General features: G+C 52.7%; 397 protein-coding genes, 4 tRNA genes, 4 pseudogenes and 1 riboswitch (2 of these 406 only partly in view). Of the genes and pseudogenes, 247 read left to right on the forward strand and 158 right to left on the reverse strand.

Features of this window, described 5'->3' with window-relative positions; all coding sequences use genetic code 11:
- Positions 1-392, forward strand: partial view of a DMT family transporter gene (locus tag IMCC3135_RS06620; RefSeq protein WP_088916889.1) — the 3' portion only. 49 nt of this gene lie to the left of the window's left edge; 392 of the gene's 441 nt are visible here — the last part of the coding sequence; the start codon falls outside the window, past its left edge; its stop codon occupies positions 390-392.
- On the opposite strand, the gene IMCC3135_RS06625 is transcribed toward IMCC3135_RS06620, so the two are convergent.
- Complete coding sequence (locus IMCC3135_RS06625; protein WP_088916890.1) at positions 389-898, reverse strand: acyl-CoA thioesterase; 510 nt, start codon at positions 896-898, stop codon at positions 389-391. The two genes, IMCC3135_RS06620 and IMCC3135_RS06625, sit on opposite strands and share 4 nt — an antisense overlap.
- Before the next feature lie 33 nt (positions 899-931).
- Positions 932-1,873 (reverse strand): oxygen-dependent coproporphyrinogen oxidase, encoded by a 942-nt coding sequence (gene hemF, locus IMCC3135_RS06630; RefSeq protein WP_088916891.1) that lies wholly within the window; start codon positions 1,871-1,873, stop codon positions 932-934.
- 196 nt (positions 1,874-2,069) lie between these two features.
- Between hemF and IMCC3135_RS06635 the strand changes: the two genes are divergently transcribed.
- Complete coding sequence (locus tag IMCC3135_RS06635) at positions 2,070-3,095, forward strand: Gfo/Idh/MocA family protein (protein ID WP_205737938.1); 1,026 nt, start codon at positions 2,070-2,072, stop codon at positions 3,093-3,095.
- Between the two features lie 83 nt (positions 3,096-3,178).
- Here the strand turns inward: IMCC3135_RS06635 and IMCC3135_RS06640 are convergent, their stop codons facing one another.
- The 9 genes from IMCC3135_RS06640 to IMCC3135_RS06680 all read right to left on the reverse strand — a co-directional run bounded on the left by IMCC3135_RS06640 (position 3,179) and on the right by IMCC3135_RS06680 (position 14,524).
- Entirely contained in the window at positions 3,179-3,652 is a 474-nt protein-coding gene (locus IMCC3135_RS06640; protein WP_157735805.1) for a group I truncated hemoglobin, read from the reverse strand.
- 12 nt (positions 3,653-3,664) lie between these two features.
- Complete coding sequence (locus IMCC3135_RS06645) at positions 3,665-4,522, reverse strand: DUF3034 family protein (RefSeq protein WP_236994754.1); 858 nt, start codon at positions 4,520-4,522, stop codon at positions 3,665-3,667.
- A gap of 54 nt (positions 4,523-4,576) precedes the next feature.
- The gene (locus IMCC3135_RS06650; protein WP_088916894.1) at positions 4,577-6,922 is read right to left on the reverse strand and encodes a putative bifunctional diguanylate cyclase/phosphodiesterase; all 2,346 of its coding nucleotides are present in this window, start codon (positions 6,920-6,922) and stop codon (positions 4,577-4,579) included.
- Positions 6,923-6,930: 8 nt separating this feature from the next.
- Positions 6,931-7,575 carry a methylamine utilization protein gene (locus tag IMCC3135_RS06655; RefSeq protein WP_157735806.1) on the reverse strand — a complete coding sequence of 215 codons (645 nt, stop codon included), beginning with the start codon at positions 7,573-7,575 and terminating at the stop codon, positions 6,931-6,933.
- A gap of 187 nt (positions 7,576-7,762) precedes the next feature.
- On the reverse strand, positions 7,763-8,599 hold the full coding sequence (locus IMCC3135_RS06660; protein WP_088916896.1) for a transglutaminase-like domain-containing protein: 837 nt from the start codon (positions 8,597-8,599) through the stop codon (positions 7,763-7,765).
- 180 nt (positions 8,600-8,779) lie between these two features.
- Positions 8,780-9,325 carry an L-threonylcarbamoyladenylate synthase type 1 TsaC gene (gene tsaC, locus IMCC3135_RS06665; protein ID WP_088916897.1) on the reverse strand — a complete coding sequence of 182 codons (546 nt, stop codon included), beginning with the start codon at positions 9,323-9,325 and terminating at the stop codon, positions 8,780-8,782.
- A 2-nt stretch (positions 9,326-9,327) separates the two neighbouring features.
- A complete protein-coding gene (locus IMCC3135_RS06670; RefSeq protein ID WP_088916898.1) occupies positions 9,328-11,817 on the reverse strand; it encodes a DNA topoisomerase I in 2,490 nt (829 codons plus the stop codon).
- A gap of 210 nt (positions 11,818-12,027) precedes the next feature.
- Positions 12,028-13,260 (reverse strand): DNA-processing protein DprA, encoded by a 1,233-nt coding sequence (gene dprA / locus IMCC3135_RS06675; RefSeq protein WP_088916899.1) that lies wholly within the window; start codon positions 13,258-13,260, stop codon positions 12,028-12,030.
- Between the two features lie 52 nt (positions 13,261-13,312).
- Positions 13,313-14,524, reverse strand: a complete 1,212-nt coding sequence (locus IMCC3135_RS06680) for a LysM peptidoglycan-binding domain-containing protein (RefSeq protein WP_205737939.1) — start codon at positions 14,522-14,524, stop codon at positions 13,313-13,315.
- Positions 14,525-14,660: 136 nt separating this feature from the next.
- On the opposite strand from IMCC3135_RS06680, the gene def reads away from it, so the two are divergent.
- The 10 genes from def to IMCC3135_RS06730 are packed head-to-tail and all read left to right on the forward strand — an operon-like array spanning position 14,661 to position 25,540.
- Positions 14,661-15,191 (forward strand): peptide deformylase, encoded by a 531-nt coding sequence (gene def / locus IMCC3135_RS06685; RefSeq protein ID WP_088916901.1) that lies wholly within the window; start codon positions 14,661-14,663, stop codon positions 15,189-15,191.
- Complete coding sequence (fmt, locus tag IMCC3135_RS06690) at positions 15,188-16,189, forward strand: methionyl-tRNA formyltransferase (RefSeq protein WP_088916902.1); 1,002 nt, start codon at positions 15,188-15,190, stop codon at positions 16,187-16,189. Before def ends, fmt begins: the two co-directional genes overlap by 4 nt.
- Complete coding sequence (rsmB, locus tag IMCC3135_RS06695) at positions 16,186-17,490, forward strand: 16S rRNA (cytosine(967)-C(5))-methyltransferase RsmB (RefSeq protein WP_205737940.1); 1,305 nt, start codon at positions 16,186-16,188, stop codon at positions 17,488-17,490. The genes fmt and rsmB overlap by 4 nt, the downstream gene beginning before the upstream one ends.
- Positions 17,441-18,142 carry a DUF4390 domain-containing protein gene (locus tag IMCC3135_RS06700; protein ID WP_157735808.1) on the forward strand — a complete coding sequence of 234 codons (702 nt, stop codon included), beginning with the start codon at positions 17,441-17,443 and terminating at the stop codon, positions 18,140-18,142. The genes rsmB and IMCC3135_RS06700 overlap by 50 nt, the downstream gene beginning before the upstream one ends.
- Complete coding sequence (locus IMCC3135_RS06705; RefSeq protein ID WP_088916904.1) at positions 18,127-20,346, forward strand: sensor histidine kinase; 2,220 nt, start codon at positions 18,127-18,129, stop codon at positions 20,344-20,346. Before IMCC3135_RS06700 ends, IMCC3135_RS06705 begins: the two co-directional genes overlap by 16 nt.
- Complete coding sequence (locus tag IMCC3135_RS06710) at positions 20,343-21,707, forward strand: sigma-54-dependent transcriptional regulator (protein WP_088916905.1); 1,365 nt, start codon at positions 20,343-20,345, stop codon at positions 21,705-21,707. Before IMCC3135_RS06705 ends, IMCC3135_RS06710 begins: the two co-directional genes overlap by 4 nt.
- A gap of 21 nt (positions 21,708-21,728) precedes the next feature.
- Entirely contained in the window at positions 21,729-23,102 is a 1,374-nt protein-coding gene (gene trkA / locus IMCC3135_RS06715) for a Trk system potassium transporter TrkA (protein ID WP_088916906.1), read from the forward strand.
- 27 nt (positions 23,103-23,129) lie between these two features.
- Positions 23,130-24,581 carry a potassium transporter TrkG gene (locus IMCC3135_RS06720; protein ID WP_088921712.1) on the forward strand — a complete coding sequence of 484 codons (1,452 nt, stop codon included), beginning with the start codon at positions 23,130-23,132 and terminating at the stop codon, positions 24,579-24,581.
- Positions 24,582-24,596: 15 nt separating this feature from the next.
- The gene (locus IMCC3135_RS06725; protein WP_088916907.1) at positions 24,597-25,157 is read left to right on the forward strand and encodes a class I SAM-dependent methyltransferase; all 561 of its coding nucleotides are present in this window, start codon (positions 24,597-24,599) and stop codon (positions 25,155-25,157) included.
- Between the two features lie 59 nt (positions 25,158-25,216).
- Positions 25,217-25,540 (forward strand): tetratricopeptide repeat protein, encoded by a 324-nt coding sequence (locus tag IMCC3135_RS06730; protein WP_088916908.1) that lies wholly within the window; start codon positions 25,217-25,219, stop codon positions 25,538-25,540.
- Positions 25,541-25,615: 75 nt separating this feature from the next.
- Here the strand turns inward: IMCC3135_RS06730 and IMCC3135_RS06735 are convergent, their stop codons facing one another.
- Entirely contained in the window at positions 25,616-25,975 is a 360-nt protein-coding gene (locus IMCC3135_RS06735) for a DUF1127 domain-containing protein (protein WP_088916909.1), read from the reverse strand.
- A 242-nt stretch (positions 25,976-26,217) separates the two neighbouring features.
- On the opposite strand from IMCC3135_RS06735, the gene gcvA reads away from it, so the two are divergent.
- Both gcvA and IMCC3135_RS06745 read left to right on the forward strand, forming a co-directional pair.
- Positions 26,218-27,162, forward strand: a complete 945-nt coding sequence (gene gcvA, locus IMCC3135_RS06740; protein ID WP_088916910.1) for a transcriptional regulator GcvA — start codon at positions 26,218-26,220, stop codon at positions 27,160-27,162.
- Between the two features lie 43 nt (positions 27,163-27,205).
- Positions 27,206-28,318, forward strand: a complete 1,113-nt coding sequence (locus tag IMCC3135_RS06745; protein WP_088916911.1) for an NAD(P)/FAD-dependent oxidoreductase — start codon at positions 27,206-27,208, stop codon at positions 28,316-28,318.
- Between the two features lie 4 nt (positions 28,319-28,322).
- Here IMCC3135_RS06745 and IMCC3135_RS06750 read toward each other — a convergent pair whose 3' ends face one another.
- Positions 28,323-29,384, reverse strand: coding sequence for an ABC transporter ATP-binding protein (locus tag IMCC3135_RS06750; RefSeq protein WP_088916912.1), 1,062 nt, complete (start codon positions 29,382-29,384; stop codon positions 28,323-28,325).
- A gap of 111 nt (positions 29,385-29,495) precedes the next feature.
- Between IMCC3135_RS06750 and glnE the strand changes: the two genes are divergently transcribed.
- The 3 genes from glnE to IMCC3135_RS06765 all read left to right on the forward strand — a co-directional run bounded on the left by glnE (position 29,496) and on the right by IMCC3135_RS06765 (position 33,652).
- A complete protein-coding gene (gene glnE, locus IMCC3135_RS06755) occupies positions 29,496-32,531 on the forward strand; it encodes a bifunctional [glutamate--ammonia ligase]-adenylyl-L-tyrosine phosphorylase/[glutamate--ammonia-ligase] adenylyltransferase (RefSeq protein ID WP_088916913.1) in 3,036 nt (1,011 codons plus the stop codon).
- Between the two features lie 87 nt (positions 32,532-32,618).
- Positions 32,619-32,849 carry a zinc-finger domain-containing protein gene (locus IMCC3135_RS06760; RefSeq protein ID WP_088916914.1) on the forward strand — a complete coding sequence of 77 codons (231 nt, stop codon included), beginning with the start codon at positions 32,619-32,621 and terminating at the stop codon, positions 32,847-32,849.
- Positions 32,850-32,884: 35 nt separating this feature from the next.
- On the forward strand, positions 32,885-33,652 hold the full coding sequence (locus tag IMCC3135_RS06765) for a 3-deoxy-D-manno-octulosonic acid kinase (protein WP_088916915.1): 768 nt from the start codon (positions 32,885-32,887) through the stop codon (positions 33,650-33,652).
- A gap of 56 nt (positions 33,653-33,708) precedes the next feature.
- Here the strand turns inward: IMCC3135_RS06765 and IMCC3135_RS06770 are convergent, their stop codons facing one another.
- The 6 genes from IMCC3135_RS06770 to IMCC3135_RS06795 all read right to left on the reverse strand — a co-directional run bounded on the left by IMCC3135_RS06770 (position 33,709) and on the right by IMCC3135_RS06795 (position 40,095).
- Positions 33,709-34,953, reverse strand: coding sequence for a 3-deoxy-D-manno-octulosonic acid transferase (locus tag IMCC3135_RS06770; RefSeq protein ID WP_088916916.1), 1,245 nt, complete (start codon positions 34,951-34,953; stop codon positions 33,709-33,711).
- Positions 34,950-35,858, reverse strand: a complete 909-nt coding sequence (locus IMCC3135_RS06775; RefSeq protein ID WP_157735809.1) for a lysophospholipid acyltransferase family protein — start codon at positions 35,856-35,858, stop codon at positions 34,950-34,952. Before IMCC3135_RS06775 ends, IMCC3135_RS06770 begins: the two co-directional genes overlap by 4 nt.
- Before the next feature lie 10 nt (positions 35,859-35,868).
- The gene (locus tag IMCC3135_RS06780) at positions 35,869-37,221 is read right to left on the reverse strand and encodes a TolC family outer membrane protein (RefSeq protein WP_088916918.1); all 1,353 of its coding nucleotides are present in this window, start codon (positions 37,219-37,221) and stop codon (positions 35,869-35,871) included.
- Positions 37,221-37,883: a protein-L-isoaspartate O-methyltransferase family protein gene (locus IMCC3135_RS06785; protein WP_088916919.1), complete on the reverse strand. Its 663-nt coding sequence runs from the start codon at positions 37,881-37,883 to the stop codon at positions 37,221-37,223. The genes IMCC3135_RS06780 and IMCC3135_RS06785 overlap by 1 nt, the downstream gene beginning before the upstream one ends.
- A gap of 267 nt (positions 37,884-38,150) precedes the next feature.
- Positions 38,151-38,354, reverse strand: coding sequence for a cold-shock protein (locus IMCC3135_RS06790; RefSeq protein ID WP_088916920.1), 204 nt, complete (start codon positions 38,352-38,354; stop codon positions 38,151-38,153).
- Positions 38,355-38,379: 25 nt separating this feature from the next.
- Positions 38,380-40,095 (reverse strand): DEAD/DEAH box helicase, encoded by a 1,716-nt coding sequence (locus tag IMCC3135_RS06795; RefSeq protein WP_088916921.1) that lies wholly within the window; start codon positions 40,093-40,095, stop codon positions 38,380-38,382.
- A gap of 228 nt (positions 40,096-40,323) precedes the next feature.
- Between IMCC3135_RS06795 and trxA the strand changes: the two genes are divergently transcribed.
- A complete protein-coding gene (trxA, locus tag IMCC3135_RS06800; RefSeq protein WP_088916922.1) occupies positions 40,324-40,650 on the forward strand; it encodes a thioredoxin TrxA in 327 nt (108 codons plus the stop codon).
- A 422-nt stretch (positions 40,651-41,072) separates the two neighbouring features.
- Positions 41,073-42,329, forward strand: coding sequence for a transcription termination factor Rho (gene rho, locus IMCC3135_RS06805; RefSeq protein ID WP_088916923.1), 1,257 nt, complete (start codon positions 41,073-41,075; stop codon positions 42,327-42,329).
- 122 nt (positions 42,330-42,451) lie between these two features.
- On the opposite strand, the gene purD is transcribed toward rho, so the two are convergent.
- Positions 42,452-43,723 (reverse strand): phosphoribosylamine--glycine ligase, encoded by a 1,272-nt coding sequence (gene purD, locus IMCC3135_RS06810; RefSeq protein WP_088916924.1) that lies wholly within the window; start codon positions 43,721-43,723, stop codon positions 42,452-42,454.
- 145 nt (positions 43,724-43,868) lie between these two features.
- On the opposite strand from purD, the gene IMCC3135_RS06815 reads away from it, so the two are divergent.
- From IMCC3135_RS06815 to IMCC3135_RS06825, 3 genes are read left to right on the forward strand one after another with little or no spacing between them, the layout of a single operon-like run.
- On the forward strand, positions 43,869-45,095 hold the full coding sequence (locus IMCC3135_RS06815; protein WP_088921713.1) for a benzoate/H(+) symporter BenE family transporter: 1,227 nt from the start codon (positions 43,869-43,871) through the stop codon (positions 45,093-45,095).
- Positions 45,092-45,970 (forward strand): HpcH/HpaI aldolase/citrate lyase family protein, encoded by an 879-nt coding sequence (locus tag IMCC3135_RS06820; RefSeq protein WP_088916925.1) that lies wholly within the window; start codon positions 45,092-45,094, stop codon positions 45,968-45,970. The genes IMCC3135_RS06815 and IMCC3135_RS06820 overlap by 4 nt, the downstream gene beginning before the upstream one ends.
- Positions 45,942-47,189 (forward strand): multidrug effflux MFS transporter, encoded by a 1,248-nt coding sequence (locus tag IMCC3135_RS06825; protein WP_088916926.1) that lies wholly within the window; start codon positions 45,942-45,944, stop codon positions 47,187-47,189. The genes IMCC3135_RS06820 and IMCC3135_RS06825 overlap by 29 nt, the downstream gene beginning before the upstream one ends.
- Here IMCC3135_RS06825 and IMCC3135_RS06830 read toward each other — a convergent pair.
- From IMCC3135_RS06830 to IMCC3135_RS06850, 5 genes are all read right to left on the reverse strand, one after another.
- On the reverse strand, positions 47,170-47,922 hold the full coding sequence (locus tag IMCC3135_RS06830; RefSeq protein ID WP_088916927.1) for an SDR family NAD(P)-dependent oxidoreductase: 753 nt from the start codon (positions 47,920-47,922) through the stop codon (positions 47,170-47,172). The two genes, IMCC3135_RS06825 and IMCC3135_RS06830, sit on opposite strands and share 20 nt — an antisense overlap.
- 2 nt (positions 47,923-47,924) lie before the next feature.
- Positions 47,925-48,431, reverse strand: a complete 507-nt coding sequence (locus IMCC3135_RS06835) for a LysM peptidoglycan-binding domain-containing protein (RefSeq protein ID WP_088916928.1) — start codon at positions 48,429-48,431, stop codon at positions 47,925-47,927.
- 175 nt (positions 48,432-48,606) lie between these two features.
- A complete protein-coding gene (locus IMCC3135_RS06840; RefSeq protein WP_088916929.1) occupies positions 48,607-49,911 on the reverse strand; it encodes an NAD(P)/FAD-dependent oxidoreductase in 1,305 nt (434 codons plus the stop codon).
- A 21-nt stretch (positions 49,912-49,932) separates the two neighbouring features.
- Positions 49,933-51,303, reverse strand: coding sequence for a glutamine synthetase family protein (locus IMCC3135_RS06845; RefSeq protein WP_088916930.1), 1,371 nt, complete (start codon positions 51,301-51,303; stop codon positions 49,933-49,935).
- Between the two features lie 68 nt (positions 51,304-51,371).
- On the reverse strand, positions 51,372-52,130 hold the full coding sequence (locus IMCC3135_RS06850; protein ID WP_088921714.1) for a type 1 glutamine amidotransferase: 759 nt from the start codon (positions 52,128-52,130) through the stop codon (positions 51,372-51,374).
- Positions 52,131-52,426: 296 nt separating this feature from the next.
- Here IMCC3135_RS06850 and IMCC3135_RS06855 point away from each other — a divergent pair, with 296 nt between their 5' ends.
- The 11 genes from IMCC3135_RS06855 (at position 52,427) to IMCC3135_RS06905 (ending at position 66,033) form a co-directional block, all read left to right on the forward strand.
- Positions 52,427-54,592 carry an HAD family hydrolase gene (locus IMCC3135_RS06855; protein WP_088916931.1) on the forward strand — a complete coding sequence of 722 codons (2,166 nt, stop codon included), beginning with the start codon at positions 52,427-52,429 and terminating at the stop codon, positions 54,590-54,592.
- On the forward strand, positions 54,592-55,506 hold the full coding sequence (locus IMCC3135_RS06860; protein ID WP_088916932.1) for an HAD-IIB family hydrolase: 915 nt from the start codon (positions 54,592-54,594) through the stop codon (positions 55,504-55,506). Before IMCC3135_RS06855 ends, IMCC3135_RS06860 begins: the two co-directional genes overlap by 1 nt.
- 40 nt (positions 55,507-55,546) lie before the next feature.
- On the forward strand, positions 55,547-56,890 hold the full coding sequence (gene hisD, locus IMCC3135_RS06865) for a histidinol dehydrogenase (protein WP_088921715.1): 1,344 nt from the start codon (positions 55,547-55,549) through the stop codon (positions 56,888-56,890).
- Between the two features lie 74 nt (positions 56,891-56,964).
- On the forward strand, positions 56,965-57,324 hold the full coding sequence (locus IMCC3135_RS06870) for a sirohydrochlorin chelatase (protein WP_088916933.1): 360 nt from the start codon (positions 56,965-56,967) through the stop codon (positions 57,322-57,324).
- A gap of 106 nt (positions 57,325-57,430) precedes the next feature.
- Positions 57,431-57,757, forward strand: a complete 327-nt coding sequence (locus IMCC3135_RS06875) for a TusE/DsrC/DsvC family sulfur relay protein (RefSeq protein ID WP_088916934.1) — start codon at positions 57,431-57,433, stop codon at positions 57,755-57,757.
- Positions 57,750-58,430 carry a respiratory nitrate reductase subunit gamma gene (locus tag IMCC3135_RS06880; protein ID WP_157735810.1) on the forward strand — a complete coding sequence of 227 codons (681 nt, stop codon included), beginning with the start codon at positions 57,750-57,752 and terminating at the stop codon, positions 58,428-58,430. Before IMCC3135_RS06875 ends, IMCC3135_RS06880 begins: the two co-directional genes overlap by 8 nt.
- On the forward strand, positions 58,427-59,929 hold the full coding sequence (gene dsrK / locus IMCC3135_RS06885) for a sulfate reduction electron transfer complex DsrMKJOP subunit DsrK (protein WP_088916936.1): 1,503 nt from the start codon (positions 58,427-58,429) through the stop codon (positions 59,927-59,929). Before IMCC3135_RS06880 ends, dsrK begins: the two co-directional genes overlap by 4 nt.
- The gene (locus tag IMCC3135_RS06890; RefSeq protein ID WP_088916937.1) at positions 59,926-62,154 is read left to right on the forward strand and encodes a S9 family peptidase; all 2,229 of its coding nucleotides are present in this window, start codon (positions 59,926-59,928) and stop codon (positions 62,152-62,154) included. The genes dsrK and IMCC3135_RS06890 overlap by 4 nt, the downstream gene beginning before the upstream one ends.
- Positions 62,155-62,166: 12 nt before the next feature.
- Positions 62,167-62,580, forward strand: coding sequence for a VOC family protein (locus IMCC3135_RS06895; protein WP_088916938.1), 414 nt, complete (start codon positions 62,167-62,169; stop codon positions 62,578-62,580).
- A 259-nt stretch (positions 62,581-62,839) separates the two neighbouring features.
- Positions 62,840-65,260, forward strand: coding sequence for a Tle-like phospholipase domain-containing protein (locus tag IMCC3135_RS06900; protein WP_157735811.1), 2,421 nt, complete (start codon positions 62,840-62,842; stop codon positions 65,258-65,260).
- A gap of 17 nt (positions 65,261-65,277) precedes the next feature.
- Positions 65,278-66,033: an ankyrin repeat domain-containing protein gene (locus IMCC3135_RS06905; RefSeq protein WP_157735812.1), complete on the forward strand. Its 756-nt coding sequence runs from the start codon at positions 65,278-65,280 to the stop codon at positions 66,031-66,033.
- A gap of 15 nt (positions 66,034-66,048) precedes the next feature.
- Here IMCC3135_RS06905 and IMCC3135_RS06910 read toward each other — a convergent pair whose 3' ends face one another.
- From IMCC3135_RS06910 to IMCC3135_RS06925, 4 genes are all read right to left on the reverse strand, one after another.
- Entirely contained in the window at positions 66,049-66,969 is a 921-nt protein-coding gene (locus tag IMCC3135_RS06910; protein ID WP_088916941.1) for an alpha/beta fold hydrolase, read from the reverse strand.
- A complete protein-coding gene (locus IMCC3135_RS06915) occupies positions 66,970-69,675 on the reverse strand; it encodes an amino acid adenylation domain-containing protein (protein ID WP_088916942.1) in 2,706 nt (901 codons plus the stop codon).
- A gap of 143 nt (positions 69,676-69,818) precedes the next feature.
- Complete coding sequence (locus IMCC3135_RS06920) at positions 69,819-70,997, reverse strand: DegT/DnrJ/EryC1/StrS family aminotransferase (RefSeq protein ID WP_088916943.1); 1,179 nt, start codon at positions 70,995-70,997, stop codon at positions 69,819-69,821.
- A gap of 211 nt (positions 70,998-71,208) precedes the next feature.
- On the reverse strand, positions 71,209-72,951 hold the full coding sequence (locus IMCC3135_RS06925) for a hypothetical protein (protein WP_088916944.1): 1,743 nt from the start codon (positions 72,949-72,951) through the stop codon (positions 71,209-71,211).
- Between the two features lie 484 nt (positions 72,952-73,435).
- Between IMCC3135_RS06925 and IMCC3135_RS06935 the strand changes: the two genes are divergently transcribed.
- Both IMCC3135_RS06935 and IMCC3135_RS06940 read left to right on the forward strand, forming a co-directional pair.
- Positions 73,436-73,828 carry a peptidoglycan-binding domain-containing protein gene (locus IMCC3135_RS06935; protein WP_088916946.1) on the forward strand — a complete coding sequence of 131 codons (393 nt, stop codon included), beginning with the start codon at positions 73,436-73,438 and terminating at the stop codon, positions 73,826-73,828.
- A 14-nt stretch (positions 73,829-73,842) separates the two neighbouring features.
- A complete protein-coding gene (locus IMCC3135_RS06940) occupies positions 73,843-75,771 on the forward strand; it encodes an AsmA family protein (RefSeq protein ID WP_088916947.1) in 1,929 nt (642 codons plus the stop codon).
- 3 nt (positions 75,772-75,774) lie between these two features.
- On the opposite strand, the gene IMCC3135_RS06945 is transcribed toward IMCC3135_RS06940, so the two are convergent.
- Positions 75,775-76,728 carry an AEC family transporter gene (locus IMCC3135_RS06945; RefSeq protein WP_088916948.1) on the reverse strand — a complete coding sequence of 318 codons (954 nt, stop codon included), beginning with the start codon at positions 76,726-76,728 and terminating at the stop codon, positions 75,775-75,777.
- A gap of 273 nt (positions 76,729-77,001) precedes the next feature.
- On the opposite strand from IMCC3135_RS06945, the gene IMCC3135_RS06950 reads away from it, so the two are divergent.
- The 4 genes from IMCC3135_RS06950 (at position 77,002) to IMCC3135_RS06965 (ending at position 81,653) form a co-directional block, all read left to right on the forward strand.
- Positions 77,002-78,282, forward strand: a complete 1,281-nt coding sequence (locus tag IMCC3135_RS06950) for a putative DNA modification/repair radical SAM protein (RefSeq protein WP_205737941.1) — start codon at positions 77,002-77,004, stop codon at positions 78,280-78,282.
- Positions 78,283-78,289: 7 nt separating this feature from the next.
- On the forward strand, positions 78,290-79,786 hold the full coding sequence (locus IMCC3135_RS06955; protein ID WP_169727421.1) for a UdgX family uracil-DNA binding protein: 1,497 nt from the start codon (positions 78,290-78,292) through the stop codon (positions 79,784-79,786).
- A gap of 197 nt (positions 79,787-79,983) precedes the next feature.
- Positions 79,984-81,156 (forward strand): RICIN domain-containing protein, encoded by a 1,173-nt coding sequence (locus tag IMCC3135_RS06960; protein ID WP_157735813.1) that lies wholly within the window; start codon positions 79,984-79,986, stop codon positions 81,154-81,156.
- 119 nt (positions 81,157-81,275) lie between these two features.
- Positions 81,276-81,653 (forward strand): hypothetical protein, encoded by a 378-nt coding sequence (locus tag IMCC3135_RS06965; protein ID WP_088916951.1) that lies wholly within the window; start codon positions 81,276-81,278, stop codon positions 81,651-81,653.
- 28 nt (positions 81,654-81,681) lie between these two features.
- Here IMCC3135_RS06965 and IMCC3135_RS06970 read toward each other — a convergent pair whose 3' ends face one another.
- Complete coding sequence (locus IMCC3135_RS06970; protein ID WP_088916952.1) at positions 81,682-82,011, reverse strand: non-heme iron oxygenase ferredoxin subunit; 330 nt, start codon at positions 82,009-82,011, stop codon at positions 81,682-81,684.
- 29 nt (positions 82,012-82,040) lie between these two features.
- Positions 82,041-83,456 (reverse strand): siroheme synthase CysG, encoded by a 1,416-nt coding sequence (gene cysG / locus IMCC3135_RS06975; RefSeq protein ID WP_257790403.1) that lies wholly within the window; start codon positions 83,454-83,456, stop codon positions 82,041-82,043.
- A 126-nt stretch (positions 83,457-83,582) separates the two neighbouring features.
- On the opposite strand from cysG, the gene IMCC3135_RS06980 reads away from it, so the two are divergent.
- On the forward strand, positions 83,583-84,692 hold the full coding sequence (locus IMCC3135_RS06980; RefSeq protein ID WP_088921717.1) for an anthranilate phosphoribosyltransferase: 1,110 nt from the start codon (positions 83,583-83,585) through the stop codon (positions 84,690-84,692).
- Between the two features lie 77 nt (positions 84,693-84,769).
- Here IMCC3135_RS06980 and IMCC3135_RS06985 read toward each other — a convergent pair whose 3' ends face one another.
- Together IMCC3135_RS06985 and IMCC3135_RS06990 are read right to left on the reverse strand one after the other, a co-directional pair.
- On the reverse strand, positions 84,770-85,687 hold the full coding sequence (locus tag IMCC3135_RS06985) for a pseudouridine-5'-phosphate glycosidase (RefSeq protein WP_088916954.1): 918 nt from the start codon (positions 85,685-85,687) through the stop codon (positions 84,770-84,772).
- Positions 85,688-85,850: 163 nt separating this feature from the next.
- Entirely contained in the window at positions 85,851-86,786 is a 936-nt protein-coding gene (locus IMCC3135_RS06990) for a PfkB family carbohydrate kinase (protein WP_088916955.1), read from the reverse strand.
- Between the two features lie 88 nt (positions 86,787-86,874).
- Between IMCC3135_RS06990 and IMCC3135_RS06995 the strand changes: the two genes are divergently transcribed.
- From IMCC3135_RS06995 to IMCC3135_RS07010, 4 genes are all read left to right on the forward strand, one after another.
- Positions 86,875-87,312, forward strand: coding sequence for an Lrp/AsnC family transcriptional regulator (locus IMCC3135_RS06995; RefSeq protein ID WP_088916956.1), 438 nt, complete (start codon positions 86,875-86,877; stop codon positions 87,310-87,312).
- Between the two features lie 87 nt (positions 87,313-87,399).
- Positions 87,400-88,263, forward strand: coding sequence for a mechanosensitive ion channel family protein (locus IMCC3135_RS07000; RefSeq protein WP_236994755.1), 864 nt, complete (start codon positions 87,400-87,402; stop codon positions 88,261-88,263).
- A 128-nt stretch (positions 88,264-88,391) separates the two neighbouring features.
- Entirely contained in the window at positions 88,392-90,686 is a 2,295-nt protein-coding gene (locus tag IMCC3135_RS07005; protein ID WP_088916958.1) for a 3-hydroxyacyl-CoA dehydrogenase/enoyl-CoA hydratase family protein, read from the forward strand.
- 11 nt (positions 90,687-90,697) lie between these two features.
- Positions 90,698-92,293 (forward strand): NAD(P)H-hydrate dehydratase, encoded by a 1,596-nt coding sequence (locus IMCC3135_RS07010; protein ID WP_088916959.1) that lies wholly within the window; start codon positions 90,698-90,700, stop codon positions 92,291-92,293.
- Positions 92,294-92,319: 26 nt separating this feature from the next.
- Here IMCC3135_RS07010 and IMCC3135_RS07015 read toward each other — a convergent pair whose 3' ends face one another.
- The 4 genes from IMCC3135_RS07015 to IMCC3135_RS07025 form a co-directional block, all read right to left on the reverse strand.
- Positions 92,320-93,021, reverse strand: coding sequence for a hypothetical protein (locus IMCC3135_RS07015; protein ID WP_088916960.1), 702 nt, complete (start codon positions 93,019-93,021; stop codon positions 92,320-92,322).
- A gap of 380 nt (positions 93,022-93,401) precedes the next feature.
- Entirely contained in the window at positions 93,402-93,800 is a 399-nt protein-coding gene (locus tag IMCC3135_RS07020) for an HIT family protein (protein ID WP_157735814.1), read from the reverse strand.
- Positions 93,801-93,838: 38 nt separating this feature from the next.
- Positions 93,839-94,261 carry a DUF3592 domain-containing protein gene (locus IMCC3135_RS33940; RefSeq protein WP_157735815.1) on the reverse strand — a complete coding sequence of 141 codons (423 nt, stop codon included), beginning with the start codon at positions 94,259-94,261 and terminating at the stop codon, positions 93,839-93,841.
- 2 nt (positions 94,262-94,263) lie between these two features.
- Positions 94,264-94,938, reverse strand: coding sequence for a DUF2461 domain-containing protein (locus IMCC3135_RS07025; protein WP_088916962.1), 675 nt, complete (start codon positions 94,936-94,938; stop codon positions 94,264-94,266).
- A 207-nt stretch (positions 94,939-95,145) separates the two neighbouring features.
- Between IMCC3135_RS07025 and IMCC3135_RS07030 the strand changes: the two genes are divergently transcribed.
- Entirely contained in the window at positions 95,146-96,333 is a 1,188-nt protein-coding gene (locus tag IMCC3135_RS07030) for an MFS transporter (protein WP_088916963.1), read from the forward strand.
- A gap of 18 nt (positions 96,334-96,351) precedes the next feature.
- Positions 96,352-97,239: a DMT family transporter gene (locus tag IMCC3135_RS07035; protein ID WP_257790404.1), complete on the forward strand. Its 888-nt coding sequence runs from the start codon at positions 96,352-96,354 to the stop codon at positions 97,237-97,239.
- Positions 97,240-97,385: 146 nt separating this feature from the next.
- On the opposite strand, the gene sucD is transcribed toward IMCC3135_RS07035, so the two are convergent.
- From sucD to IMCC3135_RS07115, 16 genes are all read right to left on the reverse strand, one after another.
- Positions 97,386-98,297: a succinate--CoA ligase subunit alpha gene (sucD, locus tag IMCC3135_RS07040; protein ID WP_088916965.1), complete on the reverse strand. Its 912-nt coding sequence runs from the start codon at positions 98,295-98,297 to the stop codon at positions 97,386-97,388.
- A 6-nt stretch (positions 98,298-98,303) separates the two neighbouring features.
- Positions 98,304-99,497 (reverse strand): ADP-forming succinate--CoA ligase subunit beta, encoded by a 1,194-nt coding sequence (gene sucC, locus IMCC3135_RS07045; protein WP_088916966.1) that lies wholly within the window; start codon positions 99,495-99,497, stop codon positions 98,304-98,306.
- Between the two features lie 361 nt (positions 99,498-99,858).
- Positions 99,859-100,689: an SDR family NAD(P)-dependent oxidoreductase gene (locus tag IMCC3135_RS07050; RefSeq protein ID WP_088916967.1), complete on the reverse strand. Its 831-nt coding sequence runs from the start codon at positions 100,687-100,689 to the stop codon at positions 99,859-99,861.
- A 9-nt stretch (positions 100,690-100,698) separates the two neighbouring features.
- Positions 100,699-101,979, reverse strand: a complete 1,281-nt coding sequence (locus IMCC3135_RS07055; RefSeq protein ID WP_088916968.1) for a TRAP transporter large permease — start codon at positions 101,977-101,979, stop codon at positions 100,699-100,701.
- Entirely contained in the window at positions 101,976-102,503 is a 528-nt protein-coding gene (locus IMCC3135_RS07060; RefSeq protein WP_088916969.1) for a TRAP transporter small permease, read from the reverse strand. The genes IMCC3135_RS07055 and IMCC3135_RS07060 overlap by 4 nt, the downstream gene beginning before the upstream one ends.
- Positions 102,504-102,535: 32 nt before the next feature.
- Complete coding sequence (locus IMCC3135_RS07065; RefSeq protein WP_205737942.1) at positions 102,536-103,561, reverse strand: TRAP transporter substrate-binding protein; 1,026 nt, start codon at positions 103,559-103,561, stop codon at positions 102,536-102,538.
- A 104-nt stretch (positions 103,562-103,665) separates the two neighbouring features.
- Positions 103,666-106,839 carry an efflux RND transporter permease subunit gene (locus tag IMCC3135_RS07070; protein WP_088916971.1) on the reverse strand — a complete coding sequence of 1,058 codons (3,174 nt, stop codon included), beginning with the start codon at positions 106,837-106,839 and terminating at the stop codon, positions 103,666-103,668.
- Positions 106,836-108,011: an efflux RND transporter periplasmic adaptor subunit gene (locus tag IMCC3135_RS07075; protein WP_088916972.1), complete on the reverse strand. Its 1,176-nt coding sequence runs from the start codon at positions 108,009-108,011 to the stop codon at positions 106,836-106,838. Before IMCC3135_RS07075 ends, IMCC3135_RS07070 begins: the two co-directional genes overlap by 4 nt.
- Before the next feature lie 565 nt (positions 108,012-108,576).
- Positions 108,577-109,353: an MBL fold metallo-hydrolase gene (locus IMCC3135_RS07080; RefSeq protein WP_088916973.1), complete on the reverse strand. Its 777-nt coding sequence runs from the start codon at positions 109,351-109,353 to the stop codon at positions 108,577-108,579.
- A gap of 127 nt (positions 109,354-109,480) precedes the next feature.
- Positions 109,481-110,647, reverse strand: a complete 1,167-nt coding sequence (gene doeA / locus IMCC3135_RS07085; protein WP_088916974.1) for an ectoine hydrolase DoeA — start codon at positions 110,645-110,647, stop codon at positions 109,481-109,483.
- Positions 110,648-110,717: 70 nt separating this feature from the next.
- Complete coding sequence (locus tag IMCC3135_RS07090; protein WP_088916975.1) at positions 110,718-111,575, reverse strand: ABC transporter permease; 858 nt, start codon at positions 111,573-111,575, stop codon at positions 110,718-110,720.
- A 6-nt stretch (positions 111,576-111,581) separates the two neighbouring features.
- The gene (locus IMCC3135_RS07095) at positions 111,582-113,198 is read right to left on the reverse strand and encodes an ABC transporter permease (RefSeq protein WP_205737943.1); all 1,617 of its coding nucleotides are present in this window, start codon (positions 113,196-113,198) and stop codon (positions 111,582-111,584) included.
- Positions 113,199-113,350: 152 nt separating this feature from the next.
- Positions 113,351-114,481 carry an extracellular solute-binding protein gene (locus tag IMCC3135_RS07100; protein WP_205737944.1) on the reverse strand — a complete coding sequence of 377 codons (1,131 nt, stop codon included), beginning with the start codon at positions 114,479-114,481 and terminating at the stop codon, positions 113,351-113,353.
- Between the two features lie 199 nt (positions 114,482-114,680).
- On the reverse strand, positions 114,681-115,802 hold the full coding sequence (locus IMCC3135_RS07105; protein WP_088916976.1) for an ABC transporter ATP-binding protein: 1,122 nt from the start codon (positions 115,800-115,802) through the stop codon (positions 114,681-114,683).
- Positions 115,803-116,338: 536 nt separating this feature from the next.
- On the reverse strand, positions 116,339-116,584 hold the full coding sequence (locus IMCC3135_RS07110) for a hypothetical protein (RefSeq protein ID WP_157735816.1): 246 nt from the start codon (positions 116,582-116,584) through the stop codon (positions 116,339-116,341).
- Positions 116,585-116,784: 200 nt separating this feature from the next.
- On the reverse strand, positions 116,785-118,638 hold the full coding sequence (locus IMCC3135_RS07115) for an SLC13 family permease (RefSeq protein ID WP_088916978.1): 1,854 nt from the start codon (positions 118,636-118,638) through the stop codon (positions 116,785-116,787).
- A gap of 420 nt (positions 118,639-119,058) precedes the next feature.
- Here IMCC3135_RS07115 and IMCC3135_RS07120 point away from each other — a divergent pair, with 420 nt between their 5' ends.
- On the forward strand, positions 119,059-119,613 hold the full coding sequence (locus tag IMCC3135_RS07120; RefSeq protein WP_088916979.1) for an AbrB/MazE/SpoVT family DNA-binding domain-containing protein: 555 nt from the start codon (positions 119,059-119,061) through the stop codon (positions 119,611-119,613).
- A gap of 49 nt (positions 119,614-119,662) precedes the next feature.
- Here the strand turns inward: IMCC3135_RS07120 and IMCC3135_RS07125 are convergent, their stop codons facing one another.
- Entirely contained in the window at positions 119,663-120,007 is a 345-nt protein-coding gene (locus IMCC3135_RS07125) for a RidA family protein (protein WP_088916980.1), read from the reverse strand.
- A gap of 126 nt (positions 120,008-120,133) precedes the next feature.
- Positions 120,134-121,021 (reverse strand): DnaJ domain-containing protein, encoded by an 888-nt coding sequence (locus IMCC3135_RS07130; RefSeq protein ID WP_257790419.1) that lies wholly within the window; start codon positions 121,019-121,021, stop codon positions 120,134-120,136.
- Positions 121,022-121,145: 124 nt separating this feature from the next.
- Between IMCC3135_RS07130 and IMCC3135_RS07135 the strand changes: the two genes are divergently transcribed.
- From IMCC3135_RS07135 to IMCC3135_RS07150, 4 genes are all read left to right on the forward strand, one after another.
- Positions 121,146-121,934 (forward strand): SDR family NAD(P)-dependent oxidoreductase, encoded by a 789-nt coding sequence (locus IMCC3135_RS07135; protein ID WP_088916982.1) that lies wholly within the window; start codon positions 121,146-121,148, stop codon positions 121,932-121,934.
- 182 nt (positions 121,935-122,116) lie between these two features.
- Positions 122,117-123,988, forward strand: a complete 1,872-nt coding sequence (locus IMCC3135_RS07140) for a dihydroxy-acid dehydratase domain-containing protein (protein WP_088916983.1) — start codon at positions 122,117-122,119, stop codon at positions 123,986-123,988.
- Positions 123,989-124,175: 187 nt separating this feature from the next.
- Positions 124,176-125,180, forward strand: a complete 1,005-nt coding sequence (locus IMCC3135_RS07145; protein ID WP_088916984.1) for a porin — start codon at positions 124,176-124,178, stop codon at positions 125,178-125,180.
- A gap of 129 nt (positions 125,181-125,309) precedes the next feature.
- Positions 125,310-126,272: a 2-hydroxyacid dehydrogenase gene (locus IMCC3135_RS07150; RefSeq protein WP_088916985.1), complete on the forward strand. Its 963-nt coding sequence runs from the start codon at positions 125,310-125,312 to the stop codon at positions 126,270-126,272.
- A 25-nt stretch (positions 126,273-126,297) separates the two neighbouring features.
- Here the strand turns inward: IMCC3135_RS07150 and IMCC3135_RS07155 are convergent, their stop codons facing one another.
- Positions 126,298-126,969 carry a pyridoxamine 5'-phosphate oxidase family protein gene (locus tag IMCC3135_RS07155; RefSeq protein WP_088916986.1) on the reverse strand — a complete coding sequence of 224 codons (672 nt, stop codon included), beginning with the start codon at positions 126,967-126,969 and terminating at the stop codon, positions 126,298-126,300.
- 108 nt (positions 126,970-127,077) lie between these two features.
- Here IMCC3135_RS07155 and pdxR point away from each other — a divergent pair, with 108 nt between their 5' ends.
- The gene (gene pdxR, locus IMCC3135_RS07160; RefSeq protein ID WP_088916987.1) at positions 127,078-128,565 is read left to right on the forward strand and encodes a MocR-like pyridoxine biosynthesis transcription factor PdxR; all 1,488 of its coding nucleotides are present in this window, start codon (positions 127,078-127,080) and stop codon (positions 128,563-128,565) included.
- 42 nt (positions 128,566-128,607) lie between these two features.
- Here pdxR and IMCC3135_RS07165 read toward each other — a convergent pair whose 3' ends face one another.
- Entirely contained in the window at positions 128,608-129,810 is a 1,203-nt protein-coding gene (locus tag IMCC3135_RS07165; RefSeq protein ID WP_088916988.1) for an AGE family epimerase/isomerase, read from the reverse strand.
- Between the two features lie 172 nt (positions 129,811-129,982).
- Between IMCC3135_RS07165 and IMCC3135_RS07170 the strand changes: the two genes are divergently transcribed.
- From IMCC3135_RS07170 to IMCC3135_RS07200, 7 genes are all read left to right on the forward strand, one after another.
- Positions 129,983-130,786, forward strand: coding sequence for a helix-turn-helix domain-containing protein (locus tag IMCC3135_RS07170; protein WP_088916989.1), 804 nt, complete (start codon positions 129,983-129,985; stop codon positions 130,784-130,786).
- Positions 130,787-130,811: 25 nt separating this feature from the next.
- Positions 130,812-132,080, forward strand: coding sequence for an ABC transporter substrate-binding protein (locus tag IMCC3135_RS07175; RefSeq protein ID WP_088916990.1), 1,269 nt, complete (start codon positions 130,812-130,814; stop codon positions 132,078-132,080).
- Positions 132,081-132,217: 137 nt separating this feature from the next.
- A complete protein-coding gene (locus IMCC3135_RS07180) occupies positions 132,218-133,108 on the forward strand; it encodes a carbohydrate ABC transporter permease (RefSeq protein WP_205737945.1) in 891 nt (296 codons plus the stop codon).
- Positions 133,109-133,111: 3 nt separating this feature from the next.
- Positions 133,112-133,936 carry a carbohydrate ABC transporter permease gene (locus tag IMCC3135_RS07185; RefSeq protein WP_088916991.1) on the forward strand — a complete coding sequence of 275 codons (825 nt, stop codon included), beginning with the start codon at positions 133,112-133,114 and terminating at the stop codon, positions 133,934-133,936.
- Between the two features lie 11 nt (positions 133,937-133,947).
- A complete protein-coding gene (locus IMCC3135_RS07190; RefSeq protein ID WP_088916992.1) occupies positions 133,948-135,054 on the forward strand; it encodes an ABC transporter ATP-binding protein in 1,107 nt (368 codons plus the stop codon).
- Positions 135,051-136,577: a sulfatase family protein gene (locus IMCC3135_RS07195; RefSeq protein ID WP_088916993.1), complete on the forward strand. Its 1,527-nt coding sequence runs from the start codon at positions 135,051-135,053 to the stop codon at positions 136,575-136,577. The genes IMCC3135_RS07190 and IMCC3135_RS07195 overlap by 4 nt, the downstream gene beginning before the upstream one ends.
- 42 nt (positions 136,578-136,619) lie before the next feature.
- Entirely contained in the window at positions 136,620-137,405 is a 786-nt protein-coding gene (locus IMCC3135_RS07200) for an NAD(P)H-dependent oxidoreductase (RefSeq protein WP_088916994.1), read from the forward strand.
- 65 nt (positions 137,406-137,470) lie between these two features.
- On the opposite strand, the gene IMCC3135_RS07205 is transcribed toward IMCC3135_RS07200, so the two are convergent.
- Entirely contained in the window at positions 137,471-138,718 is a 1,248-nt protein-coding gene (locus tag IMCC3135_RS07205) for an aminodeoxychorismate synthase component I (RefSeq protein WP_088916995.1), read from the reverse strand.
- On the opposite strand from IMCC3135_RS07205, the gene IMCC3135_RS07210 reads away from it, so the two are divergent.
- Positions 138,717-140,342, forward strand: coding sequence for an aldehyde dehydrogenase family protein (locus tag IMCC3135_RS07210; RefSeq protein ID WP_205737947.1), 1,626 nt, complete (start codon positions 138,717-138,719; stop codon positions 140,340-140,342). The two genes, IMCC3135_RS07205 and IMCC3135_RS07210, sit on opposite strands and share 2 nt — an antisense overlap.
- Here IMCC3135_RS07210 and IMCC3135_RS07215 read toward each other — a convergent pair.
- On the reverse strand, positions 140,339-142,045 hold the full coding sequence (locus IMCC3135_RS07215) for a putative bifunctional diguanylate cyclase/phosphodiesterase (protein ID WP_088916996.1): 1,707 nt from the start codon (positions 142,043-142,045) through the stop codon (positions 140,339-140,341). The two genes, IMCC3135_RS07210 and IMCC3135_RS07215, sit on opposite strands and share 4 nt — an antisense overlap.
- A gap of 337 nt (positions 142,046-142,382) precedes the next feature.
- On the opposite strand from IMCC3135_RS07215, the gene IMCC3135_RS07220 reads away from it, so the two are divergent.
- From IMCC3135_RS07220 to IMCC3135_RS07230, 3 genes are all read left to right on the forward strand, one after another.
- Positions 142,383-143,411, forward strand: coding sequence for a LacI family DNA-binding transcriptional regulator (locus IMCC3135_RS07220; RefSeq protein WP_088916997.1), 1,029 nt, complete (start codon positions 142,383-142,385; stop codon positions 143,409-143,411).
- Between the two features lie 63 nt (positions 143,412-143,474).
- Positions 143,475-145,256 carry an IlvD/Edd family dehydratase gene (locus tag IMCC3135_RS07225; RefSeq protein WP_088916998.1) on the forward strand — a complete coding sequence of 594 codons (1,782 nt, stop codon included), beginning with the start codon at positions 143,475-143,477 and terminating at the stop codon, positions 145,254-145,256.
- 65 nt (positions 145,257-145,321) lie between these two features.
- Positions 145,322-146,161 carry a fumarylacetoacetate hydrolase family protein gene (locus IMCC3135_RS07230; RefSeq protein WP_088916999.1) on the forward strand — a complete coding sequence of 280 codons (840 nt, stop codon included), beginning with the start codon at positions 145,322-145,324 and terminating at the stop codon, positions 146,159-146,161.
- A gap of 133 nt (positions 146,162-146,294) precedes the next feature.
- Here IMCC3135_RS07230 and ovoA read toward each other — a convergent pair whose 3' ends face one another.
- Positions 146,295-148,442 (reverse strand): 5-histidylcysteine sulfoxide synthase, encoded by a 2,148-nt coding sequence (ovoA, locus tag IMCC3135_RS07235; RefSeq protein ID WP_236994756.1) that lies wholly within the window; start codon positions 148,440-148,442, stop codon positions 146,295-146,297.
- Positions 148,443-148,842: 400 nt separating this feature from the next.
- Here ovoA and IMCC3135_RS07240 point away from each other — a divergent pair, with 400 nt between their 5' ends.
- Complete coding sequence (locus IMCC3135_RS07240; protein WP_088917000.1) at positions 148,843-153,879, forward strand: diguanylate cyclase domain-containing protein; 5,037 nt, start codon at positions 148,843-148,845, stop codon at positions 153,877-153,879.
- Between the two features lie 107 nt (positions 153,880-153,986).
- Entirely contained in the window at positions 153,987-155,402 is a 1,416-nt protein-coding gene (locus tag IMCC3135_RS07245; protein WP_088917001.1) for a mechanosensitive ion channel domain-containing protein, read from the forward strand.
- A 90-nt stretch (positions 155,403-155,492) separates the two neighbouring features.
- Here IMCC3135_RS07245 and IMCC3135_RS07250 read toward each other — a convergent pair whose 3' ends face one another.
- From IMCC3135_RS07250 to IMCC3135_RS07295, 10 genes are all read right to left on the reverse strand, one after another.
- Entirely contained in the window at positions 155,493-155,729 is a 237-nt protein-coding gene (locus IMCC3135_RS07250; RefSeq protein ID WP_088917002.1) for an RNA recognition motif domain-containing protein, read from the reverse strand.
- A 127-nt stretch (positions 155,730-155,856) separates the two neighbouring features.
- Complete coding sequence (locus IMCC3135_RS07255) at positions 155,857-156,762, reverse strand: DMT family transporter (protein WP_205737948.1); 906 nt, start codon at positions 156,760-156,762, stop codon at positions 155,857-155,859.
- 116 nt (positions 156,763-156,878) lie between these two features.
- Positions 156,879-157,343 (reverse strand): 2OG-Fe(II) oxygenase, encoded by a 465-nt coding sequence (locus IMCC3135_RS07260; protein WP_205737949.1) that lies wholly within the window; start codon positions 157,341-157,343, stop codon positions 156,879-156,881.
- Positions 157,344-157,724: 381 nt separating this feature from the next.
- On the reverse strand, positions 157,725-159,620 hold the full coding sequence (locus IMCC3135_RS07265; RefSeq protein ID WP_169727422.1) for an ATP-binding protein: 1,896 nt from the start codon (positions 159,618-159,620) through the stop codon (positions 157,725-157,727).
- On the reverse strand, positions 159,617-160,174 hold the full coding sequence (locus IMCC3135_RS07270; protein ID WP_088917005.1) for a putative pterin-binding protein: 558 nt from the start codon (positions 160,172-160,174) through the stop codon (positions 159,617-159,619). The genes IMCC3135_RS07265 and IMCC3135_RS07270 overlap by 4 nt, the downstream gene beginning before the upstream one ends.
- A 135-nt stretch (positions 160,175-160,309) precedes the next feature.
- On the reverse strand, positions 160,310-160,810 hold the full coding sequence (locus IMCC3135_RS07275; RefSeq protein ID WP_088917006.1) for a globin family protein: 501 nt from the start codon (positions 160,808-160,810) through the stop codon (positions 160,310-160,312).
- Positions 160,811-161,050: 240 nt separating this feature from the next.
- The gene (locus IMCC3135_RS07280) at positions 161,051-161,803 is read right to left on the reverse strand and encodes an iron ABC transporter ATP-binding protein (RefSeq protein WP_088917007.1); all 753 of its coding nucleotides are present in this window, start codon (positions 161,801-161,803) and stop codon (positions 161,051-161,053) included.
- Positions 161,800-162,777, reverse strand: coding sequence for an iron chelate uptake ABC transporter family permease subunit (locus IMCC3135_RS07285; RefSeq protein WP_205737950.1), 978 nt, complete (start codon positions 162,775-162,777; stop codon positions 161,800-161,802). Before IMCC3135_RS07285 ends, IMCC3135_RS07280 begins: the two co-directional genes overlap by 4 nt.
- Positions 162,774-163,760 (reverse strand): ABC transporter permease, encoded by a 987-nt coding sequence (locus IMCC3135_RS07290; RefSeq protein ID WP_088917008.1) that lies wholly within the window; start codon positions 163,758-163,760, stop codon positions 162,774-162,776. Before IMCC3135_RS07290 ends, IMCC3135_RS07285 begins: the two co-directional genes overlap by 4 nt.
- A gap of 48 nt (positions 163,761-163,808) precedes the next feature.
- A complete protein-coding gene (locus IMCC3135_RS07295; RefSeq protein WP_205737951.1) occupies positions 163,809-164,723 on the reverse strand; it encodes a siderophore ABC transporter substrate-binding protein in 915 nt (304 codons plus the stop codon).
- Between the two features lie 196 nt (positions 164,724-164,919).
- On the opposite strand from IMCC3135_RS07295, the gene IMCC3135_RS07300 reads away from it, so the two are divergent.
- On the forward strand, positions 164,920-167,052 hold the full coding sequence (locus IMCC3135_RS07300) for a TonB-dependent receptor domain-containing protein (protein WP_088921726.1): 2,133 nt from the start codon (positions 164,920-164,922) through the stop codon (positions 167,050-167,052).
- 268 nt (positions 167,053-167,320) lie between these two features.
- Positions 167,321-168,823, forward strand: a complete 1,503-nt coding sequence (locus tag IMCC3135_RS07305) for an FG-GAP repeat domain-containing protein (protein ID WP_088917009.1) — start codon at positions 167,321-167,323, stop codon at positions 168,821-168,823.
- A gap of 49 nt (positions 168,824-168,872) precedes the next feature.
- On the opposite strand, the gene IMCC3135_RS07310 is transcribed toward IMCC3135_RS07305, so the two are convergent.
- The 5 genes from IMCC3135_RS07310 to IMCC3135_RS07330 all read right to left on the reverse strand — a co-directional run bounded on the left by IMCC3135_RS07310 (position 168,873) and on the right by IMCC3135_RS07330 (position 175,785).
- Positions 168,873-170,201, reverse strand: a complete 1,329-nt coding sequence (locus IMCC3135_RS07310) for an MFS transporter (protein ID WP_335589290.1) — start codon at positions 170,199-170,201, stop codon at positions 168,873-168,875.
- Positions 170,202-170,304: 103 nt separating this feature from the next.
- Positions 170,305-173,505, reverse strand: coding sequence for a PQQ-dependent sugar dehydrogenase (locus IMCC3135_RS07315; protein ID WP_088917011.1), 3,201 nt, complete (start codon positions 173,503-173,505; stop codon positions 170,305-170,307).
- Positions 173,506-173,676: 171 nt separating this feature from the next.
- The gene (locus tag IMCC3135_RS07320) at positions 173,677-174,765 is read right to left on the reverse strand and encodes a DapH/DapD/GlmU-related protein (protein ID WP_088917012.1); all 1,089 of its coding nucleotides are present in this window, start codon (positions 174,763-174,765) and stop codon (positions 173,677-173,679) included.
- A 151-nt stretch (positions 174,766-174,916) separates the two neighbouring features.
- Positions 174,917-175,450 (reverse strand): phosphorylase family protein, encoded by a 534-nt coding sequence (locus IMCC3135_RS07325; protein WP_088917013.1) that lies wholly within the window; start codon positions 175,448-175,450, stop codon positions 174,917-174,919.
- Positions 175,447-175,785: a hypothetical protein gene (locus tag IMCC3135_RS07330; protein WP_088917014.1), complete on the reverse strand. Its 339-nt coding sequence runs from the start codon at positions 175,783-175,785 to the stop codon at positions 175,447-175,449. Before IMCC3135_RS07330 ends, IMCC3135_RS07325 begins: the two co-directional genes overlap by 4 nt.
- A gap of 330 nt (positions 175,786-176,115) precedes the next feature.
- Here IMCC3135_RS07330 and IMCC3135_RS07335 point away from each other — a divergent pair, with 330 nt between their 5' ends.
- Both IMCC3135_RS07335 and IMCC3135_RS07340 read left to right on the forward strand, forming a co-directional pair.
- Positions 176,116-178,152 (forward strand): putative bifunctional diguanylate cyclase/phosphodiesterase, encoded by a 2,037-nt coding sequence (locus IMCC3135_RS07335; protein ID WP_088917015.1) that lies wholly within the window; start codon positions 176,116-176,118, stop codon positions 178,150-178,152.
- Positions 178,153-178,432: 280 nt separating this feature from the next.
- Positions 178,433-179,644 (forward strand): ATP-binding protein, encoded by a 1,212-nt coding sequence (locus tag IMCC3135_RS07340; RefSeq protein ID WP_088917016.1) that lies wholly within the window; start codon positions 178,433-178,435, stop codon positions 179,642-179,644.
- A 119-nt stretch (positions 179,645-179,763) separates the two neighbouring features.
- Here the strand turns inward: IMCC3135_RS07340 and IMCC3135_RS07345 are convergent, their stop codons facing one another.
- Positions 179,764-180,411, reverse strand: a complete 648-nt coding sequence (locus IMCC3135_RS07345; protein ID WP_088917017.1) for a DUF6515 family protein — start codon at positions 180,409-180,411, stop codon at positions 179,764-179,766.
- Between the two features lie 795 nt (positions 180,412-181,206).
- Positions 181,207-183,021 carry an RNA polymerase sigma factor RpoD gene (rpoD, locus tag IMCC3135_RS07350; protein ID WP_418251419.1) on the reverse strand — a complete coding sequence of 605 codons (1,815 nt, stop codon included), beginning with the start codon at positions 183,019-183,021 and terminating at the stop codon, positions 181,207-181,209.
- Between the two features lie 269 nt (positions 183,022-183,290).
- Between rpoD and tkt the strand changes: the two genes are divergently transcribed.
- The 4 genes from tkt to IMCC3135_RS07370 all read left to right on the forward strand — a co-directional run bounded on the left by tkt (position 183,291) and on the right by IMCC3135_RS07370 (position 188,736).
- The gene (gene tkt / locus IMCC3135_RS07355; RefSeq protein WP_088917018.1) at positions 183,291-185,297 is read left to right on the forward strand and encodes a transketolase; all 2,007 of its coding nucleotides are present in this window, start codon (positions 183,291-183,293) and stop codon (positions 185,295-185,297) included.
- 148 nt (positions 185,298-185,445) lie between these two features.
- The gene (gene gap, locus IMCC3135_RS07360) at positions 185,446-186,450 is read left to right on the forward strand and encodes a type I glyceraldehyde-3-phosphate dehydrogenase (protein ID WP_088917019.1); all 1,005 of its coding nucleotides are present in this window, start codon (positions 185,446-185,448) and stop codon (positions 186,448-186,450) included.
- Between the two features lie 2 nt (positions 186,451-186,452).
- Entirely contained in the window at positions 186,453-187,625 is a 1,173-nt protein-coding gene (locus IMCC3135_RS07365) for a phosphoglycerate kinase (RefSeq protein WP_088921728.1), read from the forward strand.
- A 61-nt stretch (positions 187,626-187,686) separates the two neighbouring features.
- The gene (locus IMCC3135_RS07370; protein ID WP_088917020.1) at positions 187,687-188,736 is read left to right on the forward strand and encodes a class I fructose-bisphosphate aldolase; all 1,050 of its coding nucleotides are present in this window, start codon (positions 187,687-187,689) and stop codon (positions 188,734-188,736) included.
- A gap of 121 nt (positions 188,737-188,857) precedes the next feature.
- Here IMCC3135_RS07370 and IMCC3135_RS07375 read toward each other — a convergent pair whose 3' ends face one another.
- Positions 188,858-189,757: a phosphoribosylaminoimidazolesuccinocarboxamide synthase gene (locus IMCC3135_RS07375; protein WP_088921729.1), complete on the reverse strand. Its 900-nt coding sequence runs from the start codon at positions 189,755-189,757 to the stop codon at positions 188,858-188,860.
- 78 nt (positions 189,758-189,835) lie between these two features.
- On the opposite strand from IMCC3135_RS07375, the gene purE reads away from it, so the two are divergent.
- The 4 genes from purE to IMCC3135_RS07395 all read left to right on the forward strand — a co-directional run bounded on the left by purE (position 189,836) and on the right by IMCC3135_RS07395 (position 193,283).
- Positions 189,836-190,333 carry a 5-(carboxyamino)imidazole ribonucleotide mutase gene (gene purE / locus IMCC3135_RS07380; protein WP_088917021.1) on the forward strand — a complete coding sequence of 166 codons (498 nt, stop codon included), beginning with the start codon at positions 189,836-189,838 and terminating at the stop codon, positions 190,331-190,333.
- Positions 190,333-191,499, forward strand: coding sequence for a 5-(carboxyamino)imidazole ribonucleotide synthase (locus IMCC3135_RS07385; RefSeq protein WP_088917022.1), 1,167 nt, complete (start codon positions 190,333-190,335; stop codon positions 191,497-191,499). Before purE ends, IMCC3135_RS07385 begins: the two co-directional genes overlap by 1 nt.
- Before the next feature lie 206 nt (positions 191,500-191,705).
- The gene (locus IMCC3135_RS07390; protein WP_088917023.1) at positions 191,706-192,710 is read left to right on the forward strand and encodes a KpsF/GutQ family sugar-phosphate isomerase; all 1,005 of its coding nucleotides are present in this window, start codon (positions 191,706-191,708) and stop codon (positions 192,708-192,710) included.
- A 3-nt stretch (positions 192,711-192,713) separates the two neighbouring features.
- The gene (locus tag IMCC3135_RS07395; RefSeq protein WP_088917024.1) at positions 192,714-193,283 is read left to right on the forward strand and encodes a LysM peptidoglycan-binding domain-containing protein; all 570 of its coding nucleotides are present in this window, start codon (positions 192,714-192,716) and stop codon (positions 193,281-193,283) included.
- 216 nt (positions 193,284-193,499) lie between these two features.
- Here IMCC3135_RS07395 and IMCC3135_RS33945 read toward each other — a convergent pair whose 3' ends face one another.
- A complete protein-coding gene (locus IMCC3135_RS33945; protein ID WP_157735820.1) occupies positions 193,500-193,823 on the reverse strand; it encodes a hypothetical protein in 324 nt (107 codons plus the stop codon).
- Between the two features lie 18 nt (positions 193,824-193,841).
- Here IMCC3135_RS33945 and IMCC3135_RS07400 point away from each other — a divergent pair, with 18 nt between their 5' ends.
- The 6 genes from IMCC3135_RS07400 to IMCC3135_RS07425 all read left to right on the forward strand — a co-directional run bounded on the left by IMCC3135_RS07400 (position 193,842) and on the right by IMCC3135_RS07425 (position 199,670).
- Complete coding sequence (locus IMCC3135_RS07400; protein WP_157735821.1) at positions 193,842-194,144, forward strand: hypothetical protein; 303 nt, start codon at positions 193,842-193,844, stop codon at positions 194,142-194,144.
- Positions 194,145-194,403: 259 nt separating this feature from the next.
- Complete coding sequence (locus tag IMCC3135_RS07405; RefSeq protein WP_088917026.1) at positions 194,404-195,243, forward strand: ABC transporter permease; 840 nt, start codon at positions 194,404-194,406, stop codon at positions 195,241-195,243.
- 65 nt (positions 195,244-195,308) lie between these two features.
- The gene (locus IMCC3135_RS07410) at positions 195,309-195,902 is read left to right on the forward strand and encodes an ABC transporter ATP-binding protein (protein WP_205737952.1); all 594 of its coding nucleotides are present in this window, start codon (positions 195,309-195,311) and stop codon (positions 195,900-195,902) included.
- Between the two features lie 3 nt (positions 195,903-195,905).
- Positions 195,906-196,991: a KpsE/RkpR family capsule polysaccharide export protein gene (locus IMCC3135_RS07415; protein WP_157735822.1), complete on the forward strand. Its 1,086-nt coding sequence runs from the start codon at positions 195,906-195,908 to the stop codon at positions 196,989-196,991.
- A 266-nt stretch (positions 196,992-197,257) separates the two neighbouring features.
- Entirely contained in the window at positions 197,258-198,979 is a 1,722-nt protein-coding gene (locus IMCC3135_RS07420) for a polysaccharide biosynthesis/export family protein (protein WP_236994757.1), read from the forward strand.
- Positions 198,980-199,007: 28 nt separating this feature from the next.
- Positions 199,008-199,670: a glycosyltransferase family 32 protein gene (locus IMCC3135_RS07425; protein WP_088917029.1), complete on the forward strand. Its 663-nt coding sequence runs from the start codon at positions 199,008-199,010 to the stop codon at positions 199,668-199,670.
- Positions 199,671-200,563: 893 nt separating this feature from the next.
- Here the strand turns inward: IMCC3135_RS07425 and IMCC3135_RS07430 are convergent.
- Positions 200,564-202,111, reverse strand: coding sequence for a hypothetical protein (locus IMCC3135_RS07430; RefSeq protein WP_088917030.1), 1,548 nt, complete (start codon positions 202,109-202,111; stop codon positions 200,564-200,566).
- Between the two features lie 319 nt (positions 202,112-202,430).
- Between IMCC3135_RS07430 and IMCC3135_RS07435 the strand changes: the two genes are divergently transcribed.
- From IMCC3135_RS07435 to IMCC3135_RS07465, 7 genes are all read left to right on the forward strand, one after another.
- Positions 202,431-203,882 carry a glycosyltransferase family 61 protein gene (locus IMCC3135_RS07435; protein WP_157735823.1) on the forward strand — a complete coding sequence of 484 codons (1,452 nt, stop codon included), beginning with the start codon at positions 202,431-202,433 and terminating at the stop codon, positions 203,880-203,882.
- Positions 203,883-204,086: 204 nt separating this feature from the next.
- Positions 204,087-204,692, forward strand: a complete 606-nt coding sequence (locus tag IMCC3135_RS07440) for a hypothetical protein (RefSeq protein ID WP_088917032.1) — start codon at positions 204,087-204,089, stop codon at positions 204,690-204,692.
- A 55-nt stretch (positions 204,693-204,747) separates the two neighbouring features.
- A complete protein-coding gene (locus IMCC3135_RS07445; protein ID WP_088917033.1) occupies positions 204,748-207,504 on the forward strand; it encodes a glycosyltransferase family 4 protein in 2,757 nt (918 codons plus the stop codon).
- 36 nt (positions 207,505-207,540) lie between these two features.
- Entirely contained in the window at positions 207,541-210,396 is a 2,856-nt protein-coding gene (locus tag IMCC3135_RS07450; protein ID WP_157735824.1) for a glycosyltransferase, read from the forward strand.
- A complete protein-coding gene (locus tag IMCC3135_RS07455) occupies positions 210,396-211,226 on the forward strand; it encodes a sulfotransferase family 2 domain-containing protein (RefSeq protein WP_088917035.1) in 831 nt (276 codons plus the stop codon). The genes IMCC3135_RS07450 and IMCC3135_RS07455 overlap by 1 nt, the downstream gene beginning before the upstream one ends.
- A 54-nt stretch (positions 211,227-211,280) precedes the next feature.
- The gene (locus IMCC3135_RS07460) at positions 211,281-211,979 is read left to right on the forward strand and encodes a hypothetical protein (RefSeq protein ID WP_088917036.1); all 699 of its coding nucleotides are present in this window, start codon (positions 211,281-211,283) and stop codon (positions 211,977-211,979) included.
- 27 nt (positions 211,980-212,006) lie between these two features.
- Entirely contained in the window at positions 212,007-213,392 is a 1,386-nt protein-coding gene (locus IMCC3135_RS07465; protein WP_088917037.1) for a glycosyltransferase family 61 protein, read from the forward strand.
- 28 nt (positions 213,393-213,420) lie between these two features.
- Here the strand turns inward: IMCC3135_RS07465 and IMCC3135_RS07470 are convergent, their stop codons facing one another.
- The 5 genes from IMCC3135_RS07470 to tnpC form a co-directional block, all read right to left on the reverse strand.
- On the reverse strand, positions 213,421-214,422 hold the full coding sequence (locus tag IMCC3135_RS07470) for a hypothetical protein (RefSeq protein WP_088917038.1): 1,002 nt from the start codon (positions 214,420-214,422) through the stop codon (positions 213,421-213,423).
- 39 nt (positions 214,423-214,461) lie between these two features.
- Complete coding sequence (locus tag IMCC3135_RS07475) at positions 214,462-215,739, reverse strand: glycosyltransferase (RefSeq protein ID WP_169727423.1); 1,278 nt, start codon at positions 215,737-215,739, stop codon at positions 214,462-214,464.
- A gap of 79 nt (positions 215,740-215,818) precedes the next feature.
- On the reverse strand, positions 215,819-216,892 hold the full coding sequence (locus IMCC3135_RS07480) for a glycosyltransferase family 2 protein (protein WP_169727424.1): 1,074 nt from the start codon (positions 216,890-216,892) through the stop codon (positions 215,819-215,821).
- Between the two features lie 432 nt (positions 216,893-217,324).
- Positions 217,325-218,182, reverse strand: coding sequence for a sulfotransferase (locus IMCC3135_RS07485; RefSeq protein WP_157735827.1), 858 nt, complete (start codon positions 218,180-218,182; stop codon positions 217,325-217,327).
- A 1,008-nt stretch (positions 218,183-219,190) separates the two neighbouring features.
- On the reverse strand, positions 219,191-220,666 hold the full coding sequence (gene tnpC / locus IMCC3135_RS07490) for an IS66 family transposase (RefSeq protein WP_088917042.1): 1,476 nt from the start codon (positions 220,664-220,666) through the stop codon (positions 219,191-219,193).
- A gap of 432 nt (positions 220,667-221,098) precedes the next feature.
- Between tnpC and IMCC3135_RS07495 the strand changes: the two genes are divergently transcribed.
- From IMCC3135_RS07495 to IMCC3135_RS07530, 7 genes and pseudogenes are all read left to right on the forward strand, one after another.
- Entirely contained in the window at positions 221,099-222,097 is a 999-nt protein-coding gene (locus tag IMCC3135_RS07495; RefSeq protein WP_088917043.1) for a UDP-glucuronic acid decarboxylase family protein, read from the forward strand.
- 113 nt (positions 222,098-222,210) lie between these two features.
- Positions 222,211-224,433, forward strand: a complete 2,223-nt coding sequence (locus IMCC3135_RS07500; RefSeq protein ID WP_157735828.1) for a glycosyltransferase family 2 protein — start codon at positions 222,211-222,213, stop codon at positions 224,431-224,433.
- 478 nt (positions 224,434-224,911) lie between these two features.
- Positions 224,912-225,253 carry a site-specific integrase gene (locus IMCC3135_RS35410; protein ID WP_157735829.1) on the forward strand — a complete coding sequence of 114 codons (342 nt, stop codon included), beginning with the start codon at positions 224,912-224,914 and terminating at the stop codon, positions 225,251-225,253.
- A 157-nt stretch (positions 225,254-225,410) separates the two neighbouring features.
- Complete coding sequence (locus IMCC3135_RS07515; RefSeq protein ID WP_157735830.1) at positions 225,411-227,477, forward strand: glycosyltransferase; 2,067 nt, start codon at positions 225,411-225,413, stop codon at positions 227,475-227,477.
- Positions 227,477-228,100, forward strand: coding sequence for a hypothetical protein (locus tag IMCC3135_RS07520; RefSeq protein WP_088917048.1), 624 nt, complete (start codon positions 227,477-227,479; stop codon positions 228,098-228,100). The genes IMCC3135_RS07515 and IMCC3135_RS07520 overlap by 1 nt, the downstream gene beginning before the upstream one ends.
- 203 nt (positions 228,101-228,303) lie before the next feature.
- Positions 228,304-228,654, forward strand: a complete 351-nt coding sequence (locus IMCC3135_RS34505) for a hypothetical protein (RefSeq protein ID WP_169727425.1) — start codon at positions 228,304-228,306, stop codon at positions 228,652-228,654.
- 370 nt (positions 228,655-229,024) lie between these two features.
- Positions 229,025-229,458 (forward strand): annotated as a pseudogene (locus tag IMCC3135_RS07530) (IS5 family transposase); the annotation flags it as partial.
- Between the two features lie 59 nt (positions 229,459-229,517).
- On the opposite strand, the gene IMCC3135_RS07535 reads toward IMCC3135_RS07530, so the two are convergent.
- The 4 genes from IMCC3135_RS07535 to IMCC3135_RS33950 form a co-directional block, all read right to left on the reverse strand.
- Positions 229,518-229,742, reverse strand: a complete 225-nt coding sequence (locus IMCC3135_RS07535) for a hypothetical protein (protein WP_088917051.1) — start codon at positions 229,740-229,742, stop codon at positions 229,518-229,520.
- Positions 229,739-230,548: an IS21-like element helper ATPase IstB gene (gene istB / locus IMCC3135_RS07540; protein WP_088917052.1), complete on the reverse strand. Its 810-nt coding sequence runs from the start codon at positions 230,546-230,548 to the stop codon at positions 229,739-229,741. Before istB (IMCC3135_RS07540) ends, IMCC3135_RS07535 begins: the two co-directional genes overlap by 4 nt.
- Positions 230,535-231,566: a Mu transposase domain-containing protein gene (locus IMCC3135_RS07545; RefSeq protein ID WP_236994613.1), complete on the reverse strand. Its 1,032-nt coding sequence runs from the start codon at positions 231,564-231,566 to the stop codon at positions 230,535-230,537. The genes istB (IMCC3135_RS07540) and IMCC3135_RS07545 overlap by 14 nt, the downstream gene beginning before the upstream one ends.
- Positions 231,567-231,876: 310 nt before the next feature.
- Positions 231,877-232,062 carry a hypothetical protein gene (locus tag IMCC3135_RS33950; RefSeq protein WP_157735832.1) on the reverse strand — a complete coding sequence of 62 codons (186 nt, stop codon included), beginning with the start codon at positions 232,060-232,062 and terminating at the stop codon, positions 231,877-231,879.
- A 102-nt stretch (positions 232,063-232,164) separates the two neighbouring features.
- On the opposite strand from IMCC3135_RS33950, the gene IMCC3135_RS07550 reads away from it, so the two are divergent.
- From IMCC3135_RS07550 to IMCC3135_RS07560, 3 genes are read left to right on the forward strand one after another with little or no spacing between them, the layout of a single operon-like run.
- On the forward strand, positions 232,165-233,043 hold the full coding sequence (locus IMCC3135_RS07550) for a site-specific integrase (protein WP_157735833.1): 879 nt from the start codon (positions 232,165-232,167) through the stop codon (positions 233,041-233,043).
- Positions 233,040-233,966, forward strand: a complete 927-nt coding sequence (locus IMCC3135_RS07555) for a tyrosine-type recombinase/integrase (RefSeq protein WP_088917054.1) — start codon at positions 233,040-233,042, stop codon at positions 233,964-233,966. The genes IMCC3135_RS07550 and IMCC3135_RS07555 overlap by 4 nt, the downstream gene beginning before the upstream one ends.
- Positions 233,963-234,961, forward strand: coding sequence for a tyrosine-type recombinase/integrase (locus IMCC3135_RS07560; protein ID WP_088917055.1), 999 nt, complete (start codon positions 233,963-233,965; stop codon positions 234,959-234,961). The genes IMCC3135_RS07555 and IMCC3135_RS07560 overlap by 4 nt, the downstream gene beginning before the upstream one ends.
- 58 nt (positions 234,962-235,019) lie before the next feature.
- On the opposite strand, the gene IMCC3135_RS07565 is transcribed toward IMCC3135_RS07560, so the two are convergent.
- On the reverse strand, positions 235,020-235,457 hold the full coding sequence (locus tag IMCC3135_RS07565; protein ID WP_088917056.1) for a hypothetical protein: 438 nt from the start codon (positions 235,455-235,457) through the stop codon (positions 235,020-235,022).
- 31 nt (positions 235,458-235,488) lie between these two features.
- Here IMCC3135_RS07565 and IMCC3135_RS35200 point away from each other — a divergent pair, with 31 nt between their 5' ends.
- From IMCC3135_RS35200 to IMCC3135_RS07595, 7 genes and pseudogenes are all read left to right on the forward strand, one after another.
- A complete protein-coding gene (locus IMCC3135_RS35200) occupies positions 235,489-235,620 on the forward strand; it encodes a hypothetical protein (RefSeq protein WP_257790406.1) in 132 nt (43 codons plus the stop codon).
- Positions 235,621-236,209: 589 nt separating this feature from the next.
- Positions 236,210-236,527 (forward strand): annotated as a pseudogene (locus IMCC3135_RS07570) (transposase); the annotation flags it as partial.
- A gap of 101 nt (positions 236,528-236,628) precedes the next feature.
- A complete protein-coding gene (locus IMCC3135_RS07575; protein ID WP_088917058.1) occupies positions 236,629-237,969 on the forward strand; it encodes an IS1380 family transposase in 1,341 nt (446 codons plus the stop codon).
- Between the two features lie 511 nt (positions 237,970-238,480).
- On the forward strand, positions 238,481-240,328 hold the full coding sequence (locus IMCC3135_RS07580) for a hypothetical protein (RefSeq protein ID WP_088917059.1): 1,848 nt from the start codon (positions 238,481-238,483) through the stop codon (positions 240,326-240,328).
- 76 nt (positions 240,329-240,404) lie between these two features.
- Positions 240,405-240,791 carry an HAD family hydrolase gene (locus IMCC3135_RS07585; RefSeq protein ID WP_088917060.1) on the forward strand — a complete coding sequence of 129 codons (387 nt, stop codon included), beginning with the start codon at positions 240,405-240,407 and terminating at the stop codon, positions 240,789-240,791.
- The gene (locus IMCC3135_RS07590) at positions 240,788-242,362 is read left to right on the forward strand and encodes a phosphotransferase (protein ID WP_088917061.1); all 1,575 of its coding nucleotides are present in this window, start codon (positions 240,788-240,790) and stop codon (positions 242,360-242,362) included. Before IMCC3135_RS07585 ends, IMCC3135_RS07590 begins: the two co-directional genes overlap by 4 nt.
- A complete protein-coding gene (locus tag IMCC3135_RS07595; protein WP_088917062.1) occupies positions 242,359-243,084 on the forward strand; it encodes a glycosyltransferase family protein in 726 nt (241 codons plus the stop codon). Before IMCC3135_RS07590 ends, IMCC3135_RS07595 begins: the two co-directional genes overlap by 4 nt.
- Positions 243,085-243,354: 270 nt before the next feature.
- Here the strand turns inward: IMCC3135_RS07595 and istB (IMCC3135_RS07600) are convergent, their stop codons facing one another.
- The 3 genes from istB (IMCC3135_RS07600) to IMCC3135_RS07610 form a co-directional block, all read right to left on the reverse strand.
- Positions 243,355-244,113, reverse strand: a complete 759-nt coding sequence (istB, locus tag IMCC3135_RS07600) for an IS21-like element helper ATPase IstB (RefSeq protein WP_205737953.1) — start codon at positions 244,111-244,113, stop codon at positions 243,355-243,357.
- A gap of 81 nt (positions 244,114-244,194) precedes the next feature.
- Complete coding sequence (locus tag IMCC3135_RS07605; protein ID WP_088917063.1) at positions 244,195-244,941, reverse strand: Mu transposase domain-containing protein; 747 nt, start codon at positions 244,939-244,941, stop codon at positions 244,195-244,197.
- A gap of 46 nt (positions 244,942-244,987) precedes the next feature.
- Positions 244,988-245,167 (reverse strand): hypothetical protein, encoded by a 180-nt coding sequence (locus IMCC3135_RS07610; RefSeq protein ID WP_088917064.1) that lies wholly within the window; start codon positions 245,165-245,167, stop codon positions 244,988-244,990.
- Between the two features lie 11 nt (positions 245,168-245,178).
- Between IMCC3135_RS07610 and IMCC3135_RS07615 the strand changes: the two genes are divergently transcribed.
- Entirely contained in the window at positions 245,179-246,099 is a 921-nt protein-coding gene (locus tag IMCC3135_RS07615) for a tyrosine-type recombinase/integrase (protein ID WP_088917065.1), read from the forward strand.
- On the opposite strand, the gene IMCC3135_RS07620 is transcribed toward IMCC3135_RS07615, so the two are convergent.
- Both IMCC3135_RS07620 and IMCC3135_RS07625 read right to left on the reverse strand, forming a co-directional pair.
- Positions 246,096-246,770 (reverse strand): IS630 family transposase, encoded by a 675-nt coding sequence (locus tag IMCC3135_RS07620; protein WP_088916798.1) that lies wholly within the window; start codon positions 246,768-246,770, stop codon positions 246,096-246,098. The genes IMCC3135_RS07615 and IMCC3135_RS07620 overlap by 4 nt on opposite strands.
- Positions 246,751-247,233 carry a helix-turn-helix domain-containing protein gene (locus tag IMCC3135_RS07625; protein ID WP_088916797.1) on the reverse strand — a complete coding sequence of 161 codons (483 nt, stop codon included), beginning with the start codon at positions 247,231-247,233 and terminating at the stop codon, positions 246,751-246,753. The genes IMCC3135_RS07620 and IMCC3135_RS07625 overlap by 20 nt, the downstream gene beginning before the upstream one ends.
- A 131-nt stretch (positions 247,234-247,364) precedes the next feature.
- Between IMCC3135_RS07625 and IMCC3135_RS07630 the strand changes: the two genes are divergently transcribed.
- The 7 genes from IMCC3135_RS07630 to IMCC3135_RS35425 all read left to right on the forward strand — a co-directional run bounded on the left by IMCC3135_RS07630 (position 247,365) and on the right by IMCC3135_RS35425 (position 253,713).
- On the forward strand, positions 247,365-247,691 hold the full coding sequence (locus IMCC3135_RS07630) for a tyrosine-type recombinase/integrase (RefSeq protein WP_088917066.1): 327 nt from the start codon (positions 247,365-247,367) through the stop codon (positions 247,689-247,691).
- Positions 247,691-248,602: a tyrosine-type recombinase/integrase gene (locus tag IMCC3135_RS35415; RefSeq protein ID WP_418251434.1), complete on the forward strand. Its 912-nt coding sequence runs from the start codon at positions 247,691-247,693 to the stop codon at positions 248,600-248,602. The genes IMCC3135_RS07630 and IMCC3135_RS35415 overlap by 1 nt, the downstream gene beginning before the upstream one ends.
- Entirely contained in the window at positions 248,599-248,985 is a 387-nt protein-coding gene (locus tag IMCC3135_RS35420) for a site-specific integrase (RefSeq protein ID WP_088917068.1), read from the forward strand. Before IMCC3135_RS35415 ends, IMCC3135_RS35420 begins: the two co-directional genes overlap by 4 nt.
- A 53-nt stretch (positions 248,986-249,038) precedes the next feature.
- The gene (istA, locus tag IMCC3135_RS07645; protein WP_088917069.1) at positions 249,039-250,553 is read left to right on the forward strand and encodes an IS21 family transposase; all 1,515 of its coding nucleotides are present in this window, start codon (positions 249,039-249,041) and stop codon (positions 250,551-250,553) included.
- The gene (istB, locus tag IMCC3135_RS07650) at positions 250,546-251,319 is read left to right on the forward strand and encodes an IS21-like element helper ATPase IstB (RefSeq protein ID WP_088917070.1); all 774 of its coding nucleotides are present in this window, start codon (positions 250,546-250,548) and stop codon (positions 251,317-251,319) included. The genes istA (IMCC3135_RS07645) and istB (IMCC3135_RS07650) overlap by 8 nt, the downstream gene beginning before the upstream one ends.
- Before the next feature lie 758 nt (positions 251,320-252,077).
- The gene (ltrA, locus tag IMCC3135_RS07655; protein WP_088917071.1) at positions 252,078-253,340 is read left to right on the forward strand and encodes a group II intron reverse transcriptase/maturase; all 1,263 of its coding nucleotides are present in this window, start codon (positions 252,078-252,080) and stop codon (positions 253,338-253,340) included.
- A 94-nt stretch (positions 253,341-253,434) separates the two neighbouring features.
- On the forward strand, positions 253,435-253,713 hold the full coding sequence (locus IMCC3135_RS35425) for a tyrosine-type recombinase/integrase (RefSeq protein ID WP_418251420.1): 279 nt from the start codon (positions 253,435-253,437) through the stop codon (positions 253,711-253,713).
- A gap of 54 nt (positions 253,714-253,767) precedes the next feature.
- Here IMCC3135_RS35425 and IMCC3135_RS07665 read toward each other — a convergent pair whose 3' ends face one another.
- Genes IMCC3135_RS07665 through istA (IMCC3135_RS07675) form a run of 3 tightly spaced genes read right to left on the reverse strand, consistent with a single transcriptional unit; the run spans position 253,768 to position 256,587 of the window.
- A complete protein-coding gene (locus IMCC3135_RS07665) occupies positions 253,768-254,277 on the reverse strand; it encodes a hypothetical protein (protein ID WP_088917073.1) in 510 nt (169 codons plus the stop codon).
- On the reverse strand, positions 254,274-255,065 hold the full coding sequence (istB, locus tag IMCC3135_RS07670) for an IS21-like element helper ATPase IstB (RefSeq protein ID WP_088917074.1): 792 nt from the start codon (positions 255,063-255,065) through the stop codon (positions 254,274-254,276). Before istB (IMCC3135_RS07670) ends, IMCC3135_RS07665 begins: the two co-directional genes overlap by 4 nt.
- A complete protein-coding gene (gene istA, locus IMCC3135_RS07675; RefSeq protein WP_088917075.1) occupies positions 255,046-256,587 on the reverse strand; it encodes an IS21 family transposase in 1,542 nt (513 codons plus the stop codon). Before istA (IMCC3135_RS07675) ends, istB (IMCC3135_RS07670) begins: the two co-directional genes overlap by 20 nt.
- 826 nt (positions 256,588-257,413) lie before the next feature.
- Between istA (IMCC3135_RS07675) and IMCC3135_RS35430 the strand changes: the two are divergent.
- A pseudogene (locus tag IMCC3135_RS35430) lies at positions 257,414-257,791 on the forward strand (tyrosine-type recombinase/integrase); the annotation flags it as partial.
- Here the strand turns inward: IMCC3135_RS35430 and istA (IMCC3135_RS07685) are convergent.
- From istA (IMCC3135_RS07685) to IMCC3135_RS07700, 3 genes are all read right to left on the reverse strand, one after another.
- Positions 257,748-258,611 (reverse strand): IS21 family transposase, encoded by an 864-nt coding sequence (gene istA / locus IMCC3135_RS07685; protein WP_088917076.1) that lies wholly within the window; start codon positions 258,609-258,611, stop codon positions 257,748-257,750. The pseudogene IMCC3135_RS35430 and the gene istA (IMCC3135_RS07685) sit on opposite strands and share 44 nt — an antisense overlap.
- Positions 258,612-258,912: 301 nt before the next feature.
- Positions 258,913-260,175 (reverse strand): group II intron reverse transcriptase/maturase, encoded by a 1,263-nt coding sequence (ltrA, locus tag IMCC3135_RS07690; protein ID WP_088917077.1) that lies wholly within the window; start codon positions 260,173-260,175, stop codon positions 258,913-258,915.
- 922 nt (positions 260,176-261,097) lie between these two features.
- The gene (locus IMCC3135_RS07700) at positions 261,098-261,877 is read right to left on the reverse strand and encodes a glycosyltransferase family 61 protein (RefSeq protein WP_157735834.1); all 780 of its coding nucleotides are present in this window, start codon (positions 261,875-261,877) and stop codon (positions 261,098-261,100) included.
- Positions 261,878-262,211: 334 nt separating this feature from the next.
- Here IMCC3135_RS07700 and IMCC3135_RS07705 point away from each other — a divergent pair, with 334 nt between their 5' ends.
- The 5 genes from IMCC3135_RS07705 (at position 262,212) to rfbA (ending at position 268,425) form a co-directional block, all read left to right on the forward strand.
- The gene (locus tag IMCC3135_RS07705) at positions 262,212-263,141 is read left to right on the forward strand and encodes a glycosyltransferase family 61 protein (protein ID WP_157735835.1); all 930 of its coding nucleotides are present in this window, start codon (positions 262,212-262,214) and stop codon (positions 263,139-263,141) included.
- Positions 263,135-263,413 (forward strand): glycosyltransferase family 61 protein, encoded by a 279-nt coding sequence (locus IMCC3135_RS07710; protein ID WP_157735836.1) that lies wholly within the window; start codon positions 263,135-263,137, stop codon positions 263,411-263,413. The genes IMCC3135_RS07705 and IMCC3135_RS07710 overlap by 7 nt, the downstream gene beginning before the upstream one ends.
- Positions 263,414-263,690: 277 nt before the next feature.
- Entirely contained in the window at positions 263,691-265,982 is a 2,292-nt protein-coding gene (locus IMCC3135_RS07715) for an IS4 family transposase (protein WP_088916227.1), read from the forward strand.
- A gap of 529 nt (positions 265,983-266,511) precedes the next feature.
- Positions 266,512-267,504, forward strand: coding sequence for a UDP-glucuronic acid decarboxylase family protein (locus tag IMCC3135_RS07720; protein WP_088917082.1), 993 nt, complete (start codon positions 266,512-266,514; stop codon positions 267,502-267,504).
- A 21-nt stretch (positions 267,505-267,525) separates the two neighbouring features.
- Positions 267,526-268,425, forward strand: coding sequence for a glucose-1-phosphate thymidylyltransferase RfbA (rfbA, locus tag IMCC3135_RS07725; protein WP_088917083.1), 900 nt, complete (start codon positions 267,526-267,528; stop codon positions 268,423-268,425).
- A 12-nt stretch (positions 268,426-268,437) separates the two neighbouring features.
- Here rfbA and IMCC3135_RS07730 read toward each other — a convergent pair whose 3' ends face one another.
- The 5 genes from IMCC3135_RS07730 to IMCC3135_RS07750 are packed head-to-tail and all read right to left on the reverse strand — an operon-like array spanning position 268,438 to position 273,791.
- Entirely contained in the window at positions 268,438-269,496 is a 1,059-nt protein-coding gene (locus IMCC3135_RS07730; protein WP_088917084.1) for a glycosyltransferase family 29 protein, read from the reverse strand.
- Positions 269,493-270,692 carry a hypothetical protein gene (locus IMCC3135_RS07735; protein ID WP_157735837.1) on the reverse strand — a complete coding sequence of 400 codons (1,200 nt, stop codon included), beginning with the start codon at positions 270,690-270,692 and terminating at the stop codon, positions 269,493-269,495. Before IMCC3135_RS07735 ends, IMCC3135_RS07730 begins: the two co-directional genes overlap by 4 nt.
- A gap of 7 nt (positions 270,693-270,699) precedes the next feature.
- Positions 270,700-271,776: a glycosyltransferase family protein gene (locus IMCC3135_RS07740; RefSeq protein WP_088917086.1), complete on the reverse strand. Its 1,077-nt coding sequence runs from the start codon at positions 271,774-271,776 to the stop codon at positions 270,700-270,702.
- A 58-nt stretch (positions 271,777-271,834) separates the two neighbouring features.
- A complete protein-coding gene (locus IMCC3135_RS07745; protein ID WP_088917087.1) occupies positions 271,835-272,104 on the reverse strand; it encodes a glycosyltransferase family 2 protein in 270 nt (89 codons plus the stop codon).
- A 13-nt stretch (positions 272,105-272,117) separates the two neighbouring features.
- Positions 272,118-273,791: a glycosyltransferase gene (locus IMCC3135_RS07750; RefSeq protein ID WP_157735838.1), complete on the reverse strand. Its 1,674-nt coding sequence runs from the start codon at positions 273,789-273,791 to the stop codon at positions 272,118-272,120.
- Positions 273,792-274,316: 525 nt separating this feature from the next.
- On the opposite strand from IMCC3135_RS07750, the gene IMCC3135_RS07755 reads away from it, so the two are divergent.
- The 3 genes from IMCC3135_RS07755 (at position 274,317) to IMCC3135_RS07765 (ending at position 279,043) form a co-directional block, all read left to right on the forward strand.
- Positions 274,317-275,264: a beta-1,6-N-acetylglucosaminyltransferase gene (locus IMCC3135_RS07755; protein ID WP_088917089.1), complete on the forward strand. Its 948-nt coding sequence runs from the start codon at positions 274,317-274,319 to the stop codon at positions 275,262-275,264.
- Positions 275,248-277,365: a capsular polysaccharide biosynthesis protein gene (locus IMCC3135_RS07760; protein ID WP_088917090.1), complete on the forward strand. Its 2,118-nt coding sequence runs from the start codon at positions 275,248-275,250 to the stop codon at positions 277,363-277,365. The genes IMCC3135_RS07755 and IMCC3135_RS07760 overlap by 17 nt, the downstream gene beginning before the upstream one ends.
- A 331-nt stretch (positions 277,366-277,696) precedes the next feature.
- Positions 277,697-279,043, forward strand: coding sequence for a capsule biosynthesis protein (locus IMCC3135_RS07765; protein WP_157735839.1), 1,347 nt, complete (start codon positions 277,697-277,699; stop codon positions 279,041-279,043).
- Positions 279,044-279,357: 314 nt separating this feature from the next.
- Here IMCC3135_RS07765 and IMCC3135_RS07770 read toward each other — a convergent pair whose 3' ends face one another.
- The 3 genes from IMCC3135_RS07770 to IMCC3135_RS07780 form a co-directional block, all read right to left on the reverse strand.
- On the reverse strand, positions 279,358-280,641 hold the full coding sequence (locus tag IMCC3135_RS07770; protein ID WP_088917092.1) for an ATPase, T2SS/T4P/T4SS family: 1,284 nt from the start codon (positions 280,639-280,641) through the stop codon (positions 279,358-279,360).
- A gap of 128 nt (positions 280,642-280,769) precedes the next feature.
- Positions 280,770-281,114, reverse strand: a complete 345-nt coding sequence (locus tag IMCC3135_RS07775; RefSeq protein WP_157735841.1) for a hypothetical protein — start codon at positions 281,112-281,114, stop codon at positions 280,770-280,772.
- Positions 281,111-282,643 carry a fumarate hydratase gene (locus IMCC3135_RS07780; protein WP_088917094.1) on the reverse strand — a complete coding sequence of 511 codons (1,533 nt, stop codon included), beginning with the start codon at positions 282,641-282,643 and terminating at the stop codon, positions 281,111-281,113. The genes IMCC3135_RS07775 and IMCC3135_RS07780 overlap by 4 nt, the downstream gene beginning before the upstream one ends.
- A 294-nt stretch (positions 282,644-282,937) precedes the next feature.
- Here IMCC3135_RS07780 and trpE point away from each other — a divergent pair, with 294 nt between their 5' ends.
- From trpE to trpC, 4 genes are read left to right on the forward strand one after another with little or no spacing between them, the layout of a single operon-like run.
- Positions 282,938-284,461: an anthranilate synthase component I gene (gene trpE / locus IMCC3135_RS07785; RefSeq protein WP_088917095.1), complete on the forward strand. Its 1,524-nt coding sequence runs from the start codon at positions 282,938-282,940 to the stop codon at positions 284,459-284,461.
- Between the two features lie 2 nt (positions 284,462-284,463).
- Entirely contained in the window at positions 284,464-285,066 is a 603-nt protein-coding gene (locus tag IMCC3135_RS07790; protein ID WP_088921732.1) for an anthranilate synthase component II, read from the forward strand.
- A 9-nt stretch (positions 285,067-285,075) separates the two neighbouring features.
- Positions 285,076-286,101, forward strand: coding sequence for an anthranilate phosphoribosyltransferase (trpD, locus tag IMCC3135_RS07795; protein WP_088917096.1), 1,026 nt, complete (start codon positions 285,076-285,078; stop codon positions 286,099-286,101).
- A 20-nt stretch (positions 286,102-286,121) separates the two neighbouring features.
- Positions 286,122-286,931 carry an indole-3-glycerol phosphate synthase TrpC gene (trpC, locus tag IMCC3135_RS07800; RefSeq protein ID WP_088921733.1) on the forward strand — a complete coding sequence of 270 codons (810 nt, stop codon included), beginning with the start codon at positions 286,122-286,124 and terminating at the stop codon, positions 286,929-286,931.
- A gap of 206 nt (positions 286,932-287,137) precedes the next feature.
- On the opposite strand, the gene crp is transcribed toward trpC, so the two are convergent.
- Positions 287,138-287,779: a cAMP-activated global transcriptional regulator CRP gene (crp, locus tag IMCC3135_RS07805; RefSeq protein WP_088917097.1), complete on the reverse strand. Its 642-nt coding sequence runs from the start codon at positions 287,777-287,779 to the stop codon at positions 287,138-287,140.
- 166 nt (positions 287,780-287,945) lie between these two features.
- Here crp and IMCC3135_RS07810 point away from each other — a divergent pair, with 166 nt between their 5' ends.
- From IMCC3135_RS07810 to IMCC3135_RS07825, 4 genes are all read left to right on the forward strand, one after another.
- Complete coding sequence (locus IMCC3135_RS07810) at positions 287,946-288,362, forward strand: OsmC family protein (protein WP_088917098.1); 417 nt, start codon at positions 287,946-287,948, stop codon at positions 288,360-288,362.
- Between the two features lie 536 nt (positions 288,363-288,898).
- Positions 288,899-289,336, forward strand: coding sequence for a 50S ribosomal protein L13 (gene rplM, locus IMCC3135_RS07815; protein ID WP_088921734.1), 438 nt, complete (start codon positions 288,899-288,901; stop codon positions 289,334-289,336).
- A gap of 2 nt (positions 289,337-289,338) precedes the next feature.
- On the forward strand, positions 289,339-289,731 hold the full coding sequence (gene rpsI / locus IMCC3135_RS07820) for a 30S ribosomal protein S9 (RefSeq protein WP_088917099.1): 393 nt from the start codon (positions 289,339-289,341) through the stop codon (positions 289,729-289,731).
- 174 nt (positions 289,732-289,905) lie between these two features.
- Positions 289,906-293,799: a DUF3683 domain-containing protein gene (locus tag IMCC3135_RS07825; RefSeq protein WP_088917100.1), complete on the forward strand. Its 3,894-nt coding sequence runs from the start codon at positions 289,906-289,908 to the stop codon at positions 293,797-293,799.
- Between the two features lie 115 nt (positions 293,800-293,914).
- Here the strand turns inward: IMCC3135_RS07825 and IMCC3135_RS07830 are convergent, their stop codons facing one another.
- Positions 293,915-295,225 (reverse strand): anti-phage deoxyguanosine triphosphatase, encoded by a 1,311-nt coding sequence (locus IMCC3135_RS07830; protein WP_088917101.1) that lies wholly within the window; start codon positions 295,223-295,225, stop codon positions 293,915-293,917.
- Positions 295,226-295,592: 367 nt separating this feature from the next.
- Here IMCC3135_RS07830 and IMCC3135_RS07835 point away from each other — a divergent pair, with 367 nt between their 5' ends.
- The 6 genes from IMCC3135_RS07835 to rfbB all read left to right on the forward strand — a co-directional run bounded on the left by IMCC3135_RS07835 (position 295,593) and on the right by rfbB (position 302,327).
- Entirely contained in the window at positions 295,593-296,540 is a 948-nt protein-coding gene (locus IMCC3135_RS07835) for a transposase (RefSeq protein WP_088917102.1), read from the forward strand.
- Between the two features lie 35 nt (positions 296,541-296,575).
- Positions 296,576-297,079 (forward strand): NUDIX hydrolase, encoded by a 504-nt coding sequence (locus tag IMCC3135_RS07840; RefSeq protein ID WP_088917103.1) that lies wholly within the window; start codon positions 296,576-296,578, stop codon positions 297,077-297,079.
- Between the two features lie 116 nt (positions 297,080-297,195).
- A complete protein-coding gene (locus tag IMCC3135_RS07845) occupies positions 297,196-299,652 on the forward strand; it encodes a GcvT family protein (RefSeq protein WP_088917104.1) in 2,457 nt (818 codons plus the stop codon).
- 146 nt (positions 299,653-299,798) lie between these two features.
- A complete protein-coding gene (gene rfbC, locus IMCC3135_RS07850; protein ID WP_088917105.1) occupies positions 299,799-300,371 on the forward strand; it encodes a dTDP-4-dehydrorhamnose 3,5-epimerase in 573 nt (190 codons plus the stop codon).
- Positions 300,343-301,248: a dTDP-4-dehydrorhamnose reductase gene (gene rfbD / locus IMCC3135_RS07855; protein WP_205737954.1), complete on the forward strand. Its 906-nt coding sequence runs from the start codon at positions 300,343-300,345 to the stop codon at positions 301,246-301,248. The genes rfbC and rfbD overlap by 29 nt, the downstream gene beginning before the upstream one ends.
- Positions 301,245-302,327 (forward strand): dTDP-glucose 4,6-dehydratase, encoded by a 1,083-nt coding sequence (gene rfbB, locus IMCC3135_RS07860; protein ID WP_088917106.1) that lies wholly within the window; start codon positions 301,245-301,247, stop codon positions 302,325-302,327. Before rfbD ends, rfbB begins: the two co-directional genes overlap by 4 nt.
- Positions 302,328-302,430: 103 nt before the next feature.
- Here the strand turns inward: rfbB and IMCC3135_RS07865 are convergent, their stop codons facing one another.
- Both IMCC3135_RS07865 and IMCC3135_RS07870 read right to left on the reverse strand, forming a co-directional pair.
- Positions 302,431-303,096 (reverse strand): ChrR family anti-sigma-E factor, encoded by a 666-nt coding sequence (locus IMCC3135_RS07865; protein WP_088917107.1) that lies wholly within the window; start codon positions 303,094-303,096, stop codon positions 302,431-302,433.
- A 94-nt stretch (positions 303,097-303,190) separates the two neighbouring features.
- Positions 303,191-303,745 (reverse strand): sigma-70 family RNA polymerase sigma factor, encoded by a 555-nt coding sequence (locus IMCC3135_RS07870; protein ID WP_157735842.1) that lies wholly within the window; start codon positions 303,743-303,745, stop codon positions 303,191-303,193.
- A 136-nt stretch (positions 303,746-303,881) separates the two neighbouring features.
- On the opposite strand from IMCC3135_RS07870, the gene IMCC3135_RS07875 reads away from it, so the two are divergent.
- Genes IMCC3135_RS07875 through IMCC3135_RS07885 form a run of 3 tightly spaced genes read left to right on the forward strand, consistent with a single transcriptional unit; the run spans position 303,882 to position 307,277 of the window.
- Entirely contained in the window at positions 303,882-305,237 is a 1,356-nt protein-coding gene (locus tag IMCC3135_RS07875) for an NAD(P)/FAD-dependent oxidoreductase (RefSeq protein ID WP_088917109.1), read from the forward strand.
- Complete coding sequence (locus IMCC3135_RS07880) at positions 305,234-306,016, forward strand: DUF1365 domain-containing protein (RefSeq protein WP_088917110.1); 783 nt, start codon at positions 305,234-305,236, stop codon at positions 306,014-306,016. Before IMCC3135_RS07875 ends, IMCC3135_RS07880 begins: the two co-directional genes overlap by 4 nt.
- A 7-nt stretch (positions 306,017-306,023) precedes the next feature.
- Positions 306,024-307,277, forward strand: coding sequence for an SAM-dependent methyltransferase (locus IMCC3135_RS07885; RefSeq protein WP_157735843.1), 1,254 nt, complete (start codon positions 306,024-306,026; stop codon positions 307,275-307,277).
- 36 nt (positions 307,278-307,313) lie between these two features.
- Here the strand turns inward: IMCC3135_RS07885 and IMCC3135_RS07890 are convergent, their stop codons facing one another.
- Positions 307,314-309,299 carry a tRNA(Met) cytidine acetyltransferase TmcA domain-containing protein gene (locus IMCC3135_RS07890; RefSeq protein WP_088917111.1) on the reverse strand — a complete coding sequence of 662 codons (1,986 nt, stop codon included), beginning with the start codon at positions 309,297-309,299 and terminating at the stop codon, positions 307,314-307,316.
- Between the two features lie 799 nt (positions 309,300-310,098).
- Between IMCC3135_RS07890 and IMCC3135_RS07895 the strand changes: the two genes are divergently transcribed.
- Together IMCC3135_RS07895 and IMCC3135_RS07900 are read left to right on the forward strand one after the other, a co-directional pair.
- Positions 310,099-311,229, forward strand: coding sequence for a fasciclin domain-containing protein (locus tag IMCC3135_RS07895; protein ID WP_088917112.1), 1,131 nt, complete (start codon positions 310,099-310,101; stop codon positions 311,227-311,229).
- A gap of 231 nt (positions 311,230-311,460) precedes the next feature.
- The gene (locus tag IMCC3135_RS07900) at positions 311,461-312,627 is read left to right on the forward strand and encodes a M14 family metallopeptidase (protein WP_088917113.1); all 1,167 of its coding nucleotides are present in this window, start codon (positions 311,461-311,463) and stop codon (positions 312,625-312,627) included.
- Between the two features lie 142 nt (positions 312,628-312,769).
- Here IMCC3135_RS07900 and IMCC3135_RS07905 read toward each other — a convergent pair whose 3' ends face one another.
- The 5 genes from IMCC3135_RS07905 to IMCC3135_RS07925 all read right to left on the reverse strand — a co-directional run bounded on the left by IMCC3135_RS07905 (position 312,770) and on the right by IMCC3135_RS07925 (position 318,224).
- Complete coding sequence (locus tag IMCC3135_RS07905) at positions 312,770-314,248, reverse strand: AMP nucleosidase (RefSeq protein ID WP_088917114.1); 1,479 nt, start codon at positions 314,246-314,248, stop codon at positions 312,770-312,772.
- Between the two features lie 44 nt (positions 314,249-314,292).
- The gene (locus IMCC3135_RS07910) at positions 314,293-315,537 is read right to left on the reverse strand and encodes a hypothetical protein (RefSeq protein ID WP_088917115.1); all 1,245 of its coding nucleotides are present in this window, start codon (positions 315,535-315,537) and stop codon (positions 314,293-314,295) included.
- Between the two features lie 73 nt (positions 315,538-315,610).
- The gene (locus IMCC3135_RS07915) at positions 315,611-316,519 is read right to left on the reverse strand and encodes a cyanophycin synthetase (RefSeq protein ID WP_088917116.1); all 909 of its coding nucleotides are present in this window, start codon (positions 316,517-316,519) and stop codon (positions 315,611-315,613) included.
- A complete protein-coding gene (locus IMCC3135_RS07920; RefSeq protein WP_088917117.1) occupies positions 316,516-317,388 on the reverse strand; it encodes an ATP-grasp domain-containing protein in 873 nt (290 codons plus the stop codon). The genes IMCC3135_RS07915 and IMCC3135_RS07920 overlap by 4 nt, the downstream gene beginning before the upstream one ends.
- Before the next feature lie 302 nt (positions 317,389-317,690).
- Positions 317,691-318,224 (reverse strand): retropepsin-like aspartic protease family protein, encoded by a 534-nt coding sequence (locus IMCC3135_RS07925; RefSeq protein ID WP_157735844.1) that lies wholly within the window; start codon positions 318,222-318,224, stop codon positions 317,691-317,693.
- Between the two features lie 228 nt (positions 318,225-318,452).
- Here IMCC3135_RS07925 and fusA (IMCC3135_RS07930) point away from each other — a divergent pair, with 228 nt between their 5' ends.
- Positions 318,453-320,537 (forward strand): elongation factor G, encoded by a 2,085-nt coding sequence (gene fusA / locus IMCC3135_RS07930; RefSeq protein ID WP_088921737.1) that lies wholly within the window; start codon positions 318,453-318,455, stop codon positions 320,535-320,537.
- A 119-nt stretch (positions 320,538-320,656) separates the two neighbouring features.
- On the opposite strand, the gene IMCC3135_RS07935 is transcribed toward fusA (IMCC3135_RS07930), so the two are convergent.
- Complete coding sequence (locus IMCC3135_RS07935) at positions 320,657-321,712, reverse strand: substrate-binding domain-containing protein (RefSeq protein WP_088917119.1); 1,056 nt, start codon at positions 321,710-321,712, stop codon at positions 320,657-320,659.
- Positions 321,713-321,875: 163 nt separating this feature from the next.
- Between IMCC3135_RS07935 and cobS the strand changes: the two genes are divergently transcribed.
- Positions 321,876-322,859 carry a cobaltochelatase subunit CobS gene (gene cobS, locus IMCC3135_RS07940; RefSeq protein WP_088917120.1) on the forward strand — a complete coding sequence of 328 codons (984 nt, stop codon included), beginning with the start codon at positions 321,876-321,878 and terminating at the stop codon, positions 322,857-322,859.
- Positions 322,849-324,831, forward strand: a complete 1,983-nt coding sequence (locus IMCC3135_RS07945; protein WP_205737955.1) for a cobaltochelatase CobT-related protein — start codon at positions 322,849-322,851, stop codon at positions 324,829-324,831. The genes cobS and IMCC3135_RS07945 overlap by 11 nt, the downstream gene beginning before the upstream one ends.
- Here the strand turns inward: IMCC3135_RS07945 and IMCC3135_RS07950 are convergent.
- Complete coding sequence (locus tag IMCC3135_RS07950) at positions 324,773-325,462, reverse strand: HD domain-containing protein (protein WP_205737956.1); 690 nt, start codon at positions 325,460-325,462, stop codon at positions 324,773-324,775. The two genes, IMCC3135_RS07945 and IMCC3135_RS07950, sit on opposite strands and share 59 nt — an antisense overlap.
- A 153-nt stretch (positions 325,463-325,615) precedes the next feature.
- On the opposite strand from IMCC3135_RS07950, the gene IMCC3135_RS07955 reads away from it, so the two are divergent.
- Both IMCC3135_RS07955 and preA read left to right on the forward strand, forming a co-directional pair.
- A complete protein-coding gene (locus IMCC3135_RS07955; RefSeq protein ID WP_088921740.1) occupies positions 325,616-326,932 on the forward strand; it encodes an NAD(P)-dependent oxidoreductase in 1,317 nt (438 codons plus the stop codon).
- 4 nt (positions 326,933-326,936) lie between these two features.
- Entirely contained in the window at positions 326,937-328,235 is a 1,299-nt protein-coding gene (gene preA, locus IMCC3135_RS07960; protein ID WP_088917121.1) for an NAD-dependent dihydropyrimidine dehydrogenase subunit PreA, read from the forward strand.
- On the opposite strand, the gene IMCC3135_RS07965 is transcribed toward preA, so the two are convergent.
- Both IMCC3135_RS07965 and IMCC3135_RS07970 read right to left on the reverse strand, forming a co-directional pair.
- Entirely contained in the window at positions 328,205-328,753 is a 549-nt protein-coding gene (locus IMCC3135_RS07965; RefSeq protein ID WP_205737957.1) for a DNA-deoxyinosine glycosylase, read from the reverse strand. The two genes, preA and IMCC3135_RS07965, sit on opposite strands and share 31 nt — an antisense overlap.
- 42 nt (positions 328,754-328,795) lie before the next feature.
- The gene (locus tag IMCC3135_RS07970) at positions 328,796-329,455 is read right to left on the reverse strand and encodes a TetR family transcriptional regulator C-terminal domain-containing protein (protein WP_205737958.1); all 660 of its coding nucleotides are present in this window, start codon (positions 329,453-329,455) and stop codon (positions 328,796-328,798) included.
- 89 nt (positions 329,456-329,544) lie between these two features.
- On the opposite strand from IMCC3135_RS07970, the gene IMCC3135_RS07975 reads away from it, so the two are divergent.
- The 8 genes from IMCC3135_RS07975 to IMCC3135_RS08010 all read left to right on the forward strand — a co-directional run bounded on the left by IMCC3135_RS07975 (position 329,545) and on the right by IMCC3135_RS08010 (position 339,407).
- A complete protein-coding gene (locus tag IMCC3135_RS07975) occupies positions 329,545-331,029 on the forward strand; it encodes a CoA-acylating methylmalonate-semialdehyde dehydrogenase (RefSeq protein WP_088917122.1) in 1,485 nt (494 codons plus the stop codon).
- A 69-nt stretch (positions 331,030-331,098) separates the two neighbouring features.
- Positions 331,099-332,346 carry a Zn-dependent hydrolase gene (locus tag IMCC3135_RS07980; RefSeq protein ID WP_088917123.1) on the forward strand — a complete coding sequence of 416 codons (1,248 nt, stop codon included), beginning with the start codon at positions 331,099-331,101 and terminating at the stop codon, positions 332,344-332,346.
- 66 nt (positions 332,347-332,412) lie between these two features.
- Positions 332,413-333,867 carry a dihydropyrimidinase gene (hydA, locus tag IMCC3135_RS07985; RefSeq protein WP_088917124.1) on the forward strand — a complete coding sequence of 485 codons (1,455 nt, stop codon included), beginning with the start codon at positions 332,413-332,415 and terminating at the stop codon, positions 333,865-333,867.
- Between the two features lie 45 nt (positions 333,868-333,912).
- Positions 333,913-334,707 carry an ABC transporter ATP-binding protein gene (locus tag IMCC3135_RS07990; protein ID WP_088921743.1) on the forward strand — a complete coding sequence of 265 codons (795 nt, stop codon included), beginning with the start codon at positions 333,913-333,915 and terminating at the stop codon, positions 334,705-334,707.
- Positions 334,708-335,589: an ABC transporter permease gene (locus IMCC3135_RS07995; RefSeq protein ID WP_088917125.1), complete on the forward strand. Its 882-nt coding sequence runs from the start codon at positions 334,708-334,710 to the stop codon at positions 335,587-335,589. It begins immediately after the preceding gene.
- Positions 335,590-335,602: 13 nt separating this feature from the next.
- On the forward strand, positions 335,603-336,727 hold the full coding sequence (locus IMCC3135_RS08000) for an ABC transporter permease (protein ID WP_088921744.1): 1,125 nt from the start codon (positions 335,603-335,605) through the stop codon (positions 336,725-336,727).
- A 92-nt stretch (positions 336,728-336,819) separates the two neighbouring features.
- Entirely contained in the window at positions 336,820-337,824 is a 1,005-nt protein-coding gene (locus IMCC3135_RS08005) for an ABC transporter substrate-binding protein (RefSeq protein ID WP_088917126.1), read from the forward strand.
- 347 nt (positions 337,825-338,171) lie between these two features.
- Positions 338,172-339,407, forward strand: coding sequence for a multidrug effflux MFS transporter (locus IMCC3135_RS08010; protein WP_088917127.1), 1,236 nt, complete (start codon positions 338,172-338,174; stop codon positions 339,405-339,407).
- A 40-nt stretch (positions 339,408-339,447) separates the two neighbouring features.
- On the opposite strand, the gene IMCC3135_RS08015 is transcribed toward IMCC3135_RS08010, so the two are convergent.
- Both IMCC3135_RS08015 and IMCC3135_RS08020 read right to left on the reverse strand, forming a co-directional pair.
- Entirely contained in the window at positions 339,448-340,359 is a 912-nt protein-coding gene (locus tag IMCC3135_RS08015; protein ID WP_205737959.1) for a DUF368 domain-containing protein, read from the reverse strand.
- Positions 340,360-340,364: 5 nt separating this feature from the next.
- Complete coding sequence (locus IMCC3135_RS08020; protein WP_088917129.1) at positions 340,365-341,024, reverse strand: phosphoribosyltransferase; 660 nt, start codon at positions 341,022-341,024, stop codon at positions 340,365-340,367.
- Between the two features lie 51 nt (positions 341,025-341,075).
- On the opposite strand from IMCC3135_RS08020, the gene IMCC3135_RS08025 reads away from it, so the two are divergent.
- Positions 341,076-341,639 carry a phosphoribosyltransferase gene (locus tag IMCC3135_RS08025; RefSeq protein WP_088917130.1) on the forward strand — a complete coding sequence of 188 codons (564 nt, stop codon included), beginning with the start codon at positions 341,076-341,078 and terminating at the stop codon, positions 341,637-341,639.
- 254 nt (positions 341,640-341,893) lie between these two features.
- Entirely contained in the window at positions 341,894-342,337 is a 444-nt protein-coding gene (locus IMCC3135_RS08030; protein ID WP_157735845.1) for a hypothetical protein, read from the forward strand.
- A 34-nt stretch (positions 342,338-342,371) separates the two neighbouring features.
- Here the strand turns inward: IMCC3135_RS08030 and IMCC3135_RS08035 are convergent, their stop codons facing one another.
- The 6 genes from IMCC3135_RS08035 to uvrA form a co-directional block, all read right to left on the reverse strand.
- On the reverse strand, positions 342,372-343,196 hold the full coding sequence (locus IMCC3135_RS08035; RefSeq protein ID WP_088917132.1) for an amino acid ABC transporter permease: 825 nt from the start codon (positions 343,194-343,196) through the stop codon (positions 342,372-342,374).
- A gap of 59 nt (positions 343,197-343,255) precedes the next feature.
- Positions 343,256-344,158, reverse strand: a complete 903-nt coding sequence (locus tag IMCC3135_RS08040; RefSeq protein WP_169727576.1) for a transporter substrate-binding domain-containing protein — start codon at positions 344,156-344,158, stop codon at positions 343,256-343,258.
- Positions 344,159-344,278: 120 nt separating this feature from the next.
- Complete coding sequence (locus IMCC3135_RS08045; protein ID WP_088917133.1) at positions 344,279-344,497, reverse strand: hypothetical protein; 219 nt, start codon at positions 344,495-344,497, stop codon at positions 344,279-344,281.
- Positions 344,494-345,048, reverse strand: coding sequence for an MSMEG_1061 family FMN-dependent PPOX-type flavoprotein (locus IMCC3135_RS08050; protein WP_157735846.1), 555 nt, complete (start codon positions 345,046-345,048; stop codon positions 344,494-344,496). Before IMCC3135_RS08050 ends, IMCC3135_RS08045 begins: the two co-directional genes overlap by 4 nt.
- A gap of 278 nt (positions 345,049-345,326) precedes the next feature.
- Positions 345,327-346,118, reverse strand: coding sequence for a thioesterase family protein (locus IMCC3135_RS08055; RefSeq protein ID WP_088917135.1), 792 nt, complete (start codon positions 346,116-346,118; stop codon positions 345,327-345,329).
- Positions 346,119-346,147: 29 nt separating this feature from the next.
- Complete coding sequence (uvrA, locus tag IMCC3135_RS08060) at positions 346,148-351,670, reverse strand: excinuclease ABC subunit UvrA (RefSeq protein ID WP_088917136.1); 5,523 nt, start codon at positions 351,668-351,670, stop codon at positions 346,148-346,150.
- 233 nt (positions 351,671-351,903) lie between these two features.
- Here uvrA and IMCC3135_RS08065 point away from each other — a divergent pair, with 233 nt between their 5' ends.
- The 4 genes from IMCC3135_RS08065 to IMCC3135_RS08080 all read left to right on the forward strand — a co-directional run bounded on the left by IMCC3135_RS08065 (position 351,904) and on the right by IMCC3135_RS08080 (position 357,129).
- On the forward strand, positions 351,904-352,665 hold the full coding sequence (locus tag IMCC3135_RS08065) for a phytanoyl-CoA dioxygenase family protein (RefSeq protein WP_205737960.1): 762 nt from the start codon (positions 351,904-351,906) through the stop codon (positions 352,663-352,665).
- Positions 352,662-353,360 carry a 4'-phosphopantetheinyl transferase family protein gene (locus IMCC3135_RS08070; protein ID WP_088917138.1) on the forward strand — a complete coding sequence of 233 codons (699 nt, stop codon included), beginning with the start codon at positions 352,662-352,664 and terminating at the stop codon, positions 353,358-353,360. Before IMCC3135_RS08065 ends, IMCC3135_RS08070 begins: the two co-directional genes overlap by 4 nt.
- A gap of 121 nt (positions 353,361-353,481) precedes the next feature.
- Complete coding sequence (gene leuS, locus IMCC3135_RS08075) at positions 353,482-356,109, forward strand: leucine--tRNA ligase (protein ID WP_088917139.1); 2,628 nt, start codon at positions 353,482-353,484, stop codon at positions 356,107-356,109.
- Positions 356,110-356,208: 99 nt separating this feature from the next.
- Positions 356,209-357,129 carry a DMT family transporter gene (locus tag IMCC3135_RS08080; RefSeq protein ID WP_088917140.1) on the forward strand — a complete coding sequence of 307 codons (921 nt, stop codon included), beginning with the start codon at positions 356,209-356,211 and terminating at the stop codon, positions 357,127-357,129.
- A 153-nt stretch (positions 357,130-357,282) separates the two neighbouring features.
- On the opposite strand, the gene zwf is transcribed toward IMCC3135_RS08080, so the two are convergent.
- From zwf to IMCC3135_RS08095, 3 genes are all read right to left on the reverse strand, one after another.
- A complete protein-coding gene (zwf, locus tag IMCC3135_RS08085; protein ID WP_088917141.1) occupies positions 357,283-358,728 on the reverse strand; it encodes a glucose-6-phosphate dehydrogenase in 1,446 nt (481 codons plus the stop codon).
- A gap of 75 nt (positions 358,729-358,803) precedes the next feature.
- Positions 358,804-360,387, reverse strand: coding sequence for a ribonuclease catalytic domain-containing protein (locus IMCC3135_RS08090; protein WP_157735847.1), 1,584 nt, complete (start codon positions 360,385-360,387; stop codon positions 358,804-358,806).
- Between the two features lie 19 nt (positions 360,388-360,406).
- Positions 360,407-360,940 carry a phospholipase D-like domain-containing protein gene (locus IMCC3135_RS08095; protein ID WP_088917143.1) on the reverse strand — a complete coding sequence of 178 codons (534 nt, stop codon included), beginning with the start codon at positions 360,938-360,940 and terminating at the stop codon, positions 360,407-360,409.
- 86 nt (positions 360,941-361,026) lie between these two features.
- Between IMCC3135_RS08095 and IMCC3135_RS08100 the strand changes: the two genes are divergently transcribed.
- Positions 361,027-361,476, forward strand: coding sequence for a DUF302 domain-containing protein (locus IMCC3135_RS08100; RefSeq protein WP_088917144.1), 450 nt, complete (start codon positions 361,027-361,029; stop codon positions 361,474-361,476).
- The gene (locus IMCC3135_RS08105; protein ID WP_088917145.1) at positions 361,473-362,036 is read left to right on the forward strand and encodes an LPS-assembly lipoprotein LptE; all 564 of its coding nucleotides are present in this window, start codon (positions 361,473-361,475) and stop codon (positions 362,034-362,036) included. Before IMCC3135_RS08100 ends, IMCC3135_RS08105 begins: the two co-directional genes overlap by 4 nt.
- On the opposite strand, the gene IMCC3135_RS08110 is transcribed toward IMCC3135_RS08105, so the two are convergent.
- From IMCC3135_RS08110 to IMCC3135_RS08125, 4 genes are all read right to left on the reverse strand, one after another.
- Positions 361,998-362,939, reverse strand: a complete 942-nt coding sequence (locus tag IMCC3135_RS08110; RefSeq protein WP_088917146.1) for a 2-hydroxyacid dehydrogenase — start codon at positions 362,937-362,939, stop codon at positions 361,998-362,000. The genes IMCC3135_RS08105 and IMCC3135_RS08110 overlap by 39 nt on opposite strands.
- Positions 362,940-362,965: 26 nt before the next feature.
- Positions 362,966-363,463, reverse strand: coding sequence for a flavin reductase family protein (locus tag IMCC3135_RS08115; RefSeq protein WP_088917147.1), 498 nt, complete (start codon positions 363,461-363,463; stop codon positions 362,966-362,968).
- Positions 363,464-363,470: 7 nt separating this feature from the next.
- Entirely contained in the window at positions 363,471-364,757 is a 1,287-nt protein-coding gene (locus IMCC3135_RS08120; protein ID WP_088917148.1) for a citrate synthase, read from the reverse strand.
- Between the two features lie 246 nt (positions 364,758-365,003).
- A complete protein-coding gene (locus IMCC3135_RS08125) occupies positions 365,004-365,891 on the reverse strand; it encodes a DMT family transporter (protein WP_088917149.1) in 888 nt (295 codons plus the stop codon).
- A gap of 204 nt (positions 365,892-366,095) precedes the next feature.
- Here IMCC3135_RS08125 and IMCC3135_RS08130 point away from each other — a divergent pair, with 204 nt between their 5' ends.
- The 38 genes and pseudogenes from IMCC3135_RS08130 (at position 366,096) to IMCC3135_RS08315 (ending at position 405,255) form a co-directional block, all read left to right on the forward strand.
- On the forward strand, positions 366,096-367,118 hold the full coding sequence (locus tag IMCC3135_RS08130; RefSeq protein WP_088917150.1) for an amino acid ABC transporter substrate-binding protein: 1,023 nt from the start codon (positions 366,096-366,098) through the stop codon (positions 367,116-367,118).
- Positions 367,119-367,216: 98 nt separating this feature from the next.
- Positions 367,217-368,422 (forward strand): amino acid ABC transporter permease, encoded by a 1,206-nt coding sequence (locus tag IMCC3135_RS08135; protein WP_088917151.1) that lies wholly within the window; start codon positions 367,217-367,219, stop codon positions 368,420-368,422.
- Positions 368,423-368,425: 3 nt separating this feature from the next.
- Entirely contained in the window at positions 368,426-369,568 is a 1,143-nt protein-coding gene (locus IMCC3135_RS08140; RefSeq protein ID WP_088917152.1) for an amino acid ABC transporter permease, read from the forward strand.
- Positions 369,568-370,356, forward strand: a complete 789-nt coding sequence (locus tag IMCC3135_RS08145) for an amino acid ABC transporter ATP-binding protein (RefSeq protein WP_088917153.1) — start codon at positions 369,568-369,570, stop codon at positions 370,354-370,356. The genes IMCC3135_RS08140 and IMCC3135_RS08145 overlap by 1 nt, the downstream gene beginning before the upstream one ends.
- 147 nt (positions 370,357-370,503) lie before the next feature.
- Positions 370,504-370,588, forward strand: a tRNA-Tyr gene (locus tag IMCC3135_RS08150).
- Between the two features lie 87 nt (positions 370,589-370,675).
- Positions 370,676-370,749: transfer RNA gene (locus IMCC3135_RS08155), tRNA-Gly, on the forward strand.
- A gap of 113 nt (positions 370,750-370,862) precedes the next feature.
- Positions 370,863-370,938, forward strand: a tRNA-Thr gene (locus IMCC3135_RS08160).
- 146 nt (positions 370,939-371,084) lie between these two features.
- On the forward strand, positions 371,085-372,275 hold the full coding sequence (tuf, locus tag IMCC3135_RS08165; protein ID WP_088917154.1) for an elongation factor Tu: 1,191 nt from the start codon (positions 371,085-371,087) through the stop codon (positions 372,273-372,275).
- Between the two features lie 161 nt (positions 372,276-372,436).
- Positions 372,437-372,512 (forward strand) — tRNA-Trp (locus IMCC3135_RS08170).
- 58 nt (positions 372,513-372,570) lie between these two features.
- The gene (gene secE / locus IMCC3135_RS08175) at positions 372,571-372,942 is read left to right on the forward strand and encodes a preprotein translocase subunit SecE (protein WP_088917155.1); all 372 of its coding nucleotides are present in this window, start codon (positions 372,571-372,573) and stop codon (positions 372,940-372,942) included.
- Between the two features lie 9 nt (positions 372,943-372,951).
- Positions 372,952-373,485, forward strand: coding sequence for a transcription termination/antitermination protein NusG (gene nusG / locus IMCC3135_RS08180; protein WP_088917156.1), 534 nt, complete (start codon positions 372,952-372,954; stop codon positions 373,483-373,485).
- Between the two features lie 116 nt (positions 373,486-373,601).
- Positions 373,602-374,033, forward strand: coding sequence for a 50S ribosomal protein L11 (gene rplK, locus IMCC3135_RS08185; RefSeq protein WP_088917157.1), 432 nt, complete (start codon positions 373,602-373,604; stop codon positions 374,031-374,033).
- Position 374,034: 1 nt separating this feature from the next.
- Entirely contained in the window at positions 374,035-374,727 is a 693-nt protein-coding gene (gene rplA, locus IMCC3135_RS08190) for a 50S ribosomal protein L1 (protein ID WP_088917158.1), read from the forward strand.
- A 323-nt stretch (positions 374,728-375,050) separates the two neighbouring features.
- On the forward strand, positions 375,051-375,575 hold the full coding sequence (rplJ, locus tag IMCC3135_RS08195; protein WP_088917159.1) for a 50S ribosomal protein L10: 525 nt from the start codon (positions 375,051-375,053) through the stop codon (positions 375,573-375,575).
- 79 nt (positions 375,576-375,654) lie between these two features.
- Positions 375,655-376,032, forward strand: coding sequence for a 50S ribosomal protein L7/L12 (gene rplL, locus IMCC3135_RS08200; protein WP_088917160.1), 378 nt, complete (start codon positions 375,655-375,657; stop codon positions 376,030-376,032).
- A 160-nt stretch (positions 376,033-376,192) separates the two neighbouring features.
- Positions 376,193-380,278 (forward strand): DNA-directed RNA polymerase subunit beta, encoded by a 4,086-nt coding sequence (rpoB, locus tag IMCC3135_RS08205; RefSeq protein ID WP_088917161.1) that lies wholly within the window; start codon positions 376,193-376,195, stop codon positions 380,276-380,278.
- An 81-nt stretch (positions 380,279-380,359) separates the two neighbouring features.
- Positions 380,360-384,487: pseudogene (rpoC, locus tag IMCC3135_RS08210) on the forward strand (DNA-directed RNA polymerase subunit beta'); the annotation flags it as partial.
- A 762-nt stretch (positions 384,488-385,249) separates the two neighbouring features.
- Complete coding sequence (fliE, locus tag IMCC3135_RS08215; protein ID WP_088917163.1) at positions 385,250-385,588, forward strand: flagellar hook-basal body complex protein FliE; 339 nt, start codon at positions 385,250-385,252, stop codon at positions 385,586-385,588.
- A gap of 81 nt (positions 385,589-385,669) precedes the next feature.
- Complete coding sequence (gene fliF / locus IMCC3135_RS08220) at positions 385,670-387,337, forward strand: flagellar basal-body MS-ring/collar protein FliF (protein WP_088917164.1); 1,668 nt, start codon at positions 385,670-385,672, stop codon at positions 387,335-387,337.
- A complete protein-coding gene (fliG, locus tag IMCC3135_RS08225; protein WP_088917165.1) occupies positions 387,337-388,386 on the forward strand; it encodes a flagellar motor switch protein FliG in 1,050 nt (349 codons plus the stop codon). Before fliF ends, fliG begins: the two co-directional genes overlap by 1 nt.
- Positions 388,379-389,143, forward strand: a complete 765-nt coding sequence (locus IMCC3135_RS08230; protein WP_157735848.1) for a FliH/SctL family protein — start codon at positions 388,379-388,381, stop codon at positions 389,141-389,143. The genes fliG and IMCC3135_RS08230 overlap by 8 nt, the downstream gene beginning before the upstream one ends.
- A gap of 4 nt (positions 389,144-389,147) precedes the next feature.
- Complete coding sequence (locus IMCC3135_RS08235) at positions 389,148-390,497, forward strand: FliI/YscN family ATPase (RefSeq protein WP_088917167.1); 1,350 nt, start codon at positions 389,148-389,150, stop codon at positions 390,495-390,497.
- A 137-nt stretch (positions 390,498-390,634) separates the two neighbouring features.
- Positions 390,635-391,090: a hypothetical protein gene (locus IMCC3135_RS08240; RefSeq protein WP_088917168.1), complete on the forward strand. Its 456-nt coding sequence runs from the start codon at positions 390,635-390,637 to the stop codon at positions 391,088-391,090.
- Positions 391,083-393,332, forward strand: a complete 2,250-nt coding sequence (locus IMCC3135_RS08245; protein ID WP_088917169.1) for a flagellar hook-length control protein FliK — start codon at positions 391,083-391,085, stop codon at positions 393,330-393,332. The genes IMCC3135_RS08240 and IMCC3135_RS08245 overlap by 8 nt, the downstream gene beginning before the upstream one ends.
- Positions 393,333-393,344: 12 nt before the next feature.
- A complete protein-coding gene (locus IMCC3135_RS08250; protein WP_088917170.1) occupies positions 393,345-393,809 on the forward strand; it encodes a flagellar basal body-associated FliL family protein in 465 nt (154 codons plus the stop codon).
- Positions 393,810-393,863: 54 nt separating this feature from the next.
- Complete coding sequence (locus IMCC3135_RS08255; protein ID WP_088917171.1) at positions 393,864-394,757, forward strand: FliM/FliN family flagellar motor switch protein; 894 nt, start codon at positions 393,864-393,866, stop codon at positions 394,755-394,757.
- Between the two features lie 3 nt (positions 394,758-394,760).
- A complete protein-coding gene (fliN, locus tag IMCC3135_RS08260) occupies positions 394,761-395,252 on the forward strand; it encodes a flagellar motor switch protein FliN (RefSeq protein WP_205737961.1) in 492 nt (163 codons plus the stop codon).
- A gap of 116 nt (positions 395,253-395,368) precedes the next feature.
- Entirely contained in the window at positions 395,369-395,791 is a 423-nt protein-coding gene (gene fliO, locus IMCC3135_RS08265; RefSeq protein ID WP_088917172.1) for a flagellar biosynthetic protein FliO, read from the forward strand.
- Positions 395,791-396,597, forward strand: coding sequence for a flagellar type III secretion system pore protein FliP (gene fliP, locus IMCC3135_RS08270; protein WP_088917173.1), 807 nt, complete (start codon positions 395,791-395,793; stop codon positions 396,595-396,597). The genes fliO and fliP overlap by 1 nt, the downstream gene beginning before the upstream one ends.
- A complete protein-coding gene (gene fliQ / locus IMCC3135_RS08275) occupies positions 396,594-396,869 on the forward strand; it encodes a flagellar biosynthesis protein FliQ (protein ID WP_088917174.1) in 276 nt (91 codons plus the stop codon). Before fliP ends, fliQ begins: the two co-directional genes overlap by 4 nt.
- A complete protein-coding gene (fliR, locus tag IMCC3135_RS08280; RefSeq protein WP_088917175.1) occupies positions 396,869-397,648 on the forward strand; it encodes a flagellar biosynthetic protein FliR in 780 nt (259 codons plus the stop codon). Before fliQ ends, fliR begins: the two co-directional genes overlap by 1 nt.
- 4 nt (positions 397,649-397,652) lie before the next feature.
- Positions 397,653-398,792: a flagellar biosynthesis protein FlhB gene (gene flhB / locus IMCC3135_RS08285; RefSeq protein ID WP_088917176.1), complete on the forward strand. Its 1,140-nt coding sequence runs from the start codon at positions 397,653-397,655 to the stop codon at positions 398,790-398,792.
- Positions 398,793-398,960: 168 nt separating this feature from the next.
- Positions 398,961-401,036 (forward strand): flagellar biosynthesis protein FlhA, encoded by a 2,076-nt coding sequence (gene flhA, locus IMCC3135_RS08290; protein WP_088917177.1) that lies wholly within the window; start codon positions 398,961-398,963, stop codon positions 401,034-401,036.
- 46 nt (positions 401,037-401,082) lie between these two features.
- Positions 401,083-402,654, forward strand: coding sequence for a flagellar biosynthesis protein FlhF (locus tag IMCC3135_RS08295; protein ID WP_088917178.1), 1,572 nt, complete (start codon positions 401,083-401,085; stop codon positions 402,652-402,654).
- On the forward strand, positions 402,651-403,067 hold the full coding sequence (locus tag IMCC3135_RS08300) for a hypothetical protein (protein ID WP_157735849.1): 417 nt from the start codon (positions 402,651-402,653) through the stop codon (positions 403,065-403,067). Before IMCC3135_RS08295 ends, IMCC3135_RS08300 begins: the two co-directional genes overlap by 4 nt.
- Positions 403,068-403,070: 3 nt before the next feature.
- A complete protein-coding gene (gene pomA / locus IMCC3135_RS08305) occupies positions 403,071-403,832 on the forward strand; it encodes a flagellar motor protein PomA (protein WP_088917180.1) in 762 nt (253 codons plus the stop codon).
- A 26-nt stretch (positions 403,833-403,858) separates the two neighbouring features.
- Positions 403,859-404,659, forward strand: a complete 801-nt coding sequence (locus IMCC3135_RS08310) for a flagellar motor protein MotB (RefSeq protein ID WP_088917181.1) — start codon at positions 403,859-403,861, stop codon at positions 404,657-404,659.
- Positions 404,659-405,255, forward strand: a complete 597-nt coding sequence (locus tag IMCC3135_RS08315) for a PilZ domain-containing protein (RefSeq protein ID WP_088917182.1) — start codon at positions 404,659-404,661, stop codon at positions 405,253-405,255. Before IMCC3135_RS08310 ends, IMCC3135_RS08315 begins: the two co-directional genes overlap by 1 nt.
- A 278-nt stretch (positions 405,256-405,533) precedes the next feature.
- Here IMCC3135_RS08315 and IMCC3135_RS08320 read toward each other — a convergent pair whose 3' ends face one another.
- The 5 genes from IMCC3135_RS08320 to IMCC3135_RS08340 all read right to left on the reverse strand — a co-directional run bounded on the left by IMCC3135_RS08320 (position 405,534) and on the right by IMCC3135_RS08340 (position 408,961).
- Entirely contained in the window at positions 405,534-405,839 is a 306-nt protein-coding gene (locus tag IMCC3135_RS08320) for a hypothetical protein (protein WP_088917183.1), read from the reverse strand.
- Between the two features lie 63 nt (positions 405,840-405,902).
- On the reverse strand, positions 405,903-406,391 hold the full coding sequence (locus IMCC3135_RS08325) for a hypothetical protein (RefSeq protein ID WP_157735850.1): 489 nt from the start codon (positions 406,389-406,391) through the stop codon (positions 405,903-405,905).
- Complete coding sequence (gene fliS, locus IMCC3135_RS08330) at positions 406,388-406,771, reverse strand: flagellar export chaperone FliS (RefSeq protein ID WP_088917185.1); 384 nt, start codon at positions 406,769-406,771, stop codon at positions 406,388-406,390. The genes IMCC3135_RS08325 and fliS overlap by 4 nt, the downstream gene beginning before the upstream one ends.
- A 5-nt stretch (positions 406,772-406,776) precedes the next feature.
- Positions 406,777-408,072, reverse strand: a complete 1,296-nt coding sequence (fliD, locus tag IMCC3135_RS08335; protein ID WP_088917186.1) for a flagellar filament capping protein FliD — start codon at positions 408,070-408,072, stop codon at positions 406,777-406,779.
- Positions 408,073-408,148: 76 nt separating this feature from the next.
- Positions 408,149-408,961 carry a flagellin N-terminal helical domain-containing protein gene (locus IMCC3135_RS08340; protein WP_088917187.1) on the reverse strand — a complete coding sequence of 271 codons (813 nt, stop codon included), beginning with the start codon at positions 408,959-408,961 and terminating at the stop codon, positions 408,149-408,151.
- A 625-nt stretch (positions 408,962-409,586) separates the two neighbouring features.
- Here IMCC3135_RS08340 and IMCC3135_RS08345 point away from each other — a divergent pair.
- Positions 409,587-410,399 (forward strand): flagellin N-terminal helical domain-containing protein, encoded by an 813-nt coding sequence (locus IMCC3135_RS08345; RefSeq protein WP_088917188.1) that lies wholly within the window; start codon positions 409,587-409,589, stop codon positions 410,397-410,399.
- A 917-nt stretch (positions 410,400-411,316) separates the two neighbouring features.
- Positions 411,317-412,126: a flagellin N-terminal helical domain-containing protein gene (locus IMCC3135_RS08350; RefSeq protein WP_088917189.1), complete on the forward strand. Its 810-nt coding sequence runs from the start codon at positions 411,317-411,319 to the stop codon at positions 412,124-412,126.
- 420 nt (positions 412,127-412,546) lie between these two features.
- Here the strand turns inward: IMCC3135_RS08350 and flgL are convergent, their stop codons facing one another.
- The 12 genes from flgL to IMCC3135_RS08410 form a co-directional block, all read right to left on the reverse strand.
- Positions 412,547-413,497 carry a flagellar hook-associated protein FlgL gene (gene flgL / locus IMCC3135_RS08355; protein WP_088917190.1) on the reverse strand — a complete coding sequence of 317 codons (951 nt, stop codon included), beginning with the start codon at positions 413,495-413,497 and terminating at the stop codon, positions 412,547-412,549.
- On the reverse strand, positions 413,494-415,383 hold the full coding sequence (gene flgK, locus IMCC3135_RS08360; RefSeq protein ID WP_088917191.1) for a flagellar hook-associated protein FlgK: 1,890 nt from the start codon (positions 415,381-415,383) through the stop codon (positions 413,494-413,496). The genes flgL and flgK overlap by 4 nt, the downstream gene beginning before the upstream one ends.
- Entirely contained in the window at positions 415,380-416,402 is a 1,023-nt protein-coding gene (gene flgJ / locus IMCC3135_RS08365; protein WP_088917192.1) for a flagellar assembly peptidoglycan hydrolase FlgJ, read from the reverse strand. The genes flgK and flgJ overlap by 4 nt, the downstream gene beginning before the upstream one ends.
- Positions 416,402-417,541: a flagellar basal body P-ring protein FlgI gene (locus IMCC3135_RS08370; RefSeq protein ID WP_088921747.1), complete on the reverse strand. Its 1,140-nt coding sequence runs from the start codon at positions 417,539-417,541 to the stop codon at positions 416,402-416,404. The genes flgJ and IMCC3135_RS08370 overlap by 1 nt, the downstream gene beginning before the upstream one ends.
- 94 nt (positions 417,542-417,635) lie before the next feature.
- The gene (locus tag IMCC3135_RS08375; protein ID WP_088917193.1) at positions 417,636-418,322 is read right to left on the reverse strand and encodes a flagellar basal body L-ring protein FlgH; all 687 of its coding nucleotides are present in this window, start codon (positions 418,320-418,322) and stop codon (positions 417,636-417,638) included.
- A 9-nt stretch (positions 418,323-418,331) separates the two neighbouring features.
- The gene (gene flgG, locus IMCC3135_RS08380) at positions 418,332-419,117 is read right to left on the reverse strand and encodes a flagellar basal-body rod protein FlgG (protein ID WP_088917194.1); all 786 of its coding nucleotides are present in this window, start codon (positions 419,115-419,117) and stop codon (positions 418,332-418,334) included.
- 43 nt (positions 419,118-419,160) lie between these two features.
- Complete coding sequence (gene flgF, locus IMCC3135_RS08385) at positions 419,161-419,898, reverse strand: flagellar basal-body rod protein FlgF (RefSeq protein WP_088917195.1); 738 nt, start codon at positions 419,896-419,898, stop codon at positions 419,161-419,163.
- Positions 419,899-419,912: 14 nt separating this feature from the next.
- The gene (gene flgE, locus IMCC3135_RS08390) at positions 419,913-421,226 is read right to left on the reverse strand and encodes a flagellar hook protein FlgE (RefSeq protein WP_088917196.1); all 1,314 of its coding nucleotides are present in this window, start codon (positions 421,224-421,226) and stop codon (positions 419,913-419,915) included.
- A gap of 16 nt (positions 421,227-421,242) precedes the next feature.
- Entirely contained in the window at positions 421,243-421,944 is a 702-nt protein-coding gene (locus IMCC3135_RS08395) for a flagellar hook assembly protein FlgD (RefSeq protein WP_088917197.1), read from the reverse strand.
- Positions 421,944-422,342, reverse strand: coding sequence for a flagellar basal body rod protein FlgC (gene flgC, locus IMCC3135_RS08400; protein ID WP_418251421.1), 399 nt, complete (start codon positions 422,340-422,342; stop codon positions 421,944-421,946). Before flgC ends, IMCC3135_RS08395 begins: the two co-directional genes overlap by 1 nt.
- A 2-nt stretch (positions 422,343-422,344) precedes the next feature.
- A complete protein-coding gene (flgB, locus tag IMCC3135_RS08405; protein ID WP_088917199.1) occupies positions 422,345-422,779 on the reverse strand; it encodes a flagellar basal body rod protein FlgB in 435 nt (144 codons plus the stop codon).
- Between the two features lie 109 nt (positions 422,780-422,888).
- Positions 422,889-424,127 carry a hypothetical protein gene (locus IMCC3135_RS08410; protein WP_088917200.1) on the reverse strand — a complete coding sequence of 413 codons (1,239 nt, stop codon included), beginning with the start codon at positions 424,125-424,127 and terminating at the stop codon, positions 422,889-422,891.
- A gap of 142 nt (positions 424,128-424,269) precedes the next feature.
- On the opposite strand from IMCC3135_RS08410, the gene flgA reads away from it, so the two are divergent.
- The 3 genes from flgA to IMCC3135_RS08425 all read left to right on the forward strand — a co-directional run bounded on the left by flgA (position 424,270) and on the right by IMCC3135_RS08425 (position 426,108).
- The gene (gene flgA / locus IMCC3135_RS08415; RefSeq protein WP_157735851.1) at positions 424,270-425,010 is read left to right on the forward strand and encodes a flagellar basal body P-ring formation chaperone FlgA; all 741 of its coding nucleotides are present in this window, start codon (positions 424,270-424,272) and stop codon (positions 425,008-425,010) included.
- A gap of 37 nt (positions 425,011-425,047) precedes the next feature.
- Positions 425,048-425,500, forward strand: a complete 453-nt coding sequence (locus IMCC3135_RS08420) for a hypothetical protein (RefSeq protein ID WP_088917202.1) — start codon at positions 425,048-425,050, stop codon at positions 425,498-425,500.
- A gap of 431 nt (positions 425,501-425,931) precedes the next feature.
- On the forward strand, positions 425,932-426,108 hold the full coding sequence (locus IMCC3135_RS08425; RefSeq protein ID WP_157735852.1) for a hypothetical protein: 177 nt from the start codon (positions 425,932-425,934) through the stop codon (positions 426,106-426,108).
- 14 nt (positions 426,109-426,122) lie between these two features.
- Here the strand turns inward: IMCC3135_RS08425 and IMCC3135_RS08430 are convergent, their stop codons facing one another.
- Positions 426,123-426,698, reverse strand: coding sequence for a hypothetical protein (locus IMCC3135_RS08430; protein WP_088917204.1), 576 nt, complete (start codon positions 426,696-426,698; stop codon positions 426,123-426,125).
- A 435-nt stretch (positions 426,699-427,133) separates the two neighbouring features.
- Here IMCC3135_RS08430 and csrA point away from each other — a divergent pair, with 435 nt between their 5' ends.
- From csrA to IMCC3135_RS08550, 24 genes are all read left to right on the forward strand, one after another.
- Positions 427,134-427,349, forward strand: a complete 216-nt coding sequence (gene csrA / locus IMCC3135_RS08435) for a carbon storage regulator CsrA (RefSeq protein ID WP_088917205.1) — start codon at positions 427,134-427,136, stop codon at positions 427,347-427,349.
- A 326-nt stretch (positions 427,350-427,675) separates the two neighbouring features.
- Positions 427,676-428,050 carry a 30S ribosomal protein S12 gene (gene rpsL / locus IMCC3135_RS08440; RefSeq protein WP_088917206.1) on the forward strand — a complete coding sequence of 125 codons (375 nt, stop codon included), beginning with the start codon at positions 427,676-427,678 and terminating at the stop codon, positions 428,048-428,050.
- 6 nt (positions 428,051-428,056) lie between these two features.
- Positions 428,057-428,527, forward strand: a complete 471-nt coding sequence (rpsG, locus tag IMCC3135_RS08445; RefSeq protein WP_088917207.1) for a 30S ribosomal protein S7 — start codon at positions 428,057-428,059, stop codon at positions 428,525-428,527.
- A gap of 50 nt (positions 428,528-428,577) precedes the next feature.
- Positions 428,578-430,665 carry an elongation factor G gene (gene fusA, locus IMCC3135_RS08450; RefSeq protein WP_088917208.1) on the forward strand — a complete coding sequence of 696 codons (2,088 nt, stop codon included), beginning with the start codon at positions 428,578-428,580 and terminating at the stop codon, positions 430,663-430,665.
- A gap of 123 nt (positions 430,666-430,788) precedes the next feature.
- A complete protein-coding gene (gene tuf / locus IMCC3135_RS08455) occupies positions 430,789-431,979 on the forward strand; it encodes an elongation factor Tu (RefSeq protein WP_088917154.1) in 1,191 nt (396 codons plus the stop codon).
- 6 nt (positions 431,980-431,985) lie between these two features.
- Positions 431,986-432,300 carry a 30S ribosomal protein S10 gene (gene rpsJ, locus IMCC3135_RS08460; protein WP_088917209.1) on the forward strand — a complete coding sequence of 105 codons (315 nt, stop codon included), beginning with the start codon at positions 431,986-431,988 and terminating at the stop codon, positions 432,298-432,300.
- 104 nt (positions 432,301-432,404) lie between these two features.
- Positions 432,405-433,343 carry an adenosylcobinamide-phosphate synthase CbiB gene (cbiB, locus tag IMCC3135_RS08465; RefSeq protein WP_088917210.1) on the forward strand — a complete coding sequence of 313 codons (939 nt, stop codon included), beginning with the start codon at positions 432,405-432,407 and terminating at the stop codon, positions 433,341-433,343.
- Positions 433,344-433,465: 122 nt separating this feature from the next.
- Positions 433,466-433,699, forward strand: a riboswitch (cobalamin riboswitch).
- 164 nt (positions 433,700-433,863) lie between these two features.
- Positions 433,864-434,475 carry a cob(I)yrinic acid a,c-diamide adenosyltransferase gene (cobO, locus tag IMCC3135_RS08470; RefSeq protein WP_088917211.1) on the forward strand — a complete coding sequence of 204 codons (612 nt, stop codon included), beginning with the start codon at positions 433,864-433,866 and terminating at the stop codon, positions 434,473-434,475.
- A gap of 12 nt (positions 434,476-434,487) precedes the next feature.
- Complete coding sequence (locus tag IMCC3135_RS08475; protein ID WP_088917212.1) at positions 434,488-435,522, forward strand: ABC transporter substrate-binding protein; 1,035 nt, start codon at positions 434,488-434,490, stop codon at positions 435,520-435,522.
- Positions 435,519-436,562: a FecCD family ABC transporter permease gene (locus tag IMCC3135_RS08480; protein WP_088917213.1), complete on the forward strand. Its 1,044-nt coding sequence runs from the start codon at positions 435,519-435,521 to the stop codon at positions 436,560-436,562. Before IMCC3135_RS08475 ends, IMCC3135_RS08480 begins: the two co-directional genes overlap by 4 nt.
- Positions 436,559-437,431 carry an ABC transporter ATP-binding protein gene (locus IMCC3135_RS08485; RefSeq protein WP_088917214.1) on the forward strand — a complete coding sequence of 291 codons (873 nt, stop codon included), beginning with the start codon at positions 436,559-436,561 and terminating at the stop codon, positions 437,429-437,431. Before IMCC3135_RS08480 ends, IMCC3135_RS08485 begins: the two co-directional genes overlap by 4 nt.
- Positions 437,428-437,835, forward strand: coding sequence for a DUF1636 family protein (locus tag IMCC3135_RS08490; protein ID WP_088917215.1), 408 nt, complete (start codon positions 437,428-437,430; stop codon positions 437,833-437,835). The genes IMCC3135_RS08485 and IMCC3135_RS08490 overlap by 4 nt, the downstream gene beginning before the upstream one ends.
- The gene (cobW, locus tag IMCC3135_RS08495; protein ID WP_088917216.1) at positions 437,832-438,989 is read left to right on the forward strand and encodes a cobalamin biosynthesis protein CobW; all 1,158 of its coding nucleotides are present in this window, start codon (positions 437,832-437,834) and stop codon (positions 438,987-438,989) included. Before IMCC3135_RS08490 ends, cobW begins: the two co-directional genes overlap by 4 nt.
- Positions 438,989-442,867: a cobaltochelatase subunit CobN gene (gene cobN / locus IMCC3135_RS08500; protein ID WP_088917217.1), complete on the forward strand. Its 3,879-nt coding sequence runs from the start codon at positions 438,989-438,991 to the stop codon at positions 442,865-442,867. Before cobW ends, cobN begins: the two co-directional genes overlap by 1 nt.
- Positions 442,864-444,099: a magnesium chelatase ATPase subunit I gene (locus tag IMCC3135_RS08505; protein WP_236994759.1), complete on the forward strand. Its 1,236-nt coding sequence runs from the start codon at positions 442,864-442,866 to the stop codon at positions 444,097-444,099. The genes cobN and IMCC3135_RS08505 overlap by 4 nt, the downstream gene beginning before the upstream one ends.
- Complete coding sequence (locus tag IMCC3135_RS08510; RefSeq protein ID WP_205737962.1) at positions 444,099-444,797, forward strand: vWA domain-containing protein; 699 nt, start codon at positions 444,099-444,101, stop codon at positions 444,795-444,797. Before IMCC3135_RS08505 ends, IMCC3135_RS08510 begins: the two co-directional genes overlap by 1 nt.
- Before the next feature lie 20 nt (positions 444,798-444,817).
- The gene (locus tag IMCC3135_RS08515; RefSeq protein WP_088917218.1) at positions 444,818-445,501 is read left to right on the forward strand and encodes an energy-coupling factor ABC transporter permease; all 684 of its coding nucleotides are present in this window, start codon (positions 444,818-444,820) and stop codon (positions 445,499-445,501) included.
- A 30-nt stretch (positions 445,502-445,531) separates the two neighbouring features.
- Positions 445,532-446,518, forward strand: a complete 987-nt coding sequence (locus IMCC3135_RS08520; RefSeq protein ID WP_088917219.1) for a phosphotransferase enzyme family protein — start codon at positions 445,532-445,534, stop codon at positions 446,516-446,518.
- A 71-nt stretch (positions 446,519-446,589) separates the two neighbouring features.
- Positions 446,590-447,669, forward strand: a complete 1,080-nt coding sequence (locus IMCC3135_RS08525) for a dipeptidase (RefSeq protein ID WP_088917220.1) — start codon at positions 446,590-446,592, stop codon at positions 447,667-447,669.
- A 52-nt stretch (positions 447,670-447,721) separates the two neighbouring features.
- The gene (locus tag IMCC3135_RS08530; RefSeq protein ID WP_205737963.1) at positions 447,722-449,347 is read left to right on the forward strand and encodes an ABC transporter substrate-binding protein; all 1,626 of its coding nucleotides are present in this window, start codon (positions 447,722-447,724) and stop codon (positions 449,345-449,347) included.
- 118 nt (positions 449,348-449,465) lie between these two features.
- Positions 449,466-450,551 (forward strand): ABC transporter permease, encoded by a 1,086-nt coding sequence (locus tag IMCC3135_RS08535; protein ID WP_088917221.1) that lies wholly within the window; start codon positions 449,466-449,468, stop codon positions 450,549-450,551.
- Positions 450,548-451,453: an ABC transporter permease gene (locus IMCC3135_RS08540; protein WP_088917222.1), complete on the forward strand. Its 906-nt coding sequence runs from the start codon at positions 450,548-450,550 to the stop codon at positions 451,451-451,453. The genes IMCC3135_RS08535 and IMCC3135_RS08540 overlap by 4 nt, the downstream gene beginning before the upstream one ends.
- Positions 451,450-452,286: an ABC transporter ATP-binding protein gene (locus IMCC3135_RS08545; RefSeq protein WP_088917223.1), complete on the forward strand. Its 837-nt coding sequence runs from the start codon at positions 451,450-451,452 to the stop codon at positions 452,284-452,286. Before IMCC3135_RS08540 ends, IMCC3135_RS08545 begins: the two co-directional genes overlap by 4 nt.
- 79 nt (positions 452,287-452,365) lie before the next feature.
- On the forward strand, positions 452,366-453,130 hold the full coding sequence (locus tag IMCC3135_RS08550; RefSeq protein WP_088917224.1) for an ABC transporter ATP-binding protein: 765 nt from the start codon (positions 452,366-452,368) through the stop codon (positions 453,128-453,130).
- Here IMCC3135_RS08550 and IMCC3135_RS08555 read toward each other — a convergent pair.
- A complete protein-coding gene (locus tag IMCC3135_RS08555; protein WP_205737964.1) occupies positions 453,119-453,871 on the reverse strand; it encodes a DNA-3-methyladenine glycosylase I in 753 nt (250 codons plus the stop codon). The two genes, IMCC3135_RS08550 and IMCC3135_RS08555, sit on opposite strands and share 12 nt — an antisense overlap.
- A gap of 377 nt (positions 453,872-454,248) precedes the next feature.
- On the opposite strand from IMCC3135_RS08555, the gene rplC reads away from it, so the two are divergent.
- The 16 genes from rplC to rplF all read left to right on the forward strand — a co-directional run.
- Positions 454,249-454,902: a 50S ribosomal protein L3 gene (gene rplC, locus IMCC3135_RS08560; protein ID WP_088921752.1), complete on the forward strand. Its 654-nt coding sequence runs from the start codon at positions 454,249-454,251 to the stop codon at positions 454,900-454,902.
- Positions 454,903-454,906: 4 nt separating this feature from the next.
- Positions 454,907-455,509 carry a 50S ribosomal protein L4 gene (rplD, locus tag IMCC3135_RS08565; RefSeq protein ID WP_088917225.1) on the forward strand — a complete coding sequence of 201 codons (603 nt, stop codon included), beginning with the start codon at positions 454,907-454,909 and terminating at the stop codon, positions 455,507-455,509.
- Complete coding sequence (gene rplW, locus IMCC3135_RS08570) at positions 455,506-455,805, forward strand: 50S ribosomal protein L23 (protein ID WP_088917226.1); 300 nt, start codon at positions 455,506-455,508, stop codon at positions 455,803-455,805. Before rplD ends, rplW begins: the two co-directional genes overlap by 4 nt.
- Before the next feature lie 3 nt (positions 455,806-455,808).
- Positions 455,809-456,636 (forward strand): 50S ribosomal protein L2, encoded by an 828-nt coding sequence (gene rplB, locus IMCC3135_RS08575; RefSeq protein ID WP_088917227.1) that lies wholly within the window; start codon positions 455,809-455,811, stop codon positions 456,634-456,636.
- A 13-nt stretch (positions 456,637-456,649) separates the two neighbouring features.
- Positions 456,650-456,922: a 30S ribosomal protein S19 gene (rpsS, locus tag IMCC3135_RS08580; RefSeq protein WP_088917228.1), complete on the forward strand. Its 273-nt coding sequence runs from the start codon at positions 456,650-456,652 to the stop codon at positions 456,920-456,922.
- Positions 456,919-457,263: a 50S ribosomal protein L22 gene (gene rplV / locus IMCC3135_RS08585; RefSeq protein WP_418251435.1), complete on the forward strand. Its 345-nt coding sequence runs from the start codon at positions 456,919-456,921 to the stop codon at positions 457,261-457,263. The genes rpsS and rplV overlap by 4 nt, the downstream gene beginning before the upstream one ends.
- Before the next feature lie 3 nt (positions 457,264-457,266).
- Complete coding sequence (gene rpsC, locus IMCC3135_RS08590) at positions 457,267-457,950, forward strand: 30S ribosomal protein S3 (protein WP_088917230.1); 684 nt, start codon at positions 457,267-457,269, stop codon at positions 457,948-457,950.
- 99 nt (positions 457,951-458,049) lie between these two features.
- Positions 458,050-458,463: a 50S ribosomal protein L16 gene (rplP, locus tag IMCC3135_RS08595; RefSeq protein WP_088917231.1), complete on the forward strand. Its 414-nt coding sequence runs from the start codon at positions 458,050-458,052 to the stop codon at positions 458,461-458,463.
- Positions 458,463-458,669, forward strand: coding sequence for a 50S ribosomal protein L29 (rpmC, locus tag IMCC3135_RS08600; protein WP_088917232.1), 207 nt, complete (start codon positions 458,463-458,465; stop codon positions 458,667-458,669). The genes rplP and rpmC overlap by 1 nt, the downstream gene beginning before the upstream one ends.
- A gap of 2 nt (positions 458,670-458,671) precedes the next feature.
- Positions 458,672-458,953: a 30S ribosomal protein S17 gene (gene rpsQ / locus IMCC3135_RS08605; protein ID WP_088917233.1), complete on the forward strand. Its 282-nt coding sequence runs from the start codon at positions 458,672-458,674 to the stop codon at positions 458,951-458,953.
- Positions 458,954-459,008: 55 nt separating this feature from the next.
- The gene (gene rplN, locus IMCC3135_RS08610; protein WP_088917234.1) at positions 459,009-459,377 is read left to right on the forward strand and encodes a 50S ribosomal protein L14; all 369 of its coding nucleotides are present in this window, start codon (positions 459,009-459,011) and stop codon (positions 459,375-459,377) included.
- Between the two features lie 45 nt (positions 459,378-459,422).
- Complete coding sequence (gene rplX, locus IMCC3135_RS08615; protein ID WP_088917235.1) at positions 459,423-459,737, forward strand: 50S ribosomal protein L24; 315 nt, start codon at positions 459,423-459,425, stop codon at positions 459,735-459,737.
- A 5-nt stretch (positions 459,738-459,742) separates the two neighbouring features.
- The gene (gene rplE, locus IMCC3135_RS08620; protein ID WP_088917236.1) at positions 459,743-460,282 is read left to right on the forward strand and encodes a 50S ribosomal protein L5; all 540 of its coding nucleotides are present in this window, start codon (positions 459,743-459,745) and stop codon (positions 460,280-460,282) included.
- A 13-nt stretch (positions 460,283-460,295) separates the two neighbouring features.
- Positions 460,296-460,601: a 30S ribosomal protein S14 gene (gene rpsN / locus IMCC3135_RS08625; RefSeq protein ID WP_088917237.1), complete on the forward strand. Its 306-nt coding sequence runs from the start codon at positions 460,296-460,298 to the stop codon at positions 460,599-460,601.
- Between the two features lie 12 nt (positions 460,602-460,613).
- The gene (gene rpsH, locus IMCC3135_RS08630; RefSeq protein ID WP_088917238.1) at positions 460,614-461,009 is read left to right on the forward strand and encodes a 30S ribosomal protein S8; all 396 of its coding nucleotides are present in this window, start codon (positions 460,614-460,616) and stop codon (positions 461,007-461,009) included.
- Between the two features lie 23 nt (positions 461,010-461,032).
- Positions 461,033-461,373: the 5' portion of a 50S ribosomal protein L6 gene (gene rplF / locus IMCC3135_RS08635; RefSeq protein ID WP_088917239.1), read on the forward strand. The gene runs 193 nt beyond the window's last position; only the first 341 of its 534 coding nucleotides appear in the window; the start codon lies at positions 461,033-461,035; the stop codon falls past the right edge of the window.

Raw genomic sequence — 461,373 nt, forward strand, 5'->3', positions numbered from 1 at the left:
CCCAACAGCCGATTATCAACGCTGCGGTGTCACGGGTCGTAGGTTCGCCGGTGGCGGCTGCCATTTGCTCGGTATTCATAACCCTGTGCTGTCTGCTGGTCATGTTGCCTTTCACCAGTGGCACATTGCGTCCAACTGTTCTGGCAACACTGCCGTGGTGGACGGTTCTGGGTGGTTTCATCGGGATCGGTATCGTTGCCGGAGCGGCGGCACTGGCGCCCATGACAGGCGCTGCTCTGTTTTTCATCTGCCTGGTGGGTGGGCAGTTGATGGGCGCTGCCATGGCGGATCATTTTGGTGCATTTGGCTTGCCGGTCAAAGAGCTGTCCATGACTCGGGTGGCAGGCCTTTTATTGGTGTTACTGGGAGCTCTGCTGGCCAGCCGAGGTTAGCGTCGAGCTGCAATCCAGCGCTGGATTGGTTCTGGCAAGCTCGGAGATGGTTGATCGAGGCCCAGACAGTCCAGTAGTTCCTGAATGGTGACTTTGCCGCCTGCCTTTGCCAGAAAGCGTCCCTCGATGTAGATGACCGCCACCCGCGTGTCACCATGGGTAAAGGTCTGCTCCAGATACAAGGCACGCTCATCCCAGCCGACTACCTGCGTGTGGATAAAGAAGCGCTGGCCCAGTGTCAGAGATTTCCTGAACTGGATATTGGCCACTGCGACAACCGGGTACCAGCCGCGCTCGCGCACCATCTGGAAAATACCGGATCGCAACATGAGATCGGTGCGACCCAGATCAGCATAGGTCAGGTACACGCCGTTGTTGACGTGCATGAAAATATCGAGATCGTTCGGCAATACCCGAAGTGGCGTACTGACCGAGTCCATGATACCGACGCGGCTGCGTCTGGATTGCGTCAGCAATATCCAGATCAAACGGAAGAACAGTTTCATGTCAGTTTCGGGGTTGGTAAGAGGTGTGAGAGCTCACGCCAGCCAGTTCTGTGGCTGAAGATAGCGGCTGGTCAGTTCAGCTTCGGGCGAGCCGGCCTCTGGTTGGTAGTTGTAAACCCAGCTGACGTGTGGTGGCAGTGACATGAGGATAGATTCGGTGCGTCCACCCGATTGCAAGCCGAAGAGTGTTCCACGATCGTGTACCAGATTGAATTCCACGTAGCGGCCACGTCGGAGCAGCTGGAAATCGCGCTCTCGTTTCGCATAGGGGATATCGCGTCGACGTTGTGCAATAGGGGCAAATGCTTCGTAGAAATGCTTGCCAACCGATTGCATGAGACCAAAGGCATGATCGAATCCGCCTTCTGAAAAATCATCGAAGAACAGGCCACCAATACCGCGTGCCTCGCCACGATGCCCCAGATAGAAATAATCATCACACCAGTTCTTGAGCTTGTCGTGCAGATGCTCGCCGTAGGGTTGTACGGCATTGAGCGCCGTCTGATGCCAATGCACGCAGTCTTCCTCAAAGCCGTAGTAGGGCGTCAGATCGAAGCCACCACCAAACCACCAGACCGGTTGTTCACCTTCCTTGTTTGCCCGGAAGAAACGGATATTGGCGTGGGTGGTCGGTACATAGGGATTAAGTGGATGGAGCACCAGCGATACGCCCATCGCCTCCCAGTTTCTTCCAGCCAGCTCTGGCCTGTGCGCAGATGCTGAAGGTGGCAGAGTCGAGCCATTGACCCGAGAGAAGGCCACACCCGCCTTTTCGAACAAAGCACCGTCGGTCAGGGTTCGGGTCAGTCCACCACCTCCTTCAGGCCGTGTCCAGGCATCATCAACAAAACTTGCCTCTCCATCCAGGGCTTCCAGCTGTTGACACAGGGTGTCGTGGAAGCGGGTCAGAAAGGTCTGTACCGCATCACTGTCAACAGTATCGGTAGAGGCGTTATTACTAGTGGTTTGAGTCATGGCGTATATCAGCGACGGCCGGTCAGTCAGAGTCGGAGGGCATTGTCATCCCGATGCCAATTCTACCTCAGCTCTGTCATTGACAGCCCGACGGGGCAGGTGAGCCAATGTTGATGCTGTCGTTGCTGTTGGACATATGCTGCATCAGACCGTAAAGTGCCTTTTCGATTTTCAAAGATTCGAAAGAGAGGCTCCCTTGACAGTTACACGCGTGGCATTGGTTGGTCTGGGTATGGCGTCGAAGCCACATCTGGAAGCACTCAAACAGCTAGAAGGAAAGGTTGAAATTGCGGGGGTCTACAACCGGAGCCCGGGCCCTGCATTGAAGGTAGCAGAGCAATATGGTGTGCCGGTATTCGACTCCATCGATGCCATTACGGCAGATGAATCGGTGACGGCAGTCATTCTGGTGACTCCTCCTGATCAGCGAGAGGCCCTGGTCAGGACGTTTGCTGCTGCAGGCAAGCACATCCTTACCGAGAAACCTATCGAGCGCAGCAGCGAGCAGGCGAGTGCACTGGTCGAGATCTGCGAGGCGGCATCGGTCAACTTTGGTGTGGTGTTCCAGCATCGCTTTCGAGCAGGTGCCTTGCGCCTGACTGAGATCATGAATAATGGACTGCTGGGTGAGATTGCCAGTGTGCGTGTTCAGGTGCCCTGGTGGCGTGAGCAGTCCTACTATGATGTGCCCGGTCGCGGTAGCTACGCACGAGATGGCGGGGGAGTGCTGATCAGTCAGGCGATTCACGTACTCGACTTGATGTTGAGTCTGACGGGGCCTGCGCAATCGGTACAGGCATTGTGTGCCACCACACCGATACATCAGCTGGAAGCTGAGGATTTTGCTGCCGGCTGTGTACGCTTTGCCAGTGGAGCTGTTGGTTCAATTGTGGCGACGACAGTCGCCTTTCCAGGTGGTGCCGAGACCTTGTGTATCGACGGAACACTGGGAAGTGCGATCCTTGAAGCGGGTAAATTAAGCGTTCACTGGCGTGATGGCAGTAGCGAGGAACTGGGAGAGACTACGGGCACGGGCGGTGGGGCGGATCCCATGGCATTTCCCTGTGACTGGCACCGGGATTTGATCGAGGATTTTGTCGACAGCATTCAGGCTGGTGTGCAACCACGCATTAGCGGTCGGGAAGGCCTACGTGTACATAATCTGATTGATGCCCTGGTCGCCTCGTCGCGACAGGGGCAGCAGGTTGATGTGAAGTCTTGAGCGTTGTGTTGTGAGCTAAACGGGTCAGCATCGAGTATTCGTTGTCAGGAGAGGCGTGTCATTGTCAGCTTCTCAGGCGAGCATCAACGATCAACAATGTCATTGTGCATCGGGGCATACAATTCAAGCAGACGGTTTTGTGTGCCCTGTGGGATGTTGTTCTTATCCATTGCGAGCATTAATGCCTCGACAATCGCCGTGAACTCAACGCGCGTAATTTTCATGCCGGCGTGGGTGCGTAGCATGTCATCGCCGGTATAGGTACAGCCACCACCTGTCAACAGACACATCTGCTCGCCCATCATGCGGTGGAAGCGACCAATGTCAGAGTCTCGATAGCGACCTTTTATTCGTTCGTCGGCAGCAATTTTACGAATGAAGTCAGTCGTGAGGGTATCAACGCCAGCAGCGCCTCCCAGTTCCTCATAGAGTGTGGGTGCGCTGCGCTGTGTTGTGAGGGTGCAGGCGCTTATTGGTGTCAGTGCGATTAAAAGCAGCAGTGTCAGTGTTCGGCTGTTGCGAAATACCTGAATCATATCGGCGAGTGTGTATTGCATTCGTGAGCACATCTATTGGCTGAGTTGCAATGACAGATAGAGACCTTTCTGATCATCCAGTCCTGCGATGGAACCCAGGTCTGACCAGGCTGCCACCAGCGAGAGTCGTTTCGTCGGAAACCAGCCGACGAACACGTCGTACCAGTCGTCTTCTCTGGCGAAAGACAGCTTGTCGGGTTTCTGTCGATACTCCATGCCGATCACCCATTGGCGTGTAATGAACAGACCGGTACTGACTTCACCCAACAGTTCGAGTTGATTGCCCTGATCACCACCAAAGCCAAGCAGGCCCATCTGATTGGCTCGCGAGGCGCGCAGGGTGGTATTCAAAAACAGTGAGCGGTTAAACGGACCATTCAGCCAGAGTTTGCTGGCCGCCAGGTACATATCCAGAGCACTGTCCTGTCGGGCGCCTACGGCATCGGGAATCGTGTAAGTATCGTTTTTCTTGTATTGCAGACCCAGGGTGATTTGCGGCAATGCCGAGTACACCAATTCGCCTGCCAGACGAATCTTGCCGCCAATGATGGTCTGTTCAAGTTCTTCGCCCGGTATCACTTTGTCGATATCGAACTGTTGCTTGCCAATCGAGAGCTCGATCGAGTTGTTCAACGAAACTGCCGCCCCGTAAGCTCGCAAGGTAAAATCAGTTGGTCGTACTTGCGTATACCAGGCAGTAGCGCCAAATTGCCGGTTTTCACCGTAGCCAGCGAGTAACGCCCAAGGGACGATTCCACCTCCGGCAGCACCTTCCACGCTCATCGCACCCCCGGTCGCGATCAATCGTGCTCCGGGCGCAGCCATGGCTTGCGTGGTGGAGACGATCGGAATCAGGCACAACAGGATTGTGCGTATGATCGGTCTTATCAAAGGGGGCCTCGTACGGGGGCGGAATAGGTGCTCTGCCTCGAATCAAAGCAAGGATCAGGCCGCCAGGTTTTTCCCGTTGATCTGATGTTCAAGCCACCAGGCAGTAAAATCATCGGCGAGCAGAGGCCGTGATATGTAATAACCCTGGATCGTGTTGCTGCCAAGTTCATTCAACAGGTCCCATTCTTCGCGAGTCTCGATGCCCTCTGTCGTGATGCTCATGTTCATGCTGTGGCCCAGATCAATGATTGCCTTGACGATCAAAGCCTCGGTTGTGTCTGGTTTGATATCGATGATGAACGAGCGGTCAATCTTCAGTTCATCGATAGGCAGCTCGCGAAGTTTTGCCAGGGATGAGTAGCCTGTGCCGAAATCATCAATGGAGACAGAGAAACCACTATCACGCAGTCTGTGCAGGATCGTCAGTGCCTTGTCCGCATCGCGCATCATGGCGCTTTCAGTGACTTCGATGATCAGGTCTGTACTGACGAGTCCATATTTTGCAAGATAACCTTCGATCCGATTGGGTAGGCCATCATCCTGTAGGTCCATTGCAGACAGGTTGACAGCCGACTTTACAGTCACACCTGCGGCCCGCCACAACGCAATCTGAGAGATGACAGCTTGCAGGATCCAGTTACTCAGCATGCTGATGTTGCCGGACTTCTCCGCCAGTCCAATGAATTCATCGGGTGGCATGAAGCCGTGTATCGGATGAATCCAGCGCACCAGTGCCTCAACGCTGCTGACGGTACCGCTTGCCATGCAGATTTTCGGCTGATAGTGCATCACGAACTGGTTTTCATCCACCGCTCGTTTCAGATCCGCCACAATGGATAGCTGTCGTAGATGGTTCTCGTCGCGACCGTGCTGGTAGAATTCGATCTCTCTCATGCTTTCGCGAGCATCAGTCAGTGCAATGTCTGCGCGCCTGATCAGTTCAGTCTCATCCGTACCATGTTCCGGGTAGAGTGATACGCCAGCCGAGATACGGGGCGTTAGCTCAGCATCATCAAGCAGAATCGGCTGAGACATCTGCAAGACGATATCTCGGGTGAGTGCTCGTACTGTCATTTCGTCAGCATTGCCGCTGATGATCAGAAATTCATCGTTGGATACGCGCGCTACGGTGTCGCCTTCGCGCAGCTGCCTGGATACGCGTCTGGCCAGCTCTTTGATCAGACGCTCGCCGATCAGGTGCCCCAGCGTTTCTGTCACCTGCTTGTATCGATCAACACCCAACACGATAATGGCGACCGACTCATCCTGACGGTCGGCGATGCTTATCTGTTGTTTGAGTCGATCGCGGGCAAGGCGTAAATTGGGTAGCTGGGTCAGTTCATCGTGGAAGGCCAGATGTGCAATATGCTCTTCGCGTTCGGAAATGCCAGTCTGCATTCGGTTGAAGGTATCAGCCAGCTGGCCGAACTCATCGCAACGTTGTAAATCAAGACGTGTGCCGTAGTGGCCATCCTTTATTCGTGCGGCCGCTGCCGATAGCATTTGCAGTGGTCGGGTCACACTGTGGGCCATCCAGAAGGCCAGAGCGATGGCCAAGGCCAGGCTCAGGCTGGTCAGCAGGATGAGCCGGTTTCGTAATCGTTGATAGGATTGCAAGGCACTGTCGAGTGACTTTTGCAGAATCGCCGAGACGCCTCCGTTGAGCCGGTCAAGCACCACAAGCTGTGTCAGGAATGCCTCGTTCTGCAAGAGGGCAATCTGGCCGGCTGTAGAATGGGTTAGCTCATTGATGGCGCGAGGTAGGGCGGCCCTTTGTTCCGGCGGCAAGGTGGAACCGAAATAATGCTGTCGATCGCCAAGCTGTCCCGAGAATGAAACCTGCATGCCGATCTGACTGGCCAGATCATTGGCCAGTGAATCATTGAGTGAAAACCCGAGCAACAGCCAGCCGATGGTCAACGGCGCTTTGACAGGTACTACGACCACCTGACGTGCCTTGTCGGCAAGAACCAGAGTCTCCATGAAGTGACCCGAGACGCCTGCTTTGCTTGCGACTCGTGCATACTTTTCTGCATCCTCGTTGACGCTATGGGTCGTACTGATCAGCCGGCCATCAAGAGAGATCAGGCTGGCCAGGTCGGCATCCACACGCACAACGTTGTTGCTCAGTGCCGAATTGATGGTTCCCTGGTCACGGCTGGCAATGGCTGACTTGAAGCCATAATCAGCCGCCAGTACCTGGGCACTATTGAGTAGCAGCTGGCTGCGTTTATCAACCAGCTGAGTGAGCAGCGTGCTGCCCGCATTGAGTTGTTGGCGAGTTTCCGCCTTTATATCCTTATCGAGCGTGCTGAGCAGGGCCAGAAACGTTGTCAGTTGTGCAACAACGACAAGGCCAACCACCAGCAACAGAATGCGCAGATAGAAAGAGTTGAACATGGTCAGGCTCAATCGTCGAACAAAGCCTGCAATGGGCTGACTTCGGGTTTGGGAGTCTGGGCTCGCTGACCGGTTGGTAGCCGAACAGTAATCGCCTGATGACCTTCTGTCAGGGTGATCTTCTGGTGTTCATAATTCATTCCCAGATCTGGGTGCCACACTTGAAGTGTATAGTTGCCGCCGGGAATCTGGTCGATACTGGCCAGGCCATCTATTTCTGTTTTTGAGAACCAGGGGGTGTCGACCACTTGCAGATAACCGATCATGCCATCGTGAATGTTGCACCCCAGAACGACGATGCCGGGTTCATCAAAGCTGATCGGCTTGTTCTTCTCGCCGTGGTAAAGCTTCAGCTCGAAGTTGTTTGGATATGAGAACGAGTAGACATGATGGCGCACATCATCCGAGTTTGGAAATGAGACTTTTGTACCTTGTTGAATAGGTAGCACCGAGGGCGCAAATTGACGCTCACGCTGGTCCATGACAGCAAGCGCAGCATCGCCAGTAGCCATTTGGGAGACTTTGCCATGAATCGAGATGACAGCGTGTTCCAATCGGTTTCCTTCACTGTCGGTGACCGTCACCAGTAATGAGCTGGCCCAGGCAGAACTGTTGCACAGCACGTACAGCAACATTGTGCAGGCAAATCTCATGAGTGGTTGCTCCGGAAACATTCTGGCTTGAACATCCACTAGCGGCCTGATCGGCCTGGACTTTATCCAGATTAATGAATCTGGATTTATGGCCCAACGAGCCTATCGAGGTAACTGTAGTGTTGCCTGCCATCACATCAACAGGCACGATAGTCTCAGTGACGTGTCACTACCGATTCACGATCCCTCAGGCGGTAGAAATAACTTCGTTGCGGGCGTCGTCAATCTTCTGGTTAGGGTCGATTGCCTGCACTGTCATGGAGGTTAGTGTGGCCTGACCGATCAAGGTGGCGAAGGCCACATCGGCGGCGTCTCGTCCAGCGCCAATTCTTACAAAACCGCTTACCGGAGCCAGTTTTGTGGCATCGAACAGAATCCAGTCGCCGCCCAAAAAGGCTTCGAAGAAACCGTGAAAATCCGGTGGATTAAGATTAACCGCATACCCCGAGACATAGCGTGCAGGAATTCCCAGTGCGCGGCACAGGGCGATAGAGACGTGTGCGAAATCTCGACAAACGCCAGTGCGTTGCAATAGCACGTCACAAGCAGTTGTACTGGGGCCTGTGCTGCCAGGGGTGTAAGCCAGGCTGTTATAGACCCAGTCTGTGATCTTGCTGACTCGATCGTAGCCACGATTCATATTGCCAAACAGATCGGTTGCAAATTTATACAGTTTGTCGGATTCACAATAGCGGCTTGGATTCAGGTACGGCAGTACATCAGCAGGCAGCTCGGTGTAGTCGAGTTCAAACAGATTTCCATCGTAGGGCTCTTTGGGTTCCAGAGTTGCCGTTGCGGAATAATGAATGACGGTGGCACCGGGTTGCAGGATCAGGCGGCTGGCGCGGTTACCCAGTGGTCCTGTCTGCAAGAAATCGACGGGGGTAGAAGGGTTGACCGTCAGTAGTTCATCACTGATGAACTGTCTGCTCGTGTGCATGGCCGCCACTTGTAGCAAGATGGTTGTGGGAGTGTCCACGGAGTACGCCAGCTCGCTGTGTAGTTTCACAGTACGTTCGGTCATTGAGAGTATCGCCATTCAATTGAGTAGAAACCGGGAAGCGCCGCTCTGCGTTTTTCCTTGTAGGGAATATTCAAGAACGGGCTGTCTATTTCGCGAACGTTATCACTACTGTCTGAGCCCTGTTAGGGCTTTTGTAGAATACACAGTATTTGCTGTGCCCGGGCAGCGACTACTAAATGCTCAGCGCAGCTGAGCTCCGGTGCGGACATCGATGATTCGAGTCGGGGCGCTCAGTGTACCGATCTGGCCCTGGACGATGGCATCAAGCTGCGGACCAAAAAGTGTTGTTGCGGTTGCCGTGTCACGACAAGGCTCCTGGCCGGAACGATTGGCACTGGTGGATACGATTGCGCCACCAAAATCCTCGCATAGGCGTTGTACCAGTGGGTGGTTGCTGACCCTTACAGCCAGTGTGTCCCTGGAGCCTGAGAGCAGCTCGCTGATGCCCTGGCGTGCAGGTACAACAAAGGTGACAGGCCCTGGCCAGGCAGCGTCGAATTGCGTCTGCCAGGACGGCTCTATCGGGGCCAGAAAGGGGCTCAGCTGAGCTTGAGTCGCGGCAATGAGAATGAAGCCTTTGTGCGCATCACGGCTCTTGATGTCAATGATGCGCGCAAGCGCTGCTTCGTCATGCGGGTCGCAGCCGAGTCCGAATACCGCTTCGGTCGGGTAGGCGATGACACCACCAGATCGCAAGGCTGAAACAGCCTTGCTGAGATCCGGCATGTTCACTCAGCCTTGGAGCTATCACTGGAGGCTGCGGCTTTTTTCTTGGCTGCAGCTTTTTTACTGGCAGCACTTTTTTTCTTGCTGGCGGCGCTTTTCTTTTTGCTGGCGCTTTTCTTCTTGGTCTTCTTCTTTGCGACCGCTTTTTTCTTGGCAGTGGCCTCTGTCTTCTTGGCTACAGCTTTCTTCTTGCCGCGACCGCGCCGCTCTGGCGCTTCGGCCAGCAGTTTCTGGCAGGTCTCCAGATCAATCGCTGCCGGGGTCTCTTTCAATTCTTTGGGGATTTTTGCGTTCTTGCTGCCGTCGGTGATATAGGCGCCCCAGCGACCATTGAGTATCTGAATGTCGGTGCCTTCAAACTCCTTGACCAGCTTGTTGGCATCAGCAATCTTCTTCTCGGCGACGATCTCCAGTGCCCGTTCCAGCGTTACGGTGTAAGGATCGTCTTCCTTGAGCGATACGAACTTGGAGGCGTATTTGATATAGGGACCAAACCGACCAATATTGGCCGTGATTTTCTCACCTTCAGCAGATTCACCCAGATCTCGGGGCAGGTCGAATAGCTGAATGGCTTGTTCCAGTGTGATGGTGTTCATGCGTTGACCGGGACGCAGCCCTGCGAACTTGGGCTTGTCCTCATCATCGCGGGTACCGATCTGGACAAACGCACCGTACTGACCAATGCGAACGGTGATCGGCTTACCGGATTCTTCGTCTGTTCCGAGTTCACGGGCCTGAATGGCCTCATCCTTCGAGACGTTCTCCAGCTTGTCGTCTACCTGTTCCTTGAAAGGTTTCCAGAACTCAGCCAACAAGGGCACCCAGTCTTTCTCGCCACGTGATACGGCATCCAGCTCATCTTCCAGATTGGCCGTAAAGTCGTAGTCCACGTACTTGTCGAAATGCTTGGCAAGAAACGTTGCGACCACTCGACCCGTATCGGTCGGGAAGAAGCGGCGACTTTCAATTTCCACATATTCTCGTGACTGCAGCGTGGAAATGATGGAGGCATAGGTTGACGGTCGTCCAATTCCATATTCTTCCAGCGTCTTGACCAGGCTTGCCTCAGAGAAGCGCGGCGGAGGCTCAGTGAAATGCTGTGTCAGTTTGATGTCCTGCAACGGGACCTGGTCGCCTTCCTTCATCTCTGGCAACACTTTCTCATCGTCGTCAGACTTTTTCTTGTCGTCCTCATCTTCCTTGTAGACGGTCATGAAACCGGGGAAGTGGATAGTCGAACCGGTAGCGCGAAACAGATTGCCTTCACCGCAGGCGAAATCCACGGCAACCTGGTCGATGGTGGCGAAGATCATCTGGCTAGCGACGGTTCGTTTCCAGATCAGGTTATAGAGCTTGTACTGATCTTCTTCGAGAAATTGCTTGATCTCGTCGGGGGCGCGCATCACCGATGAAGGGCGAATCGCCTCGTGCGCTTCCTGCGCATTCTTGGATTTGTTCTTGTAGACGTTGATTGCCTCGGGCAGGTATTCCTTGCCAAAGCGTTTTGGTATCAGCTCCCGCAATTCGTCAAGGCATTCCTGAGACAGCGTAATGGAGTCGGTACGCATATAGGTGATCAAACCGGTGGGGCCTTCCTCACCAATTTTTATACCTTCGTATAGTTTCTGGGCGGTGCGCATGGTTCGCTGAGCACCAAATCCGAGTTTTCGTGACGCTTCCTGCTGCAGAGTCGAGGTGGTGAACGGTGCTGTCGGGTTGCGTTTACGCTGTTTCTTCTCGACCTTGACGGCCGTGAGCGTGCCATTGGCATTGCTCAGCAACATATCGCGAGTCGAGTTGGCCAGTTCGCCATTGTTGACGGTGAACTGCTTGACCTTCTCGCCGTTGAGCAGAGACAGACGGGCGGTGAAGGGCTGTGTGTTTTTTTCCAGTTCGGCCAGCACGCTCCAGTATTCCTGGGGAATGAAGGCTTCGATCTCGTTCTCACGCTCGCAGATCATGCGCAATGCGGGAGACTGCACGCGTCCCGCTGACAAGCCACGACGAATCTTGCGCCACAACAATGGCGACAGGTTGAAACCAACCAGGTAGTCCAGTGCACGACGCGCCTGTTGCGCGTTAACCAGGTCATAACCGAGTTCGCGCGGGTTATCGACAGCCTCCTGGACTGCCTTTTTGGTAATTTCGTGAAAGACCACACGCTCAACGTGTTTGCCTTCCAGATCGCCCGTTTCACGTAGATGCTCGACCAGATGCCAGCTGATGGCCTCACCCTCGCGATCCGGATCCGTTGCGAGAAGCAGGTTGTCAGCTTTCTTCAAGGCCTTCTTGATGGCGGCAACGTGTTTCTCGTTGCGCTCGATCATCTGGTACTTCATGGCGAAGTCGTTATCGGGATCGACAGCGCCTTCCTTGGGCAACAGGTCGCGAACATGGCCATAAGAGGCCAGTACCTTGTAGTCCTTGCCCAGATACTTCTCGATCGTCTTGCCCTTGGCAGGGGACTCAACAATGACCAGATTTTTGCTCATGAATACCGAATTGATTGTGATGGCAGCTGGACCGGCACCCGATCATGGGGACAGGGACGATGGTCTCAAGTACAAAGGATCATACTTAAAGAGTCACCCAACGGGGGTTAACGGCACTATGGCAGACCGTTCACAGATTGACCGATAAGTATGACTCACGGCGATAGCGTCGTCGCTTGATCGCATTTTGTCAACGAGGCCGTGTAATTTTCAGGGTTGGCAAAGCGCATAACGGCCTCCTGCCGAAGTCCTGATCAGGCCTTTTGCTTCCAGCAAACCCAATAGAGCTGCCAGCTGCGAGACGCTCAGATGACTGTGTGTCATTAATTCGTCGATTGTGGCAGATTGACTGGCTAGTGTGCTTAACAAGGCTTGTGACTCGGAATCTGGCTGTTCCCGAGAGAGTGCCAGTTCATGCTGTTGTGGTGCGTCAATCGACTGGCTTGTTACGGATGAAGTCAATGGATGATGGGTGTGCAGAGCTGCCAGGGCCCGTTGCAAAGGTTCTCCCAGGATGTCAATGATGTCATCGTAATTTTCGACCAGGGCCGCTCCCTGTTTGATCAGGGCGTGACAACCGCGTGCCTGTAAATTGTGGATGGAGCCAGGCACGGCCATCACCTCGCGACCTTGATTCATGGCATGAGTGGCGGTCGTTAGCGTGCCGCTGGGCAAACCTGCCTCGGCTACCAGAACCCCCAGACTCAAGCCGCTGATAATTCGGTTACGTTGCGGAAAATGCCAGGGGCGGGTTACGCTCCCATGTGGATATTCAGTAATGATCAGCCCTTCGGCCTCGATTATCTGCTCTGCCAGCTCGTGGTGGCGCTTCGGGTAGACGCGTTCGGGCGGGGTAGCTGCGATCGCCAGAGTCGGGCCACGGTGGGGGCCATTGGCTGCCAGTGCGCCCTGATGGGCGGCGGCATCAACACCGATGGCAAGTCCGCTGACAATCCCCAGGCCTTTTTCAGCCAGTTCGGTGCACAGGGTTCGTGTATGGCTCAGTGCTGAGTGACTGGCCTTGCGTGAACCGACAACTGCGATCAGTGGGTAGTCCAGAGCCTGCAGGGAACCGCGGGCGTACAACAGCGGTGGTGCATCATCCGTATCCTGCAGCAGGGCAGGGTAGGCCTGGTGATCCATGCCCAGCAGGTGGTGATCGGGGCGCTGTGCCTGCCACGTCAAGGCTTGTTCGCAGCGGCGGATAGTCGCCTCGCTGAACAGCTCTTGCAGGGACACAGGGACGTTTATCTGGCGCAGGTGCTGAGCCAGAACTTCATCCTGACGAGTCAGATAGCGCTGGATCAGATCACCGATCGCCCCCGGGTCCGGGCACGATTGGCGAAGCAGACGGCACAATCGTGTGCTGTCGGCGAAAGCCAGCGAAAAAGTCAGCCAGGCTGACGTAGGGGTTTGCTTTTGAATTGAAAGCCCATCTTCCATGACGAGTAACCGCGGTTGTGCCCGCGGCCACTGTCATGGGCGCCAGGCAGATTCAGATTCCGGTGATGATGTCGTTGACCATTACCGGGCGGGTCGATTCCATGACCAGTGCATAGCTTACCTTGTCAAAGGTCTTGAATACCATTGCCACACCAGTTCGCTGATTGGGCAGAGTCACTTTTTCGTGACCACCAATGCCTCTTTCATCGACAATCGTCTTGCCACGCGTTTCGATGGCGAGCACATCGCCTTCCTGAATGCTGGATTCGGAACCGATGTTGAGAACAATCACCTGATCGCGTCCGGTTTGCGCGATGGCATTGACCAGCGAGACTATGCGGCCTTCGCCCTGGAGCGAGGGTAGTCGCGGTATATAGGTATGTGTCACCGAGCCTTCATGGGTGGGCAGCAGTATGTCGCCATTCATGGTTTCCATCTTGTTGCGAGTGATGGCAATGGCAGATGGATCTCCTGTGCTGAGTAATCGGGCGTCGGCTACATGGCTGACTTCATAGCCCAGCAGGGCGTCCGATATGGGGTCACGTAGTTCCTTGTTACGGCGAAATACACCATAGGAAGTCTGGTCGCGATTGAGCTTGCCACGTACAAAAACCTTATGACCCACGGCACTGATCAGGCGACTGTCGTAGTTGCCAACCACATACGGAGCATTGTTGATAACGTCGGCGGTCACCACTCGTGGGTGCACCAGAAACTGCTGGATGGAATCCCCGGAGATGGTTGGAATGGCATTATCCAGAGATTCAGATCGGATTTTGGGATACAGGCGCACACGACCATCGCTAGCTCGATTGCCATCCGTATCGACTCGGCCCTGTCCCTTGCGGGTCAGAACCAGTGAGGGACGACCATTGACATACTCTAGTGCCAGTACGTCACCAGGATAGATCAGATGTGGATTTTCTATCTGGGGGTTATAGCTCCAGATCTCAGGCCACAGCCAGGGTTCTTTGAGGAAACGGTCGGATATATCCCATAAAGTATCGCCGCGGACGACAGTATAGGTATCCGGCGCATCCGCTTCCAGCTGGCCTTCGTCTATATAGATTCTTGGCTCGGATGAGGTGTATTGCGGGGTCGGGCTGGTCAGTCCGTCTTCGCTGAAACGGTCGTTGATCTGGGCCGCAGGCGGCTCTACAACGAAGGCCGAGGGTGCATCAATGGACGCACAGGCAGTTAAAAGCGCGGACAGACAGACTGCCAGAGAGAGACGAGCAGTCGGTGCAGTCATAATTGGAGCCATATTCGGGAACTCTCCCTGGTTGATTCGGCGTGGTCTACCAGAAGAATCGGCGGACATTGAGAAACCTTGATACGCAAACGGGAAGCCTTGCCTGTCCCTGTTAGAATTCCGTTTTGGATAATGTCCAGGACTCCACGTGTCATTGCTAGATATTCTTTATTACCCAGACGCCCAGCTGCGCCGCACCGCCGCCAGGATTGCCAATGTTGATGGCGATCTTGTCAAGCTTATCGACCATATGTTCGAGACCATGTATGACGCGCCGGGCATCGGTCTGGCGGCGACTCAGGTCAATGTGCACAGACGTGTGATGGTTATCGACGTATCAGAGGAGAACGACAGTCCTCTGACCTTTATCAACCCCGAAATTCTCCTCGCCGAGGGGAAAGGTGAGATGCAGGAAGGCTGTTTGTCCATTCCAGGCGTCTACGAGACGGTTAAACGACCAGCAGAGATCAAGGTTGCGGCCATTGATCGTGAAGGTAACCCTTTCGAAATCGAGGCAGATGGCCTGCTGGCGGTCTGTATTCAGCATGAGATAGACCATTTGAACGGCAAACTCTTTGTCGACTACATCTCGCCGCTGAAACGGAATCGTATTCGCAAACGGCTGGAGAAGTGGGTTCGTGATGGGGCCGACCCAGACGATATACCTGAGCGCCCATGAGCAGCTCATCAGCGAGTGTGAATTGCGACAGGCTCAGAGTCGCCTTTGCCGGAACCCCGGAGTTTGCTGCCGTGGCGCTGGATGCCTTGATTCAGAGCCAGCATGAGGTGGTCGGTGTACTGACGCAGCCGGACAGACCGGCAGGCCGAGGCAGGAAACTGACTCATAGCGCCGTCAAGCAGCGTGCACTGGCGGCCGACATACCCGTGCAACAGCCCGTCAGTTTGCGCAATGATGACGCACTGGCTGAGCTGGCATCGCTGTCGGCAGATGTTCTGGTGGTCGCCGCCTATGGCATCATTTTGCCGCAAACGGTGCTGGATCTGCCTCCTTTAGGTTGTCTGAACATTCACGGCTCCTTGCTACCGCGCTGGCGCGGTGCTGCGCCCATTCATCGGGCGATTCTGGCTGGTGACACCCATACCGGTGTCTGCATCATGCAAATGGATGCAGGATTGGATACCGGGGATGTCTTGCTGGAGCGTCAGTTAGCCATTGGTGCAGACGAAACGGTTGCCCAGTTGCATGATCGTCTCGCAGCGTTGGGTGCTGCAGCACTGCTGGATGCCTTGCCGGTTCGTTGTAACGGTACGCTGCAGCCTGTCGTGCAGCCAGAAGAAGGGCTGACCTATGCCGAGAAGCTGACGAAAGCCGAAGCACAACTGGACTTCACTGAATCCTCATTGCTGATTCATCGCAAGGTCAGAGCTTTCAACCCCTGGCCGGTTGCCGAGGCCCGATTGCGTGATGAGCGCGTACGTATCTGGCAGAGCCGCTTGCTGACACCTGATGTACTTGCCAGTAGACTCGCAGCTGACAACGTTGCCGATCAACCAGCAGGAACCATTGTGCAGGTAAGTCCGGGTGCGATTGTGGTCAGAACCGGTGATGGCCTGATCGAACTGCTGCAACTGCAGTGGCCAGGCAAAAAAATGCAGAATTCCGATTCTTTCAGCCAAGGGCGTGATTTGCACGCTGAGCAATTTGCGACCCTATGAAAGCTAACGCTGCCCGACCCGTGACCATCAGTCTGCGACTCGCCTGTGTACAGCTCATGCAGCAATTGCAGACGGGGGGTGGGTCTCTGACGCGTTTGCTGCCAACGGCTCAGGCACGCGTTGTGGAGCGTGAGCAGGCGCAGTTACAGGCCTGGAGTTATGGCTTTGCCCGATTTTCCGGGGAACTTGCTGGCATCGTCGATCAGTTGCTGGACAAGCCTCTCAAGAAAAAGGATCTGGATGTCTATCTGTTACTGCAACTGGGTATCTTCCAGCTCCGGCATACACCCACCTCGGCACATGCCGCGGTGGATGAGACCGTCAAGGTCTCCAAGCATCTGAAAAAGCCATGGGCGCGAGGACTGGTCAATGCCGTGCTGCGTAACTATCAGAGGCGGGCTGAGGAGCTGGAATCAGCTTTACTTGAGTCACAACGGCTGAGCCATCCCGACTGGTTACTGAAGCGTTTGCAGGAAGACTGGCCGGATCAATGGCGGCATATTTGCGAACAGAACAATCAGCAGGCCCCGATGACCCTGAGGGTCAATAGTCGACGCGGTAGTACCGAGGATTATCAGCAACGCTTGCTGGCTGTAGAGTGTCCGGCGGCGAGTGTGCCCGAAGCGCAACAAGCACTGTGTCTGGAAAAACCGGCATCTGTACAGCAATTGCCAGGGTTCGACGCTGGCGATGTCAGCGTTCAGGATGCGGCGGCACAATTGGCCGCTGGCTATCTGAGTCGCTTCAGCGCGCCCGGTGGACGTTTGCTGGATGCCTGCTCGGCCCCGGGTGGCAAGACGGCGCATGCGCTGGAACTGGATCATTTCTCTGCAGTGGTGGCACTGGATCAGGATGCACTGCGTCTGCAGCGCGTGGCAGATACACTAACGCGGCTCGGTCTGGCAGAGCGCGCTCAGTTGCATGCTGTGGATGCCGGTGAGCTTGAGCAATGGTGGGATGGTGAGGCCTTCGATGCGGTATTGCTGGACGCTCCATGCTCGGGTACCGGCGTTATTCGCCGTCACCCTGACATCAAGCTGCTGCGTCGTGATAGCGATATTGAGGTTCTTGTTGCACTTCAAGCGCAACTGCTGGATCAACTGTGGCGCACGCTGAAGCCTGGAGGCTTTTTTCTGTACGCGACCTGTTCGACCCTGAAGGCTGAGAATGAGCAGCAAGTAGAGGCATTTCTGGCGCGTACTGACGATGCCGTATTACTGGCAGATACTCGCCAGATTTTTCCTGGTGACAATGGCATGGACGGCTTTTTCTACGCACCCATTGGCAAGCGTGCAGGATGATCAGCGCTTAGTGGATGCTGAACCAGACAAGGGGGGCTGGGCACTTGCCTTTTTGCTGGTGCCTTTGCTTACCTTGCTTGTTTTCATCGTGTTGGTCAGCATATCGGCGCGTAGCCTGTCGCTCAGTGGTGCAACCGATGGCAGCATCAAACTGGCCGATGTGGAACTGCAGCGCGAATCCGGACAGCTTTATCTATCAGCAACAGCCGATATAGATTTGCCAGAGCCGATCCGTGACGGGCTCGACAGTGGCGTGCCACTGGATTTCATCCTGACTTTGGCATTCAGTCAGTCACGAGACTACTGGTTTGATCGTTCATTGGCACAGTATCAGCATCGATTCCGATTAACCTATTATGAATTGACCCGCCATTATCGAGTGCACGCCATCGATACCGGCATCAGTCGTAACTATCGATCACTGTACGCAGCGATTGAAGGGCTGGGCACCTTCAAGCGGTTGCCTATGGCACTGGATGTAGAGGATGTCATGCACAAGATCAATGTGCAGGTTCTGGAGCAGATACCTTCCAGGGTTGTGGCGCAGCTGCAATTCAAGCTGGATTCGGATTCCCTGCCTTTACCATTGCAACCCCTGATCGCCTCCAGTTGGCGCCTGACGAGTAAGGAGTATCAGTGGCAGGTCAACTGAGCAGACTCAGGCGTCGCACCCTGACCAGTGCCGTGCTGATGGCATTGCTGTTCATCGTGCTGATCGCCTCACTGTGGGTGCTGGGGACAATCGCGCTGCAGCTCGATCGGTTTGGCCAGTATTATCACTGGCTGCTACTGGGTAATGGGCTTGCATTATGCTTTATTGCTGTTCTGATTATCATGAACGGCTGGCGCCTGGTGCGAGAGTTCCGGCAGCGCATAGCAGGCTCCAGGCTGACGGTGAAACTGGTCATCGTATCGGTCTTGCTGGCCCTGGTGCCTGTCACATTGGTCTACGGATTTTCAATACGTTTTCTGCGCGCCAATATCAACAGCTACTTTGATCTGGAAATAGAACAGGCGCTGGACGATGCGCTGGAACTCAGCCGCGAATCACTGGGACTGCAGATGCGAACGCTGCAGAGGGACACCGTTAAAGTGGCTCAGCAACTGGTTGGCGTCAGTGAGGCGGTGGCCGTAGTTGCATTGAATACACTCTCGGCAGAGACCGAAGCCAGCGAGATGACGCTGATTGGACCGGATAACCGGATTGTGGCCTCCACCGGTCTGCTCGATAGCATCAGTGTGCAGCCGAACCGCCCCGAGAATGATCTGGTTGTGCGTGCCCAGAAAGGCCTGTCGTATGTGGGTGTAGATCCTGTTGGTGACGGTGAACTGTACGTGCGTGTTGTGACACCTGTATTGTCAGAAGATCCGGTTCTGGAGAACTCAGTGCTTCAGGCTCTGTACCCGATTGCCCATCGATCCTCGGATCTGGCAGAAAGTGTGCAGACCAGTTATCAGCAATACCGTCAGCTGGTTTTTCTGCGTCGGCCGCTCATGCTCAGTTCCATGCTGACACTGTCGCTGGCATTGTTGCTTTCGGTCATGATGGCTGTGTGGTTTGCGCTCTATGCTGCACGTCGCATGATGATGCCGATTCATGATCTGGTGGAAGGCACGAGGGCGGTTGCCGAAGGCAATTACGCTACCCGGATCTATAAACGCAGCAAGAACGATGAGCTTGGTTTTCTGGTGCAGTCATTCAATTACATGACTTTGCAGTTGGAACAGAGTCGCAAGAATGCCGAACAGAGTCAGCGCCAGGTGGAGCGCCAGCGGGCACGGTTACAGGCCGTTCTGGGGCAAATCTCTTCCGGCGTTATTACGCTTGATGCTGAAAATAACGTACGCACCAGCAACCCGGCTGCCGTCACCATTCTGGGTGGGCAGCTGGTGCAGATGCGTGGGCAGGCACTGGATCATGACGCCCGCGACAACAGTGTGCTGTCGCAGTTCAGCGAACAGGTCTGCAAGCCGCTGGAGCAGTCCGGTAATCGGGAATGGTCTGCCGAGATCGAAGTCTATGACCAGGGGGGGCGCCGGTTTTTGCTCTGTCGAGGCACCGTTTTGCTGGATGCTGCCGGGGAGCTGACCGGGCGCGTCATTGTTATTGATGATATGACAACTATTATCAGTGCCCAGCGCGATGCTGCCTGGAGCGAGGTGGCAAGGCGACTTGCCCACGAGATCAAGAATCCATTGACACCGATACAACTATCAGCTGAGCGGATGCGTCACAAGTTTCAGAGTAAGCTTGAAGGTGCTGATCATGAGATGCTGGAACGCCTGACTCGTACTATCGAAAATCAGGTTGATGCGCTGAAGTCGATGGTCGATGCTTTCGCAGAATATGCCTCGACACCCAAACTGGCACTGGATCCGGCGAGTATGAATGCCTTGTTGGAAGAAGTCGCTGATCTGTATCGTGACCCGGATGGTTTGGTGAAGATAGAAATGAGCCTGGACAGCTCTGCTCCACCGATATTGATGGATCTACCGAGAATGCGTCAACTGACGCATAATTTGATAAAAAACGCACTTGAGGCGCAGCAGTCGCAATCTGTTAAAACTGTGCATCTGAGTACCCATTACCGGCAATTGTCATTGCAGGATATGCTGGAAATCGTCACCCAGGATGATGGTCCCGGATTCCCGATCGAGCTGATGGATCGATTGTTCGAACCCTATGTTTCGTCGAAGCCCAAAGGCACAGGGCTGGGGCTGGCTATCGTCAAGAAGATTGTTGAAGAACACAATGGCAGAATACGTGCTGAAAACCGCCGAGAACGAGGTGCTGCCGTGATTATAAGTCTGCCGTATCCCACATCCCAGCTGCCATCTCAAGGAGATGACGTATGAGTGAACATGCTGTCCTGGTCGTCGATGACGAGCCAGACATTCGCAGTTTACTGCAGGAAATTCTTGAAGATGAAGGTTATGCGGTCTCTACAGCCGATACCGCCGCTGCGGCCCAGGCCTGTATAGAGGAGGCGCGACCGGATCTGGTCTTGCTGGATATCTGGATGCCTGACATGGATGGCGTCACTTTGCTGAAATCGTGGAAACGGGCAGGGACTCTGGATTTTCCGGTCATCATGATCTCAGGTCACGGCACGGTGGAGACCGCCGTCGAGGCGACCCGGCACGGTGCCGTGGATTTCATCGAAAAGCCGCTGTCTCTGGCCAAATTGTTGTTGACGGTGGAAAAGGCACTGGCAGAGACATTCGTACCGGAGGGTGGCAAGGAGCCGAATTTACCTGCGACCCGACGTCTGCCATTGGCTCTGGGGGTCAGTGATTACGTCAAGTCAATGCGTAACCAGATAGACACTCAGGCAAATCGCAGTGATTCGTTGTTGCTGATTGGTGAGGCAGGTAGTGGCCGTGTGCTGTTTGCCCAGAGTGCACATGATATGAATCCTGGTATCAGCGGACGATTCATCCAGTTGCGCTGTGACACGCTTTCATCGGCGAACGCTCATCGTGAGCTGTATGGGGATGAGAGCGCTGCAGGTGTCAGCATGGGTTTTCTCGAATCTGCGGCCGGTGGCACCTTGTTTCTGACTGACATAGAGCATCTGCCCTCAAGCGCTCAGCATTACCTGCATCAGGCTATAGAGCAGCAAGGCTTTACACGGGTTGGAGGAACCTCGCGAGTGCCCTTCAGGGCCCGGTTGGTGGCCTCATCCCGTAACGAACTGTCATTGGCGGTGCGTCAGGGCGCACTTGATGCAGCACTGGCCAGCTTGCTCAGTGATGAGACCATCCACATCAAGCCCCTGCGTGAACATCCTGAAGATATTCCGGCGCTACTGGAGGGGCTGGTTGATTGGCATGTGGCCGAAGAGGGACTGGTTTATCGGCATTTCACCGTGGCGGCGCAGAATCGTCTGCGTAACCTGGACTGGCCAGGTAACCTTCTGGAAATGAAAAATCTGGTGCAGCGTATTCTGTTACTGGGTGGTTCGGCCGAAATAGAAGTACCTGAGGTCAACAGGGTGTTGGGCATTGTCGTTAACAGTGACACGACGGTGGCACTACGCCACGACTTGCCCTTACGTGAGGCGCGCGCCGACTTTGAACGTCAGTATCTGTTGAGATGTCTGGCAGAAACTCAGGGAAATATCGGCGACCTGGCTAAACATGTGGGCATGGAGCGCACTCATCTCTATCGAAAACTGCGGAGTCTGGATATTGACCTCGACAAGGTTCGAGAATAATCGGCAAGCGCAGAAAACACCATGAAAATCATTGTTCTTGGAGCCGGCCAGGTCGGTCTCACCGTCGCTTATAGTCTGGCGCTGGAGGATAACGATGTCACCATCGTTGATACCAATGCGCCCATGCTGCGCGAGCTGGCAAGAAACTCCGATCTGGCAACGGTCATCGGACATGCCTCGCACCCTGAAGTCCTGCGCTCTGCAGGTGCCGAAGATGCGGACATGATTATTGCTGCAACAGATTCGGATGAGACGAACATCGTGGCCATCCAGATCGCCTACACCCTGTTCCGGACGCCGGCCAAGATTGCGCGGATACGTTCAGCAGAATACATGCGCGAGAAGAACCTGTTCGACAACGACAATATACCCATCGATGTCATCATCAGTCCCGAGCAGTTGGTGACCGAACATATTCAGCGCATCATCGAGCATCCCGGGGCTATTCAGGTGGTTGATTTTGCCAAGGGCAAGGTACGTCTGGTAGGCATTGAAGTGCAGAAGGGGGCACCCATGGCTGGCCTCCCACTGTCAGATCTGGCCATGTTGCTGGGAGAGGTTGAAATCCGGGTTGTGGGCGTCTATCGCGGAGAGGATGTCATTATCCCCGACGGCGAGACCGTGATGAAGGTAGAGGACATCGTCTTTTTCATGGGTATGCGACAGCACACTGCCAAGGCGATGGCGCAGTTTCATCTCGATAGCACGCCGTGCAAGCGAGTCATGATTGCAGGTGGCGGTAATATCGGTCTGCTGCTGGCCAAGACGCTGGAGCGCCTCTATAGAGTCAAGGTCATCGAAGCTCGCGAAGATCGAGCGGAATTGTTGTCCTCTATGCTCAACAGCGCCATGGTGCTACATGGTGACGCTGCCAATCAGGAAATGCTGATCAATGAAAATATTCAGGAAATGGATGTTTTCTGCGCATTGACCAACGATGATGAGGCAAACATTCTGTCGGCCATGCTGGCCAAGCACATGGGTGCCAGAAAGATCATGTCCCTGATCAATCGTCCCGCTTATGTCGAACTGGTAGAGCGCGACATCATTGATGTTGCCATATCGCCACAGCAGATCACCATTGGTGCGTTGCTGACCCTGATCCGTCGAGGCGACGTTGTAGCGGTGCATTCCTTGCGACGTGGTGAGGCAGAAGCGCTGGAAGGCGTGGCGCACGGTGATGAGGAGACCTCGGTACTGGTAGGGCGTTGTATTTCAGAGTTGCCATTGCCCAAGAGTGCCAGTATCGGTGTTGTCGTACGCGGTGAGGAGGTGCTGATGGCTCATCACGATCTGGTGATCGAGCCAGAAGATCATCTGATCGTTTTGATCACCAACAAGCAACAGATCGCAGATGTGGAAAAACTTTTCCAGGTCGGCGTGACCTTCGTTTAGCAGAGGTCCGCCATGTCAGCTATCCCTATCCAGATCAAAGTCGTGCAGCGAGTCGTCGGCATCTTGCTGGCGATGTTCAGTGTCACCTTCGTTACGCCCGTTATCGTGGGGCTGCTCTATCGTGACCCTCTCAATTCCATTACACCGTTTTTCGAAGCCTTTGCTGCAACCATGCTGGTCGGTCTGTTACTGGCGTTGCCGGTCAGGTCGCACAAGGGGAAGCTGCGTCTGCGGGACGGTTTTCTGGTTGTTGTGCTGTTCTGGGCGGTACTGGGAATATTCGGTGGTTTGCCGTTTTATCTGTACACCCCGCTGGATCTGACCGTAGGCGCAGCCATTTTCGAATCCATGTCCGGGTTGACGACCACGGGTGCGACGGTGATTCTCGGTCTGGACCTGCTGCCACGTTCGATACTGTTCTATCGCCAGCAGATGCAGTGGTTCGGTGGCATGGGAATCATCGTGCTGGCCATTGCTGTTCTGCCCATGCTGGGTGTGGGCGGGCAGGCTTTGTTCAAGGCCGAGACGCCGGGTCTCAACAAGGAAAAACTGACACCCCGTATTGCTGGTACCGCCAAGGCACTCTGGTACATCTACCTGGGTTTGACGGTGGTCTGTGCACTAGCCTACTGGGCTGCTGGTATGACAGGGTTCGATGCTATTTCACACAGTTTCTCAACGGTTGCGATTGGTGGTTTCTCCACCCATGACAGCAGCATCGGGTATTTTGACAGCACCATGATCGAGATGATTGCCGTGATCTTCATGCTGATATCCGGCGTGAATTTCGGTCTTCACTTCACCGCCGCCAGGCAAATTAATTTCAAGCACTACTGGCGCGACGAAGAGTTCCGAGCCTATGTGATTATCGCGCTTGTATTAACGGTGGTTACCGCCTCCTATCTGTTTCTGACCGAAACTTCAGACTGGAAAATCTCACTCCGAAATGCCCTTTTCCACGTTGTCTCCATTGGTACGACGACGGGATTTACCTCTGAAGAATATTTCAACTGGCCCGGTTTTTTGCCAGTGCTACTGTTGTTTGCAAGCTTCATCGGTGGTTGTGCCGGTTCTACAGGTGGCGGTATGAAGGTCATTCGTGTCTTGCTGCTCTTCAAGCAGGGACAGCGCGAAATGGGACGACTGTTGCATCCTCACGCAACCATCATGGTCAAGGTGGGGGGCATGACCCTGCCTAATCGCATGATCGATGTCGTCTGGGGTTTCTTTGCCAGTTATGTGGCCTTGCTGGCCATCATGCTGCTGTTATTGATGGCAGCGGGTCTGGACCAGGAAAGTGCGTTCTCTGCAGTGGTGGCCTGTTTGAACAATCTGGGTCCGGGCCTGGGAACGGTCGCTGCCAATTATTCCAGCCTCGGAGATTTCTCCCTGTATGTGCTGAGTATCGCCATGCTCTTCGGTCGTCTGGAAATATTCACCATGTTGGTGTTGTTTACACCGGCTTTCTGGCGACAATAGGGCAGGGCTTCCGGGATGAGTGAGATCAGCAGTAAGTGGAATGAGCGATATGCGAACTCAGGGCATCCACTGCCGGCGGTGGCGGATGTACTACTAAAGGGAGAGCACTGGTTGCCCGGCACAGCGAGTGAGCGGCCATCCATGGCAGCACTTGATCTGGCTTGTGGTCGAGCGGCTAACGGCGAATGGTTGGCTCAACGTGGGTTCCACGTGAGCGCCTGGGATATCAGCAAGAATGCCATCGCTGATATCCAGCAACGTCCGGCATCCCGGGTGGCTGTTGCTCAGGTACGCGATCTTGAAAAACAACCTCCGTTGCCACACAGTTTTGATGTCATCATCGTGTGTCGATTTCTTGATCGCACGCTGTGTCAGGCTATTTGCGAGGCGCTGAAGCCCGGCGGCATTCTGTTCTACCAGACATTCACACACGGGCTGTCCAATCCGGATTTTCTGCTGAGAAGTAACGAGCTGCTGAGTCTTTTCGCCAGCCTCTCGATTCTTGAGTACCATGAGCCAGAGCCGGACGAGTCTGGTAAAGCCGAGGCCCGGTTGATTGCGCGTCGACAGGATTGACAGTCTGTAAAGCACGCTCCAATTAGAAATTCCAATCAAGTCATGGGAGTAAAGAGTCAATGAGTCAGACTGAAATGTTTGAAGCCATGTTGGCACGAGGGCAGGATAACGAAATGCTGCGCTACACCCTCGGCAATGCCTATTTTGCAGAAAGTGAATTTGGCAAGTCCATCGAACACCTGCAGCAGGCTGTTTTGCTGAAGCCGGACTATTCAGCCGCCTGGCGTGTGTTGGGAAGGGCGCTGGCTGGGGATGGACAATTGCAAGAGGCAAAGTCCGCGTTCGATCAGGGTGAAAAGGTGGCCGAAGCCAATGGCGATATACAGGCTGCCAAAGAGATCAATGTATTCCGCAAACGAGTGCTGAAAGCTCTGGATGAATGAGCCAGTAGCGGTCTCGTCAGAAATTCAGAATTTCTGACGAGACTGTGGCAGTACTACTGGATTGAGTGGTTGGCATCAGGCCGCTTTTTGCCGTTGATCTGCAACAACACCTGCACGTCCGGATTCAACAGATTGCTCGATCGTGCCGCGAGTGATACCCAGGTCGGCCAACTCTGCATCGTTGAGAGATTTCAAGTCGGTAATAGCCTGAGCACGTGACTTCAGTGCCGGGTTGCCATATGACGATGCATCCTGCGCCTCCATGGTGCGCCATGGCCATGCGCTGACACCTTCTTGCAGTAATCCTCGTGAAAAACCGCTATCTGCCAGCATGCGATCATCACAACGCAAAAGGTGCTCTCGGGCTAAAATGCGTCCACGAAGGGTCATATAACGTTCATAACCCTGTGCCATATTCTTGAATACCTTGAACATGTGTCTCTCCTGATAAGCTGCATGAATAATGTTTCATCAATCCAGACCCGTTCTGCTTACACACTGTCCTGATATGGCAATGAAACCTGCCTGACCGAGCACAAGGCCGTTATATCAGTAAGCAATGCAGTTAGCTTCGTGTCGCAATTGACTTGGGATCAATCTATGCATTACTACTCACACTGACAAACGACATTTTCTTTTGGTACCTGGTAGTAGAACTAAGGGTTCGTGAATAAACTATGGCAGGACCACTTCCATTAAACGCGCTGAACGCCTTTGAAGTTGCGGCGCGGCACGAAAGCTTCAGTAAGGCGGCGGAGGAATTGAACGTCACTCCGGCAGCAATAAGTCAGCAGATACGCATGCTTGAGGAGTTACTTGGCGTACAGTTGTTCCATCGGCTCAATAGAGGGTTGGCTCTGACGGATGCGGGCAAGTCCGGATTGAGCAAACTGCAACATGGGTTTCAGAGCGTCACTGAGGCCGTTCAGCAGATTCAATCCGAGCAGTCTCAGAGCTTGAATGTCTGGATGGCACCATCATTTGCTTCCAAATGGCTGATGCCGCGTATGCATCGGTTTGTCGAAAAGCATCCGTCCATCGATTTGCGAATTTCGGCAAGCGTGGAGTTGGTGGACACCAGTGCATCGGCCCCCTCACTCAGTGAAGACATTTTGCACAGGCACGACATTGATGTCGCCATACGCTTTGGCAGTGGCAACTACCCGGGCTGCCGGGTTGAAAAATTGATGGACGTGACCGCTCTGCCCATGTGCAGTCCGAGCCTGCTGGAAGACAGTAGCAGGCCACTGCGATGCCCGGAGGATCTTGCCGGACACACATTACTGCACGACGAAACGCCCTACGAGGGACGTCCTGACTGGTCTGGCTGGCTGGACGCTGTCGGGGTAACGTCGGTGGACGGAACCCGTGGCTTGCGGTTCAACCGGGTATCCCTGGCACTAGCCGCAGCTGTAGAAGCGCAAGGGGTAGTACTGAGTCTGGAGCAGTTGGCGGCGAACGACCTGGAAAAGGGGCGACTGGTGATTCCATTCGAACATCGGGTGAAGCTGACCCATGCCTATCACTGCATCAGCCTTGAACATACAGAGGATGATGAACGCGTACGGACTTTCAAGGAGTGGCTGTTCGAAGAAGCCTCGAACATGAAGACCACAGGTTGATCTGCTAAGATCAGCAGCCCGATTCAAGGACTCAGGCTGAGACGTGGATACTGATTGCGAATGTATCGTCATTGGCGCTGGTGTTGTCGGGCTTGCCATCGCGGCAAAGTTGGCCGCGGCAGGTCGAGACGTTCTGGTGCTGGAAGGTGAGGCGCACTTCGGCACCATCACCAGCGCCCGCAACTCCGAAGTCATTCATGCCGGTATCTATTACCCGGCTGGCAGCCTGAAGGCAAGACTCTGTGTTGAGGGCCGTGATGCCCTGTATCGCTATTGCGCTGATCATCAGATCGAACACGCACAATGTGGCAAGCTCATCGTGGCAACGTCCACCAGTCAGCTTGAGCAGCTGGAGTCAATTCAGCAGCGAGCACTGGTCAACGGCGTTTCTGATATTCGCCTGCTTGCTGCGGAAGAGGCCATGTCCATGGAGCCGCAGCTGAAGTGTCTGGGGGCTTTGCACTCACCGTCGACTGGCATCATTGACACCCATGGGCTGATGCTCTCATTGCTGGGAGAGGGGGAGCGCTTTGGTGCCGCACTGGCCACGCATTCGCCGGTGGCAAGCATGTCCCATGATGTTGCCAGTGGTGTCTATACCGTGAACGTTGTCGGTGAAAATGCCATGTCACTGACCACACGCCATGTCATCAATGCAGCTGGTCACGGTGCCTGCGCCCTGGCAGCTCCACTGCTGGCTAGCACCTCACAAGCCAAGGTGACACCGGTTCTGAGCAAGGGAAACTATTTCCGGCTATCCGGCAAAGCGCCTTTCAGTCGCCTGATCTATCCCGTACCGGAGCAGGGTGGTCTGGGTGTACACATCACCATCGATCTGGGTGGGCAGGCGCGTTTTGGTCCGGACGTCGAGCCCGTCAACGAAGAAAACTATTCAGTGGATCCAGCCCGGTCAGCTGGATTCTATGCCGCGGTGCGCGAATACTGGCCCGGCTTGCCGGATGATTCTCTGGCGCCGGACTATGCAGGCATTCGTCCCAAGATCGAAGTGGATGGCGAGCTGTATACCGATTTCATGATTCAGTCACCGGCAGACCACGGCATGCCCGGTCTGATCAACCTGTTTGGCGTGGAATCACCTGGGTTGACTGCCTGTCTGGCTATTGCAGATGACGTGCATCGCCTGATGCCGGATTAACACTTCAGCTAAAGGCGTTGTCCTGACGCTCGAAGATGACCAGGTGATCCAGCTGCAGACGAATACCGAACTCTTCACCGACGGGATGATTATGGTGAGAGGGGGCCAGGCACAATAAACGCGTATTACCCGGCATTCGTAGTGTGTAAAGGTGATCAGCGCCCCGAAAATCACGTGCCACCACTGTTGCCTTGTTGGGGCTCTGGTCGTCGTGAAGAATATCGTCTGGTCGCACCAGTAACTCAATCAGGGTGCCTGATGGCAGATCTTCACTGAGCTCTCCCTGGATGATACCCAGTTCGGTCTGTATGACGTTGTCTTCCAGCGTGTTGCCACACAGAAAGACACCCTCGCCAATGAAGTCGGCAACAAACCGGTCTGAGGGGGTGTGGTACAGGCTATAGGCATCGTCCCACTGGCGCAGCCGACCTTCGGACACCACACCTATATGGTCGGCAATGGCAAATGCCTCGAATTGATCATGGGTGACCAGAACCGCAGTAATGCCATCGCGTTTGAGGATTTCGCGCACCTCGTGAGCCAGCTGTACGCGACGTTCTGTGTCCTGGCTGCTGAACGGCTCATCCAGCAGCAGCACTGGTGGCCGGGGTGCCATGGCTCGTATCAAGGCAACCCGTTGCTGTTGTCCGCCGGATAGCTGATGAGGATAGGCATTGGCGTAGTCCTGCATGCTGACCAGATCAAGTAGTTCATTGACCCGTTGGTCTGTCTCTTTACGCGTCCGGCCATTGATGCCAAAGGCGACATTCTTGCGAACTGTCATGTGCGGGAACAGCGCCAGGTCCTGAAAGACCATGCCCACACGCCTTTGCTCGGGAGAGGCCTGGGTTTCAGAATTGGCGACAAGCTCGCCGGCGATGGATAGTTTGCCGGCGGAAGGGGCCTGAAAGCCGCCAATGGTGCGCAGCAGGGTGGTCTTGCCACAGCCACTGGGGCCTAGCAGGCAACCAATGTCACCTGGTTTCAGGGAAAATGACACATCATCGATGATACGAGTACCATCGATATCGACATATATGTGTTCTAGTTCTAGCTGATTTTCCATGGCCCGAATGATAACCCAAGCTTGGCAAAAGGTTCTGCCTGGCATTTCCATCATCCGGGGTACCCGAAGGCTGTAAAGAGGCGAGTAGCGACAGTGCGCAGCGATTATTCAATGCAATGGATCACCCCCGCCGTCAGGGAACAGGTTGATCAGATTATCGAAAAGATCCCAACAGGGACCCGCGATGCCTCCCTGCTGAGCACGTGGCTATTGCCCGTCTGTGCTGTCAGCCCCTATATGGCGCGTGTGGCATCGCAATACCCCCAATCTATCCAGGCTCTTCTCGATACCGGCGCCTTGCAATCTGGCAGTGAGTCACCGGATGTGGCCCAGATGCTGGAAGAGCTGGAAGCAGCCTGGCAGGAGCTGCACGGCAAGACACCATTAATGGATAGCAAGCAGCGTGAAGCGGTGCAGCAGGCTCTGCTGCGACAGTTCAGGCATCGTCATCTGTTTCGTATCCTGTGGAACGATCTGACTAATTCAGCCGAGTTGTTTCGTACGCTTGAGGACCTGTCACTACTCGCTGATGCCTGCATCATTGCCGCTGAGCGCTGGACACATGAGGTGCTGATCACACGTTACGGCGAACCCTGTGATGGGCAGGGGCAGGAACAGCGGCTGATCGTACTGGGTATGGGCAAGCTGGGCGGCTATGAATTGAATGTGTCGTCAGATATTGATCTGATCTGCCTGTATCCCAGGGCAGGGCAGACGCGCGGTGATGCTCGCGGTAAGGGTATTGTGGAAAACGTGGAGTTCTTTCGACGTGTTGCACAGGGGCTGACACGTCTGCTCAACAGCACGACCGTGGACGGCTTTGCCTACCGTGTGGATACTCGCCTGCGACCCTTCGGAGAAAGTGGTCCGCTGGTCATGAACCTGGATGGGTTGGAAAACTACTACCTGACACAGGCTCGCGACTGGGAACGTTACGCGATGATCAAGGCGCGTGCCATTACCGGCTCGGCCGCCGCCATCCGGGATTTCGAATCGCTGGTGACACCCTTCGTCTACCGGCGTTATCTGGATTACAACGCGTTCGACTCTCTGCGCGACCTGAAGGGCAAGATTGCCTTGTCTGTTCGCCAGAAAGGCATGGTGGACAATATCAAGCTGGGTTCGGGCGGGATTCGCGAAGTCGAGTTTATCGGGCAATCCTTTCAGCTGGTGCGTGGTGGACGCGATGAGCGCCTGCGTTCACGCTCTATCGTGGCGGTGCTGCGCCGCCTGGCTCGTCAAAGACTATTGGAAAACGCCGAAGTAGAAGGGCTTCTGGAGGCTTACGGTTATCTGCGTCGCGTAGAGAATGCGGTGCAGATGATGCGCGATGAGCAGGTTCACAGCTTGCCGACCGATGAGACCGACAAGCAGCGGCTGATTGCGATGCTGGATGAAAGCGATTGGGGGACTTTCCGAAAAACCCTGTCAGTCCATCAGCAGCGTGTCACGGACAGCTTTTCTGGTCTGTTCGAGATCGAAGAGACAAGCGAACCGAGCGCTGCGATAGCGATTGAACAAGGTGATTCGGATAATGCAGATAGCGATGTCGCAGCCTGTAAAGATGGAGTGTTAGCGGATATTTTCATCGCCCGTGTGGCTGATACCTGGCGGCTTGTCGGGGTGCCAGATACCGATGATGAGGAGCGTTCGCAGGCATTGAAACACTGCGGATTCGAGCCCAGTGACGAAATGCTGAGCGCCATAGCCGGTGTCAGTCGAGGTCCGTTCTACAAGCGTCTGACGGCTGAAAGCCAGGAGCGCGTTGAGCGGGTTGTGCCGATGATCATGCAGCAGGCACTGTGTACGGATCTGCCTTCCGAGACCTTGATCAGATCCCTGGCACTGGTACGTACCGTGGCAGGACGAAGTGGCTATCTGCAAGTGCTTGGCGATCAGCCGCCGGCTCTGGCACGATTGGTCAAATTGTTTGCAGAGAGTCGCTGGTTGGCCAATTTTGTGGTGCGCCAACCCATGGTAATTGATGAGCTGCTCAGTGGCGCTGGTACGTATTTGTACCCCGATCATGAATCGGTGCGCGCCGATGCACTGGAGCAGCTGGAGCGATTGCGTGATGCTGACCTGGAAAGACAGATGGAAACATTGCGACATTATCGTCAGTCACGCGAAATGCGTCTGGCTTGCGCCCAGCTGGATGGCTCACTGGCGCTGATGCAGGTCAGCGATCAACTGAGCTGGTTGGCAGAATCTTTGATCGAAGTCGTGCTGGAGCTGGTCAAGATACCGCTGCTGGAGCGCCATGGACAGCCGATCTGCCAAACTGTGAATGGTGAGGCGACAGAGAGTCGCGAAACCAGTGTCGGGATTGTGGCTTACGGCAAACTGGGTGGACTGGAGCTGGGGTTCGGTTCGGACCTGGATCTGGTGTTCCTGCATGACAGCAGTGGTGAAGGGCTGCAAGAAACCAATGGTGAGAAGAGCATCGAGAATTCGGTTTTCTATGGTCGGCTGGCACAGAAGTTCGTGCATTTCATGAGCACGACAACGCCGGCCGGGGTGCTGTATGAAATCGATTTGAGGTTGCGTCCCAATGGTAGTTCCGGGGTACTGGTGACGGGTCTGGAAGCATTTGCCAACTACCAGCGAGGCGATGCCTGGACCTGGGAACATCAGGCTCTGATGCGTGCCCGGGTGGTGTTGGGTAACGCTGAGTTACGCGAAAAATTCGAACAGACACGCAAGGGGGTTCTGGCGCAGCGCCGTTCCGAATCTGAACTGCGTGAGGCGGTGGCCAGCATGCGTGAGCGCATGCGGATCAATCTGGGTAGCAACCGGGCCGATAGCATGCATCTGAAACAAGATGCGGGTGGTGTGGCTGATATTGAATTTATCGTGCAGTACCTGGTGCTGGCACATGCCGCTGATCATCCCTCATTGCTGACTTATACCGACAATATTCGCGTACTGGACGTGATAGAAGCTGAGCAATTGCTGCCGGCCGCTGATGTGTGCGTTTTGCGAGACAGCTATCTGGCATTGCGCGATCGCCTGCATCGACAAGCCTTGCAGGAAGCCCCCTCAGTGGTGCCGCTGGACGATGCATTGATTAGCTTGCGCGATGCGGTTATCGTTCTCAGGACACAAATACTGGGGCCAGCGGCTCCGGTATCAGGCTCGGAGCCATGAGCGCAGATGCATCAATTGTCAAATTCCCTGGCCCACCTATCCAGTACACTACTGGCTGAGTAATCGTTCAAAGAGATCTTCAGACTCATGCAGCAACCCAATTCTCAAACTTTCGTTGAAGTGACCAGCGATGAACTCCCCATTCATTGTCCGACGCCGGACAGTTCATTGTGGAACAGCCACCCAAGAGTGTTCATTCCTCTGCATGAATCGCCTGAGGCACGCTGTTCCTATTGCGGTACCGTCTATCGTCTGGTTAAGGAAAAAACCGCGGTGGCGAATCAGCCCGTTGAAACTGAAACGCAAAACCAGCCCTGATCTGTACGGGGGCAATAAACCATCGCTGCAATCTGATGATTCCGATAGTCACCGAGTGTCCGGACAAGTTGCCTGGAACCACCTGGCGATATTGTCAGGTTCCCGACCTGGCCTTTGACCCGATCATCTTTGATGAGCAACAGCTCAGCGCTCGCAAGATGATTACCGGTGCTGCCAAGGCTGGCAGAGGCAATACGTTTTTCTTTACTTTCGGGGGGCAGGCCTTGGTGCTGCGTCATTATCATCGTGGCGGGCTGGTGCAACGACTCAGCAAGGATCGTTATCTGTTTACCGGACTTGAACGTACCCGCTCGATGCATGAATTTGATGTCATGGCACAGTTGCATCAACAAGGCTTTCCGGTATCGGTGCCGTATGCCTGCCAGGTTGTGCATCAAGGCTTGTTTTATCGTGCAAGTCTGGTGACGCACAAGCTGGATGCCCAGACGCTGGCTGAAAGGCTGGCGACGCTTACCTTGCGACCCCTGACTCAAAAAGTCTGGGCGGATATGGGCGAGACGCTGGCAAGGCTGCATGCGAAGGGTATCTATCATGCGGATCTGAACGCGCATAACATCATGCTGAACGAGGACAACGATAAGGTTTCGGTGATTGACTTTGATCGGGCACAGCCGCGCACACTGCCTGCGGGTAATCCGGCTAGTGGCTGGTGTTTGTCCAATATCCAGCGTCTTGAGCGTTCGCTGGTCAAGATCAGTTCAGATGATCAGGCATATGCGGACGGCCTGGCAACACTCAAGCATCACTGGGCGCAGAATCTGAAGTCGCTGACAGCAGGGTAGTCAGGAGGTAGCCAGGAAGTGCGCTACCTTGGTGTTATCGCAGGTCTGTTCTGGAGTCAGGACAAAGCCGTCATATAGCGCTGCAGCACGTTCTGGCTATCCTCTGATACTTGCAAGGCACGTGCGGCCATGTCCCGGTGGCGGGCTTGCCCTTGTGCCGCTTCACAGAGAAAGCGGATGGCCTCGTCGCTGCTCTGGGCAATATCAATGGCGTTGCTGTTCCGCATCAATTGCATGATGTCATCAAAATTGCCGGTGTGCGGTCCGACAACGATGGGGCAGGAATATCGGGCAGGTTCCAGCATGTTGTGACCACCGCGAGTGATCAATGATCCGCCGACAAAACAGGCGCTGGCAAAAGAGTACCAAGCTTGTAATTCTCCCAGCGTGTCCGCCAGGTAGATCTGATCACCGCTTGCCGGTTGCTGGCCTGCTGAACGTTGCGACACACCAGCACCCAGCGCTCGCAAATCCCTCAGAATCGCCGAGCCACGTTCTGGGTGGCGCGGCACGATGACCAGTAGTTCGTCTTTTACAGCCTGTTTCAGCCAACTGCCCGCCAGTTGCACTTCCTCATCAGCATGGGTCGAGGCTGCCAGCACATAGCGTCCTGGAATAAGAGGCGTATCGACAGGGGTATCAGTACTCTGCGTGTATTTCAGGTTGCCGATCAGCTCCACCTGGGCGGCGGGTGTGCCTAGTGCGATGAAATTATCGACGTCCTGTTGTGAGCGGGCCAGAACCCGGACAGGCGACAAAGCCCGGCGGTAACTGCTGGCCAGTAATCCATCTGATTGTTTGCTGGTGCGGCTGGACAAGCGTCCGTTGATGATGGTTAATGCAACACCTGTACGTTCGCAATGTGAGTATAACCAGGGCCATATTTCAGTTTCGACAATCCAGCCGCGACCAGCAGGTAGTTGCTCCAGAAAGCGCCGACAGGCACCCGGAAAATCAATGGGTAAATACTGGTGTTGTATGTCGGGTAGCGCTTGTTTTGCCAGAACGGCAGCACCGGTAGGCGTGCCCGTCGTGAGCAGTACCTTGTCGCCGGTGTGCTGCTGCCATTCTCTGATGAGCGGCAAAACGGTTAGCACTTCACCGACCGAGGCAGCATGCACCCAGAGCTTCACATCCTGTTCGGGTGGTGAGAGTTCTGCGGTTAAGCTTGTTGAATAAATGCCCAGTCGTTGCCACCAGTAACGCCTTCCGCCATCTTTTAAAGCGCGCCATAAGGTGTAGCCTGCCAGTAACGGGCTCAGTGCTCGAATCAGCAGGCGATAACGCCAGGGAGGTGTCATTTGTAGGGGCTGGGATGCTCGCGAGAGGGTGGTTTGAACCGTTTGTGTGCCCAGAGATACTGTTCGGGCTGGGTGCGGACCTGTGCTTCGAGCAAATCATTCACCTGCTGAGTTGCTGCAAGCAAATCGTCAGAATCGAACTCCACCGGTGGCAGAAAGCGAAAGGCATAACCCTCACCGTTGCTCTTGCGTTCCGGTATGAAAGGGATGACCGTAGCGCCGGTCATTCTCACAATACGAGCAGAGCCGCTGGTGGTCAGTACCGGTTGGCCGAAATAGCGGGTAGGGATACCACCGTGGCTGACTGAGACACTCTGATCGGGTGAGTACCAGACAACTTCGCCGGCTCGCAGGCGCCGTACCATCTCTCTGATGGCGCGGTTATCGATCATGCCGTCCATATGACGATTGCGTTGGTACAGTAAATACGCTGCAAACAAAGGGTTTTTTGGTGGATCGTACACAGCCCGCATCGGCCATCGTGCTCCGAAGATGGCGGCGCAGAGTTCAAGCACGGTGAAATGTGCTTGCAGCAGAATGACGCCCTTACCCTTCAGCAATGCCTCATCGACGTATTCTGTGCCGCTTGTTTCAATCGGACCAATCGTGTCGATACTGCGATACCAGGTCCAGGCAGTTTCACCCATCGCCATGCCGACATGTCGGAATGCATCTTTTGCCAACGCCTTGCGTGCCGGTTCGGAAAGCTCGGGAAAGGCGAGGCGCAGATTGGTCAGTGTTGTATGACGGCGACTGATCAGCAAGGCGTATGTCAGTAGTCCCAACCCCCTGCTGATACGCATGACGAGAGGATAGGGCAGGCGTGTCAGCAACCAGAAACAACCGAATCCCAGCCAGGTTGGCCAGAATCGCGGCGCAAGAAATTCCCGCGCTTGAAAGCTCAAGCAGACCCCCTTATTCGACTTCGCCCAGAAAAAGATTGATGGAGTAGATATCGTCTTCAGAGAGAGTTCCGGCGGCAGCCTTCAGGTTCAGTGAATTGATGATGTAGTCATAACGGGCGCCTGCGTAGTCGGAGCGCGCACTAAAGGTGTCACGTAACGCTTGCAAGACCTCGACGGAGGTTCGTGTACCGGCGCGAAAGCCTGCTTCAGTGGCCTCTGCAGATTTTTGTGTGGACTCCAGTGCCTGACGAAATGCCTTGACCAGGCTGATAGATGCCTGCACGCCCCGGTAGCCATCACGTGTTTGCTGGATGGTCGCCCGTTGCTGGGCCAGCAGTTGCTCACCTGATGATAGTGACAAGGCGCGAGCTTGTGCAACCTGGGCGTTGACCAGACCACCGGTGAGGATAGGGAAGACCAGTTGCAGCTTGATTTCGGCGACATCTGCATCACTTCGATTTATCTGATCGGTTGTGCTGGAGGCCGCCGAGCCTACCAGGTCCAGCGTGGGATAACGCTCGGCACGCTCGATATCAACCTGCATCTGGCTGCTGTCGTCGGAAAGGCGAGCAATGACCAGCTCAAGATTCTGATCGACGGCCATGTCTACCCATGCATCGATATTGGCAGGGTCGGGTGGCAGCAGTGGCGAATCCTCTGCCAGCGGCGCCAGTGTCTCAGGGGTCTGGCCACTGATCAGGACCAGCGCTTCCTGGGCGGTTGAGAGCTGATTGGCGGCGGCAATCTCCTGAGCAACCGCCAGATCGTATTGCGCCTGGGCTGAGCGCACGTCAGTAATGGGTACCAGACCGACATCAAAGCGGCGTTCGGCCTGCTCCAGCTGACGGCTGATGGCTTCAAGCTCAGATTGGCTGAATTCGACATTGGCATCGGCACGCAAGACATCGAAATAGGCGGTAGCGACACGCAGAATCAGTGTCTGGCCAAGAGCTGCGTATTGTGCTTCGGCCTGCATGACGTTGAGCTCTGCCTGATCGAGCAACTTGCTGCCAGAGCGGTTGAATAGCGTCTGGCTGAGCGACAGTGACAGGGCTGTTTCGTTATAGGGTCCTTCACCATCGTCTGCCAGCGTGCTGATGCCAGCTTCGCCACCAAAAGTCAGCTGTGGCCTGAAGGTGGAGCGTGCCAGAGGAATGCGTTCACGCGCAGCTTCCAGATCGTATTGAGAGGCCGAGTATTCCGCATCGTACTCTCGGGCCTGCTCGTAGACTTCCTGCAGGTCGACCGCTTGCGCGGCGCTGGCGAACAGGAGTGGAGCTGCGATCAAGGTAGTGCGGGCCGCGCGGATACTTAGAGCCAGAGTAGACAGGCTCAGGGTCGAAGGGAGGTTCACTTTGGTCATTAGAATACGAAGCTGGGTGTTTCGGAGTCAAAATTGACAAGAGGGTCGACGTTGGTTTCAAACAGACTTTCACGGCTCCATTCCGTTTCACTCACTCTGGTGACAAGCACGGCTTCCATGGTGGGCTGTGAGGTGTCGCCGATCAGGGCAAACAGTCGGCCACCGATCTTCAGTTTATTGCGGTAAAAATCCGGAATGGAAGGAATGGCGCCGGAGAAAGCGATGGCATTGTAACCATCGCGTGCATCCCAGGAGCTCGTGGCGTCCTGGTGCAGTACCGTGACATTGCTGACGCCCATGGTTTGCAGTCGCGCTTTTGCAGCATCGGCAAGTTCGGGGATGATCTCGATACTGTCAACATGTGCACAGAGGCGTGCAAGGCAGGCCGTAAGATAGCCGCTACCGGTGCCTATTTCCAGAACGGTATCGGTCAATTCCAATAACAGAGCCTGAAGCAATCGGCCATCTACCGTCGGTTTGAGCATGTGCTGCCCATGACCGATGGGGAGGGGGTAATCACTGTAGGCAATTCCCTGGTGTGCAGGTTCCAGAAAAGAATCCCTTGGTACCAGAGACAGAACATCCAGAACGTGTTGATCAAGTACGTCCCAAGGGCGCACTTGTTGTTCGATCATGTTGTTGCGGGCTTGCTGTAGATCCATGAGAAGGCCGGAGTGTCAGATTATGATTCTGGGGCGTGCACCCTACGCGGGTAAACGCAACTGTGATGCGAATTATAGGCCAAGCAACCCCCGTGTCATGTATCAAGCTGAAACAGCGATGACCTGCCAGACAGGCAGGCGACAATATTCATCAGTGTGCCTGCTTCATCATGCATTCGACAGGGGAGGGCCAGTGAACTAATCGCCATCTGATTCTTACGCTATGCGGAGTAAATGACGAGTGTATTCAGATGGTTAATGGTAATTCTATTCAGGTTTTACGCTGGTTGCCTGTGGACCCTTGGCACCGTCTTCTACGTCGAAGGATACTTTCTGGCCTTCAGCAAGAGTTTTGAACCCGTCGCCGGTAATGGCGGAAAAATGAACAAATACATCTTCTCCACCACCCTCCTGAGTCACAAAGCCAAAACCTTTGGCTTCGTTAAACCATTTGACTGTTCCTGTCGGCATTATTCTGCTCCTCGATGACTTGAACTTATTCTGTGCTGTCGGTTGAGCCTTTATCTGAATTCGGAGTGCCTTCACTGGTGGCGTTAGCGGATTCTCCCGCAGCAGCCGGCTTGCGTCTTCTGCGACGCTTGCGTGGTGGTTTAGCGGCTGGATCTGCTGTCGCGCCGGTAGCACTGACAGCACTACCTTCAGTAGGGCTTGCGGCCGCATCGGGAGCCGGTTTTTTGGTCGCTGGACGGCGTTTTCGAGGTGGCTTGCTTCCCGCCGGGGCGCCATCTGTGGGTGCTGGCGCGGGTGCGGCATTGTCTGCAGCGGGCTTCGATTGCGTCTGATCGACGGGTTTCGAGCTGTCTGCGGCAGGCTTGCCCGTCGATTCACTATTGCTGCGTCTGCTACGTGAGCCTGGAGCTGCACTGCGCGAGCCACCGCCACTACTATTGCTACGGCCTCTATCACGACTGCCGCCCTTGGATGGTTTTCCACCTTTTCCACCGGGACCACTGCTGACTCGGTCGTGCTCAATGCGCTTGGGTGGTTTGGGTTTGATCAGTAGTTCGTCTGTGATCATCTCCAAAGGGATGCTCTGACCGATGTATTCCTGAATTTCGGGCAGGGAAAAGGAATAGTTTTCGCAGGCAAAGCTGACGGCTACACCTTTGGTACCGGCTCTGGCGGTACGACCGATGCGGTGAACATAATCTTCAGCCTGTTGCGGCAGGTCATAATTGAAAACGTGACTGACATCGTCAATGTGCAAACCGCGAGCGGCGACATCGGTAGCAATCAGTATCGGTAGTTTACCGGCGGTAAAGTCCGCCAGGATCTTCTGTCGCTTGCTTTGGCGTACATCGCCGGACAAGGTGCCACAGGCAATGTCGTTACCCAGAAGATAACTTTCGATCTTCTCCGCGGCTCGCTTGGTATTGACGAAAATGATGGAGCGCTCAGGTTTCAGCGAACCCAGCAAACCGAGCAGTAGTGGGATTTTTTCGTCTGTTGCTGGCTGATACAAGGCCTGGCGCACGCCTTCGGCTGTGACACCGGTGCTCTCGGTCTTGATTTCCTGGGGGTTGTCCATGTGTTCATAGGCAAGCTCCATGACACGATGTGACAAAGTGGCCGAGAACAGCATGCTCAGCCGCTCGCCAGGAGCGGGCATGCGACGCAGCAGGAAGCGAATATCGGCGATGAAGCCCAGGTCGAACATTCTGTCGGCTTCATCAAGGACCACGATTTCCAGCTTGGCCAGATCAAATACCTTCTGCTTGAAATAGTCTATTAATCGTCCGGGTGTGCCAATCAGTACATCGACACCCTCAGCCAGTTCTTTTCTCTGTTTGTCATAGTCGATGCCACCGTAAACGACTGAGCACTTGAGGTCGGTATAGGCGCCGAGTGAATCAGCATCCTTCTTGATCTGCATGGCCAATTCGCGAGTCGGGGCAATAACCAGCATACGCGGTTGATCTTTGCGTCTCTCGCCACCACTGTTGCTGAGCAAGCGGGCAAAGCTGCCAAGCAAAAAGGCTGCTGTCTTACCGGTGCCCGTCTGTGCTTGTGCGGCAACATCTTTGCCTGATGAAATAACGGGCAGGGTCAGTCCCTGTATCTCTGTGCAGTCAGAGAAGCCCAGTTCATCGGTCGCTTTGAGCAGTGGCGCAGGCAGGTTCAGCTCTCGAAATGAACTGATGGGATCTGGAAGCGTTGTGTTATCTGATGAGTCTGGAGTAGTTTTTGTCATGCGATGTGTGCGTTGCGATCTGATAAAATGGGAACCCATTGCGGGGCCGTTAGTCGGCGTTGCACAGACGCGCAATGGCACGACTGAACGTCCTCGAAAGACAAGGACACCTCGGTAAACGAAATATAATCTTTCATGGCCCGTCGTTTCACAAGCCAGCCAGTTTTTCCATACCAGATGCGTACTTACGTGTAGCTGGTTTCATAATTGTTATTGCAGAGGTGCATTATGAGCGAACATATTACTCCCATTACAGACGCGACCTTCGAAGAAGAGGTTCTGAACTCCGAAACGCCCGTGCTGGTTGACTATTGGGCCGAATGGTGCGGACCGTGTAAAGCGATTAGTCCGGTACTTGAAGACGTGGCACCTGGCTACGCCGGAAAAGTAAAAATCGTCAAGATGAATATAGACGAGAATCCCAACACTCCCCCCAAATACGGCATTCGCAGTATTCCTACGCTCATGCTTTTCAAGAATGGCGCTGTTGAAAGTACCAAAATTGGTGGTTTGAATAGAACACAACTTACTGAATTTCTTGACGAAAATTCGTAATTGATTTAACGGTCTAACAGCCGTTACTGACTGCCTCTACGCTAGAGGCAGTCTTGTATATTAATGCGTGTGGTAGGTTATGTAGCACGCTGCACTAGTTAATGTTCATCATTTGCAGGTTGAATTGGTACTCTTTTAGCGATGCTTAATGAGTCAATAGTGCGAATTATTGCAGTTTTTACGGAAGTTCCAGGTTCATTTTTCAATAAAATGACCGATGAATGTGTACCTTTACTGTGGATGTACTGGACTCAGTGTTTTGATTCGTGCTAGATTAATCGCACAACGTCCTGCAGCCCGCCTCCTCTTGGCGCGCGCCACGTAACCAATTTCCAGAACTACACCTCACTCCAGATCGATTCGCCACCTCCTGTGGCCATCCTACTATTCGGCCTTCTACGGCTAATCCGCGCATTACGTGTATGAATCTGACTGATTTAAAGAAAAAAAATCCCACCGAACTCATCGAGCTAGCTCAGTCGATAGGCGTGGAAAGTGTTGCCCGACAGCGCAAACAGGACATGATCTTTTCGATCCTGAAAGCGCAGTCGCGAAAGGGCGAAGACATTTTCGGCAGTGGTGTCCTCGAAATATTGCAAGATGGCTTTGGCTTTCTGCGATCGGCTGACAGCTCCTATCTGGCCGGGCCCGATGACATCTATGTCTCCCCGACCCAGGTTCGACGCTTTGCTTTGCGAACCGGTGATTCCATTGCTGGCAAGATACGACCGCCGAAGGAAGGGGAGCGCTACTTTGCTCTGCTGAATGTTGATGAAATCAACTTCGGCTCGCCCGAGCAAGCCAAGAACAAGGTCCTGTTCGAGAACCTGACGCCACTGCATCCCAGTGATCGTTTCACGATGGAGCGGGGCAACGGTAGTACCGAAGATATCACCGCGCGTATCATCGATTTCGCAGCGCCTATCGGTAAAGGCCAGCGTGGTTTGATCGTATCGCCTCCCAAGGCGGGTAAGACTCTGATGCTGCAGAACATCGCACAGAGCATCGCCGCTAATTCTCCTGATTCCTACCTGATCGTTCTGCTGATTGACGAGCGACCGGAAGAGGTCACGGAAATGCAGCGCATGGTTCAGGGTGAAGTGATTTCCAGTACCTTTGATGAACCTGCTGCCCGGCATGTCCAGGTTGCGGAAATGGTTATCGAGAAAGCCAAACGTCTGGTTGAGCACAAGAAGGATGTTGTCATTCTGCTTGACTCCATCACTCGGCTGGCACGTGCCTACAATACGGTTGTGCCTTCTTCAGGCAAGGTTCTGACCGGTGGTGTGGATGCTAATGCATTGCATCGTCCCAAGCGTTTCTTTGGTGCGGCCAGAAATATCGAAGAGGGTGGCAGTCTGACTATCATCGCCACCGCTCTTGTGGATACCGGCTCCAAGATGGACGAAGTCATCTACGAAGAGTTCAAGGGCACAGGCAACATGGAATTGCATCTTGACCGTCGCATCGCTGAAAAACGCGTCTTCCCGGCAATCAACATCAATCGTTCCGGCACACGTCGTGAAGAGCTGATGATGGGTGCGGAAGAACTGCAAAAGACCTGGATATTGCGAAAATTCATTCACTCCATGGATGAAATCGAAGCGGTGGAATTTCTGCTGGGCCGATTGCAACAGACCAAAACCAATGGTGAGTTCTTCGATTCAATGAAGCGCTAGTTGATCAAACTCGCTTGAAGACTGCGGGCCTTGTGAAGCAAGCCCGGAGTTGTTTGTTCCGGGAACTATCGAGGCTGACATCAGATTTTATTCTGATGCCAGCCTTTGCTCATTCTGCCAGGCTACAAAGCTCGGTGACCGATGTCGCGACGATACCGACAACCATCCCAGGAAATACTACTAGCTCCCGCTTCGGCCTGTGCCTTGGCTTTTGCCAGAGAGTCTGCGGCACTGGTAACGCACAGCACCCGGCCACCTGCGGTCACAAGCTGATCTGCTTCAAGTCGTGTGCCGGCTTGGAAAACCTTGCACTCACCATTCGACTCTGCTTCTTCAATGCCTGTGATGGGTTTGCCTTGACTGCTGCCCGCCGGGTATTCGCCAGCTGCCATCACGATGCCAATGGCGCTGCCCGCATGCCAATTGATCTGCGCATCCGGTAGAGTCCCGTCTACAGCATGATCCAGCAGGGCCAGCAGATCACTTTGCAGGCGCATCATCAAGGGCTGCGTCTCGGGGTCTCCAAGACGAACGTTGTACTCGACCACTCGAGCTTGATTCTTCTCATCGATCATCAGTCCGACATACAAAAAGCCGGTAAACGGCATACCTTCATCGACCAGTGCATCGATAGTGGGTTGAACGATGTCTCGCATGACATGTTGGTGCACGCTGTCGGTGACGACAGGGGCGGGTGAATAAGCTCCCATGCCGCCGGTGTTCGGACCCAGATCACCCTCATCACGTGCCTTGTGATCCTGGCTGCTGGCCAAAGCCATAGCATCTCGCCCTGAGACAACGGCGATGAAGCTGGCTTCCTCACCTGCCAGAAATCCTTCAATGACGACCTGTGCGCCTGCCTCGCCAAACTGGCCGGCCAGCATGGACTCGACGGCTGCGCAGGCTTCGGCTTCTGTTTGTGCGACAACCACACCCTTGCCGGCCGCCAGGCCATCGGCCTTGATGACGATGGGTGCACCTTGTTCGTGTATGTATTCCAGAGCGGGGGCCACTTCAGAAAAAGTTGCGTAGCTGGCTGTCGGGATGTTGTTGCGCGCCATGAAATCCTTGGCGAAGGATTTGCTGCCTTCGAGTTGCGCTGCTGATTTCTGCGGTCCGAAAATGCGCAAACCCTGTGCGGTGAAGGTATCTACGATGCCTGCGACCAGAGGTGCTTCGGGTCCGACAATGGTCAGATGCACCGATTCATTGCGGGCAAAGTCGAGGAGTGATTCGATATCGGTGGCCTCGATGGCAACCGGTGTCAGTTTGTCCTCATGCAGCATGCCAGGGTTTCCCGGGGCAATGCTGACTCGAGTGACGCCGGGAGTCTGTGCCAGTTTCCATGCCATGGCATGTTCACGCCCGCCACTTCCGATCAATAGAAGATGCATTGTCAGTTGTCAGTTTAAAAGCGTTATTCTAGTGTATTGCAACGCTCAGGGTACGCTGCAACCACTTCTGAGACTGGCTGACGGCAAGTTCTCAATAGATTTTTGCAATCGCTGTCGAATCTGTCGCAGCCAACCATCATCATTCATGAGCAAGCTCAACACGTCTGCAGGCTTCCGAGCTGCCGCTTCCAGTCGTATCCTGGATCTCTCTTGGCAAGCCTTCGGTACGGGCATGCTGGGAGCCATCGTCGGCTTTCTTGGCTCTTTTGCCGTGGTTCTGCAAGGGCTTCGTGCTGCCGGTGCCAATGAGGCACAAGCTATCTCCGGTCTTATTGTTCTGTCTTTGGGGATGGGCTTGTCGGGCATCATTCTGGCGTTGCGCTATCGCATGCCCATCGGTGTTGCCTGGTCGACTCCGGGGGCCGCACTGCTGATTGCATCGGGCGATACTCTGAACAGTGTCAATGAGGCCATCGGTGCCTATGTCGCCAGCGCCTTGTTGCTGATACTGGCCGGCTGGTTTCGACCGCTGGGAAGGCTTATTGAAGCGATACCGGCAAGCCTGGCGAATGCGATGCTGGCAGGTGTGTTGTTGAGCATCTGTCTGGCGCCCATAGAGGCCTTGGCCAGTGATGCCTGGTTGGCTGTTCCTGTTTTAATGACCTGGTGGCTGGTCGGGCATTTCAATCGTTTCTTTGCCGTGCCTGCGGCTCTGATGGTTCTGATGCCTGTGGTCGTCTGGCGCCTGGGTATCCCTGAGGGGTTTGCAGAGCAGGTTCAAGCCAGCCTGGTGCCGCATGTCGAGTTCATCAAGCCTGTCTTTGAACTACAGGCGATGGTCAGTATCGGCATTCCGCTGTTTGTCGTGACGATGGCGTCTCAGAATGTGCCGGGTGTGGCGGTGTTGCGGGCAAGCGGCTATCAGCCCAAGGCCGGGCCACTGATCATCAACACCGGCCTGTTCTCTTTGTTGACGTCACCTTTTGGTGCTCACGGCATCAATCTGGCGGCCATAACCGCTGCCATGTTCTGCAGTCCTGATGCGCACACGGATCCTGCTCGCCGTTACTGGTCTGCCGCTTTTGCCGGCATGGCCTATCTGGTGTTGGGGGCTCTGGCGGGCTTGACGGGGTTGTTTGTCACCATGGTTCCCGGTGTGCTTGTCGAGGCGATTGCCGGACTTGCCTTGCTGGGTTCGTTCTCGTCCGCCATCGTGGCTGCTCTGTCTGATCTGAAGCAGCGTGAGGCATCGGCTGTCACTTTTCTGTTTGCAGCATCGGGTCTTACCTTTCTGGGAGTAGGGGGTGCATTCTGGGGCTTGCTAATCGGCGCTGTGATGTTCATCGTTATCACTTTTCGGGACACAAGATGAATACAACTATCGATTGTCGCTCCGCGCTCTACATGCCTGCCGTGCAGGAGCGAGTGCTTGCCAAGGGGCCAAAGCTTGCCGCGGATGCCATCATTCTCGACCTGGAAGATGCTGTTGCGCCTGATGTCAAAGAGCTTGCCCGTGAGGCTGCCACCACGGCGCTGAAAGAGCTGGACTACGGTTATCGTATCCGCGCTTTACGAATCAATGGCAACGCGACTCCCTGGTTTGCAGACGATGTCGCGGCAGCCATGCAGGCACGTCCTGATGCTCTGGTTTTGCCCAAGGTGGAATCGGCAGCTGATATCCATGCGCTGAATGAGCTTATGGACAAACAGCCAGAAGCTGCAGACATGGCCATCTGGGCCATGGTGGAATCACCTATGGCAGTGCTCAATGCGCACGCCATTGCCAAGTGTGTGCAGGATTGTCCGCGATTATCTTTACTGGTGGTTGGCAGTAACGATCTGGCACGCGAATCGAATATGCCGATCAGCGCTGATCGCACCTTGTTGTTGCCCTGGCTGATGAGCTTTATCGCCGCTGCCAGAGCTTATGGTCTGAATATTCTGGATGGCGTCTGTAACGACTTTGCTGATGAGGCGAGACTACGGCAGGAATGCCTGCAAGGTGTGGCGATGGGGATGGATGGCAAAACTCTGATTCATCCGGCGCAAATTGCCATTGCCAATGAGGTCTTTGCCCCTTCAGCCTCTGCTATCGAGGATGCGGGCGTTATTGTGGCAACGTTTGCCGAGCCGCAGAATGAGGCGCTGGGTGTGGTTAAAATCAACGGCCGCATGGTAGAGCGTTTGCATCTGGATATGGCAAAGCAACTACTGGCGCGTGCTGATCGACTCGCAGAAAGAAACTGAAAAATTCGTCATGGATCGACTGGGTGCACCACTACTGTGTTTTCTGATTGCCGTTTCAGCCATCGGACCTCTAACGCTCAACGGAGTGCTGCCTGCAACCAGTGCGGTCATGACAGAACTGGCGACGCGCTATGAAGTTGCGCAACTGGTCCTGACGGTATTTCTGGTAGCAAATCTGGTTTCTCAGCTGGTGCTGGGACCAGCTGCAGATCGATATGGCCGGCGACCTGTCATGTTGTTCAGTCTGTCGGTATTCGTGGTGGGCAGTCTGATCTGTGCCTCGGCCAATTCCATTGAGTGGTTGTTGGCGGGACGTTTTGTTCAGGGGGTCGGTGGTGCCGTTTGCGTCTTTCTTCCCCGAACCATTGTGCGCGATATCTATGAGCAGGGCCGGGCAGCCAGTGTTATCGGTTACATGACCACGGCAATGATGGTGGCGCCATTGTTTGGTCCGGCTCTGGGAGGCTGGATAACTGATCATGCCAGTTGGCGGCTGATGTATGCCGGTCTGGCTTGTCTGGGCATTTTGCTGCTGCTGGCGGGGTGGCGTTATCAGCCAGAAACGCTTGTCAGTCTGCGAAGCAAGCCTTCAACCGCACCGGGGACCTCCTTTTTCGCCTCATCGGGTCTGCTACTGCGTGATCCCGGTTTTGTGGCCTGTGGCTGCATGCTGGCAGGTTCTGTCGGTGTTTATTACGGTTTTCTTTCGGGAGCACCGTATCTGGCCATGGAGAGTCGTGGTCTGAGTGCTACGGACTATGGCAGGTGGTTTGGCATGGTCGCTATTGGTTATCTTTGCGGCAATCTCGCTGCAGGCAAACTGTCAGAGCGCCTTGGTGTGCAGAAAATGATATTCATGGGTTTTCTACCCTTTCTGGCTGGCGTTGCGCTGTTCTGGATATTATTGCCATTGCATCACCCGGTGGCTCTGTTCATGCCCATGATGCTGGCAGCGTTCAGCAATGGTATGTCGCTGCCAAGCATGTTCACGGTCGCCATGAGTATACGTCCCGAGCTTTCGGCCTCTGCATCAGGCTTGGCGGGTAGTCTGCAAACGGCTTTTGGTGTGGTGCTGTCAATCGCCATTGGGTATCTGTTGCCCATGGGGGATTACTGGCTGTTTGTGTTGTTAACCCTGTCCGCAAGCATTTCTGTCGTCGGCTTGGGGTTGACGATCAGACTCACTCGCCGCCAGCAGATCAGCGTTGCCCGCCATTGATTTCCAGCACTTGTCCGGTGATATAGCCAGAGAGCTCCTCGGCGGCAAAGAACAGAAATGCAGGAGCGCAGTCTGCGCTGGTGCCCAGGCGTTGCAAGGGGATTTGTTGCCGAGTGGCTTCGAGTTTCTCAAGGCTGGAATAACGTTCATGGAAGTCAGTATCGATGACTCCCGGAGAGACGGCATTGACACGAATGCAGTCAGGTGCCAGTTCGCGTGCCAGGCCGCGTGAATAGGTGCTGACGAAGGCTTTGGTGGCTGAATAGATTGATGAGCCAGGGCTGCCGCCGGTTGATGCAGATATGGAGACCGTGTTGATGATGGCCGCCTTGCCAGCGATTTTCAGCTGCGGCAGCAGGCCACGAGTGATACGCATGACCGCGTTCTGATTGAGTTCGACAATATCCTGATACTGCTCATCGGTCAGCGTATCGGCAGGGAAGCGACCGAACATGGTGCCTGCATTGTTGATCAGTACATCAACCTTGGGTGTGCGTGAGGCGACGAAGTCAATGAAGGCTTGCTGACCTGCAGGCTTGGTAAAGTCGCTGGTAAAGGTCTCTACCGATTCGGGCAGGCCCTCGGCATAATCCGGATTACGCCCTAGATGAGCAATAACATTCGCTCCGGCTGCATGAAATGCCAACAGAGTCTCTCTGCCAATACCCCGTCCAGCTCCGGTGATGACAACAATACGATTAGCGAACAGTGAACCGAAGACAGGGTGAGTCATGGCTAGTTGGCCGGCAGAGGGTAGCGAATGTTCTGACCGACATTGATCAAGGAGCCACTGATGTTATTGATACTGCGCAGTGTATTAACCGTGGTGCCGTAGTTGATCGCAATTCGGCTCAACGAGTCGCCAGGCTCAACTGTGTAGTCTCCATATAGCGACGTGTCGACAGCATTGCTGGTTTCAAGCGAAGCTGAATTAGCTGAAGATGTCGCGCTTGTATTCTGAGTGTTGACTGCTTGTCCGGTTGACTGAACGGTATCGCCAAAATTGCTTTGTACCGGCGATTCAATCGCTGTGACGGGGGGCGTACTCGAATTGGCTTGCGTGTTTGTTGGCTTGGCTGTCAGCGAGTTTGTGTTGCTTGTCCGAGGCTTGTCAGTCCGTGAGCTTTCAGCCACAGAGCTCCGGCCGCTGGGTTGCGACAGGTTACTTTGCCAACGGTAGATGCCAGCCACCAGTAATGTGGCTGAGATCGCCAGTATGACCAGATCGGATTTGGCTATCACCGCGGGTTACTCCCTTCAAATTCTACAGTTACCCATCATAACGGCTTGTTTGCATGCCGTGGTGACAGGGGTCTATTCTTGAAGGAATTTATACCTTTGTCTGCTGAATCCGGTTGCAAAATCACCTTTTCCGGTAATTTTGCCGTTCACAGGAATAGCTGTAAATAACGGTGAGTTACATTCTGTCCAGCCAGGAATAACCTGTCATGGCGAGTGCCAGCAAGGCTGGTCTGCTGCGAGTGCCGCCCGGGAAGGCAATGGCGGGCAGCGCGGCTAACTGGTCGAACCGATCGGCCCGTTGATCGATATGCTCGGCAATGGCGGTGCCGTACATGACGGCCAGAGACAGGCCGTGTCCCGAGTAACCCCCGGCAGCATAGGTATTGCTGTTGATCAGCTGCAGGTAGGGCAGTCTTCTTCGGGTGATGGCCAGAGTGCCGCCCCAGGCATAGTCCAGGGCCGCATCTTTCAGTTGCGGAAATACCCCCAGCATGGCGCGGCGGACAACCGTTTCAATGGAGGCGGGAAATCGGTAGGAGTAGTTTTCGCCACCACCAAAAAGCAATCGATCGCCGTCCACCCGCCTGAAATAGTTGACGACAAAACGTGAATCAGCAACCGCATTGTCATGCGGCAGCAGATCGGTAGCACGCTCGCCCAAAGGTTCTGTCACCACAATGAAATTGTTGATGGGCATGGACCATTTGTTCAGCGAAGGTTGCAGATTGTCGGTATAACCGTTGGTTGCAATAACGACCTTTTCGCAATCGACGCTGCCGGTGGCCGTGATGACCCGTTGACCCGACTGAGCTCGAGGCGGCTCAATACGTACGACCTCGCTTGATTCGTGAATGATCGCCCCGGCTTTTTCGGCAGCTTTTGCCAGGCCTGTTGTGAGCTTCAAGGGGTGTATATGTCCCGCCCCGTGGTCAATCAGTCCGCCATGATAATCAGCACTGTCAACGTGCTCGCGGATGCTTTTGCGAGACAGTGGTTCCAGTGAATGATAATTGTAGTCGCGTTCCATCAGCTTGCAGTAGTCATGGCTTGCCTTGACATGGCGCTGCCGGTGATCTGCATAGACGATTCCGGGCTTGTACTCGGTGCGTATATCATGCAGCTGGCAAAGCTTGTGGATGTGGCTCTTCGCCTCTTCGGCAATCTGCCACAGTGCCCGGGCACCCAGCTTTCCAACCAGAGGTTCGAGTTCTGGCGGGCTTTTGTTGAAGCCACTGCCCAGCTGGCCGCCATTGCGTCCCGAGGCGCCCCAGCCGACACGGTGTGCATCGAGAACAACGACACGATGTCCGCTGGCTGCCAGTTCAAGCGCCGTTGCCAGACCCGTGAGGCCTGCGCCTATGACGCAGACCTCGGTGCTGATATGACGCTCAAGCGCTGGCCGCTCGATGAGTGGGCAGTTTTCCTGATACCAGGAAGGGGCATGGACACCACGCCTGTCATTGGCGTATAGAAGTTTCACGGGGAAAGGGTTTCGGGGGGGTTAGACGTTCAGTAACAGATGCTCACGTTCCCAGGGACTGATGACTTGCAGAAACGCCTCGGATTCCTGATGTTTTATAGCACTGTACAAGGTGCAGAAATCATTGCCCAACAGCGTTTTCAGTTCATCATTGGCACTGAACAGTTCCAAGGCTCGCATCAGGTCTCTGGGAATGTCAGGCGGCAGAGAATAGGCATCCCCCTTGATGGGATCACGTGGCTTCATGCCGGTTGTCATTCCAATCAGGCCGCAGGCGAGGCTGGCTGCGATGGCCAGATACGGATTGCAATCCATGCCGACAACGCGGTTTTCAACCCGTCTGCTGGATGGGCTTGAGAGCGGTACCCGGATGCCAGTGGTGCGATTGTCTGTGCCCCATTCAAGGTTGATGGGGGCTGAGTCGTCAGGCCGGAATCGACGATAGGAGTTGACGTACGGTGCAAATATGCAAAAGGCATTGGGGATCAAGGCTTGTTGCCCGCCTATAAAACCGTAGAAATGCTCGGTAGGTAGGTCGTTTTCACCGTTGAAGACATTGCTGCCATCGGCCAGGGAGATGACACTTTGATGGATATGCATGGCACTGCCAGGCTGACCTTCCATGGGTTTTGCCATGAAGGTGGCGAAGCAGCCGTTACGCAATGCCGCCTCACGGATGAGACGCTTGTAGAAAAACACCTGATCGGCCAGATGTAATGGGTCACCGTGTTGCAGGTTGATTTCTATCTGTCCGGCACCGCCTTCCTGAATGATGGTATCGATCTCGAATCCATGAGCTTCAGCAAACTCATAGATGTCGTCGATGACCGTGCCGTATTCTTCCACGGCACTCATCGAATAGGCTTGACGGGCAATACCCTGGCGACCGGTACGTCCGATTGGCGGCTCAATGGGCAAGTCCGGATCAATGTTCGGCTTGGTGAGATAAAATTCGAGTTCAGGGGCTACGACGGGTTTCCAGCCATTCTTCGAATAGGCCTCAACGACACGCTTGAGCACATTACGCGGAGACATGCCCACCGGGCTGCCATCCTGATTGAATATGTCGTGAATTACCTGCAAAGTAACATCGGCAGACCAGGGCACGGCAGTGGCCGCGGTAAAGTCCGGTGTCAGAATCAGATCTGACTCGGTCCACTGGTCTGGCATGTCCTTCAGGTTCACATATTCGCCAGTGATCGTCTGATAGAAGATGGAACTGGGCAAATACATGGCATCGGCCTTGGCAAACTTTCGCGCCGGCATGGCCTTGCCGCGAGACGTACCTGCAATGTCGGCTATCACGCACTCCACATCATCGACTTTGCGCCCATCAAGCCAGGCATGAAAAGGTTCCGGCAGTCGATCCATCCAGGAAATGTCCGCGTTCATAAGATTCCGGGTATCAGTGAGAGCTGTTGTTGTGAAGGGGAAAGGATGAGAATAGGGTGTCTCTGCAATCAGGACGTCTGGCGAGACAGGAAGTGACGCAGGGTCTGGGCAATCGAGCTTTGGGCGATAGGCTGCTCTAATGTCGCTGCTGCGCGTGTCTTGACCTCATCGGGCAGTATTTCTCCACGCACATCCAGTAGGCCCTGGATAAAACTCTTGTCAAACTCAGGATGCGGCTGCAGCGTCAACATCCGGTTGCCGTACAAAAGTGCTGCGTTCTGACAAAAGCTGCTGCTACCCACGTTTTTGGCTTCGGCAGGCAGTGATACGACCTGGTCCTGATGAAAAGCCATCAGTGCCGATGAATCGGCGGTATTCGATGCCGGGGGGCCGAAGACACTTTCGTCCAGATCATATTCGACACGTCCGACCGACCAGCCGCCGGCGAATTTTTCGACCTTGCCGCCCAGGGCTTGGGCAATTATCTGGTGTCCGAAGCAGATGCCAACCATCGGCTTTCCGGAGGCATACACTTCGCGGATAAAGGCCTCCAGTGGCGGGATCCAGGTGTGATCTTCATAGGCGCCAAAGCGTGAGCCGGTGATCAGCCAGGCATCAGCATCGTCGATATTATTCGGAAATACGTTATCAAGAACCGGGAAGTGCCGGTAGTCGAAGGCATCTGCACCAAGTAGATTTTCAAACATCCGGTCATAGTCGGCGTGGTGATCCAGCAAGGCCTCTGGCGCGCGCCCGGCTTGCAAAACCCCCAGTCGAACTCGCAAACCAGAGTCAGTTGGCGAAGTGTTGTGAATCGTTGCGTTCATGAAGCGATTTATACTCTGACTTGATCCCATAAGCCATAGCGGCATTTCTTGATGGGAAATATAGAAGTTGCTATCAGTACCTGTTCACCGAGCAGCTCATCGAAACGCCCTGTAGTATTTCCACGAAGTTGGGTTATCGGGTACAGACAAGGCATAATGGATTCGAGCAGAAGGAACCCTGTAAGGTGCTTGTATTCCGTAGGAATGGTAGCACGCGGCGCATGGCGTGAAGCCGACGGTCAGGAGTGCGATTCTGCATTGGAATTCGATAAACTTGAGAGCACAGAAGACGCCAAATGAAAACTCAGAAAGGGCTACATATCTGTCTGATCAGCGTGCATGGTCTGATTCGTGCCAATGAGCTGGAGCTGGGTAAGGATGCAGATACCGGCGGGCAAGTGCTGTATGTCGTGGAGTTGGCTCGAGCACTGGCAGAGGCTGACAACGTTGCTCGCGTGGACCTGGTTACCCGGCGTGTTTGCGAAGACAGGCTATCGGAGGACTACGGGCAGGTAACAGAGTCCCTCGCTGAAAATGCTCGTATCCTGCGCATCGAAGCAGGAGGCACAGAGTATCTTGCCAAAGAGAAGCTGTGGAATCATCTGGATACCTTCGCCGACAATCTTATTGATTATTATCGGGAAGAAGGCGCTGAGCCTGATCTGCTGCACAGCCATTATGCTGATGCGGGCTATGTCGGTAGCCGGTTGTCTCATCTACTGGGAATCCCTCTGGTACACACGGGCCACTCGCTAGGTAGAGTCAAGCGTCATCGCCTGCTGGCCAGCGGACTGGATCGAGCGACCATAGACGACAGCTACAACATGGCGCGCCGAATTGCCGCAGAAGAGCTGACGCTGGCATCCGCCGAGCGTGTCATCACCAGTACCTTTCAGGAAATCGAAGAACAGTACGAGCTCTACGATTTCTACCGGCCAGAAGCCATGCATGTCATCCCGCCTGGTACCAATCTGTCCAGATTTCAACCGCCACAAGGTAAAGAGCACGAGTCCGATATTGCGCAGGAAGTGCACCGCTTTCTCAAGGAGCCAGACAAGCCGATGATTCTGGCTGTATCCCGAGCTGATGCACGCAAGAACATCTCGACACTGATCCACGCCTATGGCAATGATGCGGAGTTGCAGGAGCGCGCCAATCTGGTGGTGGTCATGGGTAACCGGGATAACCTCAACGAGCTCGACAAGGGCGCCCGCGATGTGTTGACAGAGCTTCTGCAACTAATCGATCGCTACGACCTGTATGGGCGTGTTGCATACCCCAAGCACCATGGCTCTGATGATGTGCCTGTGCTTTATCGCCTGGCGACGCTCAGCGGTGGCGTGTTCGTCAACCCGGCCCTGACCGAACCCTTTGGCCTGACTTTGATCGAGGCAGCCGCCAGCGGTCTGCCGATCGTGGCAACTGAGGATGGTGGCCCACGGGATATTATCGGAAACTGCGAAAACGGCTTGCTCATCGACCCGCTTGAACCTGAAGGCATCGCCCGAGCCATCAAGGATGTGATTGGTGACTGGGAGCTTTGGCAACAGCGCTCAGTGGCCGGCTTGCGAGGTGTGCGACAGCATTATTACTGGCCTGCTCATGTCGAGGAGTACCTGCGAATGGTGTCTTCGATCACCGGTAAGCAGGCATCCAGCGAGCTGCTTGAAGATCGTCAGACCTACAGTGCGGGCCACACGGACCGAGCCCTGTTCACCGACCTTAACCGCAGTTTGCTGGGCGACGATGAAGCCCTGCAGGAGCTGATCAAGGTGGTGCGTGCGAATCGCAAGCGCATGAAATTCTGTATCAATACGGGACTTCGTCTGGATGCCGCTTTACGTCTGCTGAAAAAGCATGGAATTCCAGAGCCCGATGTGCTGATTGCCAGTGCCGGTACCGAAATTACATTCGCACCGAAGCTGACAGAGGATACGGGCTGGAAGCACCATATTGAAAAGCAGTGGACTCCACAGCAGGTTCGCCGGGTGTTGGGAGAGGTGCCTGGTATCCGTCCGCGTGAAGACGCTCAGCAGAGTGAGTTCAAGATCAGCTATCTTTATGATTCCGAAGTAGCTCCGAGCCTGAACGAGATCAGTGCGCGACTGTTTCAGGAGGACCAGGCGGTCAATATCGTTTTCTCGCATGGTGAGTTTCTGAACATCATGCCGATTCGCGCCTCCAAGGGACTGGCTTTGCGCCATGTGGCTGCCAAATTCGGCATTCCTCTGGAGCGGGTGCTGGCCATCGGTGGTTCAGGTGCGGATGAGGACATGATGCGGGGTAATACCCTGGCGGCCATTGTCGGGAACCGCTCACATGAGGAGCTCTCCCAGCTGGTGGAAAGCTCACGCATTCACTTCACGTCTAAAAATTATGCTGCAGGCATTCTCGAGGCCATGGAGTTTTATGATTTTCTTGGCGAGTGCAAAGCACCGGAACCTGTCTCGGAACCTGCCTGATGAAATTGTTGTGCACGGATCTTGATCGCACCTTGTTGCCAAATGGCGATGAGTCCGAGTCACCGGCTGCGCGGCCCGTTTTGTGGCATTTGCTGCAAAGCCATGCGGTGGCTCTGGCTTATGTCTCGGGGCGGGATCTGGCCCGTATTCTGAAATCCGTGCAGCAATACGAGCTGCAAAAGCCGGATGTTATTGTCGCCGACGTAGGAACCAGCGTCTACGTACGAGATGGCGAGGGCTGGCTATTACAGGAAGCCTGGCAGCTGCAGATAGCTGATGACTGGAATGGTCTGGACAGTGAGGATATGCGCGAATTGCTTGCTTCTTTCAACGAGCTTGAAGATCAGGAAGCAGATCGTCAGACACGATTCAAGCGCAGTTACTATCTGCCCCGAGAGCTGGACACTGAAAACCTGAAACTCCGGCTCGAAGAGCTTCTGGCGGGGCAGGGGATCAAGGCTTCGCTGGTGTTCAGCGATGACCCTCAGAAAAATGTTCAGCTGCTGGATGTCTTGCCTTTACATGCGACGAAGGTCGATGCCATCAGGCATGTGCAGAAGTTGCTGGAGGTCGATAATGAGCAAACACTGTTCAGTGGCGACAGCGGCAACGATGTCACCGCACTGGCCAGTGAAATACCCTCGGTCACCGTCAGAAACGCCGATTTGCCCACTCGCGAGGCGGTCAGGCGGCTGGCGGCGCTCAATGCGACTGAGGCCTCCAGTTATCAGGCCGAAGGTGCTCTGAGCCTGGCAGGCGGTCGTGCGCTTAACGGCAACTATGCCGCTGGTATCGTGGAAGGTTTGGTGCACTTCAATAGTGCATGGTCCGAGTTGCTGGATTCTGAGGCGTGGGTGGCAAAGGCGCTGGAATTGTATGCCCTGCAAGGAGAAGCGGGAAGCCTGCAAGCCTGACGCGGTATACTTCGTCTGGCCTTTTTCTGAACCTGATCGCATGACTGCTCGAAAATACCCTGACGTTGCCTTGCACGAACTTGGCAAGCTTTCCAGCGAAGAACGCGCAAGCCTGCTAAGTCGGGCAGAGGACGACCTGGATCAATTCCTTGATGGTGTGAGACCCATCATTGAAGCCGTTCGCAAGGAGGGCGATGAAGCTCTGGCACGTTTCGGTCGGGAATTTGACGGTGCAAAGTCTCTGACAGCAGATGCTATCGCTGCGAGCAAGGCGGATATCGACAAAGCCTTCGATCAGGTTGACCGTGCCATGATTGAAACGCTGGAATATTCGGCAGACAACATACGTCGTTTCCATGAAGCGCAGCGGCCACCGGAAATGTGGATGAAGGAGATTCGTCCGGGTGTGCTGGTGGGTGAACGCGCCACCCCGATAGATTCAGTGGCTTGTTATTCACCCAGAGGCAAGGGATCCTTCCCATCAGTGACCTTGATGACGGCTATTCCTGCCTCGGTCGCCGGTGTACCTGAACCCATCATTCTCACACCACCTGGTGCTGACGGGCAGATTGACCCGGCGACACTGGTTGCGGCCAGGCTGGCAGGTGTAGAACAGGTCTACAAGGCGGGTGGCGCACAAGCGGTGGCCGCTGCCGCTTACGGCACGGCTACGATTCCCCGGTGCTTCAAGATCGTTGGTCCCGGCAGCCCGTGGCTGGTCGCAGCCAAGCGCATGCTGGCCGGACGCATCGATCCGGGTATGCCGGCAGGTCCTAGTGAGACCATTCTGCTAGCCGACGAGACGGCTAATCCGTATATCGCAGCACTGGACATGACCATTGAGTCAGAGCACGGTCCTGACAGCAGTGCCTTTCTGGTCACCTGGGATGCCGAGCTGGCCAACACTATCCGTGCGGCTATTCCCGGCTACTGGGATCAGCAGAACGAGACACTGGCTGGCTATTCATCGTCAGTGTTGAGCGGTATGCGTGGTGGCATCGTGCTTGCCAGAACGCGTGAAGAGGCTTACGCCTTCATTAATGACTATGCACCGGAGCATTGTCAGGTCTTGTCGAAAACCCCTCATGAGCATCTGGCTCATATACGCAATGCCAGTGAAATCTTGCTGGGAGAGCATGCGGCAGGTTCAATTGCCAATTACATGATGGGCCCCAATTGCGTGCTGCCAACCTCTGGTGCTGCTCGTACCCACTCCCCATTAGGGGTGCATGATTTCATGAAGACCTGTTCCGTGGCGCATATGACCGAGACGGGTTACGCCGAGATGGCACCCCATACTCATCGCTTCGCAAGCTATGAAGGCTTTGATGGTCATGCCAACGCAGTGTCAGATCTGCGACAGCAAGCATTCAAGAAGATCTGATGATCGTTTTATCCTGAATAACGTATCAGTAGGGCCGACGCTATTGTCGGCTTCTAACAGAGTGGGTTTATTGTATGAAATCGTTATTGCTAGTTGCCCATGGTAGTCGCCGAGCCGAATCCAATATCGAGATTGCTACTCTGGCGGCCCGACTGGCCGACAAGGCTTCAGGTGAATACGACATTGTTGAGCATGCTTTTCTGGAACTGGCGGATCCGCTGATTCCTGATGGTATTGAACGCTGCATTGCGAAGGGCGCCACCAGTGTGCAGGTGATTCCCTATTTTCTGGCTCGTGGCACACACGTGGCCGATGATATCCCCGAGCAGGTCGCCATCAAACAGGCTGAATATCCGGATATGGATATTCGCATCACCCGTTATCTGGGTACTTCGGATGAAATGGTAGATGTTTTGCTGACGCTGGCCCGCTGAACAATGCCGCATCGAGCCTGGCTCGGTGCTTGTAGAATGATCAGTAGCCCGCACTGTTGTAGTCCCAAGCCACTTTCGCCCGTATCAAACTGGTTATCATTGACTGATGAGTTCACTGATCGACAATCTTGAAACTGACCACGAAGGCTATCTGCGAAGACATACGGACTGGACGCCTGAGCTGGCCAATGAGCTGGCAGGGGCGGACGGTATCCAGCTGACAGAAGCCCACTGGGAAGTGCTCAATTTTTTGCAGGAATACTACGAGAACTATGAGATAGCGCCAGCCATCCGTATTCTGACCAAACAGATCGGTAAGCGATACGGGCGCGAAAAAGGTAACAGCAAATACCTGTATGAGCTGTTTCCGCGGGGACCAGCCAAGCAAGCCTGTCGTTATGCTGGCATGCCCAAGCCGACTGGCTGTGTTTGAATTACTGCCCGGCTATCTGTTTACTGCCGCTTTTATCTGGCTGCTGACAGCCACCGCGTGGCGCATTGCCAGCTGGGTCACCACCCCATTGCCATTACCCATACCATTGGCGCCCACACCCCGAACCCATGTTGGAGTGGCGGGGCGGCTGTTGCTTGAGTGCTTTACTTTCCGCTCTCTGGCTCGTGCCAACAAGACGACCTGGGCTGCCAGCCTGATATTCCACTATGGTTTGTTGCTGGTGCTGATTGTGCACTTGCGATTTGTATTGCCGCAGTTTCCGCTATGGCTGTTGCCCTTTATCAGGCTCAGTGGCTGGGCGACCACCGGCCTGCTGCTCGGGCTCATCATTTTGTTGATCCGCCGCATCGTCGTGGACCGCTTACGGTATATCTCGGCCCCCAGTGATTACTTGCATCTGCTACTGCTATTGACCATAGCAGGCTCTGGTGCGGCGCTGAAGCGCCTATGGTCAACCGAACTGCATGCGGTGGGAGAGTTTCTTCGCGGTGCCCTGACATTCGACTGGCAGGCTCTGCCGGCCCATGCAGGACTCTGGCTGCACCTGGCACCGGTTCTGCTGCTGATTGCCATATTTCCCATCAGCAAACTACTGCATGGTGCAGGTGTCCTGCTGAGCCCGACCTTCAACCAGCGTGATCCGAACGCATGATCGAAAATACATCAGCGGGAAAAACAGCGACGCGCCCGGTTGTCGGTCGTTATCGTGTCATCCCGCTGATTGCCGAAGGGGCAACAGCCGGTGTCAAAAGCCAGGTGGCCCGACCGGATATACAGAACGCTCTCGGCCTACCGGGCAAGCTGGTTGACGACTGGCACGACAAAGCCATCCAGCGTCTGGGTGAGTTGGTCAAAGAGCGCCGCGGCTTGCGTATCTTTCTGGATTCGTGCACCAAATGCGGTGCCTGCACCGATAAATGCCATTATTTTCTGGGCACCCATGATCCTAAAAACATGCCGGTTGCCAGGCAGGATCTGATTCGCTCGGTATACCGTCGTCACTTCACCTTTGCCGGTCGTTATATGCCGTGGCTGGTGGGTGCGCGGGATCTGGATGAGTCCATGCTGAATGACTGGTACACCTACTTTCATCAGTGTTCCGAGTGTCGGCGTTGCACGGTCTTTTGTCCCAAAGGGATTGATACCTCTGAAGTCACCATGGCTGGGCGGGAAATCCTGGCAACCATTGGACTGGGGCAGCAGTACTCTGAGGAAATTATCACCAAGGTTAAAAGCATTGGTAACAACCTGGGCATGAAGAAGCATGCTCTGGCTGATGTACTCGAAAGTCTGGAGGAGGATATTCTCGATGAGACCGGAGTTGCAGTTCGTTTGCCACTGGATGAAGTCGGCGCACAGATGCTGGTGGTGACACCTTCGGCAGATTTCTTTGCAGAACCCCACGTCGATGGATTGATCGGTTATGCCAAAGTGCTGCATCAGTCAGGTATTCGCTGGACATTCAGCTCACACGCATCCGAGGCTGCCAATTTTGCCCTGTTTACCGGCCAGCACGAACATATGCGAGACATTGCATTACGCATCCGGCAAGCCGGTATTGATCTGGGCGTCTCGCGTATCGTGATGGGCGAATGCGGGCATGCCTGGCGAGTGGCTTATAGTTTCATGAACAAACTGGTAGGTCCTATGGATTTTCTGGATAAAGATCATCCACGTCCCGAACACATCTGCGAGGTGACTCATCAACTCTTGTCAACAGGGCAGATAACACTGGACCCTTCCAGAAATCAGGGCAAAGTGGTCACCTTTCACGACTCCTGTAATGTGGCTCGAGGAGCCAGTATGGGCAATCGCTCCGATGGCCAGTTCACGATTCCTCGAGAGTTGCTGGCTGCCAGTGTACCCCGGGTGGTGGAGATGAGTTCGGATACAACCGGGCAGAAAACATTCTGTTGTGGCGGTGGTGGTGGTTTACTGACTGATGATCTGATGGAGATTCGGATCAAAGGGGCACTGCCCAGGGCGCAGGCTTTGCAGGCAGTTGTTACCACAGAGCAGGTGACGCATCTGGTGGCAATCTGTGCTATCTGCAAGACGCAGCTGACTAGTGTCTTGCCGCATCATGACCTGGAGCAAGTGCAGGTGACCAGCTTGCATCATCTGATCGGTGATGCGTTGGTGCTCTCTTGAAGATCTCAGGCAAGCTGCCTTGTGCCGGTCAGATTCCGGTTGAGCATCATTTACATGGTGAGAAATGGGTCGATGAATTTGGCTGGCTGCGTGCAGACAACTGGCAGGCCTGTGTGGATGAGCCTGAGTTGTTGCCAGAAGCCATCAAGGAATATCTTGATCAGGAGAATGCCTGGTGTGAATTCAATATGGCAGATACGGTTGAGCTGCAGGCGACGTTGCTGGGCGAGATGCGTGGACGTATTGAGGCTGATGATGATTCCTTGCCTGATGAAGAGGGGCCATGGTCGTATTTTGAACGCTATATCGGTGATGAGGAATATCCCAGTTATTGGCGAATTCCCCGGCAGGGCCGAGAGTCAGACGTTCGAGTGGCGGCTGCTGGCAAATCGGATCTGGGTGTATCAGATCTGGATGTGAAGGGCCAGAGTGTGGCATCGTCTCAGCAAAACTACACTCAAGAGCAGTTGCTGATTGATTTCAATGTCGAATCCGATGGTCATGAATATTACAGCCCTGGTGATGTGGAATACAGTTCGAACCACGCCTGGCTTGCCTGGAGTGTCGATACGGTCGGGGCCGAGCGATACTGCGTCTATATACGCAATCTGGAAACCGGTGTGGACGAAGACATCATCAACGATGTGGAGTCCATCACCTGGGGAGATGACCGCTACCTGTTCTATACCCGGGTAGATTCGGAACATCGACCCAATCAGGTCTATCGGCATGAGCAGGGGGCTGATCCCGCTGATGATGTGCTTGTCTTCGAAGAGCAGGATTCACGCTTCTTCTGCTCTATCTGGACCAGTCTGTCAGGTCGCTATGTCTTCATTTCCACAGACATGAATGATCAAAGCGAAGTCTGGTACATCCCCTGTGACGATATGACCTCTGAACCCGTTCTGATCGAGTCACGCACCGAGGATCTGGAATACAGCGTCGAACACCAGGGCGATCGTTTCCTGATATTGACGAATGCCGATGGCGCCAGTGACTACAAGATCATGCAGACGCCATGTGCGACACCATCGCGTCGTTATTGGCGTGACTGGCTGCCGTCTCAGGAAGGCCGCATGGTGCTGGACGTCTATGCGTATCAGGACTGGATCATGTGGATGGAGCGCGAAGATGCGCTGCCGCGAATTTGCTACGCACGCTCCTCTGGTGCTATCGCCATGGCGGGCGATCTGCCTTTGCTGGAAACGGCCTCGGTACAACGCATCGATTTTGATGAAGAGGCCTACGCGTTGAGCCTTGAACCGCTGCTGGAATTTGATGAAACCAGGTTTCGCTTTGGTTATGAATCACCGTCAACACCTGAGCAGACCTGGTCTTTTGATCTGGAAACCGGCGAGCGCTCGTTATTGAAACAAGAGCTTATTCCCAGCGGACATGACCCGGAAAATTATGTGGTCAGGCGTTTGTATGCCGAGTCTGCGGATGGAGAGCAAGTCCCCCTGACCGTGCTGCATCACAAGAAGACCCCACTGGATGGTACTGCTCCCTGCTTGTTGACCGGCTATGGAGCTTATGGCTCATCCTCACCGGCAACGTTTTCAGCCTCATTGCTGTCTCTGATAGACAGAGGCTTTGTGCATGTCGTGGCACATGTTCGTGGCGGACAGGAAAAGGGTCGGGCCTGGTATGATGCGGCACGGTTCAGCGGCAAACACCGCAGCATTGATGATCTGATCGGTGTGGCTGAGTATCTGGTTGCCCAGAACTATACCTCAGCTGGAAGAATCGTCTTGTCGGGTGCATCAGCTGGAGGCTTGCTGGTTGGTGCTGCGCTTAATCGCGAGACAGACTTGTGGGGAGGGGCGATTGCAGGGGTGCCTTTTGTCGATGTTCTGCATACCCTATTGGATGAAAATCTGCCTTTGACGCCCGGAGAATGGTCCCAGTGGGGTAATCCGAAAACAGACCCTCAGGCTTTTGCCGATATTCGCAGTTATTGTCCTTACATGAATGTTCAGGCACGCGCTTATCCGCCCATGCTGGTGACGGCAGGTATCAGTGATGCGAGGGTGACGTACTGGGAACCTGCCAAATGGGTCGCGCGACACCGTCAGCGTCGAGTTGACACGGGGGCGATATACCTGAAGACTAATATGACCAGTGGTCATTTTGGCGAGACTGGGCGCTATGCATCCTTGGCGGAATATGCTCTGGAGCAAGCCTTCGCGCTGAAAATAATGAGTTTTTGTCTGACAGCCAGGTGAGCGCTAACTATCATGACGGAGAAAAACCCGAGCATTATTTCGCATGTGTCATTGGGTACCAATGATCTTGCGGGTGCCTGTACCTTCTATGACAACGTGCTGTCGACACTGGGGATAGAACGAATCGAAACACTGGAGGGAATGGCTGCGGCCTATGGCAGACAATTCCCTGAGTTCTGGATAGCCTTGCCTGAGAACGATGAGAAGGCAACGGTCGGCAATGGCGTGCACATCGGTTTCATTGCAGAATCTCGTGAAGCTGTGCAAGCCTTTCACAAGGCGGCACTGAGTGCAGGCGGAACTGATGCTGGTGCACCGGGTCCTCGACCACACTACGGTGAGCCTTATTACGGTTGTTTTATCGTTGATCCGGATGGCAACAAGATCGAGGCTACCTTCTGGGATGGGTCCGTGGCTTCTGTCTGAGGGTTTCTGTCGTGAGACTCTGAAAGTGAGACGTAAGTCTCGGAAAAGTGCAGAGATATTTGTTTAGTATCGGAAGCAGTGTTTTTCAACATCAATGGGCGGCAGGACGTTAGCCCAACTCCATCACACAGGGAAAGTGTATGAAGTCCTTACAGGTGCAATTTTCACGAACCACGGCGTTCGTCAATAAGTTCAAAGCTCAGAACAGGCATTGGATAGCTTGTTCGTCGAGACAAAGAGGTAGCCCGGTCTTACCGGTTTGAAGCTCAAGCGGCTGTGCTGGGCACTGCTTTTGTCGGCCTGCCTGAACCTTTGCGCTTTCACTTCAGGGCTGGCGGCCGACGATACTTCGCAGTCACCAGAAATCTCCAGTCCAGAGCCTGTGCTCAGTTGCCTGGTGCCAGAAGCAGGGGCACCGTCTTGCGGTATTGAGAATGAACCTGGCAGCTCGCCCAGCACGCAGGAAGTGCGGTATCACGTCGGCAATCCGATTAATGTAGTCAGTGGCAATAAGTATCAATTCGACCTTGATTACAAGTCTTTTACATCCGGGCTGACACTGGCACGTCATTACAACAGTACATTGAATTCCCATGACGTTGGTTTTGGACCAGGATGGCGACATACCTATCAGGTTTTGTTAACGCGCTCAGGTGAGGATCATTTATCTATTGTGCAAAGCGACGGGCGCCTGATCCATTTTTACCGTTCAACCGATGTCAGTCGTCCAGATCTGTTCTTGCCGACATCGGCAGGCGACGGTTACCTGGAGTCTGGTGAACGCAGTACCTGGTACTTGAGTGATGGACGACGCATGATTTTTCAAGGATCCTATCTTGTATTACTGGATTCAGGTGGTTATCTGGGAAGCGTGAGTTTGAACTATCGAGCCGGGAAGTTGCAGTCGGTGACCGATAGTCACGGTGATGTTCTCTTGTTTCAGTACGTGCCCGGCATCGACAAGCTCCCCGAGTATGGCAGTGCCACCATGGCGCAAGTTGCCGGATCGATTGCTTCTGTGAGGCTGCCCAATGGTGAACTCATTCAGTATCAATACGGCAGTTTTGGGAATCTGCTGGAGGCGCAGTATCCCGATGGGCAGGTGGTGGAGTATGGCTATGACGATGACGACTGGCCGAACCACCTCTCCGGACGTCAATCCAGTGTAGAAGGCCGCATCAGCGAATGGCGCTATGACTCATCAGGACAGGCCATCGCCTGGATTGAAGAGGGTGGTCGCAATGGCCTGGAGATTGTGCGTGACTCCGTGAGTGGTGATTCAAGCGTCGCTGAACCGGGCACCTCGGGCGCCGTTGTGACCTATGTTGATGGTCGTAAAACTCGCTACGACTGGTCGGGTGAAAACGGTGGGTTTTCCGATAGGAATGGTACGTTCAATATTACCTGTGACAACTGTGTGCCTGAAACAGCCCCCTCCTCAGGGCCTGTTAAAGGCCCACAATCAACAGATCCTATGGGTGATGCCGTAGCCAGCCTTTGGGCAGGTCTGAAACGCTTGAATGACGCCTCAACGGGGCAGCCGTCAGGAGAGAGTACTTATGACGGTGTCTATCCTCATGAGCAGGGTGATATTGCCGTCAAGCTGACAACGGATAGAACGGGCCATATCAAGCAGATGGTTCTTGGCGAGTTGACATTCTCGGAGCTTGCCAGACGTTCTTTGACCGAATCACTACCACCGTGTTTTGCCGGTGAGAATCTGCCCAATCCGGAGACGTTTTCACACGACAGAGTTCAGGCTTTGGGGCGTGGGGCGGAACCTTGTCAGTTGGACGGGTTGGTGTCGGTCGAACTGTTGCAAAAACTCGAAACGTATTCCAGCCCTGAACCAGATACCGGCTTTAATCCAGGTGGTGGGTTGGCAAGGAGTGCCAGTGATGTGCCTTGGTGGTCAGAGATGCGCAGGTACTGTGGTTTACCTGCGGGTAAAACGTGTCAGGACCTGACTGATGATCTCAATATGGCATTGTTATCTCGTTGTGCATATGGCAATGATAGCTGCGAGCCGTTGTATACCTTGGTGAAGCCGGAAGAGATCGGTTTTACGAACGATCAATTCCATCTTGATGGTTTTGATGCACAGCTATATCAGGATCCTGCGACGGGTCGCTATATTGTTGCATTCCGGGGTACGGATGGGGTGGGAGACGATTGGGATGTCAATTTTGAGCAGGCAAGGGGGAACAGGGCGAGGCAGTATGATCTTGCATTTACTCTGGCTAGAGATATTGCGAGAAGATTCCCGGGCGCAGAGATCGAATTTACTGGTCACTCACTGGGCGGTGGGCTGGCTACTGTTGCTGCTCTGGCAACACAAAGACCTGCCACCGTCTTCAACACGGCGGCTTTTCAACCGACAACAGCTGCCTTGTACGGACTGACAAACGAATATGCCAATGCTGATCAACACGTAGAACATATTCATACAGACTTTGACCCCGTCACTGTTCTGCAGGAGCGATTGGATGATCTGGACTGGGGGAATCTACAAACGGCGCCCGGTCATTTTACTCAAATTCCCAATCCGGATGTTCCCTGGGTCAATGCGGTTCACGAGAATGCCCAACAAGGTATAGATGGGTTCTTTCCGGCCATCTGGCATTCCATGGATGCGGTGATACACGTTCTGGAATCGTTGATTGCAGTTAATTGCCCATGAATAAAGGAGAACGCAGAATGTTTGCACAATCATGGAGGTTCCCGGTTTTTCTGCTGCTATTCGCCAGTTTTATGTGGACGAGCAGCGTACTGGCTGAAGGCTCCGTTGATATGGATAGAAAGCTTCTGAGCCGTCTGGTGGACAAGGATCTGGAAGGCGCTCGTGCAGCTCTGGAAAAGGGGGCAAATCCGGAAGCGGTGCTGGGGCGTGAGCTGGCCGATCATGCCATGTGTACGGCCATTGACCACTACAACAGTCAGTTTCTTGAGCTGCTGGTGGAATATGGCGCATCGCCAAATGCCTATTTTGATGTTGGTTATCCCAATCGACGTACGCCACTGGCTTGTTCGGTCTATTTGTGGAATTTTGCAGCGTTTGATTATCTACTGGCTCACGGTGCTGATCCTTCCGTGGACTTGCACAAAGAATCCATTGAGAAGTATCGGAATTGGCAAACAGCATTTGTAAGTGCATTAAGTGGGACTCGATACCCTATGGCTCTGAAACTTGTTCAGTTATATGAGCTTCATCCAGCTGAATTGTCTCAATTGGTATATACGCTTGAGAATTTCAGTTACAGCGAAGCCCACCCATGGAACTACGCTCGGAAAGCTCTGATCGAATGGACCCGAAAACGCGTGCCTGATTTCAACCCACGGGCGGCGCACCCGTCTCCGGATGGCGTTAGCAAGGAATGCCTGTTCATGTTCAGAGATTACGAGCAGGGCTTGAAAAAAGGCACCGTGTGTCCTCGGCCTGAAGACGTACGGTGAACTCAATCGAGCTGACTACAACCGGGTACGACTAAATGCCGAATTGCTGAACCATTCACCGGTCCAGCGCACGACCGTCTCACGATCCTCCTTGAGAATCAGCGTGTGATCGGCCTTTGGCAGATAACGTTCAGCCAGGTGAACGTTATCGCTTAGTTCAGGAAACATCGCCCTTAGCTGTCCCTCGTAGGTATAAGTGTCGTGTTCGCTGCCCGTGTAGAGAAACAGAATGTCGGTTTCTGCCGTGCAGAGCCGCATCAAGGTTTCACCTGTTTCGCTTTGTGGTGGGATATATCGGTAGTCATCATCAAGCTGAATAAGTGCTTGTTGATCTGCATCGGTCTGTGAGTTCTTTGGCGATGACACACGGTCCTGGTTGAAGACAGACTGGACTCGCTGTCGCAGCGCTGTCGTTCTGTTAAGCAGTTTCTGCCACATGAACAAGCGAGGCAAATAGAATTTCAGCACACGATGGAACTTGAATCTGCCGGCCGGGTAGGCGTAACCGTTGAGTAGTGCAATCCCTACCACTCGGGGATCTCGCTGTGCGGTGGCCAGCGCATCGTCAGCGCCGGAGCACAATCCGAGTAAAACAAAGTGCTGATGATCATGATGGTGTTGTAGATAATCCATAGCCTCGGTTACCTCTCGGATAGAGCGCTCTGTGAAATCACCACCCAGACTGCTGGATTCACTATCACCGGCCCCTGACAGATCAAATCGAAGGCCTGCGACTCCTTGTGTGGCCAGACTCCTTGCAAGCTCTACGTGCAGACGTGTGGGCCCGATATGGTGCAGCAATCCTGCTGTCAGGAAAAGAGCACAGGGTTGTTTTTCCTGTCTGTCCGTTGGTGCTGTGTAAATCCCTGTCAGCTGGCATTGCGAGCCAAATGCACAGGCAGTTTCCAGTACTTTTATGTCAGGTATATCCACCATTCACCCCACCTGCCGTTTGGCGGTAGCCATGTAAGGCGAATGCTGTATCAGCTTGTCGGCCAGCGTGCGGGCTCCCTGGGTGATCATCATGTCATGGGTTGTCGCACGCGGATCAAGCCAATCAGTTGCTTCATCAAGAGGGTGTATATCAACTCCGGTCGATCTCACTGCGCTGAACCGCTCATCAATGAGCATGGAAGGCGGTATCAGCAATTGCGCGGAATGATTCCAGGTGTTCTGCTCGATGCTGGCGGCCAGAGTCTGTGCAGACAATGATTGGCACAACTTTTCATGCAACCGTATACCAGCGAACTCTCGCATGGTGCTGCCTTTCGCAGAAGGCTTGCGTGGACGCAGGAAGCGAAAGGTATCGGCCAGAATTCCCGTGTGAAGTGCCTGCATTTGAGACAACCATTGTTCACCTGACAATACAGGGTCCCAGTAGTAGCGACTATTGACTGGCCAGTTTTCCAGCGATACCTCGGCTGCCACCAGAGCTCCGGTACGAAAGCCTACGATATCCAGTGTATCGACTTGAGCACATAACAGCCTGGCAGCGTGCTCGATATCGTCTTTCCAGACTTGCAGATCGCTCAGGGTCTCGGCATCACCACTGGAGTTGGCAGTACCGGTCCAGTCGAAGCGCATGACGGTATAACCCTGTCTGGAGAAATTCTGCATCAGACTGCGAAAGGGTCGTTGAGTACGGCGTTGTTCGTTACCCAGCGGTGCTACCAGTAATATCCCTCGTCCATTTCCCTGTCCAGCCTGGGGCTTTTGAAGCAAGGTATAGAGTTGCGTTCCTCGACTATTGATGAACGCAGGTTCTGGCGGCGGCACACGGCGGGTAGTCTGCTTGCCCTGAATGTGTCCAGCAAGTAGTGCCACCGTATCGAGAAAGAAAAAATCTCTCGTAGATAGCGTGTAATCGAGTTGTTTTTGAATAGCGGTGATCGCTCGTACCGCCATCAGTGAATCTCCGCCAAGGGAGATAAAACTGTCGTCACTGCCAACTTCAGGCATACCGAGCACTTCACTCCAGATCTGGCACAGGGCACGCTCCAGGTCGCTTTCCGGCTCTACAAACCCTGCGCTTCTGGCTGCAACACCATTGAGCGGATCAGGCAATGCTTTACGATCGATCTTGCCATTGATGGTCTTGGGGAGCTGCTCCATGAAACAGTAGCGCGAGGGCATCATCCATTGCGGCAATCGCGTTTGCAGAAAAGCGGCAACGGTTGCGGCCTGCAGGGTGATATCCGCACTGGCGACATAGGCAAACAGCTGGCGTTGCCCAGCATGCTCAACGATGCAGACAAGCGATTCACTGACACCCGGGCAGGTGTTGATGGCATTTTCCACTTCGCCCGGCTCGATCCGGTAGCTGCCCACCTTGATCTGGTGATCGGTTCTTCCTGCATATTCGATGTTGCCATCATCCAGCCAGCGAGCCAGATCGCCGGTCCGGTAGAGACGGGCGCCTTCTATCTGCGAGAAGGGGTTCGCAACAAAAGCCCTGGCTGTCTGTTCCAGGCGATTAAGGTAGCCCTCGGCAAGCGCAGCACCACCGATGTACAGCTCTCCGGTTTCCCCCGCGGTGACTTCATGGCCTTGCGTATCGAGGATATGCGCTGTGTATCCTGCTATGGGCATGCCGATGGGCAAGGCCTCTCCCTGCCAGCCTGGTGGTGGTACGAATACAGTTGCGGTGACGGTCGTCTCAGTCGGGCCATAGGCGTTGGCCCACAGCATCGTCTGCTGGGTTAATGACTGCCAGCGTTGATAATGTTCAGGCGAGACCTTCTCTCCGGTAACGACCATCAGCCTCAAACTGGGCGGTGAGAGCACATTGGCAGCCATCATCAAGTCTACCCATTCGTGCCAGTAGCCGGTTGCCAGATGCACTGCCGTAATACCATATTGCTCGATAATGTCACTCAGTTCGATTTGCGCTTCACTACGAGCCGTCGGTCGCAGCACCACGGTACTGCCGACAGTCAACGGCGGAAAGATCTCTTCGATACTGATATCAAAACTCAGTGTTGCAAACTGCAAAGTACGATCGTCAGGTTGTAACTGATAGACCTGAGCATCGGCCTGGCAATAGCACGCCAGTGCACCGTGGGAGATAGGGACACCCTTGGGTTGTCCGGTAGAGCCCGAGGTGTACATGATATAGGCACGATCTGCAGTGGCAGGCGTCTGCCAGGCATCATTCGTTAGTGTGCCCTCGCTGCTTTGCGGCGCATCCTGCGCGGTTGCTTGATTCGCAGCCGTTGAATCACCGACTTCATCAAGAGAGGCGATTGCATTGCTCAGATGCCCCAGAGTCAGCACGGGAATCTGAGAGCTCGCTGCCAGTAGCTGCAAACGTGCGATGACTGCATCATCCGTGACGATGCAGCGTACTCCAGCATCCTGCAGCATATAGTCGATTCGCTCATCAGGAAATGCTGTGTCTATGGGGACGAAAACACAGCCTGCCCGCAGAGTGCCCAGCATGGCAACAATAACGGCGATAGAGCGTTCACACATCAAGGCTACCGAATCACCGGCATTCAGATCTCTGTCTGCCAGCTGTAAGGCAAATTGGCGGCTCAGGCTATCCAGTTGTGAGTAGCTGATCTCACACTGGTCATGCACCAATGCAATGGCTGCTGGTCGCAATGCACACTGCTTGTCGAAATCTGTAAAGAAAGAATTCATTTTTATAAAGAGGACGATGAATCAGCGATTGCTGACCAGGGGCCAGGGCAGGAAAGACAGTGTACAAACAAGCGATACGTTGTCAGGGGATGCTCCGGTTTTTTGCCGTTTATGAGAAGTCATAGCGATTTTGAGGGAGGGCCTCAATCTGCATCAATCACGAGGGACAAGCAGTGTGCCATGTGAATGATATTGGCGTCCGTCAGCTGTTGATGTACGGGCAAGGCCAACAGGCTCTGCTTGAATTGACGAGCATTTGGAAATTCAGGCCAGGGTATGCGCGGCGATAGATTCTGCCACCAGTTGAACGCCTCTATGTCGAGTCGGGCAAGCCGTCTGACGCATTCTTTAGGCGACTTCACCTGCACCACAAAGTACAACGGACAAGCTCCTTCAGGCAGGTCACGATTGACGATACCCACGGTATCCAGCTCGCTGATCAGCTTGACCCACAAGGCATGGTTGGCCCGGCGCAAACGACGAACCTCATCTGCATCGGCGTTTTCCAGCAAGCGGCGGCTGAAGGCGGAGATTCCCTGCCCGAAGACCGGATACGCTTCTGCGCCTTCCACATCCGGCGTCAACCACTTGTGAGCGGCCAGCAGGCCGGTGAAATTCACGATTTTGGCTGCAATAGCCGGCAAAGACCAGGCAGCCAACGTCAGATAGCGGGCCAGATTGGCAAGGCCCTTTTTCTGCCCCGATCGAGCTCTTTGCTGGAAGGAATAAGCCACCCGGCTCATGCACGCAATGATTGACAAGGGTTTACAATTTTCAAGTGATGATTGTCGCAATTTATCGCTGCTAACCAGTGCTCCACCCTCGCTTAGCGGCAGAGTCTTGCGCATACTGAAGATAGCGTAGTCGCCTGATTGCCCGACAGCGCGGCCTCGTTGTGTGGCGTAGAGGGCATGCGCACAATCTTCGATCAGAATGATCTGATGTGCCCGGCATTGCTCGGCGATGGCCTCGACTTCAGGCTGTGCGATGCCCAGATAATGGGTGAGCAGCATCACTCGAAGCTCTGGCTGGTTGCTCAGAATACGGTCCAACTCTTCTCGATTGATGCTGAAATCAGTTGCCACGTCATAGAAATACATCTCACAATCCAGCTTTTCGAAGGGCCCCAGTTCTGCTCCACAACAATAGGCGGGTAGTAGTACTTTCGCACCGTGTTCCAGTTGCATGTCCTGCAGGGCGGCATGGATGGCTGCGCTGCCGTTGTAGGTGTAGAGTCTTCGAGCCGGTGGCAAATCGACCGGGTAGGTGTCAGCTCTGGATGATGCCAGAGGCAGATCTGACCACGATAGTGTCGGGGTCATGCTGATATGACCCGTACGGAAAAAGTGTTTTAATCGATTAATCAACAGGGTGAATAGTTCAGGTTAGAAGCCGAGCCTGCGGTTCAAAAACCGTCTGAATAGTCAGGCCAGGGCAAGATGAGTGCCATGGCCGGTTTGCGATGGACAAAGAGTCGTCAGATGCAAACCGGCTTTTTCAGCTTCTAGAATAACAAGCTATTGCATTGTCGTTTCAGGGCTGCACTGTGTAGCCGTCTTGCCACAACAACGGACCCATCGTTTCACCATCCCCGGTTGTGATCATGAAGGTATCGCGCTCGCCTTCCACGGGGGTGACAGACAGATGAGTGCCGTCATCGGCTTGAACCTCGATACTGCCACTCTGCCAGAAGAACGGCTCTTCTGGACTGGCTCCCGAGTACGCAACCGGCTCGCCAGTTTCCGGATCAGTGGTAATCACTGCATCGTCACTGAAATTCAGAGCGACAAACACTCGGAGGTGTTGCTCGTTACTCCAGGGAGCATGGACTTCAAACTGGCCAGTCACCGAATTTGCTACCCGGTACTCTACGATGCGAATCAATTCGCCGTCGTCACCTGGCCGTGTAGTGCTGCTAAAAGCAGAATTGTTGTCAATATGAGTACGTACAACCGAATAGTCGTCAATTTCCAGTTGCCCGTTTTCAAAGGCCCCGCGATAACTGGCTGAGTGCCAGCCGGATTCGCTGTTGAATGCGACAAAGGACAGATTGCCCGATGCATATCCGCCGCTCAGAGTTTGAGTATTGCCACTACTGTCGGTGACTGAAAAGTCGTAGACAGGATATTGGTTGATGACGCCTCTTTGAACGTTGCGAATACCGGTCGTACCGTTGTAGATATTGCTCCCTGCTACGCAATTGTCGAAAACGGTATCGGATGCATTCACCTCATACGCGGAATAGAGTTTTATACCACCACCGGCTGCGCAGGAATAAGCCGAATAGCGTGTTGCATCATAGTAGTCACCTTCGCCGTATTGATTTTCCAGCGGATACGCCGGATTCTGTTCGCCACCTTCGAGGAAGACGATATCGTCGATGGTATTGCTGATGTAGAAGGTTTTGTTCTGGAATTTCAGATCCTGGGCTGCATTGTCAAAAATCGCATCGATGGCCTCTTCGTTGATGACAGCGACGACCTCTTTCACAATCTGTTCGGCGTTAGCCAGGCTCAGAATGCTGTCACCATCCGGACTGTGCGATTCTGTGGATGCCGGTACGCTGATGGATACCCCTTGTGCAGCGTCAAAGGGTTTTATCAGGAAGCTTTGTGTCTGGTCATCGTCCAATTCTTCAACAAACCAGCTTAGGCCCTGGGTTGTACCCACCTGGATATCATCCTGGAAGATGGTGTAGGTGATGGGAAGTTGAGCGCCTGCGGGGTGCGCCCAGAACAATTCGATAGCGGTTGACGAATAGCGTTCATAGCGCAGATCAACAGCTTGCAGAGGCGCATCATTATCGCCTGTGATAACGATATTTTCCCAGCGTTGGCTGGTTGTATGATTGATGACGATATAGTTGCCCGCTGTAACAAGGCAGCTGAGGCCCCCCTGGCAGACGGATTCAAACGTGTCTGCATTTTGTACCTGATACCAGCCATTATCTGGCCAGCTGATAGTGTTGTTGTCTACCGTGAGCTGTGTCTCATCGAGTCCTGCCCTGACTTGTTCGAAGCGCTCGCCGGTTGTGTGGTTGATGACAATATAGTTTCCTGCGGTGACCTGGCAAGAGCGGACTCCACTGCAAATCTCCTGATAATCATCTGCACTTTGCACCTGGTACCAGCCATCGTCCGGGAGCTGAATGGTCAGTCCATCGACAATGGGGGCGGCGTCAAGTGCCGAATTCAGGCCGATGATTGATATTGATGCCAGAATAATAGATGAAAAAGTATGCCGCGGTTTTTCAAGGGGGCAGGTTTGAGCGTGCATGAGTCGGTTTTTCCTGTGTGTGAAAATCAGAGAGGGTGTCCACAAATATTACATGTCGTTGTTCGCCTGAACAACGCTACAAATACCGCCACTTGCGTGTTTCTCTACACGATGATGCGGCAATGACATGCTGAGTAGAAAAGCGGCTCTTTGTTGCTTATGATTCAATCGCACTGGCTTCCATCATGGGGCATGGTGATGAAAGCTGTACTGCCGTCATCAAAGCCTACGAAAACTTGTCGGGTGTCAAAGCCTGTCTGGATGAGGAAAAGCAATAGTCAGGGACGTGCCATAACCGGTTGTTTAACGAGCTCTCAGGTTTGGATTCGAATCTGAGAGGGCCATGTATACATACGATTGATCCGCTGCTTGCGAATACAGCTTCAAGCCCTTGCGAGGGGAGCCAATGCTCTCTATGATCTTGCTGAAAGGTAATGTATTATCATAACGCCCATCATCCGTTTGTACAGGGAGCAACTCAAGCATGCAGCCAGTTCAGGTACCCAGGAAGGATGCTCGAGTCGTTCGGTTGGTTCTTGTGTTGAGTGCGACTATGGCCGCTGCAATCGTCACCAGCGGCTGCGAAACGGTCGATGGGGTGCGGGATCAGTTATCCGAACGGCTGAGTCGTGATAAAACACCTGCGGGAGGACAGGCTGCCCTGGTTGCCGAGCCGGCTCCCAATGAGACTTTGACAGGCCAGATACAGGAGAAACTCGTGGAACTGGGTTATAAACCCGGTCGCATAACCGGCAAGCTCAACTCAAGGACTGAAGCGGCTATACAGGATTTTCAACTGGATAATGATCTGAGAATCGATGGTAGAGCGACTGAGGAGCTGCTCAATACGTTGACCATTACCTTGTCGAACCGGTAGCCTCCCGTTTGAACGTGCCCACGTTACAACGCAAAAAACGGATTGCAGTTGCGATAACGTCGATAGCCGTTTTACTGGGTGCTGCATTTCTAGGCAGCTACTTTGTCGTGCAGTCCAGCAGTTTCAAAGGTTACCTGTCCAAAAGTCTCTCTAACGTTCTTGGTGAGCGTGTCGATATCGGCCAAGACATCCAGATCAGCAGCATTTTTCCTCGACTATCCGTTGTGTTGCCCAATGTAAAAATGCGACCCACATCACTGGGGCGCAATGTGGAGCGGGCTCGAATCGACAGCCTGACGATGTCGGTATCACCGGGCGTGGTTTTCAGTGGTGGCGAGAGAGGTCACGTGGACATTCATGTAAAGCAGATTACGCTGTTGTCTGCCGCGTCCCGAGTGATAGCTCCAGCCGCTGATAGCGTCACAGGTTCAGCGGCAGAAAGTAGTATCGGCATCGAACCCTCCATCGCCCAGTCTTTCGGTTCATGGCTGCAACGTTCATCGGCTCTTGATATCGCATTCACGACAGAGCGGTTTGTCTATCTGGCCAGGGATGCCAAAACAGGGAATGAGCGCCATGAAATGACGAATTTGTCCCTTACAGCGAAAGATCAGGCAGTAAAGCTAAGTGCGATGCTAGAGGTACAGGATCAGCCGCTCAGGTCTGTGAACGCTGAGTACATATCAACCACTGATATTTCTGAATTCAACGCTAACAACCAAGCGCTTCGTGCAGAGTTATCTGTCGATACAAGTCTGGCGGCCTTTGATAACAGCGCTGAGTCGCAAGCTAGTCTGAATGATGAACCCACGCACTCGTTCAGTACGCCTGTAGAGCTCAGTGGCAATCGGGTAGATTTCACGAGTATTGAGTACCGTAGCCCTATCGGCTGGCTGCGCGGTTCTCTGGGTATCGACATGGGCACTGATCGACCGCACATTGTGGCTGATCTTGAAGTTCGAAAACTGCAGTTATCGTTGATCGGAAACCAGCATGGGCAGCCCGATGGCGACTCTGAATCACGACTTTTTCCCTTCAAACCGTTTGCGTTTCGTATTCCCGAGCATATCGATGCACAAGTGGATATGCACCTGGGGGCTGTCAGGCTCGATGCGACACCGGTCATCAACGGTAACGTACAGATCTCGCTCATTAACGGCAAGGTGCAGTTACGAACAAAAAACCTGACTATGCTAGGTGGCAAGAGCGAGCTTTCCATCGATGTCACTACGCCAACACAGGGCTTTGTTAGCGTGAGCATGAAGCTGGAAGCTGACAATGCTCAGCTGAATCGAATACGATCGCCGAACACGGGCGAACCGATGATCAGCAAGGGCAAGGCTGACGTGATTATGGCCCTGAAGGGGTCTGGTCCATCGCCCGGGCATATTGCCGCGTCCAGTAGTGGCTATATCCTGGCTGCCGTAGACAGTGCTGAAATCAACCAGAAGTACTCGACTCTGATCGATCAAGGTGTGGTGAGTTGGGGGCTGGATCGGATATCCGTATTGACCAGAAAGTCAGAATCCGATAAGGCACGTTCACGACTGAGTGACCCGTTGTCAGTTCTCTGTGCCTCTGTAAAACTGTACCTGAACGATGGTCGTGCTGAAGTGAGCAATGGCGTGATCATCGAACTTCCACAGAACACCCTGTACAGCTCAGGTTATATCAATCTCTATAATGAGAAGATGGGCTTCGCCTTGCGAGCCAAGAAAAAAAGTCTTTTTGAGTGGAGTGCTATTTCCATTGCCCGGTTTGCCGAGATCAGTGGAACTCTGGCCAAACCGTCGGTGACTCTGAACAAGAACGAACTGGCCAAACAAGGCATTCTGTCCACCTCATCCATCATGTGGGGGCCGCTACCTTCGCTTGTCTATACTCTGGCAGAATCGGGCGTGAATAACAGTCAAAGCAAGAAATGCCGCAAGTCCATCGAATAGATCCTAGAACAAGGTTCTGGCGACGTAAGACCAGAACAGCAGCGTCAGGGGGCCAACCAGCGTCGAGAGCAAAAGTGTGTTCGAGGCGACAGCTTCGCCGGTACCGAAGCGTGTAGCCAACAGGTAGGGGTTGATGCCGGTAGGCATGGCAGCAGCGACAATAACGATATGGGCCTGCAATTCAGAGAGGCCAAAAGCCAGGGATGCCAGTGTTGCCAAAGCGGGCATCAACAGTAGCTTTAAGGTAGTCATTGTTGCGGCCTGTGGCACGTTGCGGGCGATGCCGAAGCGACGCAGACTGAGACCGAGTGATATCAACGCCAGAGTACCCGCCACGGCTGCGAGGCGGTCAATCAATTCGCTGACAAAGCCGGGTAGCTCAAAGGGCAGGAATCGCCAGATCACGCCAGCCAGTATGCCGAGTATGAGTGGGTTGGAGGCGAGTGAGATCAGGACTCGACGTAGCGTGATCACCAGACTGGTCTGCTGTTCGCGCAAGCCATCGAGTATTTCTGCCCGCTCGTTGAGGATCACAGAGCTTGTCATCATGATTGGCAGGTGAATTGCCAGAATCAAAGACAGCGTTTCCGTACCTGCTTGCCCGAACAGTGCAAAAATCACCGGCAGCCCCAGTAGTAACAGGTTGGAGAAGCTTGCAGACAAGCCGGCCACCACACCGGAACGGGCATCACGATGGAATCCTCGTCGGATGATGAGCGTTGCCACCACCCAAGTAAGTAAAATAGAGGAGAAGTAGGCTGCCCAGAGACCCAGTGGCTTGACACTCCCCAGGTCGACTTGTGACAGGGTGCGGAAGAGCAGCGCGGGAATGGCTACTGCCACCACAAAATCTCCCAAGGCTTCGCCGGCCCCTTCGCGCAATATGCCACGCCAGGCAAGCAGATAGCCGATTGCGACCAGGCTGAACACTAACGCGAGTGTATTGACAATTCCCATGGACTGAAGCGACCCCTGTCGTTACGGCGCCGTCAATTTGATGATGGCAGGCTGAGGCCGTTTGGCAGATTGTAGCAATTCCGGGGCTGCAGGATAATACCTTTGCGAGTCTCAAGCATCATGGGTCGAGGGCATCAGCGCGAATTGTTCCGCGCGTGTCAGACGGTGCCAGCTTACCCGTAAGTCATTTTTGCGTAAAACTTACAGGCTCGTTCGATTGCCACTAATACTGTTAATTTATATACTGTATAAAATAACTGTAGATATGAAGTTATGTCAACTATCAAGACGCATCCGATCGCGCCCATACCGGAAGTCCCGCTGAAGCTTCAGGGCAAGCTGGCGATTCTTGCCGATGCGGCCAAATACGACGCATCCTGCTCATCCAGTGGCACCGAGTCCCGAAATTCTCTGGATGGCACGGGCGTGGGTTCTACCGGGGGGGCGGGTATTTGTCATTCCTATGCACCTGATGGGCGCTGTATTTCACTGCTTAAAATTCTACTGACCAATTTTTGCACCTTCGATTGTCTGTATTGCGTCAACCGGGTATCCAGTAACGTTCCGCGTGCGCGATTCTCCGTAGACGAAGTAGTGGATCTGACGCTGTCGTTCTACAAACGCAATTACATTGAAGGCCTGTTTCTCTCCTCGGGCATCATTCAAAGTCCTGACTACACGATGGAGCAGGTCGTTGAGGTGGCCAGAAGGCTACGAGTGGTTCATGATTTTCGTGGCTATATACATCTGAAAACCATCCCCGAAGCATCGCCCGATTTGCTTGCCTCGGCCGGTTTGTATGCAGATCGTCTATCCATCAATATTGAACTGGCAAGAACGTCGAGCCTTGCCACACTCGCTCCGCAAAAGAACAGCAGCGGCATCCGGCGTTCCATGGCGGCCATCCGAGTGAAGCGAGATGAGGCGTCAGACTCCAGTCTGAGTGGCAAGAGGGCTCCGCGTTTTGCCACTGGCGGTCAGAGTACACAGATGATTGTGGGGGCTGACGCTGCCACTGATGGTGAGCTGCTTCATTGTAGCGATACGCTTTATTCGAGTTACAAGTTGAAGCGAGTCTATTATTCCGCCTTCAGCCCAATTCCGGATTCAAGCTCGATCTTGCCGCTGCAGCCGGTCAACCTGCTGCGCGAGCACCGGTTATACCAGGCCGACTGGTTGATGAGGTTTTACGAATTTGACGTACAGGAAATCGTCGCAGGTGGCCAGGCGGGAATGCTGGATGAGTTGCTGGATCCGAAACTTGCCTGGGCATTGAAGCATCGCGAGCAGTTTCCGATCGACATCAACCGCGCCGAGCGCGCCCGCTTGTTACGAATTCCAGGTCTGGGTACGCGCGGGGTAGAACGCATACTCAAGTGTCGTGGTACTGGTTTGCTACGTCTGGCAGATTTGAAGAAAATATCTCGATCGGTAAAGCGGATGCTGCCGTTCATTGTCGCCAGAGACTGGTCACCGGCAACGTTACTTGACACCGCATCGTTGCGTGATCAGTTTGTCCAGAAGCATGCGCAGCAGGATCTTTTTGGGGTTTAGTTCATCAATGATCACCGCAAATATCCAGTATGCAGCCGATTTCAATGGCTGGCGAGTACAGGCCCGGTTGATGCTCGACGCAGAGATTGAGCCCGCACAGGTAATCTGGCAGATTGCAGGGGCATCATCAGACTTGTTTGCAAGCCAGAACGAATTAACGATCCAGGCAGATACGGTGGCACAGCCCAGGCGGCAGGGTCGTGAAAATACCCAATTGGTTCCGCGGGAGTTTATAGCTCTGGCGGAGAAAGTCGTCTGCCATTGTGATGAGAGTCGCTTCGCGCTGCTCTACCGGGTTCTCTGGCGAATGACACACGGTGAGGCAGGATTGCTGCAACGGATCACCGATGATGATGTACACGCCCTGACAGGGTTTGCCAAGGCAGTCTCGCGAGATCGGCACAAGATGACTGCGTTCGTGCGGTTTCGCAAAACACTGGGCTGCGAGCATGAACACTACAGCGCCTGGTTTGAACCCTCCCACCATATTCTTCGTTTAACCAGTCGGTTCTTCTGCAAACGGTTTGCAAATATGGACTGGTCAATTTATACGCCCGAAGGGAGCGCGCACTGGAATCAGTCTGAATTGGTGTTTGGTCCGCCAGGGACTCGAACAGACATTCCAGATGGCGAGATCATGGAGCAGCTCTGGTGTACCTATTTTTCCAATATTTTCAATCCAGCACGTTTGCGACTGGATGCGATGCGATCCGAAATGCCCGTCAAATATTGGAAGAATCTGCCAGAAGCGCCCATTATTGCCAAGCTTACCCGTGAAGCTGGAGCGCGAACCAGTCGCATGGTGGAAGCGGCTCCCAGTGCCGAACCACGGTTTGCCAAAGCGGCACTTTACCGAGGCTCAGAGAAAGCCATCACCCCTTCGGGTTCCCTGAACGAGTTGCGAGAATCTGCAAGCAACTGTTGCCAATGCGCTCATGCTTGCGATGCGACTCAAACGGTGTTCGGAACCGGCCCTGAGGCTGCGCGTATCATGATCGTTGGTGAACAGCCGGGGGATATCGAAGATCTGCAAGGCAGGCCTTTCGTGGGGCCGTCAGGCAAGTTGATTCGTTCGATGCTGGACGAGCTTTCAATCGATCAGGATGGCCTCTATTTCACTAATGCCGTCAAACATTTCAAATATACTATTCGGGGAAAAAAACGCCTTCATCAGAGCCCGTCGGCGGGGGATATTGACCACTGCCGCCCCTGGCTATTAGGGGAAATAGCCTTGATTAAACCGTTGATGATTATTGCCCTGGGCCGAACCGCTGCGAGTTCGCTGCTTGGCAGAGTGGTCCAGCTGGAGAAGGAGCGTGGTGCCCTTCAGAGCTTTGGAGAGTCGGGCCATATCATGGTGACACACCATCCTGCCAGAATTCTGCGCGCAACCAACAAGGCTGATCGCACTCGGTTCAAGACACAATTGCTCGCTGATCTTGGCATGGCCGCATCCTCTTTGCAGTTACCAGAAGACAGGGCAGGTATGCTTGCCTTACACTGATCATTGAACTTGCCTGTGAAAATGAAGCCGTCTGGCAGATTTTCCGGGTATACGGAATAAGTTCTTTCAGTTAACTGTCCGCGACAAAACCTGAGTTGATTAGTATGGATGCTTTAAATTCCCGAATGTTCGCCCGTCTCACGACGGCGTGTCTTCTCTTCCTCATGGTCGGTTGTAGCTCTTCCGACAGCCCGCCCATGATGTCAGATACCGGCGGCGTGACGTTTTACCGGCTCAGCACAGAGTTCCAGGGAGTTACGCATCCATTGGGTATTGATGCGTCAGGTGAGCAAGGCGAAGCGTCCGTGATGCTTGCTGATTCAATCAGTGATGACAATACACAGCAATGGACAGTGAGCTCGCAAGGTGACAGCTATTATCGTATTCAAAATGCATCGATGGGCACGAACAGCTCACTGACAGTCAGTGATGAGATCGGCAACAACGCCATCCAGATGGCTGAGACGGCCGATCAAAGCGGGCAGCTTTGGCAGATTACGGCACTGGATAACGGATTCTGTCGATTTACCTCGCAATTGCTTGGCCTGGATTCATCGCTGGATGTCATCAATGAGGGGGCGGCGCGGCAGCTCACCATGGCAGAAACAGGTAACTATAGTGGCCAGCATTGGCAACTGAATGCGCAGGCGGGTACCTCTACCGACGACACTCTGGCCCGCTGCACAGGCCTGGAAACATCAACCGAGCTGCCAGATAGTTCAGATGATTTCATAGCGACGAGCGCTTATCGGTTAACCACTGTGCAGGGGTTTGAATTGCTGATCAGTCCCCAGCTTGATGCCGCCGTGCAAACGGCAACAGCGACGTTGTCAGAGATAGAGGCTCAATTGATAGCCATTGAGCAGGCGTTACCTGCCGCGGCTCTTGATGAGCTGAAAGAGGTTCGTATCTGGGTTGAACTGGACCAGCTGGTTGACGGTGGTGCCCAATATCATGTCTCAGAGGGCTGGTTGCTGGAAAACGGTTATAACCCGGAGAAAGTCGGAGGCGTAGAAATCTCCAATGCTGCGAATTTTGTCAACTGGTCGCAAACGGCTCAACCCTGGATGGTGTTGCACGAGCTGTCGCATGCCTGGCAGTTCAATCATGCAGAGTCAAATAGCGAGATCGCAATGGCATACCAGGGAGCGCTCGCCTCAGGTATCTATGAGTCTGTTGAATATGTGGATGGCACAAGCGAGCGTGCCTATGCCTTGAGCGACGACAAGGAGTATTTTGCCGAACTGACAGAAGCCTACTTCGGCAAGAACGACTACTATCCTTTCACGCATGATCAGTTGCAGCAGTTCGATGCCGACGGTTATGCGCTGATCGAACAGGTCTGGGGCGTCTCCTCATCGACACCGTGAACTGTCTGAATAGATAAGGCGCTTCTATTCTCCACACTACTGTAAGTATTTCATTCTGGCTTATGTAACTGGCCAGGCGTGTGACAGTTGCTGGTGAAATTTGCCACCAGAGTTCTTCTATGATTCCTCGCGCGAAGTTCAAGACCATGGTCGATCAGAAGCTCATAGCTTCCGTTCGTGTTGTTCCGATCCCCATGGAGTCTCAGTGGTGCATCGATGCCATTATCCGTATGCCTATGGAGGCAGGATCTACAACCGATACAGTCTCGAAGCCACAGTCATCAGGTCAAGGAGGTGACGGTCTGCGAAGATTCAAGACCATTGATGATGCAGCGCAATTTCTGAAGGAAATCGGTATAGGCACGTTCACAGTGGACACACAGGATTCCTTTACTTTTTCAAGTAGCGGTGCTGATGCTGTCAAATACGTCGAACAGTCCGTGCAGATCTGGGATGATGATGCAAGCGATGAGGCCGTGAACAGCCCCGTGGTCTGAACCAGCCCGCAATCATCAAGTTGGACTATTAGATGCAGACCCAGCCGTCTACGATCGAGACATCGAAGACAGGCAGGTCTGCCTCAGCGGGTTCATCAAGCACCTTGCCCGTGCGTATATCGAACTGACTACCATGCAGAGGACAACGCAAGCGGTGTTCGCATAACACGCCTAGCGACAGGGAGATATCCTCATGAGTACAGGTGTCGTGGACGGCATGCACAGTACCTTCCACCAGGCATAGCAGTATTCCGGTGCCCTCATGTAACACTCGATAGGGCACGCCGGGCTTAAGCTCGTCAAGGGCGACCAGGCGGTGATTGCCAGCCTGGTTGATATCGTTGATGGTTGTGGTCATGTTTAATCGATTATCCCTCTGATGCCATCTCAATGGCGTGTTTCAAACCACGCAAGTTTGTCACGCAGCGTAACCACCTCGCCGACGATGATGAGTGTGGGGGCTTTGACAGCTTCGCTCTCCACCAGGCTTGCCAGGGTGCTTAACGTGCCGGTTATGACTTGCTGATTGCTGAGAGTTCCCTGAGAGACGATAGCGATGGGGTGCGTTGAGGGCAGGCCATGTTTGATCAATTGCTCGCAGATAAATGGCAGGCCAGCCAGCCCCATATAGATGACGACAGTCTGTTGAGCGCGTGTCAGTGCTGGCCAGTCCAGGTCAACCGAATTGTCTTTCAGGTGACCGGTGACGAACAGACAGGACTGCGCATGATCACGGTGAGTCAGAGGTATGCCTGCGTAACTGGCACAGCCAGCAGCCGCTGTTATGCCGGGTACTACCTGGAAGGGTACGCTTTCTGAGGCGAGCGTTTCGATTTCCTCGCCGCCGCGACCGAAGATGAAAGGATCGCCGCCTTTCAGCCGCAATACCCGTTTGCCTCGTTTCGCATGTGTGACCAGCAATTGATTGATGGACTCTTGCGGTACGGCATGATCACTACGCTGCTTGCCGACGTAAATCTTCTCGGCTTGCTGATTGACGAGCGACATGACCGGTTCAGACACCAATCGGTCATACAGAACAACATCGCACTGTTGCATGAGTCGCAAAGCGCGAAAGCTCAGTAGATCAGGATCACCGGGGCCAGCACCGACCAGATAGACCTCGCCCTGTGCTTCACTGTCGCCATCATAATCCTGGATGGCCTGCTCGAGAACCTGATCTGTGTTTTGCGTGCGCCCTTGCAGTATGAGCTCTCCGATCCTGCCGTTAAGCAGCTGTTCCCAGAAGCGCCTGCGTTGTCGCCAGTTGCCGATCTTCTGGCGTATCTGATCACGATAGCGCTCTGCCAGTTTGCCCAGTTCGCTGTAGCTGTGGGGCAGAAAAGCATCGATTCGGGCGGTCAGCAAACGAGCCAGCACCGGTGAGGTTCCGGAGCTGGTGATGGCAACCAGAATGGGGGATCGATCTACCAGGGATGGAATCAGAAAGTTGCTGAGTTGTGGTTGATTGGCCACATTGACCCAGCAACCAGCGGCTTCTGCGGCTGCGCCAACTTCCGCATCGCTCTGACGCTCGTCACTGGCGGCGACGACTAGGGTTGCACCTTTGAAATCATCAGCCTGCCAGGCGCGCGCTATATGTGTGAGCTGGTTGTCCTCGATACAGCTTTGCATTGTGGGTGAGAGCTGTTCGGCGATCACATCAACGCGTGCACCATATTGGATCAGCCGACCCGCCTTGCGTTCTGCGTTGCCGCCGCCACCCACGATAATGATGCGGCGACCTTGCATGTCAAGAAAGGCGGGAAAGGTCTGTGTCCGAGTTGGATCTGATTGATTCACAGTAGTTGGTTTCTTGTGCTTCTGGCTCGGTTACCATGACATCCAATAGCTTTGCCGTACAGGCGACTGGTTTGCGGTAACGTTGACGATTTGAAAATTTTCATGCCAGCCACAGGGACTGATTACATGACCGACGATGAATTCATGCGTGATGTTCTTCAGCGCATCGCTACAGGTCCCACATTAAGCAAGGATATATCTGCCGAACATGCGCAGCGAGCCATGCGTATTATCCTTGAAGGCAAGGCCGATGAGGTGCAGGCCGGCATATTCCTGATTGCTTTGCGCATGAAGCGTGAAACTGACGATGAGCTTGTGGGTATTCTGGACGCAATCAACGCAGGAATCACCCCCCTTCGTGTCGAAGTGGATGATTTACTGACAATTGTCGATCCGTACGATGGTTATTTGCGGGGCGTGCCCGTTGCGCCTTTCCTGCCAGCGGCGCTGGCAGCTTGTGGTTTGCGTGTGCTCACACATGGTCTGGATTCAATGGGACCCAAGTTCGGAGCGTCACATGAAGCTGTTTTGCGTGCCGCTGGCCACAAGGTCGGTGTTTCGCGAGAGACAGCTGCCGTCCAGCTGGAGGACGATAACTGTGGCTGGGCCTATCTGTCGCAATTGCAACTGGCTCCGGAGTTGGCTGCACTGACCTCCTTGCGTACCCGAATCGTCAAGCGACCTTGCCTGACCACCATCGAGGTTGCTGTCAATAGTCTGGTGCCGCGAGTGTCCAGCCATCTGGTGACGGGGTTTGTTCATAAACCGTATCCGCCGATCTATGCAATGTTGGCAGCCAAAGCCGGATTTGCCGGTTCAATCATGATTCGTGGCGTCGAGGGAGGAGTGGTTCCTTCTCTGGCTCAGCCCTCACGCTATTTTCATAGCGATGATGGCGTCAATCTGACGCAGGTTGACCTGGAGCCAACCGCTTTGGGAATTGCCTCTGCAGAGCGTGCAGTGCCACTGCCAGCGCATTTGCTCGACGACTCCATTCGCTCAGTCAAGGCCCCGGGCAATCAGTTTGCCAAAGAGCTTGCTGATTGTGCTGCCAAAGCCGGATTGGCTGCCTTGAGTGGGCAAGCCGGACCAGCCAGGGACTCTCTGGTTTACACCGGTGCTGTCATTCTGCAGGCTCGCGGCCTGGCAGATTCTCTGCCGGAGGCCGCAGGGCTGCTGCGCGAAGTGCTGGACAACGGTGAAGCGGAACGACGGTTCCGCCATCTGGCTGCGTAATGTTTGTCGGCCAGATTTAGAAGGGAGCGCGCGGCAAATGCCGCGCTGCGCACGCGCTGCACACGCGCTGCCCCGTTTTATCGAGCGTTGCTGAGAGCTACTGCAAGTTGTGCAGACAATGTGGCGTTATTGGTGATGAGTGCCTGGTTGGTCACCAGGCTTCGGCCCTCACTGAGCTCAACGATACGACCCAATAACCAGGGTGTGACGGCCTTGCCGGAAATGCCAGCAGCTTGAGATTCCTGAATGGCCTGACTGATGAAGATCTGCATGGTTTCACGCGCAATTTCAGCCTCAACCGGGACCGGGTTTGTCACCAGCACACCACCGCCCAGTTGCAGTGCTTCACGAGCCTGCATGAAAGCGACGATATCGTCGACCGAATCCGCGCGCAATGGCGCTTGCAGTCCACTACTGCGTGACCAGAATGCCGGTACTTCATCCTGACCGTAGGCCAGCACGGGTACACCAAGTGTCTCCAGTACTTCCAGTGTCTTGGGAATGTCCAGAATGGCCTTGGCTCCGGCGCAAATGACGGTGACGGGTGTTCTTCCCAGTTCTTGCAGGTCGGCGGAAATATCAAAGCTGGATTCAGCACCCTGATGCACACCACCAATACCGCCGGTGGCAAAAACCTTGATGCCTGCCAGGTGTGCGACGATCATGGTCGCTGCAACGGTTGTCGAGCCCATGGCCTTGCGTGAGACTGCCATGGCAAGATCTGCCCTGGACAGCTTCATGGCTTCTTTGGTCTGTGCCAGAGCGTTCAACTGTTCATCATTCAAACCGACGGTGATCTGGCCGTCCAGAATGGCAATGGTTGCGGGTATGGCGCCAGCATCTCTGACCGCTTTTTCTACTTGCAGTGCTGTATCGCGATTCTGCGGGTAGGGCATACCATGCGTGATGATGGTGCTTTCGAGCGCGACCACAGCCTCGCCGTTGTGCAATGCTGACTGGACTTCGGGGCTGATAGTCAGGAGTGGGTTAGACATGATGATTCTTTATGATTGCAGATCAGATCCTGCCAGTATAAGTTGATCCGGCAGCTGTCACAGCGCTTACATCATGTTTCTGAAGGCATGACTGTGTGGCGCTGGAATCGCCAAACTACAATGGCTCTGTCAGAAGGTGCGGTATTGCAACTCCTGGCAGTGATCACATCGCCAGTATCGGTGCCTCATGCAGACCCTTCACCACACGCTCGGCGTACGGCAGGCCCACAGTGCGTACCGCATCGGCCAGTTCAGTGCCGGCGCACCAGGCGGCGAATGTGGCACCGGCCAGTGCATCACCCGCCCCGTTGACGCTCCGGGCTGAGTCAATGGCTGGAACCTGTACATACTGTCGCTGCTCGCCGCTATGGATCACAACAGGGGAGGTGGCATCGGTTAGTACAAATTGCCTGAATCCGCGTTTCAGCAGGGCATCGGCAAGCTGATCAATTCCTGCATCAATCGGAAATGTGGCTTCGGCCAGTGCAATGGCTTCTCTTCGATTGCAGAACAGCAGATCAAGCGACGAGGCAATACCCAATAGTCGCCGCGATTTTGCCGGAGAAACGCTCATGGCAACCTGGATGATTCCTGCATCGCCTGCCTGCAGGCTCAAGGCGGCAAGTGCCTGTTCTGCCAGATTGGCATCCATCAACACGGCCTGACAGTCGTTCGTGTCTGTCTGCCAGGGAACCAGAGTTGCGTCCAGTGATTCGGCCAGAGCGACGTCAGACAGGCCAATATATAATTCGCCAGTCGCGTCCATAACGGCAATGTAGCGCCCTGACAGGCATCCGGATAAACGTTGCAGGCAGGGAATGATGTCCGCTTCTACTAGTGTGGCTTCCAGTTGGGCCGCAACAGGATCGGTGCCGATTGCACCTGCAAAGGCAATGTGCTGTCTGAGTTTCTGAGCGTTGTCCCGCGCGAATCTGGCAGCGGCCAGAGCCGCATTTGCCCCCACCCCGCCGACTCGTTGCTGACGACAGACGGGATTGGATGCTCGAGGCACCAGTACCTGTTGGCTTGTGGCTATGTCATCAACGTGCAGGGCTCCCACGACCAACAAATGTTCTAAAGGGAAAGGCGGTGGAGTCATACAGTACAGCGAAGCCGGATAATATCAGGGTGGATGAGTGTAACCGACCAGCGTATCCTAACGTTACGAGTTATCTTGAGACAATGGCATGCTTGATCAATACGACCGTGTAATCATCTCAATCATGCAGACTGACGGTCGGATCACGCTTACAGAGCTGGCTTCCAGAGTGGGATTAACCAAGACACCGTGTGCGGCCCGAGTCAAGCGACTGGAAGCTGAAGGCTATGTGCTGGGCTACAAAGCCGTCGTGGACTGCGAAAAACTGGGCCTGGGTCATGTAGCATTTGTCGAGGTCAAGCTCAATGACACCAAGTTGGCTGCACTGGATGCATTCAATGAGGCCGCCAGGCGCATACCCGAGATTGAACAGATGCATCTGATTGCCGGACACTTTGACTATCTGGTGAAAGTTCGTACTGCCGACATCAACGCGTTCAGGCTGGTCTTAGGGGAAAAGCTGTCGGCCTTGCCACATGTGGCGCATACATCGACGTTCGTGGCCATGGCAACCATTATCGACTGAACCTGTCGCAGGTTTACCTGCTGGGCATTGCTTGAATTTTTTGTCAGCCGCATCACATTTTCTGACAGCTACACTCAGTAGCAAACTGTGACTAATGACGATGGTGGACAAGCAAGTATGGATTGGTTGAATTACGTGGACGAGGTGCCAACACTGGTCCGTGAGTACGGTATCAACACCCTGGCAGCCCTGCTTATCTTCTTCATGGGAAAGTGGCTGGCGCGGCGTGTGGTCAATCTGTGCGGCCGCCTGATGAACCAGCGCGGCATAGATCCGACGGTGGGTGGTTTCGTCACCAATATCCTGTTCATGATTTTGCTGATGATGGTCATCATTGCAGCACTTGCGCAGCTAGGCGTGCCTACGGCGCAGTTCATCGCCGTGATTGGTGCCGCAGGCCTGGCTATCGGTCTGGCACTGCAGGGCTCGCTCTCCAATTTCGCATCGGGTGTTCTGCTGGTCAGTTTTCGACCGTGCAAGGTGGGTGACTATATCGAGGCGGGCGGGGTTTCAGGTACGGTAAAACTGATCACGGTATTCAGTACCACTCTGGTGACACCGGATCAGCGCACCATCACGGTTCCCAATTCCAGCGTTATGGGCGGGCCGATAACCAACTACTCGACGTCCCCTTCGCGACGTCTGGATATGGTCATTGGTGTCAGTTACGACAGTGATCTGGCAAAGGTCAAGGCCTTGTTGCGAGAGGTGGTGGAGAGCGATGAGCGCGTGCTGGACTCGCACAAGCCCGTGCAGATCGGTGTTCTTGCCCTGGCAGATTCTTCGGTCAATATTGCCATACGACCCTGGGTGGCAACAGAGGATTACTGGCCGTTGCATTTCGACTTGCATGAGCGTATCAAGCAGCGTTTCGATCAGGCGGGCATCGGTATTCCGTTTCCGCAAATGGATGTACATCTGTCCCGATCGGAAACCTCCGCTGCGCCTTAGGATCGGGGCAGAAATGTGATTTTATTCTGACCTCAGCCCTTGGTGTGCAACCTCGATCGTGTCTGAACATCTCTGTATACTGAGGATTGCTCTACGTACCTTCCGATTCAGGCAAATTCAGGTAGATCATGTTCAAGCAAATTGCAGTCATTGGTTCAGGCACCATGGGCGCCGGAATAGCCGGACAGATAGCCAACGCGGGCCATCGCGTTCTCTTGTTGGACCTGCCAGGGGAGGACGAGGCAAATGCCATCAGTTCGGCGGCACTGGCCCGACTGATCAAATCCGAGCCGCCGGCATTGATGCATGCAGATGCTGCACAACTGATTACCGTCGGCAATATCCGAGATGATTTTGACAAGCTCGCCACGGCGGACTGGATCGTTGAAGCCGTTGTTGAACGTCTGGATATCAAACGGGCGTTGTATCAGAAACTCAATGAGGTCATACCGGCAGATTGTATTGTTACTTCCAATACATCGACCATCCCCATCAGCCTGCTGGTGGAAACCATGCCCGAGAGTTTTCGGCGTCGGTTCGCGATAACGCATTATTTCAACCCGGTGCGCTACATGCGATTGCTGGAGCTGGTACGTGGCAGCGATGCCGCTGTCATGCAGAAGCTGGCTGATTTCAATGACCGTGAGCTGGGCAAAGGCGTGGTTGCTTGCAACGACACGCCCGGGTTTCTCGGTAATCGCGTCGGTGTCTTCGCCTTGCAGGCAGGGATTGATGAGGCGCAGTCTCTGCAGCTTCCCATCGAGTATGCCGATGCCTTGATGGGGCGACCCATGGGCATTCCCAAGACGGGCGTATTCGGATTGTATGATTTGATCGGCATCGATCTGATGGCTGATGTCGTCCGTTCTCTACGCAGCATTTTGCCTGCGGGTGATGCCTTTCATGCGGTGGGTGCTGAGAGCGACATGATCAACGGCATGGTGAATCAGGGTCTGACAGGCAATAAAGGTGGAGGCGGCTTCTATCGGCGTGATTCTGATGGCAAGCGTCTGGCCAGAGATCTGGAAACCGGTGAATATCGGCCTGCAATGGCTGAGTTGCCCGCGCGGGCTCTGGCGGCAGCAGAGGCTATCGCCGATCAACGTGAGCCGCTTGTCGACCTGGTGGCTGGTAGCGATGTGCAGGCGCAGTTCTGCCAGAATGTGCTGGGACGAGTACTCGGATATGCGGCCAGTTTGCTGGGAGAGGTGACCGATTCTGCCCAGGATATTGATGATGCCATGAAGCTGGGTTTCAACTGGATTCGTGGTCCTTTCGAGATGATTGATGCGCTGGGTTCAGACAAGGTCATAGAGCTGTTGTCAGCAACAGGGGCGAGTATTCCCGCATCGTTGCGTAGTGACAAACCATTCTATGCCGTTAGTGAGAATGTTCTGACTGTCCGGCATGCCAACGGTGATATGGATCCCATTGCATTGCCAGATGGCGTGGTCCGTTTCCACATGCAGCGACGCGTCAATGCACCGCTATACAGCAACCGTGCGGCTAGTGTGTTTGCCATCGAAAACGGTTATCGTCTGATCGAGTTTCATTCCAAGGCCAACGCGCTGACAGATGAGTCGATGCAGATGGTGGCGCAGGCTGCGAGTGATCATGGGCGTGGCATTCTGGTGCATAACGATGCCCAGCACTATTCAGCTGGAGTCGATCTGAATGCTTTTCTGACACTTATCGATGCCGGCGACTGGCAGGGGATCGATGAGTTTCTGGCACGATTTCAAAACGCCGTTGCTGCCTTGAAATATGCCCCGGTGCCGGTTGTGGGCGCACCCTCGGGTCTGGCATTGGGAGGCGGTTTCGAAGTGCTTCTGCACTGCGATGCCAGGGTCATGCATAGCAATAGCGTGGTAGGGCTTGTCGAAAGTGGAGTGGGGGTTCTGCCCGCCGGTGGCGGTGTCAAGGAAACCTACTGGCGTTGGTATCAGAAGACGGGAAACTGGGAGAAGGCTGCCTGGAAGGCATGGATGAACCTGGGGTATGGGGCGATGGCATCGTCTCCACAGCTGGCACAAAAACTCCAGTATTTTGACCCCGAGATCGATGTCTCTCTCATGAATCGTGATCGCCTGTACCAGCGTTCCGTTCAGATGCTGGACACCTTGACTACTGGTTACGTTGCGCCCGAAGCATCACAGTTCCAACTGGCCGGTGGGGATATTCTCGAGCGTATGGGGACATTCATGGACGAGGGGGTCGCTCGCGGTGATTTCTATCCACACGACAAAACAGTTGCCATGCAGATTGCCAGTGTCATGTGCAGTGAGGATGGTCAGTCTGTAGAGGTCAGCGAGCAGGATTTATATGATCGTGAAAGAGCTGCTTTCATCAGGCTTGCTCAGACACCTGAGACACGCGCTCGCATTTATTCTCTGCTACATGCAGGTGGCGCTGTACGCAATTAGGGCAAACAACCATGTTGTTATCAGCCGCGCAGATGCAGCGTGTTGATGCTACTGCCGTAGAGCAGGGTATCAACAGCTTTGAGCTCATGTGCTCTGCCGGTCAGGCAGTGGCTGATACGGCTGTCGAACTGCTGCAGAATCGCAGCGGCACATTTCTGGTGTTGGCAGGTCCGGGTAACAACGGCGGAGATGGTGCGATTGCGGCGCAAGAGCTGGCGGGCCGTGGCTACCAGGTCGTTGTGGTCCGCTTCCTGGTAGAGGCCGAAGCAGGCATGGCGTCCGGCAATGAGGCCGAACTCCGTGATGCTGATCGAGCTTTTGCTCAGTGGCGTGGTGTTACCTTCGCATACACGTTGCAGCAGGAGCAAGTGGATCAACAACTACGGGAGATGATCGATCAGTCCGATGTCATCATTGATGCCTTATTCGGCGCTGGCTTGAAACGTCCCTTGCAGGGTTTGGTGGCGCAGCTGGTCGAGCAGGTAAACATGGCTTGCGCCAAGGTGTTGGCAGTGGATGTACCCAGTGGACTGAATGGCAATACACATGGCGTCGATGGCGTGTGTATCAAAGCCGATACGACAGTCACTTTCTTTCTCCATAAGCCTGCACATTTTCTATATCCGGGTCGAGAGTTGTGTGGTCGCAAAACTCTTGCTCAGATCGGTTTGAGCAAAGCACAGCTGAACCCCGATTGGCCCTTGTGCGTTCTGAACGAGCCTGACTTCTTTCTGCCGGCTTTGCCTGTTCTTGGTCAGGAGGGCCACAAATTCGATCGTGGGCATGTGCTGGTGCGCAGTGGGCCCCTACAGTCCACTGGAGCGTCTCGTTTGAGTGCACAGACGGCTCTGGAGTGTGGGGCTGGTCTGGTGACTCTGGCCAGCAGCAACGAGGCCTTGTCGGTCAACGCTGCACACCTGACTGCGGTCATGCTCAAACCGTGTGACAACATTTCCCAGTGGCAGCTCATTTTGCAGGACCAGCGAATCAATACGGTTATCGTCGGGCCAGGTAATGGCGTTGATGCTGCGACGCGCGGTTGTAGTCTTGCTGCATTGCAGGCTGACAAGCACTGCGTACTGGATGCCGATGCATTGTCATGCTGGACGAACACGAGTGACAGAGAGCAGCTTTTTGAAGCGTTGCTTGCTGCAAGATACACGGCGATACTCACGCCTCACACCGGAGAGTTTGAGCGCTTGTTTGGTGAGCTATCTGATGGTAATGATCAGGTTCAGCCACGCTCCAGGTTACATCTGGCTTGTGCTGCTGCCAGGCTGGTGAAGGCGGTGGTTGTCTTCAAGGGTGCAGATACGGTTATTGCAGCACCTGATGGGCGTAGTGCGATTAATGCCAATGCACCTCCCTGGCTGGCTACTGCTGGCGCCGGAGATGTACTGGCAGGAGTGATTGCCTCACTGTCGGCACAGGGCATGAGCGCTTTTGAAGCCGCCTGTGCTGGTGTGTGGATGCATGGTCAGGCCGCCATGGAGCTGGGCTACCCGATGAGTGCTGAACACCTGGCAACGCGCTTGCCGCAGGTTGTCCATGCTCTGAGCCCTGTTAACAAGAAGGGCTTTGGTGAAACAGAGCTGGTGAAACGTTGAATTGACGCCTGCTGTGAGGGGGCGGCTCAGTCGTCCTGTTCCTGGTACTCAGTCTCACTCTGGTTCTGGTCTTTGTCTTTATCCTGATTCCGGGGTGGTTTTTCATCAGTTTCTTCTGATGGATCGTCTGCCGAACCGATGTCTTGTGTTTTCACCGGCAGGGCCTCTGAAATAGAGACGCTTCTGGATCTGAGCAGCGGCTCCAGCATGCCGGTGACACGGCCAAAGGCGTGACGCTGGCTGTGCAGTGCGTTGCCAGCTACCTGTAACGGTGGGGACTTTCTCAGGAGCACGCTGCCTGCGATAACATAACGCCTGGGCACCGAGTCATCAGCGTAGTGCACTCCACTGCGGGTCAGCCAGGCAATCATGCCCAACTCGCCTTCTTCGATTTCCTCTCGAGTCAGTAGCGGTACAAGCTGAGAGACATTCAGTGAGTCGCCGCGTGCCAGAAGTGTCAGACGACGCCCGTCATCGGTATCACAATGAATCAGCATGCGTGAGCCATCATTATCCACATCGGCGTCAATGATCGTTTTGCCTGGCTGCGCGTTGGAATCAATGGTCAGCAGGCAGGAACTGTCGGAATAGAACGCGGCTGAGAGTGAAGCATCCATGACGGGAATGGGGTCTGTTGCCATGACGGGTTGCCCCATAACGGACAGCAGCAGGGCCAGTACCGAGCACAGAAGTGTTGTTGTCGAGCCAGTCTGGGCTGAGAAATTCACAAGCAGAGGGATGTAATGTTGTTGGGAAATCTTGGCGGAATAGGGCGATTCAACGTCAGTTGGCGTTGTCTGTCTTGAAACATATTTCCATCAAGCATAGTCGCTGTGACTGCTATTCGGTCAACTTAGCGAGTTGCGAATTCAGCGCATTGCCATTATCAATATCATTTACGCGGCTGCTTTGTGACATCAATATGGTTTTCCTGATTTGGAAGGCATGGGCTGTCATGATAATTATATTTTATAAGCTATTGATATAAAAGAAAAATAATACTTTTCCCCGTTTCGTATCGATTGCTTTTTTGCAATGAAGAGACAGGTTACTAACCTTTTATACTATTGAAGCTTGAACTAGTGCAAGTTTTGGTCACTTCTGACTGTCAGCGAAAGGATTTGATCACGGCACGCATCAGAGTCTCTGCAGGTTTTGCCCCATAAGCTACCGATGAGCCAAAACCCCATACCGGCGCTGGCCAGTTCGGGTCACCTTCATCCCTTGCCACGACGTGGCAATGAAGCTGTGCAACGACATTTCCCAACATGGCTACGTTCACGCTCTTGCAGCTGGTTACCTGCTGGACGACACGGCTCACCTGATTGACATCCGCCATGAAACCGTCGCGTTGTTGATGCGTCAGGTCGTGCAATTCCTCAATCCCATCCTGTACGGGAAGAAGAATGAGCCATGGCCAACGGCTGTCATTCATCAGGCGTATATGGGCGCTGGTCGTTGTGCAAACCTCCAGCGTATCAGCCAGAATTCTGGGGTGAATACTCATGCTTGTTCTCGGGTATGGGTTCTGGTAAATGAATGCGCTTAGCGCTTGCGACTGCGTTGCAGCATGACAAGCCCGCCTGTGAGTGCCAGGAGGCCTGGAATTAGGTAGAAGGTGACTTCGAGCCATGTCCCTGCAAAGGAGTCAACCCGGATATTTACCGGATCGTTCTTGTCCACAAGAATGTCGACTTGCTCCCCGATGGCAAACGGCGCGGGGTAACTACTTATATTGGTCAAAGCTTGATGCGAGGTGCCGTTTTCATCGGTGTATTCGACAAGGGATTGAACCTCCTGACTATCGAGGCGAGCCACCGGTTGTTGTTGAACGACCGTAGCGAGTCGGGCGACGGAGTCCTCCACAAATGCCAATCTTGAAGAATAATGTTGTGCGCTGTTGGACAAGGGCAAAAGCGAGATGAAGATCAGGCCCATGCCAAGCCAGCGAATGCCTGGAAGAGTCATGCTCAGAACATCAGGTCGTTGGCGTCGCACAGAAATTTCATCAGCGGGGCGGTGCTCTTGATCTGTTTGCCGATCAACTTGTGGAAGTTCTTGTCGTGGATCGCTTCGGGTGGCAGCTGCATCAGCGCAATGAAATCCCGGCGTCTGAGATCTTCGATGGCAGGGTGCTCGGGGGAGTAACCACGTGGTGCTGTTTTGAGTGAATCGCCGGATAAACTGAATGCTCCATTGCCCAGAACTTTCTTTTTCAGCGCCCGCCATTCCTTCGGATGTTCATCGATCAGCAGGCGAATGGCTTTCAGGTGAGGGCTGTCTGGTTTCCAGATACCTGCACCGAGGTAGACCTCGCCAGGCTCTATGTGCAGGTAGTAACCAGGCGAGTGAACATCCTTGCCGCGCACATGCCTGAAATGAATACCGATGTTGGTCTTGTAGGGTGTCTTGTCATTGCCGAAGCGTGTATCGCGATGCACACGCATAAGCGCACCGCCGACTTTCTTGGCCGTGCAATCGAGATAGGGTGATACACGTTTGATGGCAGGTTCCATTAACTCGATGAATTCCAGAGCCGGTGTACGCACCTGTTCTTCATAACGCTGCTTGTTGGCATGAAACCAGTCACGATTGTTGTTGGTGGAAAGCTCTTGTAGAAAGCTGATCGTGTGCTTGTCAAACATGTGTCGGTCCGTTGAATATCTGAAAGTCAGTTTCCGATAAGGGCGTCGGTAAGGCAAGTGTGCGGAGACAGCTTGTGTTGTGTCGTCTCAAACGGCAAAAGCATTCAGATAAAGACGTTGCGCGGCGCTTTCAGAACACTCGCTTGCCGTGGGCACGGGCGCTGCTATACGGTCGCGGACTTGTTCAGCGATACTTGTCGAGTTTTCATGTTTCATCGTCGTCCGGTAGCTCTCAGCCAGCTGCCTGGAAACACCAGCCTCAACCTGGCCAGAATGTCGGCTATCGAAGGGTTCTCGCGTTCGATCCTGGTCAGCATCTTGCCACTGGTGGCTCTGGAAGCATTGGGAAGCAAAGAGAACGTTGCTATCGCCTATTTGATAGGGGGGCTGCTGACATTAAGCATTACGCTGAACATCGGCACGATCGAGCGATACCTGCAGCGTCGCTGGGTGGTAACGCTGGGCGGAGGCTTTCTGGTGCTGGCGGCATTGTTGCTGTATTCACGCTCGACTATTTTTCTACCCTTGGGGATTGGTCTGCGCTCCGCTGCCGCTTCCGTGTACACGGTGTGTCTGTCGTTGTACATCATGGATTACATCGGCAAAAAGGATCTGACGCTCAATGAATCGCGCCGCATGCAGTACACGGGGCTGGCCTGGCTTGCAGGTCCCGCGCTGGGTTCGTGGCTGGTTGCAAAAGGCTATGTGGATATCCCGTTTCTGCTCTCAGCTATCGCAGCATTTATCATGCTTGCCTATTTCTGGCGCCTGCGCCTGGGGGACAACAAGGTTCTGCGCAAGGCCCAATCCCAGGCAAGCAACCCCTGGCAAGCCATCAAACGCTATTCCGGGCAAAAGCGCCTGAGGATCGCCTACAGCATCACCGTCAGCCGTTCTTGTTATTGGGTGTCGCTGTACGTTTATGGCCCGATCTATGTGGTTGAAGCCGGCTTGCCAGTCTGGTCTGCGGGCGTACTCTTGTCGGGCGTGTCGACCATGCTTTTTCTCAGTCCTGTCATTCGGCGCATATCCGATCGCTTTGGCACGCGACAGGTGATCTATACCGGGTTAACGATTACAGGCTTGAGTTTGCTGGCTCTGGGGTTTGTTGGTTCGCCCAAGCCACTAGGGGTCGTCTTCTGGGTCAGCGGTGCGGTGGGGGGCGTCTTGCTTGATGTACTTGGCAATATTCCATTCATGCGCTCGGTCAAGTCACACGAGCGAGTGGCCATGACCTCGGTGTTCTCCACCTGGCGTGAAGCATCGGAGTTGTTGACGCCCTTGCTGGTCAGTGCTGTGCTAGTGTTCTTCCCGTTTCAGGCATATTTTTTCATACTTGCCTTGATGCATTTCATGTCAGCGGTCTCGACCAGCTTTCTACCCAAACGCCTCTAATCGTGTCTTAAGGAATCAGTGTCTTCACTTTCATTCGGATATTGCCTGATGCTCCTGGCCTTCCTGTGCTTTGCCGTGATGGATACGTCGGCAAAATGGCTGGTTGCTGCGACCATTCCAGCTTTGCAGGTCGCATGGCTTCGTTATCTGGGACATTTCCTGTGCGCGATTCTCCTCTACGGACCCGGGCATGGTGTTGGAATAGTCAGATCGAACAAGCCCTGGCTGCAGTCACTACGGGCCGTTTTTCTGCTGGCGGGGACATGCCTGAATTTTTCTGCGCTGAAATTTCTGCCTCTGACAACAGCCATCGCCATCTTCTTCGTATCGCCGCTGACCGTTTGTCTCCTGAGTATTCCGATTCTGGGAGAGAAGGTCGGCATCAAGCGGTTAATGGCGGTTCTGGTGGGTTTCATCGGTGTGCTTATCATTGTCAAGCCCTGGAGTCAGAGTTTTAATCCTGCCATCTTCCTGTCCATGGGAGCCATGCTATGCGTCAGTTGCTACTTTGTGATGAGTCGGGTTATCGCAGGTGTTGACTCCAACGCGACGGCGCAGTTTTATGTGTCCGGCATAGCGACGCTGATTCTGGCGCCGGTTGCCCTGATGAACTGGGTCTGGCCAACAAGTACGACAGCGTGGGTATTGGTTGTTCTCATAGGCACGCTGGGGATGGTGGGTCATTCCTTCCTCACCAATGCTCACCGGTATGCTGAGGCCTCAGTGCTGGCGCCAACGGTTTATGCGCAGATTATCTATATCGCGGCACTGAGCTGGCTGGTGTTCAATCAAACCCCCGATCTGAATACACTGGTCGGCACATTTATCATTGTGTGTAGCGGTCTGTTCATCTGGTTTCGTGAGCGCCAGGTTGAGGCGAGTACGACGCCTGTTAGTGCACGATAGGGTTGAATGGCTCGATTTCAGCGATTCAGATCTGCAAGCACGGCAGCTGCATTGAATGGGTGAAACACCAGTTCAGAAAGGCAAAAGCAAGACGGGCAGTGCATCAATGATGCACTGCCCGTCGGTTCGATCAACGGCAACGATTGCTAGCCGATCGCTTTAAGCAGGGCTTCACCCAGCTTTGCAGGAGAGCTGGAAACCACGATTCCAGCTTCTTCCATTGCTTTGATCTTGTCTTCAGCACCACCTTTACCACCGGAAATTACAGCACCGGCGTGACCCATGGTACGACCTGGAGGAGCAGTACGACCAGCAATGAAGCCAGCCATCGGCTTCTTGCGACCCAGCTTGGCTTGTTCGATCAGCCATTCAGCTGCTTCTTCCTCGGCTGAACCACCGATCTCGCCGATCATGATGATGGACTTGGTTTCATCATCACTCAGGAACAGATCAAGAACATCAATGAATTCTGTGCCCTTGACCGGATCACCACCGATGCCCACAGCCGTCGTCTGACCCAGTCCGGCTTGAGTAGTCTGATAGACAGCCTCATAGGTCAGAGTGCCGGAACGAGAAACCACGCCAACTGAGCCCTTCATGAAGATGCTACCGGGCATGATGCCGATCTTGCACGCTTCAGGTGTCAGGATGCCTGGGCAGTTAGGACCGACCAGACGTGAACCGGAATCCTGTAAACGAGCCTTCACTTCAACCATGTCGCGAACCGGCACGCCTTCAGTGATGCAGATAATCAGCTCGATACTGGCATCAATCGCTTCCGTAATGGCCGCAGCGGCACCAGCAGGTGGAACATAGATTACCGAAGCCGTTGCATCAGTTGCCTCTTTGCCTTCCTTGACGGTGGCAAAGATTGGCAGTTCTGTGCCTTCGCTACCACCAGAAGCACTGGTCCAGACGCTGCCACCCTTCTTGGGGTGAATACCACCGACCATCTGTGAGCCGTGATAAGCCAGCGCTTGTTCGGTATGGAAGGTGCCTGTCTTGCCAGTCAAGCCCTGGACGAGGACTTTGGTATCTTTATTAATCAGTATAGACATGTCTGCTTACCCCTTGACCGCTTTGACAATTTTCTGGGCTGCATCGTCCAGATCGTCGGCGGCAATAACGTTAAGGCCGCTTGAATTGATGATGGCCTTGCCTTCTTCGACCTTGGTGCCTTCCAGTCGGACAACCAACGGTACCTGCAAGCCAACTTCCTTGACAGCCGTGACTACACCCTCGGCGATAACATCGCAGCGCATGATGCCGCCGAAGATGTTGACCAGAATGCCCTTCACGTTCGGGTCTGAAGTGATGATCTTGAACGCAGCCGTTACTTTCTCAGCCGTCGCGCCGCCCCCTACGTCCAGGAAGTTGGCGGGTGATGCACCATAAAGCTTGATGATATCCATGGTGGCCATGGCCAGACCGGCGCCATTGACCATGCAACCGATGTCGCCATCCAGCGCGATATAGGCCAGGTCGTACTTGGAGGCTTCGATTTCCTTGGCATCTTCCTCAGTCTCGTCACGCAACTCGACAATATCCGGGTGGCGGAAGAGGGCGTTGCCGTCAAAGGAGACCTTGGCGTCAAGAACGCGCAGATGACCATCCTTGAGTACGACCAGAGGGTTGATTTCCAGCAGGCTCATGTCGGTATCAACAAATGCCTTGTAGATCAGTGGGAACAGAGTCTTGGCATCTTCAGCAGCAACACCGTCGAGTTCGAAGGCCGTGTTCAGAGCGGCAACATCAGCATCAACGATGCCCTTGAGCGAATCGATGGCAATAGTATGGATTTTTTCAGGAGTGTCATGAGCAACAGTCTCGATATCCATGCCGCCTTCAGTAGAAGCAACGAAGGAGACCTTGCTGTTCTCGCGATCCACCAGGACGGACAGGTAGAGTTCACGAGCGATATCGGCGCCGTCTTCCAGGTACAGGCGGTTGACCTGCTTGCCGGCAGGGCCAGTCTGGGCTGTTACCAGTGTCTTGCCGAACATTTCCTGAGCATTGGTCTTGGCTTCTTCAGCCGAAAAGCACACTCGCACGCCACCTTTGGCTTCGCTGGGCAGCTCGGTGAACTTGCCTTTACCGCGTCCACCGGCATGAATCTGACTCTTGACGACATAAACCGGCCCGGGCAAGCCGGCTACCGCTGCGTCGATATCATCGAGAGAGAGAATGGGTATACCTTCGGAGACAGGGGCGCCGAACGACTTCAGCAGCGCCTTTGCCTGGTATTCATGGATGTTCATGGATGCAAGTTCTCAATAGAGTGGTCTGTGAGCAAATATGATCGATAGCCGTACAATCGGCACATAGAGGCCGGAAATTCTGAAACAGGGCAGCATAATAGTATTAATGCGGCATAATAGTATTAATTTATGCCTGCCTTTCATGCCTCTCCCTGAGCCTTCCTCGATTACGAGGTGGGAATCTAGACCAACAGGTAGTTCCACGGCAGCGTTGAGTACAATGTCGGTCAAAGTGGCCTGCGAATGTAATTCAATGACCAGATTCGTGTATATGGTAAACCAGATCCGTTACGTCTGTATCGAAACTGAGGTTCCATCAAGGCTGCAGATCGGCGGCAGTTGGGGCAATGCTTGATCTATCTCAACGAGACATGACTCGATCCAGCCATCGGGTGCTGAGAATTCGTTTCAGAATTCCCGCAATCCAGGTCGGTGTTGTTACATAGTAGCGCGGCCGTGGCCGGGTGCTCTCCAGTGCATGGATCAGCTTGTCAGTGACGGCGGCGGGGGCGAGCTCGAAGCGGTCTTTCTTCAGTTTTGGCTCATAGAGTCGAGGGCGCAGAATGCTTTCGTAGTCAGCGCGACGTGCAGAATCCTGCCAATTGATCCAGCGTTCGAAATGCGGTATGGAATTTTGACGGATGTTGGTTCCGATAGGGCCAGGCTCTATCAGGACAACATGAATTGGCGTATGACGCATCTCGATTCTCAGGGTGTCGCTCAGACCTTCCATTGCAAACTTACTGGCAACGTAGGCGCCGCGAAACGGCAAGGCGGCAAAACCCAGTACTGATGAGCAGTTGATAATACGACCATGGCCCTGTGAACGCATTGAGGGAAGCAGTGCATTGATCAATTCGAACTGGCCGAACACATTAGTCTCGAATAGAGTCTGCAAGGCATTGCGCGGCAGGTCTTCCACCAGTCCGGGTATGGCATAGGCACCATTGTTGAACAGAGCGTCCAGTTTTCCACCTGTCAGCTCCAGTGCTTGTCTGGCCGCAGCCTGAACACTTTCGCTGCTGGCATAGTCCAGGACAAAGGACTCCAGACCTTCCTGCTGCAGTCGCTCACAGTCTGCGGCTTGCCGACAGGTCGCCAGGACACGCCAGCCTCGTGCGTGCAGAGTTCTTGCCGCATCAAGCCCGATGCCGGACGAGCAGCCGGTGATCAATATTGAACGTTGTGTCATGGCAAGGCTTCAGCTGAATAGCAAGGAAGGGATGAACAGAGAAATCTCAGGCACATAGGTGATGATCATCAGGACGACAAGATTTACCAGTACAAACGGCCAGACGCCACTGATGATTGTTGCTACCGGTTTGTTCAGGGTAGAGGAGGCCACGAAAATATCCAGACCGAACGGCGGCGTAATCATGCCCAGACCGATATTCAGAGTGACGATCATGCCGAAGTGTACCGGGTCCACCCCCAAGGAGCTTGCGACCGGAAACAGAGGTGGCACCAGAATCAACAGGGCGGAGTTGGGGTCAATGAACATGCCGGCAATCAGAAAGCACAGATTGACTGCCAGCAGGAATACAACCGGCCCGGCATCCATAGCGACCAGCAAGCTGCTGATGTGCTGGGGTACCTGAGCCAGAGTCACGAAAAACGACAGTATCCCGCCCATGGCCAGCAGGATGAAGATGATGGCAGTCGAAAGTGCGCTGGCTTCAGTGATACGAAACAGCTGTTTCAGGCTGAGGTTGCGGTAGACGAAAGCCTCTATTACGATGGCATAGACCACACTGACTGCGGCTGCCTCTGTTGGCGTGAACAAGCCCGAATAAATGCCGGCAATAATGATCACTGGCATGCCCAGTGCCCAGGTTGCTGATCGCAGAGCCGCCAGTCGTTCTGCCCCTGTTGCTCGCAGGCTGGAGGCCAGGCCGTTGCGTCGGGCTTCCCAGGACACCAGAAGCGCAAAGGCTATGCCCAATACCACTCCTATAGCCAGTCCGCCTGCAAACAGCCTTGCAATGGAGGTGCCGGTCATCCAGCCGTAGATGATGAAGGTAATGGAAGGCGGAATGAGCAAGGCTGTCTCGGCACTGGCCACCACCAACCCGAGGCTGAAGCGTTCGGAAAAACCACTGGCCCGCATTTCCGGATAGACCATGCGTCCCATGGCTGCAACTGTGGCAGGGGCAGAGCCGGATACAGAGCCAAAGGCCATCGAACCGCCGATAACCGTATGCCCCATGCCGCCGCGTGAATGGCCGATCAGGGTTTTTACCAGATGAATGAGACGGCTGGCGATCTGTCCTGAGCCCATCAGCTCTGCAGCCAGTATGAAAAACGGGATGGCGAGCAGGGTCGAATGATTGATGCCACCCACCATCTTCTGAATGATGGCGACATCGGGCATGCTTGCGTAGAACAGGGTTTTGCTGGCAAGAGCGGGTATCAGCAAGACGAGAAACATCTCGAATCCCAGTACCAGTAGTGCCAGAGCCAGCAGTATGACCAGAACTATCATGGAGTCGGTGTTGTAGTTGAAGCGGATGTCATTGCTGATTCATCCGTGATACGGCGATTGGATACCCCCAGCAGGCTGAGTAGATAACGCAAGGCCAGAATGAAAAAGCCTGCCAGTGGCGCGCTGTATATCCAGCCCATCGGTATATCCAGAGTCGGACTGCGCTGGCCTGTGGCCAGTACAAACACGACCAGTTTCCATGAAAGGTAGGCCATGTATAGCGAAGCCAGCAGACCGATCAAGTCAATAAGTCGATACAAGGCCGTACGCAGAGGGAGGGGCAGTTTGTCACGCATACTGTCGATGCTGACATGCCTGCCGCGCTCCAGGGCAAGTCCAAGACCGCCGAATACCAGAAAGAGGTTCAGCAGGCGGACTGCCTCTTCAGTCCATGCCAGATCACTGGCAAACTGAGGTGCCAGCGTACGCACCACAATGTTGGCAAAGAACAGTGCAACCATGGTCAGAAAAACACTGACCAGGAAGCCTCGTTCAAGGGTGCGCAGTAATGACAGCGGGTTCACCGATGATTGATCACTGTGATTTTTCTGATCATTTACAGTGCGTCGTAAGCGCTGTCGTAAACATCCATAAGAGCCTTGCCATCCTCGCCCGCACGATCGATATAGGCTGCACGAGCCTTGTCGAACATCAGGCCACGCAAAGTGCTTCGTTCTTCTTCGCTGATCTTGCGCACTGAGATATCGCTCTGGCTGATGTCATCCAGAGCCGCTTTGACGGCCTGCGCCTTGTGAGCGGTGAGTGCGGGGACAACCGTGTGGAAAGCATCAGTGATGATCGCCTGATTCTGGGCTCCTATGCTGTCCCACCAGCCCGGATTGAACAGGACCACATCTTCCATGGCACCGTGACCCGATAGCACCAGATATTTCTGTACTTCGAAGAATTTCATGCGCTGGATAGTATCCAGTGGATTTTCCTGACCGTCGACGACGCCTGTTTGCAAGGAGGTGTAGAGCTCACTGAAAGGCAGAGCAATGGCACTGGCTCCCAGAGCATCGAACTGTTCGATGAGGATTTTGGAATCCATGACGCGAAACTTCTGTCCACCGAATGCGGCAATATTGTCCAGCGATTTGTTGGAGGTAAAGTGCTTGCGGCCATTTGGCCACAAGGCGATGGCTTTCACACCTTTGGCATCAAAAGAGTGCAGCAATGCTTCGCCGAAAGGCCCATCTCGCAGGGATTGTGCGGCCAGCTCGTCGGATGGCAGCAGGAAGGGAATATCGAGAATGGAGACAGTGGAATTGAAGCCACCCAGAAATGCTGCTGGTGAGACAGTGGCTTCCAGTGTGCCTAGTTGCACGCCTTCGGTCATCTCTCTCTGTCCGCCCAGTTGTCCTTGAGGGAACAGCTGAAATTCCACGGCACCGTCACTTTTCTGGGCAACGATGGCGGCGACTTTTTCCAGATAGACATGGCGGGACTGCTGATCGGATTCCAGGTGTCCGATACGTGCTGTGAATTCAGCAGCCATCACACTGCCGGAAAGCTGTGCACTCAGCATGAAAAAAGCGAGCGTAGCCAATGGCTTGCGGATAAATTTCCGTCGTGAAGTCATGTTTCGAATTTCCGAATGAGAGAAGGCGCAGAGGTAGACCGGCCAGAATAATGCGCTGGCGGTCTACCCAGGGTGCCTCAACCTAAACAGAGTGACGGAATTTTTCAAGTGGCTTGTGCGGTGCTCGGGGGCAGACTTGCCGCATGATTCAGCTCATCTGTCATTTGTCGGTCACGATCAGCTTTAGATGTTGAAAAGCCTGCCAGTAGCTGGTAGGCGACCGGCGTGAGGAACAATGTGAAGAAGGTCGCAATCCCCAGACCACCCACAATGACCCAGCCTAATGCTTCGCGGGCTTCGGCTCCTGCACCTGAAGCCAATACCAAGGGCACGCCGCCGAGCACGGTCGAGAACAGCGTCATGGTGACGGGCCGCAGGCGAATAGTGGCGGCTTCCAGAGCGGCCTGTTTGACGCTCATGCCCGAGTCGCGCAGCTGATTGGCGAACTCGACAATCAGAATGCCGTTCTTGGCCATGATGCCCACCAGCAATACAAGTCCGATCTGACTGTAGACATTGAGACTGGTGCCGGTCAGGTACAAAGCGAACACGGCACTGGCCAGACCAAATGGCACGGTGAACATGATGATCAGACTACTGACGAAACTTTCAAATTGTGCCGCGAGCACCAGAAAAACGATGATGATCGCAAAACCGAAAGTCAGGACCAGGCCGCTTGAGGTCTCATTCAAGGTGGCAGCTTCCGCCAATGGCATCAGGCGCATGTCGTCACTGAGCAGCGGCTGGGCCAGTCTATCCAGCTCCTGCATGGCGCTTCGCAGCGGGAACTCGGGTGTCAGTCCAGCGGTTATGGTAACTGAGCGCGAGCGTGATTCACGCGGTAGGGAAGGGGCTATTGCCGACTCTGTGAGAGTGGCTATAGTGGACATCGGTACAATACGGCCGTCCGAGGTTTTAAGAAACAGGTTGGCAAGATCAGTCGGGTCGTTGACGGGTTGAGTGGTGGACAGTAGTTTTACTGCCACGGCACGATCTTCTATGAAAACATCACCAATCTCGCGTCCATCCAGTACCGATTGCATGGCTGAGGCCAGACCATCGATAGGAATGCCCAGATCGGCTGCCCGTTCCCGATCGATGCTGATGGACAACTGAGCCTGGTTGGTCTCGTAATCCAGCTCCACCCGGCCAAAGCGCGGATCCTGTTCCAGGCGTTGCACTATCTGATCAGCCTTGTCTGCCAACGTGCCGTAGTTGTTACCCGCCAGTGCGACCTTCAAACCTGAACCTGCACCCCGGATACCCAGACTGTTTGGCTGAATGGCGAAGGCACGGACGCTGGGGATTGCCCTCAGCCCCTTGTTTATTTCATCAACGATTTCCTGTTGCGAACGCTCGCGCTCATCCCAAGGTGCCAGAGTGACAACCATGAAGCCACTGTTGCTACTGCCGCCTCGACCGGCAATGGAAAAGACGTTTTCAGCTTCGCCCTTGTCCACCAGAGGTTGGACGATGGCTTCTATCTTGCGGATCTGAGCAGCGGTATAGTCCAGGCTGACACCTTGCGGTGCCGAGATTCTGAGCAAGGCAACAGAGCGATCTTCTCTGGGCACCAGCTCCTCGGGAACAGAGGCCAGAGTGAACCATGCCAGAGTGCCGATCAGTAGACTGAGGGCCACCACCAGAAGCGGGAAGCGCAAGCACTGCACCAGAATGGCCTTGTAGAGATTGGCGCAAAACAGACCAAATCGTCGTACCGGATTCCGTGGCCCGGACAATGCGGAATTGTTGTCTTTAGCCTTGCGCGAGTCCTTTAATAATTTGGATGCCAGCATAGGGCAGAGTGTCAATGCCACCAGCGATGAAATCGTAACGGCAATGGCGAGCACGAAACCGAACTCACGGAACAGGCCGCCTGCGGTACCGGGCAGAAAAGACAAGGGAATGAAGACGGCAGCCAGCACCGCTGTGGTGGTGATGACCGCAAAGAATACCTGGCGGGTGCCGATAACGGCCGCAGCCTTGGGGCCCGCGCCATCATTACGCCGGTTGACGATATTCTCCAAAACGACGATGGCATCGTCCACCACCATGCCGGTTGCCAGCAGCAGCGCGAGCAGCGTGAGTATGTTTATCGAGAAGCCGGCTAGCCAGATACCCCCCACGGTACCGATCAGGGCAACCGGTAAGGTGATGGCCGGAATCAAGGTCGCGCGCCAGTTGAGAAGGAACAGATAGATGATGGAGATGACAATGGCGATGGCCAGCGCCATAGAGAGCAGCACCTCCTTGATGGAGCCTCGAATGAACACCGCATCGTCACTGGTTACCCGGATATCCATGCCTTCCGGCAATGTGGTATTGAGGCGCTCTGTCAGGGCGTGAATATCGCTGGAGATCTCCAGTGTGTTGGAGCCAGCCTGGCGGATGATGCCCATGCCGATGCCCGTCCGTCCATTGGCCCGCAACGAACTGCTGCCAACATCAGCGCCTAGAGTCACGGTTGCAATATCACCGATGCGGGTACGTTCGTCGATCAGTACCATCTGGAACTGCTCGGCCGTCTGGATGGTCGCACTGGCTCGCACGGACAGATCCTGAGTATCACTTGACAGAGAGCCTGCCGGGGTATCGAAAGCGGCGTCGGACAGTGTGTTGGCCAGATCGGCAATACTCAGACCTCGACTTGCCAGCTTGGACTGATCGACATCGATGCGAAACACCTGTTCGCGATCGCCATAGACTTGCACATCGGCTACGCCGTTGATGGCGGTGAAATTGTCGACGATCTGGTTCTCGACAATGATTGTCATTTCCTCAGCGGACAGATGATCTGAAGTGACGGCCAGTCGAATGACCGCCTCAGCATCACTGTCGGCTTTGACGATCCGGGGGTCATCGATATCATCAGGCAGGTCTCGTGAGACGCGAGCTATGGCATCTCTCATGTCGGAGGCTGCGACATCCAGATTTACCGATTCCTGAAAGTCCACTGTGACTCGGCTGCTGCCAAAGGAGGAGGAGGAGGAAATGGATTTAACGCCGGCAACCCGTCCTGCAGCCGATTCGATAACAGCCGTTATTTCCCGATCCACCGTTTCGGGGGCTGCACCGGTATAGGTTGTGGAGATACTGATAACCGGGCTGTCTACTGCCGGCAGCTCCCGAATTTCCACCCCGACAATAGCGGCCAGGCCCGCAACGATAATCAGCAGACTGAGCACCGTGGCCAGTACCGGTCGGCGCACGAACAGGGCGGTTATGTCGTCTTTCTCTGCTCCATTGTCAGCCACTTGATTCTGTGTCGGGCTGTTCATGGTCTGGCAGCTGTGGTTGAAGCCTCGCTTTCGATCTCAGGCTTCTTGCGCTCGTCTGGTGGCCTCTTGCCGGCACCGCCTTGAACGCGTACCTCGGCCCCGGCTCTGAGTGATAAAAGACCTTCAGTAATCACTTGATCTCCGGCGACCAGTTCACTGGCTACCAGCACAGACTCGGGGTTACGCTGAATGATCTGAACCGGCATACGCTCAACCTTGTTATCAACCAGGCGCCAGACAAACGAGCCTGTTGAGTCCCACTGCACCGCGAGTGGATCAACGGCTGGATAGTTCTGGCCTGCAAAGTTCAGCGTCAGATTGAACGACATGCCTGGTCGCAGACTATCGTTCTGATTATCCAGCTGTGCCTCTATGGGCAGGGTACGACTGTCGCTCTCAACCCGGCTACCGATTGCGGTGATGAGTCCGGCATGGTTACGTGAAGGGTTGGCCTGAGCGGTCGCTCTGACTTCCTGCCCAACCGCGATCTGACTTGCAAAGCGTTCAGGAACCCAGAATTCGACAATGATCGTTGAGCGATCATCAATGGTCACGATTTCAGACTGGGTGGTGACATAGTTACCCGAATCGACTGTTGTCAATCCGACGATACCTGCAATCGGTGCCTTGATGCTGCGACGGGCCAACGTCAGTTCGGCTTCGCGCAGGGCCAGTTCAGCATCGGCCAGGTCGGCACGCGTGCGAATCAGTTCTGCCTCTGTCGTCGTTCTCGTACGGTACAGTTTGGCTAATCGAGCTTCATCCACGGCTGCATTTTCAGCGGTGCGGGCGGCACGGTCTCGGGCTATCAGTTGTACATCATCGTCAAGGAGTGCCAGTACGTCGTTCTTTGCAACCCGTTGTCCGGATCTGACCAGAATATCGGTCAGCAGTCCGCCGGATAATGGGACCACGCTGACTGAGGCCAGTGCCTTACCATTGCCTATGGCCTGTAGACGATCATTGATGGTTGCATTGACAACTGGGCGAGCCACTACCAATGCAGCGGGTGGAGCGCCTCTGCCAGTGGCACCGCCTCGACCTTGCGCCGCAGAGTCTGCGCCCGCTTGTGGTGCGTTACCGGCGTCTGCTACGTTATCTGACTGTTGCCACCAGATAAAGCCTGCCGCAATCAGCAAGGCTGCCATGCCGCCCAGTTTCCAAGACTTCATATTGATCGAAACTCTTACGTTGTCAAATACGTTGATAAAGGCCTGGTCATATTAACGGCCAGGCGAACATATTCTGCAAAATACCGCGTTTAGAAAAAGGGTCCTGCAACTGATGTCGTGCCTGGGCAATTAGACCGGGGTTTTAGCAGAAGTTTCCTATACCCATGTCCGTTTGCGCGCACAGACACAGACTGATACGAAACGAGAATACCACTAGCGTCAGGTGGGGATTTTTTTGTCGCGTCACGGCTTGTAACGACTTGTAACAACGCAGGTTTGCGCGCAGCACACACTCTGGTAGAGACCAGGCTGTAGTTGTTTGATGGATATGCAACAACGGACTTTGCCGGAGTCGGAGACAAGGAGTCGATCGGTTCCTGATGACGATGATCAGACTGGGGTTTGTCGAATACGGTGCAGCAGGGAGGATTCGGATGAATCAGCCGTGGTGAGTGGTCAGCGCATGTTCTGAAAAGTCTTGCTCTACCGCCACCGGTAATGGTGGCGGCAGCTAGTCAATGGATAGTGCAACAATCAATATTGCCTATCCGATTGGTCTGTTGGTTCAACCGTACCAGGGGCCACGCATCACTTTGATGTCGGCGTTTGCCGCATTTACCAGCTTTTCGAAAGCGTCAATATCGCTGCCCTTGTAATGATAAGGGTAGACCGCTGCGGGGGCAAAATCAGCCACGCCCTCGGCGGCCTGTTCCACACCCATGGTGTAGGGCAGGTTCATTGGCACGAATGCCAGTTGAATATCGCTCAAGCCTCGCATCTCTGGTGTTGCTTCGGTATCTGCGGCAATATAGACGCGCATGCCGTCCACGGTCAGTAGATAGCCGTTGTCACGACCCTTGGGATGATACTTCAGGCGTTCTTCCGTCAGATTGTATGCAGGAATTGCTTCGATACCCACCTTCAGAATTTCAGTCGAATCACCATTGCCAATAGCGCTGGCACGTTCTTTCAGCTCGCCGGGCAACATCTCCAGTACCGCAGGATTGGTCAGCAATTGTGTGTTCTCGCCCATTAGAGCGTTGAGGGTATCGACATCATAATGATCACTGTGCTCATGGGTAATCAGGATCAAATCAGCCGCGGGCAGCTGTGAATACAGCTCAGCGCCACCCACCGGATCGTTATAGATTACGCCGCCAGGTGTTTGCAGAACAAATGAGGCGTGGGATACGGGGTGCACTGATACAGAGCCATTCGCAGTGTTGAAGGTGTCTGCAGCTGCATCCTGTGCGAAAACCATGCGCGAGAGAGGGGAGGCGGCATAAAGCCCGCCCAAGGTCGTCATGCCGATCTTCAGTGCATTTCTTCGACTGATACTCATTTTTCTGATCCTGTTATTCAATTCAAGACTGGAGTGTGACACTTGCCTGTGCTTATACGTTCACTTTGAAAATCAGACTTCAACTGTCGCAGGGTCGCAGGGTCGCAGGGTCGTATGTTTGTCTGTTCTATTTGATGGTGAGGCCTCTTGGCGTATTGCACAGACACTCAACACCCGTGTCTGTAATAAGAATAGGCTCTGTTACCTCGACCCCACCATCGTCGAGCCAGAGTGCCGGCATGAAATGAAATGTCATGCCAGCTTGCAGGATGCTCTGGTCATCTCGTCGAAATGACATGGTGCGCTCACCCCAGTCGGGCGGATAGGATAGTCCGATGGAGTAGCCGCAGCGGCTGTCTTTTTCAAATCCTAGCTGGTTCAGTTTCTGATTGAAGGCATTGGCAATATCCTCGCAGCGATTGCCGGGTTTTGCCTGAGTCAGTCCTGCTTCGACAGCTTCCATGACCGCATTTTCTGCCACCTTGTATTTATCCGGCGGTTCACCCAGAAACAGGGTGCGAGATTGTGGACAGTGATAACGTCGATAGACGCCGGCGATTTCGAAAAATGTACATTCTCCCTTTTTCAGCGGGCTGTCATCCCAGGTGAGATGGGGGGCGGTGGCATCCATGCCAGAAGGGGTCAGAGGGACAATGGAAGGGTAATCCCCCCAGCAGTCATCAACACCGGTGATGGCAGCAGCATAGATCGAGGCAACCAGCTCATTCTTGCGCAGTCCGGGCTCAGCCCTTTCCACAATGGTTCTGTGCATGTGTTCGACAATACGGGCAGCCTTTCTCATGCAGTCGATTTCGGCCGGGCTTTTGATGGCACGTTGCCAGTTGACCAGACCGGTAGCGTCGATGAAGTTGTTCGTTGGCAGTGCGTGGGTAAGGCTTGCGTGGGCGGCTGCTGAATAGTAGTAATTGTCCATTTCCACGGCAATATTGCCAGCGGCCAAGCCCCTTTCATTCAGCAGGGCGGCCAGCGTCTCCATAGGGTGTTTCTGAGGATTCTGGACATAGGTATCATCGTAACCGACAACATTGTCGTCCGCCATGATGACGGTCCGAAGTGCACCTAGTGCATCCATGGCTCGTCCCCACCAGATGGGTTCGTGCAAGTGGGTGATTATGACTGCCTGATGGACATAGAAAGACCAGCCATCGTAGCCGGTCAGCCAGGCCATATTTGAGGGGTCCGTGACGATGAGTACATCGATGTCACGCTCTTGCATGGCTCGCCTTGTTCCGGCGAGCCGTGCCTTGTATTCCTCTGCGCTGAAATAGGCCATTGAGTACCTCCGTTGGTGGCAATGCCCTTGGCCAGGCTTGGTCTCAGCTAGCGGGACAGCGCCCGGTCTGTCAGTTAGGAGTCAGTCCGCGTAATCGTTCCGAACGTCGACGCAGCATCTCCAGAATGGTCAGTAGTACGATCGAGACACCCACCATAATGGTGGCAACAGCCAGAATCGTGGGTGAGATCTGTTCACGCAGTCCGATGAACATCTGCCACGGTAGTGTCTTCTGTCCGGCAGAACCCAGAAACAGTACGACGACCACTTCATCGAAAGAGGTGATGAAAGCAAACAGGGCACCTGATACGACACCCGGAATGATCAGTGGCATCTGGACCTTGAAGAAGGTCGTGACAGGGTCTGCCCCCATGCTTGCGGCTGCTCTGACTAGAGATCGGTCAAATCCCACCAGCGTTGCAGTCACCGTAATGATGACAAACGGGGTGCCCAGTACGGCATGCGCCAGCACCACTCCCAGATAAGTTCCTTGCAGGCCAATACGGGAATAGAAAAAGTACATGCCAGCGGCCGATATGATCAATGGGACGATCATGGGCGAGATGAGAATGGCCATGATGGCCCGTCGGAAAGGCACATGACTCTGCGACAGACCGATGGCCGCCAGGGTCCCCAGCACCGTGGAGATGATGGTCGCCGCGGGGGCAATCATGAAGGAGTTCTTCAGGGCTTGCTGCCAGTCAGCATTGGTAAAGAAATCCCGATAGTGCTTGAGTGAATATCCGGCAGGATCAAAGGACAGCATTTCTGGTGTAAAGGTGAAGAAATTCTGCGAGTTGAACGACAGCGGAATGATGGTCAGAATCGGCGCGATAAGAAAGAACAGAATGAAACCGCAGATGACATAGCGGAACGTGTAGTGCCAGATACGTTGTCCCGTGGAGGCGTAGGATGGTAGAGCGCTCATAAGTAATTACCCCAGCTTCACGTTGTCGATGCCTACGATGCGATCATAGGTCCAATAAAGAGCCATCACCAGCACAAGCAGTATTGAACCCAGCGCCGCTGCCAGACCCCAGTTCAGAGAAGAACTGATGTGGTAGGCAATACGGTTGGAGATAAAGACCCCTTTGGTTCCACCAACCAGCTCTGGCGTAATGTAATAACCAATCGAGAGGATGAACACCAGTATGGAACCTGCGCCGATGCCTGGGACCGTATTTGGAAAGTAGATGCGCCAGAAGGCCATTGAGTCACTGGCACCCATTGATCTGGCTGCCCTCATGTAGGTGGGTGAAATGGTTTTCATGACCGAGAACAAGGGCAGGATCATGAAAGGCAGCAGAATATGTGTCATCGCAATGATGGTACCGGTCATGTTGTTGATCATGACCAGCCTGCCAGCGTCCGAAATAATGCCAGCCCAGACGAGCAGGTCATTGATGACGCCCTGTTGCTGGAGCAAAACTTTCCAGGCGCTTGTACGTACCAGCAATGAGGTCCAGAAGGGCAGCAGGACGAGAATCAGAACCATGTTCGAGGCTTTGACAGACAGGTTGGCCAGTAGATAGGCAACCGGATAGCCCAGCAGAATGCAACTGAAGGTGATGGCCATACTGAGAAAGATGGTGCGAACGAACAGGGTCAGATAGATGCGTTCATTCTCCGGCTTGCTTTCTATACCGGCCTCTGTTCGTTCAGCATCGATCGAGGCGAGAAAATAGCTGTCGACGATGGTGGGTGACAATCTCTTGATGGCCTGCCAGTTATCAAGCTCCAGCCAACCCTTGTCGATATCGGCGAACTGGGTTTTGAAGTCATCGCTGGGAAATGTTGCCAGATTGCCCGGTAGGCCCTCGAACAGGGCGCCAGCCTCTGCGTTATTACCCGAGATGAAAGAGGTGATCTTCGACTCTGGCATAACAGCCAGGTCGTGATACAGAGCCGCGTAGGAAAAGCCGTATGGGATGATAGCTGCCGGATCCGCATCATCACCCTCTTCGGACTTTAGCCAGGCAGCCCAGTTTTTCCAGGATTGGGCCGTGGCGGGAAACTGAGCCGGCCAGGCCTTCATGGCGCGCAGGGTATTCCAGGCTTCAGGTGTTTCCCAGGCGGGGTTGATGGCGACAAAGGCGGATTTGGCCGCTTCATTGTCGAGTTTCTTTATGCGTCGGCCGCTTTTACGAAATACGCTTGAAATGCCGGGCTGGTCGTAGTTCAACCGGCTGCCAAGGCGTGTATGAATTTTCTTTTCCTGAGCCAGCATCATGTCATCTGCCAGTGCAGCGTAGACAGCTTCAGGGGGGAGCTCACCGGTGCCAGAGTCCCAGCTCACCAGGGCGCGGACGGTGCCCGGGATGGTGTCTTCGACAATATTGTTTTCTACCGATCGAAACAGCATGTCGCCAATAGGCATGACAAAGCTGAAAAAAACGAAGAGCAATAGTGGGGCGATCATCAATAGTGCGCGCAATTTCTCGCGGCGTAAAGCGCGAGCCAGGCTACGTTTGAGCGGCTCTCCATTCTTGGTGAGCGTGGCAGACTCGCTGCGGGTCTGTGAGGGTAAAGATGACTGAGTAGATGCGCTCAAGACCGGGGGTTCCTCGTTCCGTATTCGTGAAATGGCTGTTCGAGGTTGAGGCAGATTGCCCGGCGTCTTGTCAGACTCCGGGCAATCTGCGTCAGGCAATGCAGGGGCTAGCTGCAATACCAATCAGATAATGCTAGTTGAAACGCAGTGGATTAGCGCGATAACCATGATTGGAATTTGGCATCCAGATCGTCGCGATTGTCAGCCCACCACTCGTAGTTGTACAGGAATGTATTGGTCGCGTTGGCAGGATCGGTTGGCATATGTGGAGCCATGTCGATTCCCAGATCAGCATGCTTGCCTACGAGTGGAGCTGACGATTGTCGGGCAGGTCCGTAGGAAATGTACTGGGACTGATCGGCCAGACGCTGGGTGTCTGTGGCGAACATGATGTAGTGCAGAGCGCGATTACGGCGCTCGTCACTCAGACCCGCTGGAATGATCCAACCATCCAGATCGAAAACCTGAGCGTCCCACAACATGGCAACGGGCTGCTTCTGCTCTTCAATGACAGAAAAGAGGCGACCATTGTAGGTTGATCCGATGACGGCTTCACCATCAGCGAGCAGCTGTGGTGTTTCAGCACCTGCTGACCACCAGATAACGTCGTCTTTGATGGTTGCCAGCTTGGCCAGTGCCTGTGTCACACCTTCGTCAGTGCTCAGAACGTCATAGACATCTTCTTTGGCAACACCGTCGCAAATCAGTGCCCATTCAACGTTGTTGATTGGACGCTTTTCCAATGCACGTTTGCCGGGGAAGGTGGCTGTGTCGAAAACGTCACAAATATCTTCTGGTGCCTTGTCACCCCAGGCTTCCACATCGGTTCTGTAACCAAAGGTTGTGGAATAGACAATTTGCGGGATGAAACAATCGGAGACCAGCAGGTCGCCGAAATCTTCTGAAGCCGGGGTGCCATCGGGTGCATCTGCCAGCATGGTGTCAGGATCAATTTCCATCGCCAGACCTTCGTCGCATAGTCGGATAGCGTCTGATGCAACAACATCAACCACGTCCCAAGTCACGTTATTGGCTTCGTTCATGGCTCGCAGTTTTGCAACCGCTTCATTGGATGATTCGTCGTTGATGATCTCGACGCCAGTCAATGCAGAGTAAGGCTTGCTATAGGCTTCGATCTGGGAGTTGGAATAAGCTCCACCCCAGGAAACGATGGTCAGAGAATCAACACAGTCTTCACAATCGGGTAGTTCATCGGCTGCCGAAGCGGCCATGGCAACTGCGCTCAGTGCGAAAGCACCGGCGAGTCCAGCAATTAACTTCATGGAGGATCTCCTTTATAGATTCCGTGTAAAGCCTAACATATGAGCGGCATAACTCTGATGAACAGAGCGCACCAATCGAGGGCAAACATAGGACGATTCACTTTGTTTTAGCGCGATTGCAGTGCATTCGACTAAAAAAAGAGAAGGGATACGTAGTTAACAATTATGAACACATGTTAAAAAAGAGTGCTTCGCTCGTTCAGCTGACTGGATCCAATGCCTTTGCATCGACTGCGCTCCAGCCCAGCCGGTATGACTCACCTTCGACGGGGGTGGTGTTACGACCCCCGTTGGGTAATTTGACAATGAACTCATTGTTGCTGGCTACGCTCATCACGATGCGTAAATGGTCACCCAGATAGAGCACCTCCTTGACCACGCCGTTCACGATGTTGTCACGGGCTTCGGATGGTTCCAGTTCGACACGCTCGGGTCGCAGGGACACGGTAGATCGCGAGCCGACACCTTCGATATTGACCGCCTCAGCATGGATTTCAGTGCCGTCATCAAGCAGCAGAGTGCAGCGCTCGCCTTCATGGGCAGTGACTCGGCCTGAGAGTTTGTTGTTCTCTCCGATGAATTGCGCCACGAATGAATTCTGCGGGCTTTCATACAGGGCATCGGGTGAGGAGAGTTGCTGGATGACACCATCCTGAAACACGGCAACGCGGTCGGACATGGTGAGTGCTTCTGTCTGGTCGTGCGTCACATAGACAACGCTGACCCCGAGACTTTCATGAATATGCTTGATCTCGTATTGCATTTGCTCGCGCAGTTGCTTATCCAGAGCCCCGAGAGGTTCATCCATCAGCACCAGATCAGGATCGAACACCAGCGCACGAGCTACCGCAACACGTTGTTGCTGACCGCCGGAGAGCTGCGCTGGGCGCCGATTACCGAAAGCTCCCAATTCAACCATATCCAGCGCACGCTTGACCTTGGCATCTCGTTCACTCTTGCCCATCTTGCGTATCTCCAGCGGAAAAGCAAGATTCTCGGCCACGCTCATATGGGGAAACAGCGCATAGTTCTGGAAGACCATGCCAATGCCACGCTTGCGCGGCGGTACATTATTGATAGGTTTGTCGTTCAGGAAAATCTCGCCATGGGTGGCCGGTTCAAAACCTGCCAGCATCATCAGGCAGGTTGTCTTGCCTGAGCCTGAGGGGCCGAGCATGGTGACGAATTCACCCGGACTGATATCCAGGTTCAGGTCCTTGACAACCAGTACGACACCGTCGTAGCTTTTTTGCACGTGATCGAAACGTACGGCTGCGCCGCGTATGTCGGGTGATGAAGAAGCCTTGGCTGTCGCATTCATGGTATCTGTCAAACCCTTGTTTCGTGTGGACTGCGCAGATAATGCAGTGATGCCAGCAGCGGGTCAAGCGTTCTGCAAAGCGGTGACGATGTCTGACGACTCGAACGCAGATGATTAAAAGAGACTCACGGCTAGTCCGCATTGAGCGCTGCACAATGGTGCGTGGCGCACGTAAATCTGGCAGTCGTGGGAAATTTGCAGCGCGGCTAATTTGAGAGGCCAACGTAGGACTACTGTCAGGTCGTGATACGAACAGGAGCACAGAGCACCACATGAGAGACGCTCAAATTGGCGTGCGGGTATGGTGCTTCTGATCACTTCAAATAATCGATGGCTGTTTGATAAAAGCCGACTATATCAAGGACGGGGACAGGCTAGTTGTATTGTGAGTTTGTAGCGTCGCTCCTGATGACAAATTGACTTAAGTTTGTGCACCTGCCAATCGGGCAGGCACACAGACCGCAAACTCCGCTTATTCGTTCCGACCCTTTATCCGGAGCGTCAGAGTGTGACTGAAAAAGCCTTTATTTCGTGCATCAACGCCACTCCTCTTGCGAGCCGCCGCCAACAAAACCGGACTCGAACCAGTCTGAGGGCAGAGTGTGTACGCCGTTGTTCAGATACCTGTCAGGGTTCTTGCGTCGGCCTCGCATGTTGTTGCGCCGCTTCGGGTGAGATTCGTTCAGAAGCGGGCCCACCTCATCATCGAAATAGTCAGAATCGTAGTTGGAATTTTCGTCGAGAAATTGCTCGACTGGCAGAGTTTTGTATGTTTTTCCCATGTCCATACTCCAAGAAAATGTGCCGGTGCACAATCGTAATATCGGCTCGTGGAGCGCAGGGGTCAAGCACCGGACCGGTGCTGAAAACGACAAAACTTAACTCTGTGCGACGTATCGGGAAAATGCAGGTTCAGTATCAGTGATGAGTAACACTCTTCACTGTACTCAGGGGCTGTTGCCGCAGGCAAATACCGAGATGGTTACATGAAAAAGTTCATGACCAACAGGCTGACAACCAGATATAGCACGGTCATCATGCCGCCTACTCGCATGAAGTCCGCTACGCTGTATCCGCCGGGACCCATGATCAGGGCATTGACCTGGTTGGTCGGAATGAGAAAGGCATTCGAGGTGGAAATGGCGACGGTGAGGGCAAACATGGCCGGATCTGCACCGATGGTGACGGCGATGTTGACTGCCAGAGGCACCAGCAGGACGGTGGCTCCGATGTTGGACATGACCAGCGTGAAAAATGTCGCCAGGCCTGCGATGACGGTCTGCATGACCCAGATGGGGACGTCACCGATAACCGACAGCAGGTGATTCGCAATCCAGATGGCAGCTCCCGAATGATCGACAGCAATTCCAAGCGGAATGAGACAGGCAAGCAGAAATACCGTCTGCAGGCTAACGGCATCATAGGCCTCGTCTATCGTCAGGACGCCGGACAGGATCATGCCCAGAGCCCCGGCCAGCAAGGATATGGATAGGGTGTTTGTCACCAGAAACAGCGCCAGAGACAAGACGAAGAAAAAGATGGCAGGACGCAGTTTGTTGGTCCGGATATCCTCGTATTTCACATCGGTGGCAACGACCACATCCCGATTGCTCTTGAGCTTGTTCAGATCCTTCCAGCTGGAATGTACAACCAGTGTGTCACCAGCCTGCAGTACGGTGTCACGAAAGCCAGTCTTGATGACATGATCTGCCCGATAGATCTGCAAAATGTTGGCGCCAAAATTGCGCCGTGGCTTGATGTCGCCAATAGCCATGCCGACCAGTGTCGATGCAGGCGGGATAACGACTTCGCCGATACCGCTGTACTGCTGATTGAGAACCTTGGCGAAGCGGTCAGGTTCGCCGCGCAGTGTCCAGTGGTATTCCTTGCAGAAAGCTTCCACTTCCTGCTGGTCGCCCAGTAGACCCAGGCGCGTATTGACCCACACGGTTTCCTCCCGATCGGGGGGGATCTTGACGACATCGCCACTGTAGAGCGCAAGAATGAATGGCGTGTTTTTGTAGGTTTCCTCAATCTGGTGAATGCTGAGACCCACCATCGGACTGTCGACGGTGACCTGTGTTTCGAGCAATTCTCCGCTGATGCCATACAGGCTTTTGAAGTAGTCGTCTGTTCGAGAGGTTCGGTTGGTATCCGGATCATCCTTTGGTAGTACAAAACGACCGGCCAGCACGAAATACAACAAGCCGGTGATGCTCAATGCAATGCCGATGGGTAATACCGAAAACAGCCCGAAGGCGGCCATCTGTTGATCGGCCGGTAGTTGTCTGTTGGATGAGAGCAGTAGATCGTTGAGCAGAATCAACGGGCTGGAGCCGATCATGGTGGCTGTACCGCCAAGAATGATGCAGAAGCCAACAGGCATCAGCAAGCGGCTCATCGGTATGCCGGTACGGGTGGATACGCGACTGACCACTGGCAGGAAGAGGGCTGCCACGCCAATGTTCTGCATGAAGCTTGATGCCAGGGCTGCGATACCGGACATCAGGGGGCTGATACGGCGTTCCTCTTTGCCACCGATCTGTAGTATCAGTTGTGCCAGTTTGCCCATCAGGCCGGTCTTGTCCAGACCTTTGCCGATGATCATTACCCCGATGATGGAAATGACGGCGTTACTGGAAAAACCGGAAAAGAGCTCACTCAGATCCAGAATGGGATCGAGCCCTGGCACTTGGGAGACCAGGCCGAGCGTGACCATGATGATCAGGGCGGCGACATCGACGCGCACTACCGAGAATGCAAACAGATAGACCGTCGCGGCGAGCAGGAACAGCACAATTGCCATTTCCGCCGTTAGGACTACCGTATCGATCATGGTGGATGATTTAATCCAGATTCTAGTAAGCAGCAAGTGAAACGACCTGCGACGTCATCATCCCGGTGACTAGTTCACCGCGGGTGATCTGTTATCCAGACAAGTAACGAGCCAACCGGGGTATCCCCGTTGCTTTGCATGTCAGAGTCTGATAGTGGTCTATAGTCTACTGATTCAGCGTGCTTTTCGGCGTAGACAAACGTGTCCAGATAAACAATCCCGAGTGTACCAGCACGATCAGGCCGTTTGAGTGGCATCAATGGCGGTAATTACTTTAATTCAAACTATTGTTCTGGCAAATTCTGCTTGACGCAGACGCACCATCATAATTGATCACAATTCAACCCGTATTCAACTCTAAGCTCCGTTCACAATTGTCGTTTAATGAGCAGGACAAACAGGAGCCTTTCGATTCCAGATATGAAAATACAACTTTCCAGTACGCTCCCCTTTACTCCAGTACAGCTGGACTCGCGCCATGCAGTGCCGCGTCGTGCTGTTGGTCAGCTGCATGGTTCAGACGGTACAAGAGAGTATCAGACGGCGGTATACGAATTTCGTCACGGTGAGCAAGATCAGATTCACTACCAGATTGATCCTCAAGAGCGAGTTTATCTGGATGAAAAAGCTGACAAAAGTGCTGCCTCATCAAGCCAGACGGTAGCGGCGGCGCTGGAGTGGGTTTCAGATGACGAATCACTCACTTACAAGCCTTATGCCTTTCTTGTCATGAACGCGATGAGCAAGCTGGTGGGAGCCTGGGACGGTGTCGTCTACCAGACGCCCAGTGGTGAGCGACTGCACGATACGCTCGGCGATGCGACTCTGCAGGTGGTGGATGCTTGCGTCTGTAATGAGTCAGGCCTATGGGCACAAGTCAATATGACTGCAGAAGAGGCGGGTAGTCCCGTGGGTTCCGATGCTGTGATATCGCGCCAGTCGGGCTGGGTGCCATTGCACGCTGCGGTCAACTGACGCGTTACTTGTTTCTGATAGATACAGATACAAATATTTAAGACAGAACTTACTTGGCGGCAATTACCATGATTTCCACCTGGAATTCAGGAGTTGCCAGTCGGGGAGACTCTACACAGGCACGGGCAGGGACGTTGGCAGGGTCAACCCAGGCATCCCACACTGCATTCATGTCGGCAAAGTCATCCATGCTGCACAGCCAGATCGTGGCGCTGATCAGTTTGGATTTGTCGGTACCTGCCTTGGCCAGCAACTCGTCAATCTGGGCGAGTATGCCGCTTGTTTGAGCGGTAACTGATTCGCCTTTTGCTACCTGACCTGCCAGGTAGACGGTGTCGCCATTAATGACGATCTGACTCATACGCTGGTTGGAATCCATCCGGGTAATGCTCATTGGCTTTAAAGCTTCCTGTTGTGGTTGAAAGAGTCGTGCAGGTCTGATGATACACCTGAGTATCGGCTTGGCGCCGCACAACGCAGGCCCGTTTTACACGGCACAGGAGAACCTGCTGAGCTTCGCTCAGGCGACAGCTGAGAACATGCTGCCCGGTCGGGCCTTGATCTTCAGGGTCTTGAATGCCAGCCCGATACTGAACGTGGTGCTGCCAGTTGCGGGTTTGCAATATCGCACCTCACAAATGGCCTTGAGTGCATCGGTATCAATCAGCACCATGGTGTTGGGGCTCAGAGCGTTGCCGCATTCTATGGCACAACCTGCCAATGACAAATCCTGGAGACGAGCTTCTGAATGTGACTCCATTGGCCACTGAGTCCAGAGCCTGAGCGCGGCGTCGTGTTCGTGCCGGTAGATGCGTCGCAACTCCTCCGTGGTGGAGCTTCCCAGCTGTTCAATCAGTGCTGTGGGAGCCGTGCACTGAGCGCACTGATCATCTGAGCTATAGCGTTGCAGGGCCCGAGGGTTTGTCGAAAAAGTTGCCTTGCAGAATAAACAATGCGGACGCGTGGGCAGATTCGTTTGGGCAACAACAGGATCAGGCGCAGATTCTTGTTCTGGCTCAGGATCTTGCTTGTCTGGCTCGGGGGGAGGTGCCTTGTGAGGTTTGTGGGTATTGGGTCTGCCTCCGGCAGAGGCGGAAGAGTCCGAGGTCCTCGGAGGGGCTTTTTGAGCCTGTCGTGCGGCGTTCTCATCGCGCTCCCGGGCAGCCGCCTGTTTCGCTGACTGCTCCGCACGCAGGCTGAAGGCCTTCAGATCGCTGTCGTAGCGTGCCCGTTTTGCCGGGTTGCACAGTACGTCGACTGCCTCATTCAGCAGTTGGGCTTGTGCCGGATCACCTCCCAGGTCGGGATGGTGTCGCAGTTTCTGCATCATTGCACGGTAGCTTGCCTTGATCACCGGCGCAGGTGCGTCGGGCATGACGTGCAGGAGCTGATAATAATCGGGAGGCATGTTCACAAACAGTTAACGGCTTGGACCAGCGCCTGCTGAAGTGTCTCTGCCTGACAGGCGACGGCGTTTAGAGTAATACTTGCCGCTGTCCGCATTACATAAACAAACCGGGAGTCAGTATTCAATGAGTCTGCACAATAGCAATGAGCTGACGAAAGATTTTCACGAGAAGGTAGCTATCGTGACAGGGGGCGCCATGGGTATTGGTCGAGCTTGTGCTGAAGGTTTCATTGCACGAGGCGGTTCCGTGCTCATCGCTGATATAGACATCGAGGCGGGCGAAGCTACGGCCAACGAACTGGGCGAGCGTGCCATTTTTGCGCAGACCGATGTCTGTGACATGCAGGCTGTCACCGCCATGGCAGAGCTTGCCGTCACACGCTTTGGTGGCATCGATATTCTGGTGAACAACGCAGGTCAGGCGCTCAAGGGTGTGGTTGACGAAATCACCGAGGAGCACTGGACTCGTGTCATTGACATCAATCTCAATGGCTACTGGCGAACCATGAGGGTCTGTATTCCGGAGATGAAAAAACGTGGTGGTGGCTCTATCGTGAACATGTCATCGGTACAGGGGGCATTGGGGTTCAATGGCTATGCGGCCTATGCCTCGGCTAAAGGCGCAATCAACGCGTTGACCTGGCAATCGGCAGTCGATCTTGCACCTCATCAGATACGTGTCAATGCGGTTGCGCCGGGTACCATCATGACGCCTCTGAATGAGAAGCTCTTTGCCTCGATGGATGATCCCAGTGAACTGATCGATAGCTGGAACAAGGCACATCCGTTGGGGCGTTTCGGGCAGGCCGACGAGGTGGCAGAGACGGTTCTGTTTCTGGCGAGCCGACGGGCAAGTTTCATCACCGGAGATGTGGTTCGAGTGGATGGCGGATTGTCCGTCCGCGGCGCTTGAGTCCTGGCGCTATCCAACACTGATAAGCAGGGGTTGTCGCAACACGGGTACGCTGAAGAGGGGCAAATTGTCTCGAGAGCCGGATTTTTCTGGTTTGCAGTGCCCGCATGAGCCGATTTCGGCATCGTTCTGGTGCGAAATAAGGCAAAATTGAGCGTACCCATGAATTACAGGAAACTCCGATGTCCAATAAGTCGAAATCTGTAACATTCGACAACAACCCTGGCCGCAATGCACAAACGTACGGGGTTGCCCGTGAGTTAGGCACTGATCCGGAACTGATTCACGAGCCGTCTATCGGTGTGATTGGCACCAAGGGCGATAGCCAGTGTTATCTCGGAGTGCAGCGTAAGGTGGAAGCTATCCACGATCGTCTGCGCAGCGCGATTGGTCGTGGTGACGGCTTGATGGCGATGCGACTGGTGCAGCCTGAATACACCGTGGCGACCTCTGATGGCATGCGCAATGGCACGCGTGAAATGCGTTACAGCCTGATCGGTCGTGAAGTCACTCATGACACCGTCTGCGAGCACCTGAGTGCCAGCGGACTGGAAGGTACTATTGCTGTTGTTGCTTGCGACAAGCCTCCGGTTGGTACTCTGGCAGCCCTACTTGAGCATGATCGTCCGGCTATCATCATGTCCGATGGCCCCATTCGACCGGGCAGAGATTCGCAAACGGCACAACCGATCGACATCGTTTCGGCCTTCCAGGTTGCTGGTAGCTCCGACATCGACTTCAAGAAACGGATTGCCAAGGAAGCCTGCCCGGGTTACGGCAGTTGCGGTGGCATGTTTACCTACAACACCATGCAGACGTTTATTGGTGTGGTTGGCATGCAGCCTTTGCATATGGTTGCACCGCCATCAGATGATCCACGTCGCTTGCAGGAATTTCCCGCAGAACTGGTCGGCTACCTCCAGGGCATGATTGAACGTGGCGATACTCCGCGTAAAATTGTCAGCCGTGATTCGATCCGCAATGCGGTCATTGTCTCCATGGCAGTGGGTGGTTCCACCAATGTGTTGTTGCATGCACCAGAAATTGCTCGTGCGGCGGGTTTCAAGAGCTTTTCCGATGACATCATGTCGCCTGAGGAATTCAATCACCTGTCGCAGAATGTAGTGCCTGTACTGACCGATGCGCGCCCTTATGGTGCCTATTCCATGGTCGATATCGATGAAAAAGGCGGTGTTCAGGTCATCGTCAAGGCACTGATGGATGCAGGTTTGCTCAATGGCGATACCCTGACTTGTACGGGTGAAACTCTAGCTGAGCAGGTCAAGCGACTCAACACATCAGAGCCTGATGGGGTTGTGGTCTACCCGGTCGAGAAGCCTTACAAAGCGACTGGCGGTCTGCGTGTTCTGGGCGGCAATCTTTCACCTGAATTCAGTGCTGTACTCAAACTGGCAGGTGTTGAGGGTGGTCTGGACGACAACCGGTTTGTCGGCCGAGCGCGCATTTTCAATGGTGAGCAGGACTTGTTGAATGCTCTGGAAGCTGCGCCTGAGAACTTTCAGAACCACGACATGGTGATCGTTCGCTATGAAGGCCCTAGTGGTGCTCCCGGCATGCCGGAAATGCTGGATTCCACTTCAAGGATTACCACGTTGTGCCGCGAGCGTGAAATCGTGGTTGGACTGATGACTGATGCACGATTCTCCGGTGGTTCAGTCGGACTGGTTATCGGTCACGTGGGTCCGGAGGCGGCCTTGGGTGGGCCCATTGCCTTTGTAGAGGATGGCGATGAGATAGTGGTAGATCTGAACAGTAATGAACTCAACTGTACCGAACTGAACGATGCAGCTACGCTGAGTGCTCGCAAAGCGGCCTGGGAGAAGGTGGTTGCCGATAACGGCGGCATGCATCCTCTCTGTGGCGAGGTGAACACTCGTTTGCTGAACCGTATGCGTTTATCAGCTGTGTCCGCAGTCTATGGCGCCGGCATGCACCCGGATCGGGTGTTGTGGGTACCGCAGCCACGAGAAGCTGTGAAAAGTGGTTTCGTACCACACAACAAGTATCGCGAAGGCTCACGTAAGGCATTCTAGATAGAAGCACGAGACAGGGGGCGGCGGTGACGGCCCCCTCTGTTCGTGGAGCCTATGACAGCATCGAGCAGAGAGGCTGTGCAGCAATTGAAAACTCTTGTGGCGTAGTCGCGACATATTCTGTTGTTTTTGTGCAACTCGCTATATACTGTGACTACTCTCTCACTATGACAGTCAAGGTGCATCCATGAAAGGTAATCTATTAGCAGTTGCAGCATTATCGTGCAGCTTAGCTTCAGGAGTGGCACTGGCGCAGGAGCAGTTCACCAGCGAACTCGATGCCAGTCTTCGATTGGGTCTCGGTCTCAATACTGAGCCAGATGCAGAACTCACCTTTGAAAACTACAGCTCTCGTATTCGTTGGAGGGGTGCTGCAGATGCGGGTGAAGGACTGAAAGCCATAAGCTATCTTGAATTCGGTTTTGATCAGGATACGGGCGTCAGTAATACCAGATATGCCTGGCTGGGACTGGAAGGTGATTTCGGTACCATCAAGGGTGGTAAGCAATACCGGGCCTTTTATGATGCCGTTACTGCAGCCGTGGATATTGCCTATTGGGGTAGTTGCTTTACCGAAAATGCTTGTTCACGACAATCATCGGTTCTCAAGTTTTCCAGCCCTGAAACTGAAGACCTCCAATACATGGCCTCTGTCATTCTTGTCCCCAACGATGCGGGCAATGACTTCATCGATGGTCTTGATATAGGTGCCAAGATGCAATCGGGTGACATGACCTTTGGTGCGGGTCTCGCTCTGCTTATCGGCAATGACGCTGACGTTGGCGTTCTGGACGATGATGATTTTTTTGATTTTGGTACAGGCTTTGCCCTTGGTACCAGTGTGACCATGCCAATAAGTGAAGGCACTGCCAGTGCTAGTCTGCAGTACGCCAGTGACGATTATATTCAAGAGTCAGATGACGCAGTTGTGCTCACAGCTACTTACGCGAAAGACCAGATGTACGGACTCGTAGGCTTTAGTAGCGCTGACAACTCACCATTTTACCTCACACTGGGTTATGAAAAGCCGCTTATCGAGAAAAAAGCCTTTGCCTACTTCGAGGTAAGTGCCGTTGACGATGGCGTCGACGAATTCGACGATTTCGGTTTTATCGCCGGTAGAAGTGATCTTGATCTTCAAGTGCGTGCCGTCATGGTATTCAACATGGATCTGCTGAGCATGGCCAAGTAAGACCAGCTCGTCTGATCCTCGTAGGTCCGAACCCCGGTTACGGCAGTGATGCTGTAGCCGGGGTTTTTTCGTTTCAGAGTCTCTTTTTCAGTGAGGCGTATGCCTTGCCCCAACCAGAATGGAATACCAATGTCCAAGCCAACTGTTCTATTGCCAGCCCAGATGCCCGCACTTGTCATTGAGCAGCTTGCCGCGCGCTATGAGCTTGTCGAGTTGGCAACTGCAGAGAATCCGGACAAGGAGTTGAGTGACTGTGCAGATCGAGTCAGAGCGATAGCAACGCAGGGTACCGCTATCGATCGAGCGTTCATGCAAGCTTTGCCAAACCTTCAGATCGTTGCCAATTTTGGTGTTGGTTACGACAAGGTCGATGCGAAAGCGGCGGCGGATCTGGGCATCATTGTGACCAATACCCCTGATGTCCTGAATGCAGAAGTTGCAGATACAACCATCGCCTTGTTGCTGATGACCGTGCGTCAATTGCCGCAGGCAGACCAGCATGTCAGAAAAGGTCTTTGGCCTGCTCAATCCTTCCCTTTGACGCCATCGTCTCTGCAGGGCCGTTCTATCGGAATTGTCGGTATGGGTCGTATCGGTGAGGCAATTGCTCATCGCCTGGAATCGTTCGGTGTTGCCATCTCATATCACGCGCGCAATTGCAGAGATCATCTCTCCTATCCCTATTTCAGCGATATTGTGGCGCTGGCAAGTGCGGTAGACACGCTGGTTGTCATCGTTCCCGGTGGTACAGCTACGCACCATATGATCAATAAGGAGGTGCTGGAAGCACTGGGCAAGAATGGCATTCTGATCAATGTGGCGCGAGGTTCGGTGGTCGATGAGCAGGCTCTGATTCAAGCACTTGAGAACAAGGTTATTTATTCTGCAGGCCTGGATGTGTTTGAAAATGAACCAGCTGTGCCGCAGGCACTGATCGACATGGAGCATGTTGTACTGCTGCCACATGTCGGCTCAGCCAGTGAGCCCACCAGGAACGCCATGAGTCAGCTGGTGGTGGATAATGTCGTTGCGTGGCTGGAGAACGGTACGGCCATTACACCTGTTGCCGAAACCCCGTTGTCAGGAAGCTGACGGCTGAACGCAGCCTGATGTCTGATCAGGGTTTTGCCTGCGCAAGCAATTCGTCAGGTATCGGGATGCCATCCAGCATGTTTGCGGACTTGACTGGTACTCCATAGCTTGATTCGATGGGTATCACACCTGCCCAGTGGTGCAGGGCGATATCCTCTTCATCATCAATCGGATCACCGGTTCTGATTTTTACGGAATACTCATCCAGAGATAATCGAACCAAGGCGGTGCCTTTCAATTCCTTGGTCAGATAGGGCCTGAAATCATTGAGGCTGCCCGGTATCAGTCTGTCCGTGAAGCTATCCAGCAGTGCTGGTTTTTCCTCATCAGTTACCAGCACTCCAGTACCAAAAACAACTGCACTGCGATAATTCATCGAGCAGTGAAATGCGGATCGGGCTTTTACCAGGCCATCGACCCGGCAAGCAGAAACGCACACGCGCTCTCCAGCCGACAAGGCCTTGTAGAGGCGACTTTTCGGGTGCCCGTGTAGGTACAGATGATCGTCGATTCTGGCGATGGCAGTCGGTACTGACTGGGGCCAGTTTTCATGAATGAAGCTGACGTGCCCAATGGGGCAGGCATCCAGAACTGCGTAAAGATCATCGCGCTCGTAGCTTGCCCGGTTCGGTGACTGACGTACTCGTCGCTTGTCACCACGCGGCGGGACGGTCGTATCAATTGTGTTATTGCTCATTAATTCCGATTAAGTGCGTTGGCGGTAACATGGCGAGCAGATTGACATGTTATGGCTCTTTTCATAAGGTACGATCTGGGTAAATGAAAGGAGCCAATAGAATCATGTATGAACAGCTGGGTACAGGCAATGGCTGATGGCCTGTTCACGCCAGAATTACTGGATACTTTGCGCACCGATACGCAGAGTCCATTGCCCCGGGTTCGCCAGCTCTATCTGAATCTCTACAGCGCTATCGAAAGAGGCTTGCTGCCCTACGATGCCAGATTGCCCTCGAGCAGGACGTTATCCGCGCAGCTGGGCCTGGGTCGTAATGCTGTAATCAGTGTCTACGAACAACTAGCCTCGGAAGGCTTGCTCAGTGCCAATGGGCGGCGCGGCACGCGGGTGGCAAGGCATGTTAAACCGCCACCGTCGTATTCTGTAACTGAATGGCCGCGCTCCTTGCGGATTAGTTCAAATCATTCAAGGCTGTCCTCTGGTGGTGAGCTGGCACCGGGTGAGCCGGATGCACAGTTGTTTCCGCATGACATCTGGCGCAAGGCTCAGGCTACGGCGACACGCAAGGCTGCGAACAGGCTCGGTTATCGTGCACAGGCATTGATCGAGACTCGTACATCCATTGCCCGCTATCTGGCCAATTACCGCTCCTTGCAAGTCGATCCGGAACAGATTGTGGTCACCTCAGGTACGCGTCAGAGTCTTGCATTGACGGCAAATCTGTTTGCGGACCCGGGTGATACTGCCTGGGTGGAATGTCCGGGCTATCTGGGTGCGGTGGACGCGTTCAGGCAGTCAGGTCTTCATGTCAGGCCTTGCGGGCTGGATGCTGATGGTCTGATCCTGCCATTGGCCGATGTGCCATTGCCGCGGCTGATTTACCTCACCCCTTGTTTCCAATACCCCATGGGCATGCCGCTGGGGGCTCAACGACGCGAAGCTTTGCTCGATCTGGCACGCCAGAACGACAGCATCATTTTTGAAGATGATTATGACAGTGAATTTCGTGATGATTCACAGCCACGGCCTGCGCTGGCGGCTGAGTCGGCAGGTGCCAGGGTGCTGCACGCCGGTACCTTCTCCAAGCTCTTGTTTCCAGCCATCCGTGTCGGTTGGCTGGTCGTGCCGCCCGAGGCGGTTGCTGATGCTCACCAATGTCTGCGTGTCATTGGTGGTGGTAGCAATACGATTGCACAGGCCGTTGTAGCAGAGTTGCTCGACAATGGATCGATAGCCCGTCATTTGCGGCATGCGCGTCAGATCTATGGGCAGCGTCGACAGGCGTTGATCACGGCGCTGGATGGCTGTGAGCTGTTTGAGCCGATCAATCAGGTGTCCGGTAGTTTGAGTCTGGTGCTGCGACTGTCAGGGCAGGTGCCCATGAAGGAGCTTGTCAGTGCGCTGGACAAGGCTGGTATTGGTGCTCAGCCACTGGAGCATCTGGATTGGCAGCAACCGAGCCTTGAACAATGCAAGGCCATTGTGATTGGATTGGGAAATGTGGATACGATGGCAATACCTGCAACCGTTGCACGCCTGACAACGGCACTGACATCCTTGCCTTGCTCTCCGCGAGCAGTTGTTGCACGATCATGATGCAATTCCTGCTCGCAATAGACGTATCAAGTTGGAGGACTGCTAGTGCTCTGCCAGTTCTTTACCCATGGCTGTAAGCACATCCCAGCAGGCTCCCATCGTGTGGTAATCGGTTTTTCCCAAGGGGGATTTTTTGTTATCGATTGCGGATCCATCCTGGTTGCGGACTCGGAACCAGGCGCCATGAACATGATCCACCATATGGTCCCAGCTCCATTGCCATATCCGGCAATAATCCTCGTGATATCGCTCATCCCCCGTTTGAGCATATAGACGCCAGGCTGCTGCGAAGGTCTCCGACTGTACCCAGAAATATTTCTCTGTTGCGCAGAAACTGCCGTCAGGCGCTACGCCATAAACGATGCCACCGTGTTCAGGGTCCCAGCCTGTTGCCATGGCGCGATCATAGAGCTGTTGCGCCTTGGGTAGCCACAGCTTATTCGGGCGTTCCTTGTCAAGAATCAACAGAAGCTTTGCCCATTCGGTCTGGTGCCCCGGTTGGAAGCCCCATGGCTTGTAACGGTCATTGGGTTTGTCGATATTGAACTCCATATCCACCTGCCAGTTCTGGTCATAGTGCTCCCAGATCTGTCCATCCGATTGTGCTGCCAGATCAATCGCAAATCGCTGTGCCAGCAATTCGGAACGATCCAGAAAGCGCGAATCACCGGTTGCCTGCCAGGCTGCAAGCAATGCCTCGCACATATGCATGTTTGCGTTCTGTCCGCGATAAGGGTCCAGTGTCGTCAGAGATTGATCGCGTTCATCAGTATAGGCAGAAGCGGATTCATCCCAGAAATACTGTTCCATGAATTCATGGATTTCATAGAGTGTCGCAGTTGCGGTTTCAATTCCTGCACGAACGCAGCTGGCCGCAGCCAGCAGGACAAAGGCATGACCGTAGGCCATGACTCGGGTGTCGGTGACTTTTCCACTTTCCAGCAACCAGGCGTAGTGGCCGTTTGATTGCCTGTGCCCCTGCGTCAGGTAATCCAGCCCCCATTGAGCCCATTCTTTGTGATGTGGCTTGCCATACAGGCGGTAGGCGGTCGCGTAGTTGACAACATAGCGGGCAGAGCCAACCAGCTGTCGGCTTGTCGTGTCATAACAGCTGCCATCATCCTGGAAGCATGAGTAGAAGCCTCCTTCAGGTGCCACAACCCTGGGCTCATAGAACGCAAGAATCGAGTGAATATGCTTTTGCAGGAAGTCAGGACTTGCGAAGTCCGGTTTAGCTGTCGTCAATGTCAAAAGCCTCAAGGTAAAGGGGGAGAGTGCGGGTAGCAAAGCCTACCAGTCTGGCCGTATGCATGGGGTGCCATTGCTGCGGCTATGGCTGGTTGCCTGGGGAAACTCATTGACATGAAAACAGAATTCCATATAATGGGAATTACACTTCTCAAATATGAGAATTTGAATGTCAAAGAATTTTGTCCGAATCCTGCGCTTGGCCGAGTCGCTGTCGGATGCACCAAGTGAAGGTCTCACCAAGGCACAGATCGTTGAGCGCGCGGGACTTCCCTCGTCAACGGTCTATCGCCTGCTCAGTGAGATGGAACAGACGGGGTATGTCTACACGACGCCAGAGGGGCGGCTGTTACCTAATTTCTCTTTCGAGCGTCGTATCGGAATTGGCAACATTTCCCCGATTCAACTACGCCAGGCATGTGCCTCTATCTCTGCAGAACTGGAATCGGCGTCTGAGATCATCTTGCGTCGAGGTCATAGTCTCTTGTGGCATGTCACTGACGAACATCCCTTGCAGGCAATCAAGCTTCGGGCGCATCCGGGCTACGTGCGTTCGACCTACGAACTGGATTCGATTTCACGTCTTGCTCTGGCTTACTGCAACATTGATGACATCGAAAGCAGTTGGGATCTGTCGAGCTTTCATGAGGTCGGTGTGCAGGGCAATCATCTGGACTGGCATGAGGCCCGCAAGCGAATTCTCGCCACGGATAGACAATCCATGCAATTCGACATGCTGGGCAATGCCAAAGGTATCCGGCGCTTTTCTATCGCGATAACGACACCTGAAGGTGAGTTGGTATCGCTGCTGACAGTGGCCGAGGCGGCGATTCCCGTACGAGACGAAGAAGCTCATATCGCGCGCATACGTTCAACACTTGAGAGTACCAAAGTGGAATTGGAGCTGTGTAGCGCCAGCAGCCATGCAAACGGGGGCTTGAAGTCGGTCACCCTGCCACACAAGACCGGATAGTCACATTGGACAACTGGAGGAATTCATGAAGTTTTTGAAAAAACGTATTATTGCTGTTACAGCGGTGTCAACAATACTGTTGTCGAATGCTGTATTCGCTGAAGATCTGGTGCTTTCCATAGGCTCTCGAGGTTACGGTGCAGCGGTAGGGCCAGCACTCGAGAGTTTCGAGGCGGCCAATCCTGACATCAAAGTCGAATGGTTGAAAGTCTCTGATGTACCCAGTGAGTCCAGAAAACTGTATGTCACCAGTCTGATGGCACGTAGTGCAACGCCGGATGTTTTCAGTGTGGATGTCATCTGGCCTGGTGAGTTTGCTCAGCGTCGCTGGATAGCACCCATCGGTGAAGATTTCACAGAAGAAGAGCTGGCGCAGTTCAACCCCTCGTTCATGGAGGCGGCCACTGTTGATGGGAAGATCTACGGAGTTCCCTTGTATGTTGATGGCACACAATTCTTCTATCGCAGCGATTTGCTGGAAAAATATGACTTGCCCGTCCCCAAGACCTGGGAGGAGGTAATCGCATCTTCCAGAACCATTCTTGACGGCGAGAACAACCCGGATCTGTCTGGTTTTGTCTCCATGTGGGCCAAGATAGAAGGACTGTTCATGAACTGGTTGTCCTTTACCTACAGCAACGGTGCAACCTTCTTTGATGAGAACGGTAACGTTACGGTCAACTCGCCGGAAGCCATTGAGGCGACTCAGACCATGGTGGACATGCTGTATAAGCACAAGATTGTGCCGGAGTCGATTCTGAACATGCGACCCGATGATGCCCGAACGCTATTTCAGCAAGGTCGCGCGGTCTTCATGATGGTGCAGGATTTTGTGTATGCGCCATTGAGTGCTGATGACAGCCCGGTCAAAGGCAAGTTTGATTTCACCCGTAATCCGTATTTTGCTGCTCATCCTGATGCACCAGCAACTGCCATGGGAGGTTTTCTGCTGGCGGTGAATGCCAACTCGGAGCACCGTGACGCAGCCGTTAAACTGGTCAAGCACATGACAAGTTACGAGTCGCAATTGGCTGCGGCGGTCAATGAATCCAAAAGCCCGGGTTTGATGAATGTCTACGATGATGCCTCCATGCAGGATAACCAGGTGTTGCAGAAGTTTGGTAAAGCCTATGCCGCTGGCGTGGTGCGTCCATCAGCTGGTACTGGCAGTGCTTACCCGAAAGTATCCGACGCGATGCAAGTGGCCATCACGAGTGCACTTCATCAGTCAAAGACAGTAGAAGAAGCCTTGAATGATGCGCAGGCGACCATCGAGAAATTGTTGGACCAGTAGTCGTTAAAGCTGTCAATCCGGACGTTGCCGATTCGCGTCCGGTATTTCCACCTCGTGACTCACCGGTTTACTTGCTGAGTACCGACGGTACAGACGGGTTATGACCTCATTCAGTCTACTTCCAGAGGCTTGCTGCATTGATCACATTAAATACACTTGAGCGGCGGACGCAATTCGTCGGCCTCGGTTTTGTCACGCCGACGTTTCTGATAATCGCTCTTATCCTGATTTACCCGGTTGTGCAATCCATCATATTGAGTGTGGGTCAATCCAGTGTGGATGGATTCGAGCCTTACCAGTTTGTCGGCTTGAAACACTACGCGGCACTCATGGTGGATGATCGTTTCTGGCGCTCGCTGTCGGTTACCTTGATATTCACCGCTATCTCGATCCCACTGGAGCTGATTCTTGGGGTGGGGTTGGCCTTGCTGATGAACGAGACCTTTCGCGGTAAAGGACTGGCTCGACTGGCCGTGCTATTTCCATGGGCTTTGCCAACAGCGCTTAATGCCCTGATCTGGCGTTGGATGTATAACGCGGACTACGGCTTGTTCAATGCGGTGGGTCTGGAGTCAGGCCTGATCAGCGAGCCAATGAACTGGTTAGGAGACGAGACTCTGGCAATGGCATCAATGGTCATTGTTTCAGTCTGGAAGACGAGCTCGTTCATGGCGCTCATCATTCTTGCCGGTTTGCAGTCAATCCCGCGTGACTTGTATGAAGCGGGTCGAATGGATGGCATGAGTCGCTGGCAGGAGTTTCGCGAAATCACATTGCCTCTACTGAAAGGTTCCATCATGGTTGCGCTGATCATCCGTTCGATGGATGCCTTGCGCACCTTCGAGCTACCGTTCAGCCTCACGGATGGAGGGCCGGACTCGGCTACTGAGACACTTTCCCTGTATGCCTACAAGGTGATTTTCGAGTTCGTTGAATTCAATGCCGGTGCGGCCATCGTTGTTGTGCAGTTTGCCGTCATATTCGCACTAAGCCTTCTCTACATACTGACGTTGCGAGGAAAGGATTAACTCATGAAGAATCGCCCGCGCTTTACCTTGTATTTACTGGTCGGCCTGTCCGTTGTCATTTCCTTCTTTCCCATTGTCTGGTTGATACTGACCTCGATGAAAACAACGGCGGGGATCTATGCCTGGCCGGTACAGTACTGGCCGGATCCGGTGACCCTGAAAAACTACTGGTCGATTTTTACCGAAACTCCAGAGCTGCTGCGATACGTACTCAACAGCTTTATCGTTGGCGTGGGTTGTACGATCCTGACATTGTCAGTGGGAGGTTTGTCCGGCTATGCACTCTCCAGATTGCGCATGCGTTTTGCCGGTGTGCTGATGGTCGTCATTCTATCTGTGTCCATGTTCCCGCCCATTGCCTTGTTGCCAGCCTTGTTCCAGAGTTTCCTGCAGCTGGGTTTGCTGAACAGTTACTCCGGGTTGATACTGGCCCATACCGGTTTGTTTCTGCCGTACACAGTATGGATGCTGGCCAGCTATTTCAGGACCTTGCCTGTGGAGATTGAAGAGGCTGCACGGATGGATGGTATGGGTTTTCTGCGTATTTTCTTCACCATTATCCTGCCGCTGTCGTGGCCTGGTTTTGTGGCAACGGGTTTGATTGTATTCATCTTTTCCTGGAATGAATTTCCGTTGTCGCTGGTATTGATGACGCAGGATGCAATGCGCACAGCACCTGTCGGTATTTCTCTTTACCCGGGTGAGTTTGCATTCCCCTGGGAGACTATCTCCACAGCAACAGTCATCGCGATCATTCCGATTCTGATCATTACCGCGATATTTCAGAAACAGATTCTTGGCGGTCTGACTGCCGGTTCAGGTAAGTAGGAGCACAGATAATGGCGAATGTCTCATTGCAGCAAGTGGGCAAGTCCTACGGTAAAAGTGTCGCAGTAGAAGCCTTCAACCTTGATATCAGGGATGGCGAGTTTCTGGTTTTGCTGGGACCATCAGGTTGTGGTAAATCAACGACGCTGCGAATGATTGCCGGACTTGAAAGTATTACAACTGGTGATCTGCTGATTGGCGGTGAAAGGATGAACGAAGTTGACCCGAAAAATCGTGGGGTGGCGATGGTGTTTCAGAATTACGCACTGTATCCACACAAGACGGTCGAGGAAAACATGGGTATGGCGCTGAAGCTTCAGAAAATGCCGAAAGCGGAAATATCAGAACGGGTTGCCGGTGTGGCAGATATGCTGGGTTTGACAGAATATCTGGAACGCAAGCCGGGCTCGCTATCAGGTGGGCAGAGGCAACGGGTGGCGATTGGCAGAGCCATTGTTCGTACGCCGCAGGTCTTCCTTTTTGATGAGCCCTTGTCGAACCTGGATGCAAAGCTGCGTGTGAAGATGCGTATGGAGCTACAGGAGTTACACGATCGTCTGGGTGTCACCTCAGTCTATGTGACTCATGATCAAGTGGAGGCCATGACATTGGCAGATCGCATCGTTGTCATGGACGGCGGTGTTATCGCGCAGGTCGGTAGCCCGCGTGAAGTCTACGATACGCCAGCCACCGAATTTGTCGCAGGCTTCATTGGTAGCCCGGCCATGAATTTCATATCGGTAGAGCGTGCCAGTAACGGTGAATGGGCGTCGATGGATTCAGATCTGCGCCTGCCAGAATTGCCGGGTATCGATTTGTCCAGGTTTCAGCATGTGAAAGTCGGTATTCGGCCGGAACATCTGACGATACTGGAGCCGGGGGAAGGTGTTGGTGATCCCTGGGTGTTGAGTGCCAAAGTTGTATTGGCAGAATTGCTCGGTGCTGATGCATTGCTCAGCCTGTCAGTACAAGGTGAATTGATAACGGCACGGGTCAATGGTGTCGATTACCCGGAGCAAGGTCAGGAGCTGCGTCTTCGATTGAATCCGGACCAACTTCATGTATTTGACAGCGAAACCAGAAAAGCGCTCCCTCGCATAAAAGGTACAACAGTATGACTAAGAAACCCAATATTGTTTTCATCATGGCGGATGATCACGCATCCAAGGCGATCAGTTGCTACGGTGCAGGCATCAATAAAACCCCTAATCTTGACCGTCTGGCGGATGAGGGAATGCGTTTCGATCATTGCTATGTGACCAATTCCATCTGCACACCCAGTCGGGCGGCAATCCTGACGGGGACGTATAACCATGTCAATTGCGTTACGACACTGGATACGCATATCGATAACCGACTGCCCAACGTGGCCAAGCATCTGCGCACGGGAGGTTATCAGACGGCCATTATCGGTAAATGGCATTTAGGTGAAGGAGGGCAGCATGAGCCGACCGGTTTTGACTTCTGGTCGGTATTGCCGGGGCAAGGCGAATACTTTGATCCGCTCATGATTGAAATGGGAGAGGAAATCGAGGTGCCCGGTTATGCCACCGATGTCATTACCGACAAGAGTCTGGATTGGCTGGAGCAGCGCGACGAATCAAAGCCTTTCTTCCTGATGTGTCATCACAAGGCGCCACATCGAGAGTGGGAGCCGCACCCGAAGAATCGTGGTCTTTATCAAGAAGATATCGCCATCCCGGAAACGTTTGATGATGATTACAAAAATCGTGCTAAGGCGGCATCAGAAGCCAAGATGCGTATCAAGGATGATATGAAATACGCAGATCTTGGTCTGGTACAACCCGAAGGCGGATCGGAGGTTGGCGAGCGCACCATGCGCAGCAGCACGAATCGAAAGGTCCCTAACCCGGAGGATGTGTCGGGTCTGAAATTGATCGACAAGGATACCGGCGAGGTGTTCACTTTCAAGAGCCAGGAGGAGCTCAGCCACTTCAAGTATCAGCGCTACCTGAAGCGTTATCTGCGCACGATTGAATCCATCGATGAAAGTGTCGGACGTGTTCTTGATTATCTTGACGAGAATGGACTGGCTGATAACACCATTGTCATCTACACCTCGGATCAAGGGTTCTTTCTAGGAGAGCATGGCTGGTTTGACAAACGTTTCATGTACGAGGAATCTTTTCAGATGCCTTTCATGATTCGCTATCCAGAAGAGATCAAGCCGGGTGAAATCTGCAAGAACGTTGTCTGTAATGTGGATTTTGCACCCACATTCCTGGACCTGGCTGGATTGACAATTCCAAGCTATATGCAAGGCAAGAGTTTTCGGGGCATTCTGAATAACAATGAATCCGGCGAATGGTCTGATGTTGCCTATCATCGCTACTGGATGCATCGTGATCCGGATCACAATGCCTATTCTCACTACGGTATTCGAAACCAGCGCTACAAGTTGATCTACTGGTACAACGAAGGCTACGACCTGCCGGGCACCAATCATGGTGGCGAGGATCGGGAGTGGGAGCTATTCGATTGTGAGCAGGATCCGCTGGAATTGTTCAGCGTGTATGCCGATCCGGCCTACGCAGACGTAGTGGCGGACATGACATTGCAGCTTGAGCGGAAGATGGTTGAAATCGGTGATGAGCCGGAGCACCCGAGAGCAGTAGCCTGATAGGATCACTGCCAGTATTTGACACTTTCAGGCACCGGCAAAATGAAGAACAACTTGAACCAGAGCACGTTGATTGTTCTGGCGCATCCCGAGCCGCGCTCATTCAATGGGAAATGGGCTCAGGCAAGTGCTGAAGCTTCACAGGCAAGTGGTCATACGGTACTTTTTTCCGATCTCGTCTCGATGGGTTTTGATCCTGTGGAAAAGCGCTCTCACTACGAGTTTGTGCCGGATGGTGGCAGTAAGGATGCTTTTGACCCTCTCAGAATGCAGGACGAGGCGGCAAAAGGGGATCGTCTACCGGCACAGGTGGCTACAGAGATTGACAAGGTTCGTCAGGCAGATCGGATCATTTTTCACTTCCCGCTCTGGTGGTTCGGACCGCCTGCCATTTTGAAAGGTTGGCTGGAAAGGTGTCTGGTGCACGGTGCTCTGCATTCCAGTTCGCAGCGATTTGACTCCGGTATGTGTGCCGACAAGAAAGTGTTGTTTTGTGTCTCAACGGGGTCAACGGCTATGGAGAGTTCTCCGGCGGGTAAGGAAGGTGATGTGAATATGCTGTTATGGCCTTTGGCTTATACGTTGCGCTATCTGGGCTGCACTGTGTTGCAACCGTGTTTGGTGCATGGCGTGCACGGATTCCATCAGGGGGAGGCTAAAACAGAGCTGGAGCAACGATTGGAACAATCGATCAACAATCAGGCTCAACTGATCTCGAATTTTGATGACATGCCTGTCATGAGTTTCAATCGTGATGACGAGTTTGATGATCGTGGCGTGTTGAAGCCTTCAGCAACGAGCCAGACGCGTTTCATTCATCACAATTGACAAAAGGCCTGTTTACTCAGGGAGCCATGATTCGCACCGCTTGCCACTGAGGCAAGCGTAAGCATTCAAGGGGCAAGGGAAGGGGGTGGGTTCGCAAACCGAACCTTCCACAATGCCTCTTCGTATTCACCCGCAGCGTGCGAGTCGTACACGATGCCGCCGCCTACATCCAGTTGCATGCTGTTGTTCTCAAGCAGGCTGATGGTCCGGATGCCGACGCTGAATCGTGCGGATCCATCAGGCGCTAACCAGCCTATTGCACCACAGTAGGCGTCCCGGGATCGTTGTTCGAGGTCGATTATGACTTGCATGGCCCGAATTTTTGGTGCGCCGGTTATCGAGCCGCAGGGGTGCAGGGCATTGAACAAGTCTCTTGTTGATACATCGCTGCGCATCGTTGCACGGATGTCCGACACCATCTGATAGACCGTTTCGTATTGCTCCACCTCGAACAGTCTGGGAACGTTGACAGAGCCGGTGAGGGCAATGCGGCCCAGATCATTGCGCAGCATGTCCACAATCATCAGGTTTTCGGCGCGATTTTTTTCATCTTGCTGCAAGAATTGTCTGTTGTCAGAGTCTTCAAGAGGGTCGCTCATTCTCGGTACCGTACCTTTCATGGGGCGGGTAGTCAGCTCACCTTCTGCACTCAGGGAAAAAAACAATTCAGGTGAACGACTGAGTAGAACAGGACCCTCTGCCAGATCTACATAGGCGCCGTATTTGACGGCTTGGTTTCTAGCCAATGCAAAATAGAAGTCCAGCGGCTTGCCCTCTAGAGCACTGCGCAATGCAAATGTGAAATTGGCCTGGTAGATATCACCGGCAATGATCAGCTCGTGAATGCGGTTGAAGGCACGCTCATAGTCCCGCTTACTGACAGCAGGCGTCCAGGCATCCCAGCGAACCGCGTCTGGTTGAGACTGATCAGACAGGCTTTGAGCTGCGGCGACATCCGGGCCTGCATAGACACCGAATTGCATCAGGGGGGTCTTGCGTTGCTCTGGCATGAGTGATTGCAGGGTGGGCTCCAGGGCATAGCCCAGTTCGTAGGAGCTGTAGCCCGCCACCCAGAAACCTGCCTCTCTAGCCGCGTCGATTGCACCGAATGCGTGATCGATTTCAGACGGGTGCCACGCAGTTATCAGACAATGGGGAGCCTTGAACAAGACAGGCTGGCCATGTACGGGGCCCTGGTCAAAGTATACGATTGAGTCAGACAATAGCGGCGTATGAAGAATGCAGGTTTGCAGGGATGATAGCCTGCTCAAAAGCTCAACGGTCAAGGCGTATTCAATGCGAGTGCAGCGCATGTGCAGCTTTGGGCCGTCACAGGCTGATTGTCGTGGTTCTATGGCCGGCGGGGTTGCTTTTTTTCAGTATGGTTTTATCTTTACCAACCTTGGCCTGCCCGACGTTCGTGATGATCTGGCTGGTAGGCTACTCAACTTTTCCAGACAAGCCCGGATTCAGATTCCTATGAATACTCGACAGTTCTACATTGATGGTGCGTGGGTCAATCCGCTCGCGGGCACTGAGCTCGATGTCATCAATCCTTCCAATGAGACTGTCTGCGCGACCATCTCACTCGGTGGGGAGGCGGATACGCAAGCTGCTGTCGAGGCCGCCAGACGTGCGTTCGATAGCTGGTCCGAGAGTTCGAAATCGCAGCGCCTGGAGCTGATGAACCGCATCCTGGAGGTTTATGTCTCTCGTTCGGGTGAAATCGCTGAGGCGATCAGCCAGGAGATGGGGGCTCCTGTGGATATGGCTGCCAGCAGTCAGGTCGGCACCGGTAGTTACCATATCAAGGCTTTCATTCGAGCATTAGAAGCGTTCGAGTTCGAGCGCGAATTGCGGCCGAATACGCCTAATGATCGTATTCTTTATCAGCCAATTGGCGTTTGTGGTTTGATCACACCCTGGAACTGGCCCATGAATCAGATCGCTCTGAAAGTCATGCCAGCTCTGGCCAGCGGCTGTACGATGGTACTTAAACCATCCGAACTGTCGCCGCTGTCGGCGATGGTGTTTGCAGATATATTGCACGAAGCTGGGGTTCCAGCAGGTGTTTTCAACCTGCTCAACGGCGATGGGGCCGGGGTGGGTACAGCCTTGTCCGGTCATCGGGATGTTGCTATGATTTCGTTTACCGGTTCGTCGCGAGCAGGCATTGCCATTTCAAAGAATGCTGCGGACGGCCTTAAAAGGGTATCGCTGGAGTTGGGTGGCAAAGGTGCCAATATCGTGTTTGCCGATGCTGCCGCAGAGGCTGTGAGAGATGGGGTTGCCCGTTGTTTTAACAACACCGGACAGTCCTGCAATGCGCCAACCAGAATGCTGGTGGAGCGCTCGCGCTATGACGAGGCTGTCGCGCAGGCAAAAGAGCAAGCTGACAACACTGCGGTTGATCTGGCTGAGAAGCATGGCAGCCATATCGGCCCTCTGGTTAGCCAGATGCAGTATGACAAAGTGCAGGCCCTGATCGAGCGTGGCATCAGTGACGATGGTGCTCGTCTGGTGGCCGGTGGTCTGGGTAAGCCTGAAGGGCTGGAGACTGGCTACTTCGTGCGTCCGACTGTATTTGCCGATTGCAACAATGACATGGCCATCATGCGTGAGGAAATTTTTGGGCCAGTGTTGTCCATGATGCCTTTTGATACTGAGGAGGAAGCTATTGCGATAGCCAATGACACCGACTATGGCCTGACCAACTACGTACAGACAGGTGATGCTGCCAGAGCCAACCGCCTCGCCCGGCGTCTGCGTTCAGGTATGGTTGATATGAATGGTCAGGCACGTTCTTCAGGGGCACCATTCGGTGGCTTCAAACACTCCGGCAACGGTCGTGAAGGGGGAGTCTGGGGACTGGAGGAATTTCTGGAAGTGAAGGCCGTCGGTGGTTGGAGTAGTGAGATTCCGGAAGACTCTCACTAAGTTGCATGTGAGCAGGGTAAAACGAACTCTCTCTTGAGCAGTGTCGCAAGCTCCTCTGCTGGCATCGGTTTGTGGAAGTAGAAGCCCTGAAACAGGTTGCAACCCTGTTCACGCAACATCGTAACTTCGCTGAGGGTCTCGGTGCCCTCAGCCAATACCTCCAGTTTCAGCTCGTGTGCAAGAGCGATCAGGGTGCGGCAAATGGCCTGGCGATCTGCATTGGAGGCGATGTCCTGGACAAATTCCCGATCAATCTTGAGCTTGTTGAATGGCATCGTACGCAGATAGCTCATGCTCGAGTAGCCGGTTCCGAAGTCGTCTATTGCGATCGACACTCCCAGATCGCGAACCTTGCTCATGATCGTGCTGGCATGCGCAGCATCGCTCATTGCGGAGGTTTCTGTGACTTCAAGTTCGAGAGTTCCGGGCCTGATAGCGAATTCCCTGAGTGTTTCGTCCAGATAGGTGAGCAGGGTTGGATCGTTGAACTGTCGGGCGGAGAGGTTCACGGCAATCTTTTGATCACGAATGCCCTGTTCGCGCCAGATTGCAATCTGCCGGCAGGCCGTGCGTAGTGTCCAGCGACCGATGAGCTCGATCAGATCGCTCTCCTCGGCCAGAGGAATAAACGCTTCAGGCGATACCATACCGTGTGAAGGGTGCTGCCAGCGAATCAGCGCCTCAGCGCCAATGATGGTCTCGCCTTCGATGATCGGTTGATAGTGCATCGTCAGCTCGTCATCATTGTCGAGCGCTCGACGCAAATCACGCTCAAGGGCATGGCTCTCCACCAGTGCGTCGCGACTCGCGCTGGAGAAAAAAGCAAATCGGGATTGTTCGCGTGCAGTCATGTCGAGTGCGCTCATTGCGTCGTCCAGCAACCCTTGCGCATCACATCCGTCGAGCGGACATAGCGAAATTCCCGAACGGCAGCCGAGTCTGACATCTATCTGGTCGTGGTAAATCTCGCTGAGACTCCGGTCAAGTGCCTCAAGAGTAGCTCTGATAGCGTCCAGATCATCTGTCTCGAGCATCAAGGCAAAGGTACGCGTGTCGAGACGCGACAGGGCATCATGATGCTCAAGCGTCAACTGGAGCTGTCGCACGCATTGCCGCAAATAACTGTCGCCGTGTTCCTGGCCAAACGTGGTGGTGATATGGTCGAGCCGCTCGATGCTTAGTACGCACACAGCAAGTGGCCTCTCGTCGGCGTTCTTGATACGTTCTGCAAGCAGACGCAGGAAATGGGCGCGGTTGGGCAGTGCGGAGGCAGGATCGTAGTGCTCAAGATAGTCGATGGTCTCATCGAGTCGTCTCAGCGCAAAGTCGGCGTCGCCCATCAGCGTGCCAGCCGCGTCGTGGAATCCTGATGGCAGGTCTGGTAGTGTCCGGTCAACGATGTAGTTGCGCAGCCCTTTCGAGGTCAGCACGATCGGGCGTAGCAGATGGTGCAGCATAATCAGAGAAAGGGTAGTGCCGACCAGCGTCGCAACGAGCGCGACCCCGACCATCTTGAGTGCGTAGTCCATGTCCGACGCTGACGTTACGCCAATATAGGCTATAAGGGCTATCAGAGGAATATGTGTGCCGGCGAAGGAAACAAACATGATCTTGCCGCTATAGCTCAGGCGATGAAAACGATCCAGAGTCCGGTACATCCATAATGACGGCAGAGCGGAGGCATCATCGGCAGAATGTTTCATTGTCGCGTGGTTTCTCGAGTCACGAAAGCGGGTCAGCCTGTTTGATGTCAAATCGAATTGCCGAGGTTACATTGCTGCATTATAGATATAAAGCTGGCCAGCCTCTCCGACATGGCGTTACAGTGGCGCAGGTGCCGTTCCTGGCTGACCACTCTTCCCCTTCGAATCTGGCAGCGGGGTCACTCATACCTTCCGAATACTCATCGTTTGCTGGCAGAGCTCGGGCCTCGGATAGTGCTGAAGTACTTCGCAGATATTGCTTTCTGATTGACACTTTGCTCCGACAGGCGTATTGTTATTTTAACGTTAAAAACGCCTTGAAAGTTTAAATACTACATTGAGACGCAGGACCACACTGAGTGAAGTCGCCGAGTCGGCGGGCGTTTCCGTGCAAACCGTTTCGAACGTCGTCAACAACAAGCCAATCGTTCGTGATGAAACTCGCGAGCTGGTTTTGAAGCATCTTGCCGAGTGTGGCTATCGCAGCAATGCCATGGCACGCTCACTCAAGACCAACAAGTCCAGGTTGATCGGGTTGGTGGTTCCCAGCATGACCAATTCGATGTATGCCGAAGTGGGTGAATCCGTTGTTCACGAAGCGGAGAAGCGTGGCTATACCGTCATGATGGCGGTCACTATGCGCGATGCCAAAACTGAACTTGAACTGGTGAACACCATCATTGATCACAGTGCTGCCGGCATTCTGATGTCACCTTCAGACCCCGCGGCGCAGGCCTGTAACACTGTCGTCAAGGAAGGTGTTCCCTATGTGGAAATGCTCAATCGAGGTCTGCCGTCAGAATGCAATATATTCGAAGCGGACAATTGTAATGGTGCCCGGGAAGCGGTCGAGCATCTGATCAAACTGGGCCACCGCAGTATTGCTCATATAGGTGGGCTTCAGAATTCGACAGGTACGGCTCGACGCGAAGGCTATGAGCTGGCTCTGCAAAAGGCAGGTATCAGCTGCCTGCCGGGCTTGTTTGAAAATGGGGAGTACACAAGAAAGGGTGGCCAGGCCGCCTGTGAGAGGCTCTTGTCAAGTGGTGAACCCTTCAGTGCGATCTTCTGCGCCAGTGATCTGATGGCTTACGGTGCCATGGAAACACTGGCCTTGAAGGGACTGAGGATTCCGGATGATGTGTCACTCATCGGATTTGATGATATGAGTATGTCCTCGTTGCCCGGGATCGACTTGAGTAGTGTTTCGTTCAACCCCGCTCAGTTGGCTAAAAATGCGATAGAGCAATTGATTCGCATCATTGAAAACCCGGCAGGAGAGATAGAGCCTGTGCACGAGGTTGCCAGATGTACTCTGATGGTACGGGGTAGTGTTTCTGTACCCGCTAGTCTGGACTGTTCATGAATTTCCAGCTCAGAGCAGTGCTTCAGAATTTAATTGAAACTTGAGAGTAACCGAGAATACCTGATGAAACTTCGTTCCCAGAAATGGTTCTCCAATCCCGATAACCCGGCAATGACGGCTCTCTATCTTGAGCGCTACCTCAATTACGGGTTGACACGGGAGGAGCTTCAGTCCGGTAAGCCCATGATCGGTATTGCACAGACTGGCAGCGACCTGTCGCCGTGCAATCGGCATCATATTGAACTTGCCAAGCGAGTACGCGAAGGTATTGTGGCTGCGGGCGGTATCTGTTTCGAATTTCCGGTTCATCCCATACAGGAAACAGGCAAACGTCCTACGGCGTCCCTGGATCGGAATCTGGCCTATCTGGGGCTGGTTGAAATGCTGTATGGCTATCCACTGGATGGTGTTGTTCTGACAATTGGTTGTGACAAGACAACTCCGGCACTCTTGATGGCAGCTGCCACGGTCAATATACCGGCCATTGCTCTGTCGGTTGGACCCATGCTTAATGGCTGGGAAGGTGAAGAACGCTCTGGTTCCGGTACGGTTATCTGGAAGTCGCGTCTGAAGCTGGCAGTTGGCGAGATCGATAATGAAGAATTCATGCGGCTTGCTGCAGACTCCGCACCATCGGTCGGTTATTGCAACTCGATGGGGACTGCAAGCACCATGAATAATCTGGCAGAAGCGCTGGGCATGCAGTTGCCGGGCTCGGGCGCCATTCCGGCACCTTATCGCGAGCGCGGGCAGATTTCCTACCTTACTGGCAAGCGTATCGTTGACATGGTGCACGAGGATCTAAAACCATCGGACATCATGACGCGAGGCGCTTTCGAGAATGCCGTTGTCGTGAATTCGGCGATTGGAGGTTCAACCAATGCACCTATTCATCTGAACGCGGTTGCTGCTCATATGGGAGTTGCACTGGATAACGATGATTGGGAAAACATCGGACACGATGTACCGTTGATCGTTGACATGCAACCGTCGGGCAAATACCTGGGCGAGGACTTTCATCGTGCCGGTGGGGTGGCCGCTGTTATCAGCAGCTTGCTGGAAGCAGGAAAACTGCCATCGCCAGATGCTGTGACTGCAACAGGGAAAACAGTGCTGGAAGAATATACCGGTATTCCGGTTACCAACGAGAAGGTGATTCGCAAGCTAGACGCACCCATGAAAGATTCGGCGGGTTTTCTCAATATGAAGGGCAACCTGTGGGACAGTGCCATCATGAAAACCTCGGTAATTTCAGAGGGTTTTCGAAAGTTCTATTTATCCAATCCTGATGATCCGGAAGCCTTTGAAGGTCGAGCCATGGTGTTCGATGGTCCTGAGCATTACCATGAAATGATTGATGATCCTTCGCTGGAGATGGATGAGAACTGCATCCTGGTGATGCGAGGCGCAGGCCCTATTGGTTATCCGGGTGGCGCTGAAGTGGTCAACATGCAACCTCCGGCCTATCTGATCGAACGCGGTATCACCGAGCTACCCTGTATCGGAGATGGCCGTCAGTCGGGCACTTCAGGTTCTCCTTCCATTCTCAATGTAGCGCCTGAGGCGGCAGTGCAGGGCGGGCTTGCCATCTTGAAAATGGGCGATCCGCTGCGCGTGGATCTGCGCAAACGCCGGGTTGACCTGTTGGTCACTGACGAGGAAATGCAGGCTCGTCATGCTGAACTGGCGCAGAACGGAGGCTATGGGTATCCAGCTGATCAGACGCCATGGCAACAGATCCAACGCTCCCTGGTCAGTCAGTTCGACAAGGGAATGGTGTTGAAAAACGGTCCGGAGTATCAGCGCGTTGCGCAGACTAAAGGTATACCGCGCGACAATCACTAAGTGTGTGAGGCGTTAACTGGTATCATTGTGGTACGACTAAACTAAGGCATCAAGGAGCCAATTCAATGAAGTTTGTCAGGTATGGGGTAAGAGGGCAGGAGAAGCCAGGTCTGGTGGATCCGGAAGGCAATATTCGTAGTCTTGAAGGTCAGTGCGATGACATCGCTGGCGATGTCTTGTCCGATCTGGGCAAATTCAAGGATATCGACTGGAAGACTTTGCCGCTTGTTGAAGGCAGTACGCGTCTGGGTGCTTGTGTAGGGCAAACAGGCAAGTTCATCTGCATCGGCTTGAACTATGCTGATCACGCTGCCGAAAGTGGACTGGATGTGCCGAGTGAGCCTGTTGTTTTCATGAAGGCAACCAGTGCCATTTGCGGACCCAATGATCCCATCATCATTCCTCGCGGATCAGAGAAGACAGATTGGGAAGTCGAGCTGGGTGTGATTATCGGCAAGAGCGCAAAATACGTCGATGAAAGTGATGCACTGAATTACGTTGCTGGTTACTGCGTGATCAACGACGTGTCTGAGCGAGCGTTCCAGATCGAGCGTGAAGGCCAGTGGACCAAGGGAAAATCTTGCGACAACTTCGGTCAGACTGGACCGTACCTGGTGAGCACGGATGAAGTCAGTGATCCTCAGAATCTGTCCATGTGGCTTGAAGTGAATGGTGAGCGTGTACAGAACGGTTCTACGCGTACCATGGTCTATGGCGTTGCGCATCTGGTGAGCTACCTCAGCCAGTTCATGACGCTGCATCCGGGAGATATTATCTCCACCGGAACACCTCCGGGTGTCGGGTTGGGATTCAAGCCGCCTCGTTATCTGAAGGCGGGTGATGTAGTTGAGTTGGGTATCGAAAATCTGGGCCAGCAGAAGCAGACCTGCGAGAACGACAAGTAGTACGGGTCTGGAGGCATCGGTGCTCCCGGGAAGCTATATTCCGGGAACATCGATGCTGTTTCAGTTGCCCTGACAGGCAGATAACGATTTGACTAAAGGCAGAAGGGCGGAATCCCGCCGGTAAGCTGGTTTTTCAAAGAGTCTGAATTTTTTCCCAAACGGTCAGTTGCGCCAGTGAATGCTGGTACTTGCGCCGCGTTTCACGAATCACGAAAGGCACATCTGTCTCTTGCCCCAGTTGTCGAAACTCCGGCGCCAGAGCGTCGCGCAATCCATCAAGTGTTGAGTAGTTTTCGCCTGTTTGTGCCTTGAATCCACCCAACCACTTTTCCTTTTCGGTGAATTCTTCCAGCCAGGTATACGGTGATGTGATCACCAGCAATCCACCTTGACGGATACGTGCCTTTATCTGTTCCAGAAACAGAGAAGGGTCGTAGAGTCGGTCGATCAGATTGCCAGCAAAAACCATATCGTAGTCAGCGAACTTATCAGGCAGGTTGCAAGCATCCCCCTGCATGAAGCTGACCTTGTCTTTGATCTCCTTGTAACCCAGTTCGTCAAGAGTGACTTCCTTGTAGGTGACCAGATCTCCTTCGTCCTGCAGCGCGAAGCGTTGAATACCACTGGACTGCAATGCCGTGGGAGCCTGAATGAGTCTTGCAGAGAAATCCAGCGCGTCTACATGATCGAAGTGTCTTGCGAGTTCAAAGCTTGATCGTCCGGTTGCACAGCCGATATCCAGAGCTCTTTGTGTCTTGCGGTTTTCCAGATGTCGAGATGCTTCGGCGATACAGCTAACCGGAAAGTTGGGCACGCCAAAGTAGCTGTCCCCATAATGGAACTCGATGTACTGGGCCACCATGTCATCCTTTTCGTAAACGTTCATCCTGGTCTCCGGAAGCGGGTCGGCCTGTATGTAGCGAAACCCTGAGTGTTGATAGAAATGTCGACGAAAAGCATAGCGTGCATCCTTGATTGCGTAATTGCCGGTTGATGCCCAGCAACCTCCCTTGAAGATATTGTGCTTGCCATCGAAGGTGGGTGTCGAGAAATCATCATAGGCGGGGTGGACTTCAAACCCTTCTAAAGCATCGACGGGAGTCTCGCTCCATTGCCATACATTGCCGATGATATCGTGGAAGCCGCCAGGAAATTGATGACGATTAACAGGACAGGAGGAGGCGTAGTATTCCAGGTTGATATTGCCTGGTGCGCTGTCCCAGTAGGGTTGGTCTGTATCGACGATGTTACGTAGTGCATGCCACTCTGATTCAGTGGGCATTCGGATGTGCAGGCCTGTCTGCTCCGACTTCCAGTTGCAGAAAGCCTTGGCTTCCAGATAGGCAACATCCACGGGCCAATCCCAGGGCATATCGATCACTTCGAGCATGGTTCGATACTGGTAGCTTTCGCCATCGGGTACCCAGAAAACCGGGTGGGTGGCCTTGCGATAACTGATCCAGCCCCAGCCTTCATCAGTCCAGTAACGCCGTGTTGCGTAACCGTCTGCCTGCATGAATTCAAAAAATTCCTGATTGGAAACCAGAAACTTTCCTGCTTTGAAATCGGCGACCTCTGTCGTTTGCGTTCCGTACTCGACATCCCAGCCATACAAGGGATCCTGGCGGGATTTTCCAATACTGATTGCACCGCCAGCCACCGGTAGCAGTGAGTTCTCAGGTGCCTGATTACTGGTCGTACAAATGGTGCTCCACAGAGAATGGGGCTTTACCATCGCCAGCGGTAATTCACGGATGAGTACGGTAGATGTCTCCAGATGAATACGCTCGTGCTCAATGCCCATCATGATCATCCACAAGGGCTCATCCCAGCCGACAGGCAGCTGCACATCACACGTTCTGATGAAACGGTCGATGATAGTGCGTGTCTTGTCGCGATAGGCTTTGACCTGCTCCGAGGTGGGCCAGGGATAGTTTTTGTCATTGAGATCATCCCATGACATTTCATCCACTCCGATGGCCAGAGAGGACTCCAGTGCCGGGTCGACACGTTCGTCTATCAGTTTGGCAACGTTCAGTTTGTTGATATAGAAAACGGCTGTATGACCAAAGTAGAAAATCAGCGGATGGCGCAGTGGACTGGCTTTTGTGGTGAACGCATTCTCATTGGCCAGGCAATCGAAGAGACTTTCATACAGATCGAAGCTCTTGTGAAAGTACTGAAGAATTTCACTGCGCTTTTGCTCGGCCTCACCCTCATTCAGTACCGTTGTCCGAGTGACGATATTTTCGGGCATGGCAGACAGTTCATTCGAAGTCATGGGACGTTGCTTGCTCTGAGTTGACAGACCTGCATGCGTATGGGGACTGATACGAGGTGATCAGGTCCCATGCGGCAGTTGCGCTGCATGTTCGGATTGAGTTGATACGCCGGCCGGCCGAGGGATCACCAAAGCCCGGCAGGAGCGTGCGACATAGTTGAGATTCTAGTTACGGGAAAAGTTCATTGATGGATCTGAGTACGGGGTGTCCAGACCAGCAAGGGGCTCGCTAAAAACGGATTCTCTGATCTGTGAGGTTGAACACGTTGAGTGGGTTATGACTCAATGCGAGTTAACCTTTTCGTCCTGCTTGCCGAAAAATTGTGTAGAGCTCGTTTGGTTGACATGTCTTCCGTCTGAGACCCTTTTACTTTAAGCCGACAGGAACGGATTCTTCAGTATGGCCCCAACGCCTTTCAACACAGTTCACGACTACAGCAATGAGTCATTGAACATCGATGACGAAGTGTTGTATCGCAGCTCGCAGACTGTGGTCGTACGACGACAGCTGGGCGAAGGACGTTCACAAGTGGTCAAATGGGCCTTTGGAGCGGGGGCTGTAGCGCGGCTGCAACGTGAAAATACCTGCCTTGTTCTGTTGGAAGGTATTGATGGCGTCATGCAGCTGGGCGAAAGTCCTCAAGAACAGGATTCGCTGTATCTAGAGGATAACCACGGTATTGAGTTGAGCGAGTGGCTGGCTCGCTCCGAAATAACCCTGGGGCGGAAAATCCAGGTAGCACTGCGGCTGGCGCGCATAGTGGCCCGGGTGCACCATAATGGCGTACTGCACAGAGATATAAATCCGAGAAATATTCTTGTTGGCGACCCGGATGATCGTGTTGTTCTGATCGATTTCGATCTGGGTTGTCTGGCCTCTGAGGCGGTGTCGCAAGGGACAGCTTCACGTGAACTGGTCGGTACTCTGGCGTATCTTGCGCCCGAGCAGTCGGGTCGTACCGGCTCCACTCTGGACCAGCGATCTGATCTTTACGCAGTAGGTGCGACCTTCTATGAGATTTTCTGTGCTCGGCCACCGTTCGTGGAAACAGATGCATTACGGTTGATACACAGCCATTTGGCACAAGTGCCAACACCCCCCCATACGATAGACTCACAGTTGCCTGTGGCCCTGTCGCGCATTGTCATGCGCCTGTTGGAGAAAGAGCCGGAAAGCCGTTACCAGAGTGCAGATGGTCTGGCTTCGGACCTGCAGCGTCTGGCAGATGCCCCGAACAGTACCCGTGCGGAAGACTTCATTCTGGGAAATCATGATTTTGGTTTGAGAATCAATCCGCCTGCCAAACCTGTCGGACGCAGCGCTGATCTGGCAAGAACGTTTGAGGTGTTCCAGGGGGCCATGGCAGGCGAGGGGAGCGTACTTCTGATCTCCGGGGTTCCGGGGGTTGGCAAAACGGCCGTGGTGGAAGGACTGCGAGCTGAGGTGGAGGCACGCAACGGGTATTACGTCAGAGGCAAGTTCGACCAGTTTCGACGGGATATGGACACAGATGCCGTACTGAGCGCATTCATATCTCTTGGTCGGCAACTATTGGCCGAACCGGAAGCCGAGTTGCAGGCGTTACGCCAGCAACTGCGAGAAGCTCTTGGACCAAACATGCATCTGATGGTTGATCTCAATCCGGAATTCGCAACGCTCTTTCAAATTGAAAGCAGGCAGGCAAGTCACATGGATCCGCTGGTTGAAGGTCGACGATTGATTCAGGGCTCTCTGGATATGCTCAGAACAATCTGTGCCGCAGGTCGTCCAGTGGTCATGGTGCTTGATGAATTGCAATGGGGGACGTCCGCGCCAATCAGTTTTCTGGATAACCTGGTAACGGCTGAACCCATAGCCGGATTGCTTCTGATTGGCACTTACCGGGATAACGAGGATGAGCCGACTGATCACCTGGCTATTCATCAGGCTCAATGGCATCGGAACAAGGTGGCACCGCAGCAGATCCATCTCGAGAACCTACAAGACGAAGATCTAGCCCTTTTTCTGTCCCAGATGCTGAACCTTCCAACGGATACCGCCACTGAGTTGGCCGAGGTTCTGGCTCCCTACACACTGGGTAATCCGTTCGACACAGTCGAGTTCATCAATATACTTTACACACAGAAGTTGTTGGTACATGACGAAGGATGGCACTGGGATATAGAGACAATTCGCGAAGCGGCGAGAAACAGTGAGGTCCGGGGACTTGTAGAGGCGAGCCTGAAGCGATTGCCCTCAGGCACGGTTCGGTTGTTAAGGCTTATGGCTTACCTGGGTGGAGAGGTCGAGCGGGATCTGTTATTACTGGCCTCTGCCGAGTCAGAATCGGGTCTTGAGTTGAGGTTGCAGCCAGCCCTGGATGCGGGTCTGGTGCTGCAAGGTAGTGGGCGTGAATGCTCGCTCAGGTTTCTTCATGCTCGTGTCCAGCAGGCGAGCCTGGGTGAGAGAAAGACTGATACAAAACGTCGGCTGCATCTTCTGTTGGCACGCAGGCTTTCGTTATCCGATTCGTATTCCACACTGGCGGCTGAGCATTACCTGATCGCCAGCTCACTGATCAATACAGTCGAAGAAAAGGTGCATGCAGCCACATTGTTCCATCAGGCTGCAAGCAATCTGCTATTGATCAACCCGGTGTTGGTGGAACGCCTGCTGGATGGTGGTATTACATTACTGGATGACCGCATCGGTGAGCGACAACTTGATTGCGACTTGAAATTCGAGTTGATGTGCACTCAGCACACGGTTTTGTACAGTATGGGAAGGTTGGATGATGCGGATAGTGTCTACCAGCGAATCGTTGAGATCAGGGTGGCCACGCTGAAGATTGTCGATGTCAGTTGTGTGCAGATTTCCAGCCTGACCAATAGAGGCCGAGCTGTTGAAGCTGTTGAGCTGGGTCTTTCATTAATGAAAACACTGGGCGTCATTGTTCCTGATCAGCAAGCTTTGACAGAAATGGTCCAGATTACCTTGAAAGGCTTTGATGTGTGGATTGATCACCCGCAACGCAAAACAGATTTTGATCGAGCTGAGATTACGGATCCAGCGCTCATTGCTGTGTCTCGTGTCATCATGAGGCTCATGACACCGGCTTTCTTCTCCGCACCGGATTTGATGGCGTGGCTCTGTATTGAAAGTCGCCGTATATGGAGTGAGCATGGCCCCTGCGGTGCATTGGTTGGACCTCTGGCGCATTGTGCTCCAGCGTTGATTGGTCCCGATAACGCTTATGTTATCGGACATCGCGTAATAGAGCATGTCCTTGAAGTAGCCAAAATACGTGAATTCGACGTCGATGTCGCACGAGCGCATTATCTGTATGCATTGTCGTCAGGACACTGGTTTGACTCATTGACGAGTAATGCAGACCTGGCGCGACGGACTCATGAATCGCTGGTGCAAAGAGGGGATTATCAGAATGCCTGCTTCTGCCATATAGCCATGCTGAGTAGTGCCATGGACAGCTCGCCCTCATTGGATGAGCACGCCGATGAGATTGCTGCCTCGTCAGCGTTTGCGCTCCGAACGTGCAATGATTTTGCCGCCGCTATATTCACGCAACATGATTGCTGGGCAGAGGTACTTCGGGGTAAGCAGCCTGTACTGCAAGGTTCTGAGTTGGAAGAATATGTGCGCTTGGAAGCATGCAGGATAGAAGGTTTTCCGATTGCCGTTATCTATCTGTATCTGTTACAGGCTCATCTGGCACTGATGTTCAATCTGCCGGAACAGCTTGCCAGATATTCAGCTGTCGCCATGAATTTCCTACCTCATATAGCAAGCTCTCATACCAGTGTGCTGGGCTATCTGTTGCGCGCTTGCGCTCTGGCCAGAGAGGGTGCTGCACAGGCACATGAGGATGATCCGCAGTTCAGAGAGTTCGCACTGTGTCGTCAATGGATCTGCAATCGGGCTGCTGATGCACCTGATAATTTCGAACATCTGCTCCACCTGGTGGATGCTGAAGCTGCGTGGAAGGGTGAGGATTATCAGGCAGCAGCGCTGGCATTTGACAAGGCACGGCAAATGGCTTCGACGCAGCCCCGAGCCTGGCAGCAGGCATTCATTGCCGAGCGTTCAGCACAGTTTCAGCATGCTTATGGGGTGACTGGTCTCAGTCGTGATCTACTTGCTGAAGCACACGAAAGATATCTTCTCTGGGGAGCCCGCCAGAAGGTATTGCAGTTGGAAGAGTCACACCCCTGGCTGGGTGATAAAGAATCTGCCAGCGCCCGCACATTGTTGAAACCAGAGCTGTTGTCGGCGCAGACTATTTCGACCCGATCGGGCAATAATATTGGCACGTCTGTAGATGCGATTGATTTGCTGGGTATTCTCAAAGCGTCCCAGGCACTGAGTTCCGAGACCAGCCTGGATCCTCTGAAAACAAGAATTACCGAAATTCTTGAAGCCTTGAGTGGGGCAACGTCAGTGTCGATCATTCTGTGGCATGAGGATGAACAGGCGTGGCGTCTGTTGCCACGGGCAGGGTCTGAAGGCGAGAAATCCCTGTCGGTAGAGGAGGCGGGTGAACGCAACTTGCTGCCACTGAGTGCCTTTCGCTATTTTGAACGTACGCGTGAGATGTTAGTGGTGGACGATGCTATCTGCGATGACAGGTTCTCGCGAGATCCCTATATGAGAGGCCTGCAGCATTGCTCTCTGATGGTGATGCCATTGTTCAGCAACGGCACCGTGCGTGCGGTGCTGATGCTGGAGAACAATCTGAGTAGTAGTGCATTTGTTGCTGACCGGCTGGAGGCTGTCAACCTGGTAGCGGGTCAGCTGACGGTATCGTTGGACAATGCCTTGTTGTACGCCTCGCTGGAGCGCAAGGTGACTGAGAGAACAGAGGCGCTGGCTGAAGCCAATGACAGGCTTGAATCTCTGAGTATTACCGATAGCCTGACAGGGATTGCCAACCGTCGCAGATTTGATCAGGTACTGGAAACGGAATGCCTGCGAGCGCAGGCCAAGGGTAGCTCGATTGGTCTGGCACTCATCGACATCGATGAATTCAAGCGCTACAACGATAACTATGGTCATCTGTATGGCGATGATGCGCTGCGCGAGGTGGCGAATGCACTGAGTGGGGCTGCACGGAGCGATGAGGATCTCGTCGCTCGCTATGGTGGCGAGGAATTTGTGGTGGTGCTACCGGACACTGACATGCGCGGTATAGCGCGTGTGGCCGAACGCATGCGTGCTGCGGTTGAAAAGCTACAAGTGCTGCACGAATACAGTGGTCATGGTTTTCTTTCCATCAGCGCGGGTGTGACCGCCTTCGTACCGTCTGTGGGATTGAATATAGAGGCTGAAATCGACCTTGCTGATAAAGCCTTGTACCTGGCTAAAAGCCGAGGCAGGAATCGCATCGTAGCCAGTGACGACGATTCGGATTCGGATAACCAGCCCGTTCGAAAAGCGTCCTAGAATGCTATTCCTCTGATTCAAGAGAGGCGAGCAAAAAACTCAACGGTACGATTGGCCGTGAAGATATTGCTATTCTGCGCATTGACTCTGTAAAGGCTCTTGAGTGCATGACAGCCAGAATGCTTCTCCGAATGGTATTTATCGTGACCTTGCTGGTCACACCTGTATTTGCTGTTGCAGATGTCCTCAACGACTTGCTGGGCTCGGAATCTGCAACTACTCAAAACACCGTGCAGGAAAAGATCGAACTGGAAAGTGATGCCCGCTCAGATAATGAAATCAGCAAGCGTCTGGTAGGTATTTTTACAGAGCTGGATACGCTTGAGAGCGTGAATGTCGCTGTTGTCAACGGTATCGTTACGCTTAGTGGCACTGTCCCTACAGCTCGCGGAAGCGAACGTGCAACCAGGATTGCCGGTCAGGTTAAAGGCGTTATCGAGGTGGTTGATACGCTGACTGTTGATACCAATGTAAGCCGACGGGTTGATTCGATCCTGGATCGTTTGCAATTGTCTGCTCTGTCGTTCATTGCCGCATTACCCATTTTCCTGCTCTCACTCGTGTTGATGGCCATCTTCTGGTGGGCAGGGCGCAGAGTAGGGCAGCATCGACGTGTGTTCAATGCGGTGGCCCCCAACGGGTTCATTGCCGATCTACTTGCAACTCTGGTACGCATCATTGTGACACTGGCAGGCCTGGTGCTTGCCCTGTCATTACTGGATGCCACCTCTGTGCTCGGTTCAGTGCTCGGGGCTGCGGGAATTGTAGGTCTGGCAGTCGGTTTTGCAGTGAGGGACACCGTTGAGAATTTCATAGCCAGTATTCTGCTTAGTCTCAGAGCCCCGTTTCTGGTTCGCGACTATGTGCAGATAGGTGAACATGAAGGCTCGGTTGCACGTCTTACCTCCCGAGCCACCATACTCATTTCACGTGACGGTAATCATGTGAGGGTGCCCAATGCCATTGTCTATAAATCGATAATCATCAATTTCACGCGTCAGCCTGATAGACGATTTGAGTTCGTTGTCGGTATCGATACCGATCTGGATCTGAATGCTGCTCAGAAAACTGCCGTAGAGGCTGTCTACGCGATTGAGGGTGTGTTGCCCCATCCTCCCGTGATTGCTCTGGTTACAGAACTGGGCGATTCCAGTGTCACTCTTACCATTGGCGGCTGGATCGACCAGACCAGAAGCGATCTGATGAAAGTTAGAAGTGAAGCTATACGTCAAGTGAAACAAGCGTTTGATGATGCCGGCATAGTGATGCCTGAACCGATTTATCAATTACGTTTTCGTGGTTTGGATGCTCAAACGATGGCGTCACAGCTCAGCAGTGGTGACAGTAGGCTGCTTGAAAGCCTTCGAAAAGACAAACCGCCATTGATTCGAGGTAGTGCGAATGCTGCTGGGAGTGAGAGTGGCGATACCGCTGTGGACGAATCCATTCGTCAGAGCATCGATCGTGAATTATCGGCTTCCGGATCACAAAACCTGCTCAATGGCAGCGTCAAGACTGAATGACATCAATGTCGTTGTCATACGCAAATGAGCGTTCAGGGCTATCGCCGCTGACAAGTTCCGGCCAGCGCACGAATGAGTAGCCCCGGGGTTCTATTCGGCCTTTTTCACACGAATGGACAGACCGGAGACCTCTTGCCCATTGAGTTGCTTCACGGCTGCCTTTGCCTCGCCGGGAATGGGCATTTCGATAAATCCGAAGCCTTTTGAAGTGCCGGATTTCTGGTCCAGAACCAGTGTGCAGGACTGGATTTTTCCGAACGGTTCAAACAGAGCTTTGAGGTCTTCCTCGCTCAGGTCGCGATCCAGATTACGGACTAGCAGTTTCATGGGGGACAGTTATCAGTAGTGTATCTGTCAGTGTATCCGATCTGTTTAGCTCAAGTGATGAAACTCTGCGCAGTTCTGTGCAGAGTGTCAGGTACGGCACAACAAGGGCACGTGAGAGCTTGTTGTTTCACGACTCTGCAGTCGCTTTGATCTGGTCACGCTTCAAGGTGTAGATGCCCGCCGAGACGATGATGGCCGTGCCGATCCAGGTCCATTGGTCGGGTAATTGATCGAACACCAGGTAGCCGTAAAGTGTTCCCCAGATAATGAGAGAGTAATGGATGGGGGCAACGGCTGCGGCTTCAGACACTTCCAGAGACTTGACCACCATAACTTCCCCGACACCAGCAAACAGGCCCATGGCTATCAATGCCAGCCATTGGAGTCCGGTTTCTGGCGATTGCCAGAAAAAGGGCAAGGCGACCGATGCGATGCAGCTGGCGGTGAGGGCGGTATAGCTCACAGTCGTGATGGTCTTGTCGGTGTCGGCCAGCAAGCGGCCGAGCACCTGTCTGGTGGCATAGCAGGCAGCGGCGACAACAACCAGTAGAACAGCAGGGTGGACTGCCCCTGTTCCTGGTCGAACAATGACAAGGGCACCGATAAAGCCGACGCAGACGGCTAACCAGCGACGGATGCCCACTTTTTCCCCGAGCAGTAACGCGGCAAGAATCGTCAGGAAGAAGGGGGCGACAAAGCTGGCAGCCACAGCATTAGCCAGCGCAACATGTCGCACAGCAAAAATGAAGAACAGGCTGGAGCCAACAACCAGCACTCCTCGAGTGATCTGCAGACCTCGTCGCCTGGTGATCAGAATCGAAGGTCCGTGAAGGCCCAGCATGAATAGCACCCCCAGTAGCAGTGCAAGTTGCCTGAACCAGAATATCTGGATGGGGTGAAATGACTGGGTAAGAAATTTTGCCAGTACGTCTGCCGTGGCAAACAGGAACATGCCAGCCAGCATCAGCTGGATGCCATGCTGGCTATTTGTCTGCCTTATCGGGTGGAGGGAGGTAGTGGCCTCTGTGGACATGGAAACAATCGTGCTCCAGTGCGGGTGTGAGCGTGCAGTGTAACTCTGACCATCTCACAATCCGAGCCGGTATGTGGAATTATTCTACCTGCACCAGCAGGCACTAACCCGCACCATCAGGAGGGAGGGTCAATGAGTCCACCGTGGCTTTGATTGAGGTGGAACCAGCCTGCGATGGAGCGCCTGTCTTTGTTGGTCACTAAAACTTCGTGTTCGATATCTTCACTCAGAAACATGACCAGTGTGCCGAACTGCGGGTGAATGACCAGCCGTTCCTCTGGTGACGTGCCGGTATAGAGGACCAGCTCCCCTGCATCACCTGCCTGCCACTCAGGGTTGAGATAGACAATTAATGAAAGAACACGGTTGGCATCACCATGGAATGCGTCTTGATGTCGGCCGTAGAAGCAACCAGGCCCATAGTGAGCATAATGGCTTTCGAATGAAAACAATCCGAGAAACAGATGAGCGTTGAGGTAGCTCTGCAACTCTGCAATCCAGGCTATCCAGGCAATTCCAGCGACCGTGCTGTCATTTATCCATGAAATCTGATCATTGCGAATGTCGGTTTGCAGCGACAATTTCGATCTGCGGCCGATACTGGCAGGGCGGAATTCTTTGGAGGGTGTTGCTATTGCCTGATTCAACAGGCAGTGGGAGAGAAGGTGTGGTAATGCGTTGAGGTGGACAGAGTAGCCATGTTCACGAAGGTTGTTTGATATAGATTCCAGTAGCGATAGATTATCGAGGCTGGTTGCGGTAGTGATAGGGGCTGCGTCTATTAGATGTCCAGGTTGGGGCGGCAATGGAGATGTCCATTCGCCACTTATAGCACGTTAACAGAGCCATGAATTCTAAACTAATGGCCTGACGGCCCCCCACGCAAGTGCAGGCAAACGCTATGGAAACAGCAACGTTAGTCTTTGCCGCCGTCGCTTACTCTGGTTTGTTTGCCGATAAGGTCATGGACTGGTTTCGAATTCGCTGCGTAAAGTCTGAGAAAGCGTTGCAAGGGATATGGGTTTCATCAGCTTTGTGAGTTCGTCATTGGCACAATCCGCCTGGTTTTCCATTCCTTTGGGATAACCTGACATGAAGACAATTTTCAAATCAGGATTCAACTTCAAGACAAGCTTTGCCAGTTCCGGGCCTTGCAGGCTTCCAGGCATGACGACATCGGTTAATAGCAGATCTATGCTGATATCTGATTTGATGAGTTGATAGGCACCGTAACCACTAGAGGCTTCGATGGTTTCATAACCCAGTAACTGCAGTTGCGAGACAACCGTATTGCGTACGGCATCTGAATCCTCTGCAACCAGAATTCGTCGTGTGCTCCCAAACGATACATGGACAACCGGACGATACGTGATGTCAATCGCTTCACCATCAGAGCTGACAGGGAATATCAGCCTCACGGAGGTACCCATACCCAGCTTGCTTCTGATCTGTATGCTGCCGTTGGACTGTTGTACAAATCCGTAGGCCATGGAAAGCCCAAGCCCCGATCCTTTTGATTCAGGCTTAGTAGTGAAAAAAGGTTCAATCGCCTGTTCGAGTACCTCCTCACTCATGCCTGTACCACTATCGGTTATGGATATACGGACGTAGTGACCAGAGAGTAACAGTCGATCATCTTCTACTGAGAGGTCATTCTCCTGGTAGAAGTTATCGGTTTCAATACTGATGAAACCGCCACCTTGCAGGGCGTCGCGAGCATTGATGAGCAGATTGAGCAGAACGTTTTCCAGTAATGATCTATCGACGGACACTGATCTGAGGTCATTGGACAGATGCAATTGCAACGTATTTTTTTCCGAAATAGTCTGCAGAAAAAGACCTTCAAGGTCGGTAACGATCCGGTTCAGATTGACAACTTCAGGCTTGAGCGGAGAACGCCGGCCAAAAGCCAATAGTTTTCGCGTCAGCTGGCTACCCATGATCGTTGCGGATAGGGCGTTATCCAGGTATTTGCTGGCTTTTGGGGCGCGATCGCTACTCATCAGGAGTTCGATATTACCCATGATGACGGCTAGCAAGTTATTGAAGTCATGGGCAACACCTGCGGTTATCCTGCCGACCGCTTCCATCTTCTGCACTCGATGCATTTGCTGGTCGCGCTCGGCCAAGGATTTTTCAGCACGTTGTCGTTCTGCTATCTCTCGTTTGAGTTCGTTGTTGCTGTTCTGAAGATCCAGTGTTCGAATGCGTATCTTTGCTTCCAGCTCTTCACTGAAGCGTGTTTTTTCTCGCAAGCTGTACCAGAATCGACCCAGAGCCAGAGCACAGAGAATCAATGTCGATGCCAGCATCAAGGTACCCACACGAAGACTGTGCGCAAGACTCTCATCAATTTGCAGATACTTTGAAAACTGGTGCTGACGAGTGATGTTGCTTAATTGAGATAGTGGCGAATGCATTTCCTTGAACTGATCCCTGATCGCCATGGCGTTTGCGGTGTCACCAGTCTGTAGCGCAAAGAAAGCTTCTTCCAGGCTTAGTAGTTTGACTTTCTGGGCTTCAAGTAGTTGGTGAAACCGTACATCTGCCAGAGTGAATTCGGTCAGAAATGCCGACTCATAGTGTGTGTACCTGGAAAGCAGAACGTCGTATCGTATCTGCATTTCTTCCGGGCTCGAGTACCCCAGAGCGAACTCGTTGAGAGATGAGATGAGCACAGCCAGGTCAAACTCTGCCCTGACTGCGTAGGAGGGCAGATCGTCATTGAAAATATTCTGGGAAGAGGCTAGTTCCTTGTTCAGACCGAACAGCATCACGATCGCGCCAGTAGCCAGAATGGCCGCAGCGATCAATAAGCCGGAGTCAAGGGTCCTCCATGCCCCCCTCTTCAGGTTCATGGAAGAATCGTCAGTGACTTGAGCTGCCAGATGGACCGAGAGTAATACTGTGGACGACGCAAGTCTGAAACGTCCGTCCATGGATAGATTATCCAGACAGGACCATTGTCACGTATCGTGATAGGTTCGCCGTTCTTGCGCGTGGCAAGTATCACATCGTATTCAAAGAAATCTTCGATAGGTATGTCTACGATGTAGTCATCAAGCGCCCTTGCCTGGACCGATTTGCCAGTTGCGTCGATTTTTGCAAATAGATTTCTTGCCAGAACACCTTCAAATTCAACCAGCCCTTTTGTCCATGGGGTCTCTGTGATTATTTTTGTGAGGCCCGATGCTTCAAGCATGGTTCGGTCAAAGCTGACAGTATTTTGTTGCGATGGATCTTTTTGGGCCGCTGTGCCGGGCTCCTTGGACGCGTTGATTGCACCTGAAACTGTCAGGATGACTTTACCTGGCGGTGGCGTCTCCAGATCCTGAGCGTGGGAACTGAGTGAGGACAACGTCAGAAATATAAAAGCACCAGCAAAAGTATTGATGATTCGAAGTAATTTCATAGTGATCCAGAGTTAAGGTAGCAATGCCAATAAAATGGCAGGCGTGTGCGGGCTTGGCTGCCCGACTTATAGGCAGCGCTATCTAGCTGATCGCAAATTGTATCTTAACAATGTCGGGAAGAAATACTGGAGCAGTCAACGCAGACTGACGGGAAGCACTGCATGGGCTTTGCCCAGAATGCGCTTCAACCATGGCAACTTCCCGATACTGGCAGAGTCAGGTAACTTGTTGTAGTTGGCACCTTCAATCATGATGCTGCTCAGTGTCGCGTAAGTGTTTGCCCATGCTTCTCGTGTAGGGGCATCAAAGGCTTTTCCCAGCCCCTCTTTCATCGTCCAGAACAGGCAGTTGGCGAATTTCTCATAGTCCTCCTCGTTGACGCCATAGCTGCGGTGCGCACGTCCGGCCTGCTTGAGAGGCTCGATAGATGATTCCATGTTCTCCAGAGAGTCAACGGCTTTATCCAGCATCTGCATGAGCTTTTCACCTTGCACCTTCATGTCGCCTTTGAACATGGGAGCCAATTCCGGATAAACGGAGAATAATCGTTGGTAGAACAGTTCAGCAGCCGTGTCGCGAATGGGTGAAAGTTTTTTCCACGACTCTCTGACAAGATGGTGCTGATGGGGGAGCATGGTCAGTTATTCTCACTGATGTGTGAATTGGAATCGCTCGGTGCAGGCTACAAACGAGGCAGAGTTATCAAGAGCTGATACCTGCCAAATTCTGCGAACAGGAACCCTGAAAGTAAGATAAAAGAGGGGCGCTGTCGTGGGCTAATTTTGCAGCACGGTGCTGCATAGAGTGCAGTGCACCAACAAAGGGGGGTGTGGCGAAAGCCCCTGTGGGTGATTATCAACACATCCTCCAATGGATCAATACGTCAATGCAAGTAATGACCCTTCGACAGTCACCATTCTGATGTCTGTTTCATAGAGCGCAGACAGTACTTCAGAGTTGAGCACGGCTGCCGTATCTCCTGCCATGAAAATTTCACCGTTCTTCATCGCCACGATATAGTCAGCGTGACGTGCCGCATGGTTCAGGTCGTGGAGTACCAGTGCGAAGGTGCGACCCTTGTCGACGTGCAGGCGAATCAGCTGCATCAGTTGGCGTGCATGACGAATATCCAGATTGTTCAGAGGCTCATCGAGCAACACCATGTCGGTGGCCTGAGCAAAGTTCATCGCTAACAGGGCTCTTTGCCTCTGACCTCCTGACAAGGTTTCGAGAAAGCGATCGGACAGACTGCTCAGGTCGAAATCTGCCAGTGCCTGTTCGATGATGACATCGTCGGCTTTGCTGCCACGCCCCTTGTTGTGCGGATATCGGCCGAATGCGACCAGCTCACGCACACGCAAACGAGAGCCGATACTGCTGTGTTGGCGCAGCACCGATAAGTGCCTGGCAAGTTCGTCGAAGGCATAGTCATTGAGCAGACGACCTGCCAGTTCGACCTCGCCTCTGTCCTGTTTTTGCAGTCGTGACAGCGTATGTAGCAGGCTGGATTTACCTGCGCCATTAGGACCGATCAAGGCCGTTATCTTGCCCGGTGGAAGTTCAACTGAGATATCTCTGAGAATCTGGTGCTTGTCCAGGCTCAGATCGATTGCACGGGTTTTGATCATGGCCGTTTTACCAGAAGCAGATAGAGAAACAGGAGTCCACCCAGTAGTTCGATAACGACGCTGATGGTGATCTGCATATGCAGCAGGCGTTCTAGAATCAGTTGCCCGCCGAGCAGGATCAGAATGCCCACCAGAATGGTCAGAGGAATCAGTATGGCGTGGCTGTGGCGTGGACTGATTGCGTAGACCAGACTGCTGATGAGCAATCCGAGAAAGACAACAGGGCCTACCAGCGCTGTGGCTGTGGCGACCAGAACAGCGATCAGTGTCAGAATCTGGAAAGCAGTCTTGTCATGCTCGACGCCCAGTCCAATAGCCAGGTCGCGCCCTAGTGCCATGATATCGAGTTTGCGCCGTAACAGCCAGGTCAGCCACAACGAGACAATCACAGCCAAGCCTGCATAGCCCAGTAGCGATTCATTGATATTGCCAAACCGGGCGAAGCTGGCTGATTGCACCACGGCGTAATCATTGGGTGCCAGAATGCGGGACATGAAACCAGACAGTGAGCGAAATAGCACACCGACAATGATGCCGGTGAGAATCAGGCGTGAAAAATCGGACTGTCCGCGTTTCAGCAAAGTGCTGAACAAAGCCACCGCCAACAGAGACATGATGGCCAGTTCGGCCATGAATTTAGCTGATGGCGGCAGAGTGACGTAGTGACTGCTGCCAAGAAAGAAGACGACACTGGTCTGAATGAGAACGTACAGAGAGTCGAATCCCATTAGGGAGGGAGTGAGTATGCGATTGCCGCTGAGTGTCTGGAACAGCAGTGTCGATACACCGATGGCTGAAGCCGTTATCAGTAAACCCAGCAGGGTAGGCAGCCTGAATGCCATGATGAACACTGTGTTGCCATCAGCTCCCTGGAACAAGTAGAGGCAGGATACCAACAAGACCATCAGGCTCAGTACCGCCAGCAGCCATGCAGTGTGTCTGCGCTCTCTACCTCGATTGTTTGAAAGATTCATGCCTGTCGGGCTGCGGGTCGGCTATACAAAAGCCACAGGGTGACGACGGCTCCAACAACACCAAAGACGGTACCTACCGGAATTTCGTAAGGGGCTATGAGCAGCCTGCCCAGCATGTCACTCAACAGAGTCAGCATGGCACCGAGCCATGCTACCAGGGGGAGCGAATATCGAAGGTTGTCGCCCCGCAGACGGCTCACGATATTGGGCACAACCAGGCCGATGAACGGGATGATGCCGACAGTGACAATAGTGACAGCGGTAACGACCGATACCACCAACAGGCCCAATGCCATGATGGTGCGGTAGTCCAGGCCCAGGTTGCGCGCCTGATCGCGTCCCAGGCTGGCAATCGTGAACTGGTCAGCCACGAAATAGGTAAATACGGCGAGAATACCGGCGATCCACAATAGTCCATAGCGGCCGCGCATCATTCCGGAGAATTCGCCTGTCATCCAGATATCCAGTAATTGAAGCAGGTCCGCCTGCCATGCCAGCCAGGTGGCGATGGCACCGATGACCCCTCCATAGACAATGCCGACCAGAGGTACCAGATAGGTTTCCTGTACCGGTAGTTTTCTGATCATCAGCAAGAACAACAGCGTTCCCAGTAGTGCGCCGATACTGGCTGCAATCATCTTTGTCACGATGGAGCTTGCGGGGAACAGTAGCGTTATCAGTACGATTCCCAGGACCGCAGATTGTCCGCTACCGGCGGTTGACGGTTCAACAAAACGGTTCTGCACCAATACCTGCAAGACTTGACCAGCAATAGCCAGTGAGACACCAGTCAATAATACTGCCAGGGTTCGTGGTAGTCGGCTGACGCTCAACAACCAGAGTGCTTCAGGGTCGGTAAACAGTTCGCTGGGGCGCATGTCGATGACGCCGATAAAGAGACTGGCAATCACACAGATTGCCAGCGCGCCGATGGCCAGTCCCGGCTGCGGGGAGAGCCGGAAAAGTGTCGTTCGCTTGTTCATGCAGGGTAACAAGACTCGGATCTGGATTCAGCGAAGTAGAAATACTGTTTAGTTGGCAATCGTGAAAGCGCTACTGATTTGATTCAGTGTGCGTATTTGTGCTTGTATGCCACCACCCGCGATGTAGAGATCGGCACTGTTCAGGTAGACAAGGCGTTTGTTCTGCCAGGCTTGTGTCTCGTGAATCAACTCATTGTCCAGTGTTTGCCGGGCACTATCGCCCTCTTGGCCAATGGCCGCAGTTCTGTCGATGATCAGCAGCCAGTCCGGATCGTATTGCAGTACGAATTCAAAAGAGACGGCGTCGCCATGGCCGGCGATGGCAACATCATCAACGGCAGCCTCCAGGCCCAGTTCCGAGTAAATCCATCCGAAGCGTGAGCCGGGACCGAAGGCCGAGATCTTCGGGCCATTGGTCATCAGTATCAGAGCTTTACCCTTGCCGGCAACCGCTGAACGAGCCTTGTCCACTGCTACATCCAGTTGTGCGACCAGCTCATCGGCTTTTTCGGACTTGTTGAACAGTTCGCCGTATTGCAGTGTGCGTTCTCGTGTCTGTATCAGTAGATCATTACCATCGATGCTCATGTCGATGGCTGGAGCCAGTTTGGAGACGGTGTCGAGGGTGCCGGCTGAACGACCACCGACGATGACAAGATCGGGTTGCAAGGCTGACAGTGCCTGATAGTCGGGGTCAAAGAGACTGCCCACTTTCGTTGCGGAGCTTTGCACCTCATCCAGATAATCGACAAACAGCTTGTCGACAGTCCCAGCGATGGGGACTCCCAGAGCATGGAGAGTATCTACAGCGGGGATGTCAAATACCGCAAGTGTGGTTGGATGATCTGTCACTGTGACCACACCTCTGGCCGTCTCGATATCAACAGCTGATGCTGTCAGTGGAGTGATGGCCGCGCTCAGGATCAGCGCGATGCCAGCGGTGGAATGTAGAAGCTTCATCATTGAGTTCCGAGGTTGAAAACCGGCTGTCGCATTTGATAAATCAGACAGGCATCGGTGGGAGAGCACTTTGTGATTGATTTTGCAAATTACCTGTGTATCATAATACAAATGCTAACAATTCGCATTATCATTAGTGTTTGTTGCAATTCAATTCAGATTGCTGCCTGTGGGCATGCAATGGCTCATAGGGAAATCAATGACTGTTCCAGCTAAACCGCCAGTACTCTTGTCGCGGACTTTGTTTGCGGTGCTGCCTTTAGTGCTATCCATGCAACAGGTGTACGCCCAGCAGCTGGAAGGTGAGGAGGAGCCATTAGTGCTGGGTCCGATGGTTGTCTGGGGGACTCAGGTTCAATCCTCATCTGTAAAGTTGGGCAGCGAGGGCATTGGCATCAAGCAGGCGGATCACATCAGTGATTTGCTGCGTTCTGTACCTGGTGTGGATGTGGGGGGCGCACATTCCCTGAACCAGCGCATCACTATCCGGAGTATGGACGACAAGGATTTGCGTATCAGCATTGATGGCGCTAACCAGAACACCTATATGTATCACCATTTGGGAAATCTTCAGATACACGCCGATATTCTGGAATCTGTCGATATCGACGTCGGCAATAACAGCGTAGTCAATGGTGGTCTGGGAGGTTCTGTACGCTTCAGGACAAAATCAGCCGAGCAGCTACTAGAGGAAGGGCAGCGTGCAGGTGGCCGTGTGCAACTAGGTTATGGCGACAACTCAGGGACAAGCTTTGCCTTGACGGGTTACGGTCAATTAACAGAGGCCGTGGATGTCATTGCCTACTACAACGGCGTCAACCGAGATAATTACGAAGTTGGTGGTGGTGAAATCAAGGACTTCAGCGGTAATACCATCGAAGGTACTGACGGAACCGTGCGCGGTCTGGAGGGAGATCTGCAGGATGTACTACTGAAGTTTGGCTGGGATATCAATGATAACCATCGCCTCAGTTTTGGTGTTGAAAATTATGTGGATGAGGGCGATTACAGTTACCGCCCAGATATGGGGCTCGCTACCGACCTTGCCATTACAGAGAGTCTGGGAGTTCCCCTGCTGTGGCCAACCGAGCTCAGCCGCAATACCGTAACCCTGAACTATGAGGGAGAATCCAGACGAGGTGGCAGCATCAATGCAAGTCTGTTCCGCAATGACAGCACACTGCAGCGAGACGAGAGTGGCTGGGCGCAGAATGCCGATTTTGCGGACTCTGCCGGACAGATAGAAGGGGAAGCTGCGAATACGGGAGTGAATGTTATTGTCCGCAAGGATCTGGGGCAGCATGGCTTTAGCTACGGCGCCGAGGTTACGCAGTACGAAACAGATTTCTCAGCAGACTATCAAAACGGTAGTCAGGAAAAATCTTCAGAAGAAATAATCGACTCGGCCATTTTTGTACAGGATCGTATCCGTCTGAATGAGCGTTTCTCACTGACTCCTGGAGTTCGTTACAACGTTCAGAAGAATGACACGGTAGTCACGGACGATACTTTCGATGAAGTGACGGCCGCATTAGCCGCTGATTTCGAACTGACTCCCACGGTGCATTTGCGAGCCAGTACCACCCAGTTGTTCAAGGGGCCGGAAATTGGCGAAGTATTCACTGGTGCCGGGCTCTACGATTCTGTCAACGCCGATATTCGTCAGGAGACAGGACTTAATACCGAGCTGTCACTGGCTTATGCCAATGCGGTGCTTGGAGCTGATGAATTCAGCGCCGGGTTTACGCTGTTCAATACACAACTTGATGATTATATCTACGACTATGCACCCATTGCTGAAGCCGATGGTGGCGGTAGCTGGAAAGACAATGTCGGTGATATGAACGTTCAAGGTATCGAGGCCTACCTGGGCTATGAAATTGGTCAGTTAGAAGCACTGTTCAGCTATTCGATCGCGGATAGTGAGCTGGATGCTGACAGCGAATATCTGGTACTCGACAAGGCACGACTCGATCGCAAACAGGGAGATACATTTGCTATCGCACTGGATTATCATCTGGCGAAATCTCGCCTGGCATTGCATTGGGATGCTCAGGTGGTGAAATCGCTGGGCAGCGGTGTTGATCTGGATGGCGCTACCGAGAACAATGCCAAGGACGGATTTGCAGTCCACAATATATCTGCCAAATGGCATCCGACTGTCCTCAAGGGATTATCCATAACCGTCGGCATCGACAATCTGTTCGATGAATACTACGCTTCGCAATCATCACGTACAGGTCTGAGTCTGCATCCACGATTCGGAGAGCTCTACTTGCAGGATTATGAGCCGGGCCGTAATTTCAAATTGACAGCTGACTACACGTTCTAGCCTGAGGCCGAGATGCCTTTCCAATCGAGCGCCTGCGTGCGGGGGAGTAGAGAAGTAGAGCAGAGAAGAGTGGGGCGACTATTCATGTGTCGATGGTAGTTTCGGTCATGTGAAAACTATTTCAAATGTTTGTAAAAATACCTCGTTCTGCCTCTTGACAGCAACTTCGCAGAAGCCGATAAAGCGCACTTGAATCACACTGATTCTTCACTTGTCGAGCCGGAAAAATAACCTGCCGCTCTGCATTACTCTACGATCAAACAGTAGCATGATGAACCTTACGAACTTCCGTTATTCCCTGATCCTGCTGGCTATCCTGGCTGGCTGCAGCAGTTCGGATTCGACCCCGAACACAGTGCCTGACAATACGGGCGATACGGATACGCCGCTGATCCCCGGTGATATTGATGGTGATAGCGATGGCGATGTTGAAGCACCGGAGGTGCCCACAGCATCCCAGATCATTTATCTGGATAACGAAGCTGTGTCTCTACCCACTGGCGGTCTCTTTCTGGTATCCGAATATATCGGTGACCTGAATAATGACGGCAAGGGCGATATTCTGGCTGATACCTCCACCTTCATACTCGGATCTGAAAATTCTGAGCAAGATGTCTTTGCATCCAACGAGCGTATTTCCACAGCACTCGAGCTGTTTAGTGCAACAGTCCTTGACTTCAATGGCAACGGGGTCGCGGATATTCTGCTGCCGAACTATGAGGGAAACTTGCCACAATCCCGATTTGGTGGTTTTGACCTGGTACTGGACCGCTCCGATCTGAGTACACCCATTGTCTTCGACGGTACCAACGGTGGTCGTATCAAGGGCGTTGAGCCGGGTCAGGAAAACATGAGTTTCACCTCAGTCGGTGATGTCAATGGTGATGGTCGCGATGACCTGGCTGGATACCTCGGTGGCTCCTTGACTCAGGCAGGCGCAGCTATGGTTGTGCTCTACGGTGCGAACGGATTGCCGGAAGCGGAGAACGATGTCACTGTCTTCAGTGGTAGTGCGGTCGATCGTCTGGTACCTGCAAACAACGTGCGTTTCGAGGGTGGGCGGGTCACCTATGTACTGCCACTTGGAGATATCAACCAGGACGGGCTGGACGACTTCGCGTTGCGTTATTCCTACCCACAAGGTGCTGATGTTGAAGGCGATCGATCCTTTGACATGCTGATTGTCTATGGAGCTACTGATGGTATTGTTTCGGTGGAAGCTTTCGATGCTGAGACCTCAACCAGTGCTGGCACACGTTTCGCCGACTCGTTGATTCAGGAAACTGCGGGTGATTTCAATGCCGATGGCGTGACCGATCTTGTTATCGCATCAGAAACGATCGAGGGTAATCGTACCGTGTATAGCGAAGGTGTGTTGCTGGGCCAGGATTGGCAGTCTCAGTCGAGCTTTAGTGCTGCTGAACTGGCAGAGCACACCATCACCTTCACGGGATATGGTGCTGACTTTGGTTCCATCAAATTACATTCCGCAGGAGACTTCAATGGCGATGGCTTTGATGACCTGCTGGTAGAGGATGCAGCGCGAATGATCTTGATACCGGCAGGGATTGTCGGATCAGTAAACATTATTGACCTGAATGATCTGCCTGCAGGTTCTGTGGAATTCAGAGCCAGTTCTGAGACCGATGCTGTCTACACCTACGAGTATCTGGATAGCCAGGCCGATGTTAATGGCGACGGATTTGATGACTTACTGGTTTACAGTCAGTCTGCCGGTGTAAGGGTACTTTTTGGGAAGGCTCAGTTCTGAGAAGAGCGTTTACTAGCCCGGAATGGTCTTGAATAATCCGGGCTGGCTTCTAAGCCATCGTATGCGCAACCTTGTTTGCCGGCTTGCCAGAGGAGCCTATTACCGTCAGCACGGTGAGTAGGCTCGCGAGAGCCACTATCCAGAAAACACCATTGGCCGCTCCACGATCCAGCAGGAAGCCAAAGATGGGTGGTGCGATGATGCCACCCAGATTAAAGCCGGTAGAGACAAAGCCGAACACCGTACCAGCCTGGCCTGGGGGTGTGAGTGAACGCACGAGCATGTCGCGCGAGGGGGCAATGGCGCCACTGGCGAATCCGCATAACGCAAACAGCGTGCCGCTGAGCCAGATACCCGGCGTCATCCAGGCCAGGAGCGAGATACCCGCGGCGATGAACAGCAGGCAGGCGACAATCGTTTTCTGAAAATCACGTTTGCCATCGGCTATCCGACCTCCTGCCAGAACGCCTAAGGGTGAGGCAAACAACCAGGCGGAAATCAGAGTTCCAGCCAGAGTCAGACTGAATCCGTGCTGCTCATGTAAGGCGGTGACGCCAAAACCTGTCACGCCTCTACCGACCAGTGTCAGGCCGATGAAAAACGCTACCGACATGAGAATGGGGCGAGACAGCAGCAGATGACGACGTGCCAGTGCCGCTTCAGATTTGCTGTTGATCGGCTGGGTGGGCGCTGGTGCGGCATCGACTTTTAGAGCTGTCGCCTCATGTACAGCCTCAGCCTTGCTGGAAGCAGAGTTCGCTGCCGATTCAGACGATTCGGTACCGGTGTTGAACCAGGCACGGCGACTGTACAAGACCCCCGCAATAACAACGCCTAGCAGGCCGCAAATCATTAATGCATGCTGCCAGCCGTACAATGAGGCCAGCAGCAATACGGTCAATGGCGCCATGGCTTCGCCAAAATGACCTGCCGCCGTGTGATAGGAAAACGCCCGACCCATTCGCTCTGGTAGGGCAACGGCATTCAGAATGGCGTAGTCGGCAGGATGATAGACAGCATTGCCTAATCCGGCCACACCCATCAGAAAGACGAATGCGCCATAAACTGGCCAGACACCTATCAACGAAAAAGCCAGACCCTCTAACGCCAAGCCGATGATAAGTACCCATCCAGCTCCGATACGATCCACAAACACCCCCATCGGAGCCTGAGCCAGCCCTGTCATGAGGCTGAACATGGTGATCCCGAATCCCAGTTGGGTGTAACTGATCTGCATGGCTTCGCTGATTACCGGCAACAATGGTGGTAGCAGCAACATGTAGAAGTGACTGAAAAAGTGGGCTATGCAGATCAGCGCTATAGCCCACCGGCCGTGGTTCTGTGTTGAGGAATCTGAGAAGGGCACAGGCAAACGCACTCTGAGTTGAATTCCGTATCAATTCAGTTAACCACGTTCAATATCCCGACGGCAATATATCGCGGCCATTTTCCTGGCCGAAACCCTCAAGTTCAACCTGCACTTATCCGCAGCTGTCGGCCGAAACCTGCGTGTTGATTGGAACCGCACACTGAGACAAAGCCTGTGCTGCCGATAGTGCCGGAAATAGCTGAGTGTTCAATGTCGCCCCGGTCCTCGAATCGAGCCTTGCCCGAAAAGCCCCTTCTTTTTTCCAGCCGCTCAAGAGGGTAAGATCCGCATCGACTCTGGCGCTATAGTGTTCGCCGTAGACATAGACGTCACTGGTAAAGCCCAGGGAGGAATCACTAGCCTGTCGAACAGGGCCGCTACGCACGATGAGATTCAGGCCATCCAGATTGACGCCGGCAAAGTCTGTACCGGCAGGATTTTCTATATCGGCAATGATGTGATAGGTACCTACATAGGCGCCAGTCTGCTCGAACAGCGACATGTCGAAAGCTGAATCATCGGGCGAGGGCGTTGCATCAGCGATGATGGCGACCTGATGGCCATTGACGAAACTGATGGATTCCATGTGATTCGAGGCATTCTCACCCGGTAACGGGAATTGCCAGGTGATCTGACCACTTTGCTCGATCCTCATCAGACGCCTGTCTGCCGGACTGAAGCAGTAGAAGGGGGCGCTGTCAGGTGAGGCTGTCAGCAGACAATCTGCAGGTGCGGCTGCGCTGGCCTCTGCACTCATCAGACCTCGAACGTAGGCGCCATGAAGTGTTGCTGTATCGGTGGCATCAGGTTTGGAATTGCTGACCAGATACACCATGTTGTTGCGCTTGCTGAACAGATACAACTCACCATCGGGGCCTTGTCCATAGCGAATGTCCACTCGATCATTGGTATTTACAAACCCGTCGGCTGATTGCACGATGGATTTCATGCTGCTGCTGATCGCCTCGGTTGCCGGGTTGTTATCGTGATCGAAGGCAATACCATCGCGCCAGGTCTTGGCAACGCTCAGGCTGCTGGGTGTACCTTGTGTCTTGGCTGCCAGTAAGTCCGATACCCGAGAATGGTAGATCTCGCCTGACTTGGGAAAGTCGACATAGAAGTAAAGACCGTCCAGTTCTGAACCATTCTCGACGATAAAGCCACCTCCCAGAGCCTGCCTGGTAAATGAGGCACCGACACTGCCGGTGTGGCCGTATTGTGCAACGGGGTAGATATATGAAAGAGTGGCATCATCAGCCGGCAAGGTGTCGATGCCGTCGCTCAAGCCGGGTTGCCCCAGTTGTAGATAAGCACCTTCTCGCTGCGACCAACCGTAGTCACCACCAGCCACAATCAGGTTGATCTCGTCGATATTGTCACGGCCATCCTCACCCACCAGTAGAGTGCCATCTTGCATGAAAGCCAGGTGATGCGGATTCCGATGTCCTAGCGACCAGACCTCATCAAGCATGGCAGAGTCACCGACGAACGGATTGCTTCCCGGCACCGAATAACCACTGGAACCATTGGCCAAAGGGTTGATGCGCAGAATCTTGCCCAGCGCGTTGTTGCCCTGACCACCGACTGTGGTTGTGGATTCCTGGCTGCCATCACCGTGAGCAATGTACAGCAGACCATAGTCGCTATCACCGGGACTTGTGGAAGGGTCAAAGGCGATCTGTTTGATCGGGTGATCGTACTCAGGTATGCCAACACGAAACACTTCACGGTAGCTGCTGGGGTCCACCGTCATGGTGTGGGTATTGACCGTCCATTCCACAAGCACGCTGTCAGCGTCCAGTGCAGCGGCATCCGACAGGTAGTGATGTTGTTCCGGGTCAGCCGGTCGCTCCTCTAGTAGTGATGCGTACAGCTTGCCGTTGCTGGTAAAATCCGGATGAAAGGCGATGCTTCTGACTCCGCCATGGAAGGGGTTATCGATATTCAATGCACGCCCGGTGCTGGCTTGAATGGCTGCCCCCATGTCGAACCACAGTGTGGCTTGACCTCCTGTAATTTCATGGATGCGCCCGTCTTGTTCATCGACAATGAAGAGCTTGTCACCCAGCGTGGTCATTGAGTTCCAGCGAGCAGGGTTGCCATCGCTGGCCAGAGGCATTTCGACAAAGGGTTCTATGTCGAGTGTCACGTCCGAATCGACCGGATCGAAGGCCCAGCTCACCTGATTGTTGGCATCGACCGTCGGGGCCATGGCCGCTGCTATCAAATCATTACCGGTAGTAGGCGGTTCTGGGTTGCTACTGTCTCCAGTGGTGGTCACTTGGACAACGGTGCTCGCACTTTCATTGCCATCATTGTCAATGGCAAGCACCTGGTATTCATAAGTGGTTCCGGGGCTCAAGGTATCTTCGTAATAGCTGTGCGCATCAAGGTTCTGCTGCAAGCGCTGACCATCGCGGTAGATATCGTAGCCGGTAACCCAACCATCGTCTTGGGAGGCTTGCCAGAAAATTTCGGCTTGAGTGCTCGAATACACATCAGCACGCAGTGCGCCCGGGGTGGTCGGGGCCTGGGCATCAACGGGTGGATTGGTGGTGCCACCGACTTGAAAGTTGTCGATGCGGACACCGCTGGTCAGATTGATGATGTGATAGTTACCGGGGTCAACCGTGCAACTGTTGCCACCTTCACAGACGGTTTGATAGTTGTTCGCGTTCTGTACTTGATACCAGTCGTCGCCTTGCCAGGAAAGGGTGTTGCCGTTGAGTGTGATGCCGGAGGAGGGCGGTGAGGCGTCGTCGACCACAATTCCGGTAAAACGCTTGCCTGTAGTAAGATTGATGACCCGATAACTGCCGTCGGCAACAATGCAAGACCTGCCACCTTGGCAGACGGAGGAATTGTCGGCTTCGGACTGCACCTGATACCAGCCGTCGTCAGGCCAGCTGATGGTATTGCCGCTGATCGTCACACCGGTGCTCGAAGCAGGTTCTGATGGCACGGTAATGCCCGTGAAACGCTGCCCATTAGTGTGATTGATGACGATATAGGTACCGTCGGGGACGGTACACTGGGTTGCGCCTTGGCACAGAGAATCGTAACTGGTCGCGGATTGAACCTGGTACCAGCCATCATCCGGGACTTCGATCACATTGCCGGTGACTGTCGGCTGTGCATTGGCCAAAGGTAGCCAAAGGATCATCGCACCGAGCAGAGTAAGCGTACTGCTTTGTGGTGAAACGAATTTTCCTGTTTTTTTCGTGCGGATAGTCGCCTGTGAGGCGCCTCCGGCGGTGAGATCAGCCTGGTCGCCAGAGTTGTAATTAAAATGAGGCGTAGTGTGTGACGACATGGTGAAATCCTCCTGGGGCTTGCGCAGGTATGTTTCACATGATTGTACTGAGTGTTACTGACTGGAAACCGGTTTTAATACCCGATTTTGATGGGCTACTTGCGCTCCGTGTGCCCTTTCAGGCACGTTGGAGCACAAGTAGAATATCAGTCCAAATGATTGCTCATTGATTCACGGCAGCGGTATGACGGCACCGTCGTTGGTGAACAGATGCCCGGCGGGAATATCCGTATTGGCAGGGACTGTTGCCCCATTATCAACGATCGAACCATCGCCAATCGTGACGCCTTCGCCCACTGTTGCTTGTCGACCGATCAAGACACGATTGCCAATGCTTGCCTGAGTGTTGATGACGGCAGCATTCATGATGAGTGAATTGTCGCCGATCTCGGTGTAACTACCGATAGTTACGGCACGTTGGACAATGCTGTTGTTGCCCAATCTGACAACAAAATCAAGCGTGCTGTTATTGTCGATGACCACGCCATTTCCACCGTTGAATCCACCGTTGATTGTCACTTTACGGCCAATGGTTACGTTGTCGCCGACGGAGCCACCTTCATCCCAACGGCTGTCGTTACCGAAAGAAAAGTCATTGCCGGCAGTCAGGCTCTGGCCAATCTCGGCACGAGCACCAATGGTGGCACGGTCTCCCAGGCTACGGATTCGTATTTTGGCGCCAGCACCGAGTGAGAGGCTATTGCCTATACGCATGATGTCAATGCCTCGCCCACCGGCGACATTGGCATTTCTGTCAATACGCGCATTGCTGCCAATGAAGGCTGCAAATATATTTGCACCTGCCAATACCACAGCACCTTCACCCAGGGCCGCTTCGGTTTCCGGGGATCCTAGTGTGGCGCGATCGACATGTGAATTGGCGCCGAGTTGGAACTGGCCCAACGTGGATTGAATCACGCTGCTGTTGGAGCCGATATTGGAGGTATTGGCAACGTCGGATTTGACCAGTTTGCTGCCGCTTCCAACGCTACTATCACAGCTGAGAGCTCCTCCCAATATAGCAACGTCGGTAGCCACCAGACGATCATCGAAGCCATCGTTATCAGTGTCGATAAAGTCAGCGTTAGTCTCGTCCGGTGCGCAGCTGGCCGCGGCAATTTGTGCACCCAGCAGAAGTGGCGAGCACACAATGAGGGCGGCAAGATGTTTACGTGGCCGATAATTTTGGGCGATACGTCTTGCTAGTGTCGGCTGTTGGGCGGTGTCTTCAGTCGTTTGAATTTCAATATATCCTTGCATGAAATGTCCAAAATATGTGAATGAGTCGACACTTTAACGCAGCCTTGAAAACTCACAAAGGCTGCCAGGACGAATTCAGTGACCGTTTGGAGAATGTTTCTGTTTGGTAGTTATTTTATTGCGTCGACCGCTTGGCTCGCAAAAAGTTTTTCTAACCAAGCTGTCGCAGAAACACCTGAGCACCCAGGCTGACATTCTCTTGCCAGTGCTCAGCGGCATTCTCGTCGGCAAGGTCCGTAATGAATTTGAAGCAGGAAAAGGGCACGTTCTCCAGAGCGCATACTTTGGCGATTGCGTAGGCTTCCATATCAACAGCGTCAGAGCTTTGTTCGGGAGGCGCTGTGACAAAGCTGTCTCCAGTGCCAAGGCTGTATTGTCCCTGGGGAAGATGAATCTCGCTGGCAGACAGTCGGGTTTCCAGAGGCGTTTCCCCCAGTGCGGCCATTGGTCTGGCATTCATGTCGCGTTGGTGCAAGGTGCCGATCTGCAGTAACTCCCCGACGTGATCAGGCTGGAAAGCACCGGCGGTGCCATAGTTGATAATGGCCTCACAATCATCCTGAAGCGTCGTTTTCAGTGCCGCATAGCCTGCGTTGATCTTGCCGATGCCGGTGTAAACCAGCTTGTAGCCAGGGGGGAGTTCGTCAGGTAATTCGCTCTGCAGAGCAACGAGTACATAGATCATGAGTTGGGAAATTGTCTGTTAGGGGATTGGTAGTTGGCAAGCAGTGATGTATCCGGCATGTCAAGCAAGTTCTCGCCGTGCAATGGCGGCGACGCCTGCATCTGCCAACGGTTCTTGTCTGCAAGTGTCGTTGCCATTGGCAAGCCGCAGGTTTGACCAAGTACGAGATCGGGCCGAGTCCAACAGGCATCATACGGCAGCTCGCGTGCGAGCCGGGCAGGTGCGCTGATGCCACAATTGTGCAATTCATGGGCAATTTCAGACCACAAGTGGTCCATCGGTGACTGCAATTCCGGCCAGTCGTACATGGGAAGTGCAGCGATACCGCCATTCATCGTCACAGTGAGGTCGGATTGCTCAAGTCGATGGAGGTGTGGCGCGATTGGCGACAAGCAGGAGATTCATGCGCGAGACTATACAAGATTGAGGTTTGGACTGCACTGGAGTGCTCGATCGGCGTGTAATTCTGACTTCAATAATCGCGTGTGTTGCCGATAGTTCTCACTGGAGAATTAGCTCGGGAGCAGAATTTTTTGAAAGGCATGCCACGTGTTTCTGTAACGCAAGGTTCTGGAAGCAATATCAAGCAGCAGCCTGGGTGCAAACCGATCGGTGAATGGTTGAAAGGCGTGGACATCGAGTTCAATTCGGCTATTTGATGCGCAATGAGTAACAATTCTCAGCTCTCAGTACGTCAGGCCACCGTGGTCTGTCTCGAAAACCGCCTGTCTGAGTTGAAGCGTGTTCACCAGCCTCTCTGGGTGTATGACTTTGACGACGCCAGCATTGTCTGGGCTAATACAGAAGCATTGGCGCTCTGGCGAGCGCAAACAAGACAGGAGCTCAGCGAGCGCGATCTGTCCGTAGACATGACGCAGGTGGTAATGATGCGGCTGCGACAGTACCAGCAGGACTTTGCGAACGATGATACTGCTGAATTCAAAGAGTACTGGACACTGTATCCGAATGGCGAACCGCAGCCGGTGGAAGTCCTGTTCAGTGCTTTTCGACTGGGAGATGGGCGGATGTCCATGTTCTGTGAGGCGCAGGGATTCCAGCGGCTGGATAACGATGCGCTCAGAAGTTCGCAAGCTTTGATGCATACCTCGGTCATGATCACGCTCTATAGCGCCAAGGGGGAGCCCTTGTATCGCAATCCGGCTGCACGTGCCTCGGTACGCAGTAGTGATGAACATCTGCATGAGCATTTCACTGATAAGACTGCAAGGCACCGACTCGATAACTCAGGTGAGCAGGAAGTCAACTTCGTCGCCAGCGTTCATGTCGGCAGTGGCGATCGATGGCACGATATATCCGCACGTCGCTGCCTGGATGCGGTTTCCGCAGAGTCTGCGTGGTTGATCAGTGAGGTGGATGTTTCACAGCTGAAAGCCACCCAGGAGCGTGCCAACTATCTCGCCGAGCACGACACACTGACCGGCTTGCCCAATCGGAATCATGTATCAGTCGTGCTGGAGCAGCGCGTCCTGCAGATGTGTGCGCGAGGTGAGCAAGGCGCGCTGATATTCATTGATCTGGATCACTTCAAGGACATCAATGACTCGCTGGGACATGAGGCCGGTGACCGCCTGTTGGTAGAAATTGCCGACCGGCTCAAGCATCTGGTTGGTGACACCGACAATATTGCACGGCTCGGTGGGGATGAATTTCTGCTGCTGATGGGACCCTTGAGGGATAGGCGAGAGGTCGATGAAATGATTAACCAGCTGAAGCAACATTTGTCGGAACCGATGATGCTGCAGGGTAGGAACGTACGCGTCACCCCCTCTATTGGCGTGAGCCTGTTTCCGGCAGATGGCAAGAATATCAATGAACTGATGCGCCACGCAGATCTTGCGATGTATCACGCCAAGGGTCTGGGGCGCAACGAGGCTGCGTATTTCACGCCGGATATGAGCGAGGCGGTGGATAGTCGTATCAATCTGGAATCCGAACTGATGGTGGCCCTGCAGGAAGATCAATTCTCTGCCTATTTTCAGCCGCGGGTTGATGTGCAGACGGGAGATATACATGGCGCGGAAGCCCTGGTGCGCTGGCTCCATCCAGAGCGTGGCATGATCAGTCCGGCCGATTTCATCCCTGCTTGTGAGGACTCGGGTCTGATCGGCAAGCTGGGTAAGTTTGTACTGACGCAGGCCGTTATTGCGCAACGTTGCTGGGCCGAGAACGGCCATACTCTCAAAATATCGGTCAATCTGTCGCCGGTACAGTTTGTTGCGGAAACGCTGGTTGAGGACTTCATACAGATTGTCGAAGACAATGGGGGTGATCCGCATTCTATGGAGCTTGAGATCACTGAGTCGGTGTTGCTAGGCAATGATCAAGCGACCATCAACAAGTTGCAGGCGCTGGTGGACTATGGGTTTCACATTGCCATCGACGACTTCGGTACGGGATACTCGAATCTTTCCTACCTGCATCGTTATCCGATCAGTTGCCTGAAGATAGATCGCTCCTTCATTGCACAGATCGAATCGGCGCAACCGATTATCGAACTGATCATATCCATGGCACGTCTGTTTGATCTCGACGTTGTCGCCGAAGGGGTAGAAACTGCTGCGCAGTTGCAGGCATTGAAAGCGTATGACTGCCAGGAATATCAGGGTTTTTTCTATGCCGGAGCTGTTGCGCTGGGGGATTTTACGGCGCTACTTGATTGTGATGGGGCGGCGGCGGCGTAGTTTGGCAAGAGGGGAGGGCGGAGTTGTCTTCGGGTTATAAAAAAGCTGCGTATAGCGGCTTTTGTAGGACCGGGACCATCTGATGTCCGCGAATTGTGACCATCCCATGTCCGCGGTATAAGGACCTTGAATTGCAATATATCGCATCAAATCTCCTCTTGAGATGTTACTCGCTACTCCTGACTTATTGACTGGCGGCTTCGACTTTTTCGCCTGATGAAATCCAACACTCAAGCCGCATGGATGACTAATTGTATGGTTGTATGTACAATTAGTCACGATGAATGAACCAAAGCTCCCCGCGAACCCTGTCCCGCGCCAGATAATATCAGTGGCAGAGGAACGCCTGCGTTCGTATCCGGTCCTCACAATCACCGGTCCCAGACAGTCAGGAAAGACAACGCTGGCTCGTTTGCTCAGACCGGAAGCACGATACATATCGCTGGAAGATCCGGATATCCGTGCTTTTGCTACAGAGGACCCACGTGGGTTTCTGGCAGATACCGGAGATAAGGCAATTATTGATGAGGTGCAGCGGGTGCCTGATCTGTTGTCCTACCTGCAGGGCATTGTGGATGCAGGCAACGAAATGGGTCGGTTCATTCTCACTGGTTCCAGCCAGTTCGAACTCATCGAATCTGTCACACAGAGCCTGGCTGGGCGCACAGCCTTATTGACGTTGCTGCCTTTCTCGCTCGGTGAGCTAACGGCGGCGGGGCGCGCACCGTCTTCAGTTGCCGAGTTGTTACAACAGGGTCTGTTCCCGCCCATTCATGATCGTCCGGTCGCCGCCGAGGTCTGGCTGCAGGATTACATCGCTACTTACGTGGAGCGCGATGTGCGGGCACTGATGAACATTCGTGATGTGGTGGCATTTCAGCGCTTTGTGCAACTGTGTGCGGGCCGCTGTGGGCAGTTGCTGAATATCAATTCGCTGGCTGAGGATGCCGGAATCAATCGTGCGACAGCGCAAAGCTGGCTGAGCGTATTGCAGGCGAGCCATCTGGTGTTGCTGGTGCAACCATGGACTACCAATATTTCCAAGCGTCTTATCAAGACACCAAAGCTGTATTTCGTAGATAGCGCTTTGGCTGCATCTCTGGTGGGCATCCGTGATGTCTCGCAAGTCATGACCCATCCGCTGCGTGGAGCGCTATTTGAGAATTGGGCCATCATGGATCTGATAAAAGGGCAGTGCAACGCAGGGCTAAAACCAAGCGTGTATTTCTTGCGTGATAAGCAGGGACACGAGCTTGATGCGCTTATCGAAACGGGTACCGGTAGCCTCATGGGCGTTGAGATTAAGTCGGGCGCTACAGTGGCCAGTGACTTCTTCAAAGGGCTTGACTACTGGCGTGAACGCCTTGGCTCGATTACGCTAGACCCGTGGCTGATCTATGGTGGTAATAGCCGACAACGCAGAGAGCGTGGACATGTGGTGCCATGGAACGATATGGATGCACTGCTCAACGAGATGGTAGCGACACGATGACGAATCCAGCGAGGACTGAGCGGCTCACCCAGTAACGTGTGGTTCGACTGTTTACTGTGAGCTGAAATCTGGAGCAGTCGCATCCAGGCCTGTGTCGGCCTGGATCCTTGCCGAGCGCCCTATTTGACGGTATAGCCACGACCTTCCAGACAGGCGGAGTTGGCACGCGTGTAATCGCTCGATGCGGCCGAGTCATTCACTCCAGAAGCCGGGTCATAGCCTGTCTCATCCACTGCCCATTGGTAGCATTCATATCTATCACGTGCTCGCTGCTCATCACTTTGCCCCTCGCTGGGGTAGACGATGCTGTTGCCGGGGCTTGTGACGGTGTCTTGAGCCGAGCCCATTGCCGATTCTGCACCATCAGGCTTGTCCACGACGATATATTCAGATCGGCCCTGGTCCCACAGGTAATAGGTGAGGTTGGCAAAGAAGAAGTTTCTGTTGCCAATTCTGAAATTCACCCGATTAGCGGGCAGTGTTCGTACTCTTGCCCCTATGGGGGCGCGCACAACGACATAAGCACCCTTGTTGTTGGGGCGATAGAAGCTGCCGTTGGTATAGCGATAATTCTTGCGATTGACCAATACGGTCTGGTTGCCCTTGGGCAAGGTACGAATTTCATGTCCGATATTTGGGTACTGGTATTTGCGTGAGTCCGCTTTTCCATGGGATTGTGCGAATACGTTGTTTGCCGGCAGAACGATACTCAGCATCAGGCCGAGAGTCGCTGCTATCAGAGTTGCTTTCAGTGTTTTCCTGATCATCTTCACTCCGTCAGTTCTGGTAAGAAAGAACTATAGAGCGGCAGCAACCCGATTTGGTTGCCGCTTAATTGTGCAAAGAATGTGGATTTGGCAGGGCCGTGTCCCGGTCCTGAAAATTTGGTGCCGAGACCATCCGCTATCCATTTCGGACTTGGCGTGGTCACAATCCGCGGACATCAGATGGTTCCGGTCCTATATAGGAGGTATTTGGATAATAAATGGTGGGCCCGGCAGGACTCGAACCTGCGACCAAGGGATTCACTTGTCCCGAACATTTCTGCACGGAGCGGACTATCTCATCACCCTCAATCGAAGTGACTGGTGGGGCGCGGGAAGCTCTAGCCTGTTATCAAGAACACTAAAGTTCTCAGGTAGTCTCTGCACCTTCCAAAGGTGTACCTTTGGCTTGGCTCAGGATTGCCATCAGCCTCAGTGATTAACTGAGCTGTTAAGGTTTCCCTGAATTCATCCCGTTCATTTCATATCTTACGATATGAACGCACCATTTAAGATGAGTCCCCTGCTCTAACCAACTGAGCTACAGGCCCACAAGGTCGCTATTCTAACTCATGCGATTGTATAAGTGTGCTGCTTTTCATAAGGTGTTGCAGCCTGGGTGAGTTCGTGGGTAGTCATGCAGAGTTACATGCTCCTCTGTCGCTAGTTGAGGCTGTCAGTCGTATACGTCAGGGCGATTTGTTTAGTCGCCTAAATGCTCCTTGCTGAATTTCAGGCAAAAAAAAGCGCGACCCACTCTGTCATGAACAGAGCGGGCCGCGCGTCTCTACAGAAAAATTATTCCTGATTATCCAGAAAACTTCGCAGTTGCTCTGAACGGGTAGGGTGACGCAGCTTGCGCAGAGCCTTGGCTTCGATCTGACGAATACGCTCGCGGGTTACATCGAACTGTTTGCCCACTTCCTCAAGGGTGTGGTCAGTGTTCATGTCGATACCAAAACGCATTCGCAGTACCTTGGCTTCACGAGGTGTGAGGCTGGCCAGTACTTCGTGGGTGGTTTCACCCAAGCCCAGGCCTGTGGCTGTTTCGACCGGAGACAGAATGTTGTTGTCTTCGATGAAGTCACCCAAATGGCTGTCTTCGTCATCACCGATTGGTGTTTCCATGGAGATGGGCTCCTTGGCGATTTTCAGCACCTTGCGGATCTTGTCTTCAGGCATTTCCATCTTTTCAGCCAGCTCTTCAGGCGTGGCCTCACGACCCATGACCTGCAGCATCTGACGAGAGATACGGTTCAGCTTGTTGATGGTCTCGATCATGTGTACCGGAATACGAATGGTACGGGCCTGATCCGCGATAGAGCGGGTGATGGCCTGACGAATCCACCAGGTAGCGTAGGTCGAGAACTTGTAACCACGACGATATTCGAACTTGTCGACAGCCTTCATCAGGCCAATGTTGCCTTCCTGGATCAGATCGAGGAACTGCAGGCCACGATTGGTGTACTTCTTGGCAATCGAGATAACCAGTCGCAGGTTTGCTTCAACCATCTCTTTCTTGGCGCGGCGAGCTTTCGCTTCACCGATGGACATCTTGCGATTGATTTCCTTGATATCGGTAATCGGCAGCAAGCTACTGACACAGATTTGCTGAATACGAGTCTGCAGCAGTTCGATCTCGGTACGACGCTCTTCCAAGGCCTTGGTGTAAGGCTTCTTGTTGCTGATGACAGAGTCCAGCCAGCCCGGATCTGTTTCGTGACCCGGAAAGCTCTGGATAAACGCACTGCGTGGCATCTTGCATTGCTTGACACACATGTCACGAATCTGACGTTCCAGTGAGCGAATACGTTCTACCTGGCCACGCAATCCACCAACTAGTGTGATTACGAAAGCGGGTGCGTATTTGAACTCGAGGAAAATGGCAGAAACCTGTTCCATCTCTTCCTTGCTGGCCGCATCCTGGATGCCACCGGCTGCGTCAATTGCCTTCAGCGCTTTGCCGTAGGCTTTCTGCATGGCCATCATGCGGCGCTGGATTTCTTCCATATCCGGGCCGGTGTCAACAACTTCATCGTCGTCATCATCGTCAGAAGGTGGCTTGGCAACCTTGATTTCTTCGGATGTCTCCGCGAAATTGATAATGATGTCCGTGAAGCGCAACTGCTCTTCCTGGAATTGCTGATAGCGTTCCAGTAGCAGGTTGATTGTTTCAGGGTAAGTACCCAGAGCGCGCAGGACCTGCTTGAGGCCATCTTCGATGCGCTTGGCAATCTCGATTTCGCCTTCTCGGGTCAGGAGCTCAACGGTTCCCATTTCCCGCATGTACATGCGTACGGGGTCGGTTGTACGGCCGAACTCTCCGTCAACCGTGGCGAGCACGGCTGCTGCTTCATCCGCCGCATCATCATCGGCGCTGGAGTTTTTGTCGGAGAGAATCAGGGAGTCGGCTTCAGGCGCAACTTCGCCGACCGATATGCCCATATCGGCAATCATTGCAATGATTTCTTCGACCTGTTCCGGATCAACTATCCCTTCAGGCAGATGGTCATTGACTTCGGCGTAAGTCAGGAAACCCTGCTCTTTCCCTTTTTTAATCAGTTCTTTCAGGCTGGACTGTTGGGACTTGTCCATTGCGATGCGAGCGGTCATAGAGTACCTGCGGTCAGCGTAACCCCCTATTATACTCGGAGGGGCGCCAAATGGTAGTAAAAAAGGTAGTTTGTAGCTGAATTCTTAATTATTTAATGCATGGAGAGCATCATGTGGGCCATAGAGGAGGAACATATTGCCAACGGCTTCAATTTAAAGGCCTAACGTCGCTTATACTGCGGCCCCCAGTGGTGTGTCCCGGTAGGTAACGGGCGATACTGCGCTGCGCGATCATACGCGCGGAAAAATTATCAGGAGAACGTTCTCGCATGACAACACGCCGCGAACTTGCAAATGCCGTCAGAGCCCTGAGCATGGACGCAGTCCAGAAGGCCAACTCAGGTCATCCAGGCGCCCCTATGGGCATGGCTGATCTGGCCGAAGTCGTGTGGAACGACTTTCTGCGACACAACCCGGGTAATCCGCAATGGGCAGATCGCGACCGGTTCGTGCTGTCCAACGGCCATGCGTCAATGCTGCTGTATTCACTGCTGCATCTGACAGGTTACGACCTGCCAATCGAAGAGCTGAAGAATTTCCGTCAATTGCATTCCAGAACACCGGGTCATCCAGAGTATGGCTATGCACCTGGCGTGGAGACTACGACAGGGCCTCTGGGGCAGGGTATTGCCAACGCGGTGGGGATGGCTCTGGCTGAACGTACACTGGGTGCGCAGTTCAATACGTCCGAGCATACGATTGTCGACCATAACACCTGGGTCTTTCTGGGCGATGGCTGCCTGATGGAAGGTATCTCCCATGAAGCTTGCTCGCTGGCAGGCACTCTGGGGCTAGGTAAGCTGATTGCTGTTTATGATGACAACGGCATCTCGATTGATGGACAAGTTGAGGGTTGGTTCACCGATAACACGCCTATGCGTTTCGAGGCCTACGGATGGCACGTGATTCAGGCAGTCGATGGTCACGATTCTGACGCCATCAAGGCGGCGGTGGAGGCTGCACGTGCCGAGACCGGCAAGCCGACACTCATCTGTGCTCGCACAACCATTGGTTTTGGTTCACCAAACAAGGGTGGCAAGGAAAGTAGTCATGGCGCACCGTTGGGTGATGATGAAATCAAGCTTGCCAAGGCGCAGTTGGGCTGGGAACACGGTGCTTTCGAGGTACCTGCTGATGTCTACGCAGGCTGGAATGCGCGTGATGCTGGTGAAACTCAAGAATCAGAATGGAACAAGCTGTTCGATGCCTATGCGGCTGCGAACCCTGAGCTGGCGGCTGAATTCAAGCGCCGTACGGCAGGCGATTTGCCGGAGAACTGGGAAGCTGATTCCAACGCTTTCATCAAGTCGATTGTCGAAAAGGGCGAGACGATCGCTTCGCGCAAGGCATCTCAGAACGCATTGAATGGTTTTGGACCCTTGCTGCCTGAATTTCTGGGTGGTTCTGCGGATCTTGCAGGTTCGAACCTGACCATCTGGAGTGGCTCCAAGGTCGTCCATGATGACCCAGCCGGCAATTACATCAACTATGGCGTGCGTGAATTTGCCATGAGCGCCATGAGCAACGGCATCAGTCTGCATGGGGGCTTTCTGCCTTACACAGCCACTTTCCTGATGTTCTCCGAATACGGCCGTAATGCACTGCGCATGTGTGCTTTGATGAAACTGCCCAATATTTTCGTGTTCACACACGATTCTATCGGGCTCGGCGAAGACGGCCCGACTCATCAACCTGTAGAGCAGACAGCCACACTGCGCTTGCTACCCAATATGGCAGTCTGGCGTCCTTGCGATGCCGTGGAATCATCCATCGCCTGGAAAAGCGCGATCGAACGCAAGGATGGGCCTTCTTGCCTGATCTTCAGTCGCCAGGCTCTGACGCACCAGCAACGTTCCGATACACAGCTCGCTGATGTTTCACGAGGTGGCTATATTTTGCATGAACCTGCCCAGGCTCCAGTGGCTGTCATCATTGCTACAGGCTCCGAGGTCGGTATGGCAATGGAGGCGGCTCAGGCATTGGCAGATCAAGGTACGCCAGTACGAGTGGTTTCCATGCCGAGTACCGATCATTTTGATGCTCAGGATCAGTCCTATCGTGACTCGGTTCTGCCGCCAGCCATGCGGGCGCGGATGGCTGTCGAAGCCGGAACAACTGACTTGTGGCGCAAATATGTCGGCCTGGATGGTGATGTAATGGGAATTGATACCTTCGGTGAATCAGGACCGGCAGAAGAGGTTTTCAAGCACTTCGGTCTGACTACCGATGCATTGGTTACTCGCGTTCAGGCGCTGGTTGCCGCAGTGAATAGCTGAACGAGTTGGTAAAGGCGTCCTGTAATCGTATGTGTCTGTAACAAAGTGTTTGTACTGGTGTTGCAGACGTGGCAAGTGTCGATCTCGACACTTGCCCTTCCAGCGAAACATTTCGAAGCTTAATACTTAGAAAAAAGGAAAATTCCAGATGACAATCAAAATTGCAATCAACGGCTACGGCCGGATCGGTCGAAACGTGCTCCGCGCTATCCATGAATTGGGACGCAGTGAGGAATTTGACGTTGTTGCCATCAATGATCTGGGTGACGCCGCCACCAATGCACATCTGACTCAGTACGACACCGCACACGGCAGATTTCCCGGCGAGGTTTCTGTTGATGGTGACTACATGGTGGTCAACGGAGATCGGCTGAAAGTATTCGCCGAACGTGATCCATCCAAGCTGCCTTGGGGTGAGCTGGGTGTCGATGTGGTTCTCGAGTGCACAGGCCTTTTCAAGAACCGGGAAAAAGCCGGGCTGCATCTGAAAGCTGGGGCCAAGAAAGTCATCATTTCTGCGCCCGGTGCCTCAGATATTGATGCCACCGTGGTCTTTGGTGTCAACGAAGGTGTTCTGAAGTCTTCAGACCAGATCATCTCTAATGCATCGTGCACGACTAATTGTCTGGCACCTATGGCCAAGGCCCTGAATGACTCTGTGGGTATCGTCAATGGTTTGATGACAACCATCCACGCCTACACCAATGATCAGGTGCTGACTGATGTCTATCACGAAGATCTGCGTCGTGCTCGTTCAGCGACCATGTCCATGATCCCAACCAGCACGGGAGCTGCGAAAGCGGTGGGACTGGTATTGCCAGAACTCAATGGCAAACTCGATGGCTTTGCCATGCGCGTGCCGACCATCAATGTCTCTATCGTGGATCTGACTTTTACTGCCGGTCGTGATACGACGGTGGAAGAGATCAACAGCATCCTGAAGAAGGCGGCTGATGGCAAGGTTCTGGCCTATAACGACAAGCCTCTGGTATCGATCGATTTCAATCACACCTCTACCTCATCAAACTTTGATTCAGGCATGACACGCGTCATGGCCGGCAATCTTGTCAAGGCATGCAGCTGGTATGACAACGAGTGGGGCTTCTCTTGCCGCATGCTCGATACCACACTGGCAGCGATGAACGCCGCCTGATGATGAAGCTACTCAAGGAGCTGCCCCTGGCGGGGCAGCGCGTGTTGATTCGGCAGGATCTGAATGTGCCTTTGAAAGATGGCAAGATCACCTCGGATGCACGTATTCGGGCCTCTGTGCCCACAGTGCAGTACGCCATTGAAGCCGGTGCCCGTGTATTGATCATGTCGCATCTGGGACGTCCCACTGAGGGCCAGGTGGATGCCGAGTCAACACTGGCTCCCGTGGCAGAACGATTGAGCGAGTTGCTGGGCCAGCAGGTGCGTCTGATTACGGATTATCTGGAGAAGGCGCCAGAGGTGGCTGAAGGCGAAGTTGTACTGTTGGAAAACGTTCGCTTCAATGTGGGTGAAAAAGCCGATGACGATGAGCTGGGCAAGCGATACGCATCCTTGTGTGATGTCTATGCGATGGATGCATTTGGTACTGCTCATCGGGCTCAGGCATCGACACATAGTGTTGGCATGCATGCGCCTGTCGCCTGTGGCGGTCCCTTGCTGGCGGCAGAGCTGGATGCTTTGAATGCTGCTCTTGATAACCCCAGACGACCGCTGGTCGCCATTGTCGGTGGTTCCAAGGTGTCCACGAAGCTCAAAGTGCTGGAGTCTCTGGCTGACAAAGTCGATCAGCTGATCGTGGGTGGCGGAATCGCGAATACCTTCATCGCAGCGGCTGGGCATGAAGTGGGCAAATCGCTCTACGAAGCCGATCTGGTTGGCGATGCTGCGGCATTGATGCGTCGAACCGAGGCGCGTGGTGCTGCAATACCGATTCCCTCGGATGTGGTTTGCGCTGCGGAGTTGGCGGATAACGTGCCAGTATTCACTCGGGCAACTGCTGATGTGCAAGGTGATGATCGAATTCTGGATATAGGCCCTGAAACCGCTGAAGCCTACGCCGCTATATTGCGCGGCGCTGGCACGATCGTCTGGAACGGCCCGGTGGGTGTGTTCGAGATTGATGCGTTCGGTAACGGTACCCGAGTTGTTGCTGAGGCCGTTGCTACCTCATCGGCATTTTCAATTGCTGGTGGTGGAGACACACTCGCAGCTGTTGACAAGTACGGCATAGAAGACCAGGTCTCCTATATTTCCACCGGTGGTGGTGCTTTTCTGGAGTTCATTGAAGGCAAGACATTGCCGGCGGTTGCGATGCTCAACTCACGCAGTGTGTGAGCCGCAATAACGGGTATCACTTTTTTTTGATTTTTCGAAGACAACTCACAGGACGAAAGTTATGACCGATACAGTTTCTCTATTGGGCGATGAAGCGGAATATCTGCTTGATCACACCTGTAAAGGATTACCCAAGGAACTGGTGCAGCTACCTGGCCCGGACTTTGTCAGTCGTGTCATTGGTGAAAGCGATCGTGGGGCCGGAACCATGCGTTCCATGCAGCAGTTGTTCAACAGTGGTCGTCTCGCAGGCACTGGCTATATGTCCATGTTGCCTGTCGATCAGGGCATTGAGCATTCTGCAGGAGCTTCATTTGCTCCTAATCCCATCTATTTTGATCCGGCCAATATTGTTGAGCTGGCGATAGAAGGTGGTTGCAACTGTGTTGCCTCAACACTGGGTGTTCTGGGTTCGGTCTCGCGTCGTTACGCGCACCGTATCCCGTTCATGGTGAAACTGAATCACAATGAGACACTGACATACCCGGCCATCTATGAACAGACACTGTTTGCTCAGGTAGAGCAGGCATTTGATCTGGGAGCTGTCGCTGTTGGTGCCACTATCTATTACGGTTCTCCGGATTCACGTCGTCAGATTCAGGAAATTTCAGAAGCTTTCTATCGTGCTCACCAGTTGGGTATGGTCACCGTATTGTGGGCTTATCTGCGAAATCCGGCGTTCAAGAAAGACGGCGTTGACTACCATGTGTCAGCCGATTTGACGGGACAGGCGAACCATCTGGCAGCCACGATTCAGGCAGATATTGTCAAGCAGAAGCAGGCTGAGAACAACGGCGGCTATAACGCTGTCAACTTCGGCAATACCCACCCGAAAGTCTATTCAGAACTGACGACTGATCACCCGGTTGATCTGGTGCGTTATCAGGTGGCTAACTGCTACATGGGCCGTGCCGGCTTGATCAACTCCGGTGGCGGGTCAGGCGAGAACGATCTGAGTCAGGCTGTGCGCACGGCTGTTGTCAATAAACGTGCGGGTGGCATGGGACTGATTTCAGGACGCAAAGCCTTTCAGAAGGATATGAAGGATGGCGTAGAGTTGTTGAATGCGATTCAGGACGTCTACCTGGATGAGCGCGTCACTGTCGCATAATTTTACGACACCTTAAGCAAGACGTTGTATCTGCGGCCTGCGAGTAATTGCAGGCCGCAACATCAACTGTTCAGGGTACAAGGCCAAGGTCTGGATCTGGCCCTGCACCTGGCCGATGTTATTAACGAGTCAGACGATCAACCGCTTCCTGGTAGCGTTCCAGCGTGCCGTTGATAACCTCTTGCGGCACTTCTGGCCCCGGTGAGGTTTTGTTCCAATCCAGCGTTTCCAGCCAATCGCGCACATATTGCTTGTCGTAACTAGGTGGGCTGATACCCGGTTTCCAGGTTTGAGCTTCCCAGAAACGTGATGAATCGGGGGTAAGAATCTCGTCCATCAAGACCAGGTTGCCTTGAGAGTCCTGACCGAATTCGAATTTTGTATCAGCGATGATGATGCCGCGTTCCAGAGCATAACTGGCCGCATCATTGTATAGGGCCAGGCTGACGCGTCGAATATCGTCGGCCAGCTTCTCGCCTACGATGCCTACCATGGTGTCAAAACTGATGTTTTCATCGTGATCACCCAACTCCGCCTTGGTCGCTGGCGTAAACAGGACCTGGGGCAGCTTGTCGGCTTGTTGCAGGCCCTCTGGCAGGGTGTGTCCGCAAACAGAGCCTGTGTCCTGGTAGTCTTTCCAGCCGGAGCCGATGATATAGCCTCTGACTATCGCTTCAATGGGAAGGGCTTTAAGCCGCCTGACGATCATGCAACGACCTTCAGCCTGGGCGCGCTCTGCCGGGTCGGGCAATATGGATTCCAGAGAAAGGTTGGCCAGGTGATTCGGGATCATTGCCTGGACGCGATTGAACCAGAACATGGCAAGTTTTGTCAGTAACTTGCCTTTGCCCGGGATAACGTTGGGCAGGATGACATCGAAGGCAGATACCCGATCGGTGGCTATGATTAGCCAGTGTGCATCGTCAATGACGTAGATATCACGCACCTTGCCACGGTATTGCAGCTCCAGAGAGCGTATCGAGGTGGTGTGCAGGCCTTCATCGGTTGAATGTGCGCTCATGCTCTGGAGGTTTTTGCCAAGTTCGGAAAGAGGCTCCAGTATACTGCGCTGTAAAGACAACATTCTCTAGAAGTGGCTATGACGGATATCAAGGTTGGTGTTTTGATGGGCAGTAGTAGTGACTGGCCCGTCATGCAGCGCGCGGTGGAAATATTGGAATTTTTCGACATTCCTCATGAAAAACAAGTGGTGTCTGCGCACCGAATGCCCGATCAGATGTTTCGGTATGCCGAAACGGCTGCATCGCGCGGTCTGAGTAGCATCATTGCCGGAGCGGGTGGGGCAGCTCACCTCCCGGGCATGTTGGCAGCCAAGACGACGGTGCCAGTGTTGGGTGTACCGGTGCCTAGCCGACATCTGAGCGGCCTGGATTCTCTGTATTCCATTGTGCAGATGCCCAAGGGCGTGCCCGTGGCGACTTTTGCCATCGGTGAAGCAGGTGCGGCCAATGCTGCCTTGTTTGCCGTCGCCATGCTGGCAATAGGAGATCCGCAGCTGGCTGAGAAGCTACAGGCTTTCCGGATTGAGCAGCAAGCCAAGGCACAAGCCATGACTTTGCCACCCGAGCAAGTCTGATGACTGCTGATTCAGCGAATGAAGCTCTGCAACCACTGCTTCCGGGTGCGACTATTGGTGTTGTGGGCGGGGGGCAGTTAGGGCGATACTTCGTTCTTGAAGCCAGACGATTGGGCTATCACACCTGGGTTCTGGATCCGGATGCCAACGCTCCTGCCATGCAATTGACAGAGCACAAGCTGGTGGCAAGTTACGATGATGCCGATGCATTGACAGCGCTAGGGGAGGCCTGCGATGCGGTGACTGTCGAGTTCGAGAATGTGCCCGCTGAAAGTCTGGAGCAACTCGCCCGGCATTGTCGTGTTGCACCCGGCGCGAGCAGCATTCGCATTGCCCAGGATCGCAATGTGGAGAAGGCGGTGGCCAGTCAGCATGGTTTGCAGCCGGTCCCGTTTGCACCCCTGCGAGAAATGGCGGATATCAGCCCGGCGGTCGCGACTGTCGGTCTGCCTGCCATCGTCAAAACAGCGCGACTGGGTTATGACGGTAAAGGCCAGATAGTTTGTCAAACAGAGGCAGACGTAAAAGCCGCCTTTATCAGTCAGGGTCAAACTGTTTGTGTTCTGGAAAAAAGGATCGAACTGGTTGCTGAAGTCTCGGTGGTGTTGGCGCGTGGTTATGCGGGTGATACTGCTGTTTTTCCCATCGCAGAGAATGTTCATGTCAATGGCATTCTGAGCACGTCGACATTACCGGCCTCGCTGGATGAAGCTCTGCTCGAGCGTGCGCGTCAGCTGGCGCTGCAATTGGCGAATGGGTTGGATTATCACGGAGTCCTGGCTGTCGAGTTTTTCATTGATTCAGCAGGCGAAATCCTGTTCAACGAGATGGCGCCCAGGCCACATAACAGTGGCCATTACACACTGGACGCTACGGTTTGTTCGCAGTTCGAACAGCAGCTGCGGGCCTTGTGTGGATTGCCATTGGGCAGCACTCAGTTGCTGTCACCGGTGTGCATGCTGAACCTGCTGGGCGATGTCTGGACGGAAGGAGAGCCTCGCTGGTCTGCACTTTTCGAGCAGGCCGGCGTGCATTTGCATTTGTACGGAAAGGCCGAGGCGCGACCTGGGCGCAAGATGGGGCATGTCAACTGTCTGGCAGAGACGCGCAGCGAGGCGCTGGCACTGGCCGAGCTGATCAGTCGGGAGCTGCCTGGGAGGAAGTAGGCGCAGGTGTAGGTAACGCCAGGGCTTGGAAGTTCTGAGAGAGCCTGGTACCTTGCCTGATGCTTTTGGCTCGTCAGGCATGGTACCTCCTCAGGGCTGACAGACAGATACATATCTGATGGGCTGCAAGGCTCTGGTACGAAAATGGCAAGTGCAGTCGTGACACTTGCCATGGGGCCTTTGGCCTTCCAAGAACAGATATCACGATGAGCCTAACTCAACGAACCTTACGCTCCAACGATCACTCGTCGAGCTTCATACCGACGGCCGTTGAATCGCTGACGATTCAAAGCAAGGCACTGGCAACGATTGCCAGCAAGATCGGCTCGGAATTTGACGACGCGGTTAGCCTGGTCCTGAGCTGCAAAGGTCGGGTCATTGTCTCCGGAATGGGAAAGTCGGGCATTGTGGGCAAGAAGATAGCCGCCACACTTGCCTCAACGGGGACGCCTAGTTTCTATGTACACCCGGGGGAGGCCATTCATGGTGACCTGGGCATGATCACCGCAGAAGATCTGATTGTTCTGATCTCCTATAGTGGTGAGACCGAAGAGGTGATCAAGTTGATGCCTTCGCTGAAGTATTTTGGCAACAAGATCATCGGGATTGTAGGGGCTGATAATACGACGGTGGGAAAACAGTCTGATGTTGTATTACGCGTCGACATCGAACGTGAGGTCTGTCCGAATAATCTGGCACCGACAACATCTGCCTTAGCCATCATGGCTTTGGGGGACGCACTTGCCGTTTGCCTGATTCGTGCTCGCGACTTCAAACCATCCGACTTTGCCCAGTTCCATCCTGGCGGCATATTGGGACGACGTCTGCTATCACGCGTCTCCGATACGATGTTGACTGAAAACCTGCCTTTGATAGGACCTGAAGAATCGGTCAGAGAAGCCATCTTTTGTATGACATCCGGCAGATTAGGGCTTTGCATCATCATCGAAAATGATCGTCTGCTGGGGATTCTGACCGATGGGGACCTGAGACGTGCACTCATCATGGATCCAACCATGTTGGATAAACGCGTCCGGGATTTCATGACGCCTGTCCCGGTGACCATATCCGCAGATGCGATGGTAACGGATGCCGAAATACTCATGCGTAAATACAAGATTCGTGCATTGATCGTGACTGGTGCGCGTGAAGGTGAAGAGGATCAGGTTTGCGGATTGATTGAAATCTTCGCCAACAACAAGGGCGGATAGAGAATGACGATGACCAGACCCATGAATAAGGAATTTGCGATGTTGTTATTACCGTTCCTGTTGGGAGCCTGTGCAACTAGCGGAAGTCAGTCGGGCTACATGACGAATAGCTATAAGGAAGCACAGAAATTGCTGGTCATATCTGAACGTGAGGATCGCACTCGCATAGAAGGGGCCGGTGAGGTGGCAATCAGTTCTACTTATACAGCTGCAAGCGGGCGCAAGTGTCGCAAATTGGAAACCCTCGATGGTCGTGCTTTGCCGCTGCGCAGCTGCGATAGTGGGAAGGGAGAGTGGTACACCACGCGAAGTATTTCTTTATTGGATTCATTTTCCTCGTCTGCTAAGTCTGTTAAGTCTGAAAGCTCTGTCGAGGCGAGAACGGCTGTAGCTGAATCCGTCAGCATGAAATTGAGCGCAGGTGAGACGTTGTGGGGTTTTGCTGCCAGAGTCACAGGTAACGCGCTGAACTGGAAAAATATTGCTGAGTTCAATAATATCGAGGATGCCAATTCGATAAGAGCTGATCAGTTATTGGAGGTCGAGTCTTCTTTGTTGTTGGAAGTTTTATAGCTTGTGAGTGGCAGGCTTGACTAGACAGCTTCGCTCCAGTATTTACAGTTTTCGCAGACTTGTCACTCTATGATGGATTTCGTTACGCTACTGATTGTAGTGCCTACGAAGAGAAATTCATCCAGCGTATTGCGCATGGCCAATGCCACTACTCGTTCAGAGAGTGCCACCCCTTGCCCCTGAGTAGTACGGGGCTATTATCTCGTGTGGCCGTACCTAACCTGTCGGGCTAAGTGTAGTCACCGCAAGGGACAGCATTACAGATGTTTTCGCACATGCTGGCTGCCAGTTCACCTCTATGGAGAAACGGCTGCCACGCGCTGATGCGAGATGGGTCGCATCAGCTGCCTGGCTTCTGATGGTACGAGTGCGCAGACGTTGGTGGAGCAGGAAAACGATGCTCTGTTGGCTGAGCAATCGAAAATGGTTAACTTGGGTTTTGTTCTCTTGGTATGGATCTCGCATCGGTATTAGCCACAGAGTTTCATCCGATGCATCCAACGCGACATAAGTTTCGCTCAGCGCAAAGCGTACGCCCAAGGCAACTCCTCCAGTTTCATGCCCGCCGCTGTAGGATCAATGACCATTCGAGCGGCTGCACTTGCACCGATTGCAGCCAATCTGAACGAGAAGTTAGACGAGGTTATTGTAATGATACTGGAGTGCAAGGGACATGACATTATCTCGCGAATGGGCCAGTCAGGAATCTTTCGAAAGCCGTTGATTATTACCAGGCAGATGCATGATTTCATAGCGTCAGCGCCTGTCACCATGTATGCAGGCGCTCTGGTGTCTGATCTAGAGTTTGTTAGTGTGCAATACAACCTAGAGCTAATAGGACTGGTAGAGGTGATTCTGTGATGTCTGAAAAGGGTAGTACGGCGTCCTTGGGAAATGTCGCCATTTGGGGAGGATTCACAACGGCCAGTGGTCGATCTTGTGAAAAAAACAATAGTGCTTCTGTCAATGAGTTCGTCCCGGTAGCCTGTCGTATGAGCAACGAGTACTTGTACATGCGTCCGAGCGCTAGTGGGCCATTGGGTTCGGTCCCGTTGGCTGGTGTGCGGAGGCGGATGGCAGTTCGCCACTCTTGCCGCACTGCTGAGTTAGGACGATAGAGATGCCTGAACTTTTACACAGTTCGCGGAGATCTGCTCGTCCTCCGATAACGTCTGCTCAGGTGGCAGGTGCGTTATCAACACAAGCGCGCGTCACTAAAGCGCTAATTCTACGTGACGCAAAATCCCGCTATGGAGAACACAAACTCGGCTTTGTCTGGGCTTTTCTTGAGCCTGCCTTGATGGTTAGTATCTTTGTAGCCATGTTTACGCTGATGGGACGTTCAAGTGCCGGCGGCATGCCAATACAGCTGTTTATGATTACAGGTTTTGTGCCTTTCATGATGTTCCGAGAACCTATGAGTCAATTACAGGGGGCGATTACACAGAACAAGTCTTTATTGGGATTTCCGCAAGTTACAACATTTGATGTGATTAGTGCTCGGGCCTTGCTTGAAGTGGCCGTACTGGCAACAGTATTCGTGGTCCTTATCACGGCCGCACACATCGGCGGGGTGGAAGTGCGCGTGCAGAATCCCCTGGGAGTACTTGCCGCGTGCACCCTGCTGGCATTGTTCGGTGTCGGCGTCGGTTTCGCATTGGCGTGCGTGGTGCCCCTTGTTCCATCTCTTAAACAGTTCATGAATGTGGCTCTTGGACGCCCTTTGTTCTTCGGTTCTGGACTTTTTTATACTGCAGATTCAATACCACAGCCCTATCGTGATTATCTATTGTTAAATCCTTTATTACATATGATTGAGCTATTACGCTCATCGTTCTTCTATTCTTTTGAAACCGCACATGGTAGCTGGCGCTACGCGATCGAGGCAACCATAGCGTCGCTAGCGTTCGGGCTGCTGGTGCATCAGGCGATGAAACGCCGGGCGATTGTCGGCTTGTGATAGAGCTTACTTCAGTATGTAAAAGCTATCGTACATCTGCCGGCAAGCGAGTAGTGCTTGACAACGTGAATATAAAATTTCCTGTAGGAAAAAATGTCGGTATTCTGGGGCTTAACGGTGCGGGCAAGTCCACTTTGATTCGTATTATTGGCGATGCCGAGCCTCCCGATTCCGGGCATATCAGCCGTGTAGGCAGGGTGTCCTGGCCGCTGGGGTATACCGGTGGGTTCCAGTCAACAATGACCGCTCGCGAGAACGCCATGTTCGTAGCCAGAATATATGGTGAAGATCCTGAGTATATCGTGCAGTTCACTCAGGAGTTTTCAGAGCTGGGTGACTATTTTGATGTGCCATTGCGCAGTTACTCTGCAGGAATGAGAGGCCGCTTTGCGTTTTCAGTAAGCCTTGCATGTGATTTTGACTACTACCTTGTTGATGAAGCACTGGAAACTGGTGACGCGCGCTATAAGGAAAAGTTTCGTCGAGCCTTCGATGAACGAAGTGCAAATTCGTCCGTCATTCTTGTGTCTCACAATGAGCAGACCATACGGCGCAATTGTGATATGGCTGCAATTTTGCAAGATGGCAAGCTTGTTATGTATGACAACTTGAAAGAGGCCTTGCATGAATACCAGATTCTACAAACACGCCCAGCCTGAATCATGAATTTAATAGTAAGAAGTCTTATTATAGTGGTCGGGATACCTACCCTGATTGCCACTTTTTACTTTGGTACGATGGCTTCGGATATTTATGTCTCCGAAGCACGCTTCGCCATACGCTCTGCCGCAGGAAGTTCAGGGGGAGGGCTTGCAGCAATATTGTCGTCGCCCGTCATATCTTCAGGTAGTAGCGAGACGATGATTGTTGCAGACTATCTGCACTCTAAGGATATACTTAGAAAAATCCGTGAACGCATGGACTTTGATAATCACTATTCCGATCAATCAATCGATCGATTTACTCGACTAAATGAACATGCAACACAGGAGCAGGTACTCAAGTACTTTCAACACAAGGTGGATGTAGTGCGCGATACACAAAGCGATGTGGTGACCTTGCGAGCTCGCGCTTTCGATCCAAATACCGCTCAGAATCTAGCTAATCTGGTGATAGAGCTCAGCGAAGAGCTGGTCAACGAGATGTCTCAACGCATAGAGGAAGATACACTGGCAACGGCTTATGCAGAGGTTGAGAGAGCAACTCAGAAGGTGAGTGTCGCCAGCCGTGAGATGACGAGTTTTCGAAATACCCGCGAATCCATCAACCCTGCCGAAGAATCAAGCGCCATGTTGGGAATCGTGTCGAACCTTGAGGCAAGGCTTATCGAAAACCGCACAACGTTGACAGAGAAGCGGGCATTTATTCGTGATGACTCTCCGATTATCATTAGTCTGAAGAATCGTATAAACGCGTTGTCCAAGCAATTGAGCCTGGAGAAAGGTCGTCTTGTTGGTGTTGATGGAACACAGATGAGTAGCTTGATACAGGACTACGGTCCACTTGCGTTGGCAGAGCAACTAGCGCAACACCAGTATACTTCGGCTTTGAATTCTCTGGAGGTGGCGCGTCTGGAAGCTCAGCGCAAGAAACAATACATTGTTACGTTTATCGAACCTGGTTTGCCTGATGAGGCTCTAGAACCTCGTCGATTTATGGAGGTTTTAACCGTGGCTATATTTGCTTTCCTGAGCTACCTGATTGGGGGGCTATTGTGGTCAGCACTGCGTGATCACATCGGTCGCTGAAGATAGATTGAACAAACAGTTCGAAGTCAGATTAAGACTTTACTGTAACAGTTGCATGAGCGTTTTGTAGTAGGTGAGCACTGGCAGAGCGTTGAGCTGCTAGCTTTGCCAATCAACTGCGGACAACGGTCTCTGACAGGTCTAGATTGCACACCACGTGGGTCACAGACTGTCCGCCATCGCGGACCGATTCCAATATTCCTATTGCGGCCATCGGGCATGGTAGTTGCTGCACCTTCCACAGCGTTAACGATAGCGGGTATATTTTGAACAAGATTCTACTTACAGCAATTTTGCTGGCTCTTTTTACACCAGCTTTCGCACAGTCAGTTGGCGGTTCCGGTTATACGGAGGGCAGCGTACAGGATGTTGAGGCCGCGGCCTTACTTCGTAGTCAGGCACAAGCGCAAGCCGACGCTTCAGGAGTTGCACCGTTAGGCGCACGTGAGCCTGCCGGAAATAGCTCGCGCTCTACTGCGCCCCGCGTTCGGCTGCTTGATGATTCGATTAAGCCTTTCGGTGCCAACCTGTTTACAGGTGGCTTCAGTGCCGACGGTGAAGATGGGCTAAATCCCAGTTACAGCATTCAGCCAGGCGATCGTGTCAGCATTCGGATCTGGGGGGCAACGCAGTTTAACCAGAGTCTTGTTGTGGATCATCAAGGTAACATTTTTATTCCTGGTGTTGGCCCGGTGATGCTGCGTAATACTCAGAGTACTCAGTTGAACGAGCGCGTCTCGCAAGCTGTATCCACCGTATATACTGATAATGTCCGCGTATACACCAATCTTGATAGCTCTCAACCGGTTGCTGTATTTGTGACAGGTTATGTACCTAATCCGGGCCGCTTTGCTGGCATACCATCAAATTCTGTTCTCTACTTCCTCGATCGTGCAGGTGGTGTCGATCCGTCACGTGGCAGCTATAGAAAGATAAGCGTAATTCGCAACAGAAAGAACATAGCAAACGTCGATTTGTACGAGTTTCTTGTCAGCGGCGAGATCGAATCCATACAGTTTCGTGATGGCGATACGATTGTCGTTGGGGAGCGTGGTAGCAGCATTTCAGTAGATGGTGATATCAAGAATCCTGCACTTTATGAGTTGCTGGATGCCACCGTAGATGGTGCAGCAATGCAAGCCATGGCCATGATCGCTCCAGATGTCAATTACGTTGGTATCTCCGGCGTACGCGGCGAACGACCACATTCGGTTTATGTACCTCTCGAGGACTTTGCCGCTGTGCAACTATTTGACGGCGACGAGATAAGTTTCAAGGCCGACCAGCATGATCAGGTCATAGTGGTTGAAGTCGAGGGAGCTCACTTGGGACCGTCGCGTTATACGGTGCTTCCCGATACTCGGTTGCATGAGCTGCTGGATTATATTGAAGTAGATCAGGTTCTGGCTGATACAGGTTCAGTTTCGCTGAAGCGAAAAACTATTGCGCTAAGGCAGAAAGCGGCTTTGGGCGAGAGTCTTCAGCGTCTGGAAGCCAGCTACCTTACGGCATCATCGCAAACTGATCAAGAGTCATCCATTCGTGCGCAGGAGGCGCAACTGATCAGACAGTTTATAGAGTCGGCCCGAAGAGTTGAACCCAATGGACGACTGGTTGTTGCCAAAGACAGTGGGATAGCCAATGTAATTTTGCAATCAGGTGATACCATCTCCATCCCGAGCCGAAGCGAGTCGGTACTGCTAAGTGGTGAAGTACTTGTATCACAGGCGATGTTGTACAGCAAAGGGGCGAGTGCCAGAGATTACATCGCTCGCTCCGGAGGTTTTAATCAGCAAGCCGAAAGAGATCGTATTGTGGTTGTACATGCGAACGGTGAGGTGTCCAGTGGTAAAAATCCTGACGTGCGCTCCGGCGACGAAATTATCGTTTTGCCCAAGGTGCCGGTCAAGAATCTACAGCTAGCTGCAACCATAGTCGATATCATCTACAAGGTTGCAGTGGCAGCTTCGGTCGCAATCAACCTGTAGATGCCCATGTACGAGCCGAGGGAATAGTATGAGCCAAGCGAAGTTTAAATCAGAACTACTGACTGAAATCGTTCAGTTCTGGGACAACGATGCACCCGAAGAAGTAGCCGCTCTGCTTGACAGCGTGCAACTAGGAAATCCGGAGTGTGGATATTCGTTTTTCAATGATGACTCTGCTGGTGAGTTCATCACGCGTCACTACGGTGCTGAGGTTCGTAGTCTTTACAACCAGAGTGTATTGCCCGCCATGCGATGTGATCTTTTTCGATATTGCTACCTTGCGAAGCACGGTGGTTTTTATATCGATGCGGATTACGGTTCCAGGATATCTGTAGCGGAGTGGGTGAGTCGTGGGCATCAGGGTATCTTCTATGAACGTCCCAAAGGTATTTGTAATAGCGCCATCTATATTCGAGATGCAGAAGATCCACTGATGCATCTGGTACTGGAGAACGCGCTAGACAATGTGCGTAAGCGAACTTCTAAAAGTGTCTGGGATATGACAGGCCCCGCCGTATTGCAGCGACTCTACGCCGATCCGAAAACACGCCCATTATTCGACAATTTTTGGCTCGTCCATGAAGATGAGTTCAAGGAACATTTCGAATTGGGAGAAACCCTTAACTACAAGAGTACCGATGCTCATTGGTTTGTGGCAAAACATAAAGGTATTGATCCTTTCAAAGACTGATAATGACTACCCACGTGCCTTGGCCGCCTTCATAGGTGTACAATATGTTTGTACTATATGGATGTGGAGTAGCAGTCATTGCACGCAATGCTATCTAGTTCCAGAACAACCTCAGCGAGGTGACGTTTCTGCAAAATCTGGGCATGGAAGCTCAGTGCGAAGCAGTTTTGGAGACTATGCGCTGACCAGATGGCTTCGTCTGCCCAGAGTGTGGAGGAGCCCAAATGGACATCGACTGGATTCGCGCAATCTGTACCAGTGCGCGAACTGTCGCCGACAGCAGGTCTATTTATGAACACACTAAACTGTCGCTGAGTACCTGGTTTCGCAAGATGTACCACCTTACTCAGCTGAAGAGCGGGTTCTCGGCGATGGAACTGATGCGCCGCTTTGGTGTGAGATCCACACCGCCTGGATGCTCATGTAGATAGTATTCGAACGAGAGGTACGGCACGAACCTGCTGCCGCGTCTCGTTATTGTAAGCTTGCGTACACCCTTCCATGTTCTAATAACTGCTGACATTGGTGGAGGCATTTGGATAATCAATAACCACTTTAGCCCGACAAAAAAGCAGCGTGCGGTTTACGGATTCAATCGCGCTTCAACCAGCTGGAAATCGATGGTAGGAGCGTTGGCAGATTCGAGCTCTGTCAAGACGTGTTAGCCAAATGCCACGCCTGCCGAAATTAGAATTCTCGGACCACACCATCGGCACACTCAAATCTGACATTCAAGAAAAAGTACTCGTATACCCGAGATGAGTTACGGTAATTCAGCGCAAGGGTTCGGTGATTTAGTAGAAATGCAGTCAGAGAAATTAATGAGATTTGAGGCATCGATCGGGAGAGTTTTCGGTCAATATTTGCCTGATCGTATCGTATGGCATATTCTGCTAGTGTTGCTTGACAGGCAATGCGCTTCTGGTTCTGCGATAGTATGAAAAGTAGCCCAATGGCAGCAGTAGCCAAAAACTGCCAGCCCCGCCAGAATTTTTCGTGTTGGCGTTAGCAGATTCCTCTGAATCCGTAATTTCGACGAATGGCTCTTTCGTATCAGTTGGATCCACGGGTTCCTGAGTAACAGGCGGGTTGATTGGTTCAACGGGCTCAAGTGAATCAACAGGCTCTGGGTCAATGGGTGGTTCCACGACAGGCTCGGGCTGAACCACCTCAGGTGGATTTGCTTGCAGGACGTTATTGTCATAGGTAGCACAAAACTGCTGACCGCCTGCTATGAGCAACGCCGGTGCCGCTTCAGCTGTCTCGGAAGACACGATCGAAAAGGCATCGACTGCCTGAGACATCTCGATAATCAGAGTGATGAACCCGCTCTGAAGAAGGCTTGCATCCAGAGCGATCTGATGGCGAGTATTCGCTATCCAACTGCCGGTCACACTTCCTATCAACGCCGAGCTGTCAGGTATTGATGATTGATTGTCCTCATCCTGGTCAGCTGCATGATCCCAGTCAGAATGAGAGCCTAGGTATACGCTGATCTGACCTTCTCCTGCATTATTGGCGGTGGTAAAATTGAGGTATGCTTCAGTGGCAGCAGGCACCAGACTGGTGTCGAACTTGATAAGCGCGCGACGATCAAGGTAGGCAACCTCTAGCAACTCGGTGGAGCTCAGCATTCCGTTGATATCTTGCCCATCAAGCGTTGATTTGAGTAACACTGTGTCGATCAGGCATTGACCAGTATCTGGTTCAATCTCGATATCTACCTGTGTTATCGGTTCCAATGGTTCTATTATCGGCTCTTCGGTAATCTCGAAATCGCAGTCTGTGCTGTTACTTCCATCAATGCCAGAAGCCGTTTCGCTGACAGCCGATAGAGGCAGTTCGTCAAAAGCGGCTTGGCTGTAGTTAACTTCATCGTAGCGATACAACGCTATGCGATCAATAGCATGACCATTTGAGCGGCCCGACAATTCAATGTAATGATCGCCTGCAGGAAAACACTGCCTGACGACACGGCTATCGAAATCCACCGTTCGTGTATCCCAAGTCCAGGCAGCAGGGAAGATGTTCTGATAGATCTTTGTCCAGCCGTCCAGTGGCTCCTCTTCAGGAATATCTACCCCGGAAGGCATGCGAATCCAGGAATCGTTGTGTTCGGTGTTGTTCTCGCCTTTGCCAATCAGGCTTCTCAGACGAATCTGATAGTTACCGGGCGTTTGCACCGTGAAGTGGTATCGCATGGTTCCTCGACCTGGACCTCCGTTTTCACCCTCCCACTGATAGTATCCGTCCCCCAGACTATCTAGGCGCTCTGTACCTAATTGCCAATCACCGTCAGCGGGCTCAGACTCAACGTCGAATACGATAACGCCATTTTCCTCAAGGTGATAAGCATCTTCTGCCAGAACGATATTGTTTGACAGCAGGTTGGCACCTATTGCTAGAAGCGTAACGGCAGACTTGCGCAAATGTTTTTTCATGAACTTTGTTGATTATCCCAGTCTGGATTCTGTCAGTAAAAGGTGCACGGTTCCATACGGCACCAAAACGTTTGCCCTGGATTGTGTAACGGCCGGACATGTGCATAACTTCAGCGATTGGCATATCTACGCGTTGGCGCCGCAATTGCTTAAAGGTTCGTGTCTGGCCTGAAACACGTCTTGCGATCTCACCAGTTGCTTCTCAATAGTTGTTCGTCAGACCGTGCAGGGTCGTGGGAAAATGCTGCTTCGACACTCTCAGCACAACCATTCAGAGCCTGATATCAACCATTCACGATGTCACGGAGTATCAGAGCGCATGTCAAGAGCCGCTGAAAAATTTGACGACACACAAAGAGAGTCTCTGCCTGAACTACTCGAACAACTGCGCGACAGTGATCTGAAGCATCAAGCGGCCGAGCCGCTCTTGCAGGCGTGCCTGTCTATTGATGATGTACCCAGTAACAGTTTCATGTTCTTCTTCCAGGCCGGTGAACTCGCTATCGAATACGGTCATCCTGAATTGGCCGAGAAGTTGGCCATTCGATCGTTGAAGGCATTACCGCGCTATGGTGCTGCGCTCAGATTGCTGGGGCGAACAATGGAAGTGCAGGGGTTTCAGATAGAGTCTGAACAGTGTCACCGCTACATACTCCCTGAATCAATAAGGGAAAAATATTTTGCAGATTCACGGGCAGCTTGGGTGGAGCTAGACAAAGCATTCGGCGCACGCAGAATTCAGGCTTTTCCTGCTGAAAAAATCGAGCTATCCGCACCATTGCAATTACATTCACAAGTGGTGCGCGAGCTCAACGCGCGTGCAATCAATGCACCAGCGGCTTTCACCGCTCAGATCGACGGAGGCACAATATGGTTCGATACCTTTAACACGACGGTATGGAACGTTGAAGGTGGAGTCATCGAGGAGCTCTGTCGTGGTCACACTGATGTTGTACAGACTAGTCTCTCAGGCAAGATGCCCATGCGTGTGGCTGGACGAGCATGCCTTCTGGGTAACAGGAATTCCAGAAATTACTATCACTGGATGAACGATATTCTGCCAAAACTAGCGGTGCTGCGTGCCAGCGGGTTTGATCTTGACGACATTGACTGGTTTCTCATCAATCCGCTGGAGCATCAGTTTCAAAAGGACACATTGTTGCACTTTGGCATTGATGAAACACGGTTGCTGCATACGGATTCCGTCGAACACTTGGCGGCCGACGAAATTCTGATACCCGTCTATGGCTGCAATTCACTGGGGTTGGCGCAAGCGAGGTGGAACCCGGCGTTTCTCGCACAGGAATTTGCGCCGAAGGAATTACCAGCTGCCCATCGCAAGTTGTACGTGAGTCGAGGAAGTTCCGGCGCACGCGGGGTGGCCAATGAGGAAGAGCTGATCGTTTACCTGCAGGCATTGAATTTTGAAGTCGTTCGTTGTGAGACGCTATCGATTGAAGAGCAGGCAGCACTGTTTGCATCAGCAAGTGTCGTTCTCGGCCCACATGGCGCAGGGTTTACCAACACGGCGTTTTGTCAACCAGACACGACTGTCATCGAGCTTTATGGTGCTCATATCGAGCCCTGTTTCTGGGCGCTCAGTGCGTTGACGCGTTGCAGGCACGTTGTTCATCATTGTGGCACAAGGGAGGAGCACGAACGTGCCGCCGAAAACTATCATGCATCCCATGATGAGCGGCGCAACGCACCGATATATGTCGATATCGAGCAGATAGAAAGGATACTTGAAATGGCACAAATTACTGGATAAGCAGGTTGTCCGTGCGGCGGAATATCTGTGAAGCACTGCTTGCGAGCAGCATGTCATTACTGGCATCAACTGTGCAAGATCCCTTGAAGCAAGGTGTTTTCTGCTTGAAAACCAGCATTCCATGTTGGAACAGCATGCGTAATAGCGCGACTTTATGCTGATTGTCGAAGCGCTACCAAATACTCAAGAGTGATAGAAGATCTCATGAAGCTTGTCTTGTTGCTACAGCGAAACTACTATTTCATAGAGCATGCAGAGGCACTTTATCGGTTGAAACGCGATGAAGATGTTGATTTGGCTGCCAGTTTGCTGACACTCAGAGTCGTTGATCAGTTCGATATGATTGAGCAGCCAGCGCAAAGAGGGCAGGCAACAATCAATGTACTTCCCGATGACACGGTCCAGCTGACTCTCAGTGAAGCTGACGGTACTGTGATCGCCGAACAATCGCTGGAAGTATCCACTGGAAGCATGGCAAGCGTGCATTGGGTGACAAAAAAATTCCAAGATGGCTGGGTGGGCACGCGGGTAAAGCTGGAGATCAGCGATGTCAGTGAATTGCTGTGGCGTGTCTATCTGCCTACCCTGGATGGGGCCAAGGGGAAGGAGCTTCGTATCCTGGACGAGCAGACAGGCCAAGAATTGAAAAGGCATATCGAAAGGGACAAAGAGAACAGCATCGAGCTTGTTGGCGGCCCATTTAGTGGAATGCGTACCGTGCTAATCAGTTGCGACGCTGAGCCGCAGGTGCCCGGTGACATCCGCGAGTTGGGATTCGTTCTGGTCGAAGAATCTTTCAAAGCGGCATGAACCTGCTGAAACAACCTAACAGCTCCTTGCGATCAAAGTATCGAGAGTTTCATACATGAATTCTGAAAAATTGCAGCTCACCCGCCTGACCCGAAACTTGCGCGCGCTATCGAGCGCTGCCGCGAAAAGTCTGCATGAACAAAGTGAACGAGCAGCAGAAGAGCTGACTCAGTTCAAAGCCGTTTCACAGTTACCGGTGATGAATGAACGCGCCGCAATGCGGGGCAAACGTGGTCGAGTTGCCGTGGTGTGTTGGGATCTTGGTCACAATCCTGCGGGTCGTGCCTATGTTCTTTACAAGCTACTGGAAAAAGAGTGGAACGTGGATCTTGTGGGTCCAGTGTGGTCGCGTTACGGTGACGACTTATGGAAGCCGATAAGAGATGCAGATTTACGAGTACGCAGCTTTCGTTGTAATACATTGCAGGACTTCATGCCGAAAGCGGAGCTTCTTGCAGCCTCACAAGTGTACGACCTGGTATATGTATGCAAGCCTCGTTTGCCTTCGCTCTATCTTGGTACTCTGATCAAGCAAGTTAGCAACTGTCCAATGATCGTGGATGTTGACGATTTTGAGCTGGCGTTTTTCAAGACTCGGAAATATGCCTCTTTTGACGAAATATCGGCTGACGCAACAACAGCGTTGCGTGAACCTTACGAAGAATTAGCCACGCGCTACTGTCAGAGTCTGGTTGCTGAGGCTGATTCTGTGACAGTGTCCAATATTGCACTCAGGAAGCAGTTTGGTGGGCATATGATTCGCCATGCACGAGATGAGTCCGAATTCGTGAATACGCCTAAAACAAGGCGTCTGGGCCGTGCGCGTTTAGGTATTGCCGACAACGAATTTGCTCTGGTGTTCCTTGGGACACCCAGGCCTCACAAGGGCGTTGGGGAAGTCGTCAGAGCTCTGCACGAATTAAATGATCCGAGCATTGTGTTTCATGTTGTAGGAAAGTTGACAGACGAGAGTCTGTGCAAGCAGCTTGAGCATTATCCCGATGCACGAGTGACGTTCCATCCCAATTGCACGTTTGAAGAATTGCCTGCGATTCTCTCAGCCGCCGATCTGGTACCGTTGATTCAAGATCTGGATCACCCGATCAGCCAGCATCAAATTCCTGCCAAGGTCTCTGATGCACTGTCTTTAGGCGTGCCCGTAATTGCCACGGCAGCTCCGCCGTTGAAAGATCTGATTGCGGCCGGCGCCATTATCGAGACTGATTTGCAATCATTGGCAGCAGCCATCCGATTCCAGTGTGATGAGTCTAGAAACGGGCGCTCATTGGCGCACGAATGCCGCCGCAATTTCGAAGGTGAGCTAGGAATGGGCATCAATCGAGTGAGGCTCGATTTTGCGATTAAGGAGGCGACCGCTAGGCACGCCGGAATGGCGCCGGCACTGCTCGACTTGCTTACGCTCGTGAGGAACACCTACACCCTGCAGCGAAAGGCTGAATACGCGCAACAAGCAAAAGAATTCTCCTTGCCTGTCAATTCGGACAACTTAAAGTCCAAAGACCCACATCGAAAGCGTAGATCAAGTCAGTCATGGTTCTCGAGTCTACCTGGCAAGTTTAACAAACAAAAAAAGCACGATATTGCCTTTTTCTGGAAGCAGAATGATACCGGTTTGTACGGTAGGCGGTCTGACATGATCGCCAAATACCTTGCGGCGTCGGGTCGCGTAAATCGGATCGTGCATTTCGATGCGCCTGTGTCCATCAACTCGCTCAACGTTCAGTTCTCGCTGAAAACCCATCGCTCCGGTAGCCAGCAAGATCGTATTCTGCATAACATTGTGGATAGACAGCTGGGCATAGTCGACGATGAGATCACCCGGCATCGAACCTTTGTCAACTCGAGTCAACCCAAACGTGGAGTTTTGCTCGGCAAACCTATCGCCAAGCGGGATGAGTATTCTGCGTATGTTCGGGAACAATTGCTGGCACATGACATGCAACCCGAGACCACTCATGCCTGGTTCTGTCCCATTGTATGGGATGCATCGGAGCTGATTGACAACATTCCGTTTGCCAGCGTGACGTCTGATCTGATTGATGACCAGAGAGCATGGGATGCCAACACGCCACAGGCGAAACGACTTGATGATTGCTATCGCACAACCTTGTCTAAATCGGATCTTGTGTTCGCAAACTGCCAGTCGCTGGCAGACGCCATGCTGGAATATGCGCCTGATATTCATGTGGTGCCCAATGGCGCGGAACGATTCTCCGAATTGCCCGAAATGTCAGTACCTGAAGCTCTGGCAGCGATAAAGGGGCCTGTAGTGGGATATGTAGGCAATCTGCGAGACAGAATTGACTGGATGCTACTGCACGATGTTGTCAGCGCTATGCCAGATGTCTCCTTTGTCTTTCTCGGTCCTTCAGATGATACTCCGAATGCTGTCAGTCTTGCCAAGCATGCGAATGTGCATATGCTGGGCGTGCTGCCCTATGATGATCTGCCACGCTGGTTAAGTCATTTTGATGTGGGCATGATGCCGCATATCAATAATCGGCTGACCGAACGCATGAATCCCTTGAAAATATACAACTACTTTGCCGCGGGTTTACCCATTGTTGCAAGCGAAGTCAATAATCTTGGACTGCTGGGTGAGACCTTGCAAATCGCCCGCAATGCCGATGAATTTGTTGCCGCCTTGAACTTTGCATTGCAGGGGAAACCAGATACCCGAAGCGTGGGTTGGCAGCGGACGATGGACAGCATTGCCTGGGATGTGCGTGTCGGTGAAATACTCGATACTTTGGAAAGTTCGATACGCCCACGATTTCGATATTCTGCATAGACTTGCATTATCCAGAATTAATTAAAGGCTCATAACGTGAAATTATCAGCTCTCATGCTCGGAGCGCTTGGAAGGAAGCGGCGCTCGGTACCGGTTGTCAACACGCTTAAAGGCTCTATTGATCTTTGCCACGGGCATTCTGCCTCGGGTTGGGCCATAGACAACACTGTTCCCGAGCAGGCTCTGCACGTACGTTTGATGAATGGTACCAGTGAGCTTGCTGAAGGTTTTGCCGATCTCTATCGCAGTGATCTGGTGGGGAAGGTTTCGGCCAATGGAGTACACGGATTCAACCTGCATCTGGACAGTTATGTTGACACGCGCCTGAACCTTCACTTGACGCTGGAAGAGGTAGGCACTGGTCGTGTTATCGCACAGCTTGGAGCAGCAACAGAGCCTTCGAAATCAGCCATTGTCACCATTGAAGAATTCTCGCCAGCGGGTATCGCGGGACACGTGATTCAAGGCTCGGATCCCATCAGCTCTGGTGCAGTGGTGTGCATCTATGCTGACGGTGCATTTGTTGCTAGCGTTGGCTGTCAGCCAGTAGAGGCGAAGGAGGGTTTTTTTTCCTACACGGTAGCCGTGCCTCCGAATTTGCATGATGGCAACCCGCACGTGTTCGAGGCAACTATGGCTCATCAGCATAGTCAGTGCCAGTGGGCGGTGGATATACTCCCCGCGATACCGACGCCGTGGTCAGTCATTCAGGACAGTAGCCGGCAAGTCGGTTATGCAGGGCTCTCAAGACGTGCCGCGGCTCGCTACGAAGCTTTACGCCTACAACTAGCTCGTACCTCAAGGCCGTCGACCAGTGACAAGCTTGAAAAAAGCCCTGGAAAAAACTCACCTGGCACCGCTAACTGGGATAGCGATCAACTTGGCCACATTTCGCTTGCGCATGATGTGCTGGTGGAAGGGCATGAAGGCAGGCGATGCTTTCCTCCTTTGCACCTTCCTGTGTGGGATGCGCCGGAAGTATCTATCATTATTCCAGTTCATAATCAATTTGCATTAACTTATCAATGTATTGCCTCGTTGGTTCTCTGCAGTAACGAACTGAGCTTTGAGGTGATCATCGTCGATGATGTTTCAACAGATCAGACGGTTGATATCAAACAGATCATCATGAATGCAAGGGTTATCCGCAATAGTGAAAACCTTGGTTTTCTGCATAACTGCAATAATGCCGCCCATTCTGCTGTAGGCGAATATCTGGTATTTCTCAACAACGATACAGAGGTAACCGCAGGCTGGTTGGATGAACTAAGAGACATTTTTCGGCGTTTCCATAACGTAGGTGCGGCCGGGTCAGCGCTAGTGTATGCCGACGGCACCTTGCAGGATGCGGGCGGAATTGTCTGGGACAGTGGCGTGCCATGGAATGTTGGTCACGGAAAGAATCCGGCAGATCCTGCCTATCGCTATGTGCGCGACGTGGATTATCTGACCGGTGCCGCCTTGATGGTGTCGCAATCCGCATGGAAGCAGGTAGGTGGTTTTAGTGAAGAGTTTGCACCTGCGTACTATGAAGATACCGATCTGGCCTTCAAGCTGCATGCCGCAGGTTTGCGCACCATGTATTGCCCACACTCAACGGTGATTCATTTTGAAGGTCAAAGCAACGGCATCAGTACTGATCAGGGTATAAAGCGTTTTCAGCTAGTGAATGCAAATAAATTTGTCGAGAAGTGGCAACACGCATTCGAGGGTAATGGGGTCGAAGGTGAAAACCTGACGTTGCACCAGGATCGCAATTGTAGTCTGAGGGTGCTGATGGTCGATCACGCTTTTCCCTGTATTGGACAGGATGCTGGCAGCTACGCAGCCGTTCAGGAGATGCGCATGATGATTGCGCTTGGCTGCAAAATAACGTTTGTACCGCACAATTTTCAGCACATGGGAAGACACACGGAGTATTTGCAGCGTCTAGGTGTAGAGTGTATCCATGCGCCGTTCTACACATCCGTTGAACAGGTTTTGCTTCAGAGGGGGCAGGATTTTGATGCTGTTTACGTAACCCGATATGACGTGGCTGAGCGCATCATTCCGCACATACGCAAGTATACGTCGGCAAAAATACTGTTCAACAACGCAGACTTGCATTTTTTGCGTGAATTACGTGCCGTTATTGCTAAAGGCGAGAGTGACTTCAGCATCCCCAGACAGACACGCGATCGCGAGGTCGCCGTGATGGAAGAGGTAGATGCCATTCTGTCCTATAACGAAACAGAACATACCGTTATTGCATCGCACCTGATGCAAGTGGATAAAATCTTTACATGCCCGTGGGTACTTGAGAGCAAGGATCGGGGAATTGGCTTTGAGAAGCGATCGGGTGTCGCGTTCCTGGGCGGTTTTGGTCACCCTCCAAACCGTGAAGCGGTTGAGTACTATCTTGACGAAGTGATGCCACTGATTCGCAAGCGTCGGCCGGATATCAAACTGCATATCTGGGGTAGCAAGATTCCTGACGAATTTTTCCAACTAGTCGATGATCAAGTGATTGTGGAAGGCTTCGCCGAGTCTCTCGATGAAGTCTTCGAGGGTTGTCGAGTCTTCATCGCACCTCTTCAGAGCGGTGCAGGGATCAAGGGTAAAGTGCTGGACAGTATTGCCTACGGCGTACCGTCTGTACTCTCGCCTATTGCGGCAGAGGCGACGGGATTGGTCGATAACAAGAGCACGCTGATTGCCAACACACCCGAGCAATGGGCGGAATATGTCATCCAGTTGCATGATGACGAAGTGCTCTGGAAGGGGCTTGCGGCGGAGTCTGGCAAGTTGACTCATTCCAGATACGGTTTCGAGACTGGTGTTTGCATGATGAGGATGGTATTCCAATCTGTCGGATTACTCATGGACACAGCTTCAGAAGTGAGGCGTGCCTGATGCCTGATGTCAAGAAAGAATTGCGTACGATAATCGTGCACTATCACTTGTTCAAGAACGGTGGATCATCCATAGAAAAAATGCTGAAAGCGTGTTATGGCGATCAGTGGGAAACCTACGACAAAGACGATCCTGGCGCACGCATCAGTGCCCTGGAAATGCAGACTTTCATCGAAAGTCGGCCCGAGCTTAAGGCTGTGTCTTCACATCAGCTAGTTCCCCCGAATATAGAGGGTGATCTATGCGTCATGCCGATAATATTTCTCAGACACCCATTGGTCAGAATACGATCGGCGTACCTGTTCGAGTGGCAAAAGCAGCTCTCTCTGGATGCTCCAAAGGGAAGCCTGACGGAGTACATTAGAGAAAAATTCAAGAATCGTTCTGTCAATGTGATTTCAAATTTCCAGGTATCACGGTTGTGTAATCAGAACTACGACGATGTCAGGCTGGATCGAAACCTGAATTCCGAGCAGATGCTGCACAACAGCAAGCTTCTGATAGATGGTTTGCCAGCCTTTGGCCTGGTAGAAAGATTTTCAGACTCATTGCAGCTATTGCGCACAGCAACCAGTCATCAATTTCCGGAACTTGAACTTACCGAATATCGCGAAAACGTTCTGCAGTTCGACGATAACTCGATCGATTCACGTATTGCTCAACTCAAGGAAGAAATTGGTTTGGACCTTTTTGATGAAATTACTGCACGTAATAGTCTTGATCTTCAGTTGCATAGCTATGCGGAAGGTCGATTCAATCGCATGCTTGAAGAAATAGAGAGCGATGAGCCACAGGCGGACCCCGGGTTTTTCTCATCGCTTCTTCGTTAGTCAAGTGAAAGAGATATACCGATCTCACTATCTACAGATAATTGCAGGCAACTCATGAGTATGGAGAAAGCACAGAGTGTCGCCGCAGCCCAACAGGTGGATAGCAAGCCTGCGGCGGTGACGCAGGAATTCGACAAGAGTGAGGATAAGGAGCCAAAGTTCGAATCGAACATGGTCAAAAAATCTCTGGATGAGATACTGGGGTTCTCAGAGGAAATGTATCACCTCAAGGAGGAGCTGGTGGCATTCGGTATCCCAATGCAAACCATCAATGTCATCGTTGAGCATGGGTTTAATGGTAATGAGGAGCAAATGGCCATTTTGCTCTCCACCGCGCTGTCCGCATCTGAACAATCACTTGGCTTAGGCAGTATTGGTAAAAGCGATCTGGAGGCGAGGGTGGCAGCCCTTGTTGTCCTGGAGAAGGATCAGGCATTCGCCAGACGAGTTGCCAGACAACAGGGGTTGAACTTGCAGGCATTGAATTTTCTTGTGCAGATTGTCCGTCAGAACCCCGGCGACAAGGGGGAGAAAGTGGTGAATGAGTTCATTGCTTACGCCATGGCCTGTGACATTCCGTTTGAAAAGGTGGGTGCTATTGTTGGAGAAGTTGGCAAGCAGGATACCGGCTCGGTATTGCCGAACATTCCACGCAAGAAGAAGGCGGACACTAGAAGTACATTGAAGGATATAGCGCGAGATGCTGTTCTCGGTATCGTCATCAGTGCCTTCGTGTTGTGGTTTGTCATATAAAGGAGTTGGAGCTTGCGCGGTACACTTATGAAAATCGTGGAACTTGACCCCCAGGGTCACTGTGAGCAAGCGGCAGTAGCGTTGCAAAATCGCCTGATGGAGGAGGGACAGAGCCTGGCCGAGCAGAAATCCTGGCAACAGGCGCTTGCTGTTATGTTTAATGCTTACAGTCTCAGTCCTGGTAAGTCACCCATTCTCCGTGCCATTGCCGAGGTATATTCCTCTCAGGGAGATGAGGAAGCAGCCCGAACTTGCCGACTGGGTGTAGTGCCGGAGAGCGCAGAAGCCAAGTTTTTCAACTCTACTTGCATTCAGACTCGTTTCAAGGCGGCGACGGAGGTGTCCAACACGCGGCACATTCAGGTTCATCATCCAGAGAACATTGCTCTGAAATTTCCACGCACGAATGAGAGCAGCATGAAGCGCCCTCAATTCAAATCCGATAAAACAGATTCGCGCGGCAGTTTTGTCAGTATCTTGCAACAGGGGGGAGTCTGGTTTGACGGCTTTAACACGGTGGTACTTGACAATGATGGCAACATTGTTCGTGATCATGTGAAGGGTAATGCTTTCGTCGTTGTGGACTCTGCCAGACGTCGACCCGAGTTACTTCTGGAAGGGAGAACCTGCTTTCTTGACGCCCGAAGTTCACATATCTACTATCACTGGATGATAGATGTGTTGCCCAAGTTTGCCCTGCTGAAGTCGGCTGGAATCGACATAGAAAAAATAGATAGTTTTGTAGTCCGTTGTAGATCATCGTTTCAGAAGCAGACGCTTGAGCACTTGGGTGTGCCTTTGGATAAAGTCGTCAATCCACCAACAGACGCAATGATACGCTGCGATGAGTTGATAGTTCCCTATCTGAAAAACGACAGAGGTGAGCGATTCTACAACGGGCTCGGGCTTGGGATGGGGTACTGGGTCAGCGAATGGATGAAGTCAATGTTTATTCACAAGCACTCGGGGTGTCATCGAAGATTGTACATTTCTCGAGCTGCATGTGGCACGCGCGCAGTAGTCAGAGAAGAAGAATTGGTGAAAGCGCTTGAGCGACGAGATTTTCACTGTGTACAGATGGAATCTCTGTCGGTTACTGAGCAGGCAGAACTTCTAGACGGTGCCGATGTGGTCGTTGCTCCACACGGAGCTGGCTTGACAAATATCGTGTTTTGCAAACCAGGAACAGTTGTAGTAGAAATATTTGGTAACTACGTAGTGCCTTGTTACTGGGCAATTAGTGAGTTAGCGAAGCTTGAGTATCATGCCTATTTCGTCAATGATACTACTGCGATCAGCAAAGATGGAGCGAAAGAGAATGCCGAAGTATTAGATCCCGTTCAGCGACGTGACCAGGGGATAGATCTGGCTTTGCCTGACTTTACAGCCTACCTGGACAGGTTACTTCCGTAGGATTGAATGTACCCTGACATTGTCTGGACTAAAAATTCCCCAAAGACGTATCGGGTAGTGGCAATGACGACTCAAGCTCCGGGTGTAAATTGACAAGTTTTGCTCGCACCTTGTTCAGGTCATTATTTGTCACGTTATTCTCACCGATACGTAGATCATCTGTGAATGGCTCAAATAGGTAATCTCGGTTGAAAAATTCTTGCGCAATCCAGTTGTTTGATTTTTGAAAGCGAAGTCGTATATCGTTCAGCATCACTTCAGGGATCTTCACGAGCTCGAATTCAGGTTCCAATGCAAGTTTGTTGAAGCTGCTGTAAAGCAGTTTTAAGTGGTTAGAGGGTATATTCGTATTCTGGTTAATCAACAATTTGTAGGCTAGCAAATCTGCTGTGAGAGTAGGGTTCTCATCGTTGTGCTTGTATGTCGAATCAATTTCATCCTTGGGAATCCGCAACACACCTGTCACAAAATCATGCACAATGTCGTGGTTTATAAGATCCTTTCTTACATAGCGTTTCAGGGAAAAACTGGAGCCAAAGACTTCCGACCATGAGATGACAAAATGTCGATAGTCTCTGGCGAACGTGCTCTTGTAAAAATCACTCATGCTCCCAGTGTAATTCGAAGCCTGAACCCTCTGAGCGTAGGCAGATAGTAGATATCCGGTTTCCTCTCGAATGTACAACACTACTTCAATATCAAAGTTACAGAAGAATTTCTTTACAGTTTCAGGATCACACTGTTGCAGAGATTCTGAGCTAAGAACCGGTGTCAGTTCCGGGTTCTTGTCTATTTCCTGATTGAGTCCCCGAGAATGATTGACAAGACAGTTTTTGGACTGTACGTCGCTTACTGACTTTCCATGTTTGTTTAATGCAGCACCGAGTTCATGGTGTGCATCTCCATTGATCGCATAGCGAGGATATTGATAACCATATTTCTCCAGAATCTCTGGATTTTTGTAAAGGAATTTTTGTAAGGTAGTTGTGCCTGTCTTGTGGCGTCCCGCATGAAGAATAAGCTTACGCACATTGTTGATTCTCTGACATAAGAAAAGAGCAAGAGGAACTCATGCTGCCTGGAATGAGATATCAATATTATTCTCTCTATTGTTGTCAAGTAATGATCCATACAGGCGGATATGTGCATCATAGCTTTCATCGGGCTGGTAACTCTCGCTTATTGACTTGGCGTAGACAGCGTGTTGCTCAGGATTGTCCACAGCCCACAGTATTTGCTCAGCCAGTGCACCTGCGCGACCTGCCATGAAGTGTCTGCCAGTCTTGCCGTGTTCGACTTTCTCGGCCATACCACCAATATCGCTGCAAAGAATCGGTACACCGTGTTTTTTTGCTTCCAGAATAACCATCGGGCTGTTTTCCCACCAACGCGAGGGGACTATCATCCAATCGCTTTGCCCCATCAAGCTGCTCAATTCAGAAGATCGGTAGGGACCGCGTAGTCGAACACAGTTCTTGTGCACATCCATGTACTTCTGGATCTTCTGTCGAAGTGGTTTGGGTTGGTTCTCGAGCCCCGAGCCGTTAATATCCAGTTGAATTCTATCCAGCACATCAATTGGTAGCATATTGATGGCCTCTAACAGGATATCCAGTCCTTTGAACCAGTTTATCTGTCCAAAGAAAGCAAATCGCATCCGATGGTGGATATTCTCATTACTGTCAGTTTTCGTAGCTGTTGTGTGAGTATCGTCCAGTAGATTCTCGATCACCCGTATTCGATCTTCCTGAATGCCCCACTGCACGTAGCGTTGCTTGAGAAACGCGCTGGGTGCTATGAACGTGTCAACTAAGTTAAAGTGGCTTTTAATGAATTGTTCGCGAAGCATGAAATCCTGGGCAGTGTGCTTTGGAAAACATTGCGAGCAATCCCTGGAACTTGATTCATGACACAGCTCATTCGTTATCGGTTTTATCATCTGCCCCAGGTTGTTGCAGATTGCATGATATTCATGTAGCGTGAGAATGATGGGAATGTCCGGGTTAAAGTTTTTGACTTCGCGCAGCATTTCCAGCCCGAGATGAATGTAGTGGTGGAAATGTACGACGTCGGGCTTGATAATCTCCAGTGCCTGGCGGAAGTCGCGCCATACGGCAGCCTTGTCAGGCTGTGAAAACCGAAACCAGTCTGGCATGGTTGAGTAGAATAAAATCTCGCTTTTACGGTTGTTGCCAGCGAAAGGCGTACCTCCGTGACGCAGATGCCCGAATCGATGGCGCGCGAAGAATACAGAGATGTACTCCGATTTCTCGTTCAGGGAGTTGTGCAGATTGTATGAAGCGATTTCTCCACCACCTGCGTTCAAATCCGGGTGTCCATGAGACACGATGAGGATTTTCTTCTTTTTATATATCTGTGATGAGTTCACAGGTGCGCCAACTGTTGCTTCTGTGTTCGGTTCAGGTTCAAGCATCATGTCTGTCAGTGTTGAGTCGGCGAATGGCACTATCCCACTGTTGTGTGTGCTGCCAACAGTTGTAATAAGTCAGTTCCTGTTTCCATCGATCACTAGACACCAGGGATTGTGATTGACGCTCCAGATGGTATAGCTCCACATTCTGCAAGATTTTTATTTCAAGGCCATGTTGCCGCGCCCGCATACACAGGTCGGAATCTTCAAAATCACCCAGTATGTATCGCTCATCCAGTCCTCCAATAAGCTCATAATTGGACTTGGTGATAAGCAAGCAAGCCCCGGTAATCAGTTGTCGATCAATAAGAGTCTTGTTCTGGTCGAACAGATCCACCGGCAATCCTTTTCCAGGGTGGATATTCGTCCAGAGGTCATCAACAAATGGCGAGGCGAAAAATTCCATGCCGTCGTGCTGTACGCTGTTGTCTTCATAGAGTAGCCTTGCACCGACCAGGGCGTTTTTAATATTGTCGCCGGTTGCCGTAATGAGCTCTGTAAGCCAACCATCCCGGATGGGTAGTACATCAGAGTTCAGCAACAGGATGTTCTGTGCTGTTGCTTTACGGACCCCCGCGTTGTTGGCACCAGCGTAACCCAGGTTCTGTTCCAGATACAGAATATTGAATGAGATGGAATAGATCTTCTTCAACCATTCAGCATTTTCTTTGACAACAGATGTAAGGCGAGGGTCATCAATGATGAACAGTAACTCATGGTTTTTCATATCAGGATCAGTGCTGAAGCTGCTTAACTGATACTCGATGAAATCGTGTCTGCCATAGACTGGAATGACAACGGTTACTGCAGGATTTGCCGGCTTGAGGTGGTTGTTGTATTCAAGCAGATCACCTTCTGATGTGGTTTGTTTACGATGTGACCAGACATGCTCCACAGCCGGTCCGTAAACATCGTCAAACAGTGTACGTTTCTCCCGGGTCTTGTGCGGTACTGTTGCAAGTATCTGACGTACACCTTCCAGATTCTCTTTCGGTGGTATCGTTGGTTTCCTGCAACGTCTGTTTATCTTACGTCCACTGACAAGAGTCAATCGAATACCAAAAGGCATAGCATATTTTTCCATTGACAACCCGGAGTTCTCGGGTAAGGATGCCAAGGATAAAAATCCCGGTTTTTCGCTGTGGTGAAGGGGAATTGCCTGAGTCTGAAGACGCTCATCCCGAAATCGAGACAAATCCATTTCGACTGGACTGTGCTTGTTATCGTGGAGCAGTAGCTCCACGCGCTCAACTTGATGTTTGGGGTCAATTAACACACCCTGAACAAGTACACCTTTGTTCCCGATAATCTGAATGGAATCAAGCTGGGCGAAGGGGAATCGGCGTAATCTATGGCGCCAACCGAAACACTTCAGCAGCGAACGGCGCAGTTGTTTTTTACTGAATGTGCGTTTTACTGTTCGGTAGAGACGCTTTCTGATGTATTTGACGGCGTTAGTGATAAGCATTCTATTGCTTTCCCGGTAATGTCCGAAGAAAATTCAGATGGAATATCCGAGTTGAATGAGCTCGTCTCCCAGCTCCTTTGCAAAAATCGCTTTTACTTCTTCACTGAGCTCAGCCCTCCAGCGTTCTACAGATGCAGCGGGACTCTTGCTGGTCATATGCCGACTCTTGACGCTCTTGTCGCTGATGGCAGACTGGTAGTCGAGATCCAGGCCAAGCCATTCAGACAGCCTGCTAACCTCCTCGGGTCCTTTAAGCACCAGATCTTCATAGCGAAACCTTATTCGATGCTGTTCGGTGGTGAAGCTCATCATGTGATGCAAGAACTTGATTCTGTTTCGGCACATTTTCTGTGCGTAGGAAACATCGGTATCATCCTCTGTCCAGCCGAATGAATGGAAGCCCCGTTTTATATTGAACTGCTTGATAGAAACCATTTCGTCGCGAGGGTCTCTGAGTAAAAAGATGCTCCGCGCGTTGAGTAGCTCGTTGGATCGATCAGCAACCTGATGCGGAACTTTCTCAGCGTAGAAGCAGGGTTCGCTATGAGGCAGGCCTTGCGTAGTTTTTATGTTGTGGGATAATTCTTTCCAGATAGAGACAAAAAGGTTCTTGGCAAGAGATTCCTTGTCAATGGTATTCAACTTTCCGTACGGAAGGCACCCGACAGCCGTGGCATTACAACGGAACATACTATCGTTATTCCACTGTTCGTCCATCTGCGGTGGCAGGCTCGGCATGCGCGCCAGGTTATAGGCATACGTAAGGTATCGGTGCTCGAATGGGTACAGCCGTTCAAAGCATATTCGTTCGTTGGTACCCAGAATCTGCATCAGCAATGTCGAGCCTGTGCGGCCAAATGTCCGGACCATCAATGGAACCAAGCTAGTCACGCTGCACCCTCTGTGTATGTAGTAATGTTGGCCTGTCGTGCCGATCGATGCAGATTGTGTGCCGTCATGAGTGGCCATTCATGGAGCTGTCAAATACCGGTGTCCTTTATCATTCGATCGACAAGTTTGAAATGGAGATTTGGAAGCAAGTGCAAGTTAGTAGCTATCAGTTTCGGGTGCATTGTTCACCAGGTTGTCTTGTCTGCAGGTGTCCAAATTTACCCCGAGAAAGGTACGAGTTCTATATCGAGAGTGGCCGATGCGCTACCACTCATGTGATGGAGCGCGAACCTTGATTGCCTATCACCTACTGCGCCAAGGGAATTTTCAGCAGGTTGCCAAGCTTATGGAAGTTGTACTCGCCGGAAGACACTTTCCAGATCGATATAGATGACGGTCAAGCGCTGTTTTCTCAGTCTACTGAGAAGCTATTCAGGCGAGACAATATCCCTATATAAAGCGTGACGCCAATACCGACTTGGGGGAGAGCAGGCAGGTGGTAAATTGTGGAAAATGCTGGAGGGCGCGCATGAGTGTCTGGATCTGAATGTTTAGTGAGCATATTGCGTAATACTGAGCGGGCAAGATTTACCACTTACGACAGGCTGCTGATGAATCCAAGGGTGCGTGGAACAAGGCTCATCTCTGATGAAAGCTATTTCCAAGTCTCTACCATGAATTCGAAATTTCGCCAGAAGACATCCTCTGATCATAGGCGTCTGAACTTGCGTCCCGGGCTTGTTTCGCGTGTCAAGCTCCTTGGGTGTGGATGACAGGGATGTCACCTTAGTATGTTCTACGCTGTATGGTGAAGGTTCGGCATGGCTAAAAACAGGAAATTTGCCGACAAGCTGTCAAACAACAGAGCGGCGTAATTTGATTGCAAGACAGCTAGGTGGTACGCGCATGGAACAATTCACATTCGGTATCCTGGACAGTCACGGGGTGGCATGTTCGGTAACCGTTCACGGCCCCGCATGCGGGGTGTAGGAACCGCAGCTGATTCTTTCAGCTAGTCGCTAACCGAGGCGTATCAAACGGAAAGCGCACTTTCACCTCGCCCTCAATCATCGACTGGTGACACGCGATGCGGATAAACTGATAGCTTGAGATCCCTATCCGTTGTGCAGTGCCCACGATGCTCAGTATCAAGGGACGAAACTGATCGCCTTGATACGATTGGGTGGCAAAGCTCAACTTGCGCCAGATCACATAGGGCCGAAGCGCACGCTCAGCGCTATTGTTGTCTAGCGGGATCCTGTGATCTTTGAGAAAGGTCCAACACATCGATTCTCGCTTGAGAAGATGTTGGCATTGACGTTTGGTTCGCCCATCGATTCGTAGCCGGGCACCTCGCTCCAGCGTCTGGTGAAAGCTGCGGCGTAGTCGCTGCATTCGCCGGTAATAAACGGCCTCGTCGATGAGTTGATCTTGCCATCGATGCCGGGGGCGGATAACCGCGTGGGCAAGTAATAAAAGTCGGCGTCCGATCTTGCCGCCATTGCTTACCCGTCCAGCAATATCGATGAATTTTCGAATCAGGTGCGGCCAACACAGTTGACGACGACTTTCCGGTACACGGTTATAACCCACGTAGTCATCAGTGACCAAATACCCTGTGAATTCGCCTAACAGCCTATCGGCAGCCTCTTTGCCGCGCGAGGCCTGTGTCAGGAAATAGCAAGCTTGGACACACACTAACGACCACAGCCAACGGCACTCATTGCCGCGAAAATGCCGTGTTTCATCGGCATGCGCCACGGGTTGTTGGCGAACAAAATCGCCAATCTGTCGGTACGGGTCGCCTAATGCGCTCGTCGCTTTTGCCTGAGCCTGAGAGATGGCACCGAGACTGAAATGCAACTGCCAGTGCTGAACCAGATAATCCTGAATATTACGAATCGACAAATGATAACGCCCGGACAGATGAGCGATAAGTGCCACCAGATTGGGGCCCATCTGCCCCGAAGGCACGCTATCGGGAGTCTGGGCGCAATGATGTTTGCCACACCCGTTGCATTGCCCACCGAACAGCTGATGCTCAATCACTGAAAAACGCACCACCGGGATATCAAACACCTGGTGACGACAGCGTGGCTCGGGATCGACAAAAATAGAGCCACCACAGCCACAGGCCGCGCTCGGAAAATAGCGCTGAATCTGATCGACATCACTTTCGGGTACCAGCGGGCGTTCGTGCTTTTCATGACCCGGCTGCGCACCCTTTCGTTTTGTAGATTTGGGTTTCTTTTTTCGGTTGGCTCGTTGCGAGGTGGAGTCTGAAGAGGGTGGACGGGAGGAGTTACGCGAGCTTTTGCCCATGCGTTCGTTCAGCTCTCGAACCTGTTCAACAAGCTCCTCATTTTGCGCTTTAAGTTCTGAGACTATCGATTCTAACTGACCGACCACACCCCACAATTGCTCGATCTGAGTGCGAGCCTCATCAAGCGTTTGGGGTGGATTTAATAGATGAGGATCGGGCACGATGATGGCTAATAAACTCGCAGGGCCTTTTCTTCAGAATAGCCTACATAGTCAGAAAACGCTATTCCAACGCCGTGAACGCTTACGCATGTTCGGTGCTTCCGTACTCGAAGACTGATTGTTTGGCAAGGCTCGCAGTACCATCTTGAATTAAGCACATATCTCGCGCGTTTTGCCGCGATCGCAAGATACATTCACAGTTATTGGCAAAACAATATTAAGCTCGCCAATTCGTCAAAAAAATGGCGCCTATGCGTGCAGTTTGGATTCTATGTGGCTTGAAAGTGTGATTTTTGGTTACATGAATATAGCCAAGTCTTTGTCTAGTCACCTAGCGACAAGTTTACCTCCTATAATGGTGTGCTTCGAGTCGAAGCCGAATCATCGGTATCTACACGGCACACTGAAACATTCTGGAAAAATACCAATCTGATGAACGACTCAACGTCAACCCCTGGCAATCTGAGCCCAAAGAGAATTCTGGTGACAGGAGGGGCTGGTTTCCTCGGCTCACATCTTTGCGAGCGCCTGCTCTCCGAAGGTAACGAAGTTATCTGTATGGATAACTACTTCACCGGTTCCAAGCAGAATATTTTGCCGCTGATGGAGAATTCCAATTTCGAGCTCCTGCGTCACGATGTCACATTTCCTATCTATCTGGAAATAGACGAAATATACAATCTGGCATGTCCTGCATCGCCGATTCACTATCAGCATGATCCTGTGCAGACTACCAAGACGAGCGTGCATGGTGCGATCAACATGCTGGGCTTGGCAAAACGTACGGGTGCGAAGATATTTCAGGCGTCTACCAGCGAAGTATATGGCGATCCGAAGGTACATCCTCAGCATGAGAGCTACTGGGGACATGTCAATCCGATTGGTTTTCGCTCTTGCTACGATGAAGGCAAGCGTTGTGCGGAAACTTTGTTTTTTGACTATCACCGTCAGCATAATCTGCAAATCAAAGTGGGTCGCATCTTCAATACCTACGGCCCGCGAATGCACCCGAACGATGGGCGTGTGGTTTCCAACTTCATCATGCAGGCCCTAACTGGGGAGCCCATTACCATCTACGGTGAAGGTAACCAGACACGTTCTTTTTGCTATTGCCTGGATTTGATTGATGCATTCGTTCGCATCATGGCCACTGGGGACGACTTTACCGGACCTGTCAATATTGGCAACCCGGATGAATTTACCATTCGTCAGCTGGCTGAGAAAGTCATAGAGATGACCGGATCGAGTTCGAAGTTGGTTTTCAATGATCTACCTAGCGACGATCCAACCCAGCGTCGCCCCGATATCACCAAGGCCAAAGAGGAGCTAAGCTGGGAGCCAAAGGTGAATCTTGAGCAAGGTCTGGAGAAGACTATCGCCTATTTTGATGGTTTGCTTAAGTCAGGTGCTACCGGGCAAAAAGTGGCCTGAGTCATTCTGGTTCTTTGTAAAGAAGGACTGCTATAGCTGTAGTGAGAGAGGAAAGACAGCGTAATGGACACGAATGTTCCGAATGCATCTTTCCCTTTTCAGCGTTGGACGATGTGAAAACAGCTATTGCAAGATTTGTAGGACGTTGTCTGGGGCGCGCCTACGAGATCCGATCGCCGCAACCCAGCGACCTCACTTGCTCGTTTAGCCTGACCGGTGCGGATGGCACAGGCCCTATAGAGCTTGCTTCACAAGCTACACAGTGGGAACTGAGCAACATCAGACTCAGAGCAGGCTGGTATATGCTTGAGGTGGAGCATTCGCTGGACAGCATCGGCTGTGTGCTGACGTTGCAGCTGGGCGAAGCAGAACAAGAATACTTACTACTCAGCTCCAAGCCCGTCTGCAAGCGTATTGTATGGCTGCAGGCCGGAATAGGTGACTGTACGGTCCGTATTGATCAGCCAGATTGTTCACTTGGGCGATTGTCTCTGGTTGCTCTCTCATCGGCATTTGCACTAAATCGCATGAGCGGCCGACTATCGAATCGTGGTGCTGTGGATGGCGGTAGTTGCAGAGAAGCAGCCACGTTGTACGCTGAATACCAGTCGCATATTCACAGCGCGGTACTAAGCAACTCCTATGTGCCAGAAGAGCCTTGCAGTCTGGTTGAAGCTCGAGTAGCTGTCGCTGCAGATGCTGGTACGGAATTGCATTCGGGCCTAGGTGTTGTTTCGGAATTAATCCAAGCATCGGATTCGAGATCAGATTCAGAATTGGCTTTGGCTCTCTCCCCAGATCCGGGCAGTATAGCCACTGTCACCCTTCTGATACTGCACGGACAGGACTTTGATAATGAGGCACTGGCAAGTAGGTCAGTAACAGCGGCAATCGCATTTGCACGCAGCGTCGGATGGAGAATAGAGTGGCAGTCGAGCACTCAATTTCGCCATTACCACGGTCACGCTGTGTCTGGCGCATCCATCTTTCACATGCAAGTGGTCAACGATGTGGAATACCGGGTTGATGCATTTCATCAGATGATGATCGCCGTCCGCGTCGGTATTGATCTTGTTTACGCTGATCATGATCATATTGATGAAAACGATATTCGGATACGGCCGGCTCTGAAACCTGAATGGAATCCAGAGCTACTGCTGAACACGAACTACATTCAACTGCCATGGATGATATCGAATGCATGGATTACTCAGCTGGAAACTGATGACGATTCGGTACTTGATACGCCTGAAAGAATTCTATTGACCGCCGCGCTCGGTACGGGGACGGGTTCTAACATAACGCTGTCAGCGTTGAGAGATGATCAAGTAATACGAGTTCCGAAGGTGTTAGCTAGCCTGCCAGCGCACCGTCCGAGAGCCAACGACGATGACATTCGACCCTGGCAAGGGCAGGTGCGTAAAGCGCTCGCGGCAGCGGGCAGTGACGCTACAAGCAGTGATGGGCCGCATGGTGGGCTATGCCATGTTACATGGACCTTGCTTGCACAGCTTCCAACCGTCGACATCATCATACCCACGCGGGATAAGGTGGAAGTTTTAAAGGCATGTGTGGATTCGGTGCTTGAGAAGAGCACCTATGCATGCTATCGACTATTGATCGTGGACAACGACAGCGAAAAGGCAGAAACACAAAACTACTACGAATCACTCAAGAATATTTCTAACGTTACTCTTCTCTCGTACGCCGGTACGTTCAACTACTCTGCGATCAACAACTTCGCTGTATCTCACTCTGATGCAGATGTGCTTGTACTTCTTAACAATGACACCGAAGTGATCTCGCCAGGCTGGTTGGAAGAGCTGGTGAGTCAGGCAATGAGGCCCGGCGTGGGCTGTGTGGGGGCAAAGCTCTATTACTCAAACGGACGCATTCAACACGGTGGCGTGATAGTGGGTATCGCTGGTGTAGCGGGGCATGCGCATCGCTATAGCCCACGCCAGGGAAGAGGCTACTGTAATCGCCTGCTTGTGTCGCAGAACATGACAGCGGTTACCGCTGCGTGTCTGGCTGTCCGAAGGCAAACATACCTTGATGCAGGTGGACTGGATGAAGAAGCTTTGCAAGTAGCCTGGAATGATGTGGATTTTTGCCTGAAAGTCAGAGAGCTTGGATACCGGAACGTATGGACTCCATACGCCGAACTGTTTCATCACGAAGGCTTGAGCCGGGGCGCTGATGATACCCGGAGTAAGGTTCGACGTGTTGATGCAGAACGGCAGGTCATGAGGGCAAGGTGGAGTATGGATACGTTTGATGATCCGGCCTATCATCCCTTGTTGACGCGTGATAACGAGAGTTTCGGACTTGCTTGAACCTGTTCAGTCAGTGGCCTCCAAATTAGCTGTTGATATCTATCAAGATATCGCTGTGGATGTTGTCCGTTGATTTTCGCAGTTTATGCCGAATGAAGAACTATGCCGAACGGTTAGCGGGTCAGCTTCGCACAAGCAGCAGTGTAGACAGTTTTCAGGCTGCAATAGCGGCATAGTTCTCCATGTCGATATACGCCTGAGAGACTTTTTCGTCTTTTAGGCACAAACCTAACTTGTCAAAAAGTCTGTTCATCAAATGTTGGTTGAACTTCTTCCTCTTCCAGGAGGCAATGGTTAGCGAGCAAGCTAGAGGTATGGAGTCACTGATGTTAATGAAGCCTCTGTAAAACAAAATTAGCAGTTTCGGAATAAATATCGTCGTCCGTTTCTCAGTGATCACGCCGCACTTGTTCGACTTCTCGCCGGTCTCAGGGAGGTTGACGCGATCGCACCCGCGACAGCAGCGCAGCTGGAGCCCTTGGCACAGTTTGTATGCGACTTTGAACAGCATCTGCGGCAAGATCACGGGCTCTGTGAGTCAACAATCGTCAGACATCGTCCACCATTGAGGAAATTTCTTCGCCATTGCTGCTCTGTTGGGGTTTCAAGCTTTCCAACTCTTACAGGAAAAGACATCACACAATTCCTGGTACAACACGTGCACGATCAAAGTCCGAGTTCTGCAAAGAATATGTGTTGGACACTACGGGCGTTTTCTCGATATCTTCTGTGCAAAGGGCACACGAACTTCGATCTGTCCTCAACGGTGCCAAGCATTCGAACATGGAGCACATGGGTTGTTGTTTTCTCAAGGGAATAGTCTCCATTCTTCCCACCACGTGTTCTGGAGTCAGCCTTGGCATGAATTGTGTAGCTTCCCGTTTGAGTATCTGGAACGAGCGAGCATAGTGCTATCGACTTACGTGATACCAGCGCAGTTTTATCTCCGTCTAAATCCTCTTAAACCCAAAGATTTCATGATGAAGCAATGTAAGAGAATCAGTGTTGTTATAGCTATCAGAGACTGGGAGCCGAAACGACTAGAATTGGCTGTACGTTCTCATATGGAATCGTCGATAGGCGAAGAGGTTGAGCTCATAGTGTCCGACTTCGGTTCACATGACTCGGCAAACTACATAACTATCTGCGAAAAGTACGGCTGTGTTTATCACTACACTGATGCGCAGATTTGGAGCCGTTCTCAAGCACTGAACGCGGGCCTGTCAATAGCAACGTCGGACGTGATGGTCACAACAGACGCTGATATCATTTTTGCACCTCGCACTCTCGAGGCGACCGTTGATTTTCTTGATGCGAATCCGAGTACGCTAGTACTTCGTCAGTGCGCCGATCTAGGGGAAGAATTCGTGCTCGACGAGGCATGGAATCTGTCGTGGTCAAAAATCTATGCGGATGCTGTGCTCCGCCCAAGGTGGGGAATGGGAGGGCTGTGTGCATTCACGAGAGATACATTCGAGGCTGTACGTGGTTTCGAAGAGCGCATGATCATATGGGGTGCAGAAGACAACGACTTCGTCAAACGCTGCCGCCAGGCAGGGTGCTTTCTGCACTGGGTTGATGGTCCCGATGTTGGGATTTACCATGTCTGGCACCCTCCCTTTATGCAGACTGATCCTAACGCGAAGGATATATTTGATGTCAATAGGAAGATTCTTTTAGAAGACAGCACGATAGCTCGAAATTATGTTGGCTCTGTGAAGTACAAACCACGACAACCCTTGGTCAGTGTGCATATCGCTGCCTACAACCGCGGGCACCTAATCAGTGAAGCCATTGAGAGCGTGCTCGGACAAACAGTCCAGGACTTCGAGTTGTTGATCTACGACGATGGATCTGAAGACGACACTGAGGAAGTTGTCACTTCCTTCGGTGATGAGCGCATTCGATACATTAACGATGGTGTCAATGGAGGAGTTGCCAACGCCAGAAACAGAATGCTTGAGGAAGCACGAGGCCAATTCGTCTGCGTGCACGATGACGACGACATTATGTTGCCGAACCGCCTTGAGCTTCAGTTGGATGCAATGACGCAGGGGTTGGCTGGGAACTACGGCGGATGGATCGACTTCGATCCTACAACAACAGAGCTCTTTCGATGTCCGGGAAAGCATCCATTCGGAGTTCCCAGTGTGGCATTCGTCGGATCGGTGCTGCTGCACCCGACGCTAATGGTAAGAACGGAAGTTATGCGGCGTCTCGGCTACGAGCGGGGCTTTCGTGGTGGTTCAGATTATAACCTAGCGTTCCGTCTCGCGCACGCCGGGTACCGGCTGGGGCATTGCGGGGACTACGTCATCCTTCGACGTGTTCATGCAGAGAGTCTGACTGGTCAATCCCAAGATAAACAAAAGTTGTCGGCGCAGATCACGGTAACACCGTTTCTCAACAATATCTCCAATCAGGTGGAGAAAACATTGCGCGAACAGGGCAAAAAGGTAATGCCGCTCGACATCAACCCCTTTTACGACGACCGAGCGCTCACAAGTTTTCTGCCAGAGAACCTTTTCGATCATCTCATCGATGCCACCGAAATTCCGGATGCTGGGGCGGAGCCGCAAGTGCGTTTTCATCGTCTTGGAGAACCGGTGAGACATTTTATTGTTCAATCGTGCCAAAAGGGAGTATCTAAGAGCTCTCCGATTGTCAATGGTGCCGACATGTACCGAATTCCCAGTCTGGCGCTTGATCCGGGAAACAAGGTTGCAACAGAGGACGATGTTCGAGCGATCGCCTCCAGCTTGAGCCTCCACAAGAACGTTGCTGGACTCCGACACGTGACAGTGATCGAGAGCCCGCCAGCGAGCGCTGAAGACGTTCAATACATAGTCGATAAACACAGTCATTTGATCGACGCGTTCATCATATTTGAGTGGGAGTGCAGTTCGTACATGGCAGTGATAGCATCGTCAACTTCGATCGCGAAATTTGTGGCGCTCAATGCTCGACTAGAGCTTCGACTTGCCACGCTACGGCCTCAACCGGAAGAAGAACAAGTGAAGCCTCTCCTGCAGGAGGTATGTTGATGAACGTCGAAATAGAGTTGGGCGTTGATGGATGTAAAACTCAGATATGTCTTGACCCTGAGCTCTACGATGGTCACCCGCCCATTGAAGCGATTATCTACCATACGCGAATGCGCTTGGTAGACCCAAACCTCGTTGCCGTTTCCCTTGCGATCGTATTGCAAGAGTATGCCTCTGAATCCATCGTATATCAACATGGGGTGCAGGCGCACGTAGCAGAAGCGATCGAGAGCTTTTTTTCGAGACGTTTTCGTCTCGCTCCTGTGGAAAGGATACCGGCGGCGATCCCATTGGGAACTCGGCAGGTGCGAATCGGCGACGATGGGAGTGATGACTCCGACACAGCGGTATTCGAGTTGGGTAACAGCGGCTCGTTCATGAGTTCTGCGTCGCTCGGTCGCATTCATATTGCTTCTAACCTTCCTCAATTTTTCTCGAACGATCTGACCGGCCTTGCATTGGCGAATTTGTCTGCGGCGACGTTCGTTGCTGCAGATTACGCTTTGGGTGAACTTCGCCTCGTCGGTAACTTCGCCGATCAGTTCGATGACGATGAGTTCCTTCGATATCGGAACCTGCTCGACAGTGTGAATTTGAAGCTTACAAGAGGAGAAACGATATGAGCGATGTTACTTGCCCCATCTGCTTAGGTCAGTGTTTCAACGACTTTCGCGGTAGGGAACGTGCGCAGTGCACGAACTGCAGTTCCTTGGAACGGCATCGGCTCTTCAAGCTTTTCTTTACTTGGATCACCCCTGTCCGCTCGCAGCTGTTACTGTCGTCACTAGGTCCGTTCGCGACAAGGATGGGTCGATTCCATCAAGGTATGAGCGTGGAACGCCTCGATAAACATGATTCGAGTTCCTTTTCGAACGCGGACGGTCTAAAAACCCTCGTTTTTCTCGACAACTTGGTAGGATTCGAAGAAATCGATGACGACTGCAAACGTCGGGTTCGTGCTCTAATGGACGTTGGTGCACTAATCGCTTTTACAGTGCATTCCGGATTTGAAAAGAAGCGCCAGATGGAACTGTTTGAATTATTCGGACGCGACGTCGAATGTCAGCATTTTGATCCGCGTGCTATCTATGCCGAGAACGTGTCAGACCGGTTCGGCCTGAACTTGGGAACTCGGCGACAAGGTAGAGGTGATATTCAGTTCTGGGTGCCGTCATGAACAGCGACCATCGGGCGTTGACTGTTGGCTTCGGCGCGGGACGCTGTGGAACATCCTTGCGGTGCGTTCTGCTTCCCACGAGTTGAGATCACATGAATTCGGTTGGTCAAGTATCTAGGATAGAGTGAAAGCGGTGCAAAATCAGGAGTCGATTGATTTTTTGCGTATTCCGGCGAAGCCGATCACCTAATTCGGCCCAAGGTGATCACCGCGCAGAGCTAACGCGCGAGCTTGCAGAATATCATTACTGGTGATCAGCTTAGCGGACTTAGGTCTTGAGCCGTTGGGTCCATGGATCGCATCGATTTTCCCTTGTCGACCCGTTATAGTTGAGGCCTACAGAGAACAGGCGTCGATGGGGCTCCAAACCATGGTTGGACGATACGGGCTTTCCGACAGACAATGGCAGCAACTTGGCCCGTTGTTACCTGGTCGTGCTGACACGGTCGGTGTCACTGCCAAGGACAACCGACTATTTGTCGATGCCGTACTTTATCGCTACCGTGCCGGTATTCCCTGGCGGGATCTGCCAGCTCGTTTTGGTGATTTTCGTGTCATCCATACTCGCCATTGTCGGTGGTCGAAAAAAGGGATATGGGAGCTTGTTTTCAAGGTATTAAGCGAAGACGTAGACAATGAATACGTGATGCTTGACAGTACGATTGTAAGAGCACATCAGCACAGCGCTGGCGCGGCTGGGAGCGAAAAAAAATAGAGTGCCTCGGGTTGTCGCGAGGGGGAATAAGTACCAAAATTCATGCACTGTGCGATGCATTGGGAAATCCGATCAGCTTCAAGCTCACACCCTGTTAGTGCCGACGTAGACCCGCGGCTATTTGCCGCGGACCGGTTCCGGCACAATTTCAATAGTTGTCAAAGTTGAACGGTTGCTGAGAGTCAGGCACATGATCACTGCCTGCCTCTTCAATTGGCTCCTCGCCACTTTCATCCTCAACCTGTCGCAGTTCAATGATCTCCTCGCCGTAGAGATCCCATACCAGATCGCGCAGTCGGTCCAGATAGTCGAGGATGGCGGCGGCTTCTCTGGGCGACCAGTAGTACGCAACATCGAGTGCCTTTATGTTCATGAGTCGATCCCTCTTGGTGTAATGGGTTTGGTTTTTTTCTTGGCTGCTCGGGTGCGTTTCTGCTTGTCAGCCCGTTGTTTGGCTTCGTGCATGCGATAGGATTCGCCCTCAATGAGCAGAACCTGTGAGTGATGAACGAGGCGATCCACAATCGACACAACACAGGCAGCGTTAGGGAAGACCTCGCCCCAGTCACTGAATGGTTTGTTGGTTGTAACAATGGTTGGCTTGAGTTCGTAGCGTCGATTAACGATCTCGAACAACAGATCGGCATGGCGATTGGCGTAGCTGAGGTAGCCCACTTCATCGATGACCAGGACGTCCGGACGGGCGTAGTGTTTGAGCCGTCGGTGCAGCGCACTGTCACTGTCTCGTCCAGCCAGATCTCCCAGCATCTGAGCGGCGTTGATAAATAAAGCGCTGTGCCCCTGCAAGACAGCCTGGTGTGCAATATTTTGTGCGATGGTGGATTTGCCAACACCGTTGTTGCCGACCAGCAGTAGATTGGTGGACTCCTTAATGAAGTCCAACTTCATCATCTCGGCAACGGCCGTCTGATCACAGCGCTCAGGCCATGTCCAGTCGAAGTCGGCCAGCATTTTGAACCGCCCCAGATGCGCATGCCGCAACCGGCGCTCAAGCCCTCGACGGCGCCGTTCAATTTCCTCCCATCCGACCATCGTGGCAATCCAGTTCAATTGGGCTTCATCAAGCTCATCCCAGTGGGCTAGTAATCCCGGCCATTGAAGAGCTGCAACGCGGCTGTTCAGTACCGCATGATCTAGTGGTATCTCAGGAGTTGTCATCGTTTTGTTCCTCTTTATCGGCACTCGTGTCCGTGAAGTGGGCGTAGCCGGCCAACGATGCTGGACGCATCGATAGCTGTCGCAGCTGCTCGTGCCGCGTCAACGGCATTGCCAGCGGTGGCGGCTCGTTGCGCGTCTCGCGGCGCCGCTCAAGCACTTGTTGCACACTCTGCGGGTGTGCGGCATCGTGATCGAGCACTTCGGCCAGAGCCGCTTCCAGTTCGCTGGCGTGGTATTGATCCAGCAAATTTTCAAGCTCTGTGATGGTTGAGCCCAGGCGATGACCTCGTTCAATGGCCTTTGACAGGAACGCCACACTCGAGGGGGCCGCCTTGGCCAATCGGTCCTGGCCGCGGTGGTGACGGGCTTGTCTTTTTCGTTCGATCAGGGCAGCTACATGTTCCGGATTCTCAATCTGCTCCCCCTTGCCAAAGGTACGTTGGTGGCGGGCGATCTCGAGACCGTCTTGCAACACGGCAACCGTCTTGAGCGTGGCGGTCACGGTAGCGCCGCGACGTACGGCGGTGTGCGGAACCGAGTAATCATTTAAATCGAAGCGAACATAGGGTGTCTTGCCAATGCGTGCTTCAACACGTTCATGCGTGGGGAATGGATTGTCGGGCAGTCCGATCAGCGCAGGGCGCTCCTGTTCGAAGGCCTCTGCGACACTCATATCCGGGTCTTCAGGACACCGTCGCTCAGAGGCCGTTGTCTCGCACCACAATTTTGCCTCGGCGTTCAGAACGTCCAGATCCGTCCACTGACGACCGGCAAAAAAGTTGTCGCGGATATAGCGAATGGCACGCTCGACGCGTCCTTTCTCATTTCCTCGATATGGCGCGCATGGCCTTGGTTCGAAGCGGTAGTGTGCTGATAACTCGAGCAGCGTCGGATGAAAACGGATGGTGTCGCCCTGACGCTCGAGCACCGCCGACTTCAGGTTGTCGTACAACAGGATCCGGGGAAGTGCGTTCCATTGCGTGAAGGCCGCCACGTGCCCTCGCAGGAAATTATCCATGCGTTGATTGAGATAAAAGCGCAAAAAGATCCGACGACTCCAACTCAGCACCACAACAAAGGCCATCAATGGGCGACGAGCACGGCCGACCTGCAGATGTCCGAAGCTACCCCACTATCCCGAGCATCAAACTATGCCGAGTTGACTCTGAGAAGCATGGCAGCTGCAGTTTGTACTACAGATCACTCGGCATAGTATTTTCCTCGTTCACTTCCGCATTCGCGGATGGAGGACCGTCATGACTACAGCATCAGCTCAACGTGCTTATCTTTTACATGAGATCGAAGGTCCGATCTCGCAGTTTCGCCAGTCACTTATTCTCAGTCTTGAGAAGCAGGGATTTAGCCAACGCTCTATCCATTGCCAGCTTCGTGTTGTTGCCAGGTTTAGCAATTGGCTGCAACGCCAGAATGTCTTGGCGAGCGATATCACCCCAGAGCATCAACAAACGTTCTTCAGCTGCCAACCGTGGCAACACTCTAGTCGTCAGGGCCATGTTAAATCAGTTGGTCGATTGTTAGATCATTTGCGCAATCTTGAGGTTATACCTGTATGTCAACCGCAAGTTAAAAGCTACTCTCCAGTCGATATCGCTGTTATGCAGTATGCCCAGTACCTTCGTCACAAAGTCGGTATCACTGAGCTGTCTATCACCAAGTACTGCCCATTTGTAAAAGACTTCTTGCTCAAGAATACCGATGGTGTTTCACCTTTTTGCTGCGATATAGGAGCCGCCGATGTGATGTGCTACTTCACCAAACTAGCATCGGTGGTAAGTATTTCACAGGCAAAGTCTGCAGCAACTGCCATTCGCTCTTATCTCAAGTATCTGAACTACATGGGACATATCAAGTCTGATCTGGTTGGTGCGGTACCTACTGTACCGAACTGGTCGTTGAGTGAAATTCCTCGTTCGATCTCCGCAGATCATGCTCGACAAGTGCTTGATAATTGCCCCAGACACACCGCTATTGGCCTGCGTGACTACGCGATCCTGCTGATGCTTGCTCGACTCGGACTTCGGTCCAGTGAGGTTGTATCCCTTACGTTGGACAGTATTGACTGGGGTAACAGCTCCTTGTCCTTTGTCGGTAAAGGTAGCCAACCAGCGGAGTTGCCCATGACATCCGACGTAGGAGAAGCGCTGGCAGACTATCTAAAGCACGCTAGGCCCCATTGCGATAGCCGTGCACTGTTTCTGCGTGGGTTGGCACCGATGCAAGGGCTTGGGTCACCAACAACAGTAGGCACTATTGTTTGCGCAGCTATCAGACGTGCTGGAATACAAACCACGAGCTATGGCTCTCATCAGTTTCGACACGCGTTGGCCAGCTCCATGATGAACGGTGGAGCCACTTTGGATGAGATTGGCTCCGTGCTGAGACATCGCAAAGCTAAAACAACGAGGCTCTACGCAAAGGTTGATATCAACTCTTTGCGAATGTTGTGCCTGCCCCTACCAGGTGAAGACCAATGAGCCTGCTGTCCGATCGGTTGGAAGACTATCTGGTCATGCGTCGCGGTCTCGGCTTCAAACTGCAATCAGACGGAACCGCCCTTTTGTCGTTTGTCGAGTTCATGGAACTCAACGATGCAATACACATCACCAACGAGCTAGCAATTTCGTGGGCAACCTCACCAAAGAATGTCAAGGCCAATCACTGGTCACGCCGCTTAGGGTTTGTGCGCGGATTTGCAAAATATTGCCGCGCCTTTGATCAGTGCTCTGAGGTTCCTCCGTCTCAGCTACTCCCCGCGTGCCAACAACGATCAAGCCCCTACTTTTTCAGTGACGCTGACGTTAAGCAACTGCTGCAACGAAGTCTGGTACAAGACGATAGTGCTGGAGTATCAGGCAAAACTACTCATTGCATTCTCAGCCTCCTTTGTACAACCGGCCTGCGTATCAGCGAAGCCCTTCGACTAGATGTTGCTGACTTCGATGCCGAGCAGGGGGTTTTGTACGTGCGTGTTAGCAAGTTTGGCAAGTCACGATTGATTCCCTTGCACCCGTCGGTGGTAGCTCTGTTGATGGACTACCTTTCATCCGCTACAAGCATGACAACTGTATTTAAGCCGGTTGCCTTATTTCGCAACGCGAAGGCACAGAGACCATGCTATGACAACATATACCGACGGTTCCGTCGCTTATCGAATGACTTTCCCGATCAGCCGGGGCGCCGGCGTCCTCGATTGCATGATCTCCGGCATCGGTTCGCAGTAAAGACATTACTGAACTGGTACCACGATGGCACTGATGTTCAAAGTTGGCTGCCGGTACTCTCTACGTACTTGGGACATGTCGAAGTGCGGGATACGTACTGGTACATCAGCGCATGTCCCGAGCTCATGGATGCTGCGCGGCGACGACTAGAGTCTCGCTGGGAGGGCAGATCATGAGCGTTGAATCGACTTTTCCCACGCTTTTAACCAAGTTTTTCAGTCAGCGGCTGATACAGCAAAAGCGTGTGAGTCCGCACACCATTAGCTCGTACAGAGATACGTTTCGTCTACTCCTACGATTTGCTTGCAGTGAACTGGGCAAAGATCCTTCAGCGCTGGCATGGGAAGATATTGATGCGCCGTTGATCTGTGCGTTTCTTGATCAGCAGGAACAGCAGAATGGTATTAGTCCCAAAACTCGCAATCTCCGCTTGAGCGCGATCCGATCCTTTTTTCGATTTTCTTCATTTGAGTTACCTGAGCGGATGGCGCTCGTCCAACGTATCCTTGCTATCCCGCCCAAGCGCACGTTGCGAAGACAGATCGGCTACCTGTCGCGTACAGAGGTAGATGCCCTGCTTGCCGTGCCCGACCAGGAGACGTGGGCTGGTAGGCGTGATCACGCTTGGTTGATCACCGCCGTACAGACTGGACTTCGCGTCTCAGAATTGACGAGTCTCAAACGTAAGGACATCGAGTTAGGCACCGGAGCCTACGTGTACGTGGTTGGCAAGGGCCGTAAGGAGCGGTACACGCCGTTAACACGAGAGACGGTAACAGCGTTGAAGTCCTGGATGACGGAATCGGATACTTCGACAGAAGGTGTTCTCTTTCCCAGCTTGCGTGGAAAATCCATGAGCAATGATGGCATCCAGTATCTCCTGTCCAAGCATTGCAGGAAGGCTGCAACGCTGTGCCCTTCGTTACAAGACAAGCGAGTATCACCTCATCAGCTGAGACATACGGCTGCCATGGAGCTTTTGAAGGCAGGTGTTGATGTGACTGTAATCGCGCTCTGGCTTGGTCACGAGTCTCTCGACACCACACGGATCTACCTCGAGGCAGACCTGGAAATGAAACGGTGTGCCCTAGCGAAAACTACACCGCATCAGGCACAGACCGCAGGGTTCAAGGCCGATGACGCATTACTCGAATTCTTGAAATCATTGTGAGAGCAATACTATGCCGAGTGATTAGGAGTGCAGCCTACAGCTGTCATGCTTCTCAGAGTCAACTCGGCATAGTTTGATGCTCGGGATAGTGGGGTTTATGCCGAGCTCGGCATAAACCCCAGTCGACCTGACCTTGTTCTCCTGGTAAGGTCTTCAGCCGAAGGTAAGCCTCCGGTGTCTTTCTCGGTCTCAGCTGCGACACATGCGCTCGGAACTGGCTCGAACTACCTGGATACCCACGTGAGCGTGCCATGACGAACAGCCGTGTGGCGCTCAACTTGGGATACTTCGCCAGCTCCTCCAGAATCATTGGATAATAGGGATCAACGATTGAGGCTTTGCGTGCCCGTTCCAGCTTCGGCAGCCCGGCCTGACACAGCACCCGATCAACGGTGGTGTGATGAACGCCCAGCTGCACCGCGATGGTGTTGACACCCCAGTGTTCAACGAAGTGGTAGCGCAGAATCTTCGCCTCCATTTCTTTGTCGATGCTCATGCTCTTCGGCCTCCTATACGGTCGAGCCCTCATGGCTCACGTGTCGAACGACGCCAATGAGGGCGTCGTGATGGAGAGCGGAGAAAGTCACGTCGCAGAAATGGGTCGCATGGCCGAGCACAAAAGTGACAATGCAAGGCTGGTTGCCGAGATCTGTGACTGAGTGGCGATGCATCATCAACGTTCTCAGCTCTGAGAGGCAGTAAAGCAATGGCGTTGGGGCTGGGGGAACCCTGATGCGTTACTTTCTGCCTCTGACGCTCCCGATAGCGACGTTGACGAGCGGCATTGGCGTGTCGGCCACGGCGGGTATTCTGATAGCGACGAGTTGCTCGTTTGAGCGATTCATGACGGGCTGCAGCCGCACAAATTGAAGGGCAGTAACGTTGGCCTCGATCACAGCTTTGGCAGATCAGACACTGCGCGTGGCAGCGAGCGCAATTGAATAACCGGCCGGAAGGCTTCATCGGTGCTCTCAAGCCGATGAGTGCTGGATTTATACCCGGTCCAGTGAGACACTAAACGGGCTGTGCTAACGCACGGTTCGGGGCACGGCGTCAGTTTGGACTCCTACATCTTTGGCTGGCGCTGTGTCTTTCTCTTCGGCTTACCTGTGATACCGGAGAGTGCCTGCCTTGTCACCCCTGCAAAATATTTCCGAGTCGTCGAAACGGCACTTCAGCTGACATCATCCGCTCGGGGTCCGCGGCAAATAGCCGCGGTATTAGGCTGGCAATAACACACCCGGACAAGCATCGGATCTAGAGGGCGCTGACGCACTGCTGCCAGGACTCACGGCCGGTGCGCTGCTGGCCGATCGAGCTTATGATGTCGAGGAACGCGTGCGTAAGCGATTGCGAGAGGCGAACACTGAGGCCGTTATTCCCAGTAAGAAGTCTCGCCTTGTAAAGATCGAACATGACCGTGATTTGTACAAAGCTCGACATCTGATCGAAAATTGCTTCGCTAAAATCAAGCAGTACCGTGCGATTGCGACGCGCTACGACAAGCGAGCATGCAATTTTCTGGGAGCGATTCACTTGGTTGCCGCCATTGAATGGCTTAATTGATGACAGGCCCTAGCCTGAATATTTCACCAAGAGTTGGCGGAGCACCTGTAAAATTGTAGGCCGATCAAAGCTTTACAATCAAAAACAGGAGCGCCCCGCCAGTGTCAAATTGTACCCTCAAACGCAAGCTGAAAAAACGTAGCATCCAACTGGATTTCAGCGGTGGAGATGTCAGTGGCATTGGAGGGGTTGAACTGCTGCGGGCAGCCGATGATCGCCTCGGACTGTGCAAGGCGGCTTCCAGGCTTATGCACGACCCTCGCGATCAGAGTGGCGTGACACACCAGTGGGATGCGCTTGTGCGTCAACGTATTTTCGCTATAGCGGCAGGCTTTGCCGATTTGAATGACCATCAACAGTTGCGTCATGACGCCGCTTTGCAAAGTGCGGTCGGAGTGCTTGAGCCCATGGGTAGCGCTCCCACACTCTGCCGAATGGAAGCTGCTATCGCTCAGCATTCAACGGTACAAGCGAGAAAAACGGTGTTTGAGATGCATCGATTGATTCTGGAGCGATTCATCGCCTCGTTTGATGAGCCTCCCAAGTCTTTGATTCTCGACTTTGATGGCACTGATGATCGTGTTCACGGTGAACAGCAAGGTCGGGCATACAACACACACTACGATGGCTATGGCTTTCTGCCGCTCTACGTGTACTGTGGAGAGAAGCTGTTGGTCAGTTACCTACGCCCCATCAATCGCCCTGACGCCACTCATTCGGCAGCGGTGCTGTCGCTGCTGGTTAAAGGCATTCGAGCCCATTGGCCGCAGGTGAACATCGTTTTTCGTGGCGATGGGGGCTTTTACCGGCCGCTATTGCTGAGCTGGTGTGAGCGTCATGATGTTCGCTATATTGTGGGTTATACAACCAACAAGGTGCTGATGAGCGAGTGTCAGGTCAGCCGGGAGACACTGAGCAGTTGCTGGCTGTGGTTCGAGCACAAGGATGTGGATATTCCTGCACTCAAGGTATTCAAGGATATTGACTACCAGGCGGGTAGCTGGGTTCGCCCCCGCCGAGTCATTGCCAAAATGGAATACAACGAGATAGGACCCAATCAACGCTTTATCGTCACGGATCTGGTTGGCGAAGCTGAACAGCTCTATAGCGAGGTCTATTGCGAACGTGGGACCATGGAAAATCGGCACAAAGAGCTGCAGATGGGTCTATTTGCTGACCGTACAAGTTGCACAGCTTGGTGGAGCAACCAGCTGCGCGTGATGTTCTCCTCACTGGGGTATGTGTTATGGCAGACGGTGCGAGAGAAAGGATTGGCAGGAACCTCACTGGCCAGGGCCCAGGTATGGACGTTGCGCCAGCGCCTGGTCCATATCGGTGCCGTGGTGATCAGAAACACGCGACGGATTGTGATAAAGCTGAGTAGCGCGGCGTTAGAAAAAGAGAATTTTCTGATTGCGTTGCAACGTCTAGAAGCAGCGTAGCCATTGGCTATGAAATCTCTGGCCAGCCGAGATGGGGGAAAGGGGGCCTGTACCCGAAACTCAAAAAAATAGTCACTTTTGGTGCTATCGGCACTGATTTATGCTCAACAAGGTGACGTAGTTGCATTACTTGAGGCCGATGAAATATTCAGGCTAGGTGCATCGCTTACATATCGTCTTGATATTGACTTGGCGTTTTAGCGACATTATCAGTTTCCATTAAATCTGCACATTCGATATGTCGAGTGGCAAGTCGCGATGAAACGTCAGAAGGTCTTGCGATTCCTCGCGAGACGGGGGCAGTTGATGCCACGTAGCATTTACTATGCCAGATACATGTAAACCGGCACGAGCTCATTGATCAATTGTACGTGTACGATCGTAGGGCTTGAGGGCTAACATCAACAGTTTTAAGAGAATAGAAGTATAAGCATGCTCTGCGATAGGCACTCTGGCCCGCACTTTGCACTCTAACGCTCGTCATACTTGATTTTAAGCTGGAGACTGATCCATGAGGGGAGTTAGCAAACGAGCGGATAGCTCCGAGGAGCACATTGGACATTTCGTTCGAACCTGCTCGTCCAAAGAGGAAGTTGATGTTGAGTTTGTTCAATTTTTCAGGCAACTAGTTGACGGGCATGAGCCGGAACTATCCAGTATTTGTGAACTTGACACCTCCCAGAGGTTAGAGTTTGTCAAGCTGCTGTTCCAGTACGGCTTTTACGACCAAGTTATTCGAATTGCAGAGAATATCGAATTAAATGAACAAGAACGCCTCTTCGTCGTCGATGTATTCGAAGATCGAGCTCTCATGGAACTCGGTTACCTCAGTGAGTGTGTTGGTGTCAATTGTTTTTTGTACGGAGCGTTAGATCGGCTGGCTAACGAAGACCAGTGCACAATCGCTGACTTCGAGGATGTAGGCGAGGACAGTCTGCTGGCTGAGCTTAAGTCGATGGACTTTAACACTGACCTCGAACGTTTCTCTAAGCTTTATCACTACTTGTTCTCCAAGAAGGAGTTTAGGACCGATCCGTTCTTTGCTCTGCGAAAGCCGGCTCCTCTTATACTCAAGAACCATCTACATTACCTCTATGAGGGAGCAAAGCTTAGCGGCGATTTTCGTCCCTACGTGCAGGCATGTACGGCCAAGAACTCTGACATATCGGATAAGTTGTTTCGCAATGAGCTCGCGCGAGTGGGGTCAGAGTTTTTCGAATCCTTAAGTGTCGCTTCGCTACAAAAGCTGGTGCGCCTTTTTGGACTAGACTATACTTTGGCGGGGATGCGTAGCGTGCAGTTTCCTCAAAATTTGCTGGTCGTACAACTTTTTAAAGCTGCAGCGGAACTTCGTCGATCGCGCCGTGTGACAAATTTCTCGCAGGTATCATCGTCTTCACCGAACCCCAAGAACACTGCGCTATGTATATCCGGGCAGTTGCGAGGCGCTGGAGAGTGTCTTCCCTACTGGTTTGAAGCATATACCAAGCGTGGCTACTCGACCTTCCTGACTACCTGGGAAGAGGTGGGCTATCCGAGCGGTGCCGAAGCGGGCCGATTGTCGAGAATGCTGCCCGATTCCTTAGGCCCGCACTTCTCGAACCTCTCTGTCGAAGAATTTCAAGTCAGATATCCAACGGCGTTTGGATTGCTTCAGCCACAACAAAGCTCGCGAGAAGAGCTTGGTAGAATCCTCTCAAGCATTGGGCTGGATGACGAGAGCCTGTCGATTCGCTATTTGGATGAGTGCGAAATCGAGGAACGAGCGAAACGTTGTCGAGGTGAGGTAAGTCGTACGCATCTTAATCAAATCAAGATGTTTTTTAACATGCATAGCGTCCGCGTTCTGCTTGAGGAGCATGAACGAGAGAAGGGCGAGGCTTACGAGTGGGTTATTTGGGCGCGACCAGACTTCAGTGTTAGTAAGCTCGAGCTTGACGAATTTAAGGTAGAAGATCATGTGTATACGTCTCACGTATCTGATGAGGGACGAATGCTTGACTATTGCATGATAATGCGACGCGATGATTTGTCAGTTTTTAGCGAGTGCTACTCTAATCTCATGTCTTCTGTACCTTCTCCGGTATTTGGTTACAACCACGGACCGCGCTTGATTACGGATGTTTTTTTAAGCCACGGTCTCAGTGCTATGGATATTCCCACAGCCCGCATCAACAGCGACGGGCTCAAGGCTTGGAGGCCGAAGGCATCTGCTGTCTATCTCGCTTTAAGGAAAGATATTGCTAATCTCGATCGAGAGAGCCAAATTGAGAGTGATTTACTCGATGTTTTACGTGTATTGGAATCTCCGCAGAAGGCCAGTGATTGTATCGGATCGACCGAGGTCGCTCAGTCGTGAGATTCGGTGTCGAATTTTTGAGGGTTGACGAAACGTTTAGTTTTTTTCATCTGGAAAGCTCGTTCAGGAGTCACTCATGAAAAGGCTCGTAGTTGATCTGGACGATACCATCAGCTTCAACACGGAAGGTGACTATTCCACAGCGTCTTGCAACGCTTCTATGTTGATGCAGCTTCGCATTTACAAGGAGCTGGGTTTTGATGTCGTAATCAACACTTCGCGAAATATGAGAACATTCGATAGTAATGTCGGGAAGATCAACGCCATTACCTTGCCGATCATTATCGAGTGGCTGCGCAAACATGAGGTGCCCTACGATGAGATATACACGGGAAAGCCGTGGTGCGGTTATGAGGGGTTTTACGTGGATGACAAGGCGGTAAGACCAGCCGAATTTGTCAGCATGACCTATGAGCAAATACAGGCCGTCCTTGCCCGCGACACTCTTGAGGCTGGCTCGTGATATTGATTGGATCGGCAGCCTACATCGATCAGGACCTTGCCGCGGAAGTAGGGCGTTTGCCGCCGGCATTTTTGCCAATAGGGAATCGTCGTTTATACGAGTATCAGATAGAGTTACTTTCGACTCTCGACCATAGGGTCTACCTCTCGATACCGGAGTCTTTTGAATTGCCTGTTTTCGATGCGCGAAGGCTAGAAGCTATGGAGGTGGATATTATCCGTGTTCCAGACGGTATGACTCTTGGAAATTCAGTAGTGTACTGTTGGTCCGCCTCCGGAGTCGCCTTTCCATCACTCACAGTTCTGCATGGGGATACATTGTTCCTAGATTTTGAGCCGACGCAAGCTGACAGCCTTTCTGCCCATCCCAACGTTGGTTCGTACCGGCGTGCTCGTGTCGCGTCATCCAGTTGCCGTAAGCGACGTTACGAAAGTGAATTCGTCGAAGACGGTCAGCCGGTACTTTCCGGGTACTTCCGGTTCTCGAATCCGCAACTTTTGATGCAGGGGATACTTCAGAACAGAGGGGATTTCATCTCAGGTGTCAGCCACTACTCCGTGCAGCAAGATATGGAGGAGATAGGATCCGGGCAATGGCTGGACTTCGGACACTTGAATAGCTTTTTTACGAGCCGTTCGATGATGACCACTCAGCGGGCCTTTAATGCGCTGGATATCGGGCCGCGAACAGTTACTAAGTCCAGTGAGAACAAGGCGAAAATGAAAGCAGAGTCGAACTGGTTCAGATCACTGCCGCCGAAATTGCGGATCCATGTGCCACCGCTGTTGAGCGATTACACTGAGTCGGAGAAAGCAGCCAGCTATTCTATTGAATATCTCTATCTCCTGCCTCTAAGCGATGTTCTCGTGTTCGGCGCGATGTCGCGGACTAGCTGGCAACACATCTTTGACGCATCGCACGCCATCTTAGAAGAGTTGCGCGCTGCTGCCAATCCGCGCTGCTGTGATCTTAAGGACGCTGAGCATCTATATTTGCCAAAAACAATAGAACGGTTGCGGGCGTTTGAGGGTGCTCAGCTTGAATCGCTTGCGGGCACACTCAAGTTCGCGAAGGGTAGCAACCTTCGAAGCATTGCGAGTATCGCCAGTACCTATATTGCCGAGGTGGCTGAGGCGAACACAGCTATCGTTCATGGAGACTTCTGCTTTAGCAATTTACTTTTCGATAGTCGCACTGCTGGTCTTAAGCTTATTGATCCGCGTGGTATGGATAGCAAGAATCAGCTCTGCATATACGGGGATCAACGGTACGATGTAGCGAAGATGTACCACTCTGTCGCCGGGCGGTACGACTTCATCATTGCCGGGCGATACGAAATTAACGGGGAAGACATTACGTTCCCGGATGAAACTAGGGTAGCCGATCTTGAGAAGGTCTTCGAGTCCGTCTTCTTCCGTCCGGATAGGTTTGACAAGACGGAAATCCTAGCGATAAATGTTTTGCTCTTTCTCTCAATGATACCACTGCACGCAGACAGGCCTGATCGCCAGGTCGCCATGCTACTCAATGCCTATAGGTTGTATAGGAAACTTCTCGGAACCTTCCAATGATCGTTATACCTATGGCCGGACTGTCGAGTCGTTTCAAAAACGAGGGATTCGAGACGCAGAAATACATGCTGGAGGCTAGAGGTCAGACTTTGTTTGATCACTCTCTAATGAGTTTCGAGCGTTACTTTGGCTCTGAGCGTTTTCTGTTCATCACATTGGAGGAACATAAATCGGAGTCTTTCATCCGTACGCGATGCCATGAGATGGGAATAACGTGTTATGACGTCGTTCAGCTCACCGAGCAAACTCTCGGGCAAGCTCATACGGTTTACCTCGGGATAAAGGCAGTTTCAGTGTGTGTTGACGAGCCAATCCTCGTGTTCAATATAGACACATTTCGACCGAATTTCAAGATGCCGAAAAAATTCGACGTGTCTGCGGTGGATGGTTATCTAGAAACGTTCATTGGTAGCGGCAAGAACTGGAGCAACGTGTTGCCGCGTTCGACTATTGACATGACGGTTAAACGGACCGCTGAGAAACAGGAAATATCTGAATACTGCTGCACGGGAATCTACTATTTCCGTTCAGCCGAGCTGTTTACTTCCTCGTTCGAACGATCAGCTACGCTGGACAACAATGATTGTGAGTTGTACATCGCGCCACTCTACAACCGCCTCATAGAGGACGGAATGGACATCAGGTACACAGTCATATTACGCGAAGAGGTAATTTTCTGTGGCGTGCCTGAGGAGTACTACCAGTTCGCAGGTGGTAAGTGACGTTTTTTAGGAGCCTCAATTGAAGCCTGTCGACTCATTGAAGGGATCTCTACATGCAATGTGATCAAGCGTTCAGCATAATCCACGCGTTTGAGATGGGCAGGTCACAACATCATGTCTAGTCATTCAACCTAACCCGATCGATGCCTGCGTCCCAGATTACAACCGATCCCAAGCTGCGTATTCCGGCGAAGCTGATCATCAGTTCTGGCCCAAGGTGATCACCACGTAGAGCTAACGCGCGAAGTCAGAGAATATCACCGTTGGTGATCAGCTTGGGTTGTTTATCCCTTCTGCGGTCGGATCCATAGAACGCATCGATTTACCCTTCAGAACGATGCGGTGAGAGTTGTGAACAAGCCGATCTAGAATCGCATCGGCCAGAGTGGCATCGCCAATTGATCCATGCCAATCCTTTACCGGCAGCTGACTGGTGATCAGCGTGGACTTGGACCCGTGGCGGTCCTCCATCAGTTCGAGCATATCGTTGCGTTGCCCCAGATCGAGTTTTTCCAGCCCCCAGTCATCAAGCAGAAGTACATCCGTCTTGGCAATCTGTCCAATGAGCTTGGCGAAGCGACCGTCGTGATGAGCGATCGAGAGTGTTTCCAACAGGCGTGAGGTTCTGAAGTAGCGCACCGAGTATCCTTGACGGCAGGCCTGTGTTGCCAGCACGCAGGCCAAGTAGGTTTTTCCGCAACCGGTAGGTCCCGTGAGAAAAACATTCTGATGGCCCGAGATCCACTGCCCTGAGAGCAATGCGGCAAAAGCGCTCTTTTGCAGTCCGCGTGGATGGCTGTAATTGACATCCGTCGGTTGTGCCTGGATTTTCAGTTGCGCCGCCTTGAGTAGCCGCGCAACGCGCGTGTTGCCGCGCGTACAGGCCTCCCGATCAATGAGCAGTGACAGCCGCTCATGGAAGCTCAGGTCATCGTGTGTTGCTGGTTGCTCAAGTTGTTGCTCGAAGGCATCAGCCATACCGGTTAGTTTCAGTGTGCGCAACTGCGCCACAAGTGCATCGTGATTCATAGGATTTCCTTGATGGTGTTTGAGGTCGTGATGGCGAAGAAGACCGGCTTCGCCCACCGGCAGTACACGGTTTCGCTAAGCTCAGCTAAAGGCTTCGGAACCGCGAACATTTTCGTGATCCTGCAGGAACAGGTCGTCTTGCAGCTCAGCGTCCTTTGCCGTGTTCAGCGGTTTCCTGTCGAGCCCTTTCTTCAGGATTGACTCCACACTGGTACGCGTTGGCGAGCCGATTTCCAGTGCGCGCAGGCATGCATCCTCCAGCCTGACCCGGTCATACTTTTTGGCCAGAGACAGTAGTGCAAGAACCGCGCGGAAAGACTGCTCAGGAAGGCGTTTTCTGCGCAATTGCTCTCGTGTGACGTGCAATGTCGACGGGCCTATATCACTGGCCCACGACTCGAAGCGTTCCACTGACCATTCGGCCATGAACTTGTGGCCACCGGGCATGTGCTCGGTAAGAGTCGTGTATCCGGCACGGACTTGAGATCTAGCATGACAGGCGACACGTTGCCCTCGTGCATAGACGCTGACAAGCTTGGCACTGGCACGTACCTCGACTGTCGTTTTGGTGAGGTTATGAGGGACGGAGTAGTAGTGACGTTTGTACTCAATGTGATAGTCGATATGCACGCGTGCATCGAGAATATCAACGTACTCATAAGGGGTTGCTGGCAGAGCTTTAAGAGCCTCTCGCTCGATACCTTCAAACCGGCTTTTACGTGAGCCAGGCAGGCGCTGAAAGGGGCGTTCGTTGAGCGAGTCAAGTAGCTGTGCAATCGCCACATTCAGCTGCCCGATGCTGAAGAATGTGTGATGTCGAAGTCGCATCAAAATCCAGCGAGTCACCAGTAAGACGCTGAGCTCGGCCTTGGCTTTATCCTTGGGTTTTATATGCGCCGCGGCGCATATCAAGCCTTATGCCCAGCGCTTGGATATGCAGATCTAGCACGACTCTGATCTTCTGTAGCTCGCTCCCATAACCCTTTTGGGCATTGGCACTCTGCATAACTTTGAGGTACTGCTGACGAACGGTGGCGATCTTGCCGCCGATCATCAGGAGGCATTATGCTCAATAATCACGTTACATCGACAGTCACTCTTTCGCGTTTAAACTCCACACGGTGCTCACCGCATCTGGACGGCTACACCGACTGGCTTGTCGCTCGTCGTTACACAGCAGCTACTATCGAGCTCTTTCTATTCGGTATTATTCCACTCGGGCAATGGCTCACTCAGCATGACATGCCTGTTAGTTCATTCGACCATCGTGCACTGGAAGCGTTTCGATGCGATCGTGACTCTATTGGCCAGTGGCGACACACTGGCGGTCGTCGAACAGTCAAAGCTGCCTTTGTTGGAGCCCGTCGTTTTCACGAATACCTTGTCATCAAAGGTCACGTAGAGTCAACACCATCAGCCTCATCTCTGCCAAAACTGCTTGAAGACTTTGCGCATTGGTTGCAGATTCACAAAGGAACCAGAGTTGTAACTGTCGAGAATCACATCTACTACCTACGGAAGTTTGTGGCATCTCTTGGAGACAAGCCCGACGCCTACGACGCTATAGCAGTACGTGGATATCTACAAACAATCGCAAAGCGCTATCCCATGCCAACAACTAAGGCGACATTTGGTTCGGTTCGGGTTTTCCTGCGCTATCTTGTCGCTGCTGGCCTGGTAACTAGCTCACTACCAGAGGCGATTCCTGTGATTCGCGACATGCGCCTTGCCTCTTTGCCACAATACATCGTGGCTGATGATATCAAGAAGCTAATTGATTCGTGTGACTGCATGCCATTAACAGCTCGACGTGATCGAGCTGTGCTCCTGATACTCGCAAGGCTGGCATTACGCGCTAGCGATGTCGCAATGCTCAATATTACTGACGTCGACTGGCGCGGTGCCCGCCTTCGGGTGGGCGGCAAGAACCGACAGCAGTGCTGGTTGCCGTTACCACAAGATGTTGGCGACGCACTAGTAGGTTAACTGCATGATACTTTCGGGTAAAGCCTTTTGAGTTTGATACGAGCATCGTCGGTTGTAAAGCGCCAGTCGGCAGGCTTGGCGTTCTCGTTGCGATGGGTCTGCCATGCGGCTATCTCCTTGGTCAGCGTAGGCACGTCGGCAATGCGTCGATCCAAACATTGCCTGGCCAGAACGCTGAACTCACATTCAGCCATATTCAACCAACTGCCATGCTTGGGTGTAAAGACAAACTCAAGCTTCTGCATAAGCGCATGTGCCACGGCGGGTTCGAACGTTCTGTATAGGGAGGCTCCGCTATGAGTGCTCAGGTTGTCCATAACCAGCGTGATCTTTTTCGCGTGGGGGTATTGATTCTCCACCAGGTCACGGACGCCTTCGGCCCATTCGCCCGACGCATGATTGTCGGCAATACGCACCGTGCGTCGACTCTCCAATGGCGTATAGAACACCATCAGGTGGGCAACTCCATTGCGCTCGTACTCTCCGTCGTAGCGCTCACTTTGGCCAGGCGATGCCGGGATCGGTTTTTGTACCTCACGCGTGCATTGTTTGGTTGTCTCGTCCATACAAACCACAGGATACTCTGCATCAAAAGGTCTTTTATACACATCCAGTACAGCCTCCATCTGGCAGACAAACCCCGCGTCCTCTTTAGGCGCTATGCACCACATGCGTTTCTGCCAAGGTTTTATGATGTTTTTTTAAAACTTGACGCACCGTTTCATAAGCCACGCTTTCGACAATTTCCAGCTCAATCAGACGCTCGCTCAACAGCTTCAACGTCCAACGCACCTGGCCTTCTGGCGCATCACTGCAAGCCAGGCTTACTAGCCTGGCCTCCGCATCGCCATCCAATCTTGCCGTTCGCTCTCGACTGCGTCTCTTACGCTGCAGCGCCAGTTCCAATCCTTCTTCCACACATCGCTGGCGTGTCTTTGCGATGCAACGGGTGGTCAGTTCCATTCGCTCAGCAACCTCGGCATCGGTCATCGAAGGACCATGCTCTCCTTGATCAACCAGTAACAAAATCTGTGCATGTCGTCGCTTCTGCGCCGCTATGCGTCCCGTTTTACAGATCTGCTCCAGAGCATGGCGCTCTTCTTCGGACAACTTAACCACATGACGCTTAGGCATTCTCAATCACTTCAACAGGTTGCAAAGTACTATTATGAAGTTAGACTATAACTGGAATTTATCAAGCGGTTACACCACTAGTGGATTACATACGCCACGAACGACCCATTTCAGAAGTGCCCAATTTATTCATGAAAAGTATTGCTCCCGTGGGCCCCTTGAACCGACAGGTTGTCTCATCTATCGTACGGCGGGCAATTGATCGCGCAGGTATTGATGCGCCTTCGTGTGGTGCACATCTGTTACGTCACTCAGCAGCTACCCAGATGCTCGCACACGGTGCAACACTTGAACAGATTGGCTCAATACTTCGGCACGCAAATATCAACACGACGGCGATCTATGCGAAGGTCGATACTACACTGCTTGAGGGCGTTGCAGCTGCTTGGCCAGAGCATAATCTGTCGGTGGAGACTGAGCCACCAAAGTGGGAGTTTGTTTCAGGAGAGCTCTCATGATGAGCTCAGCGGTGGAGGAGTACCTGATATTGCGTCGTTCAACTGGCTATAAGCTTCAAGAAACAGCCGACGTGTTACGTAGTTACCTTAAAATTGCAGCTGAAAGGGGCGAGGATTACGTGAAAGTGGCCACTGCGATCGAGTGGGCTCGACGCGGTACGAGCCCAGCACGATGTGCACGGCGACTAAGAGTACTGGGGCTGTTTGCCGAGCACGTGCGTGTCGAGGATACACGCCACCAAGTGATACCTCGCGATAGCTTTCCACCCGTACGTGTGCTCCGTTACCCCCCGCGGATCTTCTCAACGAGCGAGATCGTTCAGGTACTTCAGCTCACTGACACACTCGGCCCGCCTGGCTCGATAAGAGCACTGACGTATCGAACAATCTTCGGTTTATTGTTTGCGACCGGACTTCGTCGAGCAGAGTTATTGCGCTTATGCTTTGCAGATGTGCAGCCGGCTGGACTGCTCATCCGCGAGACAAAGTTTGCCAAGAGCCGGCAGTTGCCACTACATCCAAGCACGGCAGCTGCACTTGAGCGCTATCTTGAAGTACGTCGCGCTCTAGTGGCTGAGACTGACTCATTGTTCCTCTCGTTTCGTCGTCGACCTCTCGACGGATCGAGCTTGCTTGTGACATTCCAAACTCTTTGCGAGCAAGCTGGTATCAAGGGAGCTGGGGCTAGACGCAAGCCCCGTCTACATGACCTAAGACATAGTTTTGCCGTTCATGCGCTTGAACGTTGCTCAGCAGAACGCGAAGGAGTTGAACGGCATATGCTGGCGCTATCCACCTACCTCGGGCACAGTAAACCAAGTGACACATACTGGTATCTCGAACAAACACCGGAATTGATGCGTGGAATAGCAAACGCATGCGATAAAGCAAGTTCCGGAGGTGCCCCATGAGTGATCTGGCACCTCATGTGAGTGCATGGCTTCGAGAGCGCTTGCCGCGTGAGCTCGGAGCTAGTGAGAACACTTGTGAGACGTACACACACGCGCTTCGCCTATGGTTCGAATATGCCGCCAAGCATCATAAAGTTCGCCCTTCTCAGCTCACGCTTGAACAACTGGATGTGTCAACGGTCACCGGGTTCTGTGAGTATTTGGAAACAATCCGTGGCAACACCGCACGGACTCGAAACACCCGACTCGCAACAATCAGATCGTTCATGCGCTTTGTAGAATACAGGGTGCCAGCAGCGCTCGACCAAGTCCGTCAGATCCGCGCCATACCGAATAAGTGTTGGGCGACAATTATCCTGGCCGGTAGACGACAACTATCTTGACCGGTTGAGTGAAGCACTGGACAAAGGGTTCTTTGCACTGAGATGCGATCCCTTTGTCTGGAAAGAAAATCACTCGATTTCAGGAAAACAGATACATGAGCAGTCGAACAGCAGGAGATTCACAACAGGTTGCATCAGCCAAGGCGGGCATTAGCGTACGCTCTGGCCGACGCATTGATAAAGGTGAGCGCACAGAGCCAGATGCGGTGCGACAGTGGCGCACACGCACCGACCCTTTGAAAGATGTCTGGCAGTCAGAGTGCGTGCCGTTATTGGAACGAGAGCCGGAACTGACCGGCTTGACGTTGTGGGAGCATCTCGAAGAGATCTACCCAGCGCAGTACCCCTTCAGTCTGCTTCGCACCTTACAGAGACGTGTGAAGAAATGGCAAGCCACAGACGGGCCTGCCAAGGCGGTGATGTTCCGTCAAGCCATGCCGCCCGGGCTTCAGGGTTTATCTGATTTCACCGTGCCCAATTCACCGGTCACTATCGCTGGTGAGCCATTTGAGCATTTGCTGTATCAATTCCGGCTTGCTTACAGTGGCTGGCGTTCGGTCACTATCATTCGCGGAGGTGAGAGCTATAGCGCTTTGGCTGACGGTCTTCAAAGCGCATTGCGCAAATTAGGCGGTGCCCCGCTTGAACACCGTAGCGATTCTCTGTCGGCAGCTTATGTCAATGCCAGTCAGAAGCGCTATCTGACCGACAGCTACAACGGGCTATGCCAGCATTACGGGATGCGTCCCACCACTAACAACCTAGGTGTAAGCCATGAAAATGGGGCTATTGAGAGCGCTCATGGCGCTCTAAAGCACCGGATCGATCAAGCATTGAAACTGCGTGGGTCTTCGGATTTCTCCGATGTCAGAACCTACCGTGTGTTCCTGTTTCGGATAGTCGAGAAGTTAAACAAACGTTCCCGGGAACGTCTGGGGGAGGAACGGGCCGAGTTGCAAGCGCTGCCAATGGATCGGTTTATAGACTACCGGGAACTGAGTGTGCGTGTGACAACCAGTAGCACGATTGACGTCAAACGCACCTTGTATACCGTGCCCTCACAGTTGATGGGCGAGAAGTTGCGTATTCATCTGTATCACGACCGCCTGCAGTGCTACCTGGGTCAGACCAAGGTGTTGCAACTGCCGCGCGTCTACCCAGATAAACCAGACGGGCGTGCCCGGCGCATCGACTACTCTCACATCATCCACTCGTTGGTCTGCAAGCCGCAAGCGTTCCGCTTTTGTCAGTTTCGCGATGACATTCTGCCCGGCGCATTCTATCGGCAATTGTGGTCATTGGCAGAGGCGCAGTTTACGCCGCAAATGGCCTGCAAATGGATCGTGAATGTGCTGCGTATCGCCCACGATTACGATTGTGAGCAGCTGCTGGTACGCGGGCTGTTGAAAGAGGCCGAGGATGTGGAGCTGCCCACGTTGGAGACACTGCAATCGCGCTACCTGCCACGTACCAACGTGCCGCCAATTCCTGTGCGACAGCATTGTATTATTGATTACGACGAGCTACTTGAAGGCCAGTGGACGGCGCAGGAGGCCTGTCATGGATGAGTCGCTGCCAATCATGCTACGCCAGTTGCGCTTACCGGCATTCACCGATCATCATCAGCGCGCCGCACAGCAGGCTACGGAGAAGGCGTGGGATTACGCTCATTATCTGGGTTATCTATGCGAGCAGGAAATCGCTCGGCGCTATGAGAGTCGGGTTCACACCTGGAGCCGTGAGGCCAAATTGCCCGCGGGCAAGAGCTTTGCGACACTGGATATGAGCGCGCTGCCTGCGCCGGTCCAGAAAAAGGTGATTGCGCTGCGCGAGGATACGCAGTGGGCGAAGCAGAATGAAAACGTGCTGCTTATCGGCCCCTCGGGTGTCGGTAAGTCTCACCTGGCGGCCGCTCTGACGCTGAACCTGATCGAACAAGGAGTCAGAGCTCGATGGATGTCGGCCACCGCTCTGGTTCAACACCTGCAGCAGGCCAAGAAATCGTTGGAGCTGATGGGTGCGATGACGAGATTGGACAAGTACCGCGTACTGGTAATTGACGATATTGGCTATGTGCGCAAAAGCGATTCTGAGACCCAGGTGCTGTTTGAGTTCATTGCTCATCGTTACGAGAGTGGCAGCCTGATTGTCACGTCAAATCAGCCGTTCAGCCAATGGGATCAGGTATTTCCAGACGCTTTGATGACCGTGGCGGCGATAGACCGGATTATCCATCACGCAACGATTCTGGAGATCAACGGGCAGAGTTATCGGAAGAAAAACCGCAAGCAAAAGCAGGACGATGAGACTGAGAAATCAGAACCGGAGGCCTAGGTAGTTGTCGTCAGATTACGATCAACTCTCGTTCTGGCTATAGCGGCTGGCATAACAGCGGGATACCTGGGATGCGCACTTCCCCCGCCGCCATGGCGGCGGGGGAAGTGTAGGAAGAACGCACTACAGATACCAAGGTTAAACAGAATTCTCAACCGGCCAAGGTAATTGTCGTCAAAGCGGACAAAGTAGTTGAGTGTGCCGCAGCAATGCGGAGAGGGAGGCAAGGAGCTGACCTCGCTGTATGAAAAGCTATAGAAGTGATGGAGGAATTAAGGCCCTCCGGAGTCTGCCTACAGGGGCTGGCTTCAAACCACCGTTGAGCGGCATTAGCTGAAGACTGTTGTCGTGAGCGTCAAGGGAAAAAGCGTACCCATGTGGTGCGTCAGGTATGAATCGAGAAGGCGAGTACCAACGAACCATCGTTAAGGTGTCGATACTGTTTACATGGCATCAAAACTGGGGGTCTCAACTATCCCCAGGATAAGCCCATCGGGAACCTGTTTACTGGGTGGGCGGTGTCCGGCATAGAGATGGCGCGAGCTCGATTTCAGGCGCTTCTGTGGAACTGCGGGAACTCGATCTGATGATGTTAAGGGAGACGGTCAAGTGAAGAAAAGCGAGGCCAAGAGTACCGATGCATCGGATTGAGGACGGACGGACTTGTAGTAGCGTTGATGGCATTGTAATGATGCCGGAGCAAAGGAGTCCGGTTGTACCAGTTGTTGTATGTACCAACTCGTAGAGAGGATGAAGACATGACAGTAACAAAACCGTTTGATATTCCTAAACGCTTGGTGTGGGAGGCATACCAGCGGGTCAGGTCCAATAAGGGATCGGCCGGTGTTGACGGGCAATCGATTGAGTCATTTGATCGAGAGCGAGACAAGAACCTCTATAAGATCTGGAATCGGATGTCATCAGGCAGCTACTTTCCGCCTGCGGTCAAAGCGGTGCCGATTTTAAAGAAATCAGGAGGGACAAGGATGTTAGGAGTGCCGACTGTCAGTGACAGAATTGCACAGACAGCGGCGTCTCTGTTGCTGGAACCCCTACTGGAGCCTGTGTTTCATGCAGACTCCTATGGATACCGGCCCGCAAGATCAGCACATGACGCACTTTCTGTAACGCGCAAGCGATGCTGGAGGTACGATTGGGTGCTGGAGTACGATATTCGCGGCTTGTTTGACAACATTGACCATGAGCTTTTGCTCAAAGCACTCCGTCATCACTGTAAGATTCAGTGGGTATTGTTGTATGTGACACGTTGGTTGACAGCTCCAATGCAAACTGGAGATCAGGTTGCAGGATTGAGGACGGTCGGTTTGCCGCAAGGCGGCCCACTGTCTCCAATTTTATCGAATTTGTTTCTTCACTATGCACTGGATCACTGGCTATCAATGTACCACCCATCAATTCCTTTTTGTCGTTACGCAGATGATGGGGTCTTGCATTGTAGAAGCGAAGCTGAAGCCACAGAGATACTGTGTGCGCTGAAGCAGCGACTCGATCAATGTGGGCTGGAGCTGCATCCGGATAAAACCCGGATTGTGTATTGCAAGGATTGCGATCGAACAGGGACTTACGAGAACGTCCAATTTGACTTTCTAGGCTACAGTTTTCGGCCTAGGCGTTTCATTGATCGTCAGGGCCGAGTTAAGGCAACTTTCACCCCCGCTGTGAGCCGTCAAGCTATGACAGCAATGCGTCAGTCACTTCGGCGCAGACGGTTACAGTTGCACAGTGAATTATCACTGGAAGATTTGGCCAGAACCTTGAATCCTCGCGTCAGCGGATGGATTAACTACTACTGTCGCTTTCGAGGTTCTGAGTTCCAACCTGTTGCTGATCATATCGACAGGGTTATTGTTCGCTGGGCCATGAGGAAATTCAAACGCCTTCGGGGTCATAAAACCAGAGCGTATCGGTGGCTGGATCGTGTAAGGAGTAAGTCCCCCTATCTGTTCGTACATTGGACAGGTCGCGGGTCTTTTTCGGTTGGCGCAATGGGAGCCCGGTGAGCTGAGAGGTTCACGCCGGGATCTGAGAGCAGCCGAGGGGGCAGTTCCCTCGGCTGACTCACCCGCCGGACAGAATAAGCGTACCGATCGTCCTTTGATAGGATATCTAGATCCGCAGCAGATCGACGCGCTGTTGAACGCGCCCGATCCGTCCACCCGAATTGGTATCAGGGACAGGGCAATGATCCACTTGTGTTTGGCGGCGGGACTACGAGTCACCGAGCTGGTGACACTACCGATGAACGCGCTTACTTTGCATAGTGAATCCGCCGTTCATGTCGTCGGTAAAGGTAGACGCGAACGAGCTTTACCACTATGTGTCTTTGCTGGATCAAAAGCGCGGCTATTTGCCGGAGAGTTTTTCAATAAATGAGACTGCCTGACACTGGACCCCGCAGGATCCAGATGCTAGAAAAGCATGTCTTTGTTAGAAGTCCTCGTCGTCCCAGTTGGGCATTGACGATCGGGACAGGCCACGCTTCCACGGGGGGTGAAGTTCTTGATGTCTTTGTTCGCCCATGCGCCTTATCGGATCCTTGTAGAGTTCTTCGCAGGCGTGCAATAGCGCACGGAGCAAATTATGCATTTCACCGATATCCTCGTCACTCAGTGAGGACAGAGCGTCGATTGATGGCAGTGCGTCCCATAGTTTGGTTTTGTCGTTCATCACACCCGGCTCTTGTGAGGTTCTACCGGACTGGTTACATGAGGTCGATTCCTGTTTATCATCCCCTGCCATTCGGTCTATTTCATCGTCAAAACAAAGATGCCGCTGGCGTGGATCACATTGCTCATCAAGCTCCGGCGTGCGGCACTCTATGATGTCCTCGCTGTAGAGCTCCCAAACCGTATCGCGCAAACGGTCAAGATAATCAACAATGGCGGCAGCTTCCTCTGGCGTCCAGTAGAAGGCCACATCAACACAACGTGAGTTCATGAGTCTTTGCCTTTTGGTTTGGGCGTTCTTGTCACTTTGGCTCGGGTCCCTTTCTTTGAAGCTGCTCTTTTTTTGGCCTCATGGACTCGATACGATTCACCCTTGATCACCAGTATTTCTGAATGATGCACCAGTCGATCAACAATGGAGACCACACTGCCGTTGTTGGGGAACATGGATGCCCATTCGCTAAACGGTTTGTTGGTAGTAACAATGATCGGCTTCTTCTCGTAGCGACGGTTGACGATCTCAAATAGAAGATCCGCATGTCGATCGCCATAGGACAGATAGCCCAACTCATCAATGACCAGCAATGAGGGGTGAGCGTAATATCTGAGCCGGCGTCGCAACGCGTTATCACCATCCTGTGATGCCAGATCTCCAAGCATTTCGGCAGCATTGACATACAACGCGGTATGACCTTGCATCACCGCTTCATGCGTGATGTTTTGAGCCACAGTGGATTTGCCCAAGCCATTTGAACCGATCAGTATGATATTGCTTGTCTCGTGAATAAACTCCAGATTCATCAGCTCCGAGATGGCGCCTTTGTCGCATTGTTCAGGCCATTGCCAGTCGAAGTCTGCCAGTGGCTTGAAGCGCCCAATGTGAGCGCTGCTTAGACGTCGTTCAAGGCCGCGCTGTGTTCGTTCTACCTCTTCCCACTGCAGCAAAGAGGGGATCCAGGCAATCTGATCCTTTGAGAGTTCATCCCAATGTGCTAGAAGGCCATGAAGTTTCAAGGCCAGGGCGCGTTGTTGTAATTCACTATTTAATGGAGTCGTCATCTGTCTCTCCCGGCACGCTATTGTCGTTGTCGTTGTCGTTGTCGTTGTCGCTCAACTGGTCATAGCAATCCAATGAGCCCGGGCGCACGACAATGTGATTAGCGCGTGCGTTAGCTGGCAAGGGTACGATCAGTGGTGGTGGACGGTTGTGCTCATCACGCCGTCGTTCAAGCACAATGCGCACAGCATTGGGATGTGGAACCTGTTGTCTCAATGCCTCTGCAATGGCGTGTTCAAGCTCCTGTGCCCCGTAGCTGTCCAGCAGGTTCAGTAGCTGGGCAACCACCTGGCTAGGCCGGTAGCCACGCTTGGCGCCTTGTGTCAGTAGTGCAGTACTGCTCGGTGCAGACTGCGAAAGCCGATCCTGGCCGCGGTGTGCACGCCCCCGACGCTTGTAGTTAACGAGTGCCTGCAGATGCGCAGGATCTTCAATCTGTTCGCCTTTACCATAACTGCGAACATGGCTGGCAATCACCTTGGCACCATCAGTGATTCGCACCGTGCCCATCGAGGCAAGTACTGTCAGCACGCGACGCACATGAGTGTGTGGCAAGCTATAATCGTTGAGATCGTAGCGTGCGTACGGTGTTTTTCCGATGGACACACTGACCCGATCATCGGCTGGATACGGATTGTCCGGTAATGCAATCAGGTGCTCCTTCTCCTTTTCAAACGCTTCACCGACCGTGATTGATGTATCCGCCTGGCAAGGGCGTTGGGTACTGTGCTCAGTGCACCATTGGTCGGCCTGTCTATTCAGATCATCCAGATCACGGAAGTCACGGGCCGCAAAGAAATTCTCGCGTATAAAACGAACTCCTCTTTCAACTCGGCCCTTCTCATTCCCCCTGTACGGTGCGCAGGGGCGCGGTTCGAAACGATAGTGTGCCGAGAGTTTTAGCAGTTCGGGATTGAATGTGATCGCATCACCGTGGCGTTGAATGACAGCCGATTTCAGGTTGTCGTACAATACAACTCGAGCAACGCCGAGATGCTCGAAGGCAGCAACATGTCCCCGCAGAAAACTCTCCATGCGTGCGTTAAGATAGAAGCGTACGAAGATCATGCGGCTCCAGGAAAGCACCATCACAAAGGCCATCAACGGACGCTTGGCCCGGCCGATTTGCAGATGACCGAATGAGCCCCAGTCACATTGCATTTGTTCTCCTGGAAAAGTCTTGAGACGCTGGAAGGCCTCCGGATTTTTCCGGGGACGCAGCTCCGCCACGCGAGCACGAAAGTGACTGGAACACCCGTTATACCCGCGATTACATGCCATCACATATAGGCGAGTAGCGGTCAGATCGGGGAACTTGTCCAGCGTGGCTACGATGAAGTCGTTGTAGGGATCGCGTATCGATCGTGACTCGGTTCGCTCAGATTGTGGCACACCAACCTGGCTCAGTACACGTTCAACCACGCTGTGATGAATATGCAGCTGGCGGGCGATGGTATTGACACCCCAGTGCTCGACAAAGTGAAGCCGTAGAATCTGGCTATGCAACTCAGCATGAATCGTCATGGTGGTGTCCCTTTGTAATTCCGATGTCGAGAGTGATGTCGTGTTGTTCGCAGGAAATCGATTCTCATAGCCTCATTGCAGGCACGTTGACACCCGTTGCAGTAAACAAAACGAGACTGTGTTGGCCTGGATATCAGTGGAGCACTGCCGGACTCCTCGACGGAACCCCGGTGCGTTACTATGGGTGAATCGCAGGGTGTTGCACTCGGTTCTGAGTCAGGTGGCTTTAGCGTGAGCGGGGGTTGTTTGCTCGACTCGAGATCCGATTCAAGCATTGCTTTACGCAACCGGTTACGACGTTGACGGGCGGCAGTGCTACGCCTGCCTTTAGGACTGCGTCGGTAGCGTTTTGCGTTTCGTTTGCAGCGTTCTTTATTTGCAGCCTGGGCGCATCCATCGAAGCAGTAGATATTGCCTCGATCACAGTGGCGGCAGATAATGACCGGTTGGTGGCAACGAGCGCAGTGGTAGCGCCGTGCAGTGTCCAGGTCGTCCATCGGCAATCCCTGCCGGGTAGCTCTGGATTGAAACCTAATGAAGTGCGATACTTCACTTGGCTGTGTGAAAACACGGTTGGGGATGCGGCGTCAGATCGGACCGTCAAATCAGGACTGGCGTCGCGTCTTTCTACACGGCCATTCCTTCCTATCAGTTGATTGAGTCTGTGTCACGCGAATCAGAGGATCGGTAACAAACTAACCTGGAACCCTGAACAGAAGTGATGAGCAGGGTTGTTTTATAATGCACTAGCTCCCCGGCAACTATGCGCGGGTATTGAGCGTCGTATACACTATGGAAGGCGACTGCCAACGATCTACGAGCATGGCGTGATGTAAGGGGTACAAGTGTCGCCTCCGAATGCTTTTTAAACGCGCGTGAAGGACCGATGAGCCGTTCGGGGTTCGAGTACATTCTGCGTCGACACGTTGTTACAGCATCGGCCTCATGCCCGACGCTGGTGGATAAAACAGTAAGTCCGCATGTGTTAAGGCACACTTGTGCCATGACCGTTCTTCAGGCCACTGGGGACATCCGAAAGGTATCATTATGGCTTGGACATGCAGGACTGGCGACTACACAGATGTATTTGCGGGCAGATCCAAACGAAAAGCTATCTATCGTGGAAGCAATGATACCGCCGACGCTAAGGACTGGAAAGTTCAGGGCAACGGATGAATTGATCCAACTGCTAAATGGCAAATAGCTATGCTGAGCTGCTCCAGCGGCCAAAGCCCTACTGATACCGTCTGGCCGCTGGAGCTCCGCATATCCAAGCGCTGGGCATAAGGTTTTCTGACCCTCGCTGGAATGATGACCGTGCCGGAGTAGTCCGCCCAACTCTGATAGGTAGCGTTGATTTTGGCCACCCAGGGGTGAGGTTTTGTGACTGCCGACTTCAAGCAGTCGGGAACCACAATCTGGGTAATTCCACCGAAGAAGTCGAAGGCTGCATTATGGCTGTGAATCCAGTCCGCCTCTGTCTGCGATAGCGAGGCGTGCGCAAACGTATAGCCCGATGCACCGAGTACCGCCACAAAGATCTGCGCATTGACCAACTCACCGGTGGCGGCATCGACGATCGGTACTGTCCGGCCAGCGTAATCGACGAAGCACTTCTCGCCAGCGATGTGCACCTGACGCATGGAGCGCTTCTGTGTGCCGAGCCAGTCCTTGTAGCGATTGCAGAAATGCGAGTAGCTGTAGCCGTTGTCGGGGTACATCTCGCGGTACTCCTCCCACAGCAACAGCAGTGTCATGCCCTTGGTTGACAATTCCTGCTGCAGGGTGGGGAAATCAGGGGCCACAAAGTCAGTAGCGCGGCCAGCACTGGCGGGCGGAAACAAAGCAGCGCCCAGGTCTCGTTCACTCATGCCGTCAGGCAATGGCCATGACAGCCCAGCTTGGCGAGCACGCTTGAGATAGTTGGACACCGTGCCGTAGCCGATGTTCTGGGAGGACGCAATCTGCCGCTGGCTCAGGCCAGCTTCGAAGTGCAGACGCAGGATGGTTTTGATCTTTCGCATTGGGAGTCTCGGTGTAGCCAAAACTGCGTACTCTTATTCGAAGGAGCTCGCAGCATAACGGCTAGTAAAAACAATGCGTTAGATCTGATTCTGATCGATGGTGATCACTGATTCTGGCATCGTGATCAGTGATTCTGACAAGTTGATCAGCGATTCTGGTCCGAGGTCAAAAGTGATCACCTTCAGAGCAGAATCGATGATCACCTTCGATCAGAAAAGGTGATCACCATGAATCAGGGTGAGTCAGCCGAGGGAACTTCCCCCTCGGCTGCTCGCAGAACCACGGCGTGAACCTCTCGACTCACCGGGCTCCCATTGATCCAGCCACATACGAAGATGAACGACGCCAATGCGGGAAAAGTCCCGAATCACGTTGCGACACCTCACGTATCCATTTGCCCGCACGAACAATATGTGCGCGTAATCGTTTGTACTTCCGCATAGCCCATCGAGCAAGTGCCTTGTCCAGATGAAAAGAGATATCTTTAAGGGCAGAACGACGAAAGTGGCAGTAATAACTCATCCAGCCCCGAATAATTGGGCCAAACTTTTGAGCCAGATCAGCAAGCGACCAAGAACTCTTGAGTGGTAAGTGCCAACGTCTGATTGTTTGCCTCATCGACTTCAGCGCCAAATTGCTTGGTGCAGGAAGAAAACCGAGAAACGCACAACCAGACTCATTCAGCGCCTTTCGTGGCCGAAACGTATAGCCAAGAAAATCGAATTGAATGTTTTCATAGTCTCCTGTTCGGTTCGCATCCTTGCAATACACTATCCGCGTCTTCTCCGGATGAATCTCCAGACCGCATTCGTTAAGCCGCTCAGCTATCTGCTGATGCATATAGACAGCTTGCTTGCGAGTACGGCAATGGATAATCCCGTCATCGGCATACCTACAGAATGGAATAGCTTCGTGTCGCGTGGATAACCAGTTATCCAATGCGTAGTGTAGAAACAGATTCGATAAAACTGGCGAAAGTGGACCGCCCTGCGGCGATCCAACCTCTCTGGGAATTATCGAACCATCTCTCTTCTGCATTGGTGCTGTCAGCCAGCGCTGCACATAAAGCAGTATCCATTTATTGTCAGTATGATGACGAAGTGCTTTCATAAGAAGCCCGTGATCGATATGGTCGAACAGACCACGAATATCGTACTCCAGCACCCAGCCATACTGCCAGCAACGCTTGCGCGTTACCTCGAGTGCCTGATGCGCTGATTTGCCGGCACGGTATCCATAGGAGTCCTCGTGAAAGTGAGGCTCCAGAATTGGATTCAGTACCAGAGTGGCCACTGTCTGGGCTATTCGGTCCGAGATAGTGGGTACGCCTAAAATTCGCTCTCCACCTGATTTCTTGGGTATTGCAACCGCGCTAACTGGCGGCGGGAAATAGCTACCCGAAGACATGCGATTCCAAATTCGATAGAGATTGCCAGCTAACGATTGCTCAAACTCAGCCATCGATTGCCGGTCGATTCCTGCGGCTCCTTTATTGGCCTTCACGCGCTTGTATGCCTCCCACACAAAGCGCTTGGAAATATCAAATGGCTTTGTCTCCGTCATGCGTTCATCCCCTCGCAGGTTGACACACGCGTCGACAGATCAACCCGATCCCTTTGCTCCACCGCCATTACAGCCGCTTCAACACTCATACAGATCGGTCCGTCCCTGTGTTGCACATCGGTACTCAAGGCCTTGATTTTCTTCTCTTGGCCGTCTCCCTTAGCATTACAACAACAGGTTCCCGCAGTTTCACAAAAGAGCCTGAATTGAGCTCGCGCCATCTCTATGCCGGACATCGCCCACCCAGTAAACAGGTATCCGATGGACTCATCCCGAGAAACCCATTCATCCTCGGTTTTGATGTCATCTGATGATTTTCGACACTTTGATAATGGTTCACTGGTGTTCGCCTTCTCAATTCTCACTTGCAATGTTCAAACATTACTTTTCCTCCGACGCTCGCGACAACGGTCTTTAACCAATGCCACTCGGAGGCAGTTTGAGACCGACCCCTGCAGGCAGATCTCGGAGGACCACTACCCCTCCATCTCTCTTGTAACTTCTCGTACATCGTGGAACTCATCCTGTATTCCACTTCCGCACTGCTGCGGCACACAATCGGTGATCAACAAGCCCCAGAATATGCACAAGCTGGAGAAACTCTGACTCCGCACCCTTAAGTCGGATTACGCACTACGCATTATCCAAGAGGCGAACGCCCGCCATGCAGGGGGGGGGGCAATGGCATTCACTTAAGTGAAATATCGCCATTAGGATAACCGTAAGTCATTGATTTTTAGCTTCAACACCGCCAATTTATGCATTAAATACGCTTAAGTGAATGCCATTGGGGGGGGGGCAATCGTGAATTCGATTTGGCGATGGTACGCCTGATTAAAGGTTACTATGATGCATGCTTTGATGCCTACAATACAATGAAGAAGCCCATTTAAGCTGGCGGGCAGGGACGAGTCGTACTCTATCAGCGGGCACCACTGATCGCACTTGCACTTTCTGATCGATCAAGCGTTGACAGAACCTTGTCAATTTCCACGACCACCGGGCACTGATGGACATCCGTTCCTTCCCAGGACCCTGCCACTCGTGAGAGCACTTGGGAATAGCGCATTCCGCGCACTTGCGAAAGTCGAAAGAAGTAGGCCATACGATAGTTCTCAGGAAGAATCTCTAGCAGTCTCGCGGTTTCGGGCGCAAACATCAGATTGACAAGGCCTGCACCATGAGGTGCGACTATGCTCTCAGCTCTGGCGAACGCAGCGACCTGGTCTTCTATCGACAACTCCGACATGACTAGCTCATCATAGCCGCGATGCTTCAAAGCACCTACAAGATCCTTCTCGTTCTTGATCTCGCGTTTGCCGGGTGCGTCTCTTCGTGAAAGGTAGAACCTGGTCGGCAGCGACGAACTGCTGTTACTCAGACAATTGGCGAGGTATGGATTTAAAAGTTCAATCAGCTGCAACGAAGGTTGCAATGCATAGTAGCCGCACGCTGCGCTCGTGTATAGAATCGGCACATTCATAATGAAGCTATCCGGCTTCAGTTCTACACATTCTGCTGCGTCGATGTCCGCAAGTTCCAGTGATCGCCGACGTGATTCATTCAATGGTGGCACCACAATCCGGTAGTCCAGGCCTTTCGTACGTGCGTGCGCTCTCAGAAGAACAATCCCTGGCAGACACTGGAAATTCCAGTGGTAGAAATTGTTGGGCTCTGCATTAGCACCTACAAGATATGTCACATTCTGCTCGGCGTGCATTCGATCAAGATCCAGTCGTCTTAACGCTCGTTTGTGACGTGTCAGGTACAGACGCTCGTTTGAGACTGTCGGGTGATCCGCATCGCAGATGAGAAACTCTTGGCCGAACAGGACTCCAGACTGTAGCCAGGTAATATGTATGGGCAGATCGTCGTATTCGTTGGTGAATCGATCCAGCCGACCGCCGCTCGGCGTGTAGGTTCCAAATTACGGATCCAGCTCGAAATCATCCGTGCGTATTGGGAGAGGACGTACCTGTCCCCATTTGACACTTTCGTGGCGGGCTCTCGTTGCCGACTCGGACTCAATCTCGAGCTTGGTAGGATCAAAAGGTACTGTCGACGTCATGCATGTTGACCCGGCTTCGTTGACAGTAGAGCCGGAGTCGGAGATGCGGGCGCGTCATTCAACGATAGAGTGGGAAACGGAACGGCGTTGGGCTCAACCAGTTTTCAATGCGGACTTCCAACTTGATCCACAGTTTGAACCCTATACGCCGGGCGGAGGGCGGCAAGAGCGCTTCACCGACAGCTATGCTGATCTGCCGATATACATCACAACGATAGAGGATGGTGTCTTGTTCGGGCAAGAGTTCGTCGTCTGCGATCGGCTTGAACCAACTCTGTCAGCCCAGCGATTGTTCCTGGTCAACCTCTCGAAGATCACAAAGCAAATCGATACATTGAGGCAGCTGATTGTGCCAAGTGGGCCGACCTACCTTGTCGGGGCATGCGCAGCGCACGATAATTTCTATCATTGGAGTTTCCAGTGTCTGCAGGGAGTTGCATTGCTGCGAAGCGTTGCGCAGGAACAGGGTCTTGACTACAGAATTGTTCTGCCGCCACATGATGAGACTCGGCAACGATCGCTCGTACTGCTTGGTATTGATCCTGCTGAGTGCATTACCCTGCCACCGGATCGATTTCTGCGCGGCGTACCGCTGATGTACTCGTTGGCCACGTGCAGCGACTATACTTTCCAGCCGTCCGAGCGGCTTATCTCACTGCTTGATGGGTATCGTCAAGCAGGCATCGAAGCAGCTTCACCAGACTTGCCAACGCGTTTCTACCTGTCTCGCCGCGATGCGCTGAAGAGACGTTCGATTCGCACCGAGCCGGAACTTGCTCAAGATCTGGAAGCGCGCGGCTATCCAGAGCTGACCATGTCAGAGCTATCGCTCGAGGATCAGATTGGTATCTTTGCGCGCGGAGTCTATCCGTCGCCCCTCACGGCGCGGGTTTGGTAAATTTGATATTTGCACCGCGTGGTGCCAAGCTATTGGAAATCATGGCGGAAAACTATCGTCACGGCCACTTCTTTCGACTGCCGCAGGTACGAGGTATGAGCTATTCCCAAGTGCTTGCCTCCGTCGCTCAGGTCAATGCTGACAACGAGCGGCATGGAAGTGAGCTTGAGGTCGATATAAGTAAAGTGCTTTCGACCCTGGAGCGAGATGAAGGTGTTCGACCGATTGTCGCGCCCACGTCTGGAGATCAACGACGAAGAAAATCCGACTGAATTCCAGGTCAAATCGGGAGTAGGCCGAGCACTACTGAATTTACGTTGATACCCACGATGAGACAGACATTCGCAATTACGTGAAAAAGCGGTAGGTCAGTGGCGGCACGCCAATGGCATTCATTTTGGAGCAAACTAATTTCCCCGTCACGGGCAGTTTTGTAACAGGCTGATTAGTATGAACATTCTACACTTCCGAGATGTCCCTCAAAAAACTCTTGACTCGCTTCACGACAGTTGACACACTATCTGTGCGTCAACTTCAGTCGAAAGGGCCATGGATCCACTCATAGAGAACCTCAGCTCAACCACCTTTGCAGGCAAGCGATTTACCCGCAAGCAAATCTGCACCATCCAGGAAACCTGTCGCGCTTTTCCAGCACTAAGCCGACGGGAATTGGCTCATACGATTAGCGAACATCTAGGCTGGTGTACACCGGCGGGCAAGCACAAGATTCAGTCCTGCCTGAGCACGCTGGAGTCGCTGGAAAAACTGGGCATTGTGTCCTTGCCAGCAATCGATGAGACCAAGAGACCAGGCCTGCAGAAGCAGATCAAACCGACTTCTCGCTCAGAGCAACAACCTCTCATCGACGAGCCGTTGGACCAGCTGGCAATTACGGTTCAATTGGCCGCAGACAAGCACGACATCGGGCTGTGGAACGAGCTAGTCGACAGGCATCATTACCTGGGCTACAGGCGACCTATTGGGCCGCATTTGCGCTATTTCATTGTCGATGCGCAAGGACGAAAGTTAGGCTGCCTGATGTTCTGCTATGCCGTCAAGTCGCTACCTTGTCGTGATCAATGGATTGGCTGGCAGGAACAGAAATACAAAAAACACCTGGATTTGCTAGTCAATAACAATCGATTCCTGATCTTCCCGTGGGTAAAAGTGAAATGCCTGGCCTCAAAGTCGTTATCCATGGCCTGCAAACAATTGAGCGATGATTGGCTGGCGAACTACCACACGCGTCCCGTGCTGGTCGAGACATTCATTGATCCGACAAGATTCAAAGCCACCTGCTACCGCGCGGCCAATTGGCAATGCCTGGGTCAGACCAAAGGCCAATCTGCCACTAAAAGCACACCGGGTAAATCTGCGAAAGATGTCTATGTTTTTGCACTGACCCGGAACCCCAAACCCATACTGATCAATGGCCCTGAGCTTGTCCGCAAAAAAGGTAAAGCACACTCTAGAAATACAGGCCATACGCCCAGACCACTGGGCCCAACTGATCCCTTTGTTCAGCTGTGGCAAAACATCATTGGCACCGTGATTCACGTTGCTCATGATTTCGATCGGCAATGGCAAAAGCGTCAACGCGTGTTGAACTCACTGTTGATCATGCTCTTCATCTTCCGGCTGGTTTTTTCAACGAACAAACAAGGCTATGCCATCACCACCGCTGAGCTTTGGGAGCAGTGCCGCACTCTGGGCATAGACCTTCCTCAACCCACGCCGGTCGCAGCATCAGCTTTTTGTAATGCTCGCGCCAAATTAGATGAAGAGGTGTTCAAGTTACTCCAGGTTCAAATACTTCAACAAGCCAAACCCGACCCCAAAAAACTATGGCAAGGCCATCGTCTAATGGCTGTTGATGGATCAAAATTGAACTTACCTCGGCAGTTGATTCGCGCAGGCTACAAAACGCCCTCGGACAATGCCCATTATCCACAAGGTACTGTGAGCTGCCTCTATGAGCTAAAAACGAAAATTCCCATCGATTTTGACTTGGCCAGTCATCGCGATGAGCGCAAAATGGCGATCAGCCACCTGAACTCACTCTCTGAAACCGATGTGGTGGTCTATGATCGTGGATATTACTCGTATGACATGCTGCACGAGCATGACAAACGTCACATACACCCTATCTTTCGACTCAAGACAACCGCCTGTCGCGTGGTTGAAGCATTTGCCAACAGCGATGACATCGATGCCGTCGTCCAGATTTTTCCTAGCCAGTCAAAGCGCACATCCATACCTGCGCACGACCCACAGCCGGATTACCCAGCACTCGCGCTGCGGTTAGTGAAATACGATGCTGGCGGAACAAGCTACATTCTGGGCACCACATTATGGGATCAGAAAAAATACAGCATTGAGCAACTGTCAGCGGTCTATCACTCGCGCTGGGGTGTCGAAGAGTTGTACAAAATATCCAAACAGCTGATGAAAGTCGAAGACTTTCATGCTCAAAGCGAGCGAGGCGTCAAGCAGGAACTCTTTGCACATTTTAACCTCATCACTCTCGCTCGATTATTTGCCAATCACAGTGAGGATGGCTTTCAATCAAAAAGCGAGCAAGGCGAAAGTGAAAAGCACGCCATTAAAGCGAACTTCAAAAACTGCCTCATGACGGTGGCTAGACATATCGAAGCTTTGTTACTTCAACAAACCAACCTGCTGAACAAGACCGTGAACACCATTATCGCTAGCATTAGCACGTGCCGGCAGAAGTTACGCCCCAACAGATCGTACGCGCGATGCTCAAGAAAGCCTGTGGGCAAGTGGAAAGCACCAAAACCAGCAAAACTCGCCGCAGCAAAGACACCGATTACGGCTTAAAGCAAAAAACAGGGAAAAGCACTGGCCGCCGAAAACCGTTTTATTAAGTGAATGGCTTATTTTGTTAAGTGAATGCCATTGGGCGGCACGCGCAGCGATGAAGGCCAACGCTGTCGGTATATGGAGGACGAGCGCGCTGTAACCGACGGCGGCCAATTTTATATTCTGTGATTTGTTGGAGTGGGAAGGGGCTTAGAGCCATGAAAATACCAGGCCCCTATTCATCAACGGGTATCGATGACCTCAACCGGTGTGTTCTCAGATTTCGGCTTGTAGAGCAATCGCCAGAGTGTTCGCCAATCGGGCATCTCGACCAATCTGATCACGGTACGCATGCTTTTCCAAATCTTTTATCTGGCCTGTAGTTTGCTTGACTCCAGTCCTAGGCTGATAGAATCTCAGTACTGTCTTTGGTGTTTGCGCTGCAACGGTTCATATCGTGACAGCGAGACATAAGACTTTCAGCGAGGCGTGAAGTTTTCATGTCGCATCAGACATCACTAGTAACTGACGGAATTTTATACCTACAATGAATAACGCGATTCCCTCTGGGGGCACTATCGGCGACAAACGCATACTGGTGACAGGCGGCGCCGGTTTTCTTGGTTCACATTTGTGCGAACGATTGTTGAACGAAGGCAATGAAGTCATCTGTATGGACAACTACTTTACAGGTTCGAAACGCAATATTCAGCATTTGATGGGTAACCCGTCATTCGAACTTTTGCGTCATGACGTTACATTTCCGATATATTTGGAAATAGACGAGATATACAACCTGGCTTGCCCTGCATCGCCGGTCCACTACCAGCATGATCCGGTGCAGACGACCAAGACTAGTGTTCATGGCGCCATAAACATGCTGGGGCTTGCCAAACGAACCAATGCCAAAATATTCCAGGCATCGACGAGTGAAGTGTATGGAGATCCGAAAGTACACCCACAACATGAAAGCTATTGGGGGCATGTCAATCCTATCGGATTTCGGTCCTGTTACGATGAGGGCAAGCGATGTGCGGAGACTCTGTTTTTTGATTATCGCCGCCAGCACAACCTGCGTATCAAGGTAGGACGTATCTTCAATACCTATGGTCCTCGAATGCATCCCAATGACGGTCGAGTGGTCTCGAATTTCATTGTGCAGGCGCTCACAGGCCAATCGATAACGATCTATGGGAAGGGCGATCAGACTCGCTCATTCTGCTACTGCCTTGATCTGATTGAAGCGTTCGTACGCATTATGGGTACCGATGATTCATTTACAGGCCCTGTGAATATTGGTAATCCGCATGAATTCACGATCCTACAGTTGGCGGAGAAAGTCATCGAGTTGACTAATTCATCTTCAAAGCTGGTCTTCAAGGATCTTCCCAGTGACGATCCGACACAAAGACGTCCGGACATTACGTACGCCCGTGAAGCTCTCGGTTGGGAGCCCAAGATCAATCTCGAAGAAGGTTTGGGCAAGACGATCAAATATTTCGAACAAACCCTCTCCGAGGGGAATTACAAGGCTGGCTGAAACGCTTCCGGAGACTGAGTAATGAAAGGCATCATACTAGCAGGAGGGTCGGGTACTCGTTTGAATCCGATGACACAGGTAATCTCAAAGCAGTTGTTGCCTATCTACGATAAGCCCATGGTCTACTACCCGTTGACGACGATGATGTTGGCGGGTATTCGGGACATCCTGCTGATTTCCACACCGCGAGACATTCCTCTGTTCGAGATGCTGCTCGGTGACGGTAGTCAGTGGGGCATAAACCTGACTTATACGGTGCAGCCTTCCCCGGATGGCCTTGCTCAGTCATTTATACTGGCAGAAGAGTTTATTGGACAGGATAGTGTCTCGCTAATACTGGGTGACAACATTTTCCATGGCAACGACATGGCCGGCTTACTCCACAGTGCAGCCAGTCAAAAGCACGGTGCGACTGTTTTTGCCTATCAAGTCAGCGATCCCGAACGTTATGGGGTTGTTGAGTTTGATGACCTGGGCCGCGCTAGAAGCATCGAGGAGAAACCGGAGCACCCAGCGTCAAACTTTGCTGTAACCGGGTTGTATTTCTATGACAACGACGTTGTTTCCATTGCCAAGAGTATCAAACCATCGGCAAGGGGTGAGCTGGAAATAACAGATGTCAACAGCGTATACCTTGATGCTGGGAAATTGATGGTTCAACGAATGAGTCGTGGTTACGCCTGGCTGGATACAGGCACCTGCGCCTCTTTGCTTGAGGCGGGCCAGTTTGTTGAGACGCTCGAAAGGCGCCAAGGGCTCAAGATAGCCTGTCCCGAGGAAATCTCCTGGAGATCAGGCTGGGTTTCTGATGATCAGCTATTGGAACTGTCGGCGCCAATGGCCAAAAATAGCTATGGCCAATACCTTCAGTCATTGCTTGGTGAGCAAAAGTCCTACAATATGCTTCGGCTGGCCAGCTAACAGGCGCGGAGGTTAACCCGGATGTAGTTTACCCATGCTGATCCATTTCCGGATCAGCATGGTCTCTTCGTGCCAGTTGTGACGGGTAGACACTTTGTGGCAATCGCCATAGTGACGACCGGCGCGCTGCGTGTCTCCTGACTCAGCCGTATCGGTAGTAAAGCCATGAGATTCGATGTTCAGAGTCGGGAAGTGGCGGATCAGGGTATCGAGAACCAGAATGCCAGCACTGGGTGGAGCGTTCAGAAGCCCCACCAGAGAGTGCCAGCTATCCAGAGGCGTGAGTGCGAGGCTGGAGAATGGAATTCGGGCCAGACGTGACCAATACCGAGAGCTTCGCATGAACGGGGCAGGTCCGCTGAGGCACAGCTTGTTACAGTGCATACCACTCGCTTTGATTTTGAAGCCGGGAGATATCACCCACAGACCTGTTTGCTGACCGGTATCGCGACTGATCAGCTCTCCCGTATGAATCTTGTTGAACCTGATCACAAGATCGGCTGTATCAATTCTCTCGCCGGCAGCATTTCCGATTATCGATGGTCCATTGCCAACAACGGCGATACGCGCTGGCAGGCAATCAATGTTGTTCTGTCCAAATAACTCATCGCATAGTTTAGGCAGTGTGGTCGTGCGTTCCTGAAGGCTTGTAGCCAGCTGCATCAATCGTGATGTGAGAAAATCATTGCCATGATTTTTCTGGCGGTGGAGATAGTCCAGAGCCAGAGGAAAGTGATGAAGTGCAAGGATACGACTCAGTGACCATCGCTGCCTTATTGGACTCTGAAGCCTGAGAGCAGCCTCATGTACCAGTCCCAGTTCCAGTTCAGCACTGAGTAGACGCCAGTAGAGTGGCCAGCTGGTATGCCTTTGAGCTTTCTGCCAGGCATCCAACCAGGCTAGGTGTTCGATGGTCAGCCCGTTCAAGCAGTGCTGAATGTCGTAGGCGAGCATGACAGCTTCGGTGTTGGACGAATGTCCGACTAGGCGCCACATGTCTTCACACAACTGCTGACTCCATTGTCCTTGCTTGAACCTGCGTTCACAGTCGGCAATGCTGATACTTTTCATGAACGTGTATGCTTGAACGCACGTAACCAGCGAACCTCACTGTCTTCGATGAACTGTGTCGGGGAGTGGCGAAACTTGATGAACTTTCTGTGCTTGCGTCCGATAGAAATTCTTAGTTGTTGCAATCCGCCCGGATTGCGAGCAGGTGTGAAGGCGGAAGTGAGGACGAGATCCGAACCTGTTATCGACTTTTCCATTATGGATCTTACGTCTTGGGGGCCTTGCAAGGTGATGCTATGAGCAGGACCAGAGTTGTTGTGAATGAGCCATTTCTCGATTGTGCAATGTAGTTGACTGCTCTTGTTGGAAACTGCGATTGCGGAGCGACCGCCAGTTTGTAATCTCAGCCAGTAATCCTGTTGCTGGCTGGCTATCATTGACTTGCTGGTGCGGCAACCATGACGAAACCACTCAAGGGAGAAGCGGTTGATAGGGTCAACAACCGTGGTGCCTGCACGGTTCCACATTACTACGGGTAAACCAAACTGAAAAGCATCTGCAAGGCTCCCCGAATTTCCGCACAAGGCAAGACTGGCATTTCCCATCAACGCTGCCAGCATTGTCTTTCTGTCAGGGGTCATAGCCGTCACGCCGAGTCGGTAAAAGCCTGAATTTTGCGCTCTGAGTTGCGTTAGTAGTTCACGACTGTTGGTGGCGCCAAAAGTATCCTTGTGTATGCATTCAATGCTGGTTTGCTCTGGTTCTGTTATGAGTGTACCGAGCAAGGAAAGGATCTTCTGGATGAAAGTTTTGTCTTGGCTACGTTCTGTTGCGTCCGGCATCATGATCAGTAACCGGTATGTCGACCTGTCTGATCGGAGTGAGTGTCCTTGCGAGTCTGGTCGGAATCGAGAGTGAAACTGCTCAGAGGTCATCAAGCAGACCGCTTTGGCTGTAAAGCCGCTATCGTTGACGAAATGCTGGAGTGTCGAGAACGATTTGACGTCTGATTGAATAAGCAGGTCTTCGCAGATCAGCCCTCCGGGAGCCAATGGTGCAACCTTGAGCCACGCATCGTTGTTCAGGTTCAGCGTCAGGCATTGTTCCGGATTGGAGTCGGATTCTGATGTCTCTGCAGTCAGGCGATTGTTAGTGTAGCTCCAGGAGGTTTCTGCAACACTCGCCAACGTGGTTTTAAGACAATGTGCAATCCCCTTGAGCTGAACGTTGAGGCGATGTTCGTAACAGAGGTTCATCAACATATCAGGCCGACATTGCCGAGCGATTGCGGTTCCAGTACTCCGAACTGTCCCAATGCTTCAAGACAGTGGCGTATTGAGCTTGAGCGGTACAATGCTGGGTTGCATAATTGATCAGTGCATCACCACAGGCTGCACGGTAATCAGGGTCAACTGTGCAGTTCAAAGCGTGTTCCCAGTCAGATTCGTATTTGATTATGGTTAGTCCGTCAATGTCATGCTCCAGCAAGTCGCTAGTGGGGGAGCAGAGTGCCGGAACTCCTAAAGCCGCCGATTCAATGAACTTAATGTGGGATTTAGCAAAGTTGAAAGGCGTATCAAGCAAAGGTGCCAGCGTTACACGGCTTTGGGCAATAAGTTCGGGCAGCGAATAGTAGTCAACCCAAGGTGTCAGGTGCAGTTGCTCTCGGGGTAATGCGGTACCGCGAAGGCCGACCTTGCCCACCAGTGAAAGGATAGCTTGTGGATGCGCCTTTAGAAAACGCCCCAACGTCGGTGCGATGAATCGAAGATCTCTATCATGGCTACGATTTCCTGGCAGATAGCTGAGCCTGACGCCGCCGGTGAGAGTCCCTCGCGCCTGTTCGGCGTGCTGTAGCCAATAGGCGGATAATCCGTTGCGCAGTACGGTGATTCTGGTATGCGCACATTGTTTGCGTGCTGCGGATGCCAAGGCTGGAGTGGAAACTGTCAGCTCATCAAAAAGCGGTAGCGATCTTGCGTGTTTTCTGAATTGATTCTGGACGTGTGCAACCGATGCTTGTGAGTTCAGTACCTTCGGAGACCGCTCTGCCATGGTGGGATCAAAGAGCAAATCGTCGAAATCGGCAATCAGGTGAATTCCCTGTGCCCTACAGAAATCACTCACTTGCTGAAGTTTCTGGCAGTAGATTGGTCTCAGGCAGCTGACGATATCGTACCGACCCAGATCGCTTGCTCGCAGGTTTGTCAGACTTTGAACTTCTGCCTGATGATTGTTGTCTTGCAATACCTCCGCATGATTGAAGCAGCGGTAGCGCGTCGAGCCATCACCATAGGCATGTCTGTCCAATCGGGCATGTGTAATGAATAGTACGTTCATGTCAACTGGCGTACCTTAAGCGCTGCTTGTGCGGTTGATCATGCAATCGGTGCAAATCTCAGGCCACTGGAGGCAGAGCCACTTCCAGCATGGGTTGCTCTTCGATCAGACTAAGTAGGGGGTTCCAGTAAGGATCCCTGTAGATATAATGCTGCCATCGATGGTGCATGACCTTGCATTCTGCGGCGAAACGGGCCGTCTTGATGGGCGAATCATCCTCGCCGCGGGAGAGTGACTCGTGATGGGTGATCGTAACGTCAGAAAGCAGCAGATTATCGTAGCCGGCAGTATGGGCGCGTAGACAGAAGTCTACATCGTTGAATGCCACGGTGAGTTCCTTGTCATCCAGCCCCCCCCAATTGTTCGAAGGTATCGCGACGTACCGCCAGGCAGGCGGCTGTCACCGCACTTACCTGATGAGGTGAGCGTAATTTATGTAAATAGGAAAGCGAATCCGATTTCTGGAACCTGAAAGCATGTCCAGCGACCCCTTTCATTCCCATGACCACGCCGGCGTGCTGTACACGCCCGTTGGCGTATAGCAGCTTGGCGCCAACGCACCCCACCTTTGGCAGCATGCATGCCTGCACCATGCGAGTCAGCCAGTCTGATTGCATGATCTGAGTGTCGTTATTCAGAAGTATCAGTACGTCACTTTGTGTATTTTCGACTGCAAAGTTGTTGATAGCCGAGTAGTTGAAAGCTCCCGGGTAGGCGAGTACATCGTACCGAGCTTCATCGTGCAGTTCATCATGAAACGCAGAAGTGGCAGGTTCCGTACTACCATTATCCACAACGGTAATATGGTAGTTTGGGTAGTCAGTCAGTTCTAGAATTGACTCCACACATTGGCGTAATAGTGGCTCCTTGTCTCGAGTCGGGATTATGATCTCTACGCGTGGAAGGGCCTGTAGGACGTCTGGCTGAAGCGTTGAATATGCTCGAGTTACCAGCTCGTCGGAATGTTGCGTGAACCAGCGATCTTGGTAAGACGTGTCATTTCGCTGTGGCTGAGAAAACATGATGCCCGGAATGTGTATGACCTGATCCCTGTGTAATTCTGCCCGTGCTTTCAATAGAAATGGATAAATAGCCGGCTTTGCAGTACCTGGCTCCAATCCATCAATATGCAAGTAGAGCTCAGTCGAGACCACACATAGATCGCCGATATAATTCCCTGTCTCAAGCAGGTAAGGATCCCAGTCAGGCTTTATTACCGGCTGCTCCCGCTCGTGATTCTCGGTCAATTGATCATGATCAGTGTATAGCAGCTCGCACTGACTATTCTGCGCCAGTACCTGAATGATGGCGACAAGAAATTCCAGACCTGGCACTATTCCAGAACCTGCCAGCACGACATGGCTGGACTGTTCAAGCGCTTCTGTTACAGCTTTCTTGTCAATCCGATTGACTATCCGAATAACGGGTGAGCGTTCGCCTGAAATGGCCTGAAGCGCCGCAATCGACTCCTGCCAGGCACTGTGTTCACTATCGTCCATTGTCAGCACCAGTAGTTCGAGCTTCTCAGTCGGCAGTATCTTCCAGTCACTACTTCTCCAGTGATTAGCCAGAGCGAGCAGGTGATCCTGCAACCAGCTAGCGTAGGGCGTGGGGGTGAAGTGACGTTGATTGGTCTGTTGATACAACTGATAGAGTTCTTCTATCGAAGGCCAGTGGCCGTGGCTGCGCAACATGTCTATTTGCACATGCTCGGTATTGTCTATCGAATCTTTGTGCTGCACCGGATCGAAACGCCTGTTCATGCGCTTCAACATGCGTTTTTTGGCCCTGCGACGAGTAATTCTGGTCAGGCTGATATCCAGGCAAACACTGGGGTCAAGATCATCCTCCAGTGAAACCATGACATAGCTGACCTTTTCTTGAAGTCGTATGATCCGGCGAGTGTTGACGGAACGGCTTAGCAGTAGTGGCTCACTACGTTCAGCTATATCCAGTATTAAAGTATGCCCTGTAGGGTTCACACCTGAATCAACATCGCGAACGCGGGCGTGCACTGAGTACCAGCCAGGGCTAAGGTTCAAAGAACACTTTTTTGCGTGAGAATCCAGACAGGCTGAATTATTCCATTTCAGTGGTTTTCGCAAACCTGAAATCAATAGGAGATAGTTGGAAATACTCGTGTTACTTGGCATTGAAAGTATTCAGAAACAGGCGGAGGTGCAAAAGCGGGCAGGCGGGATGGCAAAACGTTGTCTAAGTCATTCACTTTCATTGCTTTGCACATCACGCGCCGAAAAGTCAAAAAGCCGAATCCGTTGAAATAGTTGTGTGTTGAAGCTCTCAATAGCTTCGGCAAAAAGTGTAATTCCTTGGCATGAATACTGTATCTGACAGCAATCTAGCGGAAGTAAGGGGTGGGCTGCGGCACAGAAAAACGGCTGCGATCACAAATCACATGACTACGCATGACACGGTTGACACGGCCTTATCTACCTTGATGCCTGTGTCAGTGAATAACTTATCGCTTTGTCACTAACGCATTGCCCAAATGCGTCAGGATTACCGAAACCTTAGCCAATATGATTGCTTACCATATTCTTTGTCATGGGAACTTCAAGCAAGTAGCCATGCTTGTAGATTCCCTATTCACTACTGAGGATGTGTTTCTGATCGATATTGATGACGGTCAGAAGCCAGATCTGGCCCCCCTGGAGAAGTACAAGAATCGCTCGAATGTTCATATTCATCGCGATTCCAATATTTCCTGGGGAGGGGGAGGAACGCTACGCAAGACGATCAAAGGTGCCTTGTTTCTTCTTGACAGTGAAATATCCTGGGACTACTACGTTGTATTGAGTGGTCAGGATTTACCTTTGCAGCCGAAGGATGAAATCAAAAAGCGTCTGAGCCGTGGTTCTGCTGAAAAGATCAGCTATATACGTGCTACACGCACATCGACTTTGTCTCTTGACGAGATTCCGATAGACAATAAAAGCAAAGACTGCGTTCTCTGGGGAGATCGGGGACATACCAAGGTATTCGCCAAGCCAGGTTCTATCAATCCTCAGGTAGATTTTGGAGCACGTTGGCTGGTCGATGTGGCAGAGATTGGCGAGATCGGTCATGTCTACGTCGGCTCATGTGATTCTCTATTGTTGAAACGGCGTGAAATGTATTTCAGCAAGTATCCATTTCATATCGGAGCAAACTGGTTCAATCTTCACCGGTCAGTTATAGAACACATGCTAAATGATGAGTTTGCATACGAATTGTACGATGTTCTGAAGAATACCTTTATTCCGGATGAAAGCTATTTCCAGACCTATATCAAGAACACCACCTTTCGCGATAAAACTGATGGAGACTATGGGCGATTGATTTTACGGCCCGGACCTGTTCCCCGAGTCAAGGTTTTTGATATGAAAGATCTACCGGCAATTGAGGCTTCCAACGACCTGTTTGGACGAAAATTTGATCTGAATCATGATGCCCGGGTGATTCAGGAGGTCCTTGAGCGCGCGGCATGAGGTGGGTGTCGTGAGTGGAGAGTCCAAATTACGTCATGCCGTAGCGTTCTCCTCGGGCATACGTGCGATAAGAAATATCGGACGATTCCTGGATGTTGATTCAGTCATCAGTCCATTTGGTGCCAGAAAAAAAAGACGACAGCTAAGCTGCGTTGTTGTCTGGGGCCGAAAGCAGAATGCGAAACGTGCGCTGCATTATGCTGAATCGCAGGGTTTGAAGGTTCGCTACATAGAAGACGGCTGGATTAGAACCAGCTCTAGAGATGCGCATTCCCGGTGTTGCTATTCATTGCTCGTTGATGATACCGGTGTCTATTATGACAGTGAAAATCCCAGTGATATCGAAAACTATCTGAACTTGCCAGATGTTGAGTTCGCAACAGTCTGCGATGAGGGTGATCTTGAATATGCTCGCAAGAATCGCGAACGAATGGTGCAGCATTGCATAACAAAATACAATTTCTGCCCCAAACCGGAAGACGCAATACTGATATCAGATGGGAAGCCATTGGTTCTTGTTATTGATCAGACAAAAGATGATGCTTCTGTTCGTTTTGGCGGAATGCAAGGTGGCGATTTTCCGGCGATGCTTGATCGTGCCATTGCAGAGAATCCCGGAGCTCGTGTCGTTGTTCGGACACACCCGGATGTTGTTGCCGGTCGCAGAGAAGGTTATCTGGGTGAGTATGCCAAACAGCTAGGGATCGAGGTTAGTGCGACTGGCGACAATCCGATGTATTGGCTAAAGAAAGCACAACGAGTCTATGTGGGAACTTCGCAACTAGGGTTCGAGGCCTTGATGTGTGGATGCCAGGTCAGTGTTGCAGGTCTGCCCTTTTACGCAGGGTGGGGACTAACCGATGATCATTTAACGTTGGCCCGAAGGGTAAGAACTCGAACTCTGGATCAGATTTTTCATGCAAGTCATGTTTATCTTGCCAGATATCGTGATCCGGTTAGTGGTGTTCAATGGCGGCTGCATGAGTGTATCGATCATGTTCAGGTGCAATTGGAAGCATTCGAGCGCAATGCCCACTCGTTCGCCTGCATCGGTATTACACCGTGGAAGAGGGGAATAATCGCTCAGTATCTGAGATCGCCCGATGGCAATATCAGGTTTAGCAAGGCAAGTGAGCTAAGGCTCGATGAGAAGGCTGTGTACTGGAGTTACTCTGATTCCAAGTCTGTCGCCGATTGTCCAAACACGAACGAAATATCACGTATAGAGGATGGTTTCATTCGTTCACGCGGTCTTGGTTCGAACTTTGTGTTGCCAGCATCATTGGTAGTAGATCATGGCGGCCTTTACTTTGACCCTGCATCGGATAGTGATCTGGAAGTAATGCTCAATACATTTGACTGTACGAATGAGCATATAGAGCGATCCGTTCGCTTGAGGCAATCACTTCTGGAAACACGCTTGACCAAGTACAACGTAGAGTCAAGGGCGGTGACGATGTCAGGGTCGGAGGTGAAAACCCACGAGGACAAGGAGCGCGGCAGTCTGCAGGTGCTTGTTGTAGGACAGGTGGAGGATGATCAATCGATCATGCGTGGTTGTGTTGGCGTGGCATCGAACGGTGCCTTGTGCAAAGCTGTGCGTAGTGCAAGGCCTGATGCCTATATCGTCTACAAACCCCATCCGGATGTTGAGTCTGGCAATCGCAAGGGTGCAGTGGCTCCCCATATTCTCAATGAGTGTGTCAATCGAGTAGAACACCAGCGCAATTTTCTGAACTGCCTGGAGGAATGTGATGAGTTGCATACCATGACGTCATTGTCGGGGTTTGAAGCCTTGCTTCGCGGTAAAGCAGTTCATACCTACGGCATGCCATTTTATGCGGGATGGGGCTTGACGCAAGACAATGTCAAGTTTCAAAAGCGCAACCGATGCCGGACACTGGAAGAATTGATCTATCTTTGTCTGGTGGCTTACCCGCGCTATCTGGACATCGTGAGTGGGGAGTTCATCACTGTTGAGCAGCTGATATCTTCGCTTGCCGATGTTGTCAGCAACAGTGAGTCTGGTGATAGCAGTTCAATGTCTTTATGGAAGAAGCTAGGCAACATCCACAAAGCGGTCAATTACAAACCCATTTAATACATGGTCATGGCGGCAATACACGTTTTTCGTATCTCGACTAGTTGTCTTCAGTGTCTGTATCAACTTGATTCTGTGCGCTGAGCGTCATGAAAATGTAGCAAAGAGGCACGGATGTTGTTTCATTCAATTTATATGATCCTTGTATTCCCTAGTGTTGGGCGTGATATGTCGCCATGTTTCAAGCCATTAGCCATTCAGTAAGCGGGCGTAAGGACGATAAATAGAGCAGGGAAGATCCATGGGTAACCCGTTACTCGCGGTAATCAGCAATGCACATTTGAGAAAAACAAAAATGCGGAATAGTGCTCAATTACGATCTATTGACTCAGTGTCAAAGAATCGTGAGTTTGTGGAAGAGGTGACTACTGCAAATTCAAGTAATGCACTGCTGCTTCAAGGGCCGATTGGTCCATTTTTTTCAAGATTTGCTGAAGACCTCAAAACGCGTGGCTTTGATGTCACAAAGATTAATTTCAACGGTGGTGATAGCTTCTTCTATCGCAGTACTGGCGCCATCGATTACACGGGAACTCTGGATAACTGGGAGGAGTGGCTCGAACGGGTCATGATCAATTGTCAGATTGGTCGTATCTATCTTTTCGGTGATTGTCGCGCATACCATCGTGTTGCCCGTGAAGTAGCCAAGCGCATGGGAGTCAAGGTCTTCGTTTTTGAAGAAGGCTATATCCGCCCGAATTTCATTACACTTGAAGAAGAGGGAGTGAATGGACATTCGAGCATGATGAGCAGGCCATTCACGAACAGTCGTGCAGATGTTGAGCTGCCCCCCGAATTTCACCAGCCAAAACATGTTTTCCAGCTCACCGCCGTCTATTCGATATTGTACTATCTGTTTAGTGCATCAAAACGCGAGCGTTTTGAAAGCTACCGCCATCATAGACCATTCGACTGCGTCGCTGAAGGTTCAAGATGGTTGCTGTCCGGCTACCGCAAGTGGAAGTACAAGCGCATTGAAACACCATTACTGAAAGATATTCTGTCACAGTATGATGGAAACTATTTTCTCTGTCCCTTGCAAGTGCATTGTGATATGCAGGTGATCGTTCATTCGGAATTCAATTCCATAGAGCATTTCATCGGGGACGTGCTTGCATCGTTCAGAATGCATGCCGACAGTAACAAGGCCATCGTTTTCAAGCATCACCCGCTTGACAGGGGCTATACAAACTACACGACCCTGTTCGCCAATCTCACCGCAGAGCTAGGTTTGCAAGGGCGCGTGTTTTATGTTCATGATGTGTGTCTACCGACATTGTTGAAGCATGCGCAGGGAACGGTGCTGATCAACAGTACCGTTGGCATGTCATCCTTGTTTCATGGCGCTCCAGTGAAAACCCTGGGCAAAGCTATTTACGATATGCCTGGTTTGACCTCACAGGAATCACTCGATAAATTCTGGAATGTGAAGCGTGAGGTTGATAGTCAGCTTTTTCAGAACTTCAGGGCCTTCCTCATCAATAGAAATCAACTCAATGGCAATCTCTATCGGCGCATCAGCGGACAAGGTTCTACGGGAATTGTCTGGTCTGCGAAGTTGGGTGAGACACATCGTTGGGAAGAGGGGCGAAGTGTTCTACCGGCTCTCAAGGTTGTTGGCGGTACAGCGACACTTGCTTCGAGGCTTGATAGAGATGACAGCGCTGAGGCGGCCTGATACAAAGCTTGCTTGTGTGAAACTAAGGTAGGCTGAGTTGCTGCAAGCATCTCGTAAAATCATACTGTGCGGATCGCTCCGGTAATCACGAGGACTAAGGGGTCGTGAAACAATAAACTATACTTTTCAGTCGCCCCTGCATCCTGCCCTTCTGCGTTGTTTGTCGGTTGAATAGCCCGCTATTCGCCCTCCTCACGCCTTGCCGGGCAGGCGCAGGACCAACCGAAAAGTATAGTTAATTATTTCACGACCCCTAATGTCAAATTTTGATATTTAGAACTGCGATATAACAGCAATCAAGTTAGCTCGGAACATTATCCATCCATTTCAAGCCTGGTAATCCGAATAGCCTCCGACAAGGGAATAATCCCTTCCTGTGCAAGCTTCAGTAATTGCCTGCCCAGTGACTGCTGCTGCTTTATCTGTGAGAAGGCATAGCGATAGTCAGCATCGTAGAGTGCATCCTTTACTTCATCACAAAAGGTGAGAACATCAAAGATGTCGAGCCAGTTAGCGTATCCACTCGCATCGCATTTATCACAGCCGGCAGCCTCGCTGAACGAAGAGCGCATGCGATGGCGTAACCAGTCATTGACGTTATTAGCCTGGATAGGGCTGTATTTGGCAAGCCATGCCGTACCTTCATCATCTGGTGCAGCGGCGGTACGGCAATAAGGGCAAAGACATTGCACTCGATGCTGGATTATAAGGCTTGAGAGCGTGTGTGCCAGTGTTTCGCTTCGGATGCCAAGCCCAAGCAGGTAGCTTAAACAATCTACCGCTGTCGATGCTCTGATTGTCTGCACTACAAGGGTCTGTTCACTGGCATAACTGATCAATTGCCTGGCGGCACTTTCTTCCAGAGTCTGAGTGGCAACGATGGCATCTGCGCCCAGTCTGCACATGGCGTTCCAGGTATTTCGCTGTAGATCGGTGGGCGGAAAATCCATTCCCAATTGTGTTGTTCGTGGGATGACCGGGTGCATGGGGTTGTCCGACATGATGACTTTCATGTCAGGGGCAACCAATGCTTGCGCGATGGCTCTACTGGTTCGGATGCGAGCCTGAGCCAGATCACCGGCAATGATGACAAGTCCGCTTTTTTTGGACAAGGCCTCCTTCAGGTTGCTCAATTGAGCACGACCCAGGCCGATATCTTCAAGCCGGGCTGGCTGCTTTCGAAAATCTTCGAGCAGAGTGACAAGGAATGTCGCCCCCAGAGAACTGGGTACGACGTCTAACTGAAACAGGGACGCCGCCGAGGACATCGTAAAGGTGAACCATCCACGTCGTGCTGTTTCAGAGACTTCCTCGTCCCAGATGCATCTTTGTAGAAGAGCCAGTGCTTGCAGGTAGGGTTCGCTGTTCTCTATACGGGTTTCCGTGAATTCAAACGGACTTCGAAGTCTTAGTCGCAGGAAGTCGAATTCGGGTTCCAGGTGTATTTCATAGGCGCCCTTTTTCTCTGCCTCGTGCAAGACGGTGCTCAGGGTGTCCCAGTATTCTCGTTCGCCGGCTGTGCAGACATTCATCACCGAGGTCAAATTCACGGGAGAGATGTTTGCGACAGATGCAAGGTTGGGCAACGGACGAGCCATTCAGCTGGTATCTACTTAACAAGATTCAAGTATTTGCTATCGGCGACCTGCTTTGAATTTGTTGCAGTAGTGTGTAATGCGTGGCCTGAACTGTGAGTCAGGCCACGCATTGGCAGGGGAATCTGCAATCAGATTACCGTGCACTCCAGTGATTCGCCCACATGGAAGCATCGACTGCCCGGCGGGCAGGCTTGTCCGGTGGGCAGTGCGGTAGAGCCTGCGGGGCAACTATTGCCACGTTCGCCTGTGCACCACTTGCCATTACTCAGCTCATAACAGGCAGCGTCATCCTGCAAACACTGATTGCTGTTGTCTACCAGCGTATCAGTACTCTTGCAGGCGCTGACCCGGCTGCTATTGTCAGATGCCCCAATACCTGGATTGCCTGGCAACCCGCCCGATGAGGCGCAAGCGCTCAAGAGAATAGTTGCCAGCAGGGCAAGTAACAATGAACGCAATTGTGGAGCCATCATTTGAAATACACCGGTTTGACTTCGCCTCTGTCGAGCTTGCCTTTCCACAGAGCGGGGCCGGTGATGTGGACAGACTCACCCGTAGAATCAACGGCGACCGTGACCGGCATATCCTCAACTACAAACTCGTGGATGGCCTCCATGCCCAGTTCTTCGAAGGCAACGACACGGGATTTTCGAATGGCTTTGGATACCAGGTAGGCGGCACCGCCGACTGCCATGAGATAGACCGCCTTGTGCTTGCGAATGGCATTGATGCCCGCTTCGCCGCGTTCGGCCTTGCCAATCATGCCCAGCAGGCCATATTGGTCCAACATCATTTCAGTGAATTTATCCATGCGAGTGGAGGTTGTAGGGCCTGCTGGCCCGACGACTTCGTCACGGACCGGATCAACGGGTCCCACGTAGTAGATGAACTTACCGTTGAAGTCCACGCCTTCGGGTAATCCCTCGCCACTCTCCAGCAAACTCTGGATTTTCTTGTGCGCAGCATCCCGACCGGTCAGCATCGAACCACTCAGTAGCAAGGTTTCACCCGGTTTCCAGCTGGTTACATCGGCTGGAGTAACGGTATCCAGATTAACTCGACGAGCACCCGCACCGGCGTCATAGGTAATCGCTGGCCAGTCCTTTAGCGAAGGAGGTGTCTGCAGGGCAGGGCCGCTGCCATCGAGTACGAAATGAGCATGACGGGTTGCGGCGCAATTGGGGATCATGGCAACAGGCTTGGAGGCTGCGTGCGTAGGGAAATCAAGTATCTTGACGTCAACGACCGTGGTCAGGCCTCCCAGGCCTTGTGCGCCAATGCCCAGTGCATTCACCGCTTCGAAAATCTCCAGGCGTAGCTCCTCGATACGATTAGAGGGGCCACGATCTTTCAGTTGCTGAATGTCGACCGGTGCCATCAGTGATTGCTTGGCCAGTACCGCGGCTTTTTCCGAGGTGCCGCCAATGCCAATGCCCAGCATGCCGGGTGGACACCAGCCGGCGCCCATCGTCGGGACCGTCTTGACGACCCAATCAACGATACTGTCACTCGGGTTGAGCATGACCAGTTTGGATTTGTTCTCCGAACCGCCGCCTTTTGCCGCGATTTCGAATTCGACGGTATCGCCTTCAACTATTTCGGTATGGATAACGGCAGGGGTATTGTCGCCAGTATTCTTGCGAGCTCCGGCGGGATCGGCAAGAATGGAGGCGCGCAGCTTGTTGTCAGGGTGGGTGTAGGCACGACGCACACCTTCGTTGATCATGTCGGTCAGGCTCATGGTGGCATTCCATTGCACGTTCATGCCGACCTTGATGAAGACAGTCACAATGCCAGTATCCTGACACAATGGGCGTTTGCCCTCTGCGCACATGCGCGAATTGACAAGAATCTGTGCCATCGCATCTTTGGCGGCTTTTGATTCCTCTCGCTTCCACGCTTCATGGACGGCGTCTATATAGTCCTTTGGGTGGTAGTAGCTCATGAATTGCAGTGCATCACAGACACTGTCAATCAGATCATCCTGGCTAATCACGCTCATCGAAGAGACTCTTGGCTGGGTGGGAAGGTTGGCGGTAGTGCCATGTACTGAAAAATTATAGTATTGAATTATACGGGAGGCTTGACGTGTGGCAATCACTGAAGGCACTATCCGCCTGCGATGAATAAATTCTCACGAAACAAGACCTGTACTACTCAGAGCTGGCGCTGGCGAAGCTGAACGACCGCATTTGCCTGACACTCTGTGATGGCTCCCTATCTGGAATATCGACCCCCGGACAACGGAACATCAAGAAGCCACACTATCGATCGCCTTGTTTGAGAATTGTCCAACATGAATTCCGCTGATTTCGAGCGCTACTGCGCTAAGGGTTTCACCCGCATCCCGTTGAGCTGTGAACTGATCGCAGATCTGGACAACCCATTGTCCACCTTCATGAAACTGGCAGACCAGCCCTATACCTTCTTGTTCGAGTCTGTTCAAGGTGGTGAGAAATGGGGACGCTATTCCATTATCGGCCTGCCAGCCAAAACCATTGTCCGAGTCAGGGCGCGGCAAATCACCATTGAAGTGGATGGTGTCGAATCGCCGCCCGAGACCGTCGCGGAGCCTCTGGACTGGATAGAGGAATATCAGTCACAATTTCGAGTCCCTCATATTGAAGGCCTGCCGCGAATTACCGGCGGTCTGGTGGGGTATTTTGGCTATGACACCGTGCGTTACATCGAACCGCGATTGGGGGAGAATCCACATCCGGATCCTATCGGCAATCCGGATATTCTGCTGATGGTCACCGATGAGCTGGTTGTTTTCGATAATCTGAGTGGCAAGTTGACCATTATCGTGTTGGTTGATCCAGCAGTGTCGGACGCTCGCATCAACGGCCTTGCACGGGTCGCTGAGCTGCATGATCAGATTCGCACCAGCCTGCCGGCTCGAGAAAGTACGCATTCGACCAGCAAGGTGGCAGAAGCTGATTTTGAAAGTGGTTTTACCGAAGCCGGGTACAAGGCTGCGGTAAGCAAAATCATCGATCACATAACGCAAGGCGAATGCATGCAGGTCGTGCTCTCGCAGCGCTTGTCAGTACCGTTTGCTGCACCACCACTGGATCTCTATCGTTCACTGCGAACACTCAACCCTTCGCCCTATATGTTCTATCTGGATCTGGGTGATCATCATGTGGTGGGTGCCTCGCCGGAAATACTGGTGCGGCTCGAAGATTCTGAAGTCACTGTTCGGCCATTGGCTGGAACTCGCCCACGCGGCGCGGACGAGGTGCAGGACCAGGCCAATGAGAAATCCTTGCTGGCGGATCCCAAGGAGCTGGCAGAACACCTCATGCTGATTGATCTGGGACGAAATGACATTAGCCGCATCGCCCAGACCGGTTCGGTTGAGGTGACTGACAAATTCAGTATTGAACGCTACTCGCATGTCATGCATATCGTGTCCAATGTGGTGGGGAAGCTGAAGGAAAACATGAGTCCGATGGACGTTCTCAAGGCCACATTTCCTGCCGGTACGCTCTCAGGAGCTCCAAAAGTTCGTGCCATGGAGATCATTCAGGAGTTGGAGCCTGTCAAACGCGGTGTCTACTCGGGTGCTGTGGGTTATCTGTCATGGAATGGCAACATGGATACGGCCATTGCCATTCGTACGGCAGTTATCAAGGACGGCACCCTGAATGTGCAGGCTGGAGCGGGAATCGTCTACGACTCTGATCCAGAAAGTGAATGGCAGGAGACGCACGCCAAGGCGCGTGCAATCTTCCGGGCCGTCACCATGGCTGAGGCCGGGCTTGACGTTCGTCCGGGCATGTTTGATGAGCTTTCAGAATCAGGAGAGGAGGCATGAGCATCCTTGCTGTCATCGATAACTACGATTCCTTTACCTGGAACCTGGTGCAGTACGCAGGAGAACTTGGTTGCGAGGTGCAAGTCTTTCGCAATGACAAGATCAGCTGTGATGAACTGGCGGCCTTGCAGCCCGGCGCTATCATGGTGTCACCCGGGCCGGGCCGGCCTGACTCTGCGGGAATCTCGTTACCGCTGCTGGATCGATTTGCCGGCAAGCTGCCTATTCTGGGCGTATGCCTGGGTCATCAGAGTATCGGTCAGCACTTTGGCGGCGCCATCGTACTGGCCAAACAGATCATGCACGGCAAGCTGTCGCAGATTTATCACGATGACACCGGGGTGTTCAAAGGATTACCGAATCCGTTCGTGGCAACCCGATATCACTCTTTGGTGATTGATCGCAAAACGCTTCCTGATGAATTGATAGAGACGGCCTGGACCCAAGGGGCGAATGGGGAGCGCGAAGAAATCATGGGCGTGCGACACCGAGACTATTTGCTGGAAGGCGTTCAGTTTCACCCGGAGTCCATCAGCAGTGAGCATGGCCATGACTTACTGGCCAATTTTCTCAAACGCGCAGGCCTCCTGCCTCGAACACAGTGAGAGTTGATCATGAAAATACAGCAGGCGCTTGAACAACTGATAGATCGAAAGGACTTGCCTGCTGCCGACATGGAGTTGATCATGCGGCAGGTCATGACGGGTGAGGCAACCCCGGCGCAAATCGGTGGTTTTCTGATTGCGTTGCGAATGAAAGGCGAAACGGTTGATGAGGTCGCAGCCGCGGCCAAAGTCATGCGATCGCTGGCCTCGGGTGTCACATTGAGCGATGAAGATGCGATAGATATCGTTGGAACAGGTGGGGATGCGACCAGCACTTTCAATGTATCAACGTGCAGTGCCATCGTGGCAGCGGCAGCAGGGGCGCGAGTTGCAAAACACGGAAATCGATCAGTATCCAGCAAGTCCGGAGCTGCAGATTTACTGGAAGAGGCAGGTGTCAATATCGATCTGACGCCAGAGCAGGTAGCGCACTGTGTCGATACCGTAAAACTGGGTTTCATGTTTGCACCGCGTCATCACAGTGCCATGAAACATGCGATTGGTCCGCGGCGCGAGATGGGTGTTCGCACGGTTTTCAATCTGTTGGGACCGTTAACCAATCCGGCAGGCGCTCGTAGTCAGTTGCTGGGTGTCTATGACAGGCAATGGGTCAGGCCTGTGGCCGAGGTGTTGGACAAGCTGGGCAGTCGCCATGTAATCGTTGTGCATGGTCATGATGGCATGGATGAAATCAGTATCAGTGGTCCGACTCAGGTAGCAGAACTCAGGGACGGGCAGGTGACAGAGTATGTGATTGAGCCAAGCCAGTTTGGCATCGAGACCTCTTCTCTGGACTCGATCAAGGTTTCAAGTGCCGCAGAAAGTTTCGAGCTGGTCAAGCAGGTGCTTGCAAACGAGCCTGGCGCTGCTCGCGATATCGTTGTACTCAATGCGGGGGCTGCACTGTGTGTGGCTGGTGTGGTTGAATCGATAGCTGAAGGTGTGACGCTGGCGGATCAGACGATTGCCAGTGGCGCAGCTGCCAGAAAGCTTGCTCAGCTGATTGCTGTTTCGCAGTCATTTTCACCAGCCTAGATAGGGAATTGGATCAGATCATGGCAATTGCAGCGGATGTTCCCGATATTCTGAAGCGCATCATTGCGCGAAAACTCGAAGAAATAGCTGAGCGTCAAGCACGTGTCAGCATAGACGAGCTTGCATCTCAGGCGCAGTCGATGGATGCCTGTCGGGGGTTTGCGGCTGCTATCTCCAGGCGTATTTCAAAAGGGGAGTCGGCCGTCATTGCTGAGGTCAAGAAGGCATCTCCCAGCAAAGGTGTGCTGCGAGACCCTTTCGATCCTGCTGCCATCGCCCGAAGCTATGAGGCTGGCGGTGCTGCCTGCCTGTCGGTATTGACCGATGCTGATTTTTTTCAGGGTAGCGAGGCTGCGCTGCAGGCTGCTCGAGCAGCTTGTCAGTTGCCGGTGATACGCAAGGATTTCATCGTTGACCCCTACCAGGTTGTCGAAGCACGGGCCATCGGGGCGGACTGTATCCTTCTCATCGCCGCGGTTCTGGACGATGAGACGCTGGCTGCGCTGTATCAGCAGGCAGTGGATCTGGGGATGGATGTCCTTGTGGAGGTTCACGATGCGGTGGAGTTGCAGCGTAGTCTGGCGATCTCTCCCATGCTATTGGGAATCAATAATCGCAATCTGCGCACCTTCGATGTCTCATTGGACACCACGGAAGGCTTGCTGGCTGATATTCCTGCCGGCACTGTCGTCGTGACTGAAAGTGGCATCATGAATGCTGCCGACGTCGAGCGTATGCAAGGTATCGGAGTTCACGCTTTCCTGGTCGGCGAGGCCTTTATGCGGGCGGATGATCCGGGCACCGCCTTGCGGGAAATGTTTGCAGTCTGAAATGGCTCTTTACCGCCTCGTGCTTCAATCCGGGTCGGGTTATGTGGCGAGCTGCATCAAGAAGCTGGATCTCTCTGTGTGAGAGATCCAGCCGTTTTTGTAAGAAGCTGAACACATTTCAAGGTGGTCTTTTCAATTTTTGCATTGGCCTGACTCGCCATAGGTGGCATCAGACACTTTGTGTTTGCATCAGCTGATTCTGGCTGTCAACGGGTGCCGTAGATGACCATGGTCTTGCCCTTCGCGCTAATGAGATTGCGCTCTTTCTCCAGCTCCTTCAGCACTCTACCGACCATTTCGCGAGAACATCCAACGATTCGGGCGATCTCCTGTCGGGTAATGCGAATCTGCATACCATCGGGGTGAGTGATGGCATCTGGCATCTTGGCAAGATCCAGCAAGGTTGAAGCAACTCGTCCCGTAACATCCAGGAAAGCCAGATCACGAACCTTGATACTGGTTTTGCGAAGGCGGGCGGCCATCTGCGTTGTCAGTGCATAGAGAAGATCGGGTTGATCCGCTGCCAGGCGACGGAACTGGTCATAATTGATTTCAGCCAGTTCGCATTTAACCCGGGCAACGACCCCGGCACTACGTCCCAGGCTCTCATCAAATAAACCCATCTCGCCGAAAAAGTCACCGGCACTGAGATAGGCCAGTACAATTTCACGACCATCTTCATCTTCAATAACAACGCTGACAGAACCATCAACGATGTAGTACAACGTTTCAGGGACATCACCGTGGTGAATAATCGTTGTCTTAGCCGGGTATTGTCGACGGTGGCTGCTTCTAAGGAACAAATCCAACCATTCAACAGGCGGCGGTGCAATACGTGGCGCCAGCATTTTATGTCTCTCCGTACTCAAGTTTGCGCAAGAACCGGGTAGGTCTTTGTTGACCGTCCAGGCTGTTTTTGTTTAACGTCAAACATTGATCGGCGGTATTTTTGAATTCTTCAATGAAATCGGCACAATCACCCGTTAGCGATTTCCAACACAAGGATAAATAACTTTGCACGCACGAGTAAAATGGCTTGATCATATGAGCTTCGTTGGTGAGTCGGGCAGTGGTCACTCTGTGGTCATGGATGGCTCTCCTGAACACGGCGGTAGAAACCTGGGCGTTCGTCCTATGGAGATGGTCCTGATCGGGCTGGGCGGTTGCACTGCGTTCGATGTTGTGCTCATGTTGCAAAAGTCTCGCCAGAACGTCATTGACGTGGAAGTGAGTCTGGATGCGGAGCGTGCTGAAGAGATTCCGCACGTTTTTACTGAGATAAAAGCGCATTTCAAAGTGTGGGGCAAGGAGCTCAGTGCCAAGCACGTGGAACGCGCCGTTACTCTGTCTGGGGAGAAGTACTGCTCGGCGACCAAAATGCTGGAGAAGACTGCGACTATCTCTTATACGTGGGAAATCATCGAAAGTTGAGCGTTGGAGAGCCCCTGAAGTTGCTATTGGAAGGGCGGTTTGAGGGCTGAGTGAAGGCATTCAGATTGTGGCGGGAAGAAGTGATGATTCTCGTCAGACGCTTGAAGGTGCAACTGGATGGCTGGCAGATGAATGTAACATGTGCAAGTAATCTGACTAGTCTCAGAGGCCGTTTGGCAAGCGTTATTCAGCAATTAGCGTCAGAAATGTGTCTACTGAGTCTCAAATGATGAGGCTAACCAGTTACTATGAAATGCCAATCATGGCGGAGTTATCTGGCCTGTTGTTTGCAAATTAATTCTGCAGTCAAGTGAAGTTTTCTCCTCCATCCTCTTTCCTGAGGTGGTTTGCAGCGCGGCCCTGTAGCCGCGCTGTTTTTTAGTGTTTCCAGCCTCAAACATTCGAAGAATGTTTTGACGCACCTCACTTCTGAGAGAAGCTGATGAAGGAAATCTTCTCCCCACGGTTGAGAAACCTTCAAACGTCCATTACAATGGTGGGCTTAAGTTTCGACAGTGCCCTACCGAGAAATATACGTGAACAAGACTACCGCCAGCGCAAAACCTGCAGAGGTTAAACGTGATTGGTTCGTTATCGATGCTGAAGGCAAGACGCTCGGTAACGTAGCAACTGAATGTGCCCACCGCCTGCGTGGCAAGCACAAGGCCATATACACCCCCCATGTGGATACGGGTGATTACATGGTTGTCATCAACGCCTCCAAGGTTGTTGTGACAGGCAACAAGGCCAAGAACAAGATGTATCACCATCACACTGGTTACATCGGCAACCTCAAAACCACAAACTTTGAGAAGTTGCAGCAAACACATCCGGAGCGAATTATCGAGCTGGCTGTTAAAGGAATGCTTCCCAAGAACCCTTTGGGTCGTGTCATGTACGGCAAACTGCGTGTATTCGCTGATGACAAGCACACACACCAGGCCCAACAGCCACAGCTCCTGGAACTGAAATAAGAATGGCAGCACAACAGTATTACGGCACTGGCCGACGTAAGTCCTCTACTGCACGAGTTTTCATGAACTCGGGTACAGGCAATATCACTGTCAACGACAAGTCTCTCGATGAGTACTTTGGTCGTAAGACAGCACACATGATTATCCGTCAGCCGCTTGAGCGCACTGAGACTCTGGGTAATTTTGATTTCAAAATCACCGTCAAAGGTGGTGGTGGTAGTGGTCAGGCTGGTGCAATCCGTCTGGGTATCTCCCGCGCACTGCTGGCTTATGACGAAACACTGCGTCCTTCATTGCGCGGTGCTGGATTCCTGACTCGTGACGCTCGTGAAGTTGAGCGTAAGAAAGTCGGACTCAGAAAAGCACGAAAAGCGACTCAGTACTCCAAGCGATAAGGAGTCAGCGGAAGACCGCTTCAGGTCAATCCGTCAGGTCCGACAAAAAAACCCCGCAGGTCGGGGTTTTTTTGTGTCTGCAGATCGGTAGTCCAGATAAGATGCCGATTCGTAATATGAATCATTGTGTACGCGTGCTTATCGCAACGCGTCATTAAGTGTAATGTCGACGTCATGAATGCACCTCTGGTCAAAGACCCGATCGAACTCCCGCCAAGACAGTTGCGGGAAATTCCTTACAACTACACCTCATTTTCCGACAAGGAAATTGCGCACCGCTATCTCGGTGAGCGTGGTTGGCAACTGATTCAGGCATTGCGCAACGAGCGCCGCACGGGTCAGTCGGCCCGAATGCTGTTCGAAGTGCTGGGTGACATCTGGGTTATCGATCGCAATCCGTTCATTCAGGAAGATCTGTTGAGCAATCGAGGTCGCCGCGATGCGCTGGTAGGCGCGTTGCAGCACCGTGTCGAGCAGATTGTTGAAAGAGCCGGCTCTGACGACAGGGTCGATGGCCTGATCGAGCTTGCCAGTGGCGCCATAACAGCATTTCAGACTCGTTTGAGCGAGATGCAGGCTCTGCGTAAACACATGGTTCGCCAGATGCGAGGCGTGACACATGCAGATAATGTCCGTTTCGATGGATTGTCACGCGTATCACACGTTACAGATGCGACAGACTGGAGGGTGGAGTTGCCCTTTGTGGTGCTGACGCCTGACAGTGAGGAGGAGCTGCCCGCGATCATCAAACAGTGCATAGCGCTGTCACTGACCATGATTCCCCGAGGCGGAGGTACCGGTTATACCGGTGGTGCCATTCCTTTACATGCGCGCACGGCTGTCATCAATCTGGAAAAGCTTGATGCCAGAGGCGCAATCGGGGAAGTCACCTTGCCCGCAGGGCAGGGCTTGGATGAGAGAAAAATACACACGATCAGAGTCGAGGCGGGTGTTGTAACCCGTCGAGTTACAGAAGATGCCCAATCCATGGGGCTGGCCTTTGCTGTCGACCCGACATCTCAGGATGCTTCCACGATCGGCGGCAATATTGCGATGAATGCAGGTGGCAAGAAGGCTGTGTTGTGGGGGACTACGCTGGATAACTTGTTGTCATGGCGCATGGTTGATCCTGATGGCCATTGGCTGGATATCGAGCGGATCAATCACAATCTGGGCAAGATCCATGTTCAGCAGACTGTGCAGTTCAAGGTCACGCGCCGTGATGCGGCAACAGGATCCATCATTGGTGAGCCCTGGACTATTGACGCACCCGGCGCTGGCCTGCGCAAGCTGGGCCTGGGCAAGGATGTGACCGACAAATTTCTGGGGGGCTTGCCGGGCGTGCAAAAGGAAGGCTGTGATGGGTTGATTACCTCTGCGGTATTCATTCTGCATCGCATGCCGGAACACGTTCGAACCGTCTGCATGGAGTTTTATGGCCGCGACGTTCGCCAGGGTGTGTTGGGCATTACTGAGGTCAAGGACTACATCGATGGTGTGGAAGGCGTCCAGCTTGCGGGCCTGGAGCATCTGGATGATCGATATATCAAGGCTGTCAAGTACAGCGCCAAAGGCGCTCGAGGCGAGTTGCCTAAAATGCTGCTCATGGCAGACATTGTCAGTGATGACAATGATCTGGTCAGCAAGGTGGCTTCTGGCGTCGTGCAGCTGGTCAACAAGCGCGGGGCAGAAGGCTTTATCGCTGTCAGTTCGGAAGCTCGTACCCAGTTCTGGGCAGCACGTTCTCGAACGGCAGCCATTGCTGCCCATACCAATGCCTTCAAGATCAATGAAGACGTAGTCATACCATTGCCACGACTGGCCGATTACAGCGAAGGCATCGAGCGGATCAATATCGAGCATGCCTTGAGCAACAAGCTGCGCATGCTGGAAGAAGTCAGGAGCCTGTTGAATTCCGATGAAGCTCGGGCGCTGGTATCAATTGTAGGCAGTGATTCAGACGAAGGTACCGTCATTGTTCATGACAGTCTGCGCGCCGCGGTCGGCATGCTCGATCAGGTCTATGGGAAATGGTCGGCGCTGTACGATCAGCTACAAAAGTCTGATGAGCTGTTCCTGAACGCCTTGCGGACCGGTGAGCAGCCTGTTGAGCTGGATGATTGCGTTCTGGCCTTGTTGCGTAGAGAAGATGTGATTTCCTATCGCTCTTCTGTTGAAAGGCCCTTGAAAGATCGCTTCTCTGGCAATCGGTACGTGAGGTTGCTGAAGCGTATCGATGAGATTCATCATCAATGGCGGCCGCAGCGTCTGTTTGCCGCTTTGCATATGCATGCGGGTGATGGAAATATCCATACAAATATTCCGGTCAATTCGAATGACTACACGATGATGCGACAGGCGGAAGGTATCGTCGATCGTGTCATGGAGCTGGCGCAATTGCTTGATGGTGTCATCTCCGGTGAGCATGGAATTGGTCTGACCAAGATGCAGTACATGGATGAGAAGGTCATCCAGGCGTTTGCGGATTACAAACAGGCAGTCGACCCTGAAGGGCATTTCAACAAGGGTAAGTTGATGCCAGGTTCAAGCATGGCCAATGCCTACACTCCTTCGCTGCGCCTGGTGCAACAAGAGGCGCTCATACTGGAGCAGAGCGAGCTGGGCGGGCTCAATGACAGCATCAAGGACTGTCTGCGGTGCGGCAAATGCAAGCCTGTGTGTGCGACTCATGCTCCAGGGGCCAACCTGCTGTATTCACCAAGAAACAAGGTGCTGGGAACGGGTCTTATCATCGAGGCCTTTCTGTACGAAGAGCAGACGCGGCGTGGACTGTCGATCCGGCATTTTGATGAGATGAACGATATCGCGGATCATTGCACCGTCTGCCACAAGTGCCTGGCACCGTGTCCTGTGGATATAGATTTTGGTGAAGTGTCGATTACCATGCGCAAGATCCTGAAGGATCGCGGCCAGAAGAATTTCAGTCTCGGCACCAAGGCTTCCATGACCTTTCTCAATGCCAAGGATCCGACTACCATCAAGGTTATGCGCAAGAGCATGCTGGAATGGGGCTTCACGGCGCAGCGTACTGCCAGTGCTGTGCTAGGCAAGTTGCCGGCTGTGATCAAGAGCAAGGAACACCCTGCCAGCACCACAGGACCGATGAAGCCGGTTGAACAGGTCGTGCATTTCGTTAACCGCAAGTTGCCTAATCGCAAGATGTTGCCCGCCAAGACCACGCGCGCCTTGCTGGGGATCGAGAACCGGGATTACGTGCCAATCGTTCGTAACCCCGAGACGACCAATGATGACAGTGATGCAGTGTTCTACTTTCCGGGTTGTGGCTCTGAGCGTCTGTTCAGTCAGGTAGGTTTGGCAACGCTGGCGATGTTGTACGACGCGGGCAGCAAGACGGTGCTGCCGCCTGGCTATTTATGCTGCGGGTATCCGCAAACCTCAACCGGAGATGTGGATAAAGGCAAACAGATCACCACTGAGAATCGCGTCTTGTTTCACCGGGTGGCCAATACACTGAACTATCTGGATATCAAGACCGTCATCGTGTCATGCGGTACGTGTATGGACCAGTTACTCAAGTATGAATTCGAAAAAATATTCCCCGGCTGCCGGTTGCTGGATATACACGAGTACCTGATGGAGAAGAAATATTCGCTGGATGGTGTCAGCGGTCAGCACTACGTCTATCACGATCCTTGTCATAGTCCGATGAAAACCTATCAGCCACTGAAGGTGACAGAAGCCTTGCTGGGCAAGCCTGTGACGGCATCTGACCGATGTTGTGGAGAGGCAGGAACCTTTGCGGTGGCGCGTCCCGATATCGCCACACAGGTGCGTCTGCGCAAGTCCAAGGAGTTGACAGACAATCTGGCTGCCAACGGTGTAGCCAAGGGCGATACACAGCACAACGTGAAAATGATGACTTCCTGTCCTGCCTGTGTGCAGGGGCTGAGCCGCTACAAGGATGAGACAGGTATGGATACCGACTACATTGTGGTGGAGCTGGCCAAGGGCTTGTTCGGCGATGATTGGGCGAGCGACTTTGTGGAACGCGCGAATCGTGGCGGCGTGGAGCAAGTGCTGCTCTGATCGTGACAGGCGGGCCTCATCCGGGATCGGATGAGGCCCGCCTGTTGGTTGTTTGCTTTATGGCAGCCAGTCTCACAGGAGTCGAGTCAGGCTCCGCGGCGTACCCTAACCGTCTTCAGGGGCGATCAAAGATTGATCCTGAGGTCGGGCTCAGCAGCTTGTGGTAGAGCTTGCCGGCAGAGACGTCGGTCATGCTTGACAGATAATCCGCTATCGCACGATGTCCTTCCTCTTTATATTGCTCAAAGACAGGAATCGGTAACAGGCGCTCGGGGTTTGCCTCGAATATTTCGAACAGGCGTACGACCACACGCTGTCCCTTGTATTGCAGCATCTGTAATTCAGGACGAAATATCACATGACTCATGACGAAATCCTTTATCAATTTTAATATTTGATAGGCAGGGGATTCCATGCGAGCTTGCAGTCGCAGCAGCGGGGCCTCGAATTCGGATTGTTCCTCGATTACGATACTTCGGATCAGATAACCGACAAATCGACTGATGGCATGCTTGCGATCTTTGGCGGATGTGCTGAAGAGCAACTGATTGAATTCATCCATGGCCAGATTGATCGGATTATCTGGTAACTCTCGCAATACCGAAACGACTTGCTCCATCCAGGCATCTCTCTCCACCAGACGCAGTGCCAGCGCATCCTCCAGGTCATGTACACCATAGGCGATATCGTCTGCCAGTTCCATGATACTGGTATCAAATGACTTGTATTGAGTGCGGCCGTGGCCTTTTTCTGGCCACTTGGTCGAAAGAAATCTATCCCTGTCGGCCGTTGAGAATGGTTCCAGAAGCCAGTCAAGGACATCTTTTTCGGCATCGTAAATGCACTTTGGCGGAGCCCAGTGATCGATGTTCAACGGATTTTCGGTTGCCACGGGGACGTAGCGACAAACCTGTGAGTACAAGGCTGGATACTTGATGGTGCCCAGCATGGTGCGTCGCGTCAGATCAAGTCCGGATTCGGGCGAATATTCTCCCAGACGGGCCAGAATACGCAAAGTCTGGCCATTGGCTTCAAAGCCGCCATGGTCACGCATCATCGTATTCATGGCAACTTCCCCACCATGTCCGAAGGGTGAGTGTCCGATATCATGTGCCAGACACACCGCTTCAATAAGGCTGAATGAGGGTATCAGCGCCTGGTGTGTCGCGTTGTCGGGCTGTTCTCGAAGCCATTCGCAAACCCCGGAACCCACTTGCGCAACTTCCAGTGAATGGGTCAGGCGGGTCCGATAGAAATCACTTTCACCCAGTCCGAGAACCTGCGTCTTGGACTGCAGGCTGCGGAAAGAGGCGCTGTGTATTATGCGTGCACGGTCGCGTTGATACTGGCTATCCTCACTAGTACTATTGAATCCACGGCTTGATGTACCGTGTTGCTCTGATCGTCGTTCAAGCCATACGTTCAACTCTTTGCTCCTGCAGATTTGAAAACGCTTGTGTTCGTCATTATGCTGTTATCAGTACAAGTCAGGCTGTTCGGGTAATATGACCTGCAGAGAACACATCATTTGTCAGCGTATAATCATGCCAACGCTATATTAGTGTATGACATCAGCGCCCAGAGGGCGTAATTTACGGTGGTACCTGTGGGTGAGAAGTTTTCGAAAGCACCAATAATCAGATAGGTACATTTGAGTACGTATTACTCGAAATACAAGTATTGACCCTGTAAAGTATTCCGGACAAGAACTTCAGTATATTGTGGATGTCTCAAGAGTGGTAAGTTGACACCCGTCTCTTTGCTCGCACGCTAAATCATAATCTTAATTGACCATGGCCAGAAAACCCAGGATTCACTTCACCGGCGCTGTCTATCACGTGACGCTGACAGGACTCGACCAGCAGACAATCTTCAAGAACGTTGCTGATCGACGTGCCTGGGAGTCATTGATAGAGGAGGGCGCCCAGCGTTTCGGGCACACCTTGCATGCCTACTGCTGGGCAAAGGATCACGTGCAGATGGCCATTCAGGTCGGTGAGGCACCCTTGTCAAAGGTGATGCAGAACCTATCGTTTCGGTACACGCGCTATTTCAACAAGCAGCATCAGCGCGAAGGGGCACTGTTTCAGGGGCGCTACAAAGCCATTCTGATCGATCCTGATGACTACCTCAACGATCTGGTTCGCTTCATACATAACAACCCGCTCAGAAACACGAATGCGAAATCGGCAGACACAGCCAAGTGGACAAGTCATCAGGCCTACCTGCTTGCCGATAAGCAGCCAGCCTGGCTGACTACATCAACGGTGCTTGATACGTTTGGCAAGACCGACAAGGCGTCCAGGAAAGCCTTTGCACGTTTCGTCGATGCTGGAAAAGACGAAGGCGAGCGTCAGGATCTGACGCGGGGCACCGATGGCGGGCGTCTGCTAGGTGGCGCCAAATTCATGAAAAAGGCCCTCAAGCCGGTCAAGCCGACTCCACGCCTGATGACGCTGAACCAACTGGTCAAGCAGGTGTGCAAGTTCGAAAGTATCAAAGAAGCAGCCTTGAAAAGTGAAAGCCGTGCCCGTCACGAAAGCCGGATTCGGCAAACCATCACCTATCTGGCGATGGAGCTTGAAGTGGCCAGCCTGACTGCCATGGCGGAGCGCTTCAACCGGGATCTGACTACCATGAGCCGCAATCAGCGTTATTTTCGTGATCGTCTCAATGATGACGCGGAGCTGCAAAAACACGTCAAGAAGCTTGAGCGTCAGTTACGAGCCAATGCTGGATAAAGAAGTAGAGGTTCACTTCGGTAGAGTGTCGTTGCATGATTGAATGGCTGGATATCGTCGACGAAAATGACAAGGTCGTGGGGAAAGCTCCCCGCGATCAGGTCCATCGTGAAAAACATCTGCATCGATCGGCGCACATTGCACTGTTCAATTCCGAGGGGCAGATCTTCGTTCAGTTGCGCAGTATGAACAAAGACAATAGCGCAGGATTGTGGGATACCAGTGCCGCTGGTCATGTTGATAGCGGTGAAACGTATGAGGCCTGTGCCGTACGTGAGCTGTTTGAAGAACTCGGTGTACAGGTCAGTGTCGATCAGCTGGACTGCGTAGGGCATCTGTTGCCTGAAGTGGGTAACGGCTTTGAATTCACCGAGATCTATACCGTACGCTCGGATCAGTCACTGACTCTGCAGAAAGAGGAAATTGATGACGGATGCTGGGTAAGTCCGGTCGAATTGGACCGGTGGATACTTGAGCGCCCCTCTGAATTTACGAAAAGTTTCCCTGTAATCTGGTTGAAAATCAGGCCAGAACGCTGATTTCATCAGCTGGCACTATCGCCTGGCGGCTTCTGTCGGTCGAGAGTTATCCGTAAATTTGTTAAAAGGGAGTGGGGCTTGTCGCCCACTTCCACTTAACTTCGGGTAATCATCAAGTGTCAGAATCGTTTCCGAGCAAGGCAAGTGCCGTCATTATTGGCGGAGGGATTACCGGGGCCAGTGTTGCTTACCATCTGGCCAAACTGGGATGGCAAGATGTCGTACTACTGGAACGCAAACAGTTCGCCTGCGGTACCACATGGCATGCGGCAGGCCTTATTGGTACGGTGCGAGCCAATGAAAGCCATGCCCGCCTGACTGAATACTCCATGCGGCTGCTTCACGAGCTGGAAGTGGAGACCGGGCAGTCCACCGGGTTTCGCCAGGTGGGTAGCCTGAACATTGCACACAGCGCCGCCCGCTGGGAAGAGCTGCGCCGGGTAGCTGCCATGAACAATGCCTTTGGCGTGACACGTGTGGATACCGTTACTCCTGAGGAGGTCAAGGCCCTGTTTCCGTTGATTGATACCAGTGGGCTGATTGGTGGCACCTTTGTAGAGCATGACGGCAAGGGTAATCCCATCGAAATCACGAATGCGTTCATCAAGGGGGCCCGCCAGAAGGGGGCACTCTGTCTGGAGGGGGTTCGTGTGGATGAGGTGCTGATTGAGGGTGGCCGGGTAACGGGTGTCCAGACCGATCAAGGCACGATAGCAAGCGATTTCGTGGTTAATTGCGGTGGTATGTGGGCCCGTGAGCTGGGTCGCAAAAGTGGTGTCAATATTCCCTTGCATGCCTGTGAGCATTATTACGCGGTAACGGAAAAGCATGAGTTGGTTACACCGGATCTACCAGTGCTGCGCGATCACGATAAATGCGTTTATATCAAGGAAGACGCTGGCGCGCTGCTGGTTGGTGCTTTCGAAAAGCGTGCGGTTGCGTGGGGGCAGCAGGGTATTCCTGAGGATTTCAGTTTTGACGAACTGCCGGGACACATGGAAGAGCAGCTGATGCCGGTGCTCGAAGATGCGATGATCCGGGTGCCGATGCTGGGCGATGTGGGGTGGCGCAGTTTTTTCTGTGGCCCTGAGTCCTTCACTCCCGATGATCAGTTTCATGTCGGTGAGTCACCTGAAGTGCGCGGTTATTTCGTGGCCGCCGGACTGAACTCTGTTGGCATACAGAGCTCGGGTGGTATTGGCAAGGTGTGCGCCGAGTGGATGCATAACGGGCACTCTCCGATGGATCTCTGGGGTAATGACATACGGCGTATGTACCCGTTCATGGGGACGCAGGCATTTGCTGCCGAGCGGGCTGAAGAGTCCCTGGGCTTGCTCTACGAGAAACATTACCCCTTCCGTCAGTTTGAAACGGGGCGTAATGCACGTCTGTCGCCTGTTCATCAGCGCATGCTGGATCACAATGCCTGTTTTGGCCAGGTAGCGGGCTGGGAGCGCGCCAATTGGTTCGCCCCTGCTGGCGTGGAACCGAAGTACGAGTACAGCTTTGGTCGACAGAACTGGTTTGACTATTCAGCGAGTGAGCACGCGGCGGCTCGTGAAACTGTCGCCTTGTTTGATCAGTCATCATTCTCGAAATATCTGGTTCAGGGGCGTGATGCAACCAATGTATTGCAGCGTATCTGTACCGCCCAGATCGATGTCAGTGCCGATAAGATTGTCTACACACATTGGCTTAATGAGCGCGGTGGTATTGAGGCTGATCTGACGGTTACGCGCCAGTCAGAGAATGAATACCTGGTCATCAGTGGCGCTGCCACGACACATAAGGACCTGAACTGGTTACGCAGGCATATAGGCAAGGATGAATTCTGCACGGTCACCGATGTCACCAGCCAGTACGCCGTTTTTGGTGTCATGGGGCCGAACAGCCGGGCCATGCTGGAGCCCTTGCTGAGGATGGATTTGTCCAATGAGGCATTCCCGTTCGGACGCAGTGTCGAGGGTGAGCTGGGCTATGCGCCAATCAGGGTGACCCGGGTCTCCTTTGTTGGTGAATTGGGATGGGAGTTATGTGTACCGACAGAGATGGCTATTCCGAGCTTTGATCGATTGTGGGAAGCCGGTCAGTCACATGGTTTGAAGTTGGCGGGTCTGCATGCGTTGGACAGTTGTCGAATAGAGAAGAAATTTCTGCACTTTGGCCATGACGTGGCAGATGAGGACACGCCACTGGAGGCCGGTGTCGGCTTCGTCTGCGCCATGGACAAGAGGATTCCCTTTATCGGTCAGGACGCGATCGCCAGACAAAAGGACAGCCGCTCACATATGCACAAGCGTCTTGTACAGTTTGTCCTGAAAGATCCCGAGCCATTGTTCTATCACCATGAACCGATCCTCATGGGTGATGAATGTGTCGGTTACCTGACGTCTGGCAATTATGGTCATACCCTGGGCGCCTCGGTCGGGCTGGGTTATGTCAAAAGCAAGGAGGAGGTAACAGCCGACTGGCTGGCAGCTCAGAGATGGCAGATAGACGTCGGTGGCAAGTTTTACGAGGCCAGCGCCAGTTTGCGCGCCGCGTATGATCCTGCTGGTTTACGCATGCGTTGATGCTTGCGCTCCTTGCCTGATGCAGGTGCAAAGGGCAGGGAGGTAATACACAGAGCCACGGTTACCGTGATTCTCTATGGCGATCAGTAACTCACTGGCCCGCCTCGTGCTTGTTGACTAGTTCTTGCAAGCAACTCGCGAACGTCATGCAGATTATTGATACAGCCCTGGAGGCGGTGAAAATTCTGGATCCCACTATCTTTGGTGATGATCGGGGCTTTTTCATGGAGTCCTGGAATCGGGAAGCCTTCGAGAAGAGTGGGCTTCCCGGGCAGTTTGTTCAGGATAACCACAGTCGTTCCTCGCAAGGCGTGTTACGGGGGCTGCATTACCAGATCAGGAAACCTCAGGGAAAATTAGTGAGGGTTACTCGTGGTGAAGTCTTCGATGTCGCTGTAGACATGAGACAGTCCTCGCCTCAGTTTGGTCAGTGGGTGGGTGTCATGCTGTCCGAAACCAATAAACGGCAATTGTGGGTGCCCGAGGGGTTTGCTCATGGTTTCTATGTCGTATCGGAATCCGCTGATTTTCAGTACAAATGTACCGAGTACTATGCGCCTGAATTCGAGCGCAGCTTGCTGTGGAATGATCCGGCTGTCGGTATAGAGTGGCCGATTATTGAAGGGCAGGAGCCTCTGTTGGCCGCCAAGGATGCCAATGCTTTGCCTTTGGCGCAATGCGATACGTTTGATGACTATCCCAAGCGTCTTGCTGCCTGATGACCAAGCCTACGATATGAAAGCCTTCATCACCGGTAGCAGCCGAGGGCAATTGCACTGGGAGCTCCAACGTACCTTGCCTGAAGGCGTTGAGTGGTTAGAGCTACCAGAGCGTCTCGATATAACGGATCGCATTGCGGTCATGGACGCCATGGCACAGTTGAAGCCTGACATCATCATCAACGCCGCCGCCTATACGGCTGTGGACAAAGCCGAGTCTGAGCCTGATCAGGCGATGGCTGTGAATGCACATGCGGTACAGATACTAGCCGAAGCGGCAACAGCTATTGAAGCGCATCTGATTCATGTCTCTACTGACTTCGTTTTTGGCGCCAGTGATGGCTCGCCATTTGTTGAAGACTCTGTCGTTGCGCCTGTCAGTGTCTATGGTAAAACGAAACTTGCCGGAGAGCAGATTCTGAGCAAGTTGATGCCTGAGACGGCTCTATGCGTGCGCACAGCCTGGGTTTACTCATCGCATGGCAATAACTTTGTCAAGACCATGCTACGGCTGATGAATGAACGAGGAGCGGTTGGAGTCATTGCAGATCAAGTCGGTTCTCCCACCTGGGCCAGGGCGCTGGCCGAAGCATTGTGGCGAGCTGCGGCACTGAGGTCGGCGGGTACGATGCACTGGACCGGGGCGGGTGTTGCCAGTTGGTACGATTTCGCCGTGGCCATTCACGAAGAAGCCCGTGTGCTTGGCCTGATTGACAGAGAGGTTGTCGTGAACCCACTGACGACCGAACAGTACCCTACACCGGCTGCCCGGCCTCACTATAGTGTGCTCGAATTGACGCAAACCTGGCAGAGTCTGGATCATCCGGCTCGGCATTGGCGTGACGATCTGAGAAGCATGCTCAAGGAGTTGACATGAGACGTATGCTGGTTACCGGCGCTGCCGGCTTTATTGGAGCCAACTTTGTTCGCTATTGGCTTGATGCTTACCCTGAGGATGTCATCGTCGTCGTCGATGCTCTTACCTATGCTGGCAACAGAGCTAACCTGGAAGGGGTGCTTTCCGATCGATGCTCTCTGGTTGAGTGCGATATCAACAACACGGAAACCATCAAGAATCTGTTGCGAGAGCAGCAATTGACAACGATCGTACACTTTGCTGCAGAGAGTCATGTTGACCGCTCGATAGAAGGGCCGGATGCCTTTATCGAGGCCAATATTCTGGGTACTCACAGCTTGTTGAAGGCTGCCAGGGCAGTCTGGCAGACAGAAGGTCTTGCGCCAGAGGATCATCGTTTCCATCATGTCTCGACCGATGAAGTCTACGGAACCTTGTCGCTGGACGATCCTGCATTTACAGAAACTACGGCCTATGCGCCCAATTCACCGTATTCGGCGAGCAAGGCGTCGTCTGATTTTCTGGTGCGCTCCTATCATCATACCTATGGCCTGAATGTGACGACCAGCAATTGCTCCAACAATTATGGTCCTTTCCATTTTCCCGAAAAGCTGATTCCACTGATCATCATCAACCTGTTACATGGAAAGAGTTTGCCCATCTACGGGGACGGCAAGAACATTCGAGATTGGTTGTATGTAGAAGATCATGCCCGTGGTATCGAGCGGGTGCTCAACAAGGGGCAAGTGGGTGAGACGTATAATATCGGTGGGGTGAACGAATGGACCAATATCGATATCGTCAAACTTATCTGCGAGCTGATGGATGAGCGATTCTCAGCAGATCCGGAATTGAAATCACAGTATCCGGGCTGTCCGGCAGCAGCAGGGCAGGCCTGTGATTCCTTGATCACCTATGTGACGGACAGAGCAGGGCATGACTTTCGATATGCCATCGATACCACTCGCATTCGGGATGAGCTGGGTTACACGCCAGCGATCACTTTCGAAGAGGGTATTAGAAAAACTCTGGACTGGTATCTTGCCCGTCCGGATTGGTGGCGTGCGGTGCTCGATGGTAGTTACCGAAACGCGGTGTAGTCACGCTCGCAATCATTGTACTGCTTGCTATCTTGCTATCTTTCTGTCTGGCGAGCTGCTTGTTACCGATCGGGGCTTCTGAATTCCGATCGGTAACACTGCATCAGATGCCTACAAAGGGTTGCATGATTTTGCCGAAGACACTTTCATATCGAACCGGTGATTGTGTCGCGATCAAGGCAATACAGGGGATATGGCCGTCGATCAGAGGGCGATGCGTTGCATGATTGTCCAGATCGGCAATGTCGCCAGCTTCGAATTTGCCGAGCTCATCGGTATAGGAGCCCTGGACAAGATAAGTCAGCTCCCGGTCATTATGTGAGTGGGCGCTCAGTTCGACCCCGGGTTCCAGATGAAGTAGCTGAAAGGCTCCGTCTCGACGGTGTTGCTTGCTCAGCTTGAACTGCTTGATACCCGGCGCAATTCGCCTCCATTTCAATTCCTCAAGGCTCGTTGGCAATAGACGCGCAAGTGGACGTGGTATTCCTGGAATGAGGGATTCAACTGCGGTAGCACCGTTCGTTCCCGCCGCGGTATGGGTGGGCATGAGGGAGGCTCTGGCAATCAGTTCACTGGCTGAGAGGGCAACCGTTGCGGGTTCAACTTCCGCAATGACTGCTCCGCCAATACCATCGGCAAGTTCTGCCTTGAGCCTGCAATGGCTGCAGACAGTCATATGGCAGGCGACAAGCGTCTCCATCGGCACGCTCAGACCGCCAGCCGCATAATCCTGAATAGTTTCATCTGTCAGGTGGTGTGTCACATTCATCGCTGACTATTTTTTTCGGTTAATCTGTTGTTGGAAGGTTCATCTTGAACCGATCTTTCGCTGAGGCTCTTTTCTACCTCCTCTAGACTCCCCCTTACGGACTGCATCGCCAATCGGATTCGTGATTTGACAGTTCCGATTGGTAATTCCAGCCATTTGGCGATATCCCCGTGTGACTGCCCCTGAAATAGGACAGATGAATGACCTGTCGCTGTTCTTGTGGCAGTTTTGCAAGAGCCTCGTTGAGTTGGCGTGCTGCCTGTTCTTCGTCGACAAAGTTTGCCTGCGTGTCGGTTTCCGTGGTCTCTACGTCCAGTAGATCGTCATCGAGCTCGACTTCAATACGAGAATTGCCACGCAAATAGTCGATGCGTCGATTACGTGCGATGGTAAATAGCCAGGTGCTGGCTGCGGCTTTCTTCGGATCGTAGCTTTCCGCGCGGCGCCAGACCGTGAGCATGATTTCCTGCATCAACTCTTCTGAGATCTCCTCACTCATACCTTTGCCCAGGAGAAAGGATTTGACGCGACCGGCGTAGTAGCCGTAGAAATCGGAAAAAGCCGCTTCATCGCGGTCCCGGGCAATGGCAAGCAGATTACCGCCCATTCGCTCACGCAGCAATATTGCAGCTGCGTCCTTTTTCTTCATTTGTTGAGCAGACTCCGAGATATCCATCAATAAAGTGTACCGTTAATAGTCCAATGCAGAGGTAATAGTTGATCCTTATGCCGACCCTCTGCGTAGTAGAGTTCTGTTACAGGCACTATAGAGTAGACTTTAAAGTATGGTTGCAGACGGCAAAAAGCACATTGCTATCGTGGGCAGTGGCGCTGCAGGATTAGCGGCCGCCTGGCTGCTGGCAAAGCGGCACCGCGTCACGTTGCTGGAAAAAGATAGCAGACTTGGCGGGCATGCTCACACAGCGACCGTCGAGAGCGCTATCGCTGGGGAGGTGGGCATGAAAATCGACACCGGTTTCATCGTTTACAACGAGCCGAGCTATCCGAACCTGACTCGCTGGTTTGATGCGATGCAAGTGTCAACTGAAGCCAGCGATATGTCATTTGCTGTTTCTCGCGAAAACGGCAATTTCGAGTATGCCGGCGGGCCTGCTTTGGGGCTTCTGGCGCAACCTGCATTGCTTCTCAAACGAAGATACTGGCGCATGTTGCTGGATCTACGACGATTTTATCGAGAGTCTCCTCGGCAGATTCCTTCCGATTCGCAGATGACACTTGGCCAATACCTGATCAGCAATCATTACTCTGCGGAGTTTATCGAGGATCACCTACTGCCTTTTGGTGCCGCTATCTGGTCGACGCCGAAGCAGCAGATGCTGGAATATCCGGCGGCCTCGTTTATTCGATTCTGCCAGAACCATGGTCTGTTGCAGATCAGCAATCGCCCGCAGTGGCGCACGGTAACTGGCGGCAGCGAAGCTTATGTCAACGCCGTGGCTATGGCGATTGGCGAGCAGTCCATTCAGACAGATTTCCCGGTTAGTCGAATAGAGCGCAACAGTGATGGTGTTGTCGTACATGCTACTGACGGGCGCACTGTAGAGGCAGATGAGGTCGTGTTGGCAACCCATGCCAATCAGGCTCTTGCCTGTATTGAGGAGCCCTCCGAGCAGGAAAAGTCCTTACTCGCCCCCTTTGCCTACGAATCGAATCACGCCGTTCTACACACCGATATTCGTTATTTACCCAAACGACGACGGGCTTGGTGTAGCTGGAATTATGTAGAACGAAGCAGTAAGGATGAACAGAGGGTCTCGTTGAGCTACTGGATGAACCGTTTACAAAACCTTGAGGGAGATACCCAGTTCATAGTGACACTGAACCCTGATCAACTGCCAGCAGAAGAGAGCATTCTACGTAGTCAGTATTACGAACACCCGGTGTTCACCGCGAGTACGTGGGAGGCTCAACAGTCGCTGTGGTCTCTGCAAGGTGTTAACAGAACCTGGTTCTGCGGTAGCTACTTTGGTTCTGGTTTTCATGAGGATGCTGTGCAATCCGGTTTGGCGGTAGCAGAGCAGCTGGGCGGTCTGGAAAGACCCTGGGCGCTGGAAAATCCTTCGACGCGGATCGTTGTTACAGAAAACCCGCGATCTGAGCTGGCTCAGGTCGCCGCGTGAGTTTCAACAGTCGCCTCTATGCCGGACAGGTTTATCACCGGCGAACCCGGCCCCGGGAACACAAGATCCGTTATTCGGTATTTACCTTGTTTCTTGATCTGGACGAGATAGATCAGCTGGATGCGAATCTGTGGCTGTTCTCACGGAATCGTTACAATCTGTTTTCCTTCTATGACCGTGATTTTGGTGAAGACAGGGCAGAGAAGCTGACAGATTACGTGCATCGAAAATTGAAGGATGCCGGATTTAGCTCAATGCCTGAGCAAATCTTGTTGAGCTGTTATCCACGAGTCATGGGGTATGTTTTCAATCCTCTAAGCCTTTTCTATTGTCTGGACGGGCAGGGCAAGTGCATCGCAGTTCTGCACGAAGTGCACAATACCTTTGGCGAACGGCACTGTTACGTCCTGCCGGTCGAATCCCCGACACAAGGTGAATCTGAGTGGATTCATCAGCAAACTGACAAGGCGCTTTTCGTCTCACCTTTCGCACATATGGGGATGCATTACGATTTTCGCCTCAATGTGCCAGGGGAGCGTCAGATCGTTGTCATCCGCGCTTCGGATGATCAGGGGGTGGTGATCACTGCAAGCTATACAGCCCGCCAGAAACGCCTGACGGCTACTCGTCTGGGTGGATATTTCATTATTTACCCAATGCTGACAGCCAAGGTGTTTTTGGGAATTCACTGGGAGGCTTTGAAGCTATGGTGCAAGGGCGTCCCCTGGTTCAAGCACCAGCCAAAGAAAACGCCTGAAACTCCCGCCGAGCCACACTGAAAAGACTATGTCTGAATTAGAAAATCACACCATCAGCCAGCCACTACCTGCTCGGTATCGGTTACAGCATATTCTGGGTAGCCTTATCGGTCGGCGATTTGATCATTTGCTGGACGGTATTCAACACGGGCAGCTGAGCATGACCTGGCCTGATGGGCACACAACCCTCCATGGAAAGATGTCGGCTGATCCGAGCCAGAATGCCCAGGTCACACTGCACAACTTCCGGCCAGTGCGCCAGATGATGCTCTTGGGCGAAAACGGTTTCGCGGAGAGCTACTTGTGTGGGGACTGGGTGACGGATAACCTGCGTAATCTGTTCGCGCTCATCATGAATAATGAAGCGGAAGTGGCTGCCATGACAACGGGGAGCTGGTACGCACGGTTGATCAACTCTGTAAGGCATGCACGCAACCATAATTCATTAATTGGAAGCCAGCGCAATATCGAGTTTCATTATGATCTCGGCAATGAGTTCTATCAGTTGTGGCTAGACCCGACCATGAGCTATTCATCTGCCGTGTTTACCGGTGAGGAATCTCTGGAGTCCGCGCAGACAGCCAAATTGGATATGGCAGTACGCTCACTGGATCCGAAGCCGGGTGCACGCGTTCTGGAAATTGGTTGTGGCTGGGGTGCGATGGCCAACAGACTGGCAACACAGGCAGGTTGTCAGGTGGAGGGTATCTCTCTGTCACATGAGCAACTTCGTTATGCGCAGATACATAACAATGTCATCGCCAATGAACAATCCCCGGGTAGCACCGAATTCAGGCATCAGGATTACCGGGCGGTAGAAGGAACCTACGATCACATCGTGTCCATCGAGATGTTCGAGGCGGTGGGTGAGCAGTACTGGGTAACGTATTTCGACAAGCTCAGTGAGTTGTTGGAGACCGGTGGATCAGCTGTATTGCAAGTCATCACGATTGCCGAGGATCGATTCGAGGAATACCGTTCCAGTCCCGACTTCATACAGCGCTATATTTTTCCCGGTGGCATGTTGCCAACCAAGACACATCTGGAAAAGCTGGTTGAGGGCGCAGGGTTCGAGCTGGTCGGGACGGACTGGTTTGGAATCAGCTATGCGGAAACACTGGCGCGCTGGCGCGAGCGGTTTGACCAGGTGACGCGAGAGGTGGGAGTGCTAGGGTTCGACGATCGCTTCTTGCGTATGTGGCGCTACTATCTGGACTATTGCGAGACCGGTTTTCGTTTTGGCCGGACTGATGTCGGACAGCTATTGTTGCGCAAGCGCTAACCTGAATTGTCCATCATGGAAGGCACTTTAATGAGTTCACTCCAGTGCTGCCGTCACGGCCTTTCGCAGGATTGCCTCATACCTGCGTCTGGCGATATCCGGTTTATGCTGCAACGGAAGCTGGTGCTGGCTAGCAAGGCGACTCAGGGCCGCAAACGTATCGTGCACACTGCGTTGGCCCTTGATGAATCGTTGTAGTAGCGCAGCGTCCTGAAGCTGACTGTCCGTTTTTTGTGGGTCATCATGTATCCAGCGTAGATTGTCATCGTGAATGCTCACGGCTGACTGCACTACCGAATCCAGTGCCGGGCCCTGGCTCTTTATCACGGCGATTGCCGGCTTACCCGTTCTTGGATTGGACTTGAATCCGGTATGGAATTGGGTGTACCCGTTTCTTAGCCAGAAGGCCAGGCTAACCGGGTCGCTGGCAAAGCTTGCTCCAAAGCCACTGGCAGGCCCGCCATGGGTCATGGTGGCGCATTCGACTGCTCGCAGTAATCGTGAGCCGAGACCGCGTCGGCGATCCGGATCGACCACGGCGATCCGGATAACTCTGCCATATTTCGCCGCCAGTGCCCGGGCCTCATTCGCTGATTGAGCCAGTAGTTGTGGCAGTAGCTGATGAGGCAGACGTCTTTGTTTACTGACAATAGCTTCATGCAGGCAGGTATCTATATCGCCTTCCAATACCAGCATCAGAGCAGCCTTGACCTGTCCGCTTTCCTCAAGAACCCACAGCTGCAGGTCAGGGGCGTCCAGCATATGAGAAAGGTCGGTGGCACTTGTCTGGTAGTGAGTGTCACGTAGCAAGCCGTATACTTGTCGCAACAAGGGTTCATCAAGAGCCAAAGCCGCCCGATCCAGTAAGCGAATAGAGCCGCCGCAGGGTGATAGCCCTGTGTGTGCATCCGAATGTTCCTGACAGGCAACAGCTGTGTGCTCTGTGGCCGGCGGGCGAGGGGTGCGGGCGTCTTTGCTATTGCCACCCATCAGCAGAGTGTCAATGAGATATTCAAGCGGGTCGCCAGCGTCCCAGCGCCATGGTGTATCGGGTTGTAGTGTCAAGTTATGGACATAGCGCTTTTTCAGTATCTGGCCGAAACGCAGTGCAAAAGCTCTACCGGCATTCTCGTACCCTTCTACTGTGGAGCAATAGATCACGTGCTGATGAGTGTCCAGAAAACCCTCCAGCATTGAGAGGGGAAGGCTGCTCGCTTCGTCCACGAGCAATACTTGGCAGCCTGATCCTTGGGCACCTGCTGGCGCAAGAAAGTCACAATGTGCTGAGCTGTGGCGCTGTAGGCTGGTCAGAGCCGAGCGTCTGGCTGCAGTGACTGCAAAGGTGATGTCCTGCTTGTCCAGCCAGCCGGCAATATGCCCTAGCAGGGCAGATTTACCGCGGCCGCGGCGCCCCGTTATCGTTATACAACCTTGTGCATGGTTGTTCAGGTAGTCGCAGGCGGATTTCAGCAGCGCATCCTGTTCCTGATGAGCTGTAGTCCATGAAAGTGCTGGGCAGTTTGCCGGCGGCGCCTGTGCAGGCGAGATGGTATCGCTCCCCATGCCGATTGATTTCTGCGTTGATAGCTCCGCAAAAAGATCGGGACTGAGGGGCTGACGAAGCCATTGCACCTTGTCAGGAAAGCGCAGAGTCATTTCTGATAGCAGTCGTATGAATCGCCGGTTAAAGTGATTGAGAGACGAGGTCGACGTTTTTACAGAGTGAGGGAAGGGCAGGCCGAGTACGAGTACGCCGCCGGCCTTGATGGTGCCGGTCAGTGCTGCCAGCAATCCTGCATCAATGTGATCATGAGTTTCATGAATCAGAATATCGAATTCGCTGCCGAGGACTTCTGTGATTCGGTCGGCACGATCTGCTGCATGCGCAGCGCCTATAAAAGGTAGCTGGTGGCTGGCGGCAAAGTCGCTCAGTGCGCCTTCTGGCGGGCTTGTCAGCAGAATAAGTGCACGATGCCGGTCGCGTGCGGCCGCGGTGGTCGCCCCGGTCAGCTGCGTCAGCATCACCGGATTGCTGATTCAGGGGCGTGAAACAGTTGTTTTCCTTTCACAGTTCAGAGCTAAGCCTTTGAGTACACTAGTGTTTCGAAAGTGTGGTGACTTTCGTTATTCCTCCTCCAAGTGGTATGAAAGCAGGACGCTACTTTAGGGCCATGGATGGCCTCTTTTTTATCACCTGTCGACGATGAATCAGCATCAGAGCGCGATAATACACCGGTTAATGTTTGCTAAGTTATACTCAGCATACCGCTACGACGCTATAGCACGATTTTCGAGCTACCCGCATAGCCGACCTACGCACATTGTCACCCTGCATTGAACGCTGGTTTTTTTGGTGAAATAATGCAGGATCATAGTGTTTTGTGATGATTTGAAGCTTACATGGCTTGCTCGATTGCAATGGTATTCCCATCGGAACTTAGAGGTGGGTGGTGCAGTAATATGTGATACTTACATCCATCACTTAGATCGTTGAGAATTAGTGCAAACTTCTATCTTGAATTTCGGCGGCTTGTCATGAGCTCTGAATCTGGATATTGGTTAATGCGTTTCGTGCCAACCAAGTATGTTTTCTACAGCTTGGGGAAGTGTGACTAGTTAATAAGGTGAAGCTTAGTTTTTCGATCAGTTTGCGGTGTGAGCTCAATGCCTGTTTTAAGCATGGCATTTGAGTTGGATGGACCTATACTCTGTCAGCAGGCACCCGCTTCGTTGTATTAGCGTCTTCATCTGTTGTTGTCTTTGTTGTTTCCGACAAATCTAGTTTGTTTGACCATTTTTTAAAATTAATAGAGGATCACTTATGATTAAGAAGTACTTTGCGATGACTATCATTGCGGCCAGCGTCTCTTTAGCAGCATGTTCAGATGACGATGATGATGACGGTTTAGATCCGGTAGATCCAGGTCCTATTGCTGTTACTGCTGAAGGCACTGCATACGACCTGATCGCGGCTTCTGCCGATCACACAACACTGCTCAGCATGATCGATACTGCTGGTCTGGATGCAACGCTTGACGCTGAAGCAGCAACTTTCACTGTTTTCGCACCAAACGACACTGCTTTCGCAAACTATGATGCTGCAGTTGCCGCAGGTGTTGCGACTACTGAAGACGATACAGACGATCTGACTCCTCTGGCTGACTTCACAGAAGCTCAGGTTTCTCGAATCCTGATGAACCACGTAGTTTCTGGTTCTGTTGAAACTCTTGAAGATGCAGCTGTACTGAACACACTGGCAGCGGCTGATGATTCTGTTGACCCAGCTCTTGTTGCTCAAACTCTGACAGCTAGCATCAGTGCTGAAGGTGTTACAAGCGTCATGGCTATCGGTGGCGAAGCAGTTGCCGTTGATGCGACTATGGTTGGAACAGAAGTTGATGCTGTTGAACAGGACATCGTTCATTCAGTAGGCGCTATCCTGATGCCTAGCGATTTGCCTTCTGCTGAAGAAGTGATCGTAGATCCAGTAGATCCAGGCAATGGTGAAGGTGGTGAAGTTGCAACAGGTGCATTCGCAACGTTGGTTGGGTCTGACTACACAACTGCTGTAGCGGCTCTGGATGCTGCATATGGTGCAGGAACTTTTGATAACGCTGCCTGGACTTTGTTTCTGCCTAGTGATGCAGTACTGGCCGCTGCAGAACCTGCGGTTGCTTCCCTGACTTCTGCAGAAATTGATGGACATCTGCATACAACAGCATTGGATGAAGCTGCACTGGCGGCTGTAGTCGACGGTTCAGGTACTATTCTTTCTGCCAGCAGCACAGCTACACCTGCCACTATCGCTATCACTACTGATGCCGATGGCAACACTCTGGTTGGTGGATTTACAGTGACTTATCTCGGTACAGTTGCCGCTGATGATGAAGCTGCTACTTCAGGCGGCGCTCAGGTTTATGCCATTGATGGAATTCTTCCTGCGGCTGAGTAAGTTATTGCTTGTGAGGTGAATGTCTTGGGCATTTGCCAGGATTGTTTTTTGTTTGACTTCAAATGAAGTCGGTAGAGAAGCAATTTCAAGCTAGTTAGGAAAAAGGCAGACTCTTGGAGTCTGCCTTTTTTCGTTGTGTGCCTGAAATCGTAAAGTGCCACTTGATTGCGATCAGTGGCCCATTCAGGCCGTTTCTCTTTTCCGGCTTACATTCAAACTGACGAGTTTTGCATGACGATCTGTATTAACGATAAATTCGACAGTGGCAACATTGAGGTTGTCTCTGCCCAGGATCCAGCATCCATTCAGTTGAAAATTCGAAAGGACACGAATTCCGAATTTCTTCAGTGGTTTCATTTCAGCGTATCTGGAGTCGCTGGCAAGCAATGTCGCATCAGCATTGTCAATGCTGGTGATACCGCCTATCCCGGTGGCTGGAAGGGCTACGATGTGGCCACCTCGATTGATCGCCAATTCTGGTATCGCACCCCTGCGGAGTACGATGGCCAGCAATTGACGTGGACATTTGAAGCGCAAAGCGACGTCACATGGTTTGCCTACTTTGCTCCCTATTCTCTGGATCAACATGCTGATCTGATAGCTGCGGCAGCCACTGCCGATGCTGTCGAGTATGAGAGCCTGGGTGTCACTCATGAGGGGCGTAGCATCGACTATCTGAAGGTATCGGCGCTGCCCGCTGACGCTGCAAATGATCATGTCAACCAGCAACGCAAGCAACTGTGGGTGATCGCGCGCCAACACCCGGGCGAATCCATGGCTGAGTGGTGGATGGAGGGCTGGCTGGATCGGCTTCTTGATCAGGATGATGCTAGTAGCCGAGCCTTGCGTGCTGTTGCCGATATACATGTGGTACCGAACATGAACCCGGATGGCTCCTTCCTGGGCAATCTGCGTACCAACGCCCTGGGGGTCAATTTGAATCGGGAGTGGGCATCACCCAGTCTGGAGAAAAGCCCTGAAGTCTTTCATGTTCGTCAGCGCATGGAGCAGACCGGAATCGATCTGTCACTGGACGTGCATGGGGATGAGGCCTTGCCTTACAACTTCATTGCAGGCACCGAAGGGATAGCTGACTGGTCAGATGTGCGCGATGCTGAGCTTGTGGCGTTGAAACGAACATGGGCAGCATTGAATCCTGATTTTCAGGATGTTCATGGGTATCCCAGAAGTGGATCTGGACAGGCGAACCTGACAATCTGCAGTAATAATCTGGCACACAGCTTTGGCTGTCTGGCAATGACACTGGAAATGCCCTTCAAGGATACGCTGGATACACCGCGGCCCTTCAATGGCTGGTCGGCGGAGCGAAGCATGCGATTGGGGGCCTCGTTCGTCGATGTTGCTCATCTGGCTCTGACAGGTCGTCTGTTGAGCTAAATGCAAGCGAGTGGTGCCGTTTTAGAGACGCCCCGATTTAGGAGGGGGCAGGCAGGAGCGCCTGCAGCCAAAGGACGTCCGGCCAGAGTAGAGTGGTGTGGCGAGTTTTCGCAACGCCACTCTACGATGACCTTTGGTGTGGCTACTGAAAGGCGGTTTCGAAAAAGCTTCTGAGTTTTCTGGAGTGGAGACGCTCTGATTTCATCTCACTGAGTTTACGCAAAGCCAGCATGCCTATTTCCAGATGCTGTGAGACCTGGTTCTGGTAGAACTCGGTTGCCATGCCTGGCAATTTGAGTTCTCCTTGTAGTGGTTTGTCGCTGACGCAGAGCAGGGTGCCGTAGGGTACGCGCAAGCGAAACCCATTTGCTGCAATGGTGGCAGACTCCATATCCAGCGCAATGGCTCTGGATTGAGACAGGCGGCGTACTGGCTCTCGCTGATCCTGTAGTTCCCAGTTGCGATTGTCGATGGAGGCAACGGTGCCTGTGCGCATGATACGTTTCAATTCATAGCCTTCAAGGCCGGTAACGTCTGCTACAGCGCCTTGCAGAGCCTGCTGGACTTCGGCTAGTGCCGGAATCGGAACCCAGACCGGGATGTCAGCATCCAGTACCTTGTCTTCGCGAACATAGGCGTGTGCAAGCACGTAGTCTCCCAGTTCCTGGGAGTTTCTCAGGCCTGCGCAATGACCCAGCATCAGCCAAGCGTGAGGTCGCAAGACAGCGATATGGTCGGTGATGGTCTTGGCGTTGGATGGGCCCACTCCAATGTTGACCATCGTTATGCCGCGGTGCTTGCTGGACTTCAGGTGGTAGGAAGGCATCTGCGGTTGTCGGGATGGGGCTGTGCCCGAGCTGGGCTCGGACTCACCATTCAGGGTGATGACATTGCCTGGTTCTACAAAAGACTCATAGCCTGAATCGCCATCTTTCATCATGTCGTGTGCCAGGCGACAGAATTCATCAATATAGAACTGATAGTTGGTGAACAGGACATAGTTCTGAAAATGCTCAGGCTCTGTCGCTGTGTAATGCACCAGTCGATGCAGCGAGTAGTCGATGCGTTGTGCGGGAAATGGAGCCAGAGGCATGGCCAGGCCTGGTTCTACTTCTAGAGTGCCGTTGACGATGTAGTCATTGACCTGCGCAATGTCGGGCACATCGAATGCATCACGCAGCGCGACAGTAATCTTCTGCGGTCGATGTACGGCGAGAGCTGAGCCGGATTCCAGAGCAAAGTGCAGGGGGATGGGGACATCGGATTCGGCAATTTCGATCGGTTCCGCGTGATTTTCAATCAGCAGGCTAAGCTGGTGTATCAGGTAGTCGCGAAACAGTTTCGGCTGTGTGATCGTTGTTGTGTACAGGCCGGGTTGGTCAACATGTCCGTAAGACAGTCGTGAATCGACGCGCGCATAGGTGCTGTTGCGGAATCGTATCTCTGGGTAGAAGGCGCGATGTTTGGTGTCTGGCAGGCTGCCGCTTAGGTATTTGGCAAAGGCATCTGCAAGAAAGGCGGTATTACGCTCATACATTGCGATAAGACAATCTACCGCCTCTGTGGCGTTAGTGAAACTGATTGCCTTCTGGGGTGGTGGGGTCGTTAAATGTAGTGTCATTGCAGCTCCGCTTGAATTCTTGGGCAGGATAGCACGGCTGATAATCAGTCCTTGTCTGAATAACGCAGGTAGATCAGCGACAGCAATCCGGCCGGCACATATAAATACTGGAGGGCCAGATCATGAGGGATGGGTATGACGAGCAATGCGGCGCCTAATATTAAAAAGGTCAGGCCAAGAAAGATCTGGGACAGATAGCTCTTGATCAACAGGTATTGCATGCTGCCGTTAGTTCTGGCGACATCAAAAAAACGCTTGTTGAAGGCCAGTCGAAAAAATGATGAGAAAAACGTAATGAAGATGAGAGCTATCCAGAGGCTCGCCCCCTCGGATTCAGTGTTCAGCGTGAAGCGCAGAAGCCATGAGGCAAGGTAGAGCCAGACGGCTGCGCGGTAAACCCGTGCTATGTCGAGTTGGTCTATACGGTTCTTGACGAGATAAAACAGAGCTGCAAACACGAGTGCCAGAACGACGACGGCGATTCCTAATCGGCTGAAATCCTCTCGCACCATGAGAAACAATGTCAGCGTCCAGAAATGGCTTTCCAGATAAAGAAATATGCCATCTGACAGAAAGACGGCTCTGGAGCCTTGTCCATCCTTGTGTGCCAGGCTGCGTAATATGGTTACCGGCTTTGCCAGTGTTTCGGGGTCAACGATAGGTTGTTGGCCGGGAGGTTGCGTGGCAAGGTGTCGACTGGAGGCTAGGCTGATGCCTGCCGAGAGGGCCAGTAACCAGATCAAGCCGCCGGTTTCCAGAAGGGTTCCACCCAGCAGGATGCCAATCTTGAGAATCAGGGTGACGAAAATCTGAAAATTTCCATATTGACGCCCGGTATCGTTACTTCCCAGTTGTCGCAAGAACAGCGTGCGTTGGCTAGTCCAGAAAAATGCGTTGTAAAAGCCGTTTGCCATACCGATAACCAAGGCGGCAAAGCATAACTGTGCGGTAGTAACGCTTAATGTGCCATCTGGTGGGGTAAACAAGGCAGCGCCCGGGACTTCAGTGAGCAGGCCGACGCTGGCAATCAGCAAAAATTCCAATGCGAAGGTCAGGCTGATCAGATGCTTCATTGGCCAGCGTCGTGCCATGCGCTGCCAGAGGCTCAGGGCGGCAGCAAATGACAGGCCGGAAACCCCTACGAGTAGAGAGAGCCCAGCAAGGTCGAGTCCTTTTTGCCACAGGTAGACCGGCAGGAAGAAAGGCAGCAGGCCTATTAGTAGAGAATGTGCGCCCAGGAACTGATAGAAGTAGCCAGTTGCGGAGCGCGCCGAGGGCAGGTTCAACACGGTAGTACCCAGATTAGGTGCGCTGTCATTGAGTTACTGGAGTCGCATATTTCCAGAACTGAGAGAGAGAAACTCAGAAAGTATCCGAGTCGGTAACGATCAATGCGTCCATCTGGTTGTAGAAATCATCCAGATTCTCTCGCTGCCCATAACGCGGAGCGTTGTGCATGCGTGTGTAGGGGCGTGAATTGACTTCCAGGAAAATGCATCGTTGTTCCCGGTAGTCCTTTTCGATGCCCTCTTCGAATATGACATCGATACCAAACAGATTGGCGTCAAAAGCGCTGATAACCTTCAGGAACAAGTCACGATTGGCAGCCGGAATAGTGGCTTGGTCAATGACTTCGATAACGCCACCAGGTGCCAGTGCAATGCGGTTGAAAGTGTGAACTCGTTCGCCTTCAGCAGGGATCGAATTCAGGGTTTTACCCTGCTTGCGCAGAAAATCAATAGTCGCCTGTGATTTCTGGATGGGATGAACCGTAGGGTATAGCCCCATATCTTCGCGTATTTGATTCTCCGCATCGATCAGTGTACTGATTGTGTCCTGACCGTTGCCATCAACGAAGGGCGGGTAGCGGCGTATGACAGAGACCATCGCATCGCCAGTTGCCAGCACCCTGTAGTTATTGCCCAGCAGGTATTGCTCCACGATGCTGGTTGGCCACCAGACCTTGACCATCAGAGCCGCTTTCCAAAGTTCGCGATAGTTGTTGATCGGAAAATGGCTGCCACGGGAGAAGCCGCTGACATTTGGCTTGATGCACAGTGGGAAGCCGTGTTCGCGAGCGAAACGGTGTGCGGTCCAGGGATTGAGGAAGAGCGTGCCTTTGGCGTGCGGAATGTCATGCCGGGCAAACATTGCACGCGCCTGCTTTTTGGAGCGGCTGGCCTTTCTGACCTGAAGCGAGTTGTAGTTGCTGCAGCCAGCCATGTACTTCTGGCTGATCCAGCTATAGATCAGCGTCTTGAGTGATTTCACGGTTGTATATAACGCTCGCCGATCTTGTGGGTTGATTTGCTGGTCGCTGATTGGCCTGGCAGCGAACTGTTGCGACCGTATAGCATCATGCGAGCAAATATCGGTTGCGGATTTTCTACCGGTTTGATCATTTTGGTAGCGCGGGCAAGAGACATCATGGAGCTTCGGATGAATCTCCAGCGTTCTGCCCAGCTGAATGATTTGTCCAGCAGGTTGATAGGCATTGGCAAGAAAAGATTGATTTCAATGACGTGGAAGTTGCCTGCCACCAGCTCTTCATTCGAATCCGCCCGGGCGCTCATGCGGCAGATGCCAAACTCACCGATCTGTGAAAGAAAGTTTGCGAGGGTGGTTTGTGCCTCTGGAGAGAATTGTGACGTGATGTCAACGTATTGAGTGTGGTGGTTGTTCTTGCTGTTGATTGGGAACTGTTCACGCTCATTGACAGCTTCAGTCACCGTCATTACGTCATGTGTACCGTCTGTGCGATTGGCGTCGATGCTGAATATTTCATACTCACGCTTGCCCGTTGCTGCCTGTTGTACCAGGTAGCGTTGTGGTTCGTTCGAAAGGGCTGCTCTCAGGCTGATCAGTTGTTCGTAGTCGTCGACTCGATGAATGCCATGCGCATTTTGTCCCCACTCGGGTTTGAAAAATACCGGGAAAGTGCTGGGGGTCAGCGTCTCTGAGTCGATGCTCTGGGGTAATCGCCAGCGATCGGGAATCAGGGAATCAATGGACAGTTTTGAAAAAATGCCGTGTTCCGTAGAGAAATAACGGGCATTCATCTGCCAGTAGTGCCACGGAGCGGCACCAATCCGCAGACAGGAGAGTATGTAGGTTACAACCATGATGATCGTGATGTGCATTGAGACCTACCGCTAACTCCGAGATTTTTGGGAGGGCGATGCCCTCAACCCCTAATATTACCTTGTCATGTGGTGTAACTGCCACAGAATAAGCGCCTTTTAGCGTCTTGCAATGTCCTTACTCTGGACGCTTGCCGATTGCTTTTACGCCGTGCTCCGTACTGTGAGCGGGATTAAATGGGATGGTTCCCCAGATTTTGTCACCGCTTGTAGCTCCAGTAAGTAACAATTGGCTTGGACTCTAGCCTATTTTTCTCGAATAGCGAGTCACTTGAAAGCTCTTCAGGTTAAAAATTCAAGTGTCAGGGCAGGCTGATAGTCAACTCACCGCGGCGCTGAGTCAGATCGTAGTGTCGTAGGAACTCCATGCCCAGCAAGGCTGTGAAACCTTCCAGAGACGGGTTGATGTGTGCGCGAACGTTACGTTGCGTAAACGGGCCAATGGAGAGTGAGTCCAGTTGTGTGGAAAACACTTGTGCCGTGCCGTTAGCGGTCAATACGTTGAATCGACGACCTCGTTCCAGGCCTGACCGTCTGGCAACGACGTCCGACAGGCTGATGCCGGTCGCGCCAGTATCGATGAGAAAGGTAACGGGTTGATCGTTGACCAGGCCTTCCAGCTGATACTGGCCGTACCGATCAGACTTGAGCCGCAGGGTAGGGGAGGCACCATTTTGAGACGTCCATTCGGGTGCATTGTTCATTAGACGATTGTCTAGCATGCGCTGCGCGAGCAGGGTTCCACCGCCCAGTATCAGCAGCCAGAGCAGCACAATCATCCAGCCTGCGATGGTCTTACCAGAATCATGTGATGAATCGGTCTTGCTATCTGACATTAGCATCCCAAAATTGGGTAGAATTGTGGGTTTACCGCGTCAGGCACCTTCTTTAGCGACTCTGCACCTGTCTGGCGGGACTGATGGTACATATGCTTTATGTGTTCCAGCCTTGGTCCTGCCCAGTGCGAGTTGGCTTCAGACTGTTCCTAGTTGCGGACTTCAGCAAGGTAACGTCCGGGCATTATCAAACAGCCGGGCCATTAATCCCAGACCGTGAGCACCAAGATGACTGACCTTTCACACTACCGCAACATTGGCATCTTTGCCCACGTTGATGCGGGCAAGACCACTACCACAGAGCGAATCCTGAAGCTCACGGGCAAGATACACAAGACCGGTGAAGTACACGATGGTGAAGCTACCACTGACTTCATGGCTCAGGAGCAAGAGCGCGGAATAACCATCCAGTCAGCGGCGACCAGCTGCGAGTGGGACGGTCACCGATTCAACATCATCGATACTCCGGGACACGTTGACTTCACTATCGAAGTTTATCGTTCCTTGAAAGTACTCGACGGTGGTGTGGGTGTTTTCTGTGGTTCTGGCGGTGTTGAGCCCCAGTCCGAAACAAACTGGCGTTATGCGAATGAATCTGAAGTAGCACGTGTAATCTTCGTCAACAAGCTGGATCGCATGGGCGCTGATTTCTATCGCGTCGTCAAGCAGGTGAAGGACGTGCTGGCTGCTCGTCCCGTCATCATGACTCTGCCAATCGGCACAGAAGATGACTTTGTGGGCGTTGTGGATCTGCTGACCGAAAAGGCATGGATCTGGGATGACTCTGGCAATCCTGAGAGCTACACGCTCGAAGATGTGCCTGAAGACATGATCGAGATCGTCGCCAAGTACCGTGAAGAGCTGATCGAAACTGCTCTGGAAATGGACGATGAAGCTATGGAGAAGTATTTCGAAGGCGAAATACCTGACATCGCTACCATCCAGAAGTGCATCCGCAAGGGCACAATCGACCTGGTCTGGTTTCCTGCTTTCTGTGGTTCTGCGTTCAAGAACAAGGGTATGCAGCCCATGCTCGACGGTGTGGTTGCCTATCTGCCTAGCCCGACTGAAGTCAAGCCACAACCTGAAGTGGATCTGGAAGGTGTTGAAACCGGTAATTTCGCGATTGTTGATCCCGACAGGCCTTTGCGTGCACTGGCGTTCAAGATCATGGATGACCGATATGGCGCTCTGACATTCATTCGCATCTACTCAGGCAGAATTGCGAAGGGTGATACGGTTCTCAATACTTTTACGGGTAAGACAGAACGAATCGGTCGTATCGTTGAAATGAACGCTGAAGACCGTATCGAGCTGGATTCTGCACAAGCGGGCGATATCGTCGCTGTATTGGGCATGAAGAACGTTCAGACAGGTCATACACTGGCCGATCCGAAGCATCCTGCCACACTTGAGCCTATGGTTTTCCCTGATCCGGTCATCTCGATTGCCGTATCACCGAAAGACAAGGCGGGTAGTGAGAAACTGGGTGTTGCCATTGGCAAGATGGTTGCCGAGGATCCTTCTTTCCGCGTCATGACTGACGAAGAAAGTGGTGAGACGATTCTGATGGGCATGGGTGAATTGCACCTGGACATCAAGATCGACATTCTCAAGCGTACTCACGGTGTTGAAGTTCAAGTGGGCAAGCCTCAGGTGGCTTACCGCGAGACAATTACACAGAAGATCGAAGATACTTACACTCACAAGAAGCAGTCTGGTGGTTCTGGCCAATACGGTCGTATCGACTACACCATCGAGCCGGGTGAGCCAGGTACTGGTTTTGAATTCGAATCCAAGGTTACAGGTGGCAACGTGCCACGTGAATACTGGCCAGCGGTCGAGAAAGGCTTCAAGCTGTCCATGCACGAAGGTGTATTGGCGGGTTATCCATTACTCGACTTCCGCGTCGTTCTGACCGATGGTGCCTTCCACGCAGTCGATTCAAGTGCGCTGGCATTTGAAATTGCTGCCAAAGGTGCTTACCGTCAGTCTATTCAGAAGGCAGGTCCTCAGATCATCGAGCCGGTCATGAAGGTAGACGTGTTCACACCAGATGATCACGTGGGTGATGTAATCGGTGACCTTAACCGTCGTCGTGGCATGATCAAGTCACAAGAGCCAGGTGCTACCGGTGTTCGCATCAAGGCAGACGTACCTTTGTCAGAGATGTTTGGCTACATTGGTGACCTGCGTACCATGACTTCTGGTCGTGGTCAGTTCTCCATGGAGTTCAGCCACTACAACCCTTGTCCGAAGAACGTTGCGGACGTGGTTATCAAGGAAGCTCAGGAACGCAAGGCTGCGAAGTAATCAGTCTCTGTTAGTCCGGTAGTTTCAAAAAAGGCGCTCTGTAAAGAGCGCCTTTTTTTTGTCTTTCATTTCCCGATTGTTTTGAACTTGCCTGTTCGCAGGCTTCCAGAAACGAACCGTTAGAAGTCGATGATCGAGGCTTGCAGGGCCTTGGCGACTGCGTGCAGGCGATTGGCCGCATTAAGCTTGCGAGTGGCATTGCGCAAGTGATAGATAATGGTGCTCTCGGTGACGCCCAGTATCTGGCTGATCTCCCACGAAGTCTTGCCTTTGGATGCCCATTCCAGGCATTCACGCTCTCGTGCACTGATCTGTCCATCACCGGTTTGATGACAGTTAGCGCTGTTATTACGATCCCGGACGCTATTGCGCGGGATTATTGTTGGCATTGCCCAGTCTGTGCCTTGTTCATCAGCAGGTTTGGCAAGCATGTTGTTGATCATGTTCATGACTCGCTGGGCGGCATGCTCGCCAATACGTGCCAATGGCTGTCGTATTGTGCTGAGAGTCGGTCGGGTGTGAGCGGCGGCGCACAGATCACCACAACCCAGGATCGACATGTCGTGTGGCATGCGAACACCGTTCTGCTGGCAGGTGCTGAAAGCGCCCATGGCCATTCTGTCGTTCTGCAGAAAAACGGCAGTGGGCGGGTGCTTTGAATTCAGCAGAATGTTCATTGCGTTGGCACCGCCTTCTTCATCAAGAGTTGCTTCCAGCGTTTGCATCTCAATGTCACCGCTGCGCTGGCTGGCTACCGTCTGCATGAATCCTTCGAGCGTATGTTGCACGCTGTAGCGATATGTAGGTCCCGATACCATGGCGATGCGACGATGCCCCTTGGTAATCAGATGTGCTGCTGCCAGTGTGCCTAGCTGGGTATTGTTGAGATTGGCGTGTACAACGTTCTTGCGGGTGCTGATCAGACGAGCCAATTGGTCATTGCTGAGGCAGTCAGAGTGCATGATTATGCCGTCGCAGTGGCTGCGTGCCAGGACTTCCCACGCCGTTTGCTCATCACGCGCGCTGCGACCGGCAGCAACCACAATGGTCTCGAAACCATTGGATTCCAGTCGCGCAACGGCTGCATCGACTAACGGCAACAAGCTGGCGGAGCCCGTCAATTCGATCATCAGGCCGACACGAGGGGCGGTCGTTTCAAGCAGGGCACTTGCCATTGTCAGCTCAACTGTCGGTTGTCGTTACGTCGGAATCGCTCGGTGAGTACATCATTAATCAGCTTTATTATCAGCTTTTTTCCACTGGACCCTTTCGCGCAGGGTGTCTGTCTGTGTTAGTGCGTGTAGGATAACGCCTTTACTCTGCTCATTGCTCGGAACCATGCTCGACTCGAATCAAAACAATGCGTACAACAATGCCTTGCTACCTGACACCACGGTCTCTGTAAGAGAAACCTTTGGTCTGGATGTGGATCTCATGGTACCGGCCTATTCGGCACATTCAGAGCGGGTGCCAGACATCGATCCGACCTATCTGTTTGATTTTCGCACAACCATGGCCATACTTTCAGGCTTTGCGAATGATTGGAGGGTTTTGATTTCCGGATTCCATGGCACCGGTAAATCCACGCATATAGAGCAGGTAGCAGCTCGGCTCAACTGGCCCTGTTTGCGAATCAATCTGGATAGCCATGTCAGTCGAATTGATCTGATCGGCAAAGATGCAATCGTGCTGCGTGAAGGCAAGCAGGTTACCGAGTTTCAGGAGGGTATTCTGCCTTGGGCCTATCAGCGTAATGTGGCTCTGGTCTTCGATGAATATGATGCTGGGCGCCCTGACGTCATGTTCGTTATCCAGCGTGTGCTTGAATCAGCGGGACAATTAACGCTGCTGGATCAAAGTCGCGTTATTCGGCCTCATCCAGCATTCCGTTTCTTTGCTACGGCCAACACGGTGGGCTTGGGTGATACCACAGGTCTTTACCACGGCACTCAGCAAATCAACCAGGCACAGATGGATCGTTGGTCGGTTACTACCATTCTCAATTACCTGCCTGCTGATAAGGAAGCTGCAGTCGTTCTGGGTAAAGCACCGCACCTGGATAACGAGGCGGGGAAAAAGCTGATCGCTCAAATGGTTGCGCTGGCTGGGCTGACGCGCAATGCCTTTCGGAATGGCGACCTGGCAACAGTCATGAGTCCTCGTACGGTCATTACCTGGACACAGAATCTGACTTTCTTCAAGGATGTCGGTTTATCGCTGGAGCTGGCGTTTGTGAACAAATGCGATCCGGCCGAGCGAGCCTTGTTGGGTGAGCTTTATCAACGGGTCTTTGGTGAGGAGCTTCCGGACATTGGCGTCTGACGATCGTACAAAAGGGCAGCCTCATTTGCATCCACACAAGATAGGTGAAGTGCAAGCGGTCGGCGCTACGGAATCCGGTGCCGGTGTGCACGTCGGTGAAGGCATCAATGCGCCTCAAGGTGGCAATGCTGCGGGCATGCCTGCAGCATTCAGGCAGTCTACGGGAGCTTGCGCGCGCGCCATAGCTCGAGACAGGTCCATTGATATCACCTTCGACGAAAATGCAGAAGATGTCGAAGGCATGGTCTTGCCGGGTATTCCCGATGATGCAACGGCGCTGGAGCGGCTTCAAACCCGTGGCCGCAGTGACGCTATCGCTTTGTACAAGCAGTATCATGATGCACGTACTCATGCGCGCTATCAGCCACAAACAGACACATCGCAACGTTTGCATGCAATGGCGGAGCAGACTCGGGTTGAGTTGCTTGGCGCAAATCTTTACGAAGGTGTAGGGCGTAATCTGGACGCAGCTCTGGACGGTCGCTACCGGTTATTACTGGATACGATTCGTAAACCGGTCATCAATCTGGGAGAGGTCGGGGAGCCACGGCTGGGAATTGAACATGCACTTACCTTGTACTTGCGTGAACAATTGAGTGATCGCCCGCTGAGTCCTGCTGCTGATGAAGTGCTGTCGGATTGGCGTGAGTGGCTGAAAAGCGATGTTTCCAGTAAGTTCAAACCGGCAGATTTCAATCTCGATGACCAGGCTGGTTTTGCCAGAGCACTGGGCAAACTGCTTCGATCTCTGGAACTCGAAGACGGTGAGCCGAGCGATAATCCTGATGAGTTCGATGACGAGGATCAAGCGCAGGACGAGTCACAGACGCCGCAGGACGATTCTGAAAGCAGTGAGTCGGATAGTACGGACTCGCAAGATGAGGCTGACTCGGATGCTCAGGAAGAAGATGGCAATGCCGAGGATGGCAGTGAGAGTGTCGAGCCCGATGATGACATCCCTGAGCGTAGTTCAGAGCAGCCTGGAAGTGAATGGCAGACGACGACGGGCGACGGGACTCGTCGTTCGGAAAATGATTATCACGTGTACACACGTGAGTACGATGAAGTCATTCGGCCTCTGGATCTGTGTGATGCTGAGGAGCTGACTCGTCTGCGGCAGACGCTCGATAGCCATATTGGTGACCTTCAGCGATCTGTCGGTCGATTCGCCAATCGCTTGCAACGCGTCTTGATGGCGCAGCAGCGACGCTCCTGGGAATTCGATCTGGAAGAAGGGCAGTTGGATACCTCACGCCTGACTCGAGTGCTTACCGACCCTTTGATGCCATTGACCTTCAAGCAGGAATCGGAAACGCCCTTCCGCGATACCGTGGTGACGCTGTTGCTCGACAACTCCGGCTCCATGCATGGTCGCTCGATTCGGGTGGCTGCCGTCTGCGCCGATATCCTTTCAGCAACGCTGGAGCGTTGTGGTGTGCGTATTGAAATTCTGGGCTTCACAACCGGCGCATGGAAAGGTGGCAAGTCGCGCGAAAAGTGGGTGGCCGCAGGTTATCCACCGAACCCTGGTCGGCTGAACGATCTGCGGCACATCATCTACAAGGCTGCAGATACACCCTGGCGTCAGTCAAGGCGTAATCTGGGACTGATGATGCGCAAGGGGCTGCTCAAGGAAAATATCGATGGTGAGGCACTGCAATGGGCGCATGGTCGATTGCTGCAACGTACCGAGCAACGGCGCATTCTGATGATGATCTCTGACGGCGCTCCTATTGACGATTCGACTCTGTCTACCAATCCGGGACGCTTTCTGGAAAAACATCTGCGACACGTCATTTCGCAGATAGAGCGTCAAGGAGAGGTGGAGCTGGTGGCAATCGGTATCGGCCACGATGTTCGTCAATACTATTCCCGAGCCACCACGATCCATGATGTGACGCAGCTGGCCGATGTCATGACAAGTCAGCTGGTCGAGCTGTTTTCAGCCAGCCATGATCGACAGCCTCGTTGAAGATCGCATTGGCCATATCCCATAGGGTATCCGAGCCTTTGCCTATCTGTGCTGTTCTGGAGGTTACCTGGTCCAGAGACACCTCGTAATCCTTCCAGGTGCCGCCCTCGGTCAGGGCATTGAGCAGCACGGGCTGCAGTCTGTCCAATGCCTTTGCGAAGCGGGCATCGGCAGACTGGGCTGCCTCAAATTCGTCCCAGCACTGACGTAGCAGCAGAGACTGATCATCGGGTAACAGGCCGAACAGGCGAGTGGCCGCAGCCTGTTCGTTAGCCTCTTGCTCCGGGTTCTGTTGGCCGTGCAGGGGAGTGTCGCCGGCATCCACTTCCACGATGTCGTGCACCATCAGCATGAAAATAACGCGCTCTATATCGACAGCTTCGTTGGCGTGTTCGGCCAGAATACGAGCGAACATCGTCAGGTGCCAGCTGTGCTCAGCACTGTTCTCACGTCGCTCGTTGGAAGCTATATGACTGGCCCGGTAGACAGATTTCAAGGCATCGATTGCGACGAGAAATTCTATCTGTGACTTCAGGCGTGGAGCCAGTTTTTCCGACCAGGCAGGCAAATTCGTGGCAGTCATCGCAAGCGGTGTTAATGGGTTGACCCAGACAATAACGGATAGTGCCACGCTCGTGTCAGGTCCGAGTAGGTAAATTTATTATTGCAAAGGCGTTATTAAAAATTTGACCAATTGGAAAAAAATTGCTTTAATCGAAGATATTCCGTGATCGCCTGTCTGGCGAAATACACGGTGACAGAGTCTGTGGAGGAGTCCTTAACGATGGTGTCCAGTAATCACGAACTGTTGCAGCAAGACCTGCATCCGCCCTTGTCACGGCATGAGGCGACGGTCGAATCTGATCGGTGCTACTTCTGTTATGACGCGCCTTGTGTCACTGCCTGTCCCACGGGTATCGACATCCCGCTCTTTATCCGGCAGATAAGTACGGACAATGTCTCAGGCTCGGCACGTACTATTTTCAATGAAAATATTCTGGGCGGTATGTGCGCCCGGGTATGTCCCACAGAAACATTGTGTGAACAGGCCTGTGTTCGCAATACAGCCGAAGATAACCCGGTTCGTATCGGTGAATTGCAGCGTTACTCCACCGACCACCTGATGGAGACCGGTCAGCAACCGTTCACTCCAGCTGCCAGTACCGGGCGCAAGGTTGCAGTTGTGGGGGCCGGTCCTGCAGGTCTTGCCTGTGCGCACAGGCTTGCATTATACGGACATGCGGTTGATATTCTGGAGGCTCGTCCCAAGCCCGGTGGGCTTGATGAGTACGGCATAGCAGCCTATAAAACAGTCGATGACTTTGCACAACGTGAAGTTAGCTACATCCTGTCCATCGGAGGTATTGACGTGCTGCATGGCAAGGCGTTGGGAGAAGACTTCACCATGGATGAGCTCAAGCGCGATTACGATGCTGTGTTTCTTGGTATGGGGCTTGGGGCTGTTAATCAGCTGGGTATCGAAGGTGAAGAGCTTGATGGCGTTGATGATGCGATCGATTTCATCGAGGAACTGCGTCAGGCAGATGACCTTTCAACGCTTGAAGTTGGCGCTGCGACTATCGTGATTGGTGGTGGTATGACAGCCATTGATGCCGCAGTACAAAACAAAATGCTGGGTTGTGAGGAGGTCACGCTAGCCTATCGCCGTGGTGTTGAATTCATGAATGCCAGTCCCTTTGAACAGGATCTGGCCAAGGTCAATGGTGTGGTTGTTCGCAACTGGTTGCAGCCCTTGCGTGTGATTGGTGAGAACGGCCGGGTCAGTGGTGTGGAGTTCGCTCGCACGGCTGTAGAGGATGGTCGCTTTGGAGTAACCGGAGAGACACTGATTTTGCCGTGCGACAGAGTGCTCAAGGCTATCGGTCAGAAGTTTGATGACAGTATTAATAGTGCAAGTGGTGAAGCGACAGTGGTGTTTGAAAAAGGTCGAATCGTGGTTGATGCAGATCGCCGAACCTCGGACGAAAAAGTCTGGGCGGGTGGTGATTGCGTCGTCGGCGGTGAAGACTTGACCGTCGCGGCTGTGCAGGACGGCAAGCTTGCCGCCGAATCCATTCATTCAATGCTGGCAAAGGGGTAGGCACATGGCTGATCTGAGCAGCAATTTTCTGGGTATTAAATCACCTAACCCTTTCTGGTTGGCGTCCGCGCCACCGACGGACAAGGAATATAACGTCGTTCGGGCATTTGAAGCGGGCTGGGGAGGGGTTGTCTGGAAGACGCTGGGCGAAGACCCCAGTGTGGTTAATGTCAACGGGCCACGCTATGGCGCCATGTACTCCAGCGATCGAACGCTGGTCGGATTCAATAATATAGAATTGATTTCCGATCGCCCGCTACAGATAAACCTGGATGAAATAAAGCGGGTCAAGCGTGACTGGCCCGATCGTGCTGTTGTGGTATCCCTGATGGTGCCTTGTGAGGAGCAGAGCTGGAAGGATATTCTGAGCAAGGTCGAGGACACGGGTGCAGATGGCATCGAATTGAACTTCGGATGTCCGCACGGCATGTCGGAACGAGGCATGGGTGCGGCTGTCGGTCAGGTGCCTGAGTATATTCAGATGGTGACCGAATGGTGCAAGCAGAATACCCAGATGCCGGTTATCGTCAAGTTGACGCCAAATATCACGGATATCAAAGCGCCAGCAACGGCTGCAGTGAATGGCGGTGCAGATGCCGTATCTCTGATTAATACCATCAACTCCATCATCAGCGTTGATCTGGATACCATGTCGCCCAACCCTTCCATTGATGGCTGGGGATCACATGGTGGTTACTGCGGTCCTGCCGTCAAGCCAATCGCGCTGAACATGGTCGCTGAAATCGCGCGTAATCAGGCAACGGCAGGTATTCCCATATCGGGTATTGGTGGAATTACAACCTGGCGTGATGCTGCTGAATTCATGGCACTGGGGGCTGGTAATGTTCAGGTATGTACCGCAGCGATGACTTATGGCTTTCGTATCATCGAAGAGTTGACACAAGGTCTGTCAGATTGGATGGATACCAGCGGTTACAAGAGCCTCGACGATTTTGTCGGCAAGGCGACGCCGAATGTGAAGGATTGGCAACAGTTGAATCTCAACTACATCGCAAAGGCAGTCATTGATCAGGACCTTTGTATCCAGTGTGGTCGTTGTCATGTGGTGTGTGAAGATACCTCGCATCAAGCCATTACCTCAATGGTGGATGGCAAGCGACATTTCGAGGTGATCAATGAAGAGTGTGTCGGCTGTAACCTGTGTGTCAGTGTTTGTCCGGTTGATCAGTGCATCAGCATGGAGCAGGTGACCGAAGGGGTCGATGTCCGAACAGACAAGCCAATCTTGAGCGAATATGCCAACTGGACGACTCACCCCAATAACCCTTCTGCCCAGCGTTGATGTTTTTCGGTTAAGGACAGGCTAGCCATGGCTGGACTGGATGAGGGCAGGCTGACAAGTCGTATCTGTCGGCCCTGCCTTTGTTGCTCGTCCAGTACCGACTGGCAGTGTCGGACAAGCAGTTTCTCTGCACTCTTGCCGTTGCAGGCAATGCAGCTAAGGGCTGGATGGTTCTGGATGTAATCACCGATATCGTTAGCCTGTTCGCTACTGCGAACGATACGGCTGTCGAGGCTGCCAGGTCTTTCGCAACTGGCCAGAACATCCCAAAGTGCATAGCCGCCTTGCACCAGAAGAGAGCAACGCTGCGAGTAGTCCAGTGCATGGGCCGAGATATAGCTGAGTTCTGATACTTTCAGAATAGCGAGCATGATCGGCCAGAATGCATTGCGTGGATGGGCGTAATACTGGTGAGCTACGAGTGAGGCCTGTCCGGGCATTGTTCCCAGAACCAGGGTGTGTGCGGTAGAGCTTGACAGAGGGGAGAATGAGTGTGAAGCCATCATGATAATCAGCATTGCCAGTGTGTTGTTACAGGCCTGGACCAGTAAGCTGGTTGTTCAGGGTGTCAGGCCGCGCATCAGAATCATCTTCAGTGTGCGTTCTGCATCGGTGTACAGATCCTCTTGTGACTGATCATTCAAGGCCTGAATCTGCGGGTCAAAGTCCGCATAGTGCTGTGTGGTGGACCAGATCAGAAATATCAGATGCAAAGGCGATACCGGGATAAGTTTGCCGTCATCAATCCATGCTTGTATTATTGCGCACTTGGCATCGACCAGGGTCTTCAACTCGTTGTCGAGAAAGGGGCGTATGACGGGTGCACCCTGCAGTATTTCATTGGCAAAAAGCCGGGAGGCGTAGGGGGCGTCGCGTGACAGATGCAGCTTCTGGCGTGCATATTTCCACAGCTCTTCGATAGGGTCCCCATCCGGATCCAGACTCTCCAGTGGGTCGAGCCAGACTGTGAGTGTGCGTGCCAGAACAGCGGCGTAGATATCTTCCTTTTTCTTGAAGTAGTACAGCACATTGGCTTTTGACATGCCTGCTGTTAGTGCAATCTGGTCAACGGTGGAGCCACGATAACCATTGGTAGAAAAGACATCCAGAGCGGCACGCACGATACGCGCCTCGTTCTGTATCTGGATGCGTGTTCGTTTCCGGGAAGAGTCCGATGTGGAGTCCCGTTTATTGTTGAGACTGATCCGATTGTTTGTCAAAGAGGTTGCGCAAATTGTTGACCAAGTGGTCAAGATACGATAGCGTGCGTGCAACCACAAGTAAAACTAGTGTAATCGAGAGTGCAACCATGATACCGAACCTGATAGGTGGGCAACGTGTAGAGACCAGCAGTGGTCACTCCCAGCCGGTTTATAATCCTGCTACTGGTGAAGTTATCGATCAGCTTGGCCTGAGTACGGCCGAGGAAGTTGCAGCTGCCGTGGAAGTTGCCGCAGAAGCATTTCCGGCCTGGGCTGCGACACCACCGCTCAAGCGTGCGGCTATCATGTTCCGCTTCAATGAGTTGCTGATAAAGCATGCCGATGACGTGGCTCGGGAAATTACTCGTGAACATGGAAAAACACACGACGATGCCCTGGGTGAAGTTCAGCGTGGTCGGGAAGTCGTGGAGTTTGTGTGTGGTATTCCACATTTGCTCAAGGGGGAGTTCTCCCGCAATGTCGGTCCTAATATCGATTGCTGGTCTGATCGCCAGGCGCTGGGTGTCTGTGCCGGCATTACGCCATTCAATTTTCCGGCGATGGTGCCCTTGTGGATGTATCCGGTCGCCATTGCCTGTGGCAATACCTTTGTCCTGAAGCCATCCGAGAGAGATCCCTCGGCGGTGATGATGGTTGCCGACCTGTTGCATCAGGCAGGCCTGCCACCGGGCGTGCTCAACGTGGTTCAGGGCGGCAAGGAAACTGTCGACGCTTTGCTGGATCATCCCAAGGTGCAGGCCATCAGTTTTGTCGGCTCGACCCCGATCGCCGAATATGTCTATAACCGTGGCACTCAGGCCGGTAAACGGGTACAGGCGCTCGGCGGTGCGAAGAATCATATGGTGATCATGCCGGATGCCGACATGGATCAAGCGGTGGATGCGCTGATGGGAGCCGGGTTCGGATCTGCTGGCGAACGCTGCATGGCCATCTCGGTTGCAGTGCCGGTTGGTGAAGAGACGGCTGACCGATTGGTCGCTGCTCTGCGACCACGGGTGGAAGCGTTGCGTATCGGACCTGGAGACGATCCTGATACGGAGATGGGGCCCGTCATTACGGCAGCTGCCAAGGAGAAGATAACCGGACTGATCGATTCAGGCGTGGATGCTGGCGCAGAACTGGTTGTCGATGGTCGCAATATTTCCTTGCAGGGCTATGAAAACGGCTATTTCGTCGGTGGTTCCCTGTTTGACAAGGTAACCACGGACATGCAGATTTATAAGGAAGAGATCTTCGGACCAGTTCTGGCGGTGGTGCGAGCCAAGCATTACGAGGAGGCGGTCAAGATGATCAACGACCACGAATACGGAAACGGCACGGCAATCTTTACACGTGACGGTGATGCGGCCCGGTCATTTACTGACAGCATTCAGGTGGGCATGGTGGGTGTGAATGTGCCCATTCCTGTGCCGGTTGCCTACCACAGCTTTGGTGGCTGGAAACGATCGCTGTTTGGCGATCATTCCATCTATGGGCCTGAAGGTGTGCACTTCTATACTCGCCTTAAAACCGTGACCAGCCGTTGGCCCACAGGGATCAAATCCGGAGCCGTATTTACTTTCCCTACCTGATTACAGGGCAGGGGATCAAGCAGCGAAATTTTCAACAGCAACATTATTCATTCAGCAAAAGGGCAGATCATGGCGATTACGAGCAATATGCGCATCAACGGCGAACGCTTGTGGGATTCACTGATGGAAATGGCTCAAATCGGGCCGGGTATTGCTGGTGGTAATAATCGCCAGACGCTGACGGATGAAGATGCAGAAGGCCGTCGCCTGTTCGAGCGCTGGTGCACTGAGGCAGGTCTGAGCATGGGCCTGGACAAGATGGGCACCATGTTCGCTCGGCGCGAGGGTACGGATCCGGATGCCTTGCCGGTCTATGTTGGCAGTCATCTGGACACACAGCCTACCGGCGGCAAATACGACGGTGTTCTGGGTGTCCTGGGTGCTCTGGAAATCATGCGCCAGCTCAATGACTTGAACATCAAGACCAAGCATCCGATCGTTGTCGTCAATTTCACCAACGAGGAGGGCACCCGCTTTGCTCCGGCCATGGTGGCCAGTGGTGTTTTTGCAGGTGTTCATACACTTGACTGGGCTTATGATCGGGAGGATGCCGAGGGTGTGCGGCTCGGTGATGAACTCAAGCGAGTCGGTTATCTTGGGGATGAAGAAGTGGGAGCTCGCAAGATGCACGCTTTCTTCGAGCTGCATATCGAACAGGGACCGATTCTTGAAAAAGAGAATCTGGATATCGGCGTCGTTACCCATGGACAAGGCTTGAAGTGGCTTGAAACAACACTGATCGGCAAGGAGAGCCATACCGGTTCCACGCCGATGCCTATGCGTGTCAATGCAGGGTTGGGTATGGCACGCATGACTGAGCTGGTCAACGAGATAGCCTTGAGTCACGCACCTGATGCTGTCGGTGCCATCGGTCAGTGCAATGTCTATCCTAATTCGCGCAATATCATTCCCGGTAAGGTGGTTTTTACCGTTGATTTTCGGCATCCGGATAAAGCCGTGATTGCCGACATGGAAGAGCGTTACCGGGCGGGTGCGAAAAAAATAGCCGACAAGATAGGTCTGGGCATGGATATCGAGGAGGTCGGTGGTTTCGATCCTGTGGAGTTTGATGCCGATTGTGTCAGTGCGGTGCGTAATGCAGCCGAGCGTCTGGGCTACAGCCACCGTAACCTGGTATCAGGCGCTGGTCATGATGCCTGCTGGATCAACCGCGTGGCCCCTACGGCCATGGTGATGTGTCCTTGCGTCGACGGTCTTTCACATAATGAGGCCGAAGAAATTTCTCTGGAATGGGCTGCCGCAGGAGCCAATGTTCTGTTTCACGCAGTCGTTGAAACCGCTGGCATTGTGGACTGAACCACGCAAGCCCTTAACAAATACGAACCCTTAGTAGAGACTACAGCTTAGGAGCCAGACAGCAACATGAGCAAGGTGATCAAAGGCGGCACAGTTGTTACCGCCGACCGAAGCTACACGGCAGACGTCAAGATAGAAAACGGTGTCATCACGCAGATTGGGGACAACCTGTCTGGTGATGAAATTCTGGATGCTACCGGTTGCTATGTCATGCCCGGTGGGATCGATCCGCATACTCATCTGGAAATGCCGTTCATGGGCACCTATTCAACGGATGATTTTGAATCAGGTACCCGAGCTGCATTATCAGGTGGAACCACAACGGTTGTTGATTTCTGTCTGCCGGCCCCGGGCCAGTCATTGCTGGAAGCTCGGCAGATGTGGGACAACAAGACCGTCAAGGCTTCCTGCGATTTTTCCTTTCATATGGCGATCACCTGGTGGGACAAGCAGGTGTTCGAAGAAATGGCAGCGGTGGTGGACAGTGGTATTAACACGTTCAAGCATTTCATGGCCTACAAGGGGGCTTTGATGGTCAACGATGAAGAGATGTACTCATCGTTCCAGCGTTGTTCTGCTCTGGGTGCCATGCCATTGGTGCATGCCGAAAACGGTGATGTCGTTGCCCAGTTGCAGGCCAGTCTTCTGGCGGAAGGCAACACAGGTCCCGAGGCACATGCCTATTCGCGTCCTCCTCAGGTCGAGGGTGAAGCGGTTAATCGTGCAGTCATGATTGCCGACATGGCAGGCGTACCTCTGTACGTGGTGCACGTCTCCTGCGAGGAGGCACATGAGGCCATCCGGCGCGCACGCCAAGCGGGCAAACGAGTCTATGGGGAACCGCTGGTACAGCATCTGACACTGGACGATTCGGAGTATGCAAACGCTGATTGGGACCATGCGGCCAGACGCGTCATGTCGCCACCGTTTCGCAGTTCCGTGCATCAGGACTCTCTGTGGGCAGGTCTGGCATCAGGTAGTTTGCAGGTGGTGGCCACGGATCATTGTGCCTTCACAACAGAGCAGAAGCGCCTGGGTCTGGGTGACTTTACTCAGATTCCCAATGGCACCGGAGGGCTGGAAGACAGATTGCCGGTCTTGTGGTCGCGTGGTGTCAACACCGGGCGTCTGACGATGAACGAATTTGTCGCAGTTACCTCGACCAATATTGCCAAGATACTGAATATGTATCCTAAGAAAGGCGCCATTCTGGAAGGTGCGGATGCCGATATCGTGGTCTGGGATCCGGAGCGGCAGAAGACAATTCGTGCCGCCTCGCAGCAGTCTGCCATTGATTACAACGTCTTCGAGGGTTTCGAACTCAAGGGGCTGCCGCGTTTCACTTTGACTCGTGGTCAGTGTGTCGTGACTGAAGACAAAGTGGAAACCGAAGAGGGACATGGCAAGTTTGTACCACGCAAGGCCTATCCGGCTGTCAATCGCGCCCTGTCGCAGTGGAAGGAATTAACCGCACCACACCCGGTCAAACGTGATCCTTCAAAGATGCCTGCTGGTGTTTGATCTTGGTAGAGTTCCGAGCCGGTGCACGGACCCGAGTTCACGGTCATGACTGAAGCTGCCAAAGTCATAGAAATCGACAAACTGTCGCTGGTTTTTCCCACCAGCGATGGTGATGTCCAGGCGTTGCAGGACATTGATCTGACAATCAATCAGGGTGACTTCGTCTCCTTCATCGGACCTTCCGGTTGCGGCAAGACAACGCTGCTGAGGGTCATTGCCAACCTTGAGCAGGCAACTGCCGGTTCAATCGAGGTTAATGGCATGTCGCCGGAAGAGGCACGGCTGGCAAGAGCCTATGGGTATGTGTTTCAAGCCGCCTCGTTGTATCCCTGGCGAACCATTGCCAGCAATATTGCCTTGCCGCTGGAAATAATGGGGCTGAAGGGCGATGCCATTCGAGCGCGTGTCGAGAAAAACCTGGAGTTGGTCGATCTTGCAGGTTTTGGCAAAAAATACCCCTGGCAGCTTTCAGGTGGCATGCAGCAACGAGCATCGATAGCCCGTGCGCTGGCGGTTGAGCCTGATCTGTTATTGATGGATGAACCTTTTGGTGCGCTGGATGAAATTGTGCGAGATCATCTCAACGAGCAATTACTGAAACTCTGGGCAAAGACCAACAAGACAGTTGTCTTTGTCACGCACTCCATTCCCGAAGCCGTCTTCCTCTCCAGCCACATCGTGGTGATGTCACCACGCCCCGGCAGAATCCATGAGATTATCGAGAGCAACCTGCCTGCAGAGCGTGATCTGTCGATTCGTGAAACTCCCGAGTTTCTGCAGCTGGCTCACCGGGTGCGTGATGGACTTCGGGCTGGTCACAGCTACGATGAGGTCGTCTGAATGGGATCCAGAGTCGGGACCGCCTTGTTTCCGGTCACAGTTGTTACGCTGGCCATCATTTTACTCTGGTACGTCGGGGCCGCATCGCTGAATCTGGCCTGGGAAAAAAGTGTTGCCGGGCGGGCAGGGACCACCCCATCCTTCATCAGCATGGTGCAGAACACCATGCATCAGGAACGTCCGGTACTACCGGCACCGCATCAGGTGGTGAGCGAAATTATCGACACCACCTTCAAGAAGAAAATCACCTCCAAACGCTCGCTGGTCTACCATGCCGGTATCACGCTGTCCTCTTCCATGCTGGGTTTTGCCATGGGCACATTGCTGGGGATTCTGCTGGCAGTGGCCATTGTCTATAACGAGGCGTTGAACAAGAGCCTGCTGCCGTGGATCATCGCCTCGCAAACGATTCCAATTCTGGCAATTGCGCCGATGATCATCGTGGTGCTTAATGCTGTCGGTGTGCAAGGCCTGCTTCCGAAAGCCTTCATATCAATGTATCTGAGTTTCTTCCCGGTGGCGGTGGGTATGGTCAAGGGACTGAACTCACCCGACAGTAGTTATCTGGACCTGATGCGAACCTACAACGCATCGAGCTTGCAGACTTTCTTCAAGTTGCGTCTGCCAACTTCCCTGCCATACCTGTTCACCAGTATGAAGATTGCTGTTGCCATCTCACTGGTTGGTGCCATTGTGGCCGAGCTACCCACGGGGGCCGTTGCTGGCCTCGGTGCGCGTCTGCTGGCGGGTTCCTATTACGGTCAGACAGTACAGATCTGGTCCGCGCTGGTTGTGGCCTCAATACTGGCAGCCACCCTTGTCGTGCTGATCGGCTGGTTGGGCGACTGGGTCAATCGTCGCATGGGGTTGGTTCGTGGATAAGGTCTCTGACAAGATGAGTCGTCCTCAATCACTAACCGGCAAGCCGGTTTTCCCTTATCGGGTCATGGAACGCATTCTGCTGACCGGGGCCGGCGGACTGGCTGTCGGCAGCTTGCTGCTGCAGGGACAGATCTTGTCCGGGCTGGGCATGGCATTGGTGTCATTACTGGCTTTTCGAGTGCTGACAAGGTCCAGACTGATGGCCGCCTTGCTTGTCGGTGGCGTATCGACGGTTGTCGCCTGGTCTTTGATCAGTCAGGTGGATCAGCCAGAGATGGTCAGCGCAGGATTCTGGTGTCAGGTGGTCGCCGCCTGGTTACTGGCATGGGCCTGCGTTGAGCAGTTGTCCAGTATTCATACATTGTCATCACTGTACCGCAGCATACTCGGGGTGATCATACCGGTGCTGTTTGGCGTGTGGCTGCTGATTTTATGGGAACTGCTGACTCGGGGGCTGGATGTGCCACAGGTTCTATTGCCCTCGCCAAGTCAGATAGGCGAGCGTCTGATGAACTCCACCAGCATACTCTGGGCAGATTTCAAGCAGACCTTTCTGAAAGCGGTATTGATCGGCTATGCCGTAGGTTGTGGGGCTGGTTTTGTGGTGGCGGTATTGATAGATCGATCACCGTTCCTGCAACGTGGTCTGCTGCCCATTGGCAATCTGGTTTCCGCCTTGCCGATCGTGGGTGTCGCACCAATCATGGTGATGTGGTTTGGATTCGATTGGCCTTCAAAGGCAGCTGTGGTGATCATCATGACTTTCTTTCCCATGCTGGTGAATACGGTTGCCGGGCTGGCTGCAGCTCAACCCATGCAGCATGATCTGATGAAAACCTATGCGGCCAGCTATTGGCAAAGCCTGTTCAAGCTTCGCATACCTGAAGCTTTGCCCTTCCTGTTCAACGCCTTGAAGATCAATTCCACGCTGGCCATGATCGGCGCCATTGTGGCCGAGTTCTTTGGTACGCCAACCGTGGGCATGGGCTTTCGCATTTCCACCGAAGTCGGGCGCATGAATGTCGATATGGTCTGGGCTGAAATCGCCGTGGCAGCGCTGGCAGGATCCATGTTCTATGGCCTTATTGCTTTACTGGAAAGAATGTTCACGTTCTGGCATCCATCTGTTCGCAGTTAATTCACACGTCTGCTTGGCTGGCGTGTATTGCGCAAGAGATGTCTGTCTGAGCAAGCTGTACCAACTTGTACCAACCGAGGATAGAAGCTAGCATGAAAAGGTTAAAACACTGTACGGCGCTGACTGTATTGGCGGCTGCATTGCTGGGCGCATCAGCGCAGGCAAGTGCGGCAGATAATGTTGCTCTGCAGCTCAAGTGGGTGACTCAAGGCCAGTTTGCAGGCTACTACGTTGCCCAGGACAAGGGCTTTTATGACGAGGCAGATCTGAACGTCACGATCAAGCCGGGTGGTCCCGATATCGCACCTCCGCAGGTCATTGTCGGTGGTGGCGCCGATGTTATTGTCGACTGGATGCCATCAGCACTGGCCAGCAGGGAAAAGGGTGTGCCGTTGGTGAACATTGCTCAGCCGTTCAAACGCTCGGGCATGATGCTGGTCTGCCTCAAAGAGAGTGGCATAACTTCGCCCGAGGATTTCAAGGGACGCACACTGGGCGTCTGGTTCTTTGGTAACGAGTACCCGTTTCTGAGCTGGATGTCGGCACTGGGTATCTCGACTGAAGGTGGGGACGAGGGAGTCACAGTCCTGAAGCAGGGTTTCAATGTCGATCCTCTTCTGCAGAAGCAGGCTGACTGCATTTCAACCATGACCTATAACGAGTATTGGCAGGTGATTGATGCCGGTATCACAGAGGACCAATTAGTCGTGTTCCCTTACGAAGAGCAAGGTGTGTCGACCATGGAAGACGGCCTGTACGTGCTGGAAGAGAATCTTGAAGACGATGCCTTTGTCGAAAAAATGGCTCGTTTCGTCAAGGCCAGCATGAAGGGCTGGGAATACGCACGTGAAAATCCGGACGAAGCTGCCGAGATCGTGCTCGAAAATGATGCCAGTGGTGCTCAGACTGAGAAACATCAGCGACGTATGGTTCGAGAAGTCAACAAGCTGACAGAAGGCACTGATGGCTCTCTGGACGAGGCTGACTACCAGCGTACTGTGCAGACGTTGTTGACGGGTGGATCCGATCCGGTCATCACGAAAGAGCCGGAAGGTGCATGGTCATCAGTGGTGACTGATAAAGCGCTGGAAATGTAGAGCCAGAGCCTCGTGAGGCAATGAATCAGTCTTTTAAAAACTAATATATTGTTTCACGGGTATTAAGGGCGTACTTTAGTGCGCCCTTCTCTTTGACATCCTCCCCCCTAAAACGAAGGGGATTCCTACAGCGCTCGGTATGGTTTTACCGTTCGCTTCGGTGGGTTCCTGTTTCATTGAGGCTGCTTGTGCTGCGTACTGCTGCAACTCAAGTCTAACGTCCCCTCCGCAGGCATAACACGGCATGTCCTGCCGCTGATAGAAATACTAACACAGCCCTAACGTTCGTTTACATCCCCGCCCTGAAGGACCGGGCTTTTCACTCAATCTGGTAAATACGGTATTTCATGTCCGAATCGACAAAAGTGGCTCCTGCTCTGGTCGTTGCAAAGCCCAGCATTGGCCTGGTAGTGGGCATTCTGGTACTGGGATCCAGCGTCAGTATCATGTCAACGGACATGTACACGCCCAGCTTGCCAGATCTGGCAAGCTGGTTCGATACCACAGCGACGCGTGTGCAGCTGACCATCAGCCTCAACATGCTGGCATTCGGACTGGCTCAGCTGATACACGGCCCCTTGTCGGATCGCTTTGGTCGCAAGCCGGTGCTGGTCGTGTCCCTGTTTGCGGTGGCCATTCTGTCGCTCGCCTGCGCAGCTGCCCAGAGCATCGATCAGTTGATTGTTGTCAGGATTCTGTTGGGTCTGGCGGCAGCGGCGGAGGCGGTGGTCGGGCTGGCCATCATCAAGGATCTGTATAGCGAAAGGGAACAAGTCAAGGCGATGGCCTTGCTCGGTATGGTGATTGCCGTGGCGCCAGCCATCGCCCCGGTGTTGGGTGGCTATATTCATGTTGTGTTTGGCTGGCAGGCAAACTTCTTTGTCATCAGTGGCATGGCCGTTGTTGCCTTGCTCTTTGTGATGCGCCTGCTGCCTGAATCCAGTGTGCCGGATCCTGACGCCTTTAAATTCTCTGTGATCATGCAAGGTTATTCGCGCTTGCTGCACAATTCAGACTTCCTGACTCATACCGCCATTCTGGGGGCGGCTCTGGGTCTGATATTTGTGTATGTCACCGGTGCGCCGTTTGTTCTCATCGAGATGCTGGGAGTTGCCGCGGACCAGTTTGGCTATTACCAGGCCAGTATCGTCGTGGCCTTCTTTCTTGGCAGCTTGCTGGCATCGCGACTCGCTGACCGTTGGGCTGCCATGTCCCTGTTGCGTCTCGGTGTGTTTCTGGTGTTGACCGGCGCCGCTGCGCTGAGTCTGGTTGTTTTTCTGGGGCAGACGGGACCTGTTCTGTTGACAGGCACGTATATGATCATGACTTTCGGTATGGGACCTCTGTTTGCCGTTGCCCCCAGTCGGGCGCTACGCTCCATTGAAGGTCAGGCTGGTACTGCCTCAGCCATGTTAAGTGGTATCGAACAGACAATGGCTGCGGCTGCCGCCGTATTGATCAGCCTCTTGAATGACGGTACGGCTCGACCGATGGCCTTGGTGACGATCGTGCTGGCTGTTCTGCTGATCGTGTTGTTTCAGCGCTCGAAGCGTGAAGACCAGTTACGCGCACAGATTACCTGACAGGGGAGTGCCTCCAACGGGGGAGGCGCTCCCGAGGCAGCTATTCCTGATCGTTGCTACTGCCTGCAACTTTCTCCATCAACATGATTGCTACGGCTCCTGCCAGTATCAATGACAGAGCAATCCAGGTGCTGGAATCGTTTAGCTGAGGCATGAACCATTCGTAACTGGTGACGACTTCGCGTGGAGGCTTGCCTGCGCGTTCAACGGTATGGGTAATGGCATTTTTCCATGGCCAGATAACCACCAGAGAGCCGATGACGAAACCTGTCATGACGGCCAGAGTCGCGTCAGCATAACGTTTGAAGACCCAGGCCAGTACGTGAGAGAAAACCACCAGACCGAAGGCACAGCCCAGTGCGAGGGGAATGAGTATGCCCAGTGAAAAGGAGCTGATGGCACCGAGTACCAGTGCATAGTTTCCCAATAGAATGAGAACGAATGAACCGGACAGGCCTGGCAAAATCATGCTGCTGATAGCCAGCACACCACACAGGAAGACATAGAGCATGTTGTCATTGGGTGAGGCGGGAGCCAGCATGGCGATGCCGACCGCAATCGCAGTCCCGATGAGTAGCGCCAGGTAGGTGGTGGTGCTCCAGCGGGATACGCCCCGTGCTACATAGAGTATGGAGAGCAGGATCAGACCGAAGAAAAAAGCCATCGTGTAGCTTTCATAGTGCTCCAGTAGAAACTCGAACAAGCGCGCCAGGGACACAATGCTGATGGCAACACCTGCAAGCAGCGTCGTCAACCACTGGCCGTCGACATGTGCCCAGCAGGCTTTCCATTCGCCTTTCAGAAACAGTCGTGCTGCGGTCAGGTCACAACGCTTGATGGCATTGATGAGTCGCTCATAAATACCGGTTATCAGTGCGATCGTACCGCCCGATACACCCGGGATAACGTTGGCCGCACCCATGGCAAGGCCCTTGAAGAATAATCCTGTCATGCCGTTCATGAGGAGCTTACATCGTCGAGACTGGCCAGCATTGGCAGCATCCAGGGCTTGTTGTTGCTGATTTCTTCATGGGTCAGACCGCTGAGCTCATAGGGCATGACGAGCCAGTCATCACTTGTATTCACGTAATAATCCGGTTTTAGAGTGGTGCGGTTGTGCGCAGGTTTGTACCAGGGGACAGCAATGCGTACGTCCGATGGCATATTGTTTTTCAGCCGTGATGTCAGGCGACTGATCACCGCACTGCTTGTGAGCCCCGAGCTGAATACATCATCGACAATCAGCAGGGAGTCGTCCCGATCCAGTGTATCGAGCAAATACTGCGTGCCGTGAATGCGAATTTCAGTTTCCGGGTTGTCTACCATTTGCTGGTAGCTGGCCAGGCCACGGTAGGATGTCCGGATGGCAATATGATCGGTGGGTATACCGATGTATTGCAGGCATTCCTGCACCGCAATGCCGACTACGCTGCCGCCGCGCCAGAGACCAACGATAAAGGTGGGACGGAATCCGCTTTCTGCGATCTGCACGCCAAGACGATAGGCGTCCTGCAGCAGGTCCGTCTCAGTGACGTAGTGTTTTTCTTGCACTGTCGAGAGCCTGTGGTGGTTGAAGAGAAGATGGGTCGGCAGTTTACCCAATTTGCCAGCTCGCATGGCGATGTGCTACTCAGTGTAGCCAGCGCTCGCATCAGGTAAACTCCGCGCATGAGCGAGAAACTGTACCTGAATGCCCAGCAATTGCTGGAAGACTCCTTTTCTCTGGCAGCAAAGGTTTACCGTAGCGGTTTTCGCCCCAGCTTTATCGTGGCTGTCTGGCGTGGTGGCGCGCCCATGGGTATCGCCATGCAGGAATTGCTGGCTTATAGAGGTATTCATGCGGATCACATTACCGTGCGTACGTCGTCATACAAGGACATCGACAATCAGGCAAGCCATGTGCAGGTCTTCAACCTCAATTATCTGGTGAGAAGAATCAGCGCAGAGGATCGCTTGCTGATTGTTGATGATGTCTACGATACCGGCCGTAGCGTCGAAGCGGTCATTGATACCTTGCGTGAAAAAACCCGACGTAACCTGCCGACTGATATCCGTGTCGCCGTGCCTTATTACAAACCGAGCAGAAACAAGACAGGAAAAGCGCCCGATTACTTTCTGCATGAAACCGATCAATGGCTGAAATTTCCTCATTCACTGGAAGGGCTGACACATGATGAAGTCCGCAAGTTTCGACCGGAACTTGCTGAAATCCTTGGTGAACATCTGACTTGAACTGCCCCTTATCTGCGATTAGATGACGAGTAGTTCTCCAATCACCAAGTTGGAGAACTACCAGGTCACGAATCGAAAGGCTGGCTCGCCACAGCTGATTTCAACAGAGTACACTTTGCTTCAGCACTGCCTGATTATCGTCTTTATGAGCTGACTGGCTGCTCCGGTTTTCAATCCGATAACCCGTTACCAGTAACGTTTTTACAAGCTGACAAATGAGCGGACAGTCCGACAGATCACACACGGCGAAAATCGTGAACATGGTGAACCTGCTTGATGCAACAGGCCGCCGGCGCGTAGTTACTTCGCTTGAGAAAAGGAGTACGGCGCAGCTGTTATCCATCCGCCAGAATCTGCACCATCAGGCTTGTATTGGTGTCGATGGCATCGATCAACTTGAATCCCGGTTCTCGCAAAATCTGGCGAATGCTGTCATGAATCAGGTTCGAGGATTTCTCAATACTGAGTTCGGACAGTTACGTGTGCATCGTTATCGACAGGTATTCAGCGTCGGTCACTATAGTCTGGAGAGTCTGATCGCTGGGCTCTTTCGTGTACAGTTTTACGCCCGTCAGGTGCAACTACCTGCCATTGAAGGGGTGTCAGAACCTGCACTGCTGTCGTTGAGCTGGGGCGTGGGGGAGTCCATTCAGAAAGCGGAACAAGAACGGCAGAGACGCTCCAGCTTGAAGCGCTGATCTATTGATCGCCAGGCTCAGCGCTTGTGAAACCTCAACTCCCAGGATCTATCTGACTCTGACTCTGACGTAAGCGTGACTCGAGTCGGCGCAACAACAGTGAAAGTACGATCGTGACCAGTAGGTAAATATAAGCCACGATGTTGTAGGTTTCCATGAACCGGAATGAGCCTGCTGCGTAAATCTTGCCCAGTTGCGTAATGTCTGCAACGCCCAGCACTGACACCAGTGCCGAGTCCTTGATCATGGCGATGAAGTCATTGCCCAATGGCGGCAGAATGGTACGAAATGCCTGTGGGAAAATCACGTAGCGGAATCGACTGAACGGTGTGAGGCCAAGCGACAAGGCCGCTTCGCTCTGTCCTCGTCCAACCGACAGAATGCCGGCACGAAACACCTCTGCGATAAAGGCTGAATAGCCGAGAGTCAGGGCTGCTATGGCGCGCCACATCAATGAAAAGTCACGCGTACGAAGCGGTGCGTCCATCCACTGGCCAAAGAGTGCATTGGCAAGTGTAACCAGCCCTGGTGCTGCCACGAAGGCGATGTAGAATAATAATACAAGCATGGGTATGCCGCGCATGATTTCTATATAGAATCGCGCGCATTGACGAACCACGAGCCAGGGTGAAAGTACCGCTGCAGCAAGCAGAAGGCCGAGGGCACTGGCCAGAGTAAAGGCTGTTACCGTGACGAAAGTTGTAACTCCGATGCCTTTGACGAGAATGCCGAAGACTTCGGTGTACAAATCATCACTGACGATGCGGTAACCCAGCCAGGCACCAATCAGAAGTGTGACGACCAGCCACCACGGGAAATCCGAGTCTGACGGGTCGTCTTGCTGCTTGTGTTGTGTCACGTGCCAGTTATCTGTTTACGGATTGAAAGCAAGGTTAGGGCAGGGGGCGCACGCAGTGCCTATCGACCCAACTCATAGTCGAGAAACCAGGTGGTGTTGAGCTGGTCCAGGGTGCCGTCTTCTTTCAAGCTGGCAATGCCGGCATTGATGGGGGCCAGCAAATCGGAGCCCTTGGGAAAAATGAAGCCAAAATCTTCACTGCCCATGGCATCTCCCACCAACTTGAACGATTCCGGGTTGGCATTGACATAACCGTTACCGGCGGTGCCATCGGTGAGAACCAGGTCGACATCATTACTGCGTAATGCCTGCACTGAAGCACCGAAAGTTTCGAATAACTTGATACGCGGATTCTGCTCATCGCCGTCGAGAACTTCGTACACTGCTGTATAGAAAGGTGTGGTGCCCGCCTGCGCTCCGACCAATCCGTCTTCCAGCGCCGCGAACTCCTCTGCATTGGCGAATCGATCCTCATCGGCTCGTACCAGCATGAACATTTCGGAGCGCATGTAAGGGGCGGAGAAATCCACTTTTTCCTTGCGATCTTCGCGGATGGTAATGCCAGTCATGCCAATATCGAACTGAGCTTCGCTGATGGCCGGAATCATCGCATCCCAACTGGAGTTTTCGATGACCAGTGTGAAGTTCAATCGCTTGGCCAGCTCATTCATGGCGTCATACTCCCAACCAATGGCCTCACCGGTCTTTGGGTCAACAAACTGCAACGGCGGGTAGGCGTTTTCGGTAACGACAACAACCTCACGACCTTTCAGATCGGGTAGTGCGTCTGCCTGCAAACTCATTGGCAGGCCAAGAGCGATGAGGCTGGCGCCCAAGACTCGCTTGCTGAGTCCTTGTTGCCCAGCGGGGTGAGAGAAGTGCGGTTGCAGGAACCGTTGTGGCAAAGATACGCTGGTCGATCGTAAGGACAGCCAGGACAGAATCAGAGAAACCTTGTTCATGAAAGCAGCCATTTTCAGTATTGAGGGTGGTATGACATTGTGCTGCGCAGTCAGCTGCGGTGCAAGCAAGCTACGCCGGTCAATCGAAGGGGAGTATTGACCCTGTAGAGCACATCGAAGTCAGATAATGCCCGCAAGATCGCAGATCAGATACAGAACACTACAGATGACCAGGCCAACACTCCAGACCTGCAACCACATTATCTTGCCATGGCGTCCGGCTGCATAGAGCAGGACGCCGATGATAATGGCCAGAACCATGGAAAGCGTCAACATACTGTGCATGCTCTCCCCGTAGGGAAGGTCCGGATTCGGCGTCGTGTCTTCGCGATATCTCATGGTTGCAGCGACAAGTCTGCAGCGCTTGGTACCTGATCAGGATCAACCAGAAAATCATCATCCCACAGGTGGGAGCTGCGTATTGCACGAGCATTTTGTACGTAGGCAGAGTCAACCTTGACGATAATGACGGTCGCTGGAGCGACTTCCTCCAGTGAAAATCTGTCAAGCAGTTGGGGGTCGACAGAGATATGCGCACGTCCCTTGATTCGGAGAGCCTCCGCGATACCGGGAATGAGAAATACGAGTCCGACGCGTGAATCAATCAGCAGATTGCGCAGCGTGTCGATACGGTTGTTGCCACGTCGATCAGGAATGGCAATGGTATGGGCATCGAGCACTGTGAAAGCCTTGCCGGGAGCATCGCCGCGTGGCGAGCAATCTATGCCCGATTCTCTGAGGCTGGCGAGTACGAAAAACGGTGAATGCAACAGCCATCGTTGCATCTGCTCACTCAGGCAATCGTGAATCTTGCCACGTGAGGTGGGTTTTGGTGCCGGATAGATCCGGGCCAGTTCGTCCAGCGACGTTATGAGATGGGATTCGTTCACAGTGTCACAACTATAGCGTGTCATGCGAGGGTTAAGGGTGTAGGGGTGGCTGAAATGGCCAACAAATTAATTTCACAAGTCAGGTAGTGAAATGGCCTGCGAGAGAAGTCTGGAGCGGCTTCTCTCGCAGGCAGACCGAAACGGCATGGCGGTTTCGGTTAATGGCTTGACGAGACAGATAATACTGTCTGAGCAGATAAGGGGCGAGGGACCCGTTCATGGTTTCCGGCCAAGGGCTCGTTTTTCACTCAATATGTGACCCCTCTGGCATCGACAGGTCAGTTTTTTCTCAAGACCAGTGTCTGCATTGCCCGACCGACCACACCTGTTGCATCAAACAACAAGGCATCGGCCAGGCCGATTCCATTGGTTTCCCAATAGCCGACACTGTCAGTGCCGAGCCATTCACCAACTGGATCACGATGCAATACCAGTGTCAGGTCGGTATTCATGAAAGTGACATCCTGTGGTTCGGCATTTCTTCCGAAGGCGTTGCCGCAGTCGGCCAAAGGACAGATTCGCTGGAATGGGCTGGCTGTTTCACTGTCCAGCAACGGTACCGTCTTCAGCCAGGCTCGGGTAGGTCCCGGCGCGTTGTTCTGGCCTGCCGGGTAGCGCACGGCAACACCCGCACCATTGAAGGCAGGCTGGCCATGCAGGGTCGATTCAATAGGGAAAGGCCCGGCGGCGGCTTGCTCGGGTGAGCCCATGTCTTGTTGGTAGCTGGGCATATCCTCAACAGGAGAGGCCGGTAACAGGTGCATGCCAGCGGCTGTAATCACGGTCTTGCCGGAGCGATCGACCAGGTGTGCCTCGCTCAGACAGACAGTGCGGCCCTGCCGGACAATACTGGCGTGAACATGAAAGCCGTCAAAGGGCACTGGTCGTTGCAGGTTAACCGTCAGACGTGTCAGGCGATGCTCAGGGAACAACTGTTCTACCGCGCGTGCCAACAAGCCTGTGGGTGGACCGGCATGGCAGGCATGCTCATCCCAAGGGCCTCGTGTGTGTTCAGTGGGCTGAAACCACAGGCCATCGAGTGTCGTAAAAAAGCTTGTGCTGCTTGCCATGTTGCCTTATCCAGTCATGAGGGAGCTTGTCATTGGCTCAATATCTGTTGCAGATAGGGGGCGGTTCGTGAGCGTTTTGACATCGAAACTTTCTTCGGAGTGCCGCGTGCAACCACTTTACCGCCTCCCGTACCGCCCTCAGGACCCATGTCTATGATCCAGTCTGCCTCAGCCATGATATCCAGATTGTGTTCGATGACAATGACTGAGTTTCCGGCTTCCACCAATCGATGCAGTACGTGAATCAGATTCTCCACATCAGCCATGTGCAGGCCCACCGTGGGTTCGTCCAGAATGTAGAGCGTGTGCACGTTCACGATGGCCTTGCCCGAGGAGTCACGGACAGAGGGTTTGGCCTTTGACAGCTCGGTGACAAGCTTGATTCGCTGCGCCTCGCCACCGCTGAGTGTTCGGCTTTGCTGACCGAGCGTCAGGTAGCCCAGGCCGACATCCTGCAGCAACTTCAGGGCATGCCGGATGCTGACATGTGCATCAAAAAACTCGACGCCTTCATCGACATTCATCATCAGAACATCACCGATGGATTTGTCCTTGTAGCGTACGGAGAGGGTTTCATGATTGAAGCGCATGCCGTTACAGACTTCACACAGTACGCGGACATCGGGCAGAAAACTCATCTCGATGCGTTGCATGCCTTGTCCGGCGCATTCCTCACAGCGACCATCGCCGGTATTGAACGAGAAGCGGCTGGCATTGTAGCCACGAATGCGAGCCTCGGTCGTATCGGCGAAAAGGCGTCTGATGTTGTCCCAGAAGCCGATGTAGGTAGCCGGGCAGGAGCGAGATGTTTTGCCGATAGGGGTCTGATCAACTTCCAGCAGACGGGAAATACTCTCCCAGCCAGAGATATCTTCACAACCGACCAGAGTGCCAAGCTTGCGTTTGCTTTTCTGAGCGTTCAGTACCCGCAGGTTGTCGTGCACGACATCACGAATGAGCGTGCTTTTGCCCGAGCCTGAAACACCCGTGACACAAACCAGTTGGCCCAGCGGTATATCGACTGAGACGTTCTTCAGGTTGTGCAGGTGCGCGTTAGTCACATGCAGGCTGTGCTCAGGCCCGGTACGAGTCGGATAGAGCGGATGTTGTAGTGGGTGATCCAGTAGGCGCCCAGTGACTGAATCCGGATTTTTACGTACTTTGGCAACAGTGCCCGAGGCCACTATTTCACCGCCACGCACACCGGCACCCGGGCCGATGTCGATAATATGGTCGGCACTGAGAATGGTTTCCTCGTCGTGCTCTACCACGACGATGGTATTGCCTTTTTTCAGCAATCGCGCCAGCGTATCGAGCAACATGCGATTATCGCGTGGATGTAATCCGATGGTTGGCTCGTCGAGGATGTAGCACACACCCTGCAGGTTCGAGCCCAGCTGTGCCGCTAACCGTATGCGTTGTGCTTCGCCACCGCTCAAGGTCGGTGCAGCCCGGTCCAGCGATAGGTACTCCAGACCGACTTCAACCAGGAAGGACAGGCGAGAGTTCAGCTCTTTGAGGCTGTCTCTGGCAATGGTTGCTTCTCGATCATTGAGCTTTATGCTCGAAAACACCTTGCCGGCATCGACAATCGATAAAGTGGTGTAATCAGCAATGTTCCAGTCCTGAAAGTACACCGCCAGTGATTCGCTCTTGAGGCGCTGGCCTTCGCACTGTGGACAGGTGACCGGATCCTCATCGCTGTTCGACCAGCTACGCTCTTCGCCGGTCTGTTCTTCGTCAAAGCCGGGGATCACTTCACCGGTGCCAAAGCAGCTCTCACACCAGCCGTGCCGGGAGTTGTAGGAAAACATGCGCGGATCCAGCTCGGCAAAGCTGCGCTGGCAGCTCGGGCAGGCCCGTTGCGTCGAGAATAGTTTTTCGCGACCGCTGGCACTGCTGATCTTGACCACACCGCTACCATAATCGATGGCTCGCTGTATCAATGCCTGTAGTTCGGCTTCGTGTTTCACATCGACCATGAAAGTGCCCACTGGCAGATCAATGGTGTGTTCCTTGAAGCGGTCCAGCCGCGGCCATTCGGTCGTTGGCAGTGCCTTGCCGTCGACACGCAGTGTCGTAAAGCCCTTGTTCAATGCCCATTTGGCCAGATCGGTGTAATAGCCCTTGCGATTGACAATCAGAGGCGCGTGCAGATTGATCTTCTTGCCACGATGCTGCTTGAGCACCTGAGCGGTGATGGCATCAACCGATTGTGCCGATATGGGGACTTCGCAGTCGGGGCAATGCTGTACACCCAGTTTGACAAACAGCAGGCGCAGGAAGTGATAGATCTCGGTCATCGTGGCGACCGTGCTCTTGCGGCCGCCGCGACTGGTGCGCTGCTCGATGGCAACCGTGGGAGGGATGCCGGTAATGGCATCGACATCGGGTCTGGAGGCGGGTTGCACGAATTGCCGAGCGTAGGCATTCAGCGATTCCAGATAACGACGCTGACCTTCGTTGAAGACGATATCAAAAGCGAGTGTGCTCTTGCCACTGCCACTCATGCCGGTGATGACCGTCATTTTATCGCGTGGAATCCGAACGTCGATATTCTTCAGATTGTGTTCGCGGGCCTTGTGCACGACGATGGCGTCGCCGGGATCAGTGTTGATCAGCTGTAAGGGATCGGGCGCTGCTATCTCGGCGATACCTGTGGCTTTCAAGCGATCAGTGGCATCTCTGTAATCACGCAGAGAGGCAGCGGTAACACTGGTCTTGTGGGCCATGACTTGCACGGGGGTGCCCTTGCAGACGATCTTGCCGCCGGCATCTCCACCGGCAGGACCAAGATCGATGATCCAGTCCGCGTTGGCAATGACATCCAGATTGTGCTCGATCACCACCAGTGAGTGTCCCTGTTCCACCAGTTGTTCGAAGGCATTGAGCAACTTGCCAATGTCTTCGAAGTGCAAGCCGGTAGTCGGCTCATCAAACAGGAAGAGGGTATGGCCATCAATGGTGCGTTTGGATCGAATCATGGCAGCCTGTCCCAGATAGGCTGCCAGTTTCAGGCGCTGTGCTTCACCACCGCTGAGGGTGGGAACGGGCTGGCCCAGTTGCAGATAGCCCAGGCCCACCTCTCGCAGAGGGCTGAGTGCTGTGATGACCGCTTTGTTCTCTGCAAAGAATTCGAGTGCACGTTCGACGGTCATTTCCAGTACGTCTGCAATTGACTGACCTTCGGCCTCGCTCTGGTTGAAGAGTTTGATTTCCAGCAACTCTGCGCGGTATCGACGTCCCTGGCATTCGGCGCAACGTAGATAGACATCAGAGAGGAATTGCATTTCAACATGCTCGAATCCATTACCCGAGCAGGCCGGACAACGCATGCCAGAGTTGAAACTGAAAGCACTGGCCTTGTAACCACGCTCCTGAGCCTCAGGTACTTTTTCGAATAACTTGCGAATGGATTCGAAAGCGCCGGTGTAGCTGACCGGGTTGGAACGAGCCGATTTTCCGATGGGTGACTGATCAACCAGTATTACATCGGTGATCTGTTCATCGCCGGTGATGGCGGTATAGGGAAGTGCCAGGTCCTTGGGTTTGCCCTTGAGCGATGTCAGGGCATTGAACAGGGTGTCCTGGATGAGAGTCGATTTGCCTGACCCGCTGGGGCCTGTCAGGCAGACCAGACGATTCAGCGGAATCTCCAGCGTCACATCCTGCAGATTATGGCCGTTGGCACCGCTGAGTATGAGTTTTTCAGTACCGCGACTACCACGTTCGGGGGACGAGAAATTCAGAGTTTTTTCACCGTTCAGGTATTTGGCTGTCAGTGATTTCTTGCTTTTCAACAGTGCGGCAGGCTTGCCGTTGAAGACAATGTTGCCGCCGGCGCGACCTGGACCCGGGCCTATGTCTATGATGCGATCGGCGGCTAGCATCAATTGCGGATCGTGCTCTACAACGATGAGCGTGTTGCCGGCGTCACGCAGTCGTTTCAGAACCCGGATGACCCGATCCATGTCCTGTGCATGTAGCCCGATGCTGGGCTCGTCGAGCACGAACAGCGTATTGACCAGTGAAGTACCGAGGGCTGTCGTCAGATTGATACGTTGCACCTCGCCACCAGACAGGGTGCGTGACTGGCGATCGAGGGTCAGATAGCTCAGGCCCACATCATTCAGGTAGGCCAGTCGCGAGCGCATCTCGCGCACCACCATGTCTGTGGGATCATCAACATGGCCCTGGGCGATCGCTTCGACGAACTGCAGTGCCCTGGACAGTGGCAGCTGCATGAGATCCACGATATTCAGGCCTGGTAGTGTCGCCATGACCTTGTCCGAAAAGGGGGCTTGCGCATCACGGTAGCGTGCACCGGGTTCAATGACTCTCGCAGCATCCTCCAGCGTTCCGACACGCCAGTTCAGTGAGGCTGGTTTCAGTCTGGCCCCATGACAGGCTGGGCACTCATCATAGCTGCGGTATTTGGCCAGCATTACTCGCACATGCATGCGATAGGATTTGCGTTCCAGGTAGTCGAAGAAGCCTTTGATCCCGTACCAGCTATTCTCGGCCTCACTGCCGTCGCCCTGGATGACCCAGTTCTGTTGGGTGCTGGTCATCTCGTCGAACGGTACATCCAGTGGAATGCCCTGTTTTTTTGCAGCTCGTTCCAGATCCCGCTGACAAGCGGCACCTGATTCGCTCTGGAATACCTTGACGGCACCGCCCTTGAGCGTCTTGCTGACATCTGGTAACGCCAGTCTGTAATCGATACCGATGATCCGGCCAAAGCCCTTGCATGACTCACAGGCCCCGATGGGGGAGTTGAAGGAAAAGCTCGAAGGAATCGGTTCTCGATACCGGATGCCGCAGGCTTCGCACTGCAAAGCTGTCGAATAGCTGGTTTGGCCTGAGGATTGACGCTCTTCATCCAGCGTATGTACGCTGACTTTACCTTGCCCATACCGCAAGCCAGCTTCGATAGCTTCGATGAAACGACTGCGATTATCTTCACGCGTTGACAATCTGTCCTGGATGACATCAATGCTGGTGTCACTTTGTTGATGGACCTTGGTATAGCCTTGCCTGGCCAGCCAGTCCTGGATTTCGTCTGCTGAAAAATTTGCTGGAATCGGAACCTGGAAGGTCACCATGATGCGGCGTGGTTCGCTCTGGTCGAACCAGTCGTTGCTTATTTTCTCCGGCGTGTCGCGTGTAACCGGTTTTCCACAATCTCCGCAATAAAGTCTGGCAGTACGAGCAAACAGGAGCTTGATGTGATCATTGAGTTCCGTCATGGTGCCAACGGTCGAACGGGAGGTGCGCACCGGGTTGGTCTGGTCGATGGCAATAGCGGGTGGGATACCCTCTATCCGGTCCACCTGCGGTTTATCCATCCTGTCCAGAAACTGCCGGGCATAGGGCGAGAATGTTTCCACATAACGCCGTTGGCCTTCCGCATAGATCGTGTCGAAAGCGAGAGTGGATTTGCCGCTGCCGCTGACACCGGTGATGACAATCAATTCACCGTACGGCAGTTTCAGATCCAGGTGCTTCAGATTGTTCTGATAGGCATTCTCGATCAGTATGTGCTTGCTCATGGACGTGGGCGTTGTCTGAAATGAATGGAGGTGAGGCTGCAGACATCTTTTGATCAAGCGGGAACAGGGCAGGGTAGCCAGATTCGCTCAGCTCGGATCGATAAGGTGTTTTGCTCGATGTAGTGTACGGGTGAACGAGATTTTGGACCATGACTGATGTCAGGGCGTCGCTGCTGTAATATGGTGAGTGGGACTAGAATTTCACCCTCTCATCAATTCAGGAGTATGTTGACTTGGATGCAATCAGTACGGCCGTTGCAGCCTTTGAGCGCGATGGCTATTACATAGCCCGATCCCTGTTCTCGACTGAGGAAGTTTCTGCACTGGTCGAATTGATCGATCGGTCGCTGTCGCCGGCATTGGCGCCGGTTGAGTTCGAGGCCGATGTGCATTATCCGGGCGCGCCCAGTTCCAAAAGCGCACCCGGTGGCAGCACTCCGCGGCGGCTGTTGCATGCTTTCGGACGGGATTCCCTGTTCCAGCAGGTGGGCAGACACCCCCAGATCGTGGCCACGCTCAAGGCTTTGATGAACACCGATGCCGTTCGCCTATCGCAAAACCATCATAATTGCGTCATGACCAAACACCCTGGGTTCAGCAGTGTCACCAGCTGGCATCAGGATATACGCTACTGGCGTTTTGACCGGCGCGAGCTGGTCAGTACCTGGTTGGCTCTGGGACCTGAGAATGCTCATAACGGCGGACTACTGGTCATTCCCGGTTCTCATACACTGGATTTTGAACCGGGACAGTTCGATGCAGCTTTGTTCCTGCGCACCGATCTGCCTGCCAACGAGGCCTTGCTGGCGAAAGTAGTCTCTGTCGATCTGAAGGCTGGCGATATGCTTTTCTTCCATTCACGGACCCTGCATGCAGCCGGGCAGAACGATTCCAGTGTCATCAAGCGCTCGCTGGTCTACACCTATCGTGCCGACGACAATCAGCCCATCCCCGAAACACGTTCGGCCGTCTATGAGGATATCCCGGTATCGTGAGCACATCACTGGATCCGCTCCAGAATCCAGCCAATGGCCTGAGTTTCGCACCTGAGTGGGCGGGGACCAATATCTACCTGGCCAGCCAACCCGTTACTGACTGTGTTGAGGCCCTTTACCCTGAGGAGCGCTCAGTGATTGCCGCCTCGGCGCCGTTGCGACAGCGCACCTTCTCCAGTGGTAGACGTTGCGCCCGAATCGCTCTGGCTGAAGCGGGTTTGCCTGCTTGTGTGCTGGCCAGAGCAGACGATGGGTCAGTCTGCTGGCCAGAGGGCGTGGTAGGCAGTGTGAGTCATACAAATGACTGGGCGGTGTCTGCTGTTGCCTTACGCGATATGAGCGAAGCTGCGAGTCTGGGGGTTGACCTTGAACGTATCCAGCCTCTTGAGGCGGGTGTGATCAAGGTGGTTGCCACTGCCAGTGAGCAGACTGAACTGGCCATGCAAGGTGCTAAACGCTGGCAAGCAACGGCATTGTTCAGTCTCAAGGAAAGTGTTTACAAATGTCTGAGGCCTTCTTACGGTCGTTTTATCGGCTTCAAGGAGGTGGAGATCTGTGACATCGTCAGTGGCAAGCCGCATCTGAGCTTCTGTAACGAGGAACTCAGCAAGCATTTTCGCGAATCCGAGGTGCAATTGCGCATGGCAGTTACCTCGGACTACGTACTCTCGCTGGCCTGGTTGAGGAACCACTGAGCGAAAGCTGGCGTCGCGTAATCACTCCTGTGCAGGTGCTTGGGTGGAAAGTGGTGGTGCCTGCTGTATATTAAGGGCTTGCGCTAATCCCCACATTCTTACTATCTACCGAAGGCATCTCATGCAGGACCAATACGATTTTCGCCGCACGGAAACTGACGTGCAGGCTGTCTGGACGTCTAACGATGCGTTTCAGGTCACCGAAGATACCGACCGGCCCAAATACTACTGCCTATGCATGTTTCCCTACCCCAGTGGCAGTCTGCATATGGGGCATGTCCGTAATTACACCATTGGCGATGTGATTTCGCGCTACAAGCGCATGCAGGGATTCAACGTGCTGCAGCCTATGGGCTGGGATGCTTTTGGCTTGCCAGCCGAGAACGCGGCTATCAAGAACAATACAGCGCCCGCCAAATGGACCTATTCCAACATTGAAGAAATGCGGGAACAGTTACAAAAGCTGGGCATCGCTTATGACTGGTCTCGTGAGCTGGCTACCTGCAAGCCTGGATACTATCGTTGGGAGCAGTGGTTTTTCACGCAGCTGGTGAAAAAGGGACTGGCTTACAAGAAAATGGCGGTGGTCAATTGGGATCCCGTGGAAGGTACGGTGCTGGCTAACGAGCAGGTCGATTCGAATGGCTGCGGCTGGCGCTCAGGTGCCAAAGTGGAGCGACGTGAAATACCTCAGTGGTTCCTGAAGATCACCCAATACGCAGAAGAGTTGCTCGAAGAGACCGACAAGCTGGAAGGCTGGCCAGAAGCGGTACGGGCACAGCAGAAGAACTGGATTGGACGCTCTGAAGGGGTCGAGTTCGAATTTGCTCTGGCGGGACGTGGTGATGCACCTCTGGATATTACCGAAGACGGTATGGCAGATGCGATTCGCGTTTATACAACACGTCCGGATACAGTGGCAGGCGTCACTTATATGGCTGTTGCAGCCGAGCATCCCGTGGCCAGAGCAATGGGTAAACGCAACTCTGAAGTCGCTGATTTCATTGCCGAATGTACGAGTACAGGTACGTCAGAAGCCGCCATGGAAACCATGGAGAAACGTGGTGTGCCCTTGGGTATCGAAGCTATCAACCCGGTATCCGGGGAGCGGGTGCCTGTCTATGTCGCCAATTTCGTCCTGATGACCTATGGCACAGGTGCCGTCATGTCTGTGCCTGGGCACGACCAGCGTGACTGGGACTTTGCCACCAAGTATGGTTTGCGTATCAAGCAGGTTGTGCAATCCACCGTCAACCCGGTTGATGTGTCCGAAGGCCCGTTCACGGACAAGGAAAACACGGTAACGATCAACTCCGGTGACTTCGACGGGCTTGACTACGAGGCCGCTTTCGCAGCCACAGCGGATCATCTGGTCAAGCTGGCAAAGGGTGAGCGCAAGGTCAATTACCGCCTGCGTGACTGGGGTATATCCCGGCAGCGTTACTGGGGCTGCCCGATTCCGATCATCTATGATGAAGAGGGCAACGTCCATGTCGTTCCCGAAGAAGACCTGCCGGTTCGTCTGCCTGAAAACGTAGCCTTTTCAGGAGTCACATCCCCGATCAAGGAAGATCCTGACTTCATCAATACGACAGTCCCCGGCACCGACAAACCCGGACGCCGCGAAACCGATACATTCGATACCTTCTTCGAATCCAGTTGGTACTACGCACGCTTCTGCTCACCAGATGCCGCGAAAATGCTGGACGAGCGCGCCAACTACTGGTTGCCGGTCGATCAGTATATTGGTGGTGTCGAGCATGCGGTCATGCACCTGTTGTATGCGCGCTTCTTTCACAAGTTGATGCGTGATGCAGGTCTTGTTGTTTCGAATGAGCCGTTCACCCGACTGTTGACACAAGGCATGGTGGTGGCTGAGTCCTTCTACCGGACAGAAGACAGTGGCAAGGCCGAGTACTTCAATCGCAAGGAACTGGATATCAGCTACGACGACAAGGGTCGTATCGATGGCGCCATATTGAAGTCTGATGGACAGCCGGTGACGGTGGGTCGCATTGAGAAAATGTCGAAGTCCAAGAATAACGGGGTGGACCCTCTGGAGATGATCGATCGCTATGGTGCTGACACCATGCGTTTGTTTTCCATGAGCGATACACCTCCACACCAATCGCTGGAATGGAAGGAAGGTGGCGTAGAAGGCATGCATCGCTTTCTCAAGCGCGTCTGGCGGGAAGTCAGCGTATTGGATAGCAGTTTCATACAGGCGACGCTGAACGTTGAAGAATTGAACGACGAACAGAAGGCTCTGCGGCGCAAGACTCACGAAACGATTGCCAAGGTGACAGACGACATTGAGCGACGCATGACGTTCAACACCGCCATTGCTTCAATGATGGAGTTGTTCAATGAAGTCACACGCTTCTCTGATCGAAGCGAGTCTGGCAAGGCCGTCGTGTTTGAAGCCTGCAGTGCGCTGGTACGCTTGCTCAGTCCTTTCGTACCGCATATCACACACGAGTTGTGGCAGGGAATGGGTTATACGACAGCTCTGATCAACGAAGCCTGGCCTGAAACAGATGAGGATGCACTGACGCGCAATGAGCTGGAGCTGGTCGTTCAGGTCAATGGCAAGCGCCGATCATCCATTACGGTGGCAGCCGATGCATCCCGTGAGGACTGTGAGGCAACGGCTCGGGCAGATGCTGACGTGCAACGGCATGTTGATGGTTTGACGATCCGCAAGGTCATCGTGGTACCGGGTCGTCTGGTTAATATCGTGGCCAACTGATATTCAGGTCCGTACAAGTGTCGGCATCCTTGCTTGAAGGCTGCCGACATTAATCTGGCCGGTTCACGGCTGCTGTAATCCCTTGAAGATGGCTCATACATGACCGCGCTCGCAAGACGTGCTTTTCAGGGCGTTGTCGATAATGCCTACCTGCTACTGATTCTTGCCCCACTGATGTGGGGTGGCAATGCCGTTGCAGGTCGACTTGCCACTCTGGATTGGCAACCGTTCACCCTGACCAGTGCTCGGTGGTTGTGTGCTGTTATCTATCTGCTGCCATTTGCTATCGGGCCATTGAAGCGGGACTGGCCAATACTGAAGAGCAACTTGTGGTTGCTGTTCATGTTGGGTGGGTTCGGTATGGCCATGTTCAATCTGTTCATGTACTGGGCTCTGAGCTACACCACGGCAATCAACGTCAGTATCGAGCAAGCCTCGATGCCCATGCTGATCATGCTGGCCAACTTCATCTTTCTCTCGCAGCGAGTTCGATGGCTGCAGATAATGGGGTTGTTACTGACACTGTTCGGCGTACTCGTAACTGCCACAGCAGGAGAGCCGGGTCGTTTTCTGTCCGAAGGTCTCAATCGCGGCGACGCCATCATGCTGGTAGGTTGTCTCTTCTATGCTGGCTATACTTTCGGGTTACGCTGGCGTCCTGCTATCCACTGGATGAGTTTCATGTGGGTGATATCACTCAGTGCCTTCACCATCACGATACCCTTCGCCGCCTGGGAGCTGGCCCAGGTGGGATTCACCATGCCGAGTCTTGGTGGCTGGGGCGTGTTGGTTTACGTCATTATTTTCCCGACACTCATTAGCCAGTTAGCGTTCGCGCGCGGCGTGGAATTGATTGGCGGTAATCGTGCCGGGCTATTCGTGAACCTGGTGCCTATCTTTGGTTCGATACTGGCCGTGCTGATTCTGAAAGAACAGTTTCAATGGTTTCACCTGGTTGGGCTGATTCTCGTACTGGCAGGAATCACGCTGGCCGAGAAGGCGGCGGTGAAGACGGCGTAGATAAAACACTTCTGATGCGTCGTTCTGAGCCCGTCTGAGACTAGGAAGAGGGCGTGGCACTGAAGCTTGCGTGCCGTTTACGCCCATCGGCCCCAATCTGCTGACCAGTTACCTGACATCCTTACCGATAGATGGCAGGTGCTGGCTTGTTGATCAGTCTCGCCAGTTGCGCTCGAAAGGCAGGCGCCAGGCACGTGGACCAATCAGCTGGTGAATGGCATTGGGTCCCCAGGATCCCGGTGAATACCGATTCACGGGCGGTGGATTCTCGAGTAATGGCGATGATAGTTCCCACAGGCGTTCGATACCTCGCGAAGTCGTAAACAGGGTGTGATCGCCGCGCATCGCATCCAGAATAAGACGCTCATAGGCCTCCAGTACCTCGCCGACGTTCCTTGTTTCATCCATGCCGAACTGCATGCTGTGTTTGTCCAGTTTCATGCCGGGGCCGGGACGTTTGCCATAAAATGACAGTGAAGTCCGGGATGAATCGGACAGGTCGAAGGTAAGGTGATCAGGACCGTGTAATCCGACCCCCGAATCACGGGGGAACATGCTCTTGGGTGGTTCATGGAACGCAATGGAAATGATGCGCTGACCTTCAGCAAGCCGTTTACCCGTTCGCAGGTAGAAGGGCACACCAGCCCAGCGCCAGTTGTCTATGCTGCACTTCAGGGCGATGAAGGTTTCGGTTTGTGATTCCGGATTTACCCCTTCGTGTTCGCGGTATCCGGTGTATTGGCCGCGAACGGCATGATGCGGCTGGATTGGCATCATGCTGCGAAAAACCTTGTTCTTTTCTTCGCTGATGGAGCTTGGTTCCAGGGCAACCGGTGGCTCCATGGCAACGAATGCCAGTATTTGCATAAGATGCGTGACTACCATGTCTCGAAATGCCCCAGTGGTCTCGTAGAAACCAGCACGGCTATCCAGCCCCAGCGTCTCGGGAACATCGATCTGGATATGTTCAATGAAATTACGATTCCAGATGGGCTCAAATAGTCCGTTGGCAAAGCGGAAAGCGAGTATGTTCTGCGCGGGTTCCTTGCCCAGGAAGTGATCGATACGGAAAACCTGATCTTCTTCAAATACCTTGTGAACTTCACTGTTGAGTGCCACCGCAGACTGGAGGTCTACTCCGAATGGTTTTTCCATGACAATTCTGGCGCGCTCGATCAACCTGGCTTCACCGAGTGTGTTGATGACGGAAAGGGCTGCCTTGGGCGGTACGCTCAGATAGTGCAATCGCCGGCACTCAACGCCAAAAGAGGCCTCGGCCTCCAGTACCGCCTTTTCAAGAGCTGCAGCTCCAGCTGATAGCGGCACATAGGATAGCCTGGCCTTATAGGCTTCCCAGTCTTCGTTATTGACATTTCTGGATGAAAATTCCTCCAGAGACGCCAGGCACTGATTCTGGAATTCCTCGCAACTCAACTCCTCAAGTGAAACGCCGATTATCCGGCAATCCGGCAGAAAGCCTGCGCTGGACAGGTGGTACAGACCGGGTATCAGCTTGCGTTTGGCAAGGTCTCCGGTAGCTCCGAACAGAACAACAACTTGAGGGTATTTCGGCCCGACGCCGGCGGTCACTTTAGACATGCTGTGAGGTTCTCGGTCTGAGGTGTCTTGCACCCGGTGAAGGTGGGAAGAACTGCTGCGCTGCTACGCATCCGGTCATGCACTGTGCATATCCAGCGGAGCTAGTTTGAAGAGGAAACGCTTGCGCTCTTTATCGTAGTCCATGACTGTCAGCCCCACAGCCTGGGCCATCTGCCAGGCAGGCTGATTGCTCGTTTCAGGGATAGCTTCGATATCCGTCATGGTGTAGGCGGAGTTGAATTGTTCTTGTAAGTCATCCTTGTAGAGCTTTACGTCGACTGCCAGGTCATCGAGAGCCACATACAGACGGTCGCCCCGCATTCCCATGATGGTGCCGCTATGAAGAGGGGGCTCGGGTAGCGCCAGCTCTCGTGAGAAAACGCTGAACAACGCAGCAAATTCAATCACCTTTTCAAGCTTGCGTTGGCGTTGACGGGAGCTATTGGCGACCTGGATGACCTGCTCTCGCAGTGTTTCATCCGACCCATCCTCAAAACTATGCCCACCGAGTGCTTCAAGCAGTTCCTTGTGAGTGAAAATACCCACTACCTCACGCATGGGAGAGGAAAAGCGGGCATAGCTGGCGGCTCTGAGTGCGTGATGTTCGCCAGCTTCCGGTGTGAAAACCGAGGCCCGCTGCGCTTGCATGATCTGGCGCTGCACGGCCATGACTCGGCGTGCGTGCTGTTCGCCAGTGGGTAGACTTTCCACGTAATCTGCCAGTGATTGATCGGGAAGCCAGCGCCATGGGACCGGGTTCGGTTGTAGCTCGGCAAATGAATCCAGGGTGTCGCGTAGTTCGCTCAGGCTCTTGCGTAGTGGGGCGTCATGAACTCGGAAAACGGTTTGAATGGCATCGTTGACGCCACTCATTGCCAGTAGCATTTCGGCACCCTGCATATTGCACATCAGGCTGATCTGCTCGTTGTAACGTTCGGTCTGATACCGGGAGCGTTGCGCGGCAGCGAATTGTGGCGGTTCACCGTCCACAGTAATATGGCTTTCCACCCGGTTGAAGCGTACGACACCTCGCTGGATGGCCGCTTTGATAAGTATGTTGCCCAGCTCCCTGAGCAACAATAGAGAATCGTCATAGGGACGCACGGCGATGGGCGCATCGTCCAGCCAGGCTTGCACACCGGCGTAACTGAGTTTGGCCTGACTATGAATTTTTGCCCGAACAACACAGGTGCGAGTCACGGCTCCCTGCTCGTTGACAATCATGTCAAAGACCAGTGCACGTCGATCCACTAGCGGGTTGAGAGATACGAGACCCTCCGAGAGCTCAACCGGTAGCATGGGCACCGCCAGTATCGGTGTGTAATAGGTGGTGCCACGTGCCAGCGCCTCGTCAAACAAGGCGGATCCTGCGCGTACGTAATACGCGGCATCAGCCAGAGCATAACGGACGCGATAACCTGCGGCCTCGTGACGCTCTATCAGCAAGGCCTGGTCCAGATCCCTTGAGTCGGGGTTGTCGATCGTGACAAAGGCCAGTTGTGTGTAATCAGTCAGCGATGGATCATCAATGCCCGGATTTGACAGCCAGTGCTGAGTCTCGGCAATACTTTCCGGGCTGTGGGTGGTATCAATTTCCAGGGACTGCAGTGCTTCGGCCACAACATCGGTGGGTGAGGGAATCAGGGTGTTGTTATCCATGGCCATTGCGTACTTGTTCTCAGCGATATAGTTCAATGATCGGGTCGGGGCAGTATTCGCGGCGTTGGCAATTGTGGCAATGCTCACCCAGATAGAGTTCGTCAATCCAATGCATCAGCTGGTTGAGGTGCGCCTCATCGTCGAAAACGAAACCTGCTTCGAAATTTCGTCTGTCAGCATGTTTGGCTCCCAGGCCAGCCCCCGTGAGGTTGGCTGAACCCACAAAGGCCTTGACGCCGTCAATGACAATGGCCTTGGTGTGGACGCGCGGACAAAGAATGCGTTCAAACAGTTCGCTGTTGATCAGAGGGCCAAAACGATCAAAGTCCTTGCGAAAACGCGGTCCGGGCTCTTTGGCATGGATGAGTCGAACGGCAACGCCGGATTCCACCAGATTGCTGAGAACTTCCAGCAGTGGTTGAAAGCGGTTGTTGTGTTCAACGTGTAAATCCTTGATGTCTGCCGTGACGATCCACAGGAACCTTTGAGCCATGGGCAGGTCTGTTTGAACGAATTCGGTGTAGATATCTCGGTTGAGCAGTAACTGGTGCATAGGTATGAGTGTAGTTCTGCATCAAAAAATCTGCTGGAGCGGAGTACGCTACAATCGCCCGCAGGACAAATTAACGGAATCGATTCATGCGCGCTTTATTTTTAGGTCTGGTTACACTTCTATCTGTTCAGGTTGCGGTTGCGCAAGATGGCGTTATCAGTGTTGAAAGCCCCTTTGATGTCTCCACCACCCTGGACAAGCTTACAACAGTGCTTGAAAGCAAGGGTATGACTGTTTTTGCTCGCATCGATCACTCTGCCAATGCTCAAAAGGCGGATCTGGAACTGCGACCGACTCAGGTGTTGATCTTCGGTAATCCCAAGATCGGTACACCCTTGATGAATTGTGCACAGAGCATGGCTCTGGACTTGCCACAGAAAATGCTGGCTTGGCAGGATGAGGCGGGTAATACACATCTTGGCTGGAACGATCCTGCCTACCTGCAGGCGCGCCACAACATCGAAGGCTGCGATGAGGTTCTGCAGAAGGTAGGTAATGCTCTGGGCAGTTTTGCCAAGGCTGCTACTAGCGAGTGAAACGCACGGCCAATCGTTCCTGCCTCATTGTTGCCAGCTTCATACTGGCTTCAATGCTTGCCAGTTGTGGCTTTCACCCGCGCGGCAGTGTCACTCGACTGACAGACTTGGGAAGCATCTATGTCGATGCTTCTCGTGATCTCAGTATTGCAGCGTCGGTAGAAGAGGCGCTCATTGACGCCGCTTTCGAGCTGGCACGTAATCGTGATGAGGCTGACATTCTGTTGCGTTTGACGGATGAAAAGCAGGCCGAACGCGTTGTATCTGTCAATAGCACCGGGCGAGTCAGCGAGCTTGAGCTGAGTCATACCGTCAATATGCTGATTGCAGAGTCCGTGGATGGCGATGCGCCTGTTTATCCCGAGAACCAGAACTTCAACCGGGTCGAGGTGACGCGTGAGTACACCTATGACCAGACAGGCGTTTTGGGAAAGGAGAACGAGGCTAGAATTCTTCGTGCAGAGATGAAAGAAGAGCTTGTGAGGCAGATTATTCTCAGGACCATCGCAAGTCTGGCGCCGTCAGTATCCGCGCTGAGTGTCGACAACCCCGTCCGGTAGTTCGCCACGTTCGATTGTCCGGATACTCTCGATAACCTGGTCTACAGATTCATCGACAAGGCTTTGGGCGGCGACGTGAGGGGTGATGATGATGTCATTGTGATGCCAGAAGGGGTGTTCCTCGGGTAGAGGTTCCAGGCTGAAAACATCCAGAAGGGCACCGCTGAGTCGCCCGCTTTCCAGCGCATCAAGCAGATCTTGTTCCACCAGATGAGCTCCGCGGCCCGGATTGATCAGGAAAGCCCCTTGCGGTAACTGATCAAACAGGCCGGCATTGAGAATACCGGTAGTGGCATCAGTCAGAGGCAGCAGGCATATCAGTACATCGCTGGAGTTGAGAAAATCCCCTAGCGCCTGCTCACCGTTAACACAGCGGACTTTTTCGTTAATGCGAGCCGAGCGGCTCCAGCAGGTAACCGGATAGTTGTTGAGAGCCATTCTCTCTGCAACTTGCAGTCCCAGCGCGCCAGCTCCGAGAATGCCAATACGAACGTGTGCCGCAGAGATAGCTTTGATGTCATCCTGAGCCCAGTGTTTCTGGCGTTGAGCGCTACGTAAAAGCCCCATCTGACGCTGGAAATGCAACACACCATAAAGTGCGTATTCGGCCATTTGCTGAGCCATGCCCGCATCGCGCAAACGAACGATTGTTGCCTGAGAGGGTAGGCCGGTATGCAGCAGAAGGTGGTCGACACCAGCGGAGAAGGCGTAGACGGTCTGTAAGCGAGGAGTGTTATCGAAAAAATCCACCGGCGGCATCCACACAATAGCGGCCGTTATGTCACTTGGATCTGCTTCTGTACGTTCGCAAGACCAGTCGATGATTACATGGTCGGGCAGGCGATGTCGAAAAGTCTGTAATAACTGACCATCATCGCCTTCGCAATAGAAGAGAATACTCATGGCGTTTCAGACGTGTGGGTGGGCCACTAAAGAGGTACAGGTTCAACCACGGCAAAGCGACGATCCGTGTAGAGCAAAGGTTCGCCACTGGTGGTCCGGACGTCCACGACTTCACCAAAGAAGACTCGGTGAGATCCTTTAACCAGGGTGGAGTCCACCTTGCAATCCAATGCTACCAGCGCGTTGGTAAGAATCGGTGCACCGGTGCTCAGTGTTGTCCAGATGCCTGAGTCAAAACGGGATTGCTCGGGTTGGTCTCCGAGGCCCGCAAACACGGTGGCAAGTTCCATACAATGACTGGGCAGAATGTTGACGGCAAAGCGACCGCTTTGTTCTGCCAGTGCGCAGAAAGGATTGTCCAGATTGACACACACCAGAAGCAGAGCTGGGTCTGCACATACCGAACACATGGAGCTGACCGTCAGGCCAGCCTCCATGTCTTCGTATGCGGTAGTTACCACGGACACCCCGTTTGCTGCTTGCGAGAGTGCCGAGGTAAATGCCGAGGCAGTAATGCTCGGCATGTCTACTTTATCTACCACTAGGGTAGTCGCGCTGAGCTGCACCAGTGTAGACCTGGCGAGGACGACCGATCCTGAATTCCGGATCTTCGTGCATTTCCATCCAATGGGAAATCCAACCGACAGTTCGTGACATGGCGAACATGACAGTGAACATGTTCATCGGAATGTCCAGAGCACGCAGAATGATTCCGGAGTAGAAATCGACGTTTGGATACAGTTTGCGTTCGATGAAGTATTCGTCTTCCAGCGTGGCACGTTCCAGTTCCATAGCCAGTTCGAACAGAGGTTGATCACCACCCAGTTCTTTCAACAGGTCGTAACACATCTTCTGGATAAGTCTGGCGCGTGGGTCAAAATTCTTGTAGACACGGTGACCGAAGCCCATGAGGCGGAACGGGTCATTCTTGTCCTTGGCGCGGGCAATAACCTGTTCGATAGTCTCACCTGAGTAGAGGATACGATCAAGCATATTGATCACCGCCTCGTTTGCACCACCGTGTGCAGGTCCCCATAGGCATGCAACGCCTGATGCAATAGAAGCAAAAGGGTTCGCACCTGAGCTGCCGGAGAGTCTGACTGTGGAAGTACTGGCATTCTGTTCGTGATCTGCATGCAGGATCATGATCAGTTCAATGGCTTTGACAGCCACTGGGTTGAGTGTGAAGTCTTCTGCGGGTACCGCAAACATCATGCGAGTGAAGTTTTCGACATATCCCAGGTTGTTGTCCGGGTACATGAATGGCATGCCGCGGTGATGCTTGTAGCAATAAGAGGCTATCGTAGGCATCTTGGCGATCAATCGCTGTGCAGAGATCTCCCGGTGCTCAGGATTGTTGATATCCAGTGAGTCATGGTAGAAGGATGACATGGCGCCAACCGTACCTACCAACATGGCCATGGGGTGCGCATCGTAGCGAAAACCATCAATGAAATCCCTGATGTTTTCGTGCACCATCGTGTGTTGCGAGATGATGTGGTTAAAGGATTCACCCTGTTCCTTGTTGGGCAATTCTCCATACATCAGCAGGTAGCACACTTCCAGGTAGGTGCTGTGCTCAGCCAGTTGTTCAATCGGATAACCCCTGTACAGCAGGATTCCCTCGTCACCGTCGATGAAAGTGATGGCACTTTTACAGCTGGCGGTAGTCGCGAAGCCAGGGTCATAGGTGAAAATTCCTGTGTCCCTGTAAAGACCGCGCACATCCGCCACGTCGGGCCCATGCGTCGGGCTGATTCGAGGCAATACAGATTCTTTACCGTCATCTGTCGTGATGGTTATGGTGCGTTCAGTCATTTAATATGTCTCCAACGTGATTACGTTGATTATATGTTTAAAGTGTCGCGCGCTAGATTATAGAAACTATTGAATCCCTATTCTTGCCTATCAGCTACATCGGTAATCAGGTAACACCACTGGAGTCACAGGGGGTTAGATCGCCGTAAAATCGGGTTCAATCCGGGATTGATGAACCGCGCTATGGCCGCCTGATTGTCGTCAGTCTACGATGATTGGTCCAGACAACTGGCAACATGATACTCCTTAACGATGCATGACAATCAGTATTGAGCCCGCTACGGCAAACGCTGCACCAATCCACGCACCAAAGGCTGGTCGCTCGCGCGACACCAACCAGATTATTGGTACAAGCATAACGGGTGTTGTGGATGACAGTGCTGCGCTGAGGCCAATGGATCCTTGCGAAAAGGCATATAGCAACAAGGTCATGCCTAGCGCCATGCCGAGAAAGCCACTCATGAACATACGGCCAATGAGGTTTTTGTTGAGTGTCTGTTTACTTTTTGTTTGTGCGGGAAAAAGGCCTCTGGCCGCATAAAGGGCAATAAGTGCTGCGCCAATGCGAATGGTGGCAACAGATAGTGGATCTGCGCCATGAGATAGGGCTGGTGCAACCATCAGTGAGCCAATGGACTGGCACAGGGCGGCCAGTAGTCCGATGCCAATTCCTGTCAGCAAATGGCCCTGGACCTCTTCCCAGATATGGATCTGGTTAGCTCGCTTGCCATAAACGATGGCAATGAAAACACCGATTGCGACCAGTCCACAGCCGATCAGGGCTACGGCGTGCAGCTGCTCATCAAAGATCAGCCAGGATAGACCGACGGTCATCGGGGCATTGGTGGCAAACAGAATGCCGGTGCGTCTTGGTCCCAATCGGCTCATAGTCACGAACAGGGCGGTATCACCAATGAAGACACCGAAAAAGCCGGATAGCATCAAGAGTGGCAAGTCGTTTGCCGCTACAGCAGTTGATCCGGTGACTAGTACAACGCAAAGTAACAGTCCGAAGACCATCAGCATGCGTATCCGGGTGAAGGCAATACCGCCCATTTGACGCGCGGCGGAGGCGGCAAAAACTCCGCCCATTGCCCAGCACAAGGCGGCGCCCAAGGCAGCTATTTCGGCCATTTATATAAAACTATCAAAGTCGGGAAGCACGTCATCTTGCCAGAAGTTCAAAATAGCCTGTCGTAATCAGGTAGAAGTGCGCGATGTGTTAACTTTCATCACATAACCAAAATGGAAAAACACCTGTGCTTCAACACGTGGAATAATTGTGTTGAACTGCAGCATCCTATACTTTTAGTTAACTTCTTTTCATCGGAGTAATAAATGCGTCCAACAAAGACATTTGCATTATCAGTCGCTTTGGCAGTATCTGCTGTATCAGCGGGTGTTGTGCATGCCGACGAAACTCTTGACGCGGTCAAGAGCAAAGGCTTTGTGCAATGTGGTGTTTCGCAAGGTCTGCCCGGCTTTTCCAACCCTGATGATCAAGGTAACTGGACTGGGCTGGATGTGGATTTCTGCCGCGCGATGGCAGCCGCTATCTTCAATGACGCCGAGGCTGTCAAGTACACACCATTGTCAGCTAAAGTTCGGTTTACAGCTCTGACGTCCGGTGAGATTGACGTTTTGTCGCGCAATACGACATGGACCATGAGTCGGGATGCTGATTTCGGGGAATTTCTGGGTGTCAATTACTACGACGGTCAGGGTTTCATGGTTCCCACCAGTCTGGGAGTCACCAGTGCGCTTGAGCTTGATGGTGCTGCCGTCTGCACGAACACAGGTACCACCACAGAGCTCAATGTCGCGGATTTCTTCCGTGCCAATGATTTGAAATACACGGTTGTTGCTTTCGAAAAGGCTGACGAAGTGGTCTCGGCTTACGACGCCGGTCGATGTGATGTCTATACCACTGACCGTTCAGGTCTTGCAGCACAACGTACCAAGCTTTCCAAGCCAGACGATCACGTCGTACTGCCTGAAATCATTTCCAAGGAGCCACTGGGTCCTCTGGTCCGTCATGGGGATACTCAATGGGTCGATATTGGTCGCTGGACTCTCAACTGCATGATCAATGCGGAAGAGGCTGGCATAAACATGGACAACGTGGCTGAAATGGCAACGTCTAATGATCCGAACATCAAGCGTATTCTGGGTAGCGATGGAGATCTTGGTTCCAAGATCGGACTCGATAACGCTTTTTGCGCGAACGTCGTTGCAGCCGTTGGTAACTATGCTGAGTCTTACAATCGCAATGTCGGACCTGATACTGCGCTGAAACTGGACCGTGGCGTAAACGCTTTGTGGTCACAAGGCGGTTTGCTCTACGCTGCACCACAGCGCTAGACGTTCGAACCAGTAGTTGATAGTGGGGGGCCGCAAAGTCCGGATCGCAAAGACCCGGTACGGAAGCGGCCCTTTTTACATTCCTACGGAACCCAGGTATGGCGAATAGCTCCCCCAGTAGTGCAATATCTGCAGCATCCAAGCCCAGCTTCTGGCGTGATCCAGACAAGCGGGCCATCGTCTATCAGCTCGTCGTTGTTGCTGTCATAGGTTGGTTGCTGTATTCGATAATCAATAACACAGCAACCAATATGGAGGCCCGTGGACTAGCCTCAGGATTCGGTTTTCTGGATTCCAGGGCAGGGTTTGGCATCATTTCCACGCCATTTGTCCCTTACACTGAGGACGCCAATTACTTCACGGTGTTTCTGGTCGGGCTGGTCAATACCATCATCGTGGCATTTGTAGGATGTCTGCTGGCTTTGCTTCTTGGCTTTGTCGTGGGTATCGGTCGTCTTTCCAGTAATTGGCTGGTGCAGAAGATTGCGACGTCCTATATCGAGCTCTTCCGAAATATTCCTTTGCTACTGCAGATTCTATTCTGGTACAGCGCCGTGCTGAAACCATTGCCTGGGCCGAGAGAGTTGCACGAAGCCGGCGAAATGGTCTTTTTCTCCGTTAATAACCGCGGGCTTATCTTTGCCGAACCAGTCGGGCAAGAAGGCTTCCAGTTTGTCTGGTACGCGCTGTTCGCGGCTCTCGCCGTGTCCTGGCTGATCAAGAAATGGGCTGCTGCTCGCCAGATGCAAACCGGAGAGCAATTTCCAGTGCTGACAGTAGGTATGGGGCTTGTTATTGGTGCGCCATTGATCACCTATCTGATCATGGGTCGTCCACTGGAATTCATGCCGGCTGAGATGTCCCGCTTCGCCTTGAGTGGTGGGGTGACAATCATTCCTGAATTTGTTGCCTTGCTGCTGGCGCTCGTCATATACACAGCGGCGTTCATTGCCGAGATAGTGAGGGCGGGAATACAGTCGGTTAGCCATGGTCAGACAGAGGCCGCCTCCGCTTTGGGGGTCAAGCCAAGTCATCGAATGCGTCTGGTCGTCGTGCCTCAGGCCATGCGAGTCATCGTGCCACCGTTGACCAGTCAATTTCTGAATCTGACCAAGAACTCCAGTCTGGCCACCGCCATAGCCTATCCGGATCTGTTTTCGGTCTTTGCCGGAACAACCTTGAATCAGACAGGGCAGGCCGTCGAAATCATGGCCATGACGCTTGCTGTCTACCTGACATTGAGTTTGGTGACTTCAGGATTCATGAACTGGTACAACTCACGAATCAAGCTGGTGGAGCGATAAGTCATGACTATCAATGACAATACGACATCAGGTGGAGTGGTGCATTCCGGAGATTTGCCGGACAAGCCAGCGCCGATCAGCACTGATGGTTTGATCCCGTGGATGCGTGACAACCTGTTCAACGGCGTTTTTAATTCTTTGTTGACGCTGACGGCTTTGGCCCTGGTGCTTTACGTGGTGCCCGGCGTTCTGGGCTGGACAATTTTCAATGCAAACTGGACAGGCGGTGTCGATGCATGCATCGCTAACCCAGACGGTGCGTGCTGGCCGTTCGTTTCGTCTCGCTGGGAGCAGTTTCTCTATGGTTTTTACGAGAAATCCGAACGTTGGCGTATCAATATCCTGCTAGGGGTTCTTGCGGTAGGTGTGGCCTGGATGGTCTGGGAGAATGCGCCTGGGCGCAGGTTGGCAGCAGTATTCATGCTGTTCGTCTATCCGATCATTGCGTTTGTCATGCTTTACGGTAACAAGACGCTTGGCTTGCCAATTGTGGAAACATCTCAGTGGGGTGGTTTCACATTGACACTAGTGATTGCTCTGAGTGGCATTGTTGCTTCATTGCCGCTGGGTGTGTTGCTTGCTCTTGGCCGGCGTTCAAAAATGCCAATCATCAGCCTTCTGAGCACGATATTCATAGAGTTCTGGCGAGGCATTCCACTGGTGGCCGTACTGTTCATGGCTACCATCATGTTTCCGCTGTTTCTACCAGCTGGTGTTACTTTCGACCAGTTGCTCCGAGCTGTTATCGGTGTAGCGCTCTTTTCTTCGGCCTATATGGCTGAGGTTGTGAGAGGCGGGCTGCAAGCCATTTCCAAAGGGCAGTATGAAGGTGCCATGGCCTTGGGTTTGCCGTTTGGCAAAATGATGCGTCTGATCATTCTTCCGCAGGCGCTCAAGATCGTTATTCCGGGTATCGTCAATACCTTCATCGGCCTTTTCAAAGATACGACGCTGGTGTTGATCATTGCCTTGTTCGACCTGCTCGGGGTTGTTCAGGCCTCCATCGCTGATCCAAACTGGTCGGTCAGATCCGTGCCATATACCGGCTATGCCTTTGTGGCCATCGTATTCTGGATCTGTTGCTATAGCATGGCGCGTTATAGCCGGTACATCGAAGATAAATTGAACACAGGACACAAGCGATAATGCAAGGCGATCAGCAAAGTAAAAGCACGGCGCCCACCATGCAAGTCGGTGATGAGGCGGTCATCAATATCACTGATATGAACAAGTGGTACGGGCAGTTTCATGTGTTGAAAGATATCAATCTGGCTGTGCGTCGTGGCGAACGAATCGTCATATGTGGGCCTTCCGGATCGGGTAAGTCCACTTTAATCAGATGTATCAATCGCCTTGAAGAGCATCAAAAGGGTTCAATCAATGTTAATGGCATCGAGCTCAACAGCGATCTGAAAAATATCGACGCTACCCGGCGCGAGGTCGGAATGGTGTTCCAGCATTTCAACTTGTTCCCCCATTTGACGGTTCTGCAGAACTGTACGTTAGCTCCGATCTGGGTCAAGAAGATGCCAAAAAAGGAAGCCGAGGAGGTTGCCATGCAATACCTGGAACGCGTGCGTATTCCAGAGCAGGCAAACAAGTTTCCAGGACAGTTGTCTGGTGGGCAGCAGCAGCGGGTGGCTATAGCTCGCTCCTTGTGCATGAACCCCAAGATCATGTTGTTTGATGAGCCGACATCAGCTCTGGATCCGGAAATGATCAAGGAGGTGCTGGATGTCATGATCGAGCTGGCACACGAGGGGATGACCATGATTTGCGTCACTCACGAGATGGGTTTTGCCAAAACCGTGGCGAATCGAGTGATATTCATGGATGGCGGGCAAATCATCGAAGAAAACGAGCCAGAAGCGTTTTTCAACAACCCGCAATCAGAGCGCACGCAATTATTCTTAAGTCAGATACTTGCTCACTAAAAAATTAGGGTAGAATGCTCTGCGTTCACTAGCGTGCTTCATCCGGCAGAATCTGTTTGAATGAAGCATGTTATGAAACGGTAAAAATATTTCCTTGAGCGGTTGACATTCTTGTTCAAGGTCATCATAATTACCGGCTTGCCTGATGGAGGGATTCCCGAGCGGTCAAAGGGGGCAGACTGTAAATCTGCTGGCTCAGCCTTCGGAGGTTCGAATCCTCCTCCCTCCACCATTAGTTGCAAGCAGGGTGTTTAGACACTCTTGATATCATCCAGATTACGATGTGCTGAATATGTAGTTCAACTGGTAGTTCTGCGAAGCGGGTGTAGTTCAACGGTAGAACCTCAGCCTTCCAAGCTGATGACGAGGGTTCGAGTCCCTTCACCCGCTCCAATTCTGGTAGTTGTTGAGCAGATTCGGCGACTCGTTGATCGAGACGTTATATCCGTATTGAAAATCCGAAAGTAGTGCCCAGTGTATTCGACACTGATGATTGGCTAGGCGCCGCTCATATAGCTCAGTTGGTAGAGCACTTCCTTGGTAAGGAAGAGGTCACCGGTTCGACTCCGGTTATGAGCTCCAGTCTGTCATCCCGCAAGATGCTGTATTCAGTTTAGTGTAATGAATCGGTAGTGCAAGAAGATAGTCCAGAATTTTTTACCGCGGCGTCGCGTGGTAGTAATCAAGGTCGACGACAGAACATAACAATCCGGTAGAGGCAGCGACTGATGTCTAAGGAAAAATTCGAACGTAACAAGCCGCATGTCAATGTCGGTACCATTGGCCACGTGGATCACGGTAAGACCACGTTGACAGCCGCGCTGACTATCTGCCAGGCAGAGAAGTTCGGTGGTGCTGCGCGCGCATACGACCAGATCGATAACGCGCCGGAAGAGAAAGCTCGCGGTATTACTATCGCTACAGCTCACGTTGAGTATGAGTCCGAGAACCGTCACTACGCTCACGTAGATTGCCCGGGACACGCGGATTATGTAAAGAACATGATCACCGGTGCTGCTCAGATGGACGGCGCTATCCTGGTATGTTCGGCTGCTGATGGCCCTATGCCACAGACTCGCGAGCACATCCTGCTGGCTCGTCAGGTAGGCGTTCCTTACATCGTTGTCTACCTGAACAAGGCAGACATGGTTGATGATGCCGAGTTGCTTGAACTGGTTGAAATGGAAGTTCGTGAGCTTCTCGACAGCTACGATTTCCCTGGCGACGATACGCCAATCATCACCGGTTCAGCTCTGAAAGCGATCGAAGGTGACATGACTGAAATCGGACGTCCTTCTATCGACAAGCTGATTGACGCACTGGATACTTACATTCCAATGCCAGATCGTCCCGTTGATCTGCCATTCTTGATGCCTGTAGAGGACGTGTTCTCTATCTCGGGTCGTGGAACGGTTGCAACAGGTCGAATCGAGCGTGGCATCATCAAGGTTGGTGAGGAAATCGAGATTGTCGGTATCCGTGACACCACCAAGACGACAGTTACTGGTGTTGAGATGTTCCGCAAGTTGCTGGATCAGGGTGAAGCTGGCGACAACGTGGGTATCCTGCTGCGTGGTACCAAGCGTGAAGATATCGAGCGTGGACAAGTACTGTGCAAGCCGAAGACAATCAACCCTCACAAGAAGTTCGAGGCAGAAATCTACGTACTGGGCAAGGATGAAGGCGGCCGTCATACGCCATTCTTCAACAACTACCGCCCACAGTTCTACTTCCGTACAACGGATGTGACTGGTGCGGTTGAATTGCCAGAAGGTACTGAGATGGTAATGCCGGGTGACAACGTGAAAATCGTTGTTGAACTGATCAACCCGATTGCGATGGAAGACGGTCTGCGTTTTGCGATTCGTGAAGGTGGCCGTACCGTTGGTGCCGGCGTTGTTGCGAAGATAATCGAGTAATTTTACTGAAAGGCAGGTGGCACGCTAGCTTATTTGTCAAACAGTATGTATTATAGCTGGCTTCGTCCAGTGTAGAGTTGGATGGAGAGCCTGGGTCAGCATAGATCTGGGCTTTTCATGTTCTACCCAGAAAGTCGATGATTTTCTGAAGTAACCGGATTAGGCCAGTAGCTCAATTGGCAGAGCGGCGGTCTCCAAAACCGCAGGTTGGGGGTTCGATTCCCTCCTGGCCTGCCAATCCGGTTTGTGTTACACGATGATATTTCATCCAACCTGGATCGCCGCGAGCATATTCATGGTCTCAAAGGCCGAAGTACAGACAAATAGCGCAGACACAGTGAAGCTGGTCGCCGCCGGTGCACTCGTGCTACTGGGGCTTGTGGCTTTTTACTACTTTGCAGAACAGTCATTGCTTTTGCGAGTGGTTGGCTTGTTGCTCATTGGTGGCTTAGCTGCATTTATCGTCTATCAGGCGGATATTGGCAAGCGAATTGTTGCTTTTTTTCGTGATGCCAGAACTGAGGTTCGCAAGGTTGTATGGCCAAGCAGGGCCGAAACGACTCAAACAACGGTCACGGTATTCATTATCGTTGTGCTGGTCGGCATCTTTTTATGGCTGTTCGATATGCTGCTCGCGTTTCTATTTCGCGCAGTGACGGGAATTTAAGAGACAGTCATGGCAATGCGTTGGTTTGTAGTGCAAGCATTCTCCGGTTTTGAGGGGACGGTTAAACGTTCACTTGAAGAGCGCATCGAGCGTGCTGGATTGAGTGAGAAGTTCGGCGACATCTTGGTACCTACCGAAGAAGTTGTTGAAATACGTAACGGGCAGAAGCGTCGTTCAGAGCGCAAATTCTTCCCTGGTTACGTGCTGGTTCGAATGGAAATGGAAGACGAAACCTGGCACTTGGTGAAAGATGTTCCCAAGGTTCTGGGTTTTATCGGTGGTACAGCTGACAAGCCTGCTCCGATTGCCGACAAGGAAGCCGATGCCATTCTACAGCGCGTACAGGACGGTGTGGAAAAGCCACGTCCAAAGGTCTTGTTCGACGTGGGCGAAGTAGTGCGCGTTACGGACGGTCCTTTCAACGACTTCAATGGTGTTGTTGAAGAAGTGAATTTTGACAAGAATCGCCTGTTGGTCGCGGTTCAGATATTCGGGCGTAGTACTCCCGTAGAGCTTGAATTCAGTCAGGTAGAAAAAGCCTGATTTATTAACTGCAGGCCGATAGGTCTGCATTCGCGCATATTTGCGCTAACCATCGGGGAGTCGGGCAGAGCATCTAGCGGCTGTCAGGCGTTTGTACCCGATCAGGAGCAATCAGTATGGCCAAGAAAGTCACGGCTTATATCAAGCTGCAAGTACCTGCCGGGAAAGCAAACCCAAGTCCTCCAGTAGGACCTGCATTGGGTCAGCACGGCGTGAACATCATGGAATTCTGCAAGGCGTTCAACGCCTCTACGCAGAGCATGGAAGCCGGTCTTCCAATTCCTGTTGTTATTACTGTTTATAGTGATCGTAGTTTTACATACATCACAAAAACACCGCCAGCAGCTGTACTGTTGCTCAAGTCTGCCGGCCTGCCCAAGGGCAGTGGTCGTCCGAACACTGACAAAGTTGGCAAGGTTTCTCGTGCACAGCTCGAAGAAATTGCAACAACCAAAAAACCTGATCTGACTGCATCTGACATGGATGCTGCCGTTCGTACCATCGCTGGCACCGCGCGCAGCATGGGTCTGGAAGTGGAGGGCGTATAAGATGGCCAAATTGGGAAAGAGAGCAAAGGCAATCCGTGAAAAGGTTGACGCAGAAAAGCAATACAACGTTATTGATGCGTTCTCACTGCTGAAAGAACTATCCACTGTCAAGTTTGCAGAATCTGTAGACGTTGCAGTGAACCTGGGTGTTGATCCACGTAAATCTGACCAGGTTGTGCGTGGTTCCAGTGTGTTGCCAAATGGCACAGGAAAAACAGTACGCGTTGCTGTTTTTGCTCAAGGCGCTCAAGCTGAAGCTGCTCGTGAAGCCGGTGCAGATCTGGTTGGTTTTGAAGATCTTGCCGAGTCAATCAAAGGCGGCAGCATGGACTTCGACGTCGTCATTGCTGCACCAGATGCCATGCGCGTGGTTGGTGCTCTGGGTACAATTCTTGGTCCACGTGGTCTGATGCCTAACCCTAAAGTGGGTACGGTAACTCCGAACGTGGCTGAAGCTGTTACCAATGCTAAAGCAGGTCAGGTTCGTTATCGTGCAGACAAGGGCGGTATCGTCCACTGCACACTGGGTAAAGCTACCTTCGAACCTCAAGCTCTTGAGCAAAATCTGGGTATGTTGATTGCTGACCTGATCAAGGCGAAGCCTTCAGCAGCAAAAGGTATCTATGTTCGTAAAATCACCGTGTCCACTACCATGGGCCCTGGTCTGACAATCGATCATTCTAGCTACGTCTAGAAAGATAGACCAAGGCAGACTTCTGCGTAACTCGCAGGAGTCTGCAATTGTAATATTCGGCGATTTTGTCGCCAAGTTGTAGATAAGTAGTACGAAAGAACTTTGAGTGAGCAGACGTTGTGCCATGGCTAGCCATGACTCGGTCTGTCTCATCGAAGACCGCAGGTGTCATCGTGTTCCGGTGGCTTAATGGCCTGCGCAGATGGGGACGCGGGTAGCTCAGTATGACTACCTTGCAGAACCGAGTAGGCAAGTTGCGCGTTTTGCAACTTGCAAGGCATGGTTTTTCACTGGTTGAAAAGCCGTTTAACTAAAGGTGCTCTATGGCTCTGACTTATGCAGAGAAGCAAGCCGTCGTAGCTGAAGTCGCAGATGTTGCGAATTCGGCTTTGTCGGCAGTTGCTGCCGAGTACCGGGGACTTAGCGTCTCGCAACTGACTGCTTTACGTGCTTCTGCACGTGAAAGTGGTGTGTATGTGCGAGTCGTCAAGAATTCCCTGGCACGTTTGGCAGTCAAGGGGACTGAATTCGAGTGTATGAACGATCGCCTCAGCGGTCCGTTGATGCTGGCTTTCTCAAAAGAGGATCCAGGTTCAGCGGCACGTCTGTTTCGCGACTTTGCCAAAACTAATGACAAGCTTGTCATTACGGTTGGTGCAGTAGGCGGAGAAACGATCGAAGCTGGCGATATCAACAAACTGGCCAACCTCCCGACTCGGGACGAGGCTCTGTCACTGATGATGGCTGTCATGCAAGCGCCGGTTACCAAACTAGCGCGTACCTTGAAGGAAGTTCCGGGCAAGCTCGTTCGTACAGTGGAAGCTGTGCGGTTGTCCAAAGAAGCTTAATGCGAACCAGATCGTCTGGTTCACTCACTATGACTTACAGGTTATCCGCAAATACCGGTAACCGATCGGAGAAAGACTGATGGCAGTTTCTAAAGAAGACATGCTGGAAACCATTTCCAATATGTCAGTGATGGAGGTCGTTGACCTTATCAGTGCAATGGAAGAGAAGTTTGGTGTATCTGCAGCTGCTGCTGTAGCAGCAGCTCCTGCTGCTGGCGGAGACGCTGGTGCAGCTGCTGAAGAGCAGACTGAATTTGACGTTATCCTGTCAAGCTTCGGCGAGAACAAGGTTGGCGTTATCAAAGCAGTTCGTGGCGCAACAGGCCTTGGTCTGAAAGAAGCGAAAGATCTTGTTGAAAGTGCTCCAGCTCCTATCAAGGAAGCAGCACCTAAAGCAGAAGCAGAAGAACTCAAGAAAGTTCTTGAAGAAGCCGGCGCAACTGTCGAGCTCAAGTAATCGTTGTATCCCTCGTTACTTCCCCGGGGTTTGTGTCCCGGGGTTGTGACACCGACAGGCTGACAGTCATTGTGACTGTCGGCCTGCCGCCGCTTCCGGCGGGAAAATTTGAACTTGCGTGCTCGCCCGGCACGCGCTCTGCAGACTGCGAGGAACGTTGATGGCCTTTTCGTTCACTGAAAAAAAACGTATCCGTAAGGATTTTGGAAAGCGCGCTCCAATCCTTGAGGTGCCGTACCTGCTGCAAACGCAGCTGGACTCCTACCGCAACTTCCTTCAGGAAGATAAAGACGCGGATAATCGTGCTGAAGTAGGCCTGCATGGCGCCTTCAACAGTGTGATGCCCATTATCAGTTATTCTGGTAATGTCGAGCTGCATTACGTCAGCTATCGACTGGGCAAACCTGCTTTTGACGAGCGGGAATGTAAAATTCGTGGTTTGACTTTCGCGGCACCACTTCGAGTGCTCGCGCGTCTGATCATTTATGACAAGACCGCTCCTGCCAGCAGTAAAGTCGTCAAAGACATCAAGGAGCAGGAAGTATTCATGGGTGAATTGCCACTCATGACAGGTAATGGAACTTTCATTATCAATGGTACTGAACGCGTAATCGTTTCTCAGTTGCATCGATCACCTGGTGTGTTTTTTGACCACGATCGCGGCAAGACGCATTCATCGGGCAAATTGTTGTTCAGTGCGCGAATCATTCCTTATCGTGGTTCCTGGTTGGATTTCGAATTCGATCCGAAAGACTGCGTTTTTGCCCGAATTGACCGTCGCCGAAAGCTGCCAGCCACGATTGTTTTGCGTGCGTTGGGTTATGAGACTAGCGACATTCTGGAAAATTTCTTTGAAACGCACAAGATTTCTCTCTCGAAGACCAAAATCGAGATGGAACTGGTGCCTGAGCGCCTGCGTGGTGAAACCGCAGCGTTTGATATCAAAGCTGGTAAAGAAGTGGTTGTTGAAACCGGACGTCCGATTTCAGCCAGACACGTTCGTGTACTGGAGCAAGCCAACATCAAGAAGCTGGAGATTCCGGCTGACTACCTGGTGGGCAAGATCCTCTTCCACGACATCGTCGATCCTGAAACTGGCGAATTGCTGGCTGAAGCCAATGCTGAGCTGACTGCAGAACTTGTTGAGCAGATTCATGACGCTGGTATCAAGAAGATTGAAGTCCTGTATGTAAACGACCTTGATCGAGGACCGTTTATTTCCAACACATTGCGCATCGATCCAACGCGCACTCAGTTGGAAGCTCAGGTAGAAATCTATCGCATGATGCGTCCTGGCGAGCCACCTACCAAGGAAGCTGCACAGAACCTGTTCAATAACCTGTTTTTCGAGCCAGATCGTTACGATCTGTCGCCTGTTGGTCGCATGAAGTTCAATCGTCGTCTCATGCGCGAAGAGACAACGGGACCAGGTACGCTGGACAAGGAAGACATCCAGGCTGTCATGCAGGTGTTGATTGATATCCGTAACGGTAACGGTACGGTTGATGACATTGACCATTTGGGTAATCGTCGTATCCGTAGTGTGGGCGAGATGGCTGAAAACGTCTTTCGCGTGGGTCTTGTTCGTGTTGAACGAGCAGTACGTGAACGTTTGGGTATGGTTGAGTCTGAAGGTCTCATGCCTCAGGACATCATCAACGCCAAGCCGGTTGCTGCCGCAGTCAAGGAATTTTTCGGATCCAGCCAGTTGTCGCAGTTCATGGATCAGAACAATCCTCTGTCAGAAGTCACGCACAAGCGTCGTATTTCTGCATTAGGCCCCGGTGGTCTGACGCGTGAACGTGCAGGTTTTGAAGTTCGTGACGTACACCCGACTCACTATGGTCGTGTTTGTCCTATCGAAACACCAGAGGGGCCGAATATCGGTCTTATCAACTCTCTGGCGGTTTATGCCCGAACCAATAACTTTGGATTTCTCGAAACTCCTTACGTCAAGATTGTTAACGGCAAGGCGACTGACAAGATTGAATACCTGTCGGCGATCGAAGAAGGCAACTACATCATTGCTCAGGCGAACACGGAGCTGGATGCGGAAGGCAAACTGATCAGTGATCTGGTTTCTGTACGTACCAACAATGAATTCACCATGTCACGACCTGAACAGGTTGAGTTCATGGACGTTTCTCCAAAGCAGATCGTATCTGTTGCGGCGGCACTGATTCCATTCCTCGAGCACGATGATGCTAACCGCGCTCTCATGGGTTCGAACATGCAACGTCAGGCTGTACCGACATTGCGTGCCGAAAAGCCATTGGTTGGTACCGGTATCGAACGTATCGTTGCTGTCGATTCAGGCTCTGCTGTTGTTGCCAAGCGTGGTGGCAAGGTAGATTCGGTTGATGCGGCTCGAATCGTTGTCCGGGTACATGATGCAGAAGCAGAAACAGGCGCCGGTGGTGTCGATATCTACACTCTGACCAAGTACACGCGTTCAAACCAGAACACCTGCATCAATCAACGTCCGTTGGTTCGCCCGGGTGATCAGATTGAACGTGGTGATGTGCTGGCAGATGGTCCATCTACCGACATGGGTGAGCTGGCCTTGGGTCAGAACATGCTGGTCGCGTTCATGCCTTGGAACGGTTACAACTACGAGGATTCCATCCTCATCTCCGAGCGTGTTGTTCAGGAAGATCGATTCACAACGATTCATATCGAAGAATTGACCTCTGTTGCACGTGATACCAAGCTTGGGCCTGAAGATATTACAGCTGATATTCCTAACGTCAGCGAAGGTCTGCTGTCGAAGCTGGATGAGTCGGGCATTGTGTACGTTGGTGCTGAAGTGAAGCCGAACGACATTCTGGTTGGCAAGGTGACACCGAAGGGTGAAACACAGCTGACTCCAGAAGAGAAGCTTCTGAGAGCCATCTTTGGTGAGAAGGCGTCTGATGTAAAAGACACTTCCTTGCGCGTACCACCAGGTATGGACGGAACTGTAATCGATGTCCGCGTATTTACTCGCGACGGTGTCGACAAGGACATGCGTGCTCAACAGATCGAGCGTGAAGGCCTGAAGCAGGTTCGCAATGATATTGATGACGAAACTCGAATCATCGAGAACGACATCTACGAACGTATCGAAAAGCTGATTGTCGACAAAGAAGTGGATAAAGGACCGGAAGGCTTGAAGTCTGGTGACAGAATCACATCCGAGTACTTGCAAAACCTTGAACGCGACAAGTGGTTCCAGATCTCCATGCGAGATGAGGAACTGAATGTTCAGCTCGAAAAGATCGGACAAAGCATTGCGGATCATCGTGAAGCCTTTGAACAGCGCTTCCTGGAGCAGAAGGAAAAAATCACTTCTGGTGATGATCTGGCTCCGGGTGTTCTGAAAATGGTCAAGGTCTACCTTGCGGTCAAGCGTCGTCTGCAACCAGGCGACAAGATGGCGGGTCGACATGGCAACAAGGGTGTTATCTCCATGATCGTACCTACCGAAGACATGCCTTATTCGGCTGACGGTGCACCGGTTGATATCTGCTTGAACCCATTGGGCGTGCCTTCGCGCATGAACGTTGGACAGGTACTTGAAATGCATCTGGGCTGGGCTGCCAAAGGTCTGGGACACAAGATCAATCGCATGATCAAGGCGCAACAAGCGGTTTCAGATCTTCGAGAGTTTCTCGAGAAGATTTATAACCACGAAGGTGCTTCACAACATGTGGACATTGCGAGTCTGACTGACGAAGAAATCAAGGAGCTGGCTAACAACCTGGTCCGTGGTGTACCGATGGCAACACCAGTATTCGATGGTGCTTCCGAGAAGGAAATTCGCCAGATGCTGGCTTTGGCAGATTTGCCAGAATCAGGGCAGGCGCATTTGTTCGATGGCCGTACTGGCGATAGCTTCGAACGTCCTGTTTCTGTTGGTTATATGCACATGCTCAAACTGAACCATCTGGTTGATGACAAGATGCATGCTCGTTCAACAGGTCCGTACAGTCTCGTTACTCAGCAGCCGCTGGGTGGTAAGGCTCAATTTGGTGGTCAGCGCTTTGGTGAGATGGAAGTCTGGGCACTGGAAGCATACGGCGCGGCATACACATTGCGCGAAATGCTGACGGTCAAGTCTGATGATGTGAAAGGTCGAAACACGATGTACAAGAACATTGTCGACGGCGATCACAGAATGGATGCAGGCATGCCTGAGTCTTTCAACGTGCTGCTTAAGGAAATTCGCTCGCTCGGTATCAATATCGAACTCGAGCAGGATCACTAAGGCATTGAGTCCATACGACATGAATGCCCCAAGGGTCCAGAGAAATACGTTTTCCGCTGCAAGCGATAGGGGAATGAAAGAATGAAAGATCTGCTGAATCTGTACAAGATGCAGGGCCAGACTGAAGAGTTTGATGCGATTCGCATCAAGCTCGCTTCACCAGAGACCATCCGTTCATGGTCTTACGGTGAGGTGAAGAAGCCCGAGACCATCAACTACCGTACGTTCAAACCAGAGCGTGATGGCCTGTTCTGCTCCAAGATATTTGGACCAGTCAAGGACTATGAATGCCTGTGTGGAAAGTACAAGCGCCTCAAGCATCGTGGCGTGGTATGCGAGAAGTGTGGTGTTGAGGTTACTCAGACCAAGGTACGTCGTGAGCGCATGGGTCATATTGACCTGGCGAGCCCGGTTGCCCATATCTGGTTCCTGAAGTCACTGCCAAGTCGTATCGGCTTGTTGCTGGATATGACACTGCGTGAAATAGAACGTGTGTTGTACTTTGAAGCCTATGTCGTTATCGATCCGGGCATGACGACTCTGGAAACCGGACAACTGCTCTCGGATGAGCAGTATCTGGAAGCGATTGAAGAGCACGGCGATGAATTCGATGCTCGCATGGGTGCTGAAGCTGTTCATGACCTGTTGAAAGACATCGACATGAATACCGATGCCGAAAATCTGCGTGAAGAGATCGAAGCGACCAAGTCAGAGACAAAACTGAAGCGTCTGACCAAGCGTTTGAAGCTGGTTGAGTCATTCATCGTCTCTGGTAACCGTCCTGAGTGGATGGTTATGACCATTCTGCCGGTACTGCCGCCAGATTTGCGTCCTCTTGTGCCGTTGGATGGTGGTCGTTTCGCAACTTCAGATCTTAACGATCTGTATCGTCGAGTCATCAACCGTAACAATCGACTGCGTCGTTTGCTGGAGCTCAACGCTCCTGACATCATCGTGCGTAACGAAAAGCGCATGCTGCAGGAATCTGTGGATGCTCTGCTGGACAATGGTCGACGTGGTCGTGCCATCACGGGTTCCAACAAACGTCCTCTAAAGTCCCTGGCCGACATGATCAAGGGCAAGCAAGGTCGTTTCCGTCAGAACCTGCTGGGTAAGCGAGTCGATTATTCTGGTCGTTCGGTTATCGTGGTTGGACCAACTCTGCGTCTGCATCAGTGCGGTCTGCCGAAGAAAATGGCACTTGAACTATTCAAGCCGTTCATTTTCTCCAAGCTGCAGATTCGTGGCATGGCTACGACCATCAAAGCTGCCAAGAAGATGGTAGAGCGTGAAGGTGCGGAAGTCTGGGATATCCTTGAAGAGGTTATCCGTGAACATCCGGTCATGCTCAACCGTGCACCAACATTGCATCGTCTGGGTATCCAGGCTTTTGAACCAGTCCTGATCGAAGGTAAGGCTATCCAGCTGCACCCGTTGGTTTGTGCTGCATTCAACGCCGACTTTGACGGTGACCAGATGGCGGTTCACGTACCGTTGTCCATCGAAGCACAGCTCGAAGCTCGTGCTCTGATGATGTCAACCAACAACGTTCTGTCACCTGCGAACGGTGAGCCGATCATCGTACCTTCTCAGGATATCGTTCTGGGTCTGTACTACATGACTCGTACTCGAGTGAATGCCAGAGGCGAAGGCATGACATTCAGCGACATCGCTGAATGCCACCGTGCTTACCAGAGCAAGGTTGCCGATCTGCACGCTTTGGTAACAGTTCGAATTACTGACTACGAAGAGAACGAAGCGGGTGAGTGGGTCGCTGTTCCACGTCGGGTCAAGACAACGGTTGGACGGGCTATCGTGTCCGAGATTCTGCCACCAGGTCTTGAATTCGCCAATGTGGATCTGAATCTGACCAAGAAGAATATCTCCAAGCTCATCAACCTTTGCTATCGCCGTCTGGGTCTGAAGGAATCCGTTATCTTCGCTGACCAGCTGATGTATCTGGGCTTCAGATACGCAACTCTTGCCGGTGTTTCCATCGGTATTGAAGACATGATGGTGCCGGAAGACAAGAAGACGCTGATTGCAGCGGCTGAATCCGAAGTGCGAGAAATTCAGGATCAATACTCTGAAGGTCTGGTTACCAAGGGTGAGCGCTATAACAAGGTTGTTGATATCTGGTCTTCTGCGAACGATCAAGTCGCCAAGTCAATGATGGCCAGTCTCGGTACCGAGAGTGTTGTCAACAAGGACGGCGAGACTGTTCAACAGGAATCATTCAACTCTATCTTCATGATGGCTGATTCGGGCGCTCGTGGTTCTGCGGCCCAGATTCGTCAGTTGGCAGGTATGCGTGGTTTGATGGCCAAGCCGGATGGCTCGATCATCGAAACGCCTATCATCGCGAACTTCCGTGAAGGTCTGAACGTGAATCAGTACTTCATCTCGACTCACGGTGCTCGTAAGGGTCTTGCTGATACCGCTCTGAAGACGGCTAACTCCGGTTATCTGACACGTCGTCTGGTTGACGTTGCACAGGATATGGTTGTTGTCGACCCTGATTGTGGAACCACGGCTGGTTTGACCATGAAGCCGATCATTGAAGGTGGCGACGTAGTTGAAGCCTTGCGTGAGCGAGTACTGGGACGAGTTGTCGCTGCTGATATCCTGAAGCCAGGCGAGGAAAGTACGGTTCTGTTTGAAGCCGGTACTTTGCTTGACGAGCATATGGTCGATACGCTGGAAGAGTCAGGTGTTGACGAAATCCTCGTTCGCTCTGCTATCACTTGTGAAGCGGACTACGGTGTTTGCGCGGCCTGTTACGGTCGTGACCTGGCACGTGGCCATGTGATCAATATTGGCGAGGCTGTCGGCGTAATGGCCGCTCAGTCCATCGGTGAGCCGGGTACACAGCTCACTATGCGTACCTTCCACATTGGTGGTGCCGCAAGTCGATCAGCCGCAGCTAGTAGTGTTGAGTCCAAGTCCAAGGGATCTGTTCGTCTTCATAACATGAAGGAGATCACTAACAAGGATGGCAAGCTGATGGCCGTATCACGATCTGCCGAACTGGCGGTTGTTGATGACGCGGGTCGTGAGCGTGAACGCTACAAGGTACCTTACGGTGCGGTTATCCAGGCGAAGGAAGGCGAGGCGATTGAAGCCGGTGCCATTCTCGCTACCTGGGATCCACATACCCATCCGGTTATAACGGAAGTGGCGGGTTTTGCGAAATTCTCCGATTTCGTCTCCGGTATCACGACTAAGGAAGAAACCGATCCGACAACTGGTTTGACGGATAAGATCATTACTGACCACAAGCAGCGTGGTGGTACCAATAAAGATCTACGTCCTCTTGTCAAGCTGGTCGACAAGGAAGGCAACGACCTGAACTATGCGGGAACTGAAATTCCGGCTCACTACTTCTTGCCACCTGGTGCGATCATCAATCTGCAGGATGGAGCTGAAATTCAGGTCGGTGATGTTGTGGCTCGTATTCCGCAAGCATCTTCCAAGACGCGTGACATTACCGGTGGTCTGCCGCGTGTTGCCGATTTGTTTGAAGCGAGGAAGCCGAAGGAACCTGCCATTCTGGCAGAGGTCAGCGGTACTGTTTCTTTCGGTAAGGAGACCAAGGGCAAGCAGCGTCTGGTCATTACCGGACCGAATCAGGAGCATTACGAAGAACTGATCCCCAAGTGGCGTCACATCAATGTGTTTGAAGGTGAGACGGTAGAACGGGGTGAGATGATTGCCGACGGTGAACCTAACCCTCAGGATATCCTGCGACTGCGTGGCGTTGAAACTCTGGCTGCCTATCTGGTTCAGGAAATTCAGGACGTCTATCGTCTGCAGGGCGTAAAGATCAACGACAAGCACATCGAAGTCATCATTCGCCAAATGCTCAGAAAAGTTGAGGTCTCCGTTGCCGGTGATACTCGTCTGTTGCGAGGTGAGCAAGTCGACTTCCTGCGTGTCAAGGAAATCAACGAAGCCTTGTTGGCCGAGAACCCGAATGCGACACCTGCAGAATTTGATAATCTTCTGCTGGGTATCACCAAGGCATCTCTGGTTACCGAGTCGTTCATTTCTGCGGCATCATTCCAGGAGACAACGCGGGTACTGACTGACGCTGCGGTTCGTGGAGCACGTGATGATCTGCGCGGTCTGAAAGAGAACGTTATCGTTGGTCGTCTGGTACCTGCCGGAACGGGACTGGCTTTCCATACGGAACGCCGAAAGAGTCGTGCAAAGCTCAGTGCTGATCAAGCCTTTGACAAGGTTATTCAGCAAGAATCTGCGCTCTCACCGAGTGTGGGTAGCTTGCCTGCCGATGGTCTCATGCCGAGCCTTCTTGACAGCGTAGGTCCTGAAAGCTCTGCTGGCGACGCTTGATGAAAAGCAGGTTGGCCCTGGCACAGATTGCCGGGGCTGATGTGTGAAAAGTGCTGGAGAAATCCAGTGCGCCATACCGATGAAAATGCCCTCCTAGTGAGGGCATTTTCGTTTCTGGCTTGCGTAAATCCGACCGATAGAATCATTCGATTCTCCGTCGTAGCGCCAGGTTCTTCCTGATCTTGAGTTGCTCACAATGAATACATGTTTCACGACATTGGGCAACGTGAAAGTGTCTCCAACAGAGATTGCCATTGATGAAAAAACATCAGCAAATTAGCTTGTGTTGATCTGATTGATGCGAAATACGATCAATTGCTTACCTCTAAATAGGAAGTATTGAGCATTTTTGGGCAGAAAATTACGAAGTAAGTCGACCAAGTCAAATTGCTGGCACAAAAAGTTATTAAGCCTATTCAGAATTTGCAAGCTGCAGGTTTATCTTCAAACAAGGCTCAGAGAGTAACCATTGCTGCTAGCTCTGCAGCGTTTGCTTCTCGCTATGCAGCGTAGACGTTAGAGAAAATGTAACACCAGAGTAGCTACCAGCTGTTCAAGCCGAGGCGAGCAGGGCACACGCCTTGCTCCACTCAGATTGATCACGGTAGGAGCCGAGATATGAATAGCTCAATAGACACAAATTCTCTTTTACTGCAACTTAGGGCGATGGCTCGAGATGCGGGTATTCCTTCGACTGACAAACCGTCGTCAGAGCTCACGCTCGGTGCCGACAGGATCGAGTTTTCCAAGGTGTTGGAGAACTCAGTTCAACAAGTGAACGGTCGCAGCATTGAAGCAACGCAGCTGCGTGAATCGTTTGAAGCTGGCAACCCGAATGTAGAGCTGGCAGATGTAATGATCGCAGCGCAGAAGGCGCGTATTTCCTTTGAGGCCTTGACGCAGGTTCGTAACAAGATGGTTGCGGCCTACAAGGAAATCATGAGTATGCCTTTGTGATGTCAGAGATTTCTGGCAATACAACCCTATCCCATTAACCGCGCTCAGCTTGCTGCTGAAACTGCTGAGACCTGATATTAAATGAGTGACGCGAACATAATCAATGCCCAGGCACAGGGAACACCCCTGGCGGCTAACCTGATGAGGAGCCTGGCAGCCCCACAGCTGGGTGCCTTGCTGGTAGTGGCTACCGCGTTAACTCTCGGTATAGGATTGATCATCTGGACGATGAAGCCGGTGTTCGTACCTGTAGGCGGGCAGGGTGGGCGAGAAGATGCCCTGCAGATCATCGAGCATCTGACAGCATCACAAGTCGAGTACAAGCTGGATGCTTCAACAGGCCTGGTACTCGTCCCTCAAGATCAGGCTGCCCAGGTTCAAATGAGCCTGGCGGCCAGTGGTCTGAACTCTGGAGACAGATCCCAGGGGCTGGAGCTTCTGCAAGAGGAGCCTTCGCTGGGAACAAGTCATTTCACAGAATCGGCACGTTACCAACACGCTCTGGAAACTGAATTGAGTCGTACTATCAGTAGCATGCGCAACGTAGACTCTGCTCGTGTTCATCTGGCCATTCCCAAGCAATCGGTATTCATTCGTGACCGGGCAGATGCATCTGCTTCCATCATGATCAAGGCGAAGCCAGGGCGCAGTATTGAAGATGAGCAGGTCCATGCGGTTATCAACCTGGTAGCGTCCAGCATTCCTTATCTGGAAAGCGGTCAGGTGACCGTGGTCGACCAATGGGGTCGGTTGCTGTCAACGGGGGACGATTCAACCGATGGCGCCACACGCGACCAATATCAGTATGCCCGCAAGCTGGAGAAACTGTATTCGGAGCGAATAGAATCTCTGTTAACACCGATAGTTGGTGCTGGGCGTATCAGGGCCATCGTCACTGCGGATGTGGATTTCACCACCAATGAGCAGACGCAGGAAAGTTACGAGCCGGATGCACAGCAACTGCGTAGTGAGCAGGTAGATACTCAGGTGAATCGCGATGGGGCCGGCGGTGCAGGGGGAATTCCTGGTGCATTGACCAACCAGCCTCCAGGGAACGGCACTGTTGATCCTGGGTTGGCTGAGGCTGGAGAGGCTGGGGCTAATGGCATCCAGAACGAAACGTCCTCTGCAGTTCGCAACTACGAGTTGGACAGAACGATAACTCATGTACGCCAGGCGCCAGGCAGTATTCAGCGCATATCGGCAGCCGTGATCATCGATGACCGTCTGGACTTGAACGAGGCCGGTGAGCCGGTTCGTACGCCTTTGACAGAAGACGAGCTGGCTGAGTACACTCGATTAGCTCAGGAGGCGGTCGGTTTCAGTGAGGAACGTGGTGATAGCGTTGTCGTCTTCAATCGAGCTTTCAAGCCTGTAGAAGAGATATTACCAATCGAACCACTACCAATCTGGCAACAGAGCTGGCTTTGGACTATGGTTAGGCAGGTACTTATTGGACTATCGGTGTTGCTACTGGTACTGTTGGTTCTGAGGCCGGCTGTAAAGCGTCTGGTTCCCGTGGTCGACAAGCAGGCCCTGGCGGCGTTACAGGCCAACCAAGATAACGGAGCACTGGCATTGCATGACCCGGATAATGCGACTGAGACTGCGTCAAAGAGCGGGTCCAAAGAAGCACTGGAACCACCATCAGTCATCTACGGCGATATACTCAATATGGCGCGTGCTATGGCTGCCGAGGACCCCAAGCGAGTTGCGAAAGTTGTCAAGGATTGGGTTGCTGAGCAGTAATGGCTGAAGCGGACAAAAAAGACGGAGCCGCCAAACCGGAGGCTTCCCCTGAAAAGGCGCCGATGAGTGGCTCCTGCCAAGCCGCTATCCTGTTGATGGCGTTAGGCGAGGAGGAGGCTGCTGGTGTGCTTCAGCATATGAAACCTGCTGAAGTACAGGCGCTTGGTGAGGCCATGGGAGCGATCAATGGTGTTACTCAGGAGCAGATAGGTACAACGCTGGATCAATTCGTTAATCGTGTCCGCAACGAATCCTCGCTTGGCCTGGAATCCGCAAATTATTTCAAATCCACTCTTACGCGCGCGCTTGGCAAAGACAAGGCAATCAGTGTGCTTTCACGCATGCAGCCAACGGAAGATGACCAGGGACTGACGGCGCTCAAATGGATGGATCCCAGAGTCGTAGCGAAAATCATACGCAACGAACATCCGCAAATCATGGCAACTGTTCTGAGCCAGCTGTCACGTGAGCAGGCAGGACAAGTACTGGATATGTTACCCGAGGAGTTGCGCACCGATGTGGTAATGCGGATTGTCAGGCTGGATAAGCTCCATCCTGCTGCGCTTTCCGATCTGAATGATGTGATTCAGGAATTGTTTGAAAGCAATGCAACGATCGAGCTGTCAGGACTTGGCGGCGTACAGGTTGCGGCAGAGATTCTCAATGGGGTATCCAAGAATTCGGAAGAGTTCATTCTGGCAGCGATAGAGGCTGCTGATTCTGAAATCGTGGAACAGATCAAAGAAGGTATGTTCATTTTCGAGAACCTGCTTAACGTCAGTGACCGTGATACTCAGACAATGTTGCGAGACTTGTCCAACGATGATCTTATCATCGCGCTCAAGGGAGCTTCAGAGGAGCTGCAAACCAAGATATTTCGAAATATGTCGTCACGTGCTGCAGAGTTGCTGCGTGATGATCTTGATGCAAAAGGGCCAGTCAAGCTTTCGGATGTTCAAGCGGCTCAGCGCGCCATTCTTGTAACTGCCAAGCAACTTGCGGACGATGGCAAGATTTCACTGGGTGGAAAGGGAGATGATTATGTTTAGAGTTCTTTCTGAAGACGAATCGAAGAATGTCGTTCGCTGGCAAGCTCCGGATCTGAAAGGAACCGTTCCAGTGGCCAACACTCGTCAGGTTGCCACACCGGTGAGATTGAGCGAAACCATGGCAGCAAGCGACTTGCTGCGTGAGGTTAATGCGAAGCGGGCAGGTGGCCAGCCAGAGTTTCAACAGGCAAGCCAGGGTGGGGCTGCTGCGGGTAACCCGGGACGGCAGTCCGGCAGTCTGCCATTGACAAACCCGTCAGCAGGCATGCTGCAGAACAGTTATGACGAAGGCCATGCACACGGTTACGCAGAAGGTAATGCAGCTCTGCATCAGGAATCCGTCAAGCAATTGCAGACATTGGTTGACTCGCTTGGAAAACCTGCCCTGCAAGTGCCTGACAGGATGCTCGAGCAGGAAGTGATCGGTCTGGCTATGGATATTGCAAAGATGCTTGTAAAGCGGGAAGTGGAAATTGATCCTGAAGCCTTGGCATCGCTGGTTCGTGCAGGGATGGAACAGTTACCCCACGCTGCTAAAAGTGATGTGAGTGTGCACCTTCATCCAATGGATGCAAACGTTCTCAGAGAACTGACGATTCAACCCGAAGGGGTAGAGTTCAAGGATGACGTCAATCTCCAACGGGGTGACTGTCGCATCGTGTCGAATGCAAGTACGGTGCACTGTGGTGTCGACAACTGGCTTGAGGTTATGGGGGCAGAGTTGGGATTGTTACCTGTGCCGGTAGCTCAGGATTGAGGCGATGAGTGGAGAGCCATACGGCACTGTTCCCTCGTCTCTGGCAGACCGCATACATCAGCGTCGCGAAGAACTGACGGCGGTAGAGTTACCGGTAGAAGGACGACTCAGTACGTTACGTGGGCTGACACTCGAAGCAGAAGGTTGCCAGGTCGAGATCGGTTCACGTTGTCTGATCGAAACGACCAGTGGTAAGGAGGTGGAAGCACAGGTGGTTGGCTTCAATCGCAGCCGAACCTTGCTCATGCCTACAGGCTCCGTGGCGGGTCTGCGATCACAAGCCCGAGTCAAGCCGGTGCCAGGGCAAGCGTCGGCACCGTGTGGTGACGAATTGCTGGGACGGGTAATTGATGCACGCGGCCGACCCATCGACGGTCTGGGCCCGCTGAAAACCACACATTCAACTCCCCTGATGGGACATCCCATCAACCCTCTGGATCGTGCCGGAATTCATGAAGCCTTTGATGTTGGTGTACGCTCTATCAATGGTTTGCTCACTTTGGGACGAGGTCAGCGAGTAGGGTTATTCGCGGGTTCAGGAGTTGGCAAGAGCGCCTTGCTGGGAATGATCACACGGCATTCAGAAGCGGATGTAACAGTAATCGGACTGATCGGTGAGCGTGGCCGTGAAGTCAATGATTTTGTCCGTGAAACTCTGGGTCGCAAGGGTATGGAGCGCGCCATCGTCGTGGCCGTACCTGCCGATCAACCACCCTTGCTACGTTTGCATGGTGCCATGCTGGCGACAGCCATAGCCGAGAGCTTTCGGGATCGTGGGCAACAAGTACTGCTGCTGGTTGACTCGCTCACACGTTTTGCTCAGGCACAGCGGGAGATTGGATTGGCAACAGGAGAGCCTCCTACCAGTAAAGGTTATCCGCCTTCGGCGTTTGCCATGTTACCGCAGCTGGTAGAAAGAGCTGGCAACATGGCTCATGGTGGTTCCATAACGGCAATCTATACGGTGCTGGCAGAAGGTGATGATCAGAACGACCCTATCGTTGATGCGGCTAGAGCGGTGCTTGATGGTCATATCGTTTTGACACGTGCATTGTCGGATGCGGCACACTATCCGGCTATCGATATAGGAGCTTCAGTAAGCAGGACTCGCTCGGCTGTGAATACGCCAGAGCAAGAACAGTTGATTCGCCGTTGCTTGCAGCTTTCGGCCTCCTATCGCTCCCAGGAAGACATGATACGTGTCGGACTCTATCAGTCAGGTAGCGATCCTTTACTGGACAAGGCGGTAGCGTTCTGGCCTCGTTTACAGGCCTTTCTGCAACAGCCTGCTACCAGCGGTGTGGGTATTTCCGCCGCTCGCGCCCAATTGGCGGATATTCTTCAGTCTCAATAGTGCACTGTGACCAGATATCGGGACTTGTAGTGCCCGATTTTCTGGTCAAGCTGGCTAACACTCATACTATGTAATATCGACTGTACCTCACGAATTCGAGGCCGATAACTAGACATGAGCCAGAAAGAAGTGTGTCTATGAGTTCCCAACAATTGTCAAAGCTCGAAGCCTTGTCACAGACTCGTGCTGATCAATCAAGTGCTGCGGTTGCAAAAAAGCAAGCAGAGCTGAAAGTCATTGATCGTCAGCACCTCGAACTCAAGGCTATAAATCGAGAATACCAGGAAGGCGTGATCGGACAAGAGTCCATATCGCCGCAGCTACTGGCTCATCGACGAGCATTTGTTGCATCGCTTACCGTCAAGCTTGATGAATTGAAGCAAAAGCGCCAACAGCAAGATCATCAGCTGAAAGCGACGATTGTCGAGCAACAGCAACGCACAGCGCAAACAGCAGCGATTGCTACGATCGTCGAACGCAATGAGTTGAATGAGGCTGATGTAGCTGCCCGACGTGAGCAGGTTCAGTTGGAGGAATCGGCGCAGTCAATGAAGTACCTGCGTCAACAGGATTCGGAGAATAAGCATGCCTGAGCAAAATACTATCATCTCGGGTGGAACTCCCGCTTTGATGCAAACCTTGAAATCCTCAAAAGGAGAGTTGCAGGCTGGCGGAGATACTCCAGAGAATGGAAGTTCTCTGTTTTCCAGTAATTTGAGCCAGGCACTAGAGCAGCTCACGAATACCAGCGCCTCGCCTTCACCGGGGCAGCGGGTGAATGAGCAATCGCAGGCGGCTGCTCTGGCAGAGTTGAAGGGGAGCGCGAACGCGCCAGGTACTGAACAGATCAACCCCGTAATTTCTGGGAGACTACCAAAAGGTACTGATCAGAGCATTCTGGCAGGGGGCGAGGTTGTAGTAAGTCCCAAGTTGAATGAGGTCGAGATGCTGGTGGAAGGTGTTTCAACAACGTTGAACGCGGAATCTGCTGTTGCAGAAAATGCAGAGAGTACTTTTGAGCCCGCTACACAAAACGCAGCGATTGAGCGCTACGTGCCTTTAAGCTCAGCGGTGGCGGCTGCTGATGGGACGACAGCCTTGCAGACTGAAGAAGCACAAGCGCTGAGGCTGAATGATACGTTGACACCACCACCACCACCACCAGCTGCTGCTGCTGCAGGTGGTGGATCAACAACCTTGCAGAGGGAAGGCGCACAGGCGCCAAAGCTGAATAGTACATTAACGCCATCAACGGTTGCAGTTGATGGTGGCATGACAACCGTGCAGGCGCAAACATCGCCGGAACTACCATTGAAAGGTACGGTAATACCCGCCGTACCTAAAGCAGTACTGCCAGAAAATACTGTAGGAGCACCGAACAGCTCGATTGCGAGTAACCTGCCTGAAGAGCTTGCGGAGACTACCGGGCAAGCCATTTCGATTGCTCGGGCCGGACAATCGGACCCTGGTGCAGTTCCGTCCAAGACGGTTGTGGTTCCTGAGCTAACAGCGCCAGTCACGTCGATTCAAACCGACACGCGAGCCACTGCTCTGGATTTGCCGGTCAAGGAAGGATTGAAGGCGAAAGTTGACCATTTTGGAGGGCAGCAACCCGTTGCTCCTGCAATGCTGAAACCATCGGTTCAACAGAGCCCTGAAGCAACTTTACTGACAGCCTCAACGGGTAATGCGGGCACGGGAATATCGGGTGAAACTACCAATGCAGTACACGCACCGATAACTCCTGCACTGGCAGCTCAGGTCGACAAGAATACGCTGTTACAACCTTCGCAGGCAAGCAACGGTGATGCAGTAAAGCCTCTTGTCACGAACAACGAAGGGGTGAAGCAAGCGGAGGTGTCAGTTCTACAGTTGCAACAGAATATTGAAGTTGCCAACAAGGAAGTGGTGAAAGTTGCGAGCACTCCGCTGCAAGGTACCGAGCTTGCAGCTGTCAAGTTGCCTCTATTGCAGCCGGTCGAGATGGTACAGACGGTTGCTTCACGATTGGCGGCCCACCGGCTGAATTCCAATAGCATCAATAGTGTGGCACACAGTGAGTTGCCTCAGTCTACGCTGCCCGTTAGTGCGGCAGATGGGCAGACTCTGATGGCTGCCCCAGATGCTAAGACGACGGTCCAGCAGCGCATTGCTACAGCGGAAGCCTTGCTATCGAAAATGAGCGTAGATACCAATGATGCGGTGTTGAACAAGGCTGATGCAGATAATTCACTTGCGGCAATACCTGTCACTAATGTTGCCACTGTTACTGGCGTGCGTACGGATGCGATGTCGGCTCCAGTTACCCAGGCTCCATTCAATATCCCACTTGATTCTGCCGATGCTGAGTCAGCGCTGACGGGTAACGTCAAGTGGATGGCTAATGAAGGCGTCAAGAATGCATTCATGACAGTCACACCAAATGGCATGGGACCGATATCTGTAAAGATTGGAATTGAAGGGGACCAGATGGAGGTTTCGATCACAGCAGCTCAGCACAACACCCGAGAGGCATTGGAGTCGATGTTGCCGCGTTTACGGGAACAGTTGGCAGTGCAGGGACATGAAAGTGTAAAGGTGGATGTATCAGACGGTAAGAGTGAGCAGTCACGATCCGGAAATGGCCAGACTTTTGCAGACTCGCGCGGTTCTGCAGGCTCAGGGTCTCAGGAAAATCAAAGTAACAGTAGTAACCATCAGGAAAAGACAGAGTATGGCCGTACGAGCGGATTGGACATGGTTCCAGATAGCTTCATGGCTGAAGACTTGCAACGTGTTGCAGCAAGAGTCACTGGCGAAAATCATGATCGCCCTGTGTTTGACGCCTATGTATAGAGGGGAGTTTGTATGAATAAAATGATCATGATCGGTGGTGGGGCGCTTTTACTGGTTGGTGCCAGTGTAGGTGGTTCTCTATTTCTGACAGGGGCATTTGACAAGGAGCCCGTTGTAGCGGCTGCAGCTGAAGCGGCAGTGGAAGAGCCATTGCCTGAAGAAATTCTGTATCACAATGTGCAACCCGAGTTTGTCGTGAACTTTCAGGGCAAGACCCGAATGAAATTCATGATGATAGAAATGGTGGTTGCAACCCATGATGAGAAGGTGCTGACGGTCCTGGATGATCACGATCCTGAGCTGCGTAACACTTTGTTATTGCTGCTTTCGCAACAGGATAGTGAAGTACTGAAAACCGTAGAGGGTAAAAAGGCATTACAGACAAGTGCAGTAGAAAGTATCGATGAAGTCGTTAGCAAGTACTACCGTAGCGACCGAATACTCGATGTTCTTATCACGCGATTGGTAATGCAATAGACCCTTGGTTTAATCGCTCAAGTTCGAGTGACGAATCCGACTGGTGAGATAAACATGGAACAAGAAAATAAAAAGGAAGCGTCGTCGTATGACTTCGTACATCCCGGACACAAACTCAACAAGCAATGGCCTGTACTGGATCTGGTCAATGCACGTATCGCAACAGCATTTGGTACCTCTTTAGGTGATCGTCTACAGATACCGTTGATTGGCCAGGCGGTGCAAACCACACGCAGCAAGTACATGGACAGTGTTCGCTCCATTGGGCCAACAGGGATTGTCCATGAATTATCACTAAGCCCTCTGGAGGGTGTCATATGGTTCTGCATGGATACCAGTGTAGTATCTGCGTTGGTAGATAGCTACTTCGGTGGTAAGGCAGAAGTAATACCACTCGAAAAGCCGCGTGAACTATCACGAACCGAAAAGCGCGTTATGCAACACATTGTTGATGCAGTGCTTGCCGCCATGACGGATGGTTGGTCAATGGTTCTGAAGGGAAACGCTGCACTGGTCCGACCGATAGATGTCGGCCGATTGAACAATGCACCACTTGAGCAGGTCATGGTGACCAGCGACTTGAAGCTGCAGCTGGGTGAGCTGGAGCTACCGTGTCAACTGGTCTACCAGTTCGAGACACTCAAGCCTTTGAGCGAGCAGCTTGAACATGAACCTACAACGACCTCCAAGCAAGATCACGCTTTCAGTGAGGCTTTACGCACAGAGCTGATGCGCTGTGAGCTTGATATTCGCGGAGTGCTATCGGAGTCGCGGATAACGTTGGGTAAACTGCTCGAGTTGAAGGCAGGTGATTTCATACCCCTTCGTGACGTGCAAACAGTGTCTTTCAAGACACAGCAAATGCCATTGTTTGATGCCCGTGTTGGCAGCAGTAATGGACGTGTTTCAGCCAGCTTGTCTCGCTGGCATCTACCTAACGGTCATTAAGTCATGTCTGAAGACAATACAGCACGCGATATGCCTGAAGCCGAAGATACTACTGCGGCAGATGCCGCAGCACCAGATGCGGAAAATTTCACGGATGTGGATCCTGCTGCGAATGCCGGAGCACCCGAAGCAGAGGGAGCGGGCGCTCCTGCTGCAACAGGCGAGGAGTCGGTACGGTCGGTAGAAAGGCCTGATCTTGGCAATGGTCCGGAAGCAGACTTGCAGGATCGTCCTACCGCCGATATCGCCATGATTCTGGATATTCCGGTGACGTTGTCGATGGAAATCGGACAGACGCGTATCTCGATCAATGAATTGCTGAAGCTCAGTAAGGATTCTGTCATCGAATTGCAGCGTATGGCAGATGAACCCATGGATGTACTGGTTAACGGCACGTTGGTTGCACATGGAGAAGCGGTGGTAGTCGGAGACCGTTTTGGTATTCGGCTAACCGATGTCATCAGCCCGCAAGAACGTTTACGCAAGTTTGGCTGAAGCCGTTGTCTCGTAGAGGGACCGTGATGTTGGCCACCATTTTGCCCCCTGGCTAGTTGCCAGGATGTAGTAAGCCTGCCTGCTAGAGCGACAGGTAAATACACAAGGAGAAGTACATGTTCCGTCTTGTTACGGCGCGTATTGCGCTGATCGGTGCGGGCTGGTTCTGTGACTCGGCGTTTGCAGCGGAGACTGGTAACGTGGTCATATCGCCGCTAGCTACTCTGGGAAAACTGGCTATTGCGCTGATACTGGTATTGCTGGTGTTCTGGGTATTTGCACGCGTCATGCGGCAGTTGCAGGGAGCCAGGGGTGTCATTCACAGTGGTCTTAAAGTCGTCGGAGCTCTATCGCTGGGGCAGCGAGAACGTGTGGTGGTGGTACAGGCTGGCGATGCTCAGTTAGTGCTCGGTGTTACGGCTACCCAGATAAACACCCTGCATGTACTGACAACTCCTCTGAGTAATAATGGCACTGCAGAGATAGGGGATTTTCGACAAAAGCTCAGTGCTGCACTGAAACGGCAGGTTGCCGACTGATGAAAGTCACTGAGAAATCGGGACGGACTGTCCGCACTCACTCGATCAGCCGCGCAAAGTTCTCCTGCCTCCTTGCGGGTGGATTGCTCGCTGTGCTTTTGCTCCCCTTGCCAGCCTATTCACAATCGGGTTTGCCCGGGATCGTGCTCGATTCGACCGAGGGCGGTGGACAGACCTGGAGTTTGAATATCCAGGCACTGATCCTCATGACAACGCTGGCGCTGCTGCCAACGATATTGTTATTGATGACGTCTTTCACACGCATCACCATTGTGCTGGGGATACTACGTACCGCCATGGGCACGCCGACAACCCCTTCCAATCAGGTTCTTATTGGCCTGGCGTTGTTTCTTACACTGTTTGTCATGCGTCCTGTGTTTGAGGAAGTGCATGAAACGGCGGTCAAGCCATTCATGGCGGAACAAATCAGTGCTGAGACTGCTATTCAAGTGGCGGCCGAGCCTTTTAGAAAATTCATGACTCAGCAAACCCGTGATAACGATCTGCAGCTTTTTCTCAACATATCCAACTCACCGCCACCGGCGGGTGTGGATGATATTTCCTACTGGGTGCTGTTACCGGCTTTTGTCACTAGTGAGTTGAAAACTGCTTTTCAGATAGGTTTTCTCTTTTTCATACCGTTCCTGATTATCGATTTGGTCGTGGCAAGTGTGCTCATGTCCATGGGTATGATGATGCTGTCGCCATTGATCATTTCGCTGCCATTCAAATTGATGCTATTCGTGCTTGTGGACGGGTGGAATCTGGTATTGGGAACACTGGCTGGAAGTTTTTTTATCTCATGACACCTGATATGGTTATTGATCTGGGGCGGGGAGCCTTGACGGTGACCGTGATGCTCAGTGCTCCCTTGTTGCTGGCAGCTCTGTTGACAGGTTTGGTTGTGGGGCTTTTTCAGGCCGCAACTCAGATCAATGAACAGACCTTGAGTTTCATCCCCAAGCTCTTGTCCATGGTTATCGTGCTGATCGCAACGGGTCCGTGGCTGTTACAGACGATTCTTGACTATACCTCAGAGCTTATTGTTGAGACAGTTCCCCGAGTGTTGGGTGGCTGATGTCGGCCCTGAGCTTTTCCGCAGAACAGATCAACAGCTATGTGGGGTTGATCATATGGCCGCTAATTCGAATAGCCGGTGCGATGTCCATTTTGCCGGTGCTTGGTGGTGGTGAAGTTCCAGTACGCGTAAGGGTCGGGCTTGCTTTTATATTGACCATTGTCGTGGTGCCTTCACTAGGCCCGATGCCGCAGGTTGATCCTCTGTCGGTTGACAGTATTGTGATCTCGGCCCAACAACTACTGATAGGGGTTGCGATGGGGCTGGTGGTGTTGATTGTTTTCAACGCTGTGACGATGGCAGGGGAGACCATTGCCGTCACGATGGGGTTGGGGTTTGCGATGCTGAACGATCCGCAGAATGGTAGTCAGGTACCGACAGTCAGTCAATTCTATGTGATCATGGCAACTTTATTGTTTCTGTCGTTGGACGGTCATCATTCCATAATAATGTTGATAAATGGCAGTTTCACCGTACTGCCGATAGGGCAGTCTCTGGGTGAAGGTGCGTTATGGTTGCTCGTCTCATGGGCCGCCATCATCTTCAAGGGGGCGTTGTCTATTGCTCTGCCCGCACTGACAGCCATGCTGACAACCAACCTGGTCATGGGGGTCATTACTCGAGCGGCACCTCAACTTAACCTGTTTTCGGTCGGATTTCCAATCACGATGACCGTCGGGTTTCTGTCGATTCTTCTGACATTGCCGACGTTTCAGGCGGCTTTCGAGTCTTTACTGCGCATGTCGCAGTTAACCATAGTCGAATTTTTGAGGAGCTAAGGCGGTGGCCGGACAACAGGATAGCGGACAGGATCGCACAGAAGACGCGAGTCCGAAACGTCTGGCCGATGCGCGTAAAAAGGGAGATGTTCCTCGATCGAAGGAACTCAATACGGTACTGATGCTACTGGCTTCATTGATTGGATTTGCCATTCTTGGCAGCAATGGTGTCAATGCCTACAAGGAGATGGCGAGTAATCAATGGAAGATCGATCGTGAACGATTGTTTTCCGATCAGGTTATTCTGAATGGCCTGCATACGCCATTCGTAGAGGCTTTGTGGATCTCCGGTCCGTTCCTTGTGCTGATGTTTCTGGCAGTTTTTATCGGTCCGTTGTGCATGGGCGGCTGGGTATTTGCGGCCTCTTCGCTGAAGGTTGATCCCAGCAAGATGAATCCGCTCACTGGATTGAAGCGAATGGTTGGTATACAGGGCCTGGCCGAGTTGCTGAAAGCGCTGCTGAAGGTCATCTTGCTGGGCGGGATTTCTGTATTGCTTTTCAGGGCGAATGTAGATGATTTTCTCAGCCTGGGTCGTTTGCCTCTGGAGCAGGCTATCAACAAATGTTTCGGAATCATCTTTTCGATCATTTTGATACTTGTGCTTTCCTTGAGCCTGGTGGCTCTGATTGATGTGCCGTATCAAAAATGGCAACACGCCAAGAAGTTACGTATGACGATGCAGGAAGTGCGTGATGAGAGCAAGGAGCAGTCGGGTAACCCCGAGGTAAAGGCGAAAGTACGCCAGATGCAATACGCCATGGCAAACAAGAGCATGCTGGCGGATGTGCCAGATGCTGACGTCATCATTGTTAATCCGACACACTTTTCGATTGCACTCAAGTACAGCGAAGACTCGGTAGCCCCTGTGGTCGTGGCGAAGGGCGTGGACCATATGGCTCTGAAAATCCGGGAAATCGGAAAAGAGGCCAATGTGTCCATTTTTAGTGCACCACCATTGGCCCGTGCGCTGTATCGCAACAGCGAAGTGGGTGAAACCATTCCATCTGAATTATATCTTGCGGTCGCACAGGTATTGGCCTACGTGCTGCAGGTAAAACAAATGAGTTTCCCTGAACAGCGACGATTGGTACCACCCACTGATTTGCCGGTACCTGAATCGATGCAGGATAAGAAACGCTAGTTCGGAATGTACATGAGTGTGAAGTCCTACCGTACTTACCACCTGTTCGGTAGTGCTCTGGAATGGAATCAGCCTCGAACAAAACTTGACGTACCGAATAGACCAGATAGACCAGTTACCGTTGATTCGGGCCGTTGTCATATGAATAGGTTGGGGTGATTTGTGAGCATGCAGAACACAAGACGTTTTTTAAGGGAATTGCAATTTACCGGTTTAGGCGCACCGTTCCTGGTGCTGCTGATGCTGGTAATGATGGTATTGCCGATACCGACAATCGGTCTCGATCTATTGTTCACCTTCAATATCGCGCTTTCGCTGATCGTACTACTGGTAACGGTATATACGAGCCGACCATTAGAATTTTCTTCCTTTCCCACAGTTCTTCTAGTCGCAACCATGTTGCGTCTGTCGCTAAATATTGCTTCCACACGTGTCGTTCTGCTTGAAGGACATACCGGTACGGCCTCTGCTGGCCAGGTTATCGAATCTTTTGGTAATTTTGTTATCGGTGGTAACTACGCGGTAGGTTTTGTTGTATTTGCGATTCTGGTCATCATCAACTTCGTTGTCGTAACCAAAGGTGCAGGGCGTGTGTCTGAGGTTAGTGCACGCTTTGTTCTTGATGCCATGCCTGGCAAGCAGATGGCTATCGATGCTGATCTGAATGCCGGTCTGGTCGATCAGGATGAGGCACGTCAGCGCCGAGCCGATATCGGTCGTGAAGCAGATTTCTATGGTTCGATGGATGGTGCAAGCAAATTCGTCAAAGGCGACGCGATCGCTGGCTTACTGGTGCTGTTCATAAACATCATCGGAGGCCTGGCAGTAGGTGTTGGTCAGCATGGACTCAGTTTTGGCGAAGCCGCCCATAACTACACATTGTTGACGATTGGTGATGGTCTTGTTGCACAGATCCCCTCATTGCTTCTGTCCATGGGGACGGCCGTCATCGTTACTCGAGTCTCTGCCGCCGAAGACATGGGCGAGCAGATATCCTTGCAACTGTTCAAAGATCAACGTGCACTGGTCCTTACGGCTGTGCTTATTGGGGCACTGGGTGTTGTTCCGGGCATGCCGAATCTCGTATTTTTGACTCTGGGTGCTGGTCTGGGAACGTACGCCTGGTACACACGAGACAAATACAAAGAAAAGGAGGAGGTCGAGGAAGTGGTTGCCAGGCCCGACAAGCCTGCGGAGCTGAGTTGGGATGACGTTCGTACTACCGATATTCTGGGACTTGAGGTTGGCTTTGGTCTGATTCCGCTGGTGGATGCACGGCAGGGCGGTAAGCTGCCGGACAGAATCAAGGCGGTACGTCGCAAGCTCACAGAGGAGCTGGGCTTTCTGATTCATCCCGTACACATTCGGGATAACCTTGATCTGCCCCCAACACGCTATCGGATTTCCATTCTGGGTGTGACTGAAGGCGAGGCAGATCTTTATGCCGACAAGGAATTGGCTATTGGTAGTGGAATCGAGAGCAGTGCGCTACAGGGCATAAACACCAAGGATCCTGCCTATGGCATGGACGCGGTTTGGATACGGGTGGACCAGCGCGATAGTGCGCAGGCATTAGGTTACACCGTTGTCGATCCGGGCACGGTTATAGCGACGCACATGAGTAAGTTACTCATGCAACACGCCGGCAGTTTGCTTGGTCATCAGGAAGTACAGTCTCTATTGGACACACTCAAGAAGAGTGCTCCGAGACTGGTTGAAGATCTAGTGCCAAAGATGTTGCCTTTACCGACGGTGGTCAAAGTGTTACAGAATCTGCTTGATGAAGGTATACCCGTCAAAGACATGCGCTCCATCGCCGAAACGCTGGCGGAGAAGGGCACACATACAACTGACTCGCAAGACCTGACCGCAGCTGTCAGAGTCGCACTGCGGCGCCAGATTACCGGGCAGCTGACCTCATTCGAGGAAACTCTGCCTGTTATAACTCTGGATGCAGAACTTGAAAAACTCTGCCTGAATTCGGTGGCATCGGAAAACAGCGGAGGATTGGGAATTGAGCCAGGTCTTGCTGAACGCCTCTACCAGTCATTGGCCGACAGTGTGCATAGACAGGAGGTCAATGACGAGCCTGCAGTGCTTCTGGTCAGTCCCAAGCTCAGGCCTTGGTTGGCAGGTATGGTTCGTCACACAATTCCCCTATTGAAGGTCCTGGCCTACAACGAGATTGCCGAAAACAAGAGGTTGAAGGTAATAGCGAATATCGGTGGCGAATCAATTGCCTGATGTTCGTTCGTTAAATCCCCGTCGCCAACCCAACTAGATACCAGACATGCAACTGAGAAGATTTACTGCTGATAGTACCCCTGCTGCGCTGGCTTCCGTGCGCCAGGCCTTGGGTGATGACGCCATCATTCTGTCTAATCGCAGAGTCGGCGATCAGGTTGAGATTATCGCTACAGGCCAGCTGGATGAGGTATCAGAGATGGTTGACTCCAGTGTGGACGGGATCCCCGTCGCAGCACTGGCGGGCAGAGCTGATCAGAGTCAACAGGCTTATGCTTCAAAATCACTGAGTGGAACCCATGAGCAACACATGGGGCCGGTGCTGATTAACGCCGATTCCATGGCTGAAATCGCTGGTGCAGATGAGACCATGTCGGCCTCGTCGACTGCACGGGCACTTGAGACTATTCGAAATGGTGCAGAAGGTGTTGATGCACCTCGCTCGGTCTCTGATGACACCGTTTCGATATCGGGCCACAGACAGAATTTCAATTCCTCGGATGCAGACTCATTGTCTTTGAAGGGGATCAAGCCTTCACTGGCCACACACGGGCGTGCCAATGGAGTTGACAGCAGTGTCACAGATTTGGGGTCCAGGCGTAGCGAAAGCTTAAGCTCTCAGAAGAGCAGACCTGCTGGAGAGCAGACACTGGCTTCGCTGGGCGCAGCGCTTGAAGCGCAGACCGAAATGTTCAATCAGCATTTCAGAAGTCTGGAAGTCAACTTGTGGGGGAGCAAGGCCCCCAATCGCAGTTTGCACCTACAACAATTGCTGTCTCTAGGCATCGGAGCTGAGCTGGCCGTCAGGCTGGTAGAGAAAACGTCTCCGGATCTATCCGTAGATATGGCGTTAAGACAATCATTCGCCATGTTGAAATCTTCATTGTCGATTGCGCACGACAAAACGTTCTCAGTGCCAGGTGTTACCGTCTTGTATGGGCCACCAGGGGGGGGGAAGACCACAGCCTTGATCAAGCTGGCCACAGAACATGTCAGAAAGTTCGATAATCAATCCATTGTCATCATTTGTGCTGATACAAGGCGTATCGGGGCATTCGAGGAGCTACAGGCCTACGGTCGCCTGTTGGGAGTACCGACGGTGCACGCGCATGATTCTGCCGAGTTGGCAAGTCTGACGACGGCCTTCAAACACAAGCGTCTGGTATTGATCGACCATACGTTGCCAATGGCTGAACGCACTCTGGAATTGCCTCCGGGCCTGATGCGTCCGGACAACCAGGATTCGGTCAGGCATTTGTTTGCTTTGCCTTCGATAACTCAGGCAGCCACTGCTGAAGCTCTGATAGCAAAGCACTGTGTAGGACGCCCCATGCACTGCGTTCTGACCAATCTGGACACCAGTGCACGGTTGGGAGAACTGCTCAATGCCATCATTCGACATGATTTGCCCGTCGCATACTGGTCAGACTCCGCCAGTGTACAGCGCCCATTACAGAGGGCAGACGCTTCAGTTTTGATCGCGACGGCCGTTGCTATGAGACGACGCATCGAACAATCGGTGGATGATCATTGGCTACATCGCCTTGTTCAACCTACCAGTGATTTGTTTGAAGAGTCAGTCGAGGATGTTGCCGGCTCCGTGCGAGCTCTCCCATGAATGGACTAATTATCGTCTGTATGGGGCTGATAGCCATGGTGGGTGTCATTTGTACGGTGATGTACTCGCGACTACTGGGCTTTCACGGCCAGATGAATTCCCAGCGAGAGCAGCTGGACCGGATTGAAATCAGTCTTCATTCGATGGTGGAGTTGCAGGGCAACATGCAAAAACGAGTTGATCAATTAGCTACAGACGTGCATCAGCGCGAGGTCTATCACGGATCTGATGATCGTCATCAACTTGCCATCAGTGATGCAAAAAAAGGATGTGATATGGCTACACTGATTCTACGGCACGGTCTGTCTTCAGACGAGGCGGCGTTGATCTTTGCTCTGCATGGTGGAAGTGGCTCTGTTATGGAAACTGAAGCCGAAACCGAGTCTCTGGATACATGGGCCGGGAGTGAATGATAAATGGATATCGCTACACTGCTTGGATTGTTCGGCGCTTTGGCTGTAATCATGTCCTCGATCTTCCTGGGCGGCAGCGTCAGTACGTTTGTTAACGTACCGAGTATCGTTGTAGTTGTGGGTGGCACCTTCATGGTGAGTTTGTGCCAGATATCGTTGTCGCAATTTTTCGGCTCGTTCAAAGTTACATTGCGGGCCTTTATGCACAAGTCGATTTCGCCGGAAGCCTTGATAGAAGAGGCTGTGACATTGGCTGACGTTGCACGCAAAGAGGGAATCCTTGCGTTGGAAGGTCATGACATCACCGACCCGTTTCTGGAAAATGGCGTGAAGATGTGCATAGACGGCCATTCCATAGAAATAGTGCAGAAAATGCTCTCGAAGGATATAAATCTGGAATTGCAGCGTCAGAATACCGGAGTGCAGATGTTCAAATCCATTGCTGAAGCTGCACCCGCGATGGGCATGATCGGAACACTCATTGGTCTGGTACAGATGTTGGCCAATATGGATGATCCGAAATCGATTGGACCAGCAATGGCCGTAGCCCTGTTGACAACGCTATACGGCGCGATAATAGCGAATGCGATTGCCTTGCCTATCGCAGCAAAGTTGAAAGCAATCAGCAGTGATGAAAGGCTGAACAAGTTACTGGTTCTGGAGTCGGTATCCGGTATCCAGGAAGGAGTAAATCCTCGCGTACTTCAACAGTTACTGACCGCCTATCTACCTGAAAGCAAGCGCGAAGCAGCGTTGAGCAAGTAAGCCCTTAGGCCTGGAAATAGACTCTGATGGACGACGATTGCGAATGCGAAGAATGTGAAGCAGGGGCGCCAGCATGGATGGCGACCTTCGCTGATCTCATGTCGCTACTAATGTGTTTCTTTGTTCTGTTACTCTCATTCTCCGAGATGGACATTCAGAAGTACAAACAGGTCGCCGGATCCATGAAATTCGCATTCGGTGTTCAGCGTGAGGTCAAGGCCGATACGATTCCTCGTGGCACATCTGTTATCAAGCAGGAGTTCTCACCTGGCAAGCCTGATCCCTCTATCATGAAAATCATGAAGCAGCAGACCGCTGATGATTCAAAGGCGGAGCTGAAGATCAACCCCGATGTCCCTGAGGCCGTTGCCGAGCTTCTGTCTAAAATTGAAGAAAGCCTGCAAGACGAGATTGAGAGAGAGCTACTTGAGGTCATCGTCAGTGGCGATGGCGTCATGATCCGCGTGCGTGAAGCAGATTCCTTCCCTTCCGGAAGTGCAACTCTGCAGCGCAGTTTCATGCCAGTGCTGGATAAGCTTCAAACTCTTCTTGATGAGTCTGAGGGGCGCATTATTGTCGCAGGTCATACCGACAATGTGCCTATTTCGACTTCAAACTATCCATCCAATTGGGTCTTGTCGGCAGCACGTGCAGCTTCAGTGGTGCACTACTTGTCAGAGATACGCATGACTGACCCTGCTCGGATAGAGATTAGAGCATATTCTGATACTCAGCCGATTGCTGATAACGATAGTCCAGAGAACCGTGCGAAGAATCGCCGGATTGAGATAAATATTGGCGTGCCTGATCCTGAGGAAGAATACTGATGTCAGCGACTGATAACCGACGAGAAGGGTTCAGGCTGAACGACAACATGAAGCTGCATGTGAAGCTTGCTGATGAGGAGCACCTGGAAGAAATACTTCCAGATTTTGATGCCTTTCGGATGCGCTATTGTCTCAAATCCCATCTGCGTAATCAGACCGAAGTATGGCTGCCGAAATTACTGAAGATCCGAAGCCGTGACCCGGAAGTTGCAGAGTACCTGGAACATCTCGAGACACAGATCGCACAGCTGGCCTCCAGGCTTTCCAACGATCATGATATAGAGTCTGATGATGCTGACACAGAAACATTAGTCAACCTGTCTGCATCAGGATTACAGTTCCACTCTGATGAGGAGTTCGATGTAGGTCAGAAGCTGGAACTGGGAATGCTGCTATCCACTATTGGGATCCAGTTGGTCGCCATTGCCGAGGTTATACGGGTGGAACGCTACGATCAACCCAAATCAAAAAAGGGGACCAAGGATTTTCTGGTGTCGACACAGTACTCTCAGATTCACCCGGACGATACAGAAGCGATCATTCGCCATATGGCGAAGTTGCAGCAGATTCAACTGCAGAAAGCGCGTAATACCTGATTCTACTCACGTTATAAGGATTGGAACGGATCAGATCAAGTAGTTCCAATTCCTTCAGCTCCATCCAGGAGTGTACTGAGAACCTGTATCAGATCCCTGATTCGGCGGGGTAAACGGGGATACAAGAATCTATATTTCCCACAGAAAGCTACGTCGCTTTCGTCATTTGATGGCGCACATTGATAATGTGCGATGCCATGATATACGCGTTTTTTCTTGCCGCAGACAGAATAGTCGTCAAATGTTGACTAACAAGCAAACGAAAACGGCGGTGTTTATCACGCGTCCAGCGGCATTTGGGTAAGCTGCCCCAGAGCAATGAATTTTGCATCGCGCCAGTATCCCGCAATGATGTCGGGGTGCAGAGCCAGGGGTTCGCCGTCAGAATCGCGTTCAACGATCCATTCATCCGGCAAACCTATAAAGGCATACACAGAGTCTGGTACGCCAGGCGTAGACTGAGACAGGTGAGATTCACCTGTTCGTCGATGACGATAGGCCGGCTGCATACCTGACAGAATGGCGGGAGTAGCTTCTATTTCAGGCCGTGCAAGGTTTGCCTCAGTGGCCGCTTTTCTTGTCATGAGGAGGTATGGTCCGTATATGCCAGCATTGCGTTTTTTCTATTCCCGTTGGTGTTACGCCAACTAACTGTAGCTGGAGACCTTCATGGTTTTTGTCTGCTCGTAGCCTTTCTTGGCACTTACTTGGGCTTTCAGACCGCGAGTCTGCTCCAGAAGGACTTTTCGGGCTTCTTGTACGGTGCTTGAGATCCTCTTGTCAATTGCTGTCAATTCAGCACTCAATGCCTGGTACTCAAGATCAGAGGGTGAGGGTTTCGCCGAATGGGCACTACCCAGTGAGGGTAGTAAACGCATGCGTTGTGAATTGTTCAACCGGTCAGTAGAGCCTGACCCGTTGTCTATCTCGGACTGTTGTTGCTGGGCGTTTTGTGATGCTGGGTTACCGAGAATCTTGCGCTCAACAGACGTAGCTGCCTTGTAGTTAATCAGTACTCGCCGTTCGCTATCCAGTCTGGACAGTTCCTGCCAGTTCGCATTGCTCGCTTCCGACAACATGGATTGCATTATGACTTTCAGTTGTCTTAGCTGTTCAATGGACAGGGAAGGGCTCATGCCGCTACTTGCTCTGGGGCAATCGCTTGCCATGCATCACGAAGAATACTAATCAGGTTGGAACAGGTGACAAGGCCTTCATCGTCCCGGTTTTGATTGGCTGCAATCATGGTATTAACAATATAACTGTAGAGCTCGAAAAGATTTCCCGCGAGCTCATTGCTTTCATAATCCTTGAGGCTTGCCTGTAATTCTTGAACGATCGCGACACTCTTGTCGATATGTCGATGCATTTGATCCCGATTATTATTGGCAATATGCTGCCTTGCGATGGCAATATTACTAATGGCACCGTCGTACAACATCGTTATCAGTTGATGAGGCGAAGCACCTTCAACAAGAGTAGAACGTCGGACAGATTTGTATGCTTGTATTGTCATTTTGACTAGTAGTCGAAGTTTCCTAGTTGACTGGCGAGATACCCACTTGTATTGTTAAGGTTCGTAACAACCAGATCCATGGCTGTAAACTGGGCTCTCAAACGGGTGCTGATTTTATCCAGCCTGTATTCAAGCCGATCTATCTGATCGTCAATATTACTTTGGCGTGTTGCAACGCCATCTTCTCTGATGGAGAGAATGCCGCCAGCTCCCGTATATTCATCGACAAGATCTCCAAATCGTGCAGCAAGACCCGAATCGGATTTGGCAAAGGCTTCTACGAAACGACTGACGCCGTCATCCAGTGCGCTGTTATACGAAGTGTCATCAACACTCAGTGTTCCGTAACGATCAAAAGTAAAGCCCATTTCACGAGCGGTCGTGCTGTCTCCGTTGCCTAGATCAATCTCATCCAGGAAGGCGGATCGTATGCGAGATTCAACACCACTTGGTAGTTGGTCACCTTGCAGTTCTGTATCGGAAAGATTGTTCAGAGTGCTGACCATCGAGTTGTATTTCACCACAAACTCGTCAACAGATTCTCGCAAGGATGTCGTATCGCGGGCGGTACTCAGTGTCGATTTTCCTACGCCTGTCAGGTTGAGAGTCACACCTTCGATCACGTCGGATATAGTATTGGAGGAGCTTGTAACCGAAAATCCGTGAACTATCAGGCTGGCATCAGTTGCTTCAGTAACTTCGGTAAAACCGGCATCGGTATTGGCTCCGGCACGTGTGACATCAATTTTCCCTTCAGTACCAGAATCCTTTGCGGTCAGAATCATGCGGCTGCCGCCATCTACATTGATGATGCTCGCAGAGACAGTTGTATTGTCTATTGAGTCATTGATGGCGTCACGTAATGCCAGCAAGGTAGAGTTGCCGTTATCAATGACTATTTCGAATTGATTGTCACCTGAAGAGAACTTCATGGTTCCCTGGGTTACCGCCGCCTCCTCGGATGCATACGATTCACTGGATAGCCTGTGATTGGTTGCAAGTGCCAATACTTCTACATCAAGATTCTCCGGTATATCGCCACCAGAGGATACGGCAGTAAATACCTCCTCATCACTACTGGTGGCGACAAACGCTCCGAACTTTTCATCACTCGCCATGGTATCAACGGCTGTATTGAAACCACTCAGTGCACTCTTGACTGTGCCGTACGCACTTAACTCAACATCAAGCGCTGCACGCTTGACGTTGAGTTTGTCCACCGGTTGGCGTTCAATTGCGTCAAGCTGCGTCAAGATGCTTTCGACATCTATTCCTGAGCCTACTCCAGCTGCTGTAATCATTTTTCATACCCTCTTGACGAGTGGCGAGAGCCTCAGGAGTCAATGCTCCTGAGGTAGATTCGAATCGTTATCCGTATTATCCCAGGAGCTGCAGAACGCTCTGAGGCGCAGAGTTGGCCTGAGACACCATGGCATTACCGGCTTGCTGCAGAATCTGCGAACGAGTCATGTTGGCAGTTTCTACCGCGAAGTCAGCATCCACGATACGACCACGTGCTGCTGCCTGGTTTTCCATACCAATCTGCAGATTGTTGATGGCACTTTCAAAACGACTCTGGACCGCACCGAAATCTGCACGTGAAGAAGTAACATCATCTATCATTGTGTCGATTGCAGTGATGGCCGATGCGGCGGCACTAACGGTTGTTACATCCTGGACCATTGATGCAATTGCTGTCAGTGAGATAGACAGTGTGTTGTTCGTCGAGTTGTTGGCTCCAACCTGGAAAACCACCTCAGCACCTGATGCGGCATTCAGCACAGACTGACCGTTATAAACAGTAGTCTCACCAATTCGTGTGATCTCTTCATTCAATTGCTGAAATTCAGCATCCAGGTTGAGTCTGTCAGAGTCAGAGTTGGTGCCGTTTTTGGACTGAACAGCTAGCTCTCGCATGCGTTGCAGCATGTTGCCCGCTTCCTGCAATCCACCTTCAGCAGTCTGAGCCAGAGAGATACCATCGTTCGCATTTCGAATGGCGACATTCATACCTCGAACCTGGGTATTCATACGCTCGGCAATAGCAAGGCCAGCCGCATCATCCTTGGCGCTGTTGATTCGCAAGCCGGAACTCAAGCGTTCCATAGAGGTTGACAGTGAGGACTGTGACTTGGAGAGGTTTCTCTGAGCCGTCAGTGACATGACGTTCGTGTTGATTGTTTGAGCCATTCTCGTATATACCTGTAGTTGGAAGAGTTCCTTGTTTAAAGAGATGCGCCGCCTTCTCCTGAAGTAGTTCATTGAAGAACATTGTGCGCATGGAGTAGGTATCGGATGCAGCGGCCTCTTTCTGTAGGGAACTACGTCAAATTCCGAGAACAGAATTCGCAAATTTCAGCGGTATGAATACGTAGATATGAGGTGTTTAGGCCGCCATTGATGTTGCCAATGGCTGTATCCCAAAGAATCAGGCGAAAATGATGAATATGTTTTTTGCACGTAAAAACCACGAACATGCAATGCACAATAAATTTGCGATAGGGCAGGTGAGGCGATCACTATCCATATATGGGAAATCAATCAAGTATGCTTCGGTTTCCTGGATTTTATTAATTGACTTAATAGAGTAAAACGCTGAGCAATACTTTTCGTGCACTAACTAATCCGTAAATATGAAAAATATCGAGCATTATTTTCGAGTTCTGTTCTCATAACTTGACGTGGTTCCTTACAGAAAAAGCAAGCTGCATCCGATAGCCACTCCATGCGCACAATGTTCTTCATTGAACTACTTCAGGAGAAGGCGGCGCATCTCTTTAAACAGGGAACTCTTCCAACTACAGGTATAAAGAGAATGGCTCAAACAATCAATACGAACGTCATGTCACTGACGGCTCAGAGAAATCTCTCCAAGTCACAGTCCTCATTGTCAACTTCTATGGAACGCTTGAGTTCCGGCTTGCGAATCAACAGTGCCAAGGATGATGCGGCCGGCCTTGCTATCGCCGAGCGCATGAATACTCAGGTTCGAGGTATGAATGTGGCCATTCGAAACGCCAACGATGGTATTTCGCTGGCTCAGACTGCTGAAGGTGGACTGCAGGAAGCGGGCAACATGCTGCAACGTATGCGGGAACTGGCTGTTCAGTCCAAGAACGGTACTAACTCGGATTCAGACAGAGCTAACCTGGATGCTGAATTTCAGCAATTGAATGAAGAGATCACACGAATTGGTGAGACTACCGTCTATAACGGTCAGTCTGTGTTGAACGCATCGGCTGGTGCTGCCGTTGTTTTCCAGGTTGGAGCCAATAACGCTTCGAACAATACGCTGTCTATTGAACTGACGGCAATTGCATCAATGACCGAAAACGTAACATCTGTTGCTGGTGCGGCCGCGGCTATTGACGCTATTGATACGATGATCGATGAGGTCACTAGTTCACGTGCTGATTTCGGTGCGGTTCAAAGTCGTTTTGAAAGTGCCATCAATAACCTGCAAGTAGGTATGGAAAACCAGGCCGCAGCACGTGGCCGTATCGTGGATGCGGATTTCGCGGTAGAAACTGCGAATATGACTCGTTCGCAGATTCTGCAGCAAGCGGGTAATGCCATGGTGTCTCAGGCCAACTCTGCGCCTCAGAGCGTTCTGCAGCTCCTGGGATAGTAAGTAACTGATACAGGCTCGAAGCTGCTTCAGGGGCCTTGTGCCCCTGAAGTGTTTATCAAGCGATGGAGTGTGATGATAGGAAGTTCATATTTGTATTGTACTAATTGAATTTATCTCGTAAATAGACGCAATGATGTTCTCTGCATACTGATAAGTTTGCGGTATCGAGAAACACAACAATGCCTCGCACCACCCGGTCAAGTGAGCCTGCATTGTTCAAGTAGTGGCAGATTCGCTCAATAGACAAGCGAACACGTGCTGGCGTTCTTCCACTGGCAGAGTTGCTTGAACACTGTTGAACATGAAAGCAGAGCTTGTCTCATGTCGCCCGCTATCGAGGGCCAGGGATTATGCGTCCAGACTGACTGCCGCCGTCTGAAAACGAGTTGATCCTCGCCATCATTCTCAATCAACGCGTGTTGATACCGCCATGTTGATGAGAGGTAGGTTCGAGCTGGAATTATCTCAGGCTGGATTTTAAGTCTGTTGCAGCATATCCAGAGAGCTCACCTGGGTTCAAAACATGTAGTGAAATCCCGCACATTAACTCAGTCTGCCTGGGCTCGTGTTTGTGCTTTCTGGAGCGAAAATCTGCACTTTTGACTTCGACTACTGACAATATTATTGAGTTCCGTGCCAACTCTGATTTTGAAGACAAGGAAGGACATCGGGTGTGACCGCATCGTTATAGAGAGGCGTTCCATTGCTGTGAACTGTGATGAATAGCAAGCAGTGTACGTAATAGCAATGTCATTGCCGAGTGCTGTTCTCGTAACTTGAGGTAGTTCTCTACAGGAAGACACCGTAACATCCGATAAACTTTTTATGTGTGCAGTGTTCAGTAATGTACTACTTCAGGAGAAGGCGCCACATCTCTTCAAACAGGGAACTCTTCGATACAGGAATAAATTAAAATGGCACAAACAATCAACACGAACGTCATGTCACTGACGGCCCAGAGAAATCTCTCCAAGTCACAGTCATCACTATCGACCTCGATGGAGCGTCTCAGCTCCGGACTACGAATCAACAGCGCTAAAGATGATGCGGCGGGGCTTGCTATCGCTGAGCGCATGAATACTCAGGTGCGAGGTATGAATGTCGCCATTCGAAACGCCAATGATGGTATTTCTCTGGCTCAGACTGCTGAAGGTGGATTGCAGGAAGCGGGCAACATGCTGCAACGCATGCGTGAATTGGCGATTCAGTCCAAAAATGGCACCAACTCAGAATCTGACAGGGCTAACCTGGATGCTGAGTTTCAGCAATTGAATGAAGAGATTACACGAATTGGGGAAACCACCGTTTATAACGGTCAAGCTGTATTAAACGACTCAGGTTCTGAAGTGGTTTTCCAGGTTGGAGCCAACAACGCTTCGAACAACACTCTGTCCATTTCATTGACAACAATAGCCGCAACGAGTGGAACTGTATCAACCGTTACTGCTGCTTCTGATGCTATTACAGCAATTGATTTGATGATCGATGAAGTCACTACTTCACGAGCAAACTTCGGTGCGGTTCAAAGTCGTTTTGAAAGTGCCATCAATAATCTACAAATAGGTATGGAAAACCAGGCGGCAGCACGTGGCCGTATCGTGGATGCTGATTTCGCGGTAGAAACTGCGAATATGACTCGTTCACAGATTCTGCAGCAAGCGGGTAATGCCATGGTGTCTCAGGCTAACTCAGCGCCTCAAAGCGTTCTGCAACTCCTGGGATAATTTGGTTGGTACAGTATTAGTATAGGAGAGATCTACCTCAGGCCTCAGGGGCACGGACCATCGACCTCTGAGGCTCTGCACACTTGTCAAGAGTGCATCAGGCCCGTTTGAAAGCGCATGTTCGCGGGTCCAGGGAGGTTTTTACCAGCAGGACTATTCGCTGAAGTCGAAGGCTATGATGAAATGGTATTGTGTGAACAGTCGACACCAAGAATTATCTATTCTGAATTCCGGTGTTTGAACGCGCACGTTGATTGGTCGTAATCTTATCGAAAGATACAACTCGATGCTGATTGCAATCAGCGCTACGATAGCGCAAAGAGCCGTGGGGCTAGGCTGGTTGATCAATTCCGGGTAAAGATGATCGGATGAGAACCCTGAATGCTGACATGCACAACGTTATGAGATGTTCCCAGGGGTCTAGATATAATTGAACATCGATAAGCTTTGTATGCTGCTATAGGTTTGTTGCAGAATTTCCAGAGAGGTTGTTTGTGTTTGAAGGCTGGTAATGGCCTCTGCAATATCAATGTCTTCTACCTCAGATCGTGTTCGTTCAATCTGGAGGGAGATGTTTGCATTCTCTTCGCGACTATTGTCAACGCTGTTGAGTCGCGTGCCCACTCGGGCTCTGGCTGTATTGATATGATCGAGCCCACTATCCAGATTGGCGATGGTATCGTTAATGGTCTGTTGCATCGCAGCTTTTTCTGTTTCAGTGACAGGTGAGCTTCCGAGCGCTTCAATAAACTTGCCCAGGGTTGCAAACAGGTCCTGACTGCCACCACTTGAACCGTTCGAAACATCGGGTATCCGCATAAACGTTTCTATGCCTGAATCGCCAGTTTGTATTGTACGTCCCAGGCCGATCGTCAGCTGTTGTGCGTCGCTGTTACCGTTGTAGGTAACTTGAGTTCCAGATGTAAATGGTGGCGTTTCGGTATTTGATCCACCAAACAGAAAATTACCGAAGCTGTCACGTGAGTTTGCCAGATCATATAATTCGGAGAGGGCAAGCTGGGCTTCTGCATCGTGAGCTGCTCGTGTGTAATCATCCGTTGTGCCACTGTTAGCGCTCAAGGCCAGATCACGAACGTTCATGAGAATATTGGCGGTGCCTGTCAATGCTGATTCTTCAAGAGCAAGTTGGGATTCCGCAGATGATGCATTCCGTTGATATTGTTCAAGCTGACTTTCTGCTTCTTGCATCTTGACAATATGTGCCGCCTGAGCTGGGTCATCAGACGGTGTGTTGACCCGCTTGCCAGTGCTTATCTGAGTTTGCACTTTGGCAAGCTCATTTTGCTTTTGCACCAGATCGGTAGCAATTCTGGAAGCCAGAACATTAGAGGAAATGCGTGAATTGATCATCGGACGGCTCCCAATATGGTTTGAAACATCTCATCAGCTGTGGTGATGATTTTTGCGGCTGCCTGGTAGGCTTGCTGGTACCGAGTCAAGTCAATGGCTTCTTCGTCCAGGCTGACACTTTGAACCGATTGCTGTCTTTCTATGGCATTGTCTTTCAAGGACTCAAGTGCACTGGCTCGTGTCATGGCGGCGTTTGTCTGGGAACCGACTTTCGAAACCAGGGTGCCGTAGGCGTCATTGAACGTCTGGGTTCCGGCTACCAGCGTTTCCTGTTGCATATCAGCCAGAGCAAGCCCGTTACTGTTATCGCCTTTTCCAAGGGTATTGGGTTCAATGTGGTGAATATCACCGGCCGCTGCATCATCCGAGATAGAGACTTCCCAGCCATTGAAGTTAATGGGGTCGCCAGACGTGTATGTTTGCAACGCTTGCAGTGTAGCGCCTGATGCATCATGAATTTCGTAGCTGTTTTCCGAAGTGAACACTATGTCGACAGGGTCTTGCAACGATCCGTTTGCCGCATCGACAACCTTGGCACTGCTGATTCGGGATTCACCGGTATTCGCTATATCGCTGCTGGTCGTAAGCTGACCCGCGACTGCCAGTTTATCAACGTCGGTAATGACTGTAGAGATCTGTCCGGCGGCTCGTCCGGTTGCGGAAATAACAAAGGTATCTCCTACTGCAGCACCGCTTGTCATGGTCAACTCCAGACCATCCAGTAGCAAGGTGTTTGAACTGCCTGTTGTCTCTTCACCATCAGAGCTGCGCGTTGCTGTGTAGTTTGCGCCGTCAAATCTGACGAGATAATCTGTTGCCTCCAGAGCACCTGAATCCGTAATCGCGGCAGTAATCGCGCCTGAGCCAGTGTTACGGCTATTGGAATACACTTGAGGGGTAGGGACCTCGAACAGATCGGTGCCTACATTTCCATCCAGATCCAAACCACTACCGTGTTGTTGATTGAGTGTATCCGCCATGGTTAATGCAAGACGTCCCAGATCGTTCATTGCAGGGCGCAGCGTCTGATTGGCAAACTCGGCCAAACCACCAATTTCTCCACCTTGTAGCTGAGTGTCAATGGTCTTTTCAGAGCCTTCCTTGCCAATCTGGATTTGCAGTCTGTCAGGGTAGGTGTCATCGGGCGTTGTCTTGATATTCTGCGCGGTACTGCCAATAACCAGGGCAATACCTTTTCCCATGAATACGTTGAGCGCTCCGCTTTCATGACTAATCGTGTCTATTTCTACATATTTGGACAGTTCGTTTATCAGTCTGTCACGCTGGTCCATAAGGTCATTGGTTGCGGAGGCACTCGTGGACTTGCCAGAGCTCATGACTTGTTTGTTGACCAGGGCGATGGACTCGGCCAATTCTCCCACTGTCGTTACAGCAGCTTTAGTGCGGTCATTGACTTCAGTCTGGATGTCATCCAGTTGCGACTGCATACTCTGGAAGCGGTCTGTTAGTTGATTAGTCGCGTCCAGAGCCACTTCACGTGCTGCAATGGATGAAGGGTCCGTATTGACATCCTGTATGGCATTGAAGAAATCACTCATGGCTGGTCCAACGCTGGAACCGTCGGTCGCAACAAGACTGTCCAAACGGCTGGCCATGACCTGGTGAGTCAGTTGCTCTTCGTAAGCACTGGTAGAGGAATTTACACGTGCGGTAGCGAATTCGTCATGTATCCGCTCAATGCCTGCAACGCTGACACCGCTACCGGGCTGGTTATACAGTCCAGTGTTGCCAGGTACGCCTTCCAGGTCTACACGTTGACGTGCATAACCTTCGGTGTTGACGTTGGCTATGTTATGTGAGGTGGTTCCCAGTGCTCGCTGGAAGGCGAAAAGGGCGGATTTACCAGTGTTGAGTATGTCAGTCATGGTTTTGAAGTTTGCTGTTCTACCTGCCGCATGACCGTAATGGCCTTATCTGCGTAACGGGGGTCTGTGGCGTATCCTGCAACATGCAGTTCTTTCAAAAATCGTTCGGGATTACTAGCGTGTTGCAAGGCGGTTGAGTAGCGAGGGTTCTCCAGTATAAAATCGGCAAATCCTTCAACAGAATCGGCCGAGCTGTCATAGGACTTGAATCGAGCTTGTACATTATGTGACTTACCATTCAAGTATTCAGTGGTTGTATTGCTGGTAAAGTCCTTGTCCTTAGCTCCTGCCTTGATACCGAAGTAGTTATTGGAGGACTGGCCTGTCTCGTTCTTCAGCATCGATTGGCCCCAACCTGTTTCCAGAGCCGCGATGGCGAGCACGGCACTGGTTGTGGTTCCCAGTCGTTGTGCGCTACGTTTGGCGTGAGGGGCGAGTGATTGAAGAAATTCGGTTTTTGCCATTGTGCTGCCTGCTTGCGTGCTTTCAGTCTGTCCCCACAGTCTTGACAGCATTTTCAGTCGATTGAGGCCTTTGTCGGATACCGTTGGCTGGCTGGCAGCAGAACTGCCACTACTCTCGTCAGAGCGTTGGTTTCCATTGATTGACATGGCAAGTTCGCGTAGTCGCAGATGGTCTCTGGTTGCAGTCTTGTCGCCCGTCGTGTGAGAGGTGGCTTCCGAGTTCTTGGTCGCATTGTTTCCGTGCAGTTGCTTCATCAACTGTTCAGCAACTCCAATACCTCCAGCCTTGATCATGGAATCAGCCAGATTCTTGTCCAGCATATCGTCGTAGATTGCGCGCTGGTTTGAGGTGTTCTCAGCCATGGTGGTCTTGCGCATGCTCTTGAGCATGTTGTGAATCAACAAGGCTTCGAACTTGTTTGCCGCATCACGAGCCTTGGCCTGTTCAGCGGTGTCGCCGTTTTGATTGTCGGATTGGCGCGATTGCAAAGATCCGGATTTTATCTGCTGGACCTGAATCAGTGCGCTCAGGTCTGCAGGAGCTAGTTCGGTCATCAGATGATAATCAATTGAGCACGCAGGGCACCTGCTTGCTTCAATGCCTCGAGTATGGCGACAAGATCACCGGGAGCAGCACCGACACTATTGATGGCCTGTACGATCTCGGACAACGTGGTCCCGCGTGGCAATTCGAACATGCGCGAATCTTCTTCAGTGACCTCGATCGCGGTGTCCGGCACCGCTGCCGTAACTCCGTCAGTAAAGGGTTCAGGTTGGGATATTTGTGTGTCTTCACGGATAGTCACTGTCAGGCTACCGTGTGTGACTGCCGCGGGTCCTACAGTTACGTGATTACCGATGACAATGGTTCCTGTCCGAGAGTTGACAATGATCTTGCCGGCTCCTTCGCCCGGGTCAATGATCAGTTCTTCCAGGTAGCCGACAAATGCAACGCGTTTTGATACTTCCATGGGAGCGTTGACTGCGACAGAGACGGCATCCAACGCTTCAGCTTCTGGTGTCCCGAGCGCATCGTTGATGGCGTCAACTGCTCGTCGAGCCGTGGTGAAATCGGGATCATGAAGATTGAAAACGACACGTTTTGTGTCAGCAAACGGATTGGGAACGGCACGTTCGACCGTTGCACCCCCTGGGATTCGGCCAACACTGGGCACATTGATGGCGATAGAAGAACCATCCGCTCCAGCGATACCCAAGCCACCAACAGCCAGATTGCCTTGTGCTATGGCATAGACCTCTCCATTGGCACCCCGGAGTGGTGACATGAGCAAGGTGCCTCCGCGCAAGGATTTGGAGTTACCAAGAGAGGAGGCGGTGATGTCTATTTTCTGTCCCGGTTTCGCGAACGCAGGCAGAACTGCGTGTATCGATACCGCTGCCACGTTCTTTGGTTGCAACTTGACGGTTGGGGGCACTGTCACGCCATACTGAATGAGCATGCTTCGCAGGCTCTGTTCAGTGAAGGACACTGATCCGGTCTGGTCACCGGTGCCATCAAGACCCACTACCAGTCCATAGCCCAGTAAAGGGTTGTCTCGGACGCCGGCGATACTGGCCAGATCCTTCAGACGTTCCGCATGTACGGGCGTAGCAAGAAATGGCAAAGTAAATAGCAGTAGAGCCAGGGCAAATAGACTCTTCAAGCATGTGCGCGTCGGGGCAGGGCTTGTCATATTCAGCGAATCCATCGTTTATATTCCATGTCATAAGAGGCCGCAGGGCCAGTCTCGTCAGCTGTAGTTTCTACTGAGAGTAATTCGAGTCCACCTAGAATGGCCAGAAAGGGCTGGAGAATATTCGCATCAGCCAGCCAGCACGGTTACTGTCTGCCAGGTGACCCTTGCCTCCATAGGTAATGCTTGCATCGGCGATCTGAGTCGACTGAATGGTGTTGTCCGGAGTGATATCCACTGAGCGGATGAGCCCTGTGACCTGAACGACTTCGCTGCCCTGATTCAGGGTCAGTCGTTTTTCACCGCGTATCCACAGATTTCCGTTCGACAGTACCTTGTCTACGACAACTGCAACGCTGCCACTCAGACGATTACTCTGGCTGCTATCAGCACTGCCGGCGAAATCCGTGCTGGATGATATTTCGTTCGAGAATATTTCCCGACCCCCAATCTTGATAGCTCCACCAAAAAGAGTGGGGCTGGGAATACCCAGTGAACTACCTTTGGCTGCATTAGTGCTGGCAGTCTTGGTCGCGTCAGTGCGCTCATCCAGAATTACGTTGATAACATCGCCCACCCGCCGAGCGCGGATGTCCTCAAAGAAGAACCGATTGGTAGAGACCTGATAGATCGCGCCATCAGGGTTATCATCGTGAATGATGACCTGCGGCTCGGCAGGTGTGAAATCTGGCCCCTTCTCAGGGGTCAGAGAGCAGGCGGACATGCTGAGTACAGGTAATAACCAGAGCAGGGTGCCGGCATGCAGAGTGGGTAAGTGCATGATCAACCTCTACATGTTGTTGTTGATATATTGCAACATACCGTCCGTGGTGGAGATCGCCTTGGAACTGATTTCGTAGGCTCGCTGGGTCTCGATCATACTGACCAATTCTTCGACGATATTGACGTTGGAAGTCTCTACCGAGCCTTGAATCAGACTGCCCAAGCCATCAAGTCCAGCGGTACCCTGAAGTGGTGCACCACTGGCGGCAGTCTCCTGATATAGGTTTCCGCCTTTGGCCTGCATGCCGGCCGGGTTGATGAAATCTGTCAGGCCAATGACGCCCAGTTGCGAGGGGGCAGTGGTGCCTGCCAAGGTCGCGGTGACTGTTCCGTCCTGACCAATGGTGATACCTGTAGCGTTTTGTGGAATGGTAATGCCCGGTTGCAGGGTATAACCGGTGGCAGTGACCATCTGGCCCGCAGAGTCTATTTGAAAAGATCCATCCCGCGAATAAGCAAGAGTGCCATCGGGTGTCAATACTTCGAAATATCCGCGGCCCTGAATGGCCAGATCCAACGGGTCTTCAGTTTGCGACAGGTTACCTTGCGAGTGCAGCTTCTCGGTACTGACAACCCGGACACCGGTGCCTGTGCTCAGGCCTGAAGGCAGCTGTGTGTTCTGAGAGGATTGTGCACCAGGTTGTCTGACGGTCTGATAGAGCAGATCCTGAAAGACGGCACGGTCCCGCTTGAATCCAGTAGTGTTACTGTTGGCCAGGTTGTTGGATATGACCTGCATGCGTGTCTGCTGCGCATCGAGGCCTGTCTTGGCGGTCCAAAGTGCTCCGTTCATCTTGTTTATCCTTTTTTCTGTGTGTGAGGTCAGCCGATGTGTATTAGCTGATCTTCAATAATTGGGCGGCCGATACGTCGTTCTCTTTGGCCGTAGTCATCATTTTTACTTGCGTCTCGTACTGTCGCGACAGCTCGATCATCGTGACCAAGGCCTCTACAGAGTTGACGTTACTGGTTTCCAGAGATTCTGTAGCCAGCGTGACCGACGCATCAGCGGGCTCTTCGTCGTTTGGTGTTGTAAACAGGCCGCGTTCGTTGCGTTTGATTTCACCTTGATCAGGTTTAACCAGCTTTATTCGATCTATTACTGCAAGTTCGCCACCAGTTTGGCCAAGCGGTCGAATAGTGACCGTACCATCACTGCCAATGTGGAGATTGTTATAGGGTGATAGTGTGATGGGGCCGCCTTCCCCCAGTACAGGGTCTCCGCTGGAGGTGACCAGCAAACCCTGCTCGGTCACACGCATACTTCCGTTTCGGGTATAGGCTTCCGTGCCATCTATATCCTGGACAGCAATGAAACCATCGCCGTCCAGAGCCACATCCAGCGGCACCCCTGTGCTGATGAGTTGCCCAGGTGAAAGGTCGACACCTGAGCGAAGATTCTCGCCATAGACACGCCCCGGTTGGCCTGGCCCATAGACGGGCAGTGCCTTGAAGCTGTCGATATCGGCCTTGAATCCGTTGGTATTCAGGTTGGCGAGATTATGGCTATTGCTGGCTTGCTTGAGCATCACCTGCCTAGCACCAGACATCGCCACATACATCATCTTATCCATCAGCGTTTACTCGATTATCGGCGAATGTTGATGACAGTCTGTGTCAAGGTGTCATTTGTACTGATAACCTGCGCGTTTGCCTGAAAGCTACGTTGAGCACCAATCATTGATACCAGCTCTTGCGTGATATCAACGTTACTGCCTTCGAGCGCACCGGATTGCAAGCTACCGAGACTGGCACTGTTTGGAGCACCTGTTGCGGCTGATCCAGAGGCGTAGGTTTCTGTCCAGCTGGTTGCCCCAACCTGGCGCAAGCCTGACTCATTGGAAAAGTTAGACAGGGTTACCTGGCCCATGATTTCTGCCTGGCCGTTGGAGAATCGACCGAAAATGGTGCCATCGGTATCGACGTCAAAATCTTCAAGACGTCCTGCGGAAAAACCATCCTGGTTGATACTATTGACACCGAACGCATCATCAAACTGAGTGATAGTCCATAAGTCGAACTCCATTGACTGGTCAGAGGCACCACCTGAAGCAGGTGTATATGTGTCAGAGGTAAAGGTGGTCGCACCGTCCGTATTGCCATCAATAGACGACAGCGCTCCATTTTGATCGAATAAAAGTTCGATAGGGAGGGGCTCGTTGGGAGTCGCACCAGGGTTGGTACCATGAAGCGTCTGGTCTCCTACATAGGGGTATGCATTCCAGCTTGTATCGTCTACCTTTTGAAAATAGATGTTGGCTACCTCGGAAGAACCCAGTGAGTCATAAACCAGAGTCGAGGTAGAGAAACTATAGGTCTTTGCATTGCTGGGATCAAAAGTATTGGACGTAGTAGCTGCCGTAGCAGGTGGAACAGCTGGTGTTACAACAGTTGTTGGTATCGGGTCAGCTTTTGAATCAAGATTGGCGGTGATATCGATTTTTGTTGATCGATTGGGTTCCAGATCGGAGTAATCGATTTTCAGGTCTGTCATGACTGGTAGTATGTCGCTATTGGAATCGACGCCGTAGCCAGTTAACTTGTTGCCCGACGTATCAACGATATAGCCTTCTCGATCCAGTCCGAAATTGCCAGAACGTGTATAGAGAGTCGAACCATCATCGTTGAGTCGGAACATGCCAAGGCCTTCAACCGCCAGGTCCAGGTTCCGATCGGTAAACTGCATATCACCCTGCGTGTGTTCTTGTCGGACTTGAGCAACTCGGACGCCCTGACCAACATTAGAGCTACTTGAACTGGAGGCGCTTTGAGCATAGACATCGGCAAATTCTGCTCTGGAGCGTTTGAAACCGGTCGTCGCATTATTGGCGATATTGTTGGATATCGTGCTCAGTTCGGTCGATGCGGCATTGATGCCGGTTAGTGCAATTTCGAAAGACATGCTGTTTCCTCAGGAATTATTGGGTCGTATCACTAGCGGTGGAGTTATTAGAACGAATCTGTCTTATGTCAGCTATCGTGAGTACATCTCCTTGTTTTGTATTCAATGTTGATTGTCCGCCTGCGCCGAACTCCACTGATTCGATTATTCGAGAGGTCAGGACGGAAGCCGCCGTGAACTCGTCTCCTTGTTGAACACTTACATTTGCGGTATAGGTGCCAGCCGGCACCTTCGAACCACGGTTGTCCATGCCATCCCATGAAAATGTATGACGGCCAGCCTCGACCCCTCCCATATCTATCTGCCGAACCACCGTGCCGCTTCGGTCCGCGATATTGACGATGACATTGCCGGATGCAACATCCAGATCGAAGGCTCCGCTGGTTTCACCAGAATCTGTCAGCTCCATGGTGTCGCTTTCGATCAGAACTTCCTGGCCAACCAATTGTGTGGATTGCAAAGTCTGCCCCGAGGCGTAGGTTGCACTCAGGTTGTCGAGTGCTATCTGCATCTTCTCAATGCCTGAAACTGTACTGAACTGAGCCATCTGCCCTAGAAACTCACCATTGTCCATGGGCTCCATCGGGTCCTGATTCTTGAGTTGGGCGGTCATCAACTCGAGAAACTCATCCTGTCCCAGTTCCTTGTTATAGGTCGGTGTACTTTGAGCGGCGAGTGTGTATTGTTCACCCAGGGCCGCAGCGTCAACAGTTGCCATCAGGAATCTCCCATTTTCAGTGTTTGCAACATGAGTTGACGTACGGTGGATATCATTTCAACGTTGCTTTGATAACTACGTGAGGCGGACATCATATTGGCCATTTCTTCGACGTTATCAACGTTGGATCCGTATATATAGCCTTCGTCATTAGCCAGGGGGTGTCCGGGTTCATAGCGCATTTCCGGTTCGCGGCTTGACTCAACGATTCCGCGAGTCTGGACGCCACCAATTTCATTGTCGAGCACAGCTGCAAATACAGGGTGTCGTGCACGATATGCCTCTTCGGCGGTGCCTGACACGGAGCTGGCATTTGCCAGGTTGCTCGCAGTTGTATTAAGTCGAAGGCTTTGTGCGCGCATGGCACTGCCTGCAATGTCAAATATGCTTTGACCCATTTTCATTCACTCCTTAGTGCACGAATCAAACCGCTGACTCGACTTTTTATAAACTCGAGACTGGCCTGGTAGCGAACGCTGTTTTCGGCGAATCTTGCCTGCTCCATGTCCTTGTCAACAGTATTGCCATCGAGCGATGCTTCATCTGGCTGGCGGTACATCAGGGGGGCTGAGGCCCCAGCGGATTGATAGCCTGCGATATGTCGGTTGTTGGTAATACGCATGCCAGCAGAACTACCATTGCTTGTGGAAAGTGAAATTTTCTTGGCTGGAAATTTCGAAGCTCCACCGGCATCACGTAAAACTTCCGCAAAGGCCATGTCCCGCGCCTTGTAGTTTGGCGTGTCGGCATTGGCTATGTTGCTGGCAAGAACAGTGGTACGTTGAGCACGCAGTTTTATCGAATTGGCGTGAGTCGCCAGATAATCATCAATCATGAGTTAGTCGAGTCCTTTTTTACTTTTGCTTGATAGATGCTCTCGGCCAGTAATCGGCATAAATAAGAGCAAAGCAGGGTTGTTACAGTTAGCTTTGTCGGGTCCTCGATCATTGAATCGGGATGTTGATGAATTTTGGATTCCAGCGCGGTACAGGATCATCCTGGTAGAGCACGAGTGATAGCTCATTCAACGCTGTTGGAACCTCGGTTTTCTTGTAGTATTGAATGGCACCAAACAGGTCGTAACCGGCATAGGCTTCGGCTACCAATTTCTTGTAGCCTGAGGTGCTTCCCAGGATTTGTGTACGTCCGATATACTGTGTGCCCCTTGTGCTGATGGCCAGTGCACCGGCTTCCAGAGCCACGTTAATGGTTGTTTCTGACTGAACAGCGAATGTGGTCGACAGGCTGCCAGTTGAAGCAAAGCCACCTGCAGATGTCAGAGTGACAGTGACATCACCTTGAGGGGTCGTCCAAATGCAAGGTAGTACCAGCTCGCAGTCGGCATGGCTGTTGGTGATAGTGTCGACAGGTATGTTACTGAAAGAGGGTGATCTCGTGATACCACCATCGCTCATGCTGATTGACCATTCAGACAAGAATGAACTGTCAGTCGCGCTATCAAAGGTAATCGAGCCATCGAGGATAGATCCTGCCAGTAGTTCGTGTTCGTTAGCACTGTCCGTGCCTCCCAGTAACTGTGCGCTCGGATTAAAGCTCACACCTGAGTCATCAAGGGCTAGTCCACCTTCGCTGACTGATACTTGTGTGTCATGCACAGTGCTGATTGAGTACTCGAGTTGCATTACACCGTATGTGCTTCTATTGTCAGCTCTGCTGACAGTAAGAGTGAACTGTTCGTCTTCGCTGGTCCATCGGCAAGGCAGTGACTGTCCGCAATCCATTGTTTTACTGCTAGTTTCGTCTGCTGCTCCGTTTTCAGAAACGGGTGTGTCTGGTGTCACTGATGAGTTGTCGTCAGACTGTTCCTGCTCCAGCGGGTCTTCCAGTTGCTCGGTATCCTCATCAATCTCAGTGTTGGTATCTAGCTCATTCCCAACTTCTGTGTCTGTGTCTGTGTCTGTGTCTGTGTCACCGGAAACCATGTTGGATCCATTGCCCGTCGTGTCAGGATTGGGTTCACTAATGTCGGTATCACCGGACACCATGTTGGATCCGTCACCTGTCGTGGTAGGGGTGCCGCTATCGGGTTCGCTCGTCTCAGGCGCGCTCGCCTCGGTCGAGCCTGTGGCGGGGACTTCTGTAACAATGGTTTTCTCTGTACAGCCACTGATCATCAAACAACTGATGGCCAGGATCCAACGGCGCTTTATGCGAATAGACATTTGCTTCTCCTTTCCGAAATATGCTTCTGTTGGCGGCCTTGAGTTGTTTTAGTGAAGTGCCTCTCAAACTTGTTACTGTTAACTACAGTTAAGGAGTTTCCTGGTCCTGCCTGATGGACCGATGCTTGCGCATCAGAAATGTATGAACATACTCATTAAGTGGAAGCGCGCAAAATTCTGTCTGATTCTGTGCTTGTTGTTGATACCTGTATTTCCAGTCACCGCCGAGACAGGGGACAGGCAGTCGCTGGACGCTATCGCTCATGCCGTTCGCGAGTTCGTGACAGCAGAGCAAACGTCAACAGATGGAGTTCAGGTTGAAGTCAAAGCTCTGGACAATCGATTACGCCTGGCGCAATGCGATGCGCCACTGGATACCTACTGGTCTCCGGGAAGTCGCAGCATTGGCAGAGTGACTGTGCAAGTTGAATGTGCCAGTCCGAAACCCTGGCGTGTACATGTGCAGTCAACGGTGACGCAGGAAGGCTATGTCTGGGTTCTGTCGCGTGGCGTGCAGCGCGGAGATTTGCTGGATCCCGACTTGCTGGTCAAGCAGATCGTAAAGCTGGGTGCCAGCAATGCAGCGCTTAACTCGCTGGGAACGCCAATACTCGATGTAAAGCCTTGGCTGGGATACGCGTTTTCCCAGCGAGTGGGGGCAGGAAAAATGCTCAACGAACGCATGCTCAAGCCCGCAAACCTTATCAAGAAGGGAGATGCTGTACTGATTCGTATTGAGTCTGCAGGTTTGAAGTTGCAGACCAAAGGGGTGGCGCTGAAAGATGCCGCTGCTGGCAAGTTCGTACAAGTACGAAACATTGCTTCAGGAAGGGTGGTTGATGCTGTGGCCTTGCGCAAAGGCGTGGTTGTGGTCCTGAATTAGAGTGACAGAGAAATTCGAGAAATTGAAAAACCGGAACATGAAAAATACAAAGTTCGCAGTACAAGTGCTTGAGTTCAATAGCTCGGTAATTCAGTCGCAGCTGAACACGGTTGAGCAGCTGGTGACGCGTTTCAGGCGTATGCTCGACGATGAGGCAGCTCTGATGAATGTGCGCAATGCTGGTGATCTGCCTGCATTGGTGGTGAGGAAGAACGCAGCAATTGCCGATTTGATGCAAAACGAAAATTTCATGATTCATCTGTTTTCAGATCATGCTGAGGAACCTGCCGTCGCAGTGCTTCGTCAAAACCTTGAAGAGTGCCGAAACTTGAATCGGCTCAATCAGTCGGTAGCATCTCTGGAATTGAATGCGACACGTAAAAGCCTGGAGTTGCTGCGCTCACTGCAGAGAATGGACGATTTGCCCTTGTACGGGTCCGCCGGCAAGATAAATGTTGTGCGTGAAAAGCGTGATCTGGGGGAAGCCTAGCTCAACCCAACCCCTCGGCGAGTATTTTAGATAAGTGCCAGAGCCGGGCTGATAGGCAGGCGGCTGATTGACTCACTCACTGGGCTCACTGGGCTCACTGGGCTCATTGGGCTCATTGGGCTCATTGGGCTCATTGGGCTCATTGGGCTCGATTGGGATAAAGAGCATGCGCCATGTGCTCAAGAGCGACACACATCAATCAGTGAGCAGGAAGGAGGGGTCCGCCGATGCCCGCCTAGTCTGTATTCGACATCGCCGAGGCGTGAGGCGGTCTCAGGTCGAACATATGTCCATGTTCAGGGCGTCACGATTTCGGGCAAGCATAATGACCGTTGCTGCAAGGCAGCATCATGCGCGCCTCAAGCCTTTAGAGGGCGTGGGTCACGTGTGGTGAGGTGATCCTGGTCCTGGCCATCAAGTGGATATCAAAAGTGGCAGCGACGCTGTGGGAACTGCGGTGCCACCTTGATGGACTTGCGAAAACACTGTTTGATGGGTTTGCTGAAAGCATTGTGTTCAATGCCTGCCAGCCGGGTGGGTCCTGTGTCTTGTCAGAGTGCTGTGAAGCTGACGACACCGCGGATCACCAGGCTGGCATCTTCGGGTGAATCAAAAAATATTCTCAGGCTACCTTGGAGGCAGATTTGTAAGCCTGCCAAAGTTGGCTGATACCGGAATGCTGTTCAGGATGGTGCGCCGCTGTGTCATTAACCAGCTCATCTTTTACCGCAGGGGCAGGTGAATGGTTTGGAGCGGCCGCAGGAGCTGACAATGTGTGAGTGCTGGCTGTTGCTTGATAGCCGGTGTCCTGAGCATTGGAAGTCGAATCGCTCATCTCGCTACGCAGCAGGAATCTGGGGATATAGGAGCCAGGCTTCATCTCAATGAAGATGGTGGTGTCCGGGTTCTGTACATAGTAAGTATCCAGAGATGAACGTAGACGTTTCGCCAGAACTCGTACGGAAGGGTCTGTCTGTGGGTCAAAGCTTGCTGGCTTGCCAAGTGCCTCGATACCGACTGTGAAGGCCTTGATGCGACGAGTATTACCTAAGAGTGTCTGTTCAACCACATATTTGAGGAATGCTGACATCTGCGGGGAAACTGAGAACTTGTCTGTGACAAGAATGTGATGCAACGCTGTTGTTACTTCTTCGGCGTCCAGAAAAGAACTGGTTTGATCGTTATCTTGATTCATCATGCTGCTGGTCCTTGTTGAAATTGCCCAAATTGGCATGGGTGCCAAAGAGAGAGCAAGAACGGGACGCAATCGGCATACTTTGTAACGTGAGGTGCCCAGTGGGCGTGGCTTTCAAGGTCATGAAACCCCGTTAGATGGGGCTTTGAAGGCGATTTCAACTAACCGTTATTTTTTTAAATTATTTTCTGAAGTAGTGCCATGTAACGTGCTGCAGACCATTTTTCTTCAAAAACTGTCGGATGTGACGATTTGATGACGTTTGGTTTTCTGACGCATGTCGAATAATTGGCGCGATCCGATAATCCGTTGTCTGCCAGGGTCGGTTCTGGTCTGGCGTATTACCCTATGCACTATCTCCGGGCTTCAGTTGGACAGGCTACCCGCCGTCACAAGTGCTGACGCAAGAATGCACAGCCCTATAAGAGAACAAGCCAGATGCTGATATTGACCAGACGGGTAGATGAAAGGATTTTCATTGGAGAAGACATCACATTGTGTGTTTTGGACATTGAAGGTAATAGAGTGCGACTGGGTCTTGAAGCACCCAAAGATGTCGCAATATTGCGTGAAGAGGTACAACAGCGGTATGATGCAGAGGCCTCGAACGATGCACACCATCCTCAGATTGATGAAGCCAAGCGCTCAGCGTAAAGCTTCAAGGTGAAGTGAGGACATTCAGGGCAATGGTAAAAGTCTGGGCAATTTCGCAATAAATCGGTAAGTTGACGTCGAAGACGTACGCAATGACGATAATCTGCGAGGTAACGGTTGACACTCCAGTTAGTCGGCCTTACAATTCCGGAGCTCGATAGCAGGCCAATCAGTGATTGGTCTGTCATTCGTTCAGGGCTCCCGAATTTAATTCCGGATTGAAACATCAGCCCGCCCAGTTACAAACGGAAGTTCCCGATCCATATCCGGGTGTATGACGATGCTGAAGAGCTCGTCTGACCAAGCCGGACCAACGACAGCATTGTATGGCGACGATCAATCAACTTGTCCGCAAGCCGCGAAAGCGCAAGGCGGAGAAATCTAATGTACCGGCTTTGCAGGCCTGCCCGCAGAAGCGTGGGGTTTGCACACGTGTGTACACCACTACGCCGAAGAAGCCGAACTCGGCTATGCGTAAGGTGGCTCGTGTTCGACTGACCAACGGTTACGAAGTTACTTCGTATATCGGTGGTGAAGGCCATAACCTTCAGGAACACTCGGTTGTTCTGATCCGTGGCGGTCGAGTCAAGGATTTACCCGGTGTTCGCTACCACACTGTTCGCGGTAGTCTTGATACCCAGGGCGTCGATTCGCGTCGTCAGGGTCGTTCTAAATACGGCGCCAAGCGTCCTAAAGGTTAAGCCAGTATGTCAAGAAGAGCTCAAGCACCCAAGCGAGATATCCTGCCGGATCCTAAGTACGGCAGTGTTCGATTGGCGAAATTCATCAACATCATGATGCTGGACGGCAAGAAAGCTGTCGCCGAGCGAGTCATTTATGGCGCTCTGGATGTGATGAAAGAAAAAGGTCTGGCCGAGCCAGTTGAAGTCCTCGAGCAAGCTCTTGAGAACGTCAGCCCTGCGGTGGAAGTCAAATCTCGTCGTGTAGGTGGTGCAACTTACCAGGTGCCTGTTGAAGTGCGTCCTGTTCGTCGTAGCGCGTTGGCGATGCGTTGGATCATTGACGCAGCGCGAAAGCGCGGTGAGAAGTCCATGACATTGAAGCTGGCAGGCGAGTTGGCCGATGCTGCTGAAAAGCGTGGTACTGCAGTCAAGAAGCGTGACGATGTTCATCGCATGGCTGAAGCAAACAAGGCGTTCTCTCACTACCGCTGGTAAGCGGGCTTGGTGTGAAGCAATTTTAGTCTGGACCCGAGTCTTTTCTGTCTGTGGCACGCATCACACCAATATCTCTATATCGTAACGTCGGCATCATGGCTCACATTGATGCCGGCAAAACGACGACGACTGAACGAATCCTGTTCTATACAGGTGTGTCTCACAAAATGGGTGAGGTTCACCATGGCTCCGCCACGATGGACTGGATGGCGCAGGAGCAGGAACGAGGCATTACCATTACCTCGGCTGCTACGACGTGCTTCTGGAAGGGCATGGACGGGTCGCGACAGCAGCACCGCATCAATATTATCGATACTCCCGGACATGTCGACTTTACTATTGAAGTCGAGCGCTCCTTGCGGGTGCTGGATGGCGCCGTGGCAGTTTTCGATTCTGTTGGAGGCGTAGAGCCGCAGTCCGAGACAGTCTGGCGACAGGCCAACAAATATTCGGTTCCACGAGTTGCGTTCGTTAACAAGATGGACCGCATTGGGGCCGATTTTGATCGTGTGCTTGGCCAGATTCGTTTACGTTTGGGTGCCAATCCAGTTGCCATACAGATTCCAATTGGTTCGGAAGAAACATTTGCCGGCGTCGTCGATCTGGTTTCCATGAAATCCATCTTGTGGAACGAGACCGATCAAGGTCTGACATATACCATCGGTGAGGTGCCCGAAGAGCTTGCTGATGAAGCCACGGCAGCTCGTGATTTGTTGATGGAAGCTGCTGCTGAGGCTGACGAAGAGCTGATGGATCAGTATCTGGAGTCGGGTGAGCTTAGCGAGATTGATATCCGCAGAGGCTTGCGCAAGCGAACGCTGGCGAATGAAGTCGTGCCGGTGTTATGTGGCTCTGCCTTCAAGAACAAGGGTGTTCAGACGTTGCTCGACGCTATCGTTGATTACATGCCGGCGCCAGATGACGTAAAGCCTGTGCAAGGCGTGTTGAGTGATGAGTCGATAGGTGAGCGACCTGCCAATGACGAAGCGCCATTTGCGGCTTTGGTGTTCAAGATTGCAAATGACAGTTATGTCGGTTCGTTGGCTTTTCTGCGGGTCTATTCGGGTGTGGTAAAAACCGGCGACATGGTTTTCAATCCACTGCGTGGCAAAAAAGAGCGTATTGGTCGTTTGTTGCAGATGCACGCCAATAACCGAGAAGAAATCAAGGAAGTTCACGCTGGCGATATTGCGGCGGCTGTGGGCTTGAAAGAAGTTGGTACCGGAGATACATTGTGCGAGCAGAGGCAAGCGATTGCTCTTGAGCGCATGGAATTCCCCGAACCGGTCATTTCTGTGGCTGTTGAACCGAAGACGATGGCTGATCAGGATAAGATGGCGGCAGCTCTGGGGCGTCTTGCCAGGGAAGATCCTTCGTTCAGAGTTCGAACGGATGATGATTCGGGCCAAACCATTATCAGTGGTATGGGTGAGCTGCATCTGGACATCATTGTTGATCGCATGAAGCGGGAATTCAGCGTTGAGGCTAATGTCGGTAAACCTCAGGTGTCTTATCGTGAGACCATTCGCAAAACGGTGGAAGCGGAAGGCAAGTTCATACGTCAGACTGGTGGTACAGGTCAGTATGGTCATGTCTGGTTGCGTATGGAGCCTCTGGAGCGCGGAAGCGGCTTTGAATTTGTCAGTGAAATTGTTGGTGGAACGGTACCGAAAGAGTACATTCCAGCAGTACAGAAAGGTGTTGAGGACGCGTTAGCCAATGGCGTGCTGGGCGGCTACCCGATGGTAGACCTGAAAGTAACCTTGTACGACGGTTCTTATCATGATGTTGATTCGAACGAAATTGCCTTCAAGATTGCCGGATCCATGGGATTCAGGAATGGTTCGAACGATGCCAATCCGACTCTGCTGGAACCGGTCATGAATGTAGAAGTTGTTACCCCGGAAGATTATATGGGGGATGTAATGGGAGACTTGAATCGTCGCCGTGGTGTGGTAGTTGGCATGGATGAACAGCCGGGTGGCAAGGTTATCCGCGCCGAGGTACCATTGGCACAGATGTTTGGGTATTCCACAGATTTACGTTCCGCCACGCAGGGCAGAGCGGTGTATTCAATGGAATTCAAGAGTTATGAAGTACCACCTCAGGCGGTGGTTGATGCAGTACTGCATCGTTAGCCTTACTAAATGTAGTCATTAATACTGTATCATCCGCAGCCCAGACCCTATTCAAGACCTGAGACCGGTCTGTGAAACCAGGGATCGCATGGGCGATCAATCGAAAACGAGGCCAGAACTTAAGTGTCTAAGGAAAAATTCGAACGTAATAAACCGCATGTCAACGTAGGCACTATTGGCCACGTCGATCACGGTAAGACCACACTGACAGCTGCACTGACTATCTGCCAGGCAGAGAAGTTCGGTGGTGCTGCACGCGCATACGACCAGATCGATAACGCGCCGGAAGAGAAAGCTCGCGGTATCACTATCGCTACAGCTCACGTTGAGTATGAGTCCGAGAACCGTCACTACGCTCACGTAGATTGCCCGGGACACGCGGATTATGTAAAGAACATGATCACCGGTGCTGCTCAGATGGACGGCGCTATCCTGGTATGTTCGGCTGCTGATGGCCCTATGCCACAGACTCGCGAGCACATCCTGCTGGCTCGTCAGGTAGGCGTTCCTTACATCGTTGTCTACCTGAACAAGGCAGACATGGTTGATGATGCCGAGTTGCTTGAACTGGTTGAAATGGAAGTTCGTGAGCTTCTCGACAGCTACGATTTCCCTGGCGACGATACGCCAATCATCACCGGTTCAGCTCTGAAAGCGATCGAAGGTGACATGACTGAAATCGGACGTCCTTCTATCGACAAGCTGATTGATGCGCTGGATACTTACATTCCAATGCCTGATCGTCCTGTTGATCTGCCTTTCCTGATGCCTGTAGAGGACGTGTTCTCTATCTCGGGTCGTGGAACAGTTGCAACAGGTCGAATCGAGCGTGGCATCATCAAGGTTGGTGAGGAAATCGAGATTGTCGGTATCCGTGACACCACCAAGACGACAGTTACTGGTGTTGAGATGTTCCGCAAGTTGCTGGATCAAGGTGAAGCTGGCGACAACGTAGGTATCTTGCTGCGTGGTACCAAGCGTGAAGATATCGAGCGTGGACAAGTACTGTGCAAGCCGAAGACAATCAACCCTCACAAGAAGTTCGAGGCAGAAATCTACGTACTGGGCAAGGATGAAGGCGGCCGTCATACGCCATTCTTCAACAACTACCGACCACAGTTCTACTTCCGTACAACGGATGTAACAGGTGCGGTTGAATTGCCAGAAGGTACTGAGATGGTAATGCCGGGTGACAACGTGAAAATCGTTGTTGAACTGATCAACCCGATTGCGATGGAAGACGGTTTGCGTTTTGCGATTCGTGAAGGTGGCCGTACCGTTGGTGCCGGCGTTGTTGCGAAGATAATCGAGTAATACATTATGGCAGCCAGTCAAACAATCCGAATTCGTCTGAAAGCATTCGATCACCGTCTGATCGACCGTTCTGCGAAAGAAATTCTTGAAACCGCCAAGCGTACTGGTGCCCGTGTTCTGGGTCCAATTCCTTTGCCTACCAAGAAAGAACGCTTCACTATCCTGGTTTCTCCGCACGTCAACAAAGACGCGCGCGACCAGTACGAGCTGCGTACTCACAAGCGTCTGATGGATATTGTTGATCCAACAGAAAAAACGGTAGATGCTCTGATGAAGTTGGATCTGGCCGCTGGTGTTGACGTTCAGATCAAGTTGGCTTAATAGCTAGATCTGTTTGTTCGACATTTCCTTTAAAGGCTCGCTTCGGCGGGCCTTTTCTGGTTTTGGGAATTGATGAATGTCGATACAACCGGAGATTTGACGGCATGTTGATGCTGATGGCCATGGTGGCCGAATTGTGTCTGGGTTGGCCCCCATCGCTATTTGCCGCTATTCGGCACCCTGTAGTCTGGATTGGCTGGATGATTAACCGGCTGGAACGACTCCTGAATCGAGAGGGATCATTGCCTCTTGCGCGCCAGTTGCTGGGTATGTTGACAGCGTTGCTGGTTGTCATCGTCACCACCCTGGTAGCGCTGTTGTTGGTCTGGTTACTGCCAGATACCCTTGCAGGGTTCATGCTGGAGGCACTGATTGCCTCAAGCTTGTTGGCCACCCGCAGTCTCTATGCTCATGTAGCGGCGGTCAGCCGTCCGTTATTACGTGCCGATGTGAGTGAGGCGCGCTCAGCGCTCAGTCTGATCGTTGGCCGAAGGACAGCAGATTTGCAAGAGTCGGGTATCGCTGGTGCCGCTTTGGAGAGCCTGGCGGAGAACGCCTCCGATGGTGTTGTAGCACCGTTGTTCTGGGGTGTCCTGTTTGGCTTGCCCGGGTTGGCCGCGTACAAGGCAATAAACACTCTGGATTCAATGATCGGTCATAAATCCACTCGGTATCTGGATTTTGGGCGTTTCTCCGCCAAACTGGATGATGTCGTCAACTGGTTGCCTGCCAGGCTGAGTGCATTGCTGATCTGGTTGGCAGGAGGGAGGGTCTGCTCCTTTCGTTCTCTGGCGATGCAGGCTCGACATCATCGCTCACCCAATGCCGGCTGGCCCGAATCTGCCATGGCCTTTGCACTGAAGATCAAGCTTTCAGGTCCGAGGGTCTATGAGGAAGGCATCAGTGAAGAGCCCTGGTTGAATGCCGAAGGTGCTAGCCCCGGTGCCCCCGAGTTGCACCAAGGACTGCTGGTCTATGCCTATGCGATGGTGTGGATGTTGGTACTACTGGTATTGCTTGCATGGCTTGATCTGGGTTATTGAGACACTGTACGGCTGGCACTGCTTGGTCGGGAGTAATACGTTTCAAACTGATTCTCGTTTTAATCGAATAACCATTGCCCGCCCGGTCATCAAAACCTGATTGACGTCTTGCAGAATGCGTGCAACCATGCTCGCGTTCGGGTTCTCTGGCATACGCTTGTGTGTCAGGGTGAAATGGGAAGTCCGGTGACGATCGATGCAATATATCGTTCAATTCCGGCGCAGCCCCCGCTGCTGTAAACCTGACGGATACGTCAGTTGCCACTGAGTGTTTGGCCTTGGAGCAAACCACTTGGGAAGGCGACGTTATCCGGTAGAAGGTAAGCCAGAAGACCTGCCTGACAATCGAAGTACTTGGTATTTGCTCCGGGGTGTGAGCGCGGCCGACGATACAGTTCAGGTAGTGGAGTGATTGATTGACTGGTACCTGAAGGTGTCAGTGGCTCCAGCGAAATAGCCTGTATTCTCTATCTGTCTGCGAAATCCCCGGACCTCGACGATGCGTCAATGGGAATCGGAAATGGAAGAGCAAGATAAACAGAAACACAGCGAACGCATGCAGCGCAAGAAAGCTGTTGTGGATGCGGGCATCGAAAAAGCCCAGATTGAACGCGGTATCGTCATTCTGATTACCGGTAACGGCAAGGGTAAGACCACCTCTGGTTTCGGCACCGTCTATCGGGCATTGGGCCACGGGCATCAGTGTGGTGTCGTGCAGTTCATCAAGGGCACGCAGTCTACTGGTGAGGTCACTTTTTTGCAGCAATGCATGGGACTTGCCACTGTGCAGTACCACGCCATGGCAACGGGTTTTACCTGGAACACACAGAACTGGGATGCCGATAAAGCGGCGGCCGATGAGGCCTGGTCTCATGCCAGGCGTCTGCTGCAAGATGAGTCTGTGCAACTGGTGTTGCTCGATGAGCTGACCTATATGCTCAAGTACAAATTTCTGGATATGGAGGATGTGCTCTCGACCATCCGCGCTCGACCGGAAGGTCAGACGGTGATTATCACTGGTCGCGCCGCTCGGCCGGAACTACATGAAATAGCAGACACAATCAGCGAGATCGCAGATCGCAAACATGCCTACAAAGCCGGTGTAAAAGCTCAGCCAGGTATCGATTTCTGAGGAGAGGGCAGGATGATGAATGCTCACGATACTGCGCCCGAAGCACTCGTTCATCGAGGTGCTTGCGTGGCTGAGTGTGTGACATTTGTCAGTTGTTGGACGACTGGAATAGCACCACTTGCGTTAGTGCTCACACTCGGATTGCATGCTACGGCGACGGCAGGGTCACTATCGTCGGCTTCGTCGACGACGGAATCAATGCTGCAAGCACCTGGCCGTGATGCGACCGTGATAAAGCCAGCCTTGCTCAGTGAGCAGCGCCTGCCCAGAGTCATGTCTACCAATCTGTGTGCCGATATGCTGTTGCTGGGGTTGGCTGATGCATCGCAGATCGTCTCGCTCTCATACCAGTCGCAAGACCCGAAACGCTCCTCGCAGGCCTCATTAGCCAGAAATTTTGCCAGTAATCAGGCCAGTGCCGAGGAGGTGATTGCCAGTCAACCGGATATCGTTCTGGCGTCCCGGCGCTGGCAGGCACAACATCAGGTGCGTTTGTTCGAACGCTTTGGTATCAATATTATCAACGTGCCGTACCCGAAAGACTGGGCGAGTATTTTTGACAGTCTGGAGCAGATCGGTGAGGCTATTGGTCGTGGTGCCAGAGCGGCTGAACTGATCGCTGATACACAACGTCGCTTACAACAGGTGGAAGCATCGTCTGCGGCTCGAAGTGCACTCTACCTGAGAGGTAATGGTGGGACGGCCGCATCAGGTACCTTTATAGATGCCTTGTTCCAGGCACTTGCCGTGAGCAACAAGGCTAGCGAATACGGCGTGACAGGCTGGGGTCGGGTATCTCTCGAGTCGATCGTGCTTGATCCCCCCGATGCATTCATGCTCAGTCGTACCGAACACGACACATCACTTGCTCGATCTGGTGTGATTCGACATCCATTGTTGCGTGACTTGCTGTTCAGCAAGCCGGTGTTGTCACTCAGCAATCTGGATGCGGGGTGTAGTGACTGGCGGCAGGTGGAAACCGTGGAGAAGCTGGCTGGCGAGCTGAGCTCGCAGTCTGGTATCCCGGCTCAAGGGGCTCAGCCATGACGGTGGGGCGTGACGTTCTATTGAATAGCACCCTGTTGCTGACACTACTTGTGTTGACAGTGTGGTCTCTGACCATCGGACCATTGCCATTGTCCGTAGCTGATGTGATGTCAGCCCTGTTCAGCACGGCTTCGTCCACCTCTGTGGATGATTTGTTGTCAGAAACAGACCTGCAAACCCGATATCACATCATCGTGACAGAGATACGCCTGCCCCGGGCTTTGCTCGCGGTGCTGGTGGGCAGCTCACTGGGCATGTCCGGAGCTGCATTGCAGGGACTACTCAGAAATCCTCTAGCCGATCCCGGACTTCTGGGGGTTAGTGCCAGTGCCAGTCTGGGGGCCGTTTTATGTCTCTACTTTGGTCTTTCCGGATTGAACCTCTGGTTACTGCCGGTCTCGGCCATGGTGTTTGCCGCTGCATCAACGCTTCTGCTTGCTCTGTTTGCACGTCGTTCATCCGGCAATCTGGTACTGATACTAGCCGGTATCGGTCTGTCTTCACTGACCGGCGCTCTGATATCGCTTGCCATCAATCTTGCACCTACGCCCACCGATGTTCAGGATATCGTTCTGTGGTTGCTGGGTTCTATTGCTGATCGCAGCTTTGATGACATCCTGCTGTGTCTGCCATTTGTGCTGGCGGGGCTGTGTATTCTGATGGCTAGTGGACGTGGTCTGAATGCGCTTACGCTGGGCGATGAGGAAGCGGCGAGCCTGGGGGTGAATCTGGTACGCCTGCGCCTTATGGTCATCATCGGCACAGCACTTTGCGTCGGAGCCAGTGTCGCGGTAGCCGGAGCGATAGGCTTCATTGGCCTGGTGGTGCCTCATATGCTGCGCAAGGCTACCCATTATCACCCCGCTCGACTACTGATCGCCAGTGCGCTTGGAGGCGCTGTTTTACTGCTGGCTGCTGATATCGTGTTGCGGCTGGTCAGTCAGGATTTCGAACTGATGCTGGGGGTCGTTACATCGCTGATTGGTGCGCCATTTTTTCTGTTGCTGATCATGCGCACTCATACTCGAGGCATCCGATGAAGCGCCTTGAAGTGCATTCGCTGAGTGTGCGCCATGAGGGTAGAACACGGGTTGATGACATCAGCCTTGATATCGCTGGCGGCACCTTGTTTGGTTTGATTGGTCCCAACGGTGCTGGCAAGAGCAGCTTGCTCAAGGCCATCGCACAGTTGATACCGCATAGTGGTGATGTTGTTCTCGACAGCTACAAGCTGGAAAAGGTCTCCGCATTGTGGCGGGCGCGACGACTAGCGTATCTGGCGCAAAGTGGAGAAGTTGCCTGGCCAATGAATGTGCAGGATTTCGTGATGCTGGGGCGTTTGCCACATCGGCGCGATAGTCTGAGCTGGTCACGGCGGGCAAGGCAACAGACTGCTCAACCGAACAATGATGATGAGATTGTGCGTCAGGCTCTGGAGCAAACCGGGCTGTGGAACATGAGTACGCGCTATCTGGATCAACTGTCAGGTGGAGAGCTGGCACGGGTACGGCTGGCACGTGCTCTGGCGGTCGATGCAGGTGTGCTTCTGGCAGATGAGCCTTGTGCCTCGCTAGACCCCTTTCATCAGTTGAAGGTAATGGAACTGCTGCAGATGCAAAGTCGGCAGGGACGGGTCGTCATCGTCGTTCTGCACGACCTGACACTCGCCAGTCGATTTTGCGATCAGTTACTGTTGCTGCACGAGGGGCAAGTGGTAGCCAACGGCACCCCGAGAACCGTGCTCACGCCCGATAACCTCCAGCAAGTCTATCGGGTGCAGGCCATTCACGGCGAGTACCGTGATCAACCCTATATCGTTCCCTGGCAGAGTTCGACGCCAGAGATGCCACCTGTTATTACCGCTCCGGCCTCAACCCCGGATTTGCCTAAAGAGATCACCTTTAAATGATAACCGTCGTAGTTTGCATTACCTGTGGACAGCAGGCCGAGAGTGTTGAGGGCAGGCGTCCCGGCGAACACTTTGCTGATCGAGTTGAAGAAGTCCTTCGGGCACGCAGTCTGAGTGAGACAGAAATGCCGGCGATGCAGTTGCAACGCACCAAATGCCTGATGTCTTGCCAGCGTTCCTGTTCCGCTGCTCTGCACGAAGAGGGCAAGTACAGCTATGTGTTTGGCGAGTTTTTACCGGATACAGACAGCGCAGAAGCCTTGCTGGATTTTGCAGCGGGTTATCGGGTGTCTGATACCGGACAAGTACCTTTCAAGCAATGGCCCCAGGGGATCAAGGGACACTTCGTTGCTCGAATCCCGCCCATCGAATTCGCCACTAATAATCAGCGAGATGTTTCATGACAAATACAGCGAAAATACCTGCAACCATCATCACCGGTTTTCTGGGCAGTGGCAAGACAACCCTGGTCAGACACATGCTCGAATCCGCCGAAGGGCGAAGAATTGCGGTGATTGTCAATGAATTCGGTGAGCTGGGAATTGATGGCGACATTCTGAACCGTTGCAGCATCGGTTGTGATGAGTCGGGTAATGAACAGCCAGGCAACATCTATGAATTATCCAATGGTTGTCTGTGTTGCACGGTTCAGGAGGAATTCTATCCGGTCATGCAGCAGTTGCTGGAGCGCGCCGACCAGATCGATCATGTGGTGATCGAGACCTCGGGTCTGGCATTGCCAAAACCGTTGGTTCAGGCCTTCAACTGGCCTGAGATCAGGAACGCGTTTACCGTGGATGCTGTGATAACAGTCGTTGATGTACCTGCAATTGCCGCAGGGCAGTTTGCAAATGACCCGAATGCGGTCAAACAGCAGCGTGAGTCAGACCCGAACCTTGATCATCAGTCCGCTCTGCATGAGTTGTTTGAAGATCAGTTACTGGCAGCGGATCTTGTTGTTCTGTCGAAAACCGATCTTGTTGAGCAGTCCGTACGTGAGCAGGTCGAGCTGCTGGTCAGAGAGCAGTTGCCAGCGCAGGTCAAGCTGTTGGCAAGTGATCATGGTCAGGTTTCGATAGATCTGTTGCTGGGGCTGGGAAATGCTTCGGAAGAAACAATCAACCAGCGGCCTGGCCATCAGCATCATGATGAAAGCCACGACCACGACCACGACCACGACCACGACCATGACCATGATCATGATCAGTTCGATTCGCTTGTCATCAAGCTTCCGGTTGTTGATCAAGGGCGTTTGATGCAAATTCTGCAAACACTTGTTGAACAGAATGTCCTGTACCGCATCAAGGGATTTGTAGCTCTGCCAGGAAAGCCCATGCGCATGGTCGTGCAGGGCGTCGGGCGTCGGTTTGATAGCTATTTTGACCGACGTTGGGAAGCACAGGAAACACCGGAGACGCAGATTGTACTGATTGGTCATGATCTGGTTGAAAGTGAATTGCGAGCGGCGTTGTTGGAAGCCGTTGCAGAACCTTCTCAAGTTAGCGCTGGCGACGATTCTGCGAATCCTGCACAAGTGGTTCGTACCGAGGCTGTCTGATGCATCTTCTGTCCTCTCAACCAGGCGCATGGGTCGAAGATGCGTCGATTATCACGCGTATCGATCAAGAGCCCGGTGAACTCATCATTCTGAGTGCGGCAGATACCACGCTTGCATTATTGTCGGCGGCCCACCCTCTGGCTTGTCATGAGCATGGGGCTGCCGACTATCCTGTTGTGCGCTTGACCAACCAGATGTATCTGCGACAGCCAGCGTCGGTGGATCTGTATATCGATCAGATTCTGCAGTTCGCAAAAGTCATTGTCATCGATTTGCTGGGAGGAGAGGGGTACTGGCCTTACGCAGTAGATCGAATAGTTGAATTGTGTGAGTCCAGATCGATTGCACTGATCATGTTCTCTGGTGATAACACTGAGGATGGCAACCTGCTGATGAAAAGCACGGTCGACATGCCTTTGTGTCGTCAGCTGTGGCGTTATCTACGCGAGGGCGGTGTTGAAAACGCACGCAACTTCTACCGTTTGCTGGGCAATCAGTTTTTCTCACAAACTGCCCCGATTCAGCCGCCCAGAGTATTACCCGCGCTGAGCATTCTTCCACCCCCTCAAACAGAGGCAAGCGTGCAGCACTGGGAAGACGTCTGGATTCCCGGCGCTGCCTGCGTTGCGATTCTGTTCTATCGTGCACACCTGCAGTCTGGAAATGTGTCCGTGTTTCTGGAGTTGTGCAAATCCTTGCAATCACAAGGTCTGAACCCCTTGCCGCTGGCGCTGGCCTCTCTCAAGGATGCGGAGTGTATGGAAGGCATGGCCAGTCTGTGTGAGCAGCATGAAGTGGCGTTGATTCTGAACACGACGGCATTCTCGCAATCCTCCATGGATGATCCGGGGGATCACGCTTTACTGGGTGATGTGCCGGTCCTGCAGGTTATTCTGTCAGGTGGCAATCAGGAGGGCTGGGAAGCTGATACGCAAGGCCTGTCGCCGCGCGATATTGCCATGCATGTCGCGTTGCCCGAAGTCGATGGACGTATCATCACACGTGCCGTCAGTTTCAAAGGACTGGAGCGTCGCTGCGAATATACCCAGTGCGATATTGTCGGCTATCAGGCACATGGCGAACGTCTGGATTTTGTCGCCAGGCTGGCACAGCGCTGGTGTCGATTGCGAGTCTTGCCCACCGCTGATAAACGGTTGGCTCTGATTCTGGCCAATTATCCGACCCGCGAAGGTCGCCTCGGAAATGGAGTGGGGCTGGATACTCCTGCATCGGTTGTGAATATTCTGCGACGCCTGCAGCAGGATGGCTATGGTGTTGACGAACTGCCGCAGACGGGGCAGGCGTTGATGGAACAGCTCAAGGAAGGCATTACAAACGATCCCGCGCAATGGGCGCTGCGACCCGCGCGTCAGAGCCTGGCCTTGGCTGACTACCTGGCATTCTTCGACACCTTGCCGGAGGTCAATCGCACGGCCTTGATTGATCGCTGGGGATTGCCGGAACAGGACCCCATGCTGCGACAGGGCAGGTTCATGATTGCGGGGTTACGCTGCGGGAAAGTCTTTGTCGGTATTCAGCCGGCTCGTGGCTATGAGCTTGATCATATGGCCAGTTATCATGATCCTGACCTCATACCCCCTCATCACTATCTGGCGTTTTACGCCTGGATCCGGGAACATTGGCAAAGCGATGCCATTGTGCATGTCGGCAAGCACGGCAGTCTGGAGTGGTTGCCCGGCAAGAGTATCGCTCTGAGCGAACAATGCTGGCCTGATCTGATCCTGGGTCCCATGCCGCATTTATACCCTTTCATTGTGAATGATCCGGGCGAGGGCTCACAAGCCAAGCGCCGTGCCCAGGCGGTCATCATCGATCATCTGATGCCGCCTCTGACCCGAGCTGAAAACTATGGTCCCTTACGCGACCTGGAACGTCTGATCGATGAATACTACGAGGCTCTGCAACTGGATTATCGTCGTGCGGAGCTTCTGCGTACGCAGGTGCTGGCGCATATCGTCGAGCACGATCTGCATCAGGATGTCAATCTTTGTGTTCCCGATGATGCGCAACAGGAGCAGGCACTGCTTACCAGTATCGATGCCTATTTGTGCGAACTGAAGGAGAGTCAGATACGGGATGGTTTGCATATCTTTGGAGAGTCTCCAACAGGTCGCTTGAGACGGGATACCTTACTTGCGCTGGCGCGCTATCCGGTCGCCAATGGTGAAGGCGGGGATGAGAGCCTGATTCGTGCTCTGGTGTTCGACTTGCAGTTAGGTGCCAGTTTTGATCCTCTGGTAGCAGACGACTGGGGCCTGGTCTGGCAGGGCGCACGCCCCGCGGTTTTAGAAGAATGTACGAGCGATCCCTGGCGTACCCGCGGCGATACCCGGGAGCGACTGGAAATGCTTGCCACGCAACTGATCGAGGCCGATTGTCAGGAGCCAGGAGAGAGTGAGCATGGAAAAACTGACTCGTTGCTGCAAGCTGATTGGGTTCGTACCTCTGCTGTCATGTCCCGCTTGCGCTTGCGCCTGAAACCGAGTCTCGATGCTTGTGGGGAGCAGGAGTTGCTACAGCTTGGCCGTGGCCTGAACGGCCGATTTGTGCCTGCTGGCCCCAGCGGTGCGCCGTCGCGTGGCCGGCCGGATGTGCTGCCGACAGGGCGAAACTTCTATTCGGTTGATACCCGTGCGATACCTACCATGACAAGTTTTGGCCTGGGAGAACGTTCGGCGGCGCAATTGCTCGTACGCTATCTGCAGGATCATGGCGATTATCCGCGAGCGATTGGTTTGTCTGTCTGGGGGACTGCAACCATGCGCACTGGTGGTGATGATATCTCGCAGGCATTCGCGTTGATCGGTGTCCGCCCCAAATGGGCTGATGGCAGTCATCGGGTCTGTGGTTTTGAAGTGCTTCCCATGTCGGTCGTTGATCGTCCTCGTATCGATGTCACATTGCGAGTCTCCGGCTTCTTTCGTGACGCCTTTGCCTCAGTTATGCGTCTCTTTGATGCTGCGGTACAAGCGGTTGCCGAGCTGGATGAGCCTGCATCGGTCAATCCGATACGCGAGCGTGTCATGCGTGAAACAGCAGAGCTGGTAGCGCAAGGCCTGACTCAGGATGAGGCTCGGACGCAGGCGGGTCATCGGGTTTTTGGTGCGCAGCCGGGCAGTTACGGCGCAGGTTTGCAAGGCCTTATCGATCAGAAAAACTGGACAGATGATGCCGACCTGGCCAAGGCCTATCTGAACTGGGGAGGTTATGCCTATGGGCAGAACGATCATGGAACCGATGTCCGTGATACGTTCGCTCGACGCCTGAGCAGCCTGGAACTGGTTATGCACAACCAGGATAATCGTGAGCATGACATCCTGGACTCAGATGACTATTACCAGTTTCACGGGGGTATGACCGCCGCGGTCCGGCATTTGAGTGGGCAGCAACCCAGCGTCATGTTTGGTGATCACAGTAACCCGATGTCACCGGCTATCCGCACTCTGGATGAAGAAATCAGTCGGGTCGTGCGTTCACGTGTGACCAATCCAAAATGGATTGATGGTGTGAAGCGGCACGGCTACAAAGGTGCTTTCGAGATGGCCGCAACAGTAGATTATCTGTTTGCCTATGATGCAACGGCGCGGGTGGTTCGCGATGATCAGTATGCGCGGGTCACTGATGCCTATGTCGAAGATGACGATACTCGCCAGTTTCTTCAGCAGTACAACCCTGATGCGCTTTATGAGATCTGCGAACGTCTTCTGGAAGCGATGGAGCGTGGTTTGTGGCAGCAACCGGGTGATTACAGGCAAAGCATTGAGCGGCACTTGCTAGCGGCAGAGCAGCAACTGGAAGGCGGTGGCGCAAGCAAGGCCGTCACCCGTGACATGCAGGACGCAGGGAGTTCCGAATGAATAGTGAGCTTGCGACAGAGCTGCAGGGCACGGGATTGATGACATATCCGTTCAGTGCTTTGCATGGCCAGGCAGGGCTGCAACTGGCATTGCTGCTGATTGCAGTCGATCCTCGCATTGGCGGGGTTCTGATCGAAGGTGCACGGGGCACAGCCAAGACCACGAGTGCGCGAGCCTTGGCTGAGATTCTGCCTGAGGGGGCCTTTGTGAATTTGCCGCTGGGAGCCAGTGAGGAGCATCTGGCCGGATCACTTGATCTGGACATTGTGCTGCAGCAGGGTAAATCCAGTTTCAGGCCAGGTTTGCTGGCACGTGCCCACAGGGGTGTGCTGTATGTCGACGAAATCAACCTGCTGGCGGACATGCTGGTAGACCTTCTGCTGGATGTTTGCAGTAGTGGCATGAATCGCGTCGAACGCGATGGCGTTTCTCATCAGCATGCAGCAGAAATAGTACTGGTCGGCACGATGAATCCGGAAGAAGGTGAGTTGCGTCCGCAGCTACTCGACAGATTTGGCTTGTTCGTCAATGCCGATGCGTCGATCTCGATGGACATGCGCCAGCGCATTGTGCGTTCTCGAATGGCTTTTGATGACGATCCCGTTGCTTTCAATTTGCACTATGCGGATCAACAACAGAAACGTATTGCACAGCTGGTGTCTGCCCGGCAGAGTTTGAGCCAGATAGTCTTCACTGATGATGACTACGCGCGAGTGGCTCGAAAATGCCATGAAGCGCAGGTGGATGGTGTACGGGCTGACTTGGTGATGTTGCGAGCCAGCCGGGCCATGGCGGCTTTGAAAGGGCGTCTGCATATTACCGATGAAGATATCGATGCGGTCGCTGATATGGTTCTCGCACATCGTCGTAAAGGTGGCGCCGAGGCATCCGGAAACTCATGCGAGTCGGATACGATTGATGATGCTGCACAAGCAGGGAGCTCAGGGCAGTCAACTGCGGACAAATCTGCCTCCGGGGGCCCAGCCGAATCGCGCGAATCCGGGGCGAGCCAGGAATCGCAGTCGAGATCGAGTGATGATTCAGGTTCGAGTGAGGGGGCAGGATCGAGTGAGAGTGCTAATTCGAGTAAGGATTCAAATTCGATGGCGGAGGCGAGCTCAAGCGTTGACGAGGATGCTCAATGGGGGGCAATGCCTGCACAGGCTGTAGCCACTCGTCAGGTCGCCTGGCCAGCAGTACAAAATGGGGCACCGAACGGAAAAAAGTCCTGATGCGTCCGGCATCCGGTACCGGTACGGTTGCCGGAGGCGGACAGTCAGTGCGAAGCAAGCACAAGTCCGGGCAACGGACTATGACGACAAGCCGTCGCATTCACTGGCCGCGCACCCTTGCGGCCAAACGCACGGCCAGGTTGGGAGTCGAACATTTGCGCTTCAAGCAGGAAGCACAGGGTTCTGATGCTCTGCATTGTGTGCTGCTGGATTGTTCTGCATCGATGATGCGCGGGGGGCAGCTGGCCTTGGCAAAAGGTATCTTGTTGGCGCTCAGTAAACAGCTTTATCGTCAACGTGACAGGCTTGCCGTTATTGGTTTTGGCGGAGAGTCCGTTCAGATGCTGCAGCATGCGCAACGCGTCTCGGTATCAAATGTAGATTGGATTGAAGCGATAAGGGGTGGTGGAGGCAGTCCCGTGACAGCCGCCGTACAGCAGGCTGAACGCCTTCTGCATAGCGAGAAAAAACAGCTTGGACAGCCTCGAACATTGTGGTTGCTGAGTGATGGACGCTACGATCCCTTGCCGCCGTTGCCCCGGCATGTGGATGAGTGCCATGTAGTGGATTTTGAATCTGGCCATCTGCCGCTAGGACGTATCAGGCGGCTGGCTGAACTATGGCATGCGCAATACACGCATGCCAGTCATTGGGTTGATGTCAATGCAACCCTAACCCCCGGCAGGTATACAGCCTGACATTTTTACAGGAAAAGCAGATGCATATAGAACCCGGAGTTGTGGAAGGATCGAAGATCCTGTTGAGTTATGGAACGGTGGCGGTATCGATCGCCATCGCAGTCAAGCACCTGAAAGAGGCGGTTGATGAGAACGGTTGGTTACCGTTGATTTTGAGGAGTGGCATCGCCAGTGTGTTGGTTTTCATGTTCTTCGAGCTGTTTCCTCACTACGCCGTGGGTGTGTCGGAAGTTCATTTGATTCTGGGAACCAGCTTGTTATTGCTCTTCGGCATTGCACCTGCCGCGGTAGGTCTGATGGTTGGTTTGCTGGCTCAGGGTGTCTTGTTTGCAGCCCCCGATTTACCTCAGTACGGCATGAACGTAACGACTCTGTTGATCCCCTTGTTTGCTGCCAATGCGCTGGCCCGCCGCATCATTCCGGCACGGACAGCCTATGTTGATATCAGTTATGCACAGGCATTCAAACTGTCCCTGGCCTATCAGGGCGGAATCGTCGTATGGGTGGGGTTCTGGGCTGTCTATGGCAATGGTTTTGGTGCCGAAAATCTGGTGCAGATCTCGTCCTTTGGTGCTGCTTATCTGACTGTGGTGCTGGTTGAGCCTTTGCTGGATCTGGCCTTGCTGGCCGGTGCAAAGAGCATCCATCAATTCAACGGCAGCATGTTGGTACAGAGACGAGTGCACAATGCGCAAATTAGCTGATGCCATTTGCAGGCTCGGTTATACGATCTGATGGAGCTTGATTGTGAAAGTATTGACCAGAGCGTTCGTGACGCTCTGGTCAACTGGGAGTTGCCTGCGAAGGTGACGCTGCGTCTGATCAATATTTCTGAAAACAGAACCTACCTGATAGAAGGCAGTTGCGGTTATCGCTCTATCCTCAGGCTTCATCGATCTGGGTATCACACACGTCTGGCCATCGAGAGTGAGCTGGCATGGATGCAAGCATTGCAGAGGCAAGGTTCGATCATTACACCGACCATCGTCGCCGGGCGTGATGGCCAGACAATCCAGGCACTCCTACCAGGCAAGCAGGCCTCGCCCCGATATCTGGTGATGTTCGAATACCTGGAGGGCGTTGAACCGCAATTTGGTGAGAACCATGAGGTCATGTTCGAGACGCTGGGTGCTATGGCCGCCTGTATGCATTTACACGCCATAGCCTGGCAGCGGCCAACGGAATTTCAGAGGCTGGTCTGGGATCTGGATGCCGTATTTGGTGATAAGCCTACCTGGGGTGACTGGCGAGATGCGCCTGGCATGAGTGACAAGGCGCAAGCGTGTCTTGAGCAGGTGCAGGTAGTCGTGGTGCAAAGACTGCTGGCGTATGGGAGTACGGCTGATCGTTTTGGTCTTATCCACGGTGACATGCGTCTGGCCAACCTGCTCATTCATGAAGAAGAGACTCGCCTGATTGATTTCGATGACTGCGGCATTGGCTGGTATCTGTTTGATTTTGCCGCTGCCATCAGTTTCATGGAAGATCATTCACAAGTACCTCGTTTACTGAAGGCCTGGTTGTGCGGTTATCGCCGCCACCGAGCCCTGGATGAAGAGCAGGTGGCCGTGATCCCCACGCTTGTAATGCTCAGGCGCCTGTCTCTATGTGCCTGGATGGGAACCCATCCCGAAGTCGATGTCGTGCAGCAACTGCGCGCAGACTTCGTCAGCAATACGCTCAGGCTGGGGGAGACCTATCTGCGCGAGCAGCGAGGGTAGGGGCTCATTGAGGAGGCATCGCAGTGCTATGCTGGGTTGAAGACCAGCAACATAGATGATTGGAACACTTCATGGCAGGTAGTAATCATGTCAATTCCTCAGGCCGTGTGTTTGACGGACATAACGATGTACTGAGCAAGCTGATGACGGCTGGTGGTGTTGCCGCTGCCGAATCCTTTCTTGGCAGTACTGATTTTGATATCGACCTTCAGAAAGCTGCGGCAGGTAATCTGGGTGGTGGCTTCTTTGCTATGTGGGTGGCCTCGCCCTCCACCGGTGTCGACTATCAGGAAATGATGACGCAGGCAAAGTATGACGTGCCCTTGCCCGAGTTGGTTGAGCGCCGCGCAGCCCTGGATGTGGTTATGCAGCAGGCAGCCATCCTCATGCGTTTACAGGAGCTGGGCGCTGTTGAAATCTGCACCTCAGTGAAGTCTCTGCGGCAGTGTTTCAAGACAGATCGTCTGGCAGCAGTGCTCCACCTGGAAGGTTGTGAAGCTATTGATCCCGAATTTCATGCATTGGATGTTCTGTATGCAGCCGGTCTGCGTTCGCTCGGCCCGGTCTGGAGTCGTCCGACTGTTTTTGGCGAGGGTGTGCCATTCCGTTTTCCCGCAACGCCCGACATTGGTGCGGGGCTGACGGATCTTGGCCTGGAGCTGATCAGGCGCTGCAATACCAAGGGTATCCTGGTTGACTTGTCGCACCTTAATCAGAAAGGCTTTGAAGATGTGGCACGGCTCAGCCGACACCCCTTGGTAGCCACTCATTCCAACGCTCACCCCTTGTGCAAGCATGCTCGCAATCTGACCAATGACCAGCTGGAGCAGATCAAGGCAAGTCGCGGAATGGTCGGGTTGAATTTCGCCTCAGCCTTTTTGCGTGAAGATGGGCGCATGCTGAAGGATGTGCCGATTGAGCAGATGTTGCGACATCTGGATCACCTGATTGAGTTTGTAGGTGAGGACAGTGTAGGCTTAGGTTCGGATTTCGATGGAGCGGAGATACCCGAAGATATACAGGATGCCAGTGGTTTACCTAAGCTGGTCGCAGCCATGCAACAACATGGCTACGGCGAAACGTTGATTGCCAAGTTGTGCCACGGCAACTGGTTCAGGGTTCTTGAAGAAACCTGGCATGCCCAGGATTGACCATACACATTGGCTTTCGCCAATGAATTGAAACGAAGGAGATCGCAGAAAGATGACGAGTAATTTCAGCAAGCCGTTACGACGGCGTGTATTTTTCAAGCAATCACTGTTCTCTCTGGCGCTGTGCGCGACAGTGGGTATGGGCGGCACTTTGCAGGCTGCTACCCCCGATAACATGTTGGTTATTGCGCACCGCATCGATGACATAGTCACGCTGGATCCGGCTCAATCATTCGAGTTTGCCGGTGCTGACGTTAACTACAACATCTATGGAAAATTGGTCAACTTCGACCCTTTGAACCTGGATGCAGGCTATCAGCCAGATCTGGCAGAGAGCTGGGAAGTCTCGGAGGATGGTAAATCCATCACTTTCACGATGCGTGAAGGGGTGAAATTCCACTCAGGTAATCCAGTGACCGCTGAAGACGCTGCATTTTCACTGCAACGGGTCATCAAATTGAACAAGACTCCGGCGTTCATTCTCACGCAGTTTGGTTTCACGCCGGAAAATGTTGAAGAGACGATCGTTGCCGACGGCAATACACTGACGATCACGACTGACAAGAAATACGCCACCTCTTTCGTACTCAACTGCCTGACATCCACGATTGGCGCTATTGTTGAAAAAGCCCTGGTCATGGAAAACGAGAAGGAAGGGGATCTGGGTAATGACTGGCTGGCTACCCATTCAGCGGGATCCGGTGCCTACAAGCTTGTTAACTGGAAGCCATCCGAATCCTACACGCTGGCTGCAAACCCCGATTTTTACCTGGGTGAGCCCGGCATGAAGCGGGTTATCGTGCAGCACATTCAGGAATCCACCACGCAGCGTCTGCTGCTGGAAAAAGGCGATGTTGACGTTGCGCGTAATCTGAATCCTGAAGATGTCGCAGGACTGGAAGGTAATGAAGAGGTGGCTGTCGATACCGATCTGAAGGGCAACCTCATGTACATCTCCTTCAACCAGAAGAATGAGCAACTCTCCAACCCCAAGGTCATTGAAGCGATCAAGTACCTGGTCGACTATAACGGTATGGAAAACAGCTTCCTGAAAGGGCAGTGGCGCGTGCATCAAAGCTTTCTGCCAGCGACCTACCTGGGAGCCATTGAGGACAAGCCATACAGCTTCAACCTGGAGAAGGCCAAGGCACTGCTGGCTGAATCGGGTGTAGAGAATATCGAGTTCGAGGCCGGTGTACGTGAAGCACAAGAGCGTATCGAGATCGCCCAGTCATTGCAGAATACCTTTGCTCAGGCGGGTATCAAGATGAACATCACAGTCGGAACCGGCAAACAGATTCTGACCCGCTTTCGAGCACGTGAACTGGATATGTATCTGGGTGCCTGGGGACCGGATTACCCTGATCCACAGACCAATGCGGGTACTTTTGCCTTCAATCCTGACAACTCGGACGAAGCACAGGCAACAGGCCTCCTGGCGTATCGAAACGCATGGGATCCGGGTCCGTTTACCGCTGTTGTCGAAGAAGCTGTGGTTGAGGGTGATAACGACAAGCGTCGAGCCATGTACGAACAGTTGCAACGTGACTTTCAGGCGACTGCGCCTTTTGTGATCATGTTCCAGAAGACTGAGCAGAGCGGACGTCAGGCGAAAGTACAGAACTTCACCATTGGTGGTCCTGTAACAGCGTCTGCTTACTGGCCTGTCTCTAAATAGGTCATCTGGTCATTATGCTATTGAACGGATCGGCTCGAGACAGGGCTTTGGATAGTATCCTGGGCAGATTCCTGGACAGGTTCCTGAACAGAGTTCTGGACAGGGGGCTTCTGTCAATATGAACGAGCCGGTCTCTCAATCTTTATCCGCGGCCTCTCGTCCACCACGCTCACAGTGGTGGATGAGGACAGGTGTTCGGGTATTGAGCACGCTGGGCATGATTCTGGTAACCATGCTCGGCCTGCTGTTCGTAACGTTCATCATCGGCCGTGTCATGCCCATTGATCCAGTACTCTCAATTGTGGGAGAGCGTGCGAGCAAGGAGGTGTACGATGCCGCCTATCTGGCCATGGGGCTGGACAAACCCTTGCTGGTTCAATTCTTTGTCTACCTGTGGGACGTCATCCATGGAGACTTTGGCCAATCCCTGTTGAATTCTCGCCCGGTTCTGGAAGATATCAAGCGCGTCTTTCCAGCCACACTGGAGCTTGCGACACTGGGGACCTTGATGGGAGTTCTGATCGGTGTGCCGCTGGGTGTCATTAGTGCCGTCAAGCGAGATTCCTGGATCGATCAGATTACCCGCGTCGTTGCGCTGGTGGGCTATTCCATGCCTATCTTCTGGCTGGGCCTGGTAGGTCTCTTGGTATTTTACGGCGTGCTAGGGTGGGTTGGAGGCCCGGGTCGTGTCGGTATTTTCTATGTGGATATCGTGCCTGTCGTCACCGGCATGATTCTGGTAGACAGTGCGCTTGATGGTCAGTGGGACGTATTTCGCGATGCTCTCAGTCATATCGTTCTTCCTGCCAGTATTCTGGGCTATTACAGTCTGGCCTATATCAGCCGCATGACACGTTCCTTCATGCTGGAACAGTTGGGGTCGGAATACATCACTACCGCGCGCGTCAAGGGTCTTTCGGAATGGACCGTCATCACGCGCCACGCATTCGGTAACATCAAGGTGCAGCTGATCACCGTGATTGCCCTGAGTTATGCCAGCCTGCTTGAAGGCTCGGTGTTGACTGAAATCATTTTTGCCTGGCCGGGAATAGGCAGCTATATCACTACCGCCTTGTTGTCGGCAGACATGAATGCGGTGCTGGGAGGCACGGTAGTCATCGGACTTGTATTTGTGTGTCTCAACGTTTTCTCTGATCTGCTTTATGCCTTCTTCGATCCACGCTCCCGTGATGATGCCTTGTGAGTAATCTGCAAAGTTGGCTCAACAGCGATAGTCCTGAATCACGACTGCAGGCTCGCGTGGCAGCGCTCTACCACGGCTGGCAGGAATTCAAGACCAACCGTCTTGCACTGTTGGGTCTGTTCATACTGATCCTGCTGCTGCTTATTGCTGTGTTCGCCCCCTGGATCAGTCCACACGATCCTTTCGAGCAGAATCTGGCTGGTCGTCTTCAGCCCATGGGTGCTGAAGGGCATTTGCTGGGCACCGATTCTCTGGGGCGAGATATCCTCAGCAGGCTGATCCATGGCTCAAGAATCACCTTGTATATTGTGGGCCTGGTGGCCTTGATTGCCCCGGTCCTGGGTTTGCTGATCGGTACCGTTGCTGGCTATCTGGGCGGTTGGGTGGACATCGTGCTGATGCGATTCACGGATATTTTTCTGGCGTTCCCAAGGCTGGTGCTGGCGCTGGCATTCGTTGCGGCACTGGGTGCGGGTATTGAAAACGCTGTGCTAGCCATTGCTCTGACAGCATGGCCGCCCTATGCGCGTATTGCGCGTGCCGAGACTCTCAGTATTCGACGCTCTGACTACATCAGTGCCGTCAAGCTGCAGGGGGCGGGGGCGCTACGTATCATTACGCGTCATATCTGGCCACTGTGCATCGCATCGCTGGTGGTACGTATCACACTGGATATGGCTGGGATCATTCTGGCGGCAGCCGGCCTGGGCTTTCTGGGGCTGGGCGCACGCCCGCCTTCGCCCGAATGGGGCGCCATGATAGCGGAAGGGCGCCGTTTCATACTGGATTTCTGGTGGGTTGCCACTATCCCCGGTATTGCCATATTTGTTGTGAGCCTTGCATTCAATCTGCTGGGTGATGGTCTGCGTGATCTTCTGGATCCGAAGAGTGGTGCCTCATGAATTTGCTGGAAGTTGAAGACCTCAAGGTTTCTTTCCCGACACGTAATGGTGTGTTCGATGCTGTGCGAGGTGTCTCGTTCTCTCTGGGTCATGAGCGTCTTGGGATCGTGGGTGAGTCCGGGTCAGGGAAGTCGCTGACTGGCCGCGCCATATTGCGCCTGATTCGACCGCCCGGAAAGATGAGTGCTGCCCGAATGTCGCTTGAGGGCGATGATCTGCTCGCCATGAGCGACAAAGCTATGCGTGCGGTACGCGGTCAGCGAATCTCCATGGTTATGCAGGATCCCAAGTTTTCTCTGAACCCGGTGATGACAGTCGGTGCGCAGATTGTTGAGGCCTACCGACAAAACGATCGAAGCAGCCGTCGTGAGCGCCGTCAGAAGGCGCTGGACATGCTTGATGCGGTAGCTATCCGTGATCCGGAGCGTGTTTTCAATGCCTACCCGCACGAGTTATCCGGAGGTATGGGGCAGCGCGTGATGATCGCCATGATGCTTATTCCGAACCCACGTATTCTGATTGCTGATGAGCCGACCTCGGCACTGGATGTGACGGTGCAGATGCAAGTGCTCAATATCATGGACAAGCTGGTATCACAGAGGGGGATGGGACTGATTTTCATCAGCCACGATCTCAATCTGGTCTCCTCTTTCTGTGATCGGGTACTGATCATGTACGGTGGACGGGTGGTGGAAACCTGTCGAGCGGATGAGCTATACCAAGCCAAGCATCCCTACACTCAGGGGTTGCTTGATTCATTACCCAGACTGGATGCACCCAGCAAGCGCTTATCCGTGCTTCAGCGTGATCCTGCGTGGAGGGACGCCGGGTGAGAAAGCCTTTTCAGAAGTCGGCTGTTCTTGCAGGTCGTGGGTATGCAGATCCGGCAGGCAATCTGGTTAAACAAAGCTCATGAGCGACGGTATCGTCATAGACCAGCTGAATGTCTGGTTCGGTCAGCATCATGATCGTGTGCAGGCTGTGAAGGATGTGAGCCTGAAGGTACCCGCCGGTGCTTCGGTTGGTCTTGTCGGTGAAAGTGGTTCCGGCAAGTCGACTATCCTGCGAGCACTGACAGGGTTGGTCAATACCTGGTCAGGAACTTTAGAGGTTGCCGGAGAAACGTTGGGCAAACAGCGCTCCCGGTCGTTCTACAACACGGTGCAAATGGTGTTTCAAGACCCCTATGCGTCATTGCATCCACGTCATTCGGTCGATCAGGTGCTGAGCGAAACACTCTCATTGCACAAGCTGGATAATATAGACGGTCGCATTGTCAGTCTGCTGGAGGATGTCGGTCTGGGTCGCCAGTTCCGGTTTCGTTATCCGCATCAGCTCTCGGGCGGGCAGCGTCAGCGAGTTGCTATTGCTCGTGCCCTTGCTGCAGAGCCATCTATTTTATTGCTGGATGAGCCGACGTCAGCCCTGGATGTTTCGGTACAGGCAGAAATTCTCAATCTGTTGAGTGATCTGCGCGAGCAACGTCAATTGACCTATCTGATGGTGTCTCACAATCTGGCTGTCGTCGGCCACCTGTGTGAGTCGGTGGCTGTCATGCAAAGTGGTGAAATTGTGGAGATGCTGTCAGTGGAAGATTTACGCAGCAACAATGCAACCCAGCCGTATACAAGGGAGTTGCTGACAAGTTCACTGGGGTATGTGCGCTCAGACATCTAGAATGGTTGCTTGCGCAGTTGGCTCAGCATGTTGGCATTCTAAGCTCTGAGGATCGCACAACGGACGCTTGAACGTTTTCCGTGCCTGTTCAACGGGTTGTCGGCAGTGGCAATCAGACACATGATCATTGACGATTCCCAGTGCCTGCATCAACGCATACATGGTAGTCGGGCCGACAAAGCTCCAGCCACGCCGTTTCAGGGCCTGGCTCAGGGCCGTGGATTCTATGGATGTCGGATTGACCTCCAGCCAGTCACGCGTCACGCAGGCGGGACGTTGCGCAGCTGGCGGCTCGAACTGCCAGAAGAAGCCTGCGATAGACCCAACCTCATCCTGAAGAGCGAGTGCACATTGCGCATTGTTGATTGTTGATCGAATCTTGCGCCTGTTTCGAATGATGCGAGCGTCCTGCATCAGTCTGTCTACATCAGTATCAGTAAACTGTGCGACAAGGGAAATGTCGAATCCCTTGAACACCTCTCTGAACGCGGGCCTTCGATGCAGGATGGTGCGCCAGCTGAGTCCTGACTGGAATCCCTCGAGACATACTTTCTCGAAGAACAGCTGATCGCAGTCTATCGGGTGTCCCCATTCAGTGTCGTGATAGTGCTGGAATACGGGATCATTGACTGGAAGAGGGCAGCCGACACTATCTGTCATGGTTTCAGTCCAGATTTCACGGGTTGATGAGGTTGATTCAGCTATCGGCAATACGGCGTAGATTATGTGTGCCACGTTCATGAATAGCTGAGAAAGATTAAAGAATGCGGTAGCATTGCCGCAATACCTCGCTCTGACGGCAATCTCTGAGTCTGTATTTTCAGGATTACACCTGATGAGCGCATCCATAACACCGGTATTGGTAAAAAGGCGATCGTAAGGGTAGCGATAGCGATATTTAGGTGTTATAGTGGTGCACTAACCAACTCGGCGTGGTCACCCCGCTGAGTTTTGTATTTATTTCGGTTGTATTACTTCGTTCCGGGCTGCACGGCTCGGCTACAAATCAACCCCCGATAAACAGTTCGCCGCCAAGCGATCTGCACCACATGGGGGGATGGCGAGTGGTCCCACTGTGCGTGCTGTTTTGGACGTTATTGAGTATGTGGGAGAAAACGATGACTCTTGGTGTAGTTGGCCGCAAACTGGGCATGACGCGTGTATTCGACGACACGGGCGTTTCAACGCCTGTTACGGTCATCGAAGTAGCGAAAAACCGAATCACTGCTAGAAAAACCATGGAACGTGACGGTTACGTCAGCGTTCAGGTGACTACCGGTGAAAAGAAAGCCATTCATTTGAGCAAAGCGCAGATTGGCCATTTCGCCAAAGCTGGCGTTGGTGCTGGACGTGGTCTCTGGGAATTCCGTCTTGAAGGCGAAGAAGGTAGCGACCTCGAAGTAGGTGGCGAATTTGGCATGGAGATCTTTGAACTCGGCCAGAAAGTAGACGTATCAGGCACCAGTATCGGTAAAGGTTTTGCCGGTGGTGTGAAGCGTCATAACTTCCAGATGCAGGATGCCACTCACGGTAACTCTCTGTCTCATCGTGCGCCCGGTTCAATCGGTCAGAACCAGACGCCAGGACGAGTGTTCAAAGGCAAGAAAATGGCAGGACATATGGGTGCAGTCAGTCGCACTACACAAAACCTGCAAGTGGTACGAATCGATGAGGGTCGTGAAGTCATTCTCATTAAGGGTGCAGTGCCCGGCGCCGATGGCAGCGACGTTATCATCAAGCCGGCCGTCAAGCAAAAGAACGCAAAGAGCTAAGACGATGGATTTAAAAACACATAGCGGCGGATCTGTATCCGTTGCAGACTCCGTTTTTGGAGTTGATTACAACGAAGGTCTGGTTCACCAGATCGTGACTGCCTATCTGGCAGCGGCACGTGCCGGAACTTCAGCGCAGAAAACGCGTTCAGAAGTTAGCGGTGGTGGTGCAAAGCCTTGGCGTCAGAAGGGTACAGGTCGTGCTCGTGCTGGTACTTCACGTAGTCCTATCTGGACTGGTGGTGGCGTAACGTTCGCTTCCAAGACTCGTGATTACTCACAGAAAGTCAATAAGAAAATGTATCGCGGTGCGATTCGTTCGATTCTGTCGCATGCAGCAGCTGAAGGTCGGTTGATTGTTGTTGACAGTCTTGAAGTTACAGAGTCCAAGACCAAGGCTATGAAGGCGAAGATGGCCGAGCTGGGTGTCAAGAAAGTTCTGTTTCTGATGGATGACGTGACTGAGTCCGTTTATCTGGCCAGCCGTAATATTCCCTACGTACAGGTGCTTGATGTCGAAGGCGTCGATCCTGTCAGTCTGGTGCGTTTTCCGCACATCGTCGCCACTGCGGCGGCCGTGAAGCAGCTGGAGGAGCGCTTTTCATGAATGACCAACGTCTCTATCAGGTGATTCTCGCACCTCATATTTCGGAGAAGACTGCAACTGCATCCGAGCTGGAAGGTCGTCATACCTTTCGTGTTGCCAATAACGCAACAAAGCTGGAAGTTCGCAAGGCCGTCGAAAAATTATTCGATGTGACTGTGCGCAGCGTGCAAATTGTCAATGTTCACGGCAAGACCAAGCGATTTGGTCAAAGTGAAGGCAAGCGCTCTGATTGGAAAAAGGCCATCGTCCGCCTGGCTGAAGGGCAGGACATCGACTTCATGGGTATGGAGGCTTAGATCATGGCTCTCGTAAAGTCAAAACCGACATCGCCCGGAAAGCGGTTTCAGGTTCGAGTAGTTAACAAAGACCTTTCCAAGGAAGGTCCATACGAGCCATTGGTCGAAAGTCTGTCCAAGTCTGGTGGTCGTAACAACAAAGGTCGCATCACTACCCGTCATATCGGTGGTGGACACAAGCGTCGTTATCGAGTAATCGATTTCAAACGCAACAAGGACGGCATTCCCGCAGTAGTTGAGCGTCTGGAATACGATCCTAACCGTACAGCCCATATTGCTCTGCTCAAGTATGCAGACGGTGAGCGTCGTTATATTCTGGCTCCCAAGGGTGTTGCTGCTGGCACACCTCTGATGTCAGGTCGCGAATCTGCAATCAAGCCAGGTAACTGCTTGCCATTGGCCAACATTCCAGTTGGTTCGACTGTTCATGCAATCGAGCTCAAGCCAGGTCGCGGTGCACAGGTTGCTCGTAGTGCCGGCGCTGCTGTTCAGTTGGTTGCACGAGAAGGCATGTACGCCACGTTGCGTTTGCGTTCTGGTGAGATGCGACGTGTGCAGACTGATTGTCGCGCCACTATTGGTGAAGTTGGCAACTCAGAGCATTCATTGCAGAAACTCGGTAAGGCTGGTGCTCAGCGCTGGCGTGGTGTTCGTCCAACCGTTCGCGGTGTGGCGATGAACCCGGTCGATCATCCACATGGTGGTGGTGAAGGCCGTACATCGGGTGGTCGTCATCCTGTAAGTCCTTGGGGCACGCCTACCAAGGGTTACAAAACTCGTTCAAACAAACGTACCGACAGCATGATCGTGCGTCGTCGCAGCAAGAAATAGGAGGTAGAGACTCGTGCCACGTTCCCTGAAAAAAGGCCCGTTCGTCGATTATCACCTCGTTAAGAAGGTCGATGAAGCTCGCGCCGCAAATAGCAAGCGTCCAATCAAGACATGGTCGCGCCGATCAATGATCCTGCCTGACATGGTGGGCCTGACCATAGCCGTTCATAACGGTCGTGTACATGTGCCGGTATTGGTTTCCGAAAACATGGTAGGGCACAAGCTTGGTGAGTTCGCGGCTACGCGTACTTACAAAGGCCACGTCGCTGACAAGAAATCGAGATAGTCATGCAAGTCGAATCAACATTGAAGATGGCCCGCATCTCACCGCAGAAAGTGCGGTTGGTTGCAGATCAGATCCGTGGGCTCCCTGTCGAAGGTGCGCTGGAGCTTCTTACTTTTAGTGAGAAGAAAGCCGGTGGCCTTATCAAGAAGCTGGTAGATAGTGCTATTGCCAACGCCGAGCACAATGAAGGCGCCGACATCGATGAGCTGAAAATTTCAGCCATACAAGTTAATGCAGGGCCAGTCATGAAGCGCCTGCGAGCCAGAGCAAAAGGCCGAGGTAACCGAATTCTCAAGCGTACCAGTCATATTACCGTGACCGTTTCGGACGGCAGGAGCTAAACGATGGGTCAAAAAGTACATCCGATTGGTATCCGCCTGGGTATATCCCAGGATTGGAATTCCACCTGGTATGCCGGTAGTGAAGACTATGCGAACTACCTGAACGATGACATCAAGATTCGAAAATTCCTGAAAAAGGAACTTTCACATGCTTCTGTCAGCCGTATTCAGATTCAACGTCCTGCCAAGTCGATCATCATCACGATCCACTCAGCTCGTCCGGGAATCGTCATCGGTAAGAAGGGTGAAGACGTAGAACGTCTGCGCCGTGTACTGGCGCCGATGCTGGGAATCAACATCAACAATGTGAAGATCAACATTGCTGAAATCCGCAAGCCGGAGTTGGATGCTCAGCTGGTCGCTGAAGGTGTCGCTCAGCAGTTGGAACGTCGAGTCATGTTCCGACGTGCCATGAAGCGTGTATTGACTAACACCATGCGCCTTGGTGCTCAAGGTGTGAAGATTGCCGTATCCGGTCGACTGAACGGGGCAGAGATTGCTCGTCGCGAGTGGTATCACGATGGACGTGTTCCATTGCATACTCTCCGTGCTGACATCGACTACGGCGTTGCCGAGGCGCATACTACCTATGGTGTTATCGGCATCAAGGTCTGGATCTGTCACGGTGAAGTGTTCGACCTCGAAGAAAAACGCTCTAAAAGCGTTGCTAACACCACCAGCAAGTAAAAGGCTGGCGATTCAAATCAAGAGACCTGGCTGAACATGAACCGTAAGGTTCATGTTTCGCAAAACAATGAGTCTCGGTAGTAGACAGAGCAACGAGAAATGCTTCAACCAAAAAGAACCAAATTCAGGAAACAGCACACGGGGCGAAACCGTGGTCTGGCTCAGAACGGCAACAAGGTCAGCTTCGGCGAATATGGCCTGAAAGCGACTGCTCGCGGTCGTTTGACTGCCCGTCAGATCGAATCTGCCCGTCGTGCCATGACACGTCACATCAAGCGTGGTGGTAAAATCTGGATCCGAATCTTCCCTGACACACCTGTCACCAAGAAGCCAATCGAAGTTCGAATGGGTAAAGGTAAAGGTAACGTCGAGTACTGGGTAGCCAAGATCCAACCTGGCAAGATGCTCTATGAAATGGAAGGCGTTTCAGAAGAGATAGCACGCGAGGCATTTGCCCTGGCAGCTGCTAAATTGCCGCTCGGTACCCAATTTGTTGTGAGGACTGCAGCGTAATGGCTGATACAAACGCATCAGAGCTCAAGACCAAATCGGTTGAAGAGCTGAACACAGAGCTTAGCGGCCTGTTTCGTGAACAATTCAACCTGCGTATGCAGCGTGGATCGGGACAAGACGTAAAGCCGCACAATTTCAAGCGGGTGCGCCGTCAGATCGCGCGCATCAAGACTATCATCCACCAGAAGCAGTCTGCAGGGGCCTGATTATGAGTGAGCAGAACGAATCAGCCACAGTAGGCTCTAGTACTCGGACAGTTGTTGGTCGTGTTACCAGCAATAAGATGGAACAAACTGCCACTGTGCAGGTTGAACGTCGCATCAAGCATCCTATCTATGGCAAGTACATGCGCCGTAGTAAGAAGTATCATGTGCATGATGAAAAGAACGAACTGAACATCGGCGATATGGTTCAGATCAAAGAGTGCCGACCTTTGTCCAAGACCAAATCCTGGACTCTGGACAAGGTACTCGTCGAAGCAGCTGAATAAGGCTGTTGTCGATAATGAACATTAACAATCGTGGCTGGATAAAGAGTAGCGTCCGATGATTCAAATGCAAACTGTCCTCAATGTGGCAGACAACAGTGGCGCACGCCGAGTAATGTGCATCAAGGTGTTGGGTGGATCGCACCGTCGATACGCGCGAGTAGGCGACGTCATCAAGGTTAGTGTCAAAGACGCTATCCCTAGAGGCAAGGTCAAGAAGGGTGAAGTCTATAATGCAGTAGTAGTACGTACTGCAAAGGCAATTCGCCGCGGTGATGGTTCTGCAATTCGATTTGACGCCAATGCGGCTGTCATCCTGAATGCAAAGCTGGAGCCGGTAGGAACCCGTATCTTTGGCCCCGTGACTCGTGAACTTCGTAACGAAAAGTTCATGAAGATCGTCTCCCTCGCACCTGAAGTGCTGTAAGGCGCGGACGGGATCGACAAGCCAAAACGGCGAATAGGCAAGAATATGCAACGTATCAAACAAGGCGACGATGTCATCGTACTCGTCGGTAGGGACAAAGGTCGACGGGGTAAGGTTGAATCCATACTCGGTGACCGTGTAATTGTTGACGGAATCAACCTGGTCAAGAAGCACGCCAAGGGCAACCCTCAGATGGGTGATCCGGGTGGCATCCAGGAAAAGGAACTGTCAATTCATATATCGAATGTTGCGCTGTTCAACGCTTCTTTAAAGAAGGGTGGGCGCATCGGGTTTCGCACAAACGATGAAGATCAGAAGGAACGTTTTTTCCTTTCTGATTCTTCCTCAGTGGACAGTTGAGCGTCATGGCCAGGTTAATAGCAGATTACCGCGAGAGAATTATTCCTCTGATGATGGAGGAGCATAAGTACCAAAGCATCATGCAGGTACCTCGCATTGAGAAGATCACCATCAACATGGGTCTCGGTGAGGCTCTGGGTGACAAGAAGGTACTTGAGCATGCTGTCAAGGACATGACTGCAATCAGCGGGCAGAAGCCTGTCGTGACTGTTGCTCGCAAATCAATTGCGGGTTTCAAGATTCGTGACGGTTATCCTATCGGTGCCAAAGTGACTTTGCGTCGGGCTCGTATGTTTGAATTTCTCGACCGTCTTGTTGCAGTATCCATTCCCCGTATTCGTGACTTTCGTGGCATCAGCCCCAAGTCATTTGACGGACGTGGCAACTACAGCATGGGCGTGAAGGAACAGATCATCTTCCCTGAGATCGAATACGACAAGATTGATGCAGTGCGTGGTATGGATATCACTATCACTACCTCTGCGAAGACTGATGCAGAAGCCTTGTCACTGTTGAAGAAATTCAACTTTCCTTTCCGCCAATAGGAACGCGACACTCATGGCAAAGAAATCAATGATTGCGCGCGAGAACAAGCGCACCAAGCTGGTAAAACAGTTTGCAGACAAACGAACTGTTCTGAAAGAGACGATCTCTTCAGAAGAAGTAAGCTTTGAAGAAAAAATGGAAGCGGTTACCGCTTTGCAAAAACTGCCGCGTGATTCTTCACCGGCACGTCAGCGTAACCGCTGCCGTATCACAGGTAGGCCTCATGGGTACTATCGTAAATTTGGCCTTAGCCGTAACAAGCTTCGTGAAGCAGCCATGCGCGGTGACGTGCCTGGTCTTGTTAAAGCAAGCTGGTAGGAGAATTCAATCATGAGTATGTCTGACCCCATAGCCGACATGCTGACCCGTATTCGTAACGGTCAGCAGGCGCGCAAGGTATCGGTATCCATGCCCGCAGCGAAACTGAAGTCCAGTGTCGCGCAGGTATTGCAAGATGAAGGTTACGTTGGAAGCTTCAGCACTGAAGTTGTCGACGGCAAGCCCACTCTGACCGTTACATTGAAGTATTTTGATGGTAAGCCCGTCATCGACAAGATCAAGCGAATCAGTCGTCCTGGTCTACGACAGTATGAAGGTGCCAACTCAATCCCCGAAGTTCTCGGTGGGCTAGGTATTGCCGTTATCTCCACCTCTCATGGTGTGATGACTGGTAGACAAGCCGCCGCCCAGGGTTTTGGTGGCGAAATCATCTGCACCGTCAGCTAATCGGCGCTCCGGAGAATATAACAATGTCACGCGTAGCAAAACAACCGATTGAGGTGCCTAAGGGCGTCGAAGTCACAATTAGTGGTCAGGACGTTAGTGCCAAGGGTCCCAAGGGACAAGAGTCCGTTACTCTGCACAAAGATGTCGCTGTAACTCTCGAAGATGGTGTTTTAGGTGTTTCTACATCTAGCAAGGACCAGAAGTCCGTCGCCATGACAGGCACAATGCGTTCACTGTTGAACAACCTGGTAACAGGCGTCAACACAGGCTTTCAAAAGAAGCTGGAACTGCGTGGTGTTGGATATCGTGCGCAGGCTCAAGGTAGTAACCTGAACCTGACTCTCGGTTTTTCACATCCGGTAGT

Source organism: Granulosicoccus antarcticus IMCC3135 (assembly GCF_002215215.1).
Taxonomy (GTDB): Bacteria; Pseudomonadota; Gammaproteobacteria; order Granulosicoccales; family Granulosicoccaceae; genus Granulosicoccus; species Granulosicoccus antarcticus.

Coding starts and splice junctions, on each gene's coding strand:
- IMCC3135_RS07280 (WP_088917007.1), bottom strand. CDS start 161,803: ATGATCAAAACCCGTGCAATCGATCTGAGCCTGGACAAGCACCAGATT.
- dprA (WP_088916899.1), bottom strand. CDS start 13,260: ATGGAAGATGGGCTTTCAATTCAAAAGCAAACCCCTACGTCAGCCTGG.
- IMCC3135_RS07955 (WP_088921740.1), top strand. CDS start 325,616: ATGGTGTCCAGTAATCACGAACTGTTGCAGCAAGACCTGCATCCGCCC.
- IMCC3135_RS06790 (WP_088916920.1), bottom strand. CDS start 38,354: ATGCCGACAGGAACAGTCAAATGGTTTAACGAAGCCAAAGGTTTTGGC.
- IMCC3135_RS07330 (WP_088917014.1), bottom strand. CDS start 175,785: ATGAATGGCGGTATCGCTGCACTTCCCATGTACGACTGGCCGGAATTG.
- trpE (WP_088917095.1), top strand. CDS start 282,938: ATGAATTCCGCTGATTTCGAGCGCTACTGCGCTAAGGGTTTCACCCGC.
- fliD (WP_088917186.1), bottom strand. CDS start 408,072: ATGATTACAGCAGCTGGAGTAGGCTCAGGAATAGATGTCGAAAGCATC.
- cobW (WP_088917216.1), top strand. CDS start 437,832: ATGACAAATACAGCGAAAATACCTGCAACCATCATCACCGGTTTTCTG.
- rplW (WP_088917226.1), top strand. CDS start 455,506: ATGAATGACCAACGTCTCTATCAGGTGATTCTCGCACCTCATATTTCG.
- IMCC3135_RS08240 (WP_088917168.1), top strand. CDS start 390,635: ATGAGTTCCCAACAATTGTCAAAGCTCGAAGCCTTGTCACAGACTCGT.
- rplC (WP_088921752.1), top strand. CDS start 454,249: ATGACTCTTGGTGTAGTTGGCCGCAAACTGGGCATGACGCGTGTATTC.
- flgJ (WP_088917192.1), bottom strand. CDS start 416,402: ATGACCGAACTAGCTCCTGCAGACCTGAGCGCACTGATTCAGGTCCAG.
- IMCC3135_RS06910 (WP_088916941.1), bottom strand. CDS start 66,969: ATGGTGGATATACCTGACATAAAAGTACTGGAAACTGCCTGTGCATTT.
- IMCC3135_RS06960 (WP_157735813.1), top strand. CDS start 79,984: ATGATGTCAGATACCGGCGGCGTGACGTTTTACCGGCTCAGCACAGAG.
- IMCC3135_RS08245 (WP_088917169.1), top strand. CDS start 391,083: ATGCCTGAGCAAAATACTATCATCTCGGGTGGAACTCCCGCTTTGATG.
- IMCC3135_RS06640 (WP_157735805.1), bottom strand. CDS start 3,652: ATGCAATACACACTCGCCGATATGATTCAGGTATTTCGCAACAGCCGA.
- IMCC3135_RS06735 (WP_088916909.1), bottom strand. CDS start 25,975: ATGTTCAAGGTATTCAAGAATATGGCACAGGGTTATGAACGTTATATG.
- IMCC3135_RS06700 (WP_157735808.1), top strand. CDS start 17,441: ATGGCATGGACGGCTTTTTCTACGCACCCATTGGCAAGCGTGCAGGAT.
- flhA (WP_088917177.1), top strand. CDS start 398,961: ATGCAGAACACAAGACGTTTTTTAAGGGAATTGCAATTTACCGGTTTA.
- IMCC3135_RS07620 (WP_088916798.1), bottom strand. CDS start 246,770: ATGTGGTGCATAGCGCCTAAAGAGGACGCGGGGTTTGTCTGCCAGATG.
- IMCC3135_RS07105 (WP_088916976.1), bottom strand. CDS start 115,802: ATGAATGCGACAGCCAAGGCTTCTTCATCACCCGACATACGCGGCGCA.
- IMCC3135_RS08300 (WP_157735849.1), top strand. CDS start 402,651: ATGAATGGACTAATTATCGTCTGTATGGGGCTGATAGCCATGGTGGGT.
- IMCC3135_RS08000 (WP_088921744.1), top strand. CDS start 335,603: ATGAGTCGTCCTCAATCACTAACCGGCAAGCCGGTTTTCCCTTATCGG.
- rplP (WP_088917231.1), top strand. CDS start 458,050: ATGCTTCAACCAAAAAGAACCAAATTCAGGAAACAGCACACGGGGCGA.
- pdxR (WP_088916987.1), top strand. CDS start 127,078: ATGAACAGCTGGGTACAGGCAATGGCTGATGGCCTGTTCACGCCAGAA.
- IMCC3135_RS08295 (WP_088917178.1), top strand. CDS start 401,083: ATGCAACTGAGAAGATTTACTGCTGATAGTACCCCTGCTGCGCTGGCT.
- IMCC3135_RS07605 (WP_088917063.1), bottom strand. CDS start 244,941: ATGCGACTTCGACATCACACATTCTTCAGCATCGGGCAGCTGAATGTG.
- IMCC3135_RS07665 (WP_088917073.1), bottom strand. CDS start 254,277: ATGAACTCACGTTGTGTTGATGTGGCCTTCTACTGGACGCCAGAGGAA.
- rplB (WP_088917227.1), top strand. CDS start 455,809: ATGGCTCTCGTAAAGTCAAAACCGACATCGCCCGGAAAGCGGTTTCAG.
- IMCC3135_RS07545 (WP_236994613.1), bottom strand. CDS start 231,566: ATGGATAATTTCCTGCGAGGGCACGTGGCGGCCTTCACGCAATGGAAC.
- IMCC3135_RS06660 (WP_088916896.1), bottom strand. CDS start 8,599: ATGACCGAACGTACTGTGAAACTACACAGCGAGCTGGCGTACTCCGTG.
- crp (WP_088917097.1), bottom strand. CDS start 287,779: ATGCTGGCGCCACGTATTGCACCGCCGCCTGTTGAATGGTTGGATTTG.
- IMCC3135_RS07480 (WP_169727424.1), bottom strand. CDS start 216,892: ATGCCTTTTGGTATTCGATTGACTCTTGTCAGTGGACGTAAGATAAAC.
- rpmC (WP_088917232.1), top strand. CDS start 458,463: ATGGCTGATACAAACGCATCAGAGCTCAAGACCAAATCGGTTGAAGAG.
- IMCC3135_RS07720 (WP_088917082.1), top strand. CDS start 266,512: ATGAATAACGCGATTCCCTCTGGGGGCACTATCGGCGACAAACGCATA.
- hisD (WP_088921715.1), top strand. CDS start 55,547: ATGACTGCTCGAAAATACCCTGACGTTGCCTTGCACGAACTTGGCAAG.
- IMCC3135_RS06760 (WP_088916914.1), top strand. CDS start 32,619: ATGCAGCAACCCAATTCTCAAACTTTCGTTGAAGTGACCAGCGATGAA.
- secE (WP_088917155.1), top strand. CDS start 372,571: ATGGTCTCAAAGGCCGAAGTACAGACAAATAGCGCAGACACAGTGAAG.
- tkt (WP_088917018.1), top strand. CDS start 183,291: ATGACAACACGCCGCGAACTTGCAAATGCCGTCAGAGCCCTGAGCATG.
- IMCC3135_RS08110 (WP_088917146.1), bottom strand. CDS start 362,939: ATGAGTATTCTCTTCTATTGCGAAGGCGATGATGGTCAGTTATTACAG.
- IMCC3135_RS07270 (WP_088917005.1), bottom strand. CDS start 160,174: ATGAAATTACTTCGAATCATCAATACTTTTGCTGGTGCTTTTATATTT.
- IMCC3135_RS06780 (WP_088916918.1), bottom strand. CDS start 37,221: ATGACCAAAGTGAACCTCCCTTCGACCCTGAGCCTGTCTACTCTGGCT.
- fliO (WP_088917172.1), top strand. CDS start 395,369: ATGTTCCGTCTTGTTACGGCGCGTATTGCGCTGATCGGTGCGGGCTGG.
- flgE (WP_088917196.1), bottom strand. CDS start 421,226: ATGTCTTTCGAAATTGCACTAACCGGCATCAATGCCGCATCGACCGAA.
- IMCC3135_RS07825 (WP_088917100.1), top strand. CDS start 289,906: ATGAATGCACCTCTGGTCAAAGACCCGATCGAACTCCCGCCAAGACAG.
- IMCC3135_RS07965 (WP_205737957.1), bottom strand. CDS start 328,753: ATGCTGATTATCATGATGGCTTCACACTCATTCTCCCCTCTGTCAAGC.
- IMCC3135_RS07980 (WP_088917123.1), top strand. CDS start 331,099: ATGGCGATTACGAGCAATATGCGCATCAACGGCGAACGCTTGTGGGAT.
- istA (WP_088917075.1), bottom strand. CDS start 256,587: ATGACGATTCATGCTGAGTTGCATAGCCAGATTCTACGGCTTCACTTT.
- IMCC3135_RS07405 (WP_088917026.1), top strand. CDS start 194,404: ATGCCTGAACTTTTACACAGTTCGCGGAGATCTGCTCGTCCTCCGATA.
- IMCC3135_RS08055 (WP_088917135.1), bottom strand. CDS start 346,118: ATGGCAAGCAGCACAAGCTTTTTTACGACACTCGATGGCCTGTGGTTT.
- IMCC3135_RS07870 (WP_157735842.1), bottom strand. CDS start 303,745: ATGAAGAAAAAGGACGCAGCTGCAATATTGCTGCGTGAGCGAATGGGC.
- IMCC3135_RS06815 (WP_088921713.1), top strand. CDS start 43,869: ATGAGCAAGCTCAACACGTCTGCAGGCTTCCGAGCTGCCGCTTCCAGT.
- IMCC3135_RS06855 (WP_088916931.1), top strand. CDS start 52,427: ATGAAAACTCAGAAAGGGCTACATATCTGTCTGATCAGCGTGCATGGT.
- IMCC3135_RS07250 (WP_088917002.1), bottom strand. CDS start 155,729: ATGAAACTGCTAGTCCGTAATCTGGATCGCGACCTGAGCGAGGAAGAC.
- IMCC3135_RS06730 (WP_088916908.1), top strand. CDS start 25,217: ATGAGTCAGACTGAAATGTTTGAAGCCATGTTGGCACGAGGGCAGGAT.
- IMCC3135_RS06750 (WP_088916912.1), bottom strand. CDS start 29,384: ATGGAAAATCAGCTAGAACTAGAACACATATATGTCGATATCGATGGT.
- IMCC3135_RS06650 (WP_088916894.1), bottom strand. CDS start 6,922: ATGTTCAACTCTTTCTATCTGCGCATTCTGTTGCTGGTGGTTGGCCTT.
- IMCC3135_RS07285 (WP_205737950.1), bottom strand. CDS start 162,777: ATGAATCTTTCAAACAATCGAGGTAGAGAGCGCAGACACACTGCATGG.
- IMCC3135_RS07370 (WP_088917020.1), top strand. CDS start 187,687: ATGACCGATACAGTTTCTCTATTGGGCGATGAAGCGGAATATCTGCTT.
- IMCC3135_RS08485 (WP_088917214.1), top strand. CDS start 436,559: ATGAAGCGCCTTGAAGTGCATTCGCTGAGTGTGCGCCATGAGGGTAGA.
- IMCC3135_RS07585 (WP_088917060.1), top strand. CDS start 240,405: ATGAAAAGGCTCGTAGTTGATCTGGACGATACCATCAGCTTCAACACG.
- IMCC3135_RS07010 (WP_088916959.1), top strand. CDS start 90,698: ATGTTGTTATCAGCCGCGCAGATGCAGCGTGTTGATGCTACTGCCGTA.
- IMCC3135_RS08015 (WP_205737959.1), bottom strand. CDS start 340,359: ATGACAGGATTATTCTTCAAGGGCCTTGCCATGGGTGCGGCCAACGTT.
- IMCC3135_RS06985 (WP_088916954.1), bottom strand. CDS start 85,687: ATGTCTAACCCACTCCTGACTATCAGCCCCGAAGTCCAGTCAGCATTG.
- IMCC3135_RS07215 (WP_088916996.1), bottom strand. CDS start 142,045: ATGAAACATTCTGCCGATGATGCCTCCGCTCTGCCGTCATTATGGATG.
- IMCC3135_RS07900 (WP_088917113.1), top strand. CDS start 311,461: ATGACGATCTGTATTAACGATAAATTCGACAGTGGCAACATTGAGGTT.
- gcvA (WP_088916910.1), top strand. CDS start 26,218: ATGGCAGGACCACTTCCATTAAACGCGCTGAACGCCTTTGAAGTTGCG.
- IMCC3135_RS07175 (WP_088916990.1), top strand. CDS start 130,812: ATGAAGTTTTTGAAAAAACGTATTATTGCTGTTACAGCGGTGTCAACA.
- IMCC3135_RS06680 (WP_205737939.1), bottom strand. CDS start 14,524: ATGGCTCCAATTATGACTGCACCGACTGCTCGTCTCTCTCTGGCAGTC.
- IMCC3135_RS07935 (WP_088917119.1), bottom strand. CDS start 321,712: ATGGCAAGTGCCCTGCTTGAAACGACCGCCCCTCGTGTCGGCCTGATG.
- IMCC3135_RS07430 (WP_088917030.1), bottom strand. CDS start 202,111: ATGAAAAAACATTTGCGCAAGTCTGCCGTTACGCTTCTAGCAATAGGT.
- rplE (WP_088917236.1), top strand. CDS start 459,743: ATGGCCAGGTTAATAGCAGATTACCGCGAGAGAATTATTCCTCTGATG.
- rho (WP_088916923.1), top strand. CDS start 41,073: ATGAATCTGACTGATTTAAAGAAAAAAAATCCCACCGAACTCATCGAG.
- IMCC3135_RS07065 (WP_205737942.1), bottom strand. CDS start 103,561: ATGACTTCACGACGGAAATTTATCCGCAAGCCATTGGCTACGCTCGCT.
- IMCC3135_RS06925 (WP_088916944.1), bottom strand. CDS start 72,951: ATGCACGCTCAAACCTGCCCCCTTGAAAAACCGCGGCATACTTTTTCA.
- IMCC3135_RS08345 (WP_088917188.1), top strand. CDS start 409,587: ATGGCTCAAACAATCAATACGAACGTCATGTCACTGACGGCTCAGAGA.
- rplL (WP_088917160.1), top strand. CDS start 375,655: ATGGCAGTTTCTAAAGAAGACATGCTGGAAACCATTTCCAATATGTCA.
- IMCC3135_RS06830 (WP_088916927.1), bottom strand. CDS start 47,922: ATGACTCACCCTGTCTTCGGTTCACTGTTCGCTAATCGTATTGTTGTC.
- flgK (WP_088917191.1), bottom strand. CDS start 415,383: ATGACTGACATACTCAACACTGGTAAATCCGCCCTTTTCGCCTTCCAG.
- ovoA (WP_236994756.1), bottom strand. CDS start 148,442: ATGACTTCGAATGAACTGTCTGCCATGCCCGAAAATATCGTCACTCGG.
- uvrA (WP_088917136.1), bottom strand. CDS start 351,670: ATGAGCAAGCACATACTGATCGAGAATGCCTATCAGAACAATCTGAAG.
- hemF (WP_088916891.1), bottom strand. CDS start 1,873: ATGACTCAAACCACTAGTAATAACGCCTCTACCGATACTGTTGACAGT.
- IMCC3135_RS08515 (WP_088917218.1), top strand. CDS start 444,818: ATGCATATAGAACCCGGAGTTGTGGAAGGATCGAAGATCCTGTTGAGT.
- IMCC3135_RS07075 (WP_088916972.1), bottom strand. CDS start 108,011: ATGAAGTCTTGGAAACTGGGCGGCATGGCAGCCTTGCTGATTGCGGCA.
- IMCC3135_RS08135 (WP_088917151.1), top strand. CDS start 367,217: ATGGCGAATAGCTCCCCCAGTAGTGCAATATCTGCAGCATCCAAGCCC.
- rplX (WP_088917235.1), top strand. CDS start 459,423: ATGCAACGTATCAAACAAGGCGACGATGTCATCGTACTCGTCGGTAGG.
- flgC (WP_418251421.1), bottom strand. CDS start 422,342: ATGGGTCAAAGCATATTTGACATTGCAGGCAGTGCCATGCGCGCACAA.
- IMCC3135_RS06945 (WP_088916948.1), bottom strand. CDS start 76,728: ATGGGAATTGTCAATACACTCGCGTTAGTGTTCAGCCTGGTCGCAATC.
- IMCC3135_RS06965 (WP_088916951.1), top strand. CDS start 81,276: ATGATTCCTCGCGCGAAGTTCAAGACCATGGTCGATCAGAAGCTCATA.
- IMCC3135_RS08320 (WP_088917183.1), bottom strand. CDS start 405,839: ATGACAAGAAAAGCGGCCACTGAGGCAAACCTTGCACGGCCTGAAATA.
- leuS (WP_088917139.1), top strand. CDS start 353,482: ATGCAGGACCAATACGATTTTCGCCGCACGGAAACTGACGTGCAGGCT.
- cobO (WP_088917211.1), top strand. CDS start 433,864: ATGGAAGAGCAAGATAAACAGAAACACAGCGAACGCATGCAGCGCAAG.
- IMCC3135_RS07020 (WP_157735814.1), bottom strand. CDS start 93,800: ATGAGTATTCACCCCAGAATTCTGGCTGATACGCTGGAGGTTTGCACA.
- IMCC3135_RS35415 (WP_418251434.1), top strand. CDS start 247,691: ATGAGCTCAGCGGTGGAGGAGTACCTGATATTGCGTCGTTCAACTGGC.
- IMCC3135_RS07560 (WP_088917055.1), top strand. CDS start 233,963: ATGAGCGTTGAATCGACTTTTCCCACGCTTTTAACCAAGTTTTTCAGT.
- IMCC3135_RS08475 (WP_088917212.1), top strand. CDS start 434,488: ATGATGAATGCTCACGATACTGCGCCCGAAGCACTCGTTCATCGAGGT.
- rplA (WP_088917158.1), top strand. CDS start 374,035: ATGGCCAAATTGGGAAAGAGAGCAAAGGCAATCCGTGAAAAGGTTGAC.
- IMCC3135_RS07125 (WP_088916980.1), bottom strand. CDS start 120,007: ATGAGCATTACCCGGATGGATTCCAACCAGCGTATGAGTCAGATCGTC.
- IMCC3135_RS06710 (WP_088916905.1), top strand. CDS start 20,343: ATGAGTGAACATGCTGTCCTGGTCGTCGATGACGAGCCAGACATTCGC.
- IMCC3135_RS08140 (WP_088917152.1), top strand. CDS start 368,426: ATGACTATCAATGACAATACGACATCAGGTGGAGTGGTGCATTCCGGA.
- rsmB (WP_205737940.1), top strand. CDS start 16,186: ATGAAAGCTAACGCTGCCCGACCCGTGACCATCAGTCTGCGACTCGCC.
- IMCC3135_RS07115 (WP_088916978.1), bottom strand. CDS start 118,638: ATGATCGATACGGTAGTCCTAACGGCGGAAATGGCAATTGTGCTGTTC.
- IMCC3135_RS07425 (WP_088917029.1), top strand. CDS start 199,008: ATGAGCCAAGCGAAGTTTAAATCAGAACTACTGACTGAAATCGTTCAG.
- fliF (WP_088917164.1), top strand. CDS start 385,670: ATGAGTGACGCGAACATAATCAATGCCCAGGCACAGGGAACACCCCTG.
- IMCC3135_RS08410 (WP_088917200.1), bottom strand. CDS start 424,127: ATGTCTATTCGCATAAAGCGCCGTTGGATCCTGGCCATCAGTTGTTTG.
- IMCC3135_RS07925 (WP_157735844.1), bottom strand. CDS start 318,224: ATGTCAGATAGCAAGACCGATTCATCACATGATTCTGGTAAGACCATC.
- rpsC (WP_088917230.1), top strand. CDS start 457,267: ATGGGTCAAAAAGTACATCCGATTGGTATCCGCCTGGGTATATCCCAG.
- IMCC3135_RS07315 (WP_088917011.1), bottom strand. CDS start 173,505: ATGTCGTCACACACTACGCCTCATTTTAATTACAACTCTGGCGACCAG.
- IMCC3135_RS06845 (WP_088916930.1), bottom strand. CDS start 51,303: ATGAACGCGGACATTTCCTGGATGGATCGACTGCCGGAACCTTTTCAT.
- rpsN (WP_088917237.1), top strand. CDS start 460,296: ATGGCAAAGAAATCAATGATTGCGCGCGAGAACAAGCGCACCAAGCTG.
- IMCC3135_RS08430 (WP_088917204.1), bottom strand. CDS start 426,698: ATGATGAATCAAGATAACGATCAAACCAGTTCTTTTCTGGACGCCGAA.
- IMCC3135_RS08325 (WP_157735850.1), bottom strand. CDS start 406,391: ATGAGCCCTTCCCTGTCCATTGAACAGCTAAGACAACTGAAAGTCATA.
- istB (WP_088917070.1), top strand. CDS start 250,546: ATGGATGAGTCGCTGCCAATCATGCTACGCCAGTTGCGCTTACCGGCA.
- IMCC3135_RS07625 (WP_088916797.1), bottom strand. CDS start 247,233: ATGCCTAAGCGTCATGTGGTTAAGTTGTCCGAAGAAGAGCGCCATGCT.
- IMCC3135_RS08375 (WP_088917193.1), bottom strand. CDS start 418,322: ATGCACTTACCCACTCTGCATGCCGGCACCCTGCTCTGGTTATTACCT.
- IMCC3135_RS08090 (WP_157735847.1), bottom strand. CDS start 360,387: ATGGATAACAACACCCTGATTCCCTCACCCACCGATGTTGTGGCCGAA.
- IMCC3135_RS07445 (WP_088917033.1), top strand. CDS start 204,748: ATGAATTCTGAAAAATTGCAGCTCACCCGCCTGACCCGAAACTTGCGC.
- IMCC3135_RS07495 (WP_088917043.1), top strand. CDS start 221,099: ATGAACGACTCAACGTCAACCCCTGGCAATCTGAGCCCAAAGAGAATT.
- IMCC3135_RS07320 (WP_088917012.1), bottom strand. CDS start 174,765: ATGCAAGGATATATTGAAATTCAAACGACTGAAGACACCGCCCAACAG.
- fusA (WP_088921737.1), top strand. CDS start 318,453: ATGACTGACCTTTCACACTACCGCAACATTGGCATCTTTGCCCACGTT.
- purE (WP_088917021.1), top strand. CDS start 189,836: ATGACGGATATCAAGGTTGGTGTTTTGATGGGCAGTAGTAGTGACTGG.
- IMCC3135_RS07225 (WP_088916998.1), top strand. CDS start 143,475: ATGAAACTTCGTTCCCAGAAATGGTTCTCCAATCCCGATAACCCGGCA.
- gap (WP_088917019.1), top strand. CDS start 185,446: ATGACAATCAAAATTGCAATCAACGGCTACGGCCGGATCGGTCGAAAC.
- IMCC3135_RS35420 (WP_088917068.1), top strand. CDS start 248,599: ATGAGTGATCTGGCACCTCATGTGAGTGCATGGCTTCGAGAGCGCTTG.
- IMCC3135_RS07145 (WP_088916984.1), top strand. CDS start 124,176: ATGAAAGGTAATCTATTAGCAGTTGCAGCATTATCGTGCAGCTTAGCT.
- IMCC3135_RS07135 (WP_088916982.1), top strand. CDS start 121,146: ATGAGTCTGCACAATAGCAATGAGCTGACGAAAGATTTTCACGAGAAG.
- IMCC3135_RS08230 (WP_157735848.1), top strand. CDS start 388,379: ATGTTTAGAGTTCTTTCTGAAGACGAATCGAAGAATGTCGTTCGCTGG.
- IMCC3135_RS06990 (WP_088916955.1), bottom strand. CDS start 86,786: ATGACTCCACCGCCTTTCCCTTTAGAACATTTGTTGGTCGTGGGAGCC.
- fliQ (WP_088917174.1), top strand. CDS start 396,594: ATGACACCTGATATGGTTATTGATCTGGGGCGGGGAGCCTTGACGGTG.
- glnE (WP_088916913.1), top strand. CDS start 29,496: ATGCAATGGATCACCCCCGCCGTCAGGGAACAGGTTGATCAGATTATC.
- IMCC3135_RS07990 (WP_088921743.1), top strand. CDS start 333,913: ATGACTGAAGCTGCCAAAGTCATAGAAATCGACAAACTGTCGCTGGTT.
- IMCC3135_RS06920 (WP_088916943.1), bottom strand. CDS start 70,997: ATGACCCCGACACTATCGTGGTCAGATCTGCCTCTGGCATCATCCAGA.
- dsrK (WP_088916936.1), top strand. CDS start 58,427: ATGATCGAAAATACATCAGCGGGAAAAACAGCGACGCGCCCGGTTGTC.
- IMCC3135_RS07400 (WP_157735821.1), top strand. CDS start 193,842: ATGCCCGCCGCTGTAGGATCAATGACCATTCGAGCGGCTGCACTTGCA.
- cbiB (WP_088917210.1), top strand. CDS start 432,405: ATGTTGATGCTGATGGCCATGGTGGCCGAATTGTGTCTGGGTTGGCCC.
- tsaC (WP_088916897.1), bottom strand. CDS start 9,325: ATGCCGGATCTCAGCAAGGCTGTTTCAGCCTTGCGATCTGGTGGTGTC.
- IMCC3135_RS07290 (WP_088917008.1), bottom strand. CDS start 163,760: ATGAACAAGCGAACGACACTTTTCCGGCTCTCCCCGCAGCCGGGACTG.
- IMCC3135_RS07435 (WP_157735823.1), top strand. CDS start 202,431: ATGTCAAGAGCCGCTGAAAAATTTGACGACACACAAAGAGAGTCTCTG.
- IMCC3135_RS07255 (WP_205737948.1), bottom strand. CDS start 156,762: ATGTCCACAGAGGCCACTACCTCCCTCCACCCGATAAGGCAGACAAAT.
- IMCC3135_RS07245 (WP_088917001.1), top strand. CDS start 153,987: ATGACAGCCAGAATGCTTCTCCGAATGGTATTTATCGTGACCTTGCTG.
- IMCC3135_RS06875 (WP_088916934.1), top strand. CDS start 57,431: ATGAGTTCACTGATCGACAATCTTGAAACTGACCACGAAGGCTATCTG.
- IMCC3135_RS08080 (WP_088917140.1), top strand. CDS start 356,209: ATGACCGCGCTCGCAAGACGTGCTTTTCAGGGCGTTGTCGATAATGCC.
- IMCC3135_RS08525 (WP_088917220.1), top strand. CDS start 446,590: ATGGCAGGTAGTAATCATGTCAATTCCTCAGGCCGTGTGTTTGACGGA.
- IMCC3135_RS07515 (WP_157735830.1), top strand. CDS start 225,411: ATGATGAAGCAATGTAAGAGAATCAGTGTTGTTATAGCTATCAGAGAC.
- IMCC3135_RS07460 (WP_088917036.1), top strand. CDS start 211,281: ATGAGTATGGAGAAAGCACAGAGTGTCGCCGCAGCCCAACAGGTGGAT.
- trxA (WP_088916922.1), top strand. CDS start 40,324: ATGAGCGAACATATTACTCCCATTACAGACGCGACCTTCGAAGAAGAG.
- IMCC3135_RS08255 (WP_088917171.1), top strand. CDS start 393,864: ATGGAACAAGAAAATAAAAAGGAAGCGTCGTCGTATGACTTCGTACAT.
- rplN (WP_088917234.1), top strand. CDS start 459,009: ATGATTCAAATGCAAACTGTCCTCAATGTGGCAGACAACAGTGGCGCA.
- IMCC3135_RS08420 (WP_088917202.1), top strand. CDS start 425,048: ATGAAAAATACAAAGTTCGCAGTACAAGTGCTTGAGTTCAATAGCTCG.
- preA (WP_088917121.1), top strand. CDS start 326,937: ATGGCTGATCTGAGCAGCAATTTTCTGGGTATTAAATCACCTAACCCT.
- IMCC3135_RS07030 (WP_088916963.1), top strand. CDS start 95,146: ATGTTTCATCGTCGTCCGGTAGCTCTCAGCCAGCTGCCTGGAAACACC.
- tuf (WP_088917154.1), top strand. CDS start 371,085: ATGTCTAAGGAAAAATTCGAACGTAACAAGCCGCATGTCAATGTCGGT.
- IMCC3135_RS08490 (WP_088917215.1), top strand. CDS start 437,428: ATGATAACCGTCGTAGTTTGCATTACCTGTGGACAGCAGGCCGAGAGT.
- istB (WP_088917052.1), bottom strand. CDS start 230,548: ATGACAACTCCTGAGATACCACTAGATCATGCGGTACTGAACAGCCGC.
- IMCC3135_RS07265 (WP_169727422.1), bottom strand. CDS start 159,620: ATGAACCTGAAGAGGGGGGCATGGAGGACCCTTGACTCCGGCTTATTG.
- IMCC3135_RS07200 (WP_088916994.1), top strand. CDS start 136,620: ATGAAGAACAACTTGAACCAGAGCACGTTGATTGTTCTGGCGCATCCC.
- rpoD (WP_418251419.1), bottom strand. CDS start 183,021: ATGACCGCTCGCATCGCAATGGACAAGTCCCAACAGTCCAGCCTGAAA.
- IMCC3135_RS08395 (WP_088917197.1), bottom strand. CDS start 421,944: ATGGCAACTGTTGACGCTGCGGCCCTGGGTGAACAATACACACTCGCC.
- IMCC3135_RS07080 (WP_088916973.1), bottom strand. CDS start 109,353: ATGAGTATCAGTCGAAGAAATGCACTGAAGATCGGCATGACGACCTTG.
- flgB (WP_088917199.1), bottom strand. CDS start 422,779: ATGATTGATGATTATCTGGCGACTCACGCCAATTCGATAAAACTGCGT.
- IMCC3135_RS07275 (WP_088917006.1), bottom strand. CDS start 160,810: ATGCTCCCCCATCAGCACCATCTTGTCAGAGAGTCGTGGAAAAAACTT.
- IMCC3135_RS08020 (WP_088917129.1), bottom strand. CDS start 341,024: ATGCGAGCTGGCAAATTGGGTAAACTGCCGACCCATCTTCTCTTCAAC.
- IMCC3135_RS07325 (WP_088917013.1), bottom strand. CDS start 175,450: ATGATCTATGTACTCGTTGCTCTGCAGAGCGAATTACCTGACGAACTC.
- IMCC3135_RS07375 (WP_088921729.1), bottom strand. CDS start 189,757: ATGAGCGCACATTCAACCGATGAAGGCCTGCACACCACCTCGATACGC.
- ltrA (WP_088917077.1), bottom strand. CDS start 260,175: ATGACGGAGACAAAGCCATTTGATATTTCCAAGCGCTTTGTGTGGGAG.
- IMCC3135_RS06860 (WP_088916932.1), top strand. CDS start 54,592: ATGAAATTGTTGTGCACGGATCTTGATCGCACCTTGTTGCCAAATGGC.
- rplD (WP_088917225.1), top strand. CDS start 454,907: ATGGATTTAAAAACACATAGCGGCGGATCTGTATCCGTTGCAGACTCC.
- IMCC3135_RS07835 (WP_088917102.1), top strand. CDS start 295,593: ATGGCCAGAAAACCCAGGATTCACTTCACCGGCGCTGTCTATCACGTG.
- IMCC3135_RS07050 (WP_088916967.1), bottom strand. CDS start 100,689: ATGACACAACGTTCAATATTGATCACCGGCTGCTCGTCCGGCATCGGG.
- IMCC3135_RS07770 (WP_088917092.1), bottom strand. CDS start 280,641: ATGGCTCGTCCGTTGCCCAACCTTGCATCTGTCGCAAACATCTCTCCC.
- IMCC3135_RS08520 (WP_088917219.1), top strand. CDS start 445,532: ATGGAGCTTGATTGTGAAAGTATTGACCAGAGCGTTCGTGACGCTCTG.
- istA (WP_088917076.1), bottom strand. CDS start 258,611: ATGCGAAAGATCAAAACCATCCTGCGTCTGCACTTCGAAGCTGGCCTG.
- IMCC3135_RS07840 (WP_088917103.1), top strand. CDS start 296,576: ATGATTGAATGGCTGGATATCGTCGACGAAAATGACAAGGTCGTGGGG.
- IMCC3135_RS06955 (WP_169727421.1), top strand. CDS start 78,290: ATGATCACCGCAAATATCCAGTATGCAGCCGATTTCAATGGCTGGCGA.
- IMCC3135_RS06850 (WP_088921714.1), bottom strand. CDS start 52,130: ATGAACGCAACGATTCACAACACTTCGCCAACTGACTCTGGTTTGCGA.
- IMCC3135_RS07395 (WP_088917024.1), top strand. CDS start 192,714: ATGACGATGACCAGACCCATGAATAAGGAATTTGCGATGTTGTTATTA.
- IMCC3135_RS08370 (WP_088921747.1), bottom strand. CDS start 417,541: ATGACAAGCCCTGCCCCGACGCGCACATGCTTGAAGAGTCTATTTGCC.
- csrA (WP_088917205.1), top strand. CDS start 427,134: ATGCTGATATTGACCAGACGGGTAGATGAAAGGATTTTCATTGGAGAA.
- IMCC3135_RS07195 (WP_088916993.1), top strand. CDS start 135,051: ATGACTAAGAAACCCAATATTGTTTTCATCATGGCGGATGATCACGCA.
- IMCC3135_RS08040 (WP_169727576.1), bottom strand. CDS start 344,158: ATGAACAAGGTTTCTCTGATTCTGTCCTGGCTGTCCTTACGATCGACC.
- trpD (WP_088917096.1), top strand. CDS start 285,076: ATGAAAATACAGCAGGCGCTTGAACAACTGATAGATCGAAAGGACTTG.
- IMCC3135_RS08095 (WP_088917143.1), bottom strand. CDS start 360,940: ATGCACCAGTTACTGCTCAACCGAGATATCTACACCGAATTCGTTCAA.
- IMCC3135_RS07335 (WP_088917015.1), top strand. CDS start 176,116: ATGAGTAACAATTCTCAGCTCTCAGTACGTCAGGCCACCGTGGTCTGT.
- IMCC3135_RS07205 (WP_088916995.1), bottom strand. CDS start 138,718: ATGCGCTGCACTCGCATTGAATACGCCTTGACCGTTGAGCTTTTGAGC.
- fliN (WP_205737961.1), top strand. CDS start 394,761: ATGTCTGAAGACAATACAGCACGCGATATGCCTGAAGCCGAAGATACT.
- IMCC3135_RS06995 (WP_088916956.1), top strand. CDS start 86,875: ATGCTTGATCAATACGACCGTGTAATCATCTCAATCATGCAGACTGAC.
- IMCC3135_RS08555 (WP_205737964.1), bottom strand. CDS start 453,871: ATGAACGTGGCACACATAATCTACGCCGTATTGCCGATAGCTGAATCA.
- IMCC3135_RS07865 (WP_088917107.1), bottom strand. CDS start 303,096: ATGAATGTGACACACCACCTGACAGATGAAACTATTCAGGATTATGCG.
- flgA (WP_157735851.1), top strand. CDS start 424,270: ATGAACATACTCATTAAGTGGAAGCGCGCAAAATTCTGTCTGATTCTG.
- IMCC3135_RS07775 (WP_157735841.1), bottom strand. CDS start 281,114: ATGATGGCTCCACAATTGCGTTCATTGTTACTTGCCCTGCTGGCAACT.
- IMCC3135_RS08315 (WP_088917182.1), top strand. CDS start 404,659: ATGTCAGCGACTGATAACCGACGAGAAGGGTTCAGGCTGAACGACAAC.
- IMCC3135_RS08250 (WP_088917170.1), top strand. CDS start 393,345: ATGAATAAAATGATCATGATCGGTGGTGGGGCGCTTTTACTGGTTGGT.
- purD (WP_088916924.1), bottom strand. CDS start 43,723: ATGCATCTTCTATTGATCGGAAGTGGCGGGCGTGAACATGCCATGGCA.
- fliE (WP_088917163.1), top strand. CDS start 385,250: ATGAATAGCTCAATAGACACAAATTCTCTTTTACTGCAACTTAGGGCG.
- ltrA (WP_088917071.1), top strand. CDS start 252,078: ATGACAGTAACAAAACCGTTTGATATTCCTAAACGCTTGGTGTGGGAG.
- IMCC3135_RS07305 (WP_088917009.1), top strand. CDS start 167,321: ATGATGAACCTTACGAACTTCCGTTATTCCCTGATCCTGCTGGCTATC.
- hydA (WP_088917124.1), top strand. CDS start 332,413: ATGAGCAAGGTGATCAAAGGCGGCACAGTTGTTACCGCCGACCGAAGC.
- IMCC3135_RS08340 (WP_088917187.1), bottom strand. CDS start 408,961: ATGGCTCAAACAATCAACACGAACGTCATGTCACTGACGGCTCAGAGA.
- IMCC3135_RS07055 (WP_088916968.1), bottom strand. CDS start 101,979: ATGATAGTTCTGGTCATACTGCTGGCTCTGGCACTACTGGTACTGGGA.
- sucC (WP_088916966.1), bottom strand. CDS start 99,497: ATGAACATCCATGAATACCAGGCAAAGGCGCTGCTGAAGTCGTTCGGC.
- IMCC3135_RS08005 (WP_088917126.1), top strand. CDS start 336,820: ATGAAAAGGTTAAAACACTGTACGGCGCTGACTGTATTGGCGGCTGCA.
- istB (WP_205737953.1), bottom strand. CDS start 244,113: ATGAATCACGATGCACTTGTGGCGCAGTTGCGCACACTGAAACTAACC.
- rfbB (WP_088917106.1), top strand. CDS start 301,245: ATGAGACGTATGCTGGTTACCGGCGCTGCCGGCTTTATTGGAGCCAAC.
- IMCC3135_RS07100 (WP_205737944.1), bottom strand. CDS start 114,481: ATGAAGTTAATTGCTGGACTCGCCGGTGCTTTCGCACTGAGCGCAGTT.
- IMCC3135_RS07630 (WP_088917066.1), top strand. CDS start 247,365: ATGAAAAGTATTGCTCCCGTGGGCCCCTTGAACCGACAGGTTGTCTCA.
- IMCC3135_RS06980 (WP_088921717.1), top strand. CDS start 83,583: ATGACCGACGATGAATTCATGCGTGATGTTCTTCAGCGCATCGCTACA.
- IMCC3135_RS07415 (WP_157735822.1), top strand. CDS start 195,906: ATGAATTTAATAGTAAGAAGTCTTATTATAGTGGTCGGGATACCTACC.
- IMCC3135_RS07440 (WP_088917032.1), top strand. CDS start 204,087: ATGAAGCTTGTCTTGTTGCTACAGCGAAACTACTATTTCATAGAGCAT.
- IMCC3135_RS07610 (WP_088917064.1), bottom strand. CDS start 245,167: ATGATCGGCGGCAAGATCGCCACCGTTCGTCAGCAGTACCTCAAAGTT.
- IMCC3135_RS06915 (WP_088916942.1), bottom strand. CDS start 69,675: ATGAATTCTTTCTTTACAGATTTCGACAAGCAGTGTGCATTGCGACCA.
- rpoB (WP_088917161.1), top strand. CDS start 376,193: ATGGCCTTTTCGTTCACTGAAAAAAAACGTATCCGTAAGGATTTTGGA.
- IMCC3135_RS06770 (WP_088916916.1), bottom strand. CDS start 34,953: ATGACACCTCCCTGGCGTTATCGCCTGCTGATTCGAGCACTGAGCCCG.
- nusG (WP_088917156.1), top strand. CDS start 372,952: ATGGCAATGCGTTGGTTTGTAGTGCAAGCATTCTCCGGTTTTGAGGGG.
- IMCC3135_RS07295 (WP_205737951.1), bottom strand. CDS start 164,723: ATGATGAAGCTTCTACATTCCACCGCTGGCATCGCGCTGATCCTGAGC.
- IMCC3135_RS07120 (WP_088916979.1), top strand. CDS start 119,059: ATGAAAATACAACTTTCCAGTACGCTCCCCTTTACTCCAGTACAGCTG.
- IMCC3135_RS07780 (WP_088917094.1), bottom strand. CDS start 282,643: ATGAGCGTGATTAGCCAGGATGATCTGATTGACAGTGTCTGTGATGCA.
- IMCC3135_RS08545 (WP_088917223.1), top strand. CDS start 451,450: ATGAATTTGCTGGAAGTTGAAGACCTCAAGGTTTCTTTCCCGACACGT.
- IMCC3135_RS07580 (WP_088917059.1), top strand. CDS start 238,481: ATGAGGGGAGTTAGCAAACGAGCGGATAGCTCCGAGGAGCACATTGGA.
- pomA (WP_088917180.1), top strand. CDS start 403,071: ATGGATATCGCTACACTGCTTGGATTGTTCGGCGCTTTGGCTGTAATC.
- IMCC3135_RS08125 (WP_088917149.1), bottom strand. CDS start 365,891: ATGGCCGAAATAGCTGCCTTGGGCGCCGCCTTGTGCTGGGCAATGGGC.
- IMCC3135_RS07890 (WP_088917111.1), bottom strand. CDS start 309,299: ATGCTGACGCAGCTGACCGGGGCGACCACCGCGGCCGCACGCGACCGG.
- trpC (WP_088921733.1), top strand. CDS start 286,122: ATGGCAATTGCAGCGGATGTTCCCGATATTCTGAAGCGCATCATTGCG.
- istB (WP_088917074.1), bottom strand. CDS start 255,065: ATGACGACTCCATTAAATAGTGAATTACAACAACGCGCCCTGGCCTTG.
- IMCC3135_RS06870 (WP_088916933.1), top strand. CDS start 56,965: ATGAAATCGTTATTGCTAGTTGCCCATGGTAGTCGCCGAGCCGAATCC.
- IMCC3135_RS07025 (WP_088916962.1), bottom strand. CDS start 94,938: ATGTTTGACAAGCACACGATCAGCTTTCTACAAGAGCTTTCCACCAAC.
- IMCC3135_RS07345 (WP_088917017.1), bottom strand. CDS start 180,411: ATGATCAGGAAAACACTGAAAGCAACTCTGATAGCAGCGACTCTCGGC.
- IMCC3135_RS07975 (WP_088917122.1), top strand. CDS start 329,545: ATGATACCGAACCTGATAGGTGGGCAACGTGTAGAGACCAGCAGTGGT.
- IMCC3135_RS07340 (WP_088917016.1), top strand. CDS start 178,433: ATGAATGAACCAAAGCTCCCCGCGAACCCTGTCCCGCGCCAGATAATA.
- IMCC3135_RS06725 (WP_088916907.1), top strand. CDS start 24,597: ATGAGTGAGATCAGCAGTAAGTGGAATGAGCGATATGCGAACTCAGGG.
- zwf (WP_088917141.1), bottom strand. CDS start 358,728: ATGTCTAAAGTGACCGCCGGCGTCGGGCCGAAATACCCTCAAGTTGTT.
- IMCC3135_RS08505 (WP_236994759.1), top strand. CDS start 442,864: ATGAATAGTGAGCTTGCGACAGAGCTGCAGGGCACGGGATTGATGACA.
- IMCC3135_RS07895 (WP_088917112.1), top strand. CDS start 310,099: ATGATTAAGAAGTACTTTGCGATGACTATCATTGCGGCCAGCGTCTCT.
- IMCC3135_RS07130 (WP_257790419.1), bottom strand. CDS start 121,021: ATGCCTCCCGATTATTATCAGCTCCTGCACGTCATGCCCGACGCACCT.
- IMCC3135_RS07715 (WP_088916227.1), top strand. CDS start 263,691: ATGGATCCACTCATAGAGAACCTCAGCTCAACCACCTTTGCAGGCAAG.
- IMCC3135_RS08145 (WP_088917153.1), top strand. CDS start 369,568: ATGCAAGGCGATCAGCAAAGTAAAAGCACGGCGCCCACCATGCAAGTC.
- IMCC3135_RS07535 (WP_088917051.1), bottom strand. CDS start 229,742: ATGAACATAAAGGCACTCGATGTTGCGTACTACTGGTCGCCCAGAGAA.
- IMCC3135_RS07595 (WP_088917062.1), top strand. CDS start 242,359: ATGATCGTTATACCTATGGCCGGACTGTCGAGTCGTTTCAAAAACGAG.
- IMCC3135_RS07730 (WP_088917084.1), bottom strand. CDS start 269,496: ATGAAAAGTATCAGCATTGCCGACTGTGAACGCAGGTTCAAGCAAGGA.
- IMCC3135_RS07185 (WP_088916991.1), top strand. CDS start 133,112: ATGAAGAATCGCCCGCGCTTTACCTTGTATTTACTGGTCGGCCTGTCC.
- sucD (WP_088916965.1), bottom strand. CDS start 98,297: ATGTCTATACTGATTAATAAAGATACCAAAGTCCTCGTCCAGGGCTTG.
- IMCC3135_RS07875 (WP_088917109.1), top strand. CDS start 303,882: ATGGTTGCAGACGGCAAAAAGCACATTGCTATCGTGGGCAGTGGCGCT.
- rplJ (WP_088917159.1), top strand. CDS start 375,051: ATGGCTCTGACTTATGCAGAGAAGCAAGCCGTCGTAGCTGAAGTCGCA.
- IMCC3135_RS06625 (WP_088916890.1), bottom strand. CDS start 898: ATGAAACTGTTCTTCCGTTTGATCTGGATATTGCTGACGCAATCCAGA.
- fmt (WP_088916902.1), top strand. CDS start 15,188: ATGAGCAGCTCATCAGCGAGTGTGAATTGCGACAGGCTCAGAGTCGCC.
- IMCC3135_RS07520 (WP_088917048.1), top strand. CDS start 227,477: ATGAACGTCGAAATAGAGTTGGGCGTTGATGGATGTAAAACTCAGATA.
- IMCC3135_RS08530 (WP_205737963.1), top strand. CDS start 447,722: ATGACGAGTAATTTCAGCAAGCCGTTACGACGGCGTGTATTTTTCAAG.
- IMCC3135_RS08510 (WP_205737962.1), top strand. CDS start 444,099: ATGCGTCCGGCATCCGGTACCGGTACGGTTGCCGGAGGCGGACAGTCA.
- IMCC3135_RS08010 (WP_088917127.1), top strand. CDS start 338,172: ATGTCCGAATCGACAAAAGTGGCTCCTGCTCTGGTCGTTGCAAAGCCC.
- IMCC3135_RS08310 (WP_088917181.1), top strand. CDS start 403,859: ATGGACGACGATTGCGAATGCGAAGAATGTGAAGCAGGGGCGCCAGCA.
- rplK (WP_088917157.1), top strand. CDS start 373,602: ATGGCCAAGAAAGTCACGGCTTATATCAAGCTGCAAGTACCTGCCGGG.
- IMCC3135_RS07170 (WP_088916989.1), top strand. CDS start 129,983: ATGTCAAAGAATTTTGTCCGAATCCTGCGCTTGGCCGAGTCGCTGTCG.
- fliG (WP_088917165.1), top strand. CDS start 387,337: ATGGCTGAAGCGGACAAAAAAGACGGAGCCGCCAAACCGGAGGCTTCC.
- IMCC3135_RS07465 (WP_088917037.1), top strand. CDS start 212,007: ATGAAAATCGTGGAACTTGACCCCCAGGGTCACTGTGAGCAAGCGGCA.
- IMCC3135_RS08025 (WP_088917130.1), top strand. CDS start 341,076: ATGAGCGAGAAACTGTACCTGAATGCCCAGCAATTGCTGGAAGACTCC.
- IMCC3135_RS07070 (WP_088916971.1), bottom strand. CDS start 106,839: ATGAACAGCCCGACACAGAATCAAGTGGCTGACAATGGAGCAGAGAAA.
- IMCC3135_RS08350 (WP_088917189.1), top strand. CDS start 411,317: ATGGCACAAACAATCAACACGAACGTCATGTCACTGACGGCCCAGAGA.
- IMCC3135_RS08100 (WP_088917144.1), top strand. CDS start 361,027: ATGCGCGCTTTATTTTTAGGTCTGGTTACACTTCTATCTGTTCAGGTT.
- rpsI (WP_088917099.1), top strand. CDS start 289,339: ATGGCAGCACAACAGTATTACGGCACTGGCCGACGTAAGTCCTCTACT.
- IMCC3135_RS08115 (WP_088917147.1), bottom strand. CDS start 363,463: ATGCCGAGCATTACTGCCTCGGCATTTACCTCGGCACTCTCGCAAGCA.
- IMCC3135_RS07190 (WP_088916992.1), top strand. CDS start 133,948: ATGGCGAATGTCTCATTGCAGCAAGTGGGCAAGTCCTACGGTAAAAGT.
- doeA (WP_088916974.1), bottom strand. CDS start 110,647: ATGGCCTATTTCAGCGCAGAGGAATACAAGGCACGGCTCGCCGGAACA.
- cobN (WP_088917217.1), top strand. CDS start 438,989: ATGCATCTTCTGTCCTCTCAACCAGGCGCATGGGTCGAAGATGCGTCG.
- rfbC (WP_088917105.1), top strand. CDS start 299,799: ATGCAGATTATTGATACAGCCCTGGAGGCGGTGAAAATTCTGGATCCC.
- IMCC3135_RS07920 (WP_088917117.1), bottom strand. CDS start 317,388: ATGCACATCACGATCATCATGGTTGTAACCTACATACTCTCCTGTCTG.
- IMCC3135_RS07210 (WP_205737947.1), top strand. CDS start 138,717: ATGTGCAGCTTTGGGCCGTCACAGGCTGATTGTCGTGGTTCTATGGCC.
- IMCC3135_RS07735 (WP_157735837.1), bottom strand. CDS start 270,692: ATGAACCTCTGTTACGAACATCGCCTCAACGTTCAGCTCAAGGGGATT.
- IMCC3135_RS06785 (WP_088916919.1), bottom strand. CDS start 37,883: ATGGATCTACAGCAAGCCCGCAACAACATGATCGAACAACAAGTGCGC.
- IMCC3135_RS06820 (WP_088916925.1), top strand. CDS start 45,092: ATGAATACAACTATCGATTGTCGCTCCGCGCTCTACATGCCTGCCGTG.
- rfbD (WP_205737954.1), top strand. CDS start 300,343: ATGACTATCCCAAGCGTCTTGCTGCCTGATGACCAAGCCTACGATATG.
- IMCC3135_RS07140 (WP_088916983.1), top strand. CDS start 122,117: ATGTCCAATAAGTCGAAATCTGTAACATTCGACAACAACCCTGGCCGC.
- flgG (WP_088917194.1), bottom strand. CDS start 419,117: ATGAACGGAGCACTTTGGACCGCCAAGACAGGCCTCGATGCGCAGCAG.
- IMCC3135_RS06655 (WP_157735806.1), bottom strand. CDS start 7,575: ATGAGATTTGCCTGCACAATGTTGCTGTACGTGCTGTGCAACAGTTCT.
- IMCC3135_RS06795 (WP_088916921.1), bottom strand. CDS start 40,095: ATGACAAAAACTACTCCAGACTCATCAGATAACACAACGCTTCCAGAT.
- IMCC3135_RS08480 (WP_088917213.1), top strand. CDS start 435,519: ATGACGGTGGGGCGTGACGTTCTATTGAATAGCACCCTGTTGCTGACA.
- IMCC3135_RS07565 (WP_088917056.1), bottom strand. CDS start 235,457: ATGAGCATCGACAAAGAAATGGAGGCGAAGATTCTGCGCTACCACTTC.
- IMCC3135_RS08045 (WP_088917133.1), bottom strand. CDS start 344,497: ATGAGATATCGCGAAGACACGACGCCGAATCCGGACCTTCCCTACGGG.
- flgF (WP_088917195.1), bottom strand. CDS start 419,898: ATGGATAAGATGATGTATGTGGCGATGTCTGGTGCTAGGCAGGTGATG.
- IMCC3135_RS07365 (WP_088921728.1), top strand. CDS start 186,453: ATGAAGCTACTCAAGGAGCTGCCCCTGGCGGGGCAGCGCGTGTTGATT.
- rfbA (WP_088917083.1), top strand. CDS start 267,526: ATGAAAGGCATCATACTAGCAGGAGGGTCGGGTACTCGTTTGAATCCG.
- IMCC3135_RS33940 (WP_157735815.1), bottom strand. CDS start 94,261: ATGACTCTTCCAGGCATTCGCTGGCTTGGCATGGGCCTGATCTTCATC.
- IMCC3135_RS08535 (WP_088917221.1), top strand. CDS start 449,466: ATGAACGAGCCGGTCTCTCAATCTTTATCCGCGGCCTCTCGTCCACCA.
- flgL (WP_088917190.1), bottom strand. CDS start 413,497: ATGATCAATTCACGCATTTCCTCTAATGTTCTGGCTTCCAGAATTGCT.
- cobS (WP_088917120.1), top strand. CDS start 321,876: ATGCTCGACTCGAATCAAAACAATGCGTACAACAATGCCTTGCTACCT.
- IMCC3135_RS07005 (WP_088916958.1), top strand. CDS start 88,392: ATGTTCAAGCAAATTGCAGTCATTGGTTCAGGCACCATGGGCGCCGGA.
- IMCC3135_RS08130 (WP_088917150.1), top strand. CDS start 366,096: ATGCGTCCAACAAAGACATTTGCATTATCAGTCGCTTTGGCAGTATCT.
- rpsG (WP_088917207.1), top strand. CDS start 428,057: ATGTCAAGAAGAGCTCAAGCACCCAAGCGAGATATCCTGCCGGATCCT.
- trkA (WP_088916906.1), top strand. CDS start 21,729: ATGAAAATCATTGTTCTTGGAGCCGGCCAGGTCGGTCTCACCGTCGCT.
- IMCC3135_RS07155 (WP_088916986.1), bottom strand. CDS start 126,969: ATGAGCAATAACACAATTGATACGACCGTCCCGCCGCGTGGTGACAAG.
- rpsJ (WP_088917209.1), top strand. CDS start 431,986: ATGGCAGCCAGTCAAACAATCCGAATTCGTCTGAAAGCATTCGATCAC.
- IMCC3135_RS07110 (WP_157735816.1), bottom strand. CDS start 116,584: ATGGGAAAAACATACAAAACTCTGCCAGTCGAGCAATTTCTCGACGAA.
- IMCC3135_RS07230 (WP_088916999.1), top strand. CDS start 145,322: ATGAAGTTTGTCAGGTATGGGGTAAGAGGGCAGGAGAAGCCAGGTCTG.
- IMCC3135_RS07740 (WP_088917086.1), bottom strand. CDS start 271,776: ATGAACGTACTATTCATTACACATGCCCGATTGGACAGACATGCCTAT.
- IMCC3135_RS06950 (WP_205737941.1), top strand. CDS start 77,002: ATGTCAACTATCAAGACGCATCCGATCGCGCCCATACCGGAAGTCCCG.
- IMCC3135_RS07885 (WP_157735843.1), top strand. CDS start 306,024: ATGTCTGAATTAGAAAATCACACCATCAGCCAGCCACTACCTGCTCGG.
- IMCC3135_RS06905 (WP_157735812.1), top strand. CDS start 65,278: ATGTTTGCACAATCATGGAGGTTCCCGGTTTTTCTGCTGCTATTCGCC.
- IMCC3135_RS08120 (WP_088917148.1), bottom strand. CDS start 364,757: ATGACTGAACGCACCATAACCATCACGACAGATGACGGTAAAGAATCT.
- IMCC3135_RS07385 (WP_088917022.1), top strand. CDS start 190,333: ATGACTGCTGATTCAGCGAATGAAGCTCTGCAACCACTGCTTCCGGGT.
- IMCC3135_RS07555 (WP_088917054.1), top strand. CDS start 233,040: ATGAGCCTGCTGTCCGATCGGTTGGAAGACTATCTGGTCATGCGTCGC.
- IMCC3135_RS07615 (WP_088917065.1), top strand. CDS start 245,179: ATGCTCAATAATCACGTTACATCGACAGTCACTCTTTCGCGTTTAAAC.
- fliP (WP_088917173.1), top strand. CDS start 395,791: ATGAAAGTCACTGAGAAATCGGGACGGACTGTCCGCACTCACTCGATC.
- IMCC3135_RS33950 (WP_157735832.1), bottom strand. CDS start 232,062: ATGGCCCTGACGACTAGAGTGTTGCCACGGTTGGCAGCTGAAGAACGT.
- IMCC3135_RS34505 (WP_169727425.1), top strand. CDS start 228,304: ATGAGCGTGGAACGCCTCGATAAACATGATTCGAGTTCCTTTTCGAAC.
- fliS (WP_088917185.1), bottom strand. CDS start 406,771: ATGACAATACAAGCATACAAATCTGTCCGACGTTCTACTCTTGTTGAA.
- IMCC3135_RS07455 (WP_088917035.1), top strand. CDS start 210,396: ATGCCTGATGTCAAGAAAGAATTGCGTACGATAATCGTGCACTATCAC.
- IMCC3135_RS07550 (WP_157735833.1), top strand. CDS start 232,165: ATGCAGTATGCCCAGTACCTTCGTCACAAAGTCGGTATCACTGAGCTG.
- IMCC3135_RS08235 (WP_088917167.1), top strand. CDS start 389,148: ATGAGTGGAGAGCCATACGGCACTGTTCCCTCGTCTCTGGCAGACCGC.
- IMCC3135_RS07240 (WP_088917000.1), top strand. CDS start 148,843: ATGGCCCCAACGCCTTTCAACACAGTTCACGACTACAGCAATGAGTCA.
- IMCC3135_RS07300 (WP_088921726.1), top strand. CDS start 164,920: ATGACTGTTCCAGCTAAACCGCCAGTACTCTTGTCGCGGACTTTGTTT.
- rpsH (WP_088917238.1), top strand. CDS start 460,614: ATGAGTATGTCTGACCCCATAGCCGACATGCTGACCCGTATTCGTAAC.
- IMCC3135_RS06765 (WP_088916915.1), top strand. CDS start 32,885: ATGATTCCGATAGTCACCGAGTGTCCGGACAAGTTGCCTGGAACCACC.
- IMCC3135_RS07995 (WP_088917125.1), top strand. CDS start 334,708: ATGGGATCCAGAGTCGGGACCGCCTTGTTTCCGGTCACAGTTGTTACG.
- IMCC3135_RS06670 (WP_088916898.1), bottom strand. CDS start 11,817: ATGAGCAAAAATCTGGTCATTGTTGAGTCCCCTGCCAAGGGCAAGACG.
- IMCC3135_RS06970 (WP_088916952.1), bottom strand. CDS start 82,011: ATGACCACAACCATCAACGATATCAACCAGGCTGGCAATCACCGCCTG.
- IMCC3135_RS07905 (WP_088917114.1), bottom strand. CDS start 314,248: ATGACACTACATTTAACGACCCCACCACCCCAGAAGGCAATCAGTTTC.
- IMCC3135_RS07755 (WP_088917089.1), top strand. CDS start 274,317: ATGATTGCTTACCATATTCTTTGTCATGGGAACTTCAAGCAAGTAGCC.
- IMCC3135_RS35200 (WP_257790406.1), top strand. CDS start 235,489: ATGGCTCACGTGTCGAACGACGCCAATGAGGGCGTCGTGATGGAGAGC.
- IMCC3135_RS08550 (WP_088917224.1), top strand. CDS start 452,366: ATGAGCGACGGTATCGTCATAGACCAGCTGAATGTCTGGTTCGGTCAG.
- IMCC3135_RS07390 (WP_088917023.1), top strand. CDS start 191,706: ATGAGCCTAACTCAACGAACCTTACGCTCCAACGATCACTCGTCGAGC.
- rpsL (WP_088917206.1), top strand. CDS start 427,676: ATGGCGACGATCAATCAACTTGTCCGCAAGCCGCGAAAGCGCAAGGCG.
- IMCC3135_RS07150 (WP_088916985.1), top strand. CDS start 125,310: ATGTCCAAGCCAACTGTTCTATTGCCAGCCCAGATGCCCGCACTTGTC.
- IMCC3135_RS07090 (WP_088916975.1), bottom strand. CDS start 111,575: ATGAGCGCTCTACCATCCTACGCCTCCACGGGACAACGTATCTGGCAC.
- IMCC3135_RS06895 (WP_088916938.1), top strand. CDS start 62,167: ATGACGGAGAAAAACCCGAGCATTATTTCGCATGTGTCATTGGGTACC.
- IMCC3135_RS06935 (WP_088916946.1), top strand. CDS start 73,436: ATGCAGCCAGTTCAGGTACCCAGGAAGGATGCTCGAGTCGTTCGGTTG.
- rpsQ (WP_088917233.1), top strand. CDS start 458,672: ATGAGTGAGCAGAACGAATCAGCCACAGTAGGCTCTAGTACTCGGACA.
- fliR (WP_088917175.1), top strand. CDS start 396,869: ATGTCGGCCCTGAGCTTTTCCGCAGAACAGATCAACAGCTATGTGGGG.